At 68.8% G+C, this 461,373-nt stretch carries 351 protein-coding genes, 27 tRNA genes and 1 pseudogene (1 of these 379 only partly in view); 157 read left to right on the top strand and 222 right to left on the bottom strand.

Features of this window, described 5'->3' with window-relative positions; genetic code table 11:
• On the bottom strand, nucleotides 1-1,093 hold the 5' portion of the coding sequence (locus POL67_RS19645; RefSeq protein ID WP_271919195.1) for a lipoxygenase family protein. It extends 590 nt beyond the left edge of the window; only the first 1,093 of its 1,683 coding nucleotides appear in the window; its start codon is at nucleotides 1,091-1,093; its stop codon lies beyond the left edge, outside the window.
• A gap of 96 nt (nucleotides 1,094-1,189) precedes the next feature.
• Complete coding sequence (locus tag POL67_RS19640; protein ID WP_271919193.1) at nucleotides 1,190-1,966, bottom strand: TerC family protein; 777 nt, start codon at nucleotides 1,964-1,966, stop codon at nucleotides 1,190-1,192.
• Between the two features lie 339 nt (nucleotides 1,967-2,305).
• On the opposite strand from POL67_RS19640, the gene POL67_RS19635 reads away from it, so the two are divergent.
• The 4 genes from POL67_RS19635 to POL67_RS19620 all read left to right on the top strand — a co-directional run bounded on the left by POL67_RS19635 (nucleotide 2,306) and on the right by POL67_RS19620 (nucleotide 7,928).
• Complete coding sequence (locus POL67_RS19635) at nucleotides 2,306-2,995, top strand: hypothetical protein (protein WP_271919191.1); 690 nt, start codon at nucleotides 2,306-2,308, stop codon at nucleotides 2,993-2,995.
• A gap of 111 nt (nucleotides 2,996-3,106) precedes the next feature.
• The gene (locus tag POL67_RS19630; protein ID WP_271919189.1) at nucleotides 3,107-4,360 is read left to right on the top strand and encodes a sugar MFS transporter; all 1,254 of its coding nucleotides are present in this window, start codon (nucleotides 3,107-3,109) and stop codon (nucleotides 4,358-4,360) included.
• Between the two features lie 62 nt (nucleotides 4,361-4,422).
• Entirely contained in the window at nucleotides 4,423-6,243 is a 1,821-nt protein-coding gene (locus tag POL67_RS19625; RefSeq protein ID WP_271919187.1) for a bifunctional metallophosphatase/5'-nucleotidase, read from the top strand.
• Nucleotides 6,244-6,380: 137 nt separating this feature from the next.
• The gene (locus POL67_RS19620; RefSeq protein WP_271919185.1) at nucleotides 6,381-7,928 is read left to right on the top strand and encodes a Kelch repeat-containing protein; all 1,548 of its coding nucleotides are present in this window, start codon (nucleotides 6,381-6,383) and stop codon (nucleotides 7,926-7,928) included.
• A 19-nt stretch (nucleotides 7,929-7,947) separates the two neighbouring features.
• On the opposite strand, the gene POL67_RS19615 is transcribed toward POL67_RS19620, so the two are convergent.
• The 4 genes from POL67_RS19615 to POL67_RS19600 form a co-directional block, all read right to left on the bottom strand.
• The gene (locus POL67_RS19615) at nucleotides 7,948-8,718 is read right to left on the bottom strand and encodes a hypothetical protein (protein ID WP_271919183.1); all 771 of its coding nucleotides are present in this window, start codon (nucleotides 8,716-8,718) and stop codon (nucleotides 7,948-7,950) included.
• Between the two features lie 7 nt (nucleotides 8,719-8,725).
• Nucleotides 8,726-11,539, bottom strand: a complete 2,814-nt coding sequence (locus tag POL67_RS19610; protein ID WP_271919181.1) for an acetate and sugar kinases/Hsc70/actin family protein — start codon at nucleotides 11,537-11,539, stop codon at nucleotides 8,726-8,728.
• Between the two features lie 62 nt (nucleotides 11,540-11,601).
• Entirely contained in the window at nucleotides 11,602-12,294 is a 693-nt protein-coding gene (locus tag POL67_RS19605; protein WP_271919179.1) for a hypothetical protein, read from the bottom strand.
• Between the two features lie 91 nt (nucleotides 12,295-12,385).
• On the bottom strand, nucleotides 12,386-12,811 hold the full coding sequence (locus POL67_RS19600; RefSeq protein WP_271919177.1) for a hypothetical protein: 426 nt from the start codon (nucleotides 12,809-12,811) through the stop codon (nucleotides 12,386-12,388).
• Nucleotides 12,812-12,872: 61 nt separating this feature from the next.
• On the opposite strand from POL67_RS19600, the gene POL67_RS19595 reads away from it, so the two are divergent.
• On the top strand, nucleotides 12,873-14,696 hold the full coding sequence (locus tag POL67_RS19595; RefSeq protein WP_271919175.1) for an MYXO-CTERM sorting domain-containing protein: 1,824 nt from the start codon (nucleotides 12,873-12,875) through the stop codon (nucleotides 14,694-14,696).
• A gap of 306 nt (nucleotides 14,697-15,002) precedes the next feature.
• Nucleotides 15,003-16,448, top strand: a complete 1,446-nt coding sequence (locus POL67_RS19590; protein WP_271919173.1) for a hypothetical protein — start codon at nucleotides 15,003-15,005, stop codon at nucleotides 16,446-16,448.
• 1,370 nt (nucleotides 16,449-17,818) lie between these two features.
• On the opposite strand, the gene POL67_RS19585 is transcribed toward POL67_RS19590, so the two are convergent.
• From POL67_RS19585 to POL67_RS19570, 4 genes are all read right to left on the bottom strand, one after another.
• Nucleotides 17,819-18,325, bottom strand: coding sequence for a hypothetical protein (locus POL67_RS19585; RefSeq protein ID WP_271919170.1), 507 nt, complete (start codon nucleotides 18,323-18,325; stop codon nucleotides 17,819-17,821).
• Nucleotides 18,243-18,977, bottom strand: coding sequence for a tetratricopeptide repeat protein (locus tag POL67_RS19580; protein ID WP_271919168.1), 735 nt, complete (start codon nucleotides 18,975-18,977; stop codon nucleotides 18,243-18,245). The genes POL67_RS19585 and POL67_RS19580 overlap by 83 nt, the downstream gene beginning before the upstream one ends.
• Before the next feature lie 23 nt (nucleotides 18,978-19,000).
• Nucleotides 19,001-19,429, bottom strand: coding sequence for a hypothetical protein (locus tag POL67_RS19575; protein WP_271919166.1), 429 nt, complete (start codon nucleotides 19,427-19,429; stop codon nucleotides 19,001-19,003).
• Nucleotides 19,430-19,564: 135 nt separating this feature from the next.
• Nucleotides 19,565-19,993 (bottom strand): hypothetical protein, encoded by a 429-nt coding sequence (locus POL67_RS19570; RefSeq protein ID WP_271919164.1) that lies wholly within the window; start codon nucleotides 19,991-19,993, stop codon nucleotides 19,565-19,567.
• A 150-nt stretch (nucleotides 19,994-20,143) separates the two neighbouring features.
• Here POL67_RS19570 and POL67_RS19565 point away from each other — a divergent pair, with 150 nt between their 5' ends.
• The 4 genes from POL67_RS19565 to POL67_RS19550 all read left to right on the top strand — a co-directional run bounded on the left by POL67_RS19565 (nucleotide 20,144) and on the right by POL67_RS19550 (nucleotide 22,727).
• Nucleotides 20,144-20,269, top strand: coding sequence for a hypothetical protein (locus tag POL67_RS19565; protein WP_271919162.1), 126 nt, complete (start codon nucleotides 20,144-20,146; stop codon nucleotides 20,267-20,269).
• A 223-nt stretch (nucleotides 20,270-20,492) separates the two neighbouring features.
• Entirely contained in the window at nucleotides 20,493-21,050 is a 558-nt protein-coding gene (locus POL67_RS19560) for a protein N-terminal glutamine amidohydrolase (protein ID WP_271919160.1), read from the top strand.
• A gap of 88 nt (nucleotides 21,051-21,138) precedes the next feature.
• Nucleotides 21,139-22,287, top strand: a complete 1,149-nt coding sequence (locus tag POL67_RS19555; RefSeq protein WP_271919158.1) for a PAS domain S-box protein — start codon at nucleotides 21,139-21,141, stop codon at nucleotides 22,285-22,287.
• 44 nt (nucleotides 22,288-22,331) lie between these two features.
• Nucleotides 22,332-22,727, top strand: a complete 396-nt coding sequence (locus POL67_RS19550; protein WP_271919156.1) for a DUF7793 family protein — start codon at nucleotides 22,332-22,334, stop codon at nucleotides 22,725-22,727.
• Nucleotides 22,728-22,760: 33 nt separating this feature from the next.
• Here the strand turns inward: POL67_RS19550 and POL67_RS19545 are convergent, their stop codons facing one another.
• From POL67_RS19545 to POL67_RS19535, 3 genes are read right to left on the bottom strand one after another with little or no spacing between them, the layout of a single operon-like run.
• On the bottom strand, nucleotides 22,761-23,792 hold the full coding sequence (locus POL67_RS19545) for a hypothetical protein (RefSeq protein ID WP_271919154.1): 1,032 nt from the start codon (nucleotides 23,790-23,792) through the stop codon (nucleotides 22,761-22,763).
• Between the two features lie 55 nt (nucleotides 23,793-23,847).
• Complete coding sequence (locus POL67_RS19540; protein WP_271919151.1) at nucleotides 23,848-26,169, bottom strand: hypothetical protein; 2,322 nt, start codon at nucleotides 26,167-26,169, stop codon at nucleotides 23,848-23,850.
• Nucleotides 26,159-28,639 carry a LysM peptidoglycan-binding domain-containing protein gene (locus tag POL67_RS19535; RefSeq protein ID WP_271919149.1) on the bottom strand — a complete coding sequence of 827 codons (2,481 nt, stop codon included), beginning with the start codon at nucleotides 28,637-28,639 and terminating at the stop codon, nucleotides 26,159-26,161. The genes POL67_RS19540 and POL67_RS19535 overlap by 11 nt, the downstream gene beginning before the upstream one ends.
• 693 nt (nucleotides 28,640-29,332) lie before the next feature.
• Between POL67_RS19535 and POL67_RS19530 the strand changes: the two genes are divergently transcribed.
• A complete protein-coding gene (locus tag POL67_RS19530) occupies nucleotides 29,333-30,715 on the top strand; it encodes a carotenoid oxygenase family protein (protein WP_271919146.1) in 1,383 nt (460 codons plus the stop codon).
• Between the two features lie 7 nt (nucleotides 30,716-30,722).
• On the opposite strand, the gene POL67_RS19525 is transcribed toward POL67_RS19530, so the two are convergent.
• From POL67_RS19525 to POL67_RS19515, 3 genes are all read right to left on the bottom strand, one after another.
• On the bottom strand, nucleotides 30,723-31,046 hold the full coding sequence (locus POL67_RS19525) for a rhodanese-like domain-containing protein (RefSeq protein ID WP_308789539.1): 324 nt from the start codon (nucleotides 31,044-31,046) through the stop codon (nucleotides 30,723-30,725).
• A 64-nt stretch (nucleotides 31,047-31,110) separates the two neighbouring features.
• Nucleotides 31,111-32,400 carry a hypothetical protein gene (locus POL67_RS19520; RefSeq protein WP_271919141.1) on the bottom strand — a complete coding sequence of 430 codons (1,290 nt, stop codon included), beginning with the start codon at nucleotides 32,398-32,400 and terminating at the stop codon, nucleotides 31,111-31,113.
• A gap of 220 nt (nucleotides 32,401-32,620) precedes the next feature.
• Nucleotides 32,621-33,007 (bottom strand): DUF433 domain-containing protein, encoded by a 387-nt coding sequence (locus POL67_RS19515; RefSeq protein ID WP_373372361.1) that lies wholly within the window; start codon nucleotides 33,005-33,007, stop codon nucleotides 32,621-32,623.
• A 230-nt stretch (nucleotides 33,008-33,237) separates the two neighbouring features.
• Between POL67_RS19515 and zwf the strand changes: the two genes are divergently transcribed.
• From zwf to POL67_RS19495, 4 genes are read left to right on the top strand one after another with little or no spacing between them, the layout of a single operon-like run.
• Complete coding sequence (gene zwf / locus POL67_RS19510) at nucleotides 33,238-34,830, top strand: glucose-6-phosphate dehydrogenase (protein ID WP_271919137.1); 1,593 nt, start codon at nucleotides 33,238-33,240, stop codon at nucleotides 34,828-34,830.
• The gene (locus tag POL67_RS19505) at nucleotides 34,827-35,867 is read left to right on the top strand and encodes a glucose-6-phosphate dehydrogenase assembly protein OpcA (RefSeq protein WP_271919135.1); all 1,041 of its coding nucleotides are present in this window, start codon (nucleotides 34,827-34,829) and stop codon (nucleotides 35,865-35,867) included. The genes zwf and POL67_RS19505 overlap by 4 nt, the downstream gene beginning before the upstream one ends.
• Complete coding sequence (gene pgl / locus POL67_RS19500) at nucleotides 35,864-36,604, top strand: 6-phosphogluconolactonase (RefSeq protein ID WP_271919133.1); 741 nt, start codon at nucleotides 35,864-35,866, stop codon at nucleotides 36,602-36,604. Before POL67_RS19505 ends, pgl begins: the two co-directional genes overlap by 4 nt.
• Nucleotides 36,605-36,660: 56 nt before the next feature.
• Nucleotides 36,661-37,728 carry a glucokinase gene (locus POL67_RS19495; RefSeq protein ID WP_271919131.1) on the top strand — a complete coding sequence of 356 codons (1,068 nt, stop codon included), beginning with the start codon at nucleotides 36,661-36,663 and terminating at the stop codon, nucleotides 37,726-37,728.
• A 12-nt stretch (nucleotides 37,729-37,740) separates the two neighbouring features.
• Here the strand turns inward: POL67_RS19495 and POL67_RS19490 are convergent, their stop codons facing one another.
• Entirely contained in the window at nucleotides 37,741-38,313 is a 573-nt protein-coding gene (locus POL67_RS19490) for a GNAT family N-acetyltransferase (protein WP_271919129.1), read from the bottom strand.
• A gap of 227 nt (nucleotides 38,314-38,540) precedes the next feature.
• On the opposite strand from POL67_RS19490, the gene POL67_RS19485 reads away from it, so the two are divergent.
• Entirely contained in the window at nucleotides 38,541-41,687 is a 3,147-nt protein-coding gene (locus POL67_RS19485; RefSeq protein WP_271919127.1) for an AAA family ATPase, read from the top strand.
• A gap of 108 nt (nucleotides 41,688-41,795) precedes the next feature.
• A complete protein-coding gene (locus tag POL67_RS19480) occupies nucleotides 41,796-42,326 on the top strand; it encodes an RNA polymerase sigma factor (protein WP_271919125.1) in 531 nt (176 codons plus the stop codon).
• Here the strand turns inward: POL67_RS19480 and POL67_RS53665 are convergent.
• Nucleotides 42,312-43,424 carry an SUMF1/EgtB/PvdO family nonheme iron enzyme gene (locus POL67_RS53665; protein WP_271919124.1) on the bottom strand — a complete coding sequence of 371 codons (1,113 nt, stop codon included), beginning with the start codon at nucleotides 43,422-43,424 and terminating at the stop codon, nucleotides 42,312-42,314. The genes POL67_RS19480 and POL67_RS53665 overlap by 15 nt on opposite strands.
• Nucleotides 43,425-43,585: 161 nt before the next feature.
• On the opposite strand from POL67_RS53665, the gene POL67_RS19470 reads away from it, so the two are divergent.
• Both POL67_RS19470 and POL67_RS19465 read left to right on the top strand, forming a co-directional pair.
• Nucleotides 43,586-45,064, top strand: coding sequence for a c-type cytochrome (locus POL67_RS19470; protein ID WP_271919122.1), 1,479 nt, complete (start codon nucleotides 43,586-43,588; stop codon nucleotides 45,062-45,064).
• A gap of 2 nt (nucleotides 45,065-45,066) precedes the next feature.
• Complete coding sequence (locus POL67_RS19465; RefSeq protein WP_271919120.1) at nucleotides 45,067-46,146, top strand: hypothetical protein; 1,080 nt, start codon at nucleotides 45,067-45,069, stop codon at nucleotides 46,144-46,146.
• On the opposite strand, the gene POL67_RS19460 is transcribed toward POL67_RS19465, so the two are convergent.
• The 6 genes from POL67_RS19460 to mltG all read right to left on the bottom strand — a co-directional run bounded on the left by POL67_RS19460 (nucleotide 46,147) and on the right by mltG (nucleotide 52,069).
• Nucleotides 46,147-46,740: a GTP-binding protein gene (locus POL67_RS19460; RefSeq protein WP_271919117.1), complete on the bottom strand. Its 594-nt coding sequence runs from the start codon at nucleotides 46,738-46,740 to the stop codon at nucleotides 46,147-46,149.
• A 12-nt stretch (nucleotides 46,741-46,752) separates the two neighbouring features.
• Nucleotides 46,753-47,901: a hypothetical protein gene (locus tag POL67_RS19455; protein ID WP_271919115.1), complete on the bottom strand. Its 1,149-nt coding sequence runs from the start codon at nucleotides 47,899-47,901 to the stop codon at nucleotides 46,753-46,755.
• A gap of 199 nt (nucleotides 47,902-48,100) precedes the next feature.
• Nucleotides 48,101-48,931, bottom strand: coding sequence for a hypothetical protein (locus tag POL67_RS19450; RefSeq protein ID WP_271919113.1), 831 nt, complete (start codon nucleotides 48,929-48,931; stop codon nucleotides 48,101-48,103).
• Nucleotides 48,932-48,957: 26 nt separating this feature from the next.
• Nucleotides 48,958-50,280: a hypothetical protein gene (locus tag POL67_RS19445; RefSeq protein ID WP_271919111.1), complete on the bottom strand. Its 1,323-nt coding sequence runs from the start codon at nucleotides 50,278-50,280 to the stop codon at nucleotides 48,958-48,960.
• 86 nt (nucleotides 50,281-50,366) lie between these two features.
• Nucleotides 50,367-51,011 carry a hypothetical protein gene (locus POL67_RS19440; RefSeq protein WP_271919109.1) on the bottom strand — a complete coding sequence of 215 codons (645 nt, stop codon included), beginning with the start codon at nucleotides 51,009-51,011 and terminating at the stop codon, nucleotides 50,367-50,369.
• A complete protein-coding gene (mltG, locus tag POL67_RS19435) occupies nucleotides 51,008-52,069 on the bottom strand; it encodes an endolytic transglycosylase MltG (protein WP_271919107.1) in 1,062 nt (353 codons plus the stop codon). Before mltG ends, POL67_RS19440 begins: the two co-directional genes overlap by 4 nt.
• Before the next feature lie 308 nt (nucleotides 52,070-52,377).
• Between mltG and POL67_RS19430 the strand changes: the two genes are divergently transcribed.
• Nucleotides 52,378-53,145 carry a hypothetical protein gene (locus POL67_RS19430; RefSeq protein ID WP_271919105.1) on the top strand — a complete coding sequence of 256 codons (768 nt, stop codon included), beginning with the start codon at nucleotides 52,378-52,380 and terminating at the stop codon, nucleotides 53,143-53,145.
• A gap of 6 nt (nucleotides 53,146-53,151) precedes the next feature.
• On the opposite strand, the gene POL67_RS19425 is transcribed toward POL67_RS19430, so the two are convergent.
• From POL67_RS19425 to POL67_RS19405, 5 genes are read right to left on the bottom strand one after another with little or no spacing between them, the layout of a single operon-like run.
• The gene (locus POL67_RS19425; RefSeq protein WP_271919103.1) at nucleotides 53,152-54,705 is read right to left on the bottom strand and encodes a vWA domain-containing protein; all 1,554 of its coding nucleotides are present in this window, start codon (nucleotides 54,703-54,705) and stop codon (nucleotides 53,152-53,154) included.
• Nucleotides 54,706-54,763: 58 nt separating this feature from the next.
• Nucleotides 54,764-57,019: an NAD(P)-binding domain-containing protein gene (locus POL67_RS19420; RefSeq protein WP_271919101.1), complete on the bottom strand. Its 2,256-nt coding sequence runs from the start codon at nucleotides 57,017-57,019 to the stop codon at nucleotides 54,764-54,766.
• Between the two features lie 17 nt (nucleotides 57,020-57,036).
• Nucleotides 57,037-59,397, bottom strand: coding sequence for a cyclic nucleotide-binding domain-containing protein (locus POL67_RS19415; RefSeq protein ID WP_271919099.1), 2,361 nt, complete (start codon nucleotides 59,395-59,397; stop codon nucleotides 57,037-57,039).
• Nucleotides 59,394-62,486, bottom strand: a complete 3,093-nt coding sequence (locus tag POL67_RS19410) for a serine/threonine-protein kinase (protein WP_271919097.1) — start codon at nucleotides 62,484-62,486, stop codon at nucleotides 59,394-59,396. Before POL67_RS19410 ends, POL67_RS19415 begins: the two co-directional genes overlap by 4 nt.
• Nucleotides 62,483-63,742, bottom strand: coding sequence for a serine/threonine protein kinase (locus POL67_RS19405; RefSeq protein ID WP_271919095.1), 1,260 nt, complete (start codon nucleotides 63,740-63,742; stop codon nucleotides 62,483-62,485). Before POL67_RS19405 ends, POL67_RS19410 begins: the two co-directional genes overlap by 4 nt.
• 117 nt (nucleotides 63,743-63,859) lie before the next feature.
• On the opposite strand from POL67_RS19405, the gene POL67_RS19400 reads away from it, so the two are divergent.
• Nucleotides 63,860-64,441, top strand: a complete 582-nt coding sequence (locus POL67_RS19400) for a hypothetical protein (RefSeq protein ID WP_271919093.1) — start codon at nucleotides 63,860-63,862, stop codon at nucleotides 64,439-64,441.
• Between the two features lies 1 nt (nucleotide 64,442).
• On the opposite strand, the gene POL67_RS19395 is transcribed toward POL67_RS19400, so the two are convergent.
• Genes POL67_RS19395 through POL67_RS19385 form a run of 3 tightly spaced genes read right to left on the bottom strand, consistent with a single transcriptional unit; the run spans nucleotide 64,443 to nucleotide 67,220 of the window.
• Nucleotides 64,443-65,645, bottom strand: coding sequence for a hypothetical protein (locus POL67_RS19395; protein WP_271919091.1), 1,203 nt, complete (start codon nucleotides 65,643-65,645; stop codon nucleotides 64,443-64,445).
• 44 nt (nucleotides 65,646-65,689) lie between these two features.
• Nucleotides 65,690-66,019: a hypothetical protein gene (locus tag POL67_RS19390; protein WP_271919089.1), complete on the bottom strand. Its 330-nt coding sequence runs from the start codon at nucleotides 66,017-66,019 to the stop codon at nucleotides 65,690-65,692.
• A 7-nt stretch (nucleotides 66,020-66,026) separates the two neighbouring features.
• A complete protein-coding gene (locus POL67_RS19385; RefSeq protein WP_271919087.1) occupies nucleotides 66,027-67,220 on the bottom strand; it encodes an acyl-CoA dehydrogenase family protein in 1,194 nt (397 codons plus the stop codon).
• Nucleotides 67,221-67,293: 73 nt separating this feature from the next.
• On the opposite strand from POL67_RS19385, the gene POL67_RS19380 reads away from it, so the two are divergent.
• Nucleotides 67,294-68,058 carry a crotonase/enoyl-CoA hydratase family protein gene (locus POL67_RS19380; RefSeq protein WP_271919085.1) on the top strand — a complete coding sequence of 255 codons (765 nt, stop codon included), beginning with the start codon at nucleotides 67,294-67,296 and terminating at the stop codon, nucleotides 68,056-68,058.
• A gap of 6 nt (nucleotides 68,059-68,064) precedes the next feature.
• Here the strand turns inward: POL67_RS19380 and POL67_RS19375 are convergent, their stop codons facing one another.
• The 6 genes from POL67_RS19375 to POL67_RS19350 all read right to left on the bottom strand — a co-directional run bounded on the left by POL67_RS19375 (nucleotide 68,065) and on the right by POL67_RS19350 (nucleotide 72,926).
• Nucleotides 68,065-68,550, bottom strand: coding sequence for an Hcp family type VI secretion system effector (locus POL67_RS19375; RefSeq protein WP_271919083.1), 486 nt, complete (start codon nucleotides 68,548-68,550; stop codon nucleotides 68,065-68,067).
• Nucleotides 68,551-68,673: 123 nt separating this feature from the next.
• The gene (tssD, locus tag POL67_RS19370; RefSeq protein ID WP_271919080.1) at nucleotides 68,674-69,177 is read right to left on the bottom strand and encodes a type VI secretion system tube protein TssD; all 504 of its coding nucleotides are present in this window, start codon (nucleotides 69,175-69,177) and stop codon (nucleotides 68,674-68,676) included.
• Between the two features lie 439 nt (nucleotides 69,178-69,616).
• Entirely contained in the window at nucleotides 69,617-70,531 is a 915-nt protein-coding gene (locus POL67_RS19365; protein WP_271919079.1) for an isoaspartyl peptidase/L-asparaginase, read from the bottom strand.
• Nucleotides 70,528-71,250, bottom strand: a complete 723-nt coding sequence (locus POL67_RS19360; protein ID WP_271919077.1) for a hypothetical protein — start codon at nucleotides 71,248-71,250, stop codon at nucleotides 70,528-70,530. Before POL67_RS19360 ends, POL67_RS19365 begins: the two co-directional genes overlap by 4 nt.
• Nucleotides 71,250-71,798 carry a hypothetical protein gene (locus POL67_RS19355; protein ID WP_271919074.1) on the bottom strand — a complete coding sequence of 183 codons (549 nt, stop codon included), beginning with the start codon at nucleotides 71,796-71,798 and terminating at the stop codon, nucleotides 71,250-71,252. Before POL67_RS19355 ends, POL67_RS19360 begins: the two co-directional genes overlap by 1 nt.
• 552 nt (nucleotides 71,799-72,350) lie before the next feature.
• On the bottom strand, nucleotides 72,351-72,926 hold the full coding sequence (locus tag POL67_RS19350; RefSeq protein WP_271919072.1) for a hypothetical protein: 576 nt from the start codon (nucleotides 72,924-72,926) through the stop codon (nucleotides 72,351-72,353).
• A gap of 357 nt (nucleotides 72,927-73,283) precedes the next feature.
• Between POL67_RS19350 and POL67_RS19345 the strand changes: the two genes are divergently transcribed.
• Together POL67_RS19345 and POL67_RS19340 are read left to right on the top strand one after the other, a co-directional pair.
• Entirely contained in the window at nucleotides 73,284-75,224 is a 1,941-nt protein-coding gene (locus POL67_RS19345; RefSeq protein ID WP_271919071.1) for a hypothetical protein, read from the top strand.
• Nucleotides 75,225-75,237: 13 nt separating this feature from the next.
• Nucleotides 75,238-76,602, top strand: a complete 1,365-nt coding sequence (locus POL67_RS19340; protein WP_276075795.1) for a pyridoxal phosphate-dependent aminotransferase — start codon at nucleotides 75,238-75,240, stop codon at nucleotides 76,600-76,602.
• Here POL67_RS19340 and POL67_RS19335 read toward each other — a convergent pair.
• Genes POL67_RS19335 through POL67_RS19325 form a run of 3 tightly spaced genes read right to left on the bottom strand, consistent with a single transcriptional unit; the run spans nucleotide 76,586 to nucleotide 78,938 of the window.
• Complete coding sequence (locus POL67_RS19335; protein WP_271919069.1) at nucleotides 76,586-77,230, bottom strand: hypothetical protein; 645 nt, start codon at nucleotides 77,228-77,230, stop codon at nucleotides 76,586-76,588. The genes POL67_RS19340 and POL67_RS19335 overlap by 17 nt on opposite strands.
• Complete coding sequence (locus POL67_RS19330; protein ID WP_271919067.1) at nucleotides 77,188-77,856, bottom strand: hypothetical protein; 669 nt, start codon at nucleotides 77,854-77,856, stop codon at nucleotides 77,188-77,190. Before POL67_RS19330 ends, POL67_RS19335 begins: the two co-directional genes overlap by 43 nt.
• Nucleotides 77,857-77,870: 14 nt before the next feature.
• Entirely contained in the window at nucleotides 77,871-78,938 is a 1,068-nt protein-coding gene (locus POL67_RS19325) for an alpha/beta hydrolase family protein (protein ID WP_271919065.1), read from the bottom strand.
• Between the two features lie 95 nt (nucleotides 78,939-79,033).
• Here POL67_RS19325 and POL67_RS19320 point away from each other — a divergent pair, with 95 nt between their 5' ends.
• Complete coding sequence (locus tag POL67_RS19320) at nucleotides 79,034-80,038, top strand: hypothetical protein (protein ID WP_271919063.1); 1,005 nt, start codon at nucleotides 79,034-79,036, stop codon at nucleotides 80,036-80,038.
• 102 nt (nucleotides 80,039-80,140) lie between these two features.
• On the opposite strand, the gene POL67_RS19315 is transcribed toward POL67_RS19320, so the two are convergent.
• The 31 genes from POL67_RS19315 to POL67_RS19165 form a co-directional block, all read right to left on the bottom strand.
• A tRNA-Ser gene (locus POL67_RS19315) sits at nucleotides 80,141-80,223 on the bottom strand.
• A gap of 94 nt (nucleotides 80,224-80,317) precedes the next feature.
• Nucleotides 80,318-80,405, bottom strand: a tRNA-Ser gene (locus tag POL67_RS19310).
• Between the two features lie 386 nt (nucleotides 80,406-80,791).
• A complete protein-coding gene (locus tag POL67_RS19305; protein WP_271919061.1) occupies nucleotides 80,792-81,307 on the bottom strand; it encodes an HNH endonuclease in 516 nt (171 codons plus the stop codon).
• Between the two features lie 62 nt (nucleotides 81,308-81,369).
• Nucleotides 81,370-81,442, bottom strand: a tRNA-Leu gene (locus POL67_RS19300).
• 10 nt (nucleotides 81,443-81,452) lie between these two features.
• Nucleotides 81,453-81,539, bottom strand: a tRNA-Leu gene (locus tag POL67_RS19295).
• Nucleotide 81,540: 1 nt separating this feature from the next.
• A tRNA-Pro gene (locus tag POL67_RS19290) sits at nucleotides 81,541-81,618 on the bottom strand.
• A gap of 15 nt (nucleotides 81,619-81,633) precedes the next feature.
• A tRNA-Pro gene (locus POL67_RS19285) sits at nucleotides 81,634-81,707 on the bottom strand.
• Nucleotides 81,708-81,726: 19 nt separating this feature from the next.
• Nucleotides 81,727-81,808, bottom strand: a tRNA-Leu gene (locus tag POL67_RS19280).
• A 5-nt stretch (nucleotides 81,809-81,813) separates the two neighbouring features.
• Nucleotides 81,814-81,888 (bottom strand) — tRNA-Leu (locus POL67_RS19275).
• 1 nt (nucleotide 81,889) lies between these two features.
• Nucleotides 81,890-81,966, bottom strand: a tRNA-Pro gene (locus tag POL67_RS19270).
• A gap of 13 nt (nucleotides 81,967-81,979) precedes the next feature.
• A tRNA-Arg gene (locus POL67_RS19265) sits at nucleotides 81,980-82,053 on the bottom strand.
• Nucleotides 82,054-82,171: 118 nt separating this feature from the next.
• A tRNA-Glu gene (locus POL67_RS19260) sits at nucleotides 82,172-82,245 on the bottom strand.
• A gap of 5 nt (nucleotides 82,246-82,250) precedes the next feature.
• Nucleotides 82,251-82,321, bottom strand: a tRNA-Gly gene (locus POL67_RS19255).
• A gap of 6 nt (nucleotides 82,322-82,327) precedes the next feature.
• Nucleotides 82,328-82,401 (bottom strand) — tRNA-Ala (locus POL67_RS19250).
• Nucleotides 82,402-82,410: 9 nt separating this feature from the next.
• A tRNA-Asp gene (locus tag POL67_RS19245) sits at nucleotides 82,411-82,482 on the bottom strand.
• Between the two features lie 10 nt (nucleotides 82,483-82,492).
• Nucleotides 82,493-82,565 (bottom strand) — tRNA-Ala (locus POL67_RS19240).
• Nucleotides 82,566-82,642: 77 nt separating this feature from the next.
• Nucleotides 82,643-82,713 (bottom strand) — tRNA-Ala (locus POL67_RS19235).
• Nucleotides 82,714-82,728: 15 nt separating this feature from the next.
• Nucleotides 82,729-82,852 (bottom strand) — tRNA-OTHER (locus POL67_RS19230).
• A gap of 90 nt (nucleotides 82,853-82,942) precedes the next feature.
• Nucleotides 82,943-83,016 (bottom strand) — tRNA-Asp (locus POL67_RS19225).
• Nucleotides 83,017-83,073: 57 nt separating this feature from the next.
• Complete coding sequence (locus tag POL67_RS19220) at nucleotides 83,074-84,735, bottom strand: TROVE domain-containing protein (RefSeq protein WP_271919059.1); 1,662 nt, start codon at nucleotides 84,733-84,735, stop codon at nucleotides 83,074-83,076.
• Nucleotides 84,736-84,872: 137 nt separating this feature from the next.
• Nucleotides 84,873-84,945 (bottom strand) — tRNA-His (locus tag POL67_RS19215).
• Between the two features lie 5 nt (nucleotides 84,946-84,950).
• Nucleotides 84,951-85,026, bottom strand: a tRNA-Glu gene (locus tag POL67_RS19210).
• A gap of 78 nt (nucleotides 85,027-85,104) precedes the next feature.
• A tRNA-Thr gene (locus POL67_RS19205) sits at nucleotides 85,105-85,177 on the bottom strand.
• An 8-nt stretch (nucleotides 85,178-85,185) separates the two neighbouring features.
• Nucleotides 85,186-85,259 (bottom strand) — tRNA-Asn (locus POL67_RS19200).
• 95 nt (nucleotides 85,260-85,354) lie between these two features.
• A tRNA-Lys gene (locus POL67_RS19195) sits at nucleotides 85,355-85,425 on the bottom strand.
• 58 nt (nucleotides 85,426-85,483) lie between these two features.
• Nucleotides 85,484-85,562, bottom strand: a tRNA-Tyr gene (locus tag POL67_RS19190).
• A 229-nt stretch (nucleotides 85,563-85,791) separates the two neighbouring features.
• The gene (locus tag POL67_RS19185) at nucleotides 85,792-85,950 is read right to left on the bottom strand and encodes a hypothetical protein (protein ID WP_271919057.1); all 159 of its coding nucleotides are present in this window, start codon (nucleotides 85,948-85,950) and stop codon (nucleotides 85,792-85,794) included.
• A gap of 113 nt (nucleotides 85,951-86,063) precedes the next feature.
• Nucleotides 86,064-86,139: transfer RNA gene (locus POL67_RS19180), tRNA-Gln, on the bottom strand.
• 106 nt (nucleotides 86,140-86,245) lie between these two features.
• A complete protein-coding gene (locus POL67_RS19175; protein WP_271919053.1) occupies nucleotides 86,246-86,416 on the bottom strand; it encodes a hypothetical protein in 171 nt (56 codons plus the stop codon).
• 112 nt (nucleotides 86,417-86,528) lie between these two features.
• A tRNA-Gln gene (locus tag POL67_RS19170) sits at nucleotides 86,529-86,604 on the bottom strand.
• A 197-nt stretch (nucleotides 86,605-86,801) separates the two neighbouring features.
• Nucleotides 86,802-86,874, bottom strand: a tRNA-Lys gene (locus POL67_RS19165).
• A gap of 1,039 nt (nucleotides 86,875-87,913) precedes the next feature.
• Between POL67_RS19165 and POL67_RS19160 the strand changes: the two genes are divergently transcribed.
• The 4 genes from POL67_RS19160 to POL67_RS19145 all read left to right on the top strand — a co-directional run bounded on the left by POL67_RS19160 (nucleotide 87,914) and on the right by POL67_RS19145 (nucleotide 91,579).
• On the top strand, nucleotides 87,914-88,414 hold the full coding sequence (locus tag POL67_RS19160) for a DUF2505 domain-containing protein (RefSeq protein ID WP_271919051.1): 501 nt from the start codon (nucleotides 87,914-87,916) through the stop codon (nucleotides 88,412-88,414).
• Between the two features lie 72 nt (nucleotides 88,415-88,486).
• Nucleotides 88,487-89,905, top strand: a complete 1,419-nt coding sequence (locus POL67_RS19155) for an NAD(P)/FAD-dependent oxidoreductase (protein WP_271919049.1) — start codon at nucleotides 88,487-88,489, stop codon at nucleotides 89,903-89,905.
• A gap of 180 nt (nucleotides 89,906-90,085) precedes the next feature.
• Nucleotides 90,086-90,823: a hypothetical protein gene (locus tag POL67_RS19150; RefSeq protein ID WP_271919047.1), complete on the top strand. Its 738-nt coding sequence runs from the start codon at nucleotides 90,086-90,088 to the stop codon at nucleotides 90,821-90,823.
• 279 nt (nucleotides 90,824-91,102) lie between these two features.
• Nucleotides 91,103-91,579: a hypothetical protein gene (locus tag POL67_RS19145; protein ID WP_271919045.1), complete on the top strand. Its 477-nt coding sequence runs from the start codon at nucleotides 91,103-91,105 to the stop codon at nucleotides 91,577-91,579.
• Between the two features lie 78 nt (nucleotides 91,580-91,657).
• Here the strand turns inward: POL67_RS19145 and POL67_RS19140 are convergent, their stop codons facing one another.
• The 3 genes from POL67_RS19140 to POL67_RS19130 all read right to left on the bottom strand — a co-directional run bounded on the left by POL67_RS19140 (nucleotide 91,658) and on the right by POL67_RS19130 (nucleotide 96,227).
• Entirely contained in the window at nucleotides 91,658-93,181 is a 1,524-nt protein-coding gene (locus POL67_RS19140) for a tetratricopeptide repeat protein (protein ID WP_271919043.1), read from the bottom strand.
• 64 nt (nucleotides 93,182-93,245) lie between these two features.
• Nucleotides 93,246-95,552 carry a serine/threonine-protein kinase gene (locus tag POL67_RS19135; RefSeq protein WP_271919041.1) on the bottom strand — a complete coding sequence of 769 codons (2,307 nt, stop codon included), beginning with the start codon at nucleotides 95,550-95,552 and terminating at the stop codon, nucleotides 93,246-93,248.
• A 15-nt stretch (nucleotides 95,553-95,567) separates the two neighbouring features.
• Nucleotides 95,568-96,227: a hypothetical protein gene (locus tag POL67_RS19130; protein WP_271919039.1), complete on the bottom strand. Its 660-nt coding sequence runs from the start codon at nucleotides 96,225-96,227 to the stop codon at nucleotides 95,568-95,570.
• Between the two features lie 131 nt (nucleotides 96,228-96,358).
• Between POL67_RS19130 and POL67_RS19125 the strand changes: the two genes are divergently transcribed.
• The gene (locus POL67_RS19125; RefSeq protein WP_271919037.1) at nucleotides 96,359-97,489 is read left to right on the top strand and encodes an LNS2 domain-containing protein; all 1,131 of its coding nucleotides are present in this window, start codon (nucleotides 96,359-96,361) and stop codon (nucleotides 97,487-97,489) included.
• Between the two features lie 183 nt (nucleotides 97,490-97,672).
• Nucleotides 97,673-102,496 (top strand): translocation/assembly module TamB domain-containing protein, encoded by a 4,824-nt coding sequence (locus tag POL67_RS53660; protein ID WP_271919035.1) that lies wholly within the window; start codon nucleotides 97,673-97,675, stop codon nucleotides 102,494-102,496.
• Here POL67_RS53660 and POL67_RS19115 read toward each other — a convergent pair.
• The gene (locus POL67_RS19115; protein ID WP_271919033.1) at nucleotides 102,493-102,990 is read right to left on the bottom strand and encodes a hypothetical protein; all 498 of its coding nucleotides are present in this window, start codon (nucleotides 102,988-102,990) and stop codon (nucleotides 102,493-102,495) included. The genes POL67_RS53660 and POL67_RS19115 overlap by 4 nt on opposite strands.
• Before the next feature lie 127 nt (nucleotides 102,991-103,117).
• Between POL67_RS19115 and POL67_RS19110 the strand changes: the two genes are divergently transcribed.
• Complete coding sequence (locus POL67_RS19110; RefSeq protein ID WP_271919031.1) at nucleotides 103,118-103,879, top strand: class I SAM-dependent methyltransferase; 762 nt, start codon at nucleotides 103,118-103,120, stop codon at nucleotides 103,877-103,879.
• 194 nt (nucleotides 103,880-104,073) lie between these two features.
• Nucleotides 104,074-104,706, top strand: a complete 633-nt coding sequence (locus POL67_RS19105; RefSeq protein ID WP_136933217.1) for a hypothetical protein — start codon at nucleotides 104,074-104,076, stop codon at nucleotides 104,704-104,706.
• A gap of 144 nt (nucleotides 104,707-104,850) precedes the next feature.
• Here the strand turns inward: POL67_RS19105 and POL67_RS19100 are convergent, their stop codons facing one another.
• The 3 genes from POL67_RS19100 to pyk all read right to left on the bottom strand — a co-directional run bounded on the left by POL67_RS19100 (nucleotide 104,851) and on the right by pyk (nucleotide 109,353).
• Entirely contained in the window at nucleotides 104,851-105,795 is a 945-nt protein-coding gene (locus POL67_RS19100) for a hypothetical protein (protein WP_271919027.1), read from the bottom strand.
• A gap of 187 nt (nucleotides 105,796-105,982) precedes the next feature.
• The gene (locus tag POL67_RS19095) at nucleotides 105,983-107,935 is read right to left on the bottom strand and encodes a serine/threonine-protein kinase (RefSeq protein ID WP_271919025.1); all 1,953 of its coding nucleotides are present in this window, start codon (nucleotides 107,933-107,935) and stop codon (nucleotides 105,983-105,985) included.
• On the bottom strand, nucleotides 107,932-109,353 hold the full coding sequence (gene pyk / locus POL67_RS19090; RefSeq protein ID WP_271919023.1) for a pyruvate kinase: 1,422 nt from the start codon (nucleotides 109,351-109,353) through the stop codon (nucleotides 107,932-107,934). The genes POL67_RS19095 and pyk overlap by 4 nt, the downstream gene beginning before the upstream one ends.
• Before the next feature lie 171 nt (nucleotides 109,354-109,524).
• Between pyk and lysA the strand changes: the two genes are divergently transcribed.
• Complete coding sequence (gene lysA, locus POL67_RS19085; protein ID WP_271919020.1) at nucleotides 109,525-110,826, top strand: diaminopimelate decarboxylase; 1,302 nt, start codon at nucleotides 109,525-109,527, stop codon at nucleotides 110,824-110,826.
• Nucleotides 110,827-110,924: 98 nt separating this feature from the next.
• Here lysA and pnp read toward each other — a convergent pair whose 3' ends face one another.
• Nucleotides 110,925-113,183 (bottom strand): polyribonucleotide nucleotidyltransferase, encoded by a 2,259-nt coding sequence (pnp, locus tag POL67_RS19080; protein ID WP_271919018.1) that lies wholly within the window; start codon nucleotides 113,181-113,183, stop codon nucleotides 110,925-110,927.
• Between the two features lie 393 nt (nucleotides 113,184-113,576).
• A complete protein-coding gene (gene rpsO, locus POL67_RS19075; RefSeq protein WP_271919017.1) occupies nucleotides 113,577-113,843 on the bottom strand; it encodes a 30S ribosomal protein S15 in 267 nt (88 codons plus the stop codon).
• Between the two features lie 289 nt (nucleotides 113,844-114,132).
• Between rpsO and POL67_RS19070 the strand changes: the two genes are divergently transcribed.
• Nucleotides 114,133-115,749 (top strand): serine/threonine-protein kinase, encoded by a 1,617-nt coding sequence (locus POL67_RS19070; protein ID WP_271919015.1) that lies wholly within the window; start codon nucleotides 114,133-114,135, stop codon nucleotides 115,747-115,749.
• Here the strand turns inward: POL67_RS19070 and ruvX are convergent.
• Nucleotides 115,746-116,249 carry a Holliday junction resolvase RuvX gene (ruvX, locus tag POL67_RS19065; RefSeq protein ID WP_271919013.1) on the bottom strand — a complete coding sequence of 168 codons (504 nt, stop codon included), beginning with the start codon at nucleotides 116,247-116,249 and terminating at the stop codon, nucleotides 115,746-115,748. The two genes, POL67_RS19070 and ruvX, sit on opposite strands and share 4 nt — an antisense overlap.
• 158 nt (nucleotides 116,250-116,407) lie before the next feature.
• On the opposite strand from ruvX, the gene hisS reads away from it, so the two are divergent.
• From hisS to POL67_RS19050, 3 genes are read left to right on the top strand one after another with little or no spacing between them, the layout of a single operon-like run.
• On the top strand, nucleotides 116,408-117,697 hold the full coding sequence (gene hisS / locus POL67_RS19060; RefSeq protein ID WP_271919011.1) for a histidine--tRNA ligase: 1,290 nt from the start codon (nucleotides 116,408-116,410) through the stop codon (nucleotides 117,695-117,697).
• Complete coding sequence (locus POL67_RS19055) at nucleotides 117,694-119,400, top strand: hypothetical protein (protein WP_271919010.1); 1,707 nt, start codon at nucleotides 117,694-117,696, stop codon at nucleotides 119,398-119,400. Before hisS ends, POL67_RS19055 begins: the two co-directional genes overlap by 4 nt.
• A gap of 52 nt (nucleotides 119,401-119,452) precedes the next feature.
• On the top strand, nucleotides 119,453-120,271 hold the full coding sequence (locus POL67_RS19050) for an SGNH/GDSL hydrolase family protein (protein ID WP_271919008.1): 819 nt from the start codon (nucleotides 119,453-119,455) through the stop codon (nucleotides 120,269-120,271).
• Between the two features lie 6 nt (nucleotides 120,272-120,277).
• On the opposite strand, the gene POL67_RS19045 is transcribed toward POL67_RS19050, so the two are convergent.
• Both POL67_RS19045 and POL67_RS19040 read right to left on the bottom strand, forming a co-directional pair.
• A complete protein-coding gene (locus tag POL67_RS19045; protein ID WP_271919006.1) occupies nucleotides 120,278-120,982 on the bottom strand; it encodes an STAS domain-containing protein in 705 nt (234 codons plus the stop codon).
• 188 nt (nucleotides 120,983-121,170) lie between these two features.
• Nucleotides 121,171-125,157 carry a serine/threonine-protein kinase gene (locus tag POL67_RS19040; RefSeq protein WP_271919004.1) on the bottom strand — a complete coding sequence of 1,329 codons (3,987 nt, stop codon included), beginning with the start codon at nucleotides 125,155-125,157 and terminating at the stop codon, nucleotides 121,171-121,173.
• Between the two features lie 182 nt (nucleotides 125,158-125,339).
• Between POL67_RS19040 and POL67_RS19035 the strand changes: the two genes are divergently transcribed.
• Nucleotides 125,340-126,611 carry a tetratricopeptide repeat protein gene (locus POL67_RS19035; protein WP_271919001.1) on the top strand — a complete coding sequence of 424 codons (1,272 nt, stop codon included), beginning with the start codon at nucleotides 125,340-125,342 and terminating at the stop codon, nucleotides 126,609-126,611.
• Nucleotides 126,612-126,657: 46 nt separating this feature from the next.
• Here the strand turns inward: POL67_RS19035 and POL67_RS19030 are convergent, their stop codons facing one another.
• The 4 genes from POL67_RS19030 to POL67_RS19015 all read right to left on the bottom strand — a co-directional run bounded on the left by POL67_RS19030 (nucleotide 126,658) and on the right by POL67_RS19015 (nucleotide 134,671).
• Nucleotides 126,658-129,102: an ATP-binding protein gene (locus tag POL67_RS19030; RefSeq protein ID WP_271918999.1), complete on the bottom strand. Its 2,445-nt coding sequence runs from the start codon at nucleotides 129,100-129,102 to the stop codon at nucleotides 126,658-126,660.
• Between the two features lie 11 nt (nucleotides 129,103-129,113).
• Nucleotides 129,114-131,438 (bottom strand): tetratricopeptide repeat protein, encoded by a 2,325-nt coding sequence (locus POL67_RS19025; protein WP_271918997.1) that lies wholly within the window; start codon nucleotides 131,436-131,438, stop codon nucleotides 129,114-129,116.
• Nucleotides 131,439-131,440: 2 nt separating this feature from the next.
• Nucleotides 131,441-133,837: an endopeptidase La gene (gene lon / locus POL67_RS19020; protein WP_271918995.1), complete on the bottom strand. Its 2,397-nt coding sequence runs from the start codon at nucleotides 133,835-133,837 to the stop codon at nucleotides 131,441-131,443.
• A 66-nt stretch (nucleotides 133,838-133,903) separates the two neighbouring features.
• A complete protein-coding gene (locus POL67_RS19015) occupies nucleotides 133,904-134,671 on the bottom strand; it encodes a hypothetical protein (protein ID WP_271918992.1) in 768 nt (255 codons plus the stop codon).
• Nucleotides 134,672-134,741: 70 nt separating this feature from the next.
• On the opposite strand from POL67_RS19015, the gene hisB reads away from it, so the two are divergent.
• Nucleotides 134,742-135,329: an imidazoleglycerol-phosphate dehydratase HisB gene (gene hisB / locus POL67_RS19010; protein ID WP_271918990.1), complete on the top strand. Its 588-nt coding sequence runs from the start codon at nucleotides 134,742-134,744 to the stop codon at nucleotides 135,327-135,329.
• A gap of 2 nt (nucleotides 135,330-135,331) precedes the next feature.
• Nucleotides 135,332-135,976, top strand: coding sequence for an imidazole glycerol phosphate synthase subunit HisH (gene hisH / locus POL67_RS19005; RefSeq protein WP_271918988.1), 645 nt, complete (start codon nucleotides 135,332-135,334; stop codon nucleotides 135,974-135,976).
• Between the two features lie 3 nt (nucleotides 135,977-135,979).
• Here hisH and POL67_RS19000 read toward each other — a convergent pair whose 3' ends face one another.
• The 3 genes from POL67_RS19000 to POL67_RS18990 are packed head-to-tail and all read right to left on the bottom strand — an operon-like array spanning nucleotide 135,980 to nucleotide 139,481.
• A complete protein-coding gene (locus POL67_RS19000; protein WP_271918986.1) occupies nucleotides 135,980-136,408 on the bottom strand; it encodes a nuclear transport factor 2 family protein in 429 nt (142 codons plus the stop codon).
• A gap of 23 nt (nucleotides 136,409-136,431) precedes the next feature.
• Nucleotides 136,432-137,808: a DUF1552 domain-containing protein gene (locus POL67_RS18995; protein WP_271918984.1), complete on the bottom strand. Its 1,377-nt coding sequence runs from the start codon at nucleotides 137,806-137,808 to the stop codon at nucleotides 136,432-136,434.
• Nucleotides 137,805-139,481 (bottom strand): DUF1592 domain-containing protein, encoded by a 1,677-nt coding sequence (locus POL67_RS18990; protein ID WP_271918982.1) that lies wholly within the window; start codon nucleotides 139,479-139,481, stop codon nucleotides 137,805-137,807. Before POL67_RS18990 ends, POL67_RS18995 begins: the two co-directional genes overlap by 4 nt.
• 202 nt (nucleotides 139,482-139,683) lie before the next feature.
• Here POL67_RS18990 and POL67_RS18985 point away from each other — a divergent pair, with 202 nt between their 5' ends.
• Nucleotides 139,684-141,069: a hypothetical protein gene (locus tag POL67_RS18985; RefSeq protein WP_271918981.1), complete on the top strand. Its 1,386-nt coding sequence runs from the start codon at nucleotides 139,684-139,686 to the stop codon at nucleotides 141,067-141,069.
• A gap of 7 nt (nucleotides 141,070-141,076) precedes the next feature.
• Complete coding sequence (locus tag POL67_RS18980) at nucleotides 141,077-141,592, top strand: hypothetical protein (RefSeq protein ID WP_271918979.1); 516 nt, start codon at nucleotides 141,077-141,079, stop codon at nucleotides 141,590-141,592.
• A 524-nt stretch (nucleotides 141,593-142,116) separates the two neighbouring features.
• Here POL67_RS18980 and POL67_RS18975 read toward each other — a convergent pair.
• Nucleotides 142,117-142,413 (bottom strand): DUF2288 domain-containing protein, encoded by a 297-nt coding sequence (locus POL67_RS18975; protein ID WP_271918977.1) that lies wholly within the window; start codon nucleotides 142,411-142,413, stop codon nucleotides 142,117-142,119.
• Nucleotides 142,414-142,469: 56 nt separating this feature from the next.
• On the opposite strand from POL67_RS18975, the gene POL67_RS18970 reads away from it, so the two are divergent.
• The 9 genes from POL67_RS18970 (at nucleotide 142,470) to POL67_RS18930 (ending at nucleotide 151,932) form a co-directional block, all read left to right on the top strand.
• Nucleotides 142,470-143,192 carry a HisA/HisF-related TIM barrel protein gene (locus POL67_RS18970; protein ID WP_271918975.1) on the top strand — a complete coding sequence of 241 codons (723 nt, stop codon included), beginning with the start codon at nucleotides 142,470-142,472 and terminating at the stop codon, nucleotides 143,190-143,192.
• Between the two features lie 72 nt (nucleotides 143,193-143,264).
• Nucleotides 143,265-144,602: a tetratricopeptide repeat protein gene (locus POL67_RS18965; protein WP_271918973.1), complete on the top strand. Its 1,338-nt coding sequence runs from the start codon at nucleotides 143,265-143,267 to the stop codon at nucleotides 144,600-144,602.
• On the top strand, nucleotides 144,592-145,284 hold the full coding sequence (gene pgsA / locus POL67_RS18960; RefSeq protein ID WP_271918971.1) for a CDP-diacylglycerol--glycerol-3-phosphate 3-phosphatidyltransferase: 693 nt from the start codon (nucleotides 144,592-144,594) through the stop codon (nucleotides 145,282-145,284). Before POL67_RS18965 ends, pgsA begins: the two co-directional genes overlap by 11 nt.
• 13 nt (nucleotides 145,285-145,297) lie before the next feature.
• Nucleotides 145,298-145,708: a hypothetical protein gene (locus POL67_RS18955; RefSeq protein ID WP_271918969.1), complete on the top strand. Its 411-nt coding sequence runs from the start codon at nucleotides 145,298-145,300 to the stop codon at nucleotides 145,706-145,708.
• A gap of 18 nt (nucleotides 145,709-145,726) precedes the next feature.
• Nucleotides 145,727-147,040, top strand: a complete 1,314-nt coding sequence (epmA, locus tag POL67_RS18950) for an EF-P lysine aminoacylase EpmA (protein WP_271918967.1) — start codon at nucleotides 145,727-145,729, stop codon at nucleotides 147,038-147,040.
• Nucleotides 147,037-147,594 (top strand): hypothetical protein, encoded by a 558-nt coding sequence (locus POL67_RS18945; protein WP_271918965.1) that lies wholly within the window; start codon nucleotides 147,037-147,039, stop codon nucleotides 147,592-147,594. Before epmA ends, POL67_RS18945 begins: the two co-directional genes overlap by 4 nt.
• 13 nt (nucleotides 147,595-147,607) lie before the next feature.
• Nucleotides 147,608-148,933, top strand: coding sequence for an MFS transporter (locus POL67_RS18940; RefSeq protein WP_271918963.1), 1,326 nt, complete (start codon nucleotides 147,608-147,610; stop codon nucleotides 148,931-148,933).
• 162 nt (nucleotides 148,934-149,095) lie between these two features.
• Entirely contained in the window at nucleotides 149,096-150,985 is a 1,890-nt protein-coding gene (locus POL67_RS18935; RefSeq protein ID WP_271918961.1) for a protein-arginine deiminase family protein, read from the top strand.
• The gene (locus POL67_RS18930) at nucleotides 150,982-151,932 is read left to right on the top strand and encodes a HEAT repeat domain-containing protein (RefSeq protein WP_271918959.1); all 951 of its coding nucleotides are present in this window, start codon (nucleotides 150,982-150,984) and stop codon (nucleotides 151,930-151,932) included. Before POL67_RS18935 ends, POL67_RS18930 begins: the two co-directional genes overlap by 4 nt.
• Nucleotides 151,933-152,261: 329 nt before the next feature.
• On the opposite strand, the gene POL67_RS18925 is transcribed toward POL67_RS18930, so the two are convergent.
• From POL67_RS18925 to POL67_RS18910, 4 genes are read right to left on the bottom strand one after another with little or no spacing between them, the layout of a single operon-like run.
• Nucleotides 152,262-152,915 carry a radical SAM protein gene (locus POL67_RS18925; protein ID WP_271918958.1) on the bottom strand — a complete coding sequence of 218 codons (654 nt, stop codon included), beginning with the start codon at nucleotides 152,913-152,915 and terminating at the stop codon, nucleotides 152,262-152,264.
• Nucleotides 152,916-152,931: 16 nt separating this feature from the next.
• A complete protein-coding gene (locus POL67_RS18920) occupies nucleotides 152,932-153,789 on the bottom strand; it encodes a biotin--[acetyl-CoA-carboxylase] ligase (RefSeq protein WP_271918956.1) in 858 nt (285 codons plus the stop codon).
• Nucleotides 153,786-154,634 (bottom strand): carboxylating nicotinate-nucleotide diphosphorylase, encoded by an 849-nt coding sequence (nadC, locus tag POL67_RS18915; RefSeq protein WP_271918954.1) that lies wholly within the window; start codon nucleotides 154,632-154,634, stop codon nucleotides 153,786-153,788. Before nadC ends, POL67_RS18920 begins: the two co-directional genes overlap by 4 nt.
• Before the next feature lie 10 nt (nucleotides 154,635-154,644).
• Nucleotides 154,645-155,640, bottom strand: coding sequence for a 3-oxoacyl-ACP synthase III family protein (locus POL67_RS18910; RefSeq protein WP_271918953.1), 996 nt, complete (start codon nucleotides 155,638-155,640; stop codon nucleotides 154,645-154,647).
• 201 nt (nucleotides 155,641-155,841) lie between these two features.
• On the opposite strand from POL67_RS18910, the gene POL67_RS18905 reads away from it, so the two are divergent.
• The 4 genes from POL67_RS18905 to POL67_RS18890 all read left to right on the top strand — a co-directional run bounded on the left by POL67_RS18905 (nucleotide 155,842) and on the right by POL67_RS18890 (nucleotide 159,860).
• On the top strand, nucleotides 155,842-156,663 hold the full coding sequence (locus POL67_RS18905) for a hypothetical protein (RefSeq protein ID WP_271918951.1): 822 nt from the start codon (nucleotides 155,842-155,844) through the stop codon (nucleotides 156,661-156,663).
• A 244-nt stretch (nucleotides 156,664-156,907) separates the two neighbouring features.
• Nucleotides 156,908-158,278 carry a serine/threonine-protein kinase gene (locus POL67_RS18900; protein ID WP_271918949.1) on the top strand — a complete coding sequence of 457 codons (1,371 nt, stop codon included), beginning with the start codon at nucleotides 156,908-156,910 and terminating at the stop codon, nucleotides 158,276-158,278.
• The gene (locus POL67_RS18895; protein WP_271918947.1) at nucleotides 158,275-158,883 is read left to right on the top strand and encodes a hypothetical protein; all 609 of its coding nucleotides are present in this window, start codon (nucleotides 158,275-158,277) and stop codon (nucleotides 158,881-158,883) included. Before POL67_RS18900 ends, POL67_RS18895 begins: the two co-directional genes overlap by 4 nt.
• Before the next feature lie 56 nt (nucleotides 158,884-158,939).
• Nucleotides 158,940-159,860, top strand: a complete 921-nt coding sequence (locus tag POL67_RS18890) for a hypothetical protein (protein WP_271918945.1) — start codon at nucleotides 158,940-158,942, stop codon at nucleotides 159,858-159,860.
• 4 nt (nucleotides 159,861-159,864) lie between these two features.
• Here POL67_RS18890 and POL67_RS18885 read toward each other — a convergent pair whose 3' ends face one another.
• Nucleotides 159,865-160,569, bottom strand: a complete 705-nt coding sequence (locus POL67_RS18885; protein ID WP_271918943.1) for an aldo-keto reductase family protein — start codon at nucleotides 160,567-160,569, stop codon at nucleotides 159,865-159,867.
• 138 nt (nucleotides 160,570-160,707) lie between these two features.
• Between POL67_RS18885 and POL67_RS52840 the strand changes: the two genes are divergently transcribed.
• Nucleotides 160,708-161,256, top strand: a complete 549-nt coding sequence (locus POL67_RS52840) for an FKBP-type peptidyl-prolyl cis-trans isomerase (RefSeq protein WP_276075783.1) — start codon at nucleotides 160,708-160,710, stop codon at nucleotides 161,254-161,256.
• Between the two features lie 127 nt (nucleotides 161,257-161,383).
• Here POL67_RS52840 and POL67_RS18875 read toward each other — a convergent pair whose 3' ends face one another.
• The gene (locus POL67_RS18875; protein WP_271918941.1) at nucleotides 161,384-162,244 is read right to left on the bottom strand and encodes a serine/threonine protein kinase; all 861 of its coding nucleotides are present in this window, start codon (nucleotides 162,242-162,244) and stop codon (nucleotides 161,384-161,386) included.
• A 74-nt stretch (nucleotides 162,245-162,318) separates the two neighbouring features.
• Complete coding sequence (locus tag POL67_RS18870) at nucleotides 162,319-162,744, bottom strand: tellurite resistance TerB family protein (protein ID WP_136931301.1); 426 nt, start codon at nucleotides 162,742-162,744, stop codon at nucleotides 162,319-162,321.
• On the opposite strand from POL67_RS18870, the gene POL67_RS18865 reads away from it, so the two are divergent.
• From POL67_RS18865 to POL67_RS18855, 3 genes are all read left to right on the top strand, one after another.
• On the top strand, nucleotides 162,743-163,588 hold the full coding sequence (locus POL67_RS18865; RefSeq protein ID WP_271918939.1) for a tetratricopeptide repeat protein: 846 nt from the start codon (nucleotides 162,743-162,745) through the stop codon (nucleotides 163,586-163,588). The genes POL67_RS18870 and POL67_RS18865 overlap by 2 nt on opposite strands.
• A gap of 28 nt (nucleotides 163,589-163,616) precedes the next feature.
• Nucleotides 163,617-164,339 carry a nucleotidyltransferase family protein gene (locus tag POL67_RS18860; protein WP_271918937.1) on the top strand — a complete coding sequence of 241 codons (723 nt, stop codon included), beginning with the start codon at nucleotides 163,617-163,619 and terminating at the stop codon, nucleotides 164,337-164,339.
• 150 nt (nucleotides 164,340-164,489) lie between these two features.
• Nucleotides 164,490-164,684 carry a hypothetical protein gene (locus tag POL67_RS18855; protein ID WP_271918935.1) on the top strand — a complete coding sequence of 65 codons (195 nt, stop codon included), beginning with the start codon at nucleotides 164,490-164,492 and terminating at the stop codon, nucleotides 164,682-164,684.
• 79 nt (nucleotides 164,685-164,763) lie between these two features.
• Here the strand turns inward: POL67_RS18855 and ileS are convergent, their stop codons facing one another.
• Nucleotides 164,764-168,516 (bottom strand): isoleucine--tRNA ligase, encoded by a 3,753-nt coding sequence (ileS, locus tag POL67_RS18850; RefSeq protein WP_271918933.1) that lies wholly within the window; start codon nucleotides 168,514-168,516, stop codon nucleotides 164,764-164,766.
• Nucleotides 168,517-168,589: 73 nt separating this feature from the next.
• Entirely contained in the window at nucleotides 168,590-168,877 is a 288-nt protein-coding gene (locus POL67_RS18845; RefSeq protein WP_271918931.1) for a tetratricopeptide repeat protein, read from the bottom strand.
• A gap of 427 nt (nucleotides 168,878-169,304) precedes the next feature.
• On the opposite strand from POL67_RS18845, the gene POL67_RS18840 reads away from it, so the two are divergent.
• The gene (locus tag POL67_RS18840; protein ID WP_271918929.1) at nucleotides 169,305-171,389 is read left to right on the top strand and encodes an OmpA family protein; all 2,085 of its coding nucleotides are present in this window, start codon (nucleotides 169,305-169,307) and stop codon (nucleotides 171,387-171,389) included.
• Between the two features lie 232 nt (nucleotides 171,390-171,621).
• Nucleotides 171,622-175,476 (top strand): MopE-related protein, encoded by a 3,855-nt coding sequence (locus POL67_RS18835; RefSeq protein WP_271918927.1) that lies wholly within the window; start codon nucleotides 171,622-171,624, stop codon nucleotides 175,474-175,476.
• Here the strand turns inward: POL67_RS18835 and POL67_RS18830 are convergent.
• A complete protein-coding gene (locus POL67_RS18830) occupies nucleotides 175,451-175,645 on the bottom strand; it encodes a hypothetical protein (RefSeq protein ID WP_271918926.1) in 195 nt (64 codons plus the stop codon). The genes POL67_RS18835 and POL67_RS18830 overlap by 26 nt on opposite strands.
• 27 nt (nucleotides 175,646-175,672) lie before the next feature.
• Between POL67_RS18830 and POL67_RS18825 the strand changes: the two genes are divergently transcribed.
• Genes POL67_RS18825 through lpxB form a run of 4 tightly spaced genes read left to right on the top strand, consistent with a single transcriptional unit; the run spans nucleotide 175,673 to nucleotide 179,556 of the window.
• The gene (locus POL67_RS18825) at nucleotides 175,673-176,275 is read left to right on the top strand and encodes a hypothetical protein (RefSeq protein ID WP_271918924.1); all 603 of its coding nucleotides are present in this window, start codon (nucleotides 175,673-175,675) and stop codon (nucleotides 176,273-176,275) included.
• Nucleotides 176,262-177,185, top strand: a complete 924-nt coding sequence (locus tag POL67_RS18820; RefSeq protein WP_271918923.1) for a matrixin family metalloprotease — start codon at nucleotides 176,262-176,264, stop codon at nucleotides 177,183-177,185. Before POL67_RS18825 ends, POL67_RS18820 begins: the two co-directional genes overlap by 14 nt.
• On the top strand, nucleotides 177,182-178,417 hold the full coding sequence (locus tag POL67_RS18815) for an HRDC domain-containing protein (RefSeq protein ID WP_271918921.1): 1,236 nt from the start codon (nucleotides 177,182-177,184) through the stop codon (nucleotides 178,415-178,417). Before POL67_RS18820 ends, POL67_RS18815 begins: the two co-directional genes overlap by 4 nt.
• Nucleotides 178,414-179,556, top strand: a complete 1,143-nt coding sequence (lpxB, locus tag POL67_RS18810) for a lipid-A-disaccharide synthase (RefSeq protein WP_271918919.1) — start codon at nucleotides 178,414-178,416, stop codon at nucleotides 179,554-179,556. The genes POL67_RS18815 and lpxB overlap by 4 nt, the downstream gene beginning before the upstream one ends.
• Before the next feature lie 18 nt (nucleotides 179,557-179,574).
• Here the strand turns inward: lpxB and POL67_RS18805 are convergent, their stop codons facing one another.
• From POL67_RS18805 to POL67_RS18795, 3 genes are read right to left on the bottom strand one after another with little or no spacing between them, the layout of a single operon-like run.
• Nucleotides 179,575-180,504 (bottom strand): hypothetical protein, encoded by a 930-nt coding sequence (locus POL67_RS18805; protein WP_271918917.1) that lies wholly within the window; start codon nucleotides 180,502-180,504, stop codon nucleotides 179,575-179,577.
• A 1-nt stretch (nucleotide 180,505) separates the two neighbouring features.
• On the bottom strand, nucleotides 180,506-181,372 hold the full coding sequence (locus POL67_RS18800; RefSeq protein ID WP_271918915.1) for a hypothetical protein: 867 nt from the start codon (nucleotides 181,370-181,372) through the stop codon (nucleotides 180,506-180,508).
• Entirely contained in the window at nucleotides 181,348-182,031 is a 684-nt protein-coding gene (locus POL67_RS18795; protein WP_271918913.1) for a hypothetical protein, read from the bottom strand. The genes POL67_RS18800 and POL67_RS18795 overlap by 25 nt, the downstream gene beginning before the upstream one ends.
• 230 nt (nucleotides 182,032-182,261) lie before the next feature.
• Between POL67_RS18795 and POL67_RS18790 the strand changes: the two genes are divergently transcribed.
• Nucleotides 182,262-186,200 carry a serine/threonine-protein kinase gene (locus POL67_RS18790; RefSeq protein WP_271918911.1) on the top strand — a complete coding sequence of 1,313 codons (3,939 nt, stop codon included), beginning with the start codon at nucleotides 182,262-182,264 and terminating at the stop codon, nucleotides 186,198-186,200.
• Between the two features lie 277 nt (nucleotides 186,201-186,477).
• Here POL67_RS18790 and POL67_RS18785 read toward each other — a convergent pair whose 3' ends face one another.
• From POL67_RS18785 to POL67_RS18755, 7 genes are all read right to left on the bottom strand, one after another.
• Nucleotides 186,478-197,766 (bottom strand): tetratricopeptide repeat protein, encoded by an 11,289-nt coding sequence (locus POL67_RS18785; protein ID WP_271918909.1) that lies wholly within the window; start codon nucleotides 197,764-197,766, stop codon nucleotides 186,478-186,480.
• Between the two features lie 68 nt (nucleotides 197,767-197,834).
• Entirely contained in the window at nucleotides 197,835-198,746 is a 912-nt protein-coding gene (locus POL67_RS18780) for a tetratricopeptide repeat protein (RefSeq protein ID WP_271918907.1), read from the bottom strand.
• 348 nt (nucleotides 198,747-199,094) lie between these two features.
• Nucleotides 199,095-201,155 carry an AgmX/PglI C-terminal domain-containing protein gene (locus tag POL67_RS18775; RefSeq protein ID WP_271918905.1) on the bottom strand — a complete coding sequence of 687 codons (2,061 nt, stop codon included), beginning with the start codon at nucleotides 201,153-201,155 and terminating at the stop codon, nucleotides 199,095-199,097.
• Between the two features lie 212 nt (nucleotides 201,156-201,367).
• Nucleotides 201,368-201,640: a hypothetical protein gene (locus POL67_RS18770; protein WP_136931315.1), complete on the bottom strand. Its 273-nt coding sequence runs from the start codon at nucleotides 201,638-201,640 to the stop codon at nucleotides 201,368-201,370.
• 199 nt (nucleotides 201,641-201,839) lie between these two features.
• Nucleotides 201,840-203,318 (bottom strand): tetratricopeptide repeat protein, encoded by a 1,479-nt coding sequence (locus POL67_RS18765; RefSeq protein WP_271918902.1) that lies wholly within the window; start codon nucleotides 203,316-203,318, stop codon nucleotides 201,840-201,842.
• An 11-nt stretch (nucleotides 203,319-203,329) separates the two neighbouring features.
• Nucleotides 203,330-207,175, bottom strand: a complete 3,846-nt coding sequence (locus tag POL67_RS18760) for a tol-pal system YbgF family protein (protein ID WP_271918899.1) — start codon at nucleotides 207,173-207,175, stop codon at nucleotides 203,330-203,332.
• 99 nt (nucleotides 207,176-207,274) lie between these two features.
• Nucleotides 207,275-208,948: a hypothetical protein gene (locus POL67_RS18755; RefSeq protein ID WP_232379711.1), complete on the bottom strand. Its 1,674-nt coding sequence runs from the start codon at nucleotides 208,946-208,948 to the stop codon at nucleotides 207,275-207,277.
• Between the two features lie 576 nt (nucleotides 208,949-209,524).
• Here POL67_RS18755 and POL67_RS18750 point away from each other — a divergent pair.
• Both POL67_RS18750 and POL67_RS18745 read left to right on the top strand, forming a co-directional pair.
• A complete protein-coding gene (locus POL67_RS18750) occupies nucleotides 209,525-210,184 on the top strand; it encodes a hypothetical protein (RefSeq protein WP_271918894.1) in 660 nt (219 codons plus the stop codon).
• Nucleotides 210,185-210,209: 25 nt separating this feature from the next.
• Nucleotides 210,210-210,650 (top strand): YraN family protein, encoded by a 441-nt coding sequence (locus tag POL67_RS18745; protein WP_271918892.1) that lies wholly within the window; start codon nucleotides 210,210-210,212, stop codon nucleotides 210,648-210,650.
• A gap of 68 nt (nucleotides 210,651-210,718) precedes the next feature.
• On the opposite strand, the gene POL67_RS18740 is transcribed toward POL67_RS18745, so the two are convergent.
• Both POL67_RS18740 and POL67_RS18735 read right to left on the bottom strand, forming a co-directional pair.
• On the bottom strand, nucleotides 210,719-211,549 hold the full coding sequence (locus tag POL67_RS18740) for a methyl-accepting chemotaxis protein (RefSeq protein ID WP_271918890.1): 831 nt from the start codon (nucleotides 211,547-211,549) through the stop codon (nucleotides 210,719-210,721).
• Between the two features lie 88 nt (nucleotides 211,550-211,637).
• Entirely contained in the window at nucleotides 211,638-212,441 is an 804-nt protein-coding gene (locus POL67_RS18735) for a HEAT repeat domain-containing protein (RefSeq protein ID WP_271918888.1), read from the bottom strand.
• Between the two features lie 326 nt (nucleotides 212,442-212,767).
• On the opposite strand from POL67_RS18735, the gene POL67_RS18730 reads away from it, so the two are divergent.
• The 11 genes from POL67_RS18730 (at nucleotide 212,768) to POL67_RS18680 (ending at nucleotide 229,292) form a co-directional block, all read left to right on the top strand.
• Entirely contained in the window at nucleotides 212,768-214,561 is a 1,794-nt protein-coding gene (locus tag POL67_RS18730; RefSeq protein ID WP_271918886.1) for a carboxypeptidase regulatory-like domain-containing protein, read from the top strand.
• 128 nt (nucleotides 214,562-214,689) lie between these two features.
• A complete protein-coding gene (gene ftsY, locus POL67_RS18725) occupies nucleotides 214,690-216,099 on the top strand; it encodes a signal recognition particle-docking protein FtsY (protein WP_271918885.1) in 1,410 nt (469 codons plus the stop codon).
• A 372-nt stretch (nucleotides 216,100-216,471) separates the two neighbouring features.
• Nucleotides 216,472-217,443: an outer membrane beta-barrel domain-containing protein gene (locus POL67_RS18720; protein ID WP_271918882.1), complete on the top strand. Its 972-nt coding sequence runs from the start codon at nucleotides 216,472-216,474 to the stop codon at nucleotides 217,441-217,443.
• Nucleotides 217,444-217,506: 63 nt separating this feature from the next.
• Nucleotides 217,507-218,439, top strand: a complete 933-nt coding sequence (locus POL67_RS18715) for a hypothetical protein (RefSeq protein WP_271918880.1) — start codon at nucleotides 217,507-217,509, stop codon at nucleotides 218,437-218,439.
• Nucleotides 218,440-218,674: 235 nt separating this feature from the next.
• The gene (locus POL67_RS18710; protein WP_271918878.1) at nucleotides 218,675-219,454 is read left to right on the top strand and encodes a HEAT repeat domain-containing protein; all 780 of its coding nucleotides are present in this window, start codon (nucleotides 218,675-218,677) and stop codon (nucleotides 219,452-219,454) included.
• Nucleotides 219,455-219,657: 203 nt separating this feature from the next.
• Entirely contained in the window at nucleotides 219,658-221,304 is a 1,647-nt protein-coding gene (locus POL67_RS18705; RefSeq protein WP_271918876.1) for a hypothetical protein, read from the top strand.
• Nucleotides 221,305-221,330: 26 nt separating this feature from the next.
• Nucleotides 221,331-222,716, top strand: coding sequence for a cytochrome c3 family protein (locus POL67_RS18700; protein WP_271918874.1), 1,386 nt, complete (start codon nucleotides 221,331-221,333; stop codon nucleotides 222,714-222,716).
• Nucleotides 222,717-222,890: 174 nt separating this feature from the next.
• Complete coding sequence (locus POL67_RS18695) at nucleotides 222,891-223,145, top strand: hypothetical protein (protein WP_271918872.1); 255 nt, start codon at nucleotides 222,891-222,893, stop codon at nucleotides 223,143-223,145.
• Nucleotides 223,146-223,228: 83 nt separating this feature from the next.
• Nucleotides 223,229-224,269 (top strand): hypothetical protein, encoded by a 1,041-nt coding sequence (locus POL67_RS18690; protein ID WP_271918870.1) that lies wholly within the window; start codon nucleotides 223,229-223,231, stop codon nucleotides 224,267-224,269.
• Between the two features lie 31 nt (nucleotides 224,270-224,300).
• A complete protein-coding gene (locus POL67_RS18685) occupies nucleotides 224,301-224,969 on the top strand; it encodes a thioredoxin-like domain-containing protein (protein ID WP_271918869.1) in 669 nt (222 codons plus the stop codon).
• Between the two features lie 138 nt (nucleotides 224,970-225,107).
• The gene (locus POL67_RS18680) at nucleotides 225,108-229,292 is read left to right on the top strand and encodes a sigma 54-interacting transcriptional regulator (protein WP_271918867.1); all 4,185 of its coding nucleotides are present in this window, start codon (nucleotides 225,108-225,110) and stop codon (nucleotides 229,290-229,292) included.
• Nucleotide 229,293: 1 nt separating this feature from the next.
• Here POL67_RS18680 and POL67_RS18675 read toward each other — a convergent pair whose 3' ends face one another.
• The 8 genes from POL67_RS18675 to POL67_RS18640 all read right to left on the bottom strand — a co-directional run bounded on the left by POL67_RS18675 (nucleotide 229,294) and on the right by POL67_RS18640 (nucleotide 237,484).
• Complete coding sequence (locus POL67_RS18675) at nucleotides 229,294-229,980, bottom strand: SCO family protein (RefSeq protein WP_271918865.1); 687 nt, start codon at nucleotides 229,978-229,980, stop codon at nucleotides 229,294-229,296.
• Between the two features lie 34 nt (nucleotides 229,981-230,014).
• Nucleotides 230,015-230,473, bottom strand: coding sequence for a DUF420 domain-containing protein (locus tag POL67_RS18670; RefSeq protein ID WP_271918863.1), 459 nt, complete (start codon nucleotides 230,471-230,473; stop codon nucleotides 230,015-230,017).
• Nucleotides 230,474-230,483: 10 nt separating this feature from the next.
• Nucleotides 230,484-231,440: a heme o synthase gene (gene cyoE / locus POL67_RS18665; RefSeq protein ID WP_276075778.1), complete on the bottom strand. Its 957-nt coding sequence runs from the start codon at nucleotides 231,438-231,440 to the stop codon at nucleotides 230,484-230,486.
• Nucleotides 231,441-231,630: 190 nt separating this feature from the next.
• Nucleotides 231,631-232,446, bottom strand: coding sequence for a carboxypeptidase regulatory-like domain-containing protein (locus tag POL67_RS18660; RefSeq protein WP_271918861.1), 816 nt, complete (start codon nucleotides 232,444-232,446; stop codon nucleotides 231,631-231,633).
• A gap of 123 nt (nucleotides 232,447-232,569) precedes the next feature.
• Complete coding sequence (locus POL67_RS18655) at nucleotides 232,570-233,676, bottom strand: hypothetical protein (protein WP_271918859.1); 1,107 nt, start codon at nucleotides 233,674-233,676, stop codon at nucleotides 232,570-232,572.
• Between the two features lie 43 nt (nucleotides 233,677-233,719).
• On the bottom strand, nucleotides 233,720-234,223 hold the full coding sequence (locus POL67_RS18650) for a T3SS (YopN, CesT) and YbjN peptide-binding chaperone 1 (RefSeq protein ID WP_271918857.1): 504 nt from the start codon (nucleotides 234,221-234,223) through the stop codon (nucleotides 233,720-233,722).
• A 312-nt stretch (nucleotides 234,224-234,535) separates the two neighbouring features.
• Nucleotides 234,536-236,326, bottom strand: coding sequence for a hypothetical protein (locus tag POL67_RS18645; protein WP_271918854.1), 1,791 nt, complete (start codon nucleotides 236,324-236,326; stop codon nucleotides 234,536-234,538).
• Between the two features lie 312 nt (nucleotides 236,327-236,638).
• Nucleotides 236,639-237,484 (bottom strand): SDR family NAD(P)-dependent oxidoreductase, encoded by an 846-nt coding sequence (locus POL67_RS18640; RefSeq protein ID WP_271918852.1) that lies wholly within the window; start codon nucleotides 237,482-237,484, stop codon nucleotides 236,639-236,641.
• Nucleotides 237,485-237,561: 77 nt separating this feature from the next.
• Between POL67_RS18640 and POL67_RS18635 the strand changes: the two genes are divergently transcribed.
• The 4 genes from POL67_RS18635 to POL67_RS18620 all read left to right on the top strand — a co-directional run bounded on the left by POL67_RS18635 (nucleotide 237,562) and on the right by POL67_RS18620 (nucleotide 240,392).
• The gene (locus POL67_RS18635) at nucleotides 237,562-237,732 is read left to right on the top strand and encodes a hypothetical protein (protein WP_271918850.1); all 171 of its coding nucleotides are present in this window, start codon (nucleotides 237,562-237,564) and stop codon (nucleotides 237,730-237,732) included.
• A 13-nt stretch (nucleotides 237,733-237,745) separates the two neighbouring features.
• On the top strand, nucleotides 237,746-238,771 hold the full coding sequence (locus POL67_RS18630) for a lysylphosphatidylglycerol synthase transmembrane domain-containing protein (protein WP_271918848.1): 1,026 nt from the start codon (nucleotides 237,746-237,748) through the stop codon (nucleotides 238,769-238,771).
• A gap of 97 nt (nucleotides 238,772-238,868) precedes the next feature.
• Nucleotides 238,869-239,390, top strand: coding sequence for an SMI1/KNR4 family protein (locus POL67_RS18625; protein ID WP_271918847.1), 522 nt, complete (start codon nucleotides 238,869-238,871; stop codon nucleotides 239,388-239,390).
• A gap of 12 nt (nucleotides 239,391-239,402) precedes the next feature.
• Complete coding sequence (locus POL67_RS18620; RefSeq protein WP_271918845.1) at nucleotides 239,403-240,392, top strand: RluA family pseudouridine synthase; 990 nt, start codon at nucleotides 239,403-239,405, stop codon at nucleotides 240,390-240,392.
• 1 nt (nucleotide 240,393) lies between these two features.
• Here the strand turns inward: POL67_RS18620 and POL67_RS18615 are convergent, their stop codons facing one another.
• Nucleotides 240,394-240,657 carry a hypothetical protein gene (locus tag POL67_RS18615; RefSeq protein WP_271918843.1) on the bottom strand — a complete coding sequence of 88 codons (264 nt, stop codon included), beginning with the start codon at nucleotides 240,655-240,657 and terminating at the stop codon, nucleotides 240,394-240,396.
• Between the two features lie 507 nt (nucleotides 240,658-241,164).
• Here POL67_RS18615 and POL67_RS18610 point away from each other — a divergent pair.
• The 3 genes from POL67_RS18610 to POL67_RS18600 all read left to right on the top strand — a co-directional run bounded on the left by POL67_RS18610 (nucleotide 241,165) and on the right by POL67_RS18600 (nucleotide 242,538).
• A complete protein-coding gene (locus tag POL67_RS18610) occupies nucleotides 241,165-241,878 on the top strand; it encodes a hypothetical protein (protein ID WP_271918841.1) in 714 nt (237 codons plus the stop codon).
• Nucleotides 241,879-242,012: 134 nt separating this feature from the next.
• Nucleotides 242,013-242,249, top strand: coding sequence for an addiction module protein (locus tag POL67_RS18605; protein WP_271918839.1), 237 nt, complete (start codon nucleotides 242,013-242,015; stop codon nucleotides 242,247-242,249).
• Nucleotides 242,227-242,538 (top strand): type II toxin-antitoxin system RelE/ParE family toxin, encoded by a 312-nt coding sequence (locus POL67_RS18600; RefSeq protein ID WP_271918837.1) that lies wholly within the window; start codon nucleotides 242,227-242,229, stop codon nucleotides 242,536-242,538. Before POL67_RS18605 ends, POL67_RS18600 begins: the two co-directional genes overlap by 23 nt.
• Here the strand turns inward: POL67_RS18600 and POL67_RS18595 are convergent.
• Entirely contained in the window at nucleotides 242,522-243,922 is a 1,401-nt protein-coding gene (locus tag POL67_RS18595) for a hypothetical protein (RefSeq protein ID WP_271918836.1), read from the bottom strand. The genes POL67_RS18600 and POL67_RS18595 overlap by 17 nt on opposite strands.
• Nucleotides 243,919-244,554: a Maf family protein gene (locus POL67_RS18590; RefSeq protein ID WP_271918834.1), complete on the bottom strand. Its 636-nt coding sequence runs from the start codon at nucleotides 244,552-244,554 to the stop codon at nucleotides 243,919-243,921. Before POL67_RS18590 ends, POL67_RS18595 begins: the two co-directional genes overlap by 4 nt.
• A 168-nt stretch (nucleotides 244,555-244,722) precedes the next feature.
• Between POL67_RS18590 and POL67_RS18585 the strand changes: the two genes are divergently transcribed.
• Together POL67_RS18585 and POL67_RS18580 are read left to right on the top strand one after the other, a co-directional pair.
• Nucleotides 244,723-246,717, top strand: coding sequence for an OmpA family protein (locus POL67_RS18585; protein ID WP_271918832.1), 1,995 nt, complete (start codon nucleotides 244,723-244,725; stop codon nucleotides 246,715-246,717).
• Nucleotides 246,714-247,610 carry a PPC domain-containing DNA-binding protein gene (locus POL67_RS18580; RefSeq protein WP_271918830.1) on the top strand — a complete coding sequence of 299 codons (897 nt, stop codon included), beginning with the start codon at nucleotides 246,714-246,716 and terminating at the stop codon, nucleotides 247,608-247,610. Before POL67_RS18585 ends, POL67_RS18580 begins: the two co-directional genes overlap by 4 nt.
• 105 nt (nucleotides 247,611-247,715) lie before the next feature.
• On the opposite strand, the gene POL67_RS18575 is transcribed toward POL67_RS18580, so the two are convergent.
• The 10 genes from POL67_RS18575 to POL67_RS18530 all read right to left on the bottom strand — a co-directional run bounded on the left by POL67_RS18575 (nucleotide 247,716) and on the right by POL67_RS18530 (nucleotide 262,275).
• Nucleotides 247,716-248,306 (bottom strand): polysaccharide biosynthesis/export family protein, encoded by a 591-nt coding sequence (locus POL67_RS18575; protein ID WP_271918828.1) that lies wholly within the window; start codon nucleotides 248,304-248,306, stop codon nucleotides 247,716-247,718.
• On the bottom strand, nucleotides 248,306-249,691 hold the full coding sequence (locus POL67_RS18570) for a hypothetical protein (RefSeq protein WP_271918826.1): 1,386 nt from the start codon (nucleotides 249,689-249,691) through the stop codon (nucleotides 248,306-248,308). Before POL67_RS18570 ends, POL67_RS18575 begins: the two co-directional genes overlap by 1 nt.
• A gap of 37 nt (nucleotides 249,692-249,728) precedes the next feature.
• Nucleotides 249,729-250,307 carry a hypothetical protein gene (locus POL67_RS18565; protein WP_136969621.1) on the bottom strand — a complete coding sequence of 193 codons (579 nt, stop codon included), beginning with the start codon at nucleotides 250,305-250,307 and terminating at the stop codon, nucleotides 249,729-249,731.
• A gap of 197 nt (nucleotides 250,308-250,504) precedes the next feature.
• On the bottom strand, nucleotides 250,505-251,932 hold the full coding sequence (locus tag POL67_RS18560; protein WP_271918823.1) for an AgmX/PglI C-terminal domain-containing protein: 1,428 nt from the start codon (nucleotides 251,930-251,932) through the stop codon (nucleotides 250,505-250,507).
• Between the two features lie 97 nt (nucleotides 251,933-252,029).
• Nucleotides 252,030-252,611, bottom strand: coding sequence for a hypothetical protein (locus tag POL67_RS18555; protein WP_271918821.1), 582 nt, complete (start codon nucleotides 252,609-252,611; stop codon nucleotides 252,030-252,032).
• 22 nt (nucleotides 252,612-252,633) lie between these two features.
• Nucleotides 252,634-252,885, bottom strand: a complete 252-nt coding sequence (locus tag POL67_RS18550; RefSeq protein ID WP_136931354.1) for a hypothetical protein — start codon at nucleotides 252,883-252,885, stop codon at nucleotides 252,634-252,636.
• 52 nt (nucleotides 252,886-252,937) lie between these two features.
• Nucleotides 252,938-254,569, bottom strand: coding sequence for a tetratricopeptide repeat protein (locus POL67_RS18545; protein ID WP_271918818.1), 1,632 nt, complete (start codon nucleotides 254,567-254,569; stop codon nucleotides 252,938-252,940).
• A complete protein-coding gene (locus POL67_RS18540; RefSeq protein WP_271918816.1) occupies nucleotides 254,566-258,939 on the bottom strand; it encodes a tetratricopeptide repeat protein in 4,374 nt (1,457 codons plus the stop codon). The genes POL67_RS18545 and POL67_RS18540 overlap by 4 nt, the downstream gene beginning before the upstream one ends.
• A gap of 2 nt (nucleotides 258,940-258,941) precedes the next feature.
• Nucleotides 258,942-261,350 carry a tetratricopeptide repeat protein gene (locus POL67_RS18535; protein WP_271918814.1) on the bottom strand — a complete coding sequence of 803 codons (2,409 nt, stop codon included), beginning with the start codon at nucleotides 261,348-261,350 and terminating at the stop codon, nucleotides 258,942-258,944.
• A 22-nt stretch (nucleotides 261,351-261,372) separates the two neighbouring features.
• Entirely contained in the window at nucleotides 261,373-262,275 is a 903-nt protein-coding gene (locus POL67_RS18530; RefSeq protein WP_271918813.1) for a hypothetical protein, read from the bottom strand.
• 378 nt (nucleotides 262,276-262,653) lie between these two features.
• Here POL67_RS18530 and POL67_RS18525 point away from each other — a divergent pair, with 378 nt between their 5' ends.
• The 3 genes from POL67_RS18525 to POL67_RS18515 are packed head-to-tail and all read left to right on the top strand — an operon-like array spanning nucleotide 262,654 to nucleotide 266,191.
• Entirely contained in the window at nucleotides 262,654-263,280 is a 627-nt protein-coding gene (locus tag POL67_RS18525) for an RNA polymerase sigma factor (RefSeq protein WP_271918811.1), read from the top strand.
• Nucleotides 263,281-263,298: 18 nt separating this feature from the next.
• Nucleotides 263,299-264,366, top strand: coding sequence for a zf-HC2 domain-containing protein (locus POL67_RS18520; RefSeq protein WP_271918808.1), 1,068 nt, complete (start codon nucleotides 263,299-263,301; stop codon nucleotides 264,364-264,366).
• 52 nt (nucleotides 264,367-264,418) lie between these two features.
• Complete coding sequence (locus tag POL67_RS18515) at nucleotides 264,419-266,191, top strand: hypothetical protein (RefSeq protein ID WP_271918806.1); 1,773 nt, start codon at nucleotides 264,419-264,421, stop codon at nucleotides 266,189-266,191.
• Nucleotides 266,192-266,297: 106 nt separating this feature from the next.
• On the opposite strand, the gene POL67_RS18510 is transcribed toward POL67_RS18515, so the two are convergent.
• Entirely contained in the window at nucleotides 266,298-266,780 is a 483-nt protein-coding gene (locus tag POL67_RS18510) for a TIGR02266 family protein (protein ID WP_271918804.1), read from the bottom strand.
• A gap of 60 nt (nucleotides 266,781-266,840) precedes the next feature.
• On the bottom strand, nucleotides 266,841-269,432 hold the full coding sequence (locus POL67_RS18505; RefSeq protein ID WP_271918802.1) for an ArnT family glycosyltransferase: 2,592 nt from the start codon (nucleotides 269,430-269,432) through the stop codon (nucleotides 266,841-266,843).
• A 606-nt stretch (nucleotides 269,433-270,038) separates the two neighbouring features.
• Between POL67_RS18505 and era the strand changes: the two genes are divergently transcribed.
• Nucleotides 270,039-271,205, top strand: a complete 1,167-nt coding sequence (gene era, locus POL67_RS18500; RefSeq protein ID WP_271918800.1) for a GTPase Era — start codon at nucleotides 270,039-270,041, stop codon at nucleotides 271,203-271,205.
• Between the two features lie 2 nt (nucleotides 271,206-271,207).
• On the top strand, nucleotides 271,208-272,608 hold the full coding sequence (der, locus tag POL67_RS18495; RefSeq protein ID WP_271918798.1) for a ribosome biogenesis GTPase Der: 1,401 nt from the start codon (nucleotides 271,208-271,210) through the stop codon (nucleotides 272,606-272,608).
• A 6-nt stretch (nucleotides 272,609-272,614) separates the two neighbouring features.
• Here the strand turns inward: der and POL67_RS18490 are convergent, their stop codons facing one another.
• From POL67_RS18490 to POL67_RS18480, 3 genes are all read right to left on the bottom strand, one after another.
• Entirely contained in the window at nucleotides 272,615-274,363 is a 1,749-nt protein-coding gene (locus tag POL67_RS18490; protein WP_271918797.1) for a hypothetical protein, read from the bottom strand.
• Nucleotides 274,364-274,422: 59 nt separating this feature from the next.
• The gene (locus POL67_RS18485) at nucleotides 274,423-274,806 is read right to left on the bottom strand and encodes a hypothetical protein (protein ID WP_271918795.1); all 384 of its coding nucleotides are present in this window, start codon (nucleotides 274,804-274,806) and stop codon (nucleotides 274,423-274,425) included.
• A 127-nt stretch (nucleotides 274,807-274,933) separates the two neighbouring features.
• A complete protein-coding gene (locus POL67_RS18480; protein ID WP_271918793.1) occupies nucleotides 274,934-275,548 on the bottom strand; it encodes a hypothetical protein in 615 nt (204 codons plus the stop codon).
• Nucleotides 275,549-275,879: 331 nt separating this feature from the next.
• On the opposite strand from POL67_RS18480, the gene POL67_RS18475 reads away from it, so the two are divergent.
• Nucleotides 275,880-278,858, top strand: a complete 2,979-nt coding sequence (locus tag POL67_RS18475) for a prolyl oligopeptidase family serine peptidase (protein WP_271918791.1) — start codon at nucleotides 275,880-275,882, stop codon at nucleotides 278,856-278,858.
• 955 nt (nucleotides 278,859-279,813) lie between these two features.
• Here the strand turns inward: POL67_RS18475 and POL67_RS18470 are convergent.
• Nucleotides 279,814-280,530: a hypothetical protein gene (locus tag POL67_RS18470; protein WP_271918789.1), complete on the bottom strand. Its 717-nt coding sequence runs from the start codon at nucleotides 280,528-280,530 to the stop codon at nucleotides 279,814-279,816.
• Nucleotides 280,531-280,658: 128 nt separating this feature from the next.
• Nucleotides 280,659-282,557 carry an OPT/YSL family transporter gene (locus POL67_RS18465; protein WP_271918787.1) on the bottom strand — a complete coding sequence of 633 codons (1,899 nt, stop codon included), beginning with the start codon at nucleotides 282,555-282,557 and terminating at the stop codon, nucleotides 280,659-280,661.
• A 164-nt stretch (nucleotides 282,558-282,721) separates the two neighbouring features.
• Here POL67_RS18465 and POL67_RS18460 point away from each other — a divergent pair, with 164 nt between their 5' ends.
• The gene (locus POL67_RS18460; protein ID WP_271918785.1) at nucleotides 282,722-283,888 is read left to right on the top strand and encodes an oxygenase MpaB family protein; all 1,167 of its coding nucleotides are present in this window, start codon (nucleotides 282,722-282,724) and stop codon (nucleotides 283,886-283,888) included.
• 11 nt (nucleotides 283,889-283,899) lie between these two features.
• On the opposite strand, the gene POL67_RS18455 is transcribed toward POL67_RS18460, so the two are convergent.
• The gene (locus POL67_RS18455) at nucleotides 283,900-285,273 is read right to left on the bottom strand and encodes a DUF2330 domain-containing protein (protein WP_271918783.1); all 1,374 of its coding nucleotides are present in this window, start codon (nucleotides 285,271-285,273) and stop codon (nucleotides 283,900-283,902) included.
• Between the two features lie 194 nt (nucleotides 285,274-285,467).
• On the opposite strand from POL67_RS18455, the gene POL67_RS18450 reads away from it, so the two are divergent.
• Together POL67_RS18450 and POL67_RS18445 are read left to right on the top strand one after the other, a co-directional pair.
• Nucleotides 285,468-286,634, top strand: coding sequence for an MBL fold metallo-hydrolase (locus POL67_RS18450; protein ID WP_271918781.1), 1,167 nt, complete (start codon nucleotides 285,468-285,470; stop codon nucleotides 286,632-286,634).
• Between the two features lie 125 nt (nucleotides 286,635-286,759).
• A complete protein-coding gene (locus POL67_RS18445; RefSeq protein WP_271918779.1) occupies nucleotides 286,760-287,572 on the top strand; it encodes an SDR family oxidoreductase in 813 nt (270 codons plus the stop codon).
• Here the strand turns inward: POL67_RS18445 and POL67_RS18440 are convergent.
• A complete protein-coding gene (locus POL67_RS18440) occupies nucleotides 287,556-288,455 on the bottom strand; it encodes a hypothetical protein (RefSeq protein WP_271918777.1) in 900 nt (299 codons plus the stop codon). The two genes, POL67_RS18445 and POL67_RS18440, sit on opposite strands and share 17 nt — an antisense overlap.
• On the bottom strand, nucleotides 288,431-289,576 hold the full coding sequence (locus POL67_RS18435; protein WP_271918775.1) for a GNAT family N-acetyltransferase: 1,146 nt from the start codon (nucleotides 289,574-289,576) through the stop codon (nucleotides 288,431-288,433). Before POL67_RS18435 ends, POL67_RS18440 begins: the two co-directional genes overlap by 25 nt.
• 343 nt (nucleotides 289,577-289,919) lie before the next feature.
• Here POL67_RS18435 and POL67_RS18430 point away from each other — a divergent pair, with 343 nt between their 5' ends.
• A complete protein-coding gene (locus POL67_RS18430; protein ID WP_271918773.1) occupies nucleotides 289,920-290,366 on the top strand; it encodes a hypothetical protein in 447 nt (148 codons plus the stop codon).
• Here the strand turns inward: POL67_RS18430 and POL67_RS18425 are convergent.
• The 3 genes from POL67_RS18425 to POL67_RS18415 form a co-directional block, all read right to left on the bottom strand.
• Nucleotides 290,363-290,602 carry a hypothetical protein gene (locus POL67_RS18425; RefSeq protein WP_271918772.1) on the bottom strand — a complete coding sequence of 80 codons (240 nt, stop codon included), beginning with the start codon at nucleotides 290,600-290,602 and terminating at the stop codon, nucleotides 290,363-290,365. The two genes, POL67_RS18430 and POL67_RS18425, sit on opposite strands and share 4 nt — an antisense overlap.
• A 78-nt stretch (nucleotides 290,603-290,680) precedes the next feature.
• On the bottom strand, nucleotides 290,681-292,312 hold the full coding sequence (locus POL67_RS18420; protein ID WP_271918769.1) for a radical SAM protein: 1,632 nt from the start codon (nucleotides 292,310-292,312) through the stop codon (nucleotides 290,681-290,683).
• An 86-nt stretch (nucleotides 292,313-292,398) separates the two neighbouring features.
• Nucleotides 292,399-292,851 (bottom strand): PA2169 family four-helix-bundle protein, encoded by a 453-nt coding sequence (locus POL67_RS18415; protein WP_271918767.1) that lies wholly within the window; start codon nucleotides 292,849-292,851, stop codon nucleotides 292,399-292,401.
• 248 nt (nucleotides 292,852-293,099) lie between these two features.
• On the opposite strand from POL67_RS18415, the gene POL67_RS18410 reads away from it, so the two are divergent.
• Together POL67_RS18410 and POL67_RS18405 are read left to right on the top strand one after the other, a co-directional pair.
• Nucleotides 293,100-294,272: a hypothetical protein gene (locus tag POL67_RS18410; protein ID WP_271918765.1), complete on the top strand. Its 1,173-nt coding sequence runs from the start codon at nucleotides 293,100-293,102 to the stop codon at nucleotides 294,270-294,272.
• Between the two features lie 23 nt (nucleotides 294,273-294,295).
• Entirely contained in the window at nucleotides 294,296-295,042 is a 747-nt protein-coding gene (locus POL67_RS18405) for a ferritin-like domain-containing protein (protein WP_271918763.1), read from the top strand.
• A gap of 12 nt (nucleotides 295,043-295,054) precedes the next feature.
• Here the strand turns inward: POL67_RS18405 and POL67_RS18400 are convergent, their stop codons facing one another.
• From POL67_RS18400 to POL67_RS18380, 5 genes are all read right to left on the bottom strand, one after another.
• Nucleotides 295,055-296,056, bottom strand: coding sequence for a PEGA domain-containing protein (locus POL67_RS18400; protein WP_271918761.1), 1,002 nt, complete (start codon nucleotides 296,054-296,056; stop codon nucleotides 295,055-295,057).
• 9 nt (nucleotides 296,057-296,065) lie between these two features.
• Entirely contained in the window at nucleotides 296,066-297,409 is a 1,344-nt protein-coding gene (locus tag POL67_RS18395; RefSeq protein ID WP_271918759.1) for a serine/threonine-protein kinase, read from the bottom strand.
• Nucleotides 297,406-298,719, bottom strand: coding sequence for a hypothetical protein (locus tag POL67_RS18390; protein ID WP_271918757.1), 1,314 nt, complete (start codon nucleotides 298,717-298,719; stop codon nucleotides 297,406-297,408). Before POL67_RS18390 ends, POL67_RS18395 begins: the two co-directional genes overlap by 4 nt.
• A 96-nt stretch (nucleotides 298,720-298,815) precedes the next feature.
• Complete coding sequence (locus POL67_RS18385) at nucleotides 298,816-299,943, bottom strand: tetratricopeptide repeat protein (protein WP_271918756.1); 1,128 nt, start codon at nucleotides 299,941-299,943, stop codon at nucleotides 298,816-298,818.
• Between the two features lie 32 nt (nucleotides 299,944-299,975).
• Nucleotides 299,976-300,791, bottom strand: coding sequence for an STAS domain-containing protein (locus tag POL67_RS18380; protein WP_271918754.1), 816 nt, complete (start codon nucleotides 300,789-300,791; stop codon nucleotides 299,976-299,978).
• Between the two features lie 174 nt (nucleotides 300,792-300,965).
• Between POL67_RS18380 and POL67_RS18375 the strand changes: the two genes are divergently transcribed.
• Together POL67_RS18375 and POL67_RS18370 are read left to right on the top strand one after the other, a co-directional pair.
• Nucleotides 300,966-302,927 (top strand): serine/threonine-protein kinase, encoded by a 1,962-nt coding sequence (locus POL67_RS18375; RefSeq protein ID WP_271918752.1) that lies wholly within the window; start codon nucleotides 300,966-300,968, stop codon nucleotides 302,925-302,927.
• Between the two features lie 365 nt (nucleotides 302,928-303,292).
• Nucleotides 303,293-303,508: a hypothetical protein gene (locus POL67_RS18370; RefSeq protein WP_271918750.1), complete on the top strand. Its 216-nt coding sequence runs from the start codon at nucleotides 303,293-303,295 to the stop codon at nucleotides 303,506-303,508.
• A gap of 264 nt (nucleotides 303,509-303,772) precedes the next feature.
• On the opposite strand, the gene POL67_RS18365 is transcribed toward POL67_RS18370, so the two are convergent.
• The 3 genes from POL67_RS18365 to POL67_RS18355 form a co-directional block, all read right to left on the bottom strand.
• Nucleotides 303,773-304,231, bottom strand: coding sequence for a MarR family winged helix-turn-helix transcriptional regulator (locus tag POL67_RS18365; protein ID WP_271918748.1), 459 nt, complete (start codon nucleotides 304,229-304,231; stop codon nucleotides 303,773-303,775).
• Nucleotides 304,228-305,118 carry an SDR family NAD(P)-dependent oxidoreductase gene (locus POL67_RS18360; protein ID WP_271918746.1) on the bottom strand — a complete coding sequence of 297 codons (891 nt, stop codon included), beginning with the start codon at nucleotides 305,116-305,118 and terminating at the stop codon, nucleotides 304,228-304,230. The genes POL67_RS18365 and POL67_RS18360 overlap by 4 nt, the downstream gene beginning before the upstream one ends.
• Before the next feature lie 110 nt (nucleotides 305,119-305,228).
• Nucleotides 305,229-307,958: a hypothetical protein gene (locus POL67_RS18355; protein WP_271918744.1), complete on the bottom strand. Its 2,730-nt coding sequence runs from the start codon at nucleotides 307,956-307,958 to the stop codon at nucleotides 305,229-305,231.
• A 261-nt stretch (nucleotides 307,959-308,219) separates the two neighbouring features.
• Between POL67_RS18355 and POL67_RS18350 the strand changes: the two genes are divergently transcribed.
• Nucleotides 308,220-310,973: an ATP-binding protein gene (locus POL67_RS18350; protein ID WP_271918742.1), complete on the top strand. Its 2,754-nt coding sequence runs from the start codon at nucleotides 308,220-308,222 to the stop codon at nucleotides 310,971-310,973.
• A gap of 19 nt (nucleotides 310,974-310,992) precedes the next feature.
• On the opposite strand, the gene POL67_RS18345 is transcribed toward POL67_RS18350, so the two are convergent.
• Nucleotides 310,993-314,289, bottom strand: a complete 3,297-nt coding sequence (locus POL67_RS18345; protein WP_271918740.1) for a protein kinase domain-containing protein — start codon at nucleotides 314,287-314,289, stop codon at nucleotides 310,993-310,995.
• Between the two features lie 93 nt (nucleotides 314,290-314,382).
• Here POL67_RS18345 and POL67_RS18340 point away from each other — a divergent pair, with 93 nt between their 5' ends.
• From POL67_RS18340 to POL67_RS18325, 4 genes are all read left to right on the top strand, one after another.
• Nucleotides 314,383-315,621, top strand: a complete 1,239-nt coding sequence (locus POL67_RS18340; protein ID WP_271918738.1) for a hypothetical protein — start codon at nucleotides 314,383-314,385, stop codon at nucleotides 315,619-315,621.
• A 47-nt stretch (nucleotides 315,622-315,668) separates the two neighbouring features.
• Nucleotides 315,669-316,871 (top strand): AAA family ATPase, encoded by a 1,203-nt coding sequence (locus tag POL67_RS18335; protein ID WP_271918736.1) that lies wholly within the window; start codon nucleotides 315,669-315,671, stop codon nucleotides 316,869-316,871.
• The gene (locus POL67_RS18330; protein ID WP_271918733.1) at nucleotides 316,868-317,620 is read left to right on the top strand and encodes a hypothetical protein; all 753 of its coding nucleotides are present in this window, start codon (nucleotides 316,868-316,870) and stop codon (nucleotides 317,618-317,620) included. The genes POL67_RS18335 and POL67_RS18330 overlap by 4 nt, the downstream gene beginning before the upstream one ends.
• Nucleotides 317,621-317,690: 70 nt before the next feature.
• Nucleotides 317,691-318,242, top strand: a complete 552-nt coding sequence (locus tag POL67_RS18325; protein ID WP_271918731.1) for a hypothetical protein — start codon at nucleotides 317,691-317,693, stop codon at nucleotides 318,240-318,242.
• 144 nt (nucleotides 318,243-318,386) lie between these two features.
• Here the strand turns inward: POL67_RS18325 and POL67_RS18320 are convergent, their stop codons facing one another.
• Entirely contained in the window at nucleotides 318,387-318,638 is a 252-nt protein-coding gene (locus POL67_RS18320) for a hypothetical protein (RefSeq protein ID WP_271918729.1), read from the bottom strand.
• A gap of 34 nt (nucleotides 318,639-318,672) precedes the next feature.
• Here POL67_RS18320 and POL67_RS18315 point away from each other — a divergent pair, with 34 nt between their 5' ends.
• The gene (locus tag POL67_RS18315; RefSeq protein ID WP_271918727.1) at nucleotides 318,673-319,365 is read left to right on the top strand and encodes a hypothetical protein; all 693 of its coding nucleotides are present in this window, start codon (nucleotides 318,673-318,675) and stop codon (nucleotides 319,363-319,365) included.
• A 247-nt stretch (nucleotides 319,366-319,612) separates the two neighbouring features.
• On the opposite strand, the gene POL67_RS18310 is transcribed toward POL67_RS18315, so the two are convergent.
• Both POL67_RS18310 and POL67_RS18305 read right to left on the bottom strand, forming a co-directional pair.
• Complete coding sequence (locus POL67_RS18310) at nucleotides 319,613-321,730, bottom strand: serine/threonine protein kinase (protein ID WP_271918726.1); 2,118 nt, start codon at nucleotides 321,728-321,730, stop codon at nucleotides 319,613-319,615.
• 60 nt (nucleotides 321,731-321,790) lie between these two features.
• Complete coding sequence (locus tag POL67_RS18305) at nucleotides 321,791-323,122, bottom strand: trypsin-like serine protease (RefSeq protein ID WP_271918724.1); 1,332 nt, start codon at nucleotides 323,120-323,122, stop codon at nucleotides 321,791-321,793.
• Here POL67_RS18305 and POL67_RS18300 point away from each other — a divergent pair.
• The 7 genes from POL67_RS18300 (at nucleotide 323,121) to POL67_RS18270 (ending at nucleotide 329,689) form a co-directional block, all read left to right on the top strand.
• Nucleotides 323,121-323,546 (top strand): hypothetical protein, encoded by a 426-nt coding sequence (locus tag POL67_RS18300; RefSeq protein ID WP_271918722.1) that lies wholly within the window; start codon nucleotides 323,121-323,123, stop codon nucleotides 323,544-323,546. The genes POL67_RS18305 and POL67_RS18300 overlap by 2 nt on opposite strands.
• Nucleotides 323,547-323,728: 182 nt before the next feature.
• Nucleotides 323,729-324,319 (top strand): RNA polymerase sigma factor, encoded by a 591-nt coding sequence (locus POL67_RS18295; protein WP_271918720.1) that lies wholly within the window; start codon nucleotides 323,729-323,731, stop codon nucleotides 324,317-324,319.
• Nucleotides 324,306-325,049, top strand: coding sequence for a hypothetical protein (locus tag POL67_RS18290; protein WP_271918718.1), 744 nt, complete (start codon nucleotides 324,306-324,308; stop codon nucleotides 325,047-325,049). Before POL67_RS18295 ends, POL67_RS18290 begins: the two co-directional genes overlap by 14 nt.
• Nucleotides 325,050-325,111: 62 nt before the next feature.
• Nucleotides 325,112-325,954: a HugZ family pyridoxamine 5'-phosphate oxidase gene (locus POL67_RS18285; RefSeq protein ID WP_271918716.1), complete on the top strand. Its 843-nt coding sequence runs from the start codon at nucleotides 325,112-325,114 to the stop codon at nucleotides 325,952-325,954.
• Nucleotides 325,955-325,998: 44 nt separating this feature from the next.
• Entirely contained in the window at nucleotides 325,999-327,270 is a 1,272-nt protein-coding gene (locus POL67_RS18280; protein ID WP_271918714.1) for an ABC1 kinase family protein, read from the top strand.
• Nucleotides 327,271-327,359: 89 nt separating this feature from the next.
• Nucleotides 327,360-329,030 (top strand): WGR domain-containing protein, encoded by a 1,671-nt coding sequence (locus POL67_RS18275; RefSeq protein WP_271918712.1) that lies wholly within the window; start codon nucleotides 327,360-327,362, stop codon nucleotides 329,028-329,030.
• Nucleotides 329,031-329,110: 80 nt separating this feature from the next.
• A complete protein-coding gene (locus tag POL67_RS18270) occupies nucleotides 329,111-329,689 on the top strand; it encodes a hypothetical protein (RefSeq protein ID WP_271918710.1) in 579 nt (192 codons plus the stop codon).
• A gap of 33 nt (nucleotides 329,690-329,722) precedes the next feature.
• Here the strand turns inward: POL67_RS18270 and eutB are convergent, their stop codons facing one another.
• Genes eutB through POL67_RS18255 form a run of 3 tightly spaced genes read right to left on the bottom strand, consistent with a single transcriptional unit; the run spans nucleotide 329,723 to nucleotide 334,597 of the window.
• Nucleotides 329,723-331,921 carry an ethanolamine ammonia-lyase subunit EutB gene (eutB, locus tag POL67_RS18265; RefSeq protein ID WP_271918708.1) on the bottom strand — a complete coding sequence of 733 codons (2,199 nt, stop codon included), beginning with the start codon at nucleotides 331,919-331,921 and terminating at the stop codon, nucleotides 329,723-329,725.
• Nucleotides 331,922-331,935: 14 nt separating this feature from the next.
• Nucleotides 331,936-333,357, bottom strand: a complete 1,422-nt coding sequence (locus POL67_RS18260; RefSeq protein WP_271918706.1) for an ethanolamine ammonia-lyase reactivating factor EutA — start codon at nucleotides 333,355-333,357, stop codon at nucleotides 331,936-331,938.
• A gap of 13 nt (nucleotides 333,358-333,370) precedes the next feature.
• Nucleotides 333,371-334,597 carry a CehA/McbA family metallohydrolase domain-containing protein gene (locus POL67_RS18255; RefSeq protein WP_271918704.1) on the bottom strand — a complete coding sequence of 409 codons (1,227 nt, stop codon included), beginning with the start codon at nucleotides 334,595-334,597 and terminating at the stop codon, nucleotides 333,371-333,373.
• Between the two features lie 314 nt (nucleotides 334,598-334,911).
• On the opposite strand from POL67_RS18255, the gene POL67_RS18250 reads away from it, so the two are divergent.
• Complete coding sequence (locus POL67_RS18250) at nucleotides 334,912-335,958, top strand: hypothetical protein (RefSeq protein ID WP_271918702.1); 1,047 nt, start codon at nucleotides 334,912-334,914, stop codon at nucleotides 335,956-335,958.
• Between the two features lie 3 nt (nucleotides 335,959-335,961).
• On the opposite strand, the gene POL67_RS18245 is transcribed toward POL67_RS18250, so the two are convergent.
• The 5 genes from POL67_RS18245 to POL67_RS18225 all read right to left on the bottom strand — a co-directional run bounded on the left by POL67_RS18245 (nucleotide 335,962) and on the right by POL67_RS18225 (nucleotide 341,829).
• Nucleotides 335,962-337,503: a TolC family protein gene (locus tag POL67_RS18245; RefSeq protein ID WP_271918700.1), complete on the bottom strand. Its 1,542-nt coding sequence runs from the start codon at nucleotides 337,501-337,503 to the stop codon at nucleotides 335,962-335,964.
• On the bottom strand, nucleotides 337,496-338,701 hold the full coding sequence (locus tag POL67_RS18240) for an ABC transporter permease (RefSeq protein WP_271918698.1): 1,206 nt from the start codon (nucleotides 338,699-338,701) through the stop codon (nucleotides 337,496-337,498). The genes POL67_RS18245 and POL67_RS18240 overlap by 8 nt, the downstream gene beginning before the upstream one ends.
• The gene (locus tag POL67_RS18235; protein ID WP_271918696.1) at nucleotides 338,701-339,417 is read right to left on the bottom strand and encodes an ABC transporter ATP-binding protein; all 717 of its coding nucleotides are present in this window, start codon (nucleotides 339,415-339,417) and stop codon (nucleotides 338,701-338,703) included. The genes POL67_RS18240 and POL67_RS18235 overlap by 1 nt, the downstream gene beginning before the upstream one ends.
• Nucleotides 339,410-340,723, bottom strand: a complete 1,314-nt coding sequence (locus POL67_RS18230) for an efflux RND transporter periplasmic adaptor subunit (protein WP_271918694.1) — start codon at nucleotides 340,721-340,723, stop codon at nucleotides 339,410-339,412. The genes POL67_RS18235 and POL67_RS18230 overlap by 8 nt, the downstream gene beginning before the upstream one ends.
• Before the next feature lie 92 nt (nucleotides 340,724-340,815).
• The gene (locus tag POL67_RS18225) at nucleotides 340,816-341,829 is read right to left on the bottom strand and encodes an NADP-dependent oxidoreductase (RefSeq protein WP_271918692.1); all 1,014 of its coding nucleotides are present in this window, start codon (nucleotides 341,827-341,829) and stop codon (nucleotides 340,816-340,818) included.
• Between the two features lie 103 nt (nucleotides 341,830-341,932).
• Here POL67_RS18225 and POL67_RS18220 point away from each other — a divergent pair, with 103 nt between their 5' ends.
• Nucleotides 341,933-343,297 (top strand): cytochrome P450, encoded by a 1,365-nt coding sequence (locus POL67_RS18220; protein ID WP_271918690.1) that lies wholly within the window; start codon nucleotides 341,933-341,935, stop codon nucleotides 343,295-343,297.
• A 161-nt stretch (nucleotides 343,298-343,458) separates the two neighbouring features.
• Here the strand turns inward: POL67_RS18220 and POL67_RS18215 are convergent, their stop codons facing one another.
• From POL67_RS18215 to POL67_RS18200, 4 genes are all read right to left on the bottom strand, one after another.
• Nucleotides 343,459-343,944 carry an ABC transporter permease family protein gene (locus POL67_RS18215; protein WP_271918688.1) on the bottom strand — a complete coding sequence of 162 codons (486 nt, stop codon included), beginning with the start codon at nucleotides 343,942-343,944 and terminating at the stop codon, nucleotides 343,459-343,461.
• Between the two features lie 126 nt (nucleotides 343,945-344,070).
• Nucleotides 344,071-344,391, bottom strand: coding sequence for a ribonuclease E inhibitor RraB (locus POL67_RS18210; protein WP_271918686.1), 321 nt, complete (start codon nucleotides 344,389-344,391; stop codon nucleotides 344,071-344,073).
• Complete coding sequence (locus POL67_RS18205; protein WP_271918684.1) at nucleotides 344,388-345,644, bottom strand: hypothetical protein; 1,257 nt, start codon at nucleotides 345,642-345,644, stop codon at nucleotides 344,388-344,390. Before POL67_RS18205 ends, POL67_RS18210 begins: the two co-directional genes overlap by 4 nt.
• 730 nt (nucleotides 345,645-346,374) lie before the next feature.
• The gene (locus POL67_RS18200; protein ID WP_271918682.1) at nucleotides 346,375-347,736 is read right to left on the bottom strand and encodes a sensor histidine kinase; all 1,362 of its coding nucleotides are present in this window, start codon (nucleotides 347,734-347,736) and stop codon (nucleotides 346,375-346,377) included.
• A gap of 334 nt (nucleotides 347,737-348,070) precedes the next feature.
• Between POL67_RS18200 and POL67_RS18195 the strand changes: the two genes are divergently transcribed.
• The gene (locus tag POL67_RS18195) at nucleotides 348,071-350,308 is read left to right on the top strand and encodes a DUF3160 domain-containing protein (protein WP_271918680.1); all 2,238 of its coding nucleotides are present in this window, start codon (nucleotides 348,071-348,073) and stop codon (nucleotides 350,306-350,308) included.
• A 205-nt stretch (nucleotides 350,309-350,513) separates the two neighbouring features.
• Here the strand turns inward: POL67_RS18195 and POL67_RS18190 are convergent, their stop codons facing one another.
• The 4 genes from POL67_RS18190 to POL67_RS18175 all read right to left on the bottom strand — a co-directional run bounded on the left by POL67_RS18190 (nucleotide 350,514) and on the right by POL67_RS18175 (nucleotide 355,300).
• Nucleotides 350,514-352,073 (bottom strand): serine hydrolase, encoded by a 1,560-nt coding sequence (locus POL67_RS18190; protein WP_271918678.1) that lies wholly within the window; start codon nucleotides 352,071-352,073, stop codon nucleotides 350,514-350,516.
• Between the two features lie 81 nt (nucleotides 352,074-352,154).
• Nucleotides 352,155-352,661, bottom strand: a complete 507-nt coding sequence (locus tag POL67_RS18185) for a hypothetical protein (protein WP_271918676.1) — start codon at nucleotides 352,659-352,661, stop codon at nucleotides 352,155-352,157.
• Nucleotides 352,662-352,806: 145 nt separating this feature from the next.
• Nucleotides 352,807-353,862 carry a ComEC/Rec2 family competence protein gene (locus POL67_RS18180; protein ID WP_271918674.1) on the bottom strand — a complete coding sequence of 352 codons (1,056 nt, stop codon included), beginning with the start codon at nucleotides 353,860-353,862 and terminating at the stop codon, nucleotides 352,807-352,809.
• Nucleotides 353,849-355,300, bottom strand: a complete 1,452-nt coding sequence (locus tag POL67_RS18175; protein WP_271918672.1) for a tetratricopeptide repeat protein — start codon at nucleotides 355,298-355,300, stop codon at nucleotides 353,849-353,851. The genes POL67_RS18180 and POL67_RS18175 overlap by 14 nt, the downstream gene beginning before the upstream one ends.
• Nucleotides 355,301-355,312: 12 nt before the next feature.
• Between POL67_RS18175 and POL67_RS18170 the strand changes: the two genes are divergently transcribed.
• From POL67_RS18170 to POL67_RS18150, 5 genes are all read left to right on the top strand, one after another.
• Complete coding sequence (locus POL67_RS18170; RefSeq protein WP_271918670.1) at nucleotides 355,313-355,861, top strand: hypothetical protein; 549 nt, start codon at nucleotides 355,313-355,315, stop codon at nucleotides 355,859-355,861.
• Between the two features lie 557 nt (nucleotides 355,862-356,418).
• On the top strand, nucleotides 356,419-357,396 hold the full coding sequence (locus tag POL67_RS18165) for a fumarylacetoacetate hydrolase family protein (RefSeq protein ID WP_271918669.1): 978 nt from the start codon (nucleotides 356,419-356,421) through the stop codon (nucleotides 357,394-357,396).
• On the top strand, nucleotides 357,393-358,052 hold the full coding sequence (gene maiA / locus POL67_RS18160; protein WP_271918667.1) for a maleylacetoacetate isomerase: 660 nt from the start codon (nucleotides 357,393-357,395) through the stop codon (nucleotides 358,050-358,052). The genes POL67_RS18165 and maiA overlap by 4 nt, the downstream gene beginning before the upstream one ends.
• A gap of 58 nt (nucleotides 358,053-358,110) precedes the next feature.
• The gene (locus POL67_RS18155; protein WP_271918665.1) at nucleotides 358,111-359,265 is read left to right on the top strand and encodes a 4-hydroxyphenylpyruvate dioxygenase family protein; all 1,155 of its coding nucleotides are present in this window, start codon (nucleotides 358,111-358,113) and stop codon (nucleotides 359,263-359,265) included.
• Nucleotides 359,262-360,422, top strand: coding sequence for a homogentisate 1,2-dioxygenase (locus POL67_RS18150; protein ID WP_271918663.1), 1,161 nt, complete (start codon nucleotides 359,262-359,264; stop codon nucleotides 360,420-360,422). The genes POL67_RS18155 and POL67_RS18150 overlap by 4 nt, the downstream gene beginning before the upstream one ends.
• A gap of 6 nt (nucleotides 360,423-360,428) precedes the next feature.
• Here the strand turns inward: POL67_RS18150 and POL67_RS18145 are convergent, their stop codons facing one another.
• Nucleotides 360,429-361,019 (bottom strand): Uma2 family endonuclease, encoded by a 591-nt coding sequence (locus POL67_RS18145; RefSeq protein ID WP_271918661.1) that lies wholly within the window; start codon nucleotides 361,017-361,019, stop codon nucleotides 360,429-360,431.
• Between the two features lie 153 nt (nucleotides 361,020-361,172).
• On the opposite strand from POL67_RS18145, the gene msrB reads away from it, so the two are divergent.
• The 3 genes from msrB to POL67_RS18130 all read left to right on the top strand — a co-directional run bounded on the left by msrB (nucleotide 361,173) and on the right by POL67_RS18130 (nucleotide 363,116).
• A complete protein-coding gene (gene msrB / locus POL67_RS18140; RefSeq protein ID WP_271918659.1) occupies nucleotides 361,173-361,565 on the top strand; it encodes a peptide-methionine (R)-S-oxide reductase MsrB in 393 nt (130 codons plus the stop codon).
• A gap of 154 nt (nucleotides 361,566-361,719) precedes the next feature.
• Nucleotides 361,720-362,373 (top strand): hypothetical protein, encoded by a 654-nt coding sequence (locus POL67_RS18135; protein WP_271918657.1) that lies wholly within the window; start codon nucleotides 361,720-361,722, stop codon nucleotides 362,371-362,373.
• Between the two features lie 47 nt (nucleotides 362,374-362,420).
• On the top strand, nucleotides 362,421-363,116 hold the full coding sequence (locus POL67_RS18130) for a DNA-binding protein (RefSeq protein WP_271918655.1): 696 nt from the start codon (nucleotides 362,421-362,423) through the stop codon (nucleotides 363,114-363,116).
• Nucleotides 363,117-363,119: 3 nt separating this feature from the next.
• Here POL67_RS18130 and POL67_RS18125 read toward each other — a convergent pair whose 3' ends face one another.
• A complete protein-coding gene (locus POL67_RS18125) occupies nucleotides 363,120-363,482 on the bottom strand; it encodes a cupin domain-containing protein (protein WP_271918653.1) in 363 nt (120 codons plus the stop codon).
• 239 nt (nucleotides 363,483-363,721) lie between these two features.
• Here POL67_RS18125 and POL67_RS18120 point away from each other — a divergent pair, with 239 nt between their 5' ends.
• Entirely contained in the window at nucleotides 363,722-365,191 is a 1,470-nt protein-coding gene (locus POL67_RS18120; protein WP_271918651.1) for a flavin monoamine oxidase family protein, read from the top strand.
• Nucleotides 365,192-365,379: 188 nt separating this feature from the next.
• Here the strand turns inward: POL67_RS18120 and POL67_RS18115 are convergent, their stop codons facing one another.
• On the bottom strand, nucleotides 365,380-365,724 hold the full coding sequence (locus tag POL67_RS18115) for a BPSL0067 family protein (RefSeq protein WP_271918649.1): 345 nt from the start codon (nucleotides 365,722-365,724) through the stop codon (nucleotides 365,380-365,382).
• A 213-nt stretch (nucleotides 365,725-365,937) separates the two neighbouring features.
• Between POL67_RS18115 and POL67_RS18110 the strand changes: the two genes are divergently transcribed.
• Nucleotides 365,938-366,912, top strand: coding sequence for a hypothetical protein (locus POL67_RS18110; protein WP_271918647.1), 975 nt, complete (start codon nucleotides 365,938-365,940; stop codon nucleotides 366,910-366,912).
• Nucleotides 366,912-368,012, top strand: coding sequence for an acyltransferase family protein (locus tag POL67_RS18105; protein WP_271918645.1), 1,101 nt, complete (start codon nucleotides 366,912-366,914; stop codon nucleotides 368,010-368,012). The genes POL67_RS18110 and POL67_RS18105 overlap by 1 nt, the downstream gene beginning before the upstream one ends.
• On the opposite strand, the gene POL67_RS18100 is transcribed toward POL67_RS18105, so the two are convergent.
• The 7 genes from POL67_RS18100 to POL67_RS18070 all read right to left on the bottom strand — a co-directional run bounded on the left by POL67_RS18100 (nucleotide 367,945) and on the right by POL67_RS18070 (nucleotide 378,488).
• Nucleotides 367,945-368,598 (bottom strand): ABC transporter ATP-binding protein, encoded by a 654-nt coding sequence (locus tag POL67_RS18100; RefSeq protein ID WP_271918643.1) that lies wholly within the window; start codon nucleotides 368,596-368,598, stop codon nucleotides 367,945-367,947. The two genes, POL67_RS18105 and POL67_RS18100, sit on opposite strands and share 68 nt — an antisense overlap.
• Nucleotides 368,598-369,818, bottom strand: a complete 1,221-nt coding sequence (locus tag POL67_RS18095; RefSeq protein ID WP_271918641.1) for an ABC transporter permease — start codon at nucleotides 369,816-369,818, stop codon at nucleotides 368,598-368,600. The genes POL67_RS18100 and POL67_RS18095 overlap by 1 nt, the downstream gene beginning before the upstream one ends.
• 45 nt (nucleotides 369,819-369,863) lie before the next feature.
• Nucleotides 369,864-371,552 (bottom strand): amidase, encoded by a 1,689-nt coding sequence (locus tag POL67_RS18090; protein ID WP_271918639.1) that lies wholly within the window; start codon nucleotides 371,550-371,552, stop codon nucleotides 369,864-369,866.
• A 90-nt stretch (nucleotides 371,553-371,642) separates the two neighbouring features.
• Nucleotides 371,643-372,821, bottom strand: coding sequence for a hypothetical protein (locus POL67_RS18085; RefSeq protein WP_271918637.1), 1,179 nt, complete (start codon nucleotides 372,819-372,821; stop codon nucleotides 371,643-371,645).
• Nucleotides 372,822-372,942: 121 nt separating this feature from the next.
• Nucleotides 372,943-373,485 carry a hypothetical protein gene (locus tag POL67_RS18080; RefSeq protein WP_271918635.1) on the bottom strand — a complete coding sequence of 181 codons (543 nt, stop codon included), beginning with the start codon at nucleotides 373,483-373,485 and terminating at the stop codon, nucleotides 372,943-372,945.
• On the bottom strand, nucleotides 373,472-374,233 hold the full coding sequence (locus POL67_RS18075) for a hypothetical protein (protein WP_271918633.1): 762 nt from the start codon (nucleotides 374,231-374,233) through the stop codon (nucleotides 373,472-373,474). Before POL67_RS18075 ends, POL67_RS18080 begins: the two co-directional genes overlap by 14 nt.
• A gap of 403 nt (nucleotides 374,234-374,636) precedes the next feature.
• On the bottom strand, nucleotides 374,637-378,488 hold the full coding sequence (locus POL67_RS18070) for a serine/threonine-protein kinase (RefSeq protein ID WP_271918631.1): 3,852 nt from the start codon (nucleotides 378,486-378,488) through the stop codon (nucleotides 374,637-374,639).
• 69 nt (nucleotides 378,489-378,557) lie between these two features.
• Between POL67_RS18070 and pip the strand changes: the two genes are divergently transcribed.
• The gene (gene pip / locus POL67_RS18065) at nucleotides 378,558-379,529 is read left to right on the top strand and encodes a prolyl aminopeptidase (RefSeq protein ID WP_271918629.1); all 972 of its coding nucleotides are present in this window, start codon (nucleotides 378,558-378,560) and stop codon (nucleotides 379,527-379,529) included.
• Here the strand turns inward: pip and POL67_RS18060 are convergent.
• The 3 genes from POL67_RS18060 to POL67_RS18050 form a co-directional block, all read right to left on the bottom strand.
• Nucleotides 379,513-380,103: a GDSL-type esterase/lipase family protein gene (locus POL67_RS18060; RefSeq protein WP_271918627.1), complete on the bottom strand. Its 591-nt coding sequence runs from the start codon at nucleotides 380,101-380,103 to the stop codon at nucleotides 379,513-379,515. The genes pip and POL67_RS18060 overlap by 17 nt on opposite strands.
• Before the next feature lie 1,517 nt (nucleotides 380,104-381,620).
• A complete protein-coding gene (locus tag POL67_RS18055; protein ID WP_136967035.1) occupies nucleotides 381,621-382,772 on the bottom strand; it encodes a hypothetical protein in 1,152 nt (383 codons plus the stop codon).
• 14 nt (nucleotides 382,773-382,786) lie between these two features.
• Complete coding sequence (locus POL67_RS18050) at nucleotides 382,787-384,049, bottom strand: hypothetical protein (RefSeq protein ID WP_271918624.1); 1,263 nt, start codon at nucleotides 384,047-384,049, stop codon at nucleotides 382,787-382,789.
• Between the two features lie 304 nt (nucleotides 384,050-384,353).
• On the opposite strand from POL67_RS18050, the gene POL67_RS18045 reads away from it, so the two are divergent.
• Nucleotides 384,354-384,629, top strand: coding sequence for a hypothetical protein (locus POL67_RS18045; RefSeq protein WP_271918622.1), 276 nt, complete (start codon nucleotides 384,354-384,356; stop codon nucleotides 384,627-384,629).
• Between the two features lie 228 nt (nucleotides 384,630-384,857).
• Here the strand turns inward: POL67_RS18045 and POL67_RS18040 are convergent, their stop codons facing one another.
• The 4 genes from POL67_RS18040 to POL67_RS18025 all read right to left on the bottom strand — a co-directional run bounded on the left by POL67_RS18040 (nucleotide 384,858) and on the right by POL67_RS18025 (nucleotide 390,911).
• Complete coding sequence (locus tag POL67_RS18040; protein WP_271918620.1) at nucleotides 384,858-385,085, bottom strand: hypothetical protein; 228 nt, start codon at nucleotides 385,083-385,085, stop codon at nucleotides 384,858-384,860.
• Nucleotides 385,086-386,353: 1,268 nt separating this feature from the next.
• Complete coding sequence (locus tag POL67_RS18035; RefSeq protein WP_271918618.1) at nucleotides 386,354-387,382, bottom strand: hypothetical protein; 1,029 nt, start codon at nucleotides 387,380-387,382, stop codon at nucleotides 386,354-386,356.
• 226 nt (nucleotides 387,383-387,608) lie between these two features.
• Nucleotides 387,609-388,304: a hypothetical protein gene (locus POL67_RS18030; protein ID WP_271918616.1), complete on the bottom strand. Its 696-nt coding sequence runs from the start codon at nucleotides 388,302-388,304 to the stop codon at nucleotides 387,609-387,611.
• 753 nt (nucleotides 388,305-389,057) lie between these two features.
• Entirely contained in the window at nucleotides 389,058-390,911 is a 1,854-nt protein-coding gene (locus POL67_RS18025; protein ID WP_271918614.1) for a recombinase family protein, read from the bottom strand.
• 489 nt (nucleotides 390,912-391,400) lie between these two features.
• Between POL67_RS18025 and POL67_RS18020 the strand changes: the two genes are divergently transcribed.
• The 3 genes from POL67_RS18020 to POL67_RS18010 all read left to right on the top strand — a co-directional run bounded on the left by POL67_RS18020 (nucleotide 391,401) and on the right by POL67_RS18010 (nucleotide 393,424).
• Nucleotides 391,401-391,940 (top strand): hypothetical protein, encoded by a 540-nt coding sequence (locus tag POL67_RS18020; protein WP_271918612.1) that lies wholly within the window; start codon nucleotides 391,401-391,403, stop codon nucleotides 391,938-391,940.
• A 102-nt stretch (nucleotides 391,941-392,042) separates the two neighbouring features.
• Complete coding sequence (locus POL67_RS18015) at nucleotides 392,043-393,209, top strand: acyl-CoA dehydrogenase (protein ID WP_271918610.1); 1,167 nt, start codon at nucleotides 392,043-392,045, stop codon at nucleotides 393,207-393,209.
• A complete protein-coding gene (locus POL67_RS18010) occupies nucleotides 393,206-393,424 on the top strand; it encodes a hypothetical protein (protein ID WP_271918608.1) in 219 nt (72 codons plus the stop codon). The genes POL67_RS18015 and POL67_RS18010 overlap by 4 nt, the downstream gene beginning before the upstream one ends.
• Here the strand turns inward: POL67_RS18010 and POL67_RS18005 are convergent.
• The 4 genes from POL67_RS18005 to POL67_RS17990 form a co-directional block, all read right to left on the bottom strand.
• Entirely contained in the window at nucleotides 393,421-394,188 is a 768-nt protein-coding gene (locus tag POL67_RS18005; protein ID WP_271918606.1) for an SDR family NAD(P)-dependent oxidoreductase, read from the bottom strand. The genes POL67_RS18010 and POL67_RS18005 overlap by 4 nt on opposite strands.
• Before the next feature lie 421 nt (nucleotides 394,189-394,609).
• Entirely contained in the window at nucleotides 394,610-395,443 is an 834-nt protein-coding gene (locus POL67_RS18000) for a maleylpyruvate isomerase N-terminal domain-containing protein (protein ID WP_271918605.1), read from the bottom strand.
• Between the two features lie 33 nt (nucleotides 395,444-395,476).
• Nucleotides 395,477-396,922 (bottom strand): SUMF1/EgtB/PvdO family nonheme iron enzyme, encoded by a 1,446-nt coding sequence (locus POL67_RS17995; protein ID WP_271918604.1) that lies wholly within the window; start codon nucleotides 396,920-396,922, stop codon nucleotides 395,477-395,479.
• Nucleotides 396,919-400,485, bottom strand: a complete 3,567-nt coding sequence (locus POL67_RS17990) for a MopE-related protein (protein ID WP_271918603.1) — start codon at nucleotides 400,483-400,485, stop codon at nucleotides 396,919-396,921. Before POL67_RS17990 ends, POL67_RS17995 begins: the two co-directional genes overlap by 4 nt.
• 128 nt (nucleotides 400,486-400,613) lie before the next feature.
• Here POL67_RS17990 and POL67_RS17985 point away from each other — a divergent pair, with 128 nt between their 5' ends.
• Nucleotides 400,614-401,261 (top strand): hypothetical protein, encoded by a 648-nt coding sequence (locus POL67_RS17985; protein WP_271918602.1) that lies wholly within the window; start codon nucleotides 400,614-400,616, stop codon nucleotides 401,259-401,261.
• On the opposite strand, the gene POL67_RS17980 is transcribed toward POL67_RS17985, so the two are convergent.
• Nucleotides 401,258-405,151, bottom strand: coding sequence for a serine/threonine-protein kinase (locus tag POL67_RS17980; RefSeq protein ID WP_271918601.1), 3,894 nt, complete (start codon nucleotides 405,149-405,151; stop codon nucleotides 401,258-401,260). The genes POL67_RS17985 and POL67_RS17980 overlap by 4 nt on opposite strands.
• A gap of 427 nt (nucleotides 405,152-405,578) precedes the next feature.
• Between POL67_RS17980 and POL67_RS17975 the strand changes: the two genes are divergently transcribed.
• Complete coding sequence (locus tag POL67_RS17975) at nucleotides 405,579-405,974, top strand: hypothetical protein (RefSeq protein WP_271918600.1); 396 nt, start codon at nucleotides 405,579-405,581, stop codon at nucleotides 405,972-405,974.
• 5 nt (nucleotides 405,975-405,979) lie between these two features.
• Here the strand turns inward: POL67_RS17975 and POL67_RS17970 are convergent, their stop codons facing one another.
• The 3 genes from POL67_RS17970 to POL67_RS17960 form a co-directional block, all read right to left on the bottom strand.
• Complete coding sequence (locus POL67_RS17970; RefSeq protein ID WP_271918599.1) at nucleotides 405,980-406,633, bottom strand: hypothetical protein; 654 nt, start codon at nucleotides 406,631-406,633, stop codon at nucleotides 405,980-405,982.
• A 120-nt stretch (nucleotides 406,634-406,753) separates the two neighbouring features.
• Nucleotides 406,754-407,875: an arginase family protein gene (locus POL67_RS17965; protein ID WP_271918598.1), complete on the bottom strand. Its 1,122-nt coding sequence runs from the start codon at nucleotides 407,873-407,875 to the stop codon at nucleotides 406,754-406,756.
• A gap of 43 nt (nucleotides 407,876-407,918) precedes the next feature.
• Nucleotides 407,919-408,914, bottom strand: a complete 996-nt coding sequence (locus POL67_RS17960; protein ID WP_271918597.1) for an NADPH:quinone oxidoreductase family protein — start codon at nucleotides 408,912-408,914, stop codon at nucleotides 407,919-407,921.
• Nucleotides 408,915-409,234: 320 nt separating this feature from the next.
• Here POL67_RS17960 and POL67_RS17955 point away from each other — a divergent pair, with 320 nt between their 5' ends.
• Nucleotides 409,235-409,495: a hypothetical protein gene (locus tag POL67_RS17955; RefSeq protein WP_271918596.1), complete on the top strand. Its 261-nt coding sequence runs from the start codon at nucleotides 409,235-409,237 to the stop codon at nucleotides 409,493-409,495.
• Nucleotides 409,492-410,844, top strand: coding sequence for a tetratricopeptide repeat protein (locus POL67_RS17950; RefSeq protein WP_271918595.1), 1,353 nt, complete (start codon nucleotides 409,492-409,494; stop codon nucleotides 410,842-410,844). Before POL67_RS17955 ends, POL67_RS17950 begins: the two co-directional genes overlap by 4 nt.
• Before the next feature lie 64 nt (nucleotides 410,845-410,908).
• On the opposite strand, the gene POL67_RS17945 is transcribed toward POL67_RS17950, so the two are convergent.
• The 4 genes from POL67_RS17945 to POL67_RS17930 all read right to left on the bottom strand — a co-directional run bounded on the left by POL67_RS17945 (nucleotide 410,909) and on the right by POL67_RS17930 (nucleotide 415,188).
• Entirely contained in the window at nucleotides 410,909-412,516 is a 1,608-nt protein-coding gene (locus POL67_RS17945; protein WP_271918594.1) for a DUF4215 domain-containing protein, read from the bottom strand.
• A gap of 106 nt (nucleotides 412,517-412,622) precedes the next feature.
• On the bottom strand, nucleotides 412,623-413,147 hold the full coding sequence (locus tag POL67_RS17940) for a single-stranded DNA-binding protein (RefSeq protein WP_271918593.1): 525 nt from the start codon (nucleotides 413,145-413,147) through the stop codon (nucleotides 412,623-412,625).
• Nucleotides 413,148-413,201: 54 nt separating this feature from the next.
• Nucleotides 413,202-414,230, bottom strand: coding sequence for a recombinase RecA (gene recA, locus POL67_RS17935; protein WP_276075754.1), 1,029 nt, complete (start codon nucleotides 414,228-414,230; stop codon nucleotides 413,202-413,204).
• Between the two features lie 79 nt (nucleotides 414,231-414,309).
• Nucleotides 414,310-415,188, bottom strand: coding sequence for a YifB family Mg chelatase-like AAA ATPase (locus POL67_RS17930; RefSeq protein ID WP_271918592.1), 879 nt, complete (start codon nucleotides 415,186-415,188; stop codon nucleotides 414,310-414,312).
• Nucleotides 415,189-415,396: 208 nt separating this feature from the next.
• Here POL67_RS17930 and POL67_RS17925 point away from each other — a divergent pair, with 208 nt between their 5' ends.
• Both POL67_RS17925 and POL67_RS17920 read left to right on the top strand, forming a co-directional pair.
• Nucleotides 415,397-415,852 (top strand): MerR family transcriptional regulator, encoded by a 456-nt coding sequence (locus tag POL67_RS17925; protein ID WP_271918591.1) that lies wholly within the window; start codon nucleotides 415,397-415,399, stop codon nucleotides 415,850-415,852.
• Between the two features lie 69 nt (nucleotides 415,853-415,921).
• A complete protein-coding gene (locus POL67_RS17920) occupies nucleotides 415,922-418,135 on the top strand; it encodes a ParB/RepB/Spo0J family partition protein (RefSeq protein ID WP_271918590.1) in 2,214 nt (737 codons plus the stop codon).
• Nucleotides 418,136-418,595: 460 nt separating this feature from the next.
• On the opposite strand, the gene POL67_RS53655 is transcribed toward POL67_RS17920, so the two are convergent.
• From POL67_RS53655 to POL67_RS17910, 3 genes and pseudogenes are all read right to left on the bottom strand, one after another.
• A complete protein-coding gene (locus POL67_RS53655; protein WP_271918589.1) occupies nucleotides 418,596-419,345 on the bottom strand; it encodes an HNH endonuclease domain-containing protein in 750 nt (249 codons plus the stop codon).
• 14 nt (nucleotides 419,346-419,359) lie between these two features.
• Nucleotides 419,360-419,659: pseudogene (locus POL67_RS54535) on the bottom strand (DUF8808 domain-containing protein); the annotation flags it as partial.
• A gap of 70 nt (nucleotides 419,660-419,729) precedes the next feature.
• Nucleotides 419,730-420,278, bottom strand: a complete 549-nt coding sequence (locus tag POL67_RS17910) for a hypothetical protein (RefSeq protein WP_271918588.1) — start codon at nucleotides 420,276-420,278, stop codon at nucleotides 419,730-419,732.
• 26 nt (nucleotides 420,279-420,304) lie between these two features.
• On the opposite strand from POL67_RS17910, the gene POL67_RS17905 reads away from it, so the two are divergent.
• A complete protein-coding gene (locus tag POL67_RS17905) occupies nucleotides 420,305-421,222 on the top strand; it encodes an HNH endonuclease (RefSeq protein ID WP_271918587.1) in 918 nt (305 codons plus the stop codon).
• A gap of 131 nt (nucleotides 421,223-421,353) precedes the next feature.
• Here the strand turns inward: POL67_RS17905 and POL67_RS53650 are convergent, their stop codons facing one another.
• The 3 genes from POL67_RS53650 to POL67_RS17890 all read right to left on the bottom strand — a co-directional run bounded on the left by POL67_RS53650 (nucleotide 421,354) and on the right by POL67_RS17890 (nucleotide 424,446).
• Nucleotides 421,354-422,244 carry an HNH endonuclease gene (locus POL67_RS53650; protein WP_271918586.1) on the bottom strand — a complete coding sequence of 297 codons (891 nt, stop codon included), beginning with the start codon at nucleotides 422,242-422,244 and terminating at the stop codon, nucleotides 421,354-421,356.
• Nucleotides 422,245-422,510: 266 nt separating this feature from the next.
• Entirely contained in the window at nucleotides 422,511-424,037 is a 1,527-nt protein-coding gene (locus tag POL67_RS17895; protein ID WP_271918585.1) for a hypothetical protein, read from the bottom strand.
• Nucleotides 424,038-424,047: 10 nt separating this feature from the next.
• Entirely contained in the window at nucleotides 424,048-424,446 is a 399-nt protein-coding gene (locus POL67_RS17890; RefSeq protein WP_271918584.1) for a PAAR domain-containing protein, read from the bottom strand.
• Nucleotides 424,447-424,573: 127 nt separating this feature from the next.
• Between POL67_RS17890 and tssI the strand changes: the two genes are divergently transcribed.
• The 4 genes from tssI to POL67_RS17870 all read left to right on the top strand — a co-directional run bounded on the left by tssI (nucleotide 424,574) and on the right by POL67_RS17870 (nucleotide 431,816).
• A complete protein-coding gene (gene tssI / locus POL67_RS17885; RefSeq protein ID WP_271918583.1) occupies nucleotides 424,574-427,267 on the top strand; it encodes a type VI secretion system tip protein TssI/VgrG in 2,694 nt (897 codons plus the stop codon).
• Between the two features lie 24 nt (nucleotides 427,268-427,291).
• Nucleotides 427,292-428,527, top strand: a complete 1,236-nt coding sequence (locus POL67_RS17880) for an aegerolysin family protein (RefSeq protein WP_271918582.1) — start codon at nucleotides 427,292-427,294, stop codon at nucleotides 428,525-428,527.
• A 175-nt stretch (nucleotides 428,528-428,702) separates the two neighbouring features.
• Entirely contained in the window at nucleotides 428,703-429,953 is a 1,251-nt protein-coding gene (locus POL67_RS17875) for a hypothetical protein (RefSeq protein ID WP_271918581.1), read from the top strand.
• 783 nt (nucleotides 429,954-430,736) lie between these two features.
• On the top strand, nucleotides 430,737-431,816 hold the full coding sequence (locus POL67_RS17870) for a helix-turn-helix transcriptional regulator (RefSeq protein ID WP_271918580.1): 1,080 nt from the start codon (nucleotides 430,737-430,739) through the stop codon (nucleotides 431,814-431,816).
• A 4-nt stretch (nucleotides 431,817-431,820) separates the two neighbouring features.
• Here the strand turns inward: POL67_RS17870 and POL67_RS17865 are convergent, their stop codons facing one another.
• Nucleotides 431,821-432,471, bottom strand: a complete 651-nt coding sequence (locus POL67_RS17865; RefSeq protein WP_271918579.1) for a hypothetical protein — start codon at nucleotides 432,469-432,471, stop codon at nucleotides 431,821-431,823.
• Between the two features lie 41 nt (nucleotides 432,472-432,512).
• Nucleotides 432,513-433,265: a GNAT family N-acetyltransferase gene (locus tag POL67_RS17860; RefSeq protein ID WP_271918578.1), complete on the bottom strand. Its 753-nt coding sequence runs from the start codon at nucleotides 433,263-433,265 to the stop codon at nucleotides 432,513-432,515.
• 381 nt (nucleotides 433,266-433,646) lie between these two features.
• On the opposite strand from POL67_RS17860, the gene POL67_RS17855 reads away from it, so the two are divergent.
• Together POL67_RS17855 and POL67_RS17850 are read left to right on the top strand one after the other, a co-directional pair.
• Nucleotides 433,647-435,275: an NB-ARC domain-containing protein gene (locus POL67_RS17855; protein ID WP_271918577.1), complete on the top strand. Its 1,629-nt coding sequence runs from the start codon at nucleotides 433,647-433,649 to the stop codon at nucleotides 435,273-435,275.
• Nucleotides 435,272-436,678, top strand: coding sequence for a tetratricopeptide repeat protein (locus tag POL67_RS17850; RefSeq protein ID WP_271918576.1), 1,407 nt, complete (start codon nucleotides 435,272-435,274; stop codon nucleotides 436,676-436,678). Before POL67_RS17855 ends, POL67_RS17850 begins: the two co-directional genes overlap by 4 nt.
• Before the next feature lie 29 nt (nucleotides 436,679-436,707).
• Here the strand turns inward: POL67_RS17850 and POL67_RS17845 are convergent, their stop codons facing one another.
• The 9 genes from POL67_RS17845 to POL67_RS17805 all read right to left on the bottom strand — a co-directional run bounded on the left by POL67_RS17845 (nucleotide 436,708) and on the right by POL67_RS17805 (nucleotide 454,856).
• Entirely contained in the window at nucleotides 436,708-437,112 is a 405-nt protein-coding gene (locus POL67_RS17845; protein WP_271918575.1) for a hypothetical protein, read from the bottom strand.
• Between the two features lie 706 nt (nucleotides 437,113-437,818).
• Complete coding sequence (locus POL67_RS17840; RefSeq protein WP_271918574.1) at nucleotides 437,819-438,595, bottom strand: HNH endonuclease; 777 nt, start codon at nucleotides 438,593-438,595, stop codon at nucleotides 437,819-437,821.
• On the bottom strand, nucleotides 438,592-440,598 hold the full coding sequence (locus POL67_RS17835) for a hypothetical protein (RefSeq protein WP_271918573.1): 2,007 nt from the start codon (nucleotides 440,596-440,598) through the stop codon (nucleotides 438,592-438,594). Before POL67_RS17835 ends, POL67_RS17840 begins: the two co-directional genes overlap by 4 nt.
• Nucleotides 440,588-445,144, bottom strand: a complete 4,557-nt coding sequence (locus tag POL67_RS17830) for an Eco57I restriction-modification methylase domain-containing protein (protein WP_271918572.1) — start codon at nucleotides 445,142-445,144, stop codon at nucleotides 440,588-440,590. Before POL67_RS17830 ends, POL67_RS17835 begins: the two co-directional genes overlap by 11 nt.
• A 2-nt stretch (nucleotides 445,145-445,146) precedes the next feature.
• Nucleotides 445,147-445,653 carry a DUF8741 domain-containing protein gene (locus tag POL67_RS17825; RefSeq protein WP_271918571.1) on the bottom strand — a complete coding sequence of 169 codons (507 nt, stop codon included), beginning with the start codon at nucleotides 445,651-445,653 and terminating at the stop codon, nucleotides 445,147-445,149.
• A 77-nt stretch (nucleotides 445,654-445,730) separates the two neighbouring features.
• Complete coding sequence (locus tag POL67_RS17820; RefSeq protein ID WP_271918570.1) at nucleotides 445,731-447,980, bottom strand: helicase-related protein; 2,250 nt, start codon at nucleotides 447,978-447,980, stop codon at nucleotides 445,731-445,733.
• Entirely contained in the window at nucleotides 447,977-453,325 is a 5,349-nt protein-coding gene (locus POL67_RS17815; RefSeq protein WP_271918569.1) for a DEAD/DEAH box helicase family protein, read from the bottom strand. Before POL67_RS17815 ends, POL67_RS17820 begins: the two co-directional genes overlap by 4 nt.
• The gene (locus tag POL67_RS17810) at nucleotides 453,322-453,564 is read right to left on the bottom strand and encodes a helix-turn-helix domain-containing protein (RefSeq protein ID WP_271918568.1); all 243 of its coding nucleotides are present in this window, start codon (nucleotides 453,562-453,564) and stop codon (nucleotides 453,322-453,324) included. The genes POL67_RS17815 and POL67_RS17810 overlap by 4 nt, the downstream gene beginning before the upstream one ends.
• 407 nt (nucleotides 453,565-453,971) lie before the next feature.
• The gene (locus POL67_RS17805; RefSeq protein WP_271918567.1) at nucleotides 453,972-454,856 is read right to left on the bottom strand and encodes a DUF1016 N-terminal domain-containing protein; all 885 of its coding nucleotides are present in this window, start codon (nucleotides 454,854-454,856) and stop codon (nucleotides 453,972-453,974) included.
• Nucleotides 454,857-455,043: 187 nt separating this feature from the next.
• Here POL67_RS17805 and POL67_RS53645 point away from each other — a divergent pair, with 187 nt between their 5' ends.
• From POL67_RS53645 to POL67_RS17760, 9 genes are all read left to right on the top strand, one after another.
• Nucleotides 455,044-455,703: a JAB domain-containing protein gene (locus tag POL67_RS53645; RefSeq protein WP_271918566.1), complete on the top strand. Its 660-nt coding sequence runs from the start codon at nucleotides 455,044-455,046 to the stop codon at nucleotides 455,701-455,703.
• Between the two features lie 212 nt (nucleotides 455,704-455,915).
• The gene (locus POL67_RS17795; RefSeq protein WP_169508096.1) at nucleotides 455,916-456,080 is read left to right on the top strand and encodes a hypothetical protein; all 165 of its coding nucleotides are present in this window, start codon (nucleotides 455,916-455,918) and stop codon (nucleotides 456,078-456,080) included.
• A gap of 143 nt (nucleotides 456,081-456,223) precedes the next feature.
• On the top strand, nucleotides 456,224-456,421 hold the full coding sequence (locus POL67_RS17790; protein WP_136921305.1) for a hypothetical protein: 198 nt from the start codon (nucleotides 456,224-456,226) through the stop codon (nucleotides 456,419-456,421).
• Between the two features lie 92 nt (nucleotides 456,422-456,513).
• Nucleotides 456,514-456,801, top strand: coding sequence for a hypothetical protein (locus tag POL67_RS17785; RefSeq protein WP_136921306.1), 288 nt, complete (start codon nucleotides 456,514-456,516; stop codon nucleotides 456,799-456,801).
• Nucleotides 456,785-457,465, top strand: a complete 681-nt coding sequence (locus tag POL67_RS17780) for a hypothetical protein (protein WP_271918565.1) — start codon at nucleotides 456,785-456,787, stop codon at nucleotides 457,463-457,465. The genes POL67_RS17785 and POL67_RS17780 overlap by 17 nt, the downstream gene beginning before the upstream one ends.
• A 101-nt stretch (nucleotides 457,466-457,566) precedes the next feature.
• Complete coding sequence (locus tag POL67_RS17775; RefSeq protein ID WP_271918564.1) at nucleotides 457,567-458,532, top strand: DUF6744 family protein; 966 nt, start codon at nucleotides 457,567-457,569, stop codon at nucleotides 458,530-458,532.
• A gap of 79 nt (nucleotides 458,533-458,611) precedes the next feature.
• Entirely contained in the window at nucleotides 458,612-459,757 is a 1,146-nt protein-coding gene (locus tag POL67_RS17770) for an AAA family ATPase (RefSeq protein ID WP_271918563.1), read from the top strand.
• 3 nt (nucleotides 459,758-459,760) lie between these two features.
• Nucleotides 459,761-460,930: a vWA domain-containing protein gene (locus POL67_RS17765; protein WP_271918562.1), complete on the top strand. Its 1,170-nt coding sequence runs from the start codon at nucleotides 459,761-459,763 to the stop codon at nucleotides 460,928-460,930.
• Nucleotides 460,927-461,328 carry a DUF6573 family protein gene (locus POL67_RS17760; RefSeq protein ID WP_271918561.1) on the top strand — a complete coding sequence of 134 codons (402 nt, stop codon included), beginning with the start codon at nucleotides 460,927-460,929 and terminating at the stop codon, nucleotides 461,326-461,328. Before POL67_RS17765 ends, POL67_RS17760 begins: the two co-directional genes overlap by 4 nt.
• The last annotated feature ends 45 nt before the right edge of the window (nucleotides 461,329-461,373 follow it).

Genomic DNA, 461,373 nt, shown 5'->3' with positions numbered 1-461,373 from the left:
CGTCGCGATAGGGGTAATCGAGGGGGGATGCGGCGACCCCGCGCCGGGTGAGATCACGCTCCAGCTCCAGGTCGTAGAACGTGCTGCTGGTCCGCGCCTCCACCAGCACGGCGCGCATCTCGGCCAGCGTGCCGCCGTAGATGGTGCCGAAATGGCTGGAGGTATCACGCAGAAGATCGTTGCCGTCCGCATTGACCTGGAGCGTCCAGCGCAGGTGCGGCTCGAGCAGGACATGCACCGGATGCTCGGCGGCCAGGCAACGCGGCGTCGCCATCGCGAAGGCCTCGATGATCGTATGGACCTGGCCCAGGTGGCTCCCGAAGATATGCACGTTCATCTCGGCGGCCTGGGCGTAGAGCTTCGCCATTTCCCACGTGGCCCCGTCGCCGGGGCGGTACACGGGGTTCGGCGCGGGCGCGTCCGGGCCGTCGAGCTGAATGGCGATGGGGTGGAGATCGCAGAGGGCCCCTTTTTCGGGGCGCATCTGGAAAAGCACCCGCGGAGCGGCCATGTAGCGATCACGCCAGCGCGAATCGCGGGGCCGTCGCGGGTGCAGGGCGCGCCGGAGCAAGGAAAAATCGACGGCGAACAGGCGTCCGGCCTCGACCTCGACCTCGGGCGCGAGCGATGGGGCGAATGCAGCGTCGGGCGAGAAGAGGGCTGTGAGGTGGGCGGGATCCTGGACGCGCTCGATCAACACGGGACAGGGGCCGTCCAGGCGCTGCCGCGCGAACGCGTCATCGAGCGCGTCGGCGGCGTCGACCCAGTTCGGCCGCGGGACGCCCAGCGAGAGCAAGCGAAACCGATCCCCGTCGCGCAGCAGGCCAAGCGCCTCCGCGGCGCGGCCGAGCCCGGTCTGCAGGGCCCGGCGCGTCAGCGACGGCAGGAGCACGGGCAAAAGCTTCAGCACCCACGCCGGGCTGTACCATTCGCGGAGCGGGAAGCGTTTTGCGGTCGGGACGGGGTACAGCCAGTGTGTCTCGGGATCACGCGGCTCGTATTCGTAGAGCCGCCGGGTCCGCGCGATGCGCTCCTTCCGCGCCTCGCCGTCGGTCGCGTGCTGCGGAAGGCCGATGCGATCCAAGAAGGACATATGGTGATTCTGCGGGACCACGCGTGTCCTCGTCCACCAAATCCTTCCGTTGCGATCTCCATGCCATCGGGCGCGTTTCGGGGGCCTTTCCGTTCGTCAGGGCGCGGCCCCGGGGCTCGCCGCGGGCGCCGCCTCCGGCGCATTCTTTCGCCGCTTTTTGCGGAACCGCATGTTGAGCAGCTCCACCCCGAGCGCGAAGGCCATGGCGAAGTAGATGTAGCCCTTCGGAATCTTCTGCCCCATCCCCTCGGCCACGAGCATCACGCCGATCAGGAGCAGGAACGCGAGCGCGAGCAGCTTCACCGACGGATGCGCGAGGACGAACCCCGAGATCCCCTTCGCGAACACGAGCATCACGCCCACGGAGACCATGACCGCGGTCACCATGACCCACATCTGCTCGGGCGGGATCATGCCCACCGCCGTGATCACGGAGTCGAGCGAGAACACGATGTCGAGCGCCAGGATCTGCGCGATCACGAGCCCCACGCTCACCGCCTTGCCCCCGCTTCCGTGCGCCTCCTCCTCGTCCTGCTCGACCTTCGCGTAGATCTCGTTCGTCGACTTGCCCATCAGGAACAGGCCGCCGATGAGCAGGATCAGGCTCTTGCCCGAGATCGCCGCGCCCACGACGGGCAACGTGAAGAGCGGCCGCGTGAGGCCCATCAGGAAGCTGATCGTGAAGAGCAGGCCGATCCGCATCACGAGCGCGAGCAGGAGCCCCATCCGACCGACGCCGTCCCTCTTGTCCGGCGGCAGGCGCGCCGTGAGGATCGAGATGAACACGACGTTGTCGATGCCGAGCACGATCTCCATCGCGCAGAGCGAGATCAGCGCAACCCAAGTCTCCGGATCCTGGATCCCCGAAAACATCCTCTCACACGTCCCTTTCCTGCCTCATGGCGGGCGACATGAACCCGTTTCTACACCAACCATCGGCGGCGCGCGCCGGGGTTCTCGGTTCTAGGGCGCGCTTGCGCGAAGGGAAGAGCGCGCGCCCACCTCCGCTCCCCTGCCCCCCCGGGACGATCGCTCGGAAGGTGCTGCCCCAAGTGAGGCGCTACACGATCGGGCCTGGATCGGGTAAGCAGGAACCATGGTTTCCGTTCCCGAACCGACTTCGGGCGTCGGGATCGCCCCGGCGGAGGCGGGCGCCCTCATCGTTCGTGTGGCCCGGGAGGGTCGGATCACGACGCTGGGGAGGCTCTCTCCATGAGGGGAACGTTCCCGTATTTTGATCCCGAGCAATGTGATTGTGGCCCTGCCACCGGAGCGATCCGGCGGATCCTCCACGAATGGGCGTCCGTGGATTGGTTCGAGCCGCCGCGCCACGATTCTGACGTGGAGCGCGCCGTGAGGCTTTTGCGCGAACACCACACCCTGGTGAGGTCGTACCAGCCGGCGTTGCTCTCCGAGCGTTTCGAGGTGCGTCCGTCCATCGGCGACGGCTCCCACTTCTCGACGTTGTGCGAGCAAGCGAGCGCATCCATCGAAACATGGGACTGGAAGTACGGGGTGCTCAAGCCCCTCTCGCGCCGGCACATGGAGGCGCAGGGCTGGGATCGCAAGGCGCATGCGCGGCCGCTCGTGTGGAAAGATGGCCCTCGCCCCCGCACCGGCGACCTCATCGTGAAGGTCGCCACCACCGTGGTGTGGAACGCGTACGCCGTGGTGGACCTGCGCGCCGCGCTGCCCCCCGACCGCGTCAAGGCGGCAGAGTGGTATCTCTTATATGCGAATGTGGATTTCATCGATTGCCTCGAATGGCAGCTCGCCGAGAACCACGACCGCCTCGACGCCAATCCCTTCTTTCCGCTCGTGCAATGTTATGGCGCCGGCGCCTACCCGTTCAGCCTGAGCCCCACCTCGTACGTGCTGCACGCATTCGCCCGACCCGCGTAAGGCCGAGCTTCGCGACAAAGATGTCCAGGCTGCTCGCGCGTGCCCTGGAGACGAGCCAGCGCGGCGTGATTGTTCGTGGCGCGCCTGCGCCGGCCGTGAGAAGACAAGGGCATGGAGGTATCGACCCCTCGGACGACGGCGGTCGCGGACGTGCCTTCCCGGACCCACGTCGGCGCGCTCGGCGTCGTGACCACGATCTTTTTCATGTGGGGCTTCATGACCTGCATGAACGACATCCTCATCCCGCACCTGAAGAACGTGTTCCACCTCGGGTATGCCGAGGGCGCGCTCGTCCAATTCTCATTTTTCTCGGCCTATTTCCTGATGTCGCTGCCGGCCGGCAAGCTCGTCGCGCGGATCGGCTACAAACGAGGCCTCCCGCTCGGCCTCGCGACCGGCGGCGTCGGCGCGCTCCTGTTTTATCCGGCCGCCAGCTTGCCCTCGTATCCGTTTTTCCTGGCCGCGCTCTTCGTGCTCGCGACGGGAATCACGATCCTCCAGGTCACCGCGAATCCCTACGTCGCCGTGCTCGGCCCGTCGGCCACCGCGTCGAGCCGCCTGAACCTCACGCAGGCCTTCAACTCGCTCGGCACCACGGTGGCGCCCTATTTCGGCGGACACTTCATCCTCGGCGCCGTGAAACAAGCGGAGAACCCGCTCGCCGAGGCGCACGCCGTCCGCATGCCCTACCTCGGCCTCGCGGTCATGCTCTTCGTGCTCGCCTTCGCGCTCGCGCTCCTCAAGCTCCCGACGATTTCGGCGGTCGAGGGCGAAGAGGCGAAACACGGCTCATTCCTCGACGCGCTCCGCTTTTCGCATTTGCGACGCGCCGCCCTCGGCATCTTTCTTTACGTCGGCGCCGAGGTCTCGATTGGCAGCTTCCTCGTCAATTTCTTCGGGCTCGCCGCGATCGGGGCGATGACCGAAGCACAGGCGGCGAAATACGTGTCCCTCTACTGGGGCGGGGCGATGGTGGGCCGCTTCATCGGCGCGGCGATCCTGCGCAAGCACGATCCGGGGCGGGTGCTCGGGGCGAGCGCGATCGTCGCGGCGCTGCTCGTGACGGCGACCGTCTTGCTCGACGGGCCCGTGGCGATGGGGACCATCCTCGTGGTCGGGCTCTTCAACTCCATCATGTTCCCGACCATCTTCACGCTGGGCATCGAGGGCCTCGGCAAGCTCACGAGCCAGGGGTCGAGCATCCTCGTCATGTCGATCGTCGGCGGCGCGATCGTCCCCGTGCTCTTCGGCTGGCTCGCCGACGCGCTCGGCGTCCACCAGGCCTTCCTCCTGCCCGCGCTCTGCTACGTCTACATCGTCCACTTCGGCTTTCGTGGCTCCCGCCACGCGGCCCTTGCCGCGTGAGGTGATCGCTCACGCGCCGAAATTTCGTTAGCGGATTCCGTCCCGGAGCGCATTCTTGGCGCATGCGGCGTGTGCTTTCCGTTCGTGGATGGGTCTCTGCGGGTCTCCTGGGTCTGGTCGTCGTCGCCGGCTGCGGCGGCACCGAAGCACGGCCGCCGGACAGCACGTCGTCCGGCACCGGCGGCATGGCCGGCGCAGGCGGCGCGGGCGGGATGGGCGGCGCAGGCGGCGCAGGCGGGATGGGCGGCGCAGGCGGCGCAGGCGGCGCCCCCGAGCCTCCGGTTCGCGTGCAGATCCTCGGGTTCAATGATTTCCACGGCAACCTCGAACCGCCGCCGGGCAGCGCGGGCCAGATCACCCTCCCCGATAACACCACCGTCGACGCCGGCGGCGCTGCCTATTTCGCGCAGCACGTCGCCTCCCTGCGCGCCGAAAACCCGAACACCGTCGTCGCCTCCGCCGGAGACCTCATCGGCGGCAGCCCGCTCCTCTCCGCGCTCTTCCACGACGAACCGACGATCGGCGCGATGAACCTGATCGGGCTCGACATGAACGCCGTCGGCAACCACGAGCTCGACGAGGGCAAGAACGAGCTCTTGCGCATGCAAAACGGCGGCTGCCACCCCAAGGACGGCTGCCAGGGCAGCAACAATTTCCCCGGCGCGAGCTTCGCGTTCCTCGCGGCGAACATCCTCGACGAGACGACGGGAAAACCCCTCTTTCCCCCGTACACCATTCGCACGTTCGAGACCACCAAGGTCGCGTTCGTCGGGATGACGCTGAAAGCGACCCCGACCATCGTCGATCCCAGCGGGATCCAGGACCTCTCCTTCCTCGACGAGGTCGAGACCGTCAATGCGCTCGTGCCCGAGCTCCAGGCGCAGGGAATCGAGGCGATCGTGGTGCTCCTCCACGAGGGCGGCGCCACCACGGGCCATTTCGACGAATGCGCGGGCATCTCGGGGCCCGTCGTCCAGATCGCGACGAACATGTCCGACGCCGTCGACGTCATCCTCAGCGGACACACGCACGCGGCCTACAACTGCATGATCGGGGGCAAGCTCGTCACGAGCGGGGCTTCGAATGGCCGCCTGATCACGGACATCGATCTGGAGCTCAGCCACCTCACCGGGGACGTGATCAAAAAGGAGGCGAAGAACGTGGTCGTCACCCGCGACACGGCCGATACGCAGGTCGAGACGTATGTGAATGGATATGCGGCGCAGGTGGCGCCGCTCGCGGAAAAGCAGGTCGGCACCATCACGGCGACGCTGAATCGGGGGCAGCCGCCCCTCGGCGCGAGCGTGTTCACGCTGGGCGTGGTGGTCGCCGATTCGATGCTGGCGGCGACGAAGGATCCGATCCAGGGAGGCGCACAACTTGCCCTCATGAACGCGGGCGGCGTGCGGGCGAACCTGCCGTTCATGGCGGCCGCGGGAGAGGCCACGAACGGGATCGTCACCTACAAGGAGCTCTTCTCGGTCGTGCCTTTTGCCAATTCGATCGTGGTCATGAGCCTGACGGGCGCGCAGCTCGACGCCTTGCTGGAGCAGCAATTCGGGGTTGATCCAAGCGGCGCCCCCTTCATCTACCTGCTGCAGCCGTCGAGCAATTTCCGATATGCGTACAGCGCAAGCGCGCCGCCCGGGTCGAAGGTCGATCCCGCGTCGATCCTCATCGACGGCATGCCCATCGACATGGGCAAGACGTACCGGGTCGCGGTGAACAGCTACAATGCGGCCGGCGGAGACGGGTTTTCCATTCTGACGCTTGGCACGGATCGCCTCGGCGGCGCGCTCGACATCGACGCGCTCCAGGCTCATTTCGTCGCGAGCTCGCCGATTTCGCCGCCCGCCGTGGATCTCGTCCAGGCCTTGCCCTGAAGCGGCAGGTCCGATGCGTCCGGCGCGCTGCAGACAGGCGGCGCGCAGAGGACATCCTGCTTCGCCGTTGCGTTTGTGCCCCAACTGTCTTAAAGCGCGTAGTCTCCCCTATTCGTCCTTTTTCCGGAGCCTACAGAATGATCCACCGCACACGTACATGGGCCGTCGCCCTTCTCGCCTCGCTGCCCTTTTTCATCTCCCTGCCCGAGGTCGGGGCCGCGCCGAAGGGGCCGTCGATATCGTCGGCCACGTGGCAGCCCATTTCGGCCATGACCTCCAAGCGCCGCGGGCATGTGGCGCACTTCGTCCCCGGGAAGGGGCTCCTCATCGCCGGAGGATATGCGCAGACGTTCCCCGACGACACGGCCCTCCAGACGGCCGAGCGCCTCGATCTCGGCACCGGCACGTGGTCGCCCCTGAGCCCGCCGCCGAACGGGATCTACTATGGGCGCAGCGTGGTGCTGCCGGATGGCCGCATCTTCGTCGTCGATGCCGGGAACGCCGCCACCTACGATCCGGCGACGGATACCTGGACGGACGAGGCCGCGCTCGTGTCGAACTACGAGGCCAGCGGCGTGCTCGGCGCACTTCCGGGGGGCGACGTGATCTTCGCGGGCGGCGGGGAAAGCGAGGACGTCTCGAGCAAGGCGGTCCGCTACGACCCCACCGCGCATGCCGTGACGAGCACCCCGAAGATGAAGGCATTTCGAGCCGCGCACGCGGGGACGACGTTATCGGACGGGCGGTTCCTCGTGACGGGCGGCTGGGCGTGGGGGCCGGACGAGTCGCACGTATCCCTCACGAGCGCGGAGATCTTCGATCCGGCGACGGACACGTGGACGCTCGTCGCGCCGATGGCGACGGGCCGAAAGGGGCACACGTCGACGCTCTTGTCCTCGGGCAAGGTGCTGGTCGCGGGCGGCATCGCGGACACCCACTCGGCGACGGCGGAGATCTACGACCCGGCGACGAATACGTGGGCCACGGTCGCTCCGATGAGCCAGGGGCGGTGGCATCACGTGATGACGGCGCTGCCGAGCGGCCGCGTGATGGTGTCGGGCGGGGATATCTCGGGCGGCGAGACCGCGGGCGTGGAGGTCTACGATCCCGACCTCGATACGTGGACCTCGCTGCCGGCCATGGCATCGCCGCGGTCGTACCACACAGCGACGTACGTGGCCGGACATGGCGTGGTCATCGCGGGCGGCACGGCGGAGGACGACAGCCTGAACAGCGTGGAGATCTATCCGCTGGGGAATGCCGCGGCGGAGACGGCGTGCGTGATCGGGGACGAATGTACGAGCGGGGTCTGCGAGAGCGGCCAATGCACGAATGCAGGAAGCGGCTCGGGCGGCGGGGGCGGTGAAGGCGGCGCGGGTGGTGAAGGCGGCGCGGGCGGCGAAGGCGGCGCGGGTGGCGAAGGTGGCGCGGGCGGCGAAGGCGGCGAAGGCGGCGAAGGCGGTTCGGGCGGCGAAGGCGGTTCGGGCGGTGAAGGTGGCTCGGGCGGTGAAGGTGGCTCGGGCGGCGAAGGTGGCGAAGGTGGCTCCGGTGGCGAAGGCGGCGGCGGCAACAACGGCGGCGGCGACGGATGCAGTGTCGGCGGCGCAGGCTCGAAGGCGCCTGGCGCGGCCGGGCTCTTCACGGCGCTCGCGCTCGGGCTCCTCGCGATGAGAAGGCGCCGCTAGCAGGCTGTCCGGGGGTCCCTCAGCCCGTCGCCACACGCACCCGCGGGAACACCAGCATTCCTTCGGTCCCCGCCCGGCGCAGCCCGGGCAGCATGCACTCCACCACGTTGCCTTCCTCCGCGGGATCACTCGTCGTCGCCGCTTTCTCCATCGACGACGCCGAGAACCGCGTGCCGGGCGTGGGCGTGACGAGCTCGCAGCCGGCCGCGGACGCGAGCGCCGCGAGCGGCGTGCGCTCGCGCTCCAGCAAGGGCGCGTGCGCTATCGTGCGACCTCGCTCCTTGAACGCGCCGACCAGCACGCCCTCGAGCCCCTTCGCCTTGAGCGCCGCATAAAGCGCCGGGCTCGCCTCGAGGTCACGCCCGAGCGCCGCGCGCAGCGCGCTCTCCAGCATCGTCCCGCTCACGTCGGCGCACGCCGCGACGAATCGCTTTTCCGCGGAGAACTGCTCCTCCAGCGCCGAAGCGACCGCCGCGCCCGCGCGCACCTCGGCTTCGAGCGACTCGATCCGCCCGCGCGACGCCTCGAACTGCGCCGCGATTCCATCCCGCTCCGCGCGCAGCGCCGAGAGCTCCCGCGCGAGCGTGTCCCGCTCCGATCGCAGCGTCGAGAGCTCCCGCGCCATCCCGTCTCGCTCCGCGCGCAGCGTGGCGAGCTCACGCTCGGCCGCCTCCGTGCCCCGCGCGCCCTCGCGCTCGGCCGCCTCCACGCGCGACGACACGAGCGCCTCGTAGCGCAGCACGATCGCCTCGATCTCGGCGCGCAGCGCCGTGGCAAACGTCTCTTTCATGGCGAGCTCACCGCATGTACTTCGCGAGGTTCAAGGTCGTCACGAGCGGGTCCTGCCCGTCGCGCTGCAAGGCCAGCGTGAGCTCGTCCGGGCCCGAGACGCACACGAACAGCCTGCCCACGAGCCCGGCGGCGAGGCCCGTCGGGATCATCGACACGCGCGGATCGTTCGACGTCATCTTCCCGGGCACGTACTCCTGCGCCACGCGCAGCGGCGTCTTCGTGTCCCACTTGCCGAAGTCCACGTAATGCGGCCCGAACGCGCTCGGATCCGAGACGGGCGTGCCCATCTGCACGAGCGCCACGAACTTCGGCGGGAAGCCACGCAGATCGCCCACGAAGTAGGAAAACCCCTGCGCCCGCCGCACGAGGTGCACCTCGCGGTTCGCGATCTTCAGCGCGCCGAGCGCCACGGCCGTCTTCGGCGTCACGCCCACGATCGTCACGCCGCGCTCGGTGCGTTGCGGCGTCTCGTAGAGCACCACCTGCTGGAACGGATCGCTGCTGCCCGGCCGCCAGACCTTGAGCCCCGGGATCCCGAGCTCGTCCGCGAGCGCCTGCTCCACGAACGCGCTGCGCGAGGAGTTGCCCGCGAGCAAGATCGTCACGCCCTGCTCACGCCAATCTCCCTCGGTTCCCCACGGCGCGATCGCGAGCATGCTCTTCATGAGCTTCACGCCGTCGCGGATGCGCGTCTGCAGATGATCCTTCAGCTTCGCGTGCAGCGCTGGCACATCCGTGGCCATCGATTCGAGCCGCACCTCGCTCCCGTCGAGGCGCGCGGCGGAGAGGTCCGCGGCGCGGCGCGGCTCGTTCTCCGGCGCGAACTTCACCGCTTCGAGGCCGAGCTCGCGCTCGAAGCGGAAGCGGTTCTGCCGCCCGGCCAGGCTGCGCTTGTAGAGGTGCGGCTTGTTCGCGAGGTTGTTCGGAGGCACCGTCTGCGGCCGCATCATCGGCACCTCCTTGTCCTCCATCTCGGGCAGGTGCTTGTCGTGCTGGTGCGTGAGCCACACGAGCTCGTGCGTGAGGTAGTCGCCGCCGAGGTGATCGTCGCCGCTCACCTGGAGCGTCTCGATCACCGTCCGGCTCCCGAGCTCCTCGGCCTCCTGCTCGGTCGCGGGCCGGAAACGGCCGCAGGCGATGTCGAGCGTGCCGCCGCCGAAATCGAAGACCGCGAAACGCATCTCGCCGAACTTCGAGATCACCGGCTCGAGCTCCGCGTACGTCGCGAGCTCGGGACAAACCTCGGCGGCGAACGCCTCCGGCTCGCTCGCGCTCATCTCCACGACGATCTCCTCGGCCGGGATCCCCTCCGGGATGCCGAGCAAGATCCCGCGGCGGATCTCTTCTTCGAGCAGCTTGCGCGCGCGCTCGTCGAACTTCGCGGGGTGCGTGAGCCAGTAGCGCAGGTACACGTCCTGCCCCGGGCGGTTGATCGCGCGCGAGAGCAGGTAGGCGTACGCCCGCACGAGGATGCGGACGCGGTTCTCGTCGAGCAGGAAGTCGCGGCGACGCTCGCGGTCGCGGAGCTGCGGCGACTGATCGAGGCTGAGGACGCGCTCGGGCAGGCTCTTGAGCTCGCCCACGACCGCGCTCGGCGAATCCGTCATCGCCTCGCGCGCCGCGTGGCTGCCTCGCACGACGCGCAGGAGGTTCGGGAAGCGCGCGTCGCCCGCCGCGGCGCGCTCGACCTCGGCCCACAGGCGCTCGTGATCCTCGACGAGCAGGTACGTCGGGTTCTCCGCCGATTTCGCGGCCGGCGCGCTGCCACTGCCGAGGCGGAGCAGCGCGCGGTAGCCCTTCTGGTAGAGCGCCGCGACGGTCGCGGTCGTGCCGAAATCGATGCCCACGGCCGAGAGGCGCTGGAACGATTTCAGAAGCGGCCGCGGATCCCGCAGGCGCACCGGCAGCGCCGCGTGCCACGTGCATACGCCCGTGTGCTCGCCGTACGTGAGCGCGTGCTCGACCGTCAGATCGAGCGCCACGTCCTTGCCCTCCTCGGGGATCGGCAGGAGGTCCGGATGCGAGGAATCCAGGACGAGCTCGGTGTACGTGCGCCGCCCGCCCGCGCGCCGCGTCGCGTCCTCGACCACCACGGCAGGCGCGTCGTCGTCGCGCTGGAAGCGGTGCAGGACGTGCGCGGGCTTCGTGTCGATGACGAACGGCTCGCCTTCGAGCTTCGCCCAGTCTGCGAAGAGCCGCAGGCGCCACTTGCCCGTGCCGATCCAGAGCCCTTCCTCGGGGTTTTGCAGATCGAAGAGGCGCCGCTCGGGCGCGTCGACGAGGACCGAGTCCGTCGATTCGAGCAGATCCAGCGCGGAGAGCAGCGGCCCGTAGCCCGGGATGCCCACGAAGATCGCCCGCGCGAGCGTCACCTTCCGCCCGCCCGCGAGCGAGCTCTGCGGCGACAGGATCAGCCGGAGCGCGCAGCGTTTGCCCGCGTGCGGCGCGAGGAGCGCGAGCGGCACGACGAGCTCGACGGAGAACGGCGAGAGCGGCCCTGCGCCCGCTTCTCCGGGCGTGGATCCGATCGACGCGGCGACGGCCGCTCCGGCCTTCGTGCCCTCGATCTCGAGCGCCGCGAAGAACGGGCTGTCCGTCAAACCCGAAACGCGAACGCGGAGCTCGGCGCTTTGCATCCAGCCTTCGAAGAGCGGGAGCGCCTGATCCCACGCCGCCGTCACCGGGCGCGGCGGGCGGATTTCCATGCGCACGCCGTTCGGCAGGGCGCGCTGGACCACCGTGGAAATGACGTCGATGCGGACGCGGGGCGAGGGGGTCGCGCGCTCGGGCGCGGGGGTCTGCGTGGCGGTGTCGTTCATGGTCGGCCCGAAAGCCGCGCGATGCTACCACCACCTCCCCGCGCCGCGATACGAAAGGACCGCTACCGCCTCGGCGCAGGCGGCGCCGATTGCACGGCCCTGCCACGCGAAGGCGGCGGCGCCGAGGGGAGACGTGTTCCTTCCGGCGCGGGGCTTTGGATCACGGCGGGCGCAGACGGCGCGCTCCTGCGGTAGGTCTCCCCGCGCGGGGCCGGCGGCGCGACTTGCACGGGCGGCGCGATTTGCGTCGGCCTCTCCACACGCGCGGGCGGCGCGACCTGCACGGGCGGCGCGACCTCGGCAGGCCTTCGCAGAGCCGGAGGCGCGACCTGCACGGGAGGCCCCGCCGGGTAGGCCGGCTCGCGGTAGGCCGGATACGTACGATAAGCCGGGCTGCGATACCCAGGGCTCCCGCGGTAGGCCGGATACGCTGGATATTGCACGGCCGGCGGCGCGACCTGGACCGGCCGGGATGTCCGGTACTGGTAGAGATCCCAGGGCTCGTCCTGGAAGACCACCCAGCCGCCGCCCATCGGATAATACCAGGACGAACCGACGAGATAGGCGTAGCTCCCGTTCCAGTAGTAGCTCGGGTAATCGTAAATGTCGTACGGAACGCCGCCCGCGTCGACGACGGTATATCCGTAGATGGACCCATATCCGAGCGGCACCGTGGCCCCGATCGTCGCCCCGCCGCAGCCCGCGACGAACGCGAGGGCCACGCACAGCCCTGCGAGGCGCGCACAAAGACCCATTCGATCGCTCCTGCTCGGCGTCGCCCACCTGGTTCCCATTTGCACAGCCCAACCTCGCTCCGTCCTGGCTGGGCAAGCGGGATGCCAGCCATTACCGTTCCGAGGGACGGACGCCCGCCGCGAGCACCTTCCGTTTCTCGTCGAGCCACGCCCGCGCGGTCGCCTCGTCGGGCGCATGCCATACCCAGCGATTGCGGCTCCCGCGGAGCCAGCTCGCCCGGTCCATCATCTGCGATAGCACGCGCACCGTGAAGCTCCCGCCATGGATCGCGAGCGCGCGCGGCGGCAGTTTGTGCCCGTTCGAAGTGAGCGCGTGCCGCGCCGCCGGCGAGATCGCTCCGACGTACGTCAGATCCATGAGCAGGAGCACAAAGGGCCGCGCCTGCGCCCAGGTGATGAGCGCCTCCATCATCGTAGCCGCGGTCTCCCCGTCAAAGTCTCCACGCGGCTTCATCACGACCGTGTCGGGCGGCTCGATGATCATCTCGCTAAGACCGTACTTCGCCCGGGTCTGCATGCCGCTCGACGCTAGAATACAGGATTTGACCCTCACGCGCCCCCGGGTTAGCCATGGTCTCATGAAGCTTCGTGCACCTCTCCTCCTTGCATTCACCTGCGCGGCGCTCGCCCCTGCGTCGTCTGCGTCCGCGCAACAGCTCCGCTTCACCGCAACGGTGCCGGGCGGAATCGCTGGCACGGGCAACGCGCTTGGCCTGAGCAAGGCCACCAATGCGAACGGCCCGGGAGAGCGCGACTCCATCGGCACGTTCACGTCCCTCGGCAATACCGTCGACGAGCCCCCCACGGACCCGCAGAACCCCTGGCCGATGGGCACCACGGCGGACTGGAAGATGAATGGATCGAGCGCCGTGCTCTCGCTCCCCGAGGCCGAGGTGCTCTACGCGGAGCTGCTCTGGGGTGGCAGCTACGACTATGGTGGGGAGAACGTCACGTCGATGCTCGAGACCGCGGTCACCATCGCGGCGAACGGAGCGACGATGATGGTCACGCCCGACCCCGCGACGGCGCTCACGATGAACGAGACGGCCGCCTCGGGCTTCGCGGTCCGTTATTACATGCGCTCGGCAGACGTGACGGATTTCGTCAAGCAGGCCGGCAAGGGCACGTACGAGGTCTCGGGCGTCCCGGCCACGCAGACGACCGCGATCAACAACTTGAGCGCCGCGGGCTGGACGCTCGTCGTCGCCTACCGCGACGAGGGCGTCCCCATGCGCAACCTCAGCATCTTCGTGGGCGGCTCGTTCGTCGACGAGAACACGACCCAGGACTACACGGTGAGCGGCTTCTGCGCGCCGCCGGCGGGCGTCGTCGAGGGCGCCGTCATCGTGAGCGCGATCGAGGGCGACGCGAACTTCGTCGGCGATCAGCTCCGCATCGCGCCCACGGCGGCCGGGCCGTTCAAGAACCTTTCGGGGCCGAACAATCCCTCGGACAATTTCTTCTGCTCGCAGATCAACGACGGAGACGGCAACCTCGACACCCAGGGCACGTTCGGCACGCGGAACCAGGACGCGATGGGCGGCAAGAACGTGAGCGGCGGCCGCCAGGGCTGGGACGTGACCACCGTGCCCCTGAGCTCGCTGGATGAGCAGCTCCAGAATGGGCAGAGCTCGGCCGTCATCCGCACGCTCACCACGGGCGACTCGTATGCCCCGATCCTCGCGGCGTTCTCCATCGACGTGAATGCGCCGAACTTCAAGGGCGTGGCGAGCAGCGTCATCGACGCGCCGAGCTCGGTCTCGCTCGGCGACACGTTCACGGTCACGGCGATCCTCGCGAACAACGGCGACGTCGCGGCGGAGCAGATCGACTTTTCGCTCCCGCTGGATGCGAGCCTCGGCCTCGTGTCGTTCGCGGTCGACGGCACCCCCGGTGACGCCACTGGCAACCCCGTTGACAGCGCGAAGCTCACGGCCGGCGTGCCGGTCGGGGATCTGCCGGCCGGCAAGACGAAGTCGGTGACGCTCGACCTCGAAGTGAAGAGCGCGCCGCAGCTCGCGGGCTATTTCCTCAAGGCGAAGTGGGGCTACGGCTTCGAGGTTTGCCCGAACAAGCCGCTCGTGACGGAGTCGTTCTCGCAATCGAAGCTCGTCCAGTACGCGGGCGGCGGCGGCGCGGGCGGCGCAGGTGGCGCGGGCGGCGCGGGCGGCGCAGGCGGCGCGGGCGGCGCGGGTGGCGCGGGCGGCGACGCGGGCGGCGACGCGGGGGGTGCCGGCGGCGCGGGCGGCGCGGCCGCGGGCGGCAGCGACGGCGGCGTCGGCGAGTCCGGGAGCTGCGATTGCTCCGTGCCGGGACAAACTGCGCCTGCGGGCGGCGCGACCGCGGCCTTCGGGCTCCTCGCGCTCGCCGCGCTCCGGGGCACGCGGCGCCGCGGCCGGTAGTTCTCGCCGGACCGCCTCCGCGGGTTGGCATATCGATTGCCACACCATCCAAATTCGCCGTGGGCCGAATCACCGGCCCACGACGCTCGCGGAGGACATATGCGGTCTCGCCCTTTCCGTACCTCGCTTGCCCTCGTCGCGCCTTCCTTCGTCCTCGTCGCGTCCGGTCTCGTCGCTTGCGACAACGCGGTGACGCCCCTCCGATGCGAAGGGCCGGACTGCCCCTCCGACCCCTGGATTGCGCGACTTGCAGCGTCCCCCATCGAGAAAATCGACCTCCTGCTCGCAATCGACAATTCGCGCTCGATGGCCGACAAACAAGCCCTGCTCGCGAGCGCGGTGCCCGACCTCGTCCTCGGCCTCGTGAACCCGCCTTGCGTCGATGACAAGGGCGAGACGGCCATGCAGCAGCCGGGGCATCCCCTCGATCCTTGCCCGGCGGGCACCCAGCGCGTCATGCGCCCCGTGCTCGACATCCATATCGGCGTGCTCAGCTCGAGCCTCGGCGGCCACGGCGCGGACACGTGCCCCGACCTCGTGCCCGACGAAAAAACGTGCGCAGGCAAGGCGAACACGACGAACAACGACAAAGGCCACCTCGTCGCGCGCCTCGATCCCTGCGGCGACGCCGCGGCGCCGACCTATGGAGACCGTGGTTTTTTGGCCTGGGATCCGGCGCAATCGCTCGTTCCGGCGGGCGAGAGCGACATCCAGGCGCTCGGCGGGTCCCTGCGGGACATGGTGGCCGGCGTCGGGCCGCTCGGCTGCGAATACGAATCCCAGCTCGAAAGCGTGTACCGTTTTCTCGTCGATCCCGCGCCCTACGCGTCGATCTCGGTCGTCAACAACCGCGCGACGCCCGAGGGCGAGGACACGGCGCTCCTCCAGCAACGCGCGGCGTTCCTGCCCCAGCGGCCCCCCCGCGTTGCTCGCGCCCGAGGAGGACCCCAAAACCCTCCGGTGCTGGGATCAGACACCGCCGCTTCGGCCTCGCTTTCCTCTATCCGGTCGCTCGCTACGTGCAGGCCTTCACGTCGCCCGCAACTCCAGGACCGCGCGGGGAACCTCGTCCCGAACCCCCCTCTTCACGGACCCCCGATCCGAATGACGCTGTCCGACAACCCCGCGAACCTCGTCCTGTTTTTCTCGCCGGGATCGTCGGCGTGCCCTGGCAGGCCGTCGCCCGGGCTCCACTCGCCCTCGGAACGGGCTTGCAGCACCGCGGCGGAGCTCGCGGCGCCGATCGACGCGCCCGGCGCCACGCCCTGGAACGTGATCCCGGGGATCCCCCGACCTACCTGCAGCCGCTCGATCGCTGATGATCGAGTCCGTCGCGACAGCGCCCGGGGCCGAACCCGATCACGGGCGACGTCCTGGTCGCCGCGAATGCGCCCTCGAACAACCCCCGATCAACGGGCACGAGCGGACGCTCGCCGGGGACGCCCTGCAATACGCGTGTATCTTCCCTCTGCCGGCGGGCAGGAGCGCGATTGCACGGACGAAAACCTCGCCGCCTGCGATTGCAAGGCGACCGACACGCCAATCCCCTCTGCGCGGACAAATCCGGCGAGCGGCGGCGCGCCCACGTTGCAGGTCCGCGCGACGGCCTATCCCAGCCTCCGGCAGCTCGCGGTGCTGCGAGGTCTCGAAGCGCAGGCCGTCGTGGCGTCGGTTTGTCCGGCCAGCATCGAGGAGGCGAGCGGGCCCGTCGCGGTTATCGCCCGGCCCTTTCAGCGCTCCGCCAGAAAATGACGACGAGCTTCGACGAGGCGTGCCTGCCCCGGAGCCTCGAACCCGATCCGGCGGGCGGCCTGCCGTGCGTGCTGATCGAGGCGCAGAACGTGCAGGGCGGTGTGTGCACCTGTGATTCGACGACGGGGCGGCTCGCGATCCCGCCGGAGCACGCCTCGCTCATCCCCCGCCTCAAGAGCGATCCCCCTCGCGGCGAGCGCGCCGTGGGATTGCCTCTGCCTGGTCATGCAGGCCGCGGAGGGCACAGCGCGGCCGGCTTGCCAGGAGGACGTCTCCGATCCGCCGATCGCCCAGGGGAATCCCGTCCACGGCTGGTGTTCCGTCGACGCCACGGCGTCTCCGCCGGTGGGAACCCCGGAGCTCGTCTCGGCTTGCCCGGAACCCAAAAAAGGCGGATCCGCATCACCGGCGACACCGAGTTCGGCTCCCCCGCCACCGTGTTCCTGTCCTGCCCGCGCATTGAGTCGGCCTTGAGCCCCCCGCGCGGGCCCTGATACGGTCCGCCTGTGCGACTCCTCTCGCTCCTCGTCGCCCCGATTCCCCTCGTCCTCCTCGCCGGGTGCGGCGCGTCGCAGGAGCACGCCGCGCCCGCGCCGACGATGGGTCCGCCGCGCGCGGCGGCGGCCGTGTGCAGCCCGCTCCCGGACACCCCCGCGAGCCAGCGCGTCGTGGGGATGCCCGCCGCCGCGCGCGAGGCGCTGGAGAAGCGGCTCGAAGAAGGGCCCGTCGCCGTGACGCTCGAAGGGTGCAAGCTCGTGGTCGTCCCGGGGTGCGAGCTACGCGCCGCGGCGCAGTACACGGCCGCGCGCGAGGAGGGTTCGTTCACCTTGTCGAGCGAGGCGGCCGTCGCGCGGGAGGTGCCGCTCGGCAAGGGTCGGCTCGGCGTCGTCATGAACGGCGGCCACGCGGTCCCCGTGAAGGTCGCGCCGGCGGGACGATTCACGTTCGGCGGCGCGACCGCGAGCCCCGAGGCCACGCAGGCGTGCACGGAGGCGACGCACGTCGTCCGCGGATACACGATCGGCGCCTTCGAGGTGGCGAGGCGGCGTCCGGCGCCACGGTGGACAAGGCCGGCGCCGCGGCGGCCTGCGCGAAGGGCGCGGCGAATGCGACGACGCCGCCCGCGGGCTGCGGCGCGCTCGTCTCGATGGACCTCGTGGCGCTGCACATGGGGGCCGACGACGCGCGCAGGATCGAGCTCCAGCGGCCGGCGAGCCCGATCCCGAGAGGGGACACCAAGCCCGCCGGGGCCGCGGGTTTCGTCGGCGGCGTCGACAGCGACGACCCCGACGCGGGCTGCGACGCCCGGGAACGACGGGGGCAAACCAAACCCAGCGACAACACTGCGCGCCGACCGCCCCGCTCTGCGCCTATTGATGAGGCGCCGCGGCGCTCACTTGCCCGCAGGGAGCTTTTTGCGCAGCGCGGCCGCGCGCTTCATCGGCGCAAGGTCCGCGTCGGCCCGAGGCCAGAACGCAGCCACCCGCGTCGAGCGTCGTGAGGGCCTCGGCATTCTCGCCGCGCTTGTGCTGAAGCTCCGCGCGTCGGACGAGGCCGTCGGCGATGTAAGGCCCGCAGAGCAGGTGCCTGTCGAAGACGCGTTTCCCGCATTTCTCCCGCTCGTCGAAGAGCCGCTCGTAGGCGCGCTCCGCCTCGGCGAGTTTGCCCCGGATCTCGACGGCGTGGGCTTGCAGATGCATGCGCCGAAATCGCGGCAGGTTGCCTCGCGCCTCGGGCGCGTCCGGAATGACGATGTCCTCCTTCCGGGCGGCGGCGATGGCGTACACGAGCTCGTCATTCCCGCCGGAGGCGAGGCGCTTCAGCTCGGCGAGCTCGGTCTCGGCGCGGGCGAGGTCCCCTTTTTCGAGCGCCCGCATGCCCTTCAGGCCCTTCAGCCTGATCTTGGCCCGCTCCTCGTCCGTCTTCGCGAGCCCCAAAACCTTCCCATACGCTCGATAACATGGCGACCTTCACCTCGGCTTGCTCGAAGCGGCCGCGCACCCCGTCGGCATACGAAGGCAAGCGCCCGCAGCGGAGGAGCGTGCCCTGCTCGCCCTTGTCCGCGGCGAACGCGCCGGCCTCCTGGATCCACGCGTCGGCCTCTTTCGCGCGCCCCTCGCGCAGGCGCACGAGCGGATGCGCGCACCTGCACGAGAGCCGGTCGTCGATGTTCTTCGTGTCGCGCAAGGTCTGGCGCTCGCGCGCGAACAGCGCCTCGTCCTCGCTTTTCCCCGTCGTCAGCAGGGAGAGCGCATACGTCCCGTGGGCAGAGAACGGGCCGCGCCGGGCACTCGCCTGTTCGAGGTCGGCCCTCGCGGCCGTGGTGTCGCCCCTGCGCCTCCGCACCATCCCGCGCTGCGCCAGGATCCAGGGGGAAGCGCCCTGAATTTCGAGCGCCTTGCCCACCTCGGCAAGCGCCTCGGGGTATTTCCCCGTTTCCATGTCGAGCGCCGACGCGAGGACCTGGGTGAGCGCGTGCTGGCCGTCGATCGCCCGGGCCGCCTCGTACCGCGCCACGCCCTCCGGCACCCGTCCCTCGATCCATGAAATCACTAGGCGCTGCAGAGGTGTGCCAGGAACACCTTCGGGGATTTGGCCCGGACCGTCTCCCAGGCCGCGAGCCCCTTCGCGGCGTCTTCGTCCGACATGTCGAGGCTCGCGATGAGCTCGGCGTCACGGCCGGTGGCCCCGCGGACGAGCCCGATCGCCGCGTCGAGCTCGCGCGTCGAGTCCTCGAAATGGTTCTGCAATGCGGCGATCATGGCGAGCCCCACGTGCGGCCAAGGCTCGCGCGGCGCCTTGTCCCGCCCGGTGAGCAGCGCCGTCTCCGCGCCGTACACGTCCGCCTGGAGCAGGCTCTCCATCCCGCGCCGGAACTCCGCCTGGAGGGCAGGATCCTGGAGATCTGCGGGATCACCGGCTCCTCGGCCGGGGCGCCGGCCGCGCTCACCGCACACGCCCGTGGGCGGGTTCGTCCCCAAAGATCCCTTCGTACCGAGCCAACGCCGACCCCGCCGAGCGACAATGCCACGGCCCCGATCCCCGGGAACAGCCACGCGGGCCGCGAGGTCTTCGGGGCGACAACGGGTTTTACCTGGCTCCCGGCCGCCACGACCTCACCCGCCGCGGGTTTTTCCTCCGCCTCCCCCTTCCCCTTCGGCCGGGCGCGGCGCGGGCGTCTTGCGGATCGACGGCCCGGGCGGGCGTTTGTCCCCGCCGCCCACGAGCGCCGCGACGTCGGCGTCGAGCGCCGGGACCGCGGCCGCGAGCGCCTTGCTCTTCACCACGTCGCCGCTCGCATCATCGAGGACCTCGGCCGCGCTGCGATATCCATTGAAGAAGAGAGCGCGCTCCCGCTCGTCGCCGCCCTCGAAGAGCACCCACGGGTGGAGCGACGCGAACTGGCCGTCCTTGCGCAGGTACACCCGGCCCGGCAGGACGTCCTCCGCCGCCTGCGCCTCGCCCTCACGCTCGGACGCGCGGCCTTCGAGCCGCACGATCTGCGCCTTTCGGTCGCCCCCGGCGCCGATCTCCCCCTTCTCCACGACAGACGAGCCCGCTGTCCGTCGGGACAAACACGCCGGCGCGCCACGCGGGCTCGATCGCTTCGAGGAACACGCGCGCCGCCTCTTGATTGAACGCGTCGTTCCGCGTCCTCCGCGAGCAGCGCGTGCAGCGCAAGAAGCGCCGGATCCGTGAGGCTCCCCGGCCGCGGCGGCATGGCCTTCACCCAGTGCCCCGTCGAGGGCATGCCGAGCGTGCTCACGTCCGCGGGCGGCTCGGCCGCCACCGTGAGGCGGATGCTCGCCTCCCAGGCGTAATACGACGCGAGGTGCTTCTTTGTCGGATCCGTGGCGTTGCGCACGCGTCGGACGAGCGCCGCAATCGGCAGCGGCAGGGGCGGGGCGGCCATCGCCCGCCACGCTAGCACGGCAGGCCACACGCACGGAACGCGCTTTCGCGATTTGCGCGGGCCGAGCCGTCGTTCGCCCTTCCGCATCCGGGCCCGTCCGGGTTACGATGATTGCCTTCGAGGCCCTTGCCATGAAACGACGCGCGGATCCGCGCGAAGAAACCCGAGCGCCGCGCCTCCTGCGCCAGCCCTTTTATTGTGAGGAGAACGTCTGGCAGCTCTGCCAGGAGCCGGCGCTCGCGGACAGGAAGCGCGACGTGGTGTTCGTCTCGAACGCCGAGCGCGCCTGCCCGATGTGGTTCCAGAAGGCTGGCCGGGGCAAACCCATCGTCTGGGATTACCACGTCGTCCTGTTGACCTGGGATCCCCTGGAGATATGGGACGTGGACTGCACCCTCGGCGTGCCCCTGCCCGCGATCACATGGCTCCAGCAAAGCTTCCATCCCGGCGTGCCGCCGCCGTACTTGCCCTCGTTCCGCGTCATCCCGGCCGATCTCTTCGCCCGGACGTTCACCTCGGACCGCTCACACATGCGCCTGCCGGACGGTACGTTCCAGAAGCCGCCACCGCCCTGGCCGATGATTGGTGCGTCAGATGCCCCCTCGAACCTGATGTCGTTCGTCGACGTGACGCGCCCGTTCCTCGGCGAGGTGCTCTCGCTTGCGGCCTTCGCCGCGCGCGTCGGCTGATCACGGCCCGGGTGAGGCGCGGCTAGCCAAGGGCCGCGGTGTCGGTATATGCTCCCGCGTCGAGCAGCTCGGTCCCCGCCAGACACCGATGGGAACAGACGATCGTGACGACGGACGACGAGATTGGCCGCCCCCGAGCGCGGGGCCGCCGAGCGACGCCGGTCTACGCGAGGCCGTGACCATGCTGCGCCGCCTGCGCGCCGGGGATCTCGTGTTCCCGAGCCGCGAGCGTGGTGGGCTCATCGGCGAGATCCTCCGTGAGATCGAGGCCCTCGGGAGCAAGGTCCTCTCGGAGCGCAAGGCCGAGGACGAGCGGATCGCCACGCTGACGCACGTGGTCGTGCAGCTCGCCGCGCTGAACTTCGAGGCGCGCGCCGCCATCAGCCCGGGGCACGACAAACTCGACGGGATCGCCGCGGGCCTGAACATGCTGCGCGAGGAGCTGCAGAGCTCGACGGTCTCGCGGACGTACCTCGACAGCGTCTTCGCCTCGATGGCGGATGCGCTCGTCGTGGTCGACGCGTCGGGCCTCGTCCGGACCGTGAACCGCGCGACGACGGAGCTGCTTGGCTTCACCGATCGGGAGCTCGTCGGCAAGCCCGTGAGCACGCTCTTCCTGGAGGAGCTCGATCCCGCGCAAATCCTCGCACTCCACGGGCACGAGATGCAGTGCTTGACGAAGTCGGGCGCGGTCCTCGAGGCCTCGGTGTCGTCCTCGCCGCTCCAGAACGGCAGCACGAGCGAGGGGTTCGTGTGCGTGCTGCGTGACATCACGGATCGGAAACGCGCCGAGGAAGAGCGCATGCGCCTCGAGGAGGCGATCCGCGCGAAGAACGATCTCATCCGGACGATGAGCACGCCGCTCATCCCGATCACGGACGAGATCGTGGTCATGCCGCTCGTGGGCACGCTGGACTGCGAGCGGGCGGATCAGGTGATCGAGTCCCTCTTGCGAGGCATCGCGGCGATCCAGCCGCGCGTCGCGATCCTCGACATCACGGCGGTGCCCGTGGTGGACGCGGACGTGGCGAGCGCGCTCGTCCGCGCGGCGCACGCGGCGCGCTTGCTCGGCGTGGACGTGGTCCTCACGGGCCTGCGCGCCGAAGTGGCGAAGACCCTCGTCGACATGGGGCTCGATTTGCCCGGTGTCAGGACGTGCAGCACGCTGAAGAGCGGCATTGCGCTCTCGATGAACCGCAAGGCACAGAAGGCCGAGGCTCCCAGGAGAAGTTCATAATGGTTTCGAGCGACGTTCCGGTCGAGATAGAGACGCGAGGGGCCGTGCTATCGTACGATCCGCGCGGATACGTCAAAAAGGTGACGAAGGACGGCGCGGAATACACGCTGCAGGACGCCGAAGAGGATTTCGAGGCGGCCAAAAAGCTCGGCGGCGGCCAGCCGCGCCCCCTGCTCGTGGACGAGCGGGGCCTGCGTGGCGCCGATCACTCGGTACGCAAGTTCTGGGTGAGCCCCGACGTCCCGGCCGTCTGCAAATGCGTCGCGGTGATCACGGGCAGCTCGCCGGTCAGCAACATGATCGGCAACTTCGTGATCACGGTCTCGAAGCCCGCCGTGCCGACGAAGCTCTTCGCCTCGGAGCAGGCCGCGATGCCGTGGATCGAGTGGTTCCTCGACGAGGAGCACGACAGCCCCCCGCCGTCGATCCGGTTCCGCTGAAGGGGCCCGGCCGAGGTCTCCCCCGGCCGCCCGTCATTGCGCCCGCTGCGCCTCCGCCGCGCGTTTCCGGGCCATCGCGACACAAGCCTCTCGTTTCGTGAAAAACGCCGGCCACGGTTGGTCCGGTACGGATTCGAAGTCGAGCCCGGCGAGCGCGCGGTTGATCCGGGGAATCTCCGCAGCGAGCGCATCCGCGGGGCAAGCCGTGCAGGCGGGCAGCACCTCGCCTGCGGCCACCCCCCGCCCCCCCCGCGCGGAGCTCGCGATAGCGAATCCATGCCCCGGCTCGTGGGAGCGCAAGTGCGCCGCCAGGCGCGTGCATCGCGTGCAGACACCCACGCCGCCGCCAGCCTCCGCGCACGGGTGATCCTCGAAGACCGCGCACACGGCCTGCGCGGAGACGGGCGTCGCGCCATAAAGAATCGCGTCGTCACGAATTTCGAGGAGGATGCCGGGGGGAGACCACGCCGAGCCGATCGCGGACATCGATTCGGTCTTCTGGCCGCGCGCATTCGTTTCGATCGTCCGCGTGTGGGGCCCAGAGAAGGTGACAGTCCCATCGAGCAAGAGATTCTCGAAGGAGCCGGAGCGCGTGAGCGTCGGGCGGCCCTCGCCGCCGTCGAGCGGGACCTCTGCATGGAGGGATTCGGGGGACACCTCGAACACGACACGCCGGCAAAGCCTCTGCGACGGGACGCCGTACGGGATCAGCTCTTCCGGGACGAAGAGGGCGAGCGTGGGGCCGGCTTTGACGAAACGCGAAAAATCCGGCGGGGTCACGCCGCTTCGGAGATCGTCGAGGTCGGGAAGCCGGGCGCGGGCGTAGGCGATCCGCTCGGCCTCGGGGAGCGCCGCGATCCGCGCGAGCTCTGGATCCTCGGCCGGAGCGGCCTTCGGCACGGCGACCGCGGGGGGTTCGGCGTCGGGGCCCGCCTCCACCGGCCCCGCGTCGGCCACGGGCGGGGCCGCGCCCCCCACGGTCGGGGACGGGCCACCGGCGCAAGCCGCGACGGCGGCGGCCACGAGCGTGAGGGAGGCGAAGAGCGGCGGGAGGAAAGTACGCATGCCCGAGGCGGAGGGTAACCGCGGTCGCCGCCAGGCGCGAGGAAGACCGACGTGCTCAGCCGGAAGACGCGAGGATCACCCGCACGAGCTTGCCGAACCGATCCACGAAGAGGCCGGCGACGCCGAGAAAGCCGAGCGAGAGCAGAACCAGGCGCGCGGCGAGGGGTCGCGAAAACGTTTGTCGTTTCCAGAAGGCCTTGATGCGCCCGGGCAAACGCAGGGCGAGCTCGACGAGCGAGACGCGCGGCTTTCCCGCGGCGGCGCGATTCCGCCCGGCGCGCCGGTACAAGAACGAGCCGACCCCCGCGAAGAGGGTGAGCACGAAAGCGAATTTCAGCGGGAGCAGGAGAGACGCCCGAACAAACGGGACGCGGGCGCGGACGACGGTGCCGGGTCCGACCCAGTACCGCACGTGCGATTTTTCGGTGCTCGCGGCGATGAGCTCGGTCCACGTGGGCGCGACGGCCGGCGCAGCGCGTTGCTCGCCTTCCCCCGTCTCGTTCCAGCGCACCGCGCGCTTCAAATGGGGCGGCTTGTGCCAGCTCGCCGCGCCGGCGTAGACCTCGGCGGGGACATCGGTCCGGAGGTCCATGTATTCGTTGTGGGCCGGTAAATAAAGCCGCCACCGCCATGCGGCCGCGCCGAGGTCGAGCGTCGGGAGCGCGAGCTCGGGGGCGCCGAAGAGGCCGAGCGGGGGCAGGCTCGATTCGAGGACGATGTCGAGCGTGATGGGCTCCTCGTGATCGGCCCCGCGGGAGCGCTGCAGCGGCAGGAGGAGTTTGCCGTCTTCGCCGCGGCTCGGCCGCGCGGGCTCGCCGTCGAGGCGGACGGCGCGGACCTCGGTGTTCGGGGGCAATCCGAGCGCGAGGCTCGGGCGCGAGGCATTCCGCAGGACGACACGGAGATCCGTGACGAGCTTGCCTTCGGCCGCGAGGACGCTCGTGGCCTCGACGACGTCGATCGCGCCCTCTTCGAGCTCCTGCTCGGGCAAACGCTCGATGGAGAGGCCGAGCGCGGGCGACGCCGCGTGATAGCGATAGGCTTCGAGGATCGGGCTCACCGCGCTCGCGCGTGCCTCGGTCGGAAGCTCGGGGACGGCGACGGCGACGAGGCCCTCGCGCGAGGTCGCGCTGATGCGGAGCTTGCCCGGGACCTCGACGGCGAGCCAGCCGTGCTCGCGCTCGACGCCGATGCAATGCGGGAGGCGGACCATCGGGCGATTCTTGTCGGGGCCGCTGCGCAGGCGCAGGCGGAGCGAGAGCTCGTAGGTGCCCTCGATCGGGAAGGCGGTCTCGCCGCGGAGGAGGACGCCGTCGTCTTTGCGTTCGGTCGTGGAATGGAAGGCGCCTTCGCCCTCGGCGGAGACGACCTCGACGCCCTCGGGGAGCGCGACCTCGAACGATTGCATGGCGCCGCGGAGAATGGTGTAGCGGACGACGGTGAAGAGCTCGACGGCGCGCTCGTCGATGCTGAGGAGCGAGACCGTCTCGGCGACGGCGCGCGCGGCGCCCGGGGCCTCGACGCCGCCGACGTCGCGGAAGCCGACGACCCGGATCTCGGTCGTGGGCGCGAGCGTGGCGCGCGCGGTCGTGCCGCCGCGCTCGGCGCGGACCTCGCTCACGACGGCGCCGTCGAAGCGAGGCGAGAGGCCCTCCGAGGGGAGGCGAATGGCGACGCGGGTGCTCGGCGTGCGCGCGGATCGAAATGCGTATTCGATGGATCCACGGCCGCCGCGCGGGCCCACGAGCAAGGAGAGCTCGACCGTCACGACGCCTTTTTGATCCGTGACCCAAACGTGGTACCCGGGCCTGCGCGTGACGCCGATGGGCTCGCCGTTCGCGGTGGCCGAGACGAGCGCGACGTCGTCGCCCACGAGCGGCACGAATTTGAGGCCGTCGCCGGCGAGCGTGACGACGAGTTTTTCCCGGAGCGCGAGCACGCCGCCCTCGACCTCGCCTTCGTACGACGCGGCGCCGAGCACCACGGGCGCCGCCGCGAACGTCGCGCGGTCTTTCCGGACACGCGCGGCGCGGCGAGCGAGATCGCTGTATTCTGCGAGTGGAACCGTAGCGGTGCCGCCCTCCACGGCGGGCGCCGCTTCGGTCGCCTCGGCCTTCGCCTCACTCGCGGCCTTGGGGGGCGCGTTGAGCTTCATGACCTCGTCGAATTGCGAGGTGGGGGCCTCGGGCTTTTTTGATTCACCCTCCTCCCCCTCGCTCCCCTTCCCTTCCTCGTTGCCCTCGCCTTCGGAGCCTTGGGACTCTTCTTCCGATGCCTGTTCGCCCTCGCCCTCCTCGGCCACGGCATGCGTGGCCACGAAGGACGAGAGCACGAGCAGGAGAAGCGCGAAAAACGCAGCGGTTCGATTACGTTGCATGACGAGACCTCCGCCGCTCCGCGAGGATCCGCAGGCGGAACCACACGGCGGACAAGGACACGAGCGCGGCCAGGGAGAGGAGCATCGGGTGAGCGGCGAGCTCGCCGAGGAGCCAGGAAAAACCCGCGGCTGCGACGAGCCTGCGGGCGGTGATCATCCGGGCGAGGAGCCACGGCGCGCGGGCGAAGGCGCGCGCGAGGCGGCGGACGCGGGGCCACGCGCGGCGCGCGAGCGCGAGGAAGAGCGCGAAATCGAGGCCCCACAGAATGCGGCGGTGAATGCCGGGAACGAAATGGGCGAGGCAGACGAGGAGCACGAGCGTACCGACGAGCGCGAGGAGAGGCGCGCGTCCCCGGCGCCGGAGCGCGAAGGCCGCCGCGACGAACGCGGCCACGAGCGCGCCGTGCCGGACCCAGGAGAGCAGGCCGTTCGACGCGTAGACGACGGTGATCTCGGGGATCTCGCGGCCGAGGAGGATACGGCGGAAGCGATAACGCTCGCCGACGAGGGGGAACTCGGTCAGCGCGGCGAAGGGCTCGCCGCCGCCCGTGGCCTCATCGTTATAGATGGCGCGGCGCTTCTGGAGAATGTTTTCGTATCCGCCCGCCGACGCGGTCGAGACGCCGAGCGCCGATTGCAGGTACCATTGCAGCCGGCGGAACGGGTCGTATTTGATGCGGGACGCCTGGCGGAGGTTGCCCCGGAATTCGAGCGGCTCGTGCGAAGACGGGAAGTAGACATGCCAGACGGCCTTCGTGGTGTCGACGTCGAGGCCGGGGAGGCGGAGTTTTTCCAGACCAAACGCGCCGAGCGCGTGGAGCGGGCGCTCGTAGGCGACCTCGATGACGAAAAAGGCCTCCTTCGTGGCCTCGGCCGCGGGAGGAATTTCGAGGCGCGTGCCTTCGACAAGGGAGCCGCTCTCCGGGATGACGGCGCGGTTTTTCGCGGAGATCCGCTGCCAGGCGGAGGGGTCGGCGTAATAGAGGTTCGCGACGTCGCTCAGGGTCTCGCCGGCGCGCACGGTATGAATGCGGGTCTGGTCGGCGGCGAGGCGCTCGCTCTGGCGAAGCGGCAAGAGAAGGCGCTGGCCGAGCAGGGCGGGACGCACCTCGCGGCCGTCGATGAACGAGCGCAGGGGCCGCGCGCCCTCGGGCAAGGCGAGCTCGACGTATTGCCGGCCGTCGTTGCGAATGCGGAGCGCGACCTTCGTGCGCTCGGTGCCGTCGCCGAGGACAACCGTGGACGCCGAGAGCTCGTCCACGACCGTGCGCGCGAGCTCGAGCTCGGGCAAAGGCGAGGCCGAAAGGACGATCCGCGGCGATTTGTCGAATCGATACCCGAAGAGCACGGGGCCCGTGCCGAGCGCCTGGAGCTCCTCGGGGATCTCGCGCGGGGCGAGGCGCTCGGCAGCCTCGACACTACGCGGATCCAGGCGCAATCCCGGTGGCCCGAGCACGCCGAGCGAACCCACGGTGGGAATCGGTGCGCTCGGCAGGGGCATCACGAGCTCGATGGGCGCCTGCGGCTGGTTCGCGAGCTGGAAATCGACACGAATCCGCGCCTCGTCGGCGACGAGGTGGCGGAGAAGGACGACGAGGACGCGGCCCTCCTTTTCGGTCGCGAGGGGGTGCCATTGCAGGACGGCGTCGCCCTCGACACGAAGCACCTCCACGCCGGGGGGCAAGGAGAGCCGGATCGTGTCGGTCTCGCCTTCGAGGACGTGGAGGTCGATCCGGCTCTGGCCGGTGACGAGCGCCTCGCTGACGCGGAAAAGCGTGTGTTCGCGGGCCTCGATGCGCGCCTCGCCGCGGGGCTCGCTCGACTTGCTTTGTTTCCAGGACAAACGAAGCTCGCCGCTTCCGTCGAGGTGGCCCGTGACGACGGTGTCGCCGCCTTGCTCGGTGAACGAGGCGAGCGCGCCGCCGGCGAGGGTCGGCGTGATGCCACGCTCGGCGATGCGAGCCTCGAGCGCGACAGGGCCGCCCTCGGGGAGCGAGAGGTCGAGCGTGCGGGTGAATCGCTCGGTCTCGCGGCCCCAGTGGAAATCGACGGTGAGTTCGTGACGGCCCGCGTGGTCGAGCGGGAGGGCATATCGCGCGCCGTCTTCGAGCAACGCGGCCGGCTCGCCGTCGAGCGTGACCTCGCCGAGGACGGCGCGATGATCGAGGACAGGGACGCGGACCGGGCCGCCAGGCAGGACGTCGAAGCGGGCGACGAGGCGGCCCGTCCAGAGGCCTTTGCGGAAGCGGCCCTCGATACGCCGCGAGACCCATAAGACGCCCTCGGCGGCGGGATGCGGAGGCGCAGGGGCGGCGAGGTCGTCTTCGAGGGCTCGCCACCGCGATAACGGGAGCGTTACGGTGCCTTTGGATTCTTTTGGTTCCGGCGGCGCGGCGGCAGCGAGGGCGCCGAGGCCGAGGACAAAAAGAAACACCGCGAGAAGGAGGATGGCGTCACGCGGGCGTCGCATGGGGGCGCGAAACGCCAAACGCGCGAGGCGCATTCCAGGGACGAACCTCGGTTTCTTGTCGAAGGCGCTGCGCTGGGGCGTTGCCCCAGGCCCCACCGGGGCTATCCGCCCCTGGACCCGGACCAGCGCAAGCGCTGGACTCGGGGTCGATGAACTGCGCGATGCGCAGTTCATCGAACAGCCGCTGGCAAGACCCTCAACGACCTTGCCAACCAAAACCGCGGCGCTGCAGGTTCAACCTGCAACGTGCCCATCGCCTGCTTGAGACGCACGTCGATGGTCTTGCCACCGGCCCGTTGGAAGAACTGCGCATCGCGCAGTTCTTCCACCTTCGGTCCAGGCCGTGCCTGGTCCGGGGTGCAGGGGGCGGACAGCCCCCTGCTGGGGTGCGGGGCGACGCCCCGCCTCCGAGAAACGAGCGCCCGACGCTCGGGTGCGTCGCAGGAGCTCTAAAGACCGATCCGGACGCATCGGGATGGCGCGGCGGGGCTCTGGAGGCCGATCCAGACGCGTCGGGATGGCGCAAAGGAGCTCTGGAGACCGATCCGGACGCGTTGGGATGACGCGCAGGAGCTCCGGACACCGATCCCGACATGTCAGGGCGGCTTCTTTGAACCGGGCGGGCGGCTTGACAGAGCGATGTGCCCGCGGTTACTCCTGCCGTCGCAGCGCGAGACGCCGCCGGAGGAGTGCATGCAAATCGTCACGAGCGCTTATCTCGAAGGAAACTGGGGACCGGTGCACGACGAGCTCGACGTGCCGAATTTGCATGTGATCGGCGAGATCCCGCGGGACCTGCGCGGTACGTTCGTGCGCAATGGCCCGAATGCGCAGTTCGCGCCGATCGGGCGGTACCATTTCTTCGACGGCGATGGGATGGTGCACGCGGTGCGCATCGAAGACGGGCGCGCGTCATACCGGAACCGCTGGGTCCGTACGAAAGGGTTCGCGTTCGAACGCGAGGCGGGCCGGGCGCTCTGGACCGGCTTCGCGGAGCCGCCGAACGTGGCCGAGCCGCCGCACGGGATGATCTACAAGAACGTGGCGAACACGGCGTTTGCCCTGCACGGGTCGCGGCTTCATGCGACGTGGGAGGGAGGCGCGCCGCACGAGATCCGTTTGCCTGATCTGGAGACGGTGGGACAGGTCGATTTCGAGGGCCAGCTCGATTACCCGTTCACCGCGCACCCGAAGGTGGACGAGGGGACGGGGGAGATGGTGTTTTTCGGGTACACGCTCTGGATGCCGTATATCAAATATGGCGTCGTCGGGCCGGATCGGCGGCTCGACCACTACGTGCAGATTCCGCTCGACGTGCCCGTGATGATGCACGACTTCGCGATCACGGAACATTACTCGATCTTCTTTCACCTGCCCTACACGTTCCGGCTGGAGCGCATGGAGCGCGGGGAGGTGCCGCTCGCCTTCGAGCGGGATCGGCCGAGCCGATTCGGGATCCTGCCGCGGCGGGGCGACGCGTCGCAGATGCGATGGTTCGAGCTGCCGGCGTGCTTCGTCTTTCACGTGTGGAATGCGTACGAGGAGGGCTCGCGCGTGGTGCTGCTCGCGAGTCGGCTCTCCCATACCGACGTGATGGGGGCGTCGTCCGCGCAGAAGAGGGGCGATTACGACGGCGGGCGCGCGTGGCGATTCACGTTTGATCTCGCGACGGGCGAGGCCAAGGAGGAGCAGCTCGACGATGCACAGGCGGATTTCACGCGCATCGACGACCGGCTGACGGGGAAGAAAAATCGGTTCGGCACGGCAGCGCGTTTCGTGCAGGGCTCGGCTCTGCCGTGGATCGACGGGGTCGTGCGGTACGATTTCGACAAGGGCCGGAGCGATACGCACGTGTTCGGAAAAAACCGCTTCGGCGGCGAAATGGTGTTTGCGCCGCGGGAAGGTGCCACGTCGGAAGACGACGGGTACGTCGTGGGGTTCGTGCACGACGAGGGGACGGGGGAATCGGAGATGATCGTGCTCGACGCGCGGGAGATCGGGCGCGGGCCTCTGGCGCGCGTGCGAATGCCGAGGCGCGTGCCGTACGGGTTCCACGCGGCGTGGGTGCCCGCGTGAAGCGACGTCAGTAGCGGGGGATGCTCGGGTCGATCTCGCGCGACCAGGCGTCGATGCCGCCGCGGAGCGAGGCGACACCGGGCAGACCCAGGCGATCGAGCAGCGCGGCGGCCGAGAGGCTACGCACGCCGTGGTGGCAATAGGCGACCACGAGCGCGCCGGGCGGGGGCTCGATCTCGTCGGCGCGCTCGGTGAGCTCGTCGAGCGGGACGAGCAGGCTGCCCGGCAGCGCCGATCGTTCGTGCTCCCACGGCTTGCGGACGTCGATCAGGTAGACGGGCTTGCCCGCGGCGATCACGTCGGCGAGCTCCCGGGGAGAAATTTGGGACACCAATGGTTGGTGCTCAAACTCCCCCTCTCCCGCAAGGGAGAGGGGGTTGGGGGGTGAGGGCGTGCTAGTTGGTCTTCGCGCTCGCCGAGGCGGTCACGCTGACGCTCGCCTTGACGTTGAGGTCGATCGAGGACGTCGCGTTCGCCGTCGCGTCCACGCCCGCCTTGATGCACGCGAGGGCCTTGCCGCCCGCGTCGCCGACCACGTCGACCATGCCCTTGCCCGTCTTCACGAGGCCCTCGGCGCCGACCTTGATCTTGGCGCCCGAGCCCGCGGAGAGCTTGATGATGCCGGGCAGGTTGCGGCTCAGCGCGCTGACGAGCTTCTGCACGTCGGTGTTCACCTTGCCGTTCGCCACGACGCGCACGGCCGGCGGATCGCACTTCGCCGTCGCCGCCGCGCGGTTCGTGCAGCTCTGCTGGCACTCGACGTCCACCGACGGGGGCTTGAACTCACCCGAGCACTTCGGCTCCTTGTACGCGACCGAGCAGCCGCCCGAGCAGCTCCCCTCGCACTTCGCGGCAGCCTTCACCTCGCACGCCGCGGAGCACGAGCCCGAGCAGGTCCCCGAGCAGGTCCCCTCGGCCTTCGCGTCGCACTTGCCCTCGCACTGGCCGGCGCACGCGCCGCTCGCCTGCTTGCCGTCGCACTTGCCGTCGCACTTGCCGCCGCAGCTGCCCTTGAAGCCAGCCTCGCACTTGCCCGAGCAGCTCGCCTTGCACGTGCCCGTGCACTGCGCGCCCGCCTCGACGGAGCACGTGCCCTTGCACTGCGCGTCGCACGAGCCGCTCACCTCGCCGCCCGAGCAGCTCGCCTCGAGCTTGCCCGGCTCGATCGGCGAGCCGCACGCGTCGAGGCACTTCGCCATGCCGTCGACGTCCGCGTAACACTTGGGCGGATCGAACTCGATCGAGATCTTCGCCTCGGCGTTCGCGGCGAGCATCGACTTCACCTTCGCAGCGACCGCGGTGCAGACCTTGTCCGCGCCCTTGCCCCCGCCTGCCTCGGCGCGGAGCTCGTCGTCCTTCATGCCGAGGTCCTTGCCGAGCGCGCCGCACGACGAGATGAGGCCCTTCTCGAGGTCGACGACGGTCTTGTTCACGTCGTACGAGACCTGGAGGAACGACTTGATCTTGCCCTGGACCTTCGCGTCGCCCTTGAGCGCGAGGGAGCCGAAATCGCCGGTCTTGAACTCGTCACAGCCCTTCGCGGCCTCGACGCCCTCGGTGAGGGCACCCGGGACCTCGACGCCGCCGACGCCGGGGATCTTGCCGCCGCAGTTCGAGAGCAGCGGCGAAGCGATGCCGAGCACGACGACCGGCATGGAGAACAACTTCCAACGATTGACGCTCATCTAACTAACCCTCCGGCCCCCGGGGGGGCGCCTCTCTGTGTGCGGGGGCGCTCCGCGCCATGCCGCCTGTCACCACCGAGTGGCAGGTCCCGCATGCGGAGCCGACCGGGCGAAGAACTGCCCAGACGCCCCGCGTCGATCCCTCCCAGCACGGTCGCCCTTCTGCCCTAGTCTCGCCGGGCTGTAAAGACCGTTGGATCGCCAGGGCCTTGCTACGGTCCTAGCGCTTGCGGGCGGGCTTCGTCGTGGGCGCCGCCGATTTGGTCGGGGCGGATACAGCAGGAGCAGGCGTGGTGGGGGCGAGGGCAGGCGACATGCCGGGAAGCATGGGCTGTCGGAAAGCGGCGCGGGCCGCCGCGCTGTCCGGGGCGGCCTCGTCGAAAGGAAGCGGGAGCTGCGAGAGGGGGCGCGCGCCGACGGTGGGGCCGCCTTGTTTCTCGAAGAGCGCCTGCTCGCGTGCGAGGTCGGCGTCGATGAGGTCCTGGTTGTCGTACGCGAAGGAGAGCGCGTCGAGGATGCGGGCCGGACCGAGGTTCGGGTAGCGGCGCAAGAGGGTCTCGACCGAGGCCCCGCCGCGGTGCCAGACCCAGAGGCGCCGGACGGGCACCCGGGATCCTTCGACGTGGGGGCTGCCTGCGAGGATCCTCGCGTCGCAGCGCACGTGCGGATGAGGGACCCGGACGCGCGGGAGGCTTGCGTCTGCCATACGTGCCGAGAGGGTAGCCAGGGCCGCGCCGGTAGCAAAGATATCGGAGAGCGGATGCGTCCTCACGCCGCGTCGGCCGGGGCTCTGGTAGCCTGCCCCGCGGGACGGGGAGTCCCGCGAGGGAGGAACGCATGTCGTTTTCGGAGAACGTCGGCAGCGGCGAAGAGAACCCGCTCCGCGAGGGCATGCCCGACGAGCGCACGGTGCGGCCCGCGTCGGTCGTGATCTTCGGGGCGTCCGGGGATCTGACGCGGCGCAAGCTCCTGCCGGCGATCTACAACCTCGCGTTGAGTCGGCTCTTGCCAGGCGGGTTCGCGGTGGTGGGCGTGGCGCGGCGGCCGAAGCCGGAGTTCGGCCGCGAGATGCGCGACGCGGTGGCGAAGTTCTCGCGCCGCAAGCCGCTCGACGAGGCGACGTGGAGCGAGCTCGAAAAGGGCATGGCGTACGTGCAGGGGGATTTCAACGATCCCGCGACGTACGCGCGGCTCGCGGCGGAGCTCGGGCGGCTCGAGGTGGAGCGCGGGACGGGGCAAAACCGGGTCTTTTACCTGGCGGTCGCGCCGACCGAGGTGCCCGCGATCGTGCGGGGGTTGTGTGACGCGAAGCTCGTCGTGCCTCCCTCGGACGCGCCGGACGCGAGCTACCAGCGGGTCGTCGTGGAGAAGCCGTTCGGCGAGGATCTGGCGAGCGCGCGGGCGCTGAACAAGGACCTGCTCGCGTGCCTCGACGAGCGGCAGATCTACCGGATCGATCACTACCTCGGGAAGGAGACGGTGCAGAACCTGCTCGTCTTCCGGTTCGGCAACACGATCTTCGAGCCGCTCTGGACGCGGCAGCACGTGAGCCACGTGCAGATCACGGTGGCCGAGGAGCTCGGCGTCGAGGGGCGCGGAAAGTTCTACGATCAGACGGGCATCACGCGCGACATCGTGCAGAACCACGCGCTGCAGCTCCTCACGATGGTGACGATGGAGCCGCCGTCGTCGTGGGACGCCGACGCGGTGCGTGACGAGAAGGTGAAGGTGCTGCGCGCGCTCCGGCCCATCCGCGGACGCGAGGTGCTGGAGAAGACGGTGCGCGCGCAATACACGGCGGGCACGGTGCGCGGCGACCGGGTGCCCGGCTATCGCGAGGAGCCGGACGTGGATCCGAACTCGAAGACGGAGACGTACGTCGCGATGTCGCTGCGGATCGACAGCTTCCGCTGGGGCGGCGTGCCGTTCTACCTGCGCTCGGGCAAGCGGCTCGCGAAGCGTTGCGCCGAGGTGGCGCTGCACTTCAAGCCGCTGCCGCACCGGCTCTTCCGCGACGCACCACACGGCCTCGACGGCGGCCCGCCCCCGAGCATCCGCCGTGGCGAGGACGAGCCGAACGTGCTCGTGGTGCGCATCCAACCCGATGAAGGGATCGCGCTGCGCTTCGCCACGAAGGTGCCGGGCGGCGGGATGACGATGCGCAACGTGGCCATGGATTTCCGCTACGGGACGGCGTTCGGATCGAGCACGCCCGAGGCCTACGAGCGGCTCATCCTCGACGCGATGCGCGGGGATGCGACGCTGTTCACACGCGCCGACGAGGTCGAGGCGCAGTGGGGCTTCATCGATCCGATCCTCGCAGGCTGGAGCGACGCCGATGCGCCCGTCGCGACCTACGAGGCCGGGAGCTGGGGCCCGCGGGAGGCGGATCGGCTGCTCGTGCCGGGCGACAAGTGGAGGAAGCCGTGACGGCGCTCCCGGTCGGCGAGGCGCTCGCGCGGGTCGAGGCGGAGCTCACGTCCTTCTGGTCGTCGCCGGACGACCAGGCCGGCGCGTCCACCACGAAGGTGCGCTCGTCCACGATGAGCTTCGTGGCCGTCGCAGCCCCGTCCGAGGTCGAGCATGCGCGCGCGACGACGGACGCGCTCGCGGACACGCACCCGGGGCGCGCGTTCGTGCTGACGAGCGACGGGCGCCTCGCGCCCTGGGAGGTGAGCTACGACGTGCGGGCCGCGTGCCGGCTCGACGGAGGGACGCCGATCTGCTTCGACTGGATCGAGATGACGTTCGGCGCGATGGCGTGCGAGCGCGCCGGCTCGGTGGTGGCGGCACTCGCGCTGCCGGAGGTGCCGGTCGTCGTGGAGATCGGCCGCGGGGCGCCGCGCGCGCTCTTGCCCTCGCTGCTGCCGCGGGCCGATCGGCTGATCGTCGACTCGGCGCACACGAGCGCCTCGCGGATCGTGGAGATGCTCCACGACGGCACGGTCCCCGTGGGGGATCGGCAGTTCGTTCGGACGTACCAGTGGCGGGAGCTCGTGGCGCGGTTCTTCGATGACGCGCTCGCCGCGCTGGGAGCGATCCGCGAGGTCACGGTGGGGCGGACGCCGGGCGGCGCGACCGAGCCGGCGGCGCTCTTGCTCGGCTGGCTCGGATCAAGGCTCGGCTGGGGCTTCGAGGCGCGGGATCGGGCGCGGGATCGACGCGGCGAGGCGGTGCGGGTCACCCTGCGCGACGATCCGCAGGAGGGGCTCCCGCCGGGGCAGATCACGGGCGTGTGGATCGAGGCTTCGCTCGAAGGACTGCCGCTCTCACTCGCGTGCGTGCGCGACCGGGAGAACCCGAAGCAGGTCGCATGGACGCGGCGCGGGGCGCGCGTGACCTCGCACGAGCACGCGCTCGGGCACCGGGACGAGGCGTGGGTGCTGGTGAAGGCGCTCGACGCGACGGAGGGAGATCGGGTCCTGCGGGACGCGCTCGTCCTCGCGGCGCAGTGGAGCGAACGATGAGCGAGGTCTCCACGGCGCGTTTCGAGGTGACGGTCGCGGAGAGCGAGGCCGAGCATGCGGCGCTCGGGGCCGAGATCCTCGCGCGGGCGATCGACGCGGCGGTGCGGGCGCGCGGGTCGGCGAAGGTCGCGCTCTCGGGCGGATCGACGCCGGGTCCGGTCTACCGGAGGCTGGCGCAAATGGCGCTGCCGCTCGATCGGATCGACTGGTTCTGGGTGGACGAGCGCGCGGGGGATCCGACCTCGCCGCGCTCGAACTTCCGGGCGGCGCGCGCGGATCTCGGGCTCGATCGGGCGGACGTCGCGGCGCGCGTGCACCGGATGGAGGCGGAGGATCCGGATCTCGCGGCGGCGGCAGCGCGGTACGAGGCGCTCTTGCGGCGTACGTTCGGCGTGGCGAGCGCGGTCGCGTTCGACGTGATGACGCTCGGCATCGGGGACGATGGGCACACGGCGTCGCTCTTCCCGGCGGCGGGCGCGACGGCGATCGACGATCGGCTCGTCGCGGCGATCGGAGCACAGCCGGCGAAGGGGCTCGAAGCGCGACTCACGCTCACGGCGCCGGTGCTCTGCGAGGCGAGGACCGTGCTGGTTCTCGCGCGTGGTGCCGCGAAGCAGCGGCCGATCGCGTCGGCGTGGTCGGAGGGCCCCGAGGAGGAGGTGCCGGCGCGCGTGCTCCTTCGGGCGCGGGGCCAGGTGGTCTGGCTCGTGGATCGGGACGCCTACCCGACCGGGTGAACCCCAACACGGGAGCTTGCTTTCCTGCGAGGAACTTCGTACCGCAACGAAAGGTCATGATGAAGAAGCGTGGTGGGACGGGCTCGCTCCTGGTCGGCGACATCGGGGGCACGCGGACGCGGCTCTCGCTCTACGACGGCCTCGGGAAAAGGTTGCTGCTCGAAGCAGTCTTGCCGAGCCGCGAGCACGGGTCGTTCGAGGAGATCGCGCGGAGCTTCCTCGGGAGCGCCGATCACCCGCACCCGTCCGTCGCGGTCCTCGGCGTGGCCGGGCCGATCCGGGATGGCATGGCCACCGTGACCAACCTTTCGTGGAAGCTCGACGAGGTGAAGCTCGCGCGCAGCCTCTCGCTCGATCGCGTGATCCTCGCGAACGATCTCGCGGTCGCGGCGCGCGGATGCTTGCACCTGCCCACGGACGTCGCGGTGCCGCTCGGCGAGGGTCGGCCGAAGGCGAAGGGCAACCACATGGCCGTGATCGCGGCCGGGACGGGGCTCGGCGAAGCGCTGCTCGTGTGGGACGGGTCGAAGCACCTCGTGTTGCCGACCGAGGGAGGGCACACGGATTTCGCGGCGCAGGGCGCCATCGAGGCCGAACTCTTCGCATTCCTGTCGAAGCGATTCCCGGAGCACGTGAGCTACGAGCGCGTGCTCTCGGGCAACGGGCTCGGGGCGCTCTACGATTTCTTCGTGGCGCGCGGCGCGCGCGAGACGAAGGCGAACGAGCGGCGGCTCGAAGAGGGCGATCGGAACGCGACGATCGCGGAGCTCGGTTTGTCGGGTGCGTCGCGCCCGGCCGCGAAGGCCGTGGACCTCTTCGCCTCGATTTACGGCGCCGAGGCGGGGAACCTGGCGCTCAAGCTGCTCGGGCTCGGGGGCGTGTTCGTGGCGGGCAACATCGCGCGGCACATCGTGCTCGCGCGGCGGGAGCAGTTCCTCGCGGGGTTCCGCAAGAAAGGCCGATTCGCCGGGCTCATGGCGCAGATCCCGGTCGTCGTGGTGACGGATCCGCTGGTCGGCGTGCGCGGCGCGCTGGCGATGGCGAAGGATCTGCTCGCGGACGGCGAGGCGGCGCCCCCTGCCCGCCCGAAGCGCGTCACGCGGCGCAAGCCTTCGTCTCGGTAGAACGAGCGCGCGTCACCGCGGCGCGGCGGGCCAGTCTTCCGCGGTGACGGCGAAGAGCAGGTGATCCTGCCACGCGCCGTCGATCTGGAGGTACCGCGCGGCGCGGCCTTCGTGCCGGAGGCCGCACTTGCGGGCGACGGCGAGGCTCGCGGCGTTGTGGGGCATGATGGCGGCCTGGATGCGGTGCAGGCCGATCTCGCGAAAGGCGACGTCGAGCGCAAGCCTTACCCCCTCCGTGGTGAAGCCTTGTCCATGGTGCTCGACGTCGACCCAGTAGCCGAGAGACGCGCTCTGGAAGATGCCGCGAAAGACCTGGGTGAGGGCGACGCGGCCGATGACGGGCCCGTCCTCGCCGAGGGTCATGCAGAATCGGTAGTGGCGGTCGGCGCGGATATCACGGCGATCCCGAAGAAGACGGGTACGCGCGAGGTCGACGTCGAATTCGTCCGGGCCGGGCACGGGCACCCAGGCTCGCAGGAATTCTCTCGACCGGGTGCGAATCTCGACGATGCGCGGCGCGTCCGAGACGCGGGGCGCGCGGAGGGCGACGCGCTTGCCCGAGAAGATGGCGCGGAGGGGAAGCACAGGGGCGAGGATACAGGAAACACAAACGAGCGCGAGCGCGGGCGCGAATGCCGAGGTGGCCTGCCGATTCCACCATTGGCGTACAGGTTCACGACGCCATGCTTTGCGAATCGTTTGTCCAATGCTTGCACATCCAACGATTCTGCTCCGCGGCGCTCGACGGAGGCGCGGGATCAGGGCATGATGACGGCGACACGGACGCATTCTCATGTCCGCGTCGAAACCACATGCCGACTCGCTCGTTTGCGCCCGTGCCATTTCTCGTCCGCCGGCCTCTCGGGCCGGCGTTCGTCGGACGCGCGCGGGAGCTCGAGCTCCTGCACGCGGTGCTGCAGGGGGAAGAACGCGCGATTGGCGTCTGCGGTCGATCCGGGATCGGAAAGACGGCGCTCGCGTTCGCTTATACGAATCGATACCAGCACGCGTATCCAGGGGGCGTGTATTGGGTCGACGCGCCTTCGGGGTGCGACGAGGGATTCGCGGCGCTCGCCACGGCGATCGGGCTCCGGGCCGAGGGGCCGCTCTCCGATCGGAGAAGGCAGCTCGTCCAGGCGTTCGCCAAGCATCTGCGTCTCCGGCCAGATGCGTTGCTCGTGATCGACGGCGTCCCGGCTCCGAGCGCGCTCTCGGCGCGCGTGCTCGGGTTCGTCCCGGCGGAGCTCGCGTGCAGGCTCCTGTTCACGATGCGCGCGCCGCCGGGGAACCTCGTGCTCCCCACGTTCGATCTCGGCCCGCTCGCGGAGGAGGCGCGGGTCGAGCTCCTGCTCTCCGGGCTGGAGATGCCCGACGCGGAGGAGATGGAGGCTGCGCGGCGGGTGTGCGGGGCGCTCGCGCGGAATCCGCTCCTGGTGTCGATCGCGGCGGGCTGGCTCGCGCGGCGGCCCGGTCGCTCGGCCGGAGACCTCGCGCGACGGCTCGCGGGCGCGGAGGTCGCGGCGGCGCGCGCGGCCGTGCTGAAGCTCGGGTGGGACGACGTGCCCGAAGGCGAGGCGCGGCGGCTCCTCGCGCTGCTCTCGATGGGCAAGGGAGAGGCGCTCGTGCCGGCGACGCGGCTCGCCTGGCTGGAAGGGCGACGGGCGGGAGAGCCGATCCAGGCGGCGGTCCGGGCGCTCGCGGCGACGAACCTCGTGGACGTGGACAAAGCCGGTCAGGCGAGGCTCTGGCCGGACGTCCGGGCGTTCGTGGAGGGCGCGCTCGATCCCGTATTTCGGGACGAACTCCGTGTCCAGGCAGCGGCGCACCTCGAACGCGCGCTCGGCGACGTCGGGAGCATCGAGCGCGACGTCGCCGAGCGAGGCATCGCGGCTGTGCTTGCAGACGTGCGGGCCTCGTCGGCCTGGGCGGCGGGGGCCCGGGGGGTCGCGTCGATGCGCGGCGCGCTGGAGCTCGAGGCGAACGCGCTCGTCGGCTGGGATGCGTCGCGCGAGCCTGCGTTTTTCTTGCAGCAGCTCCGGGCGCGGGCCGAGGCGTTCGAAGGGGCGAATTTCACCGAGGCGCTCGACGGGGCCTTGGCGGCGCGGCATTCGCCGTGGATCCGGGTGCGGTCGAGGACGAGCCGCCGCGGGGAGGTTTCCGCGCGTGTGCTCGAAGGGCACGCGGCGAAGGTGAATGCCGTCGCAATCACGCGGGACGGGCGGCTCGCGCTCTCGGCCTCCGACGATCGGACGGTGCGCGTGTGGGATCTCGAAGCCGGGCAGGCGCTCTTCGTGCTGACGGGGCACGTGTCGGCCGTGCGCGGGGTCGTGGTCTCGGCGGATGGGCGCACGGCAGCGTCGGGGGCGGCGGATGGCTCGCTCTTCGTGTGGGATCTGGCGACGGCGCGGGTAACGCGACACCTGCGCGGGCATACGGGCGTGGTGCATGCGGTCGCGCTCGCGGAGGACGCGGGCACGGTGGTGTCGGCCTCCGAGGACGGGACCGTGTGCGTGTGGAGCCTCTCGACCGGCGAACTCGTCCGGACGCTGCACGGACACGTGGGCGGCGTGCATGGCGTGGCGATTACGGCGGACGGTCGGTCTTGCGTGTCCGCGGGCGAGGACGACGAGGCGTTGTGGCTATGGGACGTTGATGCGGGGCGCGTCGAAAATGCGCCCGACGCGCCCGGCTCCCCACGCTCGGCCGTGGCGATGAAGGCGGAGGGGCGGGTCCTCGTGGCGGCCTCGCACGAGGACGCCGTGCTTTGCTGGGCGCCCCTCGAAGGCAGCCCGCCCGAGCTCCTCGCGGGCCACACCGACGGCGTGACGAGCGTGGCCATGACCCCGGACGGGCGCTTTTTGGCCTCGGGATCGTGGGATCACACGGTGCGCATGTGGGATCTCGACGCGCGGATCCCGCTCGGGGTCCTGCACGGCCATGCGGAGGGCGTGCAAGCCGTGGCGCTGACGCCGGACGGGCGGACCGTCGTGTCCGGCGGGGAAGACCGTACGGTGCGCGTGTGGGATCTCGGGACGAACGTGGCGCCCGGGGTCCCCGGAGGGCATCACGCGCGGGTGAGCGCGCTCGCGGCGACGCCGGACGGTTCGTTCGTGGTGTCGGCCTCGTTCGACGACACGCTGCGCATCTGGGACGCGCGGCAAGGCGCGCTGCATGCCGTGCTCGAAGGGCATGCCTTGTGGGTGCACGGCGTGGCCGTCACGCCGGATGGAAAGCGCGTGATCTCGGCGTCGGTCGACGGCTCGCTCCGGGTGTGGGACGTCGCGACGGGGCAGCTCGCGTGGGTGATCTCGTACCTGCCGGGGCGCGGGCCGGGCACGATGTCGCTCGGGCGCGAGGGCGTCCCGCTGTGCGCGCCGTTGCTCGTAGACGAGCGGGGCACGCGGGTGATCACGAAGAGCCAGGAGGGTGCGCTCGCCGCGTGGGATCTCACGGAGGGGCAGCGGGTGCGGACTTATGGGACGGGCCGCGAGGAGCCCCTCTGCGGGGCGCTCGTGGGCAATCGGCTCGCGGCGGGCGGCGCCGATGGGCAGGTCGTGTTGTGGGACGTGGGCTCGGCGGCGCAGGTCAGCGAGCTCGTGGGGCACGAGGCGGCGGTGCGGGCGGTGGGGATGTCGGCCGACGGCGGCTTTTTGGTGAGCGCGTCGGAGGATCACACGATCCGGGTATGGGATCTGGGCGCGGGGCGTGTGGTCCGCGTGCTCGCCGGGCATCGGGCGCCCGTGGGGGCCCTCGCGTGGCTCGGGGATGCGCGGCACCTCGTGAGCGCGTCAGAGGACCGAACGATCCGGGTATGGGATCTCGCGACCGGGGGTTCCGTGGCGCGGCTCGTGGTGCGCGAGCCGGTGGAGGCCCTGGCGGCGGGGCCGGGGGCGCGGTCCATCGTGGCGGGGGATCGCGCGGGGCACGTGTCGTTCCTGGAGCTCGAAGGCACGGATTGAGCGGGCCACGATTTCCGGGACAATTTCGGCAATCCATATTGCGAATTCGGCCCGTGCAAAAAACGCATTTATTTTAAGAACGTCGCATGGGTCGACAAATTCCTGTATGTGGCCCCCCTTCCTCCCCGCAATCCGTTCGCGCAGGAGCAAGCTTGGCTCTACGCGCACGCCGTCATCTCCCTTCGCCGGCGCCTCCGCCGCATGGGCGTCCTGCCGGAGGACGCGAAGGATCTCGTCCAGCATGCCTTCTTCGTCGCCCTTTCGCGCTGGCACGAGGTCGAGGACGCCTCGGAGGGGCGCAAGCGCGCCTGGCTCGAAGGGATCACCTGGCAGCTCAGCCAGAACTTCCTCCGCCTCCGCCGCCATCGGGTTGAAAAGCTCGGCCACCGCGGGCTCGACCTGGCCCCCGCGCCCGGGTCCTCCGTCGACGAGCAGACGCACGCCGCGCGCCTCGTCCACGCGGCCCTGGATTCGATGACGGATGAGGACCGCGCTCTGTTCGTCGCGTATTTCCTGGAGAGCGCGACGCTCGACGAGCTCTCGGTGCGCTTCGGGATCACCCGCAATGCGGCCTTCCGCCGGATCACCACGCTCGGGCGCGTGGCGCGCGCCCGCCTCGAACGACTATCGCGCCGGTGAGCGCCCGCCGCGCGCGTAACAGCAACGAAAGCCGAGGTGGTAGTTCACGTGGAACGCCTTCCGGATCGGCTGCACGTGCCAGCGGGGGTCGTGCGCGCAGTGGTCCGAGTACACCTCGCGCCGCGGCGGCTCGTCGAGCCTCCGCGCCACGTCGACGTAAAAGAACGCGCTGCCTTTGAGCTGCGAGACCACCTTGTCCTCCTCGGGATCGAAGCGCGTCATCGCCTCGGCCACGTTGCCGTGTTGATCGAAGACGCCGAACCGCGAGCGGCACCGCGGGTACGAGCCCGACGGCTCGGTGTTCGTCGCGCACGTCGCCCAGGTCGTGTCGATCGTCCGGGGATCGCAGGGTTTGTCCGACCACTTGGCCGCGGGTTTGTTGGTGTTGCAAATGTCGAGGTCGAGCTCGCTCCCGTACGCGTACGTGCTCGACTCCCCTCCCCCGGGATCACCGCGGCAGGCGAGGACCCACTCGTCCTGCGTGCAAAGCCGTTTTCCTTGCATCTCGCAGAGCGCCGCCGCGTGGGCCGGCGGCACCCACACCATGGGCAGCTCGCAGGGGCGGTTCGGGTACTCGAAAACGTCGATGCACGCTTTCGCCTTCTCCGCGTCGCCGCCCGCGTAGATCGGCACCATGTTCTCGTGCCCGCCGCACGCCTCCCGTTGCGCCTCCGTCTGCAGCGTCACGCCGCGCAGCCCTTCGAGGCATTGCGCCCGGGAAATCACGTGCCGCGCGAGCGCGGGGTTGCCCTGGTTCGTTTGTCCCGGCCCGTCGGGTCCGACGTACCGCCGCAAGAACTCGCCCGGCTCACGCTTGCGCCACTTCTTCCCCGGCGTGATCGAGATCAGCGCGAGCAGCTCTTCCTGCGTCGTGTGGTGGAGCGGCTTGTCGTCGACGAGCGCCGCATCCGGCGCCGCGCCCGCGTCCTCTCGCGTCGCGCTCGCCGGCCCGACCCCGCCCTCCGGCATCGGCGCCGAAGACGACACGACGGACGCGCTCGGGCGCGGCGGCGCGGGCGTTTGCTCGTCGTTCGAGCTCGCCTTGCAGCTCGGGAGTGCAGCGAGGGCGACGACCAGGACGAACCACCGGGCGGGCACGGGCGCGCACGATAGCAGGTCTCGGGACGAACGGAGATGCTCGGACGATCCAACGCGCGCCCGCCGCTCCCCGTGGCAACCTGCCGCGGCGAATGTGCCGGGATGCGGCAACTTTGCCGTTGAAAAGGGCGCAGGGCACCCCTTACATCGTCCTCGTCACCGTGGATACCTCATCGCTCGGCGTCCCCTACTATCCCACGAACGATTTCGGCCCGCTCATGAAGGGCCTGGTCATCGGGGGACTCGGCATCTTCCACGTCTTCCTCGCGCAGTTCGCGATCGGCGGCGGCGTGCTGATGACGTATTTCGAGTGGCTCTCGGGCAAGGGCAAACTCACCGTTGGGAGCAGGGGGCTCCGCTCGGACGAGCCGAGCTCTGCCCCCAAACCCCCGCTCGCTCGGCGTTTCACGAGCGGCTACTTCAAGCTGCTCGTGCTCGTGAGCTTCGTCGTCGGCGCCCTGACCGGCGTCGGCATGTGGTTCACCTCGATCCAGACGAGCCCGCGCACGATCGGGCTCATGGTCGACACGTTCCACTGGGTGTGGGCCACGGAGTGGACGTTTTTCTCGCTCGAAGTCATCGCGGGATATTGCTTCTACCGTTATGGCGATCGCCTCGACGGGCGCTCGCGCCTCTTCTTGCTCGGGCTCTACACGACGGCGGCCTGGTTCAGCTTGTTCTGGATCAACGGCATTCTCTCGTGGCAGCTCACGCCGGGCGCCTGGCTCGAAAGCGGCGATCTTTGGGCCGGGTTCTTCAATCCCACGTTCTGGCCCTCGCTCTTCTTCCGCACGTTTGCGGCCATGGCCATCGCCGCCCTCGTCGCGGCGCTCGTCATCAGCGCCTCGCCCTCGCTCGAACGGGACGAGCAAAAGGAGCTCTTGCATCGGGCGGCGCAGCTCCTCGCGCCGATGGCGCTCATGCCGCTGCTCGGCGCCTGGTACCTCTTCGCGATGCCGAAGGACAGCCGGAGCTGGGTGCTCGGCGGCAGCCCCGCGATGAGCATGTTCTTCGGCCTTGGCGCGGGCGCCTCGCTGCTCGTCGGGCTGTACGCGATCTTCGGCCTGCTCCTGCGCCGCCTCTACATCAACAGCGCGACCGCGTCCTTGCTCCTCGTGCTCGGGTTCGCGGCGACCGCGGGCGGTGAGTTTGTCCGCGAGGGCGCGCGCAAGCCCTTCACCGTGCGCGAGACGCTCTACTCGAACGCCATGACGCCCGCGGAAATCGTGACGATGCGGGAGAAGGGCTCGGTCACCGGCGATCCCTACCCGCTGCGGGACGCGGCCGATTACCCGAACGATCAGGTGCGCCTCGGCGCGAAGGTCTACCGGTTTCAGTGCAGCGTTTGCCACACGGTGGGCGGCGTGAATGGGATCGTGCACCTCGCAGGCACGTGGACGGCGGAGCAGACGCGGCTCAACGTGGCGAAGCTCCAGCACACGAAACCGTTCATGCCGCCGTTCGCCGGCACGCCGGAGGAGCTCGAAGCGCTCGTCCGGTTCATCGAGTGGGAATCGGCTTCGCGGCCCAAGGACTTCGAGGTCACGAACGACCCGGCCACGCTCGCGCAAATCAAGCGCTGGCTCGACGAGGCGGGTACGGCGCCGGGATACACGACCGCCGCGGAGAAAAAGAGGTAACCATGGACGCCCCCTTCCCCTTCGGTTTTCCCGGGCCGACCGCGTTTTACCTCGCGACGTACGTGCTCACGCTCGTCTCGCACGTGGTGTTCATGAACTACGTGCTCGCAGGGACGGGCGTCCTCCTCGTCCGGCAGATCCGCGGCAAAACAGGCACGAGCGACGTGCTCGCGGACCTGCTCCGCGACTGGCTCCCGTTCGCGCTCTCGGCGGCGATCACGGCCGGGATCGCGCCGCTCCTCTTCATCCAGATCCTCTACAAAAAGGCGTTTTACACGGCGAACCTTTTGCTCTTCCACCGCTGGATGCTCATCCTGCCAGCGCTCATCGTCGGGTTTTACCTGCTCTACGCGCAGAAGACGGCGTTCGTGAAGGCGCGGCCGCGGCTCCGGGTGCTCGTGACGACGGGCGCGCTCGCGAGTTTCCTGTTCACCGCGCTCTCGTGGACCGAAAATTACCTGCTCGCGCGGAGCGAGAACGCGTGGGCGCCGATGTACGCGTCGAAGTCGATGATCTACGAGAACCGCGAGATCCTGCCGCGCATGCTCCTCTGGACGCTCGGCGCATTGCCGACGCTCGCGGCGCTGCTCGGCTGGCAGCTCCATCGGCGGGAGCGCGCCGGCGTTCCCGTGGACAAGGCAACGTTCCAGCGTATCGCGCGGATCGGGCTCGGCGGGCTCGTCGTCGCGGGGGCTTGCGCTGCGGGATATGCGATGCTCGTGGGGCCCGCCGCGAGGGCGCACGCGGTCGGGCCCATGGCCTTGCCGTGGTTTGTCGCGGCGGTGGTCGGCGTCGTCGTGGAATGCGTGGGGTTCGTCGGGCTGCATCGCGCCGAGGCGAACCGAGGGAAGTGGCTGGGGATCGCCTCGGCGGGGCTGTTTTTCGTAATCCTCGGGACGACGGTCGTGCGCGAGGTCCTGCGCATCACGGCCGTCGATTTCGCGGCGCTTTATGCGGAGCACGCGCGCGCCGCCCAGGTCTCAGGCCGGTGGCTCTTCCTCGGGTTTTTCCTGGTGAATGCGGTGCTCGCCACCTGGGCGATCCGGACGGCGCTCACGCGGGCCGAGCGACCGGCCGCCTGATCAGGCCACCTTCCGGCCGCCCATCCGCTGGAGCACGCCGCGCGACACCGCCTGCAGCGTCTCCATCACGCCCACGCCGCTCTTCGCAGCGCTCTCCACCTCCGGCGCGCCCATCGGGTTGAGCAAGGCCCGGAGGCGCGGGACGGGCTCGATCTCGGGCAGATCACGCTTGTTGTACTGCACGACGCACGGGATCTCGCGGAGCGACTCGCCGAGCTCCGCGAGGTTGTCGCCGAGATCCTCCAGGGCCTCGAGGTTGGCTTCGAGCCGCGCGGATTGCGAATCGACGACGAAGACGAGCCCGTCGACGCCCTTCAAGATGAGCTTGCGGCTCGCCTTGTAAAAGACCTGCCCCGGCACCGTGTAGAGGTGCAGCCGGACGCGATACCCGCGGATCTGCCCAACTTCGAGGGGCATGAAATCGAAGAAGAGCGTCCGTTCGCTCTCGGTCTTCAGGGAGACGAGGTTGCCCCGCGCCGCCTGGGGGGCGCGCGCGTGGACGTGCTCGACGTTTGCGGTTTTTCCGCACAAACCCGCGCCGTAGTACACGATCTTGAGAAATATCTCCCGCGAGGGGACGTTGACGAATGCCATGTCGCCACCTCCTCAGGCCTCGGGCCCCGCGTCGGCGAGGCAATGAATGGCGGCCACGATGCTCTCGAACGAGGCATCCCGGGCGCTCGAATGCTTGACGAGCCGCACGTTCAGCTCGACGAGCGCGAGGACCTCGCCCGCGACGCCGGGCGCACGGAGGAGGTCGAAAATGGTCCGCGAGAGGCGCGGCGGCGGGGTGAGGCAAGCGAGCGCCGAGAGGGCGGCCATCGCGCGCGCAGGCAGGGACGCGACCAGGGATTCACGGGCAATGTGGACGAGCGCCGCGGCGAAGGCCGCGCTCATCGCGGAGAGCAAGCCCTGCGGCTCGTCGCGTCCGGGGACGCCACGCACCGCGGGCGCGCCGCGGGCCGCACTCCACACGAGCGCGCAAATCTCCGAAAGGGACGAATACGCGCTCCGATCGAGGAGCGCGAGCACGACGTCCTGCCCGTGCGCGTCCCAGGCTGCGCGCGTGCCGACCTGCGCGGCGAGGAAGGCCCGGAGCCGCGGATCGATCTCGCCCGCGCGCACCGCGGCGACGGCGATCTCCACGAGCGGCTTTCGGGGCACGCCGTGCGCGGCGGCCCATTCGAGCAGCAGGACGCGCTCCTCCGCGCTCCACGCATTGCGCGCGCGCTCGACGATGGCCTCCGGCGCGAGCGAGGCGTCGATCGGCGTCGCGAGGCCGGGCCCCGTGGGCGCGATTTCGTCGAGGCTCGACTCCAGGAAGCCGGCGAGGTCGAAATCGTCGCTCGGGAGCGCCGCGCTCTCCTTTTCTTGGGGCGCCTCGATGCGGACGCGGCGGGCGGCGATTCGATCGAAGATACGCGGCGGGACCTTGCCGCGCGTGAGGTCGGCGAGCTCGATCCACTCCTCGTCGTGGAGGGAGAATCGGGGCGCGTCGAGGACCTCGTGTTCGAATTGCGACGGCTCCTCGAGCGCAATCCGGGCGAGCGCGCGAAGAACCGCGCCGGTGAAGCCCGGCTCGCAGCGGGCGCGCCAGGCGAGCAAATCGGGGACGCCGAGCTCGGAGACGTTCTCGCGCAAGAAGGATTGATCGTCCTCGTCGAGTCGCGACTGGCGAAGGACGTGCAAAAAAGCCACGGGACGAGCCCGCCCCCGGTGCGCGCGCACCAGGGCATCGATTTCCGTTCGTTTCACGCGGGACCCCCTATGCCGCGCGGAAATCGCCATTTCGGAGCCGTCGCTCCGCAATGCGAGTCACGTGCAGCGCTGGGGTTGTTCGTCGTCGCCCGAGGGCGACCCGCCGTGACTCGTCGGTCGGTGGAACGGCGGTTCCTTCTTCCGGACCGGTACCTCGTAATCTACGAACCGCGCGCCGCCCTGTCAAGCTCGCCCGTCAACTTCCCCGTGCCGCGGCCGATATCTCCGCATGGCTCGCCCGGAGCTGCTGGGCGAGCTTCTCCGGCAGCACGTGCGCGCGCCGGAGCGCCTCCTCGCTGAACGGGAGGGCCGAGACCGGCGCGCCTCCGTCCGAATAAAGGTTCGCCAAGAGGTCGAGGAGCCAGGGCTCGCCCGGGAGAATGGAGAGGCCGAGGAGCGTGATCCGCGCGGCGAGCTCGTAATGGCCCTCCATGGCGTGCTTCGACGCCGACATGGAGAAGAGGCCGACGAGCTTCTGGATGTGCGAAAAGAGCATGATGTGGCCGATGAGCTCGAGGCCGGCCTTGTAGGTCTGCTCCATGAGCACGCCCTGATCGACCCCAAGGGCCGCCTGCTCCGCGGCCGTGACGAAGACGCCGCCGACGCGCCGCGCCAGCTCGTCGGGCAAAAGCTCGGACGCGCGGCCCCGCGCGGCGATGATCGCCTTTTCGTAATCGACGAGCGCGCTCGCCATGGCCCCGCGATTCCCGCCCGAGGCGAGCGCGAGGTATTTCTTTTCGGTCTCGGGATCGTCGAGGACGAACTCGCGCTCGTCGACGTCGAGCCTGCGGACGAGCGTTTCGCCGGGGTAGAGGACGAGATCGAGGACGATGGGCTCGTCATCGTGGGTCGTGACGACGTGGTGGCGCCCCGCATTCACGTTGCAGAAGCCGCGGGTGCCCTGCGCCGTGAGGCGGCGAAAATCGCCGCGCATGCCGTCGATGGCGCAATCGCTCCAGGTGTTGTCGCGGAGGAGGAGGCACCCGCCGGTGCGGGCCTTTTGCAGGTCGTCGAGCGCGTGGGCCATGGGGCCGGCACGCTAGCACGCCCGGGTCAAGGCAGGGTGGCGATCGCGAGCCGGCCCGAGGCGCTGCCCGCGAATGTGGGGGTGAGCCACGCGCCCCCGACGAGGCGCGTCGAATACACGGTGTTCAGGTTGTCCGCGTAAATCATTTCAGCCTCGGCGCCCTTGCCGCCGCGCGTGAGGGCCGGCGGCGCGAGGAGGACCGGGTTCTTGCCGCCCGCGCCCTGCGCCGGGGTCGACCAGGTGGGCGCGTCGCCGGTCGAGAGCCGCGCCGTGTAGAGGCGCTGATCCGTGCCTCGATACGCGAGCAACGCGCCGCCGCCGGGCAGAGGCGCGAGGATCGGCTGATCGAGCGAGGAGGCGCCCTCGATGGACTGGGGGCTCGTCCACACGGCGCCCTTGCGCGAGAGCCAGTGCAGGCTGCCCGCCTCGTTCGCGAAGACCGCGACGAGCTCCGGGCCGGACGCGAGCGCGACGATGCCCGGCGTCGCGCTCGCGGCCTTGCCGGCAATCGCGTGCGGCGTGGCGGCCGACCACGCGCCGCCGCTCCTCGATTGATCGTAAAACGTCCCATCTGCGCCGACGAACGCGATCACGGGCGCATTGCCGAGCGCCGCCACGGCCGGCGGGTTCGGGCCGGACGAGGGCTGGCCGTTCGCGGTGATCGGCTCCTTTTTGCTCACCCAGGAATCGTTCTGGCGACGGCCATAATAATAAGAACCGTCCGTGCCCTTGTAGACGAGGTGCGCCACGCCCGCAGTCCCCGCGATCTGCGGCCCGCCCTGGCTCGCGAGGCCCGCCTCCAGCGCCGGCACGGGTTGTCCGAGCCCGGGCGACCACGCCCCGGCCGAATACAAGGCCACGCGGAGCTCGCCCGACGCGCTCGATCGGAGCACGCAGATGCCGGTGCCGGTGCCGTCGGAGGCGAGGCCGATCACGTCCTGGGTCTGGTCCTGCCAGGGCGTCGACTTCATCGCTCCCGATTCGAGATCCGATTCGGCCGCGAGGACGGCGCTGCCGCCGCCGAACACGCTCACGATTTTGGTCGCGGTCCCATTTTGCCCGCCGCCCATTCCCCCGCTGCCGCCGCCACCGCTGCCGCCCGACCCGCCCGTGCCCCCGGATCCGGCCATCATCCCGCCCGCGCCGCCCGCTCCGCCGGCTCCGCCCGGCCCGACCATCGTGCCGCCCGACCCGCCCGACCCGCCCTGGGCGCCGTCGCCCCCCTCGCCTCCAGTGCCGGGTGTGTCGTTGCTCGCCGCGCAGGCGAGCGGGCCGAGAGCGGCCAACGAGACGAGGCCCGAGAAGAGGAGGGCCGAACGGAGAACCGCCAATCGAGAAAGCAAGCGCATGTCGAGGACCTCGCAGAAGAAGGGTGGATCGAAGCGGGCAGTATGCCGCGAAGGCGAGGCGCGACAAGGTAGGCGCGGCCGCGCCGTCAGGGCGTGAAGCGAATCGAGTAACTGACCATCGTTTTTTTACCGCCCTTCGGCCGTAGAAATTCGATGGCTTCGAAAACGCCGACGACACACGGCACGAACCCCTCCCCTTTGAGCGCGGTGCGGGGGTGCGAGACCTGGGCCTTGCCGCCCTTGCCGTCGACGAGGAGGTCGACGCCGAAATCCCCGCCCTTCTTTTGATCCTCGACCTTGGCGAAGCAGCGGCGGAGTTCGTCGAAATGGGGCTCGACCGAGCGGTTGAACGGCGCCTTCGTGGCGTCGTCGTTCGGCCCGCCGCCGATGTGCATTCCGATGTTCTTGACCTTGACGGCCGGGAGCGGCGCAGCCTCGGGCGGCGGCGCTTCCGGGGCGGCCGCGGAGGCAGAAGCGGCCGCGGACGCAGACGCGGCGGGCTCGGGCTCGGGCGCGGCAGCGGAGGCGGGCGCGGCAGCGGAGGCAGGCGCGGGCGCGACGGCGGAGGCGGACGCGGGCGCAGCGGCCGTCATGGTCGTCGAGGCGGGCGCCGAGCCGTCGGGGGCGGTGGCGCCCGAGCAGGCCACGAGCATCGGCGCGGCCACGAGACAGGCGAGCCGCAGGGTGTTTTTCGAGACGAACGTTTGGCGCTTTCGATCGGGGGGGTTCATTCGGGTCTCTCGGCGCTCGGCGAGGTCGCGCGTAGCTTGCGGACGGCCTCGTTGTGCTGGTCGAGCGCCTCGCTGAAGGTGTGCCGGCCGCCTCCCTTGGCCACGAAATAGAGGTATTTCGTCGCCGCGGGCGCGAGCACGGCCTCGATGGACGGAGCGCCGGGGTTCGCGATGGGACCGGGCGGCAATCCGTCGTTCACGTACGTGCTGTATCGATTTTTCGAGTCCCGGTTGATGGCCGGGGTGATCTTGCCTGTAAACCCGGCGCAGGCCGGGACGACGTCGGGCTCGGAAAAACAAGCATACGACGCTGTGGGATCGGATTGCAGGCGTTTCGGCTTGAACGTGGGATCGAGCAGGCGGTTCAAAAAGACGCTCGCGATGAGCGGGCGCTCGTCAGCCTGGACCGCCTCCTTCTCGACGATCGAGGCGAGGATCAAGATCTCGCGCCGGCCATACCCGAGCGTATTGCGGAGCGACGCGAAGCCCGCGGCGTGTTGTGTCGCGAGCGCGGCCCAGCGGCGATCGGCCTCCGTGACGAGGCGACGGACGATCTCGCGGGGATCGGAGTCGAGCGAGAAATCGTACGTCGCCGGAAAGAGATATCCCTCGGCGCTCTCGATCCCGAGGGCGCCCTTGCGCTCGATGCCGAGCTCGTCGAGCAGGAGCGGGTCGGCGCTCGCGCGGAGGAAGGCGTTTTTGCCCGCGACGCGGAGTTTGTCCAGGCGCGTCGCGATGTCGAACCGGTGAAACCCCTCGGGGATGGTGACGCGCGTGGTGGGGCGCTTCGGCGAGCGTTCGAGGAGGTGACGCAGATCCCAGGGATCGAGGCCCTGCGGGAGGATGTGCGGGCCGGGGACGAACGCGCTCGTGCCGCCCGTCGTGCGCAGGAACATGGCCATCGCGCCCTCGCTGCGGACGAGGTCATGCCGGGCGAGCAGAGCCGCGGCTTGGTCGCTGTCGAGGCCAGACGGCCAGTCGAGCTCGACCGTCGTGCCCGCGTCCGGGGCGTGTAGGTGGCCGTAGCCGAGGACGAGGGCGAGGAGCGCGAGGCCCACCGTGCCGGCCGCGCCCGCGATCGCGAAGAGGGCCGCGCGACCGCGGGGCGAGAGGCGAGTGCGGGGCGCGCGGGGCGCGCGAGGCTTTTTGGGCGACGGCGCCGGAGGCGACGACGGGGACAACACGCCGGCCTCGGAGGACGCTGGGGACGACGCGCGGCGGCGGCGACGCCCGGGGGAAGACGGGGCTCTCGTGGGCACGGCAGGACCCGTGCAAAGCACCAAACGCCGAAGGGCGTCAAGCCGAACGTTGCCACGAGGCGCCTCCGGGGGCCATGATGCCGCGGTCGAGGAGGTCCTTTCCCCGCATGGCATCCAAGGCCGTCACCGATCGGCAGAAGTCCGCGCGCTCCGTGACCGCGGCAGCACACACGCACGCAAACGAGGTGGCGGGACGTATCGCCGAGCTGCTCTCGCCGCACCTCCGGCCCGACGAGGAGATGCCGGACGTGGCGCTCCTCCTGCGCCTCGTCGGCAGGCTCATCGCGACGGAGAACGAGGCGCTCGTGCGCGCCGACGCGGCCCACGAGCGGGAGCTCGCCGACGACGCGGCGCCCCGCAAGGCGCGGGACGAGGCGGTCGAGAAGGTGCGGCGGATCCTGGTGGATCTGCGCGCGGCGGTGGAGACGACGTGCGGGATGGCGGGGCTGCCGCGGCTGCACCTGCTGGAAGCGGTGCCGACGGATCCCTCGGTGCTCGCGACGATCGGGCGTTCGGTGCTGGACGCGCTGCGCGACGAGTCGGTGCGGCTGCCGGCGCCGCGGCGGCGAGGGCTCTCGCTCGATCGGGAGGCGTTCGCGGAGGAGCTGGAGCTGGAGCTGCCGCCGCTGGACAAAGCGCTCGCGGCGGTGGCGCGCGAGGCGCGCGAGGCCGAGGCGACGCTGCGGCAAAAGCGGGTGGCGATGGAGGCAAACGATCGCGCGTTCAGCCGCGGGGCGGCGGTCCTGTCGTCGTCGTTCGCGCTGGCGGGTCTCGAGGACCTGGCGGGGCGGCTGCGACCCTCGTCGCGGCAGCCGGGCGAGACGAACGAGTTCGAGCTGGCGGCGACGAGGGCGGAGACGGGCGCGGACGGCTGAAGCCGTTCAGAAGCCCATGTTGGTCGCCGCTTCCTGGTTGGAGCGGACGGCCTTGCGGCCCTGGCGCGACTCGGTGGTAGCGATCGGCGCCGCCGCGGGGGGAGGCGTAGCGAACGGGCCCGCGACGGGCTCGGCGGTGGCGGCGGCGACCGGGGCCGCAGCGAAGCCGGATTGCGCTTGCTGCACGACGGCGAGCTGCCGGTCGAAGTCCGAGGCGACGTCGGCGGCGCGGGCGGCGGGGGCGGCGGTCTTGGCCTTCGCGGCCGAGTCGCGCAGGGATTGTTCGCGGCTCTCGATGCGACGGCGGGCCTCGACGACCTTGCCTTGCTCGAACAGGCGGTTCGCCTCTTCGAGCGCGGAGGCGGTCTCGCTGCGGTTCACGCGGCCGGCGACGACGGCGTCGAGATCACTCGCGTCCGTGTCGACGACCTCGACGCCGAGCTTGCCGCTGCAACGGCCGTCCTCGTTCTTGACGAGATCCTTGTAGCGCATGTCGACGGTCGCGACGGCGAGCTCGCCATTCGAATTCGCGGGGAGGCGCAGCTTGACGAGCACGGTCTTCACGTCGCCGCCGCTGAAGGTGCCGAGCGGGACGGTGACGCGATTGCCGCTGCGCCGGAAGGAGCGATCGAAGACACGATCGAGCTCCACGCCGGGGGCGAGATCGATGTCGACCTCGGCGCCGCTCGCGACGGCCTGCGTGAGCGCCTCGGCCTCGCCCTCGAAGACACGGGCGAGCGCGGCGTCGTTCTCGACGAAATAATGCCGGCCGTTCGATTCGACGGCGATCGCGGACAGGATTTTTTCGTTGTAATCGACGTCGACGCCGACCGTGGAGATGCCGATGGCGCGGTCGCGGGCGCGCTGCGCGAGGCTACGGAAGCCGGGGACGTCCTTCAAGCCGTGGTTCGCGTCGCCGTCGCTGAGGACGATCATGCGGCTGATGCGGCCGTCGCTCGACCGGTTCATCTCGGCCATGGCGGTCTCGATGCCGCAGGAGATGCAGGTGTCGCCGCCGAGCGTGATGCCGGAGATCGACGAGACGACCGAGCCGCGGGTCGAGGGGCCGATGACGACGGCGGGGACGACGACCTCGGTGCGCGTGTCGAACGTGACGACCGAGACCATGTCACCGTCGTGGAGGCGCTCGACGGCGCCGATCGCGGCGTTGATGGCGTTGCGGAGGCGCGTGCCTTTCATCGAGCCGGAGCGGTCGATGACGATGGAGAGGTTCACCTGGGGCGCGGCCTGCGCGCGCTCGCCCGCGTTCGCACGGGCTTCGAGCATGAGAAACGTATCGCCGCGGGCATTCTTGAGGACCTTCGGGTGACCCATGCGCCCGTCGATCATCACGGTCGAGCCCGCGGTGAAGTGGGCGAGCTCGACCTGGTTCGTCGCGTCGATCGCCTTCTCGGTCGTGGAATTTTCTTCGGTCATCTCGGCGCCGATGGTGGGCTCGGGCGAGGACGGCAGGCCGCCGGGAGGGGTGAACGAGTAGACGGAAAAGCTCGTGAGCAGCATGCCTGCGAAGGCGAGGACGGCGACGCGGGACGATTTCATGGCTCTCTCCGGGTATCGAGCATCGGCGCCTGCAACAACGGTGCTCGCGAGCACGAGCTTACGGTGCGCCAGTGGGTCCTTGGACGAAGATCGAGGGAGAACGATCTGGTCCGATGTGCGCTTCTGCGGCCACCCGGACCCCGCAGGCCTTCAGGGTGTCCCAGGGGGGGATGGATCCGATGAGGACAAAGACGGCGTCGGAAGGGACGCGCTCGTCACGGCCGCGGGCGCGGAGGGTGGCGGCGTCCGGGGCGAGGGCGGCGATCTCGGTCTCGAAGCGCAGGCTCAGGCGGCCGGCGGCGTGCATGCGCTTGACCTCGTCGATGTTGCGCGACTTGCCACGCGTGAAGGTCGGGCCGCGGTGGATGACGGTGACGGTGGTGCCGGGCTGCCGGGCGAGCGCGACGGCGATCTCCATGGCGACGTCGCCGAGGCCAACGACGAGGACCCGTTTGCCTTCAAAACTTCGGGCGTCGGCGAGGTGGTAATGCACGCGGGCCTCGACCTCGGGTGAGAGCTCGATGGGGAGCCTGCGGGGCGTGCCGCGCTGGCCGATGGCCAAGAGGACGCGGCGGGCGAGGATGTCCCGTGGCGGCCCCCCTTCACGCGGCTCGGTGCCGACGCGGAAGAGCTTGCCGCTTTCCTCGCGCGTCACGGCCGTCATGCGCGTGTCCTGCCGGATCGGGAGCTCTTCCTTGCGGATGATGCGCATCCAGTGCGAGAGGAGCTCTTCCTTGGTGGATTCCTTCAGCCAGAGCTTGCCCGTGAGGGGCAGGTCGAGCGGCTGATCAAAGACAAGCTTGCCGCGGGGGAAGCTGCGGATGCTCTGCGCGACCGAGCCTTGTTCGATGACCTCGAACGAGAGGCCGAGCTCCTTCGCGCGGAGGGCCGCGCTGATGCCCGCGGGGCCCGCGCCCACGATGACGAGGTCCTTCGGGCGCTCGCCTCCGCCCGTCCAGGCCCCTTCCGCTGCGAGGCCCGCGGCGATCTTCTCGACGGCGTGGGCGCCCTGCAGGATCGCGTTCTTGATGAGCGGCAGGCCCGTCACGTCGCCGGCGAGGAAAAGGCCGGGGGTGTCCTGGCTCTGGAGGGCGTCGTCGATGCGCGGGCGATCGCCGATGGTGTCGCCGTCGTTGATGCGGAGCGAGCCGTTCGGGCAACGTTGCTCGCAAAGCGTGAGGCCACAGCAGGCCTCGGGGCGCACGACGACGGCGACGTACTTCTGGACCTCGAGCACGTCGTACGGGCAAGCGTCGACGCAGGCATAACAGCCGAGGCAGGTCTGGGTGTCGATCTGCGGGAGGCGGACGCGGGTTTGGGGCTTGAGAAGCGCCTCGGCGGCCTGGGGTTTGTCCTGGGCCTTGCGGCGGCGCGCGCGGAGGGCGCCCGAGCCGCGGACGAGGCCGAGCGTGAGGGCAAACGCGAGCGTGCCGGTGCCGAGCCAGAGCCACGAGAGAGCGCTCGTCGCAGGGCGATCGAGCTTGGGGACGGCGAGGGCGACGTCACGCGCGGCGTCCCAGGCGACGGGGCGATCCTCGCCGTGCTGCGCGGCGCAAACACGACCGCGAGCCTGCGAACCAGGGCGTTCGGGCGTGTCCGGCGGCAATGCCGTTTGATGTTCGTCGAAGCAGAGGGACGGTTTGTCGGGGCCGAGCTTTTCCGTGCCGGGAGCGAAGCAGCGGGAGATGGGATCACGCGGGGAGCGCGGGTCGTGGCAGCCCTTGCAGCTCGCGGCGGTGACGATGGGGACCGTGGCTTGGATGTGCGCGGGCGGCGCGTCGTCGAGGACACGCTCGACGCCGGGGGCGAAGCGGATGGGAGGCTCGCCGGGGACGAAGGCGACGCCCTGATCGGCCTGGTGGATGGGATGGCAGGTCGAGCAGCGCATGGCGCCGGATTTGAAGAGGCGCTCGTGCGGGCGGCGGCGCGGCGCGTGGGCGCCGTGGCACGTGGCGCAGGCTTCGTCGGGGCGTTTTTCGGCCGCGGCGGTGCCGTGGCAGCTCGCGCAGGTGACGCTCTCGGCGCGCGCATGCGGGCGCGAGAGCGGGCCGGGCGAGGCGTGGCCGCCGGGGGGCGGAACGAGGAAGGCCGAGAGGCCCGCGGCGGCGGCGGCGACGATCGTGGCGGTGAGGACGCCGCGGAAGCGGGTGACGTCGGAGGTCTTTTCAGCCCGCTTGGCGGCGCGGCCGCGGGCGAGCTCGCGCGGGACGGCGGCACGATCACGGGCGTCCCCGAGGGGCGACGCGTAGAGCGTGGGCAACGCGGCAGGAGGTTTGCCCGCGGATGGTTCGTCCCGACGATCACGATCGGCCATCGAAGGATCGCCTCCCCTCACCGCTTCATCACGGCCGCCACGTGCACCACGAGCAGCGCCATCGCCATGCCGAACGTCAGGATGTGGAGCGGCAGCCCCACGCGGAGCAGCCGAAGGAGGAGCCTCTGCGCAGGCAGCGCGCGGAGCTCCACGACGATCCGCACGAGCCCGTCGAGCCCCGCGAGCCGCTCCTTTCCGCGCCCTTCGAGGACCCGCTCGATCCGGGCCCGCAAGACCTCTTCCTCCTGCCGCAGCGTCCGACCCGACGCGAGCAAGAGGAGCGGCCCCGCGGAGCTCATCGCGAACGGCACGAGGATCTTGTCGAAGATCTTCTTCACGAGATCACTCTTGCCGCTGACCTCGCGATAGAGCCGGTCGACGAGATCCCTGCGCGCGGCGGCGAAGTCCTCGGGCAGCGCGGCCGAGCGCTCGATGCGGGCCATGCGGCGCGGGATCCAGGCATACGCGAGCGCCGAGAGGCCGCCCACGAGCGCGCTCGCGAGGAAGACGAGCCGGAGCGCGCCGCCCGCCGTGGACGGGGCAATCGGGTGCATCGGCGCGTGCGCGAAGACGAGGCCCGTCGTGACGAGGCCAAGCGCGAGGTGAATCGCGAGCTGCGGACGAACGCGCGATGCGACGGGCGTGCGCGGCTCGGCAGCTTCGTCGCCCGCGCGCTTGCGCATCCACAGGCGCACGAGGCGCTTCGGCACGGCGTACAGGACGAGCAGGACGAACCCCACGGCCGCGAGGATGCCCGCGGCGCCGCCGAGGCCCGCATCCGCACGAAAGAGCCCGCGCGCGTGCATGATCATGCCGACCACGCCGACGGCCGCGCCCGCGATCGCGCCGCCCGCGACGAGGCCGGCCGCGCTCGCGCCTTGCTTCTGCACCTCGGCGCGGGCCGCGGATCCGCCGAGCAGCGGGTTGACGCTCGGGGCTCCGGGTCGCCCTGCGGCGCCCTCCGCCCCGAACCCCATGTCGCGCACGTCGGCGAGCTCCTCGCTCGGGTTCATGCGGAAGATCGATCCGGTCGGACAAACCTGCACGCAGGCAGGGCCCTCGTAGCCGCGGCAGAGGTCGCATTTCACGGCGACGTCGGGGTAAGCGCCGCCCGCGGGGCGCGGCGTCTCGGCCGGGCGGGCGGCCATCTGGATGTTGTCCCAGGGGCAGGCCTTGGCGCACGCGCCGCAGCCCGTGCAGAGCGCCTCGCGGATGAAGACCTCGCCGTCGGGCTCGCGGCCGATCGCGCCCGTGGGGCAGTCGATCATGCAGCTCGGGTTCGCGCAGTGCTGGCACGAGTTCGGCAGGAGCAAGCTGCGCGGCGCCTCGGATCGCGCCTCGACCCGCGCCACCATCTTGTCGCCGCGCCGCACGATCCGCGCTTCTCCGTGCATCTCCGCGCATCCCCACGCGCAATGCCCGCAACGCACGCAGGTTTCGAGGTCGATGACGAGCAGCGATCGAGCGACCTTGAGCCGGTACAGATCACGAAACGCGTGCTGCGTGGCGTTCTCCGCGGCGCGGCCGATCACGGCGCGCTGTGACGTCTGCTGATCGAGCGCGATGCGCCGGAGCGCGCCGAAGAGATCCGGATGACGCGCCGTGATGCCGCGGAACGTGCGCGCGTCGATGGCGATGAGCAGCGACGGGCCGCTCGCGACGGCGCTGGAGAGGCGCGACGTGCCGGCTTCGATCTCCGCATCACCGAAAAAATCGCCGCGGCCGAGGTAGGCGCGGACGCGCAGGCGCTCGCCGTCGTCGGTCTGGATCTGGATCATCCCGTCCGCGACGAGGAGGAGGTCCGTCGAGGGATCGCCTTCGCGGTAGACGGGCTGCCCGCGCTCGAAGCGCTGGTAACGGGCCGCGTCGAGCAAGACGTCGACATCCTCGGGATCGAGGGCGCGGGCGAAGGCCATCGTGTGGAGCAAGTCGCGCGTGGCAGCGCGGCGCAGGATACGCTCGAGCCGCTCGGCGACCTCGGCCTTGCCGCTGCGCGCCGCCGCGCGCTGGAAGACGTGCGCCGGCACCTCGCAAAGCCGCGACGATGCGCGCGCCGTGGCCGTCGCGCTGCGCGCCCCGAACGCCGTCGCCTCCTCGCCGAACGACGCGCCCTTGCCCGCCGCGCGCAGCTCGCTCTCGTGATCCTCGCCGCGACGCACGGCCGAGAGCGCGACCATTCCCTCGGCGACCACGTAAAACGCAGGCGCCGCCGCCCCCGCGCGGTAGACGACCTCGCCCTCGGCCACCAAGAGCATGCGCCCTGCGTCCTCGATCTCGCGGCGCGCGCGCGCGTCGAGGCCACGAAACACCGGCGCTTCCCACACCGCTGCCGGCCACGCCGCGCGCTCTCCCGAGGTCGCGGGCGAACCCGAGGTCACGGCACCTCCACGTCGGCGCGCGCGAGCTCGACGATCTCCAGCCGACGCAGCATGTCCTCGGTCACGTTCGGCCCGTTCGGGCGCAGGCCGCGCCGCGACTGCTCGCGCTCGTACGCGGCGAAGGCCCGGATCAAGAAGGGCGGGAAGGCGCGGAAGAGCAGGCGCGCCTCGACGCGGAAGGGGCCGCGGCGCGCGCCGGCGTCGAGGTCGTACGTGAATCGGATCGGCACGTTCGGCGGCAGCGATCGCGTGTCGACGATGGCGTCGGGCCCGCGCACCTGGCCCCTCGACGCGTCGAGCGCGCCGACGGGGAAATACGTCTCGAAGAGCGCGTGATCGAGCGAGAGGTTCGAACGGCACTCGCCCGTGTCGATGTCGTAGTCACCGTCATCGAAGCGATCGGCCCGGAAAAACCCTTGCCCCGGACCGGGCTCGCAACGCCCGTCGGGGCCGATCACGCCGATGCAGCGGACACAGCGCAAAAAGCCGTTCTGGAAGTTGACGAGGCCCTTGCCGCGGAACGAGGTGCCGCCGCGCTCGGGCGGAGGAGACCAGCGCGGGACATCGACGCCGTCGCGCACGTCAGCGCCGAAGAGGCCGATCGGGCGGCCGCGTTCGTCGAGCGACGAGGGGTTCGTGTTCACGCGGACGAAGGTCTTGTCGTGGAGATCCTCGTCGGGCCGGCCCACGCGGCCGACCTCGTAGACCACGCTGCCGTCGCGATCCCGCACGACGAGGTGCACCCAGAACTCGCGCTCCTGGCTGAAGCCGGCCGGGACGCGATGCCCGGCGCCCACGTTCTCCACGACGATCGGGATCTCGATCCCCGCACCGCCCCGACGGGCGCCGTCGATCTCGAAGCGGAAGGTGTGACGCAGGAGGAGGTCGCGACGGCGGCGCGCGCCGAGCGGGATGCCGTGGGCGTCGATCGTGGTTTCGTCGACGAGCGAATTGGGGAACTCGTCGGAGAGCGGGAGATCGACGCCGGAGAAGTAATGCGTGCTTACGTTCGTCGCCTTGGGCGAGTTGTCGGCCGAGCGCCCCGTGGGGAACACGCCGGGCGCGCGCGCGACGAAATGGGAGCCGGGCGGGCATTCGGGCTCGGCCTCGCCGCTCGCGGGTGATCCCGGCTCGCAGACGCCGGGGTACGTGCTCATGTGGCAGTCCTGGCACGTCGCGGGCGTTTTCCCGCGCCGCTCCTCGTCGCGGGCCCAGGCGGCCCACTCGGAGTAGGCGTTGCGCAGGCGCTTGAAATGCTCGCCCTTCTGCACGCCGAGGACGTCGCTGCCGAAGAGGCGCACGTCGTGGCAGCTCCCGCAAAACTCGCTCGTGCGGAGGTAGGCGTTCGCGCTCTCGCTCGGGCGGCGGTGGACAAGCGGATCGACGTTGTCGGGCGATCCGGCCGAGGCAGAGGCGATGGGGCGCGGCGCGCGCGAATTTTCGAGGAAAAGCTCCTCGTTCCGCAGCTCGTAGCCGCTATTCGCGATCCCGAACAGGCCGCGGTTGTCCTCGGGTCTGGCCGGAAAAACCGCGCCCGTGACGAACGAGGTCCAGGTGGGGTTTCCCTCATAGCCGCTGCGTCCGCCGCCGCGCCCGCCCACGGGGCCGTGCACGGTGTGACAGAAGACGCAGGAAATGCCCTCGATGCCCTGCGCGCCGAGCAGGTCCCGCACGGGCTTGCGGGTTGCAGGATCACCGCCGACGCGGCCGTCCCAGGCCGGCAAGGGGCGCTCGATCTTCTCGGCGGGGCTGTGGCAATTGACGCACCAGTGCTCGCCGCCCGAGCCGGTCACGGCCACACCACTCTGGCGATTGCGGCAGGCGGTCGAGGCATTGACGCGACGAAGGATGCCGGCGCCGTTCGGGCAATCCTCGTCGCGGCCGACCTGCTCCTCGATGAGGCTCTCCAGGCCGTTGAAAAGCGGGCTCTTCACCGAGTGCGCCATCACCGAGCGGCGCCACTCCGCAGCCTGGCGCGGGTGGCACGAGGCGCAGGCCTCGCTCGTGGTGCCGACGGTGGAGATCGGCGTGAGAGGCGCGATCTCCTGCTTGGGCGCCTCTGCAGGCGCAGGCGCGAGGCGCGAGAACGCGAGCGCCGCGACGAGCAGGCCCGCGCCGATGGGCAAACCCGCGGAGATCCAGGCGTTCTTCGCAGGAATCGGTTTTCCCGCGGTGGCAGCACGTTGCGTCGGAGCCGGTCGTTCGGCGGGAACACCCGTGGGTTCGTCCGCCTTCCGCGCGCGGGTCTCGGCGGGCTTGCGGTCGCGCGCGGGACGCGGAGCCGCGGCTTCGGCGCTCTCGCCGCGAAGAAAACGTCCGAGCTCCTGCGTGAGGGTCACCGCGCGATCGGGGCGCCGCGCCGGATCGGGATCGAGGAGCCGCAAGCAAAGGCTCTGCAGGCCGGTCGGGAGCGCGCGCGCCACGGCGTCCACGAACGGCGGCGCCTCGCGCTGCGCGGCCTCGTCGAGCGCGTGACGCAGGCCCGCGCCGGCGAACGGGTGTTCCCCCGCGAGCAGCCGGTACAGCAAGAGGCCGAGCACGTACCGATTCGCGGCGCTGTCCCACACGGCCCCCGCGGCCTGCTCGGGCGGCGTCCAGCGCGGCGAGATCTCCGCCGTTCCGCCGCGGGATCCGCCGCCCTCCTGCGCGCCCAGGATCGCGCCCACGAGCCGCGGCGCCGCGACCACCACGGCTCCCTCGTCGTCCACGTGCACGCCTTCGAGCGAAAGCGGCCCTGGAAAAAGGCTCGCCTTCTCGCACGCGGCGAGCCCCTCGGCGACCGCGAGCGTGATGCCGAGCGCCTCACGCCACGGCCACGGCCCCTTCCGCTCGCGCACGAGCTCCGCGAGGCTCGTCCCGAGCTTCCGGCGCACGACCCACACGCCCTCGTCGTCCACGCCGCCGAGCGTGAAGCCCCCGATGGAAGCCTCTCCAAACCCGAGCAGCCTCCGCGCCGCGGCCTCGTCCGAGCTGGGCAGCCGGAAGAGCTCGCGCCCGCCCTCGCAGGCGAAACGCGACGCGCGCCCGAGCGGCGGCAACGGCGCGCCGGCCGCGATCCCGCTCGCCTCGGGGCGCGCGCGTTTCATCATCGCCCCCGAACCTTCCCCGTCGCCGTGTTCTTCGTCGTCGTCGTCGCCGTGGCCGTCGCCGTGGGCGCCCCCGTGGAGGCCGGATCCTCCGCGGCTTGCGTCGATCGCACGAGGTACGCGCCGAGCCCCGCGAGCAGCGAGAGCCCCACGATGATCCCAACCGCGACCTTCATCGGCACCTCGCGCCCTTGATCCACCTGATCGACGAGCGCGATCGTGTCCTTGCGCGCGCCCGCGCCCGCGCCCGCGTTCTCGCGCCGCGGGGCCTTGGCCTCGTCGCCGGACCGATCCGATCGCGGATCACTCGATCGCGTCGCGGGTTTGCCCTCGTCGTTCGTGTCGGGCGCCTCGGGGATCGTGCGGGGCGTGGGGGACTTCTGGTGCGGCGTGGTCGCGCCGTGGGCGCTCATGCGGCCGGGGCTCGTGCGCGCGGGCGCGGGCGCCGCGACCTGGAACGGTTCGAGCCTGTCGACCACGTCTTGCGCGAAATAAGGCCTGTCCTCCGGCGCTTTTTCGAGGAGCTGGAAGAGGAGCTGCTCGACGCCCTTCGGCAGGCCGCTCCGCACGTCCGCTTCGAGCGGCGGCGGCTCGGCCGTACACTGGAGGTTCAAGAGCTGCCGCGGCGAGGCCGACGAGAACGGCGGTTTCCCCGCGAGCAGCTCGTAGAACACGAGCCCGAGCGCGTAGAGGTCGGCGCGATGATCGATGGTGCGCGCGTCGATCTGCTCGGGGCTCATGTACTGCAACGTGCCCACGCTCTGCGTGTTCGTCTGGTTCATCGCCTGCAGCATCTTGGCGATGCCGAAGTCCATGACCTTCACCGTGCCGTCGGTCAGGATCATGATGTTCTCCGGCTTCAGATCGCGGTGGATGATCGGCGGCTCCTGCCCGTGCGCGGCGGAGAGCGCCGAGGCCACGGCCGCGACGATGCGGATCGCCTCGGTCCAGGGCAGCCGCCCGTCCTCGCCGAGCGCCGTGCGCAGCGTGCGGCCGTCGAGGAACTCGAGCACCATCGCGAGCTGGCCGTTCGCCTCGATGCTGGCCAGGCTCCGCACCACGTTCGGGTGCTCCAGGTGCGCGAGGATTTGCATCTCGTTCACGAAGAGCTTGCGCCCCGTCTCACTCCTCGCGAGCTCGGGGTGCAGGACCTTGAGGGCCACGCGCCGCTTCGACAGGCGCTCCTCGCCCTCGTAGACCTTGCCCATCCCCCCCTCGCCGACCAGGCGCCGGACGAGGTAATCACCGAGCTGCTCCATCACGCGTCTCCGATCCGCCGGACTTACCTACGGATGACCCCCCCCGAGGACTTACAGGACGTGCGCATCTCCCCGGGATGGTGTAGCCATGGGCCAGGGGCCCCTTCGACGTCTATCATGGTTTCCCGGTACGCCACCCTCCTCGTCCTCTCGCTCGCCGCCTGCTCCAAGAGCCCCGCCGAGCCCGACCCGCCCCCGGCAACGGGGCCGCAGACGACCTCCATCGCCCCACTCGAGTGGGCCACGCCCGCGGCCTGGACGGTGCAAGATCCGCCCAAGAGCGGGCCGAAGAAGGCCGCTTATAAGACGACGAAGGCCGGCGACGACAAGGAGGAGGCCGACATCGAGGTCTTCTTCTACGGCACGGGCGCCGCGGGCGACCCGGAGAAGCGCTTCAAGGAGTGGTTCGGCCAGTTCGACGGGGATGTAGGGGCGCAGGCCAAGCGGGAGAGCTTCGACGTGGGCGCGCTCAAGGTCGAGACGGTCGAGGTGACGGGGACCTACAAGATCGCGCTCGGCCCGCCGGTGGGCCCGAAGAAGCGCGCAGCGATGCAGATGGTGAAGGAGAACTTCCGGCTCGTCGGTGCGGCCGTGAAGACCCCGGATCGAGGCACCTGGTTCTTCAAGATGTCCGGCCCGAGCGACACCGTGCAGGCCGCGCGCGACGCGTTCCGGACGATGCTGCAATCGGCGAAGTGACTCAGGGCGGCGGCGGGCCGCCCGGTTTGTCGTGGTCCCACGGGAACGCGTACGTCACGCACGGGGCCGAGAAGAGCCGGAGATCGCCGTCCGCGCCGACCTCCTGCGCCGACGAGATGACGGACTCGAAGGCCACGTTCCCCTCGGCGAACCCGAGCAGCTCGCACATCTCCTGATCACCAAACCCCCAGGTCACGGTCTCGTCGCGGGGATTGTCGTACTCGCAGCCGAAGCGGTAGCCCTCCGCGCCCGTCATGTCGATCGGCTTCTCGTAGACGCGGCCGTGCGCCTCCCCGTTGTAGGCCGAGAGCTCGAGAATGGTCTCGCCGTCGCGCGGACCGCCGAGGATCTCCAGGAAAAACCGCTTCGCCATCTCGTGGGTGTGCGGCAGGATGTAATACACGTTCTGATCGAACGTATTGCCCGAGGCTGCAAACGGGCCCTCCAGCGCGCACTCCCCGTAGAAACGCGATTTCGAGTGCGGCGGGATGGCGAGGCCGTGGTAGTCGAGGTGGAACGGGGTGAGCTTGTGCTTCACCTCCTCCTTCGGCACGCCGTAGAGCGTGAGGCTCAGCGTGCCCGTGATGGGCGCCTGGGAGGTGTTGAGCAGGTGAACGTCGCCGATGATGCGTGAATACGGCGGGATGCGGACCGCCACGCCGTCCGGGAATTTCTGCACCTCGCGCTCGGTCTGCGTCGATTGCGCGTAGATGACGCCGCCCACGAGCGCGGCCGAGACCTGATCGTAATCCCGCTCCGAGCATTTCCAGACGCCGTCGGGGCCGTCGAACTTGTCCGAAGGGACGAACGTCCAGTTGGAATGGTGCGAGGACTCGTTCTGCTGGAGCTCAACGGCGTTGACCCAAATTTCGGTCGCGTTGTTGAGCGTGACGCTCTGGCAGAGCCCTTTGATCTCCTGGCCCGCCTCCACGGTGAACTCGCCGAAGGTATGTGCGAGCGGCGTCCCGGAGAGTTTTTCGCACGTCCCCGAGGACGCAGCATGCTGGCCGCTCGGGCACCCCTCGCAACGCGCGCCGGCCCCGTCCTCGACGCAGATCTTTTGATCGGTCGCGCAACCGAGCGCGACACAAGCCGCGCTCGGCCCGACGTCCGGGCTCCCCGGGCTCGCGTCCCCTCCCCCGCACGCAGCGAGGACGAACGGCGCGAGACCCAGCAAGATCGATGAGAATGATCGGCTTTTCATGAGCCCACCTCCAAGGTGTCGAGTGTAGGCCAGGCCGAGCGTCGTCAATTGGGCAATCCCGCGCCGAGGCGGAAGTAAATCGACCGCCGCACGCCACAAGCCGGGCAGACGACACGCGCGATGCGAAGGCGCGACGTCCCGACCGTCTCCGCGAGGTGCTCGTCGACGCGCACCTCGCCGCTGCAATGCACGCAAGGCATCCCGCGCGCCGCGACCTCGACCTCGGAGGCGCTCGTGATCGCGATGGGCCGCTCGGGCGAGCCGCCCGGTTCGAGCGAGGCGAGGCGCTCGCGATCCCGCACGAGCTTGACCGCGGCGCGCTCGGCTTCCCGGCGCTGCGCGCGGGCAGAGAGAGGCTTTTTCTTGCCGGTCATGCCTTGCCTACACGAGGAGATCGAGCCCCCGCGTGAAGAAATCGCGGGCGATCACGACCTCGTGCACCTCGTCCGGTCCGTCCGCGATCCGCGCGCTCCGCGCATAGCGGTACCAGGCCGAAAACGGCACGTCTTCGCTGTACCCGAGGCCGCCGTGCATCTGGATCGCGTCGTCGAGCACGTCGCAGAGCAGCCGCGCCACGTGGAGCTTCGCCATCGACGAGTACGGCCGCGACTCCTTGTCGAGCCCCTTCTCCAGCATCGACGCGCAATGGTAGGTCATCAGGTTGCCCGCGTGGATCCCGAGCGCGTGGTGCGCGATCTTCTGCTGGATGAGCTGATGCTGCGCGAGCTTCTTGCCGAAGCTCTCGCGCGTCACGAGGTACTGCTTGCACATCGAGAGCGTGCGATCGGCAAGTCCGAGCCAGCGCATGCAATGGGTCAGGCGCGCCGGCACAAGCCTTTGCTGCGCGAGCCGAAAACCGTCGCCGACGCCCTTGAGCACCGCGTCGTCGCTCACGCGCACGCCGTGGAACGCGAGCTCGCCCTCGCGGTGATCGAGCAACGGCTCGGACATCGTCGGGATGTCACGCACGTACTCCACGCCCGGGGCATTCCGATCCACGAGGAACATCGTCGCCCCGCCCTTCGGATCGTCGCTCGTCCGCGCCATCAGGATGAGGAACGAGGCGTCCCGGCCGCCCGTCGAATACCACTTGCGCCCCGTGATCACCCAGCCGCTCCCGTCGCGCTCGGCGCGGGTGCGCAGATTCGAGGGATCCGCGCCAGCGCCGGGCGCGGGTTCGGTCATGCAAAACGCGCTCGTGATCAAGCCGTCCGCGAGCGGGCGCAGATAACGCTCCTTCATCGCCTCGGTGCCCACGCCGAGCAGCAGATCCATGTTGCCCTGGTTCGGCGCGTCGCAGTTGAACACCTTTGCGCCCACGGGCGAGCGGCCCATCTCGCGGAAGAGCACGCACATGCCCATGATGCCGAGCCCGCGCCCGCCGTACGCCGGCGGCAAATGCGGCACCCATAGGCCTTCGGCCTTCGCCTCCGCTTGCAGCCGCGACAAGGTCTCGCGTTTGCCCTCGCGATCCTCGGCCACGATCTTCGCTTCGCTCGGGACGACGCGCTCCTCGACGAACGCCCGCACCTTCTGCCGAAGCTCGGCGATTCCCGGGTCCAATTCGAAATTCATGCTCGCCTCTCCGTTCGCCTCGCGTATCGCCCGCGGCCTTGCGGCGCGCCCCGCACGCTTCATACCATGCCCCATGAGCGTGCGCGTCGAACGATCGGGCCCCGTCACCACCGTCCTCCTCGACCGGCCGGAGCGGCGCAACGCCGTCGATCGCGCCACCGCCGAGGCGCTCGCCGACGCCTTCTGCGCCTTCGAAAGCGATCCGCATGCGTCCGTCGGCGTGCTGCACGGCGATCACGGCACGTTCTGCGCGGGCGCGGATCTCAAGGCGATCGCCGCGGGCGCGCCGAACCGCGTCGACGCCGAGGGCGACGGGCCCATGGGCCCAACGCGCATGCTTTTGCAAAAGCCGGTCATCGCGTCCGTCGCGGGGCATGCCGTCGCCGGCGGGCTCGAGCTCGCGCTCTGGTGTGATCTCCGGATCGTCGAGGACGACGCGGTGCTCGGCGTGTTCTGCCGTCGCTTCGGGGTCCCGCTCATCGACGGCGGCACCGTCCGCTTGCCGCGCCTCATCGGGCTCAGCCGCGCGCTCGATCTCATCCTCACGGGCCGGCCCGTCGACGCCGAGGAGGCTTTGCGCATCGGCCTCGCGAATCGCGTCGTCCCCAAGGGCCATGCACGAGAGGCTGCCGAGAAGCTTGCGCACGAGCTCGCTGCGTTCCCGCAGCTATGCATGCGCGGCGACCGCCTGAGCGCCTACGAGCAGTTCGACCTCCCCCTCGGCGACGCATTACGCAACGAGCTTCGCCACGGCCTCAATGCATTGAGCGGCGAATCCCTCGAAGGCGCCTCCCGCTTCACCCAGGGCGCGGGCCGCCACGGAAGCACCGTCGGCTAAACGCCGTTACCTCGGCGTCTCCCAATCATCGTCTGCTGAGATTCCGCCCTCGTTCCACGTCCAGACGATCTTCTGGTACGTGAACGAGATCTCTTCCCGTTCGGGGAGCTGCGACGCGATCTTGCTGCGCGTGCTCGGCATCCGGAAGATGATCGAGCTGATGTTCGCGTTCTCGAGGCGCACCGTGTAGTGCTGCTTCTCGATGCCGGTTTTGTCCGGCGTGTAGAACTGGAGCTCGAAGCTCTTGATGTTCTCGTTGTTGCAGAGAACGCTGTAGAGCAGCGGCGAGGACCGATCGAGGACCTTGGTCACGACGAACGGCTTGTGCACGCGTTTGCCCGTAGGGCGACCGCTCGCCGGGTCGCGTGGGCTCACGATCTCGTGCATGGCCGCGATGACCTGAATCGATCCTTCGCGTCCTTTTTGCGTGACCGAGCCCAGGATCGCGCCCTGTTTTTCCGCGACGATTCTCAAATGCGCGTTCAGGGCCATCGGGGATCCATCAAGCCTCGGCACCAATCCTGGAAGAGCTTACTCTGCCCCCGTCCTACGGACAAACGAAAACCGGGCGGCACGTTGGCCGCCCGGCTGATTTCGCTGGACGTTAGTCCAACATCAGGAGAGGGGCGTCTCCCAGTCGTCCTCGGCCGTGATGCCGCCCTCGGTCCACGTCCAGATGATCTTCTGGTACGTGAACGCGATCTCCTCGTACTCGGCGTACTTCATGAGATCGGGGTTCCGGTTGTTCGGCATGCGGAAGTTGATCGACGCGATGTTCGCGTTGATCAGCTTCACCGTGTAGTGGTTCACCTCGGTGCCCACGCCCTGCTGCGCCTTCACCTGCGGCGTGTAGTGCTTGAGCTCCCACTCCGAGATGTTCTCGTTGTTCACGAGCGAGCTGTAGAGCAGCGGCGACGCCTTATCGAGCTCCTTCGTCACGATGAAGGGCTTGTGCATGCGCTTGCCGGTCGGCAGGCCGCTCGCCGGATCGCGGGGGCTCATGATCTCGTGCGAGACCGCGATGATCATGATGCTGTTCTCGCGACCCTTCTGGGTCACGGAGCCCTTGATCTCGCCCTGCTTCTGCCCCTTCAGACGGAGATACGCATTGAGAGCCATGTTGACCTAACCTGTTCCTTCGTCGGCAATCTACCTGGACTCAGTCTACGCCCCATTGCGCGCTGGCAGATATCTCACCCCTCGGGAACGAGATGGTTCACCGGATTCAACCGTTGCCGAACCCGCGACCTCACGGGCACCGAGAAGGTCACCGTGTGGTGGGTTCGTATGTTCGGAGTTTCTGCCCGGCCGTCAAGCATTTCTTCGATCCCCCCTCTCCTCATTTTTGCGCGCACCGCCCCCGTCCGACGCGCGTGCACGGCGAGCGTAATATTTCCAGGACGACAAAACGAAAGCCGCCCCCATCCCCGCGCCGATCTATCCGGATTCACACGGGATCCAGGGAAAGCGCAGGGACGGGTCGGCTTTCGTTGCAAAAAAATTGACGAGCGCGGGCCGGTTGTGCATCGCGGCCGATCGCCCCGCCGAACCGCAGGATCTAGAAGCCTGACGCTTCGCCTTCGGCCCACGTCGCGGCCCACGACATCGACGCCGTCGAGCGCGAGAGGCCGTAGTTGCCGCGCGGATCGATCGCGATCGCGCCGCCCGTCGATCCGATCCGGGCACGCAAATGCTCGATCGACCGGCGGACCGCCTCCTCCGCCGCCACGCCCCCGCGCATGTGCTCCACGGCCGTCCGCGCGATGCAGAGCCGGATCATGCCCTCGCCGTGGCCCGTCGTGGACACCGCGCCGGCCTCGTCGTCGGCGTACGTGCCCGCGCCGATGATCGGCGAATCGCCCACGCGTCCCACGCGCTTGTTCACCATGCCGCCCGTGCTCGTCGCCGCCGCGAGGAGCCTATGGCCGTCGAGCGCCACCGCGCCGATCGTGTTGCCCGCCCAGCCCATCGGCGCCGCGCCTTCCCGCGCCGCTGCGAGCGCCTCGCGCGCTGCCTCCGTGACAAGCGCCTCGTCCCCGACCGGGACGAAGCCACGCGCGCGGGCGAACCTCGCAGCCCCCTCGGACGCGTAAAGCACATGGCGACCATCATCGAGCGCGGCGCGCGCGATCGAGATCGGATTCGCAAAGCCGCGCAGGTCGCACACCGCGCCGGCTGCGAGGCCGTGCCCCTCCATGATCGAAGCGTCGTGCGCGACGCGCCCCTCCTCGTCGAGGCACGCGCCCGTGCCCGCGTTGAAGAGCGTGTCGTCCTCGAGCGCGCGCGCGGCGCGCTCCACAGCGTCGAGCGCGCTGCCGCCCTGCCGCAGCACCTCGAGGCCCGCGCGCGCGGCGCGGAGACAACCTTCCGCGTGCTTCGCGCGACGCTCGGGTTTGACGTTGCCGGCGCCGCCGTGCACGACGACGCCGAACCGGCCCAGGAATCCGCCCTGCGATACGATCGGTTCGCTCATCGGGGAGGGGCGGGACGGTAGCGCGAGACGAGCGCATGCGCGAGCAGGACGAGCGGCGGGACGCACACGACGAACGCGCTCGCGCGGCCCGCCGCGACGAACTGGAACGCGGCGATCATGGCGACGACGAGGAGCACGGCGAACGCGGCGCGGCCAGACGAACCCCCGTCCCGCGTGGCCCCGAGCGGCGCGGCAAACGCGAGGAGCACGAGCGCGATCCCGACGGCCGCGCGACGCTCCCCGACGGGCGCCCCTGCCGAGGCCTCCGAGGCGCGCGCGGCGACCTCGAGCGCGCCGCCGGGCCCGAGCCTCGTGCCGCGGATCGCATCACGCATGCCCCCGTCCGGTTCGGCGATCCAGACGCTCGGCGCCGCGGGCCTCGGGAACAGCGGTTCGAGATCGGCGACCTCGGCGAGCACGAGGGCCGGGCCGATCGCCGCGACGATCGCCCCGCCGAGCACAGCGCCGCGCATCACACGGAAAGGATCCGCGCCGAGCGCTTCGAGCGCGCGCGTCTCTCCGCGTGCACGAGCGATCCTCGCCGCCGCGAGCGCGCCGATCCCGCCCGCCGCCGGCGCGAGCGCCGCGCAGAGCGCTGCACGTTGCGCAAAACCTCCGCCCTCGTCCGTCGCCGTGACGACGAGCAGCACGACACACCCGATGAGCGCGGCGATGCTGAGCGCACGGCGCGCGAGGTTCCTGTCGTAGGCCGAGAGCATCAGGGCGGCGCGACGGTTCGCTCAGCCGAGAGTACGTACGTCATCGCGCACGGCAGCGCTGCGAAGGTCGGCTGCGCGCCTGTCACGAGGTCCGTGCAGTTCGAACCTTGCGACGGCGTGAACGAATACGCGAGCTCGCCCGTAAAGCCGCCCTCATCCTCGTCGAGCAGCCCTTCGGCGCGATCGCCGCGCACGATCGTGCAAGGCGGCAGGTTGCTCGGCGTCTCGCCTGCGCGCATGTCGACGACGAGGCTCGTCGTGAAGGAGAAACGTCGACCGTCGGAGCCGAGCGTCCCAGGAGTGACCTCGGCGCCGCTGTCCCAGTAGAGATCGCCGTCGCCACGCGAGAGGCGGACCTGGAACTCCCACGTCGCTGGGGAGCCGAGCGCGTTTTCCCCGCACGTCGTCGTCTCGCGCGTGGCGGAGACCTCGTACGTGCCGAGCAACTCCCCGGGGTGATGGGGATCGACCTTGCCGTCGCCGCAACCCACGAAGCAGAGCGCCCCGGCGAGGCCAACGAGGAAGGTGTTTCCAGCGGAGGGGGACATCGCCGTGAGCGTGGCGCGCTCCGCTGCGCGAGCACAAAAAAAGAGCGGGCCGGAGGTCTCACCTCTGGCCCGCTCAGGCCCCACATCCCTGGCCTGGATTCCGCGTCGACTCCCGTCGATGTCGAGATCCAGGCGGAGGCCAACTCTGACCCGGCCCGCCGGTGAAGAGGCGCGCCCTATGGCGCCTCCATGCCGGAGGACCTGATGCCCAGCGACGCGAACGCCGCTACGAGCACCTCGTGATGGTCAGTAGCCCGAAGCCTCCGGGTTAGAGCCACGGGTATTCTGCATGGTGACCATCCCTCCTCCGGCTTGCCGGCACCCCGTTGCCGAGCCTGCGCTCGCGCGCTCGGCAGGCGTGGGTGTTCGTTCGAAGCATCGTCGTGCCAAGGGCGCGGCGATGTGGTTTCGTACCGACGCCAGGGTGCTCCCCAGCAGGACCAATCCCGGACGTGAATCCCTCCGATACTGCTCCGACCCTATCACCTCAGCGTCCACGGTGCAAACCGCGAATCGCGAGAAAACCAGGCGATCGAGCGCTGCTTTGTTGCTTCACGCGGACGGTGACGGATCGGTCGGCTCGAAGCTCGCGGCGCCCGCGCTGCTCTGACCTTGCCGCACGCGCGACAGCACCGCGTCGAGGAACGACTTCGGATGCACACCGCTGCGCACGATGCGGCGGCGCTGCGGGAGCGTGACCGACTCGACCGCGAGCGACGTCGCCGTGCCGCGCCCGTACGAGGCGAGCGTGACGACCGCCGTCACCTTCGTGCCGTCGTGCGTGCGACAGATCGTCACGGTGCGACGCACCTGCTCGTCGTCCTCGGACCAGCGCGCGAGCCAGTCGTCGGTCCTCCCGTCGGGCTCCACGATCACGAGCCGCGCGGGCATGGCCACGGCCGGATCCTCGGCGGCCGAGAGCGCCTCGCGAAAGCCGAGCACGAGCCTGCAGGGCAGCGGCTCCGCGGCGTCGCCGGACTCCAGCACGAAGCCCATCTCCCCTTCCTCGCGTTCGCCGCGACCCGATCGCTCGACCCGCGAAGGCGGGCTCTGATCACCGCGCGACGACGGCTTGCCGCTGCCCCCAGGCACCACCGCGAAGAATGGCGAAATCACTTTCGTGACCACGGCTCGACGATACACGAGCAGCACGCCGAAGCGCGCGGGATTTCGCGTCGGATCCGCGTCTCTCGGGCCTCCGCCCGAGGCGGGAAGACGAGCCCTTCCAGTATCGCCTCGGGGACGTTCCCCGAAGCGCTCCGGTCCCGTCCGGTCCTCCCCTGGGGCCGTGCCCGAACGAGGCTGCGAAAGGCCGTTTGCGGCGGGCGACCATGGGGGACTGACGCGCCGCGTGAAACGACGTGGCTCATCGCACTAGGCAATCGGTCAAGGTCCGCCTAAGGTGTCGCCGAACGTCCGGCCCGCTCTCGGCGTCTTGACCGTCCGTGGCGGCGGGTGCGGCCCTCCTTTCGCACGAAGCGTCGAATGAAGCAGCTCAGCATCCCGCAGATATTTCTGCTCGTCCTCGTCAGTGCCCTCTACTTCTTCCTTCTGTGGTTCGTGGACCGGTCCGTCGACGAGCGCGTGCGCGTCTGGTTCCGGTACCTGGCGGTGATCGGCACGACCGCGCTCGCCACGTTCGGGATCACGAAGCTCACCGACGACCACGCCCGCACCGTCGACATCATGAAGGCGGCGCTCGCCATCACGGCGGCGGGCTGCGTCTTCTACGAGCATCACCGCGCGGCGATGAAGCGCCCGGTCTCGGAGCGCTGGAAGAAGTACATCGGCGTGACGCTCGCCGTCGCAGCCATCGTGGCTTACTTCAACGGGTTCCGCTTCGGATACCCGCAGTATTACCATCGATGGGACCAGTTCCACTATTACATGGGGGCCAAGTACTTCAAGGAAATGGGGTACGACGGCCTTTACAAGTGCTCGCTCATCGCGCAGGACGAGCTCGGCGTCGTCAATTACAAGCACGTGGACGGCCGGGCCGAGCGCATCGACATGACGAAGGAGGTGCGCCACCCGGACAAGAAGATCCGGAACCTCGGCGGCGACAACCTCCTCGTCCCGGCCGCGCAGTTCCTCGAGAACCCCGGCGAGACGTGCAAGAACCATTTCCCGCAGGAGCGCTGGGAGAAGTTCAAGGAAGACGTGAAGTTCTTCCGGGCCGTCTCGGGCAAGGGCTACTGGGAGGACATGCAGAAGGACCACGGGTACAACCCGCCGCCCGTGTGGACCATCATGGGCCGGTTCTTCGCCGAATTGCAGCCGGCCAGCGTGTGGTATTGCCAGTTCCTCTCGGCCCTCGACATCGTGTACACGCTGGGCATGTTCGTCGCCCTGTGGTGGGCGTTCGGATGGCGCGTCTTCGCGGTCGGGGCGATCTTCTGGGGCTGCCAGTCGTCGGCGCCGTTCTACTGGACCGGCGGCGCGTTCCTGCGGCAGGACTGGCTCTTCTTCCTCGTCCTCTCGGTCAGCCTCCTCCGGAAGAAGTACCCGAAGCTCGCGGGCGCGGCGCTCGTTTATGCCGGGCTCTTGCGTATCTTCCCCGGCCTCTGCGTGGTCGGCCTGCTCGTCACGGTGGGCTGGACGATCGTGCGGAAGCGCAAGATGACGGGCGAGCAGGTGCAAATGCTCCTCGGCGGCACGGCCGCGGCGGCGGTGCTCATTCCGCTCAGCCTTGTGGTGTCCGGCCCGCGCTCGTACCACGATTTCTACAAGCACACGCTCGAGGTCCACGACCAGACCCCGCTCACGAACCACATGGGCCTGCGCGTGCTCGTCGCGCACGACATGAAGGCGCAGGCGATCTCGCAGATCGGCGAGGCGCTCACGCCGATCTCAGAGCGGCTCAAGGCCCGCGGCCTCATGAACCCGGACACGGTCCAGAAGATCAGCGACGTGTTCCATTACAAGGAGGCTGCGAGCAAGGCCTCCGGGCGCATGAAGTTCACGAAGGACGTCAAGCTCACCGACCCCTTCGAGACCTGGAAGAACATGCGCAACGAGCGGTACAAGAAGTACAAGATCGTCGCGTACCTGATCATCGGCCTCACCCTCGCGCTGAGCGTCTGGGTGCAGCGCCGGATCAAGAACCTGTGGGTCGCGCAATGCCTGGGGCAGGTCTGGATGATCCTCTTGTCCCAGCTCACCTGTTATTACTACTCGTTCATGATCCTCTCGGCGCCGCTCACGAAGGTGCGGAGGGATTTCGAGGCCCCGCTCTTCGGCCTCGCGGCGCTGAGCCAGTTCGTGTGGATCAGCTCCTACTGGAACGACGACAAATACACGGCGCTCACCCTGATCTCGCTCGTCTTCTGCCTCGGCCTCTTCCTCGCGCTCATGCCGAAGACGGTGGAGCCGAAGATCGTCCCCCTCCAAGACGAGCCCGACGCGACGCCCCCTGCCAAGGCCTGACGGATTCATCGCCATGAGCACGAACGACACGATCGACACGCCTCCGCCCTCTGAAATCGAGGCCCCTCCGGCGCCGAAGATGCGCAGCGAGCCCATCCTGCGCGGGCCGAATGAAGAAAAATCCCTCGGCGCGTTCCGCAAGGTGCCACGGACGGGCGTGATTTACGTGATGGGCGAGGCCACGAAGCACGGCTATCGCCCGGGCGTGGACACGGGCGAGGACGCCTGGTGCAACCTCGGCCAGGGCCAGCCCGAGACCGGGGCCTTGCCGGGCGCGCCGCCGCGCTGCGAGGCCGTGACGATCACCGGCGACGATCAGGAATACGCGCCCGTCGCCGGCCTGTGGGAGCTACGCGAGGCCATCGCCGATTTCTACAATCGCGCCTACCGGCGGGGCATGCCCTCGCGCTACAGCGCGGAGAACGTGAGCGTCTCCGGCGGCGGGCGCGCCTCGCTCACACGCGCGGCCGCGGCGCTCGGCCAGATCAACCTCGGCCATTTCCTCCCCGATTACACGGCATACGAGGAGCTGCTCGACGTCTTCCGCCTCTTCTCGCCCATCCCGATTCTCCTGGAGAGCGAGCGCGGGTATGCCTTCTCGGTGGGTGACCTCCGGCGGGAGATCCAGGGCCGCGGCCTCGGCGCGATCCTCACGTCGAACCCGTGCAATCCGACGGGCAAGCACGTCCGAGGCGAGGAGCTCGCCGCGTGGGTCGGCACCGCGCGCAACCTCGATTGCACGATGCTTTTCGACGAGTTCTACTCGCATTACGTCTACGGCCTCGGCGGGCCCGCGCCGATGGAGAGCGCGGCGCGGTACGTGGAGGACGTCGATCAGGATCCCGTGGTCATCTTCGACGGATTGACGAAGAACTGGCGCTACCCGGGCTGGCGCGTGACCTGGACCGTGGGTCCGCGCGAGGTGATCGACGCGGTGGCGAGCGCGGGCAGCTTCCTCGACGGCGGCGGCTCGAAGCCGATGCAGCGCGCGGCCGTGCCCCTGCTCGACATGGAACACGTGCGAGCCGAGACGGCGGCGATTCAGCGGACGTTCTCGAAAAAACGCGACCTCATGCTGGAGGGCCTCCGAAAGCTCGGAATCCAGGTCGACGTGGCGCCCGAGGGGACGTTTTACGTCTTCGGCTCCGTAGCGGATCTCCCGCCGGGCATCAACGACGGGCATTCGTTTTTCCGGGCCGCCCTCGAGCACCGCGTGATCGTCGTGCCGGGCGAGTTCTTCGACGTGAACCCGGGCAAACGAAGGGCGCACCGGGCCTCGCGATTCCGGCACCACGTGCGGTTCTCGTTTGGCCCGGGCGAGGAGTCGCTGACGCGCGCGCTCGGCCGGCTCGAAAAAATGATCAAGAGCCACGCGTGACGCCGAGCCCGAGCGCCCGCTCGAGCGTGGCGTCGTCGAGCTCCTCCTCGGCGGCGCTCTCAAGCGCGGCGCGGAGTTCCTCGTCGGCGCTCGTCTCCGCGGCGATGCGGATCCGCGGCGCGGCCTCGGGCGCGGCAATCCGCAGGATCATCGCGGCCCCAATCCTGCGGCCGCGATCCTCGCCGGGATCTTCGAGCACCGCGAGCAGCGCCTCGTCCGTGACGGTCGCGTTTCGATAATCGCCGCCCTGAAGCAGCCCGAAGAGGGCCTTGCGCCATTCGGCGAGAGTCCTGCCTTTGCGATCGAGCAGCTCACGCACGCGCGCTGGCGAGTCGCCCGCCGCTCCCGCCGCGCGCGCCTCCTCGATCCGGCTCGCCGCTGCGACGACGAGCGCGGGCTCCCCTTGCATTTGCAGCGTCGCGTCGTCCTCGTTTTTCGGGAACAACCGCAATCGATCCCCTTCTGTCGCCACGTGTCCGAGGGACGCATACGGAAGGTATGTCTTCGAGAACGGGTGCCGCACGAGCACGCCATCCGTACCCACCACGATTTCGGTTGGCTTCCACGCGCGCACGGAGAGCAGGGTCAGCACTGCCGTGCCCGTCGCGAGCCCAAAACCGAGCTCCATGCCGAAATGCCGACGTTCTTGAGCGCGACGAGAAACAGGGCACCCAGGCCAAAGCTCACGGGCAAGCCCACGCACCCGGCCGTGACCATTCGTTGCGGCGAGGCCAGCCGGATCGTCACGCGGCGCTCGTCCGCGGAAAATCCGAGCGCCTCCACGGCGTCGCGCGCCATCTCCTCGTCCGGCAGGTGGATCGCGAGGACATCGCCTCCCACGAGGTGCACCTCGATGCCCTCGCTCGGGGCGCAATGGACCACGGCGTCCGTGATCTCGCTGCGCTCGATGCGGCGCTCGTGTCCCATCTTGCGAAAAGAAATCCCGCGCGAATCCAGCTCCGCCCTCGTGAGCTCGCGCCAGCCGGCCCTCGTGGGCCGCGCGAAGAGGGCGCTCAGGAGAACCAGGGCGGGGCAGACGAGGAGAAAGTAGACCCACACGAACGCGATGGCGCGCGCGAGTTCCAGGGGCCACGCGATGCCGAGGACGTCGTACAACGTCTGGAGCAACAGGGAGACGATGGGCGGCCCGAGCGCCAAAACGAAGCTCGCCCAGCCGAGGCGCCGCGCGACCCGCAACCTGCGCTCGTGCACGGTGACGCACTCGAAGACCACGGGCCGGCGCGCTTCGTTCATCGCCGCTCGCCCGCCTAGCGTCGCGAAAAAAGCCCCAGGCGCCCGAGCATCCGGCCCACGGCGCGGAAGGCGTCTGCCCGGCCAAACTGGAGCAAATGGCCGCCGTGGAACGTCTCGAGCGGCGCATTGAAATGATCGGCGAGGCGGCGCGCGTGATCGACGGGGGTGATCTTGTCCTCGCTCGCCGCGAGGACGAGCACCTGATCCGAAGGGATCCGCGAGGGCCGCGCGAACGGGCTCACGACGCGGTGCACGGCATCGAGCTCCTCGTACTGGCGGCGCTGCTCCTCGGGGCTGCCCACGAACCGCCCAGCGGCCCGCGCGACGTCGGCGAGCGAGGCGAGCGGGATGATGGGGACCGCAAACGCGACGCGATCGTCGACGGTCGAGAGCAAGCTCGTCGAATATCCGCCGAGGCTCATGCCCATGACGCCGACGGCCTCGGACCCGCGATCCCGCAGGAACGAAAGGAGCGCGCGCAAATCGAGCACGGTCTGGCGAAAGCCCTCGTTCGTGACGCGCGGATCACTGCCGGGAAACCGCGGCGAAGACTCGTGCGAGCGCACGGCGTGGAAAGGCAACACGAAGAGCGCGACGTCGAGGCCACGGTCGTAGAGCCATTGCACGGGCCAGATCCGCTCTTCGAGGCGATACTGGCCGCAACGGTACCCGTGAATCAGGATCGCCGCCGGCCGCGCAGGCCCCGCATGCAAAAAGAGCCGCGCCGCCGCGGTGGCGTTCGCCTCGTGCGAAAGGTATCTCTCGCGGACGTCGGCGGCGATCGGATCGAACCGACTCGGCCACGTCAGATCCAGCACCGTGCCCGGCTCGGGCCCGCCCATCGGCCGCACCCGCGTGATGGAGGGCGTGAGCGGCGCGGGTGTCGGGAAAAACCCAAGCTCGTAATGCTCGGGCAAGTCGTAGATGCTCCGCAAGAGCGCGAGCGCTTCCATGCGCGCTGCGTGGCCGAGCGCCTCGGGATCCGGCTGCGGGCTCTTGGGCCGGCCGCGCCGGAGGAGCAAGGCCCCGCCCACGGCAGTATCGAAGCGCGAGGCCGCAGTGCTGAGAAGGCTGCGTAGCACGAAGCGCTCATACCACGGAGAGCGCCTCCAACGGAAGCCTCGGGCCGACGCCGGCCATTGACGCGCGCTGTCGAAGGACGCAACGATGCCGCTTCATGCGCGACGAACCCGCCACGGTGACCGTGTCGATGGACCTGCCCTCCTCGCTGATCTTCCAGCGCCTCCGCGCGCTCGGCCGTGTGCTCGGGCTGCGCATCACGCTCGGCGGCCGTACGCTCGATCTCTCCCTCGAAACCGGGGCCTCCGAGCGTACGCCCTCGTGGTCCGCCGGCGACGTCGAGCGTCCGGAGACGCTGAACTTCCGCACAAGGCAGCCCGAGGTGGGCGGGCTCCTGTGTCCGAAGCTCTTCGGAAACCCGCCCGATTTCCGGCGATACGCGCACGTCGCGATGGTCGATCCCGTGGTCCCCTGGCCCGCGCGGCTGCTCCTCGCACCGCTCCTCGCAATGACCGAGGATGACCTCCTGGAGCTCTCCTACAAGGACCCGGCCACGCTCCTTTCGCGCGTCGGCGAGGCCGAGGCCGCAGGGCAGCGCGTGAATGGTTGGTCCCCGAACGAGCTCGTCTGGTGGTCGATCCCCCTGATCGCCCCTCCCCTGCGCGCGGCGAGCGTGGAGGAATCCCTGGCGCTCGTGGGCGACGCGAGCTTCGGCCGCGCAATCCATGATGCGTATCGGCGCATCGTGAACCGGAGAAACCGGCTCCGTCGATTGAAGGAGCTCGACGCGCCGGCCGTCATCGTCGAGAACGAGCGTCGGATGGCGATCGAGGCGGTCGACCAGCTCCTCGCGAACCCCGATCTCGAAAAGCCCTGCATCTACGAGGACGAGGACGACGAAGAGGGCAAGCGAACACCGATGATGGACGCGACCACGCTGTTCCTGGAGGCGCTCACGCCCGCGCTCGTGGAGATCGCCCGGACAAACCCAAGTGGCGGCGGGTGGATCACGAAGGCCGCAAGCCTCCGCGCCGCGCGGGGCGGAACGGGGTCACGCGTCTCCGCCTTGTGGAGCCTCGCGTCCGAACGCCCGCAGGAGCCGCTCGGGGAGGAAGGCATGAAGGTGCTCGTGCTCTCGGGGCTCGAACATCTCGTGAAATGACGTCGGCGGAAGCGGGGTGAGTCGAACACCATGCCGGAGGCACGCACCGAGTAGCAAACGGGCTCGGCCCCACGGCCGATTCTCGCTTCCAGAAACAAACGGCGGAAGACGGAGGACTCGAACCCCACACCCGTGGGTGCCCACTGTTTTCGAAACAGGTCTGATCCCTGATCAGTTCGTCTTCCAGCATGGCAGAGAGCAGAGGAGTCGAACCCCGCAGCGAGGCTGCCCTCCGTGTTCAAAACGGCGCCGGGTCCACACCCGGAATGCTCTCTACGGCGGAAGAAGGAGGACTCGAACCTCACGCCCCTCGACGGGGCGCGCACTGTTTTCCAAACAGGCCTGATCCCTGATCAGATCTTCTTCCAAATCCCCCTCTCGGCGCCGCAGCGCCGCGGGGGGTGAAGGTCGTGGGTACGTTGGACGGTCATGCTCAGAACCGGCGCCCAGGGCGTCCTCGATCCGCGAGCAACCGCGCCGAGTCGGGCGCGTTGGAAGGCGACGCCGCGCTCATCGAGCGCGCACCTTCCGGCGATGAAGCCCCGTTCGCCTCGACGATCCGCGAGGCGATCGCGAGCAGCAGGACACCAACGAGCACGACTGCAGCGACGGCTGCAGACTCCATGGGCAAACGAATCCGAACGCCCTCCATTTGATTCATATCGAGCGTCACAAGTATCTCCTCGGTAATGGATTGTTCAAAAAAGGTTCCGCGGGCGCGCTTCGCCCAGCCGCGAAGCGCGGGGGGGAACCTCAGCTCGCAGCGCAGTAATGCACCCAGATCTCGGGGATTCTGCGCGCGCCGAGCCGGACGACGGGGGCCGCGGGCAACCACCGGGGCTTCTCGGGCTTCTTCAAGAGCTTCATGCCCGCCTGCTCCGGGGTGCGACCACGCTTCTTCGCATTGCAGCTCTGGCAAGACGCGACGATGTTCTCCCATACCGTCCGGCCACCCTGCACGCGCGGCAGGACGTGGTCGTACGTGAGATCGCCCGCGTCCTTCTGGACGCCGCAGTACTGGCAGCGGAAGTCGTCCCGCACGAACACGTTCGTGCGGGAAAACTTGATGCCGCGCTTGTGCGAATTCCCATGACGCTTCAGCCGGACGACGGCCGGCGCGCGAATGGTCATCGTGGGCGAACGAATCTCGTCGTCGTACGTCTCGAGTACCTCCACCTTCCCCAGAAAGCTCAGGGTCACGGCGGTCTGCCAGGAGATGACCTGATGTGGCACCATCCAAGGCGTGAGCAGCAACGTTTGCGCGGTCATGATCCACCTCTCCGTCTACCGTCTCTTCTTCTTCATTGTTTTCTCCGACTGCGATGATCCGGTGCTCGGAGGGGGATTCGAACCCCCAATCGACCAGGTTTGAGCCGGCCACGTTTGCCATTTCGTCACCCGAGCAGCGGGAGGATGGTGTCCACGGAGGGATTCGAACCCTCAACGCCCTCACGGGCACGGTATCTGAGACCGCTGCGTTTGCCAGTTTCGCCACGTGGACATGGTCTGGGTGGAGGGATTCGAACCCCCAATCCCCGGCTCCCGACGCCGGTGCTCTAGCCAGATTGAGCCACACCCAGATGATTCGCCGCGAGTCTGGGTGGAGGGATTCGAACCCCCAGTCTCCGGCTCCCAAAGCCGGCGCTCTACCAGATTGAGCCACACCCAGAGAAGTACTGCCATTTCGGTGTCATCGGTGGGAGTCGAACCCACACGCCCTTTCGGGCACAGGATCTCAGCCTGCTACGTATGCCATTCCGCCACGATGACATGAGTGTCCACGGAGGGATTCGAACCCCCATCAAAACGGTTTCTAAGACCGCCGCGTTTGCCAGTTTCGCCACGTAGACATGGTCTGGGTGGGGGGATTCGAACCCCCAGCCTCCGGCACCCCGAGCCGGCGCTCTACCAGGTTGAGCCACACCCAGATGAATTGGCACATACCCTCGCCAGGAGTCGAACCTGGAACGTCGAGCTTCGGAGGCTCGCGCCTGCAATGCCGGCAGGACGAGGGCAAGGTCTCCCTGCGAGGAGTCGAACCTCGCCAGTCGGATTCGTAAACCGACGCCTGGCCGCCAGGACAGGGAGAAGAAAGAGAGGGCGAGTCAGCAGCTCACCCCCTCGGCGAATTTGCGCACCCGGCGGGAATCGAACCCGCGTCACCAGATTGAGAGTCTGGCCGCCTGACCCACTAGCAATACGGGTGCATGAGCGCGGTGAGGGAGAGTCGAACTCCCATCTCGAGTATGGCACACTCGAATTCTGCCGTTGAACCACCACCGCAATTCGTGGAATGACGGGGATTCGAACCCCGATCTCTGCCGTGCGAGGGCAGTGTTCTACCCAGGTTGAACCATCACCCCATTCAAAGGCGCCCCCGAGGAGGATCGAACTCCCCTCGCCCGATCGACAATCGGGCTGCCTCACCAGATGCATACGAGGGCAAAACGAGAGTGGAGAAGGCCGGATTCGAACCGGCGACCCCCTGACTGCCAGCCAGGTGCTCTACCCACTGAGCTACGACCCCAGAGGGGAGACGCCCAGAAACACCGCCTGGCCTCCCGCTCATGGCCATGGTGTTTCCGAGCGGCTCCTGCGAACGAGTGGAATGACGGGGACTCGAACCCCGATCCCTGCCGTGCAAGGGCAGTGTTCTTCCGTTGAACCATCACCCCGAACCGCAACTGTTGTGCCATCGACGGGATTCGAACCCGTGTCCACCTCATGGAGAATGATAACCTTCCCCTATCGGCCCGACTCGGACGAGGTGTCGGAGAAGGTATTTTGGCGCTCTACCCACTGAGCTACGACGGCAAAAACGTGGGACAATTGCGATAACCATCATCGTTCGGCCCGGTCCCCGGGCGAGGGTGTGATGACGGGTGTACACGACGATTGTCCCAGCGCCCCCGGGGGGATTCGAACCCGCCCTCACCTGATCGACAATCAGGCTGCCTCACCAGAGAGCATACGGGAGCAAACCGGGCGAGGAGGCGCGTGTGGAGGCACGCGCCCCTTCGTCCTTCGACTGCAATTCAGGCCCTCGAGAAATCGGCCATCACCTGCGGTGCGGCCGCGTCGAAGCCCACGACGTCCAGCATGCCGGGGTCCTGCGGATCGGCAATCGTGAAGCCCGTGCAGGTCATGCCAACCACGACGAGCTTTGCGGGACGGCCCATCGCCTGACGGTAGTCGCGTAGCGCCTGGAACGGATGAATCTCACCCGCCCAGGTCTCGCTGTCCGTGTAGACGACGAACGTGTCGACCTCGACCTTGTTCTTTTGAGCCCATATCATCGGCAGCGCGCAGTCCGTGCCGCCGAAGGGCAAACCACCGACCATGCCGAGCACGTCGTCGAGGCGTTGCTTCGGCGACAGAGGCAAGGACATGACGCCCGAGGCGCCGCGAGGGCCAAATGCGCCGCCCGCGGAGGCAAAGGCCAGGGTGCCGAACGACGGCTCGATACGCGCCGTCGCCATCGCCATGGCCGCGCTCGCGACCCGGGGCGTGAGACCCGGGATCCCCGCGATCGTGCCCGAATCCATCGAGCTCGACACATCGAGGGCGAGCAGGTGCTTCTTCCCCGTCGGCTCGATCGACCGGAATGCGAGGTAAAACGCCTCGTCCAAGGCGTCCACGATCTCGCGCACCGGCTCCCAGGTGAGCGCGTTTTCGCGCTTCTGGGCACGCTCGCCCCGGCCTTGCGCATAAATACGCAAGGCGGAGAGAACGCTCACCGGGTGAATCCGGGCCCGCCGGAGCCGCTCGACGTCCGTGAGACGCGTGGCCACGAGCCTCGCGGCCGCGCTCATGGGCGCGAGCAATCCTACGGCGGTCATCTTGCCGAGGTTACGGAGCAGCGCCGTCTGCGGCATGTGGGGGAGCAGCGCTTCCCACACGGCAGGGTCGTTCTTCCACTCCGTGGGCACCATCTCGTGCGTGAGCCGATGCTCGCGCACGAGCGTGACGAGCCGCTCGCGCGGCGCGTCCTTGGCCTCCTCGAAGGCCCGCACGAGGGCCGGCAGCTTCTCGGGGTCGAGCGCGCCGCCCTTGGCAGCCTCGTTCTTCACGGCGTCCATTCCGCCGACGATCCAGCGGTACATCGCGCCGTGCTCGTCCGTGACGGGCGTCGGATGCGAGAGCCGCAAAAGGTCCTTGTGGCTCCAGCCGTCCCGCTGCCGGTACTTCACGGCCTGGTAGGCCAATTCATCCGCGCTCTTGCCCTGGTACCACGCGCCGATCGCGCTCCGAAGGCCGCGGCCCCAGCGCCGGAAGCCCTCCACCGTTCGCGCGAAGTGGAAGAGATCCGTTCCGGTGCGACAAACCTCCGGCAAGGCCACAAGCGCGGACTTGCGGACCTCGGGACGTGCGTGCCCCGCGGCCATTGCCAAGGCGAAGATCGCGGGCTCGTTCTTGGGCGCGCGGCCAGAGCGGCTGATCTCGACGATCCGCCGAATCGTCCGCTCGCCGTCCGCGTCGAGGCAACGGCCGAGGACGCGCGCATTGTCCTGCGTCAACACGCGCTCGGTGGCGTAGTAGGTGCCGCCCTCGCAGCCGAGGACGAGCCACCGGTCGAGGCGGGCCCAGTCGTCGAGCTCGAAGACGAAGCCACCGGCGTCGTTTTCGACCTGGTCGGGCCGCGCCTTGTCCTTTTGCCGGGTGAACAGCGCGGCGAAGTGCTGGATGTAGTTGGCCATGGGAACCTCCGGCCCGCGCTGCGGGCGAGCGAAAAAAGAAGCAAGCAAACGAAAGAGCGACGGATGAGCTTTTTGATCTCGGTGCTATTGCACCAATTTAGAGTTGGATAACCGAGATCATCCGACCCGTCCCTCGGTTGGGCGTACGGGAATCGAACCCGCCTTCACAGGGTCACAACCTGCCCTCATCAGCCAGATGAGTAACGCCCACGCAATGGCGCCCCGTGGGGGAGTCGAACCCCCGGCAACCGGATTGAAAGGCCGGTATCCTGACCGCTAGACGAACGGGGCATGGTGAAACAGGGGGATTGGTGGGGGGCCGTCGTGCCCGTTTCAAGGAGCACGACGACCCCCCACCAACAGAAGCGGAGCCCTCGCCCGGAATCGAGCCGGGGAGACCCTGGATACGAAGCAGGGCGCTCGACCATCGAGCGACAAGGGCAAAGACGGCTCCAACGGAGGGATTCGAACCCCCATCACCTCACTTAACAGGCGAGTGCTCTACCGGCTTGAGCTACGTTGAAACGCGCAGGGGCGACGAGCCCCTGCGGCATCGCATTGTGTATCGGAATCGATTGTCATAGAACGAGTCCCGCCTCCGAAGAGGAGGGATGCGTCGTGGATCCGGAGGGGATCGAACCCTCGCCTGCCGCTTAAGAGGCGGCTGCTCTACCCTTGAGCTACGAATCCGAAGCAGACGGCGCATCGCGGGCGCACGTCTCCTCGAGCGCGTGGGTTCACGCGCCGGTGTGGACGGGAGGACTCGAACCTCCAAGCAAACGCGGATGGTTTACAGCCACCTGGGCTCACCCATGCCCAGCGTCCACGTGTCGGGCTGTCGAGAAAGTTGCTGCGCGCCTCGAATCGTCGGTCGGGCTCCTTGGAATACAGGAGTATTCCTGCGTCGCCCTCCCTAGCTTCGAGGTGCTCGCGGCGTTTCTCGACAGCCCGTCATGATTTCCCCCGGACCCCACCGCCGCGCTACATGCGCAAAACGAAGAAAACCACCAGGGGTTTCCCGGGCGGCCTCCTCGGATACGTCACGTCGTGACGATCTTAGGATCCACCCGTATCGAGCGGCTCGAGACCACGCACCGGGCTCGATTCGTTCGCCGCATCATTTCGCGAAGGGCTCCGCAGGAGGCCCGAGAGGCTCTCGCCCAGCAGCTCGCCGGCGTTCCCCTTCGCGTCCTCGTTATACAGATGCTTGCCCATCACTCTTCCCTCGCCCCGTTTATCTTTATTTCGTTTCGACGTTCGGGTCAACCATTTTATTCGCCACCCCGTCGATTTTATTTTCGTCGTCTGCCGTCATTGCATTCGGCAGATGGAGGATCCGGGAGGCCTCGAACCTCCACGCTTCCGCTTCAGAGGCGGACGCTCTGCCCATTGAGCTACGGATCCAAATCCACGTCCCCCGCGTCTCCACCGCCGCGCTCGAGGCGCGAAAACGAAGAAGGCCGCCAGGTTTCCCGGGCGGCCTCCTCGGACACGTCACGTCGTGACGATCCTAGGATCCACCCGCATCGAGAGGCTCGAGGCCATGATTCGCCGCCGAGCGCGATTCGCTCGCCGCCTGATCCCGCGAAAGGATCTGCAACCCCGAGACCCCGAAGAGGCCAGCGTCCGGCAGCTCGCCAGCGTTCCCCTTCGTGCTCTCGTGATACAGACGCTTGCCCATCGCCATTCCCTCGCCCGTCTCTCTACATCCATTTCGACGTTCGGCCAACCATTTCATTCACCGATCCGTCGATTTTATTTTCACATCTCGCTGCCACGCTCATTGCGCAGCATGGAGGATCCGGGAGGGCTCGAACCTCCACGCTTCCGCTTCAAAGGCGGACGCTCTGCCCATTGAGCTACGGATCCGCACGAGAGAGCCCATCCCGCGTGCTTACGCGCAGGCGCTCTCCCCTGCCCTTCCCCGTCCCCTCGGTTTCGTTATACATCCATTTCGACGTTCGAGGCAAGGAAATGTTTTGATCGGCTCGTCGATTTCATTTTCGTCTCTTTCCAACCCCGTTTGCTTCAAAATGGATCGCCCAGCTTTTCTCTCTATAAGGAGGTGGATCCGGGAGGACTCGAACCTCCACACTTCCGCTTAAAAGGCGGCTGCTCTACCATTGAGACTACGGATCCGCATGCTGCGAATACACCTCGGGCCTCATCGCATCCGAATCGATGCGATCCCTCGTCGAGGACACAACACGGCCCCGGCACGCGCGCGCCCTCGATGCGAATGCAATCGATACACGCCTGCCCCGGGGCGCATCACGCGCCCTCACGATCGTTCTTCCAAACGAAGCCCAAGAAGGCCCCACGCCCCGCTCCGCGAGACGCGAAGGACCAAAGAAAGCCCCGCTCGATACACCTCTCCCCGCAAAGAGCCCCAAGACGAGGCCCCATTCGAGGACAAAACACTCCCCTTCCACCACCCCACGACGCTCCCCAAAGAAGCACGCCGTGGAGGAGGCCAATCAGGCACGCGATAAACTTGCTGCTCGCCCTGGATCGTCGGTCGTCGTCCTCGGAATACCGGAGTATTCCTGCGGCCTTCTTCCTAGCTCCAGGGCCCTCGCGGCGTTTCTCAAGCCTGAAAAACGCCGAAGGCCGCCTGGGATCTCCCGAGGCGGCCTTCGCAGTCGTCAGAATGACGCTTGCTCTACCGCCTAGGTGCCTTCCTCCGGGTTGCCGAGTTGCCGCGAATCACGAAGCGTATACCCGCGAAACGACTCGGTTCTACCGGACTTTGGCGCCAGATGACTCGCACGCTGCAACCAATCGAACGCCACGCACGCGACGCCTGCTGCCATCAGCTGGGCTCGTTCGTGGTTTCGGTCGGTCGTAGGGCGGATCAACATGTAGAAACTCTCCGGCGAGAGATACTCGTCTCGGATCGACTTTGCAACAAAAAAGTTCCCGCTTATCTCATTTTCTTTCGATCCCCGCCCCAGACACGCATCGAGAACGAGATGCGCACCCGCGCCGAGGCCCATGACGCTCTGCATCGCGGATGCCACGGGCGGAGGCCGCACCGGACGGCCAGCAAAGTGCCGTCATCGGGAGGCTATGGAACGACGGCCCTCGCTGGTAGAGTCGCCGCCCTTCCGAGCCCCGGGGACCCACGAAGCCCCCGATGGCGCGAGAAATCGGCCCCGGGCAGAGACCAGGAGACGTCATGGGCAAGTTCACCGTCACGAACGAGATCAACTGCAACGAGGAGACGTTCTGGAAGGTCTTCTTCGACAAGGAATTCAACGAGAAGCTCTACAGGGGCCACCTGAGCTTCCCCGACTTCCGCATCCTCGACCAGCGCGACAGCGACACCGAAACGATCCGCAAGGTCGCCGGGACGCCCAAGATGAACGTGCCCGGCCCCGTGGCCAAGGTGCTCGGCTCGAACTTCAGCTACACGGAAGAAGGCCGGTTCAACAAGGCGACCAAGTTCTGGTCGTGGAAGATGACCCCCGGCAACATGGCCGACAAGCTACGCAACGAGGGCACGATGCGTATCGAGCGCGTCGGCGACAACAAGGTCCGCCGCATCGCCGAGCTCGTCATCGAGGCGAAGGTCTTCGGTATCGGAGGCCTCATCGAGAGCTCGGCCGAAAAGCAGCTTCGCGACGGCTGGAACGATAGCGCCGTCTTCATGAACGACTGGGTCAAGACCCACACCTGACATCTCGGGCCCGGACGCCCGCCCGCGCCGCCCGACCACCTCGCCTGGACCAACGATTGCATCGCCCCGGGCATGAAGGGTCCGTCAAGGCGAGCGAGGGGGCCGAAGCAAACGCCGCGCAACGCACGAATCGCACAGCGCCGCGCGGACGAGCGCGGGAGCCCCATCACGTTCGGAGAGCCGGGCCGTACCCCAAAAGCACGCAAGGAGCCGCTGCACCTGCCCCACGTGGTCATCGTGGGCGGCGGCTTCGGCGGACTCTACGCCGCCAAGGCCCTGCGCCACGCGCCCGTCCGTATCACCCTGCTCGACCGCAAGAACCACCACCTCTTCCAGCCGCTTCTTTATCAGGTCGCGACTGCAGGCCTGAATCCGGCCGAGATCGCCGCGCCGATCCGGCGCGTGCTGCGCGATCAACGAAACGTGCGGGTGCTCCTCGCCGAGGTGACGGGCATCGATCCCAAAGAACGAACGGTGACCTCGTCGGCCGGGACGTTCGGATACGATTACCTCATCGTCGCGACCGGCGCGAGCCACTCGTATTTCGGGCACGAGGAGTGGGCGGCCATGGCCCCGGGGCTGAAGAGCCTCGAAGACGCGTTGGAGATCCGGCGCCGCGTGCTGCTCGCATTCGAGAAGGCCGAGTGCTGCGCGCCCTCGCAGGAGGAGCGCGCAGCGTGGCTGACGTTCGTGATCGTGGGCGGAGGGCCGACGGGCGTGGAGCTCGCCGGGACGCTGGCCGAGGTCGCGCACCATACCGTGGCGAATGATTTCCGGATGATCGATCCGACGGCCGCGCGAATCGTGCTGGTCGAAGGAATCGATCGCGTGCTGCCGACCTATTCGACGCTGCTCTCGGCGCGCGCAGAACGGCAGCTCCAGCGGCTCGGGGTGGAGGTGCGCACGAACGCCAGGGTGACGGGCATCGACGCACAAGGGGTGCAGATCGGCGAGGAGCGTATCGCCGCGAAGACGGTGCTCTGGGCCGCGGGCGTAAAAGCCTCGCCGCTCGGACAGGCCCTCGGCGCGCCGCTCGATCGCGCCGGGCGGGTGAAGGTTTCGCCGGATCTGTCGGTGCCCGGGCACCCGGAGATCTTCGTGGTCGGCGACCTCGCCACGCTGGAGCAGGACGGTTCGCCCGTGCCGGGCCTCGCCCCTGCGGCGATCCAGGAGGCGCGCCATACCGCGAAGAACATCGTGCGGTCGATCCAAGGAGAGGAGCGGCGGCCGTTTCGATACCTCGACAAGGGTACGCTCGCCACGATCGGGCGCAACGCGGCCGTGGCGGATCTCGGGCGCCTCGAGCTCTCGGGCTTCGTCGCGTGGCTCGCGTGGCTCCTGATTCACGTATTTTTCCTGATCGGGTTCCGGAATCGGCTCCTCGTGCTCTTCGATTGGGCCTTTTCCTACCTGACGTACGAGCGCAGCGCGCGGCTCATCACGGGAGACTGCCCGAAGGCAGCCCCGACCGAGCCTGCGCCCCGGCGTTGAGCCGCGCGCGATTCTCCGAACGAACGCGGAAGGCCCTGGCCGCCCTGGACGCGCGGCGGGGGCCGTGATAGCGTTCACAAAGGTCTCCGCCAGCACGCGTAGGCCGCACCTTTCTTTTCGCGGCGCCGGCGCGCGGCGCCCCACAACCCATTCGCCGGAGCACCAATGACCCACGAGCGCATGGCCAAAGGATTGACCCTGCTTTTTTTCGCGGCCGCGACGCTGTTCGCGGCCTGCAGCAGCGGGGATGACCCCGCGACCCCCGAGCAAAAATACTGCAATCAGCGGTGCGATTGCAACAAGTGTACGGAAGTGGAGCTCGGGTCGTGCCTCGACGACAAGATCAACCAGAAGGACGAGGCAGCGGACGCCGATTGCAAGGATGAATACTCGACGTACCTCACCTGTCTGACGGGCGATGCCGCATGCAGCGACGGCGATTACGACGAGTCGGTGTGTTACGCCGAGGAGAGCGATCTCGATTCGTGCCTGAGCCCCGCGCCGACCTGCAACCTCGTGAACAACGGTGTTTGCAATGAGCCTGCGCCCAAGGGCGACGGGCTCTGCGCGGCGGGGTCCGATACGAAGGATTGCGCCATCCCGACCTGCCCCTCGGCCGGTGACGGTTTCTGCGACGAACCGGAAGGATCCGGGCTTTGCGCGGAGGGATCCGATCCGCTCGATTGCCCCGCCGAGACCTGCCAGACCTGCTACGACTACACCCTGAGCCCCAACGCGGGCCCCCTCTGCGAAACATCGGCCTCCGTCTATGTGGCCTACCTCGAATGCGGGTGTGGGGCGTCGTGCGTTGACTATTGCCAGGCGACGCTGTGCTCCGGCGTCTCGCCGGACACCGACTGCGACAGTTGCATGGCAGCGTTCTGCCCGACCGAGTACGACGCCTGCCTCGCCGATTGACCCCGGCGCGCGCGCGTCACGCTCGAAGCGTGGTGCGCCCGTCCTGCCCACGTGCGTCCTCCACGCACGGATAGTCCTCGTCACATCCCAGCGACTCCCGCCTCCCCCGCCCTTTCCTTCGCAATCGTCCGCTCTTCCCGATTGATATCGGGAATCGCCTTCCCACCCGCGGCCGAGGCCGCCTGGCATCCGGTTTGCCCGGGTGTGCTCGGGGACGCCCGTTCGGCCGCCCGTCGGCTCGCCCGAGCCGCGCCCCCGAACGGGAAAAGGAGGGCAGTCATGAAGGTCGGGAAAGCATTCTTCGCAGGGATCGTCGGCGGCGCCGCCATGACGCTGATCATCGCGGCTGCTCGCGCGGCCGGCGCCTCGGCGGACGTCGCGCAGCTCCTCGGCACGTTGCCCGGCAATGCGCCGAGCAGCCTGTCGTGGCTCGTCGGGTTCCTCGTGACCATCATGATGTCGGGGCTCATCGGGATCGCCTACGGCGCCGTGTTCGAGACCATCACGCGGAGCGCAGGCGCCGCGACGGGCCTCAAGGTCTCGCTCGTGCACCTCGTGCTCGCGGGCATCTTCGTGGGCCTGGTCGGCGTGATGCACCCGCTCGTGCCGGAGGTCGTGGCCGCGCCGGGTTTCTTCATGTCGAGGTACGGCGGGCTCGGCATCCTCTCGTTCGTGGCCGCGCACCTCGCGTTCGGCGCCATCGTGGGCGCGCTCTACGGGACGGTGACGACCGACGAGACGCTGCCGCTCAAGTGATTCGCGTCGAGAGACCACAAAAGGAAAAGGCGCGGACCCATTGCTGGGCTCGCGCCTTTTTCGTCTTCGCGCCGCTGCTCAGGTCGCCGCGGGCGGCGTCTCCGGATTGGACATCACGCCGCCGAGGGTCAGGCCCTCGTCGATCGATTTCACCGCGCGCTTGGCGCGCTTGCGGATGTCGACGTGCAGCGAGTCGTCGAAATTGATGGCCGAGAACGCGCCGCGCGCCTCGATCTTCTTTTCGAGGCCGAGGTAAGCCTCCGCCTCGTTCCAGCGGAGCTTCCAGTCGCGCTTGGCCAGGTTTTCGAGTTTGCCCGCGTCCTCGACGATCTCCTGGTATCGCTTCTCGTTGCCGAGCTGCGTCCAGAGCTCGGCGCGGAGGTCGTCGTCCTCGGGGCGGAGCGCGACGGCCTTCTTGAGGAGGTCGATGCCCTCCTCCTTCGCGCCCGTGGCGATCTTCGCGCGCGCGAGCGAGCGCCACGCGCCGACCGCGTTCGGGTGCGCCTCGGCGAACGCCGTGAGCGCCGGAATCGCGTTCGAGACGCCCTGGATGTTCGTGGCCGCGTCCGCGGGCCAGAAGCGATACTGGAGCGCGAGGAGATCCCCCGGATCCGCCTCGAGCGCCTTGTCGAGCGCCGCGCGCGCCTCGTCGACGTTGCCCGCGGCCGCGAGCGAGCGCCCGAGCTCGACGTACGCGCCCGCCGACTGCGCCTTCTCGACGTACGCCTTCGCCGCCGCGAGGGCCTCGTCCCGCCGGCCGAGGTCGCGCAGGGCCGCGATCTTCGCGAGCTCGCCACGCTCGGCGGAGCCGGCGTCGCCGAGCTTGATGATGCGCTCGGCGATCGCGAGCACCACGATCGGGCGGGCCTCGCGCTCGTGGTACGCGAGCTGCTCCAGGTAATACGCGGCGTCGCGCGCCTCGGCGTCCCACACGGAGGGGAGGTACTCGTCGACCTTGTCGCTGCGCACGTACGTGAGCGAGGTGGCGTCGCGCGGGTTCTCGTAGACGGGCACGAGGACGCCGAGCTTGGCGAGCGCGTCGAGCGCGGGCTGGCAGTCGGGCTGCGCCTCGAGCGCGAGGACGAACTCGTCGATCGCCGCGTCCTTGTTGCTCAGGGTCGCGTGGACCTGGCCGAGGCCCACGTGATAATCCGCGTCGCCTTCGAAGGTCTTGCGGAGCGACTGGTACGTCTTCAGCGCGGCCGGGTAATCACGCAGGGCCGTCTGCGCCGCGGCGAGGTTCAGGCGCGCGGCGTGATCGTCCGGATCCATCGAGGCGATGCGCTTGAGCGCGGAGAGCGCCTTTTCGAAGTCGTTCTCGGCGAAACCCTTCTGCGCGCGATCGAGCAGCGGCGCCTTGTCGAGGAAGACCTCCAGCGCCGAGACGAGTTGGCTGTTCTTCTTGCGCCAGTTGCCGTCCTTGCCCGCGGGCGAGTCGTTGAGGAACGACTTGATCCACTTGCGGGCGTTGTCGATGGACAGGCCTTTGTCGGCCAGACCCTCGAACTCGCTCTTGGGAATGGGGAGCTGCGGCGGCATCCCCTGGCGGCGAGACATCTTCGGGTCCAGAGCAATCATGACCCATTCTTCGTCTTTGCTCATCGCGGATCACGGTAGCGAAAGGCCGCTTCCGAGATCAAGCGCGGAAGGCTCGCGCCACGCCGCGTCAGGAGAAGCTGATCACGAGCACGACGATCACGAGGACGACCACGCCGACGCCGATCGCGATGAGCACCGGCGTCGGCAATCCGAGCACGCGCGGCCGGAGCCGCGTGGTGAACGCGTCCGCGTCGAGCTCGGGCGCGGGCAAGGCGTGGCGCTCCGGCAGGCGCGTCGCGCCCGGCGGCACCGAACGGCCCGGCACGGGCGGCGCCGCGGGGATCGGCGGTGGCGCGGGAATGGAAGGGGCCGCGATCGGAGGCACCGAGGGGGACGGTTTCGGCGCGAGGGCCGGGAGCGGCGCCGGCGGCGGGATCCGCGGCGGCGCCATGGCCCCGAAGCCCGGGGGCGGCGCGCTCACGGTCTGCGCGGCGGCGCCCTCGGTCGCGCGGGCCGAGCGCTCCATCGCGAGCGCGACCTCGAGCCGGCGCAGGCCATCCGTGATGCTTTGGGCTTTTCCGATCCGCAACGCTTCCGCGGCGATCGCGGCCGCGTCGCTCGTGGCCTTGGCGAGCGCGGCCTTCCGCTCGGCGCGGGCGTACGCGGCCTTCGCCTCCTCGGCGAAACGCATGGCCTCGATCGAGAGCCGCTCGGCCTCGTTGCGCAGCCGATCCTCGCCGCTCGGATCCCCGAAGGCCGGAGGCGGCGGCGGCACCGAGCCTGCACTCCGGGTCGTGACGGGCGGCAAGGGCACGGACGGATCCGGGGCGACGATCTGACCGGGCGGCGTGGAAGGCATGGCGCGCGCGGCCGTGGCGGCGCGCACCTTGCGCAACATGTCGCCGATGGGCGCGGTCGGATCGTCGAGATCCTCGCTGTCGGCGGGATCATCGCGGCGGCCTGGGCCGGCGGGGAGTTTGCCTTCGAGGACGGTCGCGAAGCTCGGCTGCGGGACACGTTTCTCGTCGGAGGCCTCGGGCGGGGGCGCCGGACGCGCGGCGGCGACGTCGGGGGCGACGAGCTTCGGATCGAAGGGTTTGCCCCCTTTGAACTGCTGGCGGAGCAGCGCGAGCTGCTCGGGCGTGCCTTTGACGAGCGTCGGGACCTCTTCGCCCCAGTCGACCTCGCCCTCGCCCGTGCCGCGCTCCGAGGCGATCCGCGGCGCGTTCCGCAGCGTACCGATCCGCCGCGGCGTGACCTTGGCCTCGGCGGTCATGTCCTCGGTGATCTCGTTCGCGTCCGTGATCAGCGGGCCCTTGGCCTCGACCGCTCGTTTGGTGCCCGGACGTTCGGTGGGCGGGGGTGAGTCGCTCCGCTTCGGCGGATCTTTCGGGAGCGGGGCCACGACCGAGTTGCCGGTGAACGTGGGCGGGCGGGGTTTTTCCTTTTTGACCTCGGGCGTCTGGCTGGCGATCACGCGCTCGAACCAGGCCATCTGGCGCATCGCGTTCCGGCGGACGAAGCGGCCGAGGGCCTCTTCGTTCTCCTCCATGTACCCGTGCGCGCTGAGCCACTCGTCGAGCCGCGCGAGGATCTCGGCGACCGACTGGAAGCGCGCCTTCGGATCCTTTTCGAGGCACTTGCTCACGATGCTGACGAGCTCGCGATCGATCCGCGGCCGGAGCTTGAAGAGATCGGCCGGGGGCGCGGTCATGAGCATACGCGCGAGCTCCATGTCGTTCGGCGCGACCCAGGGCCTGCGCGCCGCGAAGAGCTCGAAGAGCATGACGCCGAGCGAGAAGATGTCGGCGCGCGCGTCGATGTTGTTGCCCGTGGCCTGCTCGGGAGAGATGTACTCGAGCTGGCCCTTCACCATGCCTGTGAGCGTGCGCGTGAGCCGTTGCTTCGCCTTGGCGAGGCCGAAGTCGGTGATCTTCACGTCCCCCTGGAACGAGCAGAGCACGTTGCCGGGCGTGAGATCGCGGTGGACGAGGTACAGCGGCTCGCCGCTCGGCGCGCGCAGGGCGTGCGCGGTGCCGAGGCCACGACAGATCTGCCGTGCGAGGAAGACGACCATCCGCTCGGTGAACGCCTCGCCCGTGTCGAAGATCGTCTTCATGAGCCGTGCGAGCGAGACGCCCTGCACGAGCTCGACGGCGAGGTAGAGCCCCTGATCGTCGCTGCCCCAGCCCACGACCTCGACCACGTTCGGGTGCCGGAGCGCTCCGGTCATCCACATCTCGTCGCGGAACTGGGCGACGAACGCGGGATCACTGGCGAGGTGCGGGTGGAGACGCTTGACGGCGACGAGGCGACCCTCGGCGGGGCCGTGGGTCACGCGGCAGAGATCGACCTTCGCCGACTCCCCGGCCGCGATCTCCGCGAGCACCAGGAAGGAGAGCGCGGACGGGTCTTGCCCAGGAGGCGGCGGCATTCGGGGGTCAGTCTATCAAACCGTTTGCCGCGCCGCAGCGATCGCTTGCGAGAGTCCGCCGAGGTTTGCCTTGAGGTGCACGTCGAGGTGATCGTCCTTGGTACGGATCGCCCGGACCGAGGCGACGGGCAGGACGATCGAAAGATAACGACGAACCTTGGGGTTTTCCGCGATCTTGGGCACCTTCATGAGGTCGAGCGTGAGGCGATCGTCCTTGGCCTCGATCAGCATGGGCGGACGCTTCGGCATGAAGGCGACGAGGTTGCCGGGCTTCGAGAGATCGAGCGCGCCGGATTTCAGGAGGCCGGCGAGCGGCGAGCTCGAGTCGCCGAGCACGGTGAGGGTGAGGCCCTCGATGCGGACCCCGATGCGCATCTCGGTCAAAGAGATGGCGATCTCCTCGATGTGAAGGATGAGCGAGGCGCGCAGCGGCGTGCCCATCGCGTCGACGGTCGCGGCGACCCGAACGCCGGGCGGCGCGGCCTCGATGACGATGTCCTTCGGGGCTTTCTTGTTGTCCGGGACGAACTCGCGCGCGAGGTAACGCAGGGCATCCATCGGGATGGAGGCGCGCAGACCGAGGGCGCTGCGCAAGGCGCGGACGATCTCCTCGGGGTGCTCTTTCAGGTAGTTGCCAGCGGTGCGGGCGAGGACGCGGGGATCAGGCTTGGGCATACGAGGGGTTAGAACCTTCGCAGAGGTGCGCTCTTCCGCGCAAGGGGCGCGAACGGAAGGTTCGCGGCGGCGAAGGACGCAGCGCGTCGAGGCGCTTTTTCTGCGGATCGATTGGGTCCACAATGGCGGGCATGCGTGGAACGGTCGCTTTCTTTTTGGCGGGGATCGTGGGCATGGCCGCATGTGGCACCGGCGGCGGTGTCGATGTCGTGACCAGCGGCGCCACGACGGGCGCGGGCGCTTCCGGGGGCGCGGGCGGATCAGGCGGCTCCGGGGGTGCAGGCGGCGACGCGACGGGCGGCGGCGGATCGGGCGGCGTGCCAGGGGCGTGGTGCGCGCCGATCCCGGCCTGCGACGCGCCTGCCCCGCCGCCGGGAGAGGCCGTCGACTGGAACGCGGTGATCCCGCCGTTCGGCGCCCCGAACCACCGCGGGCGTGATCTCTTCCTGAACCCCGGCGATCCGCAGTGGATCCTGGCGAAGTTCTCGTACGGGACCTTCGACGACGACATCAAGGGCGAGTACGTCGACGTCTACGTGCAGCGCGACTGCGCAGGCGTGTGGGAGCAGCTCGGGACCGCGACGACGACCGAGGACGGCGAGCACGCGACGGTCGAGGGCGTGGAGGACACGGGAGGGCGCGTCTACTTCGAGATCCCGAAGGAGAAGGCCCTCGGGCTCGGGAGACACAGGGTTCATCTCGTTGTCAAGGGCGACCTCTCGACGACGGACCTCTTCCTCGAGGTCGTTCCGAAAGGGACGCCGGTGTTCGTGAGCGACATCGACGGGACGCTGACGACCTACGAGACGGAGGAGTTCGTCGCGCTCGCCCAGGGGGCGCTGCCGGAGGTACGAAAGGACGCGGCGAAGCTCTTCGACGTGCTCGTTTCGAAGGGCTATCACCCGTTTTACATGACCGCCCGGCCCGAATGGCTGGGGGCGCGGACGCGGGCGTTCCTCGATCAAAACGGTTTTCCGCACGGGATCGTGCACACGACGCTGACGAAGTCGGGCGCGCTCGGGAGCGAGGCATCCACGTACAAGACCGGCGAGCTCGCGATGCTCGCGCAAAAAGGGATGATCCCCACCTACGCCTTCGGCAATACGGACACCGACGCCGCGGCTTATTTCAACGCGATGGTGCAGCCCGACGAGCGGCGCGTGTTCATCGAGTTCGACGATACGGTGCACGGCGGCCGCCGGATCGAGAGTTACACGGAGCTGCTCGCCGAGGCCGAGGCGCTGCCGAGCCTCTGCCAATGAGCGCCGCCGCGGGCGGATCGAGATTCTCCGGCAACTTCCGCCCATCCGCGAAAGCATGAAACTGCGGGGCCCGGGGACCGTGAATCCCCGCGGCGATTCGTTATGCTAACCGCCGTGGCTCCGAGCGCGCCGGCCGATCGCGATTCCCCACCGAAAGCCGCGCCACCGCGGCGACCGGGACGGGTGCGCCGCGCGCTCGCCACGGGCGCAGCCACGCTCGGGCTTTGCGCGGTGTTCACCGGGTCCGCCGCCCTCGCCGTCGGCCTCCACCTCGACGTCGGCCCGTTCCGCCGCCTCGCGCGCGACGTCGCGAACCAGGCGCTCGGATCGCTCTTCGAAGGCAAGATCGTGCTCTCGGAGATCGATCACCTCGCGCTCGACGAGGTGTCGATCCGATCGGCCGTCACGCTCGATCCGCGCGGCACGGAAATCATACGGGCGAATGGGATCCACGGTCGGTTCGACCTCATAAGGTTTGCCCGCGCGTCGCTCTTCGGCACGGGCGAGCGTACGCTCGCCTTCCCGCACATCCGGATCGAGGAGGCCGAGGTGCTGCTCGATCGCGGGCCCGATCAGCACCTCGGGCTCGAGACGGCGTTCCTGCTGCGGCCGACGCCGAAGAAGCCCAAGAAGCCGAAGAAACCGGGCGAGGTGGACCGAGCGGCCGAGCGACCGACGGCGGTGGCGCTCGAGCGCATCGAGATCGGCCACGCGCACGTACGTGGGCAGGTGGCGCCGCCGCGCGCGGTCGACGCCGATATCACGCGCCTGTTCGCGTCGGTGCACGTGAGCCCGCGTGGGATCGCTGTGGACGTGGAGCACACGGGCATCCGAGAGCGCGCGCTCGCGCAGGTGCCGCTCGCGGGCACGGTCGATTACCACCTGCACGTGGACATACCGCCCGAGGCGACGACGACGAGCGCGGCGCCCGAGACGCAGAGCCCGGCCGAGGTCATGCGGATGTGGAGCAGCTTCGCGGGGCGCGCGGGGCCGATCGAGGTGCAGGCGCGCGCGGCGCTCGAAGGCACACACGTCACTGCGGCGGTCGAGCTGCCGCGCGCCGAGCCCGCGGATCTCAGGCTGCTCGTGCCGGATTTGCCCCTGCGCGAACGAGTCTCCGCGAAGGTCACGCTCGAAGGGGATGCGCCCACGTTCGAGGTCGAGGGGCGGCTCGAGGTGACGCCCGCGCAGCGATCGCCGGGCTCGATCGCGCTGCGGGGCAAGCTCGACGTGGCGCACGGGGCGCGGCTCGCGCTCGACGTGACCGCGGACGACGTCGATCCGCGCATGTTCGTGGAAGGTTTGCCCGAGGCAAACGTGGACATGAGTGCGCGGCTTCAACTCGACACGAACCCCACGGTGCGGCTCGTGGCCGAGGCGAGGACCGAGCCGACGGTCGTGCAGCAGCAGGCGGTGCCGGCGGCCGACGTGCACCTGGTCTACGATCATGGCGATCTCGAAGGCCGCGTAACGTTGCACGAGCAGGGCGCGCCCACGTCCGGATCGTTCATCGTGAGCCCAGGTGGCGCCGTGCGGTTCGAGGCGGAGACGTTCGTCGCGTCGCTCGAATCGGCGCCGCGGCTCGCGGGTCCGGCCACGGGCAGCGCGCGTGTGCAGGTGCAGGGGACGATCAACGCGGGGAAGATCGACGCGCGTGCCTTCGGCTCGGTGCACGATCTCCACGCGAAGGGCGGCGTGTCGCTCGAACGAGGCCGCGTGGAAGGGCGCATCCGCGGGCCCTTCGAAAAACTCGACGTCGAGGCCGCGCTCGAAGGCGAAGGGCTCATCGCAGGCGGGCGCGGCGCGGACAAGGTGACGGCGCGCGTGAGCGGGCCCGTCGCAGCGCCGAAGGTAGAGGCGCGGCTCGAAGGCGGCGACGTGGGCGAGCTCGAAGCGTCGGCACGGATCGAGACGAAAGAGAAGAGCGCGCGCGAGGTAGCGCTGCGGCTCTCGCGCGAGGGCGAGCGGATCGAAGGCAAAGCAAAGCGCGTCGCGCTGCGCGGCGGAGCGCTCGCGATCGAGGGGCTCACGGCCGAAGGGCCGGGCGTGGGCGCCCTCGAAGGGACCCTCGCGGTGGACGGGCGCGAGCTCACGGGCAAGCTCAAGGGCGAAGGCGTGGACCTCGGTCGGCTCGGTCGGCTGCTCGATCTCGATCGGAACCTGCGAGGCCTCGCGGACGTGGACGTCGCGCTCACGCGCACGAGGGACGGGCGCAAGGGCCATGTGCACCTGCAGGTCGAGGAGGGGACGTTCTCCGCCGGGGGATTGCCGATCACGGGCGCGAGCGGCTCGCTCGTGGCGACGTTCGAGGACGCGCGCGCGACGATGGATGGCACGTTCCGCCTCGTCGATCGCGACAAGACCGGCGCGGAGGACGCGTGCAACGGTTCGATCGCCGAGGTGCGGATCTCCGGCGCCGAGGGGAACTTGCGCGGGCCGCTCCTGGATCCTTCGACGTGGGCGCGGCTCACGGGCTCGGCGCGCGTGGACGCGCCCGACTGGGATCTGCGGTGCATCGCGCGGCGCCTGCCGGTCGCGCTCGTCCTCAGCGAGGTCTCGGGTCGCCTCGGCGCGGGCTTCACGATCGAGCGGCCCGCGGGGCAGCGGTTCGTCTCGGTGCGCGACCTCGACGTGCACACGCGTGACTTCGTGGTCGCGGGCCCCGTGGGGTTCGGCGAGGACAAACCCGCGTGGGAGTCGCGCGCGATGGACGTCGCGGTCTCCGGATCGCTGAACGGCGCGACGGGCGCGACGGATGTGACGCTTTCGCTGCTCGACACGGCGACGATGGTGGAGCTCGCGACCCACGTGAATCTCGATCTCCCGACGCTGGTCGACGATCCGAAGAAACGGAGCGCCTCGCTGCTCGCGTCGCGCGGGACGGCCGAGCTCACGATCCCGCGGCGAACGGTGCGCTCGTTCCAGACGTTGCCCTCGGTGCTGCGCGACGCGCTCCCGCCGATCCGAGGTGCGATCGCGCTCTCCGCGTCGGCGAGCGGGACCTTGGAGCGGCCGGCGATCCGCGTGAACGCGCGCGGGTTCGGCCTCGCGCACGACGCGCGGACGCTCGGCCCGAGCCCGTGGGCGTTCCCCGTCGACGTGGACGCGACCGCGACCTACGACGCGAGCAAGGCGACCCTGCGCGCGGCCGTGCGCAAGGACGCGCGCGAGCTCGCCGTGGTCGAGGCGAACGCCGACGTCGACCTCGCCGCGGTGCGCGCGGGCCGCGACATCCCGCCGCGCGGCGACGCGCGCGCGACGCTTCGTGATCTGCCCCTGGAGCTCATCCCGTACTTCGCAGATCGAGACGTCGCGGGCCGCGTGAGCGGCGTCCTCCGCTTCGAGCAGCGCGGCGTCGAGCCCCAAGCCGCGGCGCGCATCGAGGTGTCGGGCCTGGAGCTCGGCAGCCAGTCGTCCTTCGATCGCACCACGCTGGAGCTCTCGATCGGAAACCCCGGCGGCGCGGGCAACCCCGCGCGCGGCGTGGCGCAGCTCGAGCTCGTAGGTCGTGGCGGCGGGCGCATCGACGCCACGGGGTACGCGGGTGTCGACTGGCAAGGCATCGTCCCGCGGATCGACGCGACGCGGCCCGCGGACTTGCTCCTCAAGGCGAATCGGTTCCGCCTCGCGAGCCTCACGCCGCTCGTCTCCGGGACGCTCTCGCGGCTCGACGGCTCGCTCGACGGGGATCTGCGCGTCGGCCTGCATCGCTTCGGCGAGGATGACGGGCGCATCGAGGCGAACATGGAGGTGCGCAACGGCGTCTTCCACGTCCCGCAGATCGGCCAGGAGTTCAAGAACACGCGCGTCTCGATCCGCACGACGGACAAGGGCGAGCTGCGCTTCGACGACCTCCGCGCCGAAGGCATCAGCGGCGCGGTGGAGGGCTTTGCGATCGTGCAGATGAAGGGCCTCGCCTTCCAGAAGGCGAACGGCGAGCTCACGATCGATCGCGACGAGGAGCTGCCCGTGACGTTCGAGGGCGTGCCGCTCGGGCACGCGCACGGGAGGATCGTGCTCGCGGCGGAGAAGGAGGGGCGCGAGGTGTCGCTCACCGTGAGCGTGCCCGATCTTCATCTCGCGCTGCCGGCGTCGAGCACGCGCGGCGTGCAGTCGCTCGATCCCAATCCCGACGTCGTGGTCTCGCACGCGCTCGGCCCGCCGAAGGAAGAGCGCCCCAAGGACGCGCTCGCGTATCTGATCACGTTCGAGCTCGGCGACATCACGATCGAGGGGATGGGCGCGGATGTCGACCTCACGGGCGGCAGCACGCCGCCGCGCGTCTCGCTCACGGACGAGACGCAGCTCTCGGGCGACGTCGAGATCAGCCGCGGCTCGTTCGAGATCGTGGGCAAGAAGTTCGAGATCGAACGAGGCCTCGTGCGCCTGCGGCCGGAGGAAGCGGGCAACCCCTACGTGAACGTGACCGCGCGCTGGGACGCGCCCGACGGCACGCGCGTGTTCGTCGACTACGTGGGGGATCTCAAGCCGATCACCGAGCAGAAGCTCCGCTTCCGATCGAGCCCGCCGATGTCGCAGCAGGCGATCCTGTCGATGATCCTCATCGGCGACACGCCCGAGTCGAAGGACACGCAGTCGCAGGCGACGGCGCAGGCGTCGCCGCGCGCAACCGACGTGGCGGCGGGCGTGGTGGGCGGCGAGATCGCCTCGGCACAGATCAACGCGATCCTGTCGCAGATCGCGCCGCTCCGAGGTCTGTCCACGCGCGTCGGGACGACCGAGGCCGGCAGGCTCCGTACAACGGTGATCTACGAGCTCGGCGACACCGTGACCGCACAGGCGAGCTACGAAGGTTCGCCCGCGTCGAGCCGCCTCGAAGGCATCCAGAGCCCCACGGGCACGACGCAGGGCACGGAGAACCGCACGGAGCTGAACCTCGACTGGCGCTTCAAGCGCAACTGGGCGCTGCGCGGATCGTTCGGCTTCGGAGGAATCAACCAGCAGCCGAGCTCAGGCCTCGATCTGTTCTGGCAGTACCGCTACTAGGCAGCGCGCGTCGCGAGCTCTGCGGACACGTCGCCCACGCGCACGATCGGAGGCTCGGCCGACACGAGCAGCGGCGCGAGGCCGGCCTGCGCGTGCCGCGAGAAACGCGCGTCCTCCGTGCCTGCCTTGACCCGCGCGATCACCACGCCCTCGCTCGACACCGAGAGCACGCGCGGATCGAGCAGCTCCTCCGTGCCGTCCGAGAGCACGAGCAACGCCCTGCGGCCCTCGTCCTCGACGCGGACGAAGCGCACGACGAACGGCGTCTCCTCGGCGCGGAAGTAACACCAGTCGTAGCCGTTCGTCAGGATGAGCCGGCCGTCCTCGGGGTGCCGCGCGATCCAGCGATGGAGCGCCTCTTCGAGCGCGGGGTGGTCCACGCGCGCGCCGTCGTGCCAGAAGCGACCCTCGCGATCGAGGACGATCGTGCTCTCGCGCGACGTGCCCGGCGGGGGCGCGAGCCTGTAGAAGTCGGGGTGATCGCCGGGTTTCATGGTCGCCTCCTGTCCGGCCGCCCGTCCGGCGGCCACCGATCCATAGGGCCGGCAGCGCGCGGCGTCACGCCCCGCTGCGCGCGCCGGGGGCTGCGATCACGTCCGCGTTGGGCTACAACCGGCCGCGATGAACGAAGCGCCGCGAGAATCGCTCCCGCACGACGACCACCTCCAGGCGACGCGCGCGTACTACGACGAGTTCGCCGCGCGTTACGAGGACCGGCGCGACGGCCGTGATACGTCGGGCTACCACGATCTCGTCGACGATCTCGAGATCGACTTCCTCCGCCGCTTCGGCGAAGGCCGCGACGTGCTCGAGGTCGGCTGCGGCACGGGCCTGCTTCTTCGGCGCATCGCGGACTTCACGCGGACGGCCCGCGGCGTCGATCTCTCGCCCGGGATGCTGGAAAAAGCCCGCGCGCGTGGCCTCGACGTCACCGTCGGCAGCGCGACCGACCTCCCCTTCCCCGACGCGAGCTTCGACGTCGCCTGCGCCTTCAAGGTGCTACCGCACGTCCGCGAGCTGGAACGCGCAATCGCCGAGATGGTGCGCGTGGTTCGTCCGGGTGGAACCATCCTCGCCGAGCTCTACAATCCTGTGAGCCTGCGTGGTCTCGTGAAGCGCTTCCTGCCTGCCGGCGCCATCAGCGCGCGCACCAAGGAGGACGCCGTCTACACCCGATTCGTCAGCCCCTGGGGCGCCCATCGCCTTTTCCCGGCCGGCGTGCGCGTCCGCGCGTCGCGCGGCGTGCGCATCGTCACCCCCGCGGCCGCCATGATGCGCGTGCCGCTGGTCCGCGGCGCCCTCGTCCAAGCCGAGCGCGCGCTCTGCGACTCCCCGCTCCGGCACCTCGGGGGCTTCTGGATCGTCGCCCTCGAGAAGCTTTGAGCGGGCGCCCCTCGTCCCTGTTGTTCGGGTCGGAAATCACTGATATTTTCGCTCATTGTGGCCTTCGAGGATTCGCGCGCCGTGCAGGTGGACCCCCGCCCCCCGGCGTCGATGTTGGCCCCGCCGCGAAGCAGAGCGATACTGCACGTTGCAGGGCCCCCTCCGAGCGCCCGTCGTCGCTGAAAGGACCCGCGATGCCTCCTACGTCCACGAGCTCGATCCCGACCCTCCTCACCGGCGCGGACAACGACCGCGGCGCACTCATCGGAGCGCTCGCGTTCGTCGAGGGTGTCGGCATCGGGGCCATGGGCGCGCGGGAGCTCAAGACATGGATCGAGGAGTACCTCGTGCGCGCAGGCCGCATGCAGCGCCCCGTCCAAGTCGCCGAGCCGATGGCAGGCACGCTCCTGCTCGACACGCTGAACACCGTGGGCGCGCCGCCCTCAGCAACGAAAGCGTTGCTCGATCGCATCCTCGGCCGCGCGCGGTCGCGCGTCGTCTTCACGTTGCGCGGACTCATCACGGATCCACCCGAGGACGGCTTCCTCGAGCTCGCCACGAAGTCGAGCCGCGTGCAGCCGATCGGCATCGGCACGAAGGCCTCGTGGATCGCGCGGCCGCAGAAGGAAGACTCGCTGAGCGACATCGTGCTCAGCCTCTTCGCCGCCGACATCCTTTCGAACCGCAACTTGTACGACCAGAACCTCTGCGTCTGCGACACGTGCGGCCGCGTGTCGTTCCGCGCGAAAATGATGTCGCGCACCGGCTGCCGCGAGCACAACGACGGCCCTCCGGGCGTCAGGCCGACGAGCAGCCGCAGCACCTGAGAGCGTAGCGCCGGGGTTTCACCCCGGACCCGACGAGGGGTTGTCCACCCCTCGACCCGGACCAGGGCCAGCCCTGGACCTTTGGTGCATCGACCGCGATGCGGTCGATGCAAGGGTGCGTTGGTTTTCTCTGCGTCGAAGCGCTCAAAAAGCGCCGACGACGCCCACGCCAAACCCGTCCGGCGTCACCGCCACCGTCGGCACGACGCGCACCGCGGGGCGCGGCGGCACGGGGCGCTTCTCGATCGTCACCTTCTGCGGCACGTACGCGATCTGCGCCTGCACGATGCCCGCCACCGTGAGACCGGCCCATAGACTGAACGCGACCTGGTTGATGATCAGCGTGATCTGCTGGCGACGCACGAGCTCCTCGCGCTCGGCCCCCGTCGCGATCGTCTGATCGAAGCTCGCGTAGTAGTTGAAGACCTGCGACGCGACGATCGACGTCGCGCCCGTGAACGCCTGCGTGATGGCGAAGGTCCAGCCGAGCTTGCGGCTTCCGTTCTGGAACTGGCCGATGCCGAACGGCATCGCCGCGACGATGCGCGAGTTTTGCACGATGATCTGCCGCTCGGAGGCCGCCTTCACGAGCGACTCGATCCAGCGTTTTTCCTCCTCCTTCGCTTTCTGCTCCGCGATGCGCCGCTGCCGCTCCTCGTCGGCGCGCTTCTGCTCCGCCGCGTCGAGCTCCTCGCGCAGGCGACCCCGCACGAGCGTGAAGCGATCCACGACCTCCTGCGGGAACACCGCGGGATCGGGCGAATACGTCGGGTTTTGCCGGAGGATCGTGGCGATCTCGGCCTCGGCCTCGTCGTAGCGCTTGAGCGCGACGAGCGAGGCTGCGCGGAGCGTGCGCGCGCGCTGGATGAGATCCGTGTCCGTGAGGCGGCACGGCGCAGTGCCGCTCGTCGGGACAGACTCGCAAGGCTTCTGCGCCGGATCGAGCATCGCCGTGAAACGCGTAGCCGCCTCGTCGTACTCGGCTGCGTCGAAGCGCGTCTTGCCGAGCTCGAACTGCTGCAAATCGTCCGCGCGCGCGGCTTGGGATACGAAGGCGAACGCGAGGCCCGTCGCTGCGGCGAGCGCCACGCGTCCGAACGAAACGCACCCTTTGGCCCTGGGGCCGCGGCGGTCCCGCCCGAACCGAAGCCCGCCGGGCAGAGCCCGCTGCAGACGAGGTCGCGCCGTCATTCCCCGTAACCGAGTAATCGAGGGACCCTTCTACCGGAATTTGGGCATCGTGGGGACCGCTATCCGCGAAGCGAGGCCCCCCGCCTCACCGCGCCGGCCAAGGCACCACGTTGTGCTCGCCGGCGCGCAAACTCACGTTGCGCCGGAAGGCCTCTTCCCCCGGCGCCGTGAACTGACACTTGTTGTCGTACGTGATCTCTTCGAGCTGCACCTTCTTGGTAGCACCTGGAAAAAGCGTCAGCTTGATGTCCGAGCACACCACCTGCGCGTACGCAGGCGACGGACCGAGAGCGACGGTCGAGGGCAGCGGCGTGAGCCGGACACGGAAACGCTGGACGTCGTCGGGATCATTCTCGGGTGGAGGCTCGACGATGAGGGAGCTGTCGAAGGTCCCGCAGCACTTCGAGTCCTTCACCCGAGCCGACACGGAGTGACCGCCGGGCTTGAGCGTGAACACGCGCGAAAAATGCTTCTCCTCCTTGCCGTCGAGGAGGAGCGTCGCGCCCTGCGGGCTGACGAGGAAAACGACCTTGCGCAGATCCGGCGGCGCGGGCGGAGGCGCGGCAGCCGAGGTTGTCGCGGCGCTGAGCGGGAGCTTGATGCGAATGCTGCGCTGCGGCTCGGCGAGGCTGCTCGACGGTGGGGCGCTGCTCGGGGCCTGGGGACCCGCAGACGCGTCGGGCGCGGCCGGGTTCTTGGGGTGCTCCGTGGTGGCTGTGGTGGCGTCGGTCTTCGGAGTTGCGTCGGGCTCGAGCGCGGCCGCGGGTTTGCGGAACCGCGCGACGGCGAACGCCGCGAGGCCGAGCGCGAGCGTGCCCGCGATGAGGCCGGCCGCCCTGCGCACGAGCTTCTGCCGCTCGGCGCTCGCAGAGAGGCTCGTCACGCGCTTCAGGATCGCGAGGTCGTTCGGCGCAAGCGCGTGGGCGCGGTTGAAGTCGGCCGCTGCGCCGGTGCGATCGCCGGCCTTGCGCGCGGCCTCGCCGCGGGCGACGAGGCACGGCACGAGCCGCGTCGTGAGGGCGTCGGCGTAGCCGGCCGGGTCCTCGAAATACGCCTCGATCTCGCGCTGCGGATCGGTGATGCCGAGCGCTTCGAGCTCGGCGCGGATGAGCTCGCCGAGCTTGCCGGGGCCCGCGACGCGATCGGCCGCGGCGCGCGCGAGGGCGCCGTCGATGATGCGCGCGAAGCGACCCCCGACGGTGGACCGCTCGTGATCCGCGGGCGGATATTCGCCTTCGAGCACGCGACGGAGGACCTGCGCCGGGTTTTTCCCTTCGAACGGCAGGTGCCCCACGAGGCACTCGTACATGAGCACGCCGAGCGCAAAGACATCCGTGCGCCCGTCGACCTCGCCCGCCTCGATCTGCTCGGGCGCCATGTGCGCCGGCGATCCGAGCACCTGCCCGGTCGACGTCACGCCCTGCGCGTCGAGGATCTTGGCGATGCCGAAGTCCGTGAGCTTGATGATCACGCCGAGATGACCGGCGCGGCTTGGAGCGGGCCGCGGCGTGGATCGCGGCCCGTCGGGGACCGGCGTCTCGTCGACCCTGCCGACGCGCGCTCGCGACTCGCTCGTGCGATCGGCTGGCAGCTCCACGAGCACATTCTCCGGCTTCACGTCGCGGTGCACGATGCCGCACGCATGCGCGTGTTCGAGCGCCTCGCAGAGCACGAGGACGATCGACGCGCCGATCTCGGCGGGCATGTCGCGATGACGCTGGAGGATCTTCCGCAGCGTGGTGCCGCGGCAGAGCTCGACGACGAGGTACCGCTCGCCGTCCTCCTCGCTGGAGACGTCGTACACCTCGACGATCCGCGGGTGGCGGAGCTTCGCGGCCGCGCGCGCTTCGGCGACAAACCGCGCGCCGACCTCGGCGTTCTCGCGGAGGTGCTTGTGGATGAGCTTGATGGCGACCTCGCGCCCGAGACGTTTGTCGCGGGCGCGATAGACCGTCGCCATCCCACCGTGCCCGATCTCCTCGATGAGCTCGTACTTCGCGAGCCTGGGGAGCCCCGGCAGGGCGGAGGCTTCCGTCATTCCACAACCTTCACGCGAATCGAGTTCGTCGAGCCTCGCACGCCGATGGGCGCGCCGAAGATCGCGACGAACTTGTCCCCCGGCGAGACGAAGCCGTTCGCAAGCAGGATCATGCTCGCGCGATCGACCATCTCGTCCGCGCTCGTGACCTTGTCGATCGGCCACGGAACCACGCCCCACAGAAGCGCGAGCCTGCGGCGCGTCGCCGCGTTCGGCGAGAACGCGATGATCGGCACGACGGGCCTGTGCTTCGACGCGTAGAGCGCCGAGGAGCCGCTCTCCGTGAAGGCCACGATGACCCGCGCGCCGATGTCGCGCGCAATGTCGCAGCCGTTCCGCGCCACGGCCTCGGGCACGTTCGCGCGCACGCCGGGCATCTCGCTCGAAAGAGGCCGGAAGAACTTGCTCTGCTCGGCCTCCATGACGATGCGGCTCATCACGCGCGCGACGAGCGACGGATGCGCGCCCGTCGCCGTCTCCTGCGAGAGCATCACCGCGTCCGTCCCCTCGAAGACCGCCGTCGCCACGTCGCTCGCCTCCGCGCGCGTCGGGCGCGAATTCGTGACCATCGACTGGAGCATCTCGGTCGCGACGATGACAGGCTTTTGGTGCACACGCGCGAGGCCGAGGATCTCGCGCTGGATCACGGGCACGCGCTCGGGGTTGAACTCCACGCCGAGATCACCACGCGCGACCATGACCGCGTCCGTCGCCTGGATGATCGCCTCGAGGTTCTCCACGGCCGCGGGCGTCTCGACCTTCGCAACGATGGGCGTCGGCCGGCCCCACGCCTCGCAGATGTCGCGCACGAGCCGGATGTCGTCCGCCGTGCGCACGAAGGAGAGCGCGACGTAGTCGATGCCGAGCGAGAGGCCAAACGAGAGGTCGGCCTTGTCCTTCTCGGTGAGCGCCGCGAGCCGCACACGCCGCGCCGGCAGGCTCACGCCGACACGATCGCGGAGCTGCCCGCCCTGCGTGGCCACGGCGTGCACGCGCCGGCCGTCGACCTTGGTCACCGTGAGGACCATGCGGCCGTCGTCGACGAGCACGATGTCGCCCGGCTGCAGATCCTCGGCGAGGCCCTCGTACAGGATCGGCATCTCGCCGGGCCCGCCGGACTGCTGATCTTTCGTGGCCTCGAAGAGCACGATCTGAGCGTCCGTGGGCACATCCATCGTGCCGCCCTCGAACTTGCCCGCGCGGATCTTGGGACCACAAAGGTCCTGCAAGATCGCCACGGGTTTGTCGCAAGCCTCGGCCGCAGCACGGACGGCCTGGAAGCGGCGCGCGTGCTCGTCATGGGTGCCGTGAGAAAAATTCAGGCGCGCCACATCCATGCCGGCGCGGATGAGTTGCTCGAGCTGAGGCTCGGAAGCAGGGCCTATCGTGCAGACGATTTTCGCGCGACGTACGACCACGGGCGCAGCATGGCATGACGTCCGCGCGGCTAACAGGGGCCTTCCGCCGGGAAGGTCCGTGAGCCGTCCGACTTGAACCGGGGCGTCCTCCCGGGTCGTGGGACGAGCCCGCTCGACGCCCCGCGCCATGCCGTCTTTACCCCCTGCCCGCGCCGCGCTACCCGAGGGCCCATGCTGAAACGCGACGCGCGCGGGGCCGCCACGATGGGCGGTCTCCGCCTCGAGGACCTCCTCGACCTCGGGACGGAGTCCCCCGAAGGAGAACGACCGCGCACCCCCGCCTACGTGTACGACGTGGATGCGATCGTTCTGGCAGCGCGGGATCTTTCCGCAGGGTTCGAAGGCGCGCCGCACTTGATCGCCTACGCCATCAAAGCAAACACGGCGGGCCCCATCGTGCGCGCGCTCGGCGCCGCCGGCTGCGGGGCCGAGGTGGTCTCCGGCGGCGAGCTCGCCGTCGCGCTCGGCGCAGGCATCCCCGCGGATTCGATCCTGTTCAGCGGCGTCGCCAAGACGACACGCGAGATCGATCACGCGATCGGGGCGGGCGACCGCGGGATCCTCGCGCTGCAGATGGAAAGCGTCGAGGAGATCCCGCGCATCGCGGCCCGCGCCCGCGCGCTCGGACGCAAGGCGCGCGTGGCCTTCCGCGTGAATCCGAGCGTCGAGGCCGACACGCACGCGCACGTGGCGACGGGCCACGACGAGGCGAAGTTCGGCATCGCGCTCGCCGATCTTCCGGCGGCGTACGAAGCGGTCGACGCGGCCCGCGATGCGCTCGAGCTCGTGGGCCTCGGCGCTCACATCGGCTCGCAGCTCACGCGCACGGACGAGTACCTCGAGGGGGCGCGCGTGGTGCTCGATCTCGCGGCCGAGCGCCGCGCCGCGGGCAAGCCCCTCGCCTACGTCGATCTCGGCGGCGGCTACGGCATCGATTACGGCGCGGGTTGCCCCGTGACGCCCGCGGATTTCGCACGCGCGGCGAGTCGCCTCGTCGCAGAGCGGGGCTTCGGCGGCACGCGCATCGTCGTCGAGCCGGGGCGCGCGCTCGTGGCGCCGTACGGCGTGCTCTGCGCGAGCGTGGTGATGGCGAAGCGCTCGCGGGGGGAGCCGACGCGGCGATGGCTCATGATCGACGCAGGCATGAACGATCTCATCCGCCCCGCGCTCTACGGCGCCAAGCACCGCATCGAGCCGATCGACGCGCCCCCGCCCGCGGCCGGCACAGCGCCCGGCTACCGCGTCGTGGGCCCCGTCTGCGAGAGCTCCGACGACTTCGGCGAGCACCCCTTCACGGAGCCTCTGCCGCGCGCCGTGGTCCTCCGCGATGCCGGCGCATACGGCTTCGTGATGGCGAGCGAATACAACGGGCGCGGACTGCCGACGGAGATCTTCCTCGCGGGCGGCCGCGTGGCCACGATTCACCGCTCGCGTGACGCCGCGGCCTGGGCCGCGTCCCGCCTCTTCGGCTGACAAAAAACGAAGGGGCGAGCCCATGAGGCCCGCCCCTCTCGTTTGCGGATGTCGACATGATCAACGTCGTCGACGTCGATCATGTCGATCCCCGTGGATCAGCGACGATCGCGCGGCGGACGGTCGCCGCGATCGCGCGGCGGACGATCACCGCGGTCGCCGCGCGGCGGACGATCGCCGCGCGGGCCGTCACGCCCCGGCTCGCTCCGACGCGGCGGCGGACCACCCGCGTCGCGCTCGCGGGCCTGATCGAGCCGCGCCTTCGCCTCCACGCCGGCCTGCCCCTCGGGCAGCGGCAGCACCTCGCGGCGGCTCAGGCGGATCTTGCCCTCGCGATCGACGCTCACGACCTTCACCTCGACCGTGTCGCCTTCCTTCACCACGTCCTCGACGCGCTCGACGCGCGTGTGCGCGAGCTCCGAGATGTGCACGAGGCCATCGGTGCCCGGGAGGATCTCGACGAACGCGCCGAAGTCCGTGATGCGCTTGACCGTGCCCTTGTAGACCGCGCCGACCTCAGGCTCGGCCGTGAGGCCCTTGATGATGTCGAGCGCCCTCTTCACGGCCTCCGAGTCCGCCGACGCCACGTTCACCGTGCCGTCGTCCTCCACGTCGATCGCCACGCCCGTCTGATCGACGATGCCCTTGATGGTCTTGCCGCCGGGGCCGATGATCAGGCGGATCTGGTCGGGCTTGACCTTGATCGTCGTGATGCGCGGCGCGTACTGGCTGAGCTCCGGCCGCGGCGCGGGCAGCGCCTCCAGCATCTTGCCGAGGATGTGCAGCCGGCCCTCGCGCGCCTGATCGAGCGCCTGCGCCAGGATTGCCCGCGACAGGCCCGCGATCTTGATGTCCATCTGGATCGCCGTCACGCCGCGCGACGTGCCGCAGACCTTGAAGTCCATGTCGCCGAGGTGATCCTCGTCGCCGAGGATGTCGCTCAGGATCGCGTACTTGTTGCCCTCCGCGATGAGGCCCATCGCGATGCCGGCGACGGGCGACTTGATCGGCACGCCCGCGTCCATCAGCGAAAGGCAACCGCCGCAGACGGCCGCCATCGACGACGAGCCGTTCGACTCGAGCGTCTCGCTCACGATGCGGATCGTGTAGGGGAACTGCTCCTGCGCGGGGATCATGCGGGAGAGCGCGCGCTCGGCGAGGGCGCCGTGCCCGATCTCGCGCCGGCCCGGGCCGCGCATCGGCTTCGTCTCGCCCGTCGAGAAGGGCGGGAAGTTGTAGTGGAGGTAGAAGCGCTTCCAGCTCTCCCCCATCAGGCCGTCGATCTTCTGCTCGTCCGTCGAGGTGCCGAGCGTCGTCGTCACGATCGCCTGCGTCTCGCCGCGCTGGAAGAGCGAGCTGCCGTGCACGCGCGGCAAGAGCCCCGCCTCGCACATGATCGGCCGGATCGTGCGCGTGTCGCGGCCGTCGATGCGCTTGCCCTCGTCGAGCACGTAGGTGCGCACGACGTGCGCCTTGCGCTCCTCGAACTCCGCCTTGATGAGCTTCTCGTTCGCGAGGTACTTCTCCGCGCCGAGCTCCGCGAGCAACGCCTCGCCGAGCTTCTTCTTGAGCGTCGAATACCCCTCGTAACGCGCCTTCTTGTCGGTCACGCGGGTCGCCGACTTGAGGTCGTTGTCGACGACCTCGGCGACGCGCGCCTTGATCGCATCGTCGAGCTGCGGCGCCTGGAACGCCTTCTTCGGCTTGCCCACCGCCTGGCGGACGCGCTCGATGAGGTCGATCACGGGCTGCGCCGTCTCGTGCGCGAACATGAGCGCGTCGATGATGTCGCTCTCGGTCGCCTCGGCGGCGCCGCCCTCGACCATCACGATCGCGTCGCGCGAACAGGCGACGACGAGGTCGATGTCGCACTCCTCGATCTCGGCCGCCGTCGGATACGCCACGAACTCGCCGGCCTTGCGGCCGACACGCACGCCGACGATGGGCCCGTTCCACGGGATGTCCGAGATGTGCAGCGCCGCGCTCGCGCCCGTAAGCGCGAGGACGTCGGCCTTGTTCTGCTTGTCGCTCGAAAGGACGGTCGCGATGATCTGCGTGTCCTTCTTGAAGCCCTCGGGGAAGAGCGGGCGGAGCGGGCGGTCCATGATGCGGCAGGCGAGGATCTCCTCGTCGCGCTGGCGCGCCTCGCGCTTGAAGAAGCCGCCGGGGATCTTGCCGGCGGCGTACGTCTTCTCGACGAACTCGCAGGTGAGGGGGAAGAAATCGAGCCCGGGCCGCTCGTCTTGCGACACGGCGGTCACGAGGACCATGGTCTCGCCGTAGGTGACGAGGACGGATCCATGGGCTTGCTTGGCCAGACGGCCGGTCTCGAGCGTGAGGGCTCGGCCGCCGACCATGACGGATTCACGAACGTACATGTATCTTGCGCTCTCTCTACGCGGTCGCGAGCGCGCTCCCGAAGACCCGTGACATCCGAGCGCGAGGCGGATCTTCTTCCTCGATTCCTGCCCAGGAGCAGCGATGCTGCTGGGCACGAAGCGAAGACGAAGACGCTCCGTAGCGCTCACGGCCTCGGGGAACGCCCCCGCGCCCCGTACTATTGTCCAAACCGACGTATTTCGGCTCTCTGTGTAGAGCCTCCCGCCCAAACCCGCCACTTTTTTCGGCGGACCTGTGCGCCGTTCTTCCGGAAGCACTTCGATAAGGCAGGCGGACAAACGCACAAAAGCGAAGAGGGCCCGCTCCCCGTGGGGAACGAGCCCTCTCGTCGCTCGCGCGACGCTGTGCGCTTACTTGCGGATGTTGAGGCGGCTGATGACCGACCGGTAGCGCTCGATGTCGATGCGCTTCAGGTAGTCGAGCTGGCGGCGGCGCTGGCTGACGAGCTTGAGAAGGCCACGACGCGAGTGGTGGTCCTTCTTGTGCGTCTTGAAGTGCTCCGTGAGCTGCGTGATCCGCTCGCTGAGGAGCGCGATCTGCACCTCGGGCGAGCCGGTGTCGCCCTCGTGCGTGCGGAACTTGTCGATGATCGACGTCTTGTGAATCGGATGAAGCATCGGTCTGTCACTCCTCGGCGTATCCTGGCGCTGCCGAGCGCCCGGATCGGCCAAGCGTCGCCCGACGGCGAGCGTGCGCCCGGAGCGGCGCGTGCCCACGTGATCGGGCCGAACGAAAAACGGAGGCGGAGTATACGCATCTCGTCCGTTCGGTCAACGGGCCGTGTTGCCCCGAGGCGAACGAGCAAGGTTTGCGGCGGGATTGTCCCCCTCGGGAAGCCGACTTCCGCTAGTCTGCCTCGCGATGGCCGGTAATGTTCGGCCCCCCGATTCGGGGGCTTCTCCCCATATGGCTGCGTCCTCGTCGGCGCAGCCGTCGATCGTCGTGGGCCCCGCGACGACGAACCTCACCGGGATCGGCTCCGCGGCCACCGGATACGGATCGGCCGACTCGTTCGTCGCGGGCATCGCCGCCCCGCAGCGCACCTGCCCGACGTGCAACAGCCGCTACCCGGGCGAGTACAAAGTCTGCCCGCAGGACGGCGCCGAGCTCGCGGAGGAGACGCAGGACGAGCTCGTCGGCCAGACCCTGCGCGAGTCGTACACCATCGTCCGCGTGATCGGCGAAGGCGGCATGGGCCGCGTCTACGAGGCGCGCCACACGCGCATCGGCTCGAAGCGCTTCGCCATCAAGATGCTGCACCCGGAGTACGCGCGTCAGGCCGACGTGCTCTCCCGCTTCCAACGCGAAGCCGAGGCTGCGGCGCAGATCAAGAACCCCCACGTCATCGACGTCTACGACATCGATCGCACCGCCGACGGGCGCCCCTTCATCATCAGTGAGCTGCTCGACGGCAAGGAGTTCGCCGACCTGCTCACGCAGCGGGGCAAGATGGCCGTGGCGCCGGCCGTGCGCATCGTCCGCCAGGTCTGCAAGGCCCTCGCCGCCGCGCACGCGAAGGGCGTCGTGCATCGCGACATGAAACCGGAGAACGTCTTCCTCATCGGCGATCTGAACCGCCCGATGGCGAAGGTGATCGACTTCGGCATCTCGAAGGTCGAGGACAACACGGCGGGCAAGGCCCTCACCCGCACGGGGATGATCATGGGCACGCCCTCGTACATGGCGCCCGAACAGGCGCGTGGTCACCGCGTCGACCACCGCGCCGACATCTACGCCGTGGGCGCGATGCTCTACTGCGCCCTCACGGGCAAGCGCCCGTTCGACAACGGGGATCCCGCAGCGACGCTCATGGCCGTCCTCTCCGAGGATCCGCCGCGTCCGCGCTCGCTCGAGATGAGCATCCCCGAGACGCTGGAGATGGTCATCCAGCGGGCGATGGCCAAAGAGCCGGACGATCGTCACCAGAGCATGGCCGAGCTCGACGCCGATCTCGCGGCCTGGGACACGGAGGAACCGGCCGGCGCCGCGATGGTCGCCATCGCGGATCCTACCGCGACCGGGACCGCGACGCGCCCGTCGGCCCTCTTCATCAAGCAGCAGCAAGAGGCCACGATGGCGCGGCCGATGCTCGTGCTCATGATGGCGCTCGGCGTCTTCTTCACGCTCGGCGGCCTCATCACGACCGCGGCGTCCATCTTCCGCATCACGCGCGGCGGCGGCGCGACGGCGAACCTGACCGTCTCCGAGTCCGTCCTGCTCCTGCTGCTCATCCCGGTCGCGCTCGCGACGCCCATCATCCTGTTGATCCGCCACATCCGGAAGACGGTCTGGGACAACACGGTCAAGGCGATCGAGATGCTCGGACGGCTGCGTCGCCCCGTGGTCGTGGGCCTCTGCGCCTACGGGTTCGGCGCGATGCTCGTGCGGCTCATCGAGTCGGTGCTGCTCCGGCGCGCGGTCGGCGTGGCGTGGCCCGTGTGGGACGTGCTCCTGCTCGTCATCGCGTTCATCGCGGCGCTGGTGGCGCACCTCATGCTCGATGACAACAAGAAGGCTGGTTAACGCCGCCCGCCCCGCCCACGCGGCGGCGGGGGTGGTGGCATGACGAGCGCGTCGGCGCTGCCGAGGCCCTGGGCGCGATCGAGGTAGGCCTGGAGCATCACGGCGGCGGCCATGCCGTCGATGACGCCCTTTTGCCGCTTGCCCGAGGTCCCGCTCTCCCGGAGCTTCCGGGCCGCCTCCACGGTCGTCCAGCGCTCGTCGAAGAGCTCCACGGGCACGCCTGTGGCCTGGCTGATCTCCTGAGCGAGGTCCGCGGCGCGCGTGGCCATGGGACCGTGCGCGCCGGACATGTCGAGCGGCAGGCCGACCAGGAAGAGGCCCACCCCTTCCTCACGGGCGAGCTCGCCAAGGGCGCGAATCAGCGCCTTTTTGTCGCGCCCGTCGAGTGGGGGCCGGGGGTGCGCGAGCAGCCCGAGCTCGTCGGCGATCGCCACGCCCACCCGGGCCTTGCCCAGGTCGAGCGCGCAGACGCGCGGGGGGTTTCGGGGGTTCGAGGGCACAGCTCCGCTTGTCGGAGCGGAGCCCCTATCGTTCGGCATCGGGGGACGGCCAGGACGCTCTGCCATACCCGGGACAAGGGAGGACAGACCCCGTCGTACGTCAAGAGGTCGGCAGTGCTTGACCCTCATCGGCTCTCCGACCATAAGCCGCGGCGGACATGGAACTTCGCGCGGTCAAGGGGATGAACGACATCCTGCCGGACGAGGCGGCGCGCTGGCAGCGCCTCGAGCAGGCGTTCCGCGAGCACGTCGCTCGGTACGGCTACGACGAGGTGCGCACGCCGATCCTCGAACACACCGCGCTTTTCTCGCGGCAGATCGGCGAGACGACCGACGTCGTGGAGAAAGAGATGTACTCGTTCGCGCGGCACGGCGACGAGCTCACCGTGCGCCCCGAAGGCACGGCCGGCGCGGCGCGTGCGTACGTCGAGCACAAAGTCCACACGAAGGAGCCCGTCTCGCGCTGGTCCTACCTCGGCCCGATGTTCCGCGGCGAACGGCCGGCGAAGGGTCGCTACCGGCAGTTTTACCAGGCGGGATGCGAGCTCTACGGCGACGCAGGTCCCCTCGCCGACGCCGAGATGATCGAGATGATCCTCTCGCTCCTCAACCGAGGGCTCGGCATCGGCAACATCGAGGTGCGGCTGAACTCGCTCGGCGCGTCGGGCACACGCGCGCGGTATCGCGACGCGCTCGTCGCGCACTTCACGCCGATGAAGGACAAGCTCTCCGAGGACTCGCAACGCAGGTTGGAGAAGAATCCGCTGCGCATCCTCGACTCGAAGGATCCGCGCGACCGCGAGGCCTCGAAGGGCGCGCCCTCGATCCTCGAATTGCTCGACGAGGCCGACGCTGCGCACTTCGCGGGCGTGCGCCGTCACCTCGACGCGCTCGACGTGCGGTACATCGTGGATCCCACGCTCGTGCGCGGGCTCGACTACTACACGCGCACGCTCTTCGAGTTCGTCACGACCAGCGGGGATCTCGGCGCGCAGAGCACGGTCGTCGGCGGGGGCAGGTACGACAACATGATCGAGGGCCTCGGCGGCCCGAGCGTGCCCGCGATCGGCTTCGCGATGGGCATCGAGCGGCTGCTCACGTTGATGCCCGCCGAGGCTCCGCGCGAGCGCCCCGCGATCTACATCGCGCCGCTCTCCGACACGTGCACGAGCCGCGCGCTCGTGCTTGGCCGTGACCTCCGTGCGCGCGGCGTGCGTGTCGAGGTCGACGGCCGCGGCGGCCGCCTCAAGGCGATGCTCCGCCGCGCCGACGCGCTCGGCGCGAAGCTCTGCGTGATCCTCGGCGATGGCGAGCTCGAACGGGGCGTCGCGTCGGTCAAGGACCTCGCGGGTCACAAGCAGGACGAGGTGCCGCTCGCGGACGCGGCGGACGTCCTCGCGGCGCGGGCGCGGGCCGAGGCGTCTCCTCCGCCGGGCGAGGCGCGGTGAGCGTCCTTCGAAGGCGCGGCGCCTCGCTGGCCTCTCTCGTGATCGCGGCGCTCGTCGCGGTCCCTCTGGTCTCGCACGCGCAGGGCGGCATGGGTCCGGGCGGGCCTGGGGGAGGTCCTCCGCCATCGCAGGGGCGCCCGAAGCAGCCACCTCCGGACCAGCCGCAGACGCACGCCGCGTCCGGCGCTGACGAGGCAGGGCAACTCCAGACGCAGGAGCCCTCGCTGCCGCAGGATCCGCTGGCGGTCCCGCCGGCCGTGGCGAAGCGCCTCGGATCGAGCGCCGATCCGGAGGCGACGCCGCCCCTCGAGCCATCCGAGCGCCGCTTTTATGGCCTGTGGTATTCGGAGAAGAGCCCGAAATACGAATTTCGCACGCTCTTTCCTCTGTGGGCCGAGTGGAAGAAGCCGCAAGAGAAGGATCGTTCGAGCCTCTTCGGACTCTTCTATTACAACCGCCGCAGCCCCAAGGCCGACGCCGACGTCCTTTTCCCGCTGTTCTGGCGGCTCCGTGACGGCGAGACTCGCACGACGGTCGTCGGCCCGTACGTGCACCAGGAGCGCGAGGCGACGGCGAAGCAGCCAGCGAGCCACATGAACCTCCTTCCCCCGCTCTTCTTCGAGGGGAAGACGGGGTCGAAGAGTTATTTGCACATCCCGCCGCTGCTGACGTTCACGCAGCACACGGATCACGACGGCCTCGACATCGTCGGCCCGATGTTCTGCAAATGGAAGGGCGGCCCTGCGTGCGATTCGCGCACCGCCGACGAAATCGACCTCGGCGTCGCTCCGCTTTATTTCTACGGCCGGAACGAGACGACCGAATACGAGGTCATCCCGCCGCTCCTTCATTATTATCGTTACAACGAGATCGGCGAGACCTATCTCAACGTCTGGGGCCCGTACATCCGCCGCCACGACAAAGAGAGCGACAGCCGCCACGTCGTGCCGTTCTATTGGCACACCTGGGGCAAGAACAAGGAAAACCTCACGGTCTTCCCGCTCTTTCATTATGGCTACGAGGGCAACGCCTCGCGGCTCGCGACGCCGCTCTTTTATTGGGAGCGAGGCGAGAAGGGCGAGAAGACGTTCGCGACCTGGGGCTATGCCCATTACCAGGGCCGCACCGAGCTCCAGATGATCACGCCGCTCTACTGGCATTACCGTGATCCGGACATCGGGCTCGACCGGAAGCTCTTCTTGCCATTCTTCTACAAAGGCGAATCGCCGCGCGGCAAGGAGCTCGCGGTCTTCCCCTTCTATGGCCGGTTCCAGCGATACGGCCTCAGCGACGAGACGTGGATCACGCCGCTCTTCCGGTATCGCACCGACACCACGGGCTGGGCGGCGAACCTCTTCCCCATCTTCCACATGGGGCGCACGCATCAATCGTCGCACCTCGTGCTCGCGCCCTTCGTGTGGGATTTCGCCTCGCCGACGTCGCGCGCGACGGTCGTGCTCCCGGGCTTCTTCCGCTTCGCCGACCAGGACGGCGTCTCGCAGCTCGCCCTGAACACGTTCTATCGCGAAAAGAAGGTCGCGAACGGATCCGAATGGGAGTTCCACTTCTTCCCGTTGTTCTCGTACGGCCAATCGCCCACCGGCCACTGGTGGAACGTCCTCTACGGTTTGGCGGGGTATACACGCGACGGGACGATGTCCAAGATGCGCCTCGCCTACATCCCGATCACGCTCAGCAAATGACCCGGCCGCGCGGAGCCTTTCCGCGCGGCGAATGGCGTGGTACCGTAGGCGCGTGCCTGCTTTCCGCCGTGTCGCTTCCCTGGGGATCGCGCTCGCTTCGCTCCTCGTGACCCGAGCGGAAGCGCAGGCGGCGCCGTGCGGGCGAGTCCGATTCGTCACAGTCTACGATTCACACGGCCTCACAGCGTTCGGCGACCGGCTCGACGCCTGGCTGCTCGCGCAAAAAGACGCCGAGCTCGAGAGCTACACGCTCGGAGGCGCGTCCACGGAATGGCTCCTCACGGCGAAGGTATCGCGGAGGGGCTACCATTACCATAGCTGCGACAAATCGCCGATCCAGGCGCGGGTCCGGCTGCCGGAGCGCAAGCTGCGCGCGCCGGCGATCGACGAATTGCTCGCGCCGCCCGGTACGTACGAAAAGCAGGTCGTCCTCGTCGGGCTCGGCAGCAACATGCCCGGGGAACCCTCGCTGCAGGTCGGGAACGTCGAGCAAACCGTCCGGCGTATCCGGTCGCGGCCGAATACGGTCTGCATCTGGATCGGCCCGCCCTCGATGCGGAAATGGTCGCCCGCCTTCGGGGACAAGGTCTACGCGATGCTACACGCCGGCATCAAGGCTGCCGGGGACGACCCGAAAGCCACGCCGGCCTGCCACCTCGTCGACAGCCGGAAGCTCTCGGCCTACCCCGACGGCGGCGATGGCTGGCATTACGGTTTTTTCCCGGCCGGCATCGCGGCTGCCACGAAATGGGCGGACGGCGTCACCGGCGAGGTCGAGAAGATTCTCCGCGCCTCGCGCCCCACGCCCGCGCCGATGGCCAAAAACGAGGCAAGCACGCGGCAGCCTCCCTTCTTGACGCCGAGCCCCTGACGCGATTCACGCGCGTCCGGCCTGTGGCCCTCTTCGCCGGACGCGTCGCTTCATCGCAAACCCGATCCCGTCCTCCAGGGTGGACCGTGTCGTGACGCGCCCGAAATCCACCTGGAGCTCCACGAGCGTCCGCGCGATCTCCGGGCCGATGCCCACGAGCACGCTCTGGCAGCCGAGCAGATCGGCCGCTTGCACCGCGCGCACGAGGTGCCCCGCGACGGCCGTATCGAACGTCGGGACACCCGTCACGTCGAGGATCACGATCTCGGCGCCGCGCGCGTGAATCGCGCCGAGCAACGTCTGCAACGCGCGTTCGGCCCGCCGATCGCTGATCTCGCCGACGAGCGGCAGAAGAAGCACGCCCGGCCCGACCTGGAGCACCGGCATGCTCATCCGATCGAGCATCGAGGTCTGCGCCTCGATGATCGCGCGTTGCTCGCGGTTCTCCGCTTCGAGCCGCTCGGCCCGCTGCAGGCGCTCCTTCATCGTCGTGATGTCGGTGACGATGCCGCAAAGACCCACCACCTCACCGCCGACGTTCCGCAGCGGGAACTTGCGCGTCCAGATGGTGCGCGTCACGCCGTCCGAACTCGTGGCCAGCTCCTCGTTCTCGTTCGACTGACCGCTGCGGAACACGACGTCGTCGAAGTGCCAGAAGACCTCGGCCTGCTCCTTCGGCATGAAGTCGGGATCACTCGCGCCGATCACCACCTCGTAGGGCTGGCCGACCAGACGGCAAAACCCCTGGTTGCAAGCGATCAGGCGGGTCGAGGTCCTTGACGAAGATGGGATCGGGGATCGTGTCGAGGACGAGCTGCAGGAGCAGGAACGTCTTCCAGTCGGCTCGCTCGATGCTTGGAAGGAGGAATCCCGCGTCGCTCACGATGCCCCCCGCGCGCTCAGCCCGTGATCCCCCAGGTCCGCGCGATCTCGCGTGTCTCCACGTGCTCGGGGATCGCGGCGAACGTTTGTCGCGCGTCCGGATCCGTGACCGTCGTCGTGCGCCGATCGATCTCTTGCAGCGCCTCCGCGAGGACGGCGCGCGCCTCCTCGACCTCGCCCGCCGCGTGGAGCGCGCGCGCGAGAATCAGCCGCACGAGCCCCTCGCCCTCTTCGAGCGCGCCCACCTCCGTGAGGAGCTTGCGCGACGCGCGCGCGTTCACGAGCGCCTCGTCCACGTTGCCCACCGCGAGCAGCACCCGCGCGAGCGTCGCGTGTCCGTGGCAGAGGTACGGCGGCGCCACCACGAGCCGATCCACCGCGCGCCGCGCCTCGGCCTCCGCCTCCGCGAGGTCGCCCCGCATCAGGTGGATCGTCGCGAGCTCGTCGCGCCCCACGCCTTCGAGCCGACGATCGCCGTGCGCCGAGAACTCCGCGACGGCCTGCTCTTCGAGCGTCTTGGCCTCGTCGAGCCGGCCCATCCGCGCGAGCGCGTACCCGAGGTCGCGCTGCGCCGACGAAACGATGTGCTTCGCGCCCATGCGCTCGGCGTCCACGATCGCCGGCACGAGCGCCTTCTCCGCGCCGATCCAGTCGCCGACTTCGAGACACGACGCGCCGTAGTTCGCGCGCTGGAGGCACGCGTTGCGCACGTCGCCGGCCTTCTCGAAGCCCTCGGCCGAGAGCGCGAAGTACCGCGCCGACGCGCCCGTCTCGCCCACGAACGGCGCGCGGAACGCACGCGCCCGCTCGCGCCAGCCGACGGCCAGCGGCTTCTCCGACGCGCCCCCGAGCCGCTCGAGCTCCTTGAACAGCGACTCCGCGAGCTCGTTTTTTCCGAGCAAGAGCGCCGCCGTCGACGTGCGCGAGAGCGCGGCGATGTGCCCGTCGCTCGCGGGCGCCTCCTGCATGCACGCGACCGTGAGCAGCGCGTCGCCGAGGACCTCGACGCGCTCGACGCTGCCGAGCTTGCCGAACACGCTCGCCATCTCGCCGACCGCAAAGAGCCACGGATCGCTGCCCGCGGGCAGGATCTGGATCGCTTCGAGGCCGCGCTCTTCGGCCTCGGCGAACTTGCCTTGCCAGCGGTACGCCTCGGCCTGGCGCAGCCGGAGGCGACCGAGCTCTTCGCCCTGCGCGCCGCAGGTGATCGCTCGCTCGCTCCGCTCGATCACGGCCTCGAAGTCGCTGCCTTCGAGCGCCGTCTCCGCCGCGCGCCCGTACCACGAGGCCGCGCGGATCAGATCCCCGCCGCGCTCGTGGTGCTGCGCGAGCACCATCGCCTCGGTCTCGCCCACCGATTCGAGCCACGCGGCCGCGAGACGATGGCCGAGCATGCGATCGGCGTCCGTCAGCGTCGCGTACGCCGCCTCGCGCACGAGCGCGTTGCGGAACGCGTGATCCTCCTGATCGAGGAACCTGCGCGAAGTGCGGCGCACGACGAGCTCGCGCTCGACGAGCGTGCCGAGCGCATCACGCACGGTCGCCTCTTTTTTCTCGCCGCCGACGAGCGCGGCCACGCCCGCGGGCCAGAAGACGTCGCCGAACACGCTCGCGGCGCGGAGCATGCGACGCTCGACGGCCTCGAGCTCTTCGAGGCGCGCTTGCACCATCGCGAGCACCGTGCCCGGCAGCGCGTCGCCGCGGCCCGAGGCAACCGCGCGCACGATCTCTTCGAGGTAAAACGGATTGCCCGCCGCGCGCTCGATGATGCGCGCTGTGAGATCCGGCGTGACCGAGTTCCCGAGCCAAACCTTGCAGAGCTGCTCGCTCGCCCGCCGCCCGAGCTCGCCGAGGCGAACCTCCTGCATGCCGCGCTCCTCCCACAGGCGCGGGAAGACGCGCGAGATCTCGGTGCGCGCGAGCGCGAGCACGCAGAGCGGCTTCTCCCGCGCGTGGCGCAGCGCCGCGTCGATGAGACGCACCGTCGACAGATCGCCGAAATGCAGATCGTCGAGCAGGAGCAGCACGGGCTTCTTCGTGCACTCGGCGAAGAGCCAGTCCTCGAACGCGCGGCGCATCTGATCACCCATCAGCATCGCGTCCGCGCGGGCCGCGGCGAGCAGGTGACTGCGCTCCGCCGGCAAACGCAGGCCGAGGATCTCGCCGAGGAAGACGGTCACGCGCACGACGTCGTCGGCCGCGACGCACGACGAGACACGCGCGAGGAGTTTTTCCTCCTGCACGGACGCGAGCGCGCCGACCTCGATGCCCGCGGCGGCGCGGATGATCTGCGCGAGCATGTTGAACGTGGAGCCCGCGGCCATCGGATCGCCGCGCGCGACCCACACTTCGAGGTCGTGCCCCGCCGCGTCGAGCCTGCGGAGCACCTCCGTCGCGACGCGCGATTTGCCGACACCCGCGGGCCCCGTCACCAGCGAGACGCGCGCGATCGGCTCCGCGATGCTCTCCTCCATGATCGCGACGAGCGTGCCGATCTCGCGCTCGCGCCCGACGCACGGGCTCGGCTTGCCGAGCAACGTGCGCGCCGCGTCGGCCCGATCCCGCACGGCTTCGAGCACCCGCGTGTGCCCCTCTTCCCGCACGTCGAAGCGCGCGTCGAGCAGGCCCGCTGTCACCTCGTCGACGAACACGCGCCCCTCCATGTGCACGCCCTCGCGGCGCGCCGCCGAGAGCGTACGCGCAGCCGACTCCGCGGCCTCGCCGACCGGGAGCTGCTGGGCCACGAGGCCACGCCCCGTCGCCACCGCGATCGGCACGCCCGGCAAGAGCTCGCGGAGCGAGATCGCCGCCCGCGCGGCCCTCGCCGCGAGATCGATCGCGGCCGCGGCGCCCGTGAACACCGCGAGCAGCGAGCCGTCGACGAGCTGCTCGAGCTTGCCGCCGTACGCCGCCGCGGCGCCGTTCAGATCGTCGAGCGTGCCCGCGGTGCCGCTCACCGCGTCGCCGCCCAGGCTCGGCAGGCTGCGGCGGAGGATGGCCTCGGCCATCATCCCCGGCGTGAGCGTCACGTCCGTCTCGGGGGAGTCGCCGTCCGCGATCGTCTTCGAAAACGTGCTCGTCGCGAGCACCACGCAGAGGAGCTGCTGCTCACGCACGGTGATCGCCGGCCTGCTCACCACGGACGAGTGCACGAGCTCGCTGCTCGATGGCCCTCCGGGCAGCGGCCCGAGCGCGTCGAGCGCGGCCACGATCATCGATCCGTCGCGCGGCCTGCCCGCGGGATCCTTGCAGAGCATCGACGTGACCAGGAGATCGAGCGCGGCCGGCGTCTCGCTGCGGATCGTGCGCACGCGCGGCGGCTCCTCGAACAGGATGCGCGAGAGCGTGGCCATGAGCTGCTCCGACGCAAACGCGGGCCGCCCCGTCAGGCACTCGAAGAGCATCGCGCCGAGGGAAAACACGTCCGCGCGCGCGTCGACGTCCTTGCGCCCTTGCGCCTGCTCGGGGGCCATGTACCCGGGCGTCCCGAGCAACGTGCCCGTGCGTGTCGCGAGCGTCCGGCCGTACCCGAGCCGCGCGATGCCGAAGTCGAGCAGCTTCGCCTCGTCCACGTCGCCGCGCGGCAGGAACACGTTGCTCGGCTTCACGTCGCGATGAACGATGCCGCGTGCGTGGGCTGCGCCGAGCGCGTCCGCCACGCGCCGCGCGAGCCGGATCGCCTCGTCGAGCGGCAAGCGGCTGCGCGCGAGGCGATCGGAGAGGTCCTCGCCTTCGAGCCACTCCATGACGAGGAAGAGCTCGCCTGCGGGCAGCGAGCCGTGAGAGACGTACCGGACGATGCCGGGGTGCCGGAGCTCGGCGAGCAAGACGGCTTCGGCCGAGAAGCGCTCCATCTCGCGTACGTTGCGTCCGCCGAGGACCTTGACCGCGACCACGGCGCCCGTCTCCAGATCACGCGCGCGGTAGATCGTGGCCATCCCGCCCGCGATCGTGTGATCGTCGAGCTCGAAGCGCGCGGCGACCCGCATTCCTGGCTTCAACATCGCCCCGGAATTCTATCCGGGCGGATGCGCGATCATCCAAGTCATTTCGCGGCCCTCCGCGCGGCCCTTGAAACGACCTGGGCGATTCGTGGTCAGGGCCGACACCAAGACAAAAGCCCTACGACAGCGCGCGGCCCCCCCTTGCTCGTGCACCTTCCGGCGGCGCATGATGCACACGTCAAATGGGCCATTTCCTCATCGGTGACGCGGATTTCGAGTACCGGAGCTTCGCGACGTTCCCGCTCCTCGAGCACGTCCTCGGGGTCGGGCGGATGTTCTGCGCGCCGCGCTTCGAGCTCGTCGACGCGGAGGGCGAGCCGATCCACGACGAAGACGCGTTCCTCGCAGAACTCGGCGAATCCGCGCCCGAGCTCTTTTTGCCGTACGGCGAGGACCTCGTCAGCCTGCCCTCCACCGCGGATCTCGACCTCGTCCTCGGGCACCTGCTCGCCCGCGTCAGGCAAGCGGACGAACGAATCCGCGCCCTGCGAAGCAGCGGGCAGGAAGGCGCGCGCGTGCGCTGGTCCCTCCCCTTCGTGTGGGAGTTGCGCAAAGACGAGTGGGGCGCGCTGCTCGCGACGATCCAGGCGGCCCTGCCCGAGGGGACATCGCTCTCGCTCGAATTTTTGCAGGCCGAGGAGACGGAAGGGCTCTTGGATCGGCTCTTCGATGAGGAGACGCGGCTCGGGCAGCTCCGGGATGCCTTGTCGGAGACGCACGGCTTCGGCCTCGCGGCGCTGGCGTTCGCGGTCGCGCACGACATGCCGACGTTCACGGTCGAGGACGAACCGGTGTTTTACGAGTTCGACGAGGAAGGCGAGGCCCGGCGATTCATGAACCGGCTCGAATCGACGGTGCTCGCGGCGCCGGAGGAGACGCGGATCGAGCAGGTGAACGTGCACGCGGATTCGGCGCTGCAGGCGCTCGAAGAGGAGCGGATCGCGGACGCGCTCGCGGACGCGCGGCAGGCGCGGTCGTGGACGTGGGGCGTGCGGGACGCGGCGGCGATCGCGGCGGCGTATCGCGCGAGCGCGACGGCGTGGCTCGAAGCGGGGGAGCTCGATCGCGCGATCACGGACGCGTCATGGACGATTTACCTGGAGCCGGACGCGGACGCGTTCGATACCCGCGGGATCGCGCGGCACCTCGGGGGCGATGTAGAGGGGGCGATCGCCGATTACACGGCCTCGCTGGAGCTCGCGCCGGAAGCAGCACGGGTGCTGTCGAATCGGGCCGAGGCGTTTTTCGATCAGGGGAACGACGAGGCGTGCCTCGCGGACGCGGAGCGCTCGATGGCGCTGGATCCCGAATATGCGACGGCGTTCGTCTGGCGAGGGCGGGCGCTTTTGCGGATGGGGCGCGCGGAGGAGGCGAGAGCGGACGCGGAGCGCGGGGCGGCGCTGGGGGATGCGGCACTGCTCGACGAGCTTCAGGGAGCGCCGGTCCAGGGGTAGGCGTGTTTTTCCTGGAAATGTAACGGTCCGACAACCGAGCTTCGGTTTACCGCGCCGGCGAGAGCGCCCGCCCGTGCCTCGTGACGACCTTCTGGATCACCGCGAGCACATCCTCCGCGGAGAACGGCTTTTCGAGCACCGGCCGCCCCGATTCCGCGAGGAACCGCTCCACGTCGGCGCCGAAGCCGACGCCCGTCATGAACACGAATCGCTTCGCGACGTCGGGTTTGACCGCGGCGACCTTCTCGTAAAACGCCTCGCCGCTCATCCCCGGCATCCGGAGATCGCAGAGGATCACGTCGAACCGCTGCGCCGAGAGGGCTTCCATCGCGCCCTGCGCCCCGCCCGCCACGGAGACCTCGTGCACCCGGCCGATCTCCTCGGCGAGGGCACGCGCGAGCGGCGCCTCGTCCTCGACCACGAGCACACGCACGCCGCTCTTGATCGAGCGCGGCGGCGTCGAGGGCATCGGCGGGATCGACGAGTCGCCCCGGCCTGCGGCGGGCAAGACGATCACGAAGCGCGCGCCGCGCGGCGGCTCTTCGGTCTCGACGGGACTCTCGACGTAGATGCGGCCGCCGCTGCGCTCGATGATCTCGCGGCTGATCGAGAGGCCGAGACCCGTGCCCGCGCCGGGCTCCTTCGTGGTGAAGAAGGGATCCCATATCCGATCGAGGATCTCCGGCGAGATCCCGACGCCCGTGTCGCGCACCTCGATCTCCACCGTGCGTGGATCCTCGCTGCGCGTCGTGACCGTGACGGCGGGCTCGCCGGGCGCGTTGCGCGGGATCGCCTGGGCCGCGTTGACGAGCAGGTTCACGAGCACCTGCCCGAGCCGGCCCTCGTCGATGATGACGGACGGCACGTCGCCGAGGTCGCGGACGATCCGCGCGCGCTCGATGATCTGGCCCCGCGTGAGCGAGAGCGCGCTCTCCACGGTGCGGTTCACGTCGACCGCGATGCGGCGGGTGCCGGCCGGCGCGCGCGCGAACATGCGGAGGTCGCGGACGATGTCGACGATGCGACGCGTCGAGTCACGCAGCTCGCCGAGCATGTGGTGCACCTGCTCGGAGACGGTCGCGCCGAGCTCGACGCCGGGGCCGTCGAGCATGCGGGCCATCATGTCGATGCCGAGCAGGATGAACGCGGCGGGGTTGTTGATCTCGTGCGCGACGCCGGCGGCGAGCGTGCCGAGCGTGGAGAGGCGATCGGCCTGGATGAGGCGCGTGCGCGCGGCGTGCTCGACGCTCACGTCCATGAAGAGGCCCTCGATCGCGACGACCTCGCCACCCTTGCCGACGAGCGGGTAGATCGTGCCGCGCGCGGTGATGGCGTGCGCGCCGCGGCGCGCGAGGCGGGCCTCGTACGGCGAGGAGCGCATGCCCGCGCGGGCCCGGAGAACGGCCTCGTCGTAGGCGGCGGCGCCTTCCTGATCGACGTGCACGCCGCACAAAAACCCCGGCGTGGCGAGCGCCTCGTCGAGCGGGACGCCGAGCAGCCGCTCGGCGCAGTGGTTCAGGTACACGAGCTCGAGCGTCCTCGGATCGAGCCGGAAGATCACGAGCGGAGCGTTGTCGAGCAGCGTGCGGTGCTGCTCTTCGAGCTCACGAATGCGCGCGAGGTGCGCGACCACCTCGCCTTCGCTCGCCTCCCACGCCGAGAGATCACGCAGGAGCGCGTGGCATGCGACGAGCGGATCGTCCTCCACGGCCGTGATCGTCACGGCCACGGGCAGCCGGCGCGCCTCGCCTTCGGGCGTACGCGCGACGAGGACGAGGCGCGCGTCTGGCTGCGGCAACCCCACGGCCGGATCGGGCTCGGGATCGAGGAGCGAGCCGATGCTCCGGCCGATGAGCGCCTCGCGCGCGTGGCCCGTGAGCGCGAGCGCGGCGCGGTTCGCGTCGGTGACGCGGCCGCTCCGGTCCCACGCGAGCATCGCGTCCCCCGAGGTGTCGAGGATCATCGCGAGCCTGCGCTCCCGCGCGGACCGAAGCGAACGTTCGATGCTCGCGCCGAAGATGTCCCCGATCTCCTCGATCATGTCGACCGGCGCCCGGCTCGCGGCGCCCGGCTCCGCGAACGTCATGGTGAACGTGGCGAGCGCGCGCTTCCCATCCGGCGAGCGCACGGGCGCGGCCACGTAGGACCGGTAGCCAGCCTCGCCGACCGAACGCTCGATCTCGTTGCCGAGGCGCGTGTCGTCGCAGATGTACGGCCGAACCTCGACGTAGACGCGCTGGTAGAAGCTCGGATCGAAGGGGATGCGGGCGCCGAAGCGGACGTTGCCGGGCAGGTTCGGATCGGCGGTGTCGGTGTAGAAGCGCTGGTGTCCCTCGTCGTCCGGCAGGAGCACGGCGATGGAGGCGAACGAGAGGTGCGCCGCGAGCGTGCGCGAGAGGTCCTCGAACGCGGCCGACGCGAGCAGGCTCGGGTGACGAGCCGCCACGCGGAGCACGGCGTTGAGGACGACGAGCTTGTCCGAATCGGGCACCAATCCCTCCCTCATGGAAGCGCGCCCCCGGCTTTCGTGGCCTCGGGGACGGCCGGCGCGGGTGCGCCCGTGCAACGAGCATACAAGCTCGCCGCGGCTTCGCGTCGCGCACGTGGCACGTCTTTCCGCGCGACGTAGGCGAGCGTCATCCGCTCGGCGGTCGGACGATCGTCGAGCGCGCAGGCCGTGACCAGGCGCAGGCGCTCGGCCTCGGCCGCGACCCGACCGATCACGAGGCGGCGTCCGAGCGCGCGATCCAGCCGCCGGGCGGCCTCGGCGAAATCGCCGCTGCCCACGTAGCTGCGCGCGAGCAGGTAGTCGGGCAGGCCGTCGTCCGTCGCGCTCGCGGCCCACGCGCCGAGCTCCTCCGCAGCGCGCACCTTGTCGGGCCCGTGGCCCGTCGTACCCACGAGCAGGGCGACGATCGCGTCCTTGCCGCGCGGGTTCTGTGTGGCTTCGAGCTTCACGTCGAGGGTGCGGAGCGGGTCCTCTTCGACGGTACGGGACATGACCTCGCGATAATGCACCATCGCGCGCTCGTGATCGCCCTCCGCGAGCGCGATGTCGCCGAGCTCCTCCAGGGCGCGGTCGCGGACGTGACGGGAGAAACGCGCCTCGTCGGCGATCGCCTGGAGCTCGGCCTTGCCCGCATCGGGCTTGCCGAGACGAACGAGGGCGCGGGCGATGGAGACGCGCGCGCCGCTCTCGCCCGGATCGAGCGCGAGGGCTTCGCGGAGCGCCTCGATCACGCCCTCATCGTCGCCGCGGGCCTTCTGCTCCTCGGCGCGCTTGCGGCAGGCGTCGACCACGTGCGGGCACCGCCGGCCGAAGATCCCGGGCCGCTCGAAACGCGCGCGCGCCTGGGCCACGGCCGCCTCGGGCAGCACCACGCGATCGAGGTCCTCGTGAAACGACCGCTCGAGCTCGTCCCAGCTCGCGCCCGTGATCTCCGGCAGCGGTCCGCCGCCGTACCACGCGCGCACCGCCGCCGCGCCGTACCGTTCCTTGACGAACCCCACGAACGCGCCGCTCGCCGTGTAGGCGACGCTGGAGTTTTCCCCGAGAAACCCGAGCGCGAAGAGGCGCGAGAGCTTGGGGAGCTTGCCGAGGTCCTTCATGGCCTTGGCCCACTCACGGGCCGAGAGCGCGCCCTCGTGTGGCGAGGTCGCGACGGCGATGCCCTCGATGAGGCCGGGGTTCGGCAAGAGGCCGCCGAGGCTGCCGGCGATGCGGAAGGGCCCGCGGCCGAACGATCCGGCCATCACGTGCGCGATCTCGTGGCCGAGCACGGGGTGCGGATAGCCGTTCTGCTGGACGTAGACTTCGTTCCGCCAGGGCTTGGCGATGTAGGTGTCGGCCGCGCCCATGAGCGCGCCTTTTTGCGCGGGATCGGCGAACAAGTACGCCGTGATCTTGGCGGGCCCTTTCGTCTCCAGCCACGCCTCCTGCGCGACGACGTGCGCAGAGCAGTCCCGCGCGAAACGAAGCGCGTCCTCGCGGGGCATGCCGCGCGGGTAGACGACGTCGCAACGCTCGCTCTCGACCCTGCCGCCAAGCGTCTCGGCGATGCTCATGGGCGTGTGCCAGTGCCCGAGGCGATGACCAAAGAACGTCATCCCGAGGCTCGCCGCAGCCGCGAACACGCCGAGCACGATCGCACTCGGCTGGTTGATCGAGCGGCGCGCGAGCTTGCCTTCGTCCGTGCGCGCGAGGTGCGACGCGAGCACGGCGCCCGCGAGGAGCGTCGCGGCCGAACCCGCTCGGTACGCGTAGAGCCCCGAGGCGTCGATGACCGTGTCGTAGAGGCTGCCGCTGAAGTAGCCGACGAACGGGTCGTACGCGAAGACCATCGGGCTCGTGTAGAAACGGACGAGCGAGACCCCCACGGACGCGAGCGGCGCCGCGAGCGCAAGCAGCACCGCGCAGAGCCGCCGCCGCTTCACGCGCCCCGCGATCTCGCCCGCCGTCGCGCCCCAGGCGCCCGCGAGCAGCGCGCCGACCCCGGGGCCGAGGGCAAACAGGACCGAGCCGGAGAGCGGATCACAGAACCCCGCACGCAGGCCATGGACGATCGTGACGAGCCACGCGACGCCCACGAACAGCGCGCCCCGCGCGAGGCCCGAGGCGAACGCGTCGAACGGCGCCGGGCGTGCCTTGCTCGTCTCCAGCGCCGTCGTGATCGCCGCGGCGCTCGGCACGACGAGTCCCGCGGCGAGCGCGCTCTCGTAGCCGGGCCCATCGAAGAGCGGCAGAAACCCGATCGCGCCCACGAGCAGCACGACCGCCCCGATGCCGATCGAGGACGGCCGCGCGCTCGCCAGTCGTTGGAGGTTCACGCTCACGCCAGGGGCGGCGGCGTGCTCACGGACGTTTGTCGCGGGGGTTCGAGCACGAGCGGGAGGATCTCATCCATCGCGTTGACGAGCGTCACCTTGACCTCGTCGAGGATGTCCTGCGGCACGTCTTCGAGATCCTTGCGGTTCTTCGCGGGGATGATGACGTGCTTGATGCCGGCGCGGTGCGCGGCGAGCAGCTTCTCCTTCACGCCGCCCACGCTCATGATGCGGCCGCGCAGCGAGATCTCGCCCGTCATCGCGATGTCCGAGCGCACCGGGCAGCCGAGCAGGAGCGAGCAGACCGCGGTGAACATCGTCACGCCCGCGCTCGGCCCGTCCTTGGGCGTGCCGTGCTTCGGGATGTGCACGTGCAGGTCGATGTTCTTCAGCCACTCGGGATCGAGGTGCAGCTCGCCGGCCTTGCTGCGGACGAAGGAGACGGCCGTCGTGGCCGACTCCTGCATCACGTTCTTCATGTTGCCGGTCAACACGACGTTGCCCTTGCCGGGCATCTTGGTGGCCTCGATGAAGAGGATCTCGCCGCCCGTGGGCGTCCACGCGAGGCCCGTCGCCACGCCCGGTTCGAGGTTGCGCTCGGCGATCTCGGGGCGATGCTTGTGCGGGCCGAGGACCTTCTCGACGTGCTCGGGCGAGACGACCTCCAGCACCGCGTTGCCTTCGGCGAGCTTGACCGCCGTGGCCCGACAAACCGCCGCGATCTCGCGCTCGAGCCCGCGCACGCCGGCCTCGCGCGTGTAGTGGTCGACGAGCGTGGCGATGCCGGGCTCGGTGAACTCCAGCCGCTCGTCCGTGAGGCCGTGCGCCGAGAGCTGCTTCGGCACGAGGAACTCGCGCGCGATGCCGAGTTTGTCCGTGCGCGTGTAGCCCGGGACCTCGATGACCTCCATGCGGTCGAAGAGCGCAGGCGGGATCGTTTCGCGGTTGTTCGCCGTGGCCAGGAACATCACCTGCGACAGGTCGAACGGCATGTCGAGGTAGTGATCCTGGAACGTCGAGTTCTGCTCGGGATCCAGCACCTCGAGGAGCGCCGCCGCCGGATCGCCGCGCAGATCGACGCCCATCTTGTCGACCTCGTCGAGGACGAGCACCGGGTTCTTCGTGCCGGCCTTCTTCAGCGCTTGCAGGATGCGACCCGGCAAGGCGCCGACGTACGTACGGCGATGGCCGCGGACCTCGGCCTCGTCGCGTACGCCGCCGAGCGCGATGCGCTCGTACTGGCGGCCCATCGCGCGGGCGATCGAGCGGCCGAGCGAGGTCTTGCCGACGCCGGGCGGCCCGATGAAGAGCAGGATCGGGCCCTTCTTGTCGGCCCGGAGCTGCCGGATCGCGGCGTACTCGACGATGCGCTTCTTCACCTTTTCGAGGCCCATGTGGTCCTCGTCGAGGCAACGGCGCACCTCCTGCACGCTGATGCGATCGACCGTCGTCTTCGACCACGGCAGGTCCGCGATCCACTCGACGTACGTCCGCGTGACGTTGTACTCGGCCGACTGCTGCGCCATCGAGCGCATGCGGCCGAGCTGCTTCTTCACGACCTTCTCGACCTCGGGCGGGACCTTCGCGCGGCGCACACGCTCGCGCAGCTCCTCGATCTCGTCGTCCTCGCCCGCCTCGCCGAGCTCCTCGCGGATGCTCTTCATCTGCTGGCGCAGGATGTACTCGCGCTGGCTCTTGCCCATCTCCTCCTGGACCATGGAGGAGATCTCCTTCTTCACGCGCAGCACTTCGAGCTGGCGACCCACCATCGCGAGCACGAGCCGCACGCGGGCCTTCACGTCGAAGGCCTCGAGGATCTCCTGCTTGTCGGCGACGGACGCCTGCGCCTGCGGGAAGTTCGAGGCGATGAGATCGGCGAGCGCGCCGGGCTCGCGCACGTTGTCGAGGATGCCCGCCGTGTCGCGCGGCAGGTTCGGCATGAGCTGCAGGACCTCGCGCGTCGCTTCGCGCAGGCCCGTGCCGAGCGCGTCGAGCTCGACGTCGCGGACGAGCGACTCGGGGATGCGCTCGATCTTCGCGCGCATGTACGGCTCGAGCGTGACGATGTTCTTCACGCGGAAGCGGCCGAGCCCGTTCAGGACGACGGAGTAGTTGCTCGGTCCGAGGCGGATCACCTTCACGACCCGCGCGATGGTGCCGACCGTGTAGAGCTCCTTGAAGGTCGGCTCGTCGATCTCGGGTGAACGCTGGCTGATCACGCCGACGAGGGCCCGCTCGCGGCCGAGGAGGTCCTCGACGAGCCGGACACTGCGGGGACGCCCGACGTTGATCGGGACCACCGACATGGGAAACAATACGGAATTCCGCAGCGGGAGGATCGGGACGCTATCCTCTCCCGAGGAAGAGGGTGGTCGAGAGGGGGGCGCGCCGTTCGAGGCCATACGCGCGACACCCTAGTACATTTTTTGCGGACCCGCTCGTAACGCGCAGGCCCGGCGCGGGTCGCGTCAGAAGTCGCGAATTTTCCAGAGCCCGTGCTCGCGAACGAGGGCGACCGTACCGCCGGCGCCGTAGGACATCGACGCGCTGTCGCCGGTCTCCTCGATGACGGCCGTCGGCAGCGCGGTGCGGATGGCCTGGACAATCCGGTTGATCTGTTCCTTCTGCGGGCCTTCCCAGGCCGCGCGAAGTTTTTCCGCCGTGAGCTCCGTGCCGGTCGTCTTTGCGGCTGCGGCGTCGTCTTTTTTTCCGGCCGGCGGGGCGGCCTCGGGCGTCGCGGCGGGCGCTGGCTCTTCGCCGAGGGCGATGCCTTCTTTTTCGGCGTCGGGGACGTAGCGAAGGACGACGTCGTAGCGCTTGCGCTCGAAGGCCCGCAAGAAGCCCGCGAGCGCCTGGCGCGGCGTGGCCTGGCTGTAGAGGTCGATCGCGGCGGCGTCGATGCGCCATTTGCCGTCTTCGTAGACGAGGAGCAGCTCGTCGCCGTTCGGCAAGCTCACGGTGGCCGTGACGAGCGGATCACTCGAGGGGCGCGAGACGGCGCGGGCGATCTCGATGACCTCGTCCGGGCTCTCCTTCACGGCGCGGCGAAACGCTTCGAGCGACATCGAGCGCTTGGCGTCGTCGGAGAGCAGGCGATAGGCCTCGTCGACGCGGCCTTCTTCGAGGGCGCGGGCATAGGCGCGGAGCGTGTCGCTGGGCCCTTGCTGGACGAGGGTGCTCGAGCTGCAGGCAGTGCCGAGGAGCGCGAGGGCGACGAGCCAGGCGGGGAGCTTCACGAGGCGGGCATAACACATCCTGGGCGCAGGAGCTTCGCCTGGGGCGCGCCCGGGGGCTACGATGGCCGCCATGCCGCGTGCTAGCCGGGTCGAACGCGTGACCCACGAGACCCGCATCGCCGTCGAGGTCGATCTGGACGGGACCGGAAAAAGCCGCATCACGACGCCGCTGCCGTTCCTCTCGCACATGCTCGATCAGATCGCCCGGCACGGGCTCTTCGACCTGACCGTGGAGGCCCAGGGCGACGTGGAGATCGACGGGCACCACACGACCGAGGATCTCGGGATCGTGCTCGGCTCGGCCGTCGCGCAGGCGCTCGGGGACAAGGCGGGGATCACGCGTTACGGCGAGGCGACGTTGCCGATGGACGAGGCGCTCGTGACGTGCGCGCTCGATCTCTCGGGTCGACCGTATTTCGTGTTCCGCGTACCGCTCCCGAAGGCGAAGGTCGGGACGTTCGACGTGGAGCTCGTGCCGGTGTTTTTCGAGGCCTTCGCCCGATCGGCGCAGTGCAACTTGCACCTCAGAATGCACGAGGGCGAGAACCTGCACCACATCATCGAGATCAGCTTCAAGGCATTCGCGAAGGCGCTGATGCGGGCGACGCGGATCGATCCACGCGTGGCGGGCGTGCCGTCGACGAAGGGAAGCCTCTAGCCATGGCGCGGGTCGTCGTCGTGGATCTCGGGATGGGGAACCTGCGCAGCGTGGAGCGGGCAATCACGCGCGCGGCCGAGGATCGCGGCGTGGCGAGCGAGGTCGTTCGCAGCGGGCGAGCCGAAGACGTGCTCGGCGCGGACAAGATCGTGGTGCCCGGGCAAGGCGCGTTCCGCGATTGCGCAGCGGCGCTCGCGGGCGAGCTCGGCGAGGCGTTGCGGGAGGCCGTGCGCCGCGGCAAACCCTATCTCGGCATTTGCTTGGGGCTGCAAGCGCTGTTCGCGTCGAGCGAGGAGGCGCCGGGGGCCACGGGGCTCGGTGTGTTTCAGGGCGCCGTGCGGAGGCTCAATCCAGGGGCGGGCGCGGACGTGGTGAAGATCCCGCACATCGGCTGGAATCGGCTGGAGATGAAGCGGGCGCCCGAGGGCGCGCTCGGCGCGTGGGGATCGGAGGCGCCCCACGTGTACTTCGTGCACAGCTATCACGCGGTGCCGGAGGATCCGTCGATCGTGGTGGCGACGGTGACGCACGGGCCGAACGTGGTCACGGCGGCGGTCGCGCGGGACAACGTGACGGCCGTGCAATTCCACCCCGAAAAGAGCCAGGGCGCGGGGCTCGTGCTCCTCGGGGCGTTCGTCGCGGCGTAACGATTACCGCTCGAAGAACATGGCGGTGAGGCGCGGATAGAGCTTCCGGACGCCGGGGACACTCGCGGCCATGGACGAGAGCACGTCCCAGTGATCGCGGTGGTAGACGACGACGCCGCTCTCCGAGCGGAACTCGCTCACGCCCGGGGCCGTGATGGTGAGGCCCATCGGGCCTTCGATCGTCGCGGTCCACGCGAGCATGAAATGAGGCTCCTCGCCGACGAGCGCGAGGTCGTCGAAGCGCATTTCCCGGAGGCGCTTGAAGAGGTTCTCGTTGATGCGGAGGAAGCGGTCCTTGCCCGTGACGTCATTGAAAGGATCGACGAAGCGGACGTCGGGCGCGTAGATCGCGTCGAGGTCCGCGAGGACCTTCTCGCGGCGGATGTGGTAGGTGGCGAAGAGCGTGAGGATGCGCTCGGGCAGCGTGGGCATGCTGCCCGATATACCATTTCAGCTCACGCGATGATCTCGGTGAGCATGCCCTTCGGCAGCTCGGGGTCACCGAAATCGTCGAGCGGGCCTCCCGCGGCGTTCTTGCAGCCGAGGGCAGCGCCGATCGTGCCGAGGAGACGGCCGTTGTGCACGCCGTTCACGTCGACGTACTGGCCCGTCTTCAGGTAGCCGTTCGCGCCGCCCACGAGGACGTACGGGACGTCGGTGTACGAGTGGTACTTGTTGCCGAGATCGTTCAGCCAGACCGCGACGCCGAAATCGAGGAGCGATCCGGAGCCGAAATCGTAGGCCGCGAGTTTGTCGAGCAGGTACCTGAACATCCGCGCGTGGATGCGGTCGATCTCGTGGTGGAGCAGGTACGCGCCCTCGATCGGCGGGCCCTCGGAGCCGTCGCTGTCGATGCGGTGCGAGATCTTGTGGAAGCTCTTCTGCCGGACGCCGTTGATGTAATACTCGGTGCTGTCGTTGCCGTCGCCGATCTGGATCGTCGCGGCGCGCGTCGTGCCGCATGCCATCGCGAGGGCGATGATGTCCATCTGCATCCGCGCGACCTTCTCCAGGTTGTCGTTCGAGCGCGCGTCCGGGCTCATCACCTCCATCGCCGCGACCTCTTCCTTCGTGAGCGCGCACTGGAGCCCGATCTCGAGGTCCCGGATCGACTGGAAATGCAGGTCCAATCGATCCCGGTCGGCCTTGCCGAGTTCCTTGCGCGACATGAGCGATTGCATCTGCTCACGCACGAGGTCGTTCACGCTCTTGCGTTGCGCGGCGAGCCGCTTCAGGACCTCGGGGTCGAGGTCCGAGAGGCCGAAGAGCGCCTTGTAGGCGTTGATCGGGTTGTGCTCGGCCGCGCGGATGACCTTCGCGTCGCGGTACGAGAGCACCTCGTTGATGTAGCCGGCCTTCTTGCCCGCATACAACGTGAGGGGCTCGACGCCCGCGGCGTTGAGCTCGCGCGCGATGCGGTTGTCGATCGACTCGCCCATCGCCAACGACTCGTTGCCGACCGGGTCCGTGGAGACCTTCTGCGCCGTGAGGCACTGGTTGCCGCCGCCGGAGTGGCCGCAGCCGTTGCCGGGGAACGCGAAGTTGATGCCCTTCACCAGGAGGAGGCGCGAGGCATACGCGCTGAGCTCGCTGACCGTCCGATCACTCTCGGCGTTCAGCGACTCGGTCGTGAGCGCGCCGGTCTGGCTCGGCCAGAACATCTCGGGCTCGTCGTTGGTCTGCTGCACGACGCCGTTCGCCTGGCGCATGAAGATCGCGAACGGAGGGACGTCGCCCGCGCCGGCCTCGGCCTTGCGCGGCGAGAAGCTCTCGAGGAACGGGAGCGCGAGGGAGACGCCGAAGAGACCTCGAAGCAAATGACGGCGATTCATGGCGCGACCTCCACGGGGCGGCGGGTCGAGAAGGCGTCGGAGGAGATGAGCTCGAGCAGGAGCTCCTTGACGGACATGCCGGTGCGCGAGGCCTCGCCGAGCGTCGCGATGAGCTTGGCGTCCTCGACCACGGCGTCCCTGCCGTAGGCGAACTCGAGCCAGTTCTTCGCGAAGCACTCGTTCGCCTCGCGGCTCTCCGCGAGCAACTGGCTCCACGTGTTGGCATCGCTGAAGTTCACCATGCCGCCGCCGAGCGGGTACGCGTCCGCGGCGTCGACCGGGAAGCCGTTGTCCTCCGACCGGTAACGGCCGATCGCGTCGTAGTTCTCGAACGCGAAGCCGGCCGGGTTGATGAGCGTGCCGTGGCACGAGGCGCCGCACGTGCCCTTGCCCGTGTGGCTGGCGACGATCTCGCGCGTGGTCTTCCCCTCGACGGGCGGCAGCGGCGGGACGTTGTTCGGCGGCGGCGGCAAACGCGCGCAGAGGACGCGCAGGTTCACGAAGACGCCGCGGTGGATCGGGTCGGACGCGCGGGCCGTGCCGTTCGCCGCGAGGAAGCCGGCGCGGGTGAGGATGCCGCTGCGTTTTTCTGCGTCGAGCTCGACCTTGCCGAACTCGGCGCCGTTCGGCGCGTCGACCTCGTAGATGCCCGCGAGCCTGTCGTTCACGAACGCGGTGCGCGAGGTGAGCAGCTCGGTCAAGCCACCCTCCTGCTCGAAGACCACGTCCTCGACGAAGAGCTCGGCCTCGCGGACGAGGTCCTTTCCGATCTCGGGGACGAACTCGGGGAAGACGGCGGGATCCTTGTAGAGATCCTCGAACTTCCTCCAGTCGAAGAGCTGGCGGTGGAACGCGAGGACGACGTCACGCGCCTGCGGATCCGCGAGCATGCGCTCGGCGTGGGTGCGCAGGCCCTCCTTCGTGTCGAGCTCGCCCGCCGCGGCGGCCTCGAAGAGGACGTCGTCGGGCATCGTGTTCCAGAGGAGATACGAGAGCCGCGATGCGCGCTCGTAGGCGCCGAGCGGGATGAGGCCGTCGGGGCGTGGCTCGCGTGTGCCTTCGACGCGATAGATGAAATGCGGCGACTGGAAGAAGGCCGAGAGGACGTGCTCGACACCGGCGAGGAAGGGGTCGCCTTCGATGAGGCTCGGGGCCTCGTTGAAGAGCGCGACGAGTTTGTCGACTTCCTGGCCGGTGAGGGGCCGGCGATACGCGCGCTTGCCGACGGTCTCGATGAAGGCGCGGGCGCGGGCCTCGTTTCCTTGTCCCTCGTCGGCCGGCACGAGCGCGTCGACCTTCGCGGGATCCGAGACGACCAGGGCCGCGAGCTCCTCGGCGGCGCGCTGGTAATCGGCCCACAGGTTCGGCGTGACCGAAAGGACGGCCTCGTTGTTGTCGAAGACGCCGCCGAGCGGGTCTCCGGTGAACGACGCCGAGAATCCGGGGCGCGCTTCGAGGCGCAATACGTCGCGCACCGAGTTTTCCCACTGCGCGTGGGTCAAGCGCGGGAAGGCGCTGCGCTCGGGTATCGATTGAACGGCTGCTTGATCCTCCGACGAGCCGCCGATCGTCCCGACGCACGCGGGCAAGAGACAAGCGAGGACGAGCGCTCCGGCGCGCAGGAGCGTCGGAATGCGGCGCATGACGGAGGAAGGGGCGCTAAAAGTCTCCATGCCGGCCACCTCCAGGGCTTTGGCAATCACGGTGGTATGCCGGGCCTCCACGGGCGTCAACGCGCAAGCACGGCGTCCGATCCAAGGATCTGCCGATTCTTTTGGAGTTCACACGAATTTCGCAATGGCAGAGGATTTTGCTGCCGAGAACGTCCTTGCGGAGGTCTTTACCCCCGGGCGGGGGCCCCTGTAGGCTCACGCCGTGCTTTTGATGAACGCGGTGCCGCGAAGGGCGGCGAATCGCTCGCGATCCACGCGAACGGCGGCGTGGGCCTTCGCGCTCGGGACGCGCCTCGCGGCGCCCCTCCTCGGCTTCGTGGCGGCGAGCGCGCCGGCCTCGGCCTCGGCCGCGGCCGCGGAGCCGGCGGCGAAGAAAATCTTGGCCGTGCACGTGGAGGGCCCGGACGCAGGCTCGGTGCGCGGGGACATCGAGGCTGCGTTGCCCGATCGGATCGTCGTGGCCACGACGAAGGAGTTTTCGGCGGCGCTGCGCAAGGCGGGCCAGTCGAAGCCGCTCGGCGCCGCGATGACAAACACGAAGCAACGTGATCGGCTCGTGCCTCGCGTGCAGCAAGCGGCGTCGATCATCGGCGCGGGCGCGGTGCTCGTGGGCATCGTGCAGAAGGCGCGCGGCGAGACGCGCGTGCACCTCGTGTGGGTGAACGCGGAGGACGACGCGACGCCGGTCGACGCGGCGGTGTCGCTGAAAGGCTCCGAGGACGAACGGAGGAAGGCGATCGCCGCGGCGATCTCGAGCGCGGTCGAGACCTACGCGCCGCCGCCGCCGCCCGAGCCGGCGGACACGGCGGCGCCTCCGCCGGCCGAGACGAAGCCGAAGGTGGAGGAGGAGCCTGCGGCGCGGGTGCGGCATCAGGCGGGCTCGTCGATCGTGTCGGCGGAGGTCGGCTTCGAGATCGGCGGGCGCGTGTTCACGTACTCGGACGGGATCTCGGGGAACCTGCGGCGCTATGACGTGTACGGCGCGCCCGTGGCGGCCGTGGGGGTCGAGGTGTTCCCGGCGGCGATGACGACGGTGCCGGTGCTGCGGGATCTCGGGCTCTCGCTCGGGTATGCACGCGCGTTCGGGCTGCAATCCGCGACGGAGGGCGGCGAGCCGGTGGACACGGTCTACCAGCGGATCACGGCGGCGCTGAAGTACCGGATCCCGCTCTCGCGTCCGACGGGGCCGGTGATTGGCGTGCTCGGCGGCGTCCGGTGGCAGACGTTCGAGATCGACGCGCCCGGCGCGCTCGGCAGCCAGGTGGCGAACGTGGACTACCTGGCGATCCGCGCGGGCGTCGACGGGTGGATCCCGATCGGGCCGGTGGCGGCGATCCTCGGGTTCGAGTGGCTCGAGCCGCTCACGACGGGCGCGGTGTACGAGCGTTTCTCGGGGGCGAAGGTGCACGGGATCACGGCGGCGGCGGGGCTCGCCGTGCGCTTCGAGACGGGGCTGCAGATTCGATTGACCGGCCACTACGACCGGTTCTTCTCGGACTTCGATCCCGTGCTCGGCGACGCGTTCGTGGCGGGCGGCGCGCTGGATCAGTTCTTCGGCGTCCGGCTCGGCCTGGCCTACATGGATTGAGGAGACGATGATGAACGCGCGCTTCTTCCGTATCTGCGTCGCGGCGCTCTCCGCCCCCTTCGTCGTCGCGCTCGCGGCGGGTTGTCCGGGTACGTTGACCGAGGAGGAGAAGGCGATCTTCCAGGGCGGCGGGGCCTGCCCGGATGTGCCTGCGATGCTCGCGGCGAAATGCGGCACGGCGAACTGCCATGCGGCTGGCTCGACGACCGTGGACCTGGCCTCGCCGAACATCGAGTCGCGGCTCGTGAGCGTCGCGGGGACGGAGTCTTGCGGGAGCGTGATCCTGGCGAACCCGATCGATGCGGCGGGCAGCCTGATCTACGCGAAGCTCGTGGATCCGCCGCCGTGCGGGCTGAAGATGCCGCTCGGCGGATCGATGAGTGATCTCGAGATCAACTGCGTGAAGCTCTGGATCGAGAGCCTCGATCCAAACGCGGGCCCCGGCTCGGGGGGCGCCGGTGGCATGGGTGGCATGGGCGGCGCCGGTGGCATGGGCGGCGCCGGCGGCATGGGCGGGATGTAAGAGACGCGCGCACGCGACCAGAAGGCGCCCGCACGCGACCTCGATGACGCGTGCACGTGGCAAAAGACACGTGCGCACGCGACCTGGAGACGCGTGCACACGACCTGGAGACGCGTGCACACGACCTGGAGACGCGTGCACACGACCTGGAGACGCGTGCACACGACCTGGAGACGCGTGCACACGACCTGGAGACGCGTGCACACGACCTGGAGACGCGTGTTCGTGACGAGGAACACGCGCGCACGCAACTTGGAGACGTGTGCACGCAACTTGGAGACTTGTGCACGCGACCTGGAGACGCGTGCACACGACCTGGAGACGCGTGCACACGACCTGGAGACGCGCGCACGCAACTTGGAGACGTGTGCACGCAACTTGGAGACTTGTGCACACGACCTGGAGATGCGTGCACACGACCTGGAGACGCGTGCACACGACCTGGAGACGCGTGCACACGACCTGGAGACGCGTGCACACGACCTGGAGACGCGTGCACACGACCTGGAGACGCGCACTCGCGACTAGGACAATACCTTCGCGGGGGGCCGTCGGATCAGGACGAACGGCTGCACGATGGCTGCGGGGAAGCGTGTGCTCGCGTCGAGCGACCAGCGCGTGAGCTCCTCGGCCGTGGGCTTCTGGAGTTTGCCCGCGCGGATCCACGCGTCGACGGCGGGCACGTCGTTCTTCGCGAGGGCCACGCCGACGTCGAGCAGATCGAGCGCGTCGTCGACGATGATGACGGCGTCGCGCGCGATGTGCGCGCGGAGGTCGCTCCAGTGGACGTCTCCGAGGGTCTCGGCGATTCGTTCCCGCATGATGGCGAGAGCCTAGCTTTTCCTCGGGCTGGTTCCATCGTAGGCCTCTGCCTGCGATGTTGATCCTCCCTGCGATCGATCTCTTCGAGGGCAAGGCGGTCCGCCTGCATCAAGGGCGGTACGACGCTGTCACCGTGTATGACGCGGATCCTGTGGGCCTTGCGGCGAACCTCAAGGGCAAGGTCGACGCGCTCCATGTGGTCGATCTGGAGGGCGCGCGGGAAGGTCGGCCCGTGCAGAAGGAGCTCGTCCGCGCGGTCGTGCAGGCGTTCGGACCGGGGGTGGAGGTCGGCGGTGGGGTGCGCTCGGCCGAGACGGCGGAGGCGTATCTCGCGCTCGGGGCGGACAAGGTCGTGCTTGGGACGGCCGCGATCCAGGATCTCGGGATGGTTCGCGCGCTCGCGGCGGCGCACCCGGGGCGCGTGGTGGTCGCGCTCGATGCGAAGGACGGGTTCGTCGCGGTGGACGGGTGGGTGCGGACGTCGACCCGCACGGCGCTCGACGTCGCGCGGGATCTCGCGGGCGCGCCCGTGGCTGCGTTGCTCTACACGGACGTGGCGCGGGACGGCACGCAGGCCGGGCCGAACGTCACAGCGACTGCGGCGCTCGCCGAGAAGGGAGGGTTTCCCGTGATCGCGTCGGGCGGTGTGGGCACCCTCGAACACATCCGCGCGCTCGCGCGTGTCCCGGGCGTGGCCGCCGCGATCGTGGGGCGCGCGCTCTATGAGCGCGTTTTCACGCTGGAAGAGGCCATCGCGGCGGCGGCCTCCGTTCCCTGACGTACCCGGTTCGGGAGGTGAAACGCCGCGCGCGCCCTTTTCCCGCGGCGATCATCGTGTACCCTTCGCGCCGTGGCCGATCGAGCATCCCCGCCGCGCCCTCCCTCGGGTGATCCCGGGGAGGACTTTCTTTTCCACCTGTATCGCGGCGGCGAGCTCCTGCAGGACAACCGCGTCGTGGAGGCGCGGGTCGAGCTGGAGCAGGCGCTCGAGCTCTCGCCCGCGGATCCGAAGGGCCAGGACCTGCTCGGCGCCGTCTACTTCCGGCTCGGCCTCTACCCGCGGGCCATCGCCCTCTACGAAAAACTCGTCCAGGCCTACCCGGAGTCCCTCGAGCCGCGCGTGAACCTCGCGCTCTGCTTCTTGAAGACGGGGCAACCTGCGCGGGCGCGGCAGGAGCTCGAAAAGGTGGTCGCGCAGCAGCCGGGGCACCTGCGCGCGTGGGGGTACCTCGGCCTCGCGCACCAGGCGCTCGGCGATCCGGATCGCGCGCTCCATGCTTTTACGCGCGGCGGCCACGAGGCGATGGCGCAGCGGCTCATGAACGCGACCGGAGCGACGCTGAACGGGCAACGCAGGCCCTCGCTCCCGCCGGGCTCGTTCCAGGAGCTCGATCGCACGATGGACCTCACGCCGTCGAGCGCGCTGCCGCAGTCGCTCTCGGCGGGCTGGGACGCGCTCCTCGCCGCCGCGGACGCGGGGCCCCCGCGCGCCACGCCGACGGCGAACACGACGACGAACAACACGGCGAAGTCCGACTCGCCGCCGCGCGGACCGCTCTCGCCGACCGATCTCGGCCGGCGCCACACGCTGACGTTCCCCGCGGAGGGGAAGATCGTGGCGCACCCGGGCGGCGTCTTGCTCGTCGCGGCGACGAGCGGGTTTGCCGTGCGGCCCTCGCTCGTCCGCTCGATGGCCTACACGAGCGGTCTACGCCACAAGCCGATGATGCGAAGGATGCGCGGCAAGTCGCTGGAAGAGCCGCTCGGGGGCGAGGGCGACGCGCTCGTCGAACTCGAAGGGCGCGGTGATCTCGTCCTCGCGCCGCCGCCGGAGCACGAGCTCGTGCCGATCAGCTTGGAAGAAGAGCCGCTCTACCTGCGCGAGGATCTGCTCGGTGGCTTCGAAGGGGCGATGAGCTACGAGAACGGCCGCATGCCTGTGGGGGACAGCGAAGCGGTCGGGATGGTGCAGCTCCGCGGCCCGGGGACGCTCGTGGCGCGGCTCAAGGGGCCGATGCTCGCGCTCGACGTCCGCGAGGGCAAGAGCACCGCGCTGCACGCGCCAAGCGTCCTTGGCTGGATGGGGCGCGTGATCCCGCGGGCGCTCCCGCCGAACGAGGCGCCGGCCGGGGTGAAGAGTTTGGTCGTCTTCTCGGGCGAGGGCACGGTGCTGCTCCATGGTCGCTAGCGGCTCGAAGGTGGACAAGGCGTCGCTCCGGAAGATCAAGGCGGCGCGGCGCAAGACGCTCTGGGAGGACGCGCGGAACGTCCCGAACCTCCTGACGTTCGCCCGGATCATCATGATCCCGGTCGTGCTCATCCTGCTCGGGCGCGGCAGCCCGCACGACTGCTTCTGGGCTGCGGGCGTCTACGCGCTCGCGGCGATCACGGACATGCTCGACGGCTGGCTGGCGCGACGGCAAGGCCTCGTCAGCGTGCTCGGCAAGTTCCTCGATCCGCTCGCGGACAAACTCATCGTCACGGGCACGCTGGTCTGGCTCGTCCCGATGGGGCGCATCTCGGCGTGGGCGGTCGTGCTCTTGATCTCGCGCGAGATCACGATCACGGCCCTGCGCTCCATCGCCTCGTCCGAGGGCATCATCATCGCCGCGGGCGAGGGCGGCAAGACGAAGACGGCGCTGCAGATGATCGGGATCGTGTGCCTGATCCTCGGCTACCCCTACTGGTTCACGATCGGCATCTTCGACTTCGGGGTCGTCGATCTGGTGCACGTCGGGCGGCTCTTGATCTACACGTCGCTCGTCTTCTCGCTCTGGAGCGCGGGCCGGTACATGAGCCTCTTCGTGGATGCGATCGACGCGAAGAACAAGGCGGCGTACGAGGGACCGGAGCAGGCGCGGGAAAAATGATAAGAGAGCCGGCGTGATTTCACGCCGTATCTTCCCGGGGTTCGTCCTGGTCACGCTCGCCGCGGGCCTCGCCTTCGCCGCGTGTTCGAACCAGAGCGTCGGTCAGGCTTGCAGCATCGACAACAACAACAGCGACTGCGAGGATGGCCTCGTATGCGTGTCGAAGACCGAGTTGCTCGGCTCCTCGGATATCTGCTGCCCACCAACGGGCAGTGACGAGCCCGCGTGCACGCCCGGGGCGCTCACGGGCGGCGTCGGCGGCGCAGGCGGCGGTACTGGAGGCACGGGCGGCACCGGAGGCACGGGCGGCACCGGAGGCACGGGCAGCGGCACCGGCGGCACCGGCGGCACCGGAGGCACCGGCGGCGTGGGCGGTATGGGCGGCACCGGCGGCATGGGCGGTACCGGGGGCAGCGGAGGCTGAGTCCCCGCGCGTGCCGACGTGACCGAACCCCAGGTATCGCCGTTCGCCCCGGGTGATCTCGACACGCTCGCGGGCGCGCCCGGGCCGATCCGCGTGGCGGGTCGCGTCCTCGACGTCGTGGGCGACGAGATCGTCCTCGCCGACGCGTTCGCGCGCGTGACGATCACGCTCGCCGAAGGCTCCCTCGCGCCGGCGGATCTCGCGATCGTCGAGGCCTCGTTCGTCGCGGGGAGGCTCGCCTGCGGCCGCGTGGTCGAGCGGCACACGCCGAACACGCCGAACGTCTCGCAGGGCGCGGCGAGCGAGGCGCCGGAGACCGAGACCGAGCGGCTCGTGTTTCGCGGCGTGGGGCGCGCGCTCCGGGCGCGGGCGGAGGCGCTCGCCGAGGTGCGATCGTTCTTCGTTCGCCGGGGGTTTCTGGAGGTCGAGACGCCCTCGATGGTCCCCTGCCCCGGCCTCGATCTGCACCTCGACGCATTCGGCGTGGGGTTCGGGGCGCAGGACGCCGAAGGCGATCCGAAGCCCCGAGCGTTGACCACGGGGGCACCGGAAGGTCGCCCGCTCTGGCTCATCACGTCGCCCGAGTACCAGATGAAGCGCCTGCTCGCGGGCGGCGTGCCGCGTTGTTTCCAGCTCGCGCGGTGTTATCGCCGCGGCGAGATCGGCAGCCGCCACAACCCCGAGTTCACGATGCTCGAGTGGTACCGCGCGTTCGCGCCGATGGACGCGGTCGTCGCGGATACGGAGGAGCTCGTCCGGTCCGTCGTGTCGAAGCTCGCGGGGACACGCGTGATCGAGGTCGAGGGGACACGCGTGGATCTCTCGGCGCCGTTCGAGCGGATCTCCGTCGGCGAGGCGTTCGCGCGGTACGCGGGCACGAGCGCGGACGAGGCGATCACGATGGCGAGCGAGGACGAGGACCGCTTCTTCCGGCTGCTCGTCGAGCACGTCGAGCCGAGCCTCGCGCGCCTCGGCCGGCCGGTCTTCCTCGTGGAGTACCCTGCCCCGTTCGCCTCGCTCGCGCGCCTCTGCCCGGCCGATCCACGTGTCGCCGAGCGCTTCGAGCTCTACGTGGGCAGCGTGGAGGTGTGCAACGGCTTCGGCGAGCTGACGGATCCGGTCGAGCAACGCGCGCGCTTCGAACGGGATCAGGCGCAGCGACGCGCCGAGGGCAAACCCGTCTATCCGATCGACGAGAGGTTCCTCGCGGCGCTCGCGGAGGGCATGCCGCCCGCGGCCGGCAACGCGCTCGGGATCGATCGGCTGGTCGCGCTCGGGCTTGGTGCGCGCGCGATCGGCGACGTCACGGCGTTCCCGTACGCGTGGTTGTGAAGACCTCCGCGCCGAGCCGCGAGGCGCTCGCCGCCCTCGAGGGCAAATACGCCGAGATCGCTGCGCTTCGGCGCGCCCGGGATCGCGGCGAGCCCCTCCCCGCGCGGGCCGTGTTCAAGGCGCTCGCCGAGCGCTTCCCGGGCGCGCTGCACGAGCTCGACACCTTGCCGCTCGACGTCGTCGACGCGCGCCTCGCCGCACTCCAAGCGGCCCTCGCGGGCGGCGTGATCGAGCCGTGGATGGCGTGGATGGCGAGCTACCACGCGCTTCTCCGCGCGGGCCTGCATATCCGGATCCGCACGACGAAGGACCGCGCGCGTGGCGGCGAGCGGGCGAGCGAGCTCGCGGCGGAGGCCTCGGCGCACGCGGGCATCGAGATCGACGTGACGTTCGTGCACGCGATGCTTCGCCCGCCGAAAGGCCGGCTCGTCGGCGTCGTGTACGCGCGCCTCGAAGCGCTCTTCGGCGAGCCGGCCGCGTCGATCCGCGCGACGCTCTTCCCGCGGCTCCGGGATCGCCGCGCCCCGGAGACATCGGGCGTCGACGAGGCGTGATAGCCTCGGCTCGATGAGCGAGCCGGCCGAGAACCTCTACGCTGCTCCCGAGGCGACCGCTCCGCCGAAGCCGCGCGGCAAGACGCTCGTCGACAACCGGATCCTCCGCTTCGTCTTCTTCGGCTTGATGTACTTGGCGCAGGGGATCCCCTGGGGGTTTCTCGCGGGCGGCTACCGCGTCTTCCTGATCGATCGCGGCCTCAGCAACGAGGCGCTCGGCACGGTCATGGGGATCGCCTACCTGCCCTGGAGCTTCAAGGTCTTCCTCGGGCCGCTGCTCGATCGGTACCGCGGCGGCCGGTTCGGCCGGCGGCGCCCGTTCATCCTCCTCGCCGAGATCCTGATGGGGTTGCCGCTCCTCGCGCTCGCCGCCGCGGATCCGAGCCGGCTCGGCGTGATCAACGTGCTCTTGTTCGTCCACAACTCGTTCGCCGCGCTCCAGGACGTAGCGTCGGACGGGCTCGCGGTGGACATCCTGCCGGCGAACGAGACCGGGCGCGCCAACAGCATCATGTGGGCCGCGAAGATCATCGGCGTCTCGATCGGCGCCGGCGGCGCGAAGCTCGCGAAGCACATCGGATGGGAAGCCACGTTCATCGCGATGGCCCTGCCGGTGTGGGTGATCATGCTCGTGCCCCTGCTCGTGCGGGAGCGACCCCGCAGCGAGAGCACCGAGCTCGCGCCGGAGGGCAAGCGGCTGAACCTGAAGGAGCTCCTCCGCACGTTGCGGTTCTGGCCGGGGCTTGGCGGGTTCGTCATCGGCTTCTGCGCGCCGGCGGGGTTCGCGCTCGTCGGCACGTTCACGACGCGCCTCTACCGCAAGGATCTCGGGCTCTCCGAGGAGGCGCTCTGGGCGCTCAGCAGCTTCGACGCGCCCGCGGGCGTCGTGGGCTCGCTGGTCGGAGGCGCGCTCGCGGATCGCTTCGGCAAGCGGAGCATCATGGCCGTGAGCATGCTCCTCATCGGCATCGTGATGGCGACCTTCGGGGCGCACCCCGAGCTCTGGCCGCGGTTCGGCTTCCTCGTCGCGTACCAGACGGCGCACCAGTTCGCGTACTGCATGTACAGCGCGGCGGCGCTCGGGTTTTTCATGACGATCTCGAACCCGGCGCTCGGCGCGACGCACTTCACGGCCTACATGGCCATGACGAACCTCTGCTACTCGTTCACGGCGTGGTACGGCGGATGGATGGCGGATCGCATGGGGTACTCGCGCGCGATCTTCATCGCCGCGCTCGTCCAGGTCGTGGCGATCCCGCTCTTGCTCCTCTGCAATCCCAAGAAGGCCGAGGCGTACTTCCGCGGGGAAAAAGACACGCAGGCTGCAACGCCGGTGTGAAATCCTCTGCGTACGTTCTGCCGCGCAGAGCACACACGGCGAACAATTCGCACGTCACGTGAACGGACACATTTCGTAACGATTCGGCCGTTGCGGCGAGGCATTTGTTCGGCATACATCGATGCCTCACGCAGGACGAACAATCGTTCGAGGTGAAAACGAATGCGTAGACGATGGACGTGGCTGTTCGCCGCGACGCTCTCGGGAGCGGCGCTCGCGGCAGGGTGCGGCGGGGACGACGAGAATCTCGGGCTCGCGTCGGGCCCCGGCGTCGGGGGCGGCGCAGGACAAGGCGGGAACGGGCAAGGCGGGAACGGACAAGGCGGCATGGGCCAGGGCGGGCAAGGCGGCGGCGGGCCCAAGGGCCCCGTCGATCTGCGCGCCGACGTGAACCGCAACGGCACGATCGATCTCGACGATCCCACGGAGGATCAGGGCGAGGACACGTGGGACGCCGCGCACGGCGCGATCTTCCTCGCCAACGTCGACGATGATCAGGACCAGTGCCCCGCGGGCGGCCAGAACGACGCGCAGCTCATCGGGTGCAACGACGCCGCCGACACGGTGGTGAACGGCGAAGATGATCTCGCGGATCTCGCGCGGATCGTGGCCGCACCGTGGCCGGAGGCCTACGCCGACGCCTCGGGCACGCTCACGGTGAGCGCGCCGGAGCAAGTGCGGCTCTTCCGGAAGACCGAAGCCGGCGCGTTCGAGCTCTTCGATCCCGCGACGAAGCTCGGCCAGGCGGATCTCGCGGCCGGCGTCGAGCTCGCGATCGAGGCGCGCGACATCGTGCGCGACACGGCCGTATGGGACGGGTTCGTCGACGTGTCGCTGACGGTGACGGGCACCGATCCCGCGGGCACGCCGATGCCGGAGGCGAAGGACACCGTGCGGCTCCGCGTGGCGCCGGTGCTCTTCCGCCACCACCTTGATCCCGCACGCACGATCTACGCGGCGAACGTCCAGGGGGACGCCGCGTCGACCGCGTTCCGCAACGACCTGAAGGCGGCCATGCAGACGGCGGGCCTCGCCGAGCCGCTCTACGAGCACACGAGCTCGGATCAGTGGACGCAGGACTACTTCGAGACCGCGTACACCTCGATGCCCGGCGCGGACGGCAAGCAACACGTGATGCACGTGAACTTCCGCTCGGCGAACCACACGGGCAGCCTGCGCAGCGCCGGGCGGATCGTGTTCGCGCTCCGCGGCAAGGACATCGCCGGCCTCGCGCAGTTCGATCCGCAGCACTCGAACGGGATGGATTCGCTGAACTCGTTCGGGAACCTGGAGACCGTGCCGCCGTTCACCCACAACGGGAAGAGCTACCCGAACGGGCGGGTGCTGCGCGGCTCCACGCCCACGTACTACCCGGACAAGAGCTTCGATCGCATGGTGAGCGCGCAGAACGCGCAGCCTATGATCAACATCGACACGGAGTGGCTCCTGGTCGGGCACGTCGACGAGACGACGACGTTCGTGAAAGCCAACACGCCGCGCGGCTGGGCGCTCGGCCTGAACGACGCGGCGCTCGCAAAGACGATGCTCGAGGAGGCAAAGGCGGCCGGCCACGGCAGCGTGCGCATGTTCGTCGGCAAATACTGGTGGGGGAACTCGCCTGCGGAGGTCACGATCGACGAGGTGCTGAACGATCCCGACGTGATGAACGAGAGCGCGTCGTCCGCGGTCGAGGTCGCTGGGCAGCTCGAGGTGCTGAAGCAGGAGACGGGCATCACGGACGCCGAGATCATCCACATCCCGTTCTTGCACCAGCCGGCGCAGGGCTACTCGGTCGCCTACCAGCCGGGCACGGTGAACGGCATCTACCTCTCGGACACCGTCTTCGGCCCGCCGAAGCCCCACGGCCCGAACATCAACGGGCAGGACATTTTCGAGGCGCAGCTCGTCGAGGCGTTCAAGCCTTACGGCATCACGGTGAGCTTCATCGAGAACTGGAACCTCTACCACCGCAACGACGGAGAGGTGCATTGCGGATCGAACACGACGCGGGTCGTGCCGGAAGCGAACCCCTGGTGGGAAGGTGCTCTATGAAGGCGAAGCGTGTCTTGGGGATCGGCCTCGTCGCAGCGGGGCTCGTGCTCTCGGCGCTCACGGGCGCAGCGAACGCGGCCGATGGCGTGTGGATCGGGCCGGAGCGGCTCGCGGCGCAGGATCGGGCGACGCTCGTCCAGGCGATCGGCGTGGCGCGCCGCGAGAACCCCGCGGCGTTCGACACGCTCGCGCGGCTGCGGGAGGACATGCCCGCGCTCGACGCGCAGAAGCGTGGTCGTTACGTGCCGGTCGCGGCCATCCTGAAGGGCCTCGGCAAGGACGCGCTCCTGCCGATGCTGAACGAGCTCGCGATCGAGGCGAAGCCACGCGGCGACATGCCCGACGACGCGTGGCACGCGTGGCGCGTGGGCCTCGTGGAGGCCGTGGGCTCGCTCCGGGACGGCCGCGCGGCGCCCGTGCTCTTCGCGATCATCGACACGACCGAGATGCACACGGATCTCGTGCGCGCCGCGGCCTCGGCGCTCGGCAAGCTCGGCACGGACGCGGCGGCGCAGAAGCTCGTGGCGCTGGCGAAAAAAGAGGGACCGAAGCAGAAGGGCGTGCTCGCGGGGATGGGCGATTGCCGAAGGCTCGTGGTGGCCGAGGCGCTCGCGTCCACGCTGCTCGCGCATCCGGACGCGGAGACCGCGATCCTCGTGGCCCGATCGCTCGGCGACGTGGGCTCGGCGTGGGCCTGGAAGACGCCCATCATCGCGGCAAGCGGTGAGGAGGCGGCCGTGCGCGCGACCGCAGCGCAGGCGCTCGTGACCTCGTACCTGCGGTACGAGACGGACGCGCGCGCGGCCATCCTGAAGGCCGTGCTGATGGTGGATCACGCGTCGACGCCGGATCTCGCGGAGGCCGCGAAGCGCGGCGCTCGCCCGGGGGATCAAGCGGCGCTCGATGCGCTGATCGAGCGGTTCAGGAACAGCCCGCTCCGGCGCTGAACGATCCCTGGGCCGCTGCGCTGGGGCGTTGCCCCAGGCCCCACCCGGGGCTATCCGCCCCTGGACCCGGACCAGCCAGGGGCTGGACCCAGGCTCGATGAACTGCGCTCCGCGCAGCTCATCGAACAGGCCCGGTCAAGACCGGCAGCGGCGTGACCCACCAAGACAGCCGCGCTGCGGGTTCGGCTGGCAACCTGGGTTCTTCGTCGGCCTGTTTGAAAAACTGCGCGGAGCGCAGTTTTTCAACCCCCGGTCCAGGCTGTGCCTGGTCCGGGGTCGAGGGGGCGGACAGCCCCCCGCGGGGTCCGGGGCAGCGCCCCGGCGCGGCGCTACACGCCTTGCGTGTCCGCGCCCCAGATCACCTTGTGGAGCTGGACCTGCACGCGCACGAGCAGGGCGTCTTCGAGGACCCAGGCCACGAGATCCTTCGGCGAGAGCTTACCCCACACCGCGGAGGCGAGCAGCGTGCACCCGAGCCGCGAGAGCTCGCGCTCGCGGATCACGTCGCGCATCCATTCGTAGTCGGCGCGATCGGACAGCACGAACTTGATCTCGTCGCGCGGGCCGATGTGCGCGAGGTTCGACCAGCGGTTTCGATGGCTCTCGCCGCTGCCGGGTGCTTTGAGGTCCATGATCTTGTGGACGCGGGGATCGACGCGCGAGACGTCGGCCTCGCCGCTCGTCTCCACGAGGACCGTACGCCCCGCGTCGCAGAGCTCTCGCAAGAGCGGGATCGCGCCGGGCTGCAGGAGCGGCTCGCCCCCCGTGAGCTCGACGAGCGGCGTGCCGAACGCGAGCGCCTTCTCCCGCACCTCGTCGCGTGGCATTCGTTTTCCGCCGTAAAAGGCCTGCGTCGTGTCGCACCAGGCGCAACGCAGGTTGCAGCCGGTCAGGCGCACGAACGTGCACGGCAGCCCGGCGAACGTCGATTCGCCCTGGATGCTCGAATAGATCTCGTGGATGACGAGGGTGTTTTCCTTCACGGCCGGGGGGACGTTCTTACCCCGCGGCCCCGCCCGCGCCAGGCCCGCCGCGAGCCCGAGCGCCCGGCGAGCCGAGCGGGCCGTGCGTCGTGACGCTCCCGGAGCCGATCCGATGCGTGGCGCCGTCGCTCCCGATCACGCGGAGGTAGCCCTCGCGATCGATGCCCGCTGCCGTGCCCGAGACGCCTGAGACGTCGATAGGGACGCGGAGGAGGACGTCGCGGTGGTCGAGTTCGGCGAGGAAAGGGTCGAGCCCGTTGGCCTCGAACACGCGCGCAGCGTGGCCGATCTCCGCGAGCAAACGTGCGGCGATCGAAGACCGGTCGAGCCCACGTGCGCCGAGCGCGTGGAGCGAGGTCGCGCGGGTGGCGAGCTCCTCCGGGAACGAGGCGGCATGCACGTTGAGCCCGATGCCCGCGACGACGGCGTCGAGCGTGCCGCCGCGCAGGGCCGTTTCGACGAGCAACCCCGCGAGCTTCTTGCCGTCCACGAGCACGTCGTTCGGCCATTTGACGCCGGCGCGCGCGCCGCTCGCCGCGCTCGCCCCGAGCACCTCGTCGACGACCCGTGCGACGCAAACGCCGAGGACGAGCGCGAGCGGAGGCAACGCCTGCGGCGCGAGCTTGGGGCGAAGGACGACGGAGAGGTAAAGGTTTTCCCCGGCCGGCGAGTGCCACGTGTGGCCGCTGCGGCCGCGGCCCTGGGTCTGCGCGTCGGCGAGGAACGCAGCGCCGTGGGGCGCGCCTCCGGCCGCGGCGCGACGCGCGTCGTCGTTCGTGGAGGCGGTGACGGAGGCGACGACGACGGGCCGGCCGATGATCGCGCCGAGCCGTTCGAGCTCGGCCTCGATGCGGAGAGGATCGAGGTCGTTCAAAGCTGAAAGTCGAGCCCGATGTCGGCCGCGGGCGCCGAGTGCGTGAGAGCGCCGACGCTGATCACGTCGACGCCGGCGAGCGCGAGCTCCGTGATGCGCTCGAGCGTGATGCCACCGGAGGCTTCGAGGATCGGGCGCGGCGAAAGGTCTTTCGCGCGGGCGACGGCGCGGGCGACGTCCTCGGTCGAGAAGTTGTCGAGCAGGATCACGTCCGCGCCCGCCGCGATCGCCTCTTCGAGTTGCACGAGCGAGTCGACCTCGACCTCGATGCGCGACGTGTGCGGGGCGTGCGCCCTCGCGCGCTCGACGGCGCGGGAGATGCCGCCGGCCGCGACGATGTGGTTGTCCTTGATCATCACGGCGCTGCCGAGGTCGTTGCGGTGGTTGATCCCGCCCCCCATGCGGACGGCGTATCGCTCGAGCACGCGCAGGCCCGGCGTGGTCTTGCGCGTGTCGGTGATGCGCGTCCGCGCGCCCTTCGGGACCGCGTCGACGTAGCGGCGCGTGACCGTCGCGATGCCCGTCATGCGCTGCACGAGGTTCAGCGCGGTCCGCTCCGACGCGAGCACGGCGCGGGCCGGCCCGCGCACACGCCAGAGCGTCGTGCCCGCGGGCGCTTCTTTCCCGTCGGGCACGAGCGTCTCCACCACGCAGCGCGGATCGACGCGCGTGAACACGCGGCGAAAGACCTCCGCGCCGCAGGCGATGACGGCCTTGCGCGCGACGGCGGCGGCGTCGGCTTGCGTCTCTGCATCGACGCAGGCCTCGCCGGAGAGATCTCCGCCGGCGAGGTCTTCTTCGAGCGCGCGATCGACGATGGCGTCGAGGAGGGGGGGAGCGATCATCGGGCTCTTCTTACCACCGGAGCACGGCCGCGCCCCAGGTGTAGCCGCTGCCGAAGGCGGCCGTCAGCACGGTCGAGCCCTCCTTGATGCGGCCCTCGGCGACGGACTCGCTGAGGCCGATCGGGATCGTCGCGGCCGTCGTGTTGCCGTACCGCTCGATGTTGTGGACGACCTTCTCCTGCGGCAAACCGAGTTTGTCGGCCACGTACTGGTTGATGCGCATGTTCGCCTGGTGCGGGACGAACAGGTCGATGGTGCTGATGTCGATGCCGGCTGCGGCGAGCGCCTCGCGGCTCACCTCGGGCATCTTCTCGGTGGCCCAGCGGAAGACCTGCTTGCCGATCATCTTCGGGTACTGCTCGCCCTTGTCGAGCATCTCGTGCGTGATGCGCGGGATGTGCTTCGACGCGGGCGCGGGGATCCAGAGATCCTTCGCGCCCGTACCATCGGCGTGCAGGTGGATCGAGACGAGGCCGCGATCGTCGGACGGGCTCGGGCCCACGAGGGCCGCGCCCGCGCCGTCGCCGAAGAGCACGGCCACGTCGCGGCCACGCTCGGTGAACTCGACGCCCGTCGAGTGCACCTCGGCGCCGACGACGAGGATGTTCTTGTACGCCCCGACGCGCACCCACGCGTCCGCGACGCTGAGCCCGTAGAGGAAGCCCGAGCACTGGTTGCGCACGTCGAGCGCGGGCACGCCGGGCAGGCCGAGCTTCTCGCCGAGGAAGCAACCCGAGCCGGGGAAGAAGTGATCCGGGCTGAGGGTCGCGAAGATGATCATGTCGACGTCGGAGACCTTCCGACCGGCGCGCTCGAGGGCCATGTGCACGGCCGGCACGGCGAGGTCGCTCGCGCCGATGCCGTCGTGCTCGATGAAGCGGCGCTCCTTGATCCCCGTGCGCTGCTGGATCCACTCGTCGCTCGTCGGCATCATGCGAGCGAGGTCGTCGTTGGTCACCACCTTGGTCGGCACGTAATGGCCGACGCCCAGAATCGCTGAACGCATGCCTGCGCTCGTAATGCGACTCGGTCGGGTATCAAAGGCTTAACGACCGACACGGTGCGTCAGCGGACGAAATACGTCCGACCGAGCGGACGCGGCATTGAACCGCGAATGATTTTTTGCGGCGCCGCGTTCGCTTCGTCGCTCCATTTCGCGGCTGTTCTCGGTCATGCTCGGGCGGCTCCGGGAGGAAAGCGACGAACGATGGAAGGACGCGAGGCGAAGGTACGAGAACGAGAGCAGCTTCGGCGCGAGCGCGCGGAGCTCGGGGCGGCATGTTTGGGGCGCGAGCTTCGCGTGCCGCTGCGAAACCCATCCCGCACGCTTTGGGGGTTCGTGGTGCTCCTCGTGCTCGGCTTCGGGCTCGGGCTCTCCGTCGGGATCACGCGCGGCGGCAAGACGGGCCTCGGGCTCGCCGGGTTCGGTGGGGTGCTGCTCGCGTGCGGGATCTACGCGGCCGTACTGGCGAGGCGCTTCGGCGCTCGGCAGGACCTCGCGATCGTGCTCGGGCTGCGTACGCTGACGGTCCCTGCGCTGCCGCTCGTGCGCGGCGGGACGGTGGAGATCGCGTACGAGGATCTCGAAGGCGTGACGCTCCTGCCCGCGGGCAACCGTCTCGTGCACGTGCTGCGGACGTCGGACGGCCTCGTGCCGCTGCCGCTCGACAGGCTCCCGCGCGCCCTGAAGAACACGAAGCTGCCGCTGCGGATCCACGTGCGGGCGGCGCTCGCGCGCAAGCGTCCGCGCCTCGCGGCGGCGCGGCTCGCGGCGGTGGAAGCGCAGCTCCTCCACGAAGGTCCGAGCCTCGGGGCCCTCGTGACGACGAAGGACGGCGTGCCGGAGGTGATCACGGTGCTGCGCGACGAAGCGCACCTCGGCGCGTGGCTCCTCTCGGGGGAGCTGCCCGCGGGGTACGAGTTGATCTGCGCCCAGGACGTGCTCGACCCGCTCGGCGACGCGCTTCGGGACGCGATCGGCGCCATGGTGGACGTCGGGGACCGCCCCGCCACGGCGTCACTTCGATAACCCCTTCCGTATTCATGCCTGCTTCCCTGTACGGGAGCTTCCAACACGCGGCGTCAGAGGACCTCAGGTCCGAACCCTCACCGCCCGTCCCCGATTTCCGCGCCCGTCCCTGTTTCCGCCCCGCCCGTCCCCCGCGCGGGGACCGCAGGATCACGCCGCGCGTTCGACAGGACGAAATTCTTTGTCGTTCGTCCATAGGGCTGTGACACTCTCCCGCGTCCAAAGTAGCGCCGCACAGGTCCCCATGCGCCCTCAGGTCGGCCAGGTCATCAACAACAAGTACCGGCTCGTCCGCGTCATCGGCGATGGCGGGATGGGTAGCGTGTACGAGGCTCGTCACGAGGTGCTCGGCACCACCGTGGCGCTCAAGTTCCTCCACCCCGAGCTCTCACGACGCCAAGGCCTCGTGCAGCGCTTCCTCCAGGAAGCGCGCGTGTCGGCGCAGATCCAGAGCCCCCATGTGGTGCGGGTCAGCGACGTCGACCAGAACGCGGCGGGGCAGGCCTTCATCGTGATGGAGTACCTGGAGGGCAAGACCCTCCAGACGCTCTACGAGGAGCTCTACCACGCAGGCCAGAGGCTCTCGTACGCCGACGCGCTCGAGTACGCGAGCCAGATGCTCGACGGCGTCGAGGCCGCCCATCGCGCGGGTGTCGTGCACCGGGACCTCAAGCCCGACAACGTCATGCTCACCCGCGGATCCAAGGGCGAACCGCTCCTGAAGCTCCTCGACTTCGGCATCGCCAAGCTCAAGGTCACGGGCGAGCTCGATCGCGGCCTCACGCGGCCCGGCGTGATCATGGGGACACCCGAGTACATGGCCCCCGAGCAGGCCTACTCCGCCGATGCGGTCGACGCGCGCGCCGACATCTTCTCGCTCGGCGTGATGATCTTCGAGATGCTCGCCGGTCGAAGGCCCGTCGGCGGCGACGAGCCACACCAGATCGCCTCGGCCTACCTGACAGGGCAAATCGCGCAGCTCACGGACCTCGCGCCCCACGTGCCGCCCGAGCTCGCGAGCGTCGTGCACCGCGCGATGGGGCCCAAGCCGCCCGATCGATACAACTCCGTCGCCGAGTTCCGGAGCGCCCTCGATCCGTTCGCCATCGGCACGCGCAGCGGCGCGGCCGGCGCAGCGGTCGCCACACCCATGCCCGGCTCCGTCACGCCGAAGCCCGCGGTCTCGCCCGCGGCCGCCGTGACGCCCGGCGGGGCCGGCAGCTCGCCCATCCCGAAGACGCTGCCCCCACCGACGACAAACCGCCGCCCGGGGTCAGTGAGCCCTCGATCCCGCCTCCCCAGGTCGGCGCGACGCCGCTCGGCGGGTTCGACGCGCCGCACCGGGGGCCCCACACGTCGATCGGCGAGCCCCTGGCCGAGGGCCTCGCGCCGAGCCCGCGGTACGACGCCACGGCCCCCGCCGCGCCTCTCGCCTCGCATACGGCCCCGCCCGGAGCGTACGACATGTCGCCGCGGCCCGGCGGCACCGCGATCGGGCAAGCCCTCCCGTCCGGCGGCTACGGGCCCGTGCAGACGAACTACGGCGGGGCGCCGGGATATCCGCCCGCAAACGGGTACTCCGCGCCGCCCGGCTACGGGCCCACCACCCCGATGAACCCGATCGGGGCGCCGCGCACGCATCAAACCCAGCAGAAGCGCAGCGGCGGATCGTCGGTCGTGCTGATGCTCCTGCTCGCGGCCGCCGTGACCGGCGTGGTCGTCGGCGGCGTGTACCTCGGGCAAAAACTCACGAGCACAGAGGAGAAGGGGAACGACCCCGTCGCGCTGCAGCCGCCGCCCACCACCACGGTCGTCGCCTCGGATCCTGGATCGCAGCCGGTCCAGACGACGGGCACGGTGAACACGACGCCGACGCAGCAGCTCCCGCAGACCACCGTGCCGAAGACGACGACCACGGTCGGCGGGACCAAGCCCCCGACGACCGGCACGGGCACCACGACGTCCCCGCAGCCCTCGGCCTCGGGGAGCACCGCGCCGACGGGCATTCCGAACCCGTTTGGCTCGAACGGCATCCCGATCCCCTGGGGAAGCACGCAGATCCCGCTCCCCTTCCCCATGCCGGGCCAGCAGCCGACGACGCAGCCGACGAACACCACGCCGGCCCCCACGACCACGCCGACGACCACGCCCACGCCGCGGCCCTCGACGAGCGGGAGCGGTCGGCCCCGCATCCGGATCCCGATCCCGGGGCAAAACTAATGAATTCGTCCCCGAGCGCAGCGCGCAGCGCGTAGGCCCAGGAGAACGTCGGCGAGATGAGCGAGCAGCAAGGTGGTCCGCCGGGCGGGCCCTACGGTCCCGGAAAAACGATCGTCGGTGAGCCCTTGTTCGGCCCCGAAGGCCCGGGCGTCGCGCCGGCCCCCGTCTACCCCGCCCCCGCGCCCCTCGCAGGCGCGGCCGTGCCTGCCACGATGGTCGACGCCGCCCCCGTGCCGGGCCCCGCCTACCCGGCCGCCGCGCCTCCCGCAGGCGCCGCCTTCGGCGGGGGATCGGGCACCCAGCCGGGCGCTCCGCCCTACGGCGCGCCGCCCGCTGCAAATCCGTACGGCGCCCCCGCTCCCGGACCGGCTCCCTACGGCGCGCCGGCCCCGTACGGCGCCCCCGCTCCCGGACCGGCTCCCTACGGCGCGCCCGGCCCAGGCATGGGAGGGCCGCCCGCGTACGGCATGCCCCCGCCGCCGGTGCGAGCCGTCTCGTCGGGCAGCAGCGGCCCGCCGCTCGTCGCGATCGGGCTCGGCGCGGCGTTCGTCATCGGCAGCCTCACGATCGGCGCCTATTTCGTCTTGGGCAGCAGCCCCAGCAGCAGCGACGAGGACGCCCCACTCGCGCCCGTCCCCACGCCGAGCGCCGTGACCGTGGCCTCCGATCCCCCTGCCACGGGAGACACGCCGCCGCCCGAGGCCACGGCCGAAGCACCCGTCCCAACGAACGAGCCGGTGCACACCCCGTCCACGACGACGACGCCCAAGCCCACGACGACCGCGACGTCGACCAGCACGACGAAGCCGCCGACGCAGATCCCGACCACGACTGCGACCGGTACGACGCCCAAGCCGACGACGACCACCACGTCGACGAGCCCGCCCACGCGCCCGACGGTCAGCCTGCCCGGCACGTCCACGCCTCCGACGCGGCCCACGGGCACGACGAAGAAGAGCATTCCCAAACCGTTTTGAGGTCCTACGGTGCCGGCAGCGGTCCGAGCAGCGCGCTCGCCGCCGCCTCCACGATCTCCTCGAACGTGCGTGGCGCGCAGAGCGCCACGTCCACCACCGGGTGGCTGAGCGCGAACCGCACGTGCGCGCCGCCCGCGTCCCTCTGCGCGGGCGGCGACGCCACGACGCCCGGACGCTTGCCCGCGAGCGTCGCGAAAAGCTCGGACTCGACCGCGCGGCGCGACGCCTCGTAGCGGAGCGTGAGCACGTCCGGCGCGAGCTCGTCGCAGAGGGACGCCGCGAGCGCGCCGTCGTCGCAGGCGATCCCGAGCGCCCGCGCCTTGCCCTCGGCCCGGAGCTTCCGCATCGCGGGCCACGTCTCCCCGGCCGCCCAGAGCCGCGCCCGCACCCCGAGAAGGTGGAACACGTCCACGTGCCCGACGCCCATCCCTCGCGTCACGAGCGCCCACTCCCGCGCCACGAGCGCGCCGATCGGCACGTACGCGCCGCACGCGATCACCATCCGATCGCGGTGCCCTGCGCGCACGAGCCGGAGCACGCCGGCCGAGAGCGCGGGCCACAGCGGCGAGGCGAAGAAGTAGTTGACCCCGAGCTCGTGAAAGGCGCGCTCGACCGCGTCCGCGTCGATGCCGCCCGAGCCCACGAGCCCGAGCGGCGAGACCCGGAGCCCCGTCGAGCCGAACGGCGTCTGCGGAAGCGCGGTCGTCATGCCTGCCATCGCCGAGCGGCCGAGCGCCGTCCGCGCGCCGGCCGCGTTCGCCGGAACGTACCACGACCCAAAGCGCGCTCGGCGGGGTCTCGGCGCGGGGCGCTTGATCGAGCGGCATTCGTCGAATAGGAGGGGCCCATGATGGCCATCCGTCGTTTGGGTTCGCTCGCGGTCGTCGCCCTCGGCGTCGCCACCGCGGTCGCCACCGTCGCTTGTGAGAACAAGGTCCCCGAGCCGACCGCGGAACCTCGCGCCGCAGCGCCGCGCGAGCCGGAGAAACCGGAGCCCGCGGACCTCATCAAAGAAGACATCACCGTCGGCACGGGCCCCGAGGCCCGCGAAGGCGACAAGGTCAAGGTCCACTACACGGGCCGGTTGCTCAAGACGAACTTCATGTTCGACAGCTCCGTCGGCAAGGAACCGCTCGAGTTCCAGCTCGGCAAAGGCGAGGTCATCAAGGGCTGGGACGAGGGCGTCGCCGGCATGAAGGTCGGCGGCAAACGCAAGCTCACGATCCCCTCGAAGCTCGGCTACGGCGACGACGGGAGCCCGCCGAAGATCCCGGGCAAGGCGACACTCGTCTTCGAGGTCGAGCTGCTCGAGGTCACCTCCCCGAGCGGCAAACCCGCCGACGGCAAGAGCGAAGGCGGCAAGGACGCGCCAAAGAAGGACGCGCCGAAAAAGTGATCCCAGCAGGCTGCCGAGAAACGCAGCGAGCGCCCTGGAGCTAGGGAGGAGGACGCAGGAATACACCCGTATTCCGAGGACGACGACCGACGATCCAGGGCGCTCCGCAAGTTTATCGGCAGCCTGCTCAGCGCCAGGCGACTTGGCGCAGGTCTTCCCAGACTTCGCGCGCGGACTGGTAGCGGTAGGCGTCGCGACGCCGGAGCAGCTTGGCGATCACGTTGCCGACGGGCGTGCCGAGGCCCTCGGCCTTCTTGCGCGGCGCGCCCTCGGAGATCTGCCGCGTGATCTCCGGATACGCGACGTCCACGTCGATCGCGGGCTGGCCCGTGTGCATCTGGTACATGAGCAGCCCGAACTGGTAGAGGTCGCTCTGCGTCGTCGTGTATCCGGCGGTGACGAGTTCGGGCGTCAGGATCTTGGGGTTCGCCACCTGCGGGCGGAACCAGCGCGTGCTGCCCTGGAGCTGATGGGCGACGCCGAAGTCGGTCAGCTTGACGATCGGGGATCGATCGAGCTGCGAGATGAGCACGTTGCCCGCGTGGAGATCGGAGTGCACGACGCCGCTGTCGTGCAGGTACTGCAGCGTCATGAGGAGCTGGCGGCAGAGCTCGACGAGCAAGAGGTCCGAGAACGGCCGCCCGATGAGCGCGCGCAGGCTCGTGTCGCACCGCTCGAGCGCGAGGTAGAAGAGGTAGTTATTTTCGAACGCGTCGTGGATGTAGACGATGTTCGGATGGCGGAACTGCTCGAGCCGCCGGAGCTCCTGCGCCCACTCGTCCTTCACCGCCTGGTAGGACTTGTTCGCGGGGCGCAACATTTTGAGCGCATACCGTTGATCGAACGGCCCGATGCACTCGTAGACCGATCCGTACTGGCCGTCGCCGATGAGCGCGCCGACAACGTAGGTGCCGCGCGTGGACGTGAGCGTCGTCCCCGGGACCGGAAACGGGATCTGATGCGAGCCGGTTTGATTCGACCAGTTCACGCGACTTCAATTTAACAAGATTCAGGCCGCGCGGGTCTTCTCTGCACCATGGACGCCCAGGGCGGCGCGGGGCGTCATCCGCCCTCCGCTTCGCGCACCATCTCCTCGATCCCCTCACGGTCGAGCCCGAGCGCCGTGCCGATCTCGTGGATCATGGCACGCTCGGCGTTCGAGATCGCGCCGTCGGCCGTGATCACGCCGATCGCCAGGCTCAAGGCCGCGCGGCACGCCCCGGGGCTGCCGAGCGTCTGGCGCGCGCCCTCGAGCAGCGCCGCCGTGCCCGAGGCCTTCCGCGCCGCGTCGAGCCGCGTGATGAGCTGCTCCAGTTGATCCGGCAGCACCTTGCGGTCCGTCAGCGACTGCACGCTCCGCGCGAAGTGGCGCTTCTCCTCCGCGCCGAACACGCCGTCCGCGTACGCGGCGAGGTACATGAGCTCGACGAGGGCCTCGAGCTTCGGTTCGTCGAGCGTGTGCGAGGATCGCAGGGAGATGGGCGCCATGCCCCTTTCCTACACCGTCCTCGCCGAGGCCAAAAGACCGCTGAAAAGGCCCCCGATCGCCCCGGACGTCCGGAACGAGGAAAAACACCGGCGAGGGCGGGCCGTGTGTCATCCTTCATGGATGCGCCCATTCCACCACGGCGCCGCCTTCTGGACGCTCGGGACGCTCGCGCTCGCCGCCTGCGGCCCTGCGCCCGCGCCGAAGGCCCCGCCGAGCGAGGATCTCGCGGCCGAGGACATGGGTGAGATGCAGCCCGCGGCCGCGCCCGTCGCGCCCGCGCCCGAGCCGCCCAAGCTGCGCCTGCCATGCGCCGAGGACGATCTCGTGGGCTGCACGAACGGCTGCAACGACGCGGTCGTCGAGGACTGCGTCACGCTCGGCGCGATGTACCTGCGCGGCGATGTCGTGCGCACGGACCCGACGCGGGCCGTCGACCTCTTCCGCGGCGCCTGCACGAGCGGCAGCGCGCGCGGCTGCATCAAGCTCGGCGATCTCTACCACGACGGCACGCTGAAGGACGACCCGACCGAGGAGGTCACGCTCTACCGCAAGGCCTGCGACGCGGGCGCGAACCGCGGCTGCCTCTCCGCGGGCAAGGCCTACCTGGAGGGGCGCGTCGTCGGCGTCGACCCGGTCTTCGCGGCGACGCTCTTCACCCGCGTCTGCGAGCGCGGCAACGCCGAGGCCTGCCTCGAGCTCGGCCGGCTCTACAATCGCGGCCACGGCGTGCGCAAGGATCCGGCCCGCGCGACGGCGCTCTTCACGAAGGCCTGCCAGCTCGGGCTCGACGAGGGGTGCCTCACGGCCGATCCCTCGGGCGAGGTCGCGCCTCCGCGTCAGTGAACGCCCTCGCGTGGTACGGTCGCCGGCGATGAAGGCCATCGTTCTCGCCGGGGGCAAGGGCAGCCGCCTCAAGCCGTACACGGCGCTCATCCCGAAGCCGCTCATGCCGATCGGCGAGCAGACCATCGTGGAGATCCTCCTCCGCCAGCTCGCGCATTACGGGACGCGGGACGTGACGTTGTGCACGGGCCATCAGGCCGGGCTGATCGAGGCCGTGCTCGGCGACGGCAGCCGTTACGGCGTCGAGCTCTCGTACCGGCGCGAGGAGCAGCCGCTCGGTACGATCGGTCCGCTCCGCGCGATCGCGCACGAGCTGCCGGAGCGGTTCCTCGTGATGAACGGCGACATCCTCTCCGACCTCGACTTCGCCAAGCTCGCGCGGACGAGCGCCGAGGCGAACGCGCCGCTCACGGTCTGCGTGTTCGAGCGCGCCACGAAGATCGATCTCGGCGTGCTCGAGCTCGACCCCGAGGGCTCCGTGACCGGGTTCCGGGAAAAACCGACGTACTCGTTCTGGGTGAGCATGGGCATCTACGCGATGAGCCGCGAGACGCTCCTCCGGTTCGTGCCCGAGGGCGTGCCGTTTGGCTTCGATCAGCTCATGCACGCGCTGCTCGCGGCGCGCGTGCCCATCCAGACGCACCCGTTCCGCGGGCACTGGCTCGACATCGGGCGCAGCGACGACTTCGCCGAGGCGCAGGACGAGTTCGAGCGAAATCGCACGCGTTATTTGCCCGAAACGAAGGCGTGACGAGCCGGCGCGGCCATAGGTACTCGGACAAACCAAATTTACAGCGGCCCCCTCGACGAGGACCTGCTTGGCCCCACGTGATGGGAGGGAGCGGCGATGCGGCCGGCGGGGTTTTTCCCCGGTGCTCGTCCCCCAGGAGGAGGGTTCGTCATGGCACAGAACAAGAACCAGGGGAACCAGGGCACCGAGGAGAAAGGCTCGATGACCGTGGAGGAAGCCGGCCGGATGGGCGGTCAGCGCGTGCGCGAGCTCGTCGAGGAGGGCAAGCAGGCCGAGGGCGAGCAGGGCGGAGAGGCGGCCGGCGGGAACCAGCCGCAGGGCGGCCGAGGAAACCAGAACCGCTGAGAGAGTTTGTCGGGAACCTCCCCACGCCCCACGAGGCGAGCCGCGGCGGCCCGCTTCGTGGGGCTTTTTTCGGGGATGTTCAGGCCCGCGCGATCGTCAGGACGAGCGCCTCGCCGTCGACGTTGAGCTCGCGACGTTCGCCGCTGAACGTGGAGGCTCCGATCTCGAACGAGCGGACGAGCGCTTCGCGGGCGATCTCGTCCTGGGCCGCGAGCGTGACGCGCAGGACGCGCTCGCTGCCCTCGACCGCGAGCGCGATGCGGTCGGTGAAGCCGAGGGAGAGGTCCTTGCGCAGGCCCTGCACGCGCGAGAGGATCTCGCGAGAGAGGCCCTCGTCGCGCAGTGCGTCGGTGAGCGCCGTGTGGATCACGACGACGCCCGCCTTGCCGCCGGCCGCGGCGAAGTCCTTGCCGGCCTCCACGACGACCTCGATCTCCTCGGGCCCGAGCGAGACCTTCTCGCCGTCGAGGTCGAGCTCGATCGCGCCGCGCGTCACGAGCTCGGTGCGTAGCTCGGCGGCATTGGCCTTGGCGAGGACCTGCTTGGCGAGCTGCACCTTCTTGCCGAGCTTCGGCCCGAGGGCGCGGAAGTTCGGTTTGAGCACGTACCGAACGGCCTCGCCCTCCTGCCCCGGTTCGAGGAAGCGCACTTCCTTGACGTTGAGCTCCTCGGCGATGAGCGCCTCGTGTTGCGCGAGCGCGCGGCGCATGGCCTGGTTCGAGACGATGACGTCGGCGCGCGCGAGGGGCTGGCGGACCTTCAGCTTGTTCAGCGTGCGGACCTGGAGGCCGAGGCTCACGAGCTCGCGGACGGCGCGCATCTCGGCGGCGAGGCTCTCGTCGATCGCGGCGAGGTCGGGCGCGGGGTAACTCGCGAGGTGCACGCTCTCGGGTTGCGAGCTCGCCCAGGGGCCACGGACGAGGGTCTGGTAGAGCTCCTCGGCGAGGAAGGGCGTGAACGGGGCCGTGAGGTGCGCGATGACCACGAGCGCCTCGTACAACGTGAAGTACGCGTCGCGCTTGTCGGCGAGGGCCTCGGCCGAGACGTTCTCCGCGGGCGACCAGAAGCGCGCGCGGCTCCGCCGGACGTACCAGTTCGAGAGCGCGTCCACGAAGTCGACGAGCCGCTGCGCCGCCTCGTACAGGCGGTAGTTGTCGAGGTGCTGCGTGACCTCGCGCGTCGTGAGGGCGAGCTCGGAGAGCAGCCACCGATCGAGCAAGCTGCGCTCGCGTGCCGGCCGGTAGCCCTCGCTCTTCGCGAGATCCGCGGGCGAGACACCGCGGGCGTCCGGGTTTCCGCGGGCCGGATCGAAGGCGTCGATGTTCGCGTAGATCGCGAAGAACGACCACACGTTCCGGATCTTGATCGCGTACTCCTTCTGGACCGCGCGCACGTTCGTCAGCGAGTGACGCGTGTTCGTCCACGGGGGCGAGGACGCGTAGAAGAACCAGCGGAACGCGTCGGCACCGGGCGCGGGCGTCGAAGGATCCTCGACGAAGACGCGGAGGTTCTGGGCGAGGCGCGGCACGTCGTTCGGCATGACGCGGAGCGGCTCAGGCGCGGGCGCGAGGCCGAGGGCCTCGATGTCCGACGTGTGCATTACGATGACGCGGCGCGGGAACTTGCCCATGCCCGACGTCGGCCGGAGCGTGATCTCGAGCGCCTCGTTCGGTCGATCCGCGCGGTAGAGTTTGACCTTGGCGCTGTCGCCCTGGAGATCGAGGCCCTCGTAGTCCTCGCGGGCGATGCGGGCGACCCCCTTCTGCACGGGCTGATCCTTCAGCGGATCCTGCACGTCCGAGCAGACGGCAAACTCCATGCGGACGCGCTCGAGGATGACCTCGGGCGGCGTGTAGTTGCCCTTCGACTTGCTCTCCTTCTTGCCCTCGCGATCGCCGACGTGCCCGAGCACCACGCAGGTCTGGTACGGGTGCGGGTAGCTGCGGACGCGCGAGAGGCCGAGGGACTTCTGCGTCTCCTCGTCGAAGACGAGCGTCGAGATCATGAGCAGCGAGTAGAACCAGCCGCGGGTCTGATCGATCGCCTCGCTGATGAAGTCGGCCGGGAAGGCGCGATCGAACTTCTCCTTCGACCCTGCCGCGTGCGGAAATCCCCACTGCGCGAAGGGCATCGCGCCCGAGTCGAACCAGCAGTCGATGACCTCGGAGACGCGCCGGTACGTGCCGGGCTCGCCGGGCTTCTGGTAGGTGATCTTGTCGATCCAGGGCTTGTGCACGAGCAGGTGCTCGGCCGTCTTCGGGTGCGCGCCCGCGAGCTCACGCTCGACCTCGGCGACGTTGTTGCCAGGCCGCGCGCGCAGCGTGTTCACCGAATCGATCGCCTCCATCGCGCCCGTCTGGTCGTTCACCCAGATCGGCAGCGGCGTGCCCCAGTAGCGCTCGCGCGAGAGCGCCCAGTCGACGTTGTTCGCCAAAAAGTCGCCAAACCGGCCCGTCTTGATGTGCTCGGGCAGCCAGTTGACCGTCTGGTTGTTCTCGATCGCCTTGTGGATCAGCGCGGTCGTGCGGATGTACCAGGCCGGACGGGCGTACTGGATGAGCGGGTCATCGTCCGCGCGCCAGCAGAACGGGTACTCGTGGCGATACTGCTCCGCGTGCACGAGCTTGCCCGCCTGCGCGAGGTCCTTCTGCAGGTCCTTGTCGGCGTCCTTCACCCAGCGGCCCGCGTACTTGCCCATCTCGTCGACGAACGTGCCGTCGGGCTTCACGGCGCAGAACGGATCCTTCGGCGTCTTGCCCGCCGCGAGGAGCTGCCGGTGGGCGCCGTAGTCGTCCTCGCCGAACGCGGGCGCGACGTGGACGATGCCCGTGCCCGCGTCGAGCGTGACGAAATCCGCCGCGACGACCGCGTGCACGGCCTCGTACGCCGATGCTTCAGCCGCGTAGAGGCCAAACGGCGGTACGTATTTCTTGCCGACGAGCGCCGATCCCTTGGTGGTCGAAAGAACTGGCAGGTCCTTGCCGAGCTTCTTCGCGAGCGCCTCACGCAGGCCCGCGGCCACGACGAGCTTCCGATCGCCCGCGTCGACGACCACATAGTCGAAGTCCGCGCGCACCGCGGCGTACATGTTCGAGGGCAAGGTCCACGGGGTCGTCGTCCAGACGCAGAGCGACGTGGACGGGTCGTCGACGAACGGGAACGCCACAAAAACGCTGGGATCGTCGACGGTTTTGTAGCCCTGACCGACCTCGGCGCTGGAGAGCGCCGTCCCGCCCTGCGCCCACCACCAGACGACCTTGTGGCCCTGGTAGAGCAGGCCCTTCTCGTAGAGCTTCGCGAGCGCCCACCAGACGCTCTCCACGTAGCTCCGGTGGTACGTGACGTACGCGTCGGGCAGGTCGACCCAGAAGCCGATCTTGTCCGTCAGCTTCTCCCACGCGTCCGTGTAGCGGAACACGCTCTCGATGCAGCGGGCCACGAAGGGCTCGACGCCGTACTTCTCGATGTCCGCCTTGCCGTGGATGCGGAGCTCTTTCTCGACCTCGACCTCGACCGGCAGGCCGTGCGTGTCCCAGCCCGCTTTGCGGGGCACGTCGTAGCCGCGCATCGTCTTGTACCGAGGGAACACGTCCTTCACGGCGCGCGTGAGCACGTGGCCGTTGTGCGGCATGCCGTTCGCCGTGGGAGGACCTTCGTAGAAAACGAACGTGCCCTTCGAAGGGCCCGTGGCGCGCGTCTCGGCCGAGAGCGTCTTCTGGAAGATGCCCTCCCTCTTCCAGAACGCGAGGATCTCGGCCTCGTCCCTCGGGAAATCGAGCTCGGGCCTTACGGTCTTGAAGAGGTTTTTCCGGGAAGATTCGCGGCCTGACATGGTCGGCAGCGCTTAGCACGTTTCGCCCGGGGAGGGCGTCGAGCGCGCCCGCTTCCCATGTTTCCAGGCCTATTCAGGGGGAGGGAGCAGGGACGGGAGATCCGAGCTCGGCGAGCTCCTGACGCGCGCGTTCGGCGTGGCGGCTCGACGGGTAACGGGTGGCGAGGAAGCGCAGCGTGGTGATGCGCGCCTCCTTGTCGCCCCGCTCCCGGAACTGCTCGGCGAGCTGATACAGCGCGTCCTCGGGAGGCTCTTCCAGGGCCTTCTCGGGGTCGGGATCCCGCGCGCATTGAAAGGGGGCCGTGGCGAGAGCACCGAGGACCAGAGCCGCGGCCGGCGCGCGAAGGAGCGGGAGAAACACAGACGCATCGTCGCCGGGCCGATTCCGCTGTCAACGATCCCGTGTAGAGCACGTGCGGCGAGGACGCCCGGCAGGTGGTCGGGCCAAACACCAGGACGTCGAATGAAAACACGTCTGGTTTCGGATCGTTGCGTAACGGCGCATGCCGCAGCGGGGTGTGGCGCGGCCGGATCCGAGGACCCGAGACCTCAGTTGAGGCCCGAAGATGCGGACGACGATCCTCACTGGAACGAGCGAAGAACGTGATTTCGGCCGATCGTTTGTGGTCCGTCGCCGGCACAGTCCGTGTATAGGTAGGTCCGTGTCCGCTGCCGCCGAGACACACGAGCGACGCGGTGGACATCCTCGGGTCACTCCAGGGCGACGTCTTCCGTCGAGCCTTCCTTTGGCGGACTCCGACACGAAAATTCGAGAGGTCAATCACGCGATGCGAACTTCCAAGGGATATAGGTGGCTGCTCTGCGCGGCGGCGCTGGGGTCGATCGCGGGCATCGCCGCGCCGGCAAGTGCGGACGATCTCGCCATCAACCGGTTCTACCCCTCTGCGGCCGGTGATCGGCTCTTCGGCGTCCAGTCGCCCTTCGTGAACGGGGAGCTCACGCCGCACGCCGCGCTCATCGTCGACTACGCGCACAACCCCCTCGTGCTGCGCCGCCGAAGCGACGACGAGTCGCTCGGCTCGGTCGTGAGCAACCAGCTCTATTTGCACCTCAACGGGTCGTTCGCGCTCTTCGAACGGCTGCTCGTCAACGTCGACGTCCCCGTCGCGCTCTACCAAAGCGGCGAGAACCCCACCAACACGCTCGGCATCAGCTCGCCGAGCGGCGCCGATTTCGGCGACCTGCGCCTCGGCCTCCGCCTGCGCGTGCTCGGCGACTACGACAGCCTCTTCCAGCTCGCCATCGGCGGCTACGTCTGGGTGCCCACGGGCACGGGCACGTTCGTGACGGACAACAGCGTCCGCGGCCTCCCGCAGGTGATCATCGGCGGCAAGCACGACCGGTTCGTGTACTCGGCCGCGATCGGCCCGGAGATTCGCCCCGACCAGAACTACTTCGGCAACGTCCTGCTCGGCACGACGTTCGTGGCGGGCGGCGGTATCGGCTTCCTGCTCGGCGAGGAGCGAAACTTCCAGATCGGCCCCGAGTTCAACGTCGTCGCCTCGATGCGCGAGACGACGCGGCAGAGCCTCAACGCCGAGGCGCTCGTCGGCGCGAAGTACCGCTTCGCGGACAACTTCGAGGCAGGCGTCGCCGCCGGCCCCGGCCTCGCCTCCGGCATCGGTACGCCGGACTTCCGCGTCGTCGGCTCGCTCGCGTACACGCCGAAGTGGACGGCGAAGGACACGGACCAGGACGGCATCGTCGACAAGGAGGACGCCTGCGTCGACGTGAAGGGCGTCAAGCACTCCGACCCGAAGAAGAACGGCTGCCCGTCGGATCGCGACGACGACACGATCCTCGACGTGCAGGACGCCTGCCCGGACCTGAAGGGCGTGGCGAACGCGGATCCGAAGAAGAACGGCTGCCCGCCGGACAGCGACGACGACGGCATCTACGACGACAAGGACGCCTGCCCGGATGTGAAGGGCGTGGCCGATCCGGATCCCGCGAAGAACGGCTGCCCGCCCGACAAGGACAAGGACGGCATCCTCGACGTGCAGGACGCCTGCATCGACGTGCCCGGCGTGGCCGATCCGGATCCGAAGAAGAACGGCTGCCCGCCGGACAAGGACAACGACGGCGTCTACGACGCGCAGGACGCGTGCCCGGACATCCCCGGCATCAAGACGAGCGATCCGGCGACGAACGGCTGCCCCGGCGACACCGACGGCGACACGATCCGCGACGACAAGGACGCCTGCCCGAACGAGAAGGGCAAGCCCGATCCGGATCCGAAGCAGAACGGCTGCCCGAAGGCGGTTCGCGTCACCGAGACCGAGGTCATCATCCTGCAGCAGGTGCAGTTCGACACGGCCAAGGCGACGATCCGCAAGGTCAGCGATACGCTGCTCGACGAGGTCGCGGCCGTGCTCAACGAGCATCCGGAGCTCATCAAGGTCGAGGTGCAGGGCCACACCGACAGCCGCGGCTCGAAGCAGCTCAACACGAAGCTCTCGCAGGCGCGCGCTGACGCGGTGAAGGCCGCGCTCGCCAAGCGCGGCGTGAGCGCGGATCGCCTCGCGACGATGGGCTACGGCCCGGATCGTCCGGCGGCCGACAACGCGACGGAAGAGGGCCGCCAGGCGAACCGCCGCGTGCAGTTCGTCATCCTCGAGAAGAAGATGAAGGACGGCTCGATCAAGAAGTACGAGAACGTCGCGCCGCCCGCGCCGCCGCCCGCCGCGCCGAAGGGTGCTGCTCCGAAGGGCGCCGCGCCTGCGGCCCCGAAGGGCGCGGCTCCCGCGCCTGCCGCGCCGAAGGGCGCTGCTCCCGCGCCTGCGGCCCCGAAGGGCGCGGCTCCCGCGCCTGCCGCCCCGAAGAAGGCTGCGCCGGCTCCCACCAAGAAGTGACGCGAGCGGGGCGTCCGCGAAAGCGGGCGCTCCGTATCACCCGCGGTCCGGAGGCTCGCAAGGGCCTCCGCGACCCCGTCTTCACGGCCTCGGTTCGCTCCCGCGAGGTGTGGGCCGAGATCTGCTTGGCGCTCCGGCTTCGGAAGCCGCGCCACCTCACGAGACGGCGGTCGTTCGGACCGCCGAGCATTCCGTTGGGACACCGAATGGACTGCGACAAGGGACATCGAACATGAGACGACATTGGCTTTTGGCGGGGCTCGCGAGCGTGACGGCGCTCGGGATCTGCGCTCGCGACGCTGCTGCCGCGCAGAACCTGCGCGTGCAGGTCGATCAGAGGGGCGACTTCCTCCTCATCGGCAACACGCTCGGCTACGACTGCGCAGGGAGCCCCCCCGCACCGGTGGTCGGCACCGTCGGGACGTGCGGCGCCGACGCGACGACCGACAGCGGCGTCGACATCCTGTGGCGCTCGGAGGAGCCGGGCGCCGGACAGGCCCAGACGAACACGGGCATCACGGTCGCGAACGCGCGGAGCACCGCGATCCTCACGATCCCAGCAGGTGCGACGGTTACGCACGCGTACCTCTACTGGGGCGCGACGCGCAGCTCCTCGGGCGCTGACACCACGGCTACGATCGACAGGCCGAACGGCTTCAGCGAAAACCTGACGTCGATCCAGAGCTACACGACGTCGACGCACAACGCCTACCAGAGTGTCGCCAACATCACGACGATCGTGCAGCAGCAAGGCTCGGGCGCATACCGCGTCTCGGGCGTAGACGTCGAGAACCCGGTCGGCCAAGGGACGGACGACGAAACCACGTTCGCGGGCTGGTACATGATCGTGCTCTACGAGCGCGCATCGGATCCGCCGCGCAACCTGGCGATCTTCGACGGGCTCGACATCGTGGCCAACGGCGCGCCGCAGAACGTGACGCTCTCGGGCTTCCTCGTCCCTCCGGCCTTCGCGAACGCCCGGCTCGGCGTCGTCGCCTTCGAGGGTGACACGACGCTCACCGGCGACTCGTTCTCGTTCGGCGCCGCGCCGCCGCTCTCGAACGCGCTGAACCCGGAGACCAACTTCTTCAACCGCACGCGCTCGAACCTCGGCCTCCCGGTCACGGTGGCCGGCGACCTGCCCCAGCTCACCGGAACGGCCGGCAGCCTCTCGGGCATGGACATGGACATCGTGGACATCACGAGCAAGCTCTCGGCGGGCCAGAAGTCCGCGCCGATCGCGGCGACGAGCACCCAGGAGCAGTACTGGCTCGCCGGCTTCGTGACGTCGATCCCGACGTACAAGCCCGACTTCTCCACGTCGGTCAAGACGGCCGTCGACGTCAACGGCGGCGCGCTCCTGGTGGGTGACACCGTCGAGTACACGATCGCCGTGACGAACACCGGCAACGACACGGCGATCAACACCGTGCTGAAGGACCCGCTCCCGATGGGCGTGACGTACGTGCCGGGCTCGATCGAGGTCGTCTCGGGCCCGAACACGGGCGCGAAGACCGACGCGCTCGCCGACGATCAGGGCGAGTACGACGCCGGCACGAACACGGTGTTCATCCGGATCGGCACGGGCGCAAACGCCATGAACGGCGGGACGATGCTCGTCAACGACACGACGACCGTGAAGTTCCGCGTGACCGTGAACCCGGACGCGACGGGCACGATCCTGAACCAGGCGATCATCACAGCCGCCGGCCAGACGGGCGCGTCGGCCGAGGACACGCCCACCGACGGCAACGGCCCGTCGCCGAACGAGCCGCCGACGCCGATCTACATCGATCAGTGCGCGTCGGACGCGAACTGCATGGCGCCCACGCCGGCCTGCAACGTGGCCGGGACGCCGAACACCTGCGTCCAGTGCGTGACGGACACGCACTGCGGCGGCGCGACGCCGTCGTGTGATGTCGCGACGAACACGTGCGTCTGCGTGCCAACGGGCGCGGAGATCTGCGACGGCCTCGACAACGACTGCAACGACACCATCGACGACGGCTTCAACGTCGGGATGGCGTGCTCGGCCGGCGAGGGCGCCTGCATGACCTCGGGCGTCTTCGCGTGCTTGCCGAACGGCACCTCGGCCTGCAACGCCTTCCCGGACGAGCCCGGCACCGAGACCTGCAACAACATCGACGACAACTGCGACGGCACCGTCGACGACGGCTTCAACGTCGGCATGGCGTGCTCAGCCGGCGTCGGCGCCTGCATGGCGTCGGGCGTCCTCGCATGCAACGCGATGGGCGTGTCGGCGTGCAACGCGGTCCCCGGCATGCCCGGGCCCGAGGTCTGCGGCGACGGCATCGACAACAACTGCGACGGCGTGACCGACGTCGGCTGCCAGGACTCCGACGGCGACGGCCTGCCCGACGACGTCGAGAACCAGGCCGGCACGGATCCGAACGACGCAGACTCGGACGACGACGGCGTGCCCGACGGCGAGGAGCCGGACTGGAACGTCGACACCGATGGCGACGGCCTCATCAATGCGCTCGATCCGGACAGCGACGACGACGGCCTCTTCGACGGCACCGAGCTCGGCAAGGACTGCACGAACCCGGCGACGGATCCGGACGCGCAGAGCTGCCGCCCCGACGCCGATCCGAGCACCACGACGGACCCGCTCGATCCGGACACGGACAACGGCGGCGTCTCCGACGGCGACGAAGATACGAACCTGAACGGCAAGATCGACGCGGGCGAGCGGGATCCGAACGATCCGGCCGACGATTCGAACGCGCCGACCGACAGCGACGGCGACGGCCTGAGCGACGATCTCGAAGAGCAAATCGGGACGAACCCGAACGACGCGGACTCGGACGACGATGGCGTGCTCGACGGCCAGGAGCCGAACCCGAGCGCGGACACCGACGGCGACGGGCTCATCAACGCGCTCGATCCGGACAGCGACAACGACGGCCTCTTCGACGGCACGGAGATGGGCAAGGACTGCTCGAATCCGGCCACGGACACGAGCAAGGGCAAGTGCATCGCCGACGAGGATCCCAGCACGACGACCTCGCCGCTCGACGCGGATACGGACAACGGCGGCGTCATCGACGGCTCCGAGGACGTGAACCGCAACGGCAAGGTGGATCCGGGCGAGATCGATCCGAACAACGGCAGCGACGACAGCACGAAGCTCGATAACGACAGCGATGGGCTGACGGACGACTACGAGAACGAGATCGGTACGAACCCGGACGATGCGGACTCGGACGACGACGGCGTCATCGACGGCGAGGAGCCCAACCCGACGGACGACACCGACGGCGACGGCATCATCAACGCGCTCGATCCGGACAGCGACGGCGACGGGCTGAAGGACGGCACGGAGATGGGCAAGAACTGCTCGAATCCGGCCACGGACGCGAGCAAGGGCAACTGCGTCCCCGACGGGGACAACGGCGCCACGACGACCTCGCCGGTGAACGCCGACACGGACGGCGGCGGCGTCTCCGACGGCGACGAGGACACGGACAAGGACGGCGTGATCGACCCAAACGAGCGGGATCCGAACGATCCGCAGGACGACAACGTCGTTCCGCCCACGGACTCGGACAACGACGGGCTGACGGACGACGAGGAGGCCGAGCTCGGGACCGATCCGAACGACGCGGACTCGGACGACGACGGCGTGCCCGACGGTCAGGAGCCGAAGCCTGGCGAGGACACGGACGGCGACGGGAAGATCAACGCGCTCGATCCGGACAGCGACAACGACGGGCTCTTCGACGGCACCGAGCTCGGCCTCGGCTGCTCGAACCCGGCCACGGACGCGGCGGCGGAGACCTGCATACCCGACGCGGACATGGGCAAGACGAAGACCGATCCGCTCGACGCGGACACGGACAACGGCGGCCTCAAGGACGGCGAAGAGGACAAGAACAAGAACGGCGTGGTCGACGCGGGCGAAAGCGATCCGCTCGATCCGGCGGACGACGCCGTGGACGGCACCATCCTGACGGGCCACGGCCTCTGCGCCGCGCGGCCCGGGAGCGATGCGACGCCTGGCGTGGGCTTCCTCCTCGCGCTCGCGGCGGGGACGGCGCTCATCCGCCGCCGAAGGCGCGGCTGATCGGTAGGTAGGGAGCTCTCCGAGCGCGGTAGGCCGCGCCCGGAAGTGATGCAGCGCCGCGGTCCTTTTCGAGGGCCGCGGCGCTTCGTTTTTTGGAGGGGGCGAACGTCGCGTGTCCGGGCGGCACGAGGACCACGAGCGCGCGCGTCGCCCCCACGTGGAGCGTCATCGCAGCGATGGTGGTATCCTTCCCTGCATGCGTGTTCGAGCCTCCATGCTTGCGCTGTCGATCGCCTTGCCGGCGGCGCTGTTCGTATCGCCACACTCGCCCCACACGGGCCCGCAAGAAGCTGCGGCGGCGGTCTCGGTGGTCGTCTCGCTCGACGAGCTCGTGACGGGCTCGTCGTTCGTCGTCGTCGCGAAGGCGGCTGAACGACAGAGCATGTGGGAGGACACGCCGAACGGCCGGCGGATCGTCACGTACACGCGTCTCGACGTGGAGCGTTCCGTGGTCGGCGAGTCGGGGACGCAGGTGTGGGTGCGGACGCTCGGCGGGGTCGTGGGGGACGTCGGGCAGTGGGTCTCGGGCGAGGCCGTGATCCCGCCCGGAGAGCGCTCGCTTTTGTTTCTGCACAAAACGTCGACAGCCGTCGTGGTGACGGCGATGGCGCAAGGGCATTACCCCGTGATCACCACGGAGGGGGGCGTGCTGAAGCTCGCGCCGAGCCCGGACGCAGGGACGATGCTGCCGCGGACCGGGCCCAGCATCGGGGCGCGTGAGGTGCTCGTGGGGGCGACGCTTTCGCGCGCGCTCGTGGCCATCGAGGAGGTGAAGCGTGCGCCGCGTGAACGCAAGTAACCGGGGACGCTTCGCGCCGATCGCAGCCGGGCTCTCGCTCGTCGCAGCGACGCTGCTGCTCGCGCCAACGGCCTCCGCCTACTGCCGCACGACGAGCTGCAAGGGCGTCGGGACCGGCGCGCGTTGCTCGCCCGTGCGCCCCACCGACTGCGGCGTCGAGCTCTTCTGGAAGAGCCCGTGCGTCGGCTTCTCCATGCAGAAGGACGCGTCGGTGCAGATCGACCTCGACGACGCGACGCAGATCTTCGTGGATGCCTTCAAGAAATGGACCGACGCGGACTGCGGCGACGGCAAACATCCGCGCATCAAGGTCGTGAACCTCGGCCCCGTGGAGTGCCACGCGCACGAGTACAACAAGAAGGCGGGCAACGCGAACGTCATCCTGTTCCACGACGACGTGTGGCCGCACGCCGGTGCGGGGAGCACGCTCGCGCTGACCACGGTCACGTACAACGTCGACACTGGCGAGATCTACGACGCCGACATGGAGCTCAACGGGGCGAACGTCGAGTTCACGACCGGCATCGACAACGTCCTCTACGACCTGCCCTCGATCGCGACGCACGAGACGGGCCATTTCCTCGGCATGTCGCACTCCGCGGACGGGACCGCGACGATGTTCGCCGACTACATGCCGGGCTCGACCGACCTGCGATCGCTAGAGAACGACGACATCGAGGGCATCTGCGCAGCCTACCCGCCCGGCGATCCGATCCCCGCATCCTGTGATCCCACGCCGCGCCGCGGCTTCGAGTCGCAGTGCAATCCGCCGGACATCACGCCCGAGGACGGGAGCTGTTGCACGACGGCCCCGGGCGCGCCTCGATCCGCGGGCGGAAGCGCGCTCGCGGCCCTCGCCCTCGCCCTCAGCCTCGCGGCGAAGCGGCGTGCCGAGCGCGCGCGTCCATGACGAGCCTGGAAGCGCCGCCGTACGACGTCGTCTGGGTCGACGAGGCGCGCGCGCTCGGAGGCGCGATCGAGCGCGCCATGAAGGCGAAGGAAATCGCGGTGGACGTGGAGGCGAACGGCCTCTTCGTCTACCGCCCCCGCCTCTGCGCCGCGCAGATCGCCTGGGAGGAAGGGGATTCGACGGTCGTCCTGATCGTCGACACGCTCGCGACGAGCGCGGCCGCGCTCGAACCACTCCTCGGCCCCGAGGGGCCGATCAAGGTGCTGCACGATCTCACGTTCGACGCGCGCATGCTCGCCGAGGTCGGCGCGCCGCTCGCGCGCGTACGCGACACCTCGGTGACGGCGCGGCTCCTCGGCCAGAAGGCGACGGGGCTCGCGTCCGTGCTCGCGGCGGAGCTCGGCGTCGTCCTCGACAAACGCTTTCAGCAACACGACTGGTCGCGAAGGCCCGTTTCATCGGCGGAACGGCGTTATCTCGGGGACGACGTCGCGTACCTCCTGCGGCTCGATCGCGCGCTCGCCGCGAAGGCGGCGGCGATCGACATCGAAGCCGAGATCGAGGAGGAGTGCGCGTACAAGCTCCGCGCCGCGCTCGCGCCTCCGCGGGAGACACGTCCCTCGTACGTGCGGATCAAGGGCGCACAGAAGCTCGATCCGCCGGGCCGCGCCGCGCTGCGGAGCCTCGTCGCCGCGCGCGAGGCGATCGCCGAGGCCGCCGATGTGCCGCCGTTCAAGATCGTCACGAACGAGATCTTGATCGAGCTCGCGCAGAGGCGTCCGACCTCGGTCCCGGAGCTCGGCCACGTGCCCGGCGCGCTCTCGGGCCGCGCGGGGAGGCACGCGGCGAGGTGGCTCGAGGCGATCACGCGTGGCGCGGCCGAAGGGAACGTGCCGCCCGAGGAGGAAGCGCTCTTCGGGGTCGCGCCGGTCGATCGGAAGGAGATCGCGCGGCGGCGGGAGATCGAGGCGAAGATCAGCGCGTTCCGGCGCGCCGAGGCGAAGCGCCGCGGCATCGACGAGCAGGCCGTGCTGCCGGGGCATTGCGCGCAGGATGTCGCGAGCATCCTGTTCACGGCGGCGGGGGAAGATTCCGCGGCGACGCTGGCGCGGATCGCGGCGATCCCAGGGCTCGGAGCGAAGCGGGTCGAGCGGTACGGCAAGCGCCTTGCGTCGCTGCTCACGGCGCCAGGCGAGCAGGCACGGGGGAGCGCGCAGCGCGAGGAGTCGTGAGCGGGGCCGGCGCGCCGTTGCTCGTCGTCGCGGGCGAGGCCTCGGGGGATCGCATCGCGGCCGAGGTGCTGCGCGCGCTCGGTCCGGCCGTGCGCGCGTTCGGCATCGGGGGACGTGGTTGCAGGGCGCAGGCCATGGCGACGCTCGCGGATACGTCGGACGTCGCCGCGATGGGCACGCTCGACGTGCTCCGCAAGGCGCCGGCGCTCGGGCGATCGCTCGCCGCGCTGCTCGGCCGGATCCGAAAGGATCCACCGCGCGCTGCGTTGCTCGTGAACTTCACGGAGCTCAACGCGCGGCTCGGGCGGGCGCTGAGGCGCCGCGGGACACGTGTCCTGTGGGCCGTCGCGCCGCAGGTCTGGGCCTGGCGTGCGGGGAGGATCCGCGCGCTCCACGATGCCGTCGATCGGCTCGCCGTCGTCCTGCCGTTCGAGGAGTCGCTCTGGCGCGACGCGGGGTACGACGCGCGGTTCGTGGGGCATCCGTCCGCCGACGCGCCACGCCTTCCCCGCGAGGTCGCGCGCGCGCGGCTCGGGCTCGGCGCCGGTCGCGCCGTCGCCGTGCTCCCGGGCAGCCGCGCCGGCGAGATCACGCGCCTCGCGCCACTCTTCTGCGAGGCCGCCTCAAGGCTCACGGCCCGCGGCGACGTGGACGAAGCGCGCGTGCTCGTGGCCCCGTGGCTCGACGCGCGCGCCCGCGACGAGCTCGAACGTGCGGCTCGCCGTGCCGGCGTCGGGATCACCGAAGCCGACGCGGAGCATGGCGCATCTCCGCTGCTCGGGGCCTTCGATCTCGCGCTTTGCGCTTCGGGCACGGCTTGTCTGGAGGCAGCGCTCGCCGGGCTGCCCACGGTCATCGGCTACCGCGTCGATCCCCTCACCTACGCCCTCGCGCGCCGCCTCGTGCGCACGCCGCACATCGGCCTGCCGAACGTTCTGCTCGACCGCCGCGCCTCCCCCGAGCTGCTTCAGGACGCGTGCTCGGCCCGCGAGCTCGCCACGACCGCCGCGTCCCTCGCGAACGACGAGTCCCGTGCGCGCGCCCAAGCCGACGCCCGCGAGCTCGAAGCGCGGCTCCGTTCGCCTTCCCCGGGCACGTTCGGCGCGCGCGTCGCGGCCCTGCTGGAGCCGTGGCTCTGATCCTTTGACCCCAAATGATCAGGTGCGCGGCGAGGACGACGTACCCGATCCAGCCCGCTTCTCCGGTTTGGCGTGCATCGCCTCGAAGGCGCTCACGACCTCCCGGGAAAACTCTTCCACCACCGCTCGATGCGCCCCGAGCCCGCCGTCGAGCCCTGCGCGCGCCTTCTCCAGCGCGGCGCTCACGTGCTCGGCACGCTGCCGCGCGAGCACCCGAAACGCGAGCATCCGACCCGCGGGGACCGCGATGAGCGCGATCGTCGCGGGCGACCAGGCGAAGGCCGGCGCAGCGCGCGTGATGGAACCGAGATCCGTGAGCGGCGAGCGCGACAGCCACACCGCGAGCACGGCCTGGTAGCCCTCGGCGACCGTCGACGGCAGACCGTCGCACATCTCGTGCAGCGGCACCCGCTGCGTCTCCACGTGCACGCGCCGCAGGCCTTGCCACATCAGGAGCCGCTTCGGCGGAGGCACGCCGCGGAAGCTCGCCGAGCCCGTCCACCACCGCACCGACGTATCCGCGCGGTTGAGCTCCATCACGCGCGCGAACGTCGCGTGGCGGGCGAGCGCCGCGCCCACGTCGCGCGGCGGCGGAACGTGGCCACACAATTCGAACACGCTCCGCAGCAGGCGCATGTAGCGCCCCTTCGTGAAGAGCCCGCCGAGCTCGTGGTTCGTCACCTGCAAGACGTCGTTCAGCGCCGCGGCGAGGGCCCACTCGTGCTCGTCGAGCTCCGGCAACGTGTCGACCGGCGCGAGGAGCCGCGCGCGCCTCACCCGCGCGACGTCGATCCGCGAGCGCAGGTCCGCGTCGACGATGTGCCTCCCCTCCCCGAGCTTCGTCCCGGCTTGCCCGAACGGCCGCGCGAGATGCAATTTTCCGCCGAGAACGAGGGGCGCGACGATCCCTGCGACGAGCTCTTCGAACCGTTCGTCGTCGCTCGCCAAGCTAGCCTCCGCTGCCCGCGCCCCCGGGGAGCGCGGGGAGTGCGCCGTCGTCGCCTGCGTTGACGTCCCGCAGCGGCCGGAGCCCCACGCCGCCGAGCGTCACCTCGGGCAGCTCCGTGGCCAGCGCCGACGAGAGCGCGTCCGCGAAGCGATCGGCCGCGAGCGGGAGCCACGCCTGCGCTTCGAGCACGGCCGCTTCGAGCGAGACGAACCCCTCCTCGGGCACGCCGAGCACGGTGCCGTCGCGGCCGATGAAGAGCACCTGCCCCGGCGGCGCGCCAAGCGAGCGATAAAGCACGTCAGGCGCGACCGCGGGCACCACGTCGTAGCCCGCGGGCACGTAGAGTTGCTTGTGCACCTCGCGGAAGAACTGCCCTACGGGGATGCCCTCGATGCCCGTCGGATGGCGAACGATCGCGCCGCGCTCGGTGAACGCGACGCGCGCCGCGCGCAGGCTCTCCGGCCCGAGCGCGTAGGCGATGCGGCGCAGCACCGGCAGGTCCTCGGCCTCGACCCAGGTCGCGGTCACGTGCCGCCACGGATCGAGCGTGGGCACGAGGCGCAGCGCGACCGAGACGGACGTCGTCGGCTGGGCGCTCGCGTGCGCAGCCGCCACGTCCTTGCGCATCTCCATGCGGGCGAAGGCGCGCACGTCGCCGAGCGCGGGCAACTTCGGGATCTCCAGCGGATCGAGCCCGTGGCCGCGAAAAAGAACGAGGCCCGTCTCCGCGAAAACGGGGCACGCGCGGAGGTTCACGGGGTGCCGAAAACCGACCTCCACGGCCGTGCCCGGCGCGGCCGGGACGAACATCGAAAGGCCCGGCGTCCGCGTGAGCAGCGGGATCATGCGCTCCGGCAGCTCGGGCACGCGAAACAGGTACCGGACGACCGGCCCGTCTCGAAGCTCGACGCCGGCGGCCACTCGGCGACGCCGACCTCGGCCGTGACACCCGAGCGTACGAAGTAGTGGATCAGCGCCGGCCCGAGCCCGGCCTCCGCGGCGAGCCAGCGCGGCCCGGGCTCGCGCCCCGTCGAAGGATCCGCGTGCGGCTCGAGGCGCAGCACGAGCGAGCGCACGTCGATCTTCCGCTCCGCCTCGTAGCTCTGCGAAAACGTGTTGTGGTAGAGCCAGAGCGTCGCGTCGCCCGCGCTGATCTGCGCCACGTCGTAGCCGAAGGGCGCCGCTGCGTCGCGGTACTGGACGAAGTGGCGACTCGTCCCGGTGAACGTGTATCCGCCCGCGAGGCGCGCGATCTCGGCGATCCGGTCCATGCGATCGCTCGTCTCCGCCGCGAACGTGAGCGTCACCTCACGCGCCCCGAGCTTCGAGCGCACGACCTCGATCGCGAGCGACCGGAGGATGTCGGCGAGCGAGCCTTGCCTCGTGTAGAGCGCGAGGAATGCGACGAGCCGATCGATCGAGGGCAGGAGGACCACGCCCTTCGCGCCGAGCGCCACGCCGCGCGCGTCCAGGCCGAGGCCCGGCGTGCGGAGCCTCGTCTGGTGGACCGCGACCCGCTCGAGCATGCGCTAGCTCCTCTTCGCGTCTCCTGCGCTCGCCGGTTCACCCGAATCCGGCGGGCACGTGGCCGAGAGGCTAGGGGCTCGGCCCGAGACCGTCAAGCGAGCGCGCTCTCAGGTGCACCTGCCGCCTTTTGGCTCGTGCGACGATTGTGTACCCTTGGGCGGGCCCGCGTACCACGGGCCTACGTACACCCTCGGCCGGCAACCGGCGATTAGGGAGTCCCGAGCAAGGCATGGCACGCACCCAGCAGCTCATCGCCGGGCGATTTCAGGTCGAGCGCGAGGTCGGACGTGGCGCCGTCGGCATCGTGTTCCGCGCGTTCGACACGGTCTCCCAGCGGCGCGTCGCCCTGAAGATCATCGCCGCAGGCGAGTCCGATCCCGGCGAGCGCACCCGCCTCCTGCAAGAAGGCAAGCTCCTGAGCGAGCTCGATCATCCAGGGATCGTCCAGGTCGTGGCCTACGGCGCCCTCGACTCGAGTTACACCGCCGCGCTCGGCCGCAAGTTCGACGAGGGCACGCCCTTCATCGCCATGGAGTGGCTCGAAGGCGAGGACCTGCTCACGCGCCAGCTCCGCGCCGCGCTCACGATGCGCCAGGCCCTCGACATCGCGCGTCAGGTCGCCTTCGCGCTCGCCGCCGCTCACGACGCCGGCGTCGTCCACCGCGACATCAAGCCCTCGAACATCTTCGTCCTGTCGAGCCGCTTCCCCGATCCCGACTCGCCCCCCGTCTCCACGCGCACGACGCGCAGGACCCGCGACGAAGGCGAGCCTTCCCCCGAGCAGCTCACCTCGAAGCTCGTCGATTTCGGCGTCGCGACCTCGCGCGACATGCGCCTGACCGGCAACGACATCTTCGTCGGCACCCCCGCGTACATGGCCCCCGAGCAGGCCCGCGGCGACGCCATCGCCGACGCGCGCAGCGACATCTACTCGCTCGGCGCGACGCTCTTCGAGCTGCTCACGGGAAGGCCCCCGCACATCGGATCGAACTCGATCGCCACGATCGCGCTGCTCGCCACGACGCCCGCGCCCCGCTTGAGCGAGCTGCTCCTCGACGTCCCTGAGGCTCTCGACGAGCTCGTCGCGCGCATGCTCATGTCGGAGCGCGAGCACCGCCCGACGTCGTCGCGCGAGGTCGCGCTCGAGCTCGACGCGCTCTGCCGTGATCCATCCGTCCCCGAGGTCGCGCGCGCGCTCGCCACGTCGACCGAGCCGCCGCCCATGAACACGCGGCTCGTCACGACGCTCGTCGCGCTGCAGGTCGGCTCGCGCAAGGAGCAACGCCTTCAGCTCCTCGAACGACTGCGCGAGCGCGGCGCCGACGCCCTGCCCCTCGGCACCGACTCGATCGTCGCGCACCTCGGCATGCGCCAGTCGCACGGCGACGAGGCCACGAACGCCCTCGATCTCGGCCGCTGGCTCGCTGAGCTCGGCGCGTGCGTGGGCGTCTCCACGGGCCGCACGCGGCTCGATCGCGTCAAATCCGCGGGCGACGTCGTCGATCGCGCGAGCGCCCTCGCCCGGAAGGCGGGCGAGGCAAACCTGCTCTGCGACGGCACGACGAAGGACCTCGACAAGGGCTTCTTCCAGTTCGACCCGGTCCCGGGCGGCCATTTCAAGGTCGGCGCCCGCGCCAAGCCCGAGGGCCGCAAGACCGAGCAGTTCATCGGCCGCGAAGCCGAGCTCATCAACGCGCTCGCGCAGTACGAGCGCTGCGTCGACGATCGCACGCCGATCATCGTCACGATCTCGGGCCCACCCGGCATCGGCAAGAGCCGCCTCGGCCGCGAGTTCGTCAACCGCATCACGACGCGCGACGAACCCCCGCTGCTCGTGCGCGTGCGTTGCGAATCCTTCGGCCGCGCCCAGGCCCTCGGCGTCGCCACCGACGCCCTCCGCGCCATGCTCGGCCTTCCGAAAGGCGCGAGCCTCGAACAGGTCGAGCAAGCTCTACGCGTACGCAAGCTCCGGAGCGGCGACAGCACCTTGCTCTCGCGCCTGCTCGCGAACCAGCCCTTCGACGACGGCCTCGATCCGCGCGGCGCCCGCGACTCGCTTTACCTCTCGATGACCGAGCTCGCCCTCGGCGCCGCCTCCAGCGGCACCTGTGTCCTGCTCTTCGAGGACGCGCAGTGGTCGGACCCCGAGAGCATCTCCTGGATCGAGCACCTGCTCGGCCGCGCCACGAACCTGCCCCTGTTCGTGATGATGGTCATGCGACCGGGCTTCTGGCGAGATCAAGGCCAGCGTTTCGTCGGCCGAGATCACGTGCGGATCGACCTGCGCCCGATGTCGAAGAAGGCCACGCGCGAGATCGCCCGCGCCATCATCGGCGAGGGTGCGGACGAGGCCGTGCTGAACCGCGTCGCCGAGCAAGCCGCGGGCTCGCCGCTCTTCGCCGAGGAGCTCGCGCGCGTCATCGCCGCGGGCAAGGACGTCACCACAGCGGCCACGATCGAGGCCGCGATCCAGGTCAGCCTCGACGCCCTCGACGACGCGACGCGCGAGGCCGTCGTGCGCATGAGCGTCCTCGGCCTGAGCGTGTGGGACTCCGGCATCAGCGCCGTCGGCGTCGCGGACGCGGACGGCGCCTTGAAAAAGCTCATCGCCGCGGAGCTGCTCGTCGAGCACGGCGCGAGCCGCTTCGCCGGCACGCGCGAGTTCCTCTTCAAGCACGCCCTCGTCCGCGACGTCGCCTACGCCTCGGCGAACGAGGAGCTCCGCAAGCAGATCCACGCCGCCGCAGCCGAATGGCTCGCCAACATGGGCGAGGATGCCGCGACCGTCGCGCAGCACTTCGACCTCGGCGCGCAGCAAGAGAAGGCCGCCGTCTACTGGGAGACCGCCGCGCGGCGCGCCCTCGCCACGAACTCGCTCGGAGAGGCCGTGAAGATGGCCGAACGAGCGCTCATGTTCGCGACGGACAAACCCACCGCATTCGGCCGCGCGGTGCTGCTCGACGAGGCCCACAGCCGCCTCGACGCGAAGTCCTCCGAGCGCAAGGAGGCCATCGACGCGATGGCCGAAAACGTATTCGACGAGGAGAGCGAGATCCGCTCCCTCGGCGCGCGCGTCCGGTACGACTACGTGCTCGGCGCCGGCTTCGACGTCGAAGCCCGCCTCATTCAGTGCCGCGATCGCGCCGCGACGCTCGGCCTCGTCGAGGAAGAGGCGCGCTGCTCGGCGTCGCTCGCGAACCTCTACGCCTACGCAGGCCAGCTCGACCTCGCCGAGCGCGAGACACGTGTCCTGCTCGACCTCACCGAGCACCGCTCGATCGACTGGGCCGCCGTCGACGCCTGGCAGGCCCTCGCGGTCGTGCGGCAGACGCAGGGCCAGCTCGGGGCAGCGCTCGATGCCCGGCGCAACGCGGCCCGCGCCGCGAAGAGCGCAGGCCTGCAAGAGCGCGAGGCCATGCTCATCACGAACGTCGGCTTCGCCCTGACCACGATCGGCGCACGCCACGAGGCCCTGCACCAGCTCGAGGCGGGCCTCGCGAAGGCCTCCGCGATCGGCAGCCCCGGAACGGTGCGCAACGCGCAGATGAACCTGCTCTGCTGGGCCGCGACGTTCGGCCCCGACAGCCGCCTCGACGGGGCCCTCACCGAGCCCCGCGCGAGCGCCGACGAAGCGACCGTCGCCTGGTTCCACAAGGATCGCGTGACGCTCGGCACGCTCTTCTACCGCGGCTGCGAGCTCTTGCGCACGGACGGCACGGGCAACATCCCGCGCGCGCGATCGCTGCTCAAGACGGCGACCGAGGCCTACCGCGCCTCGCAAAACCGTGACGTCCTGCCCGTCGCGCTCGGCTTCTGGGCCGAGGCCGAGCGTCGCTTCGGCAACTCCGACCAGGCGATCGAGCTCGCCCGCGAGGCCGCGCGCCTCGTCGAATCCGGGGCGCCGAGCCTGCTCAACGAAGCCTCGATCTACCTGACGCTGCACGACGCCTACGTCGACATCGGCGACCTGAAGAGCGCCCGCGACGCGATCGAGCGCGCCGTCCCTCACCTCGAGCGCCGCCTGAAGGGCCTCGAAGGCACGCCCTACGCGCACGCCTTCCTGGTGAACCTCCCGCACAACGCAGGCCTGCTCGCCGCCGCCGAAGCCTACGGCTGCGTCACGAAGCCCATCGAGCAGGTCCTCGCTCTCCCTCCCTCCGAAAGCTAGGGGAGTTCCACGGCGTGGCGCCGGGGTTTCACCCCGGGCCCGTCTGGTCAACGATGGGGCGTAGCTCGGCAAGCCAAGCCACGCCCCAAACCCCGGGGCTGTCCACCCCTCGACCCGGACCAGGGCCAGCCCTGGACCTTTGGTGCATCGACCTCGGTGCGGCCGATACCAACGGGAGGGGCCCGCCAGCGCCCCTCCACGCAGCCGTTGGTACACAAAACGAAACCGCCCTCCCCTTCCGAGGAGGGCGGCTCGCTTTTGTCCGCGCGGAGAGCGGTTACTCGCCGCCGATCGCGATGCCGAGCTGCTGCCGCAGCGCGAAGTACTGATCCGACACCGAGAACAGGAGCAGCTCCTTCAGCTTCTCCTGCGGCGGCAGATCACCCGGCTGCTGCGGCTCGGCCGCGATGATCTTCTTCGCGATCTCGAGGTCGCCGCAGAGCAGGTACCCCGCGCGGTTCGCCGTGATGTCCACGCACTGCGACCACCGCTTCAGGTTCGCCTTTGCCCCGTCCGCCACGAACTTCTTCACGACCATCCGCAGACCTTCGATCTGCATCGGCTGCATGAACTGACGGATCGTCTGCGCCGTCGCCAGCACCTGCTTGTCGATGTCCGCCGGCGAAGGCGCGTCCGGCTGGACGAGCTTGATCGCCGCGAAGAGGAGCACCGTCAGCTCGGTGACCGTCGGGAACAGCGTCTTGATGTAGTGCTCGCCGCGATACATCGCGAGGTGCTTGCCGATGATGAACGTCAGCTCCTGCGGCGAGAACCCAGTCAAAACCGTTTGACCCGCAACCGACGAGGGCGGCTCGGCCGGAACGGCGACGAGGGCACCCGGCACGTCGCTGCGCACGTACAGCGCCGGGCACGGGATCCCGAGCACCTGCGAGGCCCAACCGAACGTACGGGCGAACGTGACGGTCGACGTGGCCGGATCCTGGCGGAACCGCGGATCAAGGACCGGCTTCTCCTTCTTCGCCTCCAGCGTCGCGATCTTCGCCTTGAGCGCCGCGGAGGCGATCATCTCGAAGATCTTGCCGATGTAGAGGTTCTCTTCCTCGTGGAAGAGGTTCCGGAGCCACTGCTCGTTGTCGAGCCGGTTCTTGACCTGCAACATCCCCTGCGGACGGTAGTCCTCGAAGAAGCGCTGCTCGTCCTCGTCGGCCTTGCGGATGAACGCGAGCGCCGCCGCCGTGCACCACGCCGGATCGTACGACTTCTGCTCCACGTAGAGCCGGTAGAGCTCGTGGTAGGAGTCGGCGTTCGTCGCGTCGATCTTCACGAGCGACTGGTACTCGGAGATCGCGTCCTCCGTGTTCCCGAGGCCCGTGTAGAGCTGCGCCAGGATCTGGTGCTCCTGCACGTCCTCCGGCTTGAGACGCGCGGCGATCTTGAAGGTCTCGACCGCTGCGTTCACGTCCTCGAGCCGGTCGCGGTAGATGAGACCGAGCGCGTGCCAGAGGGTGAACTCGAGGTCGATGTTCCCCTTGCCCGCCACGCGGTGCAGCATCTTCCTGTAGGCGCGCTCGAGCTGCTTCCAGTCCCTCTGCGACGTGAGGATCTTGTTGATGCGCTCGAACGCGTCGAGGAACGCCGGATCGAGATCCAGTGCGTCGTTGAACAGGTCCACCGCGCGCGGGAGCTCCTCGAGCTTGTCGCGGTAGATCTGCGCCATCGTGAAGAAGTAGCGCGACTTGCGACCGGGCTGCGTCTCGAGGTCCGCGATGCGCTGGAGCGTGTCCACCATCTGCTCCCACTGACCAACCTTCTGGTACAGCGTGAGCATCCGGTGCAGCAGAACGTGGTTCTGCGGCTCCAGATCGAGCGCCTCTTCGAGCGCCTCGACGGACTTCGTCGGGTTCTGATCCTTCTCCCACGTATCGGCGATCTCGCCGAGGAGCTTGAAGCGCTCGGCGCCGTCGATGATGTTGTCGAGGATCTGGCGCTTGTAGTGCGCGACCTGCTTCCAGTCCTTCAGCCCGTCGTAGACGCCGACGAGCGCGTCGAGCGTCGGCCGGTGGGCCGGCTCCACGCCGAGAGCCTTCTCGAAGTTGTTGATCGCCTGCTTCGCCTGGCCCTGGTTCTGCTTGATGAGGCCGAGCTTGTAGTAGACGTTCGCGCGCGCCTCGGTCTCGGCCTCGTCCGTCGTCCCGAGGACCTTCTGGTAGTTCGTCAGCGCGCCGGCCCAGTCACCCAAGCGGAAGCAGACGTCGGCGAGGCCCTCAATGGTCTCGCGGTTCGTCATGTCGATCGCGTAGGCAGCCTGGTACGCCTTGAGCGCCTGCTCGTTCTTCCCGATCGCGACGAGCACCTTGCCGAACGTGTTCTGCAGCCGGTGCTGCTCGGACTTCTCGCGCTTGCCCGACTTCCGGACGAGCATCTCGCCGAGCGGCTCCGCCTTCGCCCACTTCTCGTTGCTCACGTACTCCGCGAGCAAGGGCATCGCCGCGTCCTCGTTGTCGCCGTCGCTCTGGAGCGCGAGTTCGTACGCTTGCACCGCGAGATCGTGCTCGCCGAGCCGATCGTCGCGCAGCCTGCCGAGCTCCACGAGGAGCTTGGCGCGCTGGCGCGGCGCCTCGGTGTTCATCTGCTCCTGATCGAGGTACCGCGCAGCGGTGTCCCAATCCTCGGAGTCGATCGCGATGACGCGCAACGCGGCCAGGGTCTGCAGGTGCGCCGGATCCAGATCGAGAGCCATCTCGAACCGATCCCGCGCCGCGATCCGATCCCCGATCTTCTCGTCGAGCTGCTTGCCGATCCGGTAATACATCTCGACACGCTGCTTGCCGTCCGGAGTCAGGTCGGCGACGCGCGTCATATAGTCGATGGCGCGCGACGTATCCTCCTGCTTCTCGTAGAGCTTCGCGAGCGCCTCGAGCGCCGGGATGTGCTTGTCGTCGAGGTCCGTGATGTTCAGCCACGCGTCAATCGCGCGGTCGAAGTCCTGGACCTCCTCGGCGTACACCTTCGCCGTCGCCGACCAGAGCTCGATCTTCTTCTGCCGATCGATCGTCGCGTTGATGTGGCGATCGTAGGTGTTGATGAGGTCGTGCCACTGCCGCAGCCGGCGGTAGCAACGCTCGAGCGAGTCGAGCGCCGCCTCGTGGTGCGGATCGATGTCCACGACCTGCTCGAGCCTCGCGGCCGCGAGATCCGGCTTGAGGAACTGCTCCTCCTGGATCTTCGCGATCTTGAGCAGCACGTCGATGCGCTCGCGCTCCGTCGTGACCACGTCGAGCTGCATCTCGAGAACGCCCACGAGATCCGGCCACTGGTGCGTCTGGTTGTAGACGCGCTCGAGGCCGCGCATCGCGAGCAGGTTTGCCGCGTCCACCTCGAGCACCTCGCGGTAGACCTGACCCGCCTTCTCGATCTGGCCGAGGTCCTTCTCGTAGAGGCCCGCGCAACGCAGCTTCGTGGCCGCGATCTGCGAGGCCTCCGTCTGCGCCTTGCCCTTGCGGGTCAGGACGTCGACGAGCTCGGGGAGCAGGCCGCGATCCGTGTAGATGCGGTCAAGCGCCTCGAGCGCTGCCAGGTGGTACGCGTCCACGTCGAGCGCGCGCTTGTAGAACGAGAGGCCCTGCTCCACGTCGCCCGCGTTCTTCTCGAGCACCTCGCCGAGCTCCGTCAGGATCTCCTTGCGATCGGTGTCCTTGACGGCGATCTCGAGCGCCCGCGTGAGCATCTGGCCCTGCTGCTGCCACTGGCCGCCCTTCTTGTGGAAGTTCGCCATCTGGCGCAGCACGTCGACGTTGTTCGGGTCGATCTGCAGCACCTTGCCGTAGTACGGCTGCGAGTACTCGGGGTGCCCGAGGTCCTCCGCGTACCACTTCGCGAGGTGCAGGCAGAGCCGGATCGTGCGAAGCGGATCCCTCTCCGGGTTCAGCGCCTGCAGCCAGCCGTTGACCGTCTGCACGAGCTCCGGCCAGCGGTTCGTCGCCTGCGCCATGCGCTCGAGGTAACGAACCGTGTCCATGTTGTCGAAGTCGAGCTCGAACGCCGTGAGCAGTGCGTCGAACGCCTGCATCCGGTCCTCGAGCTCGGTCTCGAATACGCGCGCGACCTTGCGGAGGATGTCCGTCTTCTCGTCGGTGTCCTCGCGCGAGTCGAGGCGCGCGAGGTACAGCTCGATGAGCGGCTCGGCGCGGTGCGCGGCCGAGTGCAGCTCTTCGAGCGCGAGGTAGGCCCGATCGTGCGTCGACTCGATCTCGAGGACCTTCTCGTACGCCGGCGTGCCCTTGTCCTTGTCCTGGACCTGGTGCTCCCAGATGTCGGCGACCTCGAGGTACTCGCGGATTTTCTCCGCGCCGTCCTCGTACGCCGCCGCGCGGCCCATCTTGACGTCGATCACCTCGACCCAGCGCTCTTCCGCGCGGAGCAGGTTCTCGAGCGCCGCCATGGCCTCGAAGTCGCGCGGATCGACCGCGAGTAGCTTCCGCCACGCGTCGATCGCGTCGTACGCCTGGACGAGCACGTTCTGGTACGTCGTCCCGAGCTCGCGGTAGAGGGCCACCACGTTCTCGGCCGGTAGCACCGAACCCGCGCGATCCACCGTCTGGTGGAGGATGCTCACGAGCTCGTTCGGATCGTTGCGCTTCCGCCAGATGTCCGCGATCGCGTAGAGCGCCTCGACGTTCGCGTACTCGATGTCGAGCGCGCGGTTGTAATCGTCGAGCGCGAGGTCGTCGCGCGTCAGCTTGTCGTTGTAGAGCTTCGCGCGACGGAGGAGCACAGCCACGCGCGCCTCGTCAGTCGGCTCGACGTCGAACTGCCGCTCGAGGGCCTCGCAGAGCTCCGCCCACCGCTGCTCGCGCTCGTACAGGTTCGCGAGCGCGAAGAGCGCCTCCGTGTCCTCGCCCTTGATGTCGAGGACCTGCTTCCACATGTCGATCGCGGCCGGGATGTTGTTGAGCATCTCCGGCTCGGAGAGCAGGCGCGCCATCTTCGCGCGCACATCGCCCTCGTTCGCCGTGATCTGGAGCTCGCGCTCGTAGACGCCCATCAGCTCGGTCCACGAACCCTTGCTGCCGTACAGGCGCTCGAGCGCGTAGATCGCGGCCTCGTTGTTCAGGTCGAGCTCGTCGAAGAGCCGGCGGAAGGCGCGGATCGCGTCGTCCACCTGCCCGAGCTGCTCCTCGTACACCTGGCCGAGGCGGCCGTAGAGCTCGATGTGCTCGTAAGGCTCCATCGGCACCTTGACCCGCTGCTCGAGGATCCCCGCGAGGTCGGCGTACTGCTCGAGCCCCGTGTAGATCCGATCGAGCTCGGCGAGCGCCTTCGGATCGAGCGGATCAACGCCGAGCACGTACCGGTACGTCTGCTCCGCCTTCTCGATGTCGCGCAGCTCCTCCTCGAACACGCGCGCGAGCCGCGTGCCGATGTTCGTCTGCACCGCCTTGTCGCCGTGCAGGCCGAGCACGTCGGCGTAGGCGTCGCCGAGGGTGTTCCAGCCGCCGTCCGTCGAGCCGCCGAGCCGCTCGACCTCTTCGAGCGTCTTCTCGTCCGCCGGGTACTCCTTGAGCACGCGGACGTACACGCCGAGCGCGCCGTCGAGCGCCACGAGCCGCTCCTCGTGGATCTCCGCCATGCGGTAGTACATGGTGAGCCGATCCGCGGACTCCGTGAGGTGCGTGAGCTGCGCCTCGAGGACACCCGCGAGCTTCTCCCAGTCACCGGACGACTGGTAGAGCGGCTCCAGGATCTCGCCGATCTCGAGCTGCTTCACGCCCGCCGCGAAGAGGCCTTCGAGGGCCTCCAGCGTCGCCGTGTGATCGGGCGCCGCATTCAGGATCTCGCGGTAGACGCCGATCGCCGCCGCCAGGTCGTTCAAGCGGAGCTGGTGGACCTGACCGAGCCGATATTTGAACTCGAGCGCGTCCTCCGGGTTCGGCGACGACTCGGCCTCGCGCGCGAGCACGGGCACGAGATCGGTCCAGCGCTCGGCCATCGTGAAGAGCCGGTCGAGCGAGGAAATCGCCGTCCAGTTCTCCGCGTCGACCTCGAGCACGCGCCGGTAGCGCGCCACCGCGCTGTCGACATCCTCGAGCTGCGTCTCGAAGATCCCCGCGAGGCGGAGCCCGAGCTCGACGAACTGATCCGGCTGCTCACCGAGCTTGCCGAGTTCCTGATCGTAGAGCGCCGCGACATCCTTCCACCGCGTCACGTACATCGCGAGCCGCTCGATGTTGCCGAGTGAATCCTGGTTCGCGATGTCGAACGTCACCGCCCGCGCGTACGTATCGAAGGCCGCCTGGTGGTTGCCGAGCATCTCCTCGTGCAGGCGCGCGATGCGGTGGAGCAGCTCCACCTTGGCGTACGGATCCTCCGCCTTCGCGACCTGAACCTCGAGAACGCTGATCAGCTTGTCCCACTGCTGCGCGGTGTCGTAGATGGGCTCGAGCACGAGGGCTGCTTCGAGCGCCGCCGCCGCGCCGCCGCTCTTGATGCCTTCGAGGGCCACCAGCGTGGGCTCGTGATCGGGCATCACTTGCAGCAGATCGCGATAGAGCTCGATCGCGCGCTGCACGTCGCCGAGGTGCTTCTCGTAGAGCTCGGCGATTCGGTAGTTGTAGCTGATCTGCTCCGCCGGATCGGCCGAGATGCGGGAGAGGTGCTCGAGCACACCGAGCAGCTCGTGCCAGTTCTGGGCCTGCTGGTAGAGCACGTCGAGCCGACCGAGCGCCTGCTGATCGTCCGGATCGAGCTCAAGCACGCGCTGGTACGTGTCGATCGACGCCGGCACGTCCTTGAGCTCGCTCTCGTAGACCGCGCCCATCTGGTAGTAGATGCTCTTCTTCTCCTCGGGATCACCGACGAGATCGACCTTCTTCGTGTACACCGCGAGAAGGTCGGCCCACCGCGACAAACCGAGATAGAGCTTGATGAGCTGATCGATCGCGCCGAGATCCTCCGGGTCGAGCTCCAGGATCTTGCCGTACACCGCGATCGCAGCGTCGTGCCGCTGGAGGATCTCCTCCTCGATCGACGCCGCCTGGAAGAGCGCGCCCTTCTTCTCGCCAAGCTCGTCGAGGATGTCGGCCTTCTGCTGCAGGATCTGCGAGAGCTCCTCGAAGCGATCCGCGGCCCTGAAGAGGTTCTCCAGCGCCTCGGCCGCGCCGAGGTTGCGCGCGTCGATCGTGAGCACCTTGCGGTAGTGCTTGATCGCGCTCTCGATGTCGCCGATGTCCGACTCGTAGACGCGCGCGCTCATCGTGTAGAGCTGGCTCGAAAGCTCCGGCTCCTGCTGCTGCGCCGCGAGCTCCTCCAGCACGCGCGCGAGGTCGGCAAACCGCCCCGTTGCGCGCGCCAGCCGATCCAGGCCCTGCTGCGTCGTGTCGAGCGCCGGGTCGTGTCCGAGCGCGCGCGCGTACGTGTCGAAGGCCGAGTTCAGATCACCGCCGGCGTCCTCGTAGAGCGTCGCGATCTGATGGAGCAGCTCCACCTTGCGGCTCACGTCGTCGCTCCGTCGGACCTGCACCTCGTGCACGCCGATGAGCTTCATGTAATCGCCCGAGGCCCTGTAGAGCGGCTCGAGGATCTCGGCGATCGCCACCTCGTGCTCGGGCAGCTTGCCGAGCCGTTCGAGCGCGCCGAGCGCCTCCGCATTCGCGGGCTCGCGCTCGAGGACCTGACGGTAGCCCTCGATCGCGGTCTCGAGCAGGTTCATCTTCGACTCGCGCAGCGCCGCAAGGCGGAGCATGAGCCGGATCTGCTGCTCGTCCTCGGTGGCGTACCGGAGCTGCTGCTCCAAGTTGTCCGCGAGGTCCTCCCACATGCTCTGCCGCGAGAAGAGCCCGTCGAGGGCGGCGAGCGCCACGTTGCTCGTCGGATCCTCGCGCAGCACCTCCTGATAGGCCGCGATCGCGTCGCCGGGCTGCGAGAGCTTCTCCTCGTAGACCTCGGCCATCTGCGCGAAAAGCGCCTCGCGATCCGTGAACTCCGGCGCGAGCGCGATACGACGGCGGAAGACCTCGATGAGGTCCTGCCACCGCTCGGTGCGGCGATAGAGCGCGTCCATCGCAGCGAGCGCCTCGCCGTCCGCCGGATCGATCTCGAGCACGCGCTTGTAGCCGTTCGCCGCGTCCTCGATCTTACCGAGCTTCTCCGAGATGCCCGCGAGCCGCATCCAGTACTCGCGTGCGAGCCGCTCGTCGCTCAGGCCCCCCGCGATCTCACTGAAGACCGCGAAGAGTTTGTCCCACGAGCCGGCCTGCGCCGCGAGCTGCTCAAGCTCGCCGCGCGTCTCGCCGTTCGATGGATCGTCCTTCAGCGCGCGGCTCTGCGCTTCGAATGCCCGCGCGAGATCCGTCAGGTGCTCGGCCGCCGTACGGGCGACCTTGCGCAGGAGGTTCACGCGCGTCCCGACGTCCGCCTCCGCGGCCGCCAGGATCTCGAGGGACTGGATGAGCTTCTCCCAGTCGCCGCGCGTCTCGTAGATCTCCTGCAGGATCCCGGCCGCCTCAGCGCGGAGCTCCTCGTTCTCGAGCAGCTTCTCGAGCGCGATGCGAGCGCCGTCGTTCGCCGGATCGAGGACCAGGATCTCCCGGTAGTTGTCGAGCGCGCCGTGCGCGTCGCCGAGCTTCTCGAGCGTCGAGCCGAGCCGGTACTTCAGGTCGACCGTGATCGCGTCACCGAGGTTCAGCTCGATGCGTCGACGCAGCACGTCGACGTAGCTCTCCCACTGCTCCTGCTCGCGGTAGAGCGTGTCGAGCGCTTCGAGCGCCGGCGCGTCGGCCGGATCGTCCTGGAGGACCTCGTTGTACGTCGTGATCGCGCTCCCCGGATCCTTGATCTCGTTCACGTAGAGCTGCGCGATCGCGTAGCGGATGCTCTTCGTCTCCTCGGTGTCCTGCGCCAGCTCGAGCTTGCGCTTGTAGATCTCGAGGAGCTCCGTGAACCGACCCGTGTCGCGGTAGAGACGCTCGAGCGCCGAGATCGCCGCAGCGTTCTCGCTATCCGTGTCGTACACGGCGCGGAACTGCGCGAGCGCGTCGTCCACGCGCTTGACCTCGTCGACGAGCACACGACCGAGCCGGAGACGCAGCGCGATCCCGAGATCCCGATCCACATCCTCGTCCGCGCGCGCGATCGTCTTGCCGTACGACGCGATGAGGCTGTCCCAGCTTCCCGTCGTGCGCGCGACGCGCTCCACGTCCTCGACGCATTGCTCGTCGCCGGGCGCGAGCTCGAACGCGGACAGGAACCGCTCGAATGCCTTCTGCGGCTCCTTGAGCTTCGCCTCGTAGAGGCCCGCGACCTCACGGTAAAGCGCGAGCTTCGTATCGGCGTCCTGATCGTTCGCGAGCTTGACCTCGATCGCGACCGCGAGCCCCTTCGCGTTGTTGGCCTGCGTGTAGAGCGGGATGAGCGCCTCGGCGGCCGGCAAGTACCCGGCGTCGATCGTCCACACCTTCTCGTAGGCCTTCATCGCCCGATCGGCCTTGCTCTTCTGATCGAGCCAGAGCTGGGCCGTCTTCATGAGCAGGCTGATCTTGTTCTTGTCCTCGGTCTCCTTCGCCTCCTGCGACTCGAGAACGCGGATGAACTCGTCCCACTTGCCCTGCTCTTCGTAGAACCGCTGCAGGTCCTCCCAGCGAGCGACCTTCAGGTAGAGCTTCTTCAGCGCCTCCTGGGCCTTGCGCTCGTTCGGGTTCAGCGTGAGGAGCTGCTCCCACGCGTCGATCGCGGCGTCGTCGTTGTTCAGGCGCTCGCCGTAGAGAGCGCCGAGCTTGCCGAGCAGCGCCTCCTTCGCTTTGAAGTCGGCCGTGATCTCGACCTGCTTCTGCAGCACCACGGCGAGTTTGTCCCAGTCCTTCGAGCGCTCGTGGAGGCCCGACAGCGCGTTCAGCGCCTCGACGTTCTCCGGATCGTCGGCGAGGACCTCGTCCCACAGCTCGACGCAGACCTCGGGCTTCTTGACGCGCTCGGTGGCGAGCTTCGCGATCTCGAGGAACTTCTCGGCGCGCGACGGCCCCGGCGGCATCATCTGCGCCTTGCGCCGGTTCAGCCCGATGAGCTTCTCCCAGTCGCGACGCTTCTCGTAGCTCTGCTGCAGATACTCGATCGCCTGCGCATTCTCGCCGTCGATGACGAGGATCGCCTCAAAGCACTTCACGGCCTCGGCCGCGTTCGAGAACTTGCCCGTGTAGAGCTCCGCGGCCTGCAGGTAGTACGAGATCTTGTCCGCCGCGTCGGGCACCGCCTCCGCGAGCTCGACGAGCGTCTTGACGTACTCGTTGAAGCGCTTGGCCTGCTCCTGCTTCTGCGCCTTCGCCTTGAGCTCTTCGATCTTCGCCCAGTCGACGGCGTCCTCCTCCTCGACGACCTCCGTGGACACCTCGGTCTCCACCTCGGGTGCAGCAGCGGACGGCGCAGGCTCGGACACGGCGGGCACCGAAGCCGCAGGCACCGAAGCCGCAGGCACCGAAGCCGCGGGCACCGAGGTCGCCGCGCCGAGGCGCTCGCCGATCTGCGTCTCGAACGCGAGCAGCGTCGGGTGCTGCGGCGCGACCTGCGAGAGCTTCTCGAACCAGGGCCGCGCGCGCATCACGTTGCCGAGCTTCTGCCAGATGATCCCGCCGGCCTGGGCGAGCATGAACGGCGAGCCGTTCCCGCCGTCCGAAGCGATCTTTTCGGCGAGCACCGCAACACGCTCCCAATCGCCTTCCTTGGCACCCCAAAGATCACGCAGGTACGTGAACGCGCCCTCGGCCTCGGGGTCGTGCGCGAGCGCCTCTTCGAGCAGCTTCGCGCCGAGCTCCGCGTTCTGATGGCGCGTCGCCCAGCGCGTACCGAACCGAAGCGCGGACTCGGCGCGACCACGGCCGCTCATCGCGTCGAGCACGCGGCGCTGTGCATCGACGAGCGTCTGCGAGCGCTCCTCCTCCACGAGGATCCCCTCGTAGAGCGCGGCTACCTGGCGATCGAGCGGGTTTGCCTCGTACGCCTTCGCGAGAAGGTCATCGACCTCCGCCGGCGCGAAGCGACGCGCGAGCCGCGCGGCTCGCAAGAACAGGCGCGCCCGCGAAGCCCCGTCGAGCGACGCGTCGTTCGCGCGCTGGAGGAGCTCTGCGACGTGCGCCTCCCAGCTCTCCAGCTCGACCTGCGCGTCGGCCAGGCCGGCGCGCGCCTCCTCGCTCGTGCCCCCGGACGTACCGAGCGCGCGCGCGTACGTCGACACGGCTTTCTCGTTCTCGCCGATGTCGCAGTACACGTCCCCGAGCTCCACGAGCAGCGCGGTCGCTTCGGGGCCATCCCCGAGCCCCTTCAGCTCGAGCTCGAGGAGCCTCTGGACCATGTTGATCTTGCCAAGGTCCCAGTACACGAGCCGCGCGAGGCGAAGTGCCTCGGTGAGCGTCGAATTCAGCTTGAAGGCGTCCTGCAGATGCTTGAGCGCCTTGACGCCCTGGAGGAACTTCTCCTCGAGGAGCCGCCCAAGACGCAGGTGGTAACCGGCCTTCGCCGTGGCATCCGCCTCGCTGGCGAGCCCCTTCTCGAGCTCTTCAGCGAGCCCCTGCCATTCACGAACCGACTCGAGATGCTTCAGACGCTGCGCAAGATCCATGGATTCCTCGGCCCCTGACCTGACCTACAAAAGGCCTTGCAAACGACGTCGACGAACCGCGCCCCCGACTAGTTGCCACCGAGCCGCGTGACCAGCGTCTGCGCGGTCTCGCACTCGGTCTTGAAGCTCGCCGCCTTCGCGCCCTTGCATGCTCGGGCGGTGAAACCCTTGAGCATCTGGACGGCTTCCTGCGTCCTCGGCGGGGTGAGCTGCGCGTAAGTGCTGCCCAAGCTGAAGAGAATCTGCACCGACTCCGGGCCCTCGTTGCCCGCGACCGCCTTCGCCGCCTCGAGCTCCGTCACCATCTCGGGGAGCGATCCGCGATCCTGGTGAACCTGCGAGAGCAGCACGTGCACGCCGAAGAGAGTCTTGTCGCCGGGCTTCGCGAAGTTCTTCGCTTCCTTGAGCACCTGCTCGGCCTCCTTCGTATATCCAAGGCGGATGTAGAGATCCGCGAGCGCCGTATAGTAACGGATCTCGGTCGGATTGTGCTCGACCGCCTTGGTGAAGTTCTCGAGCGCCTTCTGCTCGTCGTCGGTCCAGAGGAACACGTTGCCGAGCTGGTGGTAGCAGTCAGCGAAGTTCGGATCGTTCTCGATGCACTTCTGGTACGGCTCCTTCGCCTCTTCGTACGAGATCGTCTTCTTCTTCGCCTGCATCTCGAGCGCGTACGCGCGCTCGAACCAGTAGTTCGCGAATTTCGGCGCGAGCTGCGTGGCGCGGCTCAAGGTCGATGCGGTCTTGTCCCACTCCTCCTTCTTCTTGAAGGCCATCGAGAGCTTGTAAAAGATCCGATGGTTCGTGGGATCGAGCTTGGTCGCCTGCTCGTACTTCGTGGCAGCGCCCTCCGGGTTCAGCGCGACCTCTTTGTCCGCCTGGTTTGCGAGGATCACGGCTTCCTGCCGGTTCCGGCTGCAGCCCATCCCGAGCATGCTCGAGACCACGAGACAGGACGCCATCACCATTGCGCCAAGCTTCATTGCTTCGCTCACCTTTCTCTCGGAGCCGGCTCCGCCGCTCCTCGCGTCACCCGCGCGCGTCGAGGGCCACGGTAGCCCCACCCGCACCAAGCACGCACATAAGTCCTCGAACTTGCAGCCAAATTGCCGCCCAGGCATAGGACGAGACGTTCTCTTGCGCGCCGAGAATAGGCGGATGGCGCGCCGAAAGTCCAGTTGGATTGTGCCCATCTCCCAACGCGCCGGCCAAGCGTCCGGCCGTACTCGGGAGACCCAGACGCTCCCCCGCGCGCCGATGCTCGTCGACAAAAACACGATGCCCCACGGGCTCGTGACCCGCGGGGCATCGCTACACGGTCCGATCGAACGTCAGCCGCCGGGGCTGAACATGATCGGGTACACGACCGTCACGATGCCGCCTTCCGGCTGCGGGAAGGACAGACCGTAGAACGCGCGGACCACGCACGACACCACGCCGCCATCCGGCATGTCCGAGCCACCGTTGCCCACGTTCGACACCGCGCCGTCACGACCGATGACGAAGCGCACCCCGACGCGGCCCTGGAGGTTCGGGTTGTTCCGCAGGCCGTTCTCGTAGCAGAGGCGGAAACGACCGAAGTTCTGACGCACGATACGCTGGATGACCTCGGGCGGGAGACGACCGCTCACGCTCGTGGCGCCCATGCGCACCTGCGGCGGCTTCGTGCGGTGCGACCCCGACAAGCGGCCGTGACCGGAGCCGAAGCCCTGGCCCGTGCCGGTGCCCGCGCCGTGGCCGATCGTGCCGATCGAGCCGAGACCGATACCCTCGCCGCGGCCACCGCCGCCTTCGCCGATACCGGACAAACCGAGGCCGCCCGCGCCGAACGAGTCGCCGATGTTGTCGCCCCACATGTTGCCGCGGGCCGACAGAGCGTCGTTGCCGAGCGAATCGTCGCGACCCCAGGGGGCCGTCGGCGCGTTCGGATCACCACCGGCGCCCGAGTTGAGCAGACCGATCATGCCGAACTCCGCCGCGTCACGCAGCGCTGCCTGCCGCGCGATGTGCGGATCGGCGTTGTCCGCCGGGCCTTGCACGCCGTACCGGTTGCCCGATGACTTGGTGTTCGGGTTACCCATGGAACCCTCTTCACCCTTCGCGCGCGTGCCCGTACCGCCTTCCTTGTTGTCGGCGGCGTTGTCGGCGACCTGCTCGGTCTCCTTCTCCTCCATCTCCTTTTCAGCGGCCGCGTTGAGGAACTGCTGGATCATGAACTTTTGATCGTCCGAGACCCCGTCCTCGTCCGTGGCACCGAGCGGCGGCATGAAGAACGCCATCGCCGCGAGGAGCCCGAGGTGAACGGCCATCGACAGGCCGTGGTAGAGGTAGTTCTGCGTGTCGAACTGCACGTGCCCCGCGACCACGCGGCCCGCGTTCACCGTCGACACCTGGAAGATCAGGCCGTCCACGTCGATGCGCGCCTTCGAGCCCGGCGGCAGCGCGATCTGGAACGCGCCCGAGAGCTCCGAGCAGGGCTGCGTCTTGCCGCTGTCGATCGCCTGCTGCACCGTCATCTTCGGCTGGCCCGCGAACTCGATCGTGCCCTTCGCGCGAGGCAGGAGCACCACCGAGACCGACCCGCCGCGATCCGCGAGCACCACCGGGGCGCGCGTCGTGCCGATCTTCTCTTGGGGCACGAAGTAATCGCACTTGAAGTTCTTGCTCTCTTCTTCGCCCACGTAGAAGGAGCGCGGCGGCGTCAGGTGCGAGACGTGCAGGACCATCTGATCCCACATGATCATCACCTCGACGGAAGCGGAGGGCGACTCGACCTCCTCGTTCGGGACGTCCGGGCCGCTCTTGACAAGCTGGTACGTGTACGAGCCCTCGGGCGCGTCGTGCGGCACTTCATCGTGCGCAGGCGGCTTCGGCTGCGCGAAGGGGTTGTTCATGCCGAACGGGTCGCCGCCGCCACCACCGAACGGGCTCGGCGCCGCCGCGGGAGCGCCCGCGAACGGGTTGCCGCCCGCTGCCGCAAACGGGTTCGCCGCGGGAGCCGCGCCAAACGGGTTCGCCGCAGGAGCCGCGGCAAACGGGTTGCCGGGCGCCTTCGCCGCGCCCCCCGCGACCGCCACCGGCTCGGCCTTCTCGAGCACGATCTTCGTGCCGCCGATCTGCAGCTGATCGTTGGCCTTGATCTTGACTTTGTTCACCCGGGCGCCGTTCACGAGCGTCCCCGGCTCGTTGCCGAGGTCGATCAGCGTGATGTCCTCGGGCGACGCCACCTCGATGACGGCGTGCATGCGCGAGGCCAGCTCGTCGTCGACGCGCAGATGGCTCTTCGGGTCCTTTCCAACCTTGACGATGTCCTGCGTCACCGTCTCTCGACGCACGAGCGCTTCATTCTGGTAGAGCGCGAACGTGAGCGCGACCTTCTGCTTGCCTTCCATCGTGAGCCAGCCTTCCCTGCCTTTTGCGTCCCGCCGTCGCCCGAGGCGACCAGAAACCCCGGGTTCGGGGCATCGAATATTACTCAGGGACTCGTGTGCCTTCCCAAAAAGGCGATGGAGCCCTTGGATTCATCGCTGCGGCCCTGCGATCGCGTTCCCCGCGTCCGCTCGAAACCGCAGCCCGAGCCCCCCGCACGAGTCCCCGAGTCTCCTCAGAGATTCTCGACCGACTTCAGCATCTCCGGCACGAACGACGTGCGCGGACGAATCAGGGTCGTGCGAACCGGACCGGGACGAACGCGGATCGTCGCGTCGGTCGGCCCGAAACCACCGGCGTTGAGGGGATCGTCCGTGAACTCGTATCCGTACCCCTCGTCCTTCTTCCCACCGGCGCCCGCTTTGCCCTGGGCAAACGCAAACGACGACACGAGAAGAACGCCGACACCAGCGACCAGCGCAGCACCCAAACGCGTTGACCTCTTCATCTTCAAGCCTCCTCGCCAGTCTTCGCCGTATTTTCAGTCACATCGTACCGTCCCCGAAGGGACGTGGTCAACGGGATCCGAGCCAGGTTTCGTTCGAGACTCTCTCGACCTGGCCTGAAAAGACACCCCGAACGACCCAAGGTTCCCGGAGGATCCAAAAAAGCCCGCGGTGCCGTCCTGGGCACCGCGGGCCTTTCCCTCACTGAGGCTGTGGCGCACCACCCTCGGGCGGCTTCGCCTCGCCGCCCTCCTCGGTGCCCTTGGCTTCCGCCTCGGCGGCGCGGTTCTTCGCCTCCGCCTCGGCTGCCTTGCGCTCTGCCTCGGTCTGCTTGTTGAAGTCGATGATCTGCTGGATCTCTTCCATGCGCTCCTTCGAGCGCTTCACCGCATCCGCATACTCGGGCGCGCTCCCAGCCTTGGCGATGAACTCGCCAAAGAGCTGCTTCGCCGCGAGGAGCATCGGCTCGGCATCTTTGCCACCCGATTTCGCCTTGTACTCCTGCGTGAGGATCGCGTCGTTGTAGTACGTCTCCGCCCGTTCCGGCGCGAGCTTCTTCGCCTCCGCCAGCTCGGCGGCGGCCGCTGCGACCATCTTGTCGAAGTTCGTATCGTCGATCTGACCACGAAGCGCGAGCGCGAGCCCGAGGTGCGCGTCGTAATCGTTCGGCCGCATCTTCAGCGCGGCGCGATACGCCTCCTCCGCCTGCGCGAACCCACGGAAGCTCAGGTTCACGGCGGCGAAGTTCATCTGCGCCTCGTAGAAGGTCGGGTCGAGCTTACGCGCCGTATTGAACGCGCTCACCGCGCCGTTCAGGTTGCTGAGCTCGACCTGGATCATGCCGGCCGTGTTGTGGATCGGCGCGTAGTTCGGGTTCTTGCGGATGGCCTGCGAGCAGACCAGAGCCGCGAGATCCAGCGCCTGCGTGTCGATCTTCTTCTCCTTGCTGACGTTCGTCGCGACGCCCTTCTTGGAGGAACGACCCGCCTTCACCTTCGCCGACTCCATGTAGATCAGCGCGAGCAGATTGAACGCCGGCAGATACCCGTCATCAACGGCCAGCGCGCTCTGCGCGTAGCGCTTCGCGTTCTGCAGGTCCGTGCGACCATCCTTGTCCGGCTGCGCGTTGTTGCGCTTCATGTGCAACATGCCGAGCTGGACGAGGCCCTCGACGTTCTGGAACCGCGCGTCGACGACCGCCGCTTGGTACAGATCGTTGATCGCCTGATCGATCGCCTTCTCCTGCGACTCGGCGAAGGAGTAAATCGCGAGTTGCACCCGTGCGCGGTGGAACTTGGGATCCGCGTCGAGCGCCTTCTTGAAATACTCCTTCGCCTTCGCGTCCTGCTTGCAGCGCTGATACGAGACGCCCGCGTTGTAGATCGCCTCGACCAGCGTCTTGCCGGCCTGCTCGTCGGCCGCGTCGAGGAAGATCGCCGCCGTCTCCTGGCAAGTGGCCTCGGTCCAGTCACGGGCCTTGTCGTGCTTGTTAAAGGCCTCGAGACCATCCTTGTACTTGTTCGCCGCAGCGACGGAGACCGAGTTGCCTTTGCTGTCAACGATCGCCGCGCCGGTCTTGGGATCCACCGCGGGCTTGCCGCCCGTTCCCCCTCCCCCACCGCCGCAACCAACTGCGGCAGTGAGGGCAGCCGTCGCCACAAGAATCGAAAACCTCTTCATGGCTCGCTCCCTTAGTTCTTCTTGGTGGTGGCGCCCTCGATGGCGGCCTTCTCGGGTGACGTGCCGGGCTTCGCCTCGGCGGGCTTGTCGCCCGTCGCCGGCGCCGCCGCAGGCTTGTTCTCGGCTTGCGGAGCATCGCTCGCAGGCGTGAACGCCGTACCGTCGAGGTTGAGCGGCTGCGCGCGATCGCTGAGACCCGAGTTCACCCGCGACGGCGAACCACGGAACTCGTCGATGAGGTGGTACTCGGCGCCGTAGTTCTTCGACAGCCACACCTCGCAGGCACGCGAGTACTCATCGAAGAACTGATACTTGACCGAGTAGTCGAGGCACTTCTTGAAGGCGGCCTTCGCAGCCAACTTCTGCGGCTCGCTCGCCTCGTCGAGCTTCACGTAGTACTCGCCGCGGAGCTCGGCGTAGCTGAGGTCCGTACCCGGGACCATTCCGTTGCCCTTCCACTCCTTCGGGATCGGCGCGGCACGGAACTCGGCGACGAACTTGCTCCACATCTGACCGACACGCGAACCGGCGGCGATGACCCAGCGAGGCGGAGGCAGCGGCTCGAGGTTGACGATCTTCACGTACTCGTTCGAGGCTTCCTCGATCGCCGGCCGCTTCTTCTTGATCCAGTCCATGACCTTCGTGTTGATGTGCTTCATCACATCGTCACGCTGGCCGGAGCCCTTGTATTCGGGGAACCGGATCTTATCGACCTCCTTACGCTTCAGCTCGGCGAAGAAGAAGAGCGCCTCACCGACGGCCGTCAGCGACTTGCCCAGACGACGAATCTTCTCTTCCTCACTGCCGCCGATGGAGTCGAGCTTCTTCAGCGCAGCCTGCGGATCCTTCCAGTAGCCGCGGACCTTGTTGTACTCGGGCGTCGCGCTCGACGGGTTGTTGATCTTCGTGAAGACCCGCCCGAGCAGCGCGTGCGCCTGGATCTGGACGTCGAACGTCGCGTTGCGATCGATCTGGCCCATGGCCGAGCTGAGCCGCCGCCGCGCGCCGTCCCAATCTTCCTTGTCGATGTAGTGCGACCCGATGGCGAACGCGATCTTCGCTGCCTCGGTCGGCTTCTGTGACCCGTAGTTCTTGTTGAAGAGGTCGGCGTCCTTGATCGCCTGATCCTCCTGACCAAGACCGAGACGAAGCACGACGGCGTCCTGAAGCGCCTCGGCAGCCTTCTCCATCTTCGGGTTCTCGCGCGAGAACCGCTCGTACCAGTTCGCCGCCTCGTCGTAGACCGCGATCGCCTGGTAGTTACCGCCGATCTCGTAGATCGACTTCTTCGCGAGCTCGGTCTTGTCGAGGTTGTACTTCGGGTTCAGCAGGATCTGACGCGCCGTGATCGACTTCGCGATGAGGCGTGCAGCCTGGAACGCGCGAGCCGCGTTGTAGAGGATCTCCTCGCCCTTCTCGCAGGAGGCTTCCTTCTTCTCGCACGCGGCTTCGCCGTACTTCTTCCACAGGTCCATGTAGGCCTGCGCGCCGCGCTCGTACATCTTGATCGTGTCGACGCCCTGGCCACCGGCGTCCGCCGACTCGATGAGCTTCTGCGCGCGCAGACGCTCGATGTCGCGCTGGATGCGCGTCAGGATCCCGCACTGCTCGGCGTTCTCCTTTTCCTTGCCGCCCTTGCAGTACAGGTCGAGGAACTTGGGCACGTCCTCGGCCATGTTGTCGTAGCAGGAGGGCCGTGCCGGCTCCGAGTTCGAGCCAAGGATGTTGAGCGACTCGAGGTAGAGCTGCGTCGCGTAGATGCCGACGTCCTTGTCGGAGTGGTTCACCGCGACGTCGCGGAACGCGTACGCCGCCTCCTCCCAGTGCTGCGCCTCGAAGTACGTGCGGGCGCGCGCGTACTTGACCTCGACGTAGTTTTCCTGGGCTTCCTTGTCGTTCTCCGGCGGCTTGATGTAGCAGATGTACCGGTTGAACGCGGTCAGCATGCCCTTCTGGTTGTCGGTCAAATCCTTCGGGGCCCACTTGGCCTTGTCGGCCTTCTTGTCGCCCTTCTTGCCACCATCCGCAGCACTCGGGAGCTGCCCGGTGCCCTTCTTCTCCGAGCCGTCCTTGTGCATCTCGGTGTAGATGTTCTGGTAGCAGAGCACCGCTGCGAACGCGGCCTCGGGCGCGAGCGGGCCGCTCGGATCCTCCGCGACGACCGAGTCGAAGGCCGGGCCGCACTTGGCCCAATCCTTGTTGAAGTACGCGAGGTCGGCCATCGCGTACTTGATCTTGAAGACGTTCGGCCAGTCTTCCTTCACGATGCGCGGGAACTCGAAGCGCGCGAACTGCTCCTGCTTGAAGTTCTGCACGACGCGCTCGTAGAGCAGCGTCGCGAGCGTCATCGTCTTCTTGTCACCCGTGCCGCGCACGCCGCCTGATCCGACGGCCTCGAGGTGCCACGCCATTGCGGTCTCCGTGAGAAGACCCGCGGTCGCGTTCGAGCACTTCAGCTTCATGTCGTCGGGGTGCCCCTCGCTGATGAACTTGTTGTGCACCTCGAGCATCTGGTCGAGCTCGCCCTTGATCGAGTCCTTGTTGCCGGACTTCATGGCAAGCGTGGCCTCGGTGATGTGGCCCTGGTACTTGCAGTACTTCGGGCCACGATCGCGGACCATGAGGTCCTTGTAGAGCTCGATGCCCTCTTTGTAGTGGCCGGTGTCCAGGTAGTTCTGGCCGAGGTCGTCGAGCATCTTGAGCGTCTTCTCGTTGTTGACGCCCGTGTCGCCCGAGAGCGGCTTGAAGAAGTCGTGCGCGGCCTTCGGTGCCGCCGCGAGCGCGTACACCGGGATGATGTCGCGCCGCGCGGAGTTCGCGAGTTCCTTCGCGTTTGGCAGCTGCTGGTACTGCATGCCGTACTCGATGGTCTTCTTGAACTCGGTGAGCGCCTTCGGGAACTCGCCCTGGTTCCAGTACACGTAGCCGAGCTTGTAGTGCGCGTAGCCCCAGACCTTGTTGTCCGGCGGCGGGTACTTCACGACCTCCTGGTACGACTGCTCCGCGAGCTGCCACTTGGAGGGATCGCCCTGCGCCTCGTTGAAGAAGAGCTCGCCGAATGCGAGGTACGCGTTCGGGATGAACTTCGACTGCGGCCAGTTCTGGATCAGCTCGAAGTACACCTTGCGCGCCTGATCGAGCTGGTTGGCCTGCTCGTACTCATACGCGAGGTAGTAGAGCACCTCGTCCGTGCAGCCCGTGCTCTTCGTCGGGTCCTGCGCGTTCGAACTCTGGCACCACTTCGGGTAGCCATTCTTCAGCAGCGAGTAGTACTTGATCGCCTGCTGCCTCGCGGCGACGAGGATCTTGTCGGCCTTCGCCGCCTCGTCACGGAACCCCTTCTCTGCCTTGGGGTTCTTGCGCTTCGCCTCGTCGGCGTTGATGCTCTGCTCGGTCTTGTCGCGGAACGCGGCCGACTCAAGCTCGACGTACCCCTCGGCCAAACGCCGCATCAGCTTCGGACGATCGGGCGCGTTCTTCGGGGTGTTCGAGAAGAGGCTCTCGAGGCCCTGGATCTCGGTGATGAGCAGCTGGCGCGAGCGCGCTGCCAGCCGGTTGCGACGCTCGTCGCGTTGCGCGGCGTTCATCGACGCCGTCGGATTCGTCGGCTTGAGCTGGTCGTCCCGCTTCTTCAGCTGAACGCCCTGCGGCGCCGACTTGAAGCTCATCGCCGGCTTCTTGCCAGCGCTCTGCTTGAGCGACCCGCCGGGGCACTGCGCCAGCGAGTCCTTGGCTTGTTGCGTGATGCATTCATCGGCGGCCGACGCCGGGCCCGTCGCGACGGCGGCGGTGAAAAGTGCTGCTGCGCCCGTCACGAAACGGAGCCGTCGCAGCGCACTCACGTTGGACTGCTTCATCGTCGTCATCTCCTCAACTGATAACTCGCAACCCGGAGGCGGCTTTGCCGCAATCCCCCCGGGGCGGCGCGACACGTCGCCGCCCCCTCGGGCCTCCCGCTACTTGCCGCACTTCGACGTGACGACCTGCCGGTAGAACCCGAGCTCGTCGCGCCAGTACTCGCCGTTGAACGGCCACAGAACGTGCTCATCGTCCGGCTTGACGACGCCGAACACGAGCGCTTCTTCCTTCGTGAGCTGGCCGCTCACGACCTCTTGATCGAGCTTGTTTCGCTCGGCAGCCGTGATGTCGATGAGGATCTTCGAGGCGTCGCGGAGGTGCTCGTTGAGCTCGTCGAGGTAACGCTGGTAGCGCTCCCGCGCGAGGGTGCCGGCGTTGCGCACCGCGAGATCACGCGCGAGCGAGAGCGCGTCCGTCACGTCGCCGCCGACAGGCGAGTTGCGGAACGCAGCCGGCGCCTTCTTGTAACGAGCGTCCTCCTCGTCGAGCACGCGTACGTACTCGAGGTTGCGGAGCAGCTGGCGATCCGAGAGCGCGTTCTCGACGATCGGCTTGACCGTCGGCGAGAGCGCCGCCTTGCCCGCGCGCACGTCCTTCAAGAAGTCGAAGAACTTCGTCTCCGCGTCCTCGCCCTTGAAACGGTTGAGGATCGCCTCGAGCTCCTTCTTGATCGGCTCATAGCGCTTCCGCATGCGCGCCACGATCGTCGTCGCATCCTGGTACTGGCAGATCGTGAACGAAATAACTGCCTTCAGGATGTCCGCCTCCGGATAGAAGGCGTTCGGGAAGTACGGCGACTCGATCGTGTGCATGTTGCCGAGCGCGTGCGGGTAGTCGCCGGCCATGAAGTACGCCCACGACTGCTCGAAGAGCGCGTCGAGCCAGTACTCGCTGCCCACGTCGACGCGGTTCCAGTACTTGACGGCAGCGCTGAGCTTGTTGCCGTCGATCTTCGGAACGCTGTTGTCGTCGAGGCGGACCGACGCCGAGTAGTACGTGCGGGCCATCGAGAGGAACGCGAGATCGCGCATGCGGCTCTCGTCCTCGACGCCTTCCACGCCCTCGTCGAGCGCCTGCACGATGCGCTGGAACGACTTCACCGCGGGCACCGACTTGCGGAGCTGCACGTTCGAGATGCCCGTGAAGAACTGGGCCTGAACGTAGTACTTGCTCTTCGCGTCGACCTTCTCGAAGAGGCTGATGGCCTCCTCGTAGTTGCGGTTGCGGTACTTGTACCGGCCGAGCAGGTAGTTGAGCTGCCAGTAGAGATCACGCTGCTGCGGGTTGTTGAACCGCGCGACCTGCTCGCTCTTGTACTTGCCGACGCGCTCGATGATGTCGGCAGGCTCGGGGAGCTGCGTGGCGAGCTTCGACAGCCAGAGCAGCGTCTCGTTGAACTTGAGGTGATTCGTCTTGTCCGCGATCTCGGAGAAGATCGCGTAGCTCGCTTGGTAGAACTGAAGGCGATAGAGCGCGATCGCGAGGTGATACTGCGCGATCTGCTTGTTGCCCTCGTCGTCACCCGTCTCGCCGTCGACGACGCGCTTCAGGAGAAGCGCGGACTCGCTCCATCGCTCCGCGTCGAACAGCCGCTTTGCTTGCGCCGCTTCCTCGGTCATCTGGCCCGCGGTCACGGGGCCGTCGGCCTCGTCCTCGAGCTCGATCTCCTTCGGAGCGGCCTTCTTGTCGTTCTTCTTGGCGTCGCCAGCCTTGGCTGCCGGCGCGGCCGGAGCCTTGCCCTGCTGGGCAAACGCCGTCGGCGCCGCGAGCATGGCAGAAGCAAGAAGACAGAGAGTAGCCAGCCCTTTCCGCATTCGTCGTTCCTCGTCGTTCGGAGGTTGAGGTCGATGAAGGCGACCCGAACCGGCCCAGGTACCGTTCGTCAGCGGCTAGATCCGCAGTGGACGGGGCCCTTCGCAGTCGCAGCTCCCCGTGTTTACGTGACCGGGAGCGATGACCAAAAACTTCAATGAGAATCAGCGGATACTTGCGTCTGGCCGCGGATGGTAAAATTATGACGGTTGGCTTGTCAAGCGGCGGTTTCCGGGCGCAGCGCGGTCCACGTGCCGCTTCCGACACCTCTCCAGGGAGTGCCTTGGGGGCACGCCAAGGACGTGGCGGGGTCGCGGGTCGATCCCGAGTCATACCCGGACCGACACCCCCCATGGACGAAAACCGGCGGCAGTCCGTCGAGTTGTGCATCGAGAGGTTGACGGTCCGTCGCCCCTTCGATTAGCGTCCTCGCTGCTGGCGTCGTTCGCTGTCCTCGACGTGGACGCGCGGGCGGCGCGTCGCGCTCGCGCGCCCCTCATGGAGCAGGGGCGCCCCGGCCCAAGGAGCACGATCTGATGACCCGTTCGATCCTGTCCGGCATGCTTGGTCTGATCAGCGTACTCGCCCTGGGCGGCCTTCCGGTCGCCTGTCAAAGCGGCGGCGTCGGCGACCCCTGCATCCCCGAAGACGAGTACAAAACCGACTTCGCCGGCTTCAAAGTGACCGAGGAGAACATCGAGTCGCGCTCCTTCCAGTGCCAGACCCGTATCTGCCTCGTGAACCACTTCCAAGGCCGCGTGAGCTGCCCCTACGGGCAGACGAAGCCCACGACCGGAGGCGCCGCCACGAACGGCTGCCAGACGGCCGGTTCGACGGCGGACGACGCGAACAAGGCCTGCTGCATCCCCGGCACCGACACGGTGATCGAGGCTGAGGTCTGCGGCCAGTGCGCGCCCGACTCGCAGCGTGACGCGGCGCAAGCCGTGTACTGCTCCTGCCGGTGCGGCGTGGCCGATGGCGAGCCGCCGGATCCGAACTTCAACTTCTGCGAGTGCCCGACCGGCTACTCGTGCGAGCAGATCCGGCCCAACGTTGGGCTCGGCGATCCGCTGCTCACGGGCAAGTACTGCATCAAGCAGGACACGAAGTTCGTCACCGAAGGCACCTGCGGCACGGTCAAGGGTCACTACAACGCGCAGCAGTGCAAGGGCGTCGGCTTCACGACCGACTCCTGAAACGAGCTGCGACGCGCTCGCGCCCGTGACGCGTCCTCCTCGTCCCCCGCCCGCCTCTTCCGAAGTAATTCCTTCTGTCAATGCCCGAGTCAACTCGCCGCGCGATGCGCGTCATCGCGCAGGCGCGCGCGCCGAAGATGCGGCCGCAGATCACTTCGTTCGTGCGGGATGCACGATCCTCGGCCGCAACGTGCGCGTGGGGCGTGCCGAGATCGATCTGCTCCTGCGCGACGGAGTCGTGATCGTGGTCGTCGAGGTCCGCACACGCGGGCCACGAAGCTACCAGCGTGCGCTCGACAGCATTGACGCACGGAAGCGCGCGCGCCTGCGCGCTGCTGGACAGCGGCTCTGGACTTCGAAGTTCGCGCGCGACGAGAGGATCGAGCGCATGCGCTTCGACGCCGTCGCCGTCGCGTTCACGCCCGAAGGCGAGCCGCTCGTCGAGCACGTCAAAGCAGCGTTCTGATCGGAGTGCAGGAGGCGCGGCGTCGCGTGATCCACGGGGTCACGTCGACGCCGCAAAGGATGGGAACGTCAGCCGTCGATCTGCGACTGCATCTCGGCGCGCAGCTTCTTCAACATCGCCACGCCGTCGCTCGAGGCGTCCGCCTCCACGCGCGCGATCGCGGCGTCGATCTGCTCGATCTCGCGCGTCTTCTGCGCACGGAGACTGCCGAGCATCTGATCGAACGACTCGAAAAAGTCTTGCATCTCGTCGCCCTTGCGCAGGCGCTCACGCAGACCGAGGTGGCCCTCGCCGACACGACCGAACATGCGCTTCATCTTGAAGACGGGCCCCGCGATCTTGTGCGTGACGACGATCCCCGCGCTCCAGATGCACGCGACGAGGAAGCCGAGCGCGAGCACGAGACCGAGGATCAAGTTGCGCTGCTGCTCCTCCACCGCGGCGGCCTGGCGCTCGAGCTCGGCGGCTTGCTGCTTCAAGGAGTCCGCGTCCCTCTCGAGGCTCGCTTGCTCGTCCTTGAGCCTCGAGGCGTCGTTCTCCGCGTCCTTGTTGAACTGCTTCGCGAGCTCGGGCGAATCCTCGTACGCCTTCGCGATGTTCATCTTGACGAGCTCGTCGTTCTTCTTCCGCTCGGCGAGCGCGAGCTGACCGCGCTTGACGGTCTCCTGTCCTTGCGTGACGAGCGCCTTCTGCTGCACGACGGCCTGGCGGCTCTGATCGATCAGCTTGTTGCTCGTCCACCAGAGGACCGCGCCGAGGAGGAGGGAAACGACAAGCGCGATCGCCGCGAGAAAACCCGCGTACTTGAGCTGGAAGCGCTTATCGAGGAGGAAGTTGCGGATGCGGCGCTGCTGGCGGCCGCTCGTGGCGGCGGGCGGGGTGACAGAAGCCTCGCTCATCGGGGACCTTGCGCGTCTCTTGCCACGGCGCGTGGTGTTTGCCCGAGTGGGTCGCGGCGCGCCGGATCCGCTCCCCCTCGCTGCGATATCACATTGACGCGACGATCTTCGCGAAGCTGTCGATGGCGTTCTCCACGCACATCTTCATGAGCACGTTTTCGCTCTGTACGTCGGTCTTGGGCGTGTCGGACTGCGTGAGCTTTGGCGAGAACTCGCCCTGCAGCGCCTTGCCCGGGTACGTCCACATGCTCACGCGTACGATCTGCGTGAGGTTTCCATTTTCGTACACCGGCGGCTCGACGCTGGCGATGAGATAGAAGCCCTTCAACTTTTTCGAGTTGACGAGCTTGCCGCCTTGTGCAGCCGTCTCGCCCTTGGGCGCGACGGCATATCCCGCCTTGCCGAGGAGCTTCGTCTGCATCGCCGCACGTACGATCGTCTCGACCTCGGCCGCAGGCCGCTTCGTCTTGTTCGAGATCTCGATCGCCACGTAGTACTTCGTGTCGGGGCCGGGCGGAGGAGGCGCAGCCACGCCGCCGCTCTTCAGCGTGTCGATCGATTTCTGCATCTGCGTCTTCGTGGAGGCGCCCTTTTCGTTCTTGATCGCGGTCTGCAGACACGGCAGGCCTGCAGGCTTGCCGAGCTTGCCGAGCGCGGCCGCCGCGGCGACCTTCACCGACTCGTTGCCATCCGTGAGCGCATCGCAGAGAGGCTTGACGGCGGCCTCATCGCCCGACGCGCCGAGCGCGAGTGCTGCCTGCGTTCGCACGCGGAAGTCTTCACTCGTCTTGAGCTGCTGGACGAGATAACCGGTGCGAGGATCCGCTCGCACGACCTCGGGGGTCAGCACGAACAACGAGAGGGCCGCGACGACGGGGACGCTCTTTCGCATTCGAGCTCCGAAGATACACGAGGTCCGCGTGCGAATGGAGCGAGCTCGCGCCAGCTCGGAGGTCGTGGAATTCTCGAACACGCGATCACCCGTCTTCTTCATCCTGCACCTCACCCGTACCTCGACGCAGAGCGGCACGACTCGTTCTGCTCCGCCCAGAAAGACCCATGGCGAACTCGGCCATCCGAGATCCGCCGCAACTGTCACGCGCGGAGGAGCCGTGAGGACTTGGACGTGCCTCGCCCGAGCTCGCTTCAACGCGCGGCCAGACCATGACATCGGCAGAAGCGCTGGTCGCGAGGGGCGTTCCCGCATATAGGAAGGGGATGTCCCGCAGCCGAGGTGCCAAGGCGAGAGCCTCGTCGCGCCCGCTGTGCACGCTCGTCGCCTTGCTCGTCCTGCTCCTCGCGGCGCCCGTCACGGCGCAGACACGAGGATCCGGAGGCGCGATTCGCATCCAGGTGCGAGGCGGCGCGCAGATCAGCGCAGCCGCGACCGTCGAGCCGTCCGGCACGATCGTCCGAGGCGAGCTCCTCGACGACGCAGGCGCCGCCGTGGCCGGCGCGACGATCTCCCTCCGTGCGATCGCGGAAGGCGGCGCTGCCGTCAACCTGCCGACGCCCTCGACGTGTGACGCGACGGCACGGAGGTCTCGACGCTCCGTTCGCCTGGTCGGCACGGACGCCTACGAGGTGCAGACCGACGATCGTGGAGCGTTCTGTGTGCGCGCCGGTGCGGCGATCGGGCAGGCGTCGATCAAGCTCCGCTTCGACGGCGACGAGCTGCGCGATCCTGCCGAGAGCGTGGTCCGCCTCGATGCAGCCGACGCACCGCTCGCGCGCACGATCCTCCGATTCGAACCCGCACCCGATGTGATCGATCTGGATCGTGAGACCGTCCTGCTCACAGGATCGCTGCGCGTTGATCGCACCGGATCGTCTCGATCCAATGCCGCGCGGCGCGAGGGGCTCGCGATCCGGGTCGAGGACGAGCGTGGCGAGCGCATCGCCGAAGGGCAGACGGGCGGCGACGGGCGCGTGCGCTTCGAGATCCCGAGCGCGTCGTTCCCCGGTCCCGGTTCGGGCGAGCTGCGTCTGCGCTTCGAGGGCACGACGACGCTCGCGAAGGCGACGACCACACAGCCGATCGTGAGGCGCGCCGAGGTGCGTCTCGCGCTCGCGCACCCCGTCGACGCGGGGGATCCCGAAGACGGCGTCGGCATCGACGTGGATGTCACGACGTCGCGAGGACCGGTGACGGGCGGCGTGGTCGAGGCGCTGCGCGGAAGCGAGAGCGTGGGCGCAGGTACGGTGCAAGGCGGGAAGGCGCACGTCATCGCGTCGTTCGCGCTCGAGCGCGCGGGCGTCGTACCCTTGACGCTTCGGTACGTGCCCGCCGCGCCCTTCTACAAGTCGGGGGCGAACCTCCAGGTCGACGTGAACGTCAAGGGGCCTGGCATCGCGCGGCAGATCTTGATCGCCATCGTGGTGCTTGCGGTGACTGCGTGGATCGTCTTCGGCTGGCGGCGCGCGCCGATGCCGCCGAAAAAAGACGAGGACGACGAAGCGCATCCCGTGCCCTCGGGGCGCGCCGGTGTCGAGGTCGTGCGAGCGTCGACCGGACAGGGTGGTTATCGTGGCGCGGTGCTCGACGCACATGATGGAACCCCGATCGCCGGCGCACGGCTCGCCGTGGTGGCGCCCGCGTTCCAGGGCGACGGTGTCGTCGCGCGCGCGACCGCCGACGAACGTGGAACCTTCGTGCTGGATGTGCCCTACCGCAGCGACGCGCGTCTCGTGATCGAAGCGGAGGAGCACAGCAGGTACGAGCAGACGCTCCCTCCGCCGGGGGTGCTGCGCGTTGCCCTGATCACCCGCCGCCGCACGCTGCTCGAACGGCTTGTGAAGTGGGCGCGCCGCACCGGAGCGCCCTTCGACATGCAACCCGAGCCGACCCCCGGGCACGTACGGCGGGCGGCTTTCCGCGCGAACAACGCGGAAATCGAGTCCTGGGCGCGAGCCCTCGAGCAAGCCGCCTACGGCCCCTCCGTCGTCGACGAGGGGGTCGAGGCGTCGCTCCTCAACGACGAACCCAGGGGCGGCCGAAAGCCGGCGGCATGACGTGAACCGCCCCCGAACCCCCACCCGTGCGCTCCCTTTGCCCTCGCGCGCAGAGCACACACGTTGACGTACGGGTACCGTCCCATATAGTCGCGAACCAGTTCGCGGACCGCTGGAGAACGCACATCGTGGACCCCCTCTACATCGTCATCGGTCTCGTGGTCGTGGCGCTGGCCGTCTACTTCCTGTTCATCAGGAAGCCGGAAGCGCCCAAGAAGCTCGAGACGCCGCAGGAGCCGAAGAAGCTCCCGGAGAAAAAGGCGTCCGAGCGTGAAGAGCCGGCCAAGGCCGCGGGGAAACCCGCGAAGGAGGAGCCGAAGCAGGCTGCTCCGGCGAAGGCCAAGCCGGCCGAAGAGGCCAAGGAGGCCAAGAAGAAGGAGGAGAAGCCTGCTGCCGAGCCTGCGCCGGCCGTCGTGGAGAAGCAGCCCGAGCCCGCGCCCGCGGCCAAGCAGCCCGAGGCCAAGCAGCCCGAGCCCGCGCCCGCGCAAGCTCCCACGCCGGTGGCCGAGCCCGCGCCGAAGCCCGCAGAGGCAGGCGCGATCAAGCCCGTGTCGATCGCGGCGCGCGAGCTGCCTGCACCTTCGGCTCCGCGCAAGAAGGACGTCGAGGGGCTGCGCCGCGGCCTCACGAAGGCGCGTGAGACCGAGGGCTTCTTCGGTCGTCTGAAGGCGCTCTTCGTCGGGCGCAGCGAGGTCGATCCCGGGCTCGTCGATCAGATCGAAGAAGTGCTTCTCACCTCCGACGTCGGCGTGAAGACGACCGAGTCGCTGCTCGAAGAGATCCGCGCAGGCATCAAGGAGAAGAAGCTCGTCAAGGACGAGCAGGTTTGGGATGCCTTGCGTCGTCGTGCGCGTGAGCTGCTCGGCGGGAGCGGTGGCGGCATCAAGTTCCCTGCGCGTCCCACGGTCGTGATGTTCGTGGGCGTCAACGGCGCGGGCAAGACGACGACGATCGGCAAGCTCGCGACCAAGCTCAAGGCCGAGGGCAGGACCGTTGTGCTCGCCGCGGGCGACACGTTCCGCGCTGCGGCGGTGCAGCAGCTCGTCGTGTGGGGCAAGCGCGTCGGCTGTGAAGTCGTGAGCGGCAAGGATGGAGCGAACCCGGGCGCGGTCATCTACGACGCGATCCAGAAGGCTGCGGAGATCGGCGCGGACGTCGTGCTCGCCGACACCGCGGGTCGGTTGCACACGAAGACGAACCTGATGGACGAGCTCACGAAGGTCGCGCGCACGATCGACAAGGCGCTGCCGGGAGCTCCGCACGAGACGCTCCTCGTGCTCGACGCGACGAACGGGCAGAACGCGCTGCAACAGGCGGCGATGTTCAAGGAGGCGCTGCCGCTCTCGGGCATCGTGCTGACGAAGCTCGACGGCACTGCGAAGGGCGGCGTCGTCCTCGGCGTCTGCGCGGAGCACGCGCTCCCGGTGCGTTACATCGGCATCGGCGAGCGCCCCGACGAGCTGCGTGACTTCAACGGCGAAGAGTTTGTCGAAGCGCTGCTCGGTCAAGCTGACGAGTCAACGGACGCGGCGGCGTGAACCTCTGCGCCGATGAGCACGAAGTGGGCGCGACGGGACCCCGACCGGGATCGGAGACGGGGCCGCGTCGTGCACGTTTCGGACGGACGGCGCAAAAAGTGTGGATTTCGTTTGATTTTCTTGCTCGTACGCGAGCGTCTCGTGGTGGAATGGGCGTGGATCGTGTCGCTGCGCGAGCAGTCGGGACGGTCCTGCCCGCTCCAGATCCGAGAGAGAAACCGATTTGGTTGTTGATTCCCGGATTTTACGCGTGATATAGTCCGTCCCGCTTGTCGGTAGACCGTTTTTTTGAATGAAGTCGCGCAGTTAGACTTGTACGGACGGACCGGACCGATCGATGCTCACGTCGCACGGACTGCGGAAGGGATGGCGATGAACCAGGTTCGCGTGGGGCTCCTCGTGGCGGCTGCGCTGCTGGCCATGCCGTTGACGGCGGCAGCGCAACCGAAGAAGGCACAACCGAAGGAGATCAACCTCGACGAGGAGGGAGCCGAGAAGCCTGCTGAAGCCCCCACCGAGGGCGAGGGCGCCGGCGCCGCCGAAGGCGAGGGCGAGACTCCTAGCGGCGAGGGCGAAGGGCTCGGGGACATCTGTAAGATCGACCCGTCGGCCTGCCCGAGCATCAACATGGATGAGGCCGCGAAGCGGGACATCAACGCAGAGATGTACGCGGTGCAGCAGATCTACGCGCTGCGCCGGTTCCGCTTCGAGATCACGCCCTACTTCGGGATCACGATGAACGACCAGTTCGTCGCGCACCCCGCGCCCGGGCTCGGTCTCAACTTCTACATCACGAACGTGCTCGCGGTCGGGGTCAACGGCAACTTCTACGCCGCCTTGAACTCGCCCTCGAACTTCAACTTCCAGACGAGCCGCGCGGCGCGCGTCGGTATTCCGATCACGGAGTACGCCTGGAACGCGAACGCGAACTTCTCGTACGTGCCTGCGTACGGCAAGTTCGCCGGGTTCGGCGACTTCATCTTCCACTACGACTTCTACGTGCTCGGCGGCGTGGGTGCGATCGCGACGCGTCCGATCGCCGTCGTCGATCCCGACAACCGCACGTTCGAGTACAAGCCTCGGCTGTCGTTCCACGTCGGCGGCGGGCTCCGCATCTTCTTCAACCGCTGGTTCGCGGTCGTGGCGGAGCTCAGCGACTACATCTTCTTCGACGAGCTCGAGAACCCGGGCATCCCGATCGGCAACGACGCCAACGGCAATCCGAAGGCACAGGATCCGACGACCTGGACCGCGCCCGAGACGAGCTTCACCAACAACGTCCAGGCGCAGGTCGGCTTTTCGGTCTTCCTACCGTTCAGTTGGGAATACCGGCTGCCCAAGTGAGCCGAGGGGCAGCGTGGCGTGCAAGGAACATCCGGGACGATTCAGCCAAGTACGGGGACATGCATGATGCGTCGATTCGTGAATAGCCTTTGCGCGTCTCGCCTGCTCCGCAGGGGCATGCTCGCGGCGCTCACAGGATGTGCAGCGCTTGCCATGAGCGCGGGCGCCGAAGCGCAGGAGATTCAGCTCACGGGTCCCCTCGCGGGGGCCCCGGCTGTGCGGAAGTTGCGCCTGCATCGCGCGGGCCGCATCGAGATTACGCCGAGCGCGTCCTTCACCCTGCTCGACGAGTACCAGCGCACGATCATGCCCGGTCTGCGCGTGATGTACCACCCGACCGACTGGCTCGGGTTCGGCGTCTGGGGCGGCTACGGCATCCAGACGACGACGTCGCTCACCGACGAGCTGCAGGTGAAGGCGATCGACGAGCGTAACTGCCCCACGGACTCGAACACGGCGACCGACACAGCCTGCAAGCTGACGGCCGTCAACCTGACCCGCGGCAACCTCGCCCAGGATCAGCTCGGCCGTATGCAGTGGGTCGCGGCCCCGCAGGTCACGGTCGTTCCGTTCCGCGGGAAGCTGGCGCTGTTCGCGACGCTCTTCGTCGACACCGACATCAGCTTCTTCGTTGGTCCCGCCGTCATCGGCGTGCAGGAGCGCGCGCCCTGCGGCAAGGACAACGACGGCAACACGCTCACCGACCGCCCCTGCGCGGCCCAGAGCTCGTTCCAGCTCGAGAGCCGCATCGCCATCGCGCCCACGTTCGGCGTCGGCTGGAACTTCTACCCGACGTCGTTCTTCGGCTTCGGCGCGGAGTGGAGGGCGCTTCCCTTCGCGTGGAACACGTCCGGCTTCGACAACGCCGGCTCGGGCAACGACGAGGCCTTCCCCGACACGGCGGTCAACAACAAGGACCGTCAGTTCCGCTTCAACAGCATGGTCTCCGTCAACCTGATGTTCTCCCTCCCGATGAAGGTGAAGAGCAGCGACTGACGAAGACGAAGCCGGCTGCACCACAGCCGATGACACGCCCCGGGATGCGGACGGCCGAGACGGAGACCAAGAGCTCCGCGACGCCCCAGGCATCACGGGGCGTGTCGCTTTCGAAGCCCCGCTGGCAGGGGCAGCGCGCTCGTCAACGAGGCCTTGCACTTGCTTTGTCCCTGGCGAGGGCCTATGCGAAGCCTGCTCCAGCCCCACCCCTGCCGGGCCGGAGCGCGAGGTAGAGGTGGGCATTTTCGACTTCCTCCGTAGCAAGGGCGCAAAGAGCGCGCCTCCGTCGGGCAACACGCCCGCCGTCGACAAGAAGATCGCCGGGCCGGCCAAGGTCGTCGCGGACAAACGCGCCCAGACCTATGACCGCCTGGAGGCCATCCAGGCCCTCGTCGACATGAAGACGCCGGAGGCGGCCGCCGCTCTCCTCAAGCGCTTCAACTTCACGATCGATCCGTCGATCACGGACGCAGAAGAGAAAGACCTCGCGTTCCGGGGCATCGTCGCCGCAGGCAAGGATGTCGTCCCCGCGGTCATCGAGTTCTGCACGAGGGCCGAGGCGCTCACGTGGCCGCTCAAGGTGCTCGAAGCCGTGCTCGACGACGACGCGTATCGCGAGGAGCTGCTCGATCTGCTCGAGGGCTTCGACACCGAGTACGCGCGCAACGTCGAGCCGAAGATCCAGATCATCCAGGCGCTCGAAGAGGTCGTGCACGAGGACGTGCGCACGGCGGTGGAGCGCTTCTTCGAGGATGTCAACGAGACCGTGCGGTTCCACGCGGTGCAAACGACGTTCGCCCAGGCGATGTCCGAGAGCGTCAAGCCGATGCTCGACTTGCTCGTGAACGAGGAGTCGGTCCGCGTGAAGAACAAGGTCGCCGAAGGCCTGCTCGTTCGCGGGTGGACGATCCCCGAGGACCGTAGGGACGCCGTCGCCGACGCGCTCGGCGACACCGGCGGCTACACGGTCGGCGAAGGTGGCAAGATCGTGAAACGCTCGCTCCGGTTCGGTTGATCGAAACGCGTAGCGGATTGCGCGCCGCCCCGGCGCGCTCGAGCAGCAAGCTCGCCCCTCGTCCGTGTTGACAGCGCGGGCCACGCTGAAAGAGGATCCGTGCTGCCCCGACTTGTTCGGGGTGTGTCGACCGCCCCGCGGCAGCCGCGCGTGATCCACGCACGCTCCCCGGCACCATTCGACGGAAAGCGAGCATCCCAGGCGTGAGGGGACATCGATCGACGCGCCTTTCGCGCGTGGTTGCTTCCGGGCTCGCCGCTCTTGCCACGGCGATCACCGCGCATCCGCGTGACGCGCGTGCCCTCGACTTCGAGGTGCAGAGCGACACGGCAGCACAGGCGTACCAAGTCGCGAGCCCGTGGGGCGACACGATCCTCGATCGGCGTCGCCTCATGCAGTCGCTGTCGCTCGGCGTGTACAACCTGCAGGGCGATCACGTCCCGGGGCGCGCCGACTTCGCGGTCGTCTTGCGGGTTCGCCTCGACGCCGACTTCGGGATCAACGGCCACCTCGGCGACGCCGATCGCGGCGGCGAGACGAGCTACCAGACGGAGGCAGGGCCCGGCGTGCGCTTCGTGCCGGGCCTGCAGCAGGCGCCGGTCGACCTGATGTACGCGTACGTCGAGGGCCGGAACCTCTTGAACGGCTGGCTCGGCTTCCGCGCGGGCCGGCAGTACGTCGTCGACTCGCTTGGCTGGTGGTCGTTCGACGGTGCGCTCGCGCGCGTGACGACGCCCTACTTCGTGCAGGCCGAGCTCTACGGCGGTCTCGAGCAGCGCGGGGGGCTACCGCTCTCGACATCGCGGTACGAGCGACCAGGCGTTTGGCGCGGCAACCACGCAGGCTTCGGCACCGCGGGGGATCAGCCGAGCGTGACGGATTATCCTTCGTACCAGTACACGCAGCCCGCGCCCGCGTTCGGCGTCTCGCTCGAGAGCAACGGCCCGAGCTGGATCCACGGGCGGCTCTCGTATCGACGCGTCTACAACACGGGCACGTCGGTGACGCAGCAGTTTCCCGATCCGACGGGCGGCTATCGCACGGCGAAGGGCCTGCGCGTGTCGCAGGATCGGCTCGGGTACGCGCTCGATCTGAACAAGTCGGACCTCGGCGCGATCAAGGGCGGCGTCACGTACGACTTCTACAACCAGATCGTCGGCTCGTATTACGGCGGCGTCGAGGCGTACCTGGGCAAACGCGCGACCGTCGGCGCGGACATCGACTACTTCGTGCCGACCTTCGACGCGGACTCGATCTTCAACTGGTTCACGAAGAGCCCCATCACGACGGCGACGGCGCGCGTGTGGGTCGCGCCGACGCAGCGGCTCGATCTCTCGGCCTACGGCGGCGTGCGGATCTGGATGGCCGACGGCGATCCCGAGACCTTCGGCACGGAGCAGTGCAGGGCCTCGGGCCTCTGCAGCGGCGACCAGGAGATCGATCCGTCGAACTCGAAGACGTTCACCCGCAATCCTGACAACCGTGAGATCTCCACGACGATCGACGCGCTCGCGAACGTGTCCGGGCGGTATCGCTTCGGCACGGGCGAGGTCGGGCTGCGCGGCATGATGCAGGCCGGCGCGCGTGGGCACACCGGGGGCGCGGATCTCTCAGGCGAGAAGCGCTTCGACGGCGGGCGCTACCGCGTCGGCGGCCGTGTCTCGGTCTACGACTGGAACGACCCGCTGCGGCCCGATCGCGACGCGACGTCGTTCGGGTACGTCCTCGGCGCGGGCGTCCGGCCGGTGCAACAAGCCGACCTGCGGATCGAGTGGGAGCACGACATGAACCGGCTCGTGGGGCAGCGCTTCCGCATCGTGGCGCTCCTCAACTTGAGGCTCGGCGGATGATGATGAACGCCTCCAAGCGAAGCTCCGTGAGCGCACGCAAGACGCGCAGGCCGAGCGGCCGACCGCTACCGGGATGGCTCGCCTTCGTGGCGTGCCTGTCCGCCCTCGTGCTCGGCCTCGTGGGCCCCGACGCCTCCGCGCAGGCCGCCGACGACGCGGCGCCCGCAGAGTCCGCCGCACCGCCGCCGGCGCCGCCTCCGGGTGGCTACAAGAGCGGGCTCTACCCGATGCCGAACGACGCGGAGACGCCGCTCGCGTTCATGCCTCCGGGCAGCGCCGCGACCCCCGTGCCGAGCGAAGAGATCTACCCGCCGCAGACGATCACGATCCGCTTCAACCACAAGAAGCACACGAAGGATCTCAAGCAGACCTGCAAGTCGTGCCACGCGGCCGCGTACACGAGCGACAAGGTCGCCGATCGGCTCATGCCGAAGGCCGAGCAGTGCGATGCCTGCCACGACGTCGATCACTCGGACCTGCACGACGTGAAGGCGGGCACGGACGCGAACGGGCAGTGCGTCTTCTGCCACATCGGCGACAAGGCGGGCGAGAAGGGCTCCGTCGCGCCGATGGTGCTGCCGAACGCGAACCTCGTGTTCACGCACAAGAAGCACCTCGACCGGAACATCCAGTGCGGGCAGTGCCACGGGCAGGTGGGCGAGCTCGAGCTCGCGACGCGGGATCAGCTCCCGCGCATGGCCGGCTGCTTCGCGTGCCACAACATGAGCGGCGCGGCGCAGGGGCAGGCGAAGGGCGCGTGCACGACGTGCCACACGGCGCGGAACGACGGCCGCATGATCACGAGCTTCACGACGGGCAACCTCGTGCCGCCGCAGTGGATGCACAACGCGGCGCACACGCCCGACTTCATCGAGCGGCACAAGAGCGTCGCGGCGAACGACAGCGCCTTCTGCGGGAGCTGCCACACGACGAACGAGTGCACCGACTGCCACGACGGCCGCGTCCGTCCCCGCAAGGTCCACCCGAACGACTGGCTCTCGATCCACGCCCAGTCCGCGCGGCAGGACAACCCGCGCTGCGCGAGCTGCCATCAGGCCCAGACGTTCTGCGGCGACTGCCACCGCCGCGTCGGCGTCGCGCGCGACACCGGCAGCGGCAACCGCCTCACGGGCCGCCGCTTCCATCCGCCCGCCGCGGAGTTCACGACCGCGCCGCGCGGGCCGAACCATCACGCGTGGGAGGCGATGCGGAACCTGAACGCCTGCGTGTCCTGTCACACGGAACGTGACTGCGCGACGTGCCATGCGACGAAGGGCCTCTCCGGCGGGCACGGCGTGAACCCGCACCCGATCGGCTTCCGGGACAAGTGCGGCGCGGCCTTCGCGAGAAACCCGCGTCCGTGCCTCGTGTGCCACCAGTCGAACGACCCGTTCGTGAGGGCATGCCAATGAGCTCCCAGCATCGATCGCGGCCTGCGCTCGGGGCTTCCGCTCAGGCGGACGGAGCAGCGCTCCCGAAACCTCCTACATATTCCTTGCACACCCCTTCTGGCGACGGGTATAGCGAAGAGCGACGGGGCGCTTCCTCTCCCGCGGTGGTCGCGCGCGTCGTCAAGGAGAACGGGTGTGAAGGAGCTGATCAAGTACCTGCTCGACAATCTTTACCTCGACTTCCAGGGCGAAATCACGCTGGAGACCGTGCGGGGCTTCCTCCGAGAGGACGACGGTCGGGAAGCGCGGCAATTGCTCGCGAAGCTCATCGAGGAGAAGGGGGTCGAGGACCTGCTCATCACCCTGGCCGACTGTTTGAAAGAGCACATTCAGAACGGCATCAACGAGAAGGTCGTCCGCGAACAACTCTCGACCTACGCCGAGAGCTGATCGGCCCGAGAGGCCTTTCCTTCGCCCCACGCGCCCTCCGCGCTGCCCTGCTCGCCGCCTCCCTGCCCCTCGTCGGTTGTGACGTGGGCAGCCCCGAGCGCGAGGCCATCGACGCCCCCCCCGTCCACCTGGTCGAAGTCGAGCTGTCCGGGCTCGACGCCGGCGGTCAGCCGACGACGTTGACGCTGACGCCGAGCGCGCCCGCGCCCACCGATGGGAGCGTCGCGCTCTCGACGACGAGCGTGCGCCTCACGTTCGATCGGTTCCTCATGCCCGGTGAGGCGGTCCGGCAAGCGATCTGCCTGCAGCCGAGCTCCGATCCGGTGCCGACGCTGCAGCAGTGCAGGCTTCAGGTGTTCCTGGAGCCCAGCTACGACCCGGTGCATCGTCGCATCACGTACCGGCTGCCGGTGATGACGGCGCTCGCGCCCGACACGAAGTACTGGCTGACGGTACTCGCGCCGACAGAGGCGTCGCCGTTCGGCGTGCGCGCGTTCGACGGCGCGCCGCTCGAGGCGAACGTGGTCCTGCAGTTCACGACGGCCGCGATGGATCCGGCCGGCGGGCCGGTGGATCCGGCGCTCGACGAGGCGGCGCGGCGCGCGGCGTCCGAGGAGCTCTTCTGCACGGCGAGCGCGTGCGTGGCGTCGTGCGCCGTGGATGATCAGCTCTGCATCGACAAGTGCCCCGTCTCGAAGAGCTTGATCGTCGGCTGCGGCGGCTGCCATGGGCCGCTCGAGTTCGGCTCCGCCGCGATGGGGCTCGATCTCTCGGGCGCGGAGCGGTTCCCGGCGATGATCGGGCGCGTCGCGAACCAGACGCAGACGGGCGAGCAAGCCGACGAGGCGGAGATCAAGCCGCGCCGCTTCGGACGGGCGATGCCGCACGTCGACCCGGGCAACGCGGGCAACAGCTACCTGCTCTACAAGATGCTGGCGGGCCCGATCTACACGCGCATGGATGCCGCGCAGGGGCTCGCGCCGGGCGAGATCGACAGGCTGCGCGCGTCGGTCGTGGTGGGCTTGCCGATGCCCCCGTACGACCTCTACGCGGCCCCCCAGTCGAGCCTGGAGGCGCTCAGCGCGTGGATCACGACGGGCGCCGCGACGCCGGCCTGCCCCTGAGAGACCACCTTCGGCGTGGTAGGTTCACGCCATGCCTTCCGAGCTCTTTTCGCGTGACGCGCTGACCTGCGCGCTTGTCCTGGTGTCGCTTGGTGTCGTGGGGTGCGGCGAGGACGCGCCACCGGTGGGGCCCACGGGCCCGGCGCAGACCGAGGTGCTGACGCCCGACGCGACGCCGCTGCCCGGGGAGACGGAGTGCCGCGTGGTGAAGACGACGAACATCCCGGTCGCGTCGGCGAGTCACGTGGCTCTCTGCACGGACGTTTCGTACGAGACGAACCCGCCGAGCGGAGGGAATCACTGGGGCCAGTGGGCGGCGTTCAAGAAGTACACGACGCCCGTGCCGCGCGAGATGTACGTCCACGATCTGGAGCACGGCGCGGTCGTGCTTGCGCATCGCTGCGACGGGGCGTGCCCGGAGGTCGTGGAGGCGCTCGAGGAGGTGTTCGACGAGGCCGCGGCGGATCCGCTGTGCCTGTCGGCAGGCGCGGGGCCCAAGGCGCGGCTCGTGCTCACGCCCGACGCGGATCTCGACACGCCGATCGCGGCGGCCGCGTGGGGCGCGACGTACACGGCGACGTGCCTCGACAAGGCGTCGCTCGCGGCGTTCGTGGCGGAGGCGTACGGCAAGGGGCCCGAGGACATCTGCTACGACGGCGTCGACATCGAGACAGCCCCTCCGAATTGCGGGGGGAGCTGAGCTCCCGTTCGTGGTCCCCGCCCTCCCCTCCCCTGCCCCGCGGCGCTTTGAAGACGCGCCTGTGCCACCAACGTTGACACCCGAGGGCAGAGGTCGAAGACTCGATTTCCGATGAACGAGCACGGATCGTCATCGGAGTTGACGGAACGAAGCTTCGAGTTCCTCGCCCCGGCCGGAAGCGGCGGCGCAGGCGAGGTGTGGAGGGCGCGCGCGCGGCGCGACGGGACGCTCGTGGCGCTGAAGGTCGCGCGCGACGCGGCGGCGCGGGAGGCGATCGCGCGGGAAGCGAGACACGCGATCTTCGCACTCTCGCCACGTTTGCCCGAGCTCGTCGACGTCGGGTGGTTCGTGCGGGAAGGCGACATCGCACGCGCGATCGAGGCGGACGACGAGGGAGACGGCGAGCGCTTCGCGTTCGTGGCGCTGCGCTGGGTCGAGGGCGCGACGCTGCGGGAGCGGGCACGCGAGGCAGGCGTGGATCGAACGACGCTCGCGCTCGCCGTCGCGCGTGACGCGGGGGAGGCGCTCTCGGATCTGCACGAGGTCGGGCTCGCGCACGGCGACATCAAGCCGGAGAACGTCCTGCTCGGCTGGGGCGGACGCGCGCACGTGATCGATCTCGGGCTCGCGTGCCCGGTGTACACGGCGCGCATCGAAGGAGGAACGCCGCGTTATCTGGCGCGCGGGGATTCCGATCTGGGCGACGCGCGCGCGCGGGATCTCGTGGCGCTCGGCGCGCTGCTCGCGGAGCTCGTAGACGACGCGGTGGCAGCCGCCGAGCATCCGATCGAGGCCGCACGGGCGGCGCGTCTCCCCGAGCCGATCGCGCTGCTCTGCGCGGCGCTGCTCTCGCCGAGCCCGGGCGCGCGTCCGCCTGCGTCGTGGGTCGCCGAGACGGCGCGGGCCGCGCTCGCCGCGCGGGATGCGGGATCGGGCCGCGAGCGGGAAGAGCGTGGAGAACGCGACGCGCGGCGCGTGCGTGCGGCGTATCTGTCTGCGCGACGCGACGAGCTCGCGACGCGCGCCTCGGCAGGCGCGGCGACGGCACCGTGGCTCGGCGACGCGCTGGCGTGGGCGCGACGCGCGCGATCGCTCGTCGACGAGGAGACGTCGTCCGCAGCGAACGCGGGCGCAGGCGAGATCGGTCCGCTCGGCCCGGAGGGGATCGCGCGGTGGATGACGTCGCTCGTCGGGAGCCCGGCCGCGGCATGGCCGACGGGTCCGCTCGGAAAGATCGGAGAAGCTTCGATCGCCGCAGCGCTCGTGGATCTCGCGCGGAAGCTGCCCCCCGCGGCATGGACGTTCGCGGACGTGGAGGGCGCCGCGCTCGGACGAACGCCCACGGCGACGACGCCCGAGCGTCCAACGTCGGCGCCGTTCGACATCGAAGAGGTGGCGCGGCTGTCGATCGCGATCGCCGCCGTGCCGCCGGATCCGATGGCAATCGAGCGCGTGGAGCGAGGGGAAAACGCGCCCGCGTCGCTGCTCGTGGCAGCTGCGGATGCGCTGCGGCTGTCAGGCGAGCTCGGCCGCGCGAGGAGCCTCGCGCTCCGCGCAAGGGAGCGCCGCGCGAAGGGGGCGGATGCGCTGGCGGCGGAGATTTTGCGGCGCGCAGGAGAGCTCGGCGCGGCGCGGGAGATCGCGGCGGAGGCGGATCGACGCGACGAGGATCCCGACGGGAAAGCGCGCGCGATCCTGGCGCGGATCGCGTTCGACGAGCGGCGCTACGAGGAGGCCGACACGCTCGTGCAAGGCGCGACGATCGTGCCCGCGTACGAGGTCGCGGCGCTCGTCGCAGCGACCAAAGGCGACACGGAGCGCGCGCTCGCCGCGATCACGCGCGGTGAAGCGATCGCACGTCGCGCCGAGGAGCACGCGCGAATCGCTGCGCTCCGGGGCTACGTGGAACACGGGGGGGATCCGGCGCGCACGCGGAGCGCGTTCGCCGCGGCGGTCGAGCACGCGACGCGGGCGGGGGCCGTCGTCGAGGAGGCGACCTATCGGACGGGTGAAGCGGCAGCCGCGGTGGATCTCGGCGATCTCGGCGGCGCGATCACGACGGCGCGGCGTGCGGCGCTGCTCTGGGAGCACCTCGGCAGGCCGGCGCTCGCGGCCCGCGCGCTCCTCGCGCGCGCGGCGGCACATGCGACGGCGGGCGTGGCGCACGAGGCAGAACGTGTCGCACGGGAAGCGATCGCACGAGCACGGGAAGGTCGTGACACGCGGGCGGAGGCGTACGCGTTATGGGCCATCGCGGACGTGTCGCCGCGCGGCGCCGCTGAAGGGAGACGCGCCGCTGAGCAAGCCCAAGCGCTGCTCGCGGACGCGGGCGGGGACGACAAGCTACGCGCCTCCGCGCGGCTGCTCCGTCACGCGGAAGGGGCGATCGATCTGGAGACGTGTCTCGAACTCGATCGGCTCGCAGACACGCCGAGCCTCACCGCAGGCGCGCGGCTCGACTGGTGGCGCGCGCGCGCCGAGGTGCTGCTCGTGGCGTCGGGCGAGCTCGAAACGCGCACCGCCGAGCACGTGCTCAACGCGATCGTGGCGCTCTCGGATGCACGCGCGCCCGTCTCGGCGCGAGGCCCTTCGATCGCGGCGGGCTATGCGCTCGCGGCGCGCCTCGGCCGGGGCGACGTCGCGGTCCGGCTCCTCTCGTCCCTCGGAGACGCGGCGCGTGATCTGCTCGCGCGCGCCTCCCCCGAGCTCGCGCCGTCGATCCGCGCGCTCCCGTGGGTCGCGCAGGCCGCCGCAGCGCCGCAGGAAGGCATGCGCGCGGAGCAGGCGCGGGAGCTCGAGCAGCTCATCGTCTCGCTGAGTGATCGCGAGCGCCTCCGCTCCCTGCTCGATCGCGTGGTCGACGCGCTCGTCCTCTGGACGGGCGTCGAGCGAGGCTTGCTCCTCCTGCGCGCGCCGGATGGACGGCTCGTGGCGCGCGCGGCGCGCAACCTCGCGCGGGCCGACCTCCGCGACGAGCAGCTCTCGCTCTCGCAGACGCTCGCGCGGCGCGCGCTCGCGGCGCTGGAGCCCGTCGTCGCCGTGGACGCAGCGGGCGAGATGCCCGCGGTGCACGTCAGCGTGCATGCGCTCAAGCTGCGAAGCGTGCTCGTCGTGCCGCTCGTCGCGCGCGGCGAGGCGCTCGGGGTCGTCTACCTCGATGATCGCGTGCGGCGTGGAGCGTTTGGTCCGCGCGAGCTCGCGTGGACCCGCACGGTGGCGACGCTCGCGGCGCTGGCGATCGCGGACGCGCGGGATCAGACGCTCCTCCGGCGCGCCGCGCGCAAGGCGAAACGGGCGAGCGCGGCGCTCGAGGAGACGCTCGCGAAGCGGGAGGCCGCGCTCGACGTGGCGGAGCGCGAGCTCAACCGCACCCGCGGCACGCGCGAAACCCGCTTCGAGTACGACTCCATCGTCGGCGACAGCGAGCCCGTCCGCGCGATGTTGCGGATCGTGGATCGCGTCACGATCGCCGACGTCCCCGTCCTCGTCCACGGCGAGTCGGGCAGCGGCAAGGAGCTCGTCGCGCGCGCGATCCACGACAATGGTCCCCGCGCGGGGCGCCCGTTCGTGGGCGAGAACTGCGGCGCGATCCCGGAGGGTCTGCTCGAATCGACGCTCTTCGGCCACGTGCGTGGCGCGTTCACGGGCGCCGATCGACCGCGCTCCGGCCTCTTCGAAGCGGCCGATCGTGGCACGTTGTTCCTCGACGAGATCGGCGAGATGAGCCTCGGCATGCAGGCCAAGCTCCTGCGTGTCCTCCAGGACGGCATGGTGCGACCGCTCGGCACCGAACGCGCGCGCAAGGTCGACGTGCGCATCGTCGCCGCGACCCACCGCGACCTCGACGCCATGGTCCGTGCGCGCACCTTCCGCGAGGACCTCTACTACCGCCTCAACATCATCACGATCCGGATCCCGCCGCTCCGCGAACGCGCGAGTGACGTCCCCCTCCTCGTGAAGCACATGCTCGCCAAGTACAGCCGTCCCGAGGTGCGCGTCACGCGCGCGGCGATGGATCGGCTCATGGCGTTCCCCTGGCCCGGCAACATCCGCCAGCTCGAAAACGAGGTCCGCCGCGCGCTCCTGCTCTGCGACGGCGTCATCGAACGCGAGCACCTCTCCCCTGACGTCGCGAACGTCGCGCCGCCTGTCCCTGCGGATCTCGGCTTGCGTGTGCGCCCGCGCGTCGACGCCCTCGAAGCGCAGCTCGTGCGCGAGGCGCTCGAACGCACGAAGGGCAACCAGACCCAGGCCGCGAAGCTCCTCGGCCTCTCGCGCTTCGGCCTGCAGAAGATGATGAAGCGGCTCGCGGTCTCGCCTTGATTCAGCGGTCCAAGACGAGCCGCGCGTCTCGCACGATCGCCTCGATCCCTGCGTCATCCGCATCGTAGAAGCCGCGGATCTTGCCCTCGCCGTCGACGAGCACGAAACGCTCGCCGTGGAAGATCTCGAGGATGCCCTCGGGCGTCTCCTTCTTGCCCATCGCGATCTTGAAGCCGCGCAGCACCACGGTCTCCACCTCGCCGAGCGGACCCGTGAGGAAGGTCCAGCGCGCCTCGTCCGCGCCGTACTTGCGCCCGTACGCGGCCAGCACCTCCGGCGTGTCGTTCTCCGGATCGACCGAGAACGTCACGAGGTGAAGCTTCTCGCCGAGATCCGCCGTGCGCTTCTGCACCTCGACCATCCGCTTCGTGAGGCGCGGGCAGACACTCGGGCAGCTCGTGAACACGAAGTCCGCGATGTACGGCTTGCCGCGCAGATCAGCCGCGCCGAACGGCTTTCCGTGATGATCGGTGAGCGTGTACGCGGGCAGCTCCAGCACCGGCTTCGGCGCCGACGGCCGCGGCGTGATCACGATCCGCGTGACCAACACCAGCGCGAACACGATCCCGAAGACGAGCCACGGGAACCGCTTCGCGCGCGCGGGGGGCGGCGCAGGTCGAGCTTCTTGCGGGGGAGCGGCCCCCGCGTCCGTTCCGCCTTCGTCTCGGGTCTCCACGCGCGATGTCACGACGAGCGTGGTGTAGGCGTCGCTCCGCGCAGGGTCAAGGCGCGTGCGCCGCGCCCGCGAGCATCGGCGCGAGGTGGTAGAGCATGAGATACACGACGATGCCCGTCACCGAGACGTACGCCCAGATCGGGAACGTGATCTTCGCGAGCTTGCGGTGCGCCTCGAAGCGCCCCTGACGACCGAGCCGGAGCGTCACGATCACGAGCGGCAGCGCCGCCATCGCGAGCAGCGTGTGGGTCGAGAGGATCACGAGGTAGATCGTCCGGACGATCCCGACGTCGGGGAACCGATGCGTCCCCGTGAGCGCGAAGCGCGCCACGTAGCTCACGAGGAAGACGCCCGAGGCGATGAACGCGCCCTGCATCCGCCACCGGTGGGCCTCGATGTTGCGCTGCTTGATGGCGACGAAGCCGGCGAAGAGCAGCGTCGCGCTCGTCGCGTTGAGCAGCGCGTTCAGCGGCGCGAGCAGACGACCGATGCTTTCGGCGCTCATGGGTTCGTGCTCAGGCGCCGATGATCAGCGCGGCGTGCAGCAGCATCAGGTACACGATCGAGATCGCGAAGAGCCTGCGCGCCCATCGTGTCCCTAGCACCGTCGGGCGGAGCCCCCACGCGCCGAAGCCGAGGAAGCCGAGGCCGAGCAGCGCGGCCGAGGCGAGATACACGGGACCGGCGACGCCGAGCGGGACGAGCAGGAGCGAGACCAGCACGAGCAGGACCAGATAACCGACGATCTGGTGCCGCGTGTGGCGATCCCCGCGCTCGATCGGGAGCACCTTGAGGCCCGCGCGCTGGTAGTCACGGCTGCGGAACATGGAGATCGCCAGGAAATGCGGCACCTGCCACAGGAACAGGATGCCGAAGAGCGCCGCGCCGGGGCCGTCGACGCGATCGGTCACCGTCGTCCAGCCGAGCAGCGGCGGGATCGCCCCGGGCACCGATCCGATGAGCAGCGCCAGCGTCGTCTTTCGCTTCAGCGGCGTGTAGATGAGCACGTACGAGAACAAGGCGAACGCCGCGAGCAGCGTCGTCGTCATGTTCACCGCGAGCCCGAACAAGCCGAGCGAGAGCGCGGAGATCGCGAGGCCGAACCAGAGCGCGAGCTTCGGCGAGATCCGGCCCGCGGGCAGCGGCCGGTTCTTCGTCCGGGCCATGAACCCGTCCGTGTCGCGCTCCAGGTACATGTTCAGCGCGTTCGCGCCGCCGACGACGAGCACCGTCGCGAGGAGCGAGAGCATGACGACCCCCGGAGACACCCCGGGCAGTCCTTGCTCGTGCGCGAAACGGTTCGCGACCCACGCCCCGCCGAGCATCGTCGCGACCACGATGACCGTGACGCGAGGCTTCGTCAGCGCGACGAGATCTCGCGCGACGGCCCCGAACGAAGGCCCGCGCTGCTCGTAGCCCGAATCACGGCGGTTCATGTGCACGTCGCCGAGCGGCTCCGCGGGGATCGTCATGCGCGCACCTCGATAGCAGAGGCAGCACACGGGGGCACGCGCGTGGGGCCAGGAAACACGGCGGGAGAAACAACGACCATACAGGACAACGTCATGAAGCGGGGGGAGCCTAGCTCGGTGGCGCGGCGCGCGGGAGGAAAGCCCAGCGCGATCGTGGGGTCAACCCAGGTTCGAGACAACGGGGTCAGGCCTACCAAAGTCCCTGGAGCTCGCCCTGGTTCTCGGGGGGCTCCGGCTCGGTGCCGTCGAACGAGAAGACGACCTCGAGCGTCTGCCCGTCGGTCACCGTCACCTCCTGCGTCTTCAGGCCGTACCGGGCGTGAAACGCCTCCAGCCGAACCTTGCCGGCCGGCACGCGATCGATGCGAAACGCTCCATCCGCGCCGCTCACCGCGAAGAACGGATGATCGGTGACCACGACGAAGCTCCGCATCCACGGGTGGATGTCGCATCCAAACCGTACGATGCCGGAGGGCGGCAAGCGCTTCGCGATCGGCGGCGATCCCATCGCCGTCGCCTCGTTGAAGACCGTCTCCGCGCCGAGGTACGTGTGCACGTTGTGCAGCGTCCGGTCGCTGTTCTTCACGACGATCTCCTGCCCGCTGAGGACGCCCTGGATCCGCGGCACGTACACGCAGTCCTGCTGATCCACGGTCGCGGCCGGCGGCACCTCGTAGCGCCCCTCGAAACTCTTCGGCGCGATGCGGACGAGCACGTCCTTCAGCTTGCCCCCCTGGACGATCACGGCGTCGTGGACGAGCTGTTTGTCCTTGCAGACGTCGGTCGCCTGCGCGCGCTTCGCGGGCACCTTCATCTCGGGCGGCGCGCCCGTGAAGCGCACTTCGCCGCGCAGCGTCGCGCTGCCGAGCTTGCCCGCCGGGGCCGCGCTCGCCGCTGCGGACGCCGCGGGCGAAGGCGAGCTCCCCGTCTCCTTCTGACAACCCGCCGCGAAGGCGAGCAGAGCCACGACCGAAGGGACGATCCAGGCTGTTCGATGGGTGGTCATGTTCGCCGTGTGCGCCGCAGGAGGGGCCGAGCGAGCGCTCCCCGCGTCCTAGTGAACGCCTCGCGGCACGTCAACGGCAGGGCGCGGGTTCGTCCCGCCGGTTTCGCAAGAAAAGCGAAGACCTCAGCTCGGCCGCGCGCCCTTCGCGTCCCCGCTCGCCCCGGGGCCTTCCTCCGGCGTCGACTCCGCGCGCGTGATCGCGGCCCAAAGCCCCCGATGATCCCGCGACGCGAGCACCGTCGCGAGCGACGCGAGCACGAGCGCGAGCGCGCAGAGCGGCACGTCCGGCGCACCCCGCGCCACGAGCAGGAGCGCGATCGCCCCCGAGAGCGCCGGCGTGAGCGTGCGCGTCGCGAGCGCCGCGACCGCGACCGCAGGCGCCGCGAAGGCGACGAACGTCGCGATCGCGGGCGAAGCGAAAGGCTCGGGCCTCAAGACCAGGTTTTTCGCGGCACGCGCGAGCAGCACGCTCACCGCGGCCGCCTCGTCGGACGTGCCCGCGAGCGCTTGCCGCGTGGCGAAGAGCGCGACCGCGAGCGCCGCGAGCGTGGCCGGGCTCGTGAGCTTCTTCCCGCGCGACGCGACGAACCCCACGGCCACCGCCATCGCCGCGCCGTCGAGCAAAAGCCCCACCGTCGAGACGCCGCGCGCGATCCGCGCGAGCGACTCGGGCGCCGCCACGTCCCGCATCACGAGCAGCACCGACGCGACCCGCGCGAGCCCGCCGAGCCCGAGCAGCCCCAGCATCACCGCCGTCGCCCGCGCGAACGGCGTCCGCATCGTGTCCCAGGCCGCGAGGAGCGCGAGCGCGCACGCGACGCCCCCCACGAGAACGAGCGATGGGTCTGGCACACGTGACACCGCCCCGAGGAGCGCCACGAGCACGACGAGCCCGCTCGCGAAGACGGCACCAAAACGAACGACCGCCGGCAGACGCGCCTGAAGCGCGGAGAGCCCGAGCGAGAGGACGCCGACGATCGCAAGGATCAGGAAAAAGTACGACATCGCCGCGCCCGCGAGCTCGAGGAGATCCCCCGTCCTGCCGAGCCCGACCACCAAGCCTCGCACCGAGGGACCGAACGCACGTCCGAGCAGCATCGCGAGCACCCCGAACGCTGCGAGCGGCCGCACGAACGCGAGCACACCCGAACTCGCCTTTGGCTCGGGACGCGCAGGCGGGGCGGCTCGGGGTGCTTCGGGCGCTTCGGTGCTTTCGCCTTCCGTGCTCATCGAGGTCGGGCTCGCCGCGAGCGACCCCCTGCAAGACGCAGGCTCACGCGTCGCTCCAGTCGCGTGGGTGGACCGTGTCGTCGAAGAACGCCGAGGCCGCGGACGCGTCGATCAAGTCCTGCATGCGGTGTCCGCCGAACTCCTCGAAGATCCGGTCGTCGTACTCGTCGGCGATGACGGACATGTCCCGCAGCGCGGCGAGGATTTCGTCCGGATCGAGCGTCTCGCCGCCGAGCAGCGTGTGCACGAGGACCACGCACGCGTCCTGCGCGACGTAGCCGAAGGCCCCGAACCGGAGGCGCGCGTTCATGCGCAGGAGCTTCATCGCGAGGTCGGGCGTCATCTCGACCCCGCGGACGAGCTGCGCCACGAACCGCACGACGGCGCGGTCCGGCTCCCACGGGAGGATCTGGATGTAGATGTACGCCGTCCCCTGCCGGACCACGTAAAACCGCGGCTCGACACGGACGAAAGCCGGCGAGTCCGCGAGCGTTTGCTCTATCCGCGCGATGCTCACGCGAGCGGCGGATGCAGCGTCCTTGGACATCGGAGGCGATGCTACCAGCTTCGAGGCGGCCCGTCTCGCGTTGTCCTAGACAAACCTGTCTACGCTTGGGGCTACGCTCGGCAAGCCGAGCTACGCCCCAAACCCCATCTACGCTTGGGGCTACGCTCGGCAAGCCGAGCTACGCCCCAAACCCCATCTACGCTTGGGGCTGCGCCCGGGAAGCCCCCTCAGAGGGTGTTCCACAGGCGTCGCGAGCGGCTCGAGGCTAGGGAGGCCGAGCGAGGCGTACTCTGTACGTCGAGCGAGGCCGACCGACGCATCGAGCCGCGCAGCAGCCTGGGGAACACCCTCTCAGCGAGTCGGGACAGGAAGGAGCGGCGGTGGGCCGCGTCGCTCATCGGAGGGCGTCAGCGTCGGCGCGCGCGGCGGACCGACCGGGGAGACGCTGCCGCCGCCCTTCGGGTCGGGCAGGATGTACGGGAACGCATTGCGCGTGCTGCACGCGTCCACCGGATCGCGGTGGAACTCCCAGTGCAGATAGACCCTGCCGTCGTGCGAGACGATCGCCTCGGGCGCCTTCCCGAACGGCGACGAACGGTTCATCGAGTTCAGCGCGACGATGTCGAAGGCCGTCATCCCGCTCGCCTTCGTCACGCCCATCTTCACGATCTTCCCCTCGTCCTTGCTCAGCACGATCTCGAGGTGCGTGACGAGGTTCTTGTTCAGCCCGTGCTCCTGCGGGAGGTTGTCGAGCGACGCGAGGAACTCCTCGGCGAAGATCGGGTGCAGGCGGTTGTGGATCGTGTTCAGGTACGTCGCGAACGCGGACTGCGCGGCGTTCAGCGCCGTCTGGTTGCCGACCTTCACCGTCGGCTCGTAGTTCTCGATCGCCGCCTTGTACTTGCCGAAGTTGTTCTTCTCCCACTTGCCGCGGTGCGCGCTGCGTCGCGCCGCACCGTCCGCCGCGCGCTCGGCCTCGAGTTTTTCCCGACCGACCGAGGCCTCGAAACCCGCGTGCGAGAGGTTCAGGTTCGGCCCGCCCGCGATCCCGGGCGCGCCGAGGCCCACGGAGCCGACCTTCACCGGGGCCTGGTAAGGCGCCGGTTGCCGCTTCTTTCCGGCCCTTCGGCTCTTGCCGTCGCCGCCCGGGTTCGCCGGATCCATCGTGAACCCGCCTGGGCCGGCGCCTGCGACGACCTCGGGTGACGCGGGGCCCGCACCGCCGGGGCTCGGGGGCGGACCTGCGGGCGCCTTCGGCGTGTTCGCGCCTCCACCGCCGGTCGTTCCGCCGGGTGCCATGGGCGGCGGCGACGTCCGCGCGATCGCTGCGGGCGGCGCCGGCCTCGCCGTGTGGTGATGCTCGGCGCTCTCGCTGTGATCCTTCGACTCGCCCGGCGCCTTGTTCGAGCCGGCCTTCTCCTCGCTGTCGGCGACCTTCTCGTGGTCGTCGTTCCCCTCGCCGGAGGTCGCGGGCTTCTTCATCGCGCCCGCGTTTGGATTCGCATGATCCTGATCATGCGACCGGAGACGCGCGACCGTCTCCTCCTTCACGGTGTTCGCCTGATCCGCGATGCGACTCGCGTCGGGGTTGTCCTTCTGGTTCGGCTCGACGTGCTGGCGCACGGCGATGCGGCGATCCGGCTCGATCGGCTTCGGCGGCTCCTGCTTCGCGACCTCCTCCGAAGGAGGTGGAGGCGGCGGCGGCGGAGGCGGCGGCGGCGGCGCCACGAGCGGAGGCGGCGGCGGGACCACCTTCGGCTCCTCCTTCGGAGGCTCGACCTTGGGCGGCTCGACCTTGGGCGGCTCGACCTTCTTCTCCGGCGGAGGCGGCTTGATCTTGGGCGGCTTCGGCGGCTCCGGCACGGCGTCCGGATCCGGCTTCTCTTCGTCCTTGGTGTCGTCGGCCTTGTCCTCGGGCGCCTCCGCTTCCTGCGGCGAGGGCGTCGCGGGCGAATCCACGAGGATCTCGAACTGCGTGTCCTGGGGACGAAGTCCCTCACGGACCGCATCGACGAGGGAACGGATCTGCGCGCGATCCTCGACGACCTGTGCGACCTCCACCGCGCCATTGCCGCCTGCCCAGTGGACGACGATGGCCGCAGAGATCCAGAGCAGCAGGGGGATGTGGGCTTCGCGCGACATGCCGGTTCGTGAGGCTCCCGGGGCGGAAGGGGCAGATCGTGGGGACGAACCCAGCACCCACCCATTCGACGTGGCCGGGAAACTTCCCCCGGCAAAACGACGAGTTACCCAGCGACGAAGTCCTGAGCGAGAGCCCACGACGACCACCGCCGAACATCGAAACTAGCATTCGTGTCCGAGCCCAGCAACGACCGGAATGGTCGAAACGGCCCGTTCCGGGCGGGATTTCGGGCGGAGAACGGGCGGCGATCGTGAGCCTCGGCGCAGAGCACGGGCGGAAACCAGCGAAGAACGTCGGCCGCCCGCCCGTCTTCAGACCTTGGTGATCGCCTCCCAGTGATCGGCGATCTCCTGGGCCGTCCACGCTGCGCCCTCGTCTTTGAACTTTCCCGCGCTTTGCACGACCTTGTAGGCGAAGACCTGCGAGCCCGTCACGGCGAGGACGTGCCCCGTCCGATCCGCACAAAGGTCGGAGCCCAAGAAGAGCGCCGCGGGCGCGATGTGCTCTGGCGTGAGCGACTCCATGCCGGCCTGGAACATCGGGAGATCCTCGGTCATGCGCGTCTTCGCCACCGGCGCGAGCGCGTTCACCGTGATGCGGTGCTTCTGCAGCTCGATCGCCGCGGTCCGCGTGAAGCCGTAAATGCCGGCCTTCGCGGCCGCGTAGTTCGATTGCCCGAAGTTGCCGACCATGCCCGAGACGCTCGTCGTGTTGACGATGCGCCCGCCGCCGCCCTGCGCGATCATCTGCTTCACGACAGCCTGCGTGACGAGGAACGTGCCCCTGAGGTGCACGGCGATGACGCTGTCCCACTGCTCCTCGTCGAGCTTGAGCAGCGTCTTGTCCCGCAGGATGCCTGCGTTGTTGACCAGGACGTCGATGCGGCCGAACGCGTCGAGCGCGCTCTTCACGATGCCCGCCGCGCCCGCGGCCGTCGCCACCGTGTCGAAGTTCGCGACCGCGACGCCGCCCGCGGCCGTGATCTCCTCCACGACCTTGCGCGCCATGGCGTCACTTCCGCCGCTTCCGTCGCGCGCGCCGCCGACGTCATTGACGACCACCTTCGCTCCCTCCCGAGCGAAGAGAAGCGCCTCCGCGCGGCCGATCCCGCCGCCTGCGCCCGTGATGATTGCCACCTTGCCGTCGAGCAGACCCATCCTCGTTCCTCCTTATCGACGCGCGAACCATACCGCTTCTTGCCCTTCCCCCTAGGCCCGTGTAACGACGAGCCCGCGTGAGCTCGCTGCAGACGAGAACCGAGCGCCCCCCCGAGGGCCTCGCCCGTGGAGTCGTGGTGGCGCCCAAGTGGGCCGTCGCCGCGCTCGGCGCCGCCGTCGTGCTCGGCACGATCATCTACCTCGTCGTGCGCGTCCGCCGCGCGCGGAAAAGCCTGAGATCGCCTTGATCGGAGCGGACTCTTGAACAAGCTGGTCCGCCGCGTCGTGTGGGTGATGCTGCTCGGCGTCGTCCTCTACGGCGGCCTCGTCCTCTACCGCGACGCGAACCTCATCGCCGCGCGCCTCGCGACCTACGCCTGGTCCACGTTCGCCATCGCCTGCGCGCTCGCCTTCGGCAACTACCTCCTGCGCTACCTCAAGTGGGAGTACTACCTCGCGCGGCTCGACATCCGCGGCGTGCCCAAGTTCGAGAGCTTGCTCGTCTACCTGTCGGGCTTCGTCCTGACGGTCACGCCGGGCAAGGTCGGCGAGGTCTTCAAGTCGCTCATCCTGTTCCAGCTCCGCAAGGTGCCGATCGAGCGCACCGCGCCCATCGTCATCGCCGAGCGCGTGACCGATCTCATCGGCGTGATCGCCATCATCGCGGTCGGCAGCGCGAGCTTCCCCGGCGGCGCGCTCTGGGCCGGCCTCGGCGCGGCGACCGTGGTCGTGCTGCTCGTCTTCGTCTCGGTCCCCGCCGTGAACGGCGCCGTCGTGCGGATCCTGCCCAAGCTCCCCGGGCCGCTCGGGCGCGTGGGCGGCAAGGTCGCGCCGAAGATCGAAGAGGCGCTCGGCGGGCTGCGCACGATCGTCTCGCCCGCGCAGCTCGTGTGGCCGACGCTCCTCTCGATCGTCGCGTGGTCGCTCGAAGGCGTGGCGCTTTGGGTGATCCTGCGCGGCTTCGGCGAGCAGGCGTCGATGTCGCTCTCGATGTTCTTCTACTCGACGGCGACGCTCGCGGGCGCGCTCGTGCCGGTCCCGGGCGGGCTCGGCGTGACGGAAAAGCTGCTCGAAGAGCAGATGGCGCGGCTCGGCGGCGTGGAGGCGGCGACCTCGACGGCGGCCATGATCCTCGTGCGCTTTGCCACCTTGTGGTTTGCCGTCGCGGTCGGTTTCGCGGCGCTCGGGCTGCTCCGGGCCAAACACGGCGCGGCCGTGCTCGGCGGCGAACCCGTGCCTCAGGACCCGGAAGCGCAACGGAATCTCTTGACAGAACGCACGCCTTGACGATCGGCTACGCGGAGACATGGCGACCATCGAACGAGGCATCGGGCTTGTCCAGCGCGTCATCGCGGAGCTTTCAAAGCGCCCGGAGGGAGCGGGCATGGTCGGCGCAAGCGCGGCCGCGCTCGACGCGCTCGAATCCAAGCTGATGGTGGAGCTGCCGCCCTCGCTCCGGACGTTCCTCGCCTACGACTTCACCTTCGCGAGCTTCGGCAAGCGCTTCAAAGGCCGGCACCGCTTCGGCGAGGATGCGCGCGCGCCGCAGCCGAAGATCACCTCGGTCCGCAAGCTCGCGGAGTCGATGGTCGAGCTCGGATGGACCGACTCGCGCGTCCGCGGCAAGGTCGTGCGCCTGCCGAACAAGCCGGGCCAGCCCTGGAACGCGCTCTACCTCGGCGAGGCGCGGCGCGACGGCGAGCTCGTCATCCTGGGCCTGGATCACGACGAGACGAACGTGCGCGTCTTCCCGCGGTACACGGCCTTCGACCTCTACCTCGCGCACCAGCTCGGCATGCTCAAGCTCCGCCAGAGCATGATGCTCGACGATCTCGAGTCGCACCTGGCGCACAACCCGGAGCTTCTTTCGCGTGATGAGGACGAGGACGAGAGCACGGACTACTGATTCGCTCTCGTGATGCGACGCGCGCCCGATCCCCTCGTCACCTCGTCGTTCGAAGCGAGCGCGACCGATCCGCGCGACCGGCTCGACAAGCTCGTCGTACGCCTGCTGGAAAAATCAGGCACAGCCGCGTCCCGTGCCGCGGTGCAGCGCTGGATCGAACACGGGCGTGTGCTCGTCGACGGAAAACCCGGCCGCGCGTCGATGGCCGTCGCCGCGGGCGCGCGGATCGACGTGACGCCGGAGCCGCCGGAGCCGACACGCGCGGAGCCGGATGCGTCGATCCCGCTCGCCGTGGTGTACGAGGACGCGCACCTCGTCGTGATCGACAAGCCCGCGGGCCTCGTGGTGCATCCGGCGAAAGGGCACGCGAGCGGGACACTGGTCAACGCGCTGCTCGGCCGCGGCGGCTTCGAACGCGCGGGCGCCGATCCGCTCGATCCCGAGGGGCACTTGCGGCCCGGGATCGTGCATCGCCTCGACAAGGACACGAGCGGGCTGCTCGTCGTGGCGAAGGACGCGGAGACACGCGAGGCGCTGAAGGCGCGCTTCGCGAAGCACGACATCGAACGCGAGTACGTGGCCGTCGTCGTGGGTGAGGCGAAGGAGGCGACGTTCGAGACGCTCCACGGCCGTCACCCGACGGATCGGCTGCGGTTCACGACGCACGTGCAGGAGGGCAAGCGCGCGGTGACGCGCGTGCACGTGCTCGAACGTCTTGGGCTTTCGACGCTCGTCGCGTGCCACCTGGAGACAGGGCGCACGCACCAGATCCGCGTGCACCTCGCGGAGCGTGGGAAGACGCCGATCCTCGGCGATGCTTTGTACGGGAAGACGCCCCGGGATCCGGAGCTGCGGACGCTCGCGGAGTCGCTCGGGCGTCAGGCGCTGCATGCGCGGGTGCTCGGTTTCGAGCACCCGGCGACGGGCAGCCGTCTGCACTTCGAAAGCCCGATCCCCGCGGACATGGCCCGCGTGATCGAGGCGCTACGTCTCCGCGCCTGAGCTACCAGATCTTCGACTTCACGTGCCCCTTCGACTTCACGAGGATGTCGACGATGGCGCGGTCGTAGAAGTTCTTGGCGTAGAGCTCGGGGGAGACGCGGCTTTTGTAGAGGGCGCGCCCCTCCTCGATCTCCTCGGCGAGGACCGTGAAGAGATCGTCGTTCTGGATCCCTTGGACGATCTTCTCTTCGTTGTAGAGCGAGAGGTCGCTCGCGATGGCGCGCGCCAAACGGCGGGCGGCCTCCTCGGTCTCGATCAGCGGCATCGGGTCGTCTCCTCAGAACCTCGAACTGGGGGCGTCTCGGTAGAGCCCACGGGCGCAAGAATGCTCGGGTTTGCCGAGCGTGTCAAAGTCGCGGTGATCCGGCCGCCGGGGGCGAACGCGAAGAGGCCACGGTGCAGCGCGGAAGCGTAGGGGATCCCACGGGGATCGGCGTTAGGGCGATGCAGAGGTGCATCGAGGGTTGACGGCGGGCACCTCGGCGAGGTGCAGAGGTCACGCCGATCGGGACGGGGCCTGCGTCCGCGCGCCGCGCAGGGCCTTCCGCGCACGCCTGGGAAGGTGTCTGCGCGGTGCAGAAGGGGATCCCGGCGCGGCGGCGCGGAGGGCTGCGGCGTGCGGAGGTGCTTTCGCGTGTGATTGCTCACGCGTCTGATCGGGTCCGAGGTGCTTCCGATCGCGCGGGGGTCGTCCTCTGCGTGCGCGGGGATGGTGTGGGCACCTTGTCAGACAGAACCCTCATGGTTAGCCCTTCTGTCCTTGGAGGCGCGCATGGCGGATCGACACATCGACGATGGTGAGGTCAGCGAATACGGCAGGCACTTCGTGACGGAGGCGAAGAAGCTCGTGGGGGCTTCGGATCTCGTGGACGTCGAGAAGGTGATCACGCGGGTGCTCGGCGCGGTGGAGGGGGTGGAGATCGAGCTCGCGAAGGCGAGGAGCCAGCGGAGCGAGGTACGCACGGAGCGCGGAGGGACGGGCGAGGCGGAGGAGGTGGTGCGCGAGGTGGTCACGCGGTTCCACGCGTATCTGCGGTCGCTCCCGAAGGGGACGAGCTTCGATTTCGAGGCATTTTTCCCGGGAAAGAAACTGGGCGAGGTCGCGGCGCTGAAGCCGGCGGATCTCGGGGCCAAGGCGGCGGACGTGATGCGCGGGTTCGATGTCGCGCGGAACGCGGGGCTCGATGCGTTCGCGCCGTGGAAGCAGGAGATCGCCGGAGCACGCGCGGCGCTCGACGGGGCGCTGTCGGGCAAGAGCGGCGCGGCGAATCGGTCGATGACGGCGACGGCAGGGCTCGGCGCGGCGCGGGCGCACTTTCTGAAGGTGTACAACCACGTGGCGAAGCCGATCGTGCGCGGGGTCCTGCATGAGCTCGGCCGGGAGGAGGAGTACAAGCTGTATTTCAAGGATCTGACGGTGCAGGAGGGGAAGGCGCGCGGAGGGAATGGCGGCAAAGGAAACGCGGAGGAGGAACAAGCGCCATGAGTCACGTTCTCGCGCACAAAGAGGCCCAGCGGGGCGATGAGGACGGTGGACGGCCTCGGCTCCAGGGGAGCACGCACGAGGATGACGGCGACAGGCCTGCGCCGTGCTACGTTTTCCGCATGTCCACGCAAGAGATGCTCGCCTACATGCTGAAGCTCCCTCGCGAAGAACGGGTGCAGGTCACAGAGGCGCTTCTCCTCAGCTTGGAAATCCTCGACGAAGAGGAAATCGCCGCGACGTGGGCACCCGAGCTGGAGCGTCGGTCGCGCGAGATCGCCGAGGGAAAGGCCCAGACGATCGAATGGGGCGGCGCGCAGACGGAAATTCTGAACGAGCTCGCGGAGCGCCGTGCGCGTCGAGCTGCATTCTGAAGCACGGAACGATCTACGCGCAGCGGCGCTCTGGTACGACGAGCAGCACCCGGGGCTCGGCGACGAATTCGTCGGCGCCGTCGCGCGGGTGATCGAACGAATCGGAGCCGCCCCCGCGTCCTTTCCGATCTGGCCCGGCACGGAAGGCGGTCCCTCGATCATTCGCAGAGCCCTCGTCGATCGCTTTCCTTACGCGGTCGGGTTCGAGGTTCACCCCGAGCACGTGCTCGTCCTCGCCATCCCCCACACACGGCGACGCCCCCTGGAGTGGCTCAGGTACGCGTTCTGAGCCCCGCAAACACCATCCCCGCCATCCCCGCAATCAGCGGAAACGTCACGAGCCCATAACGACCTGCGCCGAAGAAGACGGCGTGGGTCAAGAGCGTCGCGCCGAGGACGGTCACCGCGGCCGCAGGCAGGACGGGGCCCCGGAGCAAGGAGCGGCCACCCAAGAGCGCCGCCACGACGAGGGCGACGTACGCGACCCACGCGTGCACCTGGAACAGGAAGACGAGCCCGAGGCCGACGACGGCGCGGGTGGCGAAGCGGCGGGCGCGGCTCTCCGTCGCCGCGAACGCGAGGCCGAGGAGCGAGAGGCCAAGGACGCCGCGCTCGTAGAGGGTCTCGGCCACGCCGAGGCCGAGCTTGCAGCGGTCGCCGCAAGCCGCGCCGTTCGATTCGTGCAGGTACCAGCCGGCGGCGCCGCAGTAGTCGAAGGTCGCGGCGAGTTTTCGAGGGACGAGCGAGAGCCACGCGCCCGGGTGCTCGGCGATGTAGAGCGTGGCGGCGCGGCCGAAGCAGGCGTCCTTGCCGGCCTCGTCCCAGACCTCGCGGCACGCGTCCGGGACCTTGATCGGCGACCACGCGCCGGTGGATGCGGGATCGGCGCCGATGAGCAGGTTCCAGCCGCCGTTGACGCTGACGAGCGCGCAGCGGTTCATGCGCTCGCAGTTGCGGATCGTCCACGGCGCGCACACGGCGAGGGCGAAGGCGGTCGCGAGCGCGGCGAAGCCAAGCGTGGCCCGACGCGCGCGAGGTCCCGCGAGGGGCGCGACCGCGAGGAGCGCAAAGAGCGGCGCGAAGACGAGGCTCTGCGGGCGGACGAGCGTGGCGAGGCCCACGACGAGGCCGAGGAGGGCCGTGCGCGCCGCGATCGTACGTCGCCCGCCGAGCGGCACGGCGTCGCGCACCCACGCGGCCGCCCACGCGGCGCACGCGACGAGCGAGGCCGTGACGCCTTCGCTCATGAGCGCGGGCGTGTACGCGACGAGGCCAGGATGCAGCGCGGCGAGCAGGCCCGCAGCGAGCGCCGCGCCGGGGGGAGCCGCGCGCGCCGCGAGGCGATGGACGGCGACGGCCGCGAGCGCGCCGAGCAAGGCGTTGAGCGTCATGGCGACGCCCGGATGCGCGCCGAAGAGCGCATACGCCCCGCCGAGGAGCGCGGGGTATCCCACGGGGTAATGCGCGGCGTACGTGACGACGCCGTCGGGCCAGAGCCACGTGTAGCCGAGGCCCGCGGCGACACGCTCGGCGATGCGATGATAGAAGGTGCCGTCCGCGGTGGGCGGGAAGCGCGACGCGGCCCATACGACGACGGCGAGGCGCGCGAGCAGCGCGGCCGCGAGCACGATCCAGGTGTCCCGGCGGCGGGGCGAGGCGCGCTCGGGCGTCACGCGATCGGGGGGCGCGGGAAACGCCCGAGCAGGCCCGCGCCGCGCAAGGCGACGATCACCTCGCACGCAGGCAGTCCCACGACGTTGGAGTACGAACCTTCGATGCGCTCCACGGCAAAACTCCCGATGCCCTGGATCGCGTACGCGCCCGCCTTGTCGAGGCCCTCGCCGGTCGCGGCGTAGGCCTTGATCTCGTCCGCGTCGAGCGCGCGGAAGAAGACACGCGTGCGCACGGTCTCCGCGTGGACAGCCCGCATGGGATCCGCGCCGGAGGCGATGGCGAAGCGGGTCCAGACCTCATGCTCGCGCCCCGCGAGGGCCGTGAGCATGGCCCGCGCTTCCGCATCGTCCGCGGGCTTGCCGAGCGCGGTCTCGCCGAGGATCACCGACGTGTCGGCCACGAGCACCGCGCCGACGGCCACGGCGTGTGGCGTCGCGGCGGCGAGCTTGTCCGCCACGATCCGCTCGAGGTAAGGCCGCGGCCCCTCCCCCGGCCGCAGGCGCTCGTCGACGTCGAGGGAGACGACCCGCAAGGGCAGGCCGAGCGTCGCCAGGATCTCGCGGCGCCGCGGCGACGCCGAGCCCAGCAGCAAGGGGTGCGTTTCGTCGATCATGGCGAGGTTCGGGGCCATCGCGGGGCGCGTGTCCTACCACGGCTTCCTCGCCGTGGCAGGCTCGCCGCGTTTGCCGTTTTGACTCCGGACGGGAAAGGAGTAGACGTGCTGCGCGCGCCGTACGCCGGACGCGTCCGCTCTTGCGGGCACGGTAGGCGCTGGGACCGGGCCCGGATTCGACTTGCCATGACATTCCTTCCTGCCCAGAAGCCCCACCGCCTTCGCTTGTTCGGCTCGCTGCTCGCGGCCGCCTCCACGCTTTTGCTCGTGCCCGAGGAAGCCCACGCGCAGTGTGATCCGAAGGCCGAGCGGAGCGGCTGCATCAACGCCGACAACCTCTGGGTGCACGCCGGCGCAGGGCCGTTCCTCTCGCTCGGCGCGCCCCTCCTCGCGCCCTCCGGCAAGGCCTCGTTCGGGCTCGCGCTGAGCTACCTGTCGCGGCCGATCGGGCTGCGCGTCGCGTCGGCGGATCCCGATGGGACCATCGTCCCCGTCATCGACAACGCCGTGAACGCGACCTTCCTGTGGTCGCTCGGCGTGCACGATCGGCTCGAGATCACGGCCGCATTGCCGATCACGTTCTACCAAGACGGCACCGGCCTCGGCGTGGCGACGGCGAGCGACGAGGAGCTGCCGCGGAGCTCGATGCGCGATGTGCGCTTCGGCTTCGCCGCCTCGATCCTGCCTCGGCCTCGCGCAGGCAGCGCCGACGGCGCGAGCGTCGTCGGTCGCTTCGAGCTCGCCGTGCCCGCGGGCGACGCCCAGGCGTTCGCGAGCGGCCGGACGATCACGTGGTTCCCTTCGATCGTCGCGTCCTACCGCCGCGGCCGCTTCGAGGCCGGCGTCGAGGCGAGCGCGCGCGTCCGCGGCGAGGCGCGCCTGGCGAACGCGCGCATCGGCTCGCAGCTCGGCGGCTCGCTCGGCGCGTCGTTCGACATCCTGCAAGACGGCTGGCTCACCGCGGCCGGCGAGGCGTTCGTCTTGTACAACTTCGCCGCGCAGAACCCGCCCGCGCGCACGGTCGAAGAGCCCGTGAGCCCCGCGTTCGTGCCCGCGGAGTGGATCCTCTCGGCGACGACGGCGCCGATCCTCGGCGGCGACATGTCCTTCACGATCTCCGGCGGCGGCCCGATCCCCTTCTCGTCCGAGGCCGCGGTGACGACGCCGCGCTTCCGCTTCGGCCTCGCCGCGCGCTACGCGCCCACGGGCCGCGACGTCGACGGCGACGGCGTGCTCGACCGCGACGACAAGTGCGTGAAGGTCGCCGAGGATCGTGACGGCTTCCAGGACGGCGACGGCTGCCCCGATCCCGACAACGACAACGATCGCATCCCCGACACGCAGGACCGGTGCCGCGACGCGGCCGAGACCGTCGACGGCTTCAAGGACGACGACGGCTGCCCCGATCCCGACGACGACGAGGACGGCGTGCTCGACGAGGTCGACGCGTGCCGCAACGAGGCCGAGGACAAGGACGGCTTCGAGGACGACGACGGCTGCCCCGATCCCGACAACGACGGAGACGGGCTGCTCGACAAGGTCGATCGTTGCCCGAACGGCGCCGAGGACAAGGACGGCTTCAAGGACGACGACGGCTGCCCCGATCCCGACAACGATCTCGATCAGGTCCTCGACGCGGCCGATCAGTGCCCCGACGCGCGCGAGGATCTCGACGGCTTCCAGGACGACGACGGTTGCCCCGAGATCGACAACGACGAGGACGGCATCGCCGACAAGGCGGACAAGTGCCCGCTCCAGGCCGAGACGATCGACGGCAAGGACGACGCAGACGGCTGCCCCGAGGCGGGCGCGAAGTCGCTCGTGCGCTGGTCGGGCGATCGCATCGTCGCGGAGACGCCGGCGCGGTTCACCCCGGGCAAGGCAGACGTGGCCAAGCCGATGGAGGAGATGCTGCGGCAGATGGCGCAGCTCGCCGCGGGCCGCGCTCCGATCGCCACGATCGTCATCGAGGGGTATGCCGACCGCACCGGCGACGAGTCGCCGAAGGCCCTCGGGCTCGCCGAGAAGCGCGCGATCGCGGTGAAGGACGCGCTCGTGGCCGCCGGTCTGCCGGCGGATCGCATCACGGCGGCGACGGGGGATCCGGGGGAAAAGCGCGCTGCAAACGTGCCGCAGTTCGAGATCACGGTGCAGCGGGACAAACGAGGAAAGCGTAGATGAACGTCGTCGAATCGAGGGGGATTCGCCATCTGGTCATCAGGGCCGAGAATGGCGAGGAAGTACCGCGCGGGCTGGCCCGCGCGCTCGAAGAGGCGTCTGCCAGGGCTGGCCGACTATCGGGAACGGGCGTGCTCGACAGCGTCGAGCTCGCGAGCGTCGACGCGGAAGGCGCGCGCGTGACGCGGCGGATCGAAGCGCCGGTGATGGCTGTCTCGATCACGGGCAACATCGCGCAGGAGGGCGCGGCCGTGAGCGTGCGGCTCTATGCCACGCTCGTGCAGGAGAGCCCGTTCGGCCTCCAGACGGTCGCCGGTGAGATCGTCTCGGCGCGCGCGCTCTCGCTCGAGATCTTCGCGACCGCGCTCGACGACGTCGCGCTCGTGCGGCAGGGCGACGATCGCTCCTTCACCGCGGCCGCCTCGGCGCAACCGCAGGCGCAACCGCAACCGCAGGCGCAACCGCAGGCGCAACCGCAGGCGCAACCGCAACCGCAACCGCAACCGCAACCGCAGGCGACTTCCCCTGCCCCTGTTCCTGCGCGCACCGCGGCGCCCGCCCCGCGCATCACGCACCCGGAGTCGCCGCGCGCGCCCTCCCCGTTCCCTGCGACCGCGCCGGCCGCGCCGACCGATCTCCCGACGGCGCCGACGCCGCTCACGCGGCCGACGCAGCACCGCGATGACGTCGAGATCTACCCGGACACGGGGGACCTCGTGAACCACTTCCACTTCGGCGAGTGCGAGATCATCAGCTCCGACGGCGAGCGCATCCGGCTGCGGCAGGAGAAGGACAGTCGCGTGCGCGAGGTCGCGCTCGGCATGCTCAAGATCGAGGCGCCGACGACCGATCCCGCCACGGGCAAGCGCCACTTCCGCCTGTCCCGCAAGCACTGACCCGCCAAGAAAAACAGCAGGCCCAACGCCGGGTAGGCCTTCACTCCGCTTCGCGTCGTTCAGGCCGTAGGGTGCGCCCCATCGAGGGCGCACCCTCCTTAAAAATCACCACACGCGCTGTGGAATGTTGATCGAGTCGCCCGCCTGGAGCGGGACGTTGGGGATCGTGTTGTCGATGATGTCCTCGACGCTCACGGTAACGACGCGGGTCTTGTCGCCGACTTGACGGCGGATCGTGACCCTGTCGCGGGCGGCCATCTGGTTGAAGCCGCCTGCGAGCGAGATCGCGCGGAGCAGCGTCATGCCGGGCTCGAAGCGGAGCGAGCCCGCGCGCTGCACCTCGCCGAGCACCTCGACGCGCTTGGAGTTGTACTCCTTCACGCTCACGCTCACGATCGGGTCGGTCAGGATCTCGTCCGCGATGAGCCGCGTGCGCACGGCCTCGGCGATCTGCTGCGGCTCGAGCCCCGCGACCTTGAGGCGCTTGATGTAGGGCAGATCGACGGTGCCGTCGGGCGCGACGGTGAACGCCGTGGGCAGGTTGTCCTCGCGCACGATGCGCATCTCGAACACGTCGCCCGCGCCCACGGTCTCGTTGCTCACGGGGGCGGGCAGATCCGCGGGGCGCGGACGCCCGCCGCAGGCGACGAGCACAGCGCCGAGCGCGAGCGTCGCGAGGAGGTCGCGCCTCCGCATCACATGAGCCAGCGGGCGCCCAGGTAGGCCTCGAACTGCTGCCACTGGAGCTTGTCCTCGCCGATGCCGGGGATGGTGAGAGAGTTGTCGCTGATGCGCGAGTTGTAGCGCAGCGTCGTGTTGATGCCGAACGCGTCCTTGAAGCGATACTCGGCGAAGCCCGAGGCGTCGACGCGGATGTCGGTCCAGGGGTTCTCCTGGATGCTCGGCGTGTTGATCGTCGGGTTGACGAGCGCGCCCACGCCGACGTCGACGATCACGACGAAACGACCGCCGAAGAAATACGTGAGCTTCAGGTAGCCGCGATCGCGCTCGAAGTACGAGCCGATGTACGAGTCGTAGAAGTCACGCGTGAAGCCGAGCGAGACGGACGAGAGCGTCGTGCTCGCGGCCTGCGGATCGACGCTCGGGTTCGGCGTGAGGAAATAACGGAGCTCGGCCTGACCGATGAGGCTGTCGAAGTCCTGCACGGTCTCGGCCGTCTCGGTGGAGCTCGGGTCGTAGAAGCTCGCGCCCCAGCCGGCCATGATCAGCGCGCCGAAGTTTTTCGTGATGAGGCCGTTGTAGCCGAGCTGCACGCGAAGCGGCGTCGAGCCCGTTTTCTCGCCTGCATCGAGGTACTGAACGATGCCGATGCGGGCGTCGTAGAGGAGCGCGGAGCGCGGCAAGAAGCGCCAGCGGCCTCGCGTCTGGAAGGTGTGGTGGATGTTCGTCAGGCCGGAGAAACGGTTCGATTCGAACACCGTGCCGGCGAAGTTGTAGCCGAGGCGCCAGTCGAGCAGACCGCTGCCCGGGTTCCAGACGAGCTCGGCCCCCGCGGTCGGCGTGAAGCGGTTGTAGCTCTCGGAAAAGTCCTCGCGGATCACGCCTTCCTGCGTGGGCTGGATGAGGCGTCCGACGCTCGCGTAGAGCGAGCCCGACCAGGGGCGCGTGGGCAGGATGTTGAGGCGCATGTCGAACAAGCCGCTGAAGTTGCGCTGTTGCCACATGCGCTCCTTGCCCTCGGTGGGGCCGGAGACCGGGAAAAACTCGTTGTAGGTCACCGAGAGGCCGCCGGAGAACTCGGCGGTGGGCGGGGCCTGCGTGGCGGCGCCGCCTTTGCGTTGCGGTCCGAGGGTCGAAAACGAGAACGACGGCGTCACGCGCAGGCGCATCGCGCCCACGGGCTCGCCCGCCGCGTCGCCCTCGCTCGCGCGCAGGAAGAAGTTCGAGTCGTAGCCGAACTCGAGCGCGACGCCCGGGTGCAGCTCGTAGTCGCCGACGCGGTAGCCCGGGCCCACGGTGAAGCGGCGATCGGCGAGCCAGGGTTGGTCCTGACCGAACGCCGTGGCAGGCGCGAGGGTCGCGAAGGAGAGGGCCGCGATCAGGAGGCCACGGTGGTTCATGGGATCAGGTGAAGCTCCGACGGTCCGGACCAACGCATCACTTGATCACGCTCGCAGAGGGCGGCGGCTCCACGATGACGACGACAGGCGGGTAAAAGGCCGGATCGTCGGGGATGCCGGGATCGATCTGCGTGACCGTCGACGTCTCGCCGAGGATGTCGGCGTCTTTCCCGATGCACTGGTTCGCCTCGGCCGTGAGCTGCTCGACGCGCTGCCGGAGGACGCCGAGGATCGTGAACTCGTGGGAAGAGAGATCCGCGTCGTCGCGCTTCACCGCGAGATCGAGCGCTTGCCTGCGCTCACGCGCGCTACGCAACGTCACGTCGATCTGGTTGAGTTTGTCGTTCAGGCAGAGCGTCTTCACGACGTCGCGCTGCGCCCGCGCTTCTTCGAGCAGGCGCCGCACGACGCTGCGCGCGCTTTCCATGCGCCCGATGTACGTATCCGTCTCCTGGAGCTGCTGCGCAGGCGTCAGCGTGACCTGACGCTGAAGGCCCGCGTTCGTGTCAGGCGGCGCAGGCGGCGCGCCTTGCGCCTGCGCAGACGCGATGCCAGCCCCGACGAGCAGCGAAAGCGCGCAAAGCGCGCCGAAGCCGAGCATCCGTTCTCGCTGCATCGAAGTCCTCCAAGGGGGCCAGACGGGGTCACTATAGAAGCGGCCGAGCGCACCTGTCAACGCGGGCAGGTGAAGAAACCCCGGGAAATCCAGCCGTTTGCGCGGCCAGGGCGGGACGGTCTCTCGGGGGGTTCTGTTGCAGCGCGCGGGAGGAACATTCACGCGCCCCGGACGCGAGCAGGATCAAAACGCGGACGTCACTGGCTGACGAAGGAGACGGGGATGACGACCGTCGCGCCGCCGCCCTCGGGGGGCGAGAACTGCGCGCTCTGTACGCGTGCGACGACGCACGAGACCACCTCGCCCGAGAGGCCACCGCCGCCCGAGGGCGACGCGGAGAGGACCTCGCCGTTCGGGCCGATCTTCGCGGTGATGCGCACCGAGCCCTTCATCGTCGGGTCGGTCTGCAGGCCGCGGTTGTAACAACGCCGGAAGCCCGCGGCCATGCCGGCCACGACGGAGGAAGCGTTCGCGACGTTGCCGCCGGAGACCGCTGCACCGCCGACGTTCGCGCTGCCCGTCGGCCCCTTGACCGTCTTCGCCGCGCCTTGCGCGCTCGCCGCGGCCGCCGCCTGCGTGTCGCCGATGTTCGCGAGTCCGCCGCCGCCGGCCGCGCCGGGGCGCACGGTGCCGCCGCCGGCCGCGCCGAGGTTCAAGCCCGCGATGCCGCCGAGGCCCGCGCCCGCGCCCGAGGCCGCCGCGTTGTCGAGCAGGCCGAGCGGGACGTCGCCACGATCGAGGACACCGGCCGTCGCGTTGCCCGCGGCGTTCAGGGCGCCGAGCATCTGCATGTCGAGCTGGTTCAGCTCGTTGGCGATCGCCGAGGCGCGCGTGTCGCTGATCTTGCCGCCCGCGCCCTTCGCCGCGGACGCGCCCGCCGAGGGCTTGGGCGCCTCGGCCGCCGCAGTCGAGGCCTGCGTCGGCTGATCGTTCGTCTCCTTCGGCTGCTCGACCGGCGGCGGCGGGGGCAAGCTCCGCACGGTCTCGAGGATCTGCGCGACGTCGACCTCGTCGTTGACGAGCGGATCCATCCAGTCCGAGTAGATGGTGCCGACCGCGCCGAAGTGCAGGAGAAACGAGAACGCCGCGATGATCGTGGTGGTCCAGTCGATCGACTGGACGAAGCCGCCGCGCACCGACGCGGGGAGCTGCGGCTTCGGCTGAGGCGGCGGCGCGGCGACGAACTGGAAGAGGAAGGTCGTGTCGCCGACGACGATCTTGCCGCGGGCGTCGTCGCTGAGCGGCACCTGGAAGGCCTGCACCTGGCCGATGCTGACCTTCTTGGCCTGGGATTTCAGCGAGGCGAGGTCACTCACGCCGGTCTTCAGCGCGATGCGACCGGACATGCCTTCGAGGAAGTTCAGCGCGTATTCGCTGCCGACCAACTCGAACAGCCGGAAGCTCGGCGGCACGTTCTTGGTCGGCGTGACGAACATGCTCTTTTCGCTGGGGCCGATGGTGACGTGGGTGCGCTGCTTGATGATGCGCTCCTCGATCACCTTGCCGCCCTGGACGACCCCGACGCGCAGGACCTTCGGGCCCGTCGCCTGGTTCATGGCCCGCATGACTGCGGTCATCTGACCGGGCTTCGTCCCGGACCCCGTCTGCGTCGTCGTCTGCGTCATGAAAAGGGCCTCCGCCTGGGGCGATGAAGACGCCCAGCCGACACGGAAGTTTCATCGGAAGGGTACACAACGGCGGGAGATCGGTAAAGCGCGCGGCTCACGCGCCGCGTCTTCGGCCCGGACGGGGCGCTCGCGGAGGGGCGCCCGGAGCGAGCCGGTCGCGGAGACCGAGGGTGTCGACGAGGGCGTCGACGGCCTTGCGCTGGTCGTCCGCGAGCTCGCGGGCGCGGCGACCGAGGGCGGCGCAGGTGGCCGCGGCGCCGAGCCCGAGGACGAGGAGCGCGGGCGCGGTGAACGAGATCGAGCTGGGTCGGAGGAGGACGGTGATCACCGTGAGGAAGAGGCCTCCGTAGGCCGCGATGCGCGTGGCGGCGCCGGGCCAGGATGCGGTCGCGTCGAGCGCGAGCTCGATCTCGGCGAGGAGCTCGTCGACGGCAGCGCCGCGGGCGTCGTCGGAGGTGTCTTCGGAGGCCTCGATCAACGCGGCGAGGCGGCGCTCGGCGCTGCCCTCCGGCGCACGCACGGCGAGGGCCGCAGCGCGCTCGTTCACAGGAACGCGCTTCAGCGCGACGAGGAGCTCGGCGGTCTTGCCGGAAGTCGCGCGCCGGACGCGCGCGAGGTGCGCCCACGCGAGGAGCACGGAGGCGAAGGAGATGAGGACGCCGAGCGCGAGAATCAAGCGTCGAGGCGAGATCGTTGGATCAGAAAGGATCCTTGAAGATGGCCTCCTCGATGCGATCGAGGAAAGGCTGCCGGAGCTCGGCGAGCGTGAGCTTGGGCTGGATGCGGCTCACGTCGACGGCGGCGATCGGCTTCTCGATGCGGCCGGTGATCGTGACCTCCGACAGCGTGATCGCGCCGCGAGGTTTTTTGTCTTTTTCTTGCGCCTCGGCGGTTCGTACCGACGAACCGAGGACCACGAGCCCGGCGAGGATCAGCATCGCTCTCCGCATGCGCGACCTCCGTTCCACAAGATGCCTCGTCTGAAGCGCGCCGTCCATGTGCCTAGATGCCCGGGGGTGGTGTGGAGAACGGCGCGACGATGGTGCTGGTCGGCGTGGGCGCAGGCGCAGGCGCGGCGGGCGGCGGCTCGGGCGGGGGCGCAGGCGCGGCGGGCGGCGGCGCAGGCGCGGCGGAGCTGTCCGAAGGCGCAGGCGGCGGGGCCGCGGAGCTCGCGGGCGGCGGGCTCGGCGGGGGCGCAGCGGCGTCCGGGGCGCCGGCATCCTCGGTGCTCGGCGTGCTCGGGAGGGGTGCGACGGGCGCGGGCGCCTCGGCAGCGGCCGCGGCGGCGAGCTCGCCTTCCTTGAGCTTCGCGCGCTGCAGGAGCTCCTCGGAGTCGTCGCGCTCTCCTTTGCGCCGGAGCTCCTGGTACTTCTTCAGCTCGACGATCGCCTCGGCGACCTGCTGCTTGGCCGACATGCCGGGGACGCTCGGCGCGAAGAGGTACAAGAGGCCGAGGTCGTAGTGGACCTGCGGCATCGATGCGTCTCGCGCGAGCACCCACTCGAACTCGCGCTTCGCGTCGCCGTACCGGCCGAGCAAGCGGTACGTGTCGCCGAGCGCGAGGTGCGCGGGGAGGTTGTCGCCGTCGTAGCGGACCGCGCCTTCGAGGAGCGGGAGCGCCTCCTGACCGTTGCCGGCTTCGAGCAGCATCGAGGCAAGCTGCACACGCGCCTCGACGAGATCAGGCCTGCGTTGCACGGCGCGGCGGAAGTTGTCCATGGCGCCCGCGCGCTGGGATTGCTCGCGCAGGATGAGGCCCCGCAAGAGCAGCGCCTCGGGGTTCTCCTTGTCGCGCGGAGGGTTGTCCGCGCCGAACCCGTCGAGGATCGCCTGCAGCGCGTAGAGCGCGAGATCGAGCCTGCGGTTGCGGTAATGATCGCGGGCGATCACGACCATCGCGGGCCGGTAATCCGGGTTGATCTTGAGCGCCTCCTGGGCGAGGCGTTGCGCCGATCCGGTGTCCTTCTGCAGGCTCTTTACCTCGGCGAGCGTGGCCGTGACGGCCGCCGATCGCGGCATGATGGCGCGCTTTTCCGTGAGCAGACGTTCGGCCTCGCCGAGGTTGCCCTTCCGCGCGAGCAGCATCGCGTAGGCGATGATCGCGGGCTCGTAGTCGGGCGTGATGGAGAGCGCCTTCTGGTAGCTCGCCGCAGCGTCGGGCTCGCGCAGGCGCTCCTGCACGGCGCCGAGCGAGTAGTGCGCGTGGGGGGCGCGCGCGTCGGCCTGGATGACCTGCTGGAAGAGGCCCTTCGCCGCCGTGAGATCCCCCGCGGCAAACGCGGCCATGCCTTGCTGGTAAGGCCCGGACGCGGCGGGCGGGAGCGGCGCGGGCGGGGGCGTCGGCGGCGGGGTCGTGAGCGTCGGCGGCGCGCTCGGCGTGAGGCTCGGCGTGGGGCTCATGCCCACGATCGGCGCGGGCTGCCCCCACGGGTTCATCCCGTTCGGGCCATTCGGGTACGCGGCTGAAGGTTGCGGCGGCGTCTGCGGCTTCTGCGAGGTCGTCTCCTCGCAGGAGGCCGCGAGGAGCGGCACGAACGCGCACGCGAGCACGACGAGGGCCGGGGGGATCGCGGGGGTTTGGGGGCGTAGCTCCGCTCGTCGGAGTGTAGCCCCCAAGCGTAGGAAGAGTTTCATGGCAGCGTCACCGGGAGCGGCGCGGGCAGGCCGTCGGGCTGCAGCGCGGGCGCCATGCCGGGCCGCGTGCGCAGGAACATGCCGTCCTGGTACTGGAACGGCTGTCCCGTCTCGGGATCGATGATCCCCTGGCTCATGTCGCGGATCTTCGCGTCGCCAAGGATGTCGGTGAAGAACGCGAGCCTTTGAATCGCGTGGTCGACCTCGGGGTTTCGCACGTTCCACGCGCGCGCGTAGACCACGGCCTGCACGTAGAACTTGATCATGGCGCGGTCGGCATCGTTGAGGAGCCGCTCGCGCGCCTCGCGCCACTGCTCGCGACGCTTCTGGCGGATGGCGTCCGCGGTCTCCTGCAAGTCCTCGCGATCGCTCGTCTCGGCGAGCTTCAGGAGCTTCTCCTCGCGATCGGTGTAGAGCTTCAGGCCCGGCGGGCGCGTGTTGTAGAGGCCCGTGCGGCACGAGTCGTAGAGCGAGCCTTGCCGCGCGAACGCCGCGACGGACAGGGCGCGCGACTCGTACGTCTTGATCACGGACTGCAGGTCGTTGAAGTGCGTGTCGCCCGCCTTCTTGAGGTCGTCGGAGTACGTCTTGATGACCTTGTCGATGACGCCTGCGTAGCGATGGTGGCCGGCGTCGTAGTCCCAGGACTGCCGGAGCTTGTCGTTGATCACGCCGTACGCGCACTCGGCGGCCATGTCGGCCTGCATCGTGCCGAGCGCCTTCTTGTTGTCCATCGCGGCGAACGCCTTGAACTTGTCGAAGGCGCCGATGGTGTTGCGGCACCACTCGAACGCCTTTGGATCCCCGGCCGCCTTGCGCATCTTCGCCGCGTGGAAGGCCGCCTGGACGAGGAACGGCGTGGCCGCCGGCGTGAGGCGGTTCATCTCGTAGTAGTTCTCCATCGCGTCCATGGCCTTGACGCGCGCGGCCTTGTTCGCGCCTTCGTCGAGGCCCTTCTCGTCCCACGCCTTGAGGTCGGCGGACGCGACGATGTAGTCGATCTCGGCCTTCTGCTCGACCGGGGCATCGAGGTTCAGGAACGCGTTGCGTGAGGCGATCATGCGGTCGCGCTCGCCCACGTTTGCGTAAAGGAGGACCGCGCCCCGGGCCGCCTCGCGCCGGGCGGGTTTCTCGAAGCGGCCGTTGCGCGAGATCGTGTCGTACGTCTCGGCCGCGGCGCGGTAGTTGAAGAAGAGCACGTATGCCGCGCTGAGCGCGTCGTAGGCCTGCTTCAGGTACTTCACGCGCTCGGCGTAGCGCTTCGGATCCGCGGGCTTCGGGGGCTTGCTGGCATCGTCGCCCTTCTCCAGCTTCGAGAGGTTTGCATCGCTCCCGTACTCCTTGATGAAGAGCGCATACATCTCGATGGCCTGGTCGTAGTCGCCGACCTGCTTGTAGCAGTACGCGCCGTTCATCGCGGCCTCCGGCGCCTCGTCCCGCGCCGGGGCCTTTTCGAGCGCCACGCGGTAAAGCGCCGCCGCCTCGCGCCACGCCTGCACGCGCTCCGGCCCGTCGGGCATCTTCTCGGCCTTCTCGAACTTCGCCGCGGCGTCGACGTAGTAGCCGCGCGAGATCGTGGGCTGGGCGATGCCTGTCTCCTTGAGCTTCTGCTCCTCGCTGATGGCGCAGCTCTTCGTCATCGCGGCCTCGGCGAGCGCGCGCGAGCGCGGCACGTCGTTCTCGAGGTTCGCCATCGTCGTGAGTTTTTCCCACGCGAGGTAACCGAACGGCGTCTTGCTGCACTGCTCGGCGTAGATCGGCTCGAGCCTGCGTCGCGCCTCGGCGAAGTTGCCGTACAGGAAGAAGAACTCCGCGGACTGGTAGGCGTAGAGATCGCTGTTCTTCTGGTCCTGGTTCGTCTGCGGATCCCGCGTCGAGAGATCACTCGCCGGAGGCACGCGCTGGATGTACTCGTCGCGCGCCGCGACTGCGTCCTTGATGACCTTCGGCAGCTCCTCGACGGCGACCTTCTGCTTGTCGTTCTCCGTGACGATCTTGAGCCCCGTCCGCTGCTCGATCCCCTCTTGCCCGCCCGTGCGCTTGTAGAGCTTGTACTGGTCGAGCAGCGCTTGGTACGCGGTGTCGACGACCATGAACGCGGCGGGCTGCAGGTGCTTGTCGTCCTCGTTCGAGTCGCGGACGTCGATGGCGGTGCGCCGCGCGGTCTCGATCTCGTCGACTGTCGGCGAGCGATCCATCGCCACCTGGATCACGAGGACCATGTGGTTCGCGTCGGCGAGCCAGTAGCGGCTGTCGTAGGCGTCGGGCGCGTTCTCGTCTTCCTGCAGGACGCCCTGCCAGCCGAGCGCGGCCATGCGGTACTCGGAGAGCGCGCGTTCGAAGAGCTTGGTGCGCGTCTCCTGCTCGCCGCTCTGGATCGCCGCGTTCACGAGCGCGCTGCCCGCGTTCGTGTGATCAGCCGCGGCGCGACGCAGGCCGCCACGCACGAGGCGCTCGGCGGTCTGAATGGCCTCCGGATCGTCCTTGTTCGCCTCGACCCACGGCGTCTTGCCGACGTAGTTCGCGAGCTTCGTGCGCGCGTCGAGGGCCTTCGCCGCGTTCTCCGCGCGCTCGGCCGTCCCCTCGCGCGACTGCCCGGTGAGCGTGTCGTAGATGTCCGCGATCTGCGCCTGCATGACCGGCGCGTCGCGGTGCGTGGGCCACTTCTTGAGGATGAGCTCCGAGACCTCGATCGTGTTCCGATACTGGTTCAGCTCCTTGAACTCGGCCGCGAGCGCTTTGTAGATCTCCACGGTCCACTTGCGATCCTGCGGGATGAGCGCCGCGTTCTGCACGCGGTCGATCGCGATCCGCATCTTCTGCTCACGGATCCGCGGATCCTGCTCGAGGTCGAGGATGTCGCTGCGCGGGACGAAGGGCTCATCCGCGGCGGGCCCCGTGAAGTCGAGGAACGTGAGCGCGCCGGCGATGTACGTGTACGACTCGCCGCGGAAATCCGTGCCCGGATCACCCGTGAGTTTTTCCTGTTCGTCGGTGTACTTGAGCAGCTCGACGAACTGCCGGACGCTCGTCTCGTAGCGGAGCTGCTTGAAGTACGTCCACGCGAGCTTGTACATCGCGACGCCGTAGACGGGCGGCTTCTTGTACTGGAGTGATCGCGTGTATGCGACCTCGGCGCGGTTCAGGCTGAAGGGCCCGCCGCCCGGATCGATCTCGTTGAAGTGGTAGTCGCCGATGAGCCACCAGACCTCGGCGAGGTACCGCGGCTCCGCGCCCTCCGCGACTTTCTGCGGGATCGGCTTGCAGCCATCGGGGTACGGGTTGACGAAGACGAGCTCGTCCTCGATCGCCGGCGCTTCCGGCTCGGGCTCCGGCTCCTTCCCCTTCCCCTTGCCCTTGGCGTTCGTCTTCTTGGGCGGCGGCTGCGCGGCCTTGCGTTTCGCGGCCTCGCCGATGGGGATCGGGTGCCGTGACTCCCAGCCGAGCCAGTAGTCGCGATCGTGATCCTGCGGGAGCTTGCCGACCGTGTCCCGCGTCGGATCCTTCGGATCCGTAGGAACGGGGTACGGGTAGCGGTCGTGGCAGACGAACGATCGGAAGACCTGCTGCGCCTCGAAGATCCGCGCCGAATCGTTCAGCGCGTGGCCGAGGTAGTAGTAGACGCCGGCGAGCTCCTTGTACTGCGGGAACTCGCGGATGATGCGCTTGTAGAGGGCGATCGCGGGCCGGAGGCCGATCGCGAGATCGTCGGAGAGATCGGTGTCCTCGCGGGCGCGCTCCTCGTAGAGCGCCGCGAGGCGGAACATCGCCGTGGGCGTGCTCTCGGGGTGCGCGTTCCTGCCGCTGTACGTCTCGACGAACTTTTCGAGGCGGCGGATCGCCTCCTCGCGCGCCGACTTCAGGTCCTTCTGCTCGACGTCGATCTCGCGATCGAGGGCGGCGATGACACGACGCCTGCGCTCTTCGTAGTGCTGCTGGATGATCCGCGTGATCGACGAGCGGTAATCGCGCGCGGCCTGCTCGTACGCTACGGCCTCTTTCTCGAGCTCCGCGAGCACCGCGACCTGCTCGGGCGTGGGAGGCGGCGGCGGAGGCGCCTGCACGCGCGGCTTGAACGCGGGCGTGGGCGGCGGGATGGGCGGCGCGCTCGCGGACGCCGTCGGAGCTGCGGTCGGAGGTGCTGCGCCCGGGGGCGCCGTTGGGATCGCGCCCGGAGGCGCCGTGGGCATCGCGCCCGGCAGTACCGTGGGCGCTGCCGTCGGTGGTGCGGTCGTCGGCGCCGTGGGCGCTGCTGTCGGCGGAAAGGGCTGCGGCTGCGACGCAGCGCTGCCCGCGACGCACGTCGCGACGAGGAGCGCGAGGATCGACGACGCGCCGCGTCCCGACCGCGACGAGGAACGACGAAGCACGCTCATTTGCCCTCCGTCCCGGGCGCGGCGCTGTCGTCGAGGACCTCATCGAGCTCCTCCCGCAAGAGCTTCTCCTCGCGCGCTCGCTCGACGCGCAGGCTGCGCACGCGGGTCATCTGCTCCTCGCGCACCTCCCACGCCTCCTCGGTGATGCCCACGTCCGCGCGCAGGACGATGCTCCGCAGCCGGTCGCGCACGAGGCCGAAGTTCCGCATGGCCACCTCGCCCACGACGCCGCGCGCCTCCTTGTCGAGCCGCTCGAGCTCCACCTCGTACCCCACCACCGCGGCCGTCTCGCGCGCCAGGATCGCCCGCACGTCCGTCGTCCTCCGCGCGACCTCACGCTCGAGCTCGGAGAGCGCGGCGAAGACCTTCGCGTCCGTCTCGTCGCCCTTTTGCAGGAGCGGCGCGACACGCTTCGCGTAAGCGGCGAGCGACGCGCCCCCCTGCCCCGCCATCGCGAGCTGGACCTCCCGCACGATCGCCTCGCGGTACGCCTGCCGCACCTGCGCGTCCTCGATGAAGCGCTGATCGCCAAAGCCGACCTGCATCTTGCCGGCGCCCACGAGCTTGCGCAGATCCGTGATGTGCTTGCGGTAGGCCACGAGATCACGCTCGTGCGCGGCGAGCTCCTGCTCGAACCGCGCGACCGCCGCCGGATCGCGCACGACGCCCGCCTGCGGCGCCTCGCGCAACATGCGCCGCAGGCCGTTCACCTGCGCCTGGAGCGAGTCCACTTCCAGCGTCATGCGCTGCACCGACTGCGATGCGCCGTTCCACTGCTTGAGCGCCTGCCCCTCGCGCTCTTGGAAGTCCCCGTCGTTGACGGGGATCATCCCGAGCCGCTTCTCCAGCGAGCGGCGGCGCGCGCGTACCTGCCCGATCTCGCCGGAGAGCGACGAGGACTCGACCTCGTCCATCCCCTGCCCGATCGAGAGCCGCGCGATGCCCACGCGGTTGATGAGTCCGAGCGCCTTCTCCTCGCCCGCCTTGAGCTCGGGGAACGCGCGGACGCGGTTCGTCGAGGCCACGACCGCGTTCAGCTTCTCGATGAGATCGTTCGATTGCTGGATGAGCTCGCGGCACTGCGCGATGCCCTCGATCACGGCGAACGCGGCAGGGCCGTCCTCCGCGTCGCGCGCCCACTGGATCGCCAGCGTGGGCAGGCCGGAGCTCGAGTCGAGGACGTCGAGCTGCTCCTGGCTCAGCTTGTCGTAGTAGACGGCTGGATCGCTGGTCGCGCCGAGGAACGCGTCGACACGCGCGCGCATCGGATCGTAGTTCGCGCGGACGCCCTCGTAGACCTTGAGCGACTTTTCGAACTGGCCCGCGCGAAGCATGAGGTCCGCGCGAAGCAACGAGCCGTCCGCGATGTTCTGGCTATTCGGGTCGGCAACGGAGAGGACCTCGAGGGCCCGTTGCGCGCGTTCGACGTCGCCGAGCCGGACGTACACCCAGCCGAGCTCGTAGAGCATCGTCCCGAACTCCGGTGACGATCGGTCGATGTGGTTGTACGCATCCACGGCCTGCGCCCACTGATCCGACTCGTAGAAGAGTCGCCCGATCGCGAGCCACGCCATGTCGATCACCCGCTCGTGATCCTTCGAGTCGGGAGCGAGCTGCGTGACCTTGCGGAATTGATCGATCGCCGCGACGTAGCGGCTCCGCGGCGCGCGCGGCGGCACCTCGCCCTCGGCGAGCGGAACCGGCGGCGGCGTCGCCTCCTTCACGGCCACGACACCGAGCAGGTAGCCGGCTTGATGCGCGTACTCGCTCTTCAGATCGACCGACGCGAGCGCCGCCTTCGCGCCCGCCCAGTCCTTCTTCACGACGAGGCCTTTGCCGCGTGCATACGAAATTCCGCTCGTCACGGCCGCGGGCGGGAGGCGGTTCATCGCGGCGAAGACGTCGTCGAGGTGCCGGTAGTCCTTCGTCCGCAGCGCGATGTCGACGAGCCGCTCGAGCGCCTTGCCCTGGTAGGTCAAGAAGCGCGGCTCTTGCACGCGCTCGGTGATCTTGAAGTAGACGCGCCGCGCCGAGAGATACTGCCGAGACTGGAAGTACGTCTCGCCGAGGAGCGAAAGCGCGTCGGGGTACGCGGTCGGGTGATCGGGGTATTTCTCGATGATCTCGTTCAGCAGCGTCGCCGCGCGATCCCAGTCCCTCGATCCCACGAGGAGCACGGCGTCGGCGATGCGCTGCGCCGGCGTGCGCTCGCGGCCCTTCGACTTCTGGATCGCGTCCTCGATCGCGCGCAGGCCGTTCCCGGCGATCGTGATCTGCTGCGTGGCGGTGGTGATCGCCTGCTCGGCGTCAATCGCGTGCGCGAAGCTCGGCACGAGCGTGGCGCAGGCCGCGAGGAGGCCCGCGAGGAGCGCCTTCCGCGTGCGGGAACCGCGTGTGCTCTTCATGCGTGTTCCTTCGGGAGATCGCTCACTTGGCGACGCCCTGCGGCGCCGGCGCGCCCGCAGGGGCGTTCGGATCCGCGAGCCCTTGCGTGACCTTCTCGACGAAGCGCACCGCGGGGCGCTCTTCGATCGGCGTGGTCACGCCGCCCTTCTCGAACGAGACGATCTGCAGCGTCATCGTCTTGCCTTCGAGCGCGGTGAACGAGTGGTTCGAGCGGACTTCGAGCCGATAGCCGCGCATGTACGAGAAGACGCCGTAGCCGTTGCCCTGCAGGTTCACGAGGACCTGCACGGTGTGATCGCCGGGCGGGATCGAGCCGTTGAAGATCGGGATCTCGCCGGCCTCGGCGATCGCGCCCGTCTGATCGGTCTTGTTGTACTGGACGGCGCCGTCGAGGACGACGAGCAGGCGCGTGATCTTGAAGGCGCCCGAGAGCTCGTTCGTGTACTTGAGGTTCGCGCGGGAGCCGGCGCCGCCGCTCGACAGGATCGTGTTGCTGAGCAGCGAGAGCCGCGTGTGGCTGCGACGGATCTGCTCTTTCAGCTCGTCGATGCGCTGCTCGAGGTCACGCAGGTGCACGGCGTACGTCTGTCCGTCCATGCCGGGCGGCGCCGCAGGTTGCGCTCCGGGGGCGGGCTGCGCGCCGGGCATGCCCGTGGGAGGCGCGGGCTGCATGCCGGGCTGCGTCGGCGGTTGCGGCTGCATGCCGGGTTGCATCGGCTGCGGCTGCATGCCGGGCTGCGTCGTGGGCGGCTGCATGCCGGGCTGCGTCGGCGCGGCGGGCGGGGTTTGGCCGGGCGGAACGGCCTGAAGCAAGCCGGGGCCGGGCGCCGGCGGAGGCGCCGTGGGGGCCTGGGCAAACGCCGGCGCCACGGTCAGCCAGGTTGCCGCGAAGGTCACGGCGAGCGTCTTCGGGAGCAATCGCATGAAGACCAACCCCATCGTCGAAGGAAGGCAGGAGGACGCGCTGTCGCCCGGCCATGCTTGCCGGCCTTCGCCAAGTGTACGGTCCGGGAGCGCGCCGATGCAACCGAGGACCCCGGGCGACACGGGAACGTGACGTGCCGTGAATTTGCTGGCGCTTCGTGTCCGCCCCGGCGCGAGGTCTTTCCGAGCGCCCTCGCCACCCAAACTTCGCGGCTCCGCCCGTGTCCCGATCCGGTAAGGTGGCGTCGTGCAGCGACGACCCCTTCCGATCAGAACTTCGGGCCCCGTCGCGCGTCCCATGGACCGGTTCAGTGGTCGCCACGGCCCCCTTTTGCCCGCCTCCGCACCCGCGGACGCGCAGGGAACGAGGAGGTGACGATGGCGAGCATCTCTCGCGAGGAGGTGACCGACGAGGTCCTGATGATGCGGTTCCAGGGTGGTGACCGAGCGGCGTTCGCCGGTCTCGTCCGCAGGCACAAGACGAACGTCTACAACTTCATCCTTCGCCAGGTCCGCGCGCCTCAAATCGCCGAGGATCTCGTGCAGGACGTGTTCGTCAAAATCGTGCAGAACGCGGCCGACTTCAAGCACGAGGCCCGCTTCTCCACGTGGGCCTACGCCATCGCCCGGAACGTGTGCATCGACCACCTGCGGAAAGCCGCGCTCCGGCGGCATCCGTCACTGGATCAGGCCACGAGCACGAGCAGCGGCGAGGAGGGACCGACGCTCGCCGAGCGCACGGCCGACGCGCACCCCACGGCTTCGGTCGAGCGGGTCGCGATCGGCGCCGAGCTCGGACATCGGATCACCCACGCCGTCGAGCGGCTGCCCGCAGAACAACGCGAGGTCTTTCTCCTGCGGGAGATCGGCAACGTGCCGTTCAAGGACATCGCCGAGATCACCGGGGTACCGGAAAATACCGTCAAGAGCAGGATGCGTTACGCCCTCGAGCGCTTGCAGGAAGCGCTCGCCGAGTACGAGGACTACGCTCGAGCCCTGCGATAACGCCGGGCAAGGTGCTGCATGGATTGCCAGAAGTTCGACCAGGTCGTGATGGACGCGCTGTACGAGGAGCTCGACGAGCTCACGTACGCGGCGCTCCGCCGACACGTGGAATCCTGCGCGCGCTGCGGCGAGGCCTGGAACGGGCTCCGCGCGACGCGTGAGGTCGCGATGCTGCCGCTCGAAGAGCCGAGCCCCGGCCTCGAAGATCGCATCCTCGCCGCCGTGACCGACGCGCAACGCACGACGCCCTGGCATCGCAAGGCGCTGCGCGCCCTGGCCTGGGCCGGCAGCCACGCGATGCGGCCGCAGCTCGCGATGGCCGCGCTGTTTTTCCTGGTGATCGGGTCGAGTCTGCTCTTGCTCCGCGCCAAACCCGGCACGGTCGGGATCACGCCAGTACGCGTGACCGAGCGCGGCGTGCCCGCGCCAGACGAGGGGGATCTGCAGGCCGCCGCGCAAGCCCCTCCCCCGCCGATCGCGGCAGCGCCCATGCCTGCAGCCGCCGCCGAGGTCGCGGAGGGTGCGAAGAAGAGCAAGGACGACGCGACGGACAAGGCCGCGGCGAAGGATACGGACGGCGCAGCAAAGGCGCTCGCCGAGGCGCGCGCCACGCGCGACGGCTCGGGCTGCGACGCAGCGCTCCGTCTGTACGACGACGTCGGCGCGCGTCACCCGGGCACGCCGCAAGCCGCCGACGCGATGTGGGAAGCGGCGCAGTGCCAGCGGAGCCTCGGCAACACGGATCGCGCGCGGGAGCTCTACTCCGCGCTCAAGCAGAGCGACGGGTACAAAGCGCGCGCCGAGGAAGCGCTGCAGGAGAGCGAAGCGGCCAACCAGACGAACAACGCAGGCGGTGGCCTCGTGGCCAACCGCGCCGCGATGCCGTCTCCGGCGCCGCCTCCGGCCGCGACGTCGACGGTCGCAGCCGCAGGCAAGCCCGCGAGCAAGCCCGCCCCCGCGGCGCCGACGGTGGAGGAAGAAGCGCAAAGGGCGAAGGCCGCGCCGGGGGGTGGGTCGGGCCGGAACGTGAACGCCGCGCCGAAGCGCGCGGCAGAGCCCCCCGCCCCCGCCAACGCCGCGTACTGACGGGCCCATCAACGGCCTGCGAAACCGGGCCGCGACCCGCTAGACTCGGCGTATGCGCCGATCACGCCTTTTCTTGGGCCTCGTCCCTGCCCTGCCCGTGGCCATCGCCGTAGGCGCTTGCGCCGAGGCGCCCATCAACGTGGGCCTCGTCATGCAGGCGCCCCTCGGGCTGCTCGACACGGCGACACGCGTCACGCTGCGCGTCTTCGACAAGGGCAAGGCGACCTGCACGCCCGCGACAGGCCGCGTCGAGAACGCCCCGACGGGCGACGCCGTGCAGACCTTCGATCTGCACAAGGACGGCTGCGGCGAGGGCGTCACCTGGTGCAAGGACATCGAGCTCGATCGGGACGGCGCCGAGAAGATCTTCGCGGTCATGGCCGAGGGCGGCGCGGGCGTCCTCGCCGAGGGTTGCGCCGTGGAGAAGGTCGATCAGGACCCGCTCGAGGTGACGATCAAGGTGCAGCGGTACACGCCGCCCGCGTGCTGCAACGACGGCGCGGTCGGCACCGGCGAGCAGTGCGACCTCGGCCCCAATGCGGCACTCGCGTGCGACGGGAGCCCCGCCGAGACGTGCGGCGGCATTGCGCCGGACGCGGTTTGTCGGTGCGACTGCACCGCGCAGGAGATCCTGCTCTCCGTGAAGAACAACGTGCCCCCGGCGCTCGACAACGACGGTCCGGGCACGAAGACGCACCTCGCGCTGGAGTTCTGCCCGGGCATCGACGCGACGAAAAACGCGCTGCGCACCGCGTACACGAGCACCACGGGCGGTGGCGGGGGCGACATTCTGATGCGCTTTCTCGGCGCGGATCTCTACCCGATCGAGAAGCCGTACCCGCTCTCGCAGCAGATCCAGCTCCCCGCGCGCTGCACCACGCTGCCCGCGTCGGGCCCCGCGCTCGTGCAGCGTGATCCATCGCTCGCGCCCGTCGGCCTGAACCACGTCGCGATCGTCTACGCGAGTGATCAGGAGGCGACGAACAACTACCACATCTACCTGAACGCTCAGAACCAGTGGGGCTGCGCGGACGTGCCGCCGCTCAAGGTCAGCACGCAGGTCGGCGACGCGCAGATCCGGCCCGACGTCGCGGGCGGGCCCGAAGACGCCGCGCTCGTCGTGTGGAACCGCGGCACCGGTGTCTTCGGTCGCATCTGGAGGAAGACGGGGGATCTCGAGCCGGCGATGGGCGAGATCCCGATCGCCACGAACGGCTCGGCGCCGCGCGTCGCGGGCAACAAGGATGGCTGGGTGGTCGTCTACCAAGGCGCTGGCGACGGCGACGGCGATGGAATCGTCATGGTGACGGTCAAGCCGAACGGCGAGGTCGGCACGCCCAAGCTCGTGAACGACGCGACGACGGGCCTGCAGGACGAGCCCGACGTCGCGATGCTCCCCGACGGTCGCTACATCGTCGTGTGGCACGCGAACGGCGACATCTTCTTCCAGCGCTACGACAAGGACTTCGCGCGTGTCCCCGGCACCGAGGACCAGAAGACGGTGAACACGCAGACCGCCGGCTTGCAGCAGAAGCCCAAGGTGGCCGCGGGGCTCGGCTTCTTCACGGTCGTCTGGGGGGACGAGCGCGGCACGATCGGCGCGCGGTTCATCGGGGGCACGTCGGGCTTCGGCTACAACAGCGTCACCGGCCAGAACGACGCGTTCCTCGCGAACATCCCCGATCCCGAGGGCACGAACGGCTCCCGCAGCGGGCCCGCCGTGGCGATCGGCGGCGCAGGCTTCGTCGCCATCGGCTGGCAAGACGACAGCACGAGCCACTTCGGCGTCTACGTGCGCCGCTTCCCGTTGCCGATCGGGCTGTAGGAACCCTTCACCCCATCCCCTCTTTCACCGCTTGGGGGCTACGCTCGGACAAGCCGAGTTACGCCCCCAAGCCCCGCGCGGGAGAGGGCAGCCTAGGCGCGGCGCTTCAGTTGGACGCGGGTCCCGCGTTCTCGCGCAGGTACGCGATCGTGCGGATCGTATCGACGAGCCGCTCGCGCTCGGCGGCCGTGATCCGCACGAAACGCACGCCCATACCGGGGTTCGGGTTGTCGTGGAGCGGGCGGACCACGTTGACCCACTGCACCGTTCCTTCGAGCACGAACGAATCGTCGCTGTTCGGCGGGGCAAACCGGAGCGTGAGGTTCGTGCCGATGGGCAACGGGTTCGTCGTCCGAACGAAGATGCCGAGCTCCGAGATGTTCGTGATCGCGGCGTAGAGGAACGTCTCCTCCGTCTCGCAATCCACCGACCAGGTCACGTCGTATCGCTCCGAGGAACGGCGTTCAAGCCAGCTTGGGCGGCTCGCAGGCGCCGCCTCGTTCACGCGCGTCGACGACGGAGGTTTGTCCGCCGTCGCGGCCTCATCGTCCGCTCCGCGCTCCGGATCGCTCCCGCGACGCTCACCCATCGAACCTTCCGCGTAGCCGCTTTCCACACGGGCGCCAAGGGATCCGACGGTGCGCATCGATCAACGCACGTGGAGCGCTCCGCCGATGACGCGGTTCTCGTGGTTCGGGCCACGCGTCACCCGGAAACGCGTGTCTCCGGAGAAGAAGCCGAAATAGACGGTGTAATCACCCGGCGTGAAGTTCGGCTCGAGCTCGAACACGTAATCGTCCACCACGATGTCGTTCGGCTGCCACAGGTTCATCGCATATTTGCCATCAAGGACGCTGTGATCGCCGTTGTATCGGCGCTGGTAGCCGTCGATGTGCAGGAACGCCTTCCAGGAGCCGGTGATGGGATTCACGACCCGGTAGTAGAAGCGCATGTGGTACTTGCGCTGCGGGACCACGCTGTCCACGACCTGACCGGTGCCGTCGCGGACCTCCCAGCCGAGCACGTCGAGCTGATCCTCGAACGCGGCGTCGACCCCGCGGAGCTCGGGCAGCGGCGCATCGAGCACCAGCGCGCCGAGGGGATTTTCATTGGGCTGGCCCCCGAGATCACTCGACACGAGCAGGATCTGGCTCGAGCGCGCGTCGAGCACGGGCAGGTTCGAGCCCTTGTGCTTGCGGTGGAGCGAGTTGAGGCGCGGGAGCTCTTCGGCGCGGACGATGAGCCAGCGGCGATCCGTGCCCTCGGTGAGCCACTTGAACGCCTCGGCGGGATCGTTGAACTGCGCGACCTCGCCGCCGTGGTGGTAGTAGGCGATCGAGCGGGCGCGCACGCCGAGCAGGCCGAGCGGCTCGCCGGGCTTCTGGAGCCGCGCGTACGCGTCGAAGACCTCCTTCGGCGAGAGCTGCGCGGCGAGCGCCGGGTAGTAGCCGAACGAGAGCACCGCGCCGGCCGCGAGCGCAGCGAGGAGCACGCCGGCGCCGCGCGGCAGGCGCGCGAGGCCGAGCGCCGCGCGGAAGCCGTCGCGCACGGCGGCGAACGAGATCGGCAGGGACGCGAGGACGAGCGGCAGCGCCCACCAGAGGTTCAAGCCGGCGTCGATGAAGTTGCGCGGCAGCCTCAGCACGGACGCCCAGCCGAGCCGCGTGCCGAGGAAGAGCATCGCGCCGAGGCCGACGAGCGCGGCCTCGACGACGACCGCAGCGAAGAAGAGGTTGCCGTTCCAGACCGTGGCGAGCTCGCGGCCCACGTTGCGGTAGTCCTCGACGAGGCCGTCGGCCCACGTGGAGATCGAGCCGGGTTTGTCCGCGCGCCCCTCGAACCACGCGATCGCCACGAGCGCCGCGAACGCCGCGGCGGAGAGGCGCATCAGCGTCGCCGCGTCCTGCTCGAAGCTCTTCGGGAACGAGGGTTTGTCCACCTCGAACACGCTGAACATGCGCCCCGGCTCGAGCACCATGTCGCGGTAGAGCACGAACGCGAGCAGCGCGACGCCGAGCGCGAGGGCCCGCGACGGAGGCGCGCCGCGATCGAAGTCGGCGACCGCGAGCCCCGCGACACCCGCGAGCAGCGCGACGCCGCTCCACGGGAGAAACGTGACGTGCGGCGTGAGCGCGGCGTACACGGCGTACGCGACGGCCGCGCCGACGAGCAGCGCGACACGCAGGCCCACCTCGCGCCTGCGGGCAGGCACGTCGAGCTCCACGGGCGCGCGGAACAACCTTCCGATCGCGAACGGCAGGAACGCGCTCCACGGGAAGAGAGCGTGGCCGAGGTGCCGGATCGTCCGATCGAACGTCGCATCCACGCTCGCCTTCTTGGTGAGCGCGACACCGAGCGCGCGCGGCAGCGCTGTGTCGGGCGAGGTGCGGAGCAGGAGCGAGATCCCGACGCCCAAGGCCACGAGCCCGAAGAGGAGCGAGAGCGCGCCGATCGCGTGCTCGGCGAGGGATCGCCCCGCGGAAAACCCTCCGAGCTCGAGGACGAGCCAGGCGAGCCCCGCGGCGAGCGCCGGCACTGCGACGCCGATCAGGAGCCCGCGCGACATGTATCCGGCCACGAGGCCGAGGGCCCCGACGACGAGCCAGACGCCCTTCACGAGCCACGTGCGCGCGCCCGGGACCTCGACCTCGGCGCCCTCCTTCGTGCCGCGCGCGCGATCGAAAAGCGCGCCCACGAGGCCCGCGAACGCGAGCGAGAGCGAGGACATCGTGACGATGTCACCGAGCATCGTCCGCGCCTGCATGAAGTAGAGCGGCGTCGTGGCGAGCGCGACGGCGCCGTAAAGCGCGGCTCGTTTTCCCGAGAGGCGCGCGAGGATCTCGTGCAGCGCGACGACCCCGACGAACGCCCAGATCGCGAGCGGCAGGCGTCCCGTCCAGTCCGCGAGCCCGAAGAGCCGGAAGCCGAGCGCCATCGAGGTGAACGGCAGCTCGCCCATGCGCAGATCGCTCAGCGTGGGCATCTGGTTGATGGCGTCGGGGAGCGCGAGCTTGTCCGCGTGGAAGACGTGGATCGCGATGCGGCGCGAGAGATCGGCCGTGTCGAGCTCGTACGGATCCCAGATCCCGCTCGTGCCGAGGGTCGAGAACAGCACGAGGGCAGCGACCGCGAGCGCGAACGGACGGGACCACGCGGCGAAGGAAGGGGCGCGGGCGCTCGCTGGGGTCGGCGCATCCTCACGGGTCGTACCGCTTTGGGCGCTCTCGGGGACGGCTTCCATGGGGGGCTTCTACCGCTGCTCGGGCCGGTAGCCAAAGGCGTTTGGAGAGGCGGTCAGCTTGGAGAACGTTGAGAAGCCGTTTGAGGCCTCCCCCTCTGTCTGCTATCGCGCCGCGCTGTGAAGAGCCGTAGAGCCGAACCCCGCGCCGAGCGACCTGGCCGGAAGCCCGACGTTGCGCGTGAGCGACCGTCCGATGACGAACGAGCCGGCGCGTCCCCGCGCCGGGAGACGCGCGGGCCGAGGCCCGAGCGGGGTCGCGGCGGTCGGCCGGGCGAGGATACGCGCGGCGGCGCGAAGGGAAAACCGCGCGCGGAGCAAGGGCAACGGCGAGGGCAAGGGCCCGGCCCGCGCGGGAAGGGACCTGCGTCGAAGGGAGCGCCTCCCGCTCGCGGCGAGAAGGGCGCACGACCGGACACGCGCGGCGAGAGGGGCGCACGACCGGACACGCGCGGCGAGAAGGGCGCACGACCGGACACGCGCGGCGCGGCGCCGCGACCGGGATCCCCCGCGCGTGGCGGAAGGCCCGCGACGACGGACGATCTCACGCGCGGCCCGCGCGGTGGAACGGGCGCCGGGCGCCGCACAGATGCTCCACGCCCGAGGCCCGTGCCGCGCCCCGCGCCGGAGGCCAGCGGGCCCTCGCGGAGCGGCACGGTCGCGCTCATCGGCAGGCCGAACGTCGGCAAATCCACGCTGCTCAACGCGGCGCTCCAGCAGCCGCTCTCCATCGTCTCGAAGACACCGCAGACCACGCGCGACGCCCTCCTCGGCGTGGTGCACCACGGCTCCGCGGAGCTCGCGCTGCTCGACACGCCGGGCCTGCACAGGCCACGCACGCAGCTCGGCCGCGTGATGAACGAGGCGGCGCGGGATGCAGCACGCCGCGCCGACGTCGTCGTCTTCGTGACGGACGTCTCGCCGCGCCCCGTGAAGCGCAAGGAAGACGGGACGCCCATCGAGCCACGCTCGCTCCTGCCCCACCCCGGGGATCTCGTCCTGCTCTCGGATCTCGCGCCGGATCGGCCCGTGCTGCTCGTCGTGAACAAGGTCGATGTGCTCCGGGACAAGCGGCACCTGTTGCCGCTGCTCGAAGCGTACGGGAAGGTGCGGAACTTCGACGCGGTCGTGCCCGTGTCGGCGCAACGCGAGGACGGCATCACACTCGTGCTCGACGAGATCGCGCGCTTCTTGCCCGAGGGCCCGTTCCGGTACGGCGTCGATGACGTGACCGACAAACCCGCGCGTTACTTCGCGGCGGAGTACGTGCGCGAGCAGATCCTCCGCGCCACGCAGGACGAGGTGCCGCATGCCGCGGCCGTCAGCATCGACCGGTACACCGAGCCACGGGCGCCGGGGCAGGCGGTCCAGATCGACGCCACGATCCACGTCGAGCGGCAGGGCCAGAAGCGGATCTTGATCGGCACGGCCGGGGCCATGATGAAGCGCATCGGCATCGCCGCGCGCGAGCGCATCGAGGAGCTCGTCGGCGGCAAGGTGGTCTTGCGCCTCTGGGTGGCCGTGACGCCGGACTGGCGCGAGTCGCTGCCGCGCCTGGAGGAGCTCGGCTACGGCAGGGCGCGCGGCGGCGCGACGGACGCGGCCGAGTACATGATCGTCGCCGAGCGCGACGCCGAAGCGGACGAGGCCGACGGCGAGGCCGACGACGAAGGCGACGAAGACCTCGACGCCGAGGGCGAAGAGGACGAAGACCTGGACGAGGAGGACCTCGACGACGACGACGAGGGCAAGCTCGACGAGGACGAGGAGAAATGACGATGCAAGAAGACCAAGTCGAGCAGCCGGACGGGGGCGTGACGCCCGCGCGGGTGATGAGCGCTCCGCTGCCGATCGTCGCGATCGTCGGCCGCCCCAACGTCGGCAAGAGCACCCTGTTCAACCGCCTCGTCGGCAAGAAGACCGCGATCGTGCACGACGAGCCCGGCGTCACGCGCGACCGTCACTACAGCGACGTCACGTCCCGCGGACGTAGGTACACGCTCGTCGACACGGGCGGCTTCGATCCGGAGAGCGACGATCCCATGCGGCAAGGGATCAAGCGCCAGATCGACGTCGCGATCACCGAGGCCGACGTCATCGTGTGCGTGCTCGACGCGAGCCAGCCGCCGACGCCGGCCGACCACGCCGAGCTCGATCTGCTCCGCCGCGCGGGCAAACCCGTCATCTACTGCGCGAACAAGGCCGACTCCCAGCGCGCCGAGCTCGAGCTCTCCGATCTCTACCGCCTCGGCGCGCGTGACCTCATCCCCTTCTCCGCCCTCCACGGCCGTCGCATCGACGAGCTCGAGGCGGCGATCACGGCCGCGCTGCCGCCTCCTCCGCCCGAGCCGGAGGAAGGCGCGGCGCCGGACGAGGCCATCCGCGTCGCGATCGTGGGCCGCCCGAACGCGGGCAAGTCCTCGCTCATCAACCGCCTGCTCGGCGAGGAGCGCCTCCTCGTCGACGCGCGTCCCGGCACCACGCGTGACGCCATCGACACGCGCATCACCAAGGGAAAGCACTCGTTCCTGTTCATCGACACGGCCGGCATCCGGCGCAAGGCGAAGGTCACGAAGGAGGACAGCGTCGTCGAGGCGGTGAGCGTGCTCCACGCGATCCGCGCGATGGAGCGCGCCGAGGTCGTGGTCCTCTTGAGCGACGCGTTCGAAGGCGTGGCCGAGCAGGACGCGAAGATCCTGGGCCTCGCCGTCGATCGCGCCCGCGCCGTCGTCATCGGCCTCAACAAGGCCGACCTGCTCGACAAGAAGGCCTTCGGGAAGGCCGAGGAGAACGCGCGGGACAAGCTCTCGTTCGTGCCGTGGGCGCCCATCGTGCCCATGAGCGCGAAGACGGGCCGCGGCGTGGGCAACCTGCTCTCCACGATCACACGCATCGCCCAGGCGTTCCGCACGCGCGTGCCCACCGGCGAGCTCAACCGCTTCTTCGAGCAGGTCCTCGAGCATCGCCCGCCGCCCACCTCCGGCGGCCGCGCGCCGCGGCTCTACTACATCACGCAGGCCGAGACCTCACCGCCGCTCTTCGTGGTCATGGCGAGCGCCCCCGAGCAGATCCACTTCAGCTACCAGCGCTACGTCCAGAACCAGCTCCGCAAGAACTTCGGCTTCGAGGGCGTGCCGGTCCGCGTGAAGTACAAGCCGAGACGCCGCCGCGGCGATTGACGCGGCTCACTCCCCCCGGTGCGGCGGCCGCCCCGCCGGGGGGCGGCCCTCGTTCACCGGGAGCTCGACGCGTGGCGCCTCGTCGCGCACGTGTTCGGTCCCCGCATCTTTCCACACCGGCACCGAGCGGCTGAACACCTCGAGCCGCTCGATCTCCTCGTCGTCGACGAGGCACCGCAAACCGAGCACGGCCTGGTTGATCCCCGTGAAGCCGAGCGCCTTCGCCAGCGCCCGGAGCCTGTCCCGCTCGTCCTCCTGCGGCTCCGAGGGGACCGAGATCGGCTCGCCCGACCACGACTCTGTGGGCCCTCGCAACGCCGAGCTCGCGCTCCGCGACGGGCCTACGATCTCGCGCGCGAGCTGCCGCGCCGCGATCGCGCCCCGCACGAGGTACTGCTCGCGCAGGAGCTGCGCGTTCGTCCGGCCGACCCGCGCGATGAGCAACGCTTGATCCTGCCAGTCGCAGATCCGCTGCAGGCTGTAGGTCGTGTTGAAGAAGATCCGCGGCGTCGGCATGAACGCGAGCGCGTGCGCCGAATCGATCCGCTCCTCGGCCAGGCGCGCCACGTCCTCGTCGTTCAGCCCGTCGATGATGCCGAGATCGCTGCCCCGGATCGGCGCCGTGTTCCCCACGCCGAGGATCGTCGCGGCCCGATCCGTCACGGCGCGCAGCACGCGCTCGCCGAGCAGCGCGACGGCCACGCCCACGATCAGCGCGCCCTTGTAGCCCTGGAACAGGTAACCCTTGTCCGTGCTGCTCGCCTCCCCCGGGCCGGAGAGCAGCGCCACGCCGAGGAACACCGTTGCCACGCTCACGATGAGCAATGTACGCGCCGCAAACGCCATCATGCGCGCGGTCGAATCGTTGCTGGCCGAACGAAACAGGATTTGCCCGAGGTTCAGGGTGAACGACACGGTGCACGCCGAGCCCACGGAGAGCGCGACGAGGTGCCGGAGCTCGTTCTCGGTCCGCGCGTATCGGAGCAGGATCACGCCGCAAGCAATGAGGATCGCCGACGCGATGAACCCGAAAATCGTCGCGTGCCGCGCCATGCGTTGCACCGACTCGCGCATGAGCTCGTTCTCGTAGGCCCACATGCGCTCGACCTTCTCGCGGAGCTCGATCCGATCCCGCATGGCCGTGCCCGCTCCGTACCCCACCTTCAGCCGGAAATCGCCGCGCGCGAAGCGCCGCTCGACCAGCATCGCCGAGCACACCGCGAGGATCGCCGGCATCGCGCACGCGCCGAGCACCCGCAGCCGCGCGATCGACGACGAGCTCCACTCCCCGAGATCCTGGTAGGCGACGACGAGCATCCCGCCGAGGCAGGCGAAGAGGATCCACCGCACGAACGACGGCGCGATGAGCGCGAGGAACCCGAGCAGCGCGCGGAAGCGCTCCTCGCCCACCATCATCGACTCCGTGACGGATCCGCCGATGAGCGTGTGCAGGAAAAACACCACGATCCCGATCGCGAGCCCGGATCCGATCTCCGCCACGTACTGCGGGCGGTTCGGCGCGACATACCGGAAGAACAACACCGCGCCGGCGTAGGCCACGATCACGAGGACCGCGACGAGGAGCGCGCCGCGGACCGCCGAGCGGGCCTCGGCCGGGCGGGCGGTGGGCGACACCTCGAGGATGCGGGTCGGCGGCGCAGCGGCGGGTCGGGCCGTCTCGGCGCTCTTGCCGGGCGCGTGCCGCAGGGTCGGCGGCGACACCGGCAATTCAGCGGGGGGCGCGGGATCGGGCAAGGCAGGACCTCCGCCTGCATGGTACCTGCCCGCGCTCCCCCTCCCGCCTCGAAATTGCGTCAGCGTCGCATCGACGCCATCGTCCGGCGCGAACCGCGGTGGGCCTGCGTGCGGTCGGTCGGCTCGTCGATCTCATAGATCTCGGCGTCCGGCGGCGGGCGAACGGCCTTGCCGTGCAGGCCGCCCGGATGCTCGCCGCTCTCGTAGCGGGCGTCGCTCTCCTGGCTGCTGATGCCGCCTGCTTGCGCCTCGGCAATGCGCCGTATCGTGCGCTCGTCGGCTTGCTTCGGCCTCGTGCGGACCACGCGCCTGCCGGAGGCGCCGAGGCGCCCCTTTTGAACGAGCCACACCGCTGCGGCCACGGCCGAGAGGAGCCCGGCTGCGCGCTGGATGCCGCGCCAGGCTCCCCGGACGCGGCGCTGCCACCTGCGAGGAATGTTCATGCGTGAAGGGTGGGGAGGCGGGCCGCGATCGTAAAGCGTCAGCGGCGCTCGCGGCCTGCGGCTCGAAACGACGCGCGGCGGGAACGAGCTGCCCCATTCCCGCCGCAATGCCCTCTCGGGCGCTCGGTCATTTCTGCGTCGCCTTCCGCATCTGGCACATGAGATCGCAGACCTCGAGCGGCAAGGTCTCGCGCTTCGGCGGCGGATCCTTGACGACCGGATCCGTCTTCTTGGGATCGGTCGATTTCACGTTCGTGTTCCCGCTCGTCCGCTGCGAAGGCTTCGTCTTCTCGGGCGCGGTCGCCTCCTTCGCGGGCGGCGTCGTCGTCTTCACCTCGGCGGGCGGCGCCGGCGGCGTCGCGGCGCGCTTCAGGGCCACCTCGAAATGGGGCGAGACGCGACCGCCCAGCGTCATCGGCTCGGCCTTGGGGCGCGCGCTCGCGGCGCCGATCGCCATGGCCGAGACCAGGATGGCGCCCACGGCGGCGACCAGCCACGGCCCTCGGCGGGCCTGCGTCGCGACCACCTCGGCGCTCGGCTCGGGGGCCGGGAGCGGCGCCGGCTCCGGCGCGCCGAAGGGGAAGATCGGCGCGTGCGGGAGCACGGGCTCGGCCGGCTTCTGCGCCTCGGCCGCAAGGGCCTTCAGATCGATGAGTCCGGAGTCGTCTCCGCGTGCGCTCGGCTCCTTCGTCGTGGGTGCGTCGTTCGAGGCCTGGGCCACGAGGGAGCTCAGCGAAAACATCACCGAGCCGTCCTCACGCGTTCCCGGGGCTCCCCTCGAGGACATCGTTGCATTGGATCGAGGAATGCTCTTCATGGCTCGTTTTCTCGCTTTCTCCACGTTCACGGGTCCGGCGGTGTAGCCCCCGGCCCGAAGGGCGACGGTCACTGCATTCGACGCACGGCCGCGATGGAAGTTTTGGGGACCAGGCAAAAGTGAACGAAGGCTGAAATCGCTCCGTGGGGGACGGGGGCCGAGCGCCCGGCTTGGTCCGGGGCGGGGCTCGTGGTAGCTGTGCCGGCTCGCGTGGACGGCCGGCGTTCCCGGGCGGACGCGGCAAGTTTCGCCTTCGATGCGCCCTCGGCTCCTCCTCCCGCTCGTGCTCGCCGCCCTCGCCGGGCCCTCGGCTTGCCGCCCGCCGGCCGAACATGGCGTCGAGCAGCGCCCGCCTCCGCGCGCCGAGCCCTCCGCGCAGTCCCCCGCGGTCCCCGACGCCGCGCCGGGCGCCGTCTGCACGCCCGGCGAGGGTCGGTGCACCTCTGAGGAGGTCGCGCTCGTTTGCCAGGGCGGCGAACGCTGGGTCGAGGAGCGCTGCGGCGAGGGGTCGACCTGCCTCGGCGCCGGCTGCGTCTCGCTCCGCGCCCAGGAGAATCCGCCGGTCGGGCTTGCGCGGGAGGCGCTCCTCGCGCCCCAGGGGGAAGGCTGGCTCGACGCGTGGAGCGCCGTGGGTCCGCTCCCGGGCCCCTTGCCCGAGGCCGAAGCGACGACGCCCCCCGACGCCGGCGCCCCGCCCGCGCCCCGCCCGCTCTGCGCGAAGGACGGCTACGTCGAGGTCCACGAGAAGGCCGATTCGAAAAAAGGCCCGAAGCCGCCCACCCATTTCGTCCTTTCGGGCCACCTCGTCTCCGGCCGCGCGCAGCGCATCCTCCTCGCCGCGGGCGTCTCCGGCCGCGTACGGATCTCCGTGGCCGGCAAACGTGTCTTCGACGCCACGCGCGAGGCCGATCCCGCGCCCTTCCGCGACGAGACGCGTGTCCCGCTCGACCTCGATCGCGGCGTCCATCGAATCCTCGTCGAGGTCGAGCAGCCGACCTCCGCGCCCACGGGCTTCTGGCTCCGCGCCCGCTCCCCTTCCGGCGGCCCTGCTCCGGATCTGCTCTTCGCCACGCCCCCCGAGGCCACGTGCACGCCGGCCGAGCTTCTGCGCGCCGAGATCCAGAAAAAGCCCACGGCCACGGGATTCGACGTCTCCGTGCGGCCGGCGTGGCTCGGCCTCGGCCCGCGCAAACCCCTGGATCTCCCCTACCGCGCCGAGCTCGCGCCCGAAAAAGGCCCGGGCCGCCCGCTGGCCGAGGGCTCCTTGCCTGCCGCCTCGCTCGGCACCCCCGAGGGGGCGATTTCCCTCTCGATTCCCTTCGAAAAAACCGGGGCAAATGAACTCCGGCTCCGCCTCGGCGCGACGCCCGGGACCGAGCAGAAGATCCCGCTCGTATACCGCGGCTCTCTCCAAAAACGCGTCCTCGCGCTCACGGACAAACGCGAGACCATCGAGAGCTCCTCGGCCACGCGCGGCGAAAAAGACAGCTTGATCGCCCACATCGACGGCCTCGTCGACAACCTCGCGCAAAACGATCCCGACATCTCCTGGATCAAGCGCCAGACCGAGGAAGCCGAGTCCCTCCTCGCCTCGCTCGAAAAAGGCGAGAGCCCGTATGCCGGCCGGTTCGGCATTCAGCGCCGCGCCTATCGCAGCCCGCTCGACGGCCGCCTCCAGCCGTACGTCCTTTTCGTCCCGCGGGCCTATCGCCCTGGGGGAAAACCGCTCCCGCTCGTCGTCGCTTCCCATGGGCTCGGCAATCGCCCCGAGATCGCGCTGCGGGTCGTCGTCGGCGAGGCGCCCGAGGCAGGCTTCAATGGCTTGCTCGAAGCTCGCCATTTCTCGGGCCTGCCTGATTTCGGCGCCTTCCTCGTCGCGCCCTGGCAATTCGGCAATGCGGGGCAGCGTCACCTCGGCGAAGACGACGTCCTCCGGGCCGTCGCCGAGGTCCGCGCCCATTTCCCCATCGACGAGCGCCGCATCTCCATCACCGGCTACTCCCTCGGCGGCACGGTCGCGTTTTACCTTCCCTTCCACTACCCGGACCTCTTCTCCGCCGCGGCCCCGCTCTGCGGCTACCCGAACCTGCTCGGCTGGGAGAGCATCCGAAAAGCCCCGCACACGCCCTGGGAAAACGTCCTCCTCGCCAAACGGTACATCGTAAACTGGGCCGAGAATGGCCAGCATGTGCCGCTCTTCATCGTCCACGGCGGAAAGGACGATCCCACGCGCTCCCAGCTCGTCGCCGATCGGTATCGCTCCCTCGGCTATCCCTACAAATTCGACGTCCAGGAGGACCTCGACCACAACGTATGGGATTACGGCTACGAGGATGGCGACATGATCGGATGGCTCAAATCGCATCGACGGCCGAAGGCGCCCGAGCGCGTCCGGTTCGTCACGGGCGAGTGGCGGTACGATCGGGCGCATTGGGTGCGCTTGCTCGGCATGGAGGCCGAGGACAAATTCGCCGAGATCGACGCGCGCCATTCGAAGGCGGACGGCGTCACGGTGAAGACCCGCAACGTGGAGTCGTTTGCCCTGGACCTGTCCCAGCTCGCGCTGCGCGAAGGGGCGGGTGTGGCCGTGGACGGCGCGGCCATCGAGGGGCCTTTCGCGGCCGGGATGCTCTGGCTCGTCAAGAAGGACGGCGCGTTCGTCCGCGTGCCCGAGGAGCCTTCACGCAAAGGGCGCAAGCGCGCCGGCGTCTCGGGCCCGCTCGACGACATCGATCGCCACGGCCGCCTCGTCGTCTACGGCACCCAGGATCCCGCGCAGATCGAGACGAACCGCCTCGTCGCGGAGCATTTCGCCTCCTTCGACACCTTTGCGGCCCGCTTCCCGGTGAAATCCGACGTCGAGATCACCGACGCCGAGATCGATACACGCAGCCTCGTCCTCATCGGAAACACCCGCTCGAACCGCGTCACCGCGCTGCTCGAAAGCGCGCTCCCCGTGCGCTTCGAACCTTCCGCGCTCACGTTCCGCGGCAAACGGCACGAGGGCGAGGACGTCGGCGTCTCCTTCATTCATCCGCACCCGCGAAACCCGGACGAATACGTCGTCGTGCACGCGGGCGTGGGCTCCGCGGGCACGCTCGCGAGCCGCCACCTCCCGCGCTTCGCCCCCGATTTCGTCGTCTATGACGGACGCATCACGGTGCAGCGGGGGGGCCACGTGCTCGACCGGCGCGTCGCGCTCGACGGCGGCTTCTTCGGCATCGACTGGAATTGAGCTGGGGCTTTGCCCCAGGCCCCAGCAGGGGGCTATCCGCCCCCTGCACCCCGGACCAGCCAGGGGCTGGACCCAAGGTCGATGAACTGCGCGATGCGCAGTTCATCGAACAGGCCCGGGTCAAGACCACCAACGACGTTGCCCGCCAAGACAGCCGCGCTGTGGCTTCGGCTGGCAACCTGGGTCCTTCGTCGGCCCGTTTGAAAAACTGCGCGGAGCGCAGTTTTTCAACCCTCGGTCCAGGCTGTGCCTGGTCCGGGGTCGAGGGGGCGGACAGCCCCCCGCGGGGACCGGGGCAGAGCCCCGGCACGGCGCTTCCCAGATGAGCGGCGACGGTTTGGGCCTCGTCTCTGCCCTCGTGACGTCGTGTCCTGATGCGACGTCCTCACCGTCGAAGCACGACGCCTCCATCCCACGCAGCGACGGGGCCGTAGGTCGTCGGGCACGCCCTCGTCACCCTCGCCCAATTCGCGCGTCCGTCGACCCAACGGGGTCGTCTCCTCTCCCCCTCGCCCCCGCCTCCCGCCGGCCACACCGCCTCCTCTCCCACGCCACGCCCTCGTGTGTCCGGAGACTCGGCCCCGCCTCGTCCCCCCTTCGCCCCCTCCCCCCCAAGCACACGTCCCCGTCGCCTTCTTGCTCGGCCTCGAAGCTTGAAGACACGACCTCCTTCCACACGCGCGCAGCCATCACGCCGTGCGACAGGACGGCCCGAGGCCCCCCGCATGCGAGGAGGCGTCTTCCCCTGTCCGATTCCAAGCATCCCAAGCCGAACGGCCAGGTCTTCGACCTCTCGGACCTCACGCGCGTCGACCTCACGTCCGACCCCATCCGCCGTCGGAGCAAGCTGCGCGACGACCATGTGCCGATGGAGATCCTCGGGGCCATAAAAAGAACGAGGGACCGGTTGGAGGCCCGGCCCCTCGTTGCAAGGTATTTGTCGTGGCGGCTGGGATTACCGCTGCGCGACGCGACGCGGGCGGAGCGTGGCCGCCGCGATGCGGAGCGGCTCGAGCGTGCTCTCGCCGAGGGCCGTGACGAAGTCGTCGTTCGCCGTGAGCACGGTTTCACCCGCGATCACGAAGCGCTCGTCGCCCTCGCCTTCCACGACGAGCTGGTCCTGCGGCACGATCCGGCCCTCGCGCAACGCCGCGTCGAGGACACGCACGTCGGGCGAAGCGTTGGTCGCGCGCAACGTGACCCACGCGCTCACGGGCGTCGGCAGAAGCGCGAAGGACGTGTCCCCTGCAAGGCCCGCGTACACCCAGGGGGAGTCCTTGGCCATTCGCTTCCAGCCAGCGCCGTGCTCGTCTTGCACGTAAAACGCGCCGTGCGCCGCGTCCGCGATGAGCCGTCGCGTCGCGCCATTCGCGCCCGTCGCGGTCACGTCGGCATAGACGAGGCGGCCATCCGGGCCGAGCTCGGCGTATTCCATCACCTTCATTGCAGCGACCTGCGAGACGCCCGAGAGCGTCTCCGAGCCATCGCTGCGTACCGTGCGCTCGACACGTGCGTGAGGCACCGAGCCCGCGGAGAACACGTAGACGTGGTCTCCTGCCAGGCCGGGCGCCTCCACGCACGCCTCACGCGAGGAGGCGGCGTTCCCGCAGCCCGCCGAAAGCGAAGCCACGAGCGCCGTGAGAACCAGAGCGGAGATGTGTTGCGTCTTCATGGCTCCCCTTATCGAGCGACGGGGGGCCGTTATTTCAAGACGTCGCGATTTTTCTTTCCGTGAACGCGGAAGGGGCCATGACGAACCCTTCCGCGATCCCGGTCACACGCGTTTGACGCGCAGCGTCGTCAGGCGGGCGGCGACGGAGGGGCGGCGGGCGGCGGGGGCGCGGCGGCGGGCTTGAGCAGGACGTTCGAGAAGAGGCCGTGCAGGCCCACGGCGAGCGCGTAGAGCGCCTCGCCCGCGATGAGGCCGCCGCCGACGAGCGACGTCGTGCTCATGTCCTCGGGCAGCTCGTCGCCCTTCGTTTGCTTCGCGGCCACGCTCTTCTGCCAGGTGTTGTACGCGGACGAACCCACGCCGCCGACCGCGAACCAGACGCAGACCAGGAGCTCGACGAAGCCGCCGAACGACGAGGCGTACGGGCTCGGCAAGACGACCGCATCCATCACGAAGCCCGCGGCAAACCCTTCCTTCGAGCCCTTCACGAAGTTCTTGTAGCGCTCGCTCGCGTGGAGGACCTTGCGGAGAACCTCGGTGCCGATGCCGATCGCGAGTCCGATCGCGAGCGCCTTCACCTTGTAGTCCGGCAGGTAGCCGATGTCCTGCAGCGCGCCGACGAACTTGAACGTCATCGCGCTCTGCCACTGCCCGACGTCGGCCTTCGGGTTCGCGAACGAGTTGATCGTCAGCACCGGGTAGGCCTTCATGAACGTCTGCGCGAGCACGACGCAGAGCACCGAGCCCATCAGGATGCCGATGCTCTGGTAGCGGAACTGCACCGTGCGGTTCGTGCCGAGGCGATAGCCCGTCGAGCGATCCTGCTGCATGTCGCCGCCGACCGAGCACGCGACGAGCAGGATGCTCGCGCTCATGAGCCCGACGCGCGGATCCTTCAAGCCGAGGCCGCTCATGAGCAGCACCGCGATCACGAACGCGCTCGAGATCGGGTTCGAATCGCTGATGCCGAGCGAGATGCCGTTGATCAACACGAACACGCTCGTCAGCAGGATGGCGAAGATCGTGAAGCCGAGCGGCTGCCCCATCACGAGCGTCGCCACGGCCACGAGCGCCGTCGCCCAGAACACGATCCACGCGACGAGCCGCTTCGGGTTCACCTGCTTCCACGCGTCCTTCGCGTCGGCCTCCGCAGGCTTGCCCGCCTGCGCGCGCACGCGCCGAACCGCCTCCACCGCGAGCAGCGCCATGTCGACGAGCGCCGCGCCGAGGATCATCGCGAGCCCGATCAGGAAGCCGATCTTGCGGAAGCTCTCGCCCTCCTTGAGCCAGCCGATCGAGACGAGGTACGGCGTGATCGCGTGGCCGATGAGCCCCATCAGGAGCGCGGGGATCGTGATGCGCGCGCCGACGACCATGCCCGCGCCGATCGTCGACGCCGAGATCGACGCGAGCCACGGGACCTTCGCCATCACCCACGCGCTCGCCGGCAGCTTCTCCGCGAGCGCCGCGAACACCACGCCCGCGCCCGTGCCGCCGCCGAGCTGCCCGATCGAGCGCTTGAGCAGGCGTTTGTCCGTGAGCGCGCGGAGGATGTTCGCGACCGCGTAGCCGCTCGGGAAATCGAGCTTCAGTCGGTCGACGAGGATCGGCGTGTACACCATGCCGAGGCCCACGCCGAACATGCCGATGCACATGAAGAAGAGCGCCAGGTGGTGCCACGGCGGCATCGGGATCCCGAGCCACGTCATCGCCTGGATGAGCACGCCCATGCCGGCCATGCCCGCGACGCTCGCGGCCATCGTCTGCATGTAGTTCGCGCCGTGTTTGCCCTCGGGCCCGTAGCCGTACGTGACCGCGCTGCCGAGGATCCCCGCGAGCACCTGCCCGCCGACGAAGAACCCGAGGCTGAAGTTCATGTACGCGGCGGCGATGCCGCCGAGCGGGCCGAGGATCAAGATCGCCACGGCCGAGAGGAGCGCGTGGTAGGCCGGCGTGTCGATCTTCGGGAGGAAAGCGAACTTGGGGCGCGACGCCTCCTCGGCGGCGGCGGACGTCGGGGTTGTCATCGGGAACGGGATGCTAGCAGCACGGACGGGCGCGCCTAGCGCTGGATCGCGGCCCGTGTATGTCCGGGAAGACCCCGAGGCACGGGGAGGCGGAGGAGAATCTGGACGAACCTCCACAGCCCGCTCGCCAGGGGGCGCGGCGGACCCTATGGTCTCCGGGCCCGATGATCCCGACGCGATACCAGAACCTCGAGGAAGCCCGCGCGCGTTTCGGTGACCGCGTGGACCGTCTTGCGCCCTTCCTGCTCCGCGGCGATCCGCTGGCCGACGCCGTCATCGAGGAGATGGAAGGCGCCCCGGCCGGGCGAGGTTTTTCCCTCCTGGACAAGGCCCTCCGCGCCCCCGACGCGCGTGGCCTCGACCTGCCACCGGCCATGCGCGCCTACCTCGAATGGGCGTCCTACGTGCCCGCGTGGGTCGACTGGGACGCCGTTCGCCGCGGCGGCGAGCTGCTCCTGCGCTCGGGGGCCCTCGGCGGCGCGGTGCTCGGCACCTATTCGCTCGTGCTCGGGTATGCCTCGCCCGGGGGCAACAAGCCCCTCGTCTTCTCGGGCCAGCTCGTCGAGCGCGCGCCGCGCCGCCTCGGCGAGACCTCGCGCTTCGTGCAGGCGACCGCGCAGCCGGGCGGGCTGTTTCGCACGGGCGAGGGATTCGCGATCACCCTGAAGGTTCGCCTCATGCACGCGAAGGTGCGGCAGATGCTCTCCCGATCGCCGAAATGGGACACGGCGACGTGGGGCCTGCCCGTGAACCAGCACGACATGGCCGGCACGTCGCTCCTCTTCTCGCTCGTGTTTCTCGAAGGGATCCGCGCGTTCGGGCTCGACATCGATCGCGACGAGTCCGAATGCTTCATGCACCTCTGGCGTTATTCGGGGCACCTCATCGGCGTGGATCCCGAGCTCTTGCCGTCGAGCGAATTCGACGCATGGAACCTCGCGCACCTCATCCGGGCGACGGAGGGCCGGCCCGACGACGACTCGCGCGCGCTCACGCACGCCCTCTTCGAATCCCCGCTCCGGCAGGCGAAGACCTCGGAGGAGCGGCGGCTCGGCGCGCTCCGGCGGAACGTCGGGATGGGTTTTTCGCGGGGGCTCCTGGGGGACGAGCTCGCCGACGAGCTTGGGATCGACCGCACGCCGTTCGTCGCGGCATTCCACGCGCTCCGCGCGGTCACGCGGGTGGCCGAGCAGGCGCGCAAGCGCTCGCCGGCGGCGCATCAAAAGGCCATCGGCTCGGGCGCGCGATACTGGGAGATGGTCGTCAAGGAGGGGCTCGGGGGCGCCCCGGCGCATTTCACGCCGCCGGAGCGCCTCTCGCGCGCGGCCTGAGACAAACCGAATTACTTGCGGCGGCGGCGCGCCACGGACAAACCGAGCGCGACGCCGAGCAGGCCGAGCACGGCCGTCGCTTCGCTGCCGCTCGACACGGCGCAGCTCGCGCTCGAGCTCCCGTTGCCCTTGCCGTCGCCGAGGTTGCCCCACCAGGAGCCGCCGTTCTCGCCGGGGATCTCCGAGCCTGGCTCGCAGGGCGGGTACTCCGGGCACGTGGGCGGCGTGCCGATCGCCTTCGTGGCCTGGAAGAAGTTCGAGATCGGGTCCTGCGCCGTCGCCGCGCCGAGCGCGAGATCCTTGTTGAGCGACGCCCGCGCGAGCTCCGTGTTGAGGCGCGTCAGCCAAAGCTCGCTGTCGTTGATGCCGCCGAACATCTTCTCGAGGTCGGCCTGGAGCTCGTCCATCGCGGTCACGTAGCCGTCCTTCGGATCGCCGTACCCGCTCTGGTCCGGCAGGAAGTTCACGAGCTGCTCGAGCCGGCCGCGGATCTCCCACGGCGACGAGGGCTGCGCGTACTGGTTCAGCCAGTTCGCGTTGTTCGCGGCCTTGAACGCGTCGTCCTTCAGCGTCGTGTAGTTCGAAGTGCCGAGGTCCCAGTTCCACACGATGTCGGCCGGCTTGATGTCGAACGACGCAAAGTTCTTCGTCTCGTAACGGCCCTCGGCGAAGACCCACAACGTCATCGGGGCAAAGGCGCCCGTGCCCGCGCCGACCATGCGCAGCGGCAGTGTGTTGCTCGCGCCGAGCGCGGTGATGCGGACGGGGCGCATCGAACTCACGCCCTGGCCGGGAACGAGCTTCAGCGCGAGGAAATCAAAACCCTCGCCCACGTAGGCGTCGATGATGGGCGCGATGTCGGCGTCGATGTTGTAGCCGTTCGTGGTGAGCCAGGTCTTGAGCGCGCTGGGATCCGACGAGGAGAGCTGCACGGTCTCGTAAGGCCCGACGACCTCCTGCGTGATGATGTCGACGCCGCCGCCGGCCGCATCGCCGCCCGCGCCGCCCCCGCCGCCCGCGCCGACGGAGCCGTTCCCCCAGCCCCAGCAGGAGGGCGGCGGTGGACAGTTGAGGGGAGGCGCCGCGACCGACGTCGCCGTGCGCTCGCTGAGGACCGCAAAGACCGCGTCCGAGGACAAACCGACCTCGACCTGCCCCTTGATGGGCAGGATCCAGGCGAACGAGGTGGGATCACCCGAGTATTCGATCTGATCCCACAGGGTGGTCGACGTCTGCGAGACCGAAAAGATCATCCGGTGGCCGGTGACTTGCGTCGACTCGTCCTGCGGCGGGAAGCAGCCGCCGCAAGCGGCGGCGTCGTGGGTGTTGGTCACGACGGCGGTGACGAGGGGGAGCGAAAGAAAGAGGGCGTGCAAGAGCTTCATGCGTGGGACCTCCGGGCAGCCATCGCTGGAAAGCACGCGCCGTGCCCCTCCGATCCTTCGGCGTTTTGCATGATCCCGGCATCCGACCCGCGGCCCTCTCGGGCACATCCGGGCACACGTTGACACGATTGCGTGGAGGTTCTCGGCGACGCGCCTTCGTGGTAGTCAGGGCCCGAACGAGGAGCGAGATTGTCATGCGCGAACCTTTGGATCCCGTGCTCCGACCGATCGACGTTTTTGCGGGCGCCCGTGACGCGTCACGCCCCGAGGATCGCCTGCGCGAGGTGCGAAAACGCGCCGCAAGGCTCCGCGAGGAGCTGCTCTCGGCGCCGCCGGTGCCCTGTTATCGTTCCCGCTCGCTCGTGCGTGTCCCTTATCCGACGCGGTATGCCCTGCGCGACGCCTTCCGCGGCCCGACGCCGTTCGTGCACATCCTGAACCGCGTCTTCCTCGTGCAATTCGAGGTTCCGACGATGGGGGCTACGCCCGGCGAGCCGGGCTGCGCCCCCAAACCCCCAGGTCGCCTCCGCACCCTGCTCGCCTCGCCCTCCGACGTCCGCGCCAATGCCGAGACGCCGTTCTTCAAGCGCCTCAGCGGCATGTTCGGCCCCTTCAAGGATCTCGGCCAGCGCATCATCGCGCCCGAGCTCGGCACGGTGGAGTCTTGCCTCGCCGAGGCGGGGCTTCTCCCGGAGGATATCGATTACATCACCTACGATCACATGCACACGCAGGACGTGCGCCGCTGGCTCGGCGCGCACGGGCGTCCCGGCTATTTTTCGCGCGCAAAGCTGCTGGTCATGCGAAAGGAATGGGAGAGCACGCTCGGGCTCCTGCCGCCGCAACGCGACTGGTATTGTCCGGGCGGGATCGACGGCGTCGATCCTTCACGGATCGTCCTGCTCGACGGCGACACGAAGCTCGGCGAGAGCGTCGTGCTCATGGCGACGCCCGGCCATACCGAGGGGAACCATTCGATCGTCGTGCGTACGTCCGAGGGGATCTTCGTGACGAGCGAGAACGGCGTCGGCCCCGATGCGTATGCCCCGCGCGCCTCGCGGATCCCGGGGCTCCGCCGGTATGCCGAGGACACCGGGATGGAGGTCATCCTCAATGGCAACACGCTCGAACGTGGGCTCGACCAGTACATCTCGATGGTGCAGGAAAAAGAGGTCGCCGGGCCGTCCCAGCAAAACCCGGATTTTCCGGGCATGGTCAGCTCTTCGGAGCTCAGCGCCTACGCCCTGTTCCCCGGCGTCACGCCGACATTCTCGTTCGGAGATCTCACGCTGGGCAAACCCGCGCGGCCGCTCCGCGACGAACCCCGAACCCGCGCCGCCGATGCGGCCGTCCTGGTCTAGAGCGCCGACCCGTTCGGCGCTCTGCGAGATCGCGAAGCGAGCTCGCCTCGGGGGGTGAATCGACCGGGATTTGCCCGGGCGAGAGGGGGACGCGAGGCGTCCCCCTCGGGACAAGGAGAATGACGATGACCGTCCTGGTTTTGACTGGCTCTGCGAGTGGGATCGGCGCGCACATGACGGGGGTCTTTGCGCGCCGCGGTGACACCGTCGTTGCGACCGACGTGGACCTCGCCGCCCTGGAGAAACGCGCCGCGGAAGGCGCGTGGGGGACGAACGTGCGTCTCGTCCGGCTCGACGTGCGCGAGGCTGCGGACTGGGAAGCGGCGCTCGATCTCGCCGAGCGGGAGGGCGGCGGGCTCGACGTCGTGATGAACATCGCGGGCGTGCTGAAGCCCGGCTGGGTCCCGGATCTCGGGCCCGCGGACGTCGATTTCCACCTCGACGTCAACGTAAAAGGCACGGTGCTCGGCACGCGCGCGGCCGCGGTGCGGATGATTGCGCGGGGACGCGGCGGGCACATCGTGAACATCGGCTCGCTCGCGTCGCTCGCGCCCGTGCCGGGGCTCTCGCTCTACGCCGCGTCGAAATTCGCCGTGCGCGGATTCACGCTGGCCGCCGCGATGGAGCTCGTCCGCCACGACATCGCCGTGACGCTCGTCATGCCCGACGCCGTGCAGACGCCCATGCTCGATTTGCAGGTCGACCACGAGGAAGCCGCGATGACCTTCTCCGGCCCGCGTGCGCTCACCGTCGAGGACGTCGAGCGCGCGCTCCTCACCGAGGTCTTACCGAAGCGCCCGCTCGAAATCACCTTGCCGCTCGGCCGCGGGATGATGGCGCGCGCGGCGAACACGGCGCCGGCCGCTTCGCGCTGGCTCGAACCGATCCTCACGAAAAAAGGCCGCGAAGCGCAGGAACGAATCAAGCAGGGGCGCTAGTCCACCCCGACCCCTTCGCCCGCGGCGCAGGCGAAGCGCGCCAGAGGTCCCGGGCGAGCCAGGCGAAGATACGCGGATTCTGCCGCGCCTCCGTGAAATGGTACGGCACGCGGGCCTCGCCGAACGGCACGTACACGCGCACCGGGACGCCGAACGTGCGCGCCTCCCGCAAGACCGGCCCGAACGGCCATCCGAGGAGCAATTCGAGCTCACACGGCGTCCCGTTCGCGACGAGCCGCTGGAGCGCCTTGCGCACGAGCGGCGCGTCGTGCGAGGCCACCCCCACGTGCCGCGCCTTGCCCGCGAGCGCGTCGATCACGGAAAGAAAGCCCGCCCGCGGATCGAGATCGGGCGCCGCCGGATCCGCCACCTGCCCCTTCACGACGCGCACAGGCACGTTCCGCCGCGCCGCCCACGCCGCGTCCCGCACGCTCCGCGCGAATCGCCCGGGCAAGGTGAATCCGATGGGCGTCCCCCCGCCCATGACGCTCTCCGCGAGCGCCCGCGTCTTCTCGACGGCCTCCGGCCGCTGCGCGTCGAAATGCACCCGCGCGGACGAGAGCGCCGCGCGCGCCACGATCTCCCCGACGAGATCCCGCGAGAACCCGAGCGCCGGGGCCTTGATCGCGAGGTAATGGTCTCCGTCCGCCTCCGCGAATGCCTCCAGCGTGGCGAGCGAGCGGTTCGCCACGATCCGCGGGGACGTCTTCTCCGCGTTCCAGAAACAAACGACGACGCCCATGCCCGCGTCCCAGAACCCGCGGCTCAACGAGAGGGCGTCCGTGATCCGCGGCCCCGCGATGTACGACCGCCCGGCGCGCCGCGCGATCGGCTCCCACGCCGCGAGCGCGGCCTGCTTCAGACCTCGGATCGTGTCAGCCATTGCCATTGCCTCCTCAATGTCCGGAGCATGCGCGCGACCGCCTGGCGCGAGAGCGCGGACGCGCTCGCGAGGCTCATCGGATACGCGCTGAGCGAAACCGTGGCGCGCTCCTCGCTCGTCCAGGGCTTGATCCACGGCGCGACGCCGCCGAGAAATTCGTACGTCGAAAGATTTTCCGTCGCCGCGCGGCGCAGGCTCTCGCGGAGGAGCAAGATGCCCGGCGACGCCTGCCGGAACGATTCGTCATAGCCGATCTTGAGCAGCCAATGACGTCCGGCATGCTCCACCGCGAGCTGCATCGCCGCGCCTCGCCCGCCGATACGGAGGAGCGCGACGCGCAGGATGCCGCGGTGTGCGGCGGCGAGGGCGTACGTCCTGAAAAACGTGCCGACGACCGGGTCGGACGACATCGCGGTGCCTTCGCGGCCCTTCCAGCCGGCGGCCTCCACGCGGAAGGCCTCGTCGAGGACCGCGGCCGCTTCCTCGGGCGCGGGCGAAAGGAACGAATACACGACCTTGCCGAGGCGCTCGGCTTGCCGCTCGGCGCGGCGCAGATCCTGGCGCCTGCGGGGCGAGAGGTGGCGCTCGGGCTCGGCCCAGGACGCGTCGAGCGAGAGGAACGGGCACGGCTTCGCGGGGCCGACGCGGACGAGGCCGCGCCTGCGGTAGGCCTGCTGGAAGGCCGCGATCGTGGGCGACGTGGCGAGCATGCGCGGCAGGTGCACCGGCCAGGGCCCGCGGGCGAGCGCCTGGCAAAGCGCCCCGAGCGCCCGCGGCCCGACGCGGGACAGATCCACGGGCTCGCCGAGCTCGATCGCCCCGGCGGGCATGAGCGAGGGCGAACGCCCGCCGTGATGGACGAGCGCCGCAATCGCGGTCGATTCGCGCGACGACGTCGCCACGAGGACACGCAATCGATCGGACACACCGCTCGCCGAGAGCCAGCTCTCCGTCCAGAGGCTTTGCTGCATCGGGGTGTCCTGGAGCGCGTCGAGCGCGGCCCACGTCTCTTTGACCTGCGAGAGCGCTCGCGCCCCCGCGAGGCGCTGCGTGGAGATCGCAGCGCGGCCGATTTCGTCCGCGCTCGCGGAAGGCTTCTGCCGTAGCTCGACGTCTCGCATTCCGTTTCCCTCGCGCTCTCGGGCCCCGTTGTCGGAGCTTGGACCGCCCCCCCGGGCCCCGCCACCTCACACGACCCGTCAAAACCAATGCAAACGCGCGCCCGGAGGGGCGGGTATCGCCGTCGAGCGCTCCCCTCGGATCCCGAGGTCTTTCCCTGCGCCGGCGGCGCGCGCCCGGGGCATTCTCGTGCGGCGCGCTCTTCCAGCTTCTTCGGCAAATCCTTTGCATACGTGCTCCGGCATGGCGCTCTCCGGGCATTCCTTTCTCGCTCGGCCCCGCGCCCCCGGCCTACCGCCGCGACCCTACGCGTACGGCCTTCCTCTTCGAAAAGGAGCCTCCCCCGTGAAAAGGACCCTCGAGCGCACGCTGCTGCTCCTCGTCCCGCTCTCGCTCGCCACGACGGACGCCATCGCCGAACCGAAGAAAAGCGTCGAGGTCGCCTCCGAGTCCGTCGCCCGGTGCACGGGCGAAAATGCGATGGTCTCGCTCCGCCTGCGCAACCAGAGCGGCCAGACCGTGACGGTGCGCGCGAGCGCCGCGGTGATGGTCGCGTGCAGGGCCGAGGACAGCGAGGGGAAGGCGGACGAGAAGCGCGGCGATACCCTCGAAGTCGAGGAGCGGATCCCCGACAACGGCGGCCGATCCGTCACCTACACGCTCGTGCTGGAGGGGCGGATGGGCTGCAACGCGGAGGAGCGCGTGGCCGCGATCGATTACGAGTCGGTCAAACTCGAAATCGATGGGCAGACCGCCGCCTTGCGGATGGAAGGGTGCCAAGGCTCCCGTTAATCGGTCGGTTCCGTGGGCGGCCCGCTGATCTGCTCGGTCGGGGGCACCCATGCCTCGGGGTTCGGGCCCTCCTCCAGCGCCGTCCCCTCGGAGTACGTCGGGCCGCCGGGGTACGAACCCGCGCCGCCCTCGTCCCCCACGGGCCCGCGCCGAACGCCGGGCACGCCCTCCTGCGTCCGTGGCTGCACGGTCCCGGCGTCGCCCCGATCAAAAGGCCAAGGTTGGTCCTTCGCCATGATGCCCTCCAGAGCGTCCCCATGGGGCCAGCGTGGACGAAACGCTAGCCGTCCGCCCTCGAGGAACGTCAAGCCACGTCAAGCCCGCGAAGCCGACGGGGCCCGCGGGCCCGCGCCGGCGGGCGCGAGCGCCCCGAGCACGGCCCGCAGCCCCTCGATGACCTCGGCCGAAGGCTCCCCCTCCCCGACCCGATACCCGCCCACGGGTTTTCCGTGGGTTTCACCCAGCCAAACCCAGGCGCGCTCCCCCGACGGCGCCTCGAACCCGAGCTCGGCGCGCCGCCCCTCCTGCAAGACGCGCACGTCCTTCCACGCGAGGGCGCCGAACGGCGCACGCCGCCGCAAGAGCTGGAGCCGCGCCCCCACGGACCGCAAAAGCGGAAGCGCCGCGTCCTCCCCGATCGGATGCACGAACGTGACGTGCCGGGACAACCTCTCCCCGATCGCGAGGATCCCCGCGCATGCCGCCGCGCGATCCGCCGGCGCGCCCGTGATCCCCACGGAAAACCAATCCGTCGCCGCGATCCCGTCGCCTTCGGCCCGGGGCCGGAGCGTGACCACGAGGCTCTCGTCGCCTTCGAGCCGCACCTCGACCACGCGCTCGCCGAGCTCCGTGAGCAGGGCACGCGAAAATGGAGCGGGCGGGACGAACCCCGCGAACGCCCGCGCGACGAGCGCCCGCGCGTGCACCGAAAAGAGTTTTCGGCCGGGATCGGCTTCAGACATGCGCTCGGGCGTCACGGGGACGAACTCCTCGTCGCCGTACATCTCCCGATAGGTCTCGAAGATGCCATTGCAGCGCCCGTCGAAGACACACGCCGCGCAGCCCGCGGGCTTCGATTTGTCCCGCCGCTTGACGAGGTACTTGTCCCAGGGCTTGCTGAGCGTCTTTTCTCCGTCGACGGCGATCGTCATCGTCTTTTCGCCGTCGTGGTGGATGAAGGGCGCGAGCTCGGGCGCGACGCAATACGGGAGGTTTCCGATGTTGACGTCGAACCCCTCGGGGAAGCCGCGGACCATCCGCCCGAGGGGGCCGACGAGGCTCCGGTACCGCGGGATCATCGCCGCGAACTCCTCCTGCGTGCGCACGCCCGCGTCGAGCGGCCGCACCATGTCGAGGTGGAGCTGCGAGGCCCCGAGCGGCAGGAGGAGATCCGGGAACACGTCCACCGATTCGTGGTTCGACTGGACGACACACATGTTCACGGTGAGCCGCTGTCCCCGCGCCTGCACGTGCCGCATCGACTGCACGATGCGGGCGAACGATCCGTCTTTGCGCGTCGTGCGCTCGTGCGCCTCCTCCGTCGCGCCCTGGATCGAGAAGCGGAACGTGAAATTCCCGCCTGTCGCGAGGATCTCGTCCACGAACGCGGCGCGGGCGGTCTTCACGCCGTTCGTGAAGATCACGATCTCCTCGAAGCCGAGCGCGACGCTCTCGCGCACCACGTCGAGGAACGCAGGCTGCAAGGTGGGCTCGCCGCCGAGCAGCGTGATCTTCGCGTGCCCGGCCGCGCGCGCGGCCCGGATCTGCTCCAGGATCGGCGCGAGCGGCAGGGGCCTCGCGCGGCCGAGCGCCGTCTCCTGGCCGCTGACGCAGAAGACGCAACGGTTGTTGCACATGTGGCCGAGCTGAATCTCCACCAACGCTCGGGGCTCCGGGTCGCCTGCGGCGCCCTGCGCCTCGAACCCCCGCTGCGTCTTCGGCTCCATCGGCGGAAGATCATACAACAAAACGAAACCCCGCCACACACACGACGTGCGGGCGGGGTCTGGTTCGCTCGCGGGGAGCGGTCCTCTTAGGCCGCCTTCCTCTCCCAAACGCGCATGTTGAGCTGATCCTTGATCCACGCGAGGTGCCGCTGCTCGTCGGAGAAGTTTCTCTCCAGGAGCGAGCGCACCTGCGTCGGCAGGTCGGCCACGTTCAGCGCCGCCTCGTACGTGCGGTTCGTCAGCTCCTCGTTCCCCCGCATCGCGAGGAGCGCGCTGTGATCGCCCTGCGCCGTGATGGCCGTGAAGCCCTCGATCAGGAACCCGGCCCAGGACGTCTCCACCTCCGGCTCGCCGCCGCAGGCCCGCACCTGCTGCGAGAGGTCCCGGATGTGCCGCTGATGGTCCTCCTGGAACCGCTCCAGATTGCTCCGGAGGTCCTCCATCGTGCAGGCGTCGATCGCCTGCTTGTACGCATGCACCGCGTCCACGTCGAGCTTGATCAGTTTGTTCAGCTTTTCGCACACTTCGCGGTTATCCATGGAAAACTCCCTCCTCGGGGCCCTTCCAGGCTCGGCCTATCCATGGGGGACGAATGTGCGCGACGTCGAGCCCCCGCGGCGGGAAGCTTTCGCCCGCGGCGTGCAGCGTCTGCTCGTTCGACAAACCCATTCGGGTCCGGACGCAATGAACGCCACGCTTCTTGCAAGCGATGCGGGACGGACGGCGACCGTGCGGCGGCCGATCCTCGAGCCATCCATCGCGGAGGAACCGAACGGGGAGGAGTATCGTGGCACTCGACCTCACGAAGGAAAAAGGCGTGGCCCTCGACGCCCAGGAAGACTTCACCTGGCGCGACATGGTGCGCGAGCCGATCAGCAAGCTGAACGACGACGCGTTCACGCGCCTGCGCATCATCCTCATGAACGGCTTGGAAATGGAGGCAAACCGCTTCCAGCACGCCTTCGCCCGCATGAACGCGCCGATGCGCGCCGATCTCGCGCGCGTCCGGCGCATCGAGACGCACCAGCAGGTGCTCGTCAATTGGCTCCTGCCGGCGGATCAATCGCCGCTCGAGACCACGATCGCCTACGAGCAGGTCGCCATCGAGGTGACCGCGAGCCTCGCGCTCCTCGAGCCCGACCCGTACGTCGCGCAGGTCCTGCGCTTCGGGCTCCTCGAAGACTTCGACCACCTTTATCGATATTCCGCGCTGCTCGATCGGCTCGAAGGCAAGGACGCGAACGCCATCCTGCAATCGTACACCGACGTGCTGCCGGGCCGGCCCACGGTGGTCGAGCACCGCCATCCGCTCGATGATTTGCGCGAGCCCTACGATCGCACGACGGCCGCGCCGATCACGAAGCTCGTGTCGCTGACGATCATGGCGGGCGAGCAGCAGACGCAGAACTACTACCAGAACATCGGCCCGCTCTTCTCCGACCCGGTGGCGCGCCTGCTTTATGCGGAGATCGCGCACATCGAGGAGCAACACGTCACGCAATACGAGGCGATGATCGACCCGAACGAGACGTGGATGGAGAAATGGCTGCTGCACGAGTGCACGGAGGTCTGGAACTACCTCGCCTGCATGGAGCAGGAGTCGAACGCGCGGCTCAAAGCCCTCTGGGAGCGCATGGTGGCCTACGAGCTCGGCCACCTGAACCACGTGATGGATCTCTTCCGGCGCGTCGAGAACCGTGATCCGTTCGAGATCATCCCGACGAGCCTGCCGGATCGCATCAAATACATGAGCCACCGCGACTACGTGCGGCAGGTGCTGAAGAACGAGGTGCACCTGCGCAGCGTGGGGACCCAGTTCGTCCCGGTGGGCCAGGTGCCCCCGGATTCCCCCTCGATCGCCTACAACCGGCAAATCAACGCCGCGGGTTCGCCCAGCCAAACCGTCGCGGCGGGGTACGTGTACACGCCCGGGACCGAGCTCGTGAAGAAGGCGGCCTGAAGGGAGCTTGTGAGGAGGAGACCATGAAAGAGCCGACCGATAGGGGGATGAACCGGACGGGGATCGGGACGAGCCCCTTCGATTCGAAGGAGCTCATCAAGGCCGCCGAGGCCACGGTGCCGAGCGCGGAGGGCGACGCGGAGGGCATCGCGAGCCTCCGGATATCGTACATCAGCGAGTCCGGCATCATCGGCACGATGCCGCCGCCTTCGACCGTCAAAGGCGCGGTGAAATCGGTGCTCGAAGGCCTCACCGCGAAGAACCCGGCCGTGTTCCTGGACAAGCTGGCCGAGCGCCTGCAATTCGAGCGGACCGGGACGCGGATGTACGAGAGCGTGCTCGCGAAGTTCGACGCGCTCGGGGGCTTCGACGGCGGACCGTCGCGCGAGACGCTCCTCGAGTTCCACGACGAGGAGCTCAGGCATTTTCAGGTGCTGCGGAGCGCGCTGGAGAGCATGGGCGCCGATCCCACGGCGCTCACGCCCTCGGCCGACATCGCCGCGGTGGAGGCGTCGGGCCTCGTGCAGGTGCTGAACGATCCACGCACGACATTGCCGCAGTCGCTCCACGCGCTCCTCGTCGCGGAGCTCGCCGATACCGAGGGCTGGGACATGCTGATCGAGCTGGCGACGAGCCTGGGCCACGAGGCGATGGCGGACGATTTCCGCGACGCGATGCGCGCCGAGGAAAAACACCTCGCGCACGTGCGGCAATGGGTCGCGAACCACACGATGCAGGACGCGGAAGGGACGATGGAACAGGCGGCCTGACGGAGAGGCCGATCAAAACGGGAGCGGGGGCGTCGTCACGAAAAAGGCTGGTGAGAGCTGGCCCGGCGGGATGTCCCCCTGCCCCGGGTCTTTTTCGGTCGTGAGGGCATACGCGGCCCCGCCGGCCGCGCCGCCCACGACGACCACGCCGATCGTGGTCCAGAACCACCAGCGCGCATAAAGGGGCGGCGGGCGCTGCAGGACGAGCGCGACCGTGCGTTCGCCGCCTGCCGTGACGATCACGCTGGTCTCGTAATCGAGGTACTCCGGGTGCCGCGCGGCGACCTTGTGCGTCCCCGGCTCGACGAGCGTTTCGAGCGGCGCCTGCCCCACGCTCTTGCCATCCACGAGGACGTTGACCCGCGTCTTCGGCGCCGTCACGAGGAGCTTGCCGACCTTGGCCTTGCTCTGGAGCTCTGCGTCGATGACGTGGGCGCCGCCGCCGGGCAGCTCGACGCGGGTCCGATACGGAAAATACCCCTCCGCCTCGACGAGCACGTCGGCCGGTCCGGCCTTGAGCGCGAGGGGTTTGTCGAGGGGCGACATGCCGGCGACGACGTCGCGCACGAGGATACGCGCGCCTTCGACGTTCACCTTCACGGTGAGGCGCGAGAGACGTTTTTCGAGGTTCGTGATCCGGTCGTTCAGCCCCGGCACCTTGGCGAGGAGCTCGGCGGGCGCCTGCGCGCGGAACGCCGTGAGCTTTTCGAGCGCCTCGGGCAAACGATCGAGCGCTTCGAGGGCCCGGCCCATGTTGTAAAGCAGCGCCGGCTCGGGTTGCAGCGCGTAGGCCTCGGTATAGGCCGCGAGCGCGTCGAGGGGGCGGAGCTTGTCCATCGCCTTGTCGCCCTCGGCCTTGCGCTCCTTGGCGCGCGCCACGAGCGCGGGATCCTGCGCGGCGGGCGCCGGCGGGGCCGCTTGCGGCTCGGCGGCGAGGGCGGTTTCGGCGATCGTCGTGGAGAGCACGACGAAGAGGACGTGGGAAAGGCCAGCGCGGAGGCGATTTCGGCTCATGGCGCGATCCTAAAGGTGGGTCGGATCCTCCGCCGGGGGCGGGGGTGGCTTGGGCGTGGGCGTCGGCGTCGGCGCGGCCGTGGCCGTCGCAGGGACCGGGGGCGCAGACGTTGGCTCTTTTTTCGGCCCCGGTCCCACGGCGGCGGGCGCTGCCGTGGGCGTGGGAACGGGCGCAGGGACGGGCACGATCGTCGGCTCGGCCGCGGCCGCCGGCGTCGCGGCGGGCGTAGGCGCGAGGGCGGGCGCAGGCGCCGTCGGGGGCGGCGACGCCATCGGAATCATCGCGGCCGCATCTCCGGCCGGATCCGCCGGCTTTTTCGTCTGCGAGGCCAGCACGACCAGAAACACCGCCACCACCACCGCCGCAATGCCCGCCGAGACGAACATCAATCGCCGGTTCGACATCGGCTCGCGGGGCGCGACGGCCAGCGCCTTCGCATTGAGCAACGTCTGCGGCGCGGCGCCGGCCGGGCCAAACGGCAGGAGCGCGGCCATGAACGTATCGATGTCGGGCCACCGCTCGTCGGCGCGCTTGGTGAGCGCCTTCATGACCACGTCCGCGAGCTTCTGCGGCAGGTCCGGCCGGAGCTCGCGCAAGGGTTTGGGCTCGTCCGCGATGATCGCCGCGAGCACGGCCGTCGCGCTCGGCTCGTCGAAGGGCCCGCGTCCGCCGAGCAGCTCGTACAGCACCACGCCGAGCGACCAGATGTCCGCCCGCCCGTCGACGTTCTTCACGGACCGCACCTGCTCGGGGGACATGTATTGCGGCGTGCCGAAGGCGGCCGTCGTGGCTGTCTGCGCGGCGTTGTCCCGTTTGTCGAGGACCTTCGAAATGCCGAAATCGAGCACCTTGACGATGCGCCGCTGGCCCTCCTGACAAAGGAAGAGGTTTCCCGGCTTGATGTCGCGATGCACGACGCCCATGCGATGCGCCTGCGAGAGCGCCTCGCCCGCGGCGAGGACGTGGCCGACGGCCTCCGGATACGGCAAGGGGCCGCGGATCGCGAGCTCCTGGCTGAGATCCCAGCCCTGGAGCAGCTCCATCACCATCATGGGGCTGCCGTCCGGGAGGTTGTCGACGTCATAGACGCGCACCACGTGGGGCCCCTGAATCAGGGCCGCCGCGCGCGCCTCGCGCTCGAACCGCGCCGTCACGTCGGGCAGCACGCGCGCGTCGGGGCGCAGGAGCTTGATGGCCACCGGCTGCTCGGTGCGCTGGTGCCGCGCCTGCAGGACGATCCCCATGCCACCCTGGCCGAGGACGGACTCGACCACGTACTTGCCGGCGAGCACCGTGCCTGGCGCGGGTACGCCGTCGAGCGAGGCCGGATCCCGGGAGACGGGTTCGGTCACGGGTGCAACGTACGCGGGAGCGCGTCCAGTGTGAAGAGGCGAACGCGGTGAAGGGTCGCCGTCTGCGGCTTCGGCGGCGGCCGGGCCCCGTTGTCCTTGGTGACGGTGCCCGTGCAGGTCGGCATGGGGACGGGGATGCCGCCCTGACCGCCCGCTCCGCCGGTGCCGGGGGGACAGTCGTTGCCTCCCGTGCCGGCTCCGCCGGTTCCGCCGCTGCCTCCACTTCCGGGGCCCATGCCTCCGCTCCCGGCGCTGCCGCCGGTTCCGCCGCCGCCGCTGCCTCCGCTCCCGGGGCCCATGCCTCCGCTCCCGGCGCTGCCGCCAGATCCGCCGGCTCCGCTGCCTCCGCTCCCGGGGCCCATGCCTCCGCTCCCGGCGCTGCCGCCAGATCCGCCGGCTCCGCTGCCTCCGCTCCCGGGGCCCATGCCTCCGCTCCCGGCGCTGCCGCCAGATCCGCCGGCTCCGCTGCCTCCGCTCCCGGGGCCCATGCCTCCGCTCCCGGCGCTGCCGCCAGATCCGCCGGCTCCGCTGCCTCCGCTCCCGGGGCCCATGCCTCCGCTCCCGGCGCTGCCGCCAGATCCGCCGCCGCCGTTGCCGCCGCTCCCCCCACCGTTGCCGCCGCTCCCCCCGCCGTTGCCTCCGACCCCGCCGCCGTTGCCTCCGACCCCGCCGCCGTTGCCTCCGACCCCCCCACCGTTGCCGCCGCTCCCCCCGCCGCTGCCTCCGCTTCCGGGACCCATGCCGCCGCTTCCGCCGGGCCCGGCGCCGCCGGTCGGCTGACACGTCTCCTCCGTGTCCTCCCCCTTGCACGCCTGCTCATTCACCAGCGAGTCGACACACAATCCCTTGGCGACGCAGGTCGATTCGGGATCGCAGACTTCACCGATGCAATCCCCGCGCATCCTGACCGGCAGCTCGAGGGGCGTCGACGGGATGAAGCTCAGGCGCCTGCGGGCCACGATGCAGCCACGCCCCGGCGCCGGCATCTGCGCCGGGTCGTTCAGGCAGTCCTCGGCCGTGAGTCCGACGCCCGTGACCACCTTGATGGCGATCGACTCGTTCTTGGCGCTCTTCGGCAAGAGCACGAGCGCCCCGATGCGCCCCCCGTTGCACTCGCTCGCCACGGCGCCCGGATCCCGGATCGTGTCGGCAGCTTGCGCCTCGTTGCTCACCACGATGGCCGTGCTGTCGATCCGGGAGCAATCCAGATCGGTCACGATCTCCAGCGTGATCTGCGTGGGCTCGAGACACCCCGCGAACGCGGCCGCGACCAAAACCGAGAGGGCCGCCAGGATCGGACGACGGCGCATCCCCTTCCCCTTCTGCATCGCGCGATTGGACATCCGCGCCCGAAACGCGTCAAGCTGAGAAACCTGTACGCGGAGAAACGTGGCCGGGCGCGTTCCTCACGGCCCGAGCTCCGGAAATTCGCGCCGGAGATCCTGCTCGAGCTTCCCCGCAGGCGCGAGCTTGCGGACCCGATCGAATGCCCCGAGGCCCGCTGTGCGCCTGCCCGCTCGAAGGTAAACCCGGACGAGCCACGCCGCGATCACCGCATTGTCGGGCAGCGCGAGCGCCGCGCGCTCCAGCCGCTCGGCCGCGGCGCCATCATCGCCCGCCTGGTACAGGCTGAGCCCCGACGCGAGCAGGAGCAGCGGATCCCCCTCTTCGAGCGCCGACGCGCGGCCCACGAGCGCGAGCGCCTCGTCCTGCTTGCCCGCCGCGCGCGCCGACCGGATCGCATTCGTGTAGAGCGGCTCGTACCGCGGAAACGCCTCGATCCCGCGCCGCAGGACGGCGAGCGCCTCCTCGTGCCGCCCGGCGCGGTTCAAGAGGACGCCGAGGTTGTTGTGGATCTCCGCCACGTTCGGCCGGCGCGCGAGCCAGAAGCGCATCGACGCCTCCGCCTCGTCGAGACGCCCGGCCTGCATCGCGTCCACGGCGAGGTTGTTCTGGTAGAGCGCGAGGGCCGTGCCGTCGTCGATGGTGTTGTACAAGGAGAGCGTCCAATCGGGCGCTTCCTTGGCGAAATCCATGACGACCGCCATCGGCCCGCTGCCATACCCGACGGCCACGTGCGACGAGAGGAAAAACGATCCGTTTTTCTCGTAATGCCCCTCGACCTTGCGCACGTACACGAAATACACCGGCACATCGAGGTGCCGCGCGAGCGCCGTGAAGAGGTGCGTATACGAGACACAATCGCCCTGCCGGGCCCGGAAGCCCGCGCGCGCCGTGAGCGACTGGCTCGGCGCATACTGGAACGCGAGGTCGTCCCGCAAATACCGCGAGAGCCGCCGCAGCCGCTCCTCGGGCGTGCCCATGCGCCCCACCACCCGCTCGACGTCCGCCTTCATCTCGGCGTCGATCACCAGCGGATCCTCGACGGAAACCCCCTCGGCGCGCGCCTCCCGGACGAGGTCCGCGATCGTCATCGCCGGCCCCTTCGGCGGGCGCGCGGCGGGCTGACAGCCCGCGGCCCCGACGAGCCATGCGCCCACGAGCAGCCACCGTCGCCCCCACGCCCCGCGCACCGCCGCCTCTCCCTCCGCGCGCCTCGCTCCCGTCAACGCCCCTGGGACCGCCCGAGCAGCCCCAGCGCCCAGTGTAACCCATCTTCGAGCCGCGCGAGCGTCACGAGCCCGCCGAGGTCGATCCCGCCCGCCACGATCGTCCGCGCCAGGTTCGGCCCCACCCCCACGAGCGCCGGCGCGGCCCCGAGCAGCCGCACCGCGGACGCCGCCCGCACGAGGTGGGACGCGACCCCTTCGTCGACGGCCGGCAGCCCCGTCACGTCGATCAGCACCACCCTCGCCCCGTGCGCGGAGACGGCCGCGAGCAAGACCTCCAGGATACGCTCGGTCCGCGCGCCGTCGATCCGGCCGACGAGCGGCAGGAGCAGCACCCCGCGCGCGAGCGGCAGGACACGCGCCGAGAGCTCGAAGATCTCCTCGGCCTGCGCCTGCGTGATCAGCTCGCGCGCCTCGAGGAACGCGTCCGCGAGCGCGGCCGCGCCGGCATAACTCAGGCGACTCCGCGCCATCTCCCAGAAGAGACGCGCCTCGGGATCGTCACGGAATCGCTCGCCGAAGCGCTCCGTGACCACCTGGAAGCCCGTCTCCAGCCCGCGGAGCATGTCCGAGACCTTCGCTCCCTGCGAGCTCCGCAGCGACCCGACCGCGCCCATGAGCGCGACCACGGCCTCGGGCACGCCGGTCGCGAGATCGTGCGCGACGGCCTGGAACACGCGCCTGACCGAGGCGAGGAGCTGCTCGCGCGTCAGACGACTGTAAAAAGGGCTCCCCGCAGCGAGGGCGCGCTCACACGCCTCCGCCACGTTCGTGTCGATCCCTTCCTGAAATGCGTCGATGACCCGCTGCATGCACGCCAGTGGTAACAGGATCTTCCTGCCCGAAAATGCCTTTCCACGCCCGGACACGTATCCAGAGCCGGCGTGCCGCCTCACGGCCCCGGGGGACCCGACCGCGGGTACGAAATCGAACGGCGTGCCGCCCGGCGCTTGACCCCTTATGCGGTTTCAGCTTGCTTTGAATCCATGAAGCGTCCTCGGACCTCCGAGCCCGATCTCTTCGACGACTCCGTGGAAGAGCCGGCGAAGGCCCCGGAGGAAGAGGCGCGCACCTCGGTCCCGCCGCCGGCGCGGATCTTCTCCGTGCCCCCGCCCGTCGATCCCGCCGGAGGCGAGGGCTTCGGCGTCGAGCCGCTCGATCGTTACGTGGAGCGACGAAGGCTCGGCCGCGGCGCGATGGGCGAGGTCGCGCTCTGCAAAGACACGCGCATCGGCCGCGACGTGGCGCGCAAGGTGATCCTGCCGATCTACCAGTCCGATCCGCAGGTCCGCGCGCGGTTCCTGCGGGAGGCGCGGGTCCAAGGGCAGCTCGAACACCCCTCGATCGTCCCGGTCTACGACCTCGGCGTCGACATCGAGGGCTCGATTTACTTCACGATGAAATGCCTGCGGGGCCTGACGCTCGCGCAGATCGTGAAGGGCCTGCGCAAAAAAGACCCCGCGATCGTCGAGGCCTACAGCCGTCAAAAGCTTCTCCGCGCGTTCTCCGCCGCCTGCCTCGCCGTGGACTTCGCCCATTCCCGCGGCGTGCTCCACCGGGACCTCAAACCCTCGAACGTGATGCTCGGCGATTTCGGCGAGGTCTACGTCCTCGACTGGGGCCTCGCCAAGCTCCGCAAGGACGCCCCCGAGGTCGCGCTTTCGCTCGACGATTCCTCGGACGACCTGAAGACGGCCGCCGGAAAGATCCTCGGGACGTTCGGGTACATGTCGCCCGAGCAGGCGATGGGAAAGGTCACCACGCTCGACGCGCGCAGCGACGTCTACTCGCTCGGCGCGATCCTGTTCGAGATCCTGACGCTCGACGCTTTGCACACGAAAGACACCTGGAACGCGATGATGCTCGCGACGCTCCAGGGCGCCGACGCGCGCGCCTCGACCCGCGCCCCGACGCTCGACTTGCCCCCGGAGCTCGACGCCATCTGCATCAAAGCCACCGCGCTCGACCCGGACGCGCGGTACGCCTCGGCGCGTGACCTGCACGACGTGATCGAGCGGTTCCTCGCCGGCGACACGGACATCTCGGTGCGCCGCGAGATGTCGAGCCGCCACGCGCACGCTGCCGAGGCCGCCGCCCGCCGCGCCGACGGACCCGGCCCGGAGGCCGCCGAGGCCCGGCGCGAGGCGATGCAGGAGGTTGGCCGCGCCCTCGCGCTCGATCCGACGAACCGCGACGCATTGCGCCTCCTCGCCCGGATCATCACCACACCGCCGAGCGAGATCGTGCCGGACGCGCGGGTTGAAGTGCGCGCGCGGGGCTTCGGCCGGCTGCGGCTCGCGTTGCGCGACGGCGTGCGCTTCGATGTGGGGAACCTGATCCTCTTGATTCCGCTCGCCCTCTGGATGGGCGTGCGGAGCACGGCGCACCTGCTCGCGATCGTGGGCCTCTCGGCGATCTCGGCGGCGCTGAAGCTCCTCGCGGCGCAGTCCGAGGAGGTGCGCCGGCTCTACGTCTTCAGTTATGGCGCCTTTCTGTTCAACATCCTCGCGCTCGGCTTCGTGACGCGCGCGTTCGGCCCGCTCTTCTTCGTGCCGATGCTCTTGTCGATCTTCACGTTCTCGTTCTCGATGACGCACTCGGGCCGGTTCCGGGCGGCGATCCTCGCGACGGGCTCGCTCGGGCTGCTCGTGCCGCTCGGCCTCGAGCTCCTCGGGATCATCCCGCGCTCGTACATGTTCCAGAACGGGACGATGGTGATCCTGCCGCAAGGCGTATCGCTGCCCGAGGTGCCGACGCTCGTGGCGCTGACGCTCGGGAGCGTGTTCCTGATCGTGGCGCCGAGCGTGGTCATGGGCCGCGTGCAGCTCGCGCTGCGGGAAGCCGAGGTGCGCTCGGCGATGCAGGCCTGGCACCTGCGCCAGCTCCTGCCGGACGAGGCGCGCTCGGCGACGCCTCCGCCCCCGCCGGTGACCCGGCTCGGGGGCTGATTTTCCGGAGACAAACGTCCCGCAGGAAAGAACGCAGAGTTTGGCTTGACAGGTCGCTCGTTCTGAGACGAACAGGTTTTTGGAGGGCGCGTTCGCGCTGGATCCACGAACTCGAGTTCCCCACCCGGTCTCCGGGAGACGGGCCGAGAAAAACCGCCAAGCCGGCACTCTGGTTGGGGCGCGCTCTCCCCTTTCTATTCACGAACGTACCGTTCGCCCGGGGGGTGAGGATTGCGTCGTGTTGTCGATCGGGGCCAAACGGCCCCCAGGAGAAGGCGATACAGACGCGAGGTGGTTGCCCAGACGCGCTCCCTGCATCGTCTCCTCTTGGGGGCCGCAAGTCCACCCCGCCGTGTACAGCGAAGTTGGGTGCGAGGAACTCGTTTGGCCTCCAACTTCCTCCCGCCACGATCCCGACAGCCGGCATCCACGACGCCACCCCGAACACGACGACGGGGCCTGCGCCGATCGATCCGCGCGTCGTCTTCCGCGTCTCCGCCGGCTGCGTGCTCGGTGGATCCTCGTACGCGAACGGACCCTCCTGCTTCGTGAACGTCGGCTCGGTGGACACGCGCGCGTGACCAAGCTCGTTCATGGCCAGCGACAGAGGCAACACGTCGAGCGCCTGCGCCCTCGGCGCGGGCGCGGGCGCGGGTGACGCGAGAGGCTTCAACGTGAGCTCGATCCGCATGTCCTCCTTCGGCACCACGCGGAGCGTCCGCGTACGCCGCGGCCGCGTCGAACAACCTCCCTTGCGCGCGCGAGAGACGCGCCGCGCACGCCCTGCGGATACGTCATCGAACGGGGGGCGGATCGTGGCGATCCGCAGCCCCCGGGCGTCCGCGCTACGGAGGCGGCGTGTTGAAGCGACGCAAGAGCTCGGCGAAGGTCGCCAGCTCTTCGCTGCTCCAGCGCTCGAGCCGCTTGTAGAACACCTGCCCTTTTTGCTCCTGAACCTTCTTCAGCCGCTTCTCACCGAGCGCCGTGATGGAGAGCAGCGCGGCGCGGCGATCGTTCGGATCCGGCGTCGCGCGGAGGATGCCCGTCCGCTTGAGGTCGCCGATCAACCGGCTCACCGCGCTCTTGTCCATGCCGAGCCCCTCGGCGATCGTCCCGGCGTGAGCCGGACCAAACGCCTTGATCCATTGCACGACATGGAACGCGGCCGGCTGCAGATCGGGGTGGAGCTCGGCGGAGGCCGCCGCCGTGAGGGCTCGAGCGGCGGTGACCAGCGCGCTCACCTGCTCGCCCACGGAGGCGACGAGCTTCTCGCGGTCGATCTCGCGGCACTCCTTTCGGCTCATGGAGAGACGCCCTCCCCAACCAGCGCGGCGGTGGCTTCCCAAAGACGTCGTTGCAGCTCCCTGTCCTGTCGCATCGGCGCAGGAGGAAATGCCTGAAAGAGGCGCACCGTGGAGAAAAATTCGCCCGTCACGCCCTCGAGCGCCGGATCGCGGGCCAGGCGAACCAGGATACGAGCGCCCTTCTCGGGGCGGAACAGGCCGACCCGGTTGAAGAGGGCCGCGAGCCGCGTGAACCCCTTCGACTCGCGCCCGAGCCCGCTGGCATTGAGGCCGGGACAGCAGGCATTGGCCGTGACCCCGGTGCCCGCGAGCCGACGGGCGAGCTCCTGCGTGAACAGGATATCCATCAACTTCGAGCGGGCGTAATGCTCGGACGACTCCCTTCCGGTGAACGCTTGCGTGGAGCAGAGGTGGCGCGCGGGATCGAGTACGCGGACGTTGCGGTGGGCGTCGGAGGCGACGTTGACGATCCGGCAAGGGGCCGAGGCGACGAGCTTGTCGCGCAGGCAATGGGTCAAAAGCCAGGGCGCGAGGTAGTTGACGGCGACCATCTCCGGCAGCCCGTCCGCGGTGATCCGCTGCTCGAACGCGTGCAGACCGGCATTGTTCACGAGCACGTCGATGCGGTCGTACGCGTGGTCGAGCTCCCGGGCCACCCGGCGGACGTCGGCTTGCGCGGAGAGGTCCGCGAGAAAGACATCCACCGGGGTGCCCGGCGCCGCGCGCTCGATATCTGCACGCGTCGTCCGCGCCTTGGCTTCGCTGCGGGCGACGAGTCCGAGGCGGGCGCCGCGGCGAGCGAGCTCGATCGCCGCGGCGTGACCGATGCCGTGGGTGGCTCCGGTGATGACGATGACGGGACGGGACGGCGCTCCTGGAAAGGACATGGCTCCTCCGCGAGACAGCGGCGACGCGCTGCTCGCGCGACCGCAAGTCGTTGACAGATGTCCACCATGATGGATGATTGACTTCTGTCAACGACAACGGCCGGGCCCCCTCAATGAATCGGCGTCGGAAGGCTCCGGCCCGTGGTGGTGCCGTCCCCGAGCTGTCCGTGTTCGTTGTAGCCCCACCCGAGGACGCGGCCGTCCGCCGTCTCCGCGAAGGTGGTGAAGATCCCTGTCTTCACGATGCCCGGGAGGCCACCCGCGGGAAGGCCCTGGACGGCCGTCAACCCCGGCTTGTCGGTGGTGGTCCCGTCTCCGAGCTCGCCATGGCCGTTGTACCCCCAGCAAAGCGTCTTCTTCGCCTGGGTCAGGGCGCAGGTGTGGTACCCGCCGCCCGCGATGCCCAGAACACCCGTGCTCAGGCCGACCACCGGCCCATACGTCCAGGACTGGCCACCGGCCGTCGCGTAGCCGAGCTGGCCATTGCCATTGTATCCCCAGCAATTGACCGCGCCCATCTTGGTGAGGGCGCAGGTGTGAAACCCACCCGTCGCGATGCTTCCGACGCCGCTCAATCCGAGGACGTCGACGGGGGTGAGACGGGTCGCCGTGCTGTTGTCACCGAGCTGGCCATAACCGTTGTACCCCCAGCATTTCACCGTCCCCGCGGTGGTGACGGCGCACGCATGCGCGCCCGTGCCATCCGCCGAGCCGGACGACCGCCCAACCGCGATCGCCGTGACGCCGGAGCTCAGGCCATCGACCATCCCGGGGACGATGGCGCTGTTGCCGGTCCCGTTTCCGAGCTGGCCATAGGCATTGTAGCCCCAGCACGCGACCGCCCCCGCGCTGGTCAGCGCGCACGTGAACAGGTACCCGGACTGGATGTCGACGACACCGGTGAGGCCCTGGGCGTCGACCGGGGTGAGGCTGTTCTGGTTCGTGTTGTTTCCGAGCTCGCCGTTGGCGTTGTACCCCCAGCACTGCACCTTGCCATTGGTGAGCACTGCGCAGGTGCTGAGCATCCCCGCCGATACCTTGGTTGCCGGTCCGCTCAGGTTGAGGACGGTGACCGGGGACGTGCGGCTTGTCGTCGTGCCGTCCCCGAGCTGGCCATAAACATTGTATCCCCAGCACATGACGGCGCCGCTCTCGGTGATCCCGCACGTGTGATGGGAACCCGCCGAGATGTTCTTCAGGGTGAGGCATGTATTGCCATTGTTGATCGTCGCATATCCCGGCTGGCACGTGAAGCCGCACGCGCCGAAGGTGCACGACGTGGCGCTCCCGTTGGGCGGCGGCGCGCAGCTCTGGCCGCAGGCGCCGCAGTTGTTCGGATCGTTGTCGAGATGCGTGCAGAAGGCCGACGCGCCCACGCCGCACGTGTCGTAGCCCGTCTGGCACGAGCCCCCGCACGTCCCATTCGAGCAGACCTCCCCCGGCGCGCACGCGTGCCCGCAGCTCCCGCAGTTCTGCGGATCCACCGACACGTCGACGCATTGCTTCGTGGCGCCGACGGTGCACGTGGACGTGCCCAAAGCGCAGGACGTCGCGCAAAGGCCGGCCGCGCAGACATCCCCCGGCGCGCACGCAAAGCCGCAGCTCCCGCAGTTCGCGGGGTCATTGAGCAGGTTCGTGCAGAGACCGCCGCACAACGTGCCGTTGACGCCATTGCAGGCGGCGGCGCAGACGCCTTGCGAGCAGCCCTCTCCCGCCGGGCACGCTTGTCCGCACGCGCCGCAGTTCTGCGGATCGTTCGGGAGCTCTGCGCAATACGCGCCGGCGCCGTCCCCGCAGGTCGTGTACCCGGCCGCGCATGTGTCGCCGCACTGCTCGCCGGAGCAAACCTGCATGCCCGCGCAGGCGTTCCCGCAGGCGCCGCAGTTCTGCTTGTCGTTGTCCGTGTTCACGCAAAGCCCACTGCAGCTCGTATCGGCGAGCCCGCTGCAATACGACGCGCAGCTCCCGTTCGAGCAGAGCTGGCCCGCGGGGCAAACCACGCCGCAGGCGCCGCAGTTCTGCGGGTCGTCGTGGACATCGGCGCAATGCGTGGTCGCCCCCGATCCGCACGTGGCCTCGCTGGCCGCGCACGTCGCGGCGCACGTGCCGCCCGAGCACACCTGGCCAGCGGGGCACGCGTGGCCGCAAGCGCCGCAGTTGAGGTTGTCGGAGGCCGTGTCCACGCAGCCGCCGCCGCAGAGGGTGGACGTCTTGCCGGTGCAGGTCGCCGCGCATTGCCCGCCGGAGCAGACCTGGCCCGTGGGGCACACGAAGCCACAACCGCCGCAGTTCTGCGGGTCGATGCTGATCGTCGCGCAGTACTGGTTCATTCCGACGCTGCAAGTGGTTTGCCCCGGGCCGCAGCCGGCCGCCTGGCAAACGCCGCCCTGGCAGGCGCTCCCCGCCGGGCAGGCCTGGTCGCACGCGCCGCAGTTCGCCGGATCGACCGAGGTGTCCTTGCAGGCATCCCCGCATTGCGTGGTTCCGCCCAGGCAGACGACGCCGCAGGTGCCCATCGAGCAGAGCTCGCCCGTCGCGCAGGCATTGCCGCACGCGCCGCAGTTCTTCGGGTCGAGCGCCGTGTCGACGCAGGTGCCGTCACAGTCGGTCGTGCCGCTGCCACAGAGCGAACCCCCGCTCGACGACGTGCCGCCCGCACCCCCCATCCCGTCGCCGCCCATGCCCCCCATCCCGCCGCCGCCCGAGCCCACGGTCGTCGCCGGGCTGCCCCCCGTGCCGCCCGCCGTCGCCGACTCGCTATCACCACAGCCCATCCAGGCGAACGCCGAGGCGCTCCACAACACCACCGTCGCCACGCGACAACCCATACGGAAGTTCATGATGTCTCCTTCATTTCGTGGAGGAGCAACGCGCACGCGGCAAAGCGGGGCCCGTCGTTCGAATCGTCCACGATTGTCCCGGCTGCCGTTCGTAGATCGAATCGCACGCGCCGGCGCATAAGATGTCGATAATCTCTCGATAAGATGGCCCCGCGATTCCCCGCGCGGCGCCTCCGCACCGACGTGCGGCCCCTCACCCTGCGCAAAGGCGCACGTCGTCGACACCCCCCTGGTCGTCCCCTACAGTCCTGGGCTACGATCGTGCGAAACGCGCCGCGCTCGTCCCCATCGCCGCGGACCAACGTAAAGGCTCGCTCGACGCGGTTCATCGGACGGGAGCCCGAGCTCGCGGCGCTCCATGCGCGGCTCACCACCGAGGTCCTGGTGAGCGTGCTCGGCGCTCCGGGCGTAGGCAAAACGCGGCTCGCCCACGAGTACGCGCTCCGGCGCGCCGAAGCTTATCCAGGCGGCGCGTGGAGTTGCGATCTCACCAACGCCTCCGGCGTCGATGGCATCTGTGGGGCGCTGGGCGCGACGCTGGACGTCCCCCTCACCGCGGGCCACAGCGCCGGCATGCTCGCGCAGCTCGCCGACGCGATCGCCGCGCGGGGCCGGGTCCTCGTGATCCTCGACAACTTCGAGCACCTCGTCGCCCACGCGCAGGCGACGCTCCCGGCCCTGCGCGAGCGCGCGCCGGACGCACGGTTCCTCGTCACCTCGCGGACACGAACCGATCTCGAAGGCGAAGCGATCCTCGAGCTCGGCCCGCTCCCGCTCCCCCAGGGGAGCGCCGACGTCGCCGACTCCGAAGCAGTCCGCCTCTTCGTCGATCGCGCGGGGCTCGTCGCGCACGGCTACACCCTCACGACGGACGAAGCGCCCCGCACGGCCGCGCTCGTGCGCGAGCTCGACGGCCTGCCGCTGGCGCTCGAGCTCGCCGCCGCGCGCATGCGCGTCTTCTCCACGGCCACGTTGCTCGACCACCTGCGCCGCCGGTTCGACGTGCTGGTGCGCGGGGCGTCGAGCGGCGGGCCGCGGCACGGCTCGCTCCGCGATGCGATCGATGCGTCGTGGAGGGCGCTCGACCCCTGGGAGCAAGCCGTCTTCGCGCACTGCGCCGTCTTTCGCGGCAGCTTCGATCTGTACGCGGCCGAGCGGGTCATCGACCTCGGCGAGGGCGCCCCGCGCGTGGCCGACGTGCTCCAATCGCTCCGTGATCGATCGCTGCTCGCGCGCGAGGCGCCGCGCGAGGGCCCCGACGACGCGCGCTTCACGCTCTACCTCAGCATCCGCGACTACGCGTGGGACCGATTGCGCGAGCGAGGCGCGGAAGGCGCCGCCGTCGCGCGGCACGCGGCCTACTACGAAGAGCAGGCGAGCCTCTGGGCCGCGAAGGCCGACGGGCCAGAGGGCGTCGAGGCCCGGCGCTGGCTCCTGGCCGAAAGGGAAAACCTCCTCGCGGTGCACCGCCGCGCGTTCGAGCGGATCGGGCCACCGCGCGCCGAGGACGTGCGCACGGCGGCGCGCGTCGCGCTCGCGCTCCAGCCGGCGCTCACGGTGCACGGGCCGCTCCGCTTGGCCGCGGCCCTGCACGACGCGGTCCTCAGCGCCTCGGGCGCGGCCGGGCTCGACACAGACCTCCGCGCGCGGGCCCTCGCCGCGCGCGCCGAGGTGCACCGGCTGATGGGAGATTATCCGCGCGCCCTCGCGGATGCAGAGGAGGTGAGCGCCCTCTCGACCCACACCCGCGACCCCGACGCGCTCGTGCGAGCGCGCTTCACCCGGACACTCGTCCACCTCTTTCAAGGCCGTCTGGTCGAGGCCCATGCAGCGCTCGAACGCGCACGCGGGCTCATCCAGCCCGACGATCGCCGCCTCCAGGGGCGCGCCCTGACCGTGCTCGGCGTGATCCGGGTCTTCGAGGGAGCGCAGGACGAAGCGCGGGATTCGTTTCTGAAGGCGCTGCCCCTCCACCGCGAGGCGGGCGACATCCATTTCGAGGGAATGGCGGAGGGCAACCTCTGCGTCGCGCAGATCCATTTCGGGCGCCTCGAAGAGGCACGCGAGCACGGCGAGCGCGCGGTCGCCCTTCACCGCGCCCTCGGCAACCGGCGGAACCTGGCCAATTGCTTCAGCAGCCTGGCGTCGATCGCCGACGAGCTCGGACGCTCGGACGAAGCGGAGGCGTACTGGGAGCAATCGATCCGCATCGCGGGCGAGATCGGCGATCGTTACACGCTGGGCGTGGTCCTCGGGCACCAAGGGAGCCATCTCTTCATGGCGCAGCGAGTGAGCGAGGCCCGGGAGAGCTTCAAGCGCGCGCTCGTCAGCCTGCGCGACCAGCACTCGATGGAGGTCGCCATCCACGCGTGGCTCGGCAGCGTCGAGGCGACGGCCGGGCGGCTCGACGCCGCGCGCGAGGCGTTCGCCGAAGCGGAGCGGCCGAGCTGGGCGCGGGAGCGGCCCACGAACGCCGCGGTCATCCACTACCTGCGCGGGCACCTCGATCTCGCGCTCGCCCGCGAGGCCGAGGCCAGCGGCGATCTCGCGGGCGCGGAGCTCTCCGTCGCCTCCGCGAAGCGACGGCTCGCGGCGGCGCCCCTCACCCCGCCGCGCCTCGAAGCCACACGCGCGCGCCGCTCGCTCGAACACGCGCTCCTTTCGCATGGACGGGCGGCCGAGGACGCGGCGCTGCTCGTCCATCCCGAGGGGGAGTGGTTCCGCCTGCCCTCGGGGAGGCGTGTGGACTGCTCGCGCCGGCGCCTGCTCGGCCGCCTCCTGGTCGCCTTGACGGAGCAGCGCCTCGAACGCCCCGGCGCCCCGATGTCCGTGAAGGATCTCGTAGCGAAGGGATGGCCGAACGAGCGCATCTTGTCCGGCGCGGCCGTCGCGCGCCTTCGGGTCGCGCTGAGCAGCTTGCGCAAGGAGGGGCTCGGCGCGCTCCTCGTGAACCACCCCAAAGGGTACTTGCTGGATCCGAACACCCCCGCGCGGTTTGCCGCGCACGGCGCATGACGCGCGCCGCGTCCGGGAGCTACTCCTGCCCGATCGCGATCCCGAGCGTCTGGCGCACCGCGAGGTAACTCTCCGACACCGAGTACGCGAGCAGATCCTTCAGTTTGTCCGAGGGCAGCGGATCGTCCGGGAGCGTCGGCTCCGCGGCGATGATCTTCTTCGCCACGCCGAGATCCCCGCACAGGATGAACCCCGCGCGCGTGGCCGTGAACTCGACGGCGCGGAAGTACCGGCCGATGTCCGCCTCCTCCCGCTCCGAGATGAACTTCCGCACCACGACGCGGAGCCCGTCCTGCTCGCGGGGACCCATGAACGAGCGCAGCGCCTTCGCCGTCGCCTCGGCGCGCGTGTCCACGTCGCGTGGCGTGTTCGCGTCGGGCATCACCATCTTCACGGCCGCGTGGAAGATGACCCGGAGCTCCTCCGCGCTCGGAAAGAGCTGCTTGATGTAGTGCTCGCCGCGGTACATCGCGAGGTGTTTGCCCGCGATGAACGCGAGCTCCTCCTGGGACAAACCGCCGAGCAGCGTCTGCCCGACGACCGACGCGGGCGGCTCCGTCGGCACCGCGACGATCCCGCCCGGCACGTCGCTGCGCACGAAGAGCGCCGGGCAGGTCACGCCGATGACGCGCGACGCCCAGCCCATCGTCCGCACGAACGGGACGCTCGACGTCGTCGGGTCCTGCCGCAGGAAGGGATCGAGCGCGAGCAGCTCCTTGCGTTGCCTGAGCGCCTCGACCTTCGCCTTCATCGCAGCACGCGCGAGCATCTCGAAGATCTTGCCGACGAGCAGGCTCTGGTCCTCGTGGAACACGTGGCGCGCCCAGAGCTCGCTGTCGAAGCGGCTCTTCACCTGGATGCGGCCGTCGGGGCGGTAGTCCTGGAAGTAGGTCACCTGCTCCTCGTCCGCCTCGCGCAAGAACGCGAGCGCGGCCGCCGCGCACCAGGCCGGATCGTAGGCGCCGCGATCGACGCTGAGCCGGTAGATCGCCCGGTAGGCGTCGACCTGCCCGGGATCGACGCGCAGCACGGCCTGGTACGCGGCAATCGCGTCGTCGACCTGCCCGATGTGCGCGCAGAGCTCGGCGATCGTGAGGTGATCGGCGATGGCCTCCTCGCGCGTGGCGTTGCGCAGGGCCATGCGGAAGGCCTCGACGGCCGCGCCGGGGTTGTCGAAGAGATCGCGGTAAATCTCGCCGAGCTTGAACCACAGCCGGTGCTTGAGCGAGGTGTCCTCGGTGCCCGCGTGCCGGTGCAGCATCTTGCGGTAGGCGCGCTCGATCTTCTTCCAGTCGGCGCGCCCCTCGTGGATCGCCACGACCTGATCGAAGGCCTCGACGAGGCTCGGGTTCTTGTCGAGCGCCTCGTCGAGCAGCTCGAGCGCGCGATCCGTCTGGTCGAGACGATCCACGTGGACGATCGCGAGCTGGTAGAGGTACCGCGCTTTGCGCTCGGCCGTGGGCTCGGCGGCTTCGAGCTTGCGGAGCACGTCGCAGAGCTCGGGCCACTTGTTGTCGAGCTCGAGCTGCATCGCTTGCTCTTGCAAGCGCGCGCGCTCCTTCGGCGGCATCGGCGGCGCCGCGGCCTTGGGTGGAGGCTCGCGCCGCACGGGGATGGGCGGAGGCGCGGCGGGCTTGCGCGGCGGCGCCTGCGGCGGCGCTTGCGGCGGCTTCGGCGGCAGGACGGGCTTCGTCGGCCGCTGGCTCGGGCGCGAGGGATCGTGCGCCGTGGGCCCCGAGTCCGAGAGCTTCGGCCCCGAGTCCGTCAGCTTGGCCGCGGAGTCCGTCAGCACCTGCGCGGACTCCGTCAGCGCCGAGTCCGTCAGCGCGGGCGCGGACTCCGTCAGCGCCGAGTCCGTCAGCACCGGCGCGGGGTCGGACAGCACCGGCGCGGAGTCGACCAGCGACACCAGCGCGGAGTCGAGGAGCGAGGGGCCTTCCGAAGCAGACGCGGCCACGGGCGCGGGCGCGGGGGTCGCGGCCACGGGCGCGGGCGCCGGGGTCGCAGCGACGGGCGCGGGGGTTGGCGTGGTCGTGGGCTTCGCGACCACGGGCCCCGTCTTCGGCACAGCCGCGGCCACGGGCCCCGTCTTCGGCGCAGCCGCGGCCACGGGCCCCGTCTTCGGCGCGATCCCCGGCGCGGTGGGCATGGCCCTCGACACCGGACCCGTCTTCCCCGGCTCGGGCGCGCCCGCCTTCGCCGGATCGGCCACGGCCGGCGCGGCTTTCGGGATCTGGAGCTTCAGTGGGAGCCCTGTCACCGACGGGCGAAGCGACCCGGAGACCGCGGGCTTCGGCATCGGCTTCGGGAGAGGCTTGACGCCCTTGCTCGACTTCGACGAGACCGGCGCTTCGAACGGCGCGAGCTTCAGATCCCCCGTCAGCGGATCCGACGTCCACTCGTCGATGAGCCGCACCAGCTCGCGCACCGCTTCGCCGGCCGACTGCCATCGCTCGGTGGCGTCGCGCTGGATGCACCGCGAGAACCACTTGTCGAAGCCCCGCGGCAGGAACTTCGCGTAGTCGCCGGCCCGATGCGTCGCCGCCGGATGCTCTTCGAGCGCGATGCAGATCATGAGATCCGCGTACGTGTCGACGCCCCAGTACTGGCCGGGTTGCACGCCGGTGAACGCCTCGTACGCGACGAGCCCGAGCGCCCACACGTCGGTCGACGCCTGCACGGTCTGCGAGATCGAGATCCCCTGCGTCGCGGCGAGGCTGCGCAGCGTCGCGCCGAGCTGCTCGGGCGCGGCGTACGCGGGCGATCCGATCTGCGTCGCGGTGCGTTGCTCGTGGCTCTCCAGCACCTTCGCGATGCCGAAGTCCATCACCTTGAGCAGGGTCTGCCCCTTCCGATCACGGGCGAGGAAGAGGTTGCCGGGCTTGAGGTCGCGGTGGATGACGCCAGCGCCGTGGGCTTGATCGAGCGCGTCGGCGAGGTGCTCGAAGACCGTGTGCGCGAGCCGCGGAGCCAGGCGTGCGTGCTTCTTGAGGTAGCTCTCCAGCGTGTCGCCTTGGAGCAGCTCCATCGCGAGGTACGGGACCTTGCGCGCCTCGTCGACGCCTGCGTCGAACACGTCGACGATGTGCGGGTTTTCGCCGATTCGCGCGCCGAGCTGGGCCTCTTTGACGAAGAGGTCGACGAACTCCTTGCGCGTGACGAGGTGGGGGTGCACGAGCTTGAGCGCGCACGCCTTGCCCGTGTTCACGTGCTTGGCCTGATAGACGATGGCCATGTTGCCCTGGCCGAGCCAGGATTCGACCCGATATCTACGGGCGATCACATCGCCAGGCTGGGCCAGCGTCCCTTCCGCCATGATGGCGCGCAGTATACGTCCGAGGCACGCCCTTTCACCATGCGGAACACGGGCACGCTCTCGTCGTCCCCGACGTGCTAGCAGGGATCCTGTATGGACACGCTGCCCGACACGGCCCCGGAGCCCCCGAAGAAGAGCCCGCGAGGGCGGCGGATCGTGGCTTTCGTGCTCGTCCTGTCCGCGGCGGTCGGCCTCGGTGTAGGGCTCGGCCACCGCCCGCTTGCCCGGTGGTGGATCGAAAAAGAAGCGCGGGCGCGTGGCATCGAGCTCACGTTCGAGGACTTCAGCCCGAAGTGGGGCCGCGTCGTGCTCCGCGGCGCCACGGCCAAACTCGAAGGCGTCGCCGGCTTCACGGCTGCGTCCCCGTGGATCGCCGTGGACCTCGACGGCCTCTCGCCGACGCGGATCGACGCGCGCAACGTGGAGGTCACGCTGGCGCTCCCCCTGGACGAGCGCCTCGAAGCCCTCGACGCGTGGAGCAACGCCCACCCGGGCGCCCTCGATTTGCCGACGACGGCCAACGTCACCGTGACGTGGGGCGCGAAAGAGTCGCCGTGGCTCGTGCTCGCCGGCCAAGCGACGAAGGCGCGCGGCGACGAAGGCGCGTTCGAGGGCACGGTGGCGTTCGAGGGGACGAACCTGGGCCTCCTCGGCGCGCGCTGGAACGGCAAGGATCCGGCCTCGATCTGGCTCGGCGCGAAGACGGCCGAGGCCGCGCCGCTGCGGCTCGCGCTCGACACGACCTCGAAGCCGATGCGGCTCACGGCGACGTTGCCTTCCACCAAGGTCGACGACCTCGCCCGCGCGCGCTCGCTCTCGGTCCCTGCGGATCTGCGTGGCGCTTTGGTGGAGGGGACGGTGGCGGTGACGCTCGGGGGTCCCGAGGCGAAGGGGATGTACACGGGCACGGCGTCGTTCGAGGTGAAGGGCTGGGTGCCGCCGCACCCGAAGGAGCTCGACGGCATCGTCTTCGGGAGCAAGACGAAGCTCGGGGCCACGTTCGAGACCACGCCGAACCTCACGGACGTGCGCATCTCGAAGGCGACGGTCGACGCGGGCGCGTTCAAGCTGGCCGGCCCCGGCACGGTGAAACGCGAGGGCCTGGCGGCGCGGATCAAGATGACCCTCGACGGCGCGGTCCCCTGCTCGGAGCTCGGCGCCTCGGTGATCGGCGCGCACGCGAGCGGGCTGATTGGCGACCTGCTCAAGGGCGTGGCGCGCGTGGGGCTCGGCGGCAGCGTGCAGGTGCGGGTCACGGTGGACGCGGATACGAGGAAGATCGAGCGCGCGACGGTGGATCAGGCGGTCACGGTGGGATGTGGGTTGCGATGAGCTGACGTGTGCGACGCAGCCTGCTTTCGGGTAGGCTGCGCGTCGCGATGCTCCGCAAGTTGTCCGTCAAAAACTTCCGCCTGCTGCGCGACGTGACGATCGACGTCGAGCCGGGCAAGCCCATCGTGCTGATCGGCCCGAACGGATCCGGCAAGAGCAGCGTGATTCAAGTGCTGGATTTGCTGTCGCGGTGGGCAGGCGCGGGGTTCGTGGCTGGGTGCCACGCCTTCGACGGCTTCTGGTCCTTGATGACGAGCGCTCCAGACGTAGAGGAGACGCGCATCGATCTGGATATCGAGTTTTCGCCGAACGATCCCATTTTGCATTACGGCATGGGGGCGTGCTCGCCTGGTCGCATTACTCAAGAAATTCTCGAGAAGCGGCCCTCGCCGGGGGTTGTGCCGAACGCCCTCGTCGATCGTCAGGCGGGCAACCTCGTCCTGTGGAATGAGCGCAGGCAGGTATTCGAGGATCAAGCCATCTCACTGCATGAACTCTCCTTCGAATCGGTCCGTCAGGTGGCATCGTATCCATCCCTGGCCGGCCTGCAGTCGGCCTTGTCGAGTATTCGTATCTACGATGGCTTCTTGACGACGCCGCTTTGGACCCGAAGCCCTCAAGAAGGGAAGTTCTCGCCGTTCGATGGCGGAGTTCTCTCCATGGAACCGCACATTGATCGTAGAGGGCTCGCCTTGGTCAACGCGCTCTACTTCATCAAAGAGAACGAAGACGAACATGCGTGGAACGAGCTCCTCTACGCACTCCGCTCCGAATTCCCGTTCGTCGATCGTCTGGAATTTCCGCCTGAGCACACCGGAGGGCGCATCTCGCTCCAGTTCCGCGACAAGCGATACCCAAGCACGCGCTTTTCTGGCCACCAGATGTCTGAAGGCATGGCCACCTACCTTTGCTTGCTCGCCGCCATTCTTTCCCCAGAGCCCACCATGGCCCTGGCCTTCGACGAGCCAGATCGCCATCTCCACCCCTCAGCCCTGCGCCGCATCGTCTACCTCCTGGAACGCGCCTCGGAGCACACCGCCGTCTTCGTGACTACCCACTCCGACCGCTTCCTCGATTACCTCTCGGATCCCGCCGGCAGCATTCGCATCTGTGAGCCCACGGCGGAAGGTGTGAAGCTGCGCATGCTGAACAGGGAGGCGCTCGACGAGTGGCGCGAGCATTACTCACTCCAGGAGCTCCGCGCCCAAGGGCACCTGGACCCGGCGAACGCGGACGACCCTCTCTCATGACCCGGATCCTCGTCTGCTGGGAGGACCAGCACAACGCCAAGCTCGACCAGTGCCTGCGGCGCGCCCTCCGGCACACGCTCGGCGATACCGGAGCGAGCACGCCGGAGCTCCATCGGCACGGCGTACGAGGACACGGCGGCTTCGCGCCCTTCATCCGTGACCAGTGGCCGTCTGCGGCGAAACAAGGCTCGCCCGGGAGCCGTGGCCCCATCGATTACCTCGTCTGCATCGCCGATGCCGACAAGGCCACCACGTGCTGCCCGATCGAGGCTCCTCCGAAAGCCCCCGCGCCGACCGACGGCTGGGTGACGCGCGCGAGCAACGCCTGGACGGTGAAGCTCCGCTCCTCGACGAACTTCGACCCCGATCGCATCCACGGCCACTTCCTCCGCTGGAACTCCGAATCGCTCCTCATCGCCGCACACGACGTCGATCCCGCGCTCCAGAAGCTCCAGTGCCGCAACCGGGAAGCGCTCGCCGCCTTCCTCCGCGGCTGCGACCCCATCCCCGGAAGCCTCCCGTCGGAGCTGTTCGTGGAGCACTTCCGCAAGCCCCAGGGGTGCCTCGAAAAGATGCTCGCGGCCGGGGGCGCGCCGCCCCATCGCAAGGGCAGCGTGCCGCGTGACGATGCACTCGACGAGGCCTCGCGCACCGCCCTCGACCGGCTCCTCGGCCGCGTGCCCGATCTCCTCTCGATCGCCCAGCTCCTCCAACGACTTGCCGACGCCGGGGCCCCCACGCGTGCTTGACGATCCGTCCTCCGCTCTTCGTCCTTCCCGCCCCGCCCCGCAACGAACCCGCGCGAGCTTCGCGCAGGCCATGCTCCGCGAGGTCGAGGCGCTCGATCCCTCCGTGCGGGATCGCATCCTCGCGCGCACGGCCCCTGCGTCGCTCGCGACGATCCGCGACGCCATCGCCGTGCAATGGCTCCTGCCCGAGCCTTATTACGACCTGCTCGAAGCGCTGCGCGCGGAGCTCGGGGATCCGGACACGCGCAAGCTCTTCCGGCGCTGTATGAATCGTTATTTCGAGAACCCGCTCCTCCGCGCGGTCGTCGACAGCTTCCTGCGCCGGGTCGGCTTCACGCCACAATCCTTGCTGCGCTTTGTCCCGCGCGGCCGCGAGCTCATCGCGGAGAATGCGGGCCGGCTGGTCTACGAGAACCTCGGCGAATGCACATGCGCGCTCCGGCTGCGCGGGTTTCCGGTCGCGGTGTTCCGGAGCGGGACGGTGGTCGAGCTGCTGGTGGGTTGCTGGGAAGCTGCGCTCGATTTTGCCGGGGTGGAAGGCACGGTCGAGGTGCAGGGGCTCGATCTGGAAAAGGGCGATTGTGATTTCGTGCTCTCGTGGAGGCCCCGGGATGAACGCTGATCGGCGGAGACGAGGAACATTGGCGTCTACTTGACAAAAGGTTGACAGGCCCAGGGTGCTCGGTTTGCATGAGCCAATGAGCTCATTCATCCTCGTAAGTCGATTGTGGCCGATTGTTCCTGCTGTTTGCGCGATCGCCCTCGGTTATGGGTGCTCGACGGGAGGCGCCTCCGGATCAGGTGGTGAGGGTGGTGAGGCGTGGGGCTCGCCCACCTCGAGCTCCGCCGGCGGAGCCGGGGGCGCGAGCGCTTCGAGCTCGAGCTCCTCGAGCGCGAGCTCCTCGTCGTCGAGCTCGTCGAGCACCGCTTCGAGCTCGTCGAGCGCGAGCGCCTCGTCGAGTTCGTCCTCGAGCTCCGGCACGGGCGGCGGGGGCGGCGGGGGCAACGGGGACTGCATCGGCACGGAGTTTTCGGTCAAATCGACCATCCCCTTGCCCTCGACCTACACGACCGCGGGGTATGACCCGTACAACCTGGTATTCTCCTTCTACACCCCGGGATCCCCGGCGCGCATCCTTCAGCACGCGGAGGACGTGTTCCTGATGGGGGACCTCACGATCAAGTTCAACAAACCGGTGTACTACGAGCTCGAGGCGCCGCCGAGCTCGATGGTAGGCTCGATGGTCCTCGGGAAACTCACGACCAACCCGCTTTATCACCTCATCACGGGTGACCAGCCCAATCCGACAATCTCGACCTACAATCTCCCGCCGCTCGGACCGACCGACTCGGTCACCCGCGTCCTCACGAACGGCTCGCCTTCCACGCAGTACACCTACACGCGCGCCGGTTCGGAGGTCTGGGAGATCCCGGACATCTCGAACACCTGGTCCCCGGTCGCGACGCTCGGCAATGCGGGGACGAGCGACTGGAAAGGGCTCGCGGTCCGGCGGAACCCGACGAAGGAGCGGTTCTATTTCACGCAAGCCACGATCACGGGCGGAGGCTCGGGGATCATCGAGCAACGCTGGCCGAATGCGCTGCCGAGCGAGGCGGCTCCGCCCGTCGTCGTCTACCCGGGGACGGACCTCGTGCCCATCGGCATCACCCCCAAGGGCTGCGAGCTCTACACGAGCCGAAAGAAGGCCCAGGGCGGCATCGAGGTGGTCGTACTCGAGCGCTGAAACGCCCCTCGCCTCGCGTCGACACCCGCGGGTCGTCGTGGACAGAGGGGGTCGACGCGCGGCGACACCTGCAAGTCATCGTGGACCGAGGGGGTCGACGCTCGGCGACCCCTGCCGGTCATCGTGGACCGAGGAGGTCGACGCGCGGCGACACCCGCAAGTCATCGTGGACCGAAGGGGTCGACACGCGGCGACACCCGCCGGTCATCGTCGACCGAGGCGGTCGACGCGCGGCGACCCCCTCGAGTCATCGTGACCCGAGGCGGTCGACACGCGGCGACCCCCTCGGGTCAGGGTACGAAGCGCTCGCGCGCCGCCGTGTGCCGCGCAGGGTCGCGAAAAGACTCGCCACCAACAGGAGCACGCCCCCCACGGACCAAGCTGCGTAGACGCGGAGCGGGGTCCGATCGAGCGCCGTGGCATCCTCCACGCGCGTCTGCACCATGACCGCAAGCTCCGTGCGGCCGACGGCCGCGACACCGACCAACCAGGGCCCCCCGGCCTCGCGAATCCCCCGCTGGTCGAGCGGATCACGATACGCTTCGTCGAGCTCGACCCAGTCCGGCGGGGGCAGGCGGAGTTGATCCCTCCCCGCATCCCCCGCCGCATCACGCCGTGCCGTGAGTCGGCGCAGCGCATCACTCTCCACGACGACCCCCTCCCCGTGCTCGACGCCGCCGTGCACCCATAAGATGTGCTCCTTGGGCAATGGCTCGGAGGCCGAGTCGCGGTCGCGGCGTACCGTGAGCACGGCGACGCGATGGTCGTCGCTCAACTCGAGGGCGCCCAAGCGTCGATCCGTTGCGATCTCGGCGGCAAGCAGGCCCAGCGGCCGCCCGTCCACGCCACGGATGGGCGCCGCAATGGCGATTTTGTATCGCTTGTCCGTCGCCGAGCGAAAGGCACGCGAGATATAGGCGGGGCGGTCCGCGGCGAGCGACATGGCACCGCGGAAGTAATCTCGAAACGCGAAATGGGTCACGCTGCGCTTGTCGCTTTGCTCGGAAGGGACGTAGGCCTGAAGAGCGCCTCCCGCGTCGATGATGAACCAGTAGGCAAGACCGGCTTGGCGCGCGCGAATCTCCTCGCAGAGCCCCTGGAGGGCCTCCCCATCGTGGAGCGCCATCGCCGTGGTGAGCTGCGGCGCCTGCGCCTCCATTGCAACGGTCGTGGCGTACTCGTCGAGCAGGGCCAGCACGGTCCCGGCCACGGCGCGGGCGGCATAACGGTTGGCGGCGAGCACCTCCGCGCGGCGGGCCTGCTCCTGGGCGCGGGTGCCCGCGAGGGACCAGACCGTGAGGGTGACGAGCGCGAGCGCGGAGACGCCGAGGAGAACGGCGGTGAAGGGATGGCGGCGGCACCAGGCGAGCGCGCGCCTGCCGGGGCTCGGCCGGCGCACCCAGATCGGCTTGCCACGCAGATATCGTTCGAGATCGTCCGCGAGGGCCTCGGCGGAGATGTACCTCCGCGCGGGATCCTTGTGGAGACACGTGAGACATACCGTCGCCAGATCTCGGCTCACGTCCCGGCGCAGACGTTCGAGCGGTACGGGCTCCTCCTCCTGGGTGCGGCGCATGACCTCGAGCAGCGTGGGACCGTCGAACGGACGCCGCCCCGCGAGCAACTCGTAAAGGATCACGCCCAGGCTCCAGATATCGGCCGTCGCGCTGTCGCGCAGGGGGTGACCACGGGTCGTCTGCTCGGGCGCCACGTAGCCGACCGTTCCCAGGATGGTGCCGGTCATGGTGCGGGTGCTGTGGTCGAGGCGCTTGGCGATGCCGAAATCGGTGATGTACGGCTCGCCGTGATCGTCGAAGACGATGTTCTCGGGCTTGAGATCTCGGTGGATGATGTGCTGGCGATGGCCGGCGTGGACCGCGCGGGCCAGGGTGGCGATCAGCGCTGCGGCGCGCCGTGGCTCGGCGAAGCGGGCTCGTGCCTCTTCGAGCGTCCCGCCTGGCATGTACTTCATCGTGAAATAGGGTTGTCCGTCGTGCTCTCCCACGTCGTAAAGGGGCACGATGTGCACGTGGTCGAGCTTGGCTGCGTCCCTCGCCTCGCGATAAAAGCGGCGCCTCGCCTTCGCGTCGGCGAGCTCGCCGTCGCGGATTCGCTTCAGCGCGACGACGCGATCGACGCTCACCTGCCGAGCTTTGTAGACCACGCCCATGCCCCCCTCGCCGAGCCTGGCCAGGAGCTCATAAGGGCCGAACTGCACGGGCAGGCTTTCCGGGGCGTCGTCGTCCCCCCAATCGAGGTCGAGCAGGCACTGCGGGCACAACCCCTCGGGCGCGCGAGGGCCGATGGCCCCGTGAAGAGGGCATCCAGCGGGGAGAGGCTCCGTCGGGTCGGTCGCAGTGCTCATCTCGGCATGTCCTGAGGCCGCGGCGGCCAAACGTTACGAGCCGGCGAGGCCAAAACGTGCTCACCCCGCGAGCGCGAGGAGGAGGTATCCGATCTCGTCGTCCACCACGCGCTTTGCGTCGGCCGCGTCGGGCGGCACGTCCACGAGGCTCTCCACCTCCGCGAGCAGCATCTTCTTGTACACCCCGCGCAGGTCGAAGGCCGCCTTGCGCACGTCCCCCTCGCTTCTGCCGAGGCGGGCAGCGACCTCCTCGTAGCGATCCCGAGACGCGCTCGCGGTCAGCGTTCCTTTGAGTTCATCGAACAGCGCGCTCTTCCCAGCGGCGGCGTATTTCTCGCGGACCTGGTCGAGCACGCGATGAAGCAGATTCTCGGCGAAGGCGCGCTCGTACAGGCGCTCCGGCGTGAGGTCGTGCGAAGGCTCGGCCTGATAACGTCCCTCTGCGCGCTCGGCGTCAAGGCTTTCGAACTGGACGTTCCCGCCAGCGGCTGCGCTGCGCGCGTGGAACGCGCGTCCCTGGAGTGGGGGGTGACCAGGGCTCGTGGTCAGAGGCAGTTCGCCTGCTTCATCCAGTAACCGACGGTCCCCTGGTCCTCCGCGGCGCCCGACGGACCCATGAAGAAGACGTGCTTCACCGGATAGGTGCTGCTGGGCGACGTGACGCCCTGGTGGGGGGCGCTCGCGCTCGCCCACGCGGCGCCCAGATAGCTGTTGGTCCCCGGATAAGGGCGATACGTGTACGGTGGCGAGTTCAGCAGGACGCCCGGCGCCGGCGGCGAGAAGAGGTTCGGATACGCGACCTCCGCCCAGTTGAACACGCAGGAGATCTGCGTTCGTCGGAGCGGGCGCGGGGTGGGCGACGATCTGCTGCATGATCCACCCGTGGAGCAGATCGACCCGCGCGAGGAGCTCGATTTGCTTTCCGCTGCCCAGCGTCCCCGAGCCGGAGTTGACGGCGACGATTCGGTGCGGGTCCGTGTCCTTGATGAAGACCGGACCGCCGGAGTCGCCTGGCTCGAGCACATTGCTGGCCCAGTCGTCGAACGCGAAGGTGCCGGAATAGGGTGGCGCTGCACCGATCATGGTCCCGTAATTGAGATCGTACACATCCGCCCCCCAAAGCGTCCAAGTCACGCCATTGTGCATGCGGCCCACGTTCGTCACCGGCGTGTTCGCGGGAACCGCCGTTGGCTCGATCGTCGGGTACGAGCGAAGCCAGATGGGCTTGCTCAGGAACAACAGCGCGATGTCGTGTTGCGCGGGATTGATGAAGTCGCCGACCGTCGTCCAATCGTAGACCGCGCTTCCCGTCGTCGTGCGCGATTCCGCCCCAACCTTCACGGTAAACGTCGTCGGCCCCATGATACAGTGGCCGGCGGTGAGGACGACCATGGGCGCGATGAGCGTGCCGGTGCACGTTTTGATCGCGTTGGCCGGTACGTTCCCACCTGTTCCATCGATCGTCACCGCCTCGGGGTACTTCTCGGTGACACTCGTCCCATTGAGGATCGCATCACTGCTCGACGACGTGTCCTCCTCGAACACGTTCTCGTCCGACTCCGTGGCCACCACGCAGCCTGCGAGCGTCACCGTTCCGGCGGCGAGGAGGAAGAAGGCCGTTCGCAAGGAAATACTCGACGTGTTCATGTTCGTTGTCTCCAAGGCCGAGCGGCGCGAGGGAGGTCCGCCGAAAGGTTCACCCGCGGCGCGGGTGGCCATGCGCATGGGGATGACGCCACGGCTCATGGTGGTGAGGCGCGTGGACAACCCCGCCGGCGCGAAAAACCAACTCGGTCGGTTGCGTCGCTTGGCTTGATCTGTCCTTGGGGCGCGGCCGACAAAACGTTACGAGATGATCTTCATGCCTGTGCTGATTCCCGGTGGCCCCGTACGACGCGGCCGCGCCCCCCATCGAGCAGCAGGAACGTCCCTCCCCCGCCCCGCATCTTTTCTTGTCACCTCCCCCCGCCCGCCCCGTAGAGCATGGGTGAGCACCTCATGCGCCTCTTCCCCTGGCCCTGGGCGGACCCTGACGATCGCCATCGCGCTCTCCTCACCCGCGCCCAAGCGGGCGACCGCGAGGCGTTCCGCTCCCTCTACCAGGACCTGTACGACCCGGTCAGCCGCTTCGTCGGCCGGCGCGTTCGCAGACGGGAGGACGCCGAGGACCTCGTCGGCCGCGTCTTTCACAAGCTGCTCGAACACCTCGGCGACGTCGATCTCCGCCGCGGCTCCGTGCGCATGTACGTCCTCTCGATGGCCAGGAACGCCGTCATCGATCATGCCCGCGCCCGCCGCGAGGGCACGCCGCTCGACGACGTCGCGCCCATCCTCGCCGACGATCGGGGCACGCCCCTCGATTCGCTCGTCCAGAAAGAGCGCGTCCGCGCGCTCCGCGCTGCCGTCGCGGCGCTGCCCGATCACGTGCAGGAGGTGCTCGCGCTTCGGTATGGCGATGGCCTCGAACATGCCGAGATCGCGGCGCTGCTCGGAGAGTCCACGGCCGCCGTCAAGCAGCGGCTCTCGCGCGCCCAGCGGTCGCTCCGCGAGGTGCTCCAGGAAGGTGAGGTGGTCGATGTTCGGTTCTGATCGCGAAAAAGAGCTCGATAAGGTCTTCGAGCCCGCGAGCGCGCCTCGCCCCGAGCACCGCACAGCGCTCGAAGCGTCGCTCCTCGCCCAGTTCGATTCGATGACCCCGGAACAAAGGAGAAAACCGATGGAAAAGAAACACGTCTTGCGGAAGGTAGCGTTTGGCGCGGCGATCGCCGCGGTGATCGGCGTCGCGGCTTGCGCGGCTCCCCTGGAGGTCGACGTCGAGGTCGGCCGGAGCCTCACGATCACGTATGCGGAGACGGAGGCGAGCCCCAAGCCGCCCGAGGTCATGAAGGCCCTGGAGGGCTCGGTGAAGCTCGACAACGTGAAGGTCCGCGGCCGTCACGTGAACGGCGAGGTCACCTTGCAAGTCGAGGCGTGGGGCGAGGACCTCGGCGACACGTCGCTCGGCGACAAGCTGCGCGAGGCCATGCCCGCGCTCGCCGAGGCGAAGATCACGGAGAAGCCGCTCTCCGGCAAGCTCGAGAGCACGCTCGGCCGGAAGATCGGCCACGATCTCTTCAACCTCGACATCACCGACGACCAGGACGTGGAGGTGGTCCGGCAGAAGATCCTCGCGCAGCTCGCCGCGCAAGGCGTCGAGGGGCAGGTCAACGTCAAGGTGGAAGGGGACGGAAAGGGCGAACGGCGCGTGAACATCGAGGTCCGGCGGGAGGGAGAGGAGGGCCTCCCCGAGGAGGTGGAGGAGAAAAAGGCCACGCCCTGAGTCCATCGTCCGCAAGGCCCGCATCGAATCAGCCGGCGCGCCGTGTTATGACGGCCCTCATCATGACGAAGGGCCGCGAGCAGAATGCCGCCGGGAACGAACACGAAGGCAAAGGCGTGGACACGCGATCCACGGCCGCAGGGACCGGTCCGTCTTCGGCCTCCCCCCGCGCGCCGAGCCACGCCGAACGCGCGCGCACGCTCGGCCGCGCTGCCCGATTCGGTTCGCTCGCCACGATGGCGCGTGATCCGGAAGGGTTCCCTTATGCCTCGCTCGTGGCGCTCGCCACGGATGCGCGCGGCCGTGCCGTCTTTTTGCTCTCCCGCCTCGCCGAGCACACGCAAAACCTGCTCGCCCGCCCCGAGGCCTCCGTCCTCCTCCTCGAATCCCCCATCGTCGGAAAAAAACTCCTCGAAAAGGGCCGCGTCACGCTCATCGGCCCCTGCACGGCCGTCCCGCCCGAGGAGGCGCCCGAATGCCGCGCGCTTTTCCTCGCCGCGCACCCGGACGCCGCGACGTACGCCGATTTCTCGGACTTTTCCCATTACCGCATCGAGCCGCGCTCCTTGCGTTACGTCGGCGGCTTCGGCCGCATGTCCTGGATCGACGCCGCCGCGTATGCCCGCGCCGAGCCCGATCCGCTCGCCGACTTCGCGTCCCGCATCCTCGGGCACATGAATGACGACCACGCGGAGTCGATCCTCGCGTATGCCCGCAAGCTCGCCGGCATCGGCGACGCCACGGACGCGCAGATGACCGGCGTGGATCGGTATGGCATCGAAATGGCCGTCACGACCCCTTCGGGCGAGCGGCGCGTGCGGCTCGCCTTCGACGCGGAGATCCAGACGCGCGAGGAGGCCCGCAAGGCGCTCATCGAGATGGCAGGGCGGGCAGAAGAGGGGTAAGGGCTCTTTACCCCGCATCGTCCGGCTGCTATTTCCGCCCCTGCATGTCGGACGAAACCAAGCTTCCTTCGGGCCGCCTCGGCCGTCTCGTCCGCCTCGCCGAGATCGGCGCGCGCACCGGGACGAGCCTGCTCCTCCGCCGCGAGGGCGACGACGCGGTCGCCAAGCGCGCGGCCGAGGTCCTCGGCAACCTCCGCGGCGTCGCTGCCAAGGTCGGCCAGATGGCCGGCTACATCGACGGCCTCGTCCCCGAGGAGCACCGCGACGCCTACCAGCGCTCGATGAAGACGCTGCTCGCCGGCGCGCCCCGCTCCTCGCCCGAGGCCATTCGCCGCCTCGTCGAGGAAGAGCTCGGCGCCCCGCTCGATCGCCTTTACGCCGAATGGGACGACCAGGCCGTCGCGAGCGCCTCCATCGGCCAGGTGCACCGCGCCCGCACCCTCGAAGGCGCCGAGGTCGCGGTCAAGGTCCAGCATCCCGGCGTGGCCGAGGCCGTCGAGGCGGACCTGAAAAACGCGGGCCTGCTCGAGGGCGCGCTCTCGATGATGGGCACGCGCAAGGTCGGCTCCGCGAAAATGCTCGAGGAGGTCCGCACCCGCTTCCGCGAGGAGCTCGATTACACGATCGAGGCCCAGAACCAGATCGAGTTCGCCCGCATGTTCGAAGGCGACCCGAAGATCCTGGTTCCCGCGGTCGACCGCGATCGTTCGTCGCGCCGCGTGCTCACGAGCCAATTCGTCCGCGGCATGAGCCTCGACGAGGCGAGCGCCCTGCCCGAGCGGGATCGCGTCGAGATTTGCCGCACGCTCTGGCGGTTCGTCTACAAGGGCACGCTCCTCGGCGACATGTTCAACGCCGACCCGCACCCGGGCAATTACTTCTTCCAGGACGACGGCCGCGTGGCGTTCCTCGATTTCGGCTGCGTGCAGCCCATCTACGAGAAACGACGCGGCGTCGCGCACAAGCTCCACCGCGCGGCGATCGATCGCGACGAGGCGACCTTCACCGAAGCCGCGAAGATCATGCTGGAGACGCGCGGCGGCGACCACGAAAAGCGCGTGCTCTCGTACATCCGCCGCGCGTTCGAGCCCCAGTTCTCCTCGCCGTTCCGCATCACGCGCGACTACGTGGCGAGCCTCGTCCACCACATGAGGGAGGCGGGCAAGGAGACGCTCAAGACCGGGGACCCCTCCTTCGTGCCCATGCCCGAGGGCATGCTCTTCATGAACCGCCTCCAGTTCGGATTCTATTCGGTCCTCGCCCGCTTCGACGTCGAGGTCGACTATGCGGCGGAGGAGCGGTCGTTCATGGCGTAGATCCGCCTCGAACAGCCCTGATCCCTGGTGACGCACGCCCGTGCGTCGTGCTCTCATCGGTTTCCCGGAAACCCGGAGGAGAGCACGACATGGCCACCAAACGCACACCGAGCACCACGAAAAAGAGCGCGCGCAAAGCGTCTCCGAGCGCCGCGTCGACCCGCACCACCTCGGCCCCGCGGACGAGCGCCGCCCGCGCCCCCGCCCCGGCCGCGAAACGCAGCCGCACCGCCGCCTCCTCCGGCCGGACCACGGCCGCCGCCGCCGCGCCCGCCGCCGCCGCGCCCGCCGCTGCCGCGCCCGCGCCCGCGCCCGCTGCCGCCGCGCCCGCTGCCGCGGACCCGAACCGGACGTACCTCGAGCTCTCCGAGGACGGCGGTGGTTCGCACAAGTTTTACGAGGTCTTGATCAAGGGGACGAAGGTCTCGATCCGGTATGGCAGGATCGGCGACAGCGGACAGAAGCAGGAGCAGACGTTCCGCACGGCGGCCGAGGCGACTGCATTCGCGCAGAAGAAGATCAACGAGAAAAAGAAGAAGGGCTACGGGGCGGCCGTGATGGGCGTGCGGCAAAAGCGCGCCGTCACGCGCCGGACCATCATGAGCAAGCCCTCGACGGCGAAGCGCGCGCCCGTCTTGTGGAAATTCTCCTCGGGCGCGGCCGCGCTCGGCATCTACATCGACACGAAGCTCTTCTGGGTCGGCAACCAGAGCGGCGCCGTGTTCGCCGTGACCGCCGACGGCACGATCGAGCAGCAATACAAGCTCCCCGACGGCGTGAAATGCATCATCGCCGACGACGACTGGCGTTATGCCGGCTGCGACGACGGCAACGTCTACGACCTCGGCGGCCACGTCCCGCGCCTCGCGTACGAGGTCGAGGAGAACGTCGACATCTTCTGGATCGACATCTACCGCGGCAAGCTCTGCGTCTCCGACGCCGACGGCAACATCGCGATCTTCGATCATGAGAACGAGACGAACTGGCGCAAGAAGAGCAAGGGTTCGAGCGGCTGGATGGTGCGCGCCGACGAGAATGGCGTCTACCACGGCCATTCTGCGGGCGTGACGAAGTACGCCTGGAAGGACGGGAAATCGGTCTGGGAGGCGAAGACGGGCGGCTCGGTGCTCTTCGGCTGGCAGGAGGCCTCGGACGTCTACGCCGGCACGACCGACGACAAGGTCTACGTCTTCACGAAGGGCGGCAAGCCCGGCGTGGTCTGCGATTGCGACGACACGGTCTACTCCTGCGCGGCCTCGCCCGGCGGCAAGTACATCTTCGGCGGCGACTCGAGCTCTACCATTTATTGCTTCGACGCGACCGGCAAGCGCCTGTGGAAGCTCGCGACCGGGTGCGGCTCGGCGTACTCGATGCAATACCGCGACGAGCGGCTCTACATCGTCACGACCGACGGCTCGCTCGCCTGCATCGACGCGAGCGAGGAGGCGATCCAGAAGGCGCAGGCGGGCGAGGTGCCCACGCCGCGCGACATCAAGGCCCCGGCGAAGGTCGAGGAGATCCCCTCGACGCAGCTCGAGACCACGCGCGACACGTCGAAGGGCGTGATCGTCGAATGCGTGAAGCAAGGCGGCAAGCTCCGCGTGCGGATCGTCTCGCCGGGCTTCAAGTCGTCGTACAACTGCCAGTTCCCGCGCAACATCCGCGTCGAGGGCGCCAAGTACGTCGTCGACGAGGTGCGCGAAGTCGCGGGCGGCGGGTTCTACCGCGTGCTCGGCGAGATTCGCCGCCTCGCCCCGTAAAACGAAGAGCCCCTTCCCCTCCCGCGCGAGAGCAGTTTTGCGGCCTGGCGAGCTCCGCCCCCGGCGGCTATCCTCGGCCCATGCGACCTTCTCTTGCGTTCTCTTCCGCATTTCTTGCAGCAACCCTCGCGCTTTTCGTGGTCCCCGCCTGCGGGGGCGACGGCGGCGACACCGGCAATGGGGGCGCCGGCGCGTCCGGCGGCTCAGGTGGCAACGGTGGGACCGGCGGCGCGGGCGGCGGAACCCCGGGTCCCTGCTCCGCCGCGGGCAAATGGCAAATCACGTACGAAAAAGACATGGACGGGTGCGTCCCCACGGGGGATGTCTTGACGGTCACGCCCAACGCGTCCGACGTCTCGATCAGCGTCACCTTCGAGGGTGACGACACGATGCCCATGCATTCGTGCAACCCGATGCCCCCCGAGCCGGCCACGTACACGGCGACGGGCGAGGTCTCGATGGACGGATGTACCCTCACCCTCGAAAGTGAAACGTCGTATTGCTTCTCCGGCGAGGGTCAATGCGAGGAGCGCGCGCTCACGCTGCAGATCCATGGCGACGACGCGACGGGCACGCTCACGTACAAGAAATGCTGGTGCCCGACGATCGGCGCCGGCCCGGTCACGGTGAACGCGACGGCGAAGCGCGTGGTGCCCTGACCCGAATTCCCTCCGCCGCCCTTCCTTCCAGCCTCAAGCCGAGAGCAACGCCTCCAGGCGATTGCCTGCCGCGCGGCGCTCCAGCACCTCGAACACCTTCTCGGCGATGACGCCGCCCGCTTCGATCGGCGGGAGCCCGCCCGCGTAGATGTTCGAGATCACCGTGTATTCGAAGCGCGCCTCGGGATTGCCGCTGAACACGGCGGCCTTTCGCCTCGTGTCGTCGTCGCGCAAGCAGTACACGAGGTAGGCCGAAAGGCTGCGCGACGCGAGGGCGTCGCCGCCGGGACGCTCGCCGATCAGGCAGATCACGAGGTCGCATTGGACGAGCTCGGCGACGTCCTCGGCGAGCTTCACGCGCCCGTTCGGGGCCAGGAGGGGTTTGCCCATGGGGATGCCGCGGGCGTTCAAGCCGTCGAGGAGGACGGGGAGCAAGTCGCCGGCATTGTGGTGGACGGCCTCGGCGCTCAGTCCGTCGGAGACGAGGATCTGCACCTTCTTGCGCTCGGGGACGAGCGCGGCGCGGTGCGCGGCGGCGACTCGCATGCCGAGGTGCGGCGAATGGAGGTGTGCTTCCTTGGAAGGCGCTTCCGTGGCAATCACGCGGAAATCGATGACCTCTTGCAGCTCGCCCACGCGGAGCTCGCTCTGCGTCGCCTCCCGGCCCACCGCCTGATGCAGCCGCACCTGACGGCTGACCTCGTCGGCCGGCCGCGGCCCGGCGTTCTCGAATCCATGCAAGGCCGGCGTGGTCGCGATGAGCCCGGAAAGCTCCGCATCCGACGATAAAAACAGGCGAGGGTTTCCCCAGTTCGGGCCGCGGGCGAGGCTGCCGTCCTCCTCTTTGCGGAAGATCCCCCGCTCGATCGCCCACGCCTCGTACTCCGGCGTCACGCGCTTGCCGTACAGCTCGCGCAAGGTCTGGTCGTCGTGGCCGCTGGTATCGAAATACGCGAGCATTCGATCGGTGTTGAGCGCGACATCCATGTAATAATTCGCGCCCGCCGCCGTGAGCATCTGCGTGGCCATCTGCTGGCCTTCGAGCGTGATGTGCGAGTGGAGCGTGAAGCACGGCGCCATGCCCATGGGCAACCCGAGGAGCTTGCCCATGAAATGGTCCTGCAGGTTCGACACGATCATCTCGAAATTGTCGAGGTGCGTCTCGGGCCCGATGAAGCCGGTGACGTTGTTCACCATGAAAGGATCGTATCGGCGGGCGAGGCCATAACAGAGGGCCTCCGTCGTCGTCATGTCGATGCCGTGGTGCTTGCCGTAGGTGAACTCGCTCCCCTGGCCGGTCTCGAAGTACATGAACTGCCGCGCGTTCGGCCCGAGCGGTCCCTTGTCGCGCATGGTCCGATAGCCGTGATCGAGCAGCTCGACGGTGACGTCGAACTCGGACGTGAGCGTCTTCTCGGTGCCGGCCAAGCTCTGAAAGAGGATCTCGACCGGCGCGCCTCGTTCGAGGCAAGCGAGCTGCGTTTTGATGTGCCCGAGGACGCAGATCTGCGTGGGGACGCCGGTCTTCTGGCGAAGTTTGTCGAGGTGACGCAGGAGCCCGGACACGTTCTCGACGGTGTCGATGGCGGGATTGATGCCGAGCAGCGCGTCCCCCGCGCCCACCGAGAGCCCCCAATACAAGAGCAGCGTGATCCCGCGCAGGTCGTCCGTCGGATGGTTGGGCTGCAAGCGCGAGGACAAGGTCCCGGGCAAACCCAGGTTCGTCCGCGCCTTCGTGGGCCGCGAGATACGCCGCGCCAGGAAGATGAGCTCGTGCACGTCGCAGATCTTCGCCAGCGCGGCCGCCATCACGCCGGTCAAGGCCTTGCCCACGCGCGCGATCGTAGCGCCCGGCGAGCGCAGGAGATGGTTCTTCAGGCCGCCCACGGTCATCGATTCGATCTCGGCGAAGACGGACCGATCGATCGCGTAATTGACCCGCATGACGGAATCGACGTTCCCCTCGTCGTCGGTGAGCGGATGGTCATACAGGTGCCGCAGCGTCAACGAGGACAGGATCGTCCGCGCGGCCTCGCGGTGCCGGGCGCTCTTCGCCGCGAGCCCTGCATTGCGGTCCCCCGCCTTGGTCTCGTCAGCGGCGCCGAGGAGGGCCTTCAGGCCGAGGAATGAAATCTCTTCGTCGAGGACGGTCGCCCGATACCGCTCCGGCGGCCCGGGCGGGGGAACGACGATGTCCGACCATGGCACGAGCGTCTCCGTGACCTTCTCCATCCCTTCCTCGCTTCTCAATCTTGCCCGTAATACCACACAGGAACCACGTGATCCTTCATGCGCCCGATCTGCGCGAAGCGGGCGTCCCTGACGGCAACCTCGTCGATGACGACGAGCTTGACGGGGCTCTTGCCCCAATCGCTGACGTATTGGCCGAGGGTCTTGCCCACGTTTTCGGCCACGAACAAAACCAAGGTCTGTTCGGGCCGCAGCGGACGCGCCTTCAAGGCGTCGCCAAGCAAGGCGCCGAGCCGGCGAAGGGCGGCGAGCGAGGGCCCGGCCCCTTCGATCCGCAAGCAGCCGCCGGCCTGGCTCTCACGCACGAGACGAAGGAGCGTGTGCACGCGGCCGGCATCGGCGTCGCTTCCCAGGCGGCCGAGAATGGGGAGATCACGCAGGGGCAGGACGTCCGGCGACGAGAGGAAGACGGTCGAGCCGGAGATGTCCATGCTGTGACGCATCATTCCGAAGACGGTCGCGCGGCCGAAATGGTCGGGGATCCACGCCGAGAGGTCACGCGCGAGGACGTCGGACGAGAGGATTCGCTGGGCGAGATCCATGCCGAGATCCCCGAACACCGTCGTCGAGGGCCACGGCGCGCCCCGGAGTTTGTCGTACACGAGCGCGCCCACGCCGCCCGAGAGTGTGACGATACGAGGCACGTGCGGCGCGGGGGGTTCGAGCCCGAGGTCCGTGTGCAGATGCAGGCGCGCGGCGTCCTTCGTAAATGCCTCGGCGCGCCCGATGACCGCGGCTTCGAGCAACGTGACGTAAAACGAGAGCACGGCGTCGACCTCGCCGGGAGAGAGCTCGTCCCCAGGCCCCCGGGTCATGCCCAGGTGATCGAGGAGCGCACGGCCGTACCTCGACAGGGAGATGATGCGATAGGTGCCGGGCTCGACCTGAACATGCCTCGCCCCCACGAACAGACATCCCGTGCGGCGGACGTCTCCATCGATGCCGAGCGCGAGGTTCGTCGTCCCGCCGCCGATGTCGAGGTTGAGGATTTCGACCTCCGGATGGCGTCGTGAGAGCCGTGCAGCGCTCCCGAGAAACGCCATCCACGATTCGAGGTTTGCGTCGCCCGTCGCCACGAGAATGGCATCACCGAGGCGCGTGCGGAGGAGCGACACGAGGGCCGCCGCGTTCTCCCGCTGGGCCGCGAGCCCCGTGATGAGCGCGCCGCCGCCGAAGATCGCCTTCCCTTCAAGCCCCCCTTCCGCGAGCCAGCCATCGAGCAGCGCCACGACCGAGGCCTCGTCGATACGTCCTTCACGGAGGGGCGTGAAGACCGGGACGGAGCGGTATTCTTCGGTGAGCCGGCTCAGCTCCACCCGGCCGGTCACGCAATTGCGGACCATCGTGGCGGACGCGACCATCGCGCTGCTGGTCGTGCTGCCGAAGTCGAGACCCAACAGGCTGACGATGCCGCTCACCCGGGCCAATACATCACGGAGTCAGGCCTGCGCCCAGCGAAAACGGGCAATTCACGTACACCGGTCCCGAATACCCCGCGTCGACCCGCGCCCGAAGGACGCTGCATTGGCCCGGCGTGACCGGGACGAACACGGTATGCCCCGACTCCTCGGGCGCGAGGACGGTGCCATTCGCGAAAAAGCGGATCTCCTCGCCCCGGGCGCGCACCTCGACCATCGTCGCGTCGCGGATCACGCTCCCGGGCGGTAGCCACGCGCCGCCCGCGGCGCGCACCTCGAACGAGCACGCCGCCGGATCCCGCACACAGACGCGCCCCGCGACGATGCCCTCCCGCACACCCTTCGCCGAGCGCTCCTCCGCCAGCACGAACGTCGCCGCCCGCAGATGACCGCTATGGCTGTCCGAGCCTCCGACCGGCACGAGGGGCCGCGCGCGCAGCGGGATCTCCCGATCGAGCCGCGCGAGCGTCGCCTCCAGCGTGGTCAAGGAGTCCCCGAGGAGGAAACGATCCCTGAGCTCGGTCACCGCGAGGTTGTACACCTCGAACGCCTGCGCGTTCTGATCGAGATCGACGATCTCCGCCGGATACGGCCCCGGCGCCGTGAACGGGCGCCAGGAGAGGTTGGCCCGCGCCATTCGAATGATCGAATCGACCGGCGTGAGCAGCGGGTGGTTGACGACGAGCAAGCCTCCGCGCCGCAGATATGCCTGAAAAAACCGCGCCGGCTCCTCGACGGCGGCGGTCGCAGAGACCTCCGCGAGCACCGCGCCGAGGTCCGCGAACGAGGCGCCGATGTGGCCATACCGATGATCGGTGTACTCGAAGCCTACGATGAAGATCGGCTCCCCCTCCCCGCGCGGGACCGCGCGTTCGAGCGCCGCGAGCTCTTCGCGCACCTCCTCGCGCAGCCGATCGTTCTGGAAGAACCGCGCCGGCACGTGGGGCGTGAGCACCACGAAATCGAGCCCCTCGGCATGGGCGAGCTCCACCGTCTCCTCCATGCCGCGGCTCACGTGCCGGGGCGAATCGGGGGGACTCACGTGGCAATGCATGTCCCCGCCGAGGATCTGATAGGGGCTCTTCGCTTCGGGGAGGACCGCCGCGGGGATTTCGGGCCGGGCCGGCCGGTGGGCGCTCGACATGCCGGCGTCGAGCAGGTGATGCGAGATCGAACGGCTACAGCCGGCGAGAAACGTCAGGGCGAAGAAAAGAACCGTCGTCTCGGGCGCGCGTGTCACGGGATTCCCCTTCTCATGGCCGGGCTTGGACGGCGCGGCAAGCGCGGAGCTTGGGCGCCGGATCGGCGAACGAGGTTCCTGGACCGTGGTCAAACTTTGGAGAGAAGGAAAGGAGTCGAAACGGAGCTTTTTCGTCGTATCCCTGCCATTCGACGAAATCCTGCCTGCTCACCGGACCCCGCAACGCTGCAGGCTCGAGCCTGCACCCGAGCACATTTTCTACGCCGAAAACCGCGGGATCGGGCTGATTCGCGGAAAAACCGCGGGCCGGCGGGCCGAGCTGGGCTGGCCCGCCGCGTGCTTGAAGAAACGGCATGATCGCGCTCCTCCTCAGCTTTGCATGGGACGTCCTCCCTCGTAGGCCCGCTCTCCAGGAATCCCCGCGCCTCGCCGAGGCTGGCGACCGCGTCGAGCGCGTCGTGACGGAGGCGTACATCACGCGGGTCGTGGCGATGAAAGACGCCGCCGCGCGCAACCTGCTCATCACCCAGGCCTACGGCGATCTCTCGCTCGAAGTCGCCGATCTCCTCGGCAGCGGCGCGGCGATCAACTGGTGCACGATGGCCGCCTGGGCCTCGCGCCGCGCCGGACAGTCCATTCGCGGTGAGGATCTCCCGGGACAACAATACGTCGCCCGCGCCGCAGCGCGCGTCCCGGGCGCGCGGTTCCTCGTCGATACCATGCGCGACGTCTCGCGGGAGGTCGGCGAGGGCAATCGCGAGGTCTTCCTGGAAGTCGCCCCGGCCTTCGCCGGCTTCGTGCGTGCCTTCCGCGCCGGCGACGAGGCGCTCGCCGCCTTCTTCGCCGCGTTCACGAAAGGCCCGCCGGATCGAGGTGGACAGGACATCCTGCGCCGCGCCTTCGAATGTTACCTCGAAGCCGCCCGCGCGCCCGCGGGCAAACGCAAAGCCGAGCTGCTCTACGCGGCGAACCTGTACGTCGCGCTGCAGGAGCAGACGCGCCTGCAAGGCCGGATCGCGGCGGCGATGCCCGGCGGCCCGACCACGCGCGCGCTCGTCACGAAGGCGATGCTGGAGCTCGAGCTCGGGGGCGGCACGGCGATTCATCGCCTCGGCGCGGATCTGCCGGATGGGCCTTTTGGCGAGCACCTCGAAGCGCTCGAAGACCCGGAGCTCGTCACGTTCGTCCTGCGCTTCGACGCCGACATCGCGTCGACGTGCGGCAGCCGCGCCGAGCGCTGGGACGCGCTCGCCGATCGCATGCGCTTCATCGTGGAGCTGTTCCGATTGCACGGGAGCGACGCGTCGCTCTTCGAGGAACCCCTCAGCGCCGCGGAGTGGCTCGCGCTCACCGGCCGCGTGCGGCCGCGGCGCCCCTTCGCGTCCCGGCCCCCCCTCTGACGTTCACTTCGGCGGCGTGGAGCCGTCGCCGATCCGCGCCGCGATGCGCCCCATCGCGTGCTCCAGCGAGAGCAAGGCCTGGGTGCGATCCACCGTCGCCCGCGCGACGCGCAGGCGCGAGGTGCGCACCGTGTCCTCGGCTTGCTGCACCTGGAGCGGCGTCGACGCGCCGAGCGCAAAACGCGCGCGCTCGGCTTCGAGCTGCCTCTCGGCGATGGCCACCGTCTGCATCGCCGCCGCGCGCCGGGCCTCCGCGGATTCGAGCTGCGCGACGAGGCGGAGCGCGAGGATGCGGATCCGGCTGCGCGCGGATTCGAGCTGGTTCTTCGAGATCTGCGCGTTGATGCGCGCATTCTCGACCTCCGCCGATTCCCGCGCGGTCGTGAGCGGCGCCTCGAAGAGGAACCCCACGTACCCGCCGACGGCGCCAAACGTCCCGATCTGCGCGAACGCCGGCGCGATGCTGCCATTGCCGAGGCCGCGGAGCTCCACGTACCCTTCCACGTCGAGCCGCGGTCGATACGCGTCGCCCGCCACCTGCGCGCGTGACTCGGCCGAGGCGACGCGCGCCTCGAGCTCCTTCAGCTCCGGCGAGAGCGAGGTGAGCGCCTTCTCCACCTCCGCCACGGTCGGCACCGGCGGGGCGTCGGGGCTGCCGGCCGCGCGCAGGCGCACGTTCGGATCGATGACGGCGAGGATCTGCGCGAGCTCGAGCCCGCGCTGGAGCTCCGAGAGCTCCGCCGACGTGACCGACTCGCCGAGCGTCGCAATGCGGGTCTCGTACGAGAGGACGTCGACGGCCGCGAGCGCCCCCTTCTCGCGCCGCTGATCGGCCGCGTCGCGCTCGGTCTTCGCGAGATCCCGCGCGGCCTGCTCGATGCCGAGCGAGCGCGACGCATACCAGAGCTCCCAGTACGCGGTGAGCGCGTCGCGCACGACCTCGCTCGCCACGCGCTCGCGCCCCTCGTGCGCCGCAGCGCGATCGAGCTCCGCGGCCCGGAGCCCGGCCTCGCCCATCCGCGTCCCCGCGCCGCGGAGGATGGGCTGCGTGAGCGAGAGCCGCGTCGACATGGAATACCCCACGCCCGCCGCGCCCGCCGTGACGAGCTCGCCGACGGGGTTCGACGTCGAGCTGCGGCTGCTCTGGACCGAGAGCGACACCACCGTGCCGGTCGCGAAATCCTTCCGCAGCGCCGCGTTCAGCGAGAAGACGTCACGCTCGCCGACCGTGACCTGGCCATCCCGCCCGAGCGCGGGCGACGCGCTGTGCGTGTATCCCCCGTTCGCCGTGAGCACGAACGGATACCGCACCTCCTGCGCCCGCACCAAGACCGCCGCTTGTTTCTCCGATAGAATGGCCGAAGCGACGTCGGGGTTGTGCCGGAGCACGAGCATGATGACGTCGTTCTCCGTGATCTCGTGGACCACGGGCGAGGCCGGCCGGCTGGCCGCGCTCGGCGGCGTCTGCTGGGCGAACGCGTCCGCGGAGGAGAGGGCGAGCGCGAGCGAAGACACCGCGACGCACCATTTCGACGTTCTATTCATGACGCAATGCCTCGATGGGGTTGAGGCGCGCCGCCTTGCGCGCCGGCAGATAGCCGAAGATGACGCCGACGGCCGCGGAGAACGCGAAGGCCCCGGCCACCGTGCCCGGCGAGATGACGAACGGGAGCGAGAGGCTCTGCGTCGCCGCGTACGAGAGCGAGAGCCCGAAGAGGATCCCGAGGATCCCGCCGAGGAGCGCGAGCACCACCGCCTCCACGAGGAACTGCAGGAGCACCTCGCTCGCGAGCGCCCCGATCGCGAGCCGCGTCCCGACCTCGCGCGTCCGCTCGGTGACGCTCACCAGCATGATGTTCATGATGCCGATGCCGCCGACGAGCAGGCTCACGGCCGCGATGCCGCCAAGGAGGCCCGTCATCGACGCCGTGACGCTGCTCATCGTATCGGCGATCTCCTGCATGTTGCGCACGTTGAAATCGTCGACGCCGCCGGGCTGGATGCGCCTCCGCTCGCGCAGGAGGTCCTCGACCTGCGCCTGCACCGAGCTCGTCATCTCCGCGCTCTCCACCTGCAGATACACCGAGCTGATGTTGTTGTTGCCCGCGATGCGCCGCTGGAACGCGCGGAGCGGCATGAGCACGACGTCGTCCTGATCGCCGCCCATCGCCGCCTGCCCCTTCGACGCGAGCACGCCCACGACGAGGCAGGACACCTGCTTCACGCGGATGCGCTGGCCCATGGGCATCGCCCCGCCAAACAGGTTGTCCCGGACCGTCTTTCCGATGATGCACACCGGGGTGCCCGAGGCGGCCTCGACCTCGGAGAAGCTCCGCCCGAGCTCGACCTTGTAGCCGCGAACCTCGAAATACCCATCGTCGACGCCGGTCACGCTCGTCGGCCAGTTCTGGTTGCCGACGACCACCGTGGTATTCGACTGCGCTGTCGGGGACAGGGCCTTGATCCCGGTCACCTCGCGCTCGATCGCCTCGACGTCTTCCTTTTGAAAGGGATTGCCCGCCGTGCGCTCCGGCCCGCGCCGCGCCGCGCCGGGCGAGACGACGAGCATGTTCTCGCCGAGCGCGCCGACGTCGCTGCGCACCTTCTGCGTCGCGCCCTCGCCGATCGTCACCATGGCGATGACCGCGCCGACGCCGATCATGATGCCCAGCATCGTCAAGAACGAACGAAGCGCGTTTTTCCGCACCTCGCGCACCGACATGACCAAGGTCGCCCAGAGCATCAGCCATTCCCCGAGATGATTTTGCCGTCACGGAACACGATCGTCCGCGTCCCGTATTCGGCCATGTCCGGCTCGTGCGTCACCATCACCACGGTGATGCCGTGCTCGCGGTTCAACTGGACCATGAGCTCCATGATCTCGGCCTTCCGCGCGGTATCGAGGTTGCCGGTCGGCTCGTCCGCGAGGAGCAAGGAGGGCTCCGTCACGAGCGCCCGCGCAATGGCGACGCGCTGCTGCTGGCCGCCCGAGAGCTTCGCGCTCGTATGCCCCGCGCGCTCCGCGAGCCCCACGAGATTGAGCGCCCGGAGCGCCCGCGCCCGCCGCTCCTCGGCCGGCACGCGCCGGTAGACGAGCGGCAGTTCCACGTTCTCGAGCGCCGTCGTCCGCGCGAGCAGGTTGAACCCCTGGAAGACGAACCCGATGAAATGGCGCCGGAGCAGCGCGCGCTGGTCCTGATCGAGGTCGCAGACGTTGACGCCGCGGAAGAGGTACGCGCCGGACGTGGGGACGTCGAGACAACCGATCATGTTCATGGCGGTCGATTTGCCCGAGCCGGAGGACCCCATGATGCTGACGAACTCCCCGCGCTCGATGCGCATGTCGACGCCGTCGAGCGCGCGCACCTCGGACTCGCCCTCGCCGTAGATCTTCTCGACACGCCGGAATTCGACGATCGGAGATCTCGCGCCGCCGTCCGCGCGAGGCAGCTCAGCCACGCGGCGCCTCGACCATGCTGACCACGACGTCGGTCCCCTCGGAGATCTCCTCCGCGCGGATCTCCGTGCGAATGCCGTCCGTCGCGCCGACCTCCACCTTCACGCGGCGAGGCTCACCGCCCGTCGGCAGCCAGAGCGCCGGCTCACGCGGCGCGCCCGTGCCCGTGCCCGTGCCCGTCGGGCGCTTTTGCTGTCCCATCCCCGGCCGGCCCCCCGTCGGCAAGAACTGGTTCACCGAGATGCCCTGCTGCTGCGTGCTCGTCGTCTTCCGGTTCGGGTTGAACCGCAAGGCCGCATTCGAGACGAGGAGCACGTTCTTGCGCTCGTCGACCACGACCGTCGCCGTCGCCGTCATGCCGGGGCGGAGCAATCCCTTCGTGTTGTCGACCGAGAGCCACGCCTCGTACGTGACCACGGTCGTCCCCGTCGTCGGCATGTTCTTCACGGCGAGCACCTTCGACACGAACGATTGCTGCGCGTACGCGTCGACCGTGAAGCTCGCCTCCTGCCCCTCTTTCACCGAGCCCACGTCGGCCTCGTCGACCTGCACGTTGAGCTGGAGCTGACCGAGGTCCGCCGCGAGCACGAAGAGCACCGGCGTCTGCATGCCCGAGGTGACCGTCTGGCCCGGCTCGACCGCGCGGTTCAGCACCACCCCGTCGATCGGCGAACGAATGACCGCCTTCGAAAGGTTCGTCTTCGCGACCTTGAGCGACGCCTGTGCGAGCGTCACCTGCGAGGACGACGACGCCACCTGCGCCTCGGCGCGCTTGTAGTTCGCCTGCGCGGCCTCGACGTCCTGCGCCGGCGCGAGCCCCTGCGCCAGCATCCCCTCGGCCCGCGTGAGCTTCAGCTTGTTCTCGCTCGCCGTGGTGCGCGCGTTCATGAGCGAGGCGTTGGCCGAGGCGAGCTGCGCCGTCGCCTCCTCGATCCTGGCCGTGTATTGCTCCGTGTCGATCTCGGCGAGGATCTGGCCCTTCGTGACCTTGTCGTTGAAATTGACGTGGACTTCGAGGACGCGGCCCGTGATCTCCGCGCCGACCTCCACGGTGTTGCGCGCCTTCAGCGTGCCGGTGGCGGTGACGGTCACCCGGAGGTCGCCGCGCTCGACCTTCTGCGACTGGTACTTCGTGCCTTCCGCGGCGGCGGCGGTCTTCTTCTTCCACACATAAAAGCCGCCCCCGCCGCCGGCGACGAGGACGGCGGCGAGCAGCACCCACGGGAGCCGCCGCCGTTTGCCCCGCGCGACGACCTTGAGGACCTCGGGATCCCCGCCGGTCGGCTCGTTGGTTCGAGGAGATGTCATGATCGTTCCCCTTGGACGGTGCCCGAGGCGGGCTCCCTACGCGGGGACGTGCCGAACACGGAGGCCGCGGTGCGCCCCCCCGCGGAGAGGCGTCAGCCCGCCGCCACCTTGATGAGCTGTTTGCCGGTGTTCGCCCCGGTGAAGAGGCGCCGGAGCGCGGCGGGCGCGTTCTCGAGGCCCTCCACGACGTCGACGCGATCCTTGATGCGCCCTTCGGCCGCCCACCGCGCGAGGTCGCCGATGGCTTCGCCGAACCGCGCCGCGTAGTCGCTCACGAGGAAGCCCTCCATGCGGCCGCGCTTCATGACGAGGTTCATGAGGTTCCTCGGCCCGGTCGAGCCCGTCGCATGGTTGTAATCGCCGATCGAGCCGCAGAGCACGACCCGCCCGCGCATGGCGAGGTGCGTGAGCGCCGCCTCCAGGATCGAGCCGCCGACGTTGTCGAAGTACACGTCGATGCCGTTCGGGCAGAGCTCGCCCAGCCGCTTCTGCACGTCCTCGGACTTGTAATCGATCGCCGCGTCGAACCCGAGCTCGTCCTTGATCCACGCGCACTTCTGCGGGCCACCCGCGATCCCCACGACCCGGCACCCCTTGATCTTCGCGATCTGCCCCGCCGCATTGCCCGTCGCGCCCGCCGCGCCCGAGACGACGACGGTCTCCCCTTCCTTCGGTTGCCCCACGTCGAGCAGCCCGAAATACGCGGTGAGCCCCGTCAGCCCCAGGAGCGAGACCGCCATCGTCGGCGACACGCCCTCCGGCAGCTTCCGCGGGCCCCGGATCGAGGGCTCGATCACGGCGTGGGTTTGCCACCCCGTCATCCCGAACACGAGATCCCCCGGCGAGAAGCCGGGCAGGCTCGAACGGAGCACGCGCGCGACGCCGCCCGCGCGCACCACCTCGCCGATCGCCACCGCCGGCAGGTACGAGTCGCGCTCGATCCAGATCCGCTGCGTCGGATCCACCGAGAGATACAGCGTCTCGACGAGGATCTGCCCCGGCCCGAGCTCTGCCGGCAAAGGCTCCTCGTGCCAGGTGAAATCGCTGTCCTTGATCATCCCCTCGGGGCGCGCGGCAAGCCGCCAGGAACGGTTCACTTCAGTCATCGTCAGCTCCTCTCGCGGCGCACCCTATCCGGCCGGGGCGCCCCGAGCAACGGCCCGCGCGCCGCCCCTTCCCTCCTTCGCGTTCCCCCCTATGCTGCGCCCCATGCAGCGCGTGCCCGGACTCCCCCTGCCCCCGGCCCTCACCCTCCCGCCGTTCCTCTACCGCCCGTTCCCCTTCCTCGAGGCCATGGCCAAGCGGTACCCGGACGCCTTCACGATGCGGTTTCCGGCCAATCCCAAGCCCGCGGTGGTCTTCCACCACCCCGACGCCGCGAAGGAGATTTTTGCGCTCGGCCCGGACGACGCGCACGCGGGGCAGGTCAACGCGGTGCTCGGGCCGATCCTCGGAAAAGCCTCGCTCCTCCTGCTCGACGGCAAGGAGCACCTGCGCCAGCGCAAGCTGCTCATGCCGCCCCTGCACGGCGAGCGCATGGCATCCTACGGCGCGCGCATGGTCGCCCTCACCGAGGCCTCGATCGCCGGCTGGCCCGCGCGCGAGCGTTTCCCGGTGCACGAGCGCCTGCAGGCGATCACGCTCGACGTCATCTTGCGCGTCGTCTTCGGCATCGGCGAGGGCGAGCTGTTCCACCGGTTGCGCGAGCGGCTCGTGGAGATCCTCGAGCTCACGACGAACCCGATCTTCCTCGTGCCCATGTTCCAGCGGGACCTCGGCCCCCTCACGCGCTGGAACAGCCTGGTCCGGGCCCTCCACAAGGCCGACGAGATGCTCTATGGGGAGATCCGGCGCCGCCGGACCTCGGGCGAGCGTGGGGACGACATCCTCTCGCTCCTGCTCGACGCGCGCGACGAGGCGGGCGAGCCCATGAGCGACGGCGAGCTGCGCGACGAGCTCATGACCCTGCTCGCCGCCGGCCACGAGACCACGGCGACCGCGCTCTCGTGGGGGCTGCGGTGGATCCTCGCCTCGAAGAGCCTGGTCGCCCGCCTCGTCCGCGAGCTCGAAACGGAGGGCGCATTGCCGGATCTCGCGCCCGAGCGCATCGCCCGCTGCGCGCTGCTCGACGCGACGGCGCGGGAGACGTTGCGCTTGCAGCCCGTGGTCCTGATGGTCGGGAGGCTCCTCCAGCGGCCCATGCGCATCGGCGGCTATGATCTCGAAGCCGGCACGCCTGCGCTCGTATCGATTTACCTCATTCATCGAAGGCCCGACCTTTACCCGGATCCGACGCGCTTCGATCCGGACCGCTTTTTGCGCCAGCGATTCGCGCCTCACGAGTGGCTCCCCTTCGGCGGCGGCATTCGCCGCTGCATCGGCATGGCGTTCGCGCTCTATGAAATGAAGATGATCCTCGCCACGATCCTCGCGCGCACGGAGCTGCGCCTGCCGCGCTTCGGCAAGGTGCACGAGGTGCGTCGCGGGGTGACGATCGCGCCTTCCCGCGGGATGCCGCTCGTCATGGAGCGGCGCGACTCAAGCCGGATCCACGATCGAAAAGACCGCTCGTAGAACAGCATTGGGGATGGCGAGCGAGAGATACGCGACGAAAAGCTTCAGGGCGAGGCCGTGTTTCTTCGTGGTGAGCCACTTTGCCCCGATTCGGAGCAGGCACGTGAGAACCCCCCCGCAGCCTGCGGCCTGGGCCAGGCCGTAAACGGGATCCCGCCATCTCACCCCCGATTCAGGAATGGATGCAAAAATTCGCTCGTCGTCCCCGACGATTGTGCCAGCCACACCAGCAGGGCGCCAAGGACGCAGAACGGAGCCGTGACGACCGTGAGGGGTGGGAGCGTCCCCAGGACGAGGAGCACACGCGCGTGATCGACCTCGAGGGGTCCGCTCGCCCTGCGCCCCGCGCGATGGAGGAGGATGACCGCCGTGAGGTATACGGCGAGCATGGCGCAGGCGGGGCCCATCTCGCGGAGCACGATGACGCATGTGATCCACGGGGTGTTCTTCTGCGCATTGAAGAAGCCCAGCGCGTAGGCGGACCGGAGATACACCACGCAGCCAAAGACCAGCCCGATCCCGGCGCCGACCGGGAAAGCGAATCTCACGATCCTGTCGTAGGGCGAGATCACGCCGGGGACAGGCGCGACGGGCGGCGGCGCGGCGGGCGGCGCGTACGCCTGGCCGAGGTCGAGTTTGTCGTCCATGTCTCTGCCGCGCACCCTACTCGACAGGTTTGTCGGGGTCAAGCTCCACGGCGTTTGTCGTCGCATTCGCCTCGATCTCGGCGAACTCTTCGGGCCTAACGAGTCGACGTCGCTGCTCGTCCGCACTCAGTCTCCGAATGTCCCCCATCCATCGGAGTACCCCCCCACCTCTGCTCCCAGTTCATCGAGCTCCTGCTGCGCGGCAACGACCGCTTCGTAGGTGGGAACCATCCGTTTGGCGCAATAGCAGGTCCATTCCTCAGCCTCTTCGTCGAACTCGACCGACGGAGTATAGCCACGCTTCGTCACCAACCGCGCCAATTCCTCGCCCGCAGCTTGATCCGGGACAGATACGACGAAGTCGATATCCATCGGCTCCGACATGTCGCATCGGTCCGCCAGGCGACGCAGGGCAGCGCCATCGGCATCGTTGGGGTAACTCATCATTTCTCCTGTTCGAGCAGCTTTTTCCCGGGAGACTCGATCTTGTTATGGTTATCAGGGCGGCCTGGACCGCCGTGTTCCTGGAGCCGACGCGCTTCTTCCTTGAAGGCGTCTCTCGCGTTCGGCGCGGGCCTCCAGTCTGTTGCTACATGCTGGTCTCCGGTTTTCCGCTCGATGCGACGACCGGATATCTGGGAGCGCTCTCGACTACCTTTACCATCGTACGTTTTTCCGCTGGCGTGCGTGTTCGTGTATGACCCTGTTTCGCCTCTGCTGCTACTCCCCGACACGGGCCGCGTCGTCGTCGTAACCGTCGTCCCGCTGGGCGGCGCCGCTGCCTTCGGCGGGCTCGCGGCCGGCGGACTCGGCAGCTTCGGCCGCCGCAAGAACCCGCCTGGTCCGCCCGCCCCCGCCGGCAGGAACACCGGCATGCTCCGTAGCCTCTGCTGAGCCGCCCGCAGCGCCCTCGCCCCTGCGGTCTCCAGGGCCGCCGCTCCCATGGTGGCGAGCGTCAATGCCGTGTCCGCCAGGGCGTTCAGAATCGCGGCCTTCAGCTCGGCGTCCGCCCAGCCTCTGCCATACCCCTTGAGGAATGCCTCCCACGCAATCCTGGCGAGCCGCTCGTCGTCGTACGTCGGCAACTCCGGAATCGCATTCAGCTGTTGGGCCAGACTGGCCTGAATCTGCTCGGCGCGTTCGGGGGGGGCCTGCTGAAATAATTTGTTGAACTCTCCCTTCTTCCCCAGCCCCAACCCATGCCCGCGGTCAAAGGTCTTCGGCAGTTCATCCGCCTTGCCAAGCGTCGCCCCCCACTCACGCCCGATCCGCTCCCCCGTGCGCCTCGCCTCCTCCTCGGCGTCCCTCCTCGCCAGGTTGACTTTCTGTTCCTCATATGTATTCCCGGGCGGAGGCGGCGGACACGGCGCGCTCATCCCCGGCGCGGGCGCAGGCGTGGGCGCCGTTTGCCCGAGGAAACGCGAATCCGGAGGCCCATTGCGCGGCCTCTCGCAGGGCCGTATCGCCGACGTCCGCGTCTCGGTTCGGACCGTCGTACGCTTGGCCGGCGCGGCTTCCGGCTCTTTCGCCGCGATCTTCGGCGGAGGCGGCGGCGGAGGCTTGTCGCAGGGCAGATCCTGGTACGCGAGCCCGAGGAGCCGCCGGCTCTCCGGCGGCGCGTGCGGATCATGGATGAAGATCGCCCTGACCGAAGGATTTTCCAGGAGCTTTTCGAGCGGTTCGAACGCCGGTCGAGGCACCCCGTCCCCGAGCTCGTACCAGTGGCGCACATTCGGGCCGACGCGGGGATGCCGCCGGCACACGCGAAACACGCTCTTGCCGTGCAGCTCCTGCGCCCACGCCTCCGTCGGCACGCGCGCCGCGCCGCACCCGAGGAGCCATGCCGAAACGCCCAAAGCGACGAGCCCCAGCAGCCCAAGCCGAAAGAACCGCAGAGCCCCGAGCATCCACAGACGCAGATGCAACGACGAAACGAGCGCACGGCGCGAAGTCATGGAGAGCCCTCCCCGGCAGGCGGCAAGACGCCCATGGCGACGTCAGGCTAGAAGATGGCGTTCAAGCCCACAAGGACGCCGGCGTGCGCTCCACGACCGACGACACCGTTGACATCCCCTCCACGTGAAAACGGCGCTCGGCGCGCTCCGAAAGGTGTCTGCAACGCGTGCAAACGGCACGACCTACGTCGAAGACCCGTCTGCAACGCGTGCAGGCGGCTCCATGTATGGTCGAAGACCCGTTTGCAACGCGTGCAAACGGCTCCATGCACGGTCGAAGACCCGTTTGCAACGCGTGCAAACGGCTCCATGCACGTTCGAAGACCCGTTTGCAACGCGTGCACGCGGCTCGTGCACGGTCGAAGACCCGTTTGCAATGCGTGCACGCGGGGTCCGGTGCGCTGCCATTCGCGTTTGCAACACGTGCGCGCGGGATCCGGTGCGCTGCGACACCCTCCTGCGAGGCTCCCCCCCGTCATGCGTGCGCCGCGACCGGCATCGAAAACCAGAACACCGAGCCGCGCCGAGGCCCCGCCTTCACGCCGATGTCCCCGCCGTGGGATTCGACCAGCCGCTTGACGGTCGCGAGCCCGAGCCCGAGCCCCGGCGCCTTCGCGTCGCGCCCCCGCGCATAAAGATCGAAGAGCGATGCGCGATCCTCCGGGGCGATGCCAGGACCGGTGTCCTCGACCTCGATCCGCACCTCCTCCACGAGATCCACGCATCGGATCGAGACGCACCGCTCTGCGCCGTCGCCGATGTACTTGATTGCATTCTGCACCAGGTTCGACAGCACGCTCGACAGCACGCCGGGGCTACAGGCAAGGGCGCACGTCGCCCCCAGCGGCTCGGCGCGGAGTTCGACGCCCGCGTCCTCGGCCAGCGGCCCGAATTCGTCGGCGACCTCGCGGATGGCATCGTCCACACGCGCGCGCGCCCCGGGCAGGGGCCTCGCGCCGGCCCGCGCGAACTCCAGGAGGTCGGACACGAAACGGCGGACCCGCTGCAGGGTCCGCGAGGCCCGCACGATGGCCTTTTGGGTCGGCGTGTCCTCCGGCGCGGTCAGGCGCCGGCTCGCGAGGTCCAGCGCCAAGGCCACGCCCGCGAGCGGGCTCATGAGATCGTGCGCGACGCGACCCGCGAAGTTTTCGAGCTCATCCGCGCGGGACGCGAGGGACGTCAGGTGTTCGGCCGCCAGCGTCCGTGCGCGCTGGACCATACGATACGTCAGCGCCAGCGTCGCCACCGTGGCCAGGAACGTGAACACCTCGACCGTCGCCTCTATCGGAACGAGCGTGCGCGAGATCCAGACGACCGTTTTGGTCGAGGCGTTCGCGATGTGCATGCTGAATTCGCTCGCTTCCACGAGATCGAGGCTCAACTGGGCCATGGCCGCGTCGAGCTCGACCCGCAGATCGGATCGACCGAGCTCCCCGGGCTCGAGCGCGAGCACGCGATCGACCACCCGATCCGCGTGCGTCAGCGATTGGGTGATCGCGCGCTGGAAGGGCTCCTCGCCGGGATCGGCGGGAAGCGCGAGGTAATCACGGATCGCGCCCTTCAGCTCGCGATCCGCGGTCGCAATGGCCGCGCTCCGGACCAGGGGATCCCCTGGCGAGCCCATGTGACGTTCGAGCAAAAGCACGTGGAGCCGCCGCAGCCGCGCCTGCGCCTGGTCGAGCGCGACGACCGTGGGCGCCGCATTCTCCGCGATGGCCGCCTTGGTCTCGGCGAGCGAGCTTCCGACCTTCGTGAGAATGGCCAGCGACGCAACGGTCCCCACCACCATCAGCAACACGGCGACGAGGAGGAGCCTGAGTTCTCTCCGCAAATCCATGGATTCCATCTCGACGCGGGCCCCCCGGGTCGAAGGGGGCGCTGCAGACGGAACATATCACCGCTCTCCGCTTCGTCAGGCTGAACACAAGTATGCGGAGGAGCACGAGCGAGGCAGCGGCGCACAACGAGCAAGCGAGCATGCGGCCTCCTCCTCGATTTGCGTGCCCCTGAACATCGTATGACGTAAAACGAGTCACGAGCACGTTCATGCCGCGCGTTCGTGGCCCTCACGCCGCGGTCGAATCCTGGCGCATCGAGCCGAGAGGGGCATGCGCCTTGCTAGGCCCACGGCGCGCGCGGCGATTCGAGCCGCCGCGAAAGGGGAAACCATCATGCGCACGCCGCTGCTTCGCTTGTGCTCCGTCCCGCTCCTCGCGGTCCTCGCCACCGCCTGCTTCACGACGTTCGAAGATCAGCCCAAGAAACCTGACGGAACGGCCATCCCGCCCACGCCGATGGCGCCGGATCAACAGGCCGAGCTCGACGCGCTCCTCGCCGAGGCGCAGAAATCGGCGAACATGACCGCCGCCGACTTTGCGGACCAGTACAAGGTCTCGTTCACGAATGGCCTCTCCTACGATCCCGCGCAGGCCGACGGTCTCCCGTTGATCCAGGCCTCCTCGCTCGGCCTCGACGCCGACGAGATGCAGAAGCTCCAGAAGAATGGCTTCGTCATCTCGGAGAAGAAAAAATTCCCCACGTTCGTGTACGGCTACGAGAGCATTTATGCGCTCGATTTGCCGCTCTACGTGTCGGCGGACTCGATCCTCTACGCCGTCCACCGCTCCTACGACGCGATCCTGAAGGCCGTGGAGATGGCCTCCCTCGCGCCCGAGCTGAAAACGCTGCTCGAATCGATGCGCGCCGAGCTCGCGGCCGGCGGCGGCTCCGCGCTCGGCGCCGAGGCGCGCGCGGACGCGGATCTCTTCACGGCCGTGGCGCTCTCGCTCCTCACCGACCAGGCGGTCCCGCCCGTCGCGGGCGCGAACGAGTCGAACATCGTCGCGCTCGTGAACGGCGCCAAGGCCCACCAGGGAATGGGCAACACGCGCCTCTTCGGCAGCGATCGGATCGTGGACTACTCGCAGTTCGAGCCGCGCGGCCACTACACGGACGCGCCCGAGCTCGAGCGATACTTCCGCGCGATGATGTGGCTCGGTCGCATCGATTTCCGCATCATCGAGACGCAAAGCGACGGCTCGCAGATCTTCCAGCGCAGGCAACTCGAAGGCGCCTACGTCCTGCACGCCCTCGCGCAGGGCGAGCAGCAGAAGCGCCATACCCGCATCGACAACGCGATCCGCTCCTTCGTGGGCGAAAGCGATTACATGACCTTGCCCCAGCTCGACGGCCTGCTCGCGGACCTCGGCGTGGCCGACGCCGCGGGGCTCGCCGGGCTCGACGACGCCAAGATCGCCCAGACCGTGCTGCAAAAGGGCTACGGCACGCAGCGGATCTCGAGCCACATCATGATCAACGGCCTCGGTCAAGGCACGCTGCCGCTCTCGTCGAGCTTCGCGCTCTTCGGCCAGCGGTACGTGGTCGACTCGCACGTCTTCTCGAACGTGGTCTACGACCGCGTGCAGAAGGGCGCCGTCAAGCGGATGATGCCGAACCCGCTCGACGTCGGCTTCGCCGCGCTCGGCAACGATCAGGCCGGGCAGCTCATGTTGCCCGAGCTCGAACAGTTCAAGTACGCGCCGGACCTTCACATGATGCGGGTCCTCGTCGACGCGCACCCCGCGTCGTTCTGGAATGACAACCTCTACAACCGCTGGCTCGTCTCGCTGCGCGAGCTCTCGCCGAACAAGACGCTCGACGGCGACACGTCGGGCCTGCCCGGGGTCGCGAAGACGGAGGCCTGGGGCCGCCGGCTCATGAACACGCAGTTCGCGTCGTGGGCCGAGCTCCGGCACGACACGCTGCTCTACGCGAAGCAATCGTACACGGGCGGCGCTTCGTGCCAGTTCCCGGACGCGTTCGTGGACCCGTACCCGGGCTTTTATGCGCGCATCGCCGAGCTCGCCGAGCACGGCACCGCAATGGTCGGGACCCTCGATCTTTCGGGCAGCGCCTACCTCGCCCAGCGGCTGCCGGAATATTTCGCCACGCTGCGCGACGTCGCGCAGAAGCTCGCCGAGATGGCGAAGAACGAGCGCGAGGGCATCCCGCTCACGCAGGATCACCTCGATTTCATCAACCAGGCCGTGAAGGTGCAGATGGGCTGCGGCGATCCGGAAGGCGCGACGGGCTGGTACGCGAACCTGTTCTTCGACAACTTCCAGAGCGTCCAGCAGGATCCAACGATCGCCGACGTGCACACGCAGCCGACCGACGAAGGCGGAACCCCCGTCGGGCGCGTCCTGCACGTGGGGACGGGCCTGCCGCGCTTGATGGTCGTGACGGCGGACCCGTGCGGCACGCCGCGGGCCTTCGTGGGCCTGGCCTCGTCCTATTTCGAGAAGATCACGTCGAACTTCGAGCGAATGACCGACGAGGAGTGGGCGCAGGGCCTCCAGGGCGCGACGCCCGCCGACGTGCCGTGGATGACGGATCTCGTCTCCCGCTGAAAGGCGCTAGAGCATCGAACGGTTCGATGCTCTGCGAGATCGCGCAGCGAGCTCGCCTCGGGGGGTGAATCGGCCGGGCTCCGCCTGGCCGAGAGGGGGACGCGAGGCGTCCCCCTCGGGACGAAAGGCGCCTGCCCTGACGTGGCCGCCCGGATTCGACGCCGGGCGGCACACGGCGGCACAGCCGGCGCGGCAAGGCGCCCGCTCACCGCGTGACGCGCGTGAACGCCCCGTGATCCTCCAGCGAAAAGCTCGTCACCACGCCACGCGCATCCACGGTGAACGTCACGATCGACGTCCCGAGGTCCGCGTCCTCGAAGCGGGCCAGGAGCGCCCCGGGCCGAAACGGCTCGAGCGTCGCGCGCGCCGCATTCGCGAAGCGCAAACGGAGCCCCCCGTCGCGAGGCTCGATCACGGCGTCGCCGAACATCGGGGAGGCGTAACGCCCTTCGAGCTTCTCCACCGGCACGGGCAGCGCCGTCGTCTCGCGCTGGCTCTCGCGCTCCTTGCGCGCCGCCGCGCCCCGCGCCCGGCTCGCGAGCGACAAGGCGAGGCGTTTCCCGCTCCAGTCCTTCGGCGGCGCGCCGAGGTGCGCGTCGATGAGCCGGAACACCATTCCCTCGGGCAACCCCGTGAACGGGACGTTCGACAGGACCACGATGCCGAGCTTCTCCTCGGGGAGGAGCGCCATCGAGCATGAAAACCCGTCGATCCCGCCCGTCCCCCATACGACGAGCCGGCCGCGGTAATCCTGGAGCATGAAGCCCATCCCCTGCGCGAGGAAATGGCTCTCGGGGTAGAGCTCCTTTTGCCAGGGCCGGAGGCCGACCATCGTCGTCGGCGTGAAAAGCTCGGCGACGACGTCCGCGGCGACGACACGGCGGCCCTCGATCGCGCCGCGTCCGAGCAAGAGCAAAAGCCAGCGCGCGAGGTCGTGCGCGCTCGACACGAGCCCCGCCGCGGGCCCGATGTTGGTGACGTCGCGCGGCGTGATCCGCGTGAGGACGCCGTCCCGCTCGGCGTGGGGGCTCGCCATGTTCTCGCCGCCCGGCGCCGGCGCGCCGAAGCCGCTCTCCCGCATCCCGGCCGGTTCGAGCAGGCGGGACGTCACGAGCTCTTCCCAGGTCTGCCCCGACGCGCGCGCCGCGAGCTCGCCGGTCACGGCATAAAGCACGTTGCTGTAGCTGAACTTCGCGCGGAGCGGCGCCGCCTGGCCCACCTCGCAGACGCGCCGGATCACCTCGCCACGGTCGAACCCGGTGCCGATCCACAGCAGATCCGCGGACTCCTCGAGCCCGCTCCGGTGCGCGAGCGCGTCCCGGATCGAGAGCGTGGCCCCGACGTGCGTGTCCTTCACGCAAAAGCCGGGGAAATGGCGCTTGATCGGGTCGTCCCAGCCGAGCTTGCCGTCCTCCACGAGCTTGCCTACGGCGGCTGCCGTGAAGGTCTTCGTGAGCGACGCGACGGGGAAACGCGTGTGCGCGTCGACGGGCGCCGCGCCGCCGAGCTCGCGTGTCCCGTACCCGCGGGCAAGCACGACGTGGCCCCCCGTCTCGTCGCCACGCACGACGGCGATCGCCATGCCCGGCGCCTTCCAAGCTGCGAGCGTCTCCGCCGCGTACACGTCGAGGCCGGCGAGCGGATCCACGCGCGCGGCGGGCGCCTCGACCGGCGGCGGCGCGGGTAAATCGGGCTTCCTGGGCGGCGCGGACGCGCAGGCCGACGCCACGAGGGCGGCGAGGAGGATCGCGGAGCGGCGTAACACGCCCTCGACGATAAACCCGCCTTGGGCGCGGCGATAGCCCCCCGCTCGGCTTCGAGGTCCCCGCCTCCGGCGGCACGAACATCACTCGATGAACTTGCCGTGGCCCTTCGTGCAATCCGCCTGGGCCGACTCCTTGGTGTATTGCGGCCCGCTGTAATTCACGAGCATCCCCATCGCGTTGCACACGCCCACGACGCCCTCGCTCGGGCAGGACTTGGCGACGTCGAGCTTCAGCGTCTTGGCGAGCTCGGCGATCTTGGCGTCGTCGAACTTCGCCTTCTCGGCCTCGGGCGCCACGAGGGCGGCACACTGCCCCTCGTCCTTCGGGTCGCGGAGGTAGCCGAGGATGACCTGCCCCGCTTCGAGGCCCTTCTGCGCGGCGGGCTTGGCTTCGGCCTTGGCTTCCGGCTTGGCTTCCGGCTTGGCTTCGGCCGTCGCAGGCGTCGTGGAGCCAGCCGGAGCGGCGGCCTTCGCGGACGAACCGGCGGCGGGGCTCGGGGCCGCCTCCTCTTTGCCACAACCGAAGAGTGCGAGCGCTGCGAATGCGAGAACGAGCTTCTTCATGTCCGTCGTCTTTCCTCGTGCCATGGCTCGGGGACCTCCCCCAGCGTGCGCACGCGACCTACCCGACACGGTCGGAAAACGCAAATCCTTCTTGGCCCCTGCGTTCGATCGGAACGCAATGCCGCGAGGAGGCCTCCACCCCCGAAGCGAATTTATCGCCCGGGCTCTTTTATGGCGAAGCCTCGCCGGATGGCGACACGACGTGGATGCTCCCGGGCCCCTGCTCGATGAGGGGAGGTCCGCCGTCGGGTGGGATCGACACGAGCACGTAGCAGTCGGGGAAGAAGCTCGTCACCGGGTTGAACTTGATCGCACCGTGCGCTTGGAGCTCAGTGAGGGTACGGGCCTCGATGCGGCCAGATTGCTCCTCGTGACGCCGCGGCAGGCCCGTGAGGTAGCTCGTTCCCCCGTGGGAGACGACGCGGTTCGCGCCCACCCCGGGGGAAAATTTCGGAAGCCGCTTGCGGCTGAACGGCGCGAAGATCCGGAGCGGATCGGGCACGCGGATTCTCGGCCTCAGCACGTCGTCGTGCAGCGCCGCGTCCGAGCCGTGATGCGGCACCTTGAGGAGATCATGGTCGCCGAGGTCGGGATCGAGCACGAGGCTGTGGCTCCAGCCATTGCCAGGCTCCTCGACCAGATCCGAGCCGAGCAGGATCCGCCGCTTGTGCCATGAGAGCAGCAGCGCGGTGGAGATGACGTTCTTGTTGAACGTTCGCCCCATTCTCCACTGCTCTATCTTCTCGGCGCGCACGTCCGCGCGGGGGGAGAGTACACGCAGCGCTGCATTGCCGAGCAGCTCGAGGTCGCCGACGTTCACCTCCCAGCGACATGCCGGGGATTCCTTCCAGCGCGACTCGACAGCGGCGATGGCCTGGAGCGTGGCACCACCCATGAAGTCCGCGGAGCGCGCGGCGACGTCGTCTCCCGGCGGGAGCACCATGCCGATGCGAGGCCACGTTTCCTTACGATCGCGCGGTGTCCAGATATCGATGACCTTGGCGACACCCAAGCTGTGATCCTCGTGTGGGTGCGTGAGGAGCACGATGCGCGGGCGGGCTCCGTAATGCGTGAGCGCCTCCACGGCGTAGCAGGCCTCGCCGGCGCCGCAGCCGTCCACGACCATCCATGCATCGGGCGGCACGCGGACCAGGATGAGCTCGCCAATACCCGGCCCGAACGCGAGCACTACCAGGTGATCTGGGGTGAGATCAGGCAAAGGCACGGCGGATGTACCGTCTGTGGTTGGGAAACGGCTTGGGAAGGTCGGGGACGGCCGTGAAAGACGACGACTGACGATCCCAAATTTCCATTGCCCTTGTGTCGTCCGCGTATTCGATGAGCTCGACGAAGGTGCCGACGCGCAACTGGCTCGGCGAAACGTTCCACGCCTCTTCCAGTTCGTCTGTTGAGAGGTCGAGGGTGGATGACGTGTCGGGGCCCTTGGCCACGAGCAGCGTCACGATCTCGTCGTCCTGCGCGAAGACTCGGCCCGGCGTCCAGGTTCGGACGTTTCGTTGGTCGGCGAGGTGCGGCCCCTCCCAGCGCTCGGAGAGCCGCAGCCTCGGGGGGAAGATGAGCCGCTCGTCGCGGTCCTCCTCGAGGCAGACACGGAGCTGGTCGAGGGCGCGCCACCATGGTTGCTCGCGCAGCGCATCGGGGACGTCCTCCAGCACATCGGAGGCGAATTCGAGCTCGCTACGCGCCAAAAGGAGCCGCGCGACCTGCGCATGAAGTTCCACGTACAGCGTGGATTGCGGCGAGCCTGCTGCAACGGCGAGGTCCACGAGTGCCTGGTCCCAGGCCGCGCGTGCCTCTTTCATCCACGCTCTCGTCACCAGGAAGCCGATGTAGCGTCCGTGATACCAGGCATGTCCCGGAGCCAGCTCCCGCGCCCGGATGTATTCGCGCTCCACCCGCTCGGGTTCGATGCCGAGGATGTCGAGGTTGTAAGCGATATAGTGGTGCGCGTACGCTTCCCTGTCGTCGTGCTCGATGGCCCGTTCATAAGCGCGGACCGCATCGCGACGCAGCTTTTCTTCCTGGGCACGTTCGCGGAACGCCTTCTGGCTCAATCTCTTGCCAAGCGCGTCGTACTGCTCCACGAACTGGAGGGAGCGGGAGAGCAACGCTATGGCGTCGCCGGCCTCCGTGAGGTGGTGGATCTCCTCCAGCTCCTCTCGAATGGCTTTGGCGACCTTCCCTTCGGCGTGCGCGGCCTCGTAACGTTCGCGGTGATATTGCGCTGCGAAGCGGTAGGCGTCGTCCGCTGAACCGTCTGGCACCCACGCGGGATCACCCATCTCGACCCGCGCGCGGATGACGCTCGCGAGCGCGGCAGGAAGCGCCCTTGCCCCATCGTCCAGCGTGTCGACGAGCTCGGCGACGATCCGCTTGTTCGTGTCCGGAAGGGCACTCACGCCGGCACGATCGAGCAGGTCTTCGGAGAAGGGGACGCGGAGCGCGGCGAGGCGCGCGATGACCCGGCGCATCTCGGGACTCGCCATGAACAATTTCGCTAGATCATGGGTCACCAGGCGATCGAGCCGGCGATCTCTGCCGGGAATGCGCCCCACTTCGATGCCCGCCGCCGCGAGCGCCGCGAGCACCTTCTCTACGACCGGCGACGGATCGTGCGGAAGGCGACCGCTGAGCCGGAACACGGTCTCCGACGCGTGCGCCCTCTGCGGGTCTCGAACGAGCGGGAGCAAGATCTCCGCGTCCTCGGCAACCCCTGGGGGGATGTCTGGCCCTGCGAGCACGATCGTGCCGGCGTGCGCGGCAAGAATCGTCTTCGTGATCTCGACGGCGCGCCGAGCGAACAGCTCGCTCTCGGGGCTCGAGGCCGCATGGAAATGGGGCTCATCGAGCAGGATCACGAGCCCATCTCCTGCGTTCTGGAGCGCCTCGTGCACGGCGGCGAGCCTCGTGGCCCACGAGACCCGGGCGGGCTCGTGCCGGGGCACCACCCGATTCAGGATCTCCGGCATCTCATCGCCGAGTTGCGTTGCCGCATCGACCAGCGCCACCAGCGCTGCGTCGTCGCCCTCGGGCAACTCGATCCTCACGACGCGCCGGCTCCCCGTGAGCGCAGTAGCGAGCCCCCTCAGGAGGGTCGTTTTTCCGAAGCCAGGCGGCGCCTGAATCGCAATCCTCGGCGCACCGGCTTCAATGCGCTCTCGGAGCTGCTCGATCGCTTCCTCGAGGAGGGCGGCCATGTGTGAGCTGATACCATGGCAGGCTCGCGCCAGCCAACATGGGTTCGCCCGGCTCATGCCTCGGACGCAGCATGCCCGCCACACGGTTGCAAGGGTCCTGGAGAGCGTCGGAGGACGCCCGTGAGACCGTTGCAAGGGTCCTGGAGAGGGTCGCAGGATGCCTGGCAGACCGTTGCAAGGGTCCTGGAGAGGGTCGCACGATGCCTGGCAGACCGTTGCAAGGGTCATTGGAGAGGGTCGCAGGATACCTGGCAGACCGTTGCGAGCGTCATTGGAGAGGGTCGCAGGATACCTGGCAGACCGTTGCGAGCGTCTCGGAGAGGGTCGCAAGATACCCGGAACACAATTGCAAGGGTCCTGAAGAGGGTTGCAGGAGCCCCGCCAGACGGTTGCAAGGGTCCTGGAGAGGGTCGCACGATGCCCGCCAGACGGTTGCGACGGTCCTGGAGAGGGTTGCGGGATGCCCGCCAGACGGTTGCAAGGGTCCCCGCCTCCGGGGTTGAACCTCCCTCCCCCTTCGTGCTACCCGACCCACGCCAAGCACGGCGGAGAGAACGGAACGCATGAAGCTCGCGAGCCTACGAGGACCGGGAAGGGACGGCACGCTCATCGTCGTCCGACGCGACGGCGCAGTGTTCACCCCGGCGCCGTCCGACATCCCCACGATGCAGGCCGCGCTCGATCGCTGGGACGAGAGCGAGGGGCGCCTGCGGGACCTCGCCGCCCGCCTCGATCGCGGCGAGATCCCCGGCGAGCCCCTCGACCCCACGAAGCTCGCGCCGCCCCTGCCCCGCGCCTCCGAGTGGGTCGACGGCTCCGCGTACATCAACCACATCGTCCTCGTCCGCAAGGCCCGCGGCGCCGAGCCGCCCGAGACCCTCCGCACCGATCCGCTCGTCTACCAGGGCGGCTCCTCCGTGCTCCTCGGCCCGCGCGAGGACATCGTCCTCCACGACGCGCGCTGGGGGCTCGATTTCGAGGCCGAGATCTGCGTCGTCCTCGGCGATGTCCCGCTCGGCACCAAAAAGGAAGACGCCGGGCGCTTCGTGCGCCTCCTTTGCCTCGCGAACGACATCACCCTGCGAAACCTCGTCCCTGCCGAGCTCGCCAAGGGATTCGGCTTTTTTCAATCGAAGCCCGCCACGGCCTTCTCGCCCTTCGCGGTCACGCCCGACGAGCTCGGCGGCGCGTATCGCGACGGCCGCATTCATCTCCGGCTCTGCTCGACCTACAACGGCGCGCTCATCGGCGATCCCGAGGCCGGGCCGGAGATGCACTTTTCGTTCTTCGAACTCGTCGAGCACATCTCGAAGACGCGCGCCTTCGGCGCCGGGACGATCCTCGGCAGCGGCACCGTCTCCAATGTCGATCGCGCGCGCGGCGTGAGTTGCCTCGCCGAGCGCCGCATGATCGAGACCATTGACCTTGGCGCGCCGAAGACGCCTTTCATGAAGCCCGGTGACACCATCGCCATCGAGATGCGGGGCGAGGACGGGCAAGACATCTTTGGTCGCATCGAGCAGAAGGTGGTCTCTCCATGAAGCTTTACGGATACTGGCGCAGCTCCTGCAGCTATCGCGCGCGGATCGCGCTTCACCTCAAAGGCGTCCCCTTCGAGTACATCCCCGTCCACCTCGTCAAGGACGGCGGCGAGCAGTTCCGCGACGACTACCGCGCGAGAAACCCGATGGCCCAGGTGCCCACGCTCGAAGTCGAGGAGGGCGGCGTCATCCACGAGCTCGGGCAATCGCTCGCGATCATCGAATGGCTGGAGGAGCGTTATCCCGAGCCGCGGCTCTTGCCGGCCGATTCGTTCCTCCGCGCGCGGACGCGGCAGCTCGCCGAGACGATCAACGCCGGCATCCAGCCCTTCCAGAACCTGTCGGTGCTCAAGCTCGTGAAGACCGAGCTCGGCGGTGACGAGCAGGCGTTCGCGCGGCGCTTCATCGAGAAGGGCCTCGCCGCGTTCCAGGCGCTCGCCGAGCCCGTCCACGGCCGATTCTCGGTGGGCGACGCGCCCACGGTGGCGGACGCGTGCCTCGTGCCCCAACTTTTTGCAGCGCGGCGCTTCGGCGTGGATCTCGCCCCGTTCCCCTTGCTCGTGCGCATCGAGGAGCAATGCGCGTCGCTACCGGCCTTCCAGGCCGCTCATCCGGACAAGCAGATTGATGCCGTCGTCGGGGGGTCGGGGGCGTAGCTCGGCTCGTCCGAGCGTAGCCCCCGAACGTTGCATGGCTGAAGGAGACATCGAAATCATGTCGAAGGTGGAATCCATCGGGATCAAGCGCATCGAGGCGCTTCACTACTACGTCCGCGACCTCGAGCGGAGCCGCAAGTTCTACACGGAGAAGCTCGATTTCGAGGAGATCGCCCATTCGAGCCCCGAGCTCGAGGAGGCGGCCAAGCAGCGCTCGGTCGTCTTCCGCGCCGGCGATTGCATCGTCATGTGCTCGCAGCCGCTCGGCGAGGGCGGGCGGGCGTGGCGGTACCTCCGCAAGCACCCGGACGGCGTCGGCACGCTCATCTTCGAGGTCGAGGACATCGAGCGCGCGTTCCGCCTGCTCGACGGGCGCGGCGGCACGCCGATCGACGAGATCACGCGCGTGAAGGAGGACGGCGGCGAGTTCGCCTCGTTCTCGATCACGTCGCCCTTCGGCGACACGACGTTCCGCTTCGTCGAGCGCAAGGGCTACCGCAAGCTCTTCCCGGGCGCGGTGCATTACGACACGCCGCGCGGGGGCAAGAACTCGCTCGGCTTCACGCATTTCGATCACATCACCACGAACTTCCAGACGATGGCGCCGGCGCTGCTCTGGATGGAGCACGTGCTCGGCTTCGAGCGGTTCTGGGAGATCCAGTTCCACACGGAGGACGTCAAGAAGGGCGGCGATCACGGCTCCGGCCTGCGCTCGGCCGTCATGTGGGATCCGGGCTCGGGCGTGAAGTTCGCGAACAACGAGCCGTACCGGCCGTACTTCAAGAGCTCGCAGATCAACATCTTCAACGAGGAGCACCGCGGCGACGGCGTCCAGCACGCGGCGATCGCGGTGAAGGACATCCTCACCAGCGTGAAGCACATGCGCGAGCGCGGCATCCAGTTCATGCCCACGCCGGGCTCGTATTACGACGTGCTGCCTACGCGCCTGAAGTCGCTCGGCGTCCAGCAGATCGACGAGGACGTGAATGTCCTGCGCGACCTCGAAATCCTCGTCGACGGCGAGGCCGAGGGCAAATACCTGCTCCAGATCTTCCTCAAGGAGTCCTCCGGGACGCACGGGGATCCGCACGCCGGTCCGTTCTTCTACGAGGTCATCCAGCGCAAGGGCGATCGGGGCTTTGGCGGCGGCAATTTCCGCGCGCTCTTCGAGAGCATCGAGCGACAGCAGAAGACGGAAGGCAAGGTCGCGTGATCGAGCGCCTCGCCTTCGGGGAGCTGCCGCCGAAGCACCACACGGTGCTCCGCGACGCGAAGGGCTCGCTCCGCTGGGAGGAGTGCCTGACGCGTCGCGGGTTCGACGGGCCCTACACCATTGTGTATCACGAGCGGCGCCCGCACGAGCACCGCGTCGCGCCCGCCGAGCACGGGTTTGCACTCCCGACGCCGGCCCCGCAGCGCCCCCTGGCGAAGCGCCATTATCGATCGACCTCGGTCCCGACGCCGAGCGGCCCGCAGATCGACGGGCGCGTCCCTCTGCTCTACAACGGCGACCTCGTCCTCGGCATCGCCCGCCCGGACGCGCCCGATCCCGTCTATTTCACGAACGCCGACGCCGACGAGCTCTTCTACGTCTTCGAGGGCAGCGGCCTTTTGCGTACGATGCTCGGCGACCTCCGGTACGAGAAGGACGATTACATCTACGTCCCGCGGGGCCTCTTCTATCGCTTCATCCCCGACGCGGGCCTGCAATCGTGGCTGTGTATCGAGGCCATGGGCGGGATCCACATCCCGTCGAAATGGCGCAACGACGTCGGGCAGCTCCGCATGGACGCGCCGTACAGCCACCGCGACTTCAAGAAGCCCGCCTTCGTCGGGCCGATGGACGAGGGGATCCGCAAGCTCGTGGTCAAGCGCGACGGCGGCTTCCACGGCTTCTCGATGGCGCATTCGCCGCTCGACGTCGTCGGCTGGGACGGCACGGTCTATCCGTTCGTCTTCCCGATCCTGAACTTCCAGCCCCGGGCGGGCCTCGTGCACCTGCCGCCCGACTGGCACGGCACCTTTGCCGCGCGCGGCGCGCTCATCTGCAGCTTCGTCCCGCGCATGGTCGATTTCCACCCGCAGGCGATCCCCTGCCCGTACCCGCATTCGTCGTACGACTGCGACGAGTTCCTCTTTTATTGCCGCGGCAACTTCACGTCCCGCCGCGGCGTGGGACCGGGCAGCATCTCCCACCATCCGGCGGGCATCCCGCACGGCCCGCACCCGGGCTCCTACGAGGCCAGCATCGGCACGAAGGAGACGAGCGAGCTCGCGGTCATGATCGACACGTTCGAGCCGCTCCTCCCGACCGAGGCCGCGCTCAGCGCCGAGGATCCGGGGTATCAGGATAGCTTCGTCGAGGGGTGAGACGGTTCAGGGCTCGGTCCCCGGGCCCTCCGCCTCCGGCGCGAACCGGTCGACGCCTTCATACACGTCGGCGAGCCGGATCGTGCATCCGAGCGCGGGCAGCTCCACGCTCCCCTCGTCCCCCGTGCACTCCGTGAGCAACCATTGCCCCGTGGGAAGCTTCCTGTAGTGCTCGATCCGCCGTTCGTCCTGGTACACGAGCACGTACTCGGCGAGCGAGGGGATCATGCGATAATGGGAGAACTTGGACGTCTGGTCGTGCCGCGCCGTCGTGGGCGAGAGGACCTCCACGAGGACCCGGGGGTTCAAGAGGTTCTCGTGGTACTTCGCGTGAAACTGCGGCGCGCCGCAGACGACCACGACGTCGGGGTAGGTGTAGAGCCCCGTGGCCTCGACGTAGACGCGTTGATCACTCGTCAGGACGGCGCACGGGCTCCCTCGAAGGACGCCGAAGACGAGCCCGATCATGTTCGCGCAGAGCGCGTTGTGCCGCGCCGAGGCGCCGGCCATCGCCGTGATCACGCCGCGGCAAAACTCGTGCTTGTCCCGGCTCTTGCGCTCGAGCTCGATGTACTCGTCCTCGGTCACGAGGGGCATCTTGGCAGCGACGGCGTCGCTCCTCCATCGGCAGGGGCCTCCTAGCCGCTACAGCCTCCCCCGAGGCCCGTCAAGCGCGCCTCGGCCCGGCTCGCTCGGCGGGGCTCGAACGGCGGGGCACCTCGCGCTAGGATGCGGATCGGAGGACCTGTTATGTCGAGCCAACCCGAGCGCGAGGATCCCTACCGCGAGCGCCTCTCCCCCGAGCAATACCGCGTCAGCCGATGCGGTGGCACCGAGCGGGCCTTCACGGGCAAGTTCTGGAACCACAAGGCTGACGGGCGCTACGCCTGCGTCTGCTGCGGCGAGCCGCTCTTCGATTCGGCCACGAAATACGACTCCGGCAGCGGCTGGCCGAGCTACTGGGCCCCGCTCGCGAAGGGCACCGTCAAGGAGATCGAAGACACGAGCCACGGCATGCACCGCACCGAGGTCCGCTGCGCGAAATGCGACGCCCACCTCGGCCACGTCTTCCCCGACGGCCCGCCTCCGACGGGGATGCGCTATTGCATCAATTCGGCGTCGCTGGATTTCGTGCCGCGGTAAAGAGCTGGGCCAAGGTTCCCCAGGAGCGCCCGCGCATTCCGTCCCATGTCGGCACACATCGACACGATGTGCCGGCACACCTGACACAGATCCCAACAAACCCGCGAAATCGCAGGCTCACCAGCTTGGCCCGGAACGTGCTCACGTCGTGGGCATGAACCTCAAGCGCCTTCCTTTCCTGCTCCTCCCCGTCCTCCTCGCCGCCTGCGGCAACTATGTCGTCCAGGGTGGCAGTGATGAAAAAAGCGCCAACCTAGGCACCGGCGGCCAGGGCGGCACCGGCGGTGCCGGCGGCAGCACCTCCAGCGGCGACAACACCCCCGATCCGACGCAGCCCGCGGTCGCCCTCACCCGCGCGCAGCTCGATGTTCTCTGGGAGGAATACTGGGCCAACCATCCGCTCCCCGGCAGCTCCAGCTCGGGCGGCGGTCCGGCGCTGAATCCGGACGATCTCTTCCTTCGCATCTCGGACCTCGGCGCCTCCTGCGACTCTCCCACCACGGAACTGACCTGCGGCGGTCATTGGCAGCTCAGCATCGCCCTCCCCCCGGCGTTGCAGCAAGTCGGCGTCTACGACCTCGAGAGCCCGGAGCTCTTGGCGTACAGCCACATGTCCGAGACCGACGACCTGAACTCGCCCAGCCCCGAGGATTGCCCGTGGGGCGGCGGGTCGATCGGCTCGGGCACGCTGGAAATCCTCTCGATCGACGACACCGAGGTGCATTTCCGCGTCGAGCTCACGAACCCGATCTGGAGCACCAATCCGAACGGCGAATACGTCGCGCCGCGCTGCCCCGTCTATCCCTGAAGCCCTCTGCCTTGCGCGGCACGACCCCGGCGCGGTAGATCCTGCGGATGCATCCCCGCGCTCTCCTCCTCGTGGTTCCCCTCGCTGCGCTCCTTACCGGCTGCGGCTCCGACGAGCTCCCGACGGCGGACCCCCTCCCCGCTCCGGAGGTCGTCACCATCGCTGAAGCCCGCGCCCTGCCCGTGAATGAATACACGCAGATCGAGGGGTTCGTCAGCGTCCCGGCGGGCACCTTCGTCACGGCCACGGGGGACTTCGGATTCGCGATCCAGGACGATACCGGCGGCATCTATGTCAGCCTCTACGAGGAGCTCAAGATCCTCATCGGGGCCAAGATCCGCGTCATCGGCAAAATCGCGCAGGTCTCCAAGCAGACCGTGCTCGTCACGAACGTGACCGGGCCCGAGCTCCTGCAGGGAATCGAGGCGGTCACGCCGAAGGACGTCGCGACAGGCGAGGTGAACGAGTCGACCGAGGGCTTGCTCGTCCGCGTGAAGGGCACGGTGTCGAACCCCATCGTCGAGGACAAGCCCTATGGGATCAAGGCGTACGTGGACGACGGCTCCGGCGAGGTCGAGGTTTACGTGTGCTTTGCGGGTGACAAACCCCTCATCGACACGACGAAGCTCACGAAGGGCACTGCCGTGGAGATCACGGGGTTTGCCCAGCAATACCTCGACAGGTACGAGATTGCCCCGCGCGGCCAGACGGATCTCGTGCTCGTCCCGCCGCCCTCACCCTGAGGCTCAGGCGTCGCGGTTCACCGTCGCGGGCGAGAAGGCCGACAGGCAGACCGCGATGTACTCCGCGCCGTCCTCCCCGGGCGTGCTGTAGCGGACCCATTCTCCCTTGTGCGTGATGATCGCCTGCCCGGCGCGCACGTCGACCGCCCCTCCCTCGTATTCGACGTGCAGCGTCCCGCGCAGCACGACGGTGTACTCGTCGAACGCCGGCCGCTGGCCGGGCTCCACCCAGCCTCCGGGGCTCCGCATGTGGGCCACGCTCACGCTCTCGGTCCGCGTGTTGATGCGCCCGATGTACTCGTCGATGATCTTCGGCTTGTTCCCGGCCGCCTCGATGCGGGTCGGCCTTTCGATGAACGTCGGCATACGCGGGGCGTAAACCGAGACGCACACCCGCGTCAATCCTTTCGCGACGACGTGAGAGGGGGAACCATACTCGCGTCACGCGTTTGGCGCAGTACAATTATCTAGTAAAATTGAACACATAGGCGTGCTCGTGGCTACGCCGAACCCGTGCGAGCCGGATTGCCGCAGGGACGGGATTGGGGCATGGGGGAAGTCGCGTGGCGCCCGGCGCGGATGCGGCGCAACGCAAAGAGGTCCTCATGAAAAGCAAGACCAGGTTCGATCGCCGTCGCTTCCTCGAGCTCCTGTCTGCGGCCGGCGTCGCCGTGTACCTGCCGGGCTGCGGGTCGGACGACGGGCCGCCGGCGAATCCGCCTGCATCGACGAAAAAGGCGCTCGTCCTCGGCGGAGGCCTCGCCGGGCTCGCGGCGGCCTACGAGCTTCAGAAGAAGGGATGGGACGTCACGGTGCTCGAGGCGCAGGCCCGCGCCGGCGGCCGCGTCCTGACCCAGCGCGACGGCTTCGAGAGCGGCCAGTATGCCGAGCTCGGGGCGACGCGTATTCCCGACGTGCACGATCACACGATCGGCTACGTCGAGGAGCTCGGCCTCAAGCTCGAAGAGTTCCCGGGCGGGACGCCGCTCTATTACCTGGGGGGCCAGCGCTTCGTTCACACGGAGGGCACGCCCTGGCCGCTCGCGGGCCTCTCGCCCGAGGAGGCCCTGGAGGGCCTCGGCATGTGGTCGACGTACATCGCGGCCAATTTCGAGGCGTTTGGCAATCCCAAAGACGGGAGCTTCCCGCGCGCCGGCATCCTCGAGCAATACGACAAAATGGTCATGACCGATTTCCTCAAGGAGAAGGGCGCGACCGACGCGTGGCTCCCGCTCTACGTGTCGGACAACGGCACCGAGGTCTACAAGATCGGCTGCCTCGCGTGGATGGCGCTCGAAGTCGCGGACCAGGACTGGGACCTCACCTACCACGTCCAGGGCGGCAACGATCAGATCGCGCAGAAGCTCCTGGAGAAGCTCGACGGCAAGGTGTTGTTCGAGCGCGTCGTGAAATCGATCACGCAGGATGACACGAAGGTCTCGGTCACGGTCGATGCAAAGGGTACGTCGGAGACGTACGAGGCCGATTACCTCGTCTGCACGATCCCCTTCAAGCCGCTGCGCGACGTCGCGTTCTCGCCTGCGCTGCCGGACGACAAGCAGAAGGCGATGGACGAGGTCTTCATGATGACGTCGTCGCGCGCCATGTTCCAGACGAAGACGCGATTCTGGAAGAACGATCCGCTCGGCGAGCTCGGCGGGCTCAAGCTCGCGAAGACGGACACGAAGGCCGAGCGCATCTGGGACCTGACCGCGACCCAGCCCGGCGACACGGGCATCCTGCTCGCGTACATGCAAAGCGAGAATGCCGACGACTTCGCGGCCCTCGCCGCGCCCGAGCGCGAGGCGTACATCCAGACCGAGATGGCGAAATTCTTCCCGGACATCGAGGCCGAGAAGCTCTCGTTCCACGTGAAGATCTGGTCCGAGGATCCGTGGGCGCAGGGCGCGTGGACGGAGATCCTGCCGAATCAGTGGTGGATGATGGCGGTGATCCCGCGGTCGGAGGGCCGGATCCATTTCGCCGGCGAGCACACCTCGATCTGGGCCGGCTGGATGCAGGGCGCGATCGAGAGCGGCAAGCGCGCCGCGAACGAGATCATGCAGAAGGCTTGATCGTCCGCCCCGGAAAAACACGAAGCCCGCTCGCGCCGGGAGGCACGAGCGGGCTTTCGTCTACAGGGGGTATTCCTCAGGCGTCGCGAGCGGCTCGAGGCTAGGAAGGCCGAGCGAGGCGTACTCTGTACGTCGAGCGAGGCCGACCGACACATCGAGCCGCGCAGCAGCCTGGGGAATACACCCTCTCAGCCTTCGATGATGTAGTACGCCTTCTCGGGCTTGTGCGTCTTGTAGCGGCGCTTCGCCGGCTCGCCCGACCACTGATCGACGACCTCGATCGTGTTGCCGAACTGGCCGAGGTAGATCGCAGCGTGGTTGCCGCGCGCGCGGCTCATGTAGCGATTGTCCTCCCAGCCGCACGCGATCGCCGTGCCGGGCAGGATCGCCGCGTTGCCGAGCACGAGAGCGCCCTTCTTCCACGCCGAGGTGTGCGGCGCGCCGCAGGCGTACTTGACGAGCGCGACGCACTGCTCGCTCTCGCCGTAGTGCCGACCTTCGTAAAGCTCCGGAGTATTCGTGCGATAGGCCATGACCGGCTCCTCTCTCGAGTTTGTGGTGGCGCTACATGGCGCCACGGAACCTGAAAAGGTTACAGGCAATCAAAGCCGAGCCACAAGCTGCGCGCGCGCCTCGACACCGATTTGTTCGTTGGTCACCTAACACTGACACGCCTTCGACAAGGTGCGTTATGCTTTTCGACACGCTTCGGACCACGCTCGCGGCATGATTCCAGCCGGACCATCGTGATGTTTCCTGACATCGAGACCCATCAGAAACGCGGCGTACGATATTTTCCCGGCCGCATCGTTTGCCCGCTCGCGGGCGTCGGCAGCCGCGGCGCGAACGAAAGCAACCGGCTCGCGCTGGAGAACGACGACACCGAGGTGACCATCGATCGGCGCGCGCGGCGCATCACGGTGACAAACGCGCGCCGTTACCCGGAAAAGACGCTGATCGCCGATCTCGAGTTCCTCGCCGACGGCACGACGACGACGGGCGCGCGCACGCCGATCGCGATCCACCTCGAAATTTTCAAGAAAGGCGACGCGCTCTCGCTCGATCTGCACCGGCATCTGCGCACGCAGGAGCCGCTCGTGGACGCCGATTTCGAGCCCTTCGACGTCGTCGTCGAGGGAGGGCCGCGGCCCGAGACGGTCTACACGGAAGAACGCGCGCGCTCGCTCGTGCGTGCGCCTTCGATCGCGCACCTCGTGGTGAAGGCGCTCATGGCCATGCGCGACAACACGCGCGGCTCGTTTCAGGATCCGCATCGGAAAGGTTATCGCGTGGCGGATCTCTCGCTCGGCTTCGGCGCGCTCGGGCTCGCCTGGATGCTCGTGCGCGCGGAGCTGCGATCGCTCGACGGGGCGAACGCCGCGCTCATCCGCCAAGGTTCCGTCGCCGCGATGCTGCGCGAGGGCGCGTGGGAGCTCTCGCTGACGGCGCTCTCGGACAAACTCTCGTCGATCGTGCAGCGGGACCTGTTCCTGTTCGGGCTCGATCGAGAGCCGCTGCTCGAACCCGTGATGACGCGCGGGCTTTGCGCGGGCGAGACACTCGCGTTTCGTTTCCAGAAAGGCGAAGGCGAGATCGGGCTCGGCGGCAAGAGCGCGAAGATGGACGGCGCGATCGACGTCGCGCGGGCTTACCTCGAGTATCACCTGCTCGGAGGTCTCCTCTGCGAGCACGCCGAGCGCCCCCGGGGGCCACGCGGCTGATGGAGCGCGAGGGGACGCGCATCCACGCGCTCGACGGCGCGCGCGCCTTCGCCACGGCGCTCGTCGTCCTCTTGCACGGCCTGCTCTCGTTCCTGGCGACGCCGATCGGCTGGGCGATCAAGGATCGGTCGACGCACCTCGCCGCGGACTTCGTGGTGTGGGTGGGCCGCGCGTTCCTGATGCCGGTCTTTTTCCTCCTCTCCGGCATGGTCTCGCGCGGCATCGTCACGCGCCGGGGCCTCCGGGGGTTTGCCCGCGAGCGGGCCACGCGTGTGCTCCTCCCGCTGCTCCTCGCGCTCGTGCCCGTCTCCGCGGCGATGAACGCGCTCTGGGACCACGGACGAACGCTCGAAGGGCGCGCGGCGGTGGGCAGCCAGGTGCCCGCGCTGCATGCCTCCGAGCTCCCCGTCACGCTCGCGCACCTCTGGTTCCTTTACTACCTGCTCCTGATCTCGACGCTCGCCGCCGTCCTGCCACGTCGCCCCGCACGCGCGCCCCTCGCCTTGCCCGCGCTCGCGATCGCCGCCGTGTCGGTCGTCCTGCTCGTCGCGGGCAAGCTCCAGCTCGACACGCCGCTCTCGTTCCTCGTCGAACCGGTGATCGCAGCTTACTTCGCGGTATTTTTCGCGTGGGGGTGGCTGCTCGATCCCGAAGACCTCGCGGCGTATGCGCGCATGCTCCCGTGGCTCGTGGGGCTCGCGCTCGTGCTGCTCGTCGCGCTCGTCCCCCCGCTCCTCGCGAGCACCGCGGCGGGCGCCCCGGCGCGCGCGCCCGCGTGGGCGCTCGTCACGAGCGCGGCGTTCTCGTGCCTCGCCGTCGCGGTTTTTCTCGGCACGTGCGGCCGGCTCGTCACCCGCACACGCCCGCTCGTCCGCTTGCTCGCCGACGCGTCGTACTTCGTGTACGTCACGCATCTGCCGATCGTCGTCTTCCTCCAGATCGCCGCCTCACGCCTCGCGTGGCCGGGTCCCTTGAAGTACCTCGGCGTCGTGACGCTCACGACGGCCGTATGCCTCGGCGCGTTCCTGCTCCTCAGAGCCGCCCGTCGCGCATCTCCACGGTCCGGCCCGCTCGCGCCGCGATCCGCGGATCGTGCGTGACCACGAGCAACGCCGCGCCGAGGGCCGAGGCCGCGGCGAGCGCCTCCATCACGACGTCGGCCGACGTGCTATCGAGGCTGCCCGTCGGCTCGTCCGCGAGCACGAGGCGCGGGCGGTTCACGAGCGCGCGGGCGATGGCCACGCGTTGCGCCTCGCCCACGGAGAGCTCGGAGGCAGGCGCGTCGCGGCGCGCGGCGAGGCCGAACCGTTCGAGCAGCGCATCCGCCGCGCGCTCGGCCTCGCGGCGTGAGGCCCCGAGCCGCCACGCAGGCAACGCCACGTTCTCCCGCGCGCTCAGCGTCTCGACGAGGTTGTTCTGTTGAAACACGAACCCGACCCACGCGAGCCGCAGCTCGGCGCGCACTGCATCGGAGAGTGACCAGGCGTCGTGACCAGCAAGCACGACACGGCCGGCGGTGGGTCGATCGAGCAAGCCGATCATCTGGAGCAACGTCGTCTTGCCGCAGCCGCTCGGGCCCACGAGCGCGATGGACGCGGCCTCGTCGAGGTCGAGCGAGGCGCCACGGACGACGTCATGTTCGCTGAGGCGACGCACGAGGCTCTCGCAACGGAGGACCGCCGGCATCAGTCGATCCTGCGCAGGACCCGCGCCGGGTCGGTACGGGCCGCGCGCCAGGCCGGGACGCTGCCCGCGAGCAGGGTGGTCGCGAGCACGGCGAGGCAAGGGCCGGCGAGGACGGCGGCCGTGATGACGGGGCGAACGACGAGCGCCTCCCACGAGAAGATGGGGTGGGCCTGGAAGTAGAGCAACATGCCGTAGCCGAGCGCCGCGCCGGCGCTGAGCCCGGCGAGCGCGACGACGAGGGCCTGAAGAAGGAAGAGGCCAAAGATCTCGCGGCGGGAGAAGCCGAGCGCGGCGAGGATGCCGATCTCGCGGCGCCGGCCGAGGACGTGGATGTGGAAGAGGGCCCAGACCGGGATGCTGATCGCCGCGACGACCATGGCGTAGGAGACGGCGTTCACGGTGCGGTTGGCGGCGAGGTAGTTCGTGACGTACGGGTCATCCTCCCTCCAACCGACGGCGCGGGCCTCGGGGAGACGGGCTTCGAGGCGCGTGGCGAGGTCCGAGGCGGCGAAGTGGTCGTCGAGGTGAACGTGGACCGCGGAGGCGGCGGCCGGGGCGCCGGTCTTCTCGGCGAGGGAGCCGCGGTCGAGGAAGGCGCTGCGGTAGGCGCCGGCGCTCCCCGCGACGAGGCCACGCACGGTCATCACGGTCGCGCCCAAGGGCTCGCCGGCGCCGCCGGGCGGGCCGCCGAGGATGATCCGCAGGTCGACGGCGTCGCCGACCTTCACGCCGATCCGGTTCGCGAGCGAGGTGCCGAGCAGGACGCCGTTCGCATCACCGGGCGCGGGGAGCTCGCCGCTGGTCAGGTGAAAGGGCCGGAGCGCGGGATCCCCGGGGAAGTCGTAGCCGTGGACGAGCGCATTCTGGAACCGCCCGCCCTTGCCGACCGCGCCGGGCAGCACGAGCACGGGGACGGCGGCGCGGACGGGCGCGCCGGCGGCCTCGGAGACCCGCGCGGCCGCGGCGGCACCGTCCTCGAAATGCCGCTTCTCCCGCGGCTCCACGCGCACGTCGCCGGCCCCGTGGCGCAGCTCCTCTTCGAGCAGGGCTTCCGAGAATCCGGCGAGGTTTGCTGTATTGGGAATCTGAAACCCCGCGCCCGCGGCGACCGAGAGGACGAGCAGGGCGAACGTGAAGCGGCTCCCGAGCAGGCTCTTTCGGGCGAGAAAGAGGAGCGGCCCGAGGCGAGGGCGCGAGCGCGGGAGCGGGGCTGGCTCCATGCGCGGGGCATCGTGTCCGGAGCGCGGGCTCGTTGTCAACGAGCGTCAGGCCCCTTCGAGCAGGCGCACGTGAATCGACGGCGCCTTCCGCGGCACGTTTTGCTCCAGCACCTCGCCCAAACGCAAAAGAAGGTGCTCTTCCCAGGGACGCCCGAGGAGCTGAATGCCGATCGGATGCCCGCTCGCGCCATACCCGCCGGGCACGCTGAGCGCGGGATTGCCCGTGAGGTTCGCCGGATACACGAACCGCATGAGCCCACTCGTGACCTCCAGGTTGCTCTCGCCGCGCGGAAAGACGTCGTCCGCGATACGCGGCGCCGTGAGCGCGGTCGTCGGCGTCACGATCACGTCGACCGCCTGGAACACCCGGGCGAGGTGCTCGGAAAAACGCGTCCGCACCTTCTGCGCCTGCACGTAATCGATGCCCGCGATCGCCCGCCCCATCGCCAGGTTGATCCGCACGCCGAGGCTGAACGATTTGCGGTGCTCGGCGTCGAGCCGCGCCATGCCCGAGGCCATTTCGCAAAGAATGGTGACGCCCTGCGCGACACGCGCGCGCTCGAGCTCGGGGATCTCGACCTCGACGATCTGCGCGCCGCGGGAGCGGTAGAGCTCGATCGCGCCCTCCGCGGCGCGGACGATCTCGGGCGTGGCGTGCTCGAACCAGGGACGATAGACGCCGATGCGCACGCCTTCGAGGTCGCCCTGGCCGAGGCCGTCGAGGTGATGGGGCGGCTGATGGAGCGAATTCGGATCTTTCGCGTCGGGGCCGGCCATGAGGGCATACGCGAGGGCGACGTCCCGCACCGTGGCGCCGAGCGGGCCGACGTGGCCGACGCTGGCGCAAAGGGGAAATGCCCCGTGCTCGCTGATGCGGCTCCACGTGGCCTTGAGCCCGACGATGCCGCAAAGCGCGGCCGGAATGCGGATCGAGCCGCCGCCGTCGGCGCCGATCGAGATCGGGCAAAACCCGGCCGCGACGCTGGCGGCCGATCCGCTCGACGAGCCGCCCGTGTAATGCCCCGGCGCATACGGGTTCGTCGGCGTCCCGTGGTGGGCGTTGAAGCCCGAGGTATCGATCCCGATCTCGTGCATGTTGACCTTGCCGAGGATCAACGCGCCGGCCTCGCGCAGGCGGCGGACCGTGGTCGCGTCCTCGGAGGGCCGGAGCTTCAAGAACCGCGTGCCGACGGTCGTGGAATACCCTTCCGCGTCGAGCTCGTCCTTGACGGACACCGGCACGCCGTCGAGCGGGCCGAGGGGCGCGCCTTTGCGATATCGCTCGCGGCTCTCGCGCGCCGCGGCGAGCAGCCGATCGGTGTTTCGCTCGATGAACACCCGGAGCGCGCGCTCGCCGGTATCGAGGCGCTGCGCCGCCGCGAGGAACCGCTCGGCGACCGCCACCGGATCGGAGCGCCCCTCGCGGTACGCGGCGACGAAGTCCACGGCCGACTCGAAGGCGAACCCCGGGGGTTTTCGGGCGGAACGCGCGAGCCCTTCGAGGTCGACGGGCGGCGCGGCCGAGGCCGTGAAGCTCGCGGGGCGCGGCAGGCTCGGCGCGACGGAGGGCGCCTCGGGGAGGAGCGAGTACCGGAGATCCAGGATGCCGAGGTCCTTCAGGAGCTTCTGCCCGAGGAGCTGCCCCGTGGCCGGATTTTCAAGGGCGAGCGCTGCGGCCTCGAGCGCGAGGCCGGTCATGCGGGGGGCATTGGCAGTCTTGAGATCGTACGTCATGGCGGAACGCTCCAGAGCGAGGAGGGCGAATCCTAGGCCATGGGGCGCGGGTTTGCAGCAAAGAATCCCCGGGCCGTCTGCACCGGCAGCTCAAAAAATCTGCCACCATTTCTTCCCCCCGAGCCGCCGGAACGATCGCACCACGGCCTCCGCGTCCTCCGCGAGCTCGTCCAAGGGCACGCACATCGCCGCGCCGAGCGCGATCATCACGACCTCGCCGTCGGGCTCGGTGAACCAGCGAAAGAGCGATTGCTGCCGCGACGCGCCGAGCGCATACGCGTGATACGTCTCCGCATGCGAGCGCCCGCGTTCGTCCGGGAGCGCGACCGCGCTCACGCGTACCGCCTCGGCGCCCGCGGGTACGGACGCGCGCGTGAGCTCCTCCGCGATCCGCGCGAGCTTTCGACCATTCCGCGCGGGGAGCCGCGTCCCCGTCCGCGAGACCGTGAGGAGCTGGATTCCATCGGTCCCCGAGAAAGAAACGCGGCTCCACGACGCGAGCTTCGGCGAAGGCGGATCCTTCTCGACGAGCCGATACCGAGGCGGCGGCGTGACGGCAAACCCAGCAGCCGTGATCTCGACCTCACCGGGGCGCGTCTCCACGACGGGATCGAGGATTTCGATCGCGGCTTCTTCGAGCAGGACCTGAAGTCCCATTCGCGCCACGCTGAGCGGATGCCGCGGGAACGAGGCGTCGAGCGCGGGATCGTCGGAGGCGCGTTGATCGATGGCCCGCAAGAAGGCCGCGGGATCGGCGCCGGCCAGGGCGGCGGCCGCGCGATCAGCCACGGCCGCCTCGCGCACGCCGGTCAGCCGCGACGTCGGCGGAAGGACGCGGCATTCGAAGAGGCCCCGCGCGAGCGGCACGAGGAGGTGCCCCATCAACGTCTCGCGGCCCGGCTCGTACCAGAGGCGATGCACCACGCGAAGCGCGCGCGCGGCGCCGATCACGACCGGAACGACCTCGACGACCGGCGACCAGGCCTTGTCATCCGTGCGAGGTCGCGCCTTCGCATCCGCAGGCGGCGTGGATCGGAAGCACGTCTCGAAGAGGTCCCGCGCGTGCCGCTCGACGTCACGGCGGAGGAGCGCATCGTGCGCGGGCAGGAGATCGAGCCGGTGCGCGAAAGCCCCGAGCGAGAGGGAGAAGCCGCGGGCCTTGTCGACGAGCATGGCGGAGCGGTCGGTCTCCTCCGAGACCTCGAACCCCTGCGGCACGGCGAATCGAACGCCGCGCCGTCCGTGTTTCAGCTCCTCGACGAACCCCATGTTTCTCATGTTGAAGGCGCGGAGCTGGGGCGTTGCCCCAGGCCCCACCAGGGGCTGTCCGCCCCTGGACCCGGACCAGCCAGGGGCTGGACCCAGGACGATGAACCGCGCGATGCGCAGTTCATCGCACAGGCCGAGGCAAGACCGCAAGCCATCCTGTCAACCAGGCAGGAAGCCCGTGCAAGCAGGGCGCGATCACCACGCAGCCCCGGCGGGCCGATTCATTGCGCGGCAGCTCCTGCGAATCCGTGGCGTCCCAGTGATAAGAGACGTCGTAGGTCCCAGCCACGATCAGCTTGGCCGCATAACTTGCGTCGCCAGGCCTCCCCAGCATCACGCTATCGCCGGTCTCCAGGTTCCGGAGCCGCACGGCGCTGGTCTTGTTCCCCGCCGCCGGCACGCTGCCGTTCACCGTGATCGCGCCGTTCAGCGTGATCGCGGGGATGTCGATATTCGCGTTGCCGAGATCCGCAAGCTTGGTGCAGGTGGGCCCCGTCGCTCCACCCCCGCCGGCACCAGGTTCTTCGCCGCCGCTGCCGCCACTGCCGCCACTGCCCCCGCTGCCCCCGCTGCCCCCGCTGTCACTCGTCCCACTCGTATCGACCGCCCCGCGGCCCTGCCGAAGACGGCGGATCGCCTCCTGAGTTTTGTCATTTCGTGCCATCCGTCGTCTCGACGGGCGGCGTGATCTCCTCGCCGGCGAGCGCGCGGCTCGTCGGGCGCACCCGCGCGGAAAGATCTTTGCGACCGGCCAGGCGGAAAAGGCCGACGAGGGTATCGGTGATGCCCTGGTGGTCCTCGATCCACGCGAGCACCTGGCTATCACGATGGCCGAGCTGATCGGCGAGCTCCTGCTCCTCGCGCTGCATGGTCGCGAGGGCTTGATCGAGGGTGTTGGCTTTGTCGTCCAGCGTCGCGGCCATGGCGGCGCTGTCGAAGGTGACGCCCTCGACGGTGACCAGGAAGGGCTTTTGCGTCATCAGGACCGACACGCTCCGCGCGTGGCTCACGAGATCGCGGGGCGTGCGCGGCGTTTCTCCGGCGAGCCCATAGGTGTGGAGCCCCCCGGGGCCGAGCGCGTCCGAGACCATCGATTTGAAGCGCACGGCGGCGCGAAGGAGGTCCGCGGCGGCCGCGTCGCGCCCCTCGCGCACGCCGACATCATCGGCGCGCTCCGCGAGGACACGAAGCTCCGCCTCGTCGAGGGACCGGGCCGAGGCGCCGAGGGTCTCCGTCAAGAACACGAGGACGACCTGAAAGACCTCCTTCGTCGCTTTCGTATTCGCCCCTTGCACGGAGATCGCGCGCGCCGCGAGCTTCTCGGCGACCTGCTCGGCGTGCGTCTTCGCGGCGTGGATGACGTGCCCGCTCGATTGAATGCGGTTGTCGACCTGCTTCGACTTCTTGGCCACGAACGACCTCCCTCACGGCACGCGCCCGCGCTTCCCCGAGCCGGGCGTCGAGCGAGGGAACGTACGAGCCTGGGAGCGCGCGTGTCCAGCCCCACGTCTCGCGAAGGTGTGGCGGGGGATGGAAGACACGATCCCGGCGCTCGCGGAGGCGTTCCGTAAAAGGAGCGGAGGCTTCGCGGCGGTCGTTCGGGCGTTCCGTCGGCGGAACGGCGGCTCCGCGGGCGTCGATCGGGGCTTCCGTCGGCGGAACGGCGGCTCCGCGGGCGTCGATCGGGCGTTCCGTTCCAGAGATGGAGGCGGCGCGGGGGCCGGGGGGGCAGGATGTTGGGTGCGGGAAGGCTTCGCGGGGGTCGTGGAGGGGAGTTTTGGGGATACGGCTCGCCGGATGTCTTCCGCGAACGCGTCAAGCGGCGTCTTGCTCCCAGGCGGCAGCGAGGGCGAGGATGCGCGCGTTCTCGGTGACGTTTTCGAGAAAGCTCCGGCGCAGCTCCGGGTCCTGGATCTTCGCCGCGCGCGAGAGCAAAACGTCGCGGGTCTCGAGCAGCAGGGCCCGCGCGCGGGCGTGGTTGCCTGTCGCGTGCAGCGCCTCGGCGTGGATGAGGCGCAGGTACATTTTATAAGGCCCGCCCCCGCCGCTTGCGTCGCGCTGGGCGGCCGCGTCCTCGATGAGGTGCAGTGCCTCGTCTGCGCGCCGCTGCTTCAGGAGGACGGCCGCGAGCGTCGCCATCGCTGCCGACCGCCACGGTGGAGTACCCGAGCGTGAGAGACTCTCGATGGCCGCACGGGCCTCGCGCTCCGCCGCGTCGAGGTCACCGGTGTGCAGCAGAATGGCAGCAAGCGTCTCCCGGACGACACATTCGTACACGGGACTGCCGTGCGTAACCGCGGAGTCCCGGACGATCTCGGCCAGCCGGCGCGCCTCCTCCAGAGCCCCGCGCTCCGCGAGCGTATAGGCGAGCAAGCCTCTTCCCCAGATTGCATGGATGCATGGCTCTTCGTCGCCTTGAAGCATGGCGCGCAGGTCCGCCTCCGCGCGCGTGTACGCCCCGAGGTACATGTAGAGCGCATTGACGTACATACGGGCCCGCTCCGCATGCCGCCGATCGCCGGCTTCCTCATAACTCGCGCGGGAGGCCTTGGCGGCCGCGAGGCTCGCGCCCAGATCGCCCTCGTCGTGGAACTTCACGCTCCGCATCTCCTGCAGCTTGCCTCGGATCAAGGGATCGTCCCCCGCGATCCGGCTGCCCGTCTGCACCATCCGCGCCATGCAACGCTCGGCGAGGTCACGCCTGCCGAGTTGGAGCAGGGCGTCGTGAAGAATCCCGAGAGCCTGTACGAAATGTCGCTCGCTCTCCGGGCTCGGCTCGGCATCGAACTGGGTCAGAATGCCATCGGGGAACGCGCCGGCGCGATCGAGCAGCACGGTGTTCATGATCCTGGACGCCATTGCAGTGTACCAGAGCGGTTCGCCTTTCGTCAGCCCACGTAGCGCCTCGTCCATGTCCGGCAGGACGAGCGGCCAATCTCCGATCCACCCGCGGGCTTCGCCTCGGACGATCAAGAGCTCCGAGCGCAGCCGCCCCGATGCGCCGCAGGCGAGGCCACGCGTGGCGCAGGCGATCGCTCCGCGCAGGTCATTGGCGTCGAGCATCTGCCTCGACGCCGCGAGATACCACTCCGCCGCGCGCTCCAGGCTCTTTCCCCGCTCGAAATGCTCGGCCAGGCGCAGGGCATCCGTCTCGCCCCATTGCACGAGCCACTCCCCCGCGAGCCGATGCCCGAGCGTGCGGTCGGGCTCCGTCAGCATCGCATACGCGCCCTCCCGCAAGAGCGAATGCCGGAACGTATCCTGCTCCTCTCCTGGAAACCGGCTCGTCTCGCTGCGCTGCACGACCTCACGCGTGGCCAGCATGTCGAGCCACTCGTGCACGCCGAGCGCCTCGTCCCCCCCGCCGAGCAGGTGCTCCACGCCGCCGCACCAGAACACATCCCCGAACACGCTGGCCGCGCGCAGCACGCGACGCGCGCCTGCGGGCAGGGCCGCAAGGCGCGCCTCGACCATCGCCAGCACCGTCTCTGGCAATTGATCTCCGCGCCCCTCGGCCACCGCCCGGATGAGCTCTTCCAGGAAAAACGGATGCCCCGCGGCGCGCTTGATGACCTGCGCAATCGTCCGAGGAGCGGCCGCGTCCCCGAACGCACTTCGAGCGAGCTCCTCCGCGGCACGTGGGGTCAGCTCGCCCAGGCGAATCTCGGACAGCCCCCGCTCGGACCATAACTTGGGAAACACGTCGTGCACCTCGGGCCGACCAAAGGCAGCCACGACGAGCGGCTTGCCTGCGAGGTCCCGCAGCGCCGCGTCGACGAGGTTCACGGAGGGAAGATCGCCCCAGTGCAAATCCTCGAGGACGAAGAGCACCGGGTGCGCACGGCACTCGGCCGTCATGAACTGCCGAAAGGAAGATTGAATCTGATCGGCCATGAGCCGCGCATCGAGGCGAGCCGCGCGGAGCTTGGCGCTCTCGGTGTCGGGGAAGGGTGTGCCCATCATCTCGCCGAGAAACGCAGCCACGTGGCGGACCTCGGGCTCGGCCACGTGGCGCGCGACCCGCTCGGTGAGCTTGCGCCTACGCTCGTCGATGGACTCGTGGCCCGCCACCGCGAACGCATGACGCAGCGCCGAGCCAACGAGGGAAAACGCGGATCCTTTGCTCATTGCGTCGGCGCGCCCGACCCACACGTCGACCCCTGGATGACGCTGTCCGACCGCGTGGACGAATTCCTGGCGAAGACGGGACTTTCCAATTCCAGGCGGCCCGGTCACGAGCACCGCACGCGCGACGCCCTCGCCGACGCATTCGTCGAGCAGGTCGAGCAGACTGCGCAGCTCCCGTCCGCGCCCCACGAAGGGGCTTGGTTTGCCGAGCAGGGTGCGCGCCGCCGCGCTGATCTCCTCCTCGCGGTGAAGCTCGATTCCGCCCGGCCCACGCACCACCACGAGGCGCGCGTCGAAGAGCCCCGCGGTCACCTCGTCGACGAGCACCCAGCGCCCCGCCGTGCGCAGAAGCGCGGCGGCCCGATCGAGGACCTGCCCGACCGGCAAAGCCTCCGCGACCTCGCCGAGGCCGGTGGCGATCGCGATGGGCGCGTCCGGGACGCGCACGCGCAGCCGGAGGGCGCACCGCGCGGCGCGCGCCGCAGCATCCGAGGCACTCGCCACATTCAGGAAGACCGCCAGCATCGAGCCATCCGCCAGCCATTCGACACCCGCGCCGAACGTCTCCGCGGCCGATTCCAGCGCCTCTCGGCTCGCGCTCGCGTGCTCGGCGTCGACGTCTTCGTCCGGCGCGCCCACGGCGACGACGCTCAGCAAGCGTTGCTCGCTCCTCGTCAGCGCTTCCGCGGGGGGCATCTCGGAAAGCCACGACCAAGCATCACGCGCGTCGAGACAGGCGAGCGCCTCCGCGACCTCCCCCGCATCGACGAGCCGATCGGCCGGATCCTTCGCGAGCATACACGCGACCAGCGCTTCGAGCCGCACCGACACCTCGGGCCGGATTTTTCGCAGCGGCGGAGGATCTTCGAGCAAGACCTTCGCCAGGATGGCCATGACGTGCTCGCCCTGAAATGCGGGCTGCCCGGTCAAGCATTCGAACAGCACGGCGCCGAGCGCGAACACATCGACACGCGCGTCGAGCGTCGCCGAGCCGCGCGCCTGCTCGGGCGCCATGTAGCTCGGCGTCCCCAGCACCACGCCCGTCCGCGTGAGCCGTGGCGAAAGCGGCATCCGCGCGAGGCCAAAATCGAGCAATTTCACCCGACCGAGCGCGCCATCCACGAGAAAGACGTTGCTCGGCTTGATATCGCGGTGCACCACGCCGCGCGCATGCGCCGTCGCGAGGGCCGAGGCCGCCGCGCGGACGACGGCGACACTCTCCTCGACCGTCAGCCTCCCGCGCGCGAGCCGCGCGCCGAGATCCTCCCCCGCGAGCCATTCCATGGCGAGGAAGGGCTCGCCCGCGCCGGTGACGCCGTGCGCGACATACCGGACGATCCCCGGATGATCGAGCCCGGCAAGCACACGCGCCTCCCTATCGAAGCGCGCGATGTCGCGGGGCTCGCGGTCATGGAGCACCTTGACGGCCACCGGCCCGCTGGAGAGGCGATCGTGCGCCCGGAACACCGAGCCCATTCCCCCCGAGCCTGCGAGCCGCTCGATGACGAACCGATCGTCGATGACGTCCCCCGCCTGCATGCGCCTCCTTCGGCGTGCAAGAATCTAAGGCCACACGAACCACGATCCGAATCCCCAGGGAGGCGCAACATGCGCGAACCGTACCCGCCTCACGAGCCCTACGAAGCCGGCATGCTCGACGTCGGCGATGGCCAGTCGATCCATTGGGAAGTCTCTGGCAACCCGAACGGGAAGGCCGCGGTCGCCCTCCACGGCGGACCGGGTGGAGGCAGCAGTCCGGGCCGGCGTCGCTGGTTCGATCCCGACCGCTACCGGCTCGTCCAGTTCGACCAGCGTGGCTGCGGCCGGAGCACGCCCCACGCCGGCGACGTCTCGACCGATCTGTCGACGAACACGACCCACCACCTGATCGCGGACATCGAGCGGCTCCGCGAGCACCTCGGGATCGAGCGCTGGCTCGTCTGGGGTGCATCGTGGGGCGTCACGCTCGGGCTCGCCTATGCCGAGCGTTATCCCGAGCGGGTCTCCGAGATGATTCTCCTCTCGATCACGCTGACCCGCCGGGCCGACGTTCGGTGGTTCGGCCGCGATGTCGGGCGGTATTTCCCGGAGGAATGGGCCCGCTTCCGGGCCGGCGTTCCGGCGGCCGACCGCGATGGCGACCTGGTCGCGGCCTACGACCGGCTCCTGAACGAGCACCCGGACCCGGGCGTCCGGCTCCAGGCAGCCCGCGACTGGGTCGCCTGGGAGGATGCGTTGCTGTCGCTCGAAGCAGGGTACGTGTCGCCCCATCCACGCTGGGCCGACGAACGGTACATGTTCGCGTTCGCCCGCCTGGTGACGCACTACTTTTCGCACGCCGCGTGGCTCGAGGAGGACGAGCTCCTCCGAAATGCATCGCGGCTGGCAGGGATTCCGGGCGTCCTCCTCCACGGCCGGCTCGACCTTGCCGGGCCGGCGGACGTTGCCTTTCAGCTCGCCAAAGCATGGCCGGGCGCAGAGCTCCACTTCGTGCCCGGTGGGCATACCGGCGACGCGGAGATGAGTCGTCTTCATCTCGAAGCGACCGATCGCTTTGCGGGCACTACCGGCAATCCGTGAACACCTCGCGCAGGAGCACCTCGCCGAGCTTTTCGTGTCCCTTCGGCCCGAAATGCAGCCCGTCCTTGAAGGGCGCTGCATACGCGGGGCAAAGCCGGTTCGGGTCGCCGCACGAGAGCAGCGCGAAGGCGTCGACCACGTGATCGACCTCGCCCGCGGGCTTGCGCGCCCGGATCCATTCGTTCACCTGCGTCGTGGCCGCCGCGCGCTTGTCGTTCCAGTACTTGGAAAAACCGCCCCAGGGCGCGACGGTCAAGGCGACGACCTGCATCTTGCGCCCCTTCGCGAGGGCATACATCCCCGCGAGGTCGTTCTGGATGAGCTTGGGCGTGCGGAAGGCCGTCTCGTCGCTGTAAAGGTCGTTCACGCCGCCGAAGACGATGACATGGGTGTACGCCGGTTTGTCCGAAGGCGGAGGCTCGCCGAGCACGTCGCGCGCGAAGCGGCGGTGCATCTGGTTCACCATCTGTCCGCCGATGCCGTAATTGTCGAATCGACTCTCGGGGCAATGCGCGTGGAGGTAGTCGAGGAACTTGCCGCCGTGGGAGCGGGCATCCGTGAGGGAATCGCCCATCGCCGCGACGATGTAGGCGCGGCGGGAATCAGGAGGCGGCGCGGAAGCGGAGGCGGAAGCGGGTGCGGACGCGGGCGCGGAGGCGGAAGCGGCAAGCGAAATCTGTTTGTGTACCGTTTCTGAGGCTAGGGCGAGGAGTAACGGCGCGATCTTCAACAGGATTTGCATGGTTCCTCCGAACACGGGCGGAAGCCTTGCGGGGCGCACGGCGCAGCCCTCGGGGCGCTCTCGACGCTCGTGGCGATTGCGAGGCGCACGGCGCAGCCCTCGGGGCTCTCGACGCTCGGCGCGCTCTCGGCGCGGTCGTGCTCGACGGGCGCAACCCTCGGGGCGCTCTCGACGCTTGGCGCGGTCGTGCTCGACGGGCGCAGCCCTCGGGGCGCTCTCGATGCTCGGGGCGATTGCGAGGCGCGCAGCCCTCGGGGCTCTCGACGCTCGGCGCGCGCTCGGCGCGGTCGTGCTCGACGGGCGCAGCCCTCGGGGCGCTCTCGACGCTCGGCGCGGTCGTGCTCGGCGCGGCGCAGCCCTCGGGGCGCTCGGCGCGGTCGTGCTCGACGGCGCAGCCCTCGGGGCGCTCTCGATGCTCGGGGCGATTGCGAGGCGCAGGGCGCAGCCCTCGGGGCGCTCTCGACGCTCGGCACGGTCGTGCTCGGCGCGGCGCAGCCCTCGGGGCGCTCGGCGCGGTCGTGCTCGACGGGCGCAGCCCTCGGGGCGCTCTCGACGGTCGGGGCGATTGCGAGGCGCACGGCGCAGCCCTCGGGGCGCTCGGCGCGGTCGTGCTCGACGGGCGCAGCCCTCGGGGCGCTCTCGACGGTCGGGGCGATTGCGAGGCGCACGGCGCAGCCCTCGGGGCGCGCTATTGCTTGGTCGCTGATGGCGAGGCGACACCGCATTTCTTGGCCTGCTTCATATAGTCACCTCCTGCGTCACATTCGGCTTTTACCCTGTCGCAGCATGCGCTGCAATCCGCGCCCAACCCACGCGTATTGCAGCCACTGTAACAAATCTCCTGATAGTCTGCACATGTCGGCTCTGCGGCGTCGGTCCGTTGTCGCGTTCGATGACCTATAGGCTGCATTGTAGCCGCAGTAAGAACCAGGAGTCCGAAAAGCGCGATTGCACCAACTGCAAGCAAAAGGTGTCGTTTCATCGATTTTCCTTCCTCGTCACCCTTGGCTCGCTTGGCCCATTGGATTGCTCGACTGGCGCGTGCTCCACGAGTCCTGACTACTCCTCGCAGCTTGAGAAGCTATAGTCGCCGCCGTCCGAATCGCATTTGCGCGCCTGGTTGCGGCAACAGAGATCGCACGCTATGCTAAAGCCGGATTTCGCGCACCGATTTTGACAGGCCACCATCCGCATATGACAGGCGTCGTCGTCAATGGTTGGTGGAGAGGGACCACAGGCCGCCGCTAAAACGGCTAGCACCGCTCCGCTGAACACATTCACGAGAAACCGCGGAACATGAACTGCAAACACCATTGCATTCGTCCTTCCTAGTCGTCCGTCACGCGCTCTCATTGGTCCATTGGCGGGGATGGTGCCTGACAGCAAAAGACGCGCGGGTCTGCGCCCCTCACTTCGCCGACAGGCTGCCCGCCGCTTGGCTCGCATGTCCCAGGCTCATTGTTGATCCATTTCGCCTCCATCCCACCAAGCGCGAGCGGCATGCCCGCGAAGTCGATGCAGAGCCCCTGGGCCGCTGGCACGTCTTTGAAAAGCGGGTTCGGAAGGCTGCCGCATACCGGATTCTGGTAAGCCGAAACTGCCGCCGCGCATTGTCCGCCAATCGGTTCGCCGCACTCGCAAGCCGAGCATTCCACTTTCCCTTCGGTTCCGCCATAGAACACGAATTGATGCGGGAATACTTCGGGGCACTTCGGCAAGTGCTCCTCATCGACAGGCAACGTATATTGCACGCACTGACGAAACCCCGGGGGCGGGGGCTCGGCGCTCGGCAAGCAAGTGTCGTTGGAATTCTCGCATTTACCATCGACCGTCCCTTGACACGCTTTCGCGAACGTACCCCAGTGGATTCCGTTTGCAAACGAGACAGGCTGCGGCGCGAAGGAAGGAGACTCCGGGATCGGGTCGCCAATGGGCTCGCACGGCGAGACGGTAGGCGCTGCGAGCATAATGGACGCGAAGGTGCCAGAAGGAATTACAGCGGGGGAAACGCAACTTCCATCCCACGGCATGGGAGCCTGGTAGCTCGTCACGTTGCCGCCCTGGCAGAAGCTAGCGGAATCCACGGTAATGGCATTCGGCAGGCTGCATGTTGCAGGCCCGCACGCGCAAGGCGAGCATTGAACGTGTACCGACAGATCGGCATAGCCGGTGTAGAAATCGCCTTCGGCTCGCTCCGGGCAATCGGGCGCCTCCTCCTCGGCCCCCATCCATACCAGGACCGCCTTTTCGCGAAAGTCGGATGTCCCCATGGGGACACATTCGCCCCCGGCTGCTTTGCAGGATAGAGGCTCGATCGAACCGCCGCCATCGGGGAAGCAATCCCCGTGGATGTCCGCATCCGGACTCGCGTCCGGGAGGCAATAAAGCGTCGAATGTAAAGGCTCTGCCGTGCAGCCATTCACGACAAGCGCCGAGCCGAGGCCGGATGCGCCGAGCGCGATTGAAACGAAGAGCTTTGTCCTGAGTTGAACCGCGAACATGACGAGCGTCCTTCCTACCGACCGAACATTAACGATGCCGACACGGAAAACAGAAAACGATTGGTTTGCCAAATTGGAGTTGTGCCACCCGGAGCAGCGATATCAACCACCACGTCTCGGGTCAGCGCGGCGGCATCCGCGAAGATGCGCGCGGACACGGTGCTTGTAATGCCGTACGTCGCGCCGACACCAAGTCCCAACGTCGGAACAACATGGGTGTCTGTATACAATCCATATACAGAGGTTGGCCCGAGCCGATGATCGAAGATTGTTGCCCCTGCAAGGGCGCACCCCTGGAACCATTGCCAGTGCGCGCACGGTCCAGCAACGGCAGAAGCCGAGAATATGTCGATCGGCCGGTTGACAACATCACCAAGCGACCATGCGCCTTTTGCAACGGCCATGACTGAAAAGCTCTGGCGCCGATACTGGCCCACAAGGGAGAAGCCAAGGGACGCAGAGGGGGCCGCGCCGAACACCATTACAGGGCCGATGCCAACATTGAAGCGAGGCGGCGCCTCTGCCTCCAGGGGCAAGGGCTCTCGCGCGGCATTCGGCGCCCGGACAACTTCGCGCACAATTACACGTCGTTCCTTCGGTTCCTTCTCGATGGTTATGATTTGAGGCTGACCCTCGTCAGGCTCGGGAAACTCGAATTGCAGGAAAATCGACTTTCCGTCGACACACTCGGCGGTCTGTTTGAGGTCTTTACGGCCCGTCAATGTCGCGGAGATGTCTGTCTTTCCAGGCGATAGGAACGTCCAAAACGCGCCTTCGCTTCGGACGCGTCTGTCGACCCCGATCGATACCATGGCGTCAACATCGTTGACCATGACATCGACCCGACAGACACGCTTGCGCACGCGTTCGTAGGCCTCAAAGAATTGCCTACGCTCCGCCGACGATATCCCGGCCGCCTCGGATACCGCAACTTGCAACGCAAATGCCATTGTGAGATCGGTTTGCGGGTCTGGCAGAAACATTGAAAGCACGAGCCCAAGGCGTCCGGACAGGCGAGGATCGTGCTTAATCGTTAGGGCTTCCGTATATCTGTCGGCAGCCTCATTTAACCGCCGCGCTTCGAGGGCCCGATCTCCCGCCGCAACGCGCGCCTTGAACCGCTCCTCCTCCTCGGGGCTTAACTTACGATACCGGCTGGCGCGCGTGGGTTTAGGTTCGTCGGGTTTCGACTGCGCGGTTTTTTCGGGTTCAGCCGCCTTAATGGGCGCCGAAAGCGAAAGTAGGAGGAGAACGGCCAGGGCGAAGGGGCGAGACACGAGGGAGCATCCTACAGGATCGGTCGAACGCCGGGAAGGGGTGCGGTAAGATCGGACGAACCTTTGCACCGTACGATCCGCGGGTCTGTCGCCGTCGAGCGACCACGCCGAGCGCTGAGTGCGCCGCGAGGGCTGCGCCGTCGAGCACGACCGCGCCGAGCGCCCCCGAGGGCTGCGCCGAGCGTCGAGAGCGCCGCGAGCGCTGCGCCGTCGAGCACGCGCCACGCCGAGCGCGCGCCGAGCGGCCCGAGGACTGCGCCGAACGCCGAGCGGCGGGAGTTCGTGCCAGGTTCGATTTCGTGCCATGACACGAACCGTCGCGAGGGCTGCGCCGAACGCCAAGCGGCCCGAGGGCTGCGCCGTCGAGCACGTGCCACGCCGAGCGCCCCGAGGGCTGCGCCGCGCGCCGAAGCGTCGCGCCGAGCGGCCCGAGGGCTGCGCCGTCGAGCACGCGCCACGCCAAGCGCCCCAAGGGCTGCGCCGCGCGCCGAAGCGTCGCGCCGAGCGGCCCGAGGACTGCGCCGCGCCGCGTGATGCGCACGGGTTCTTACTTGTAATAAGTCGCTCCGGGGGGCTGTAATAACTCACGCCGACCGTTGCGCCGTCCCCCGTTTTCCGCGCCGTCGAGCACGACGCGCCGATCGTCGCGAGGGCCGCGCCGAGCATCGAGATCGCCGCGAGAGCTGCGCCGTCGATCGCGCGCGGAGCTGCAAGCGCGCGATTCGTTCGGCAATGGGAGGCGGAACGCGTGCGCCGAGCATCGAGCACGCCCCGAGGGCTGCGCCGCGCCGAGCACGTGCGCCGACCGTCAAGCGCGCCCCGAGGGCTGCGCCGTCCCCCCGTTTTCCGCACCGGAAAACATCGCGCCGATCCGGACCTTCTGTATGGATCTCGTGAGGTTGCGTGGATCGAGGGCCGCGTATCTCTGGCAGAGATACACGCGCGGGCCCGAGGGCCGCCCCAGGGCGGGCGCCGCGAGGGCCGCGCCGTCGAGCATGACCGCGCCGAGCGCCGCGAGGGCTGCGCCGTCGAGCACGACCGCGCCGAGCTTCCCAGCGCCACGCCGATCGCCGCGAGGGGCGCGCCGTCGAGCACGACCGCGCCGAGCGTCGAGAGCGCCCCGAGGGCTGCGCCGTGCGCCTCGCAATTGCGCCGAGCGTCGAGAGCGCCCGGGGGCCGCGCCGTCGAGCACGACGCGCCGAGCGCCGCGAGGGCTGCGCCGAGCGTCGAGATCGCCGCGAGGGCTGCGACGTCGAGCACGACGCACCGAGCGCCGCGAGGACCGCGACGTCGAGCACGACGCACCGAGCGCCGCGAGGGCCGCGCCGAGCGTCGAGATCGCGGCGAGGGCTGCGCCGAGCGTCGAGATCGCGGCGAGGGCTGCGCCGTCGAGCACGACGCGCCGAGCGTCGAGAGCGCCCCGCGGGCTGCGCCGTTGTGTTGTCACGCATGTCTCGGGGCCGTGTGTCTCGCGAGACAAGCCCCCCCGAGACAACGTGACAAGGAACATGCGCCCCCTCGCACGTACCCCTTGACAAGCGCCGCGAGGGCTTCGCCGTCGAGCACGACCACGCCGATCGTCCCGAGGGCTGCGCCATCAAGGGGCTTGTGATTAGTTCGGGTTTTCATGTGCCCAATTGGTGGCCTAAGTGCCCGAAATAAGACTTGTTGAAAGGATTTCGGGGGGATTCGTTTGGTTCAGACCAAAACGAATCGCGGACAAACGAACGTCCGCAAACCCCGTGAAAACAAGCTCCGCCGAGCAACGAACGAATTGTTCCCCTACAAAACACGGTGTTTGCGTGGCGGTCGACGGGCCATGGCTGCGCCGTCGAGCACGACCGCGCCGAGCGCCCCGAGGGCTGCGCCGAGCGGCGCGAGGGAGCGCCCGTCAAGGGGAAGCGTTCCGCGTGGCTCACGAGGGGCTTGTGAACTTGCGCTCACAAGTGGCTTGTGGCGCAAGCCCCACGGCTACAAGCCAGAAGCGCCCGCGGGGGCTTGCGTGCGCCGAGCGGCGCGCGAGGGCTGCGCCGTCGCGCACGCCCCGAGGGCTACGCGATCGGCTCGCATGCGAGCCGCGCCTTGCCTTACGAGCCGTCCGAGGGCTGCGCCGTCGAGCACGATCGCGCCGAGCGTCGCACCGTATGTCAGTGTGCTGATCTGCTCGGTGTGTCGTGACACAACCGGCCCACTTAGCACACTCGGCGGGCCACTTAGCCTAAGCAGCCCCGAGGGCTGCGCCCCGTCGAGCACGACCGCGCCGAGCGTCGAGAGCGCCCCGAGGGCTGCGCCGTGGCTTCGTCTTTATGTCGGCTGATGGTCACTCGACGTAACCTCCGGATACGAACATCTGAGCCGAGCGACATACGAATTCCACGCCGACCAAACGCGCTTAACCGCAACGAGCATGATGTCAAGTTGACGCCCATAACTGGCACTATAAGCGTGGTGGTCCAAATCATGGCGCGTTTTCGTGATGAGGAGGTATGTGCCCTGCCTTGTCGCGTGACTAACCATTTCATTTGCCGATGTCGCCAAATATGCATTTAGCGACGCAACAAATTCTTCATGCAGATGGGCAAGCTCCTCGTTTTGGAAGCGATTTTCTGGCCGCTCGGAAATGCGCACATAGGTCGAGAACTTCTCGATATTCTCGCGTGTTTCCCATTTTGGATCAGCAGCTTGTCTCTCGTGCCAGTCGCGCAGATATGCAGAGTCAATGTTCTTCCAAAGAGCTTTTGCTGCTTCCAAGTCGACATCCGCACGCAGGGCAAAACCCTTTGGCTCCTTGAGCGCCTGTTTAAGCGCCGTTACAAGGCCCGCCACGAGTTTTTTCTGTACCGCCTTTTTGTCTTGCTTTGGCGGGTTCCACTTGCTGATACGACGGCCCGCGATCTTGGGCGTCGATGGCCATAGCTCATATCGAATTGGCCACCGTCGATGATTTAGGTCGAATGGGAGCGGCGTCTTCTCTGGAATTCCCGCCGTATTCATTACGCCGATAAGTCGACCCTCGCCGAGTATCGCGAAGGCATAGCCCAGTTCGAAAAGGACGTTGGGGTTGGGCGAAGGCTTGGGCTTCAGTGTCATGAATGTGGCATCCCATACGAACACATCGGAGCTGCGAATCTTTGCGAGTATGGTGTCTGCGATCGCAGGCGTCCCCCCGACTCCGCTTGTGTCTCTGTCCACGGATATAATTATCGCACTCTCCTTGCTGACAATTTTTGCTGCTTTTTCGAGACAGTCACCTATGAAATGTTTGTTTACTGCCGGCTCGGCGTCGAACTGCCAGGACCAGAATATCGTAATCCGCGATCTCTCGTTGCTCATCACTAAACCACGTCCTCTGCATGAAAGCACGACATTGCCGAGCATTGCCCATTGTGCGTGGCGTGGCACAGCGGGCGAGTGTAGCCAAGCACGGAAGAATGTTCGCCATCGAGCAGAGCACAACCGCGCCGAGCGTCGAGCACACCCCGAGGGCTGCGCCGTCGAGCAGGGGCGCGCGAGCACCCTGCGCCGTCAAGCACGCTTGAGGGCATCCGTGACCTCCAATCTAATCTTGCAGTTCCCTGTATCGCCGGACGAATTCTTGTCCAAACGCCTCCATGCCGTCGGGCGCCTTGAATACGAGATCGATGGCGTGAGTGCCAGGCAATCGTTGATTTATCGGTCCCGACATTATCTCCGGGATCTTCTCCATCTCTGCAAATAGTCCGTGGGTCCAGCCACGCATTCTCTGGCGGAAATCGTCTATTTCATCGGGGAACTGGGTTTTGGCAACATCTTCCTCCCACGTAAGAATGCCCTCGCAGGCATCGCGTAACAGGGTAGTGGCGCGTAGTATCGCCTCTGTATCGCCCGGTATGCCCGGCGGTCCCCATGCCAAAGGAATCTTTTGCGTTACTATCGCACCAAGCACTGCAACGAGCGAGAGAAGATTGGCAAATTGAGTGCTGAGCCATTTGGGCGCCTCTGCAAGGTCAAGCACTAAGATCGGACGATAAGTCAGCCCCTCCTCAATTTCATGCAGTCGTCGTCGCAGCGGACCCAGTTTATCGCGAATAAGTTCTATCGTGAGAAGAAACTCCCAAAACTCGGGCTTGTCAACAGCCAGCTGTATCGCCGATGGACTCTCCGTGGCGAACATCCTGAGAATGCGTTCGCGTGCCGCAAGAACACTCGGGTCTGCACCGATCGCCACAGCTTGGGTATTTTCGTGGTCGCGCTTCCACTTGTAAAGTAAATCCACGCTGTATCGTGGTACATCCGTGTCAATAAGCTTGGCACAGATTCTACACAGCCATATGCCATTCGTGATGACGCGACGCTCCTCGGGTGTCATACTTGGATCGTATCGCGCAGAGCCGGGGCGAGCCCCACGAATATGCGCAGCTTCGCCTACATTTACAGCTTTGGTATCATCGGAGTGTGGACCACTCGTCGCCTGCGGACACCACGGGTTCGAGCATTTGTGTCCAGCGCGCTGCGCAAGTTTATCTTTCGTAGCTTGCGTGAACTCGTTAGGGTCGTTGGCCATACATTTCAGATATCATGAAGCCTGTCGAACGGGCAAGCTTGCCCTCTCGCATGAAGGCAGGAGGACCCGTCGTGTATCGTAGGGCACAGTCGGATTTTCCAAGTGGATGCGCAGGGCAAGGCGTGGCGTTCGTCGAGCTATTCGGCGTTCATTCATGGCACAGGGCGTCGAGAGCGCCGCGAGGGCTGCGCCATTAGTAGCGTCAAGCACGACGTGCCGATCGCCGCGAGGGCCGCGCCGAGCGTCGAGGGCGCCGCGAGGGCTGCGCCGTCGAGCACGATCGCGCCGAGCTTCCCAGGGCCGCGCCGAGCGCCGCGAGGGCCGCGCCGTCGAGCACGAGTCGAGCCTCGCGAGGTCTGCCGCGCCGAGCGGAGCGAGACGGCGCGGGAAGGGGGCGCCATGCGTTCCGGCGCGGGGGATAGCCCCCCGAGCCCTCCCGCGGCCGAGCGCCCGCTAGGGCGGCTGCTAGGCGTCTCCAGGCGGAAGCGCCGGCACGTGCTCCGCGCGTCCCGTAAGCATCGGGCGAGCAGGGCGGCGCGGATCGTCGCTCGCATGATCGAGCGTCGCGGGATCGGGTAGGCGCCCCTCCGCGTATCGGACGGCCATCGTCGCGGCGTCGCTCCATTCGATTGCGACCCCCTCGGGGCCGATCTTGATCCCGTCGAGCATCGCGCCGAGCGCCGCGCGCCGAGCAGGGACGGCCATGGTCCCCCACTGCGCCACGATCGAGCGCAACCACGAAAGCGCGCCCTTTCGATTCTCGACCGTATCGGCCGAAGCTTCCGCGGAGAGCGCCCGTTCCTCCGCATCGATCGCGGCAAGCTCGCGCTCGATCCGCGCCGCTTCCCCCCGGATCACGTCCATCCCCCACTGGCCCGAGGAGACCATGGAAACGAGATTGCTCCGCGCCGTTACGAGCTTGGCCCGCTGCACCCTGAAGTTCGGCGCGTGGGGGGATGGCGGAGGGGCTTTCGACAGATGGCCGTCTAGCGCTTTGAAGTGACGCGCCGCGAGCCTTTCGATCTTCGGATCGATCTCATCCTGCCGATTCCAGGGCGCCCCCATGCACCGCTCGCGCGTGGCATTCTTCAACTCGGGCGCGTAGCGCTTCCGGCACACGTAATATCCCGCGTGCTTATTCTTCTCGCTTGCAGGCTTGGCCGTGATCATCGATCCGCAAATGGAGCAACGGGCGAGCCCTCGGATCAACCATTCCGAGGTGATCGTGTCCGTGCGAGGCTTGCGCCCATAGGAGCGCCGTCCCGCTAGCGCGTGCTGGGCCGCATGCCACATTTGCAGGGAAACGATCGGTTCGTGCGCGTCGACCCATTCGGCGGGCTTTTGCGTCAACTGCCGGTTTTTGTCCGGCCGGACTGGCGTGGTCGCGATCTGGCCGGCGTACATTCGGTTTTTGAGCAATTGCAGGATCCATACGGTCCGGAACATCGCGAGTCCTGTATAGGTCGTTTGGCAATGGAGCGCGATGTCTCGCGCGCTCTTGCCTGCGAGGCACATGTCGAACATTTCGCGGACGATGGGCGCCTTGATCGGATCGATGTCCAATCGTCGCGGCTTGTCGTGCAGGTCCGCGCCCTTGGCCCGCACGTAGCCGAACGGGGGCTGTCCCTCTACGAATTTCCCGAGGGCCCGGAGCCGCTTTCGATTGCCTTCCGTGCGCTCCCGAATGCGGGCCCGCTCCATCTGTGCGATCGACGCCCACAGGGCCATTTGCGTCTCCCCCTCGGGGGTAGAGGCGTCGAACCGTTCAGCGAGAGACAGGAAGCGCGCCCCCCGCTTGATGATGTCTCGCACGGCGGAGATCGTGAAAACGATATCGCGAGAGAACCGATCGAGCTTCGCCACGACCACGAGATCCCCCGGGCGGACGGCCTTTAGCAGGGCTGCGATGTTCTCCCGTTTCTCTTGTGACTCGACGCCGCCCGATTCCGTTTCTTCAAAGTCAATCGGATCCGGGAGGCGGGCGTACTGACAGTAACGCCGGATCTCCTCGTCCTGCGCGTCGAGCGACGTGCCCGATCGCATTTGCTCCATGGTCGAGACGCGCCGATAGGCGAGGACTCGCGACGTCCCCGCGTGAGGACCGTTGACCGTGAGGACACGCCTAACCGCGGAAGGATCCGCGATCGTGGGTCCAGCGTTCACGACCGCGGGCGCATCGGGCGCCGCTTCGAGGATGGAGACCTCGCGCGGGGGGCTGACGTGCGCGCGATCCTTCGCCGTTCCACGCGCCTTGCTACCCTTGCCGCCCTTGCTGCTCTTGCCGCCCATGCTCGGGATGATGCCGGTCCTGGCTTCCATGGTCGAGACCTCTCGATCGGACTGCGCTACTACTGAACGCGTGATCAGCCTATTTGGTCGGGCAGCAGGTCGCTCTCAGTGTGTCGCAAGTGTTCGGAATCATTAGGTTTGCTGCCTAGGTAGTAGGTAGCAAATAGATTCCGGATCGGAAGCGGAAGCGGAGGCGGAAGCGGAGGCGGCCGCAGGCGCGCTTTCCGCGCTGGGTGATGTCTTCGGATTCGAGGCGCTCTCCGCACAGCCGGAAGAACAAACGCACGCAGCGACGAACAGCGAGGCGGAGCGGAGGCGACGCATGGATTCGCTTCTTATCACGGCCCCGGCGAAGCCCCACCGCGGCGCCTCGATCCGTCAACGAATCGACTCTGATCCACGCGCCTACCACCTGCCGTTGCGTCACCCGAGCGTGGTCAAAATCCTGCTGGCGTGGCCTGCCCGACTTGCTGTACCAAGGACGCTGGCACGGGCCCCCCGGAGAGACGAGGGAAGAAAATGCGACCGTTCAACTGGAGTTTTTCAAAAAGGATCTCCCTCGCGCTCGCACTCGGCGTCGCAGCCTGCGGAGGCGGGCAAACGCCCCCTCCCCCGCCCCCGCCGCAGCCGCAGGTCACGCCCCCGCCGCCCGTGGCCACCACCCCCACGCCGCCCGCGCCCAAGGCCGCGCCGTCCGCCACGGCCGCGAACCCCGAGCCGCCCCCCGGCAAGTACACGACCGAGATCGTCATCCACCAGGCGGAAATCCACGGCAAAGTCAAGCTGAAGGCCGGCAAGAAGTTGCTCATCGAGCCCCTCGTGGCGACGAGCCAAACCGTCCCGCAGAAGGGCAACAAGGCCGAGATTTTCCGCGTCATCGGCAAAAACGGCGCCGAGAGCGACTGGCTGCTCGTGGCCGAAGGCGAGGTCGGCGAGACCTGGGCCCAGGGCAAGAGCGTCGAGGTCACCGTGCTCGACGAGAAGGACGCCCCCATCGACGGGCAGAAAGCCTTCCATTTCGCCCCCGGGACGATGGTGCGATTGCGCTGGCAATGGTAGTCCCGCCGCCCTGTCGGCTCGGTTGACGACCCCGCACACGCCCCCCCATAATCCGCACCCCCAAAATCTTTCGACGCCTGGGGCTACCCAAGGAGATCACACGTGTCGCATCCCCCCCTCACGCACCTGTCCGAGGAAGAGACGCTCTTCCGCGACTCGGTGCTCGACTTCGCGAAGAAGCGCGTCGCGCCGCTCGTCAGCGAGATGGACGAGAAAGGCGCGCTCGATCCCGCGCTCCTGCCGTCCCTCTTCGAGCTCGGCCTCATGGGCGTCGAGATCCCCGAGACCTACGGCGGCGCCGGGTCGAGCTTCTTCAACGCGATCCTCGCCGTCGAGGCGCTCGCCGTCGTCGACCCGAGCGTGAGCGTGCTCGTGGACGTGCAGAACACGCTCGTCGCGAACGCACTGCTGCGCTGGTCGAACGACGCGCAGAAGGAGAAGTACCTGCCCCGCCTCTGCAAGGACTGGGTGGGCTCGTACGCGCTGAGCGAGGCCGGCAGCGGCTCCGACGCGTTCGCCCTCCAGGCCCGCGCGACGCAGAAGGACGGCCGCTGGGTGCTGAACGGTCGCAAGCTGTGGATCACGAACGCGAACGAGAGCTCGCTCTTCCTGGTCCTCGCAAACGTGGACCCGAGCAAGGGCTACCGCGGCATCACGGCCTTCCTCGTGGAGCGCAACTTCCCGGGCTTCTCCGTCGGCAAGAAGGAGAACAAGCTCGGCATCCGCGCGTCGAGCACGTGCGAGCTCGTCCTCGAGGACTGCGAGGTGCCCGCAGAGAACGTGCTCGGCGAGGTGGGCAAGGGCTACAAGATCGCGATCGAGACGCTGAACGAGGGACGCATCGGCATCGGCGCGCAGATGATCGGTCTCGCGCAAGGCGCGTTCGACCAAGCGATGCGCTACATGAGCGAGCGCAAGCAGTTCGGTCAGTCGATCGCGAGCTTCCAGGGGATGCAGTTCCAGTACGCCCGCGTCGCGACGGAGATCGAGGCCGCGCGGCTGATGGTCTACAACGCCGCACGGCGGAAGGACGCAGGTCTGCCCTTCCTGAAGGAAGCCGCGATGGCGAAGTTGTTCTCGTCGGAGGTCGCCGAGCGCACGGCGTCGCTCTGCGTGGAGTTCTTCGGCGGCGTGGGCTTCACGAAGGAGTACCCCGCCGAGAAGTTCTTCCGCGACGCGAAGATCGGGAAGATCTACGAGGGCACGTCGAACATGCAGCTCGCCACGATCGCGAAGCTCCTGCAGAGCGAGTACGAGGTGAAGGGATGACCGTCTGCCCCCGCTGCGGCGCGCGAGCGACCTACGTGGGGGTCTTGACGGTGGAGTGCGCGACGCGGGGCTGCCCGAACTTCCGGGAGCCCCCGCCCGCTCCCCCCGCGGACACGCCGCCGTCGAAGGACCCCGCCACGACCGAGGCCCGCACGGAAAAATCCCCCGAGGACGAGGAGCTGCTCACCTCGATGCTCGAAGGCGGGTTTTTCTAGCCCGGAAGCTGTCGAAGCGGCGGCGAGAAGCGCGACGTCACCCACCGCGCGATCCGCGGGAACCAGAGCGCCACGCCATACGAGCGCGGGTACACGACGCGCGGCTTCTTCCGTTCGACAGCACGCACGACGAGCCGCGCGAGCCCATCCGCCGTGCCCACCGGCGAGAGGCGCGCGCTGAGCGAAGGCTCGTACTTCTCGTAGCCCTTGCGCCCCATGTCCGTGTCCACCGGGCCCGGATACACCGTGACCACGTGCACGCCCGTGCCGCGCAGCTCGCCGCGGAGGCCCTCCGAGGCATTCGCCAGCGCGCCCTTGGAGGCATTGTAATAATACATGCCCGGCATGGGCGTGATGGCCGCCATGGACGCGATGTCGACGATCGCGCCGCTGCGCCGCGCGAGCATGCCCGGCAGGACCGCGCGTGTGAGGCGCAGCGGCGTGAGGACGTTCAAGCGCAGGAGCATTTCGCCCGCGTCGACCCCGGCAAGCTCCGTCGGCTCGACATGCTGCACGCCCGCGTTGTTCACGAGCACGTCGATGGGACCAAGCTCCTTCTCGGCCGGCGCAATCCAGTCCGTCGCGCGCTCCGGGAGCGAGAGGTCCGCCTGGTGGAGGAAGGCCCGGCCCGAGAGCTCCCGCGCGATGGCGTCGAGCCGCTCCTTGCGCCGGGCAACGAGCGAGACGACCGCACCCTTCGCGGCGAACGCGCGCGCCAAGGCCTCCCCGATGCCAACGGACGCACCCGTGATGGCGACGTGCATGGCGAGGCCTTACTACGAGCGTGCCCCGGATGCACGGGCCTCCCCCCGTCTCATGTTGGGGGCGTGGAGCTGGGGCTTTGCCCCAGGCCCCACCAGGGGTTGTCCACCCCTGGACCCGGACCAGCGCAAGCGCTGGACGCGGGGTCGATGAACTGCGCTCCGCGCAGTTCATCGAACAGCCAGGTTCAAGACCACCGACGACCCTGCCAACCAACACGGCAGCGCTGCAGGTTCAACCAGCCACGTGCCCGTCGCCAGCCTGAGACGCACGTCGATGGTCTTGCCACCGGCCCGTTGGAAGAACTGCGCACCGCGCAGTTCTTCCACCTTCGGTCCAGGCCGCGCCTGGTTCGGGTCGAGGGGCGAACAGCCCCCGCGGGGCCCGGGGCAGCGCCCCGGCGCAACGCCCCAAGAAAAACCCCTAGGCCATGATCGTGACCATCCGGAAGATCGGCGCCGCGAGCGCCTCGTCGCCGCGCACCACGGCTTGCGCCCGCGCCATCGTAGGGTCGAGGCCCTTCGTCCAGAGCCGCCACGCGCTGTCCGCGTCGAGCTCCACCGTCGTGGTTGCCGGCGTCTCCCGTGCGGCCACGAGCTCCCACCGATCCGCCGCGCGCACGAGGTGCCACGTGCCGCCGGCCTCGCCCGTGATGACGAGATCGACCCCTGCGCCGTCCGCGGCCGGGACATTGCGATAGGCGTGCGGGGCGCCTCGCAGGAAGGCGTCGATCACCGGGTGCATGTAGCGCCGCTCCTTCAGGCCTGGCCGGCCCACGGCGTCGCGGATCTGCTGCTGGTGGTGCCACTTCTCCGTGTACTCGCGCGCCACGTCGAACCAGTTCTGGGACCACTCCTCGCCGGCCCAGGCCACGCTGAAGATTGCGGGTCCCTCGGGATCGAGGCCTTCGAAGAGCGCGGCGACCTCCTCGTCGGCGCGGCGGAGCAGGTCCATGAGCACGCGCGGCGAGAGCCTCCGCGCGGCCAGCATCCACTCGGTGTTGAGACGCTGGATGAACTCGACCATCGCCTCGAACGAGCGGATCTCGGGCGCTGGGATGAACTGCCCGTCTCGCTGGAAGGACAGGCGCCGGAACGAGCCGTCGAGCAGGTGCGCGGCCAGGTCCTTCACGTCCCGCGTCGCGTGCACCGTGGGCTTGCTCCAGTCGTCTGGGCCGAGCGAGCCGAGCAGCTCGTGCAGGGCCGCGGAGACGTCACGGAAGAGGTGCTTGGTGGCGATGGGGGGCAGAGGCGTCACGGACGCGACTCTACCCCGCTCGTCGGGGGAAAACTATTGCCGGCAGCAGCGGAAGCCGATGTTTGGCAGGAGGGTCCCCTCGGCCGCGCGGGCCGGGAGCTCCATGGTGCAGGCGAGGCCGAGCTGCGGAGAAAGGTACGAACCGCCGTGAAGCTGGAAGATCCGGTTCGGCGCGGCCGCGGCGTTCGTCTGCGTACGCGTCCATTCGGTCACGTTGCCCGAGAGATCCCGCGGACCCGCGCCCGAGACGCACGCGGCGAGGCTGCCCGTCGCGGCGGCCCCGCTCATGGCCGCGGGGTTGTCCACGCCGAGGCAGGCCATCCCGTCGTAGGTCGCGCCGTACGGGTACAGCATGCTCGCAGGGCCGCGGCAGGCCGCTTCGAGCTCGCTCGCGGAGCAGAGCCGAAAGCCTGGCCCGCGCGCCGCGCATGCGGCCGCGGCCTCGGTGTAGGAGCCGCCGGTCCAGGGCAAGACCGAGCCTTTGCTGCAGGCCACGGTTTCGCGGATGCCGGCCGCCTGCATGCTCGCGTCGGGCCGCGAGGCCTCGTAACGATCCACGAAGGCGGGCGGGTTCGAGCCGGGAATGGGATCCATGTCGAATGCGGAAGGGTCGAACTCCTCGTCGACGAACCCGTCGCAATCGTCGTCGGCCCCGTTGCATTGCTCGGCCGTCGGCGGGAGCGCGTCGGGCAGAACGGAGAGATCACACTTCGTCGTGGCCGGGTTCGTCGGGTCGCAGACGACCACGCCGACATCGGCGCACTTGCCGAGGCCGCCGTCGTCGCAGGCCGAGCCGAGCTCCTGGAACCACTCGTCCACGCTGCCGTCGCAGTTGCCGTCGACGCCGTCGCAGCGGGTCTCGGTGATCCGCACGAAGCCGGAGACGACCTCGACCTCGGGCGGATACACGCACGACCAGCCCGCCGAGCCGTTGCAGACGACCATCGTCCCCTCGCAGGGCGTCCCGGCCGTCACGGTGCAGAGGTTCGAGGGCGGGACGAGATCGGGGTCGGCCGAGTCGACCTTGCCGTCGCAATCGTCGTCGATGCCGTTGCATTGCTCGGGGCCGAGGACCGGCACCGGGCAGGCGTATTCGCAGCCGTTTTTCGGATCCCCGTCGACGTCGTAGGCGCCGGCGACGCACGTGTCGACGACGCAGACGCCCTGCTCGCAGCGCGGGAAGGCGCTCGCCAGGAGGCATTTGTTGTCGCACGCGCCGCAATTGTCGACGTCGTTCAGGAGGTCGGCGTCGCAGGGCGGGCCGCCGCCCACCTGCGAAAACCCGCCGAACCCGATTCCTCCTTCGCCGCCCTCTCCGCCCATGCCGCCCATGCCGCCGGAGGCGCCGCTGCCGGAGGGCTCCGCGCCGCACGAGAAGCAGAACGCGTCGTCCATGCAGCCGCTCCCGAGCAGGACGGCGAACATCGCCGGCACCAAGGCAAGGGCCACCCCGAACCGCTTCGTTCGTCCCGTGTTCATGCCGCCTCCTTGCGAGACGCGCGCGCGCCGCGGCGACGACCGAGGCCAAGCGCCGCGAGGGCGACGAGCCCCGCGATCACGCCCGCGTTCTGCCGCTCGCCGGCCGCGAGGCCGCACGTGCAGCCGCCGCCGCCCGTGGCCAGCCCGTACGCGTCGTCGTTCGCACCCGCGCTGCCCGAGCTGCTCGTGGGAGCCCCGCCGAGGCCCCCCGAACCGCCGCTCCCGCCCGAGCCGCCGTCGCCGCCCTCGCCGCCCATGCCGCCGTCGGGCGCGTTCAGGCAAACGCCGTCCATGCAGACCTGGCCCGGGCCGCAGTTCACCTGATCACACGTCAGCTTGAGGCAATACCCGTCGTCGTTGCACGCGAGGCCCGGCGGGCACGGGAATTCGCCGCCCGTGCAGGGGATCGCGCATTGCGCCTCGATGCATTTGCTGTCGCCGGGGCACGGCGCCATGTTGTCGCCCACGCCGTCGCAGTCCTCGTCGAGCCCATTGCAGAGCTCCTCCTTCGGACCGACGAAGCCCACGCACACGGGCATCGCGTTGATGCAGAGCACCGTGCCGAGCTGGCAGGGGCTTTGATCGTTCGGCGCCGTCAGCTCGCCGCAGGGCACGCCGAACACCATCGGCTGGTTCGTCGAGACGTCCGGCTCCTCGTCGATGTTGAAATCGCAGTCGTTGTCGACGCCGTCGCAGACCTCGGGCGAAGGGATGCAGCTCGGGCAATCGAGCGGCAGGCCCGCGGCGTCCTCGTCGACGAGGCCGTCACAATCGTCGTCCATGCTGTTGCAGACCTCGGTCATCGGGGAAGCGCCCGGATCCGTGATGCCGCACTCGGTGCCCGAGCCGTCGGCCTTGCAGACGTACGTGCCGACGCCGAGACAAGCGCCGATCTCGCCGTCCGTGCAGGGCTGCCCCTTCTCGGGGAAATCCTCGTCGATGAGGTTGTCGCAATCGTCGTCGAGGCCGTTGCAGAGCTCGAACTTCTGGTTCTGCCCGATGATCTGCGCGAGGGCGTTCGCGAGCTCGCTCTTCGACGACACGAAGAACGCTTGCCCCGTGCCGCCGGCGGCCGCGATCTGGTTGAGCTGCGTCTGCTCGCTCGGGAGCACGGAGAAGCCGATCACGTAGGTCGCGATGGGCTTGCCGTTGATGCCGGCGAGCAGCGCCGCCGCGGCGGCCTGGGGGTTGCCCTGGCAGCTCTCGGCGCCGTCCGTGAGCAGAATCGCGGCGTACGAGCGGCACGCCGCCGCGCTGTCGCAGGTGACGACGGGCTTGAGGTAATCGTGCGTCGCCTGGAGCGCGCCGGCGAGCGGCGTCGGACCCGAGCCGCGCACCTCGCAGTTGCCCATGGCGCAGTGGTTGCCCTCCAGCGTGCTCGCGTCGAACATCGCGTCGGCGTCCTCGACGCCGTCGAGCCACCGCAAATACCGGTTGACGGGCTGGTTGAACCCGACGAGGAACTGCGCGCCGCGCCGCGGAGGACCGCAGGACCCGGCGTAGTTGATGCAATCCGAGGTCGGCGTCATCTCCATCGCCTCTTGCGGCCAGCCGATCGGGATGTTCCCGGTGAACGTCGCGTTGTTCGGGTACCCCGCGCCCGGATAGAGCTGCGAGAGGACGCACTGGTTGTCCGGGTACACCGAGGGGTACGGCGGCGGGAGGTTGTCCGAGGGGTCGTCGTACGAGCAGCAGCTCTGCGCGCACTCGAAGTTCGCCGCGGACTGGCAGCTCCGGTTGACGCCGACGTCCTGGTAATACCGGGCGAGCGCATAATCGCTCTCCGGGAAGGCGCTGAGCACCTGCGTGAGCGCCTGCTTCGCGATGAACAGGCGCGAGTTGTTGCCCGCCAGCGTGTCGGGATCACTGCCCGTATCGACGCCCGGGTGCGCCGCCGAGCCGTCGCCGAACGTGGGGTTGCCCGCGAGGTCGTTCAGCATCGAGCCCGACGTGTCGAGCACGAGCGCGAAGCGCGGGCGCGCATCCGACGCCGGCACGAGGCACTGCGCCGGATCGTAGTTGCAGATCTGCGGGACGCCGTTCAAGCACGCCGGGACCATCGACCCGTCCGGGCAAGGGATGACGCCGAGGTCCTCGTCGACCTGGCCGTCGAAATCGTTGTCCCAGCCGTCGCAGATCTCGCCGACGTAGGCGCTGTCGATCTGCAGCTCGCCCGCGCCGCCGCCCGCCTCGCCGGCGCAGATCGGGCAGATGCCGCCGTTCGCGCCACGCACGTCGAAGATCGCCTGCGGGTGGATGGTGCCGACGCGCGACTGCACGTTGATGATGCCGCCGCCGCCGCCGCCCGCGCAATCGTCGCAGGTGCCGTTGTTCTGCGTGGCGCGGCACTCGACCTCGTTGTCCATCGGGTCGAGGGGCGTGCACTGGTTCGACGCGTTCGCGCAGACCATGCCGAGCTGGCCGCCGAGGTTCTTGCACGTCTGCCCGAGGAGCGTGTTGCATTGCGCGTTCGAGGTGCACGGCGTGCAGTTGCAGGGGCCGCAGCGCCCCGCCTGGCAGGTTTGTCCGGTCTCGCAGTCGCCGTTCCCCGTGCAAGGCAGGCATTTCGGCTGCGAGTCGCCGCCGCGGCCTCCGTGCGCGCTGATGCGCGCGGAGCTCTGCACGTTCACGTGATCGCCGATGATCAGGATCGACCCGCCCGCGCCGCCGCCCGCCGAGTCGTTGCCCGCGGAGCAGCCGCGGTGCCCATCGGAGCTGACGCCGCCGGCGATGTCGATCTTGCCGTCCTGCACAGCCGTCGCCGCGAAGAGCACGATCCGCCCGCCGCCGCGCCCCGCGCGGAGCCCCGCCTCATAGCCGTCGCGACACCCCTTGTCCCCGCCGGCCGCGCCGAACTCGACTTCGTAGATGCTGTGCCGGTATGGCAGGCCCGCGACCGTGGGGAACCCGTCGCCCGCGCCGTTCGCGCTGTTCGTCGTGCCGTAACAGACGGCCTTGTTCGGATCGTTCGCCGCGACGCACGCGTTGCCGGCGGCGTTGAGGTTCCCGCAGTCCTCCTCCCACTCCTGCGGGAACTCGCACGCGGTCGTCGAACCGACGATGAAGCAGTCCTTCGTGCCGCGCCCGCCCTGCCCGAAATGCGCGCCGCCGCCGCCGGAGTCGAGCACCGAGCAGCCGCCGCGCCCGCCGGAGAGCGGGAACGTCGCGGGCCCCTCGCCGTCGTTGCACAAGAGGCCGCGATACCCCGCGCCCTTCGCGATGATCCGCGAAGTCGCGTCGATGGTGATCTGGTTGGCCTTGAGGACGAGGTTGCCGGTGTTCGTCTTGTTCGTCCCGTCATAGGGCGCGACGCAGACGAGGGCGCCCTTGGTCAAGGACACGACGCCGAACGTTTTTTCGCCGCCGTAACGACAGGCGGTGTTCTGCGCAGCGGTCGCGTTGACCTGGCAGAGTCGATCCACGGGCGTACCGCCGTCGGGGCACACAGCGGGCCCGGCAACGCTGCCGTCGAGGATCAGGTCCGCGGCGAGAGCACGCGGGCCGAGGAGGAGGATCACAGCGAGCGCAGCGAAGGCGCACGCGAAGGCGCGAAAGCGTAACATGCCAACAGAGCAATCTAGAGAAGCGGCCTCCCCTTGTCCATGGCGGAAGGGCCGCGTGATCGCGTCGCAACAGTGACGCCCTTCGCTTCACGGCGTACCATCGACAAAGAACAGCCGGAGGATCTTCGATGCACCTTTCTTCCTTTCGATCCACGTGGTTACTCGCGGCGAACGCCGCCCTGGCCCTGGCCCTGCTCGCCTGCGGGACCGAAGTCACGAACCAAACCCACGGAAGCGGGGGCGGAACCAGCAGCGGAACCGGCAGCGGCGGCGCGGGCGGGAGCGGCGGCGCGGGCGGCGGCGGCAGCGGCGGCGAAGGCGGGAGCGGCGGCGAAGGCGGCGCCGGGGGCAGCGGCGGAAACGGCGGCGCAGGCGGGAGCAGCGGCGGCGTCGAATACACCGCGGCGAACCTCCTCACGCACGTCCCGCGGTTCATCATCTTCAAGGCCGATCCCACGCGAAACGTCTGCTTTCGTCTCTTCGTGGAGATGGGCACGACCCCGACGCTCGCGATCGAAACCACGCCGCCCTGGATCCTCTCGCACGCGGACGTGACGAACCAGGCGAGCGACTGCGCGATGCAAGGAGGGTTTCCCCCGCAACCGATGAGCTCCGCGCCCGCCGTCTCCGGCACCGGGACGTTGGAGGTCGAAGGGACGTTCCCCTGCTCGCTCTCGCTCCACGGCACGCTCTCGTTCGAAGCCCAGGACCCGTGGGTCCCGGCAAGCGAGCCCCTCGACGTGGATGCCCTGCCTGTCGACGGCGGCTGCGGCTAGCCGCCCACGATCCCCGCCTCCGCCGCGAGTTCGAGCACGCGCCGGTTTTCCGCGACGCGCGACAGGAACACCTCGCGCGCCTCCTCTGCGTCGAGGCGCGACGAGATCCAGAGGAGGCGCTCGCGCGCCGTCGAGAGCTCCACGCGCGTCCGCTCGGAATCACCGGCCGCGCGCAGCGCGAGCACGCGCGAAAGCCGCACGCCGATTTCGTCGGTGCCCATACGACCGATCGCCGCGAGGATCACCATGGCTGCCGCGGAAAACTCGAGCGCCGCGGCCACGTCGCCCTGCGCGAGCCGGATGCTGGAGAGGACCGAGAGCGCCATCGCGTCGTAGCGGCGCATGCCCGCGACCCGACGGCGCGCCGCCTCGACCTTCGCCGCCGCGGCGTCGAGCTCGCCCTGCGCGAGCAAGCAGCGACCGAGCTTGAGCCGCGTGAGGCCGCCGAGGCGCATGTCCCCCTGCGCGTCGAGATCCCGCTCGGCCTCCGAGAGCGTCGCGAACGCCTCTTCGTAACGGCCCATGAAGTACAGCGCGCTGCCGAGGCTGCCCCGCGCGGCCGAGAGGATGCGCGACAAACCGAGCCGGCTCGCCGCGGCGAGGAGCTCCTGGCAGAGGTCGCGCGCGCGCTCGGCCTCGCCGATGTCGATGAAAAAAAAGCAGGCGTCGAGGCGCTGCGAGCAGGCGCTCCGCAGGTCGCCCGCTCGCTCGAAGATCCCCCCGGCTTCGAGGAAATGCTTTGCCGTCGCGTCGTACCGCCACGCGCGGCTCGCCCGGCTCGCCGCGAGCACCTGGAGCAAGGCCTGCGTGCGCAGCTCGCGACCCGAGGGATCGTCGAGGAAGGGCTGGAGCTTCCGCAAGAGCTCCTCCGACACCTCGTATTGCCCCGTGATGAAAGCTTGCAGCCCTGCGCGAATCGCGACCTGGATGTAGGCGTCGCTCTGCTCGCCGCGCGCGCCGAACGTCGAGAGCGTCGCGCAGAGCGAGGCGAGCTTGTCCTGCGCGAGGCGCCTGCCTGCCGCGATGGCGAATGCCGAGGCCGCGTCGAACCAGCGCGGCGTGCCCGGTTCGAGCGCGCGCATCGCGGCCTCGGCGAGCTGCTCGGCCTCCTCGAATGCGCCCTGCCAGTGCGCCGCTTCGGCCTTGAAGCCCAGGCACTCCCCGAGGACACGCCCCGCGGCGCCACGCGCGATCACCCGATCCACGTGCCGATTCACGGCCACGAAATCGCCGGCTTCGAGCGCCTCGCGCGCGGCGCGATGGTGGTGGACGACCGCGCGTTCGAGGTCGTCGCCTTGATCAAAGTGCTCGGCCAGCACGGCCGCGCGGGTCTCGCCCGCGGCTTCGAGCCAGACGCCCGCGAGCGCGTGGCCGACGGCGCGATCCGCGGGCGTGAGCATCGCATACGCTGCCTCGCGGAAGAGCGCGTGGCGAAAGCCGTACTCGCGTTCGTCCGGGAAACGCGCCTCGCGCCGCGCTTGCACGACCTCTCGATCGCAGAGGAGCGTGATCCACGGCTCGACGTCCGCTGCGCCGAGCGCGTCGCCGACGAGCGCCCCGACGCCGCCGCGCCAGAACGTCTCGCCGAAGATCGAGGCCGCGCGCAGGATCCGCCGCGCCTCGAACGGGAGGCGCTCGATACGCGATTGCACCATCGCGACCACCGTCTCCGGCAGCGTCGACGACCCCGACGACTCGACCGCCGCGCGCGCGAGCTCTTCGAGGAAAAGCGGATGCCCCGCGCCGCGATCCACGATCGCCTGCACGTCCTCGTCCCGCGCCGCGTCGCCGAGGCTCTGCCGCACGAGCGTCGCCGCCGCCCGCCGCGACAGGCCCGCGAGGCGCAGGTGATGCACCTCGCGCTCGGCGAAGATCCCCGGAAAGAGCTCCAGCGTCTCCGGCCGCCCGAGCGCCAGCACGAAGAGCGGCAGCGCATGAAGGTTGCGGAGCAAACGATCGAGGAGTTTTACGGTGGAAGCGTCCCCCCAGTGCAGGTCTTCGAGCACGAGGACGAGCGGGCGCGACGTCGTGACGCCCTCCACGAGATCCTCGAATGCGAGCCGGATCTGATCCCCCATCACCAGCGGATCCCGCCGCGCCGCGCGGAGAAGCTCGCCCTCGTCGGCCCCGGGCCGCGGCGCCTCCACGAGCTCACCGAGGAACGTGGTGATGCGCTCCCCATTCGCCGGCGAAACGCGCGGAGCGAGGAAGGAACGCAGCGCCTCGTGACGAGCCTCGGCGGCCGTCCCGTCGCGGATCTTCGCGGCCCCACGGAGCGCCGAGGCGATCGAGCCGAACGGCGCGCCCGCGCTCAGCGGCTCGCCGCGGCCCACCCATGTCTCGACCGTGGGCGCGATGCGCCGCAGCGACGCGAGGATCTCCCGCCCGAGCCGCGATTTGCCCGCCCCCGCCTCCCCCACGACGACCGCCGCCGCGGCGCGTGGCTCGCCCGTGACCTCCTCGAAGAGCCGCTCGATGTACCCGACCTCCCGCTCGCGCCCCACGAACGGCGCGGTTCGGCCCGCGAGGAGCCGCGACGCATCCCCCGCGGGATCCTCGGCGAGCAGCACGTGCAGATCGCCCTTTCGCTCCAGCGAGAACCGCGCGTCGAGCAGCCCGCGTGTCGTCTCGTCGATGACGATCCCGGCCATGTCCGCGGGCGCGAGGCGGAGCAGCGCACCCGCGCGCGCGGCCGCATCGGAGAACAACGATCCCGCCCCGGCGTGGCCACGGCCCGTCGTGAGCACGAGCGGAAGGCCCGCCCCGAACGCCCGCATTTCGAGCGCGCATCGCGCGGCCGCCGCGGCTTGATCCGTCGCGGCCCCGCGCCCCGCGAGCGCCACGAGGACCGTCCCGTCCCCGAGCGCCTCGATCCGCCCGCCGAGCGGCGCCGCCACGCGCGTGACCGCCTGGACGAGCGTGGGATCCCGCCGATCGAGCACGGTGTCGTCGAGCGGCGCGGCGCTCGGCAAGGGCGCCGCCGCAAGGAGCACGACCGACACGAGCCGCAGCTCCTCGCCCGTGAGCGAAGGCGGTCGCTCGCTCGGGATCGGCCGCGGACCGCACCGGCTCGGATCGATCGCCGCGAGCGCCGTCGCCACCTCACTCGCGGGGCAAAGCCTCCGCTCGGGATCCTTCTCCAGCAGGGCCGACACGAGCGCGTCGAGCTCGGGGGGCATGCTGGGCATGACCGAACGCAGGCGCGGCGCGGGCTCGAAGAGGATCTGCGAGATCACGCCGAGGATGTGATCCGCCGCGACGAACGGCTTTTTTCCCGTGAGGCATTCGAAGAGCAAGGCCCCGAGCGCATAAAGATCGGCGCGCCCGTCCACGTCCCGCGCCCCGCGGATCTGCTCGGGCGCCATGTACGCGGGCGTGCCGACGAGCGCCCCCGTGAACGTGGCCGTCTGCGTGCCCGTCACGCGCGCGAGGCCAAAATCGATGACTTTGACGCGCGCTGGGTCTCGATCGACGAGGAAGACGTTGTGGGGTTTCACGTCGCGGTGAACGACCCCGATCGCGTGCGCCGCCCCGAGCGCCTCCACGACCGTGCGCGCGATCGTGAGCGCGTCCTCCGGCGCGAGGGGCCCGCGCGTGATGCGGCGCGCGAGATCCTCGCCTTCGAGCCACTCCATCGCGAGCCAGGGCCGCTCCCCCGGGAGCATGCCGTGCCCGAGGCAAGCGACGATCGCGGGGTGCGAGAGGCGCTCGAGCGCGGCGACCTCCCGCTGGAAGCGCTCCTCGGCTTGCGCGCCTGCCGCGCGGAGGACCTTGAGCGCCACAGGCGTCCCCGCGCCGAGGTCCCTGGCGCGGTACACCTCGCCCATGCCGCCTTCGCCCGCGAGATGCTCGATCACGAATCGCTGCGCGACGACCGTGCCGGCTTCCATCGTCCACCCTTACCCGCCTTCCGCAGCAGCGGCCATGACCGGCGCGGCGCGACTCGTGCTCGTGGCCGTGGGTCCAAAGCCTACATCACAACACAACGTAAGTTCACCCGTTTGCCTCGTCGACGAGACCCCGGAGCTAGTCCGATCAGGGCGGGGGTCTCGTCGGCGAGACCCGGAGCAGGTCCGATTAGGGCGGGGGGCTCGTCGGCGAGACCCCGGAGCTAGTCCGATTAGGGCGGGGGTCTCGCCGACGAGACCCCGGAGCTAGTCCGATCAGGGCGGGGGTCTCGCGCGCGAGGCAGGCAGCGAGGTCCGATCAGGGCGAGGGTCTCGTCGGCGAGACCCGGAGGGGGTCCGACATGGGCGCGGGCCTCGCGCGCGAGGCAGGCGGGCGAGTACACTCCCCGCCCCGAGGCGACGAACGAACATGACGAACCCGGCCGACCCCCAGGAGGCCCGCGTGGTGGGCCTGAACCCCGTGGACTTCGTGCTCGCGCTGGTCGTCGCCTCGCTCGCGACGGCCCTCGTGCTGCTCGACAGGCTCGCGCTCCCGGCCTTCGCAAAGATGTTCGACGAGTTCGGCAGCAGCGCGGTCTTGCCGCTCGTGACGCGCGCCGTGGTCGCCCACGTGACCCCACTCGGCGGGGCCGCGGGAGCGGTTGCGCTCGCCGTGGCGGGAATGTTTGTGCGCAAAAGAGGCGGAGGCAGGATCGCGGTGGGGCTCTTCTGCGGCGGGATCGCGCTCGCCATCGGCGCGGTCGGGCTCTCGTTCTACGGGCTCTACGCGCCGGTGTTCGATCTCGCCGACAAGGTCCAGCCCTAGATCCATCACCGCCGCCGCTTGCGGCGCGGGCGCTCTTCCTCTTCAGGCTCGGGCTGCTCGCCGATCTGCTTGTTGTACCGGCGCGCGGCGTTGGCCGCCTTTTGCGGGTCGTCGATCGGGTGCTCGCGCTTCGTCCGCGCGTAGCCGGCCCACGCCACGCCGCCGCCCACGAGGCCCACGATAATGCCGCCCGTCGCCGCCGCCGTCGTCCACGTCGGGCGCGACTCAAAGCCGTACTCGTCCTTCGTCGTGAGCGAGGAGCCGAGGATGATCCCCGCGAGCATGGCCGCGCCGCCAACGATCGCGAGCCCGATGCCGACGCGGTTCATGCTCACGCCGGTGGAGCGGTAGTCCGCGATCTGCGCCGCCGCATCGGCGTCCCCCGCGATGCTGTAGAAGTCCTGATCGTCGATGTTCGTTTCGCCCTGAAACACCTGCCAGCGCGTGACGTCGTACGAGCCGACCTGATTCTCGTAGAGCGACGAGGTCCCGACGAGCCGGCCGGAGGAGTCGCGGTGCTGCACCTCGCCGACCTTCGCCTGCGTGACGTACGTGTGCGTCTCGGTGCGGACCTCGACGTTGAGCGGCTCCCCCGTGGACTCGACGCCCGTCTTGGGCAGGCTGGCGCAACCCCACGACCCCACGGCAAGCGCCATCACGACGGGAACCGCACTCCACCCACTGCTACGACGAGGCTCGATACGACGCATGGACCCTCCGACTTTCCGGGAGGAGACAGCAGCGACGTAAAGCTGTCAACGGGTCCGCGAGGAATGGCCTCAGCGACCGGCGAGCATCGCGCGGAGCGTCTCGTCGAGGTAACGCACCGCGAGCCCGACGGTCCGCCGCTGGCTTTCCGGGCTCGGGCCGAGCACGGGAGCAACTTCCATCACATCCCCCGCGACGATCCCCACCTCACGGCCGAGCCGCCGGATCAACTCGACCACAAAATCCGGCTCGAGCCCAAAAGGCTCCGGCGTGCCCGTCGCGTCGGCAAACCGCTCGTCGGTGCCGTCGATGTCATTGGAGAAATAAACACCCGTCACGCCATGCGATTTGAGATGCGCGAGGAGAGCGTCGAGGGTGGCCTCGGGTTTGGCGAGGCATTCGTCCGCCCAGAATTGCCGCACACCGAGGCCCTGCTCCCAGTGGCCCCGCTCGTGCCGCGAGGCCCGCGTGCCGACCTGGACGAGCCGTCCATCCCGGCCAAACAGTTCGTTCGCATGGTACGACCAGGTCGCGAAGCACATACGAATCCCGAGGCGCTCGGGCAAAAGATCGGTATGCGCATCGGGCTGCACGATGCCCCAGCGCTCCTTCGCCGGCGGACGGACACGCGCGAGCGCAGCCGCGACAGGCCATGCCGTCGAATGATCCCCACCAATGACGAAGGGCTTTACGGTGGGGTTGATCTGAAAGACGAGGTCGAGCGCACGCTCAGCGATCGAGAGCGGCGAGACAGGCAAGCGTTCGGCCACAGCCGCGGGGACATTCGGATAAAGCGCCTTCCGCGAGGCAGCCTTTTGCGCCTCGTTCAGCATGTCATCCGAGAGGAGCTGGGGGACGACGAAGACATCGCCGATGTCGACGACGCCCATCCCGGCCGCGCGCGCCGGAAAATCAGGCTGCTCTTCGAGCAAGCGCGAGCGGATCGCCTGGGGGCCGAGGTTCGCCCCGCGCCGGAAGCCCGCGCCGACGTCCGAGGGCACGCCGAGGATCACGACGCGCGCCGCGCCGATCCGCGCGAGCGCTTCGAGGTGCTTTTCCTGCACGGCCTCGTCGGTCGTGACCTGGTAGAGCGCGCGTTGCAGGGCGAGCTGCTCGGCGCGCCCCGTCGAGACCAGGTGAAGCCCGCCCCCCGCGGGCCGGAGGAGAACGGCGAGCTCTTCGATCGGCGTCATGGCGGGGCTAGCGTAGGCCAGAAGGCCCCGGCGTGCACTTCGCTCAACGCGCGGACGCAGCCCCGCGCTCCGTGACGAGCACGACCTTGCCCTTCACGCGCCGCTCGGCCATCGCGGAGAGCGCCGCGCTCGCCTGTTCGAGCGGATAGGTCTTATCGACGTGCGGCCGGATGCGACCGTCCCGCACCCACCCGAAGAGCTCGGCGAGACCCTCGCGATACCGCTCGGGCTCACGCATCGTGAACGAACCCCAGAACACGCCGACGATCGAGCAGCCCTTCAGCAGCGTGAGGTTCAGCGGGATCTTCGGGATGTCGCCCGCGGCGAACCCGACCACGAGGTAGCGGCCTCGCCAGGCCATCGCGCGCAGCGCCGGTTCGGCGAACGAGCCTCCGACGGGATCGTACACGACGTCCGCGCCGTTCGGTGCGAGCGCCTTCAGCCGCGCCTTCAGGTCTTCCCGGCTGTAGTTCACGACCTCGTCGGCCCCGCGCGCCCGACAAACCTCGAGTTTGTCGTCGCTCGACGCGCAGGCAATGACGCGCGCGCCGAGCAGCTTCCCGATCTCGATGGCGGCGACGCCCACCCCGCCCGCCGCGCCGAGCACGACGAGCGTCTCGCCGGCCCGAAGCGCAGCCCGATCGACCAGCGCGTGATGCGTCGTCCCGTACGCCACGAGCAGCGTCGAGGCCGTGACGGGATCGATCCCGTCCGGCACCTTGATGACCTGCCCCTCGCCCAGCGCGACCTCCTCGGCGAAGCAGCCGTACGGAGCCCAGGCGACCACCCGATCGCCGACTGCGAGCGACGTCACGCCGGCGCCTACCGACGTGACGATTCCGGAAACCTCTCCGCCTGGCGAAAAGGGCAGGCTTGGCTTGAACTGGTACTTGTCTTGGATGACCAGGAGGTCCGGGAAATTGACCGAGGCTGCGTGGACCGAGACGATCACCTGGCCCGCTTCGGGCGTGGGGCTCGGGAGATCCTCGACGACGAGCGACTCGGGGGGCCCGAAGGCCTTGCAAAGAACGGCTTTCATCGTGGGTGCGTGGGTCCTTCTGCGCAGAGGGTGTTTTGCAGGCGTCGCGAGCGGATCGAGGGTAGAGCTCATCTCGTAAACCGTCCAGGAGCGTCCTGAGGTACACGACGATGCATCCGAGGTGGACGAAGCCGAGGAAGTTTTCGGCGTGGCGCTCGTACCGGACCACAGTCTGGCTGAGTCGTCAGGGGGATCGGGGGCAAATTGCCCGCGCATGTCCGCGCTGCCGTTCCCGTCCGCGCCCTTCTTTCGTGCAGCGCTCGCGCCGCAGGATCAACGACTTGACGCGCCGGCATTGCATCGATGTATCCTTGCCCCCTGTGCGACGACGTATCCTCGGCGGTTGTGGCCTCGTGCTTCTCACGGCATGGTTTTGGGCAGGAGCTGCGCGTGCCGATATCCTGCCGGAGCCCGAGCGCCCGGCCGACTGGGACGAGCACCCCGCGCCCACGCCCGAGGTGCCGCTCGAGGAGACGCTGGCGCGTCGGCTGTTGCCCTTGCTCGCCCTCGGGATGGCCGGAGGGACGGCGCTCGCCGCGACGCAGCGGCGGCGCGCCTTCGCCCGCGCGGGGCAGCGATGAAGCGATACCCGGACGACGGGCGCTTCGTGGTGCGCGGGGATCCGGAGGAGGTCGTCAGCGCGCGGAGGGCGCTTTGGAAGGAAGTGCTATGGGGGGGCAGGAGGAATCTCAGGCCGGGCCCCTTGCCGACAGACGAATTCTGGCTCCACGGAAGCGATCGGCAATCCGGCGCGCGCGTGCTCGTTGATCCGCGGAGCTACCCGTTCACCTGGACGCGCGACCTTGCGACCGAGACCGTCGCCCGGACCGTGCAATCGCTTGCGCTCCCGTACACGGTGCCCGTGCTCCACGTCGGTCCGGGCATTGTCTTCGCGGAGCCGCCGCCCGCGCGGCCCTGGCCGTCTCTGGGGATCGAGGCCGCGGCGACGTGCGCGCTCCAGGCGTGTGAGGTCGTGGTGCAGTTGCATGCGCGCGGGTGCGGCCCCCTGTTGTTCGGCCCGTCCCACCTGCGGCTCGTCGAGGAGGACGGGCAGTGGCAGATTCGCTGGCTCATCCCGGGGTTCCAGGCGGTCGACATGTACGAGACGCTCGCCAAGGACCACGAACGAGAGCGCGGCCATCCGCGCTGGCAGGGGTCGAGCGTGCCCATCGAGCACGACATCTGGCTGATCGCTTGTTTCTTTTTCTCGCTGCTCGCCGCAAACCATCCGGCTGGAGAGACCCTCGCTCCTGCCCCTCGCGAGGCCTTTCGGACGCTCCGCCGCATTCGCGAGGAGGGGCCCGCGGCCGCCGGAATCGAGGACGGCGCTTCCTTGGCTGGGATCCTCGCCGTGCTCGCCCGCGTGCCGTCCACGCACATCGAGGGGTTCCCCGTCGTGCGGACCTTGCCCCGGGTTTTTCCAGACTGGAACGTTGTCATCGCCGACGGCGAGGAGCTCTGGAAATCCGATTCGTTGCGCCGCGGCGATCGGGACCACGTAAAACTCCCCCTCGCGACCGCCTATCACCAGCGCGCGAGCCGCGCCTGGGCCCGGGGAGAGCACGGAGCGGCGCTCGCCGACGTGGATCGAGCCCTCGAACTCGACGACTACGCGCCCTACCACACGACCCGCGCTGTGCTGCTCGACGCCCTGAATCGCCGCGACGAGGCGCTCGCGGCGATTGCCATGGCCTTCACGATCATCGCTGAGGCCAAGGAGCGAGGGTTCTGGACCCCCGACGAGCAAGCGGCCCGGGAGAAGGCCGAGGACGTGGAGCGGGCGCGCGCGCACCTGACGCGGGGCCTGCTTGCTTTGCGCGCGGGGTCGCTCGACGAGGCCGAGGCGGATGTGCGCCGGGCCGACGAGCTCGCGCCGAGCGCGCTCTCCACGCGAGCGCTCGCTGCGGTGGCGCGCGCTCGCGCGCGATGACGTTACGGCAGACGTTCTGGCCAGTGCTGAGCTCGAGCCGCGCGCAATCCTGATGAACCCCCTCTCAGGGCGCGTACTTGCGGATCCAGGCGTTGTAGCCTTCGTTCGTCGTGAGCTCGGTGCCCACGACGAACACCTCGGAGGCGCTGTTCGTGGTGATCCCCTCGCCGTAATCGGCGCCGTCTCCTGCCCCGCCGTACACGTTGGTCCAGAGCTCCTTGCCGGAGGGATCGTATTTGCGGGTCCAGATGTCCGTCGAGAGCGTGGGGGTCATCTCGTAGCCCGTCACGATCACGTTGCCGCTCGGGTCGGTGGCCACGGCGTAGATTGCGTCCAGGCCTGCGGGGACCTGGCTCGTGTGGGTCTCGGTCCAGAGCTCGTCCCCGTTTGAATCGTACTTGCGCAGCCAGGCGTCGCGGCCGAAATTCGTGGACTCGGAGCCGCCGACGAAGAGGGTCCCATCCGGGGCGACCGCGACTGCGAACCCGTAATCGTCGCCGTTCAATGCGCCATTGAAGGTGCGCGTCCACGACTCGGTCGGCTGGGAGCCGCCGACCGACAGCTTGGTCACCAAGACGTCCGTCGAGCCCGCCTCGTTCGTCACGTAGCCGACGGCATAGGCGAAATTGCCGTCGAGCGCGATGCCCTGCGCCGCATCGGTGGCCTTGCCCGGCCCGTCCACGAGGCGCTGCCCCATGATCGAGCCGTCTACGATCGACAACTTCAGCACCGCGAAATCACTCCCGCTGGCGTTCGCCATCATGGCCCCGGCGACGTAGACGTGCCCTCCGCCCTGTGTCGCGACGCCCCACGCGAAATCGTATCCGTCGACTCCGCCGTCGTAGCTCTGCGACCACAGAAGCCCGCCGTTCGTGTCGTACCGACGAACGATCATGTTCGTCGTCCCGTCGGCGAGGGTCTCGTATCCCACGGCGACGATGTTGCCGGATGGCTCGACCGCCACGCCGTAAATTGCGTCGTCGAGGCCCGCCGCGCCGCTGACCAGGGCAAACCACATCGGGTTGCCCGCCGGATCGAGCTTGCCTACGAACCCGTCGTAATGATCCGGCGTGCCCGTCAGGCCGAGGAGCCCGCCGACGATGAGGTTGCCCTTGGGGTCCAGCCGGACGCTCGTGATCTCCTCGCCTGTCGACGACGGGATGCTGTGGCTCTGCGTGAAGAGCACCGTGCCCGAGACGATGCAGTCGTGGTTGCAGCCGTCGCCGTCGATCTCGTTGGCGTCGTCGCACGCCTCGGCCGCCGCATACACGAACCCGTCGCCGCAGACCGCCTTCTCGCACGTGGTCTTGCAAGCGCCGGTGTCGCTGTTCAGCGGGCCGTCGTCGCACTCCTCGCCCACGTCGACCTTGCCGTCGCTGCAGAAGCCCATGGTACCGCCGACGCCACCGACGCCGCCCACGCCACCGACGCCACCCACGCCACCGACGCCGCCCACCCCGCCCACCCCGCCCACACCACCGACGCCGCCCACACCGCCCACACCACCGACGCCGCCCACACCGCCGATGCCGCCGCCGTGCCCGGCGAACCCTCCGCCGCCGTCCGAGCTGCTGTCGCCGGTGCCGGGGAACGATCGGCCGCAGCCGCTGGCGACAGCGAAACCAGCGAAGACAAGGGCAAGCAGGGGCGTCGTGGTAAGTCGATGTGCCATGGTATGCTCGATATTTGCCACGGGGACCGGGCTGCCACAAGGGCCGAGCCGCGGGCCCGGGGCGCGTTTTCCGCACGCCCCGGGCCGTGTCACCCCCCATGCCGTTTCAGAACGGCATCTCTTCGAGCATCTCGGTTTTTCGTGGCGGCGCGCCGTTCCGCTTCCGCGGGGGGCGGGCCGGCGGCGTGGGCTCCGGCGGGACCTCGGGCTCCTCCTGCGGGAGCGACATCTCCACCGGCGCGATGTCGTCGTCCGCGTCGCGACGCAGCGCCCCCGCGTGCTCGCGGTGCGGCGCCGGCGAGGGCCCGCCCGCGAGGCAGATGTCACGCGCGTGCACCTCGGTCTTGTACCGCTTCTGGCCGTCCTTCTCGTAACTCGACGTGCGCAGCGTCCCCTCCACGAGCACGCACGATCCCTTGCCGAGCACACGCGCGAGGCCCTCCGCGCGCGGGCCAAAGACGACCACGTTGTGCCACTCGGTCCGCTCCGTGAGCTCGCGGTTCCTGTCGAGGAACGACTCGTTCGTCGCCATCCGGAATTGAAGCACCGCCGTCCCGCTGCCCGCGTACCGGAGCTCCGGATCCGCGCCGAGGTTGCCGAGAAGTACCACCCTGTTCATGCCGTCGCTCATGTCGTCCTCCGTTCCGTCGTCGTTCGTTCGAATGGTTTTTCCTGGATTGCCTGGTCAGGCCGCCTTCTCCGCCGCCCGCGCGCCCACGCGCGCCTCCGAGCCCGCGATCACCGCGGCGCGCAGGGCGGCGTAGAGCCGCTCGTTCGTGAGCAGCGTCTCCCGCGCGCGCTCGCGCCCCTGCCCGAGGTGCTCGCCGCTGAAGGAGAGGTGCGCCCCGCTCTTCTCGACGATGCCGATCTGGCAGCCGTAATCGATGAGGTCCGAGGCCGCGTCGACGCCGGTCCCCCAGCGAATGTCGAACTCCGCCTCGCGGAAGGGCGGCGCGAGCTTGTTCTTGACCACCTTCACCCGCGTCCGCGAGCCCACCGCCTCGTCGCCGACCTTCACCGGACCGATGCGGCGCACGTCGAGCCGTACGCTCGCGTAAAACTTCAGCGCATTGCCGCCCGTCGTCGTCTCGGGGTTGCCGAACGTGACCCCGATCTTCTGCCGGAGCTGGTTGATGAACACGAGCGTCGTGCCCGTCCGGTGCGCGATCGCCGTGAGCTTGCGGAGCGCCTGGCTCATGAGCCGCGCCTGGAGCCCCATGTGCGCGTCGCCCATGTCGCCCTCAATTTCCGCCTTGGGCACGAGCGCCGCCACGGAGTCGACAACCACGATGTCGACCGCGCCGCTGCGCGTGAGGGTCTCGGCGATCTCGAGCGCCTGCTCCCCGCAATCCGGCTGCGAGACGAGCAGTCGCTCCGTGTCGACCCCGACGGCGCGCGCATAACTCACGTCGAACGCGTGCTCGGCGTCGATGAACGCCGCCACGCCCCCCGCCCCCTGGGCCTCGCGCATCGCGTGCAGGGTGAGCGTCGTCTTGCCGCCGCTCTCGGGGCCGTAGATCTCGACGATCCGGCCGCGCGGATAACCGCCGATGCCAAGCGCGGCGTCGAGGGCCATCGCACCCGTGCCGATGACCCGCACGTCCGTCTCCGCCTCGTCCCCGAGCGACATGATCGCCCCCTTGCCGAATTGCTTCTCGATCGAGCCCACGACCGTCTTCACCGTACGCATCTTCTCCAAAAGCTCCGTCATCATCGGTGTATCCGCCTTTCTTGCCCGTTACTTCGACCGCCGCCGAGATCAGTTGCTAAGAAAAATCGTTTTTCCGGATCGCCTAGCGTCGGCCCCCCGCCACGCCGTCGCGATCGAGCAGCCGCGCCTGAATCGCCTCGGCCACGTGGCTCGCCCGCACCGGCGTGCCGCCGTCGAGATCCGCGATCGTCCGCGCCACGCGCAGCACCTTGCCGTACGCCCGCGCCGAGAGGCCGAGCCGCTCCACCGCTTGCCCGAGGATCGCCCGGCCCGCCGCGTCCGGCGTCGCCACCTGCTCGACGTCGCGCGGGCCGAGATCCGCATTCGAAAGGGCGCTCGTCTCGCCCGCCTCCCGGCGCGCCGCCTGAATCGCCCGCGCCGTGATCACGCGCCGCCGCACCTCCGCGCTCGCCTCCCCGCGCCCCTTGCCGCCGAGGTGCGAGACGTCCACGGGCGGCAGCGGCACCTGCAGATCGAGCCGATCGAGGAGCGGCCCGGACAAGCGCGCTCGATACCCCCGCACGCGCTCGGGGGTGCAGGCGCAGCGGCGCTTCTCGTCGCCGAAGAGCCCGCACGGGCACGGGTTCACCGCGGCGATCACGAGCGGCCTCGCCGGGAACGTCACGCGGCTCTGCGCACGGCAGATCGTGACGAGGCCGTCTTCGAGCGGCTGCCGCAGCACCTCGAGCGCACTCCGCTTGAATTCGAGCAATTCGTCGAGGAAGAGGCAGCCGTGGTGCGCGAGCGAGACCTCGCCGGGCCGGATCGGGTCCCCCCCGCCCACGAGGCCCGCGGGGCTCACAGTGTGGTGGGGCGCGCGAAACGGCCTCGCCTGCGAGAGTCCTCGATCCGAGGGCAGGAGCCCGGCGACGGAGTGAATCGCCGTCACTTCGAGGGCCTCGTCGTACGAGAGCGGCGGCAAGATCGTCGGCAGCCGCCGCGCCAGCATGGTCTTGCCCAAGCCCGGTGCCTCTGACCCACATCTGCACGTCGTGGGAACCGTCCGTGTCCCTTCCGAAAAGTTCAGCCTTTCCAAGTGGGTAGAGGAGGAGAACCTGCGTGGGCACTACTGTCAGTGCGGGTGCGGACGGAAAATCCGGGTGCTGCCGTGGCACCATGCCCGAGGGATCCCGCGCTACCTTCCGGCCCACAACCCCAGTGCCATGACCATGGAGACCGCTAGGTACCGGGCGAACGGGTACCTCACAGCGGCCGATGTCGCTCGGCAGCTCGGGATAGGGACGACGACCCTGCGACGGCTGGAGGGCAAGCTCTTCGATCCGGTAGCTCGGCGGGGTACTCGCAAGATCCGCCTCTTCACCCCCGAGCAGGTGAAGAGCATCCGGGAGACGCTCAAGGAGAAGACGCGCTTGTTCTCCGACACGGAGCTCATCCCGCTCCAGGAAGTGGCCCGTCAGGCCGGCTGCGCGGAAAGCACGCTCCGCAGGTTCAAGGGGAAGGAGCTGCCCCCAGGTCAGCTACTGGCGCATCCGCGCAAGACCTGGGGGTTCACGCCCGAGGAGGTGCCGCAGATCGTGGCGTGGGTGAAGAAGCGCATCAGGGCGAGACGACGGCGCCGGAACTTGAGTCGCGACGAGCTCGTGAAGTCGCCCGATGTAACTTGATGATCAGTCTCTCGGTTCTGTAGCGGGCAACTGCACTGTACGCAGGTACGAACCCCGCGGAAAACCAACATGATGCCCAATAAGCAAAAGCTGAGCGCACGGAATGGGACGAACACGGAAGAGGTCCGCGAGATCTCGCTCGTCAAGATCGTCGTACCCAAGCACCGGGCCCGACGGCTCCGCAACGTGACGCCGCTCGTTGCATCGATCGCGCAGGCCGGCCTCATCGAGCCGATTGTCGTGCGTCGTCTACAGGACGGGCGCCTCGTCCTCGTTTGCGGCGCGCACCGGCTCGAAGCCCATCGGCAGCTCGGCCGTGACACGATCCTCGCGCGCATCATCGAGGTGTCCGATCTTCAGGCCGAGCTCATGGAGCTCGACGAAAACCTGATGCGGACCGAGCTCACGATGCTCGAGCGTGGGGAACACATGCTGCGGCGGAAGGACATCCACGAGCAACTCTACCCCGAGACGAAGCACGGCGGCGCGCCTGGAAAGAAGGGTGGTGGCAAGAAGGCGAAAGACGCGACGGTCGCGTCCTTCGCCGAGGACACCGCCGCGAAGACGGGCCTCTCCATCCGGACCATCCAGGAAGACGTGAAGATCGCGCGGCTCGGCGACGACACGAAGAAGGCTATCCGCGGCACGCCGCTCGAGGACCAGAAGCGCGTGCTCCTGCAGATCACCCGGATCGCGCCGGAGAAGCAGGCGGCCGTCGCCGAGGCGGTTGCCTCGGGGCAATGCCGCACCGTGAAGCAGGCTGTTATCGAGCTCGGCGTGAAGGAGACGCCCCAGCCTCGCCACCCACGCAGCGGCATCGCATCCCTCGTACGCGGCGTGGTCGAGCCCCTCTTGGACGCCAAGAAGCGCTTGGCACGCCTCGCGGCGGGCCTGGACACAGCGAGCGCGCAGGAGGCGCGGGCGTTGGGCGAGGAGATCTCTGCGATCGAGAAGAAGCTCAGCGCGCTTGCAACCTCGGTCGAGGCGCGCACTGCGGCGACCCGCGACGCACAGGTGCAGGGGCAGCGAGAGCTACCGCCGCAGCGTCCAGACACGTCTCGCGTCGATGTCCTCGCTGCCGTTCAGGCCCTGTTCGAGCTCGAGAGCGAGGGAATCTTGAAGGCGCCGCCGATGACAGCCGTGGACGCGCTTTTCATGGCCCCCAGCGGCGGGCAGGCGTTCCACCGGCAGCTCGCGGAGGTGAAGGCACTGATCGCTCGACGCACGTCGAGCGCTTCGCGCACCCCGAGCCTTGGGAGAGGCACCATACCCGCGAACGACGTTTTAGCCCGGGACGACGGCAAGCTCCTCCCCTGGCCGACGTTCATCGCGATCCAGAGCTACCTGGAGCGGTGCAAGCCGACGCTGGAGCGGCTCTACACCTTGTACGCGGCGCTGCGCGAGGAGGACCCCAGAAACGCGCGGATCTACAAGAAACTCGACCGCTTCTTCAAGAACGGCGGCAGCGCGCTCGCCGACGACGGCTACATCCATTACCTCAAGGCACACTGCGCCGATCCGCAATCGTATCAGACTGCCCTACAAGCGATGGGCCAGGAGATGACCGCGTACCTCCAGGCAATGAACCGCTCTGCTGATAAGGTATTGCAGGGCATGGGGCGTCCCATCACGAAGCGAGGTTCAGCGCCCGCAGCGAAACCGGCTCACGCCGCAGTTCTCGCTTCGACACAGCCTCCCAAGCAACCCGCAGCAGCCGCCCCCCCGGTTGCGAGCCCTCAAGCTCTCCCGACCCCTACACCAGCACCTGCTGCCAGTACGCAGGTATTGCAGCCGGCGGTTCCGGTTACGGTGAAATCCTGCGCGGAACCAGACAGGCCACATAAGCGCCCCTCGCAAGAACAGATCGAGGAGGTGGTATCGCAGCTTCTTGATGACTTGCAGAGCGGGCGCTTGCGCCGTCCGTTTGAGGCCGAGATGGCCATTCGGCAGAAGAATTGGTCCGAGGTCGATAAGAACAAGGCGCACACATTGTTCGTCGCGAAGCTTGGTAAATTGCCGACGTCTCCGCGCCTCACATCACAACCACAATCTACTCCTGCCCCGTCGGTCATGGGGACGGCGGTTTCAGGTATCACCAGTGAACCCGTGCAACTTCCGACCAGCACATCCGCGCTGCCTGCAACCTCTACAGCGAGTATCCAGCCGACACCAAGCATGAGCGACGTCTCAAAAACCTTAATGTCGGTAGAGTCAGTGTCGCTACGGCGTGCCTGGGCACTGACATTGGCTGCCCCCTCGCTTAAGAGCACGGGATCGGGATAAATGACGACGACCGGCGCGAGCTTGTACTGGGTCGCCGGGGATCCCCAGACGCTCTTGGGTACGCGCGTAGCCTGCGGAGGTTGCGAGTGGCATCGTTCTCAAAAGCCCGCTCACCAGCGGCTGAGCCATTCGAGCAGCCGCGACCAGCCCGGCAAGCGCCAAAATCGGCAGCGCGATCCAACCGATGATCATCGCCCAGCCCCGGCGCAGTGACCGGCCGTCGTGGTCCTCGCACGCGAGGCAGATCGCCCAGACCTTCATGCCGCCCTCCGTGAGCACGCAGCAGTCGCCGCACACGGGCGCATGGCAGCGGACACATAGACCGGCCGCCTCGGCGACACAGCGCACGCAGCGGCCCATGGCGCCCTCACCTCCATCGGGGATCATGAGGCCGCCAGACACTCGTGCAGAAGGTTGCGGAGGCACCCGATCCGGTATCGCACGGGCATTTTCCTGCGCATCAAAGCCTCATCCCCTGCAGTCCCAGCCATCTCCGGTCAAGCGGTACGCTCTTCGCCCCCATCGTCCACACGTGCACCCCGGCCGCTGCAGCCTGCCCGTAGGCCCATGAGGTCACTCTCCAAGAGGCTTGCAGGTCGTGCAAAACCCCGACCTCATCGAACGCGGCGCCAAGCTCCGTCCCCTGCTCGACGTTCCGATCGCACCAGCGGTGAAGGTGCTTGTAGGCGGCAAGGCGGTCCTTCTTCGCGGCGTTGCAGCTCGCGTGGGCGAGGACGAAGTTGTGGCCGAGGTCGACGGGGTAGAACGACCAGGGCACGAAGTGGTCGACCTCCACGCGGCTCTGCAACGCGCCCTCGCAGTAGAAGCAGCGGCCCTCCTGGAAGTCGAACAGGACGGGGCGAGCGGCCGAGAGATCTGCGCGTTCTGAGCCGAACATGAACTCGTCGAGGTCGACGGTCTGCCCGAGCAGAGGCTGGTTCTCTCTCAGCCCCCGCACGAAGCGCACCCACGCGCCGCGCACGAGATCTTGGATCAGCTCGTGGTAGCGGCGAAAGCAGAAGGCCACGCCCGCCTTCAGCTCGATCTTGTCGTCGCCTACCATCTCGTTCGCGTACAGGAACTCGAGCTGGCGGCCTCCGATCGTCTGGAGCTTCCGGAGCGGCTGCTCCTTGATCGTGCGCTTGACCTTCGCGAGCAGGGACTGCCACACGCGCGGTCGTTCTTCGCTCGGCTCAGAGATCCATCGCACCTTGCGCGGATCTCCTCGATCGCGCGGATGACGGCGGCCTGCCGATCCGTGTTCTGCTTTAGGACCGCGCTCTTCTCCGACCCGAGCGCCTGGTAAGGCGTCGCCTGCCGCCAGTAGTAGTCCACGAACTTCGCGGCGATCGCCTCGATGCTCACGCGCATCGGAGCTCCACTGTCATCCCCCTTCTCGACGGAGATGTCGGCGAGGGCGAGCAAGAGCGCGAACTTGTACGTGGCGGCGAAGCCGCCCTGAGCGAGCAGGGTCTGGAGCTGCAGCAGGAACTTCACCTGCTCGTCGGAGCTCGGCGCGGGCATGCGGCACGGCATCTTGCTACCGCAGGGCTCGCGCGTGAACTGGTCTTGAGCCCGACGTCGTCGAGATCGACTACCGGCTCGTTCGAAGCCGGCCAGCCTGCGCCCGCCGCCGTCTCACGAGCGCCACGGCGAGGAGCTGTCCGAGCGCGCCGCCGATGTACGACCCGATGTGCACACGCCACACCCTCACGAACGCCGATGCGCGCTCTGAGCCGGCGAGCACCTCCGCGACGGCGCGCTGATCCCATGGATCGAGGTCGATCGGCGATGCTCCAAGCATCAGCGCGATGACAGCGGCCGTCACCATCGGAACGGCAGCGAAGCCCAGCAGCCTCGGCAAGGGAAGCCGCTGCGGTAGCCGCTGCGAGGGCTCGTTGCCAAACCGAAGGGCCATGCCTGCGAGCACACCCAGCGGCCACGACGCCTTCGCCGCGAGCATCGTCACCGCCCACCGGAACGCGCGCGGATCGCTCGCGAGGTTCTTGCCGGTGAGGAAGTACTCGGGCGAGATCGTTGCTGTCACGTGGTCGTGGGCGATGCCGTAGGCGAGCGCGAGGCTTGTCGTCGAGACAAGGAGGATGGCATCGTCTCGACCAAACTGCGGAAGCTCGAACATCACGCCGCCCTCATGTATCATTCAGCCCCATGGACGGCTTCCTCGCCGTCACAGACCCGGGCTGGTACGAGCGCCTCTCGCGGGAGGCGGGGCCTCGTGACGCCAACTTCTGGCGGCCCTCCACGCGACGCTTCAACCTGGCGATCGGCACGCCCTTCCTCTTCAAGCTCAAGGCGCCCTACCACGCGATCGCTGGGTACGGCTTCTTCGCCGGCTTCTCGGTCCTGCCCGACTGGCTCGCGTGGGAGACGTTCGGTGAGGCGAACGGCGTCGACAACCTGGAGGCGCTCCGCGACCGTCTGCGCCGCATCCAGGTGGGTGCTCGCATCGAGGCTGATCCCGTCGGCCAGATCGGCTGCTGCCTGATCGCCGAGGCCCGTTTCTTCCCCCAACACGCGTGGGTCACGCCGCCGCACGACTGGTCGCCTCGTATCCAGACCGGCGCGACGTACGACCTCGCCGCGGGTGAGGGGCTACGCGTATGGCAGGAGTGCCTGGCGCGCGCGCCCGCTACACCCGACGTTCTCACCGCGACGATGGACAAGCCCCGCTACGGCAAGCCCAGCCTCTACCTGCCCCGGCTGGGCCAGGGCATCTTCCGCGTTCAGGTCCTCGAAGCGTACGGCCGCGCCTGCTCGGTAACGGGCGAGCACTCGCTACCTGTGCTCGAGGCGGCCCACATCCGGCCCTACGCACGTGGAGGAGACCATGACGTGAAGAACGGCCTCACCCTTCGCACGGACATCCACCGGCTGTTCGATCGCGGCTACGTCACCGTGGACGAGGGCAACCGCTTCGTCGTCGGTCGCCGCCTCAAAGACCACTTCGAGAACGGCCGCTCCTACTACGGCCTGCACGGTCGTGAGCTCGACCTGCCTGCACAGCCAACCATGCGGCCCTCGCGCGAAGCACTCGCGTGGCACCGCGAGCAGGTGTTCATGGGCTGAAGCGGTGCTGACTCCCCGTATGGCGCTCACTCCAACGTGAGTCTGCAGCGCTCGACGTCGTTTGTTCTCAAACATCTATTGGCTGGGCAAGCCTTTGAGCCCAGGAATGAGATCACTTGCCGCGCCGACGATCACGCCGCGAGCACGATCTTCCGCCGGAGGAACTCGGGGTCCGGCCGCAGGTGCTCCTGCTTCGGCAGCAAGATCTCCCGCCCGTCGAAGTCCAAGATCATCCGCGCCGTCGCCTCGCTCTCTGCGTGGTAGAGCCGATCGCGCTGCACCTCGACGCGGTACTGCTCCGTGACCAGCACGAGGTTCTGATCGTAGGCCCGGTGATGCGTCGGGCACATGGCGAGCCCGTTGCGCACCTCTGGCACCCCTTCGGGGAGGCGGTCCGGCACGATGTGGGCTGCGTCGAGAAGAGGGCGCTCTCGCAGCTCGCAGATGCAGCAGCGCTGGGCGTAGGCCGTCAGGATCTCGCGACGGAAGTGGGCCTGGTGCAGCCGTGCCTTCACGATCGTCTCGGCATACGCCTTGGAAAACGGCGTCGGTACAGGGGCTGGGATGCCCGCGACCTCAAGCTGCGCAGCCGCGAGATCAAGGCGCACCTTCCGAGCGACATCATCGAACCCCCGGAGCACCACGGGCGCGAAGACCATGTACTCGGGCCGCGGCTTCGCCTTCACCTGGCGAAGAAGGATGACGGCCTTGCCCTGAGCCGCGATCCGCTTGAGCCCATCGTTCTCGAACTCGCGCGACGTAGGCGCGTAGTCGTAGAGCACCACGTCGCCCTCAAGGTGCTCGTCCTCGTATGACGAGGCGAGGGTCGAGAGCAGCGTGAGGGGCCCGTCGGTCAGCTCCTTCGGCTTGAACACCCCCTGCGGCCCGACGAGCTTGATCCACTGCCCGCGGAACGGAAATCCTCGCGCGAGCTCCTCGTAGGGCACAGCCTCGCCCCACCGCAGGCTGAGCAGCCGGCAGTGCCGGATCGCGGCCTCCCGGATCGCGAGGTTGTCATCCACGAGGTAGCTCCAGGCTCTCCGAAGACAAGCTCGCCGGCAAGCCTCACGACTGGTCGAACGCCACGCGCCTTGGGTTCTAGTTCAGCTGCCCAGGGTGGGCTGGCTCGGGTGCGGACTCGACCGTGATCCGCCACCGGCCGCGCCGCACTGGTCATGGAGATGTCCCGGCGCCGCAGCGGTTTCCACCCCACCCCTAACCACGCTACATCCTTCGCTTCTCGTCCCCGTGGTCCAGATCCAAGCGATGTCTTTGAAAAGGCCCAGGATCATCTTCGTGGCGGGCGTTGCCTCGACAGCCTCTCGTAGTGCGCCCGGTAGGCCTTGTTCCAGGCCGCCCGCGCCCCGGGGCTTGCTGCTACTTGTTCGCGGTATTGCTGGTCAAGTTGCGCCTTCTGCTCGGACGTGACGCTGTACCGGGCAAGGACTTCGGCCTCCTGCCCTGGGTGCAGCGCGAGTTCCAGCGTGAGCGCGGCGTGCTGTTCGAGAGTGAGCAACAGACGCGGCCGTTCCTGCATCGGAGCAGTCGACGTAGTGCCCTCCGCGCACCCACCCACAGGTGCCGCCGCTGCGAAGGGCAAGGCGTCTCCCCTGGGCAACGCCAGCACCGGCGACGTTTGCTCGAGCCCGCCCGCCACCCAAGGGGTGCCTGCAGCGGCCGGAGCGGTCGGACCCTGCTTGGCGGGCCCTGTGCCTGCCACGAAGGGCATCACCGGGGCGCGCAGGACATCGACAGCGACGGAGGTCCCCGCGAGGCCGCGAGGCGCAGCTTCTGGCTCAGGTGGCGGTGCTGAAGCCACAGCCGGTGGCGATGCCTCCTTGAAGGGCAACGCTGGGCCGCGCGGTACGATTACCACGGGTCTGGTCGCGTCGAGGCCTGGTTCCTCCCCTCGCTCTGCTGCCCCTTGCCCCGCCACAAACGGCAGCACCGGGCCTCGTGGGATGTCGAGCGCGAGAGACGTCTCGGCAAGCGCATGGAGTGCACGGGGAGCGTCACTCTTGCCGGCCACGTCTGCGAATGGCAACGCAGCACCGCGCCGAAGGTCGAGCACTGGTGCCGTCCCGGTGAGCGATGCGGCAGCCCTTGCAGGCTTAGGTTCGACGACTGTGCTCATGACCTCGCTTCCTGCCGGCTTGAAGGACATAACCGGCCCGTGCGGCACGGGCACCACCGGCGCTGTCGTGTGCAGGTCGGGGGACATGTTCCCCGGCGGGGCGACAACGGGGTTCTCCGTCTTGAGCGCGTCGTGGACCAGCCTATCAGAGGGCGGCGCCACCCCCTCGGCCGACGGCTTCGTCCGCACCGGCGCCATGCGCGAAGGCCGCAGCACCGGCAGCCCTACCGAGATCTCCACGACTGGTCGTAAGTCCTGCTTCCGCAGTTCACCGATCCGCTTGGCAAGAGCCGGCTCTTGGTCGATGCGTGCAGCCCAGCGGCGCTGGAGCCGGGATAGATCGTTCACCCCGAGCCCTTGTGCCTTGAGCAGCTCGAACGGCTGCACATGCGCCTCGAGCGTGGCCAGGAAGCTCACCCAGGCACCGATGTCGTCCCCGATTGGCTCGACGGGCCGGTCAAGCCAGTCTTCGGCATGCGCGAGCTCTTCCGCGTACAAGTCGAGTAGCTTCTGGTCCCCAGCGATGCGCTGCTTCCAAGCAAGATCGGCCCGCGTGAAGGCAGAGGGCTCGATCCCTTCCACCTCGAGGACATCCTCAAGCATGAACCCCTCGGTGACCGCAGCCTTGATCGCGGCGTACTGCGCGAGGGACACGCCGTAGATCGCCGCCTCTGCCGCCATCGCGCTCCTCCTAGTCCCCGATCAGCACGGTTCCCGCGGCGATCACACTCCCGTTCGGTGCGTCCGCAGGATCGTTGCAGGTGAGCGCGGGATCTCCGAGGTGCGCGGCCGGCTTGTTGTTGATGAGCACGGCCCTGCTACCGAGCTGGACTCGGGCCTGGTTCGAGGGTGGCTTCTGGAAGGTGCCGCCCGCAGGCACATGAGCGGGGGCGTTCTGGGCCGTGCTGCCTTGCATCGCAGCCGGTTTGTTCTCCATGAACACATCCGCGCTCAGGCTCGCGGAGAGAGCCCCCTCAAAGGGCATCGGCACGGGCGTGAGCAGCGGCCCGCCCGGGGATGGGACCACCACGACGTGCGTGTCGATCCCGATGATCTTGTCGCCCTGCTTCGCCGCCGGCTTGCCACCCACGTCCCTGATCTTACCTCCTTCGCGCGGCAGCATAGGCGCTCTTCGATCGCGAGGATCCGCGACCTTCCACGCCGGTGCGCTCGTGGGCTAGCCTTGCTCTGATCCGCCCCCCCAGACGAGCACCTACATGTCCATCTCCGCGTTCCGTGGCGCCTCGCCTGCCCAGGGCGAGAGCCAATTCCAGCTCTCTGTCGACCTGCCTCAGGCACGCGCGTTCGAAGTCGTCTCCTTCCGTGGCCGGGAGGAGATGTCGAAGCCGTTTTGTTTTGACGTACTCATCCTCGCCCCACCGGACGCCGACCTGCAGGATCTGCTCCTTGGTCAGCCCGCTGCTCTGACCATCGCCGTGCCTGACCGCGCACCTCGCCTCGTGCGCGGCATCGTCGCCTCGGTCGAGCCCCAAAGCCCAGCCGCCGTGCAGGGCTATGCCGCCTACCAAGTCCGCCTCGTCCCACGTCTCTGGCTGCTGCGACACCGCGTCACAAGCCGCATCTTTCAAGAGCGTACGGTCCCCGAGATCGTCTCCTCCCTCCTTGGCGAAGCGAACATCGCTGCGAGCTTCAAGCTCAGCCGCGCCTACCCCCGCCGCGCGTACTGCGTGCAGTACCAGGAGTCCGATCTCGCGTTCATCCGGCGCCTCCTCGCCGAGGAGGGCATCTTCTACTTCTTCGAGAACCTTGGGGCCGAGAGGGAGACGGTCATCTTCGGTGACAGCCCCGAAGCCTACCCTGCGATCGTGGAGGGAGCTCCACATGGGCTCGACGTGACTGGCGCCTTCGTTCTCTCGAAGGTCAGCCAGGTTCTGGCTCCCCGTCTTCGCGTCCGCGATCGCGGAGGGATGAGCCCGACGGAGGATGACGTCTTCCACTTCTCGCTGCGGCGCACGATTCGCCCTGGCGCCGTTCTTCTCCGCGACTACGACTTCCGCCGCCCCCAACTCGATCTCAAGGCAGAAGCCGTGACCGAAGGGGGCGATGCTGCTCTTCGCGTCTACAGGCATCGTGGCGAGTACGACGAAGCCGAAGTAGCTCCTGCTGGAGCGCGCACACAGCTTGAACAACATCGCCGCTCTGCCGTGGTTGGAGAAGGACAAACGGCCTGTCGTCGCCTTCTCCCCGGGCACCGGTTTCGCCTCGCGGCCGACTCCGCCCCGAAGCTCGCAGGGGAGTACGTGGTGACGCGCGTGGAGCACGAGGGCCATGCGCCCGCATTTGCGAAGCCAGGAAGCGACGCCTACACAGCACGCTTCACGTGCGTCCCCGCCGACGTCTCCTTCCGGCCCAAGCGCCTACGCCGAGCCCTGCGCCAGGTGCTCGAGTCAGCCACCGTCGTCGGGCCCCTGAACGAGGAGATCCACGTCGACGCGCTCGGGCGCATCAAGGTGCAGTTTCACTGGGATCTCCACGGCCAGCACAACGAGCACTCCTCTTGCTGGATCCGCGTCGTCCAGGGGTGGGCGGGCGCGTCATGGGGCCTGCAGTTCATCCCGCGGGTCGGCATGGAGGTCATGGTTAGCTTCCTCGGCGGCGACCAGGACTGCCCCGTCATCGTCGGCTGCGTGTACAACGCGACCCACCCCGTGCCCTTCATGCTCCCGGCCGAGAAGACACGGAGCGGCATCCGGACGAACAGCACCCCTGGGGGCGGAGGGTTCAACGAGCTATCCTTCGAGGACCGGCACGGTGGTGAGCTGATCTATCTCCACGCACAGCGGGATCTTCAGGAAGAGGTGCTTCACGATCGCATCACCACGATCGGACACAACGAAACGAGCACGATCACAGGCAACCAGAGCCTGATGATCAGTGGCAACCGGTCAGATGCTGTCGCCGGAGACCAGACCGTCGCCATCGCGAAAAGCTCCTTCGAGCGGATCGGGGACGCGCTTCGGACCGAAGTCGGCAAGAGTCGGTGGCTCACCGTTCACGGTGAGGATCACGAGTTCGTCAAGCGGAGCCGTACCACAACCATCGAAGGCCTCTTCAGCATTCAGGCCGGCGGGCTTGGTCTGACCATTGGCAGCGGGGATGCTCCGCAGACCGCCGACATCTTCTCCTGGGGCGACTGTTCGGTCGGTGCAGGCCGCACGATCCGCCTGACGGCACAGGATCGACTCGTCCTCCAGTGCGGCGATAGTGCCATCGAATTGAACCGGAACCAGGTCACGATCCGCTCCGGCAAACTCGCGTTCGAGGGCACCGAGTCGGTGACCGTGGCCGGCAAGGGGCCCTCGCTCGTGCTCGGCGAGGAGGCGGAGATCGTGAGCAAGGCCGTCCGCATCGTCTCCTCGAAGGCGAGCCTCGTGCTCGAGGAAGATGCACGGCTCGACGGGGTGCAGGTCAAGCTCAATTGCAAGGGCATTTCGGAGATCGCGGAGAACCCCGATGGAACGCCGCTCGAGACGCAGCGGCTCTCGCTGAAGCTCACCGATCCCGACTTCGTGCCCTACGCGAACAAGGAATACATGCTCACCGCCGGTGGCGTGGCGTTCGAGGGTTCGACAGGCCCAGAGGGCCAGCTCGAGCTGGACATTCCGAAGCATGCCGACGCTGCACAGGTGGTTCTCTTCGTCGATGGCCGTCCGACGGGGAAAATGCTTCGGTACAACGTCGCGCTGCGCGACCTCCCGGAGGCCACGAGCGTGCGGGGCGCGCAAACCCGCCTCAAGAACCTCGGTTACTTTTGGGGTGAGATCGGGGACGAGCTCGACGTGGATGCCGCGCGCGCGTTGCGCGAGTTCCAGGAGGACCACGGGATCGAACCAACCGGCAGGCTGGACAGCCAGACGGCTGCAAAGCTCTCGGAAGTGCACGGGCACTGAAGCGCCCGAGGAGCAGGGATCGCGATGGCAGCGCGCAGCGTCAAGTGCATCTTCATCAACGACAGCGATCAGCGTCTCCGGCTGAAGCAGGCGGCCACTCTGGATCACGGGATCTGGAGCACCGGCGCTGACAAGCGCGAGCAGCAGCCACCCCGAGAAGTCAGCCCTGGTGGTCGAGCGACATGGGAGTCCGAATCGAACGGCTTCATGACCGGCACCGAGGGGCGGGCCATTTACGAGGCCGACAGCGGCACGACACTCGAGCTCTGGTGGGACAATCCCTTCATCGGAGACAACAAGTACAGCGTCACCGTGCGCCCCGAAGGCGGCCACGGGGGTGTTTATAGCGGCGGGGAAGGCGACAACGCGACCGTCACGTACACGTTCAAGAGCCAGAAGCAGGTCGCGGCTCCTGGGCCGGTAGCCCCTGCGCGGAATGCCCCTCCCCCCGCGGATGCGGCGCTGAACGTGCAGGCGACGTGCGGCAGACCTGTACACGTCTCACCGCCGCCGGACAGTAAGGACGTCATGATCGTACCAAAGAAGGGCACCTTCAAGACATCTTCCCACGAGGGCGAACTGATGCTGGCCAACTACCGCTTCGCCCAGCAATGGCTCGCTGCCGATCCGAAGCATCGCAAAGTCCTCGAAATTGCGCTGGGCGCGATGTGGTCGGACTTCGAAAAGATCATGGTCGAGGCCGCGAAGATTGCCAGGGGCAAGGAGATCATCCTGATGACTGGCCACGGAGGAGCCCTGGGCCACCGGGGCTTCGCCGAATCGACGCTCGATACGGTTCCGGAGCTGGGCGGCGTGAGCGAGCACAAGCACACCATCGACGCTCAAAAGATTATCGAAATCCAGAACGTGGCGAAGCTGGAAGGGGACAAGCTCGTACCCATTCCACCGAACGCGCAATCGATGGTTGATTCCTACGATCCCCAGAAGTTTCTGGGTTTGGTGAAGATCGGCCGAGCGTTCAGGGAGTATGGCGTGGCGCGCTTCACGGGGCTCACGTGCAACGTGGGCAAGGATCGAAAATTCGGCTATGCCATGGCCAACCTGCTTCAAGCCGAATTCCGCGCATATCAGAATCTTGTGGCCTCACAGCAAGTGCTGGGGCTCATCCAAATATGGATCGTCGATGACGAGTCGAACCCAAGCGCCAACCAGCCCGAGCACAACGGTGACAAAACCCACCCCAGCTTCCGTGAGATCCCGACGCACGGCCAGAAGCTCTTTCAGCCCAACTGCCCGTGACTCGTTTGCGTTCGGGCTCCTCTTCGCCGCATTCTTTTCGGGCTGCTCGGGCACGACTTCGGCGACGCCGGTTCCCGCACCGGAAGCACCTCCCGCGCCATCCTGCCGCCCGTCCGTTCTGTATGGCCCTGCGCTGGACGGAGAGGACGAGCAGGGGTACCGGCAGAGCTTCTGTGTGCACCTCGGAGTCGACGCCGACGATCGCATCGTCTTCGCCGGCACGAGTGCGGGGAGGAACACGGTGGCGGGCAAGACATTCGTCGGCTCGTACGGAGGGGAGCTGTCGCCTGGAGGGGGTGTCACGCTGCTGGAGACGCTTCCGGCCCGTCGCGTCAAAGATGTCGCGACAGCGTCTGGCGCGCGGGGGTTCGCGATCCTCGGCGACATGGGACCGCTGGAAGAAAAGCCTCCTCCCCCGGAGATCAGCTTGGGTGGGCGCCAATTGCCCCGCGGGGATTACGTTGCGCGCTTCAACACGGCGTCAGCCGTAACCTGGGTCCAGCCGCTCGAGGGACGAGCGGAGCTGGCGAGCATCGCGATGGACGGGGCGGGCAACGTCTTTGCCGTCGGAATTGTGCCTCCGCGCGAGACGTCGTCCACGGTCGCCGTGCTCAAGTACAATGCGCGTGGTGCATTGAAGTGGGAAAAGCGATTGTCAGGATCGATTGGAGGTTCAAGTCCGTCTCGCGACGATTCCAACGATCGCAATATCGTTGTCCACGGAGACAACCTGTACCTGTGGATCCGCTCGAGCGAAGAAGGCCATCCGGCAAGCGGTGATCTCGTGAAACTAGGGACTGATGGCACGGAACAGTGGCGTCGGACCATCGTCGAAATCACAGGCGGCTCGAACGCTGCGCTCTCCGCCCCGCACCTCGCCGCAGATCAGGAGGGCAATTTGTATGCAGCCACGACCTTCAACGGGACCATCCGGCTAGCAGATGGGACCGTCCTCGAGGACCGCACTCAGCGCTTCCACGAGTTCGGCGGCACTGGGTTGCTGATGAAGGCAGATCTGAACGGCAAACTGCTATTTGCTCGTTCGATCGCTACCAGCGATAAGGGGATGTTCGTGGATGGCCTGACTGTCGATGGCAACGACCGGCCTTGGGTCATCGGCGGCTTCTTGGACTTCGTCTACCTTGGGACGCTGCGGATGGACAAGCCCTCGACCGCGGGAGTCCCTGATGCCTGGACCCCCGCCTTCCTGGCGGGTTTCGATCAGCATGGGCGCGAACGGCAGCTCCTCCCGCTTGCCTGGGGTGCGGGCCGTGCGCTCGTGGCGAGGTCGAAAGACCTGCTTCTGACCCTCAGCTACCGCGGCGACCTTCTCATGAAGAACGTCGTGGGCGGGCGGCGCTTCGAGAACAACTACACCTGTGTCGTGCTGCGGGTGCCGACCGAGATGGGCGAGGGTTGCAGGTAGGCCCAGCGTGAGCAGAGCATCATGATCCGACGTGCAGTACGCGGGTTCGAGCGTCGAGCGGGGTACGCACGGTCGTGCACCCGTCCAAGCGGCGTGCGCCGGCTACTTTGCAGGGGTTCCGGCTGCCGCGGGCGATGCGGGCGGTGGCATGACGTATGCCGCTCCTCTCGTCATCGTCCCATCGCACGTAGATGTCCCTGCGCACGCGCGAAAAACGCTACAGAGGAGCGCCCACCGCGAGCGCCAGGCGTGAGTCCCACGCTCGACGAAGTTGCGATCGAGCACGCGCAGCAGCCGGCCGACCTTCCCCAATGAACGCGAGATCCAGCTCGGCGCGGCCGCTGTGAGATGTCCTCTCTCCCGAGATCTTCGCTCAAGCCGTTGATGCGGCTACCATCGACCGCAACGGATGCCCTCACGACGACACTCTACCTCCCGGTCGGCCAAGCTGAACTGGACATGATCATCGCCAGCGGTGAGCGCCGCTTCCCGCCGCGCCTGGTGGCTCAACCCATTTTCTACCCTGTCTGCAACAAAGAGTACGCCGTGCAGCTCGCAGCTCGGTGGAACACCGCCAACAGTAAGGCAGATTACGCAACCACAGTTCTCCGTGCACTCGGATTCCTGGCCAAGTACGACGGGGAGCGTGCACTTGCTCGATCACACCACCTATCATCGCCCCCATCGGGCGTCGCTTGTAATGCTTTCTTCAAGTCCGTCTAGGAATTGGTGACGAGGAGCCAGCACCACCAACCATAACATGAAACAAGGAGCTCACGAGACATGGCATCATCCGATCAGCACGGAGCTTCCGAGCGGAAGCTGGTGAATGAAATCATCGAGTGCCTGACCTCGTCGCTCGACGTGCAGAACGTCATGGACGGCGTCTTCCCTGTACTTGCGAAGCTCCTATCCTCGGATCAGGCGGCGCTCTGCGTCTCGAACGCGACCGCTCCCGGTGGATATGACTGGTCGATGGTCGATTTTCCGCTGGATTGGTTCAGCGATTATGCGCAATTGGAGCCTCATGATTTCATAAAATCAAGCGTAATGGCGCAACCGAACAAGGTCCTCATCGACACCGAGATGTGCTCGCGGAGAGACATCGAAGCCAATCTCATGTATCGACGGGCTCTCGAGGTGGGAATGCCGGTCCAACAAGCCATGGCGGTGATGCTGGACTACAAGACGAGCTGGCACGCAGGGATCACGTTCTACCGCAGCCGCCGCAGACCTTTTTCAGAGGGAAATCGGAAATCATTTCAGCGTATCGTACCGGTGTTCGCCAACGCGCTCCGCAACTGCAAACTCTTCGCGGAGGTCCAGGGGAGGACGGCGCTCCTCGACGAGTTGCTTCGGCTCGACCGCCGGGAGACCATTCTCATGGCGTCGCCGACGGTCGAGCTCGAACGTTCGCCTGGCGCCAGCTCGCTCATCGCCCGTTGGTTCGCTCCGGAAGAGCTGGGCCGAGGCGCCCTGCCTCTCGTGATTGCCAACGCATTGGAGGGGGAAATCCGTTGCCATGGGCGTCTGAGCGTGTCACCGGAAATACCAGCGAGAAGGCGGCCTTCTGGGGTCGAACTCCAGATTTGCGTCGTGCCTGTTCCCCGAAAGGCGAACCATACTGCGTGGGCGGTTGTCATGCGCGAGGTCCATCTCGTGCCGGAGTGCTGGCACCGGATCTTGACGCCGCGAGAGGTCGAGGTCGCGTCTCGCGTCGCCCTCGGTTGGGACAACCGCCTAATCGCGGATGATTTGCGCTGCTCGGTCCTGACCGTCAAGAAGCACGTCCAGCACATCCTCGACAAACTGGGTACGGACCGACGCGGTATCTTGCAGCGCCGAGCAGCGGAGGGCAGGTGATTTGCTATGCGAGCGGCGCGCTCGTGGGATCCTCGGCGAAGATCTGAGGGTACAAGACGACCGTCATGTAAGCGATCGAGATGTCCCGCTCGATTTCAATCGAATCCGTGATGGAGCCGAGGTACTCGCGGCTCTCTTTGCAGTGGCTCTCGGTGTCGAGCTCGACGTGCAGCTCGAGGAACTCGACAGGAAAGCCGCTTTCCACCAGAGACTCGAGGAGGGCGGGCCCAAGGAGAGCGGCTTGGGATGAGACGATGTGCCCGATCACGGCGATGCCCGACTCGGGGCCGTGAGAAGACACCTCCCGCATCCATTTGATGAGCGTCTGCGTCTCGAACGAAGGCTGAGCGCGAACCGGCGGCGCCCCCTTGAGCGACGTGAGGTCATTGAGCGCGAGCGCATCGTGCCCCTCCTCTTCTTTGGCCTGATTGCGGAGATAATCTACATAATCGGCGTCTCGCCCATTTCTCTCCGCGCGATTGGCCGCAATCCTGTAGCACGGGCTGACCTCCGGCACATAATGGACCAGTGGGGTGAGGAGCTTCGCGTAATCTTCCGGGCTACCGTCGCGTCGCATGATCCTGCGAATGCGAGGGGTCTGCATCAGCTCCGTGGAAAGTCGTTTCGTCAAGCCGTCGATGATGTAAAGAAGCATGAATCGTCTCCTTTCCTGTCAATCTTTCTCGATCCAGATCCCTACCGACGAAACCTCGCCAGCACATCGGGGACGTAGGCGAAGAAAGGCATGGCGTACCGACCGATCTCGGCCTCGAAATACGGGCGCCCGACGAACACGGCGCCCAAGCTGGCGTCTGCGATGACGGCGGCGGGGACCCTCCTTGCCATGCCGAGTTGCGCGGAGTGGCGCTCGAAAGGGGTTTTGAAGAAGGGACGCGAAGACCGCGTGGGCCGCTCGGCCGCCTTCATCTTGACGCGGACATCGCGTCGAACATACCCCCGGCGATCGAGCTGCAGATAGATGTCGTTGGCTTCGCGCTCATCATCGGTGTCCATGGAGGCAGCCGATTGCCACACCGTCACGCCGCGCTTCAGGCTCTCCTTGCACATCACCCTGCAGAGGTTCGAGGCGACACCCTCGCCTCGCGACGACGCCTCCACGAAGAGGCGCCCCACCTCGCCCCGCTTTTGCCCCTTGTATCGGGAGCCGGCAGAGTCGAAATCGATGACGAACCTGTCATCGAGCGGGATGTCTTGCTCGTTGGCCCTTTCGCCTTGAGAGACAAGCCTGACGAATCCGACGATGCCCGTTTTCTTGCGCGCGATGAATTGCAGGGTCCTCGCGAGGCAATCGTACCGATCGATCTCCATTCCGGAGCACGGATCATCCACGATGGGGTACCCCTCGACGTGTTTGAATGCGTGCAACCGATTGCGGAAGACCCTGAAGAGCTCCTTCTTTGATTCTGCAGTCGAGACAGTAATGGCCATGGCTAAGACCTTTCTGTTCGCACAACGCAAAGCCTCGCCGCTCGCGCAGCGGACGTCTTCGCGCCAGGTCAAGCCGGCTGCGTCGGGGAGAGCACGGCCACGGGGACGCACGCCCCTTTGAGCAGCGCTGCCACCCGCGGCCAGCCAGCGTCGACGAGCGCTTAGTGCAGCCTACATGCCAGCCGCCTTTTGACGTAAATTCAGTTAGATACGAGCGCCCGTTCGGGTTCTGGAGGGCTGAACTTCCTGCTCGTTCCTGGTGCTTCCTGGTACTTCCAGGGTCGCGCGTTGCAGAAGCGCTCACCGGCAGATGGCGTTTGTCGGGTAGGCTTCTCGGTGGTACGGTCACCGAGGGCGCTGCGGGCGCCGCTGGAACGACGCATGGCCGCATCGAAGAAACTCCGTCACAGTCCGAGGGGCGCAACGCTACCTTCGCTGCTCGACCTGCTTCACTGGCTCGAGCACACGTGGACCCAGGATGCCGGTGCGATCAAGCTGGAGCTGAACAACGAGCACGTCGAAGAGTTGCCCGAATGGATAGAGGTACTCACGCGCGAGTGGCGAAGAGCGTCGGATGACGGCAAAACATTGCCCGCAGATCTATTGACGAACTTCTACCTCGACCGGGTGCAAGCTTATCTGGCGATGCGATTGACACACCCCCGCGAGCTTTTGCCCCAGCTTTGCGTCGCCTGGATGTGGGCGAGAGGCTGGACCCCCACGGACCCCTTGTCCGAGAACGATGCCGGCCTCACGGGCTTCAGTATTAAACATGTCATTGATAACATCTTGACCCCCGCTGAAGCCTTGCGCCCCCAATTTCAGCCGAATTTCCCGTCGCTCTGGAAAAGCCTACGTGCTCCACAGTCTCCGTCGCTTCACGTCCCGCCCTGGCGCGCTCCGCCGGTACCGACTGCGCCGATGGCCGCTCGATCGCCCACGCAGGACGCATTCGATCCTGGTCGCCCGAAGCCGCCCATCATGGCGCCGTCGCGCCAAAATCGCCCCATGTTCGGCCGGGATGATGACCTCAAATGGCTCTTCGACAAGCTCGAGATCCGAAAACCGGAGGCGAGGGACGTCCCTCCGGTGGCCGTGCGCGGGCTTGGCGGGATCGGAAAAACAACCCTGGCGATGGCGCTTGCTCACCACGAAGAGCTTCAGCGCGTGCTTCACGACGGCGTGCTATGGGCTGCGCTCGGACCTCGACCCAACATCCGCGAATGTCTGAACGCGTGGGGCCATGCCCTCAATGTAGATCTCCTGCCGGTGCACGAGGAGACGGAGTGTCGGGATCGCTTGAGGATGGCGCTTTATCATCGCAAGGCGCTCCTCGTGATCGACGACATCTGGGATGTCACACATGGCCGCTACTTCGAAGTGGCGGGCCCCTGGTGTCGATTTCTTGTTACAACACGAGAGCCACCCGTGGCGAACTCGCTCGCAACAATGGAGCGCACGAGGCTGCTGGATGTTTTGCAGCCGGAGGCTGCGCTCGAGGTACTCCGACGACTTGCGCCGGACGTCGTGAACGGCGACGAGCCGACCGCCAAGGAGTTGTGTAAACGAATGGAGCGCCTGCCTCTCGCGTTGACCCTGGCCGGCCTCTACCTCGCCAAGGAGAACGCAGTGCCAGGCCGCATGAAGATGCTTCTCGGCGAGCTCATCGCCAGCGGAGACAAGCGGATAAACCTACCCCAAGATGAGCAAAGACTCGGCCTTCCTAACAACGAACCGGTGACGCTTGGAGCGATACTTGGTTTGAGCGTCAAGAAATTGAGCCCTGAAGATCAGGCTCGGTTCGCCCTGCTGTCGTCGTTTCCGAGCGAGCCGGTGACGTGGGAGTCGAAGGCTGCGGCACACCTATGGGAATGCTCGCTGCAGAGCGCTGAAGCGACGATCTCACAGATGGCCCAGCGCGGCCTTGTCGAACCGATCGGCGAACGCTACTGGATGCACGCGCTCCTTGTCGACTATGCACGGTCGATGAATCAGGTGCCGGGCGTATGACGCCCCAAGAGCGGCATGCAGCCAGGCGCATGGCCGAATACTGCATCATCCAAGCTGCCCAGCACGATGGTGATCAGGCTTGGTTTCACGACTCGCACGCGTTCATAGAACACTATTGGAAATTCGTTAGTACGGAGAGCGATGACCCGACGCTCGTGCTCGAGTATGTTCGTACGTTTTATCGCTTTCAGGCGTTGGCCGGATTGTACAAGGAGATTCTCGAGTGGAGTCTCAAAGGCGCCGAGGCAGCGCAGACGCTCGGCGATACGGGGAGCCTGGCCGTCATCCTCGGGCGCATCGGATCGGTCCGGGCCGATCTAGGTGATCTTTCGCAGGCCATCGATCACCACGAGAAGGAGGCCCATCTGATGCGAGAGATTGGCAATCGCGTCGGCGAGGCAGGCGCCCTTATCAGCCTCGGCGCCGACTATTATCGCCTGAGTGATTACTCGCGCGCCATCGAATCGTGCGAGCGCGGAATAGACCTCGCACGGGAGGTGGGAGACAGTGAGTTGGAGGCTAACGGCCTCAACAACCTGTGCCTCGTCCTGATCGAGCGGGGTGAGCTCGACAATGCCAGCGGGCTCTATGCACAGATCCTGGACCTCGATCGGGCGCGCCGAGACCGTATGGGTGAAGCGAGCACGCTCGGGAACCTCGCGGGGCTCTTCATGCGCCGGGGGGACTATTATCGCGCAGCCGAGCACTATTGGCAGGCGATCCAGATGTCCGGGGAGATCGGCGACCGGACGATTGAGTTGAAAGCTACGCTGGGGCTCGGGGTAGCCTACATTCGGCTCGAGGAACTCCGATCCGCAGCGAATTTGTTTGAAAGAGCCCTCGATCTCGCGCGTGAGGTGGGAGACATCAGGAGCGCGGGAGAGGCGCAGGGAAACCTCGGCGTGATCTTCAAGAACCTCGGCGACCTGAACAAGGCAAAGTATTACTTATTGGAACGCCTCCACCTCGCTCGCAAGACTGGCAACAAGAAGGGCGAGGGCATTACGCTCGCTAATCTCGGTGCCGTCCATCGCGATCGTGGCGAGCTCCAGAGCGCTATACCTTATTTCGAGCAAGCGATCGCCGTTGCCGAGTCGATAGGCGAACGCACCGCGGAAACGAAGCGGAAGAGCTCTCTCGGGGACATCTACCGGCAGCTCGGGGAGCCTGGGCGCGCCATCGAACTTTATCAAGACGCGCTGGTCGTGCTCCGCGCCCTCGGGGATCACCGAGGTGAAGCGAGCGCCCTGTGGAGCATCGGACTCGCGCACGAAGGCGCAGGTCGATACGAGGATGCTGTCCGGTGGATGCAGGGGACAATCAGCGCGGAGCGCAGTGCCGGTGATACGAGCTCAGCTGAAGAGCACGAGCGAGCGCTGCAAGAGTTGCTGGCGAAGATCTAGGCATTACCGCGCGAGGGCCTGCCGAACCCTCAATACACGCTGACAGTGAAGTTCTTGAGCGCCACGCCGCCCGTTTGACCCTTCACCACGCCGGCTTTGTAACCCGTTGACCAGCTCGGGGTGCATTGAAACGCGACCTGGCTCGAAGAGTAGCTGATCATGGTCACGCCCGCACACTGATCGACCCAAAAGGCCGTCGTCGCCGGGAGACACGATCCGACGACATAGAACGTGGTCTTCTGGTTGAGCTTTGCGCTGATGGGAGTGACGTACGAGACATAAGGCGTGCAAAGCGCCTCGCTGGCCTCCGCCAATTCTTCATTCTCGGCCGCCATATCGAGCTCATCCCCCTCGCCGGGCTCGGTCTCCGCCACGCAAGCCGTCAAGCCCACCCCGAGTGCGAGCGCGAGCACATTCATCCAATTGCGATTCATGGGTCCTCCTGTCGGTATTCCCAGGCAAATCGGTGCGATCCCGAGGCGCGGCCACACTGTGCGCCGCTTTTACCGAGATCGACTAGCCTGTGGTGCTAGTAAGATGCTTCCGCGCGACGTTTTGCGGAATACTCCCGAGGGAGTATGCCGTCCATACAACTATCTGCGGGTGGCCCCGGGCGCGACGTGCCCTCTGCTGCGCGCGGTGGTCCCGCGACTGCGCGGGCGATGGGCAGACGGAGCGCCTCCAGCTAGGTCTTCGAAGCTCCGGAAGGCGCAGGGGTACGTAGCACTGCCGCGGGGCCGTCTTGTTTCGGGAGAGGCAATACAGCCGATGATCATGGCCGCGACTACCGCCCCCATCGAGCGCATCAAGCAGCTCTCCCGTACCGACCCGTCACAGCCCGCGTCTATCGAGTTCGGGCCGCACGAAATCGCAGCGGCGCTCCTGATGTAGCGGAAGTACAAGAAGCGAAGCGAGGTGATCCAACTCGATGCCGAAATCAGCCAGTTCACGACATGGCTGGCCGAGCTCGGCGGCTTCGCGGGCGAGTCCTCGGGTGGGCCACCGGGCTTCGTCACGATCAAGCGTGGGTTGGACTTCATCCTACCGATCGCCGCAGCGCTCGCTGCCCTCGATAAGCAACGGAAGAAGCGACGAATGCTCACCCGGACGCGGGGGAAGATCAGGTGTAGGCCACGAGCATCACGCACCTCCCGTCTTAAAAACCCGCTCTCGGTGCCACGGCAGGTACGAGCGATGCCCGTCCGCGAGTCCGCGGACGCGAAGTGGCTGGTCGAGACCGAGCGTGGTGCGGGCGGCGCTGCCGAGCGCGTCGCTCACGACGATGGCGCCGTCGTCTGCGACGGTGATGAAGCCTCGATCGAACGCCGCGTCGAGATGCGGTGCGAGCAGGATGCCGTTGTAGACGTCGAGCCGCTCGGCGTCGGTCTCGCAGTCGGCCCACGGCTTGATGTGGCTCGCGCGGAGAAGCTCCCGCACGGCGAGCCCGGTTACGGCGCACCGCCCCTCCCACAGGTCGAGCAAGCCGTCGCGAAAAAGGTTCTGGCCGACGCGCTGAACCACGAGGCGCTCGGCCTCGGTCTTCTTCGGCAAGGCTGCAATCTGCTTCTCGAACGTGTGAAGCAGCTCTGTCGGCAGCGCTTTCGAGAGCTGGAAGGCGCGACGAAGGAGCCGATGCAATGCGGGCACGTCCGGGACCGTGCGCCCAGCGATGGCGCCCTTCGGAAGCGGCGCAGCCATGGGCGTGCCGTACTCGCCGAGGGCACGCGCGACGTTTTGCTGCGAGAACGCCGCGAGGAAGACGGCGGCACCGAACGCTCCGAGCCACACCCGAAGCGGGCACTGCGTGCTCGCAAAGACGAGCCAGTCGCCCTCGCGCTGGAGCTCCTGGTCGAAGCCGTTGTCCGTGGCCGCCTTAGCGAGACGCGAGGCGATGATCGGCGAGAGCGTCGTCGTCATAGGTCCCGCCGCAAAAGTCGAGCTTCTGCGGGCGAGCCGTTCAACTTGAGCCGCACACGTTTGTCACCAACCAAGTCGTCCGGGGGACGCGACGTAGTCGTCACGATGTACTGGAACTGCGGGCCGGAGCCCGCCTTCTCCAGCTCCCGCACTACGTGAAAAAGCTCGTGGTAGATGCTGAGCCCGAGGTCGGAGCTGCGTGGGCTATCGTGAATTAACAGCGGCGGGAGCTTGGTCGCCCCCTCGATACTCCGACACAGCGTCGCGAGATCGAAGGCGAGCACCTTCACCAAGTTGATAGCGGGCGTCGAGCGCTCGCCGCCGTACTCGACTACGAGATTCAGGCCGTTTCCGTCGTGCTGCACTCGCCCGGTGGCCTCTGACTTGGGGCCGAGGAGCCGTCGCACGAGCGGGTCGAAGTGCTGCCCGAGGCGGGCGAAGACCTGGCCATGCTGGTCGCGCTCTGCCCCGGCGGCCTCTCGTCGCTGCTTAAGGGTCGTGTCGATGTCGGCGAGCGTCTTCTCCGCTTCCGCGTTCTCGGTCAGCAGCTTCTCGAGGTCGCCGACGTCGTCGCCGATCCGCCTCGCGGCGTACCAAACCTCGGTCCGCGCATCACGCTGCCTCCTCGCAGCGCGAAGATCCGCCCATGCCTTGTCGCGCCTCGTTGTAGCCGCCTTGAGTTGGGGTCCGAGACGCTTGAGCGCTTCCTCTGCAGCCGCCTGCTCGGCTTTCTTGTCACGCAAGTCCCGCTGGTTCTTCTCTTGTCGCTGACGCAATGATTCGACATCGGGCAGTTTGTGCGAGAGCTTGCATCCCTCCGCAAGAACGCGGTCAATGGGCACCTCGCAGACGGGGCACGTAGGTATCTCCGCCTCGTCGAGGCTCGCCGTCAGGCCGGGCGTTTCGCTCGCGATTTGCTTCGCTACTGCCTCGGCGGTGCTCCGCTTGGTCTCCGCGCTGGAGAGCTCGGCCTCAAGCCGTTCGACCTCCTTTCGTTCGCTCTCGTACTTCGCCTCGAGGTCGTCCACTGACGCGAGTTCGCCCTTCGCGTCCACGACGGCAACTTGCGCCACGCGTACGCGTGCCGCGTTCCGCAAGAACTGGCCGAGGAGATCACCCTCGGGAAGCGGCTTTCCCTCAAGCTCGACCGCCCTCAAAATCCTCTTGAGTGACTGCTCGATCAGCCACCGGCGCCGCTCGATGCCGCGACCCTCGTCCTCTCGCCGTCTCCCGAGCTTCTCGACCTCGGCTTCCAACCTGTGTTCGCGCGGGGTGATGGCGCCGAGCAGCGCGCGCACCACGTTGTTCGCATCGCCTACTGAGAGTCGACGAGCGGGCGAGCCGGACTCGGAGGCTGCCGCGCGCCACTCCGTCGCCTTGCCGAAATGGCACTCCTGGTCACGTGTCAGCCACGCAATGGCGAAAAGCCATGCCCGACGCTGAGCCTCGGTCTCTTCCTCGCCTTCGCGGGACTTCGTGACGAGTGCGGCAACGTCTGCGGTCAGGAAGCGCTCGACGAGCATGTCGATGAGCGGCGCAATACCGGTCGGCGCGGTGTTCGACGAGACAGCCGCTTCGAGCGTTCCGCCCTCAAGCACGACGTCATGCCCAAACACGCCGATCGAGCGCACGACAACCCATTCAGCACCGTCAACGATCAGCTCTACTCCGACGCGGCCATCCTTGAACGCGCTGCTGATCTTGCTTCGCAGCACATCGGAGGCGAAGTGCGGTTCCCCCAAACAGTAGCGCAAGAGGCGACAGACTAGCGTCTTGCCTGCGCCGTGGCCCGGGCCCGGAGGGGCTTCGCCGTCGTCGCGCGCGCTGCGGTCGGCGGGATCGGGGGACCAGATAATGTTGAGCCCGGGCCCGAACTCAATGTCCTGGATAGGCTTCGCGTCCGGCTCGCCCCAGATGACGAGCCGTCTGAACCAGAGCCGAGGCCCGTTCTTGGTGGTCGGCTTCACGGCCAGTTCCCGTGGCTTGAACAGTTCACGCTGCATGTTCCAACCATTGCCGGATGGGCGCCGGCAGCTTGAGGATGATTGCGTCCACCTGTGTCGACTCCTGGAGACGCCGCAGCACGTTCACGACGAAGCCAGCGCGCCCGTCAGCCCAGCCGCTCGTGTCGATGGCATCCGTGCTTGTGCCGATCGCCCACGTGTTCTGCTGCAGGTTCTCCGTGAGCCTTCCGCGTGCGCGTAAGCCGGAGAGCGCCGCGCCCCACTCCTGGGTGGTGCCGTCGACGGAGGCGTTGGCCGCCTTCTTCGCATCGGCGCCGACCACCCGGGCCCAGCTATCCCGCTCGGCCTTGTCGAGCTGGGAGACGAGCAGGTGCGGCTCCAAGCAGAGCAACGCTGCGAGCCGCGCCAGTCGCCGATCCAACGGCGCGCCATGAGCCTTTAGCACCGCGAGAATCGCGGCCTGGATCTCCCCGCGCTCCATCGTCCGAGGCCGCGCCCAGTCGCTCGCGCCGACCGCAGCAAGGTTCGGGACCACCGCAGCCGCCGTTGCAGCAGCGGGCCTGACTCCGGGTTGAGGACGAACGGCAGGGCGAACCGGGAGCGGGATGACCTTCCCGCCATCACGCGCCGATGGCGCGGTCCCCAAGTCAACAGGCGGAGGATCGAGGCGAGTCTCGTACGGTCGCGCGAAGCGCACGGCCTCAGTCATCGCGTCGTACATCTCAAGGATGACGAGCTTTGTGCGGTACTCCCCATGAGCCTTTTCGTCGTCCCTACGCACGATCGGAAAGGTGTCCAAGATGTGCTCGGTATCGTCACGGGACAGGCCGTAGAGATGGAAGAAGGCCGCGTCGAGCTCGCAGCGAAGCAGGAACCGCCGCTCGCCGTCCCACTGGAACGGTTGACCTTCGTAGCCAACGTCACGCGCGAATGCTTCGAGGTCCCGCGCCGTGTAAGTGAGTTCGAACACGCGGGAGCCGACGAACGTGCGCATCGTCACTCCGAGGTATCCGGCAACGTTGTCCATCTGCGCGGGGGTCGGCGCCGCGAGCTGCTGAAAAGTCGACTGCGGAAAACTGGGCTGAGAGAGCGAACTGCGAGCCAGGTAGTCGAAGGCGTAGGAATTGTAGATCCCACAAAGGAGAAGCAGCTCCTCGGCGCGAGGGCCCATCGTCATGATGAAACCGTACGATGCCGGCCCCCATGGCAGGATTGCCGCGATCACTGTGCGTTCATCGCCCGGCCTCGCGACGCGTCTGAAGCCGAGCAACCCGCTCCGACACGCCGACTTGCGGCGATCGAGCATTTCTCGGGCCGCTTGCTCGGGCACCCAGTAGTGAGGTTCTACGACGAACGACGTATCCCGAAGCTGCGCTTCTGTTGCCTCGACCAGCTCACCTCCAGGCTCTTGGGCGTATCGGTGATTGAATTGGTGAGCGAGCCGCCCTTCGTAGAGAGGAAGCATCCTCTCCGATCCGTGAGCGAAGACGTTGCCCGTAAGCGACCAGCCAGAATTCGCAAGCTGCACACGGGTTCTGAACATGTGCGAGTCGTTCGACATGTCGAACATGCGCGCGAGCTGAATACCCCAGGGGTTCCCAGACTGACGCTCCTTGTCGTCCTCTCGGATAAGGATCGGAATGCGTCGATAGATTGCCTTCGTGATGTTGGCATCCGTCCGCGTGCGGAAGACTGGGCATGTGCGCGTGTTCGGATTTATCAGCGAGATATCGGCCGGCGTGAGGTCGAATAGCCGTCCGGGATCTTTCAGCTCGGCCGTCGCTCGCAGGCCGAAGGCGACTACGAACGTCCTAGAGGAACCGATGGTCAGCAGGCAGAACTTGAACCGTGCGTGGCCAACTTCCCCAAACAGCTCCCCGCCGCTCTGGAAATCGAAGATGGAAACCAGCCACTCGTCATCCACGAGGGCTTGGAAGTAAGCCTTGGTGCTGTCGTCGGTCGCGATTCCGGTCGGGACGATGAAGCCGGCCCGCCCCCCTGAAGCGAGCACCCTCCGATTGTGTTCGGCGAAAACGGCGTAAGTATTCACGTCGCCCTTGCCGCACAGCGGATAGCGACCCGACTGCCGGATCGAGTGACTCTCGCCTTCGGCCTTGCGACTCGCGTCGCTCCACTCCTCCCAGAGTTGAGGATTTTCCTCCGGCAGCTTCGCGATCAGCTTCTTGCGCACGGCCGCGTTGGCAGCCTTGGCGATTTCCTCGCTGCGCGATGCGAAGAACTCTTGCTCCTGCAACTTCACGCGCTCCCACGGCGGGTTGCCCAGAACGACGTCGAAACCGCCCTTCGCGAATACCTGCGGGAACTGCAGGTGCCAGTGAAAGAACCGATACTGCTCCGCGAGCTCGCCGACGGTCTGCGTGGTGAGCGCAGGCGCCTGCCCTTGGCCGTCGCGGAGCTGTCGCCACAGCTCGTTCGTCGGCGCGGCGTCGGTCAGCTCGCCCGGCTGCTTTGGCCACACGAAGGCAGCGCACCATGCGTCGGCCACGAATTTCTGGTGGCGGTACTCGGGCGAGCCGAGGATGCCGTCCCAGCGCTCCTCCTTCTTCGCGAGCGCTTCCACGTTCGCGTCGCTCGCCGCATCGAGCTCGGTGACCGCGCGCGTAACGGCCTGCGCCTCGGTCTCGGCGGGCTTGGTCCACAGCGTGTCGAGTGAGCGCTGTCCTTCGGCGGCCTTCTTATTCCGCTTCTTGAGCGCGCTCGCGGTCTTCTTGTCGTCACCCTCGATCGGGTCCCACGCCGCATCGGGGATGCCCCTTGCCATCAGCTCCGGCGTCGTCCCGAGAAGCGCGTTGCCGTGCTGGATGTGCGAGTTGAGGAACGTGAGCGGCAGGCCCGGCTCGACCGCCTCCATCCAAAGGCCGACCTTGCACAGCTCGACGGCCATGGGGTTGAGGTCGACGCCGAAGATGCAGCGGCCGACTACCTGCCGAAGTGAGTGGCGGTACTCGGCGGCCGAAGGCGTGCCGTTCGCCTGAAGGCGTGCAATGTGCGCGGCGAGCCGGCGTGCGGCGGCGAGGAGGAAGTGTCCCGAGCCGCACGCCGGGTCGACAATGGCGAGGCCGAGGAGTGCCTCGACCGGGTTCGCCGGGTTCTTGGCGATGGCGTCGGCGATGACGGGCTCAAGCGCGCTGTCGAGCAGCACCTGTACGAGGCTGTCGGGCGTGTAGTAACTGCCCGTCGTCTTGCGCACATTGCCCTTCGTCTCACCGCCGGTCGCGAACGCGAACTGGCGTCCCTCCTTGGCGATCTGGGGGACGAGTTCGAGGAGGCTCTCGTACACGCTGCCGAGCTCCTCGGGACCCATGTCGCGCCAGTTGACGCGCGCGAGGCTGCCATCCTCGCGAAGCCACGCGAGCTTGAAGACGGCGAGTAGCAGCGCGCGGTTCTCGAGCTTCGCGGCATCGAGCGCGGGGCACTGGCTCGCCGCGAAAATGCCCGCGAGCGCCGGTAGACCGAGGTGCGGCTCTCCGGCAGCGAGGCCACGGCACACGACCTTGGTCGCCTCCCACAGGTCGGAGAATCGGTCGTGGGCGCTGCGCTTCACCGAGCGCTCGCGCAGGCGCCGAATACCGTAGCCGTGGGCGTAGAGCGCCTTCGCTGCGTCGCTCGTCCCGTCGGGGTGAAGCAGCCCGCGCTCTTCGACCGTGAGCAGGAAGATGAGCCGGTAGACGAGCCGCAGGAGCTGGTTGAAGTAGTCCTTCACCGGCAGCGTGCCGTTTTGCAGGTCGGCGCGCAGCGTCTGGTTCTCGGCATGCGCAAGGAAGCCCTGGCCCAGCGCGACGAGCGCTTCCTCGACGCCACGTCGAAGGTGCTCGCGCGCACGTGTGCCTTCTTCGCGGCCCGCGTTGCGCCAGACCTCGAGCGCGCATTCGGTGACGGGCTGCCCTTCACGGCCGAAGCGCGTCTCGTGGAGGAGGAGCCAGAGCACAGCGAAGTCGGCGTAGCGGTCCTCGGTGAAGATGCGCTGGAGATCGGCCTCGATCCACGCGGGGCGCGTGAGGCTCGCGTTGTCGCGCACGATGCGCAGGGCGGAGCCGTCGCTGGCGATGCCCCAGAGCGCGCCTTCCTGGGCGTTTAGGTACTCCTGCGCGAGACCAAAGGCACTGCGGCGACGGCTGCCGTCGCCGAACGACGGCGAGGGCGTGTCCAGGCCGCTGTTGGCCGGAGCGATGACGACCGGCACACGCCCGCCGAGCGCCACGCGTCCGATGGGATACGTCCGCTCCTGGAGGCGCGCAGGCTCCACTGCCGCGAGCGACGTGAAGCCGAATGCGTCGCGGAGGAGCGCGGGCACGAAGCGCTCGGAGATAGCCTTCGGGTCGGCCTTCGCGTCACGGCCGGTCTTGAAGTCGGCCCACTGGGCCTGCGCGATGCGCCAGTAGCGGCCGATCTCGTCGCGGAGGTTGAGGCCCTTGTGGATGCGGTAGTCAGCTTCGGCCTGCGTTCCCGCCTGAAGCTGGGCGACCTTCGAGAGCCACTCGGGTGAGAGGAGACCGCCTTCGATCGAGAGCGCTTCGAAGGCGATCTGGGCCTCGCGGGCTCGGGTCTTTCGCTTTGCTGCCATGTTCAGTCCACCTTCGGCAGCAGAACGAACAGTCCGATGACGTCCGCTGGAAGAAGTGCCTTCACGCTGTAGCGACCGAGAGCATCAGCGGCTTCGCGCACGCGGCGATGGTCAGCGAGGAGCGCCTGTGCGCGCCGCTCCGCGAACGCATCGAGCTCCGACATGCGGGTGTCGAGCTGGCCGAGCGCCTGCATGACCGCACGCTCGCGCACGTGCGCGGGAGGATCGGAAGCGGGAACGGGCGATAGCAACGCGAGTGCGTCCGGCCCTTCAAGCGAGCTCGGACCACCGGTCCATGCGATGGCCGTCGCCTCTTCGACAAGGAGCGTCGTGGCCTGCAGGCCTCGCTGCGACGTGAGCTGGTGGCGCAGTCGCACGAGCGCCACCAACGTGCGCGACGTGACGACCTCGGCCACCCAGCATCCAACCCTTCCGAGTACGCCCGGATCATTCACGTCGGCACCGGCGACGTTCCCGAGGGTGCGTTCGAGAAGCGTCTCGGCGAGCACCGAGACGAGCGGGTGGCTCCGCTGCACCGGGCGGCAACGCGGCGCGGGCGGGTACTCGAAATCGATGAGCACCGAGCCTACGAGCCCTTCGACATCGAGACGTTCGCGGACGTCCTCGGGGAGCGCCGTGAGCGCGTCTTGAAACCTCGACGTCCAGAGCTGCCTACGGGCTCCAGCGCACCACCCAAACGAGCGAGGGCGCGGCCCGTGAAGCGCTGCACGTCCTCCTTTCCACCGAGCACAGCCAGCGATTTCTTCCATTCGGGCAGCACGTCCTCGGGCTTGAGGCGGCGCTGTGCGAAGACCGTACGGTTCTTCTTCGCCTTCTCGGCCGCATCGAGCCAGCGGGTCTCGATGGCCTTTGCTTCCTCCATCTCGACGAACGCAAAGGCCTGCTGACGCTTCCCTTCGCGCTCGCGATTACGGAGGAGCACGGCCTTCATGAGCGCCTGACTCAGCGTGTGCCCGTCGTCGGGCAGCGGCACCGGCACGCCGAGTTCCTCGCGGATCTTGTCGGCTTTCTTCAGGATGACCTCGAGCACTGCGCCGTCGACCGGGTTGTTCGCTCCGTAGATCAACGTGGCGCGCACCACGCCGCTCTTCTGCCCGAAGCGATCGACGCGGCCTTCGCGCTGCTCGTGGCGCGTGGGGTTCCACGAGAGGTCGTAATGGACGACCGCATCGAAGTGGTCCTGAAGGTTCACGCCCTCGGAGAGGCAGTCGGTGGCCACGAGGACGCGCCGCTCGGCGTCGCCGAGTAACTCGACCTTCTCCTTGCGCTCGTCCGAGGTCAGCTCACCCGTGACGACGCCGACCGCGACGTCCTTGATCTTCGAGGCGAGGTGCTGTCCGAGGTAGTGGGCCGTCGCGATGTAGCGGCAGAAGACAACCGGGTTGAAGCCTTCCTTCACCAGCTCGATGACGTGGTCGGTGAGGATCTTTAGCTTTGGATCTCCGGCCTGTCCGGTGAGCTCCTCGGCCTGCGTGATGAGCGCCGCGAGTGCCTTCTCCTCGGACGCTGCAGGCGGCTCGACGTCGTCGTCCGGGAGCGCGTCGGCGGCTCCGTCGAAGACGCGTGCTTCGATGTCGTCCTCGGCGACTTCTTCTTCGAGCCCCGCTCGGGTGCGAAGTGCCTGGACGGCGGCCGCAGGGCTAGAAGCCACGCAACGCATGAGGGCAAGCGTGCCCCAGAAGTTGAGGCGCTGCTTCTTCGTGTCTTCCCCGGCTGCCGCAACGACAGAGGCGCAGTAGTCGAGCACGGCGTCGAAGAAGCGTTCCCACGTGCCCGTGAGTTTGTAGGTCAGTTCCTTGGTCTCACGGCGCGGGAAGAGGTTGCCCTCCTTCCACTCGGCGATGTCCGGGCGTCGGCGCTGGACGAAGTGTGCTGCAAGGCGATCGCGGAGCTTCTTGTGCTCGTCGCCCGCCGCGTCCGACAGCGCCGCGAAGTCGGGATGCAGGAGCCCGAGCAGTCGGAAGTAGGCGTCCTCGTCACCGCTATGCGGTGTCGCCGTGAGCATCACCAGGTGGCGCGCCTTTTCGCTGACGAGCCCCTTCAGCAGCTCGTAGCGCTGGTGCCGCCCCTGACCGGTCGACGCGCATGTGTGCGCCTCGTCGACGATCACCAACTCGGGGCACGCGCGTAGAAACTCTGCGCGACGGCGCTCGCCCTTGATGTAGTCCAGGCTGACGACCGTGTGCGAGTGCGTGGTGAAGATGCTCTCGCTCGGCGGCAAGTTGCGCTCGAGGCGCGCCGCGCTCGCTGCGGTCACTGCGACCGGTCGTAGGTGGAAGCGGCCTTCGAGCTCGGTCACCCACTGGTCCACGAGGTGCGGCGGGCACAGCACCGCGAAGCGCTCAACGTCGCCACGGTCGAGCAGTTCGCGCGCGATTAGCGCTGCTTCGATGGTTTTTCCGACACCGACGTCGTCGGCGATCAGGAGCCGAACGGGGTCGAGCTTGAGCGCCATGAGTAGCGGCACGAGCTGGTAGGCGCGCGGCTCGATGGCGATCTGGCCAAAGCTGCGGAACGGCCCGGCGCCGCGACGAAGCGACAACACGAGCGCGTCACGCAGGAGCAGCGCCGCATCGTGGCCAGCCTTCTGCGTGGGCTCGGGCTTCGGGAAGGAGGCGTCGGCGACCGGGGTCGCCTCGAGCGCGAGGTGGATGAAGGTCTGGTCCTCCTCCGAGCCCGCGACCGGACGAACGCGCAGCACCTCGGCGTCACTTCCCGAGAGCACGATCCACTCGCGACCACGTGCGCGCACAAGGCTGCCGGGGCTCCACCGCGCGCTCGAGGGCGGCGTCGGCGTCGTTGCCGTCGTGCTCACGCCGGCCTCCCGAGAAGCTTCGCAAGCGACGACGTGGGCTCGGCCCACGACGCATCGTTCTCACCGAGAACGACGACCTCGAAGCCCTTGTTCTCCAGCTTCGCTGCTAGCACGCTGTTCTGTGCGAAGAGCGCAGCGACGTAGTGGCCGCGCCACACAAGCGTGACGGACTGTTCATCGATCAAGAGGGGCTCCGAATCAGGTGAAGGAAGCTCGCGCCCGCGAGCGTAGATGCGCCACGCGGAAGCGAGGTCGCCGCCCGCAGGCATGGGAGGAGGTTCGGTGGGACGCCGCGATACCGGCGCTTCGAGCCCGGTAAGCCTTCCTCGCGCGAGCCGGAGTAGGAGCCCGCGCGCGCCCTCGTTGCGACGGTCGAGCAGTTCGTGGTCCGGCTGGTTGAAGTACGACATCACGCAGCGGTAACAGGCCGCGACGCACGCGCCGCCGGGCGCGTCGACGAACGTGGTCACTGTCGAGGGCAGGCCGTTCGCCAGGTCGAAGTGCATAATGGCGAGCGCTTCGTGCGCCACCTCGGCGAGGCGTTCGGGCTCGGCGACCAGGCGCGTAAGCACACCGGCGCCGCCTTCAGTCGCCTCGTAGAACAGGAAGCCCGTGCGCGCGTCCCGCTGGGGCATCGGCTCGGCGAGGATCTCGCCTTCCTCGAGTTGGAACACGGCCTCGATGCCACGCAGCAGCGCGTGTTGCACCGTCGTCAGCGTGGCCTGGGAAAGCTCGGCATCGGTGGGCTGGAGCAGCAGCGCGTTCTTGCGGTCCTGCACGCTCGGCACGATCCACTGGCGCGGCGACGCCGTCGGATCGGGGCCGTCATCGCCTTCGTCCTCGTTCTTCGCCCAGTAGCCCGAGACCGGGTCCATCATGAACCCGAGCTGCGTGCGTTTCTTCCGGCGTCGCAGGCCCTTGTTCAGGCGCGTAATGGTGGCCCCGGGTCCGTAGGCAAGCCGCACAATCTCGCCCTCCTCGTCGAGGGCGACGCCCTTGCGGACGTCGAGCGCGTGGTCACGCGTGGCCCACTCAAAAGTCGTCTGCAGCTCGAAGCCCTGGCGCTGGCGCTCCTCGTCGTTCGCGGTGATGCGCTCGGCGGGCTGCGTCGAGACGTTCTCGATCCGGTACGTGTGGTTGACGATCTCCGCGTCTCCGAGCGACGCGCTACACGCGTGGCACATCGACGCTTCGTCGTTCCAGTGCCCCGCGCCGCACGCCTTGCAGATGCGCACGGTCTTCGTGGGAAGGCGCACGTCCGCCGTGGCGCTCGCCTGCTGGTTCAGCGAGAGCATCGCGCGTACGACGCGGTACGCACGGCCCTCGTGGTACACGAGGCTCCTCGGCCCAAACTCGGAGAGCGCGAGGAAGCGAGGTCGCTGGAGGTACGTCTGGCGTCCGCGCCCATCGTTTGTCGCGGGGATATAGGCCATCAGCGGAAGGCGCGGGAAGTTGTAGCCGGGTAGGAAGCCCTCGGTCGCGAGGTAGCGGTACGTGTTGAAGTCGCTCGACGGGCTGTTCAAGTTCCGCGTGTCCGACTGGAGCAAATTAAGCTGGTCGATGGCCTGCGCGTGACGGCTCTGCGCGGCGCGCTTCTCCTGCTGCGGCGCCGAGTAGTCGTCCATTGTGCGGCGCGCGGCGTCGCGCTGTTGTTCGGCAGCGGCGAAGAGTTCGCGCCAGCGGCTGAAGGCCTGCTCGAAGCGCGCGAGCGCGCGTTCCACGACTTCGGCCGCGAACACGTCGCGCCCCGGGTACCAGGGCGCGAGCGCGGGAGACAGGTCTTCCTCGAGGAGGTTCAGCACGCGCTGGATACGACGGCGCGCTTCCTCGGAGACCTTCGGAAGCGCCATCGGCTCCTTCACATCCTTCTTGAGCGGGCGCCCTGTCTCCGAGAGCACGAGCAGCTCCGCGATCGACGGATCGAGCGGAAGCTCCGTGCACGCGAGCCAGACGGCGGACAGGTGGCTCTCGACGAGGTCGCGGTTCGCGAGGTCGAGGAGCGGCGGGCGAACCTCGCCGTGCACCATCGCCTTTGGGTCGCGAAAGAAGTACTGGTCGTGCGGGCTCTGCGAAGAGCTGTAGGTGAGCACCAGCGCAGCCTGGCCGCTGCGGCCCGCGCGACCGCTGCGCTGCGCGTAGTTAGCAGGTGTAGGCGGAACGTTGCGCAGGTAGACCGCGTTCAGGGCGGAGATGTCGACGCCGAGTTCCATCGTCGGCGAGCAGAAGAGGACCGGGAGGAACCGGTTGGCCTCGCCGATCTCGCGCAGGTGCTTCTCGTCGGAGCCGAGCTCCTCCCGCTCCTTCACGCCGAAGCGGAACCGCTTCTCGCGTACGGCACGCTTCTCGCCGTCGACCTGCGCGGTGTGCTCGCGCGCTTCGAAGCCGAAGAGCGGGTGGATCGGCTCGCGCAGCGTCACCGCGAGGTTCGCGTAAAAGTCGCGGAAGAAGGCGTTCTCGTTCGGGTGGTTCGGATCGATGTCGGGCGTGCCGCGCTTGAAGAGCACGCAGGCGTCGTTAAGGCGGAACCCCGTCTGGTCGCCGAAGGGCGTCACTTCCTCGGACACGAGCCCGTGCGTGCAGGCCGCCTTGAGCAGCACCTCGATGAGCGTGTCGAAGTCCTCGGGTTTGAGGGCACGCACCGTCGAGGGGTTGTCCCAGAGCTTGCGCCCATCGGGCTCCTGCGGCGTTCGCGAGCCACGTGACGACTTGATAGTCTTCCCGAGCGCGCTGCGCGAGCCGCCGCGCACGATGAGATCTTCGTCACGCAAGCTCGTATTCTTGCGCGACGGCGGCGAGATGAGCAGCCAGCGGGCCTTGCGCGGCTTCTCATCGTTGCCGAATCCCCACGGCGCACGGAGCCGGCTGTGGGACTTCTGCAGCATCTGCTCGATAACGGTCGGGTCGAGCACCTGGCTGCGGATCGCCATCCACTTGCGCAGGTGGTCGAACACCTCGAGGTAGACCGCCTTGCGCACGGCGGGCGACGCGAGGCGCAGAACGTCCGGCGCGGTCGCGAACAGGTCCTCGTCGGAGGCCAGTTCGTCGATGCCAAGGTACTCGACAGTCACGAGCCCGAGCTGCTCGAGGTTCGGGTTCGTGTATCGCCAGCCTCGACGTTGATCGAACCAGACGCGGTACGAGAGCACCTGCCGGAGCGCGCTCTCTGCCTCCATTAGGTTAAAGCCCTTGAGCGTCGGCTCGAGGAGCCATTCGACCCGCAGCTCCGGCGCAGGACGGTCGAAGCCGAGCGCGCGCTGCTGCGCGGTGCCCAGTTCGTCGCTGCGAAGGCCCTTGTGGCCAGCGACGTCGAGCGCGCCAAGGAAGGCAGCGCGGATAAGGCTCACGAACAGAAAATCGTTGAAGTGCCCCGACTGAAGCGCGGCGTCTTGCCGGTTGTCGGTGAAGCCGAGCAGCTTGCGCGTGTGTGTCGGGAGCCCGGAGTCACGCCCGTGCATCCAGCGAAGCGCGCTCCCGACCAACACCGTCGTCGCTGAGCTTCGACCTTCAGCGGACAGCGAGGCGAGCCGCGTGCGGTCGCGTGCCGAGGTACTGTACGTCGCCCCGCAGCGAAGGCAGAAGCGGAAACGGCCGGGGATGAACCAGGCCTTCGCGCCGGAGCCCACCTTGCCGTTGGGCGCGACGATGACCTCACGCGCACGAGCGCTGCGATAGTGGCTCTTGATGCGAGGGTTGCCGGCGGCATCGAAGTCCAGCCACGTCTCCGGGTAGTCCTCCTCCCGGTCGGCGAACGTGAATTCTGGGTCGCGGGCGTGGAGCGTGAGGAAGCCGAAGACCTCGCGGTCGGGTGACTCGTCCTCGTCGCTCTCCGGTTCGTCGTCGGTCTTCGCCGGCGCCGCGTCGTCGATGTCGCGGGCCAGGAAGACGCGTTCGCCCGAGTCCGAGACGAAGCGGACCGGGTGGTACTCGTGCCCGCATTCGCGGCAGAAGTGGACTGGGTAGAGGCGCTTATCGGGATCGCCGGGAAGGTACTGTTGCCCCTCGACCGTGACCGAGCGCTTGCCGGGCGGCTCGAAGGTCGCGAAGGCGTGCCCCGCGCCCGAGATGAACTGGTGCAGCTTGAAGGCGAAAAAGCTGCGATGCGTGGCGGATGGGTCTCCGGTTCGATCACGTTCGGGCAGGCTCGACACGAGGAGCAGCGTCCGAAGCGCTGCACGGCACGCCTCCTCGTCGCGGCCCGCCTCGGCGGCCAGCTCTCGCGCCGCCTCGTCGAGCGTTCGTGGGCGCGCGCGATGCCACGCAGGGTTCGCGTCGGCGGTTGTGATGCCGAGCCGCGTCTCCGTCCAGATGGCGAGCGGGTGGTCGTGAAGGCCTTCGTCGGTGATGTTAGAGGGGAGTCCCGCGTCGATCGCAGTACCGAGCACGCTCTTCACGGACTCTGCGCGCCTCGACTTGTCGGTGACGCGTTCGAGCTCCTCGATGATGACGTGGCTCGGGTCCACCGTCGTCGAGAACAGCTTGGAGGCGATGCCCGCGACGACCTCCTGCTTGTTGCGCGCGCTCCCCTCGCTGGCCATCGTGGCCGACGTGCCGATGCACTGGAGCTTCTCAGGCGACAAACGCTCGCGCACGCGCCGCACGAGCAGTGCGACGTCGGCGCCTTGACGCCCGCGGTACGTGTGCAGCTCATCAAGCACGAGGAAGCGCAAGCCGGCGCAGTTGCCGATTACCTTACGATCGAGCTCGTCCTGGCGAGTCATCAGGAGCTCGAGCATCATGAAGTTCGTCAGCAGGATGTCGGGTGGATTCTCGGCAACGCGACGCCGTTCTTCACTGTCTTCCTGCCCGGTGTAGCGCGCGAACGTGATGGGTCGCTCGCCTTGGACGTTCGCGACAAACTTGTCGAGCTCTTCGAGCTGGCTGTTGGCCAGCGCATTCATCGGGTAGATGATGATCGCCCGCGTGCGTTTCGACGCGCTCCCGCGCTTTTCAGCGAGCACCGCGCTTACGATCGGGATGAAGAAGCAAAGCGATTTGCCCGAACCCGTGCCGGTGGTGACGACGTAGCTCTCGCCCTGCGAGGCAAGCGCGATGGCTTGCTCCTGATGCTTGTAGAGGCTCAGCGGAGCGCCGTCGGCGCGGAAGATGTCCGCGGTTCCGGGGGCGAGCGCGCCGCCCGCGATGAGCGTCTCGATGTTCGCCCCGCGCTTGTAGCTCGGGTTGATCTGGATGAGCGGATCGGGCCAGAAGCGCCCCTTCGCGTAGAGCGCCTCGACCTGTGAGCGGATGTCGTCCGCGTGGATCGTCGTGAACGAGGTGGCGAACTTGCGATACTCGGCGACGATCGAGTCTCTCAACGAGAAGACGTCCATGCTCTTGCCGCTCATGAACGCCCCCGCTTCGCCTTCGTCCTGTTCTTCGAGGCGACCTTCTCGCCGCCCTCCGCGCCTCCGGCACGAACCCACCCATCAACATCCGAGAGCTTGAACTTCCAGAGTCGACCGATTTTGTGCGCTGGGAGTCCTCGCGCCTCGATCCAGCGATAGATCGAGTCCTGCGCCACTCCCAAGTGTTTCGCGACCTCGTCGACCGAGGACCAAGGCTCCGGCATCTTGAGCAGCTCCATGGGCACACGCCTGCCCATGCAACGGTACAGCAAGGGGGAGGCGTCTGGAAGAGCTGGGGAGAGTCGGAGAGAGTCGGTTAGGGCGGCGCGTCAGCCTTCGGCGAGGCACTGGAACAACCGGAGCGGCGTTGCCGAACCCGATACCTCTTCGAGGTCCAGCGGCTTGGCGAAGACGGGGGCAAAGCCAGGTTGCTGCCGTGCTTTACGCTCGTGGAAGATGGTGGCGCGGCAGCTCTTGCGCTGCGGGCCTCAGAGCACGCCCCCATCACAACCCATCGTCGGGTTGACGGTGTCGTCGCACCACTGGATCGCTGTACTCGCCATGCCCTGCCGGGCCCGCCGTCACGGCCTTGGCTAGGAATTGCCGGTCAACAAAGTCGCGACGTCGCGACTTTCTTCGCCCCTGCCTACGCGGTCCTCGCCTGCTCGGGTGCAGCCGCCTCTTCCTCGGCCTCGTCCTCCTCCTCGGCCTGGGCGTGGTCGTGAGCCTCTGCATCCCCGCTGGCCTCCGCCTCGTCGTCCTCCTCCAGCTCGTCCTCCTGTGCATCCTTGAGGGTCGGTTGCTCCGCCGAGGCGGGCGGCGCGCCGAGCCAGGAGTCGAGTCTCTCGTTGACGTTCTGGAGTCGCTTCACGAGCTCACGTTGCTGCTCGAGCATCTCCTCGAACTTCGCACGGACCTCCGGGGTAGGCGGGGCCCCGTCCAGTGCAGGGAGGAGGCGCTCCTCCCAGTCGCGAACGCGCCCGAGCCAGTTCTTGGACGCGGAGCGCATGCCACTCAGGGTCTTCGCCGTGTCGATCTCCGGCTCTTCGCCGGCCGCCACGCGCTCAGCCGTGATGCGGACCTTGAGCTCCCGCACCGACAGCCCCTCCTTGAGAACCTGGTTGACGTACTTCCTGCGCTTCCGCTTGTCGTCGATGCCCGCGATCTCGAGCAGGTGCGAGAAGCCGATCGGCATGCCGGTCTTCAGCGAGGACTGCTTCAGCAGTTCGTTGAGCTCGTCCAGGGACCAAGCCTTCGCGACCAGCGCGTATCGGTAGAGCGTCTTCTCATCGTAGCCCAGGGAGACCGCGATCTGGGCCACGGCCTTCTTGCCGTACTTCTCTTCATCCGTCTTCGCGTCCTTGACCAGCTCCCCGAGCTGGTAGCGGGCGCGGGTGTCCTGGGGACCCGCCTTGACGAGCGCCTTGCGAACCTTGTCGCATCGATCGCGCAGCTCGGGGGCCATCTCCTCGGCTTGTGCTTGTTCGTCGACGGTGGTCTCCACCTCGGCGGCAGCGGTGTTCCTCGGCATCAGCTTCTCCTCTTGACCTGATCGTCGGCAGCTTAGCCACGCGCCTGCTCGTGCCAAGTGGTGCCCCCTACGTGGTTGTACCGGTTCTTCTGACGGTCGCCTGGACGCGCTCTCGATCCGTCCCCGGGAAAACTCGTGAACACCGCGGAGATAAGAGCCACGGCATCGGAAAGGAGGCCCTGCATCCGTGACAGGCTCGCCTGACGCGTCTCTCACCGCTCCTATCATCAACCTCAAGCCGTCCACCACCGAGAACCTGATCGACCTCGTGCTCGGACGCCCCGGCGTCGCCGCACATGTCCTTGCGTCTCTTGGCGGTCTTCCCACGCTCGCCCGCTTCACCCCCACGGCGCTCACCGAGCGCTTCGGCCTCACCCTCGACGAGGCCACCCGCCTCGCCGCCGCCTTCGAGCTCGGCCACCGCAGGCTGATCGAAGGCGCGAGCGCGCCCAAGATCACCTGCTCTGCCAGCGTTGCCGCATGGGCCCACCCCCGGCTCGGACATCTGGCGCACGAGGAGATGCACATCATCGCACTCAGCGGCCAGAACGAATTCCGCGGCGCAAGGCTGATTGCCCGCGGCGGCCTTCACGCCCTCGCGGTCCGCACCTCCGACATCCTGCGTGCGGCGCTCGAGCTCGCCGCGTCCGGGTTCGTGCTCGTCCACAACCATCCGGGCGGCGATCACAACCCGTCGATCGAGGACGTCAAGCTGACCGTCCGCGTGCAGGGGATTGCCGATCTCATCGGAATGCCCCTCGTCGACCACATCATCGTCACCGCGTCGGGCCGCTTCAGCTCGTTCGTCGCCGATGAATGGGTCCGCAGGGCAACGCAAGAACAGTGATATCGCGGAGATAATAATCTGGGGAACCCCATCACCTCGGAGGTCATTGTGATGTCCCGTCTCTCTCGCTTCCTTCGTGACCCCAAAGCGGTCAGCAAGGCGCTGCGTATCGCGGCGGCCGTCATCACGATGGTCGCGCAGATCATCACCGTCTGCCTGGGCTGACGAGCCCCATCGTTCAAATCAACTCGGAAAGGTATCCAGGAGAAGCCATGCCCCTCACGCCCAACGCTGCCCCGTCGAATCCCGAGAACCCCGGCACCTCGTTCATCAAGCGTGTGCTCGGCAATGACAGCGCCAAGAAAGGCGCCGCCGCGCTCGTCGCCGGCGTCGTCCTCGCCGTCGTGACCGAGGCCATCTGGCCCTCGAACTCGTAGCCGACGTTCTCGGCGAAGCTCTCCTCGAAGAACTGCGGCGCCGTCTGAAAAACCTCGGCCCCTCCGCCGAAGAGGCGCTCGACTGGCTCCGCGAGGCGGCCCGACCGCCGCCCGGCGTCGAGCTCGTCAGCTCCGACGGCTCCGTGTTCACGGGCATCGTGCTCGTCGATCGCAACCAGCCCGTCGCGATGCTGGCCTTCCGGCACGCGCCGACGCGGCCGGCCTCGCCGTACGGCCACTCCCCAGGCCCGCACGTCCCACCGCATCAGCGGCACCTCTTCATCCAGGACGACGATGAGGAGCCGCCGCCGTGGCGACCCAGCCGGCTCTGGGACCGCTGAAACCCATTCCGTCATCCGTCGACCAGGGCGTCTCGCTGGCACGCAATGCCGTGCTCCGGGGCGCCCTCTTGTTTCCGGAAAGGATTACGATTATGCGCGTCAATGGTCGCGTGCTCCGCTATGGCACGCTCGCCGAGCGTCGCCTCTTCCTCTCGCTCGGCATCACCGAGCTGCGCGTCCCGCGCTCCATGAACCCGTACACCGTCGCTCGCCGCATCGCGCGGGCGGCGAAGAACAACACGCCGGACATGGAGTTCTTCAAGGCCCTCGCCACGCAGGCGAAGCGCCCGCCCGGCCAGCCTCCCGTGCCCCCGCCGGACTTCGACCGCCCGGAGCCGGTGCTCCCCGAGCACGAGCTCGTGCATGCCGAGGCGGCCTAGCCTGGAAGACCTCGGGCGCGTGCTGCGCCTCGCCAAGCCGAACACGAAAAGCCTGAGCTGGTATCTCGAAGAGGAAGGCGATCAGCTCGCGCCTGTCCTCGGCGTGGAGCCGGAAAAGCTCCGGTCTTTCATCGGCAAGCTCGACCAGCACATCGCGCCCGAGCTCCAGGCGCATCTTCACCGGCGCGTCGAGGCGCTCCGGGCCGAACACGTGGAGAAGATGAGCCGGCGCGCGTCTTCCGCCGCCGGCCGGCTCGCCTCGACGGCTGTGTGGCAGGGCGATCGGATCTACCTCGACCCGCTCCTTCTGCTCGGCCCGCTCCTCGCCGACGCGGGGAACAAGTTCATCGCTTTCCACGTGGTCCGGGCATTCGAGGTCCGAATGCCCCGCCCATTCCTCGTACAGGTGGCCGGGGTTCTTCCGAGACAGTACGACGATCTCGTCGCCTGGCTCGACACCCATGGGCTCCACTTCCGGTGGAAGAACGGGCGCGGGGGCCTGAACTTCATCTCGCAAACCGTGGCCCCGAAGGACATTGCATTCGGGCTGCACGTCTACCTCATGCCGCCTGTCGTCCAGCAGGTGACGCGACCCCCGCCCAGGCCACGCCGCCCGGCCTTTCCGCTCGGCGACGAGGTGGTCTCCATGGCGCTCTTCACATAGAGCGCGTCCTCGACACGGCGCCGCGACGAGCACCGTCTTCGGCGCCTCCCGTCTCCGGACCGCGTGCGCACAGCATTGCGTCCTATCTTCGGACCAATTCCATGGCAGGTAAGAACGGCGCTGTCGCCGACATCCGTCAAGCGCAGCGCAAGATGGCCGCCGCCGGTGGACGCCATATCGGCGACATCGTCGGGTGGAATACCGAGCGTATCAATGTCTCCCGCGAGCGCGCCCGCGTGCTCCTCCAGCCCGAGGGCTTCGACCACCTCATCCTGGACGTCGACCCCGCCACGGCCCTTTCCCGCGCCGCTGGCGAGGTGAAGCGCCCCTCGGGCATCCTCGTCCAGCCCTTCGCCAACCCCAATGGCGACACCCCCGCGTCCTTCGGCATCTACGTGCGGAGGAGCGGCGGGGGCGAGGCGGGCGACCAGTACCCGTGCGGTGCGCGGTGCCGGGTCGACCTCGCCTCGAGCAGGGTCGTCTCCTTGCCCCCCGATGGCGCCCCCGGGCTCGAGGAGGCCATGGCGCACGCGGAGAACATCGCCGCGCACGCCAACCACCTCATCGCGCACTGCGAGACGAAGGACATCTCGGGGGCTCTCGTCGCGATGGTGAAGGCCCTCTCGGGCGTCCCGCTTCGCAATCGCGGCGGCATGTACCTGCTCCCGCCCTCCTCGTGCGAGCGGTGGCAGCGGCTCAAGCCGGCGCTCGAGGACCTGCGCGTCGAGCCGATCACCATCGTCATGCACGACGCGCCGGACAACCTCGCCACCGCGAAGTCCGCGGCGCAGGGTGCGCTCGAGGCCGACATCGGCGAGCTCCTCAAGGACCTCGAGAAGGCGACCACCGACGGCATGCGGCAGGACGCGCTCACCCGGCGCGTCCAGTTCTGCAACGAGCTCGTCGCGAAGGCCGAGCTCTACCGCGGCGTGCTCGCGGGGGTCTCCGACAAGATCACCGCGAAGGTGAAGGAGCTCAAGGACAGATTCCAGCGCCAGCTCGCGGGCGGTGGTGGCGGTGGCGGCGTGTCCAGCGAGCCCTCGTTCACGGTGCCCATCACCGACTGATTCTTCGACAAACCGGCCCCGCTTCGGGTGACGCCGAGGCGGGCGCCGTGGCGGCTTCTTTTCATCTCGGATAACCAGCATGAAGAAAAACGGATCCATCGATATCGGCTCCGTCCGCGCCCGGTTCCGTGCCGTGCGCGACGGCCTCAACGCGGCCTTCCGCGAGCGCGAGGATGCGATCGAGTGCATCATCCTCGCCGCGCTCTCACAGAGCCACGCCCTGCTCGTCGGGCCTCCGGGCACGGCGAAGAGCGCGCTCTTCTTCGGGTTCCTCGCGTCGTTCCCGGACGCGCGGAAGTTCCAGACGCTCGTCACGAAGTTCGGCACCGAGGACGAGTATTTCGGCCCCGTGAAGCTCTCGGCGCTGAAGAACGACCTCTGGGAGAGGAACCTGGATGGCCGTCTCGCGGCCGTCGAGTGCGCCTTTCTCGACGAGGTCTTCAAGGGCTCGGACAGCGTGCTCAATGCGTTCCTGAGCGCGATGAACGAGCGGCTCTACAAGGGACAGCCGATCCCCCTGCGGCTGCTCGTCGGCGCCTCGAACGAGCTGCCCGAGGAGGAGATTCTCGCGGCGATCTACGATCGTTTCCTCCTGCGCGACGTTGTCGAGTACGTGCAGGCGGACGCGACGTGGATGCAGCTCGTGGCTGCGCCGCCCGAGTACAAGCCCGCGGCGCAGATCGCTCTCGCGGAGTGGGATGCAGCGTGCAAGGACGTGCAGCGACTCGAGGTGCCCCAGCGCGTCGTCGAGGAGCTGCTCCGGCTCCGTACGGCGCTGAAGGCGGACGGCCTTGTCCTTTCGGATCGGCGCTGGATCGCGCTCACGCGTGTCCTCAAGGCCGCGGCGTGGCTCGACGATGCGCCCACGGTCGAGCTCGATCACCTCTCCGTCCTGAAGTACGGGCTCTGGAACAAGCCGGAGGATCGGGCGCGTGTCGTCGCGGTCTTGCAGACGGTGGATCGCTCGGTCGTCGCTCAGGCGATCGATATCGTGGACGAAGCACTCCGGGGATACGCGAATCGACCGACGGAGCCGGCGTCGTATCAGTCCGCATTGCCGCAGCTCGCGGACAAGGTCACGGAGGCGGGCAAGCGCGTGCAGGACATGCTGAAGAACGGCGTGTCGCGCCGCGCCCACGCGCGCATTCAGCCGAAGCTCGACGAGCTCAAGAAGGCCCACGACGCGCTCACGGCCGACCTCTCGAAGCGCTACGCGCTGCCGTAAGCCATGGGCACGTTTTTGCAGGCGAGGCGCCGGCATCTCTGCGTCAAGGAGGCTTCCTTCGAGGACGCGGAGAAGGCCGGTGACCTCTGGAATGCGATCGTGGGTCTCGGGCGGGATCCGCCGACGCGGTCATTCGCGGAGGCCGTGAGGGATACCGTTCCCGCGGAGTACATGGCCTTTCTCGCCCTCGACGAGGTCGGCGCGGCCTACGCGTTCGGGCTCTTGTGGAAGGCGGGGAAGCATGTCCCTGAGGGTGCCTCGGGCTTCGATATGCGGAGCGCCGCGCGCGAAGAGTGGGCGACGTTCGACAAGAAGGCGAAGCAGGTCAAGCACCTCTCCGATGGCTTCGGCTGGGATCTTTCGGCAGCCTGGGCGCAAGTCCGGCAAGTGGATGCTACGGGAGACGACATGGATCGGATCGAGCGTATCGCTCGGCTGGCAGGTCGCATGTTCGCTTCGCTCCGCGGCGCCCACGCGAGCAAGGTCCACGGGGTCTCGGGCGAGGTGTACTCGGTCGAGCAGGGCAATGACGTCGCCCGGCTTCTGCCGGCAGAGACGGTGCTCCTGACGGACCCGCAGATCGAGATCGTGGCCCTCGAACGAATCGCCTCTCGCCGGGCCGCGCAGTACGCGGTCCGGGGAACGACGAAGAAGTCGAAGGGGCCGCTCGTGCTCGCGCTCGACGAATCGGGCAGCATGTCCGGTATTCGGAACGAGTGGGCGAAGGCCGCTGCGGTGGCGCTCGCTCGCGTCGCCTCGGAGGAGAATCGGCCCGTGGCGGTGGTCCATTACGCGACGTCCACCGTGGTGCAGATCGTGAAGCCCGGAGACAGCGCTGGGATCGTGAAGATGATCCTTCACTTCCTCAGCGGTGGAACGGCGATCGGTCTGGCCCTCGGGGTTGCGGTGGATCAGGTGAAGGCGCTCGCGCAGAAGGGCCAGCACGGCGCCGACATCATCCTCGTCACGGACGGCATCGACCGGAACGAGGAGGAGCAGAAGAAGTCGGTCGACGCGGCGTCGAGCATCGGCGCGCGGCTCTGGACGGTGGCGATCGAGTGCTCCATCGCGGAGGACTCGCCGCTCCGGAAGAGGTCCGCGCAATACACCGAGCTCAACGACAAGGCGATGACCGAGGGCTCGAGCATCACGCTGCTCGCGGAGGCAACGTGAGCGACGAAGATGATGATGTCGGTGGAGAGTTTGTCTTGATTGCGGCCTACAGCCGCGCACAGGCACTCGAAGACGGCACGCTCGTCGACGTCACCGAGCTCGCGAAGCAGGCTGGAATCAAGGCGCCGGTGGCGCTGACGCGCTCCGTCTGGGAGAGGTACGTCGAGCTGTCCCCGGCTGCGGAGAAGGCGGGAAACGACACGACGGGCAGGACGTGGGACATCCTCTGGATGTTCCGCTGTGCCGCCCTGCAACGGCCGGATGAAGTCGAAGTCCGGTACGAGTTGCATGTCGTCACCGACACGATCGAACCGTCCCTTGTCGAGCTGAAGGCCATCATCGGGCCCGGCGACGACGGCGAGGCGGTCATCACGATCCTCTTGCCCGAAGAGGATTGAGCGAAAACCGCAACAACAATGCGGCGTGCGGTTCTTCCGTGCGCC

It is taken from the genome of Polyangium mundeleinium (genome assembly GCF_028369105.1).
In the GTDB taxonomy this organism is placed as follows: Bacteria; Myxococcota_A; Polyangia; order Polyangiales; family Polyangiaceae; genus Polyangium; species Polyangium mundeleinium.
This window is presented reverse-complemented; position numbering and strand designations above follow the sequence as displayed.

What these genes read in the sequence shown, in the direction of transcription:
- POL67_RS19640 (WP_271919193.1), bottom strand. Translation starts at nt 1,966, where the DNA reads ATGTTTTCGGGGATCCAGGATCCGGAGACTTGGGTTGCGCTGATCTCG.
- POL67_RS19635 (WP_271919191.1), top strand. Translation starts at nt 2,306, where the DNA reads ATGAGGGGAACGTTCCCGTATTTTGATCCCGAGCAATGTGATTGTGGC.
- POL67_RS19630 (WP_271919189.1), top strand. Translation starts at nt 3,107, where the DNA reads ATGGAGGTATCGACCCCTCGGACGACGGCGGTCGCGGACGTGCCTTCC.
- POL67_RS19625 (WP_271919187.1), top strand. Translation starts at nt 4,423, where the DNA reads ATGCGGCGTGTGCTTTCCGTTCGTGGATGGGTCTCTGCGGGTCTCCTG.
- POL67_RS19620 (WP_271919185.1), top strand. Translation starts at nt 6,381, where the DNA reads ATGATCCACCGCACACGTACATGGGCCGTCGCCCTTCTCGCCTCGCTG.
- POL67_RS19615 (WP_271919183.1), bottom strand. Translation starts at nt 8,718, where the DNA reads ATGAAAGAGACGTTTGCCACGGCGCTGCGCGCCGAGATCGAGGCGATC.
- POL67_RS19610 (WP_271919181.1), bottom strand. Translation starts at nt 11,539, where the DNA reads ATGAACGACACCGCCACGCAGACCCCCGCGCCCGAGCGCGCGACCCCC.
- POL67_RS19605 (WP_271919179.1), bottom strand. Translation starts at nt 12,294, where the DNA reads ATGGGTCTTTGTGCGCGCCTCGCAGGGCTGTGCGTGGCCCTCGCGTTC.
- POL67_RS19600 (WP_271919177.1), bottom strand. Translation starts at nt 12,811, where the DNA reads ATGCAGACCCGGGCGAAGTACGGTCTTAGCGAGATGATCATCGAGCCG.
- POL67_RS19595 (WP_271919175.1), top strand. Translation starts at nt 12,873, where the DNA reads ATGAAGCTTCGTGCACCTCTCCTCCTTGCATTCACCTGCGCGGCGCTC.
- POL67_RS19590 (WP_271919173.1), top strand. Translation starts at nt 15,003, where the DNA reads ATGGCCGACAAACAAGCCCTGCTCGCGAGCGCGGTGCCCGACCTCGTC.
- POL67_RS19585 (WP_271919170.1), bottom strand. Translation starts at nt 18,325, where the DNA reads ATGCGGGCGCTCGAAAAAGGGGACCTCGCCCGCGCCGAGACCGAGCTC.
- POL67_RS19560 (WP_271919160.1), top strand. Translation starts at nt 20,493, where the DNA reads ATGAAACGACGCGCGGATCCGCGCGAAGAAACCCGAGCGCCGCGCCTC.
- POL67_RS19555 (WP_271919158.1), top strand. Translation starts at nt 21,139, where the DNA reads ATGGGAACAGACGATCGTGACGACGGACGACGAGATTGGCCGCCCCCG.
- POL67_RS19545 (WP_271919154.1), bottom strand. Translation starts at nt 23,792, where the DNA reads ATGCGTACTTTCCTCCCGCCGCTCTTCGCCTCCCTCACGCTCGTGGCC.
- POL67_RS19540 (WP_271919151.1), bottom strand. Translation starts at nt 26,169, where the DNA reads ATGCAACGTAATCGAACCGCTGCGTTTTTCGCGCTTCTCCTGCTCGTG.
- POL67_RS19535 (WP_271919149.1), bottom strand. Translation starts at nt 28,639, where the DNA reads ATGCGACGCCCGCGTGACGCCATCCTCCTTCTCGCGGTGTTTCTTTTT.
- POL67_RS19530 (WP_271919146.1), top strand. Translation starts at nt 29,333, where the DNA reads ATGCAAATCGTCACGAGCGCTTATCTCGAAGGAAACTGGGGACCGGTG.
- POL67_RS19520 (WP_271919141.1), bottom strand. Translation starts at nt 32,400, where the DNA reads ATGAGCGTCAATCGTTGGAAGTTGTTCTCCATGCCGGTCGTCGTGCTC.
- zwf (WP_271919137.1), top strand. Translation starts at nt 33,238, where the DNA reads ATGTCGTTTTCGGAGAACGTCGGCAGCGGCGAAGAGAACCCGCTCCGC.
- pgl (WP_271919133.1), top strand. Translation starts at nt 35,864, where the DNA reads ATGAGCGAGGTCTCCACGGCGCGTTTCGAGGTGACGGTCGCGGAGAGC.
- POL67_RS19495 (WP_271919131.1), top strand. Translation starts at nt 36,661, where the DNA reads ATGATGAAGAAGCGTGGTGGGACGGGCTCGCTCCTGGTCGGCGACATC.
- POL67_RS19485 (WP_271919127.1), top strand. Translation starts at nt 38,541, where the DNA reads ATGCCGACTCGCTCGTTTGCGCCCGTGCCATTTCTCGTCCGCCGGCCT.
- POL67_RS19465 (WP_271919120.1), top strand. Translation starts at nt 45,067, where the DNA reads ATGGACGCCCCCTTCCCCTTCGGTTTTCCCGGGCCGACCGCGTTTTAC.
- POL67_RS19460 (WP_271919117.1), bottom strand. Translation starts at nt 46,740, where the DNA reads ATGGCATTCGTCAACGTCCCCTCGCGGGAGATATTTCTCAAGATCGTG.
- POL67_RS19450 (WP_271919113.1), bottom strand. Translation starts at nt 48,931, where the DNA reads ATGGCCCACGCGCTCGACGACCTGCAAAAGGCCCGCACCGGCGGGTGC.
- POL67_RS19445 (WP_271919111.1), bottom strand. Translation starts at nt 50,280, where the DNA reads ATGCGCTTGCTTTCTCGATTGGCGGTTCTCCGTTCGGCCCTCCTCTTC.
- POL67_RS19440 (WP_271919109.1), bottom strand. Translation starts at nt 51,011, where the DNA reads ATGAACCCCCCCGATCGAAAGCGCCAAACGTTCGTCTCGAAAAACACC.
- POL67_RS19430 (WP_271919105.1), top strand. Translation starts at nt 52,378, where the DNA reads ATGGCATCCAAGGCCGTCACCGATCGGCAGAAGTCCGCGCGCTCCGTG.
- POL67_RS19425 (WP_271919103.1), bottom strand. Translation starts at nt 54,705, where the DNA reads ATGAAATCGTCCCGCGTCGCCGTCCTCGCCTTCGCAGGCATGCTGCTC.
- POL67_RS19420 (WP_271919101.1), bottom strand. Translation starts at nt 57,019, where the DNA reads ATGGCCGATCGTGATCGTCGGGACGAACCATCCGCGGGCAAACCTCCT.
- POL67_RS19410 (WP_271919097.1), bottom strand. Translation starts at nt 62,486, where the DNA reads ATGATGAAACGCGCGCGCCCCGAGGCGAGCGGGATCGCGGCCGGCGCG.
- POL67_RS19405 (WP_271919095.1), bottom strand. Translation starts at nt 63,742, where the DNA reads ATGGAGCAGCTCGGTGATTACCTCGTCCGGCGCCTGGTCGGCGAGGGG.
- POL67_RS19400 (WP_271919093.1), top strand. Translation starts at nt 63,860, where the DNA reads ATGGTTTCCCGGTACGCCACCCTCCTCGTCCTCTCGCTCGCCGCCTGC.
- POL67_RS19395 (WP_271919091.1), bottom strand. Translation starts at nt 65,645, where the DNA reads ATGAAAAGCCGATCATTCTCATCGATCTTGCTGGGTCTCGCGCCGTTC.
- POL67_RS19390 (WP_271919089.1), bottom strand. Translation starts at nt 66,019, where the DNA reads ATGACCGGCAAGAAAAAGCCTCTCTCTGCCCGCGCGCAGCGCCGGGAA.
- POL67_RS19385 (WP_271919087.1), bottom strand. Translation starts at nt 67,220, where the DNA reads ATGAATTTCGAATTGGACCCGGGAATCGCCGAGCTTCGGCAGAAGGTG.
- POL67_RS19380 (WP_271919085.1), top strand. Translation starts at nt 67,294, where the DNA reads ATGAGCGTGCGCGTCGAACGATCGGGCCCCGTCACCACCGTCCTCCTC.
- POL67_RS19375 (WP_271919083.1), bottom strand. Translation starts at nt 68,550, where the DNA reads ATGGCCCTGAACGCGCATTTGAGAATCGTCGCGGAAAAACAGGGCGCG.
- tssD (WP_271919080.1), bottom strand. Translation starts at nt 69,177, where the DNA reads ATGGCTCTCAATGCGTATCTCCGTCTGAAGGGGCAGAAGCAGGGCGAG.
- POL67_RS19365 (WP_271919079.1), bottom strand. Translation starts at nt 70,531, where the DNA reads ATGAGCGAACCGATCGTATCGCAGGGCGGATTCCTGGGCCGGTTCGGC.
- POL67_RS19360 (WP_271919077.1), bottom strand. Translation starts at nt 71,250, where the DNA reads ATGCTCTCGGCCTACGACAGGAACCTCGCGCGCCGTGCGCTCAGCATC.
- POL67_RS19355 (WP_271919074.1), bottom strand. Translation starts at nt 71,798, where the DNA reads ATGTCCCCCTCCGCTGGAAACACCTTCCTCGTTGGCCTCGCCGGGGCG.
- POL67_RS19345 (WP_271919071.1), top strand. Translation starts at nt 73,284, where the DNA reads ATGAAGCAGCTCAGCATCCCGCAGATATTTCTGCTCGTCCTCGTCAGT.
- POL67_RS19340 (WP_276075795.1), top strand. Translation starts at nt 75,238, where the DNA reads ATGAGCACGAACGACACGATCGACACGCCTCCGCCCTCTGAAATCGAG.
- POL67_RS19335 (WP_271919069.1), bottom strand. Translation starts at nt 77,230, where the DNA reads ATGGAGCTCGGTTTTGGGCTCGCGACGGGCACGGCAGTGCTGACCCTG.
- POL67_RS19330 (WP_271919067.1), bottom strand. Translation starts at nt 77,856, where the DNA reads ATGAACGAAGCGCGCCGGCCCGTGGTCTTCGAGTGCGTCACCGTGCAC.
- POL67_RS19320 (WP_271919063.1), top strand. Translation starts at nt 79,034, where the DNA reads ATGCGCGACGAACCCGCCACGGTGACCGTGTCGATGGACCTGCCCTCC.
- POL67_RS19305 (WP_271919061.1), bottom strand. Translation starts at nt 81,307, where the DNA reads ATGACCGCGCAAACGTTGCTGCTCACGCCTTGGATGGTGCCACATCAG.
- POL67_RS19220 (WP_271919059.1), bottom strand. Translation starts at nt 84,735, where the DNA reads ATGGCCAACTACATCCAGCACTTCGCCGCGCTGTTCACCCGGCAAAAG.
- POL67_RS19185 (WP_271919057.1), bottom strand. Translation starts at nt 85,950, where the DNA reads ATGGGCAAGCATCTGTATAACGAGGACGCGAAGGGGAACGCCGGCGAG.
- POL67_RS19175 (WP_271919053.1), bottom strand. Translation starts at nt 86,416, where the DNA reads ATGGGCAAGCGTCTGTATCACGAGAGCACGAAGGGGAACGCTGGCGAG.
- POL67_RS19160 (WP_271919051.1), top strand. Translation starts at nt 87,914, where the DNA reads ATGGGCAAGTTCACCGTCACGAACGAGATCAACTGCAACGAGGAGACG.
- POL67_RS19155 (WP_271919049.1), top strand. Translation starts at nt 88,487, where the DNA reads ATGAAGGGTCCGTCAAGGCGAGCGAGGGGGCCGAAGCAAACGCCGCGC.
- POL67_RS19150 (WP_271919047.1), top strand. Translation starts at nt 90,086, where the DNA reads ATGGCCAAAGGATTGACCCTGCTTTTTTTCGCGGCCGCGACGCTGTTC.
- POL67_RS19145 (WP_271919045.1), top strand. Translation starts at nt 91,103, where the DNA reads ATGAAGGTCGGGAAAGCATTCTTCGCAGGGATCGTCGGCGGCGCCGCC.
- POL67_RS19140 (WP_271919043.1), bottom strand. Translation starts at nt 93,181, where the DNA reads ATGAGCAAAGACGAAGAATGGGTCATGATTGCTCTGGACCCGAAGATG.
- POL67_RS19135 (WP_271919041.1), bottom strand. Translation starts at nt 95,552, where the DNA reads ATGCCGCCGCCTCCTGGGCAAGACCCGTCCGCGCTCTCCTTCCTGGTG.
- POL67_RS19130 (WP_271919039.1), bottom strand. Translation starts at nt 96,227, where the DNA reads ATGCCCAAGCCTGATCCCCGCGTCCTCGCCCGCACCGCTGGCAACTAC.
- POL67_RS19125 (WP_271919037.1), top strand. Translation starts at nt 96,359, where the DNA reads ATGCGTGGAACGGTCGCTTTCTTTTTGGCGGGGATCGTGGGCATGGCC.
- POL67_RS19115 (WP_271919033.1), bottom strand. Translation starts at nt 102,990, where the DNA reads ATGAAACCCGGCGATCACCCCGACTTCTACAGGCTCGCGCCCCCGCCG.
- POL67_RS19110 (WP_271919031.1), top strand. Translation starts at nt 103,118, where the DNA reads ATGAACGAAGCGCCGCGAGAATCGCTCCCGCACGACGACCACCTCCAG.
- POL67_RS19105 (WP_136933217.1), top strand. Translation starts at nt 104,074, where the DNA reads ATGCCTCCTACGTCCACGAGCTCGATCCCGACCCTCCTCACCGGCGCG.
- POL67_RS19095 (WP_271919025.1), bottom strand. Translation starts at nt 107,935, where the DNA reads ATGACGGAAGCCTCCGCCCTGCCGGGGCTCCCCAGGCTCGCGAAGTAC.
- lysA (WP_271919020.1), top strand. Translation starts at nt 109,525, where the DNA reads ATGCTGAAACGCGACGCGCGCGGGGCCGCCACGATGGGCGGTCTCCGC.
- pnp (WP_271919018.1), bottom strand. Translation starts at nt 113,183, where the DNA reads ATGGTCGGCGGCCGAGCCCTCACGCTCGAGACCGGCCGTCTGGCCAAG.
- rpsO (WP_271919017.1), bottom strand. Translation starts at nt 113,843, where the DNA reads ATGCTTCATCCGATTCACAAGACGTCGATCATCGACAAGTTCCGCACG.
- POL67_RS19070 (WP_271919015.1), top strand. Translation starts at nt 114,133, where the DNA reads ATGGCTGCGTCCTCGTCGGCGCAGCCGTCGATCGTCGTGGGCCCCGCG.
- hisS (WP_271919011.1), top strand. Translation starts at nt 116,408, where the DNA reads ATGGAACTTCGCGCGGTCAAGGGGATGAACGACATCCTGCCGGACGAG.
- POL67_RS19040 (WP_271919004.1), bottom strand. Translation starts at nt 125,157, where the DNA reads ATGTTGAAGCCAGGAATGCGGGTCGCCGCGCGCTTCGAGCTCGACGAT.
- POL67_RS19035 (WP_271919001.1), top strand. Translation starts at nt 125,340, where the DNA reads ATGGGCCATTTCCTCATCGGTGACGCGGATTTCGAGTACCGGAGCTTC.
- lon (WP_271918995.1), bottom strand. Translation starts at nt 133,837, where the DNA reads ATGGCCTCGAACGGCGCGCCCCCCTCTCGACCACCCTCTTCCTCGGGA.
- hisB (WP_271918990.1), top strand. Translation starts at nt 134,742, where the DNA reads ATGCCGCGTGCTAGCCGGGTCGAACGCGTGACCCACGAGACCCGCATC.
- hisH (WP_271918988.1), top strand. Translation starts at nt 135,332, where the DNA reads ATGGCGCGGGTCGTCGTCGTGGATCTCGGGATGGGGAACCTGCGCAGC.
- POL67_RS19000 (WP_271918986.1), bottom strand. Translation starts at nt 136,408, where the DNA reads ATGCCCACGCTGCCCGAGCGCATCCTCACGCTCTTCGCCACCTACCAC.
- POL67_RS18995 (WP_271918984.1), bottom strand. Translation starts at nt 137,808, where the DNA reads ATGAATCGCCGTCATTTGCTTCGAGGTCTCTTCGGCGTCTCCCTCGCG.
- POL67_RS18990 (WP_271918982.1), bottom strand. Translation starts at nt 139,481, where the DNA reads ATGGAGACTTTTAGCGCCCCTTCCTCCGTCATGCGCCGCATTCCGACG.
- POL67_RS18980 (WP_271918979.1), top strand. Translation starts at nt 141,077, where the DNA reads ATGATGAACGCGCGCTTCTTCCGTATCTGCGTCGCGGCGCTCTCCGCC.
- POL67_RS18975 (WP_271918977.1), bottom strand. Translation starts at nt 142,413, where the DNA reads ATGCGGGAACGAATCGCCGAGACCCTCGGAGACGTCCACTGGAGCGAC.
- POL67_RS18970 (WP_271918975.1), top strand. Translation starts at nt 142,470, where the DNA reads ATGTTGATCCTCCCTGCGATCGATCTCTTCGAGGGCAAGGCGGTCCGC.
- pgsA (WP_271918971.1), top strand. Translation starts at nt 144,592, where the DNA reads ATGGTCGCTAGCGGCTCGAAGGTGGACAAGGCGTCGCTCCGGAAGATC.
- POL67_RS18940 (WP_271918963.1), top strand. Translation starts at nt 147,608, where the DNA reads ATGAGCGAGCCGGCCGAGAACCTCTACGCTGCTCCCGAGGCGACCGCT.
- POL67_RS18935 (WP_271918961.1), top strand. Translation starts at nt 149,096, where the DNA reads ATGCGTAGACGATGGACGTGGCTGTTCGCCGCGACGCTCTCGGGAGCG.
- POL67_RS18930 (WP_271918959.1), top strand. Translation starts at nt 150,982, where the DNA reads ATGAAGGCGAAGCGTGTCTTGGGGATCGGCCTCGTCGCAGCGGGGCTC.
- nadC (WP_271918954.1), bottom strand. Translation starts at nt 154,634, where the DNA reads ATGATCGCTCCCCCCCTCCTCGACGCCATCGTCGATCGCGCGCTCGAA.
- POL67_RS18910 (WP_271918953.1), bottom strand. Translation starts at nt 155,640, where the DNA reads ATGCGTTCAGCGATTCTGGGCGTCGGCCATTACGTGCCGACCAAGGTG.
- POL67_RS18905 (WP_271918951.1), top strand. Translation starts at nt 155,842, where the DNA reads ATGGAAGGACGCGAGGCGAAGGTACGAGAACGAGAGCAGCTTCGGCGC.
- POL67_RS18900 (WP_271918949.1), top strand. Translation starts at nt 156,908, where the DNA reads ATGCGCCCTCAGGTCGGCCAGGTCATCAACAACAAGTACCGGCTCGTC.
- POL67_RS18895 (WP_271918947.1), top strand. Translation starts at nt 158,275, where the DNA reads ATGAACCCGATCGGGGCGCCGCGCACGCATCAAACCCAGCAGAAGCGC.
- POL67_RS18890 (WP_271918945.1), top strand. Translation starts at nt 158,940, where the DNA reads ATGAGCGAGCAGCAAGGTGGTCCGCCGGGCGGGCCCTACGGTCCCGGA.
- POL67_RS18885 (WP_271918943.1), bottom strand. Translation starts at nt 160,569, where the DNA reads ATGACGACCGCGCTTCCGCAGACGCCGTTCGGCTCGACGGGGCTCCGG.
- POL67_RS52840 (WP_276075783.1), top strand. Translation starts at nt 160,708, where the DNA reads ATGATGGCCATCCGTCGTTTGGGTTCGCTCGCGGTCGTCGCCCTCGGC.
- POL67_RS18865 (WP_271918939.1), top strand. Translation starts at nt 162,743, where the DNA reads ATGCCCCTTTCCTACACCGTCCTCGCCGAGGCCAAAAGACCGCTGAAA.
- POL67_RS18870 (WP_136931301.1), bottom strand. Translation starts at nt 162,744, where the DNA reads ATGGCGCCCATCTCCCTGCGATCCTCGCACACGCTCGACGAACCGAAG.
- POL67_RS18860 (WP_271918937.1), top strand. Translation starts at nt 163,617, where the DNA reads ATGAAGGCCATCGTTCTCGCCGGGGGCAAGGGCAGCCGCCTCAAGCCG.
- POL67_RS18855 (WP_271918935.1), top strand. Translation starts at nt 164,490, where the DNA reads ATGGCACAGAACAAGAACCAGGGGAACCAGGGCACCGAGGAGAAAGGC.
- ileS (WP_271918933.1), bottom strand. Translation starts at nt 168,516, where the DNA reads ATGTCAGGCCGCGAATCTTCCCGGAAAAACCTCTTCAAGACCGTAAGG.
- POL67_RS18840 (WP_271918929.1), top strand. Translation starts at nt 169,305, where the DNA reads ATGCGAACTTCCAAGGGATATAGGTGGCTGCTCTGCGCGGCGGCGCTG.
- POL67_RS18835 (WP_271918927.1), top strand. Translation starts at nt 171,622, where the DNA reads ATGAGACGACATTGGCTTTTGGCGGGGCTCGCGAGCGTGACGGCGCTC.
- POL67_RS18830 (WP_271918926.1), bottom strand. Translation starts at nt 175,645, where the DNA reads ATGACGCTCCACGTGGGGGCGACGCGCGCGCTCGTGGTCCTCGTGCCG.
- POL67_RS18825 (WP_271918924.1), top strand. Translation starts at nt 175,673, where the DNA reads ATGCGTGTTCGAGCCTCCATGCTTGCGCTGTCGATCGCCTTGCCGGCG.
- POL67_RS18815 (WP_271918921.1), top strand. Translation starts at nt 177,182, where the DNA reads ATGACGAGCCTGGAAGCGCCGCCGTACGACGTCGTCTGGGTCGACGAG.
- POL67_RS18795 (WP_271918913.1), bottom strand. Translation starts at nt 182,031, where the DNA reads ATGCTCGAGCGGGTCGCGGTCCACCAGACGAGGCTCCGCACGCCGGGC.
- POL67_RS18790 (WP_271918911.1), top strand. Translation starts at nt 182,262, where the DNA reads ATGGCACGCACCCAGCAGCTCATCGCCGGGCGATTTCAGGTCGAGCGC.
- POL67_RS18785 (WP_271918909.1), bottom strand. Translation starts at nt 197,766, where the DNA reads ATGGATCTTGCGCAGCGTCTGAAGCATCTCGAGTCGGTTCGTGAATGG.
- POL67_RS18780 (WP_271918907.1), bottom strand. Translation starts at nt 198,746, where the DNA reads ATGAAGCTTGGCGCAATGGTGATGGCGTCCTGTCTCGTGGTCTCGAGC.
- POL67_RS18775 (WP_271918905.1), bottom strand. Translation starts at nt 201,155, where the DNA reads ATGGAAGGCAAGCAGAAGGTCGCGCTCACGTTCGCGCTCTACCAGAAT.
- POL67_RS18770 (WP_136931315.1), bottom strand. Translation starts at nt 201,640, where the DNA reads ATGAAGAGGTCAACGCGTTTGGGTGCTGCGCTGGTCGCTGGTGTCGGC.
- POL67_RS18765 (WP_271918902.1), bottom strand. Translation starts at nt 203,318, where the DNA reads ATGAAGAGGTTTTCGATTCTTGTGGCGACGGCTGCCCTCACTGCCGCA.
- POL67_RS18760 (WP_271918899.1), bottom strand. Translation starts at nt 207,175, where the DNA reads ATGAAGCAGTCCAACGTGAGTGCGCTGCGACGGCTCCGTTTCGTGACG.
- POL67_RS18755 (WP_232379711.1), bottom strand. Translation starts at nt 208,948, where the DNA reads ATGCTCGCGGCGCCGACGGCGTTTGCCCAGCAGGGCAAGGCTCCGGCC.
- POL67_RS18750 (WP_271918894.1), top strand. Translation starts at nt 209,525, where the DNA reads ATGACCCGTTCGATCCTGTCCGGCATGCTTGGTCTGATCAGCGTACTC.
- POL67_RS18740 (WP_271918890.1), bottom strand. Translation starts at nt 211,549, where the DNA reads ATGAGCGAGGCTTCTGTCACCCCGCCCGCCGCCACGAGCGGCCGCCAG.
- POL67_RS18735 (WP_271918888.1), bottom strand. Translation starts at nt 212,441, where the DNA reads ATGCGAAAGAGCGTCCCCGTCGTCGCGGCCCTCTCGTTGTTCGTGCTG.
- POL67_RS18730 (WP_271918886.1), top strand. Translation starts at nt 212,768, where the DNA reads ATGTCCCGCAGCCGAGGTGCCAAGGCGAGAGCCTCGTCGCGCCCGCTG.
- POL67_RS18720 (WP_271918882.1), top strand. Translation starts at nt 216,472, where the DNA reads ATGAACCAGGTTCGCGTGGGGCTCCTCGTGGCGGCTGCGCTGCTGGCC.
- POL67_RS18715 (WP_271918880.1), top strand. Translation starts at nt 217,507, where the DNA reads ATGATGCGTCGATTCGTGAATAGCCTTTGCGCGTCTCGCCTGCTCCGC.
- POL67_RS18685 (WP_271918869.1), top strand. Translation starts at nt 224,301, where the DNA reads ATGCCTTCCGAGCTCTTTTCGCGTGACGCGCTGACCTGCGCGCTTGTC.
- POL67_RS18670 (WP_271918863.1), bottom strand. Translation starts at nt 230,473, where the DNA reads ATGAGCGCCGAAAGCATCGGTCGTCTGCTCGCGCCGCTGAACGCGCTG.
- cyoE (WP_276075778.1), bottom strand. Translation starts at nt 231,440, where the DNA reads ATGACGATCCCCGCGGAGCCGCTCGGCGACGTGCACATGAACCGCCGT.
- POL67_RS18660 (WP_271918861.1), bottom strand. Translation starts at nt 232,446, where the DNA reads ATGACCACCCATCGAACAGCCTGGATCGTCCCTTCGGTCGTGGCTCTG.
- POL67_RS18655 (WP_271918859.1), bottom strand. Translation starts at nt 233,676, where the DNA reads ATGAGCACGGAAGGCGAAAGCACCGAAGCGCCCGAAGCACCCCGAGCC.
- POL67_RS18650 (WP_271918857.1), bottom strand. Translation starts at nt 234,223, where the DNA reads ATGTCCAAGGACGCTGCATCCGCCGCTCGCGTGAGCATCGCGCGGATA.
- POL67_RS18645 (WP_271918854.1), bottom strand. Translation starts at nt 236,326, where the DNA reads ATGTCGCGCGAAGCCCACATCCCCCTGCTGCTCTGGATCTCTGCGGCC.
- POL67_RS18640 (WP_271918852.1), bottom strand. Translation starts at nt 237,484, where the DNA reads ATGGGTCTGCTCGACGGCAAGGTGGCAATCATCACGGGCGCAGGCGGC.
- POL67_RS18625 (WP_271918847.1), top strand. Translation starts at nt 238,869, where the DNA reads ATGGTCGGCGCAAGCGCGGCCGCGCTCGACGCGCTCGAATCCAAGCTG.
- POL67_RS18620 (WP_271918845.1), top strand. Translation starts at nt 239,403, where the DNA reads ATGCGACGCGCGCCCGATCCCCTCGTCACCTCGTCGTTCGAAGCGAGC.
- POL67_RS18615 (WP_271918843.1), bottom strand. Translation starts at nt 240,657, where the DNA reads ATGCCGCTGATCGAGACCGAGGAGGCCGCCCGCCGTTTGGCGCGCGCC.
- POL67_RS18610 (WP_271918841.1), top strand. Translation starts at nt 241,165, where the DNA reads ATGGCGGATCGACACATCGACGATGGTGAGGTCAGCGAATACGGCAGG.
- POL67_RS18605 (WP_271918839.1), top strand. Translation starts at nt 242,013, where the DNA reads ATGCTCGCCTACATGCTGAAGCTCCCTCGCGAAGAACGGGTGCAGGTC.
- POL67_RS18590 (WP_271918834.1), bottom strand. Translation starts at nt 244,554, where the DNA reads ATGGCCCCGAACCTCGCCATGATCGACGAAACGCACCCCTTGCTGCTG.
- POL67_RS18585 (WP_271918832.1), top strand. Translation starts at nt 244,723, where the DNA reads ATGACATTCCTTCCTGCCCAGAAGCCCCACCGCCTTCGCTTGTTCGGC.
- POL67_RS18580 (WP_271918830.1), top strand. Translation starts at nt 246,714, where the DNA reads ATGAACGTCGTCGAATCGAGGGGGATTCGCCATCTGGTCATCAGGGCC.
- POL67_RS18575 (WP_271918828.1), bottom strand. Translation starts at nt 248,306, where the DNA reads ATGCGGAGGCGCGACCTCCTCGCGACGCTCGCGCTCGGCGCTGTGCTC.
- POL67_RS18570 (WP_271918826.1), bottom strand. Translation starts at nt 249,691, where the DNA reads ATGAACCACCGTGGCCTCCTGATCGCGGCCCTCTCCTTCGCGACCCTC.
- POL67_RS18565 (WP_136969621.1), bottom strand. Translation starts at nt 250,307, where the DNA reads ATGCAGCGAGAACGGATGCTCGGCTTCGGCGCGCTTTGCGCGCTTTCG.
- POL67_RS18560 (WP_271918823.1), bottom strand. Translation starts at nt 251,932, where the DNA reads ATGACGCAGACGACGACGCAGACGGGGTCCGGGACGAAGCCCGGTCAG.
- POL67_RS18550 (WP_136931354.1), bottom strand. Translation starts at nt 252,885, where the DNA reads ATGCGGAGAGCGATGCTGATCCTCGCCGGGCTCGTGGTCCTCGGTTCG.
- POL67_RS18545 (WP_271918818.1), bottom strand. Translation starts at nt 254,569, where the DNA reads ATGAAACTCTTCCTACGCTTGGGGGCTACACTCCGACGAGCGGAGCTA.
- POL67_RS18535 (WP_271918814.1), bottom strand. Translation starts at nt 261,350, where the DNA reads ATGAAGAGCACACGCGGTTCCCGCACGCGGAAGGCGCTCCTCGCGGGC.
- POL67_RS18530 (WP_271918813.1), bottom strand. Translation starts at nt 262,275, where the DNA reads ATGCGATTGCTCCCGAAGACGCTCGCCGTGACCTTCGCGGCAACCTGG.
- POL67_RS18525 (WP_271918811.1), top strand. Translation starts at nt 262,654, where the DNA reads ATGGCGAGCATCTCTCGCGAGGAGGTGACCGACGAGGTCCTGATGATG.
- POL67_RS18520 (WP_271918808.1), top strand. Translation starts at nt 263,299, where the DNA reads ATGGATTGCCAGAAGTTCGACCAGGTCGTGATGGACGCGCTGTACGAG.
- POL67_RS18515 (WP_271918806.1), top strand. Translation starts at nt 264,419, where the DNA reads ATGCGCCGATCACGCCTTTTCTTGGGCCTCGTCCCTGCCCTGCCCGTG.
- POL67_RS18510 (WP_271918804.1), bottom strand. Translation starts at nt 266,780, where the DNA reads ATGGGTGAGCGTCGCGGGAGCGATCCGGAGCGCGGAGCGGACGATGAG.
- POL67_RS18505 (WP_271918802.1), bottom strand. Translation starts at nt 269,432, where the DNA reads ATGGAAGCCGTCCCCGAGAGCGCCCAAAGCGGTACGACCCGTGAGGAT.
- der (WP_271918798.1), top strand. Translation starts at nt 271,208, where the DNA reads ATGCAAGAAGACCAAGTCGAGCAGCCGGACGGGGGCGTGACGCCCGCG.
- POL67_RS18485 (WP_271918795.1), bottom strand. Translation starts at nt 274,806, where the DNA reads ATGAACATTCCTCGCAGGTGGCAGCGCCGCGTCCGGGGAGCCTGGCGC.
- POL67_RS18480 (WP_271918793.1), bottom strand. Translation starts at nt 275,548, where the DNA reads ATGTTTTCGCTGAGCTCCCTCGTGGCCCAGGCCTCGAACGACGCACCC.
- POL67_RS18475 (WP_271918791.1), top strand. Translation starts at nt 275,880, where the DNA reads ATGCGCCCTCGGCTCCTCCTCCCGCTCGTGCTCGCCGCCCTCGCCGGG.
- POL67_RS18470 (WP_271918789.1), bottom strand. Translation starts at nt 280,530, where the DNA reads ATGAAGACGCAACACATCTCCGCTCTGGTTCTCACGGCGCTCGTGGCT.
- POL67_RS18465 (WP_271918787.1), bottom strand. Translation starts at nt 282,557, where the DNA reads ATGACAACCCCGACGTCCGCCGCCGCCGAGGAGGCGTCGCGCCCCAAG.
- POL67_RS18460 (WP_271918785.1), top strand. Translation starts at nt 282,722, where the DNA reads ATGATCCCGACGCGATACCAGAACCTCGAGGAAGCCCGCGCGCGTTTC.
- POL67_RS18455 (WP_271918783.1), bottom strand. Translation starts at nt 285,273, where the DNA reads ATGAAGCTCTTGCACGCCCTCTTTCTTTCGCTCCCCCTCGTCACCGCC.
- POL67_RS18450 (WP_271918781.1), top strand. Translation starts at nt 285,468, where the DNA reads ATGCGCGAACCTTTGGATCCCGTGCTCCGACCGATCGACGTTTTTGCG.
- POL67_RS18445 (WP_271918779.1), top strand. Translation starts at nt 286,760, where the DNA reads ATGACCGTCCTGGTTTTGACTGGCTCTGCGAGTGGGATCGGCGCGCAC.
- POL67_RS18440 (WP_271918777.1), bottom strand. Translation starts at nt 288,455, where the DNA reads ATGGCTGACACGATCCGAGGTCTGAAGCAGGCCGCGCTCGCGGCGTGG.
- POL67_RS18435 (WP_271918775.1), bottom strand. Translation starts at nt 289,576, where the DNA reads ATGCGAGACGTCGAGCTACGGCAGAAGCCTTCCGCGAGCGCGGACGAA.
- POL67_RS18425 (WP_271918772.1), bottom strand. Translation starts at nt 290,602, where the DNA reads ATGGCGAAGGACCAACCTTGGCCTTTTGATCGGGGCGACGCCGGGACC.
- POL67_RS18420 (WP_271918769.1), bottom strand. Translation starts at nt 292,312, where the DNA reads ATGGAGCCGAAGACGCAGCGGGGGTTCGAGGCGCAGGGCGCCGCAGGC.
- POL67_RS18415 (WP_271918767.1), bottom strand. Translation starts at nt 292,851, where the DNA reads ATGGATAACCGCGAAGTGTGCGAAAAGCTGAACAAACTGATCAAGCTC.
- POL67_RS18405 (WP_271918763.1), top strand. Translation starts at nt 294,296, where the DNA reads ATGAAAGAGCCGACCGATAGGGGGATGAACCGGACGGGGATCGGGACG.
- POL67_RS18400 (WP_271918761.1), bottom strand. Translation starts at nt 296,056, where the DNA reads ATGAGCCGAAATCGCCTCCGCGCTGGCCTTTCCCACGTCCTCTTCGTC.
- POL67_RS18390 (WP_271918757.1), bottom strand. Translation starts at nt 298,719, where the DNA reads ATGCGCCGTCGTCCGATCCTGGCGGCCCTCTCGGTTTTGGTCGCGGCC.
- POL67_RS18380 (WP_271918754.1), bottom strand. Translation starts at nt 300,791, where the DNA reads ATGCAGCGGGTCATCGACGCATTTCAGGAAGGGATCGACACGAACGTG.
- POL67_RS18375 (WP_271918752.1), top strand. Translation starts at nt 300,966, where the DNA reads ATGAAGCGTCCTCGGACCTCCGAGCCCGATCTCTTCGACGACTCCGTG.
- POL67_RS18365 (WP_271918748.1), bottom strand. Translation starts at nt 304,231, where the DNA reads ATGAGCCGAAAGGAGTGCCGCGAGATCGACCGCGAGAAGCTCGTCGCC.
- POL67_RS18360 (WP_271918746.1), bottom strand. Translation starts at nt 305,118, where the DNA reads ATGTCCTTTCCAGGAGCGCCGTCCCGTCCCGTCATCGTCATCACCGGA.
- POL67_RS18355 (WP_271918744.1), bottom strand. Translation starts at nt 307,958, where the DNA reads ATGAACTTCCGTATGGGTTGTCGCGTGGCGACGGTGGTGTTGTGGAGC.
- POL67_RS18345 (WP_271918740.1), bottom strand. Translation starts at nt 314,289, where the DNA reads ATGGCGGAAGGGACGCTGGCCCAGCCTGGCGATGTGATCGCCCGTAGA.
- POL67_RS18340 (WP_271918738.1), top strand. Translation starts at nt 314,383, where the DNA reads ATGGACACGCTGCCCGACACGGCCCCGGAGCCCCCGAAGAAGAGCCCG.
- POL67_RS18335 (WP_271918736.1), top strand. Translation starts at nt 315,669, where the DNA reads ATGCTCCGCAAGTTGTCCGTCAAAAACTTCCGCCTGCTGCGCGACGTG.
- POL67_RS18330 (WP_271918733.1), top strand. Translation starts at nt 316,868, where the DNA reads ATGACCCGGATCCTCGTCTGCTGGGAGGACCAGCACAACGCCAAGCTC.
- POL67_RS18325 (WP_271918731.1), top strand. Translation starts at nt 317,691, where the DNA reads ATGCTCCGCGAGGTCGAGGCGCTCGATCCCTCCGTGCGGGATCGCATC.
- POL67_RS18320 (WP_271918729.1), bottom strand. Translation starts at nt 318,638, where the DNA reads ATGCAGTCCCCGTTGCCCCCGCCGCCCCCGCCGCCCGTGCCGGAGCTC.
- POL67_RS18310 (WP_271918726.1), bottom strand. Translation starts at nt 321,730, where the DNA reads ATGAGCACTGCGACCGACCCGACGGAGCCTCTCCCCGCTGGATGCCCT.
- POL67_RS18300 (WP_271918722.1), top strand. Translation starts at nt 323,121, where the DNA reads ATGGGCGCGATGAGCGTGCCGGTGCACGTTTTGATCGCGTTGGCCGGT.
- POL67_RS18305 (WP_271918724.1), bottom strand. Translation starts at nt 323,122, where the DNA reads ATGGTCGTCCTCACCGCCGGCCACTGTATCATGGGGCCGACGACGTTT.
- POL67_RS18295 (WP_271918720.1), top strand. Translation starts at nt 323,729, where the DNA reads ATGCGCCTCTTCCCCTGGCCCTGGGCGGACCCTGACGATCGCCATCGC.
- POL67_RS18290 (WP_271918718.1), top strand. Translation starts at nt 324,306, where the DNA reads ATGTTCGGTTCTGATCGCGAAAAAGAGCTCGATAAGGTCTTCGAGCCC.
- POL67_RS18285 (WP_271918716.1), top strand. Translation starts at nt 325,112, where the DNA reads ATGACGAAGGGCCGCGAGCAGAATGCCGCCGGGAACGAACACGAAGGC.
- POL67_RS18280 (WP_271918714.1), top strand. Translation starts at nt 325,999, where the DNA reads ATGTCGGACGAAACCAAGCTTCCTTCGGGCCGCCTCGGCCGTCTCGTC.
- POL67_RS18275 (WP_271918712.1), top strand. Translation starts at nt 327,360, where the DNA reads ATGGCCACCAAACGCACACCGAGCACCACGAAAAAGAGCGCGCGCAAA.
- POL67_RS18270 (WP_271918710.1), top strand. Translation starts at nt 329,111, where the DNA reads ATGCGACCTTCTCTTGCGTTCTCTTCCGCATTTCTTGCAGCAACCCTC.
- eutB (WP_271918708.1), bottom strand. Translation starts at nt 331,921, where the DNA reads ATGGAGAAGGTCACGGAGACGCTCGTGCCATGGTCGGACATCGTCGTT.
- POL67_RS18250 (WP_271918702.1), top strand. Translation starts at nt 334,912, where the DNA reads ATGATCGCGCTCCTCCTCAGCTTTGCATGGGACGTCCTCCCTCGTAGG.
- POL67_RS18245 (WP_271918700.1), bottom strand. Translation starts at nt 337,503, where the DNA reads ATGAATAGAACGTCGAAATGGTGCGTCGCGGTGTCTTCGCTCGCGCTC.
- POL67_RS18240 (WP_271918698.1), bottom strand. Translation starts at nt 338,701, where the DNA reads ATGCTCTGGGCGACCTTGGTCATGTCGGTGCGCGAGGTGCGGAAAAAC.
- POL67_RS18230 (WP_271918694.1), bottom strand. Translation starts at nt 340,723, where the DNA reads ATGACATCTCCTCGAACCAACGAGCCGACCGGCGGGGATCCCGAGGTC.
- POL67_RS18225 (WP_271918692.1), bottom strand. Translation starts at nt 341,829, where the DNA reads ATGACTGAAGTGAACCGTTCCTGGCGGCTTGCCGCGCGCCCCGAGGGG.
- POL67_RS18220 (WP_271918690.1), top strand. Translation starts at nt 341,933, where the DNA reads ATGCAGCGCGTGCCCGGACTCCCCCTGCCCCCGGCCCTCACCCTCCCG.
- POL67_RS18215 (WP_271918688.1), bottom strand. Translation starts at nt 343,944, where the DNA reads ATGGACGACAAACTCGACCTCGGCCAGGCGTACGCGCCGCCCGCCGCG.
- POL67_RS18210 (WP_271918686.1), bottom strand. Translation starts at nt 344,391, where the DNA reads ATGATGAGTTACCCCAACGATGCCGATGGCGCTGCCCTGCGTCGCCTG.
- POL67_RS18200 (WP_271918682.1), bottom strand. Translation starts at nt 347,736, where the DNA reads ATGGATTTGCGGAGAGAACTCAGGCTCCTCCTCGTCGCCGTGTTGCTG.
- POL67_RS18195 (WP_271918680.1), top strand. Translation starts at nt 348,071, where the DNA reads ATGCGCACGCCGCTGCTTCGCTTGTGCTCCGTCCCGCTCCTCGCGGTC.
- POL67_RS18185 (WP_271918676.1), bottom strand. Translation starts at nt 352,661, where the DNA reads ATGGCACGAGGAAAGACGACGGACATGAAGAAGCTCGTTCTCGCATTC.
- POL67_RS18165 (WP_271918669.1), top strand. Translation starts at nt 356,419, where the DNA reads ATGAAGCTCGCGAGCCTACGAGGACCGGGAAGGGACGGCACGCTCATC.
- maiA (WP_271918667.1), top strand. Translation starts at nt 357,393, where the DNA reads ATGAAGCTTTACGGATACTGGCGCAGCTCCTGCAGCTATCGCGCGCGG.
- POL67_RS18155 (WP_271918665.1), top strand. Translation starts at nt 358,111, where the DNA reads ATGTCGAAGGTGGAATCCATCGGGATCAAGCGCATCGAGGCGCTTCAC.
- POL67_RS18145 (WP_271918661.1), bottom strand. Translation starts at nt 361,019, where the DNA reads ATGCCCCTCGTGACCGAGGACGAGTACATCGAGCTCGAGCGCAAGAGC.
- msrB (WP_271918659.1), top strand. Translation starts at nt 361,173, where the DNA reads ATGTCGAGCCAACCCGAGCGCGAGGATCCCTACCGCGAGCGCCTCTCC.
- POL67_RS18135 (WP_271918657.1), top strand. Translation starts at nt 361,720, where the DNA reads ATGAACCTCAAGCGCCTTCCTTTCCTGCTCCTCCCCGTCCTCCTCGCC.
- POL67_RS18130 (WP_271918655.1), top strand. Translation starts at nt 362,421, where the DNA reads ATGCATCCCCGCGCTCTCCTCCTCGTGGTTCCCCTCGCTGCGCTCCTT.
- POL67_RS18125 (WP_271918653.1), bottom strand. Translation starts at nt 363,482, where the DNA reads ATGCCGACGTTCATCGAAAGGCCGACCCGCATCGAGGCGGCCGGGAAC.
- POL67_RS18120 (WP_271918651.1), top strand. Translation starts at nt 363,722, where the DNA reads ATGAAAAGCAAGACCAGGTTCGATCGCCGTCGCTTCCTCGAGCTCCTG.
- POL67_RS18115 (WP_271918649.1), bottom strand. Translation starts at nt 365,724, where the DNA reads ATGGCCTATCGCACGAATACTCCGGAGCTTTACGAAGGTCGGCACTAC.
- POL67_RS18105 (WP_271918645.1), top strand. Translation starts at nt 366,912, where the DNA reads ATGGAGCGCGAGGGGACGCGCATCCACGCGCTCGACGGCGCGCGCGCC.
- POL67_RS18100 (WP_271918643.1), bottom strand. Translation starts at nt 368,598, where the DNA reads ATGCCGGCGGTCCTCCGTTGCGAGAGCCTCGTGCGTCGCCTCAGCGAA.
- POL67_RS18095 (WP_271918641.1), bottom strand. Translation starts at nt 369,818, where the DNA reads ATGGAGCCAGCCCCGCTCCCGCGCTCGCGCCCTCGCCTCGGGCCGCTC.
- POL67_RS18090 (WP_271918639.1), bottom strand. Translation starts at nt 371,552, where the DNA reads ATGACGTACGATCTCAAGACTGCCAATGCCCCCCGCATGACCGGCCTC.
- POL67_RS18085 (WP_271918637.1), bottom strand. Translation starts at nt 372,821, where the DNA reads ATGGGGTTCGTCGAGGAGCTGAAACACGGACGGCGCGGCGTTCGATTC.
- POL67_RS18080 (WP_271918635.1), bottom strand. Translation starts at nt 373,485, where the DNA reads ATGGCACGAAATGACAAAACTCAGGAGGCGATCCGCCGTCTTCGGCAG.
- POL67_RS18070 (WP_271918631.1), bottom strand. Translation starts at nt 378,488, where the DNA reads ATGCAGGCGGGGGACGTCATCGACGATCGGTTCGTCATCGAGCGGCTC.
- pip (WP_271918629.1), top strand. Translation starts at nt 378,558, where the DNA reads ATGCGCGAACCGTACCCGCCTCACGAGCCCTACGAAGCCGGCATGCTC.
- POL67_RS18060 (WP_271918627.1), bottom strand. Translation starts at nt 380,103, where the DNA reads ATGGGCGATTCCCTCACGGATGCCCGCTCCCACGGCGGCAAGTTCCTC.
- POL67_RS18055 (WP_136967035.1), bottom strand. Translation starts at nt 382,772, where the DNA reads ATGTTCGCGGTTCAACTCAGGACAAAGCTCTTCGTTTCAATCGCGCTC.
- POL67_RS18045 (WP_271918622.1), top strand. Translation starts at nt 384,354, where the DNA reads ATGACACGAACCGTCGCGAGGGCTGCGCCGAACGCCAAGCGGCCCGAG.
- POL67_RS18035 (WP_271918618.1), bottom strand. Translation starts at nt 387,382, where the DNA reads ATGAGCAACGAGAGATCGCGGATTACGATATTCTGGTCCTGGCAGTTC.
- POL67_RS18025 (WP_271918614.1), bottom strand. Translation starts at nt 390,911, where the DNA reads ATGGAAGCCAGGACCGGCATCATCCCGAGCATGGGCGGCAAGAGCAGC.
- POL67_RS18020 (WP_271918612.1), top strand. Translation starts at nt 391,401, where the DNA reads ATGCGACCGTTCAACTGGAGTTTTTCAAAAAGGATCTCCCTCGCGCTC.
- POL67_RS18010 (WP_271918608.1), top strand. Translation starts at nt 393,206, where the DNA reads ATGACCGTCTGCCCCCGCTGCGGCGCGCGAGCGACCTACGTGGGGGTC.
- POL67_RS18005 (WP_271918606.1), bottom strand. Translation starts at nt 394,188, where the DNA reads ATGCACGTCGCCATCACGGGTGCGTCCGTTGGCATCGGGGAGGCCTTG.
- POL67_RS17995 (WP_271918604.1), bottom strand. Translation starts at nt 396,922, where the DNA reads ATGAACACGGGACGAACGAAGCGGTTCGGGGTGGCCCTTGCCTTGGTG.
- POL67_RS17990 (WP_271918603.1), bottom strand. Translation starts at nt 400,485, where the DNA reads ATGTTACGCTTTCGCGCCTTCGCGTGCGCCTTCGCTGCGCTCGCTGTG.
- POL67_RS17985 (WP_271918602.1), top strand. Translation starts at nt 400,614, where the DNA reads ATGCACCTTTCTTCCTTTCGATCCACGTGGTTACTCGCGGCGAACGCC.
- POL67_RS17980 (WP_271918601.1), bottom strand. Translation starts at nt 405,151, where the DNA reads ATGGAAGCCGGCACGGTCGTCGCGCAGCGATTCGTGATCGAGCATCTC.
- POL67_RS17975 (WP_271918600.1), top strand. Translation starts at nt 405,579, where the DNA reads ATGACGAACCCGGCCGACCCCCAGGAGGCCCGCGTGGTGGGCCTGAAC.
- POL67_RS17965 (WP_271918598.1), bottom strand. Translation starts at nt 407,875, where the DNA reads ATGACGCCGATCGAAGAGCTCGCCGTTCTCCTCCGGCCCGCGGGGGGC.
- POL67_RS17960 (WP_271918597.1), bottom strand. Translation starts at nt 408,914, where the DNA reads ATGAAAGCCGTTCTTTGCAAGGCCTTCGGGCCCCCCGAGTCGCTCGTC.
- POL67_RS17950 (WP_271918595.1), top strand. Translation starts at nt 409,492, where the DNA reads ATGAAGCGATACCCGGACGACGGGCGCTTCGTGGTGCGCGGGGATCCG.
- POL67_RS17945 (WP_271918594.1), bottom strand. Translation starts at nt 412,516, where the DNA reads ATGGCACATCGACTTACCACGACGCCCCTGCTTGCCCTTGTCTTCGCT.
- POL67_RS17940 (WP_271918593.1), bottom strand. Translation starts at nt 413,147, where the DNA reads ATGAGCGACGGCATGAACAGGGTGGTACTTCTCGGCAACCTCGGCGCG.
- recA (WP_276075754.1), bottom strand. Translation starts at nt 414,230, where the DNA reads ATGATGACGGAGCTTTTGGAGAAGATGCGTACGGTGAAGACGGTCGTG.
- POL67_RS17925 (WP_271918591.1), top strand. Translation starts at nt 415,397, where the DNA reads ATGGAGACCGCTAGGTACCGGGCGAACGGGTACCTCACAGCGGCCGAT.
- POL67_RS17920 (WP_271918590.1), top strand. Translation starts at nt 415,922, where the DNA reads ATGATGCCCAATAAGCAAAAGCTGAGCGCACGGAATGGGACGAACACG.
- POL67_RS17905 (WP_271918587.1), top strand. Translation starts at nt 420,305, where the DNA reads ATGGACGGCTTCCTCGCCGTCACAGACCCGGGCTGGTACGAGCGCCTC.
- POL67_RS17895 (WP_271918585.1), bottom strand. Translation starts at nt 424,037, where the DNA reads ATGGCGGCAGAGGCGGCGATCTACGGCGTGTCCCTCGCGCAGTACGCC.
- tssI (WP_271918583.1), top strand. Translation starts at nt 424,574, where the DNA reads ATGTCCATCTCCGCGTTCCGTGGCGCCTCGCCTGCCCAGGGCGAGAGC.
- POL67_RS17880 (WP_271918582.1), top strand. Translation starts at nt 427,292, where the DNA reads ATGGCAGCGCGCAGCGTCAAGTGCATCTTCATCAACGACAGCGATCAG.
- POL67_RS17870 (WP_271918580.1), top strand. Translation starts at nt 430,737, where the DNA reads ATGGCATCATCCGATCAGCACGGAGCTTCCGAGCGGAAGCTGGTGAAT.
- POL67_RS17865 (WP_271918579.1), bottom strand. Translation starts at nt 432,471, where the DNA reads ATGCTTCTTTACATCATCGACGGCTTGACGAAACGACTTTCCACGGAG.
- POL67_RS17860 (WP_271918578.1), bottom strand. Translation starts at nt 433,265, where the DNA reads ATGGCCATTACTGTCTCGACTGCAGAATCAAAGAAGGAGCTCTTCAGG.
- POL67_RS17855 (WP_271918577.1), top strand. Translation starts at nt 433,647, where the DNA reads ATGGCCGCATCGAAGAAACTCCGTCACAGTCCGAGGGGCGCAACGCTA.
- POL67_RS17850 (WP_271918576.1), top strand. Translation starts at nt 435,272, where the DNA reads ATGACGCCCCAAGAGCGGCATGCAGCCAGGCGCATGGCCGAATACTGC.
- POL67_RS17845 (WP_271918575.1), bottom strand. Translation starts at nt 437,112, where the DNA reads ATGAATCGCAATTGGATGAATGTGCTCGCGCTCGCACTCGGGGTGGGC.
- POL67_RS17840 (WP_271918574.1), bottom strand. Translation starts at nt 438,595, where the DNA reads ATGACGACGACGCTCTCGCCGATCATCGCCTCGCGTCTCGCTAAGGCG.
- POL67_RS17835 (WP_271918573.1), bottom strand. Translation starts at nt 440,598, where the DNA reads ATGCAGCGTGAACTGTTCAAGCCACGGGAACTGGCCGTGAAGCCGACC.
- POL67_RS17830 (WP_271918572.1), bottom strand. Translation starts at nt 445,144, where the DNA reads ATGGCAGCAAAGCGAAAGACCCGAGCCCGCGAGGCCCAGATCGCCTTC.
- POL67_RS17815 (WP_271918569.1), bottom strand. Translation starts at nt 453,325, where the DNA reads ATGAGCGGCAAGAGCATGGACGTCTTCTCGTTGAGAGACTCGATCGTC.
- POL67_RS17810 (WP_271918568.1), bottom strand. Translation starts at nt 453,564, where the DNA reads ATGGAGCTGCTCAAGATGCCGGAGCCTTGGTCCTCGGTCGACGAGGTC.
- POL67_RS17805 (WP_271918567.1), bottom strand. Translation starts at nt 454,856, where the DNA reads ATGCCGAGGAACACCGCTGCCGCCGAGGTGGAGACCACCGTCGACGAA.
- POL67_RS17795 (WP_169508096.1), top strand. Translation starts at nt 455,916, where the DNA reads ATGCCCCTCACGCCCAACGCTGCCCCGTCGAATCCCGAGAACCCCGGC.
- POL67_RS17785 (WP_136921306.1), top strand. Translation starts at nt 456,514, where the DNA reads ATGCGCGTCAATGGTCGCGTGCTCCGCTATGGCACGCTCGCCGAGCGT.
- POL67_RS17780 (WP_271918565.1), top strand. Translation starts at nt 456,785, where the DNA reads ATGCCGAGGCGGCCTAGCCTGGAAGACCTCGGGCGCGTGCTGCGCCTC.
- POL67_RS17775 (WP_271918564.1), top strand. Translation starts at nt 457,567, where the DNA reads ATGGCAGGTAAGAACGGCGCTGTCGCCGACATCCGTCAAGCGCAGCGC.
- POL67_RS17770 (WP_271918563.1), top strand. Translation starts at nt 458,612, where the DNA reads ATGAAGAAAAACGGATCCATCGATATCGGCTCCGTCCGCGCCCGGTTC.
- POL67_RS17765 (WP_271918562.1), top strand. Translation starts at nt 459,761, where the DNA reads ATGGGCACGTTTTTGCAGGCGAGGCGCCGGCATCTCTGCGTCAAGGAG.